Source organism: Azotobacter chroococcum (assembly GCF_002220155.1).
Lineage (GTDB): Bacteria > Pseudomonadota > Gammaproteobacteria > Pseudomonadales > Pseudomonadaceae > Azotobacter > Azotobacter chroococcum.
In genome coordinates, this window is sequence record NZ_CP011835.1 from 3,264,685 (window position 1) to 3,714,760 (window position 450,076).

Genomic DNA, 450,076 nt, shown 5'->3' on the forward strand with positions numbered 1-450,076 from the left:
ATGGAAAGCGCATCTTTAGGGGGAAGGATGGCGCCATTATTCATGGCCGCACCGCAGGAGAAAAGCCACGGCGGAAGGCGCCGTGGCCTTGCCGCCTCACAGCCTGGGCTTGCTGCGTCCGCTGCGCGCCTGGGCCATGGCCGCCAGGCGCACGGCGACGTTGGCTGCCCCGTAACCGGCGTAGTCCTTGCGCTGCAGGATCTCGAAGAAGAAGCGCTCGGCGAACGGCTCCGTGTAGACGTGGAACAGCTCGCCGCCCTGGGCATCGCGGTCGTAGAGGATGTTGAAGTAGGCCAGCTTGCTGAGGAAGTCGTCGTCGAAATCGAAGCGTGCGGCCAGATCGTCGTAGTAGTTCAGCGGGATTTCCAGCAGGGGAACGCCGGCTTCCTTAGCCCGCTCGACGGCGGCGAAGATGTCGTCGCAGACGAAGGCGATGTGGTGCACGCCGGAGCCGCGATAGGTCGACAGCGAACGGGAGATCGCCGTGTTGCGGTTCTCCGAGATGTTCAGCGGCAGGCGCACCGAGCCGCAGCGGCTGCGCACGGCGCGGCTCTTGACCAGCCCGTAGGGGTCGGGCAGCACCACCTCGTCGTCGGCCGCGAAGTCGAACAGGCTCTTGTAGAACAGCACCCAGGAATCCATGGCCTCGGCCGGCAGGGCCATGGCCACATGGTCGATGCGCTGCAGCACGCCGCCGTCGGCAGTGCCCTTCAGCTCGAAGTCGGTCTCGTAGATGCTGTGGCCCTCGGCATCGCGGTCGACCAGATAGATCAGGCTGCTGTCCGGCGCGCGCACCGCGGGAATCTCCCGCTCGTTGGGGCCGACCAGGCCGCGATACGGCTGGCCGCCGAAGCCGCAGGCGCGCTCCAGCGCCTGATGGCCGTCGCGCACCCGCAGCGCGGTGGCGCACAGCGACGGGCCATGGGCCTCGAAATAGCTGTGGGCGAAGGAATAGGGTTCGGCGTTGAGCACCAGGTTGATATCGCCCTGGCGCAGCAGGCTGACGTTCTTCGAGCGATGGCGACCGGCCTCGGCGAAGCCGAGCTGGGTCAGCCAGTGGCTCAGGCGGGCGGCGTGGGTGTCGTCGACGGCGAACTCGAGGAACTCGATGCCGTCGTAGCGGCTGGCCGGCGGCGGCGCGAACAGCACCCCGGGCTCCACCGGCTGCCCCTGCTGCTCCAGCAGCAGGCGGGTCTTCTCCTCCAGGTAGAGCAGCGAGCGATAGCCGTCCAGCGCATTGCCGCGGGTCGGCGCGGCGCGGAAGCCGTCGTTGAAGATCTCCAGCGACAGCGGCCCGCGGTAGCCGCTCTTGAGGATCGGCGCGAGAAAGCCCGGCAGGTCGAACTCGCCCTGCCCCGGGAAGCAGCGGAAATGCCGGCTCCACTCCAGCACGTCCATGGCCAGGAGCGGCGCATCGGCCATCTGCACGAAGAAGATCTTCTCCCCCGGCACCTCGGCGATGGCCCTCGGGTCGCCCTTCAGCGACAGGGTGTGGAAGCTGTCGAGGATCATCCCCAGGCTGGGATGGTCGCCCTCCCGGACGATCTCCCAGACCTGTTGCCAGGTGTTGACGTGGCGACCCCAGGCCAGCGCCTCATAGCCGATGCGCAGGTTGCGCGCGCCGGCCCGCTCGGCGAGCAGGCGCAGGTCGTCGACGAGGATCTGCCGGTCGCCGAGGGAGTCGCCGGCGACGTTGCTGCACACCAGCACCAGGTCGGTGCCCAGCTCCTGCATCAGGTCGAACTTGCGCTCGGCGCGGTCGAGGTTGCGCTGCAGACGGTCGCGGCGGCAACCCTCGAAGTCGCGAAACGGCTGGAACAGGGTGATGGCCAGGCCCAGGTCGGCGGCCAGCTTGCGCACTTCGCGCGGACTGGCGCCGTAGTAGAGCAGGTCGTTCTCGAAGATCTCCACGCCGTCGAAGCCGGCGGCGGCGATCGCCTCGAGCTTTTCCGGCAGGGTTCCGCTGAGCGAGACGGTGGCAATGGAACGGTGCATGAGTCCTCCGCACTGGAGCAGTCGGCCGCCAGCGGCTGCCGGGGCCACATGGCGGGCAGGTCGGACTGGCGAAGGGGGAAATCCGCATCAATTATTGGACGAGACTACGAAGCGGGCAACACGAATGTACCAACTGGTTAACTATTCGTTCGATTACCGCACCAAAGCCCACTCCCCCGATTGACCCCCACCGGAGCGGACGGCAACCATGACCTCCACTTGGGAACACCCCAGGACCTCACGATTCCAACAATAATTTCAAGAGGAATTTCCCGATGCCGCGCCTTTCCGCTTCACCGCCCCCCCGCTACCTCGGCCTCCCGGCCCGTCCCCGCTGATCGCGCTTTCCGCCGACAGTCGAGACCCTGCCGGCCGGGGACTACCGCCTTACCCCTTCTGCCACCCCGTGTCCGGCCGGAGGAGCAGCTCATGCCTTACGAAAACCAACGGAGAACAATAATGACTTCACGCGACCTGCTGTCGACGGCGCGCAGTGGCGCAAGCCTGACTCTCGGCGCAATCCTGGCCCTGCCCCTCGCCGCGAACGCCGCAGGCTTCGTCGAAGACGCCAAGGGCACCCTGACCCTGCGCAACTTCTTCATCAACCGCGACTTCAAGGGCAACAACGCCACCCGCAGCAAGGCCGAGGAATGGACCCAGAACTTCATCCTCGACCTCAAGTCCGGCTACACCGAAGGTCCGGTCGGCTTCGGCGTCGACGTGCTCGGTCTCTATTCGCAGAAGCTCGACGGCGGCAAGGGCACCGGCGGCACCCAGCTGCTGCCCCTCGGCCGCGACGGCGACCCGGCCGACAAATTCGGTCGGATCGCCGTCTCCGGCAAGATGAAATTCTCCGAAACCGAGCTGCGCGTCGGCGAGTGGTACCTGGTGCTGCCGATCCTCCGCTCCGACGACGGCCGCTCGCTGCCGCAGACCTTCCAGGGCTCCATGCTCACCTCGAAGGACATCAGGAACCTGACCCTCTATGCCGGCCACATCACCGGCAACAGCCCGCGCGACGACGGCAGCATGGAGGATATGACGCTGTTCGGTACCAGTCCCTATACCAGCGACCGCAAGTCCGACGACTTCGACTTCGGCGGCGCGGAATACACCTTCAACGACAAGCGGACCACCGTCGGCATGTGGTATGCGCGCCTGAAGGACATCTACAAGCAGCGCTACTTCCAGGTGCTGCACACCCAGCCGCTCGGCGAGGACTGGAGCCTGGGCGCCAACATCGGCTACTTCGACGGCGAGGAGGACGGCGAGGCGCTGGAAGGCCACCTGGACAACAAGGTGCTGTCCGGGCTGTTCTCCCTCAAGCACAACGCGCACACCTTCTACCTCGGCCTGCAGCGGGTCAGCGGCGACAGCAAGTGGCTGCGGGTCAACGGCACCAGCGGCGGCACCCTGGCCAACGACAGCTACAACTCCAGCTACGACAACGCCCGCGAGCGCTCCTGGCAGCTGCGCTACGACTACAATTTCGCCGCCCTGGGCGTGCCGGGGCTGACCTTCATGACCCGCTACATCAGCGGCAAGAACATCCACGTCGGCGCCGTCGACGACGGCGAGGAATGGGGCCGCGAGAGCGAGCTGGCCTACGTGGTGCAGAGCGGCGCGGCGAAGAACCTGACCCTGCGCTGGCGCAACACCACCATGCGCCGCGACTACGGCAGCAACAACCAGTTCAACGAGCAGCGCCTGATCGTCCAGTACCCGCTATCACTGTTCTGACCGTCACCTTTTGCCTCTGCGAGAGTTTGACCCGCCTTCACGGCGGGTCTTTTTTGCTTCCGCGAAAATGCGCGGAAGGCGCAAGGCTTCGGCGCAGCGCCGCCGGGAAAACATGCCCAGCCACCGAACGGGCAACGGTCACGAACCCATGCCGCCAATCGGCGAACACGTCCTGAAAGTCTCATGAAAGGCTGCTGAAAGCTTTTGTTACTAGCATCGCCATAGCGCCGTCAGGATCCGCCCTGAAGGCCGATAGCCCAAGCAGCCCCAGCGCACGACCGGGGTGCTTTCGATAACAACAACAATAGGTTCGAGGCCCCGCCCCCCATGCCCAGACCCAGCCCGCCCCGGCAGTAGCCACAGCGCCGAAGCCCCCGACCATGTAGACGTCCGCCCGCACGGAGGGATGCCTGCATGCCCGGCAGTCACCTTTTCAGGAACAACAATAATGAGAGTCACATCTGTTCGGCTGGTGAAGCCTTGCCGAATCGCGCTTCCTTTCGCGATCGCCGCATCCCTTTCGTCCGGCCCGCTCCATGCCGCCTTCTTCGAGGACGCCAAGGGCACCCTGAACCTGCGCAACTACTATCTGAATCGCGATTACGACCACGGGGCCACCCGGGGCAAGGCCGAGGAGTGGACACAGAGTTTCATATTGAACGTGCAATCGGGCTTCACCGAGGGTCCGGTCGGCTTCGGCATCGACCTGCTCGGGCTCTGGTCGGTCAAGCTCGATGGCGGCAAGGGCACCAGCGGCACCCAGCTGCTGCCGGTCGGCAAGGACGGCGACCCGGCCGACGACTTCGGCCGCTTCGGCGTCGCCTTCAAGGCACGTTATTCCGATACCGAAATCAAGGTCGGCGAATGGAATCCGGTACTGCCGATCCTGAGCTCGGACGACGGACGCGGCCTGACGCAGACCTTCCAGGGCGGCATGCTCACCTCCAAGGAAATCAAGAATGTGACGATCTATGCCGGACAGATGCGCGAGACCAGTCCGCGCAACGATGCCAGCATGCAGGACATGACCATCGACGGCATCAGCGGCGGCAGCTCCGACCGCTTCAACTTCGGCGGCGTCGAATACACCTTCAACGACGGCAGGACCATGCTCAGCGCCTGGTTCGCGCAACTGGAGGACCTCTACAAACAGCGCTACTTCGAGATCCGCCATACCCAGCCGCTGGGCGACAAGACATCGCTCAACGCCAAGCTGGGCCTCTTCGACGGCGAGGAGGACGGCCAGGCCCTCGCCGGCGACCTGGACAACAAGACCTTCTTCGGCCGCTTCGCCCTCAAGACCGGCAGCAACACCTTCACCTTCGCCTACCAGAAACTCACCGGCAAGGACCGCTGGCTGCAGGTCAACGGCACCAGCGCCGACCCCCTGCCCAACGACGTCTATGCCGGCCCCTACAACAATCCCAAGGAAGAATCCTGGCAGATCCGCCACGACTACGACTTCGCCAGCCTCGGCATTCCCGGCATGACCTTCATGAGCCGCTACATCGACGGCAGGAACGTGCACCGGAACGGCGTGACCAACGGCGAGACCTGGAGCCGCGAGAACGAACTGGCCTACGTCGTTCAGAGCGGCTCGCTGAAAAACCTCTCCGTCAAGCTGCGCAACTCCACCAAGCGCGCCAACTGGGGCACCAACACCAGCTGGAACGAAAACCGCATCATCGTCAATTACCCGATCTCGCTGTTCTGAAGCCTCCTCCCCCAGCCCGCCGGACAGGCGGGCCGCACTCCCGCCGAGCGGCGGCCATGCCGCTGGCTCACCCCCGTCGAACATCGCTGCGCCAGCATCCGGGCTTGGCGTGAGTGCCGCCCCGCATTACTATTGGAACCACGTTCCACAATCATAAAAATGCACGGCCGGTCTGGCCCCCCACGGCGCCAGGCCCCCAGGAGAAGTCCCGAATGCCCACGTCCCCGTCTGTCGAATGCGATCTGCTTGTCATAGGCTCCGGCGCCGCCGGCCTGTCGGCCGCGGTCACCGCCGCCTGGCATGGCCTGAAAGTCATCGTGGTGGAAAAGGAGCCGGTCTTCGGTGGCGCCACCGCCTGGTCCGGCGGCTGGATGTGGGTGCCCGGCAACCCGCTGGCCAGGCGCGCCGGCATCCACGAGGACCCCGAGCAGCCGCGCACCTACCTCAGACACGAGCTGGGCGAGCGCTACGACGCGGCGCTGGTCGACGCCTTCCTCGACAACGGCCCGAACATGGTCGCCTTCTTCGAGAAGCACACCGCGCTGCAGTTCGTCGACGGCAACGGCATTCCCGACATCCACGGCGACACCCCGGGCGCCGCCACCGGCGGCCACCAGGTGATCGCCGCGCCCTACAACGGCCGCAAGGTCGGCCCGCTGCTGCGCCGCCTGCGCAGGACCATGCGCGAGACCTCCTTCATGGGCATGCCGATCATGGCCGGCCCTGATCTGGCGGCGTTCCTGAGCGTGACCCGTTCGCTGCGCTCCACCCTGCACGTCGGCAGGCGTTTCCTCCAGCACCTGTGGGACCTGGCCTTCCATGGCCGGGCCATGCAGCTGGTCAACGGCGTGGCGCTGGTCGCCCGTCTGGCCAAGTCCGCCGAAAACCTGGGCGTGCAACTCTGGGAGTCGGCGCCGGCCAGACAGCTGATCCAGAAGGACGGCCAGGTCCGGGGCGCGGTGGTGGCCACCGCCCGCGGCGATGTCGCCATCCACGCCAGGGCCGTGGTGCTCGCCGCCGGCGGCTTCCCCAACGACGTCGCCCTGCGCAAGGCGCTGTTCCCGCGCACGCCCACCGGCCGCGAGCATCTGGCGCTGCCGCCGGCCGCCTGCGAAGGCGACGGCATACGCCTGGGCGAGGCCGCCGGCGGCCGGCTGGTCACCGACCTCGCCTCGCCGGTGGCCTGGGCGCCGGTGTCCCGCGTGCCGCACTGGGACGGCAACTTCGGCCATTTCCCGCACATCATCGACCGCGCCAAGCCCGGTGTGATCGGCGTGCTGTCCGACGGCAGGCGCTTCGTCAACGAAGCCAACGGCTACTACGACTATGTCGCGGCCATGCTGGCCAGCGCGCCGGAAGGCCAGCCGGTGGCCTCCTGGCTGATCTGCGACCATCGCTTCCTGCGCCGCTACGGGCTCGGTTTCGCCCGCCCGTTCCCGGTGCCGCTGGCCGGCGCGCTGCGCTCGGGCTATCTGAAACGCGGCAAGACCCTCGAGGAACTGGCCGAAGCCTGCGGCATCGACCCGGCCGGACTGGCCGCGACCGTCGAGGAGTACAACCTGCAGGCCTACCAAGGCAAGGACCCGGCCTTCGGCAAGGGCTCGACCCCCTACAACCGCAAGCAGGGCGATCCCCTGCATACCGGCCCGAATCCCTGCCTCGCGCCGATCGCCAGCGCCCCCTTCTACGCCGTCAAGGTCGAGCCGGGCTGCTTCGGCACCTTCGCCGGCCTGAAGACCAACGCCCACGCCCAGGTGCTGGACGGCAATGGCGCGCCCATCGACGGGCTGTACGCGGCGGGCACCGACATGGCCAGCATCATGGGCGGCCACTACCCCTCCGGTGGCATCAACCTCGGCCCGGCGATGACCTTCGGCTACATCGCCGCGCGCCATGTCGCGGGCGCCGCCACTGCGGAATGACGACGGGAGAAGAACCCATGCAGAACATCGTCACCCATGACCAGCTGGTTCTGCCCAGACTGGGACTCGGCACCTGGCCGATGCTCGGCGAGGAATGCGCCCGCGCCGTGCAGAGCGCCCTGGAGCTGGGCTACCGGCATATCGACACGGCGGCCGCCTACGAGAACGAGGCGGCCGTGGGCCGGGCGCTGGAACAGTCGCCGGTGTCCCGCGAAGCGGTGCACCTGACCACCAAGGTCTGGTGGGACCAGTTGCGGCCGGCGGCCATGCGCGCCTCGCTGGAGCGCAGCCTGGACGCCCTGCGCAGCGACCGCGTCGACCTGTTCATGATCCACTGGCCGGGCAGGGACTGGGACCTGCCGCGCAGCATCGAAACCCTGGTCGCCCTGCGCGAGGAAGGCAAGGCCCGGCACATCGGCGTGGCCAACTTCCCGCTGGCGCTGCTGCGCCGGACGGTCGAGGAGCTGGGCGCGCCGCTCTCCGCCATCCAGGTGGAATACCACGTCCTGCTCGGCCAGCGGCAGCTGCTCGACTACGCCCGCCAACACGGCATGGCGCTGATCGCCTACAGTCCGCTGGCCCGCAACCGCATTGCGGAGGTGGCGGAAATCCGCGACATCGCCGCCAGGCACCGGGCCCAGCCTGCGCAAATCGCCCTGAAATGGCTGCTCGACCAGCCCGCGGTCGCCGCCATTCCCAAGGCCGGCAGCGTCGCCAACCAGCGCATCAACCTCGGCGCGCTGGAGGTGACGCTGGACGACGAAGACCGCGCCCTGATCGATGCCCTGCCGAAGAACCAGCGGCTGGTCAGCCCCGACTTCGCCCCCGCATGGGATGCCTGCGACGAATAAAGCGTGACCACCGCGGATGCCGGCCTGCCAGCCGGCAGCCGGCGGCGACTCAGCCGAGCGATTCCACGCCCAGCTCGTCCCAGACCTCCTCGGCCAGGTGGAAGGTGGCGTTGGCCGCCGGAATGCCGCAGTAGATGGCGCTCTGCATCAGCACTTCCTTGATCTCGTCGCGGGTCACGCCGTTGTTCTTCGCCGCGCGCAGGTGCAGCTTCAGCTCGCCCTCGCGGTTCATGCCGATCAGCATGGCGATGGTGATCAGGCTGCGGGTGTGGCGCGGCAGGCCCGGACGGGTCCAGATGTCGCCCCAGGCATGCCGGGTGATCATCTCCTGGAACTCCTCGTTGAACGGCGTCAGGTTCTTCAGGCTGCGGTCGACGTGGGCGTCGCCGAGCACCGCGCGGCGCACCTGCATGCCGGCGTCGTAGCGTTCTTTTTCATCCATTGCGGTACTCCCGCTCGGCGCGTCGGAAACGAGCCGAGCATTGATGGGGGGCGAGCAGAGGGTGGAAAACCGCTGCGCGCGTTGTCCACCCAACGCGTGACTTACTTGCGGAGGAAATCCAGCACCGCCCGGGTGAAGGCTTCGCCGGCCTCGACGTTGGACAGGTGCGCGGCGTGGAACTCGACCCGCTCCGCCCCCTGGATGCACTCCTGCATGAAGCGGCCGTGCTCCGGGGTGGTCACCGCGTCCTGGGTGCCGCAGACGATCAGGGTCGGCACGGCGACGGCGCCGAGCCGCTCGCGGAAGTCGGCATCGCGCACCGCCGCGCAGTTGGCGGCATAGCCCTCGGGCGAAGTCTGCGCCAGCATGCCGACGATCGGCTCGACCTTGCCCGGCTGGGCGGCGGCGAATTCCGGGGTGAACCAGCGCGCGATCGAGGCGTCGCGCAGGTCGCGCATGGCCTGCTGGCCACCCTTCTGCACGGTGTCGATACGAGTGTTCCAGACCTCGTCGTTGCCGATCTTCGCCGCGGTGTTGCACACCACCAGCTTGTGCAGGCGCTCGCCGGCGTTGACGCCCAGCCACTGGCCGATCAGCCCGCCCATGGACAGGCCGCAGAAGGAAAACTTGCGGATGTCGAGGGCATCGGCCAGCGCCAGCACGTCGCGGCCGAGCTGCTCGACGTTGTACGGTCCCGGGCTGACCAGCGAGTGGCCGTGGCCGCGGGTGTCGTAGCGCAGCACGCGGAAGTGCCCGGCGAAGGCCGGGATCTGGGTGTCCCACATGCGCAGGTCGGTGCCCAGCGAGTTGGACAGCACCAGCACCGGCGCGCCCGCGGGGCCGTCGATCTGGTAGTTCAGTGCGCCATCGGCGAGTTGCACGGTCGGCATCTATGACTCCTTAGCAGTGGGTGGCGCGGTGTTCGGCCACGGCACGGGCGACCCAGCGCTGCGCCAGGCCAAGGTAATGGGCGGGATCGAGCAGGCGATCCAGTTCGGCGGCGGACAGCTCGCCGCTCACCTCGGCGTTGCCGCCGAGCACGGCGCGCAGGTGGCGGCCTTCGCCGATCGCCTGGCGGCAGCACTGCTCGACCAGATGATGGGCGCGCTCGCGGCCGAGACGCTGGGCCAGGGCGATGCTCACCGCCTCGGCGAGCACCAGGCCCTGGGTCAGGTCGAGATTCTCGCGCATGCGCACGGCGTCCACCTCCAGTCCCGGCAGCAGCAGGCGCGCCTGCTGCAGGGCGCCGGAAACCAGGCAGCACAGCTCGGGCAGGGTTTCCCACTCGGCATGCCAGAGGCCGAGGCTGCGCTCGTGCTCCTGGGGCATGGCGGCGAGCATGGTGGCGACCAGGCCCGGCGCGCGGGTGGCGGCGCCGATCAGTACGGCGGCGCCGACCGGGTTGCGCTTGTGCGGCATGGTCGAGGAACCGCCCTTGCCCGGCGCGGAGGGCTCGAACGCTTCGCCGACGTCGGTCTGCATCAGCAGGGACAGGTCGCGGCCGAGCTTGCCGAGGGTGCCGGCGAGCAGACCGAGCCAGCCGGCGAATTCGGCCAGGCGGTCGCGCTGGGTGTGCCAGGGCTGTTCGGGCAGGCTCAGGTCCAGTTCGCGGGCCAGCGCCTCGGAGACCGGCAGGGCCTGCTCGCCCAGCGCCGCCAGGGTGCCGGCGGCGCCGCCGAACTGCAGGACCAGCAGGCGCGGCTTCAATTCGGCCAGCCGCTGGCGCTGGCGGGTGACGGCGCCGAGCAGCCCGGCGAGCTTCATGCCGAGGGTCACCGGGGTGGCGTGCTGCAGCCAGGTGCGCCCGGCCAGCGGGGTGTCGGCATGGCGCTCGGCCTGCATGGCGAGGTCTTCGGCCAGCTGCGCCAGCTCGGCTTCGAACAGCGCGACGGCAGCGCGCAGTTGCAGCATCAGGCCGCTGTCCATGGCGTCCTGGCTGGTGGCGCCCAGATGCACGTAGCGCTCGGCCTCGGCATCCACGGCGGCGACCTGCCGGCCGAGGGCCTTGACCAGCGGAATCGCCGAGTTGCCGGCGGTGGCGATGGCCGTGGCCAGCGCGGCGACGTCATAGGCCTCGGCGCGGCAGGCACCGGCAATCGGCGTCACGGCGGCCTCGGGAATCAGTCCGACCTGCGCTTCGGCGCGCGCCAGCGCGGCTTCGAAGTCGAGCATGCCCTGCAGCCGCCCGTGGTCGGAGAACACCGCGCGCATCGGCGCGCTGGTAAAGTAGGCATCGAACAGTTGGTTGCTCAAGACGATCATCCTGAAAGCGATGGCAGTACAGCCTAGGTTGGCAGCGCGTACCTGTAGGAGCGGATTGATCCGCAACCGGCGTTCACCCTACCGCGAATGCATTCGCTCCTACAGTTTCGTAGGGTGGAAAACCGCGCCAGCGTTTTCCACCACCCGCCTCCTGGTGGGTAACGCTACGCGGTTACCCACCCTACGATGGCCCCGCGCAGGGTCAGACGCGCTCGATGGCCAGCGCCAGGCCCTGGCCGACGCCGATGCACATGGTGGCGAGGCCCTTCTTGCCGCCGGATTTCTCCAGCTGGTGCAGGGCGGTCAGCACCAGGCGCGCGCCGCTCATGCCCAGCGGATGGCCGAGGGCGATGGCGCCGCCGTTGGGGTTGACCCGTGCGTCGTCGTCGGCGATGCCCAGCTCGCGCAGGCAGGCCAGACCCTGGGCGGCGAAGGCTTCGTTCAGCTCGATCACGTCGAAGTCGGCGACCGCCAGGTTCAGGCGCTCGCACAGCTTGCGCACCGCCGGCACCGGGCCGATGCCCATGACGCGCGGGGCGACGCCGGCGGCGGCCATGCCGAGCACCCTGGCGCGGGGCTTGAGGCCGTACTTGGCGACGGCCTCGTCGGAAGCCAGGATCATCGCGGCAGCGCCGTCGTTGATGCCCGAGGCGTTGCCGGCGGTGACGGTCTTGCCCTCGCCGTTGACCGGCTTGAGCCTGGCCAGGGCTTCGGGGGTGGTGTCCGGCCGCGGATGCTCGTCGCTGTCCACCACGGTGTCGCCCTTTTTGCCCTTGATCACCACCGGGACGATTTCCTCGGCGTAGAAACCCTCGGCCTGGGCGCGACCGGCACGCTGCTGGCTGCGCAGGGCGAAGGCGTCCTGGTCGGCACGCGAGATGCCGTAGTCCTCGGCCACGTTGTCGGCGGTCTGCGGCATGGCCTCGACGCCGTACTGGGCTTTCAGCAGCGGGTTGACGAAGCGCCAGCCCATGGTGGTGTCTTCGATCTTCATGTTGCGCGACCAGGCGCCGTCGGCCTTGCCCATCACGAAGGGCGCACGGGACATGGACTCCACGCCGCCGGCGATGGCCAGCTCGATCTCGCCGCTGGCGATGGCACGGAAGGCGGTGCCCACCGCGTCGAGCCCTGAGGCGCACAGGCGGTTGAGGGTCACGCCCGGCACGCTCGGCGGCAGCCCGGCCAGCAGCAGCGACATGCGCGCCACGTTGCGGTTGTCCTCGCCGGCCTGGTTGGCGCAGCCGTAGAACACATCGTCGATGGCTTCAGGATCGAGCTGCGGGTTGCGCTCGAGCAGGGCCTTGAGCGGAATCGCACCCAGGTCGTCGGCACGCACCGCGGCCAGCGCGCCACCGAAGCGGCCGATGGGCGTGCGCACGGCGTCGCAGATGAAGACGTCGCGGCTCATTCCTCACCTCCGGCCTGCCCGTGGGCAGCGGCCGTGCGGGCTTCCAGATCGCGCAGGGCGACCAGTTCGGTCTCGGTCGGCGCCTCGGTGACCGCCACCCGGTCGGCGAAGCGGATCTGCCAACCGGTGTTCTCGATCACCTGCTCGCGGGTCACGCCCGGGTGCAGGGCGGTGACGATGAACTCGTGGGTGCCGGCTTCCGGCTCCATGATGCACAGGTCGGTGATGATCGCCACCGGACCGGCACCGGGCAGGCCGAGGCGCTTGCGGTGGTCGCCACCCTCGCCGTGGCCGACCGAGGTGATGAAGGCCAGCTTGTCGACGAAGGTGCGGTGCGACTGCTTGAGGATGATCAGCACCTTCTTGGCGCTGCCGGCGATCTCCGGCGCGCCGCCGGCGCCGGGCAGGCGCACCTTGGGCTTGTGGTAGTCGCCGATCACCGTGGTGTTGATGTTGCCGTACTTGTCGACCTGGGCGGCGCCGAGGAAGCCCACGTCGATGCGCCCGCCCTGCAGCCAGTAGCGGAAGATCTCGCCGGTCGGGACCACGGTGTCGGCAGTCTCGGCCAGCTCGCCGTCGCCGATGGACAGCGGCAGCACCGAGGGCTTGGCGCCGATCGGGCCGGATTCGTAGATCAGCACCACGTCGGGGGCGTGGGTCAGGCGCGCCAGGTTGGCGGCCTTGGACGGCAGGCCGATGCCGACGAAGCAGACGCTGCCGTTGCCCAGGCGGCGGGCGGCGGCGACGGTCATCATTTCATTGGTGGAGTAAGTCATTATTTGGCCTCCTGGGCGGCCAGCTTGGCCTTGAACTCGGAAAAGTCGGCAGTGCCGCGAATGAACGCGTCGATCCAGGCGGTGAAGCTCTCGCGGCTGCGGGCGATCGGGTCCCAGTCCTGGTAGAAGCGGTTGTCGCGCTCGGAGTAGCCGTGGGCGTAGGACGGATGGGCGCCGCCGGGCACTAGGCAGACCGCGCTCAGCGCCCAGGTCGGCAGCACGCAGGCGTTCATCGGCGCATTCAGGTCGTCGACGATCTCCTCGACGGTGACGATGGCGCGCTTGGCGGCCAGCGCGGCTTCCTTCTGCACGCCGAGGATGCCCTGGATCAGCACGTTGCCCTTGCGGTCGGCCTTCTGCGCGTGGATCACAGTGACGTCCGGGCGCACCGAGGGCACCGCGGCCAGCACCTCGCCGGTGAACGGGCAGGTGACGCTCTTGATCAGCGGGTTGACCTTCGGCAGGTCGGAGCCGGCGTAGGCGCGCAGCACGGCGAACGGCAGGCCGGAGGCACCGGCCACGTAGGCGTTGGCCAGGTCGGCGTGGCTGTGCTCCTCGATCTCCAGCGGCTGCGGCCAGCCCTTTTCCACCGCGTCGCGCAGGCGATGCAGGGAACCCACGCCGGGGTTGCCGCCCCAGGAGAAGATCAGCTTCCTGGCGCAACCGGCGCCGATCAGCAGGTCGTAGACCAGGTCGGGGGTCATGCGCACCAGGGTCAGGTCCTTCTTGCCCTGGCGGATCAGCTCGTGGGAGGCGGCGGTGGGAATCAGGTGGGTGAAGCCTTCGAGGGCGACGGTGTCGCCGTCGTTGACGAAGCGCTGCACCGCTTCACGCAGGGTGAGGATTTCGGCCATTTCGTACGTGCTCTTGTCGGGGATCGGCTGCGCCGGATGTGGTTTGCAGCCAAATTACGGACAAGAGCGGGACGGAACAATCCGATAATCGCCAATCCGTTCGTTTATCGAACGACTTGTCATGGCGCCATCGAGCGGCCGGGGAGATGCCAGCAGCAGCCGGGGCGCAGCGCTGCACGCCCCGTGGCCGGGTGCTCCGGTCAGGCGAACAGCTGGGCGCTCAGCTCGCGGCTGGCCGCCAGCATGATCGGCAGGTAGCGCTTTTCCAGCTCGGCGATGGACACCCGCCCGGCATGGGTGCTGACGTTCATCGCCGCCAGCACCCGCCCCGAGGAGTCCTGAACCGGCACCGCCAGCGAGCGCAGGCCCTGCTCCAGCTCCTGGTCGACGATGCACCAGCCCTGCCGGCGGACCTGCTGCAGGCATTCCCAGAGCGCCTCGCGGGTATGCAGGGTGCGGCTGGTCTTGGGCAGCAGGTCGGCGTGCTCGAGGTATTCCTGCAGGCTGACATCGTCCAGCGCGGCGAGCAGCACGCGTCCCATCGAGGTGCAGTAGGCCGGCAACCGGCAGCCGACGCTGAGATCGACCGAGATCAGCCGCTGGGGAATCGCCGAACGGGCGATGTAGAGCACTTCCTCGCCCTCCAGGGTGGCCAGGTTGCAGGCCTCGTGCAGCTGTTCGCTGATGCGGTCGAGGTAGGTCTGCGCGGATACCGCCAGCGGCGTGGAGGACAGGTAGGCATGGCCGAGGGTCAGCACCTTGGGCGTCAGCGAGTAGGTGCGCCCGTCGGTGGTGGCGAAGCCGAGCTTCATCAGGGTGTGCAGGCAGCGGCGCACGGCGGCCCGGGGGATCTCGGTACGGTGGCTGATCTGGGCGATGGTCAGGTGGCGCTTGCGCTCCTGGAAGGCACCGATCACCGCCAGGCCACGCGCCAGGGAGGTCATGAAGTTCGGATCGCCGCTCAGCGCCTCGATGCGCTTGGCGGGGGAAATGTAGGGCGGCGGCGCGAGGGTGGGCACGGCCTGACGCAACTCACTCATGAAGTCTCCTTGGCTGGCTCGCCCCGGGAAAGGGAATGGCGAAAAGAGGCGAACGCGGCATGCTCGATTATCGGCCAGCCGCCGGGCGATCACAATCGAGCGTCCGGCGTCGCGCTAGAAGTCCGCCAGCACCCGCGGCCGGAGCTGGGCCAGGCGGCTGCGGGTGCGCGCGAAGTCCTCGTGGACCCGTTCGCGACAGAGGTTCTCCAGGCTCGTCTCGCTGCTCAGCAGCAGCTCGATGCCGGCGTCATAGGCGATGTCGACGAAATTCAAAAAGCGTTGCTGGACGTCCCGCGAATGCCGGTCCAGACAGGGCAACCCGCTGATCGCGATGCGCTCGAAACGCGCGCAGAGCCACAGGTAGTCGCGGGTCGAGGACAGCACCGGGAACAGCGCGGCGAAGTCCAGCCAGAGGCTGCGCGCGTCCTGGCCGAGCGGCACCAGGCTCAGCCGGTTGACCGCCAACGGCTCCGGCGGCACGGCCAGGCCCAGCTCGCGGCGCCAGTCCTGCAGGCTGTGCGGCGTCTCCGGCCAGTGGTACTGGCCCCAGTCGCGGCCGCCGCGGGAGCGGTAGTCGACGCCACCGTCCAGCTCGACGACGCGCAGGTGCCGCTCGAGCACGCGGATGAACGGCTTGAAGCGCTCGTGATGCAGGGGGTTCGGACAGAGCGCCGCCGGCGCATAGTTGGAGGTGATCACCACCCCCACCTGAGCCTTCAGCAGCGCCTCGAGCAGGCGCCCGAGGAGGATGGCATCGCCGATGTCGTGCACGTGGAATTCGTCGAAGCAGAGCAGGCGCACCTCGCCGGCCAGCTCCCCGGCGACCCTCGCCAGGGGATCGGGTTGTCCGGTGTGGGCCAGCAGACGCACCTGCAGCTCCTGCAAAAAGGCGTGGAAGTGCACGCGGCGCTTGGCCGCCAGCGGCGCGGCCTGGAAGAAGCAGTCCATGACGAAGCTCTTGCCACGCCCCACCCCACCCCACAGGTAGAGGCCGGTGACGGGCCGGCGCAGCCAGCTGCGCCGGCCGCCCAGCAGCTCTTCCAGCCAGTCGGCCAGCTGGCCGAGCGCAAACGACTGCGCGGCGTCGGCTTGAAAGCCCGACGCCGCCAGTCGCTCTGCGAAGTGCCGGCGCACCGCTTGCGCGGGCGCCGGCCGGTGCATGACCTCAGAAGTCAAAGAACACCGTTTCCCCTTCGCCCTGGATGCGGATGTCGAAGCGGTAGGCGGTCTTGTTGTCCACCTCGCAACGCTTGGCGATCAGGGTCTTGCGACGCTCCGGCTGCTCGATCAGGTTCAGCACCGGATCGGCGGCATTGGCCTCGACTTCGTCCTCGAAGTAGATGCGGGTCTGCAGCTGGATGTTGATGCCGCGGGCGAACAGCGACACGCTGATGTGCGGTGCCATCGGCTTGCCGGCGGCGTTCTTCACCACGCCCGGCTTGACGGTCTTCGCCGTCCACTCGCCGGCATCGAAGGTGGTGGCGGTGCGGGCGAAGCCGTTGAAGGGCTTCTCCAGGTCGTAGACGGTGTCGTAGACGCCTTCGTGGTTGGCCTGCCAGAGCTCCAGGTAGGAGTCGCGGACCAGGTGGCCGTTGCCGTCGATGACCTTGCCGATCAGGATGATGTGCTCGCCCGGGGCGTCATCCCTGGCCATCTCGTTCCAGACTTCCTGTTCGCGGGTCGGGTTGCCGGCGGCAGCGCCAGCCAGGCCGATGTGCACGTAGGGACCGGCGGTCTGCGAGGGGGTTTCCGGCAGCAGTTCGTATTTCATGGTCGGCTCCTTCTCACTGGTTCTCGAAACGGGTCTGGCGCTGGCCACGCAGCACGATGTTGAAGCGGTACGCCAGGCAGTCCATGGGCACGTTGCTGCTCAGGTCCAGCCGGCCGATCAGGGTCTCGACGGCGTCCGGGTTGGCGATGGTGCGGACGATCGGGCACTTCGGAATCAGCGGGTCGCCCTCGAAGTACATCTGGGTGATCAGCTTGGTGGAGATCGACGGGCCGCTGATCGACACGTGGATGTGCGACGGGCGCCACTCGTTCGGGCCGTTGCGCCACGGGTAGGGACCCGGCTTGATGGTACGGAAGTAGTAGTAGCCGTTCGCGTCGGTCAGGGTACGGCCGACCCCGCCGAAGTTAGGGTCCAGCGGCGCCAGGTAGCTGTCGTTCTTGTGACGGTAGCGGCCGCCGGCGTTGGCCTGCCACATTTCCACCAGGGTGTGCGGAACCGGATTGCCGTACTGGTCGATCACCCGACCGCACATGATGACGCGCTCGCCGACCGGCAGACCGCCGTGGTTGAAGTTGAGCAGCAGGTCGTTGTCGTACTTGCCCATCTTCAGATGGCTGAAATCCGGGCCAGTGGTTTCCGACAGGGATTGCGGGATGCTGACCAGGGCCTGGCTCGGCGAGCGGGCGATGGTGGTCTTGTAATCCGGGGTATAGCCTTTCGGCTGCCAATTCCGGTCACGGGCGACGAAACGGCGGGTATCGAGCTCGGACATCTCAGGCTCCTTGTTCTTGGGATTGTGGAGTCGCTAGAACCGCAAGGCGGCTACGCGAGACAAAGTGTCACCCCCGAGAGCCTGGATGAAAATTGAAAAGAACGCCCGCATACATAACCTATCGGTTATGTATCTACACCTCCGCCCAGCTCTCTCGCCACCTGGCGCAGCTCATCGCAGAACCACTGCGCGGCCAGCGGCAGCGGCAGCGCCGAGTTCCAGCAGAAGCCGATCGAACCGCCGGCCTCGCGCACCCCCAGCGCCAGCTCGACCAGCTCGCCGTTCTGCAGGTCCAGGCGCACCGCATCCAGCGGCGCCAGCCAGAGCCCGTCGCTGGATAGCACATAGCGCCGGCTCAGCACCGGCGAGAGGGTTTCCAGGCGCTGCGCCGGCAGGGGAATGCCGCACTGGACGAAGAAGCTCTCGGCATACTGGCGGATGGTGGTGCCGGCCAGCGGCAGGATCAGCGGGTAGTCGCCGAGCAGCGCCAGATCGGACAGATCGGCCTCGAGCAGCGGGTGCCCGGGACGCACCACCAGCGCCATGGACTCGCTATAAAGGTGCTCGAAGGTCAGCCCGCGGATCTCCGGGCTGTCGGTCATCCGCCCGACCACCAGGTCCAGCTCGCCGACCCGCAGTTGCGCGAGCAGATAGGCGCTGAGACCGGTGGCGACGCTGACCACCAGCGCCCGATGCTTCCGGTGCAGGCGCAGCACCACCTCCGGCACCACCTGGCTCTCCACCGTCGAGAGCACCCCGACACGCACCACCCCGCCGGCCTGGCTGTCGCCGCGCAGGGTGTTGACGCCGTCGCGCAGGGCCTGCACGCAGGGCCCGGCATAGCGCAGGAAGGTGATCCCCGCCGGGGTCAGGGAAACCCCGGACTTGCTGCGCTCGAACAGCCGGGCGTCGAGGATCTCCTCCAGTTCCTTGAGGGTCTTGGACATCGCCGGCTGGGACACCGCCAGGGCGTCGGCCGCCTTGGCGAAGCTGCGCTGGCGGGCCACCTCGAGAAAGCTGACCAGATGGCGGAATTTGATGCGGTTGTCGACGAGCATGGGCAACCCCGGGATCGGCCCGGCGGAGAGCGCCTCCGCCGGCTGTGCGAGAAATTGTCCGCCAGGGCGCCCGACCGGCGCACGACCGGCGCACGACCGGCAGGCTGCCCGTCAGCCTGCCGGCCCCACCCTTCTCAGGCGAACACCACCGTGCGGTTGTCATGCACCAGCACGCGGTCCTCGAGGTGATAGCGCAGCCCGCGGGACAGCACCATCTTCTCCACGTCCTTGCCGAGGCGCACCAGGTCCTCGACGCTGTCCCGGTGAGTGATGCGCACCACGTCCTGCTCGATGATCGGGCCGGCGTCCAGCTCCTCGGTGACGTAGTGGCAGGTCGCGCCGATCAGCTTCACCCCGCGCAGCGAGGCCTGGTGATAGGGCCGGGCACCGACGAAGGACGGCAGGAAGCTGTGGTGGATGTTGATGACCTGCATGGCGAATTCCTGGCACAGCTGCGGCGGCAGGATTTGCATGTAGCGGGCCAGCACCACGGTGTCGGCGGCATGCTCGCGGACCAGCCGGGACACCTCGGCGAAGGCCGGCTCCTTGTTCTGCGGATCGACCGGCACATGGTAATAAGGAATGCCGTGCCACTCGACCATGCTGCGCAGCTCGTCGTGGTTGGCGATCACGCACGGGATCTCGCAAGCCAGTTCGCCGCTGTGCCAGCGGTGCAGCAGGTCGGCCAGGCAGTGCGATTCACGGCTGGCCATCAGCACCACGCGCTTGAGCTGGCTGGAATCGGTGACCCGCCACTCCATGGAGAACTCGCGGGCGATCGGCGCGAAGGCGCGACGGAACTCCTCGAGATCGAACGGCAGGGAGTCCGCGCGGATTTCATGGCGCATGAAGAACCAGCCGCTGTGGGTATCCGAATGGTGGCTCGCCTCGGTGATCCAGCCGTTGTAGGTGGCCAGGAAATTACTGACCTTGGCGACGATGCCGACCCGGTCGGGACAGGCGATCACCAGCCGAAATGTACGCATGATGGGAACAACTCCAGAACTCGCGAAAGCGTCATTCTAGCCACAGCGCCGGAAAACTTCAGTAACCCACACGCGAGCCGGGGAGATCGGCCAACAAGCAGCCGCGCCACTTCGCACAACAGCCGGATTGCACTGCAGCGACGGATAAAGGCGGGATATCGCCGCGCTGTTGTGGATTGAAGGGTCACATCAAACAGGCCGGCACGGAACTCTTCTCGAAGCCCCTTTATTAGCGGTCCGCCGGCCGTTCACTTGAGTTTGTCGACATGCGCCACGGCGACTGTGCCGGTGATTCTATTAACGGTGGTCATGGCCAGAGTCGTGCCAGGACTGATTCTGCCCAAGTATTAGCGGCCTATAAATCCTGCGGCGGCTATTTCCGCGGCGACTTTCTGCGCACGGCGACAAAGGCCGTAACTAAAGTTGAACAAAGTTCTCCTGGATATTTACTTGCCAACAATGCCTGACTATCATTGTCCCAGAACTCGTCTAATCACCCCTCCGGGGTTCAAGGTAAGTAAAATGTCCCTGATCAACGAATACCGTGCCACCGAAGAGGCCATCAAGGAGCTTCAGGAACGCCTGAAGAATCTCTCCCAGGACGACAAGCTGCAGAAAGAACTAGAGTTCGAGGGCAAACTGCGCAAGCTGATGGGGGAATATCAAAAGTCCCTGCGCGACATCAATGCCCTGCTCGATCCGGATGCCAAGTCCGCGCGTGGCGCACGCAGTGCCAAGCCGGCCCCGGCGCCTGCCAAGCGCGCCCGCAAGGTCAAGCAGTACAAGAACCCCTACACCAATGAAACCATCGAAACCAAAGGGGGCAATCACAAGACCCTGAAGGAATGGAAAGCTCAGTACGGCGCCGATGTCGTCGAGGGCTGGGCCACTCTGCTCGACTGAGCAAAAGTTGCCGGATAATCAAGGGAGCGCCGGCACTGCCGGCGCTCCCTTATAAGTACTGATTTAGCGCAATACCTCACATGGCATAGCGCTCGCGCAACTGCCGTGCATATTCGCGCCAGGCCAGCAGTATCGATCGATGCTCACTGTCAGCCTGGACGAGCAGTTGCTCCAGCTGCACATTGAAACCCTCCAGTGTGTTGGGTGCTCCCCAGGCAGCATCGTTCAGACGCCGCCGGCAGAAATCCCGCCAACACTCGCCTTCGGCGGCCGTCAAAGTTTCCTGAAAATTGCGCGCCCGATAGCGGAACAGCAACTCGGGGAGACGCGCATCGTCGAACCCCCAGTTTTGCCTGCCCAGACTTTGCGGCTCGGCCCGGCGCACTTGTTCGCAAAGACGCCGGTCCCGATCACCAAAGAATCCGCCATACAACTGCTGCTCCGGGTCCTCGCTGGCGGAAAATTCATCGCCCACATAAATCTGCGGCAGTTTTTCCTGCCACACCCCCTGGGCCGCAGACAACAAGTCCACGCGCCTTTGGCACTCTGCCATGTCCAGTTGCAAACGCCCAACATCTTTTTCGCGCAATACCGACAAGGGCGCCAATACCGGACAACGATTGATATGCACGAGTTTCAGGGGGACCGGCAATTCATTGTCTGCCATATCTTCTCGACGGGTATACAAACGCCGGCGCAGAACTTCCGCATCGAGATCGAGCAGTGGCGCAGGGTCGGCCTGCAGGTCGCAGACGATCAGGGCATTGCGGTTGGACGGATGCCAGGCCAGGGGCAGGACCACCGCCAGGTAGCCACGCTCGGCGGCGAAGCGCCCGGAGACGTGCACCAGGGGATGCAGCAGCCTGATCTGATCCAGCACCCGCTGCTTGCTGCGCAACTGATAGAGATAGCCGTACAGCTTCGGCTGACGCTCGCGCAGCAGCCGGGCCAGGGCGATGGTCGCGCGCACGTCGGCCAGGGCGTCGTGGGCCTGGCCGTGGTCGATGCCGTTGGCCGCGGTGAGCCGCTCCAGGCGGAGGGTGACCCGGCCCTCCTCCTGCGGCCAGTGGATGCCCTCGGGACGCAGGGCGTAGGCCGTGCGCAGCAGGTCGATCAGGTCCCAGCGGCTGTTGCCGCCCTGCCACTCGCGGGCGTAGGGATCGAAGAAGTTGCGGTAGAGCGCGTGACGGCTGATCTCGTCGTCGAAGCGCAGGCTGTTGTAGCCGGCCGTGCAGGTGCCGGGGCGGGCCAGCTCGGCGTGCAGGCGGGTCACGAACTCGGCCTCGCACAGGCCCCGCTCGGCGAGCAGCTGCGGGGTGATGCCGGTGACCAGACAGGCCGCTGGATGCGGCAGGATGTCGTCGGCCGGCCGGCAGTAGAGGTTCAGCGGCTCGCCGATCTCGTTGAGCTCTTCATCGGTGCGGATTCCCGCCACCTGCAGGGGACGGTCGCAGCGCGGATTGATGCCGGTGGTTTCGTAGTCGTACCAGAAGATGCTGGAGGTCACTGGGGAGATTCCCGTCGATGGAATGGCGCCAGTCTACCATTCGCCCCGAACCGGGCCGGGGCGGTTGCCTGGCGGCCGGCGGCTGGCTAGCATCGGGCTTTCACGAGCACGGTCGACTGATGTCCGCCTCCCCCGCCCAGCCCTCCGACGGCACCGCCCGGCAGCCGCCTCTGGATACCCGCTATCTGGTGGAGACGCCCGAAGGCATCGACCTCGTGCTGCACCCTGCGGGCCTGGTGCCGCGAGCCCTGGCCTTCGCCGTCGACCTGATGGTCCGCGGGCTGATCCTGCTGCTGGCCTTCCTGCTCCTCGGCCAGTTCGGCGAACTGGGCATGGGCCTGGCCAGCCTGACCTTCTTCCTCGTGACCTGGTGGTACATGGTGCTCTTCGAGGTGCTCAACCAGGGCCGCTCGCCCGGCAAGCAGCTGCTCGGCCTGCAGGTGCTGCACGACGACGGCACCCCGGTCGGCTGGGCCGCCTCGCTGACCCGCAACCTGCTGCGCGTCGTCGACCTGCTGCCGTTCGGCTACAGCCTGGGCATCCTCAGCTGCCTCGCCCATCCGGCCTTCAAGCGCTTGGGCGACCTGGCCGCCGGCACCCTGGTGGTCTACCGGGAACGAGCGCAGCCGCGCCCGTCCCTGCCCGAAGTCGCCGCGCAGCCGCTCCCCTTCGCCCTGCAGGCGGACGAGCGGCGCGCCCTGCTCGCCTTCGCGGAGCGCCAGGCCGGGCTGTCCACCGGGCGCCGCCGCGAACTGGCGGGCATCCTCGCCGGGCCGCTGCAGGTGCCGGAAGCGCAGGCCGAGGCCCGGCTGCTCGGCATCGCCCGCGAACTCATGGGTCCGTCATGAAGCAGAACGCCTTCGAACGGCGCCACCAGGCCGAGTGGCAGGCCTTCGCCCGCCAGCTCGACACCCTCGAGCACGGCAAGGCCGGGCCGGACAGCCGCCAGTTCCCCGCCGCCTACCGGCGCCTCTGCCGGCAGCTGGCGCTGGCCGAGCAGCGCGGCTACGGCAGCCGGCTGGTCGAGCAGCTGCAGCAGCTGGCGCTGCGCGGCCACCGCCAGTTCTACCGCCACCGCAGCCACCTGGGTGCGCGCTGCATCGGCTTCCTGCTCGGCGGCTTCCCCCGCCTGGTGCGCGAGGAGTGGCGCCTGGTGCTGGCCGCCAGCCTGCTGTTCTACGCCAGCCTGTTCGGCATGGGCCTGCTGGTCTACCTGTTTCCGGAGCTGGTCTACAGCCTGCTCACCCCCGAGCAGGTGGCGCAGATGGAGGCCATGTACGACCCCGACGCCAGCCGCCTCGGCCGCTTCGGCGAGCGCAGTTCCGCGGCCGACTGGATGATGTTCGGCTACTACGTCATGCACAACTTCGGCATCGCCTTCCAGACCTTCGCCAGCGGCCTGCTGTTCGGCCTCGGCAGCCTGTTCTTCCTGCTCGTCAACGGCCTGTCGATCGGTGCGGTGGCCGGCCACCTGAGCGGCATCGGCTACACCGACACCTTCTGGCCGTTCGTGATCGGCCACGGCGCCTTCGAATTGACCGCCATCACCTTCTCCGGCGCCGCCGGCCTCAAGCTCGGCTGGGCGCTGTTCGCCCCCGGCCGCCTGACACGCGGCGAGGCCCTGCGCCAGGCTGCGGCGTGCAGCGTGCGGCTGGTCGCCGGGGTACTGCTCCTGCTGCTGGTCGCCGCCTTCGTCGAGGCCTACTGGTCGTCCATGACCTCCATCCGCGCGCCGCTCAAGTACGCGGCCGGCGTCCTGTTCTGGGGGCTGCTGGCGGCCTACTTCCTGCTTGCCGGACGCACGCGCCATGCGCCTGACTGACAGCGTCGCGGTCCTCCGCCCGCGCAGCCCCTGGGAAGCCATGGACCTCGGCGTACTGCTGGCGCAGCGCCATGCCGGCCTGCTGATGCTCGCCTGGGCGCTGCCCGCTCTGCCGCTGCTGGCCCTGCTCAGCCTGCTGCTCTGGGAGAGTCCCGGCTGGGTGCTGCTGATCTTCTGGTGGCTGAAGCCGCTCGGCGAGCGCCTGCCGCTGTTCATCCTCTCCCGCGCCCTGTTCGGCGCGACGCCGCGCCTGGGCGAGAGCCTGCGCGCCCTGCCCGGTCTGCTCCGCGCGGAATGGCTGGCCAGCCTGACCCGGCGCCGCTTCAGCCCGACGCGCAGCTTCGATCTGCCGGTGCTGCTGCTCGAGGGACTCGCCGGCAGGGAGCTGCAGCAGCGTCGCGCCGTGCTCGCGACAGGGCCCGGCAAACGCGGCGCCGGCTGGCTGACCCTGGTCGGCCTGCATCTGGAGCTGGGCCTCTGGCTCGGCCTGCTGGCCTTCCTCTATCTGCTGCTGCCGGCGCAGTCGGGCCTCGCGCTCGACTGGCAGCAACTGCTGGAAGGCACGCCGCCGGAGCAGCTGTGGCTGGAGCATCTGACCAACGGGCTCTATGCCCTGGTGCTGATGGTCTGGGAACCGCTGTATGTCGCCTGCGGCTTCGGCCTCTATCTGAATCGCCGCGTGCACCTGGAGGCCTGGGATCTCGAAGTGGCCTTCCAGCGCCTGCGCCGGCGCCTGGGCAGCACGACCGGCATCCTGCTGCTCGCCGCCGGCCTGGCGCTGGCGCTTCCCGACGCGGCCCTGGCCCAGCCGCCGGCCCCGCAGCCCGCCCAGGCGCTGGGCCGCCAAGCGGCCCGCGCGGACGTCCAGGCCCTGCTCGAGCAACCGCCCTTCAGCCGCCGCGAAGAAATCACCCGCTGGCGCTTCGGCGATCCGGCGCAGGCGCCGGACGTCGACATTCGTCCGTCTGCGCCGCCCACTTTCACCCGCCGGCTGGCCGAGGCGCTGGAAATCCTCCTGTGGACAGCCGTCGGTGCCGGAGCCGTGCTGCTGGCCTGGCGCTACCGCGACTGGCTGGCGGCCTTCGCCGGGCGCCGCCTGCCGTCCGCCCGACGCGCCCCGCCGCCGCCAGCCGAGCACGCGACTCCCCGCCCCGCTCCGGCGGCACTGCCCGCGGACATCGCCACGCAGGCCGAGCGGCTATGGGCCGACGATCCCGGGCAGGCACTGGCCCTGCTCTACCGCGGCCTGCTCGAGCGCCTGCGCGAGGATTACCGGCTGCCGCTGAGCGAGGCCGACACCGAGGGCGAGGTGCTGCGCCGGGTCCGCCGGCTGGAGCGGGCCGAACTGCAGCAGCTCGCCGAAACCCTGACCCGGCACTGGCAGAACCTCGCCTACGGCAAGCGTCTGCCGCCGGCCGAACTGAAGGACGAACTGCTCGCGGCCTGGCGGCGCCAGTTCGGCAGCGGGGGCACGGCATGAGCGGAGCGCGCCGCCTCGCCCTGGCAGCCAGCGGGCTGGCCCTGGCGCTGCTGGGGGCCTGGCTGCTCGGCCAGCTGCATCCCTACCGGGAAATCGTCGAACGCGGCCCGACACCGCAGGCCCGCGCCAATCCCTACCTGGCCGCCGAACTCTTCCTGCGCCGCCAGGGCCTCGAGGTGCAGCGCGCCAGCGGCCTGGAAGCCCTTGCGGCTCCCGCCGGACGCCCCCAGACCCTGCTGCTGCTCGGCGGTCGCGAGCACATGACGCCACGCCAGGCCGAACGGGTGCTCGACTGGGTTGCCGCCGGCGGGCACCTGGTGTTCGTCGCCGAACGGCTGTGGGACGAGAAGACCGGCCGCAGCGGCGACCTGCTGCTCGACGGGCTGGGCATCCAGCAGCATCTGAGCGCGGACCTGGCCATCGGCGAGCCGCGGGACGGCGACCGGCGCCGGGCGGAGCTGGCCCGCTTCTACGTGCAGAACGAGAGGACGCCGGCCTATCTGGCCTTCGACAACGCCTTCCACCTCTACGACAGCCGCCACCGCGCCTACGCCTGGGCCAACAGCGGCGAGGCCACCCATCTGCTGCAGGTGCGCCACGGCCAAGGCAGCGTCACGGTGCTGACCGACGCCTGGATCTGGGAGAACGGAGAAATCGGCGCCCACGACCACGCCTGGCTGCTCTGGCACCTGAGCCGGGGCAGCCAGGTCACCCTGATCTACCGGGTCGCCGGCGACAGCCTGGCGACCTTGCTGCTGCGCCATTTTCCCGCCGCCCTGCTGGCGCTCGCCCTGCTGGCCGGCGGCCTGGTGTGGCGCGCCAGCCTGCGCCAGGGCCCGCCCTTGCCGGTCGCCGGCCCGGCCCGCCGACAACTGGAGGAACACCTGCGCGCCGGTGCCGACTTCCTGCTCCACCGCTGCGGCCAGGCCTGCCTGCTGCAGGGCCTCCAGCAGGATATCCGGCGCCGCGCCGGCCAGCGCGATCCGGGCTTCGCCGAGCTGCCCGAGGAGGCGCAGTGGCAGCTGCTGGCCCGCTTCGCCCGGCTGCCGGCCGGGCACATCGGCCGGCTCATGCGGCCGCCGGGCAAGGCGCTGCCGGCCGCCGACTTCACCCGCCAGGTCGCCGACCTGCAACGACTCAGGAACGCCCTATGAAGGATGCAAGCACTCCCCCGACGCTCTCCCGCCAGCAGGCCGGCCAGTTGCTCCAGGCCCTGCGCGCGGAGATCCGCAAGGCGGTGATCGGCCAGCAGGCGGCCATCGACGACCTGCTGACCGCGCTGATCGCCAACGGCCATGTGCTCGTCGAGGGCGTCCCGGGACTCGGCAAGACCCTGCTGGTGCGGGCCCTGGCCCGCTGCTTCGGCGGCGACTTCGGGCGCATCCAGTTCACCCCCGACCTGATGCCCAGCGACATCACCGGACATGCCGTGTACGACCTCGCCAGCGAGCAGTTCAAGCTGCGCAAGGGGCCGGTGTTCACCCACCTGCTGCTCGCCGACGAGATCAACCGCGCCCCGGCCAAGACCCAGGCGGCCCTGCTGGAAGTCATGCAGGAGCGCCAGGTGACGCTCGAGGGCCGCGCCCTGCCGGTGCCGCAGCCGTTCCTGGTGCTGGCCACGCAGAACCCGATCGAGCAGGAGGGCACCTATCCGCTGCCGGAGGCCGAACTGGATCGCTTCATGCTCAAGCTGCGCATGGACTACCCGGAGGCCGCCGACGAGCTGGCCCTGGTCCGCCAGGCGGCCCGCTCGACCCGCGCCGACATGCTCGAGGTCGCCGAGCTGCGTCCCCTGCTGCAGGCCGCCGACGTGCTGGCGCTGCAGCAACTGGCCAGCGAGCTGCCGCTCGACGAGCAGGTGCTCGACTACGCCGTGCGCCTGGTGCGCCGCACCCGCGACGGCGCCGGCCTGACCCTGGGCGCCGGGCCGCGCGCGTCGATCGATCTGGTGCGCTGCGGCCGGGCCCGCGCCCTGCTGCGCGGCGGCGACTTCGTGACGCCCGACGATATCCGCGACTGCGCCCTGGCCGTGCTGCGCCACCGGGTGTGCCTGGCGCCGGAGCTGGACATCGAGGGCCTGTCGGTGGACCAGGTGCTGCTGCAGCTGCTCGACCAGGTCGCGGCGCCGCGGCCATGAAGCCCTCGCGCCGGCTCCTCGTTCTACTCGCGGTCCTGTTCCTCGCCGCCCTGCCGCTCGGCGCCCAGTCCGCCCTGTACGGCGAGGAATCGCCGGCCTTCGGGGCGCTCTGGTGGGGACTGCTGTCCGCCCTGCTGCTGCTCGCCGGCCTGGATGCCGCCTGGCTGCACTGGCGCCCCTCGCCCCGTCTGCAGCGCCGGCTGCCGGGCCATCTGTCGCAGGGCCGCTGGAGCGAGGTGCGCCTGAGCCTCGCGCACGATTACCGGCTGGCGCTGCCCGTGGAAATCTTCGATCACCTGCCGGCCGGCATGAGCGGCGAGCCGCTGCCGCTGCGCCTGAAGCTGCGGCCCGGCGAAGCAAGCGAGTGCGGCTACCGGATCCGCCCCCTCGAGCGCGGGCATTTCCGCTTCCGGCACTGCGAGCTCACCCTGCCCAGCCCGCTCGGGCTATGGCAGGGACGGCGCCGGCTGGAGCTGCCCGGCGAGACCCGCGTCTACCCGGACTTCACCCGCCTCTACCGGGCCCGGCTGATGGCGCTGGACACCTGGCTCGGCCGTCTCGGCATGCGCCAGCTGCCGCGCCGCGGTCTCGGCCAGGCCTTCCACCAGCTGCGCGAATTCCGCGACGGCGACACCCTGCGACAGATCGACTGGAAGGCGACGGCACGCAAGCACACGCCCATCGTCCGCGAATACCGCGACGAGCGCGACCAGCAGATCCTCTTCCTGCTCGACTGCGGCCGGCACATGCGCAGCCGGGACGGCGAGCTCGCCCATTTCGACCACGCCCTCGACGCCTGCCTGCTGCTCGCCTACGTGGCGCTGCGCCAGGGTGACGCGGTGGGGCTGGCGACCCTCGCCGGCGAGCAGGACCGCTATCTGGCTCCGGCCAAGGGCGACGCCCAGTTGCACGCCCTGCTCAATACCGTCCACGACCTGCAGACCACCCGCCGCCCGGCGGACTTCGCCGCCGCGGCGAACCTGCTGCTGCGCCGCCAGCGCCGCCGCGCCCTGGTGGTGATCCTCAGCAACCTGCGCGACGAGGACGACGGCGAGCTGCCGGCAGCGGTCCGCCGCCTGGCCCGCCACCATCGGGTGCTGGTCGCCAGCCTGCGCGAGGAGGTGCTCGACCGGCTGAGCCACACGCCGGTGGAAAGCCATGCGGACGCCCTGGCCTACTGCGGCACGATCGACTACCTCAACGCCCGCGCCGCCCTGCACCAGCACCTGGCGGCAGCAGGCATCCCGCTGCTCGACGTGCGCCCCGCCGAGCTGGGGCCCGAGCTGGTCGGCCGCTACCTGGCCTGGAAGCGGGCCGGCGTGCTCTAAGCCGATGCGGCGTTGGGATGGAAGGTGAAGTACTGGCGCAGGACCTCGACCAGTTCGAGGTAGCCGACGGGCGGATCGGCCAGCTCGAAGCCCGAGTCGAAGCTGCCGGGCGTCACGTCCTCGCGGGTCCAGCGGCAGGTGGCGGAAAAGTCGATGTAGTGCTGCTGGCCTTCGCGCCCCGGAATCTTCAGGCGCATGTCGAACTCGGCCAGCACCAGCATCGGCCATGGACTGATCAGCATGAGACCTTCCCGGGAGATGTTGCCGATATAGCCCATGGGCTTGTCGGTGACCCGATTGAACACCTTGAGATAGTAAGGCAGTTGATGACGCTCGATACGGCGCTGGATAGGCATGATTAATGACAAATCGCTAGTCCGGTTTTTGAGTATGACCCCAAGGTCGGTTAGGAACCAGTGTCCCATTATCAGAGACCAGCCGCTTCGCTTTTATGCTCCCGTCGGTATGCAATATCCCGCTTGAGTTAGTCTGTTACGCATCGGACATCCTGGCCGCCGCCCGGGTGCACTGCGCAATGCCAAGAGCCAAGGAGACAATGATGAACCTGCGCCAGTTGCTCGTCGTGATCGACCCCACCCAGGAGGCCCAGCCGGCCTTGGAGCGGGCCGCCTGGCTGGCTCGCAGCAGCGGTGCCGCCCTGGAACTGCTGGTCTGCGAGTTCGAGCCCGCCCTGGAGGGCAGCCTGCTGTTCGACGACCGGCAGACCGAGCAGGCACGCGCCGCACTGCTCGCCCACCGCCACGCGCGGCTCGAGGCGCTGGCCGCCCCGCTGCGCGCCGAAGGCCTGCAGGTACAGGTCGAGACACGCTGGGGCAAGCCGCTGCACAGAATGATCCTGGCCCGGGTCGAGGAGCTGAAGCCGGACCTGCTGTTCAAGGCCGCCACCCACAGCCATGGCCTGCTCGAGCGCCTGCGGCTGAGCAATACCTGCTGGCAGCTGCTTCGCCACTGCCCGGTACCGCTCTGGCTGGTGCATCCCGGCCAGTGGCGGGGCCAGCGCCTGTGCGCGGCCCTCGATCCGCTGCACAGCGCCGACAAGCCTGCCCATCTTGATCATCGCCTGATCGCCACTGCCCGCGAACTGGCCGAGCGCCTGCAGCTGGACGCCCATTACCTGCACTGTTATGCGCCGCTGCCACGCAGCCTGGCCTTCGATGCCGAGCTGGTCGCCACCTACGACGCCTATGTCGAGCGCGGCAGCCGCCAGCACCGCCAGGCCTTCGAGCAACTGCTTGCGCCCTATGCGATTCCTGCCAGCCACCGTCATCTGGAACAGGGCTATCCGGAAGAGGTGATTCCCCGCTTCGTGCGCGACCGGCAGGTCGATCTGCTGCTGATGGGCGCCGTCGCCCGCGGCCATCTGGACAACGCGCTGATCGGCAATACCGCCGAGCGGGTACTGGAGGCGCTGGAGTGCGACCTCCTGGTGCTCAGGCCGCAGCCTGGGGAAAGTAGTGCGGCATGACAATGACTAAAGCCCTCCGGCGTAGTAGCCTCGCGGGCAGCGTCCCATAAGGAGTTCCGCATGACGTTTCGCCGCACCAAAATCGTCGCCACCCTCGGCCCGGCCACCAGCTCGCCCGAACGGCTCGAGCAACTGATCCTCGCCGGGCTCGATGTCGCCCGCCTGAACTTCTCCCACGGCAGCGCGGACGAACACCGCGCCCGCGCCCATCTGGTCCGCGAACTGGCCGCCAGGCATGGCCGCTTCGTTGCCCTGCTCGGCGACCTGCAGGGGCCGAAGATCCGCATCGCCAAGTTCGTCGACAAGCGGATCGAGCTGGCCGTCGGCGACCACTTCCGCTTCTCCGTCACCCATCCGCGCGATGCGGGAAGCCAGGAGGTGGTGGGCATCGACTACCCGGACCTGGTGAAGGATTGCAACGTCGGCGACGAACTGCTGCTCGACGACGGCCGGGTGGTCATGCAGGTCCTCGAGAAGACTGCCGACGAGCTGCACTGCACGGTGCTGATCGGCGGCCCGCTGTCCGACCACAAGGGCATCAACCGGCGCGGCGGCGGCCTCACCGCACCGGCCCTGACCGCCAAGGACAAGCAGGACATCAAGCTGGCCGCGGAACTGGACCTGGACTACCTGGCGGTATCCTTCCCCCGCGACGCCGCCGACATGGAGCTGGCCCGGCGCCTGCGCGACGAGGCCGGCGGCAAGGCCTGGCTGGTGGCCAAGATCGAGCGTGCCGAGGCAGTCGCCGACGACGCGGCCCTCGACGGCCTGATCCGCGCCAGCGATGCGGTGATGGTGGCGCGCGGCGACCTCGGTGTGGAAATCGGCGACGCCGAGCTGGTCGGCATCCAGAAGAAGATCATTCTCCATGCCCGGCGCTACAACAAGGCGGTGATCACCGCGACGCAGATGATGGAGTCGATGATCCACAGCCCGATGCCGACCCGTGCGGAAGTCTCGGACGTGGCCAACGCCGTGCTCGACAACACCGACGCGGTGATGCTCTCGGCGGAAAGCGCCGCCGGTGAATACCCGGTGGAAGCGGTGCAGGCCATGGCGCGCATCTGCCTGGGCGCGGAGCGCCATCCGACCAGCACCCGCTCCAGCCATCGCCTCGGCCACACCTTCGAGCGCTGCGACGAGAGCATCGCCCTGGCGGCCATGTACACCGCCAACCACTTCCCCGGCGTGAAGGCGATCATCAGCCTCACCGACAGCGGCTACACGCCGCTGATCATGTCGCGCATCCGTTCCTCGGTGCCGATCTTCGCCTTCTCGCCGCACCGCGAAACCCAGGCGCGCGTGGCGCTGTTCCGCGGCGTCTACACGATACCCTTCGACCCGGTGGCCGTGGCGCCGGAGAAGCTCAGCCAGGCGGCGGTGGACGAACTGCTCAAGCGCGGGGTGGTCGAGCCGGGCGACTGGGTGATCCTCACCAAGGGCGACAGCTACAATACCACCGGCGGCACCAACGGCATGAAGATCCTCCACGTGGGCGAGCCGCTGGTCTGATCCGCAGGGTCTGAATCGCATGGCCGCCTCCGGGCGGCCATGTTCCTTCAGGAGGAAGCCGAGCGACGATCGGCACGAGCATCGCTGGGTTCCCAGCTCGCTTCGCAGCGGTTCCGGCCATTGTGCTTGGCCCGGTACAGGGCCTGATCGGCACGCTGCAGGGCGTGGTCCAGGTCGTCGCCGTGCTGCAGGCGGGTCATGCCGATCGACAGGCTGAGACCGCCCAGCGACAGCCCCAGTGGCTCGGCGGCGGCGAAGGCCTCGCGCAGCCGCTCGCAGCAGATCGAAATCTGGTCCAGGTTGACATTGGGCAGCAGCAGCACGAATTCCTCGCCGCCGTAGCGGGCCAGCACGTCACCCTCGCGCAGGCAGGCCTGCGCCAGCGTCGCGAAGGTCTGCAGGACCCGGTCCCCGGCAGCATGTCCATAGCGGTCGTTGATGCGCTTGAAATGGTCCAGGTCGATCAGGGCCAGGCCGTACTGGGCCTGGGCCGGCAGGTTGGTCAGCTCGTGCTCCGCCAGGCGCAGGAAATGCCGCCGGTTGCAGAGCCCGGTCAGCTCGTCGGTGGAAGCCTGATCCTCCAGCTGGCGCATCATGCCGCGCAAGGTGTTCTGGTGCGCCACCAGGGCATGGCGCCGTTGGCGCATGCGCTGGCGCATCGCATTGACGTGGCGGCCGAACAGGCCGAGCCAGAAGAGCAAGGCGGACAGGGTGGCCAGCTGCAGGAAAGGCGGCTCGGCGGCAAACTGCAGTTGGAAGGAGGCGTCCGACCATTCGAGTCCGACGAAGCCGACGAAGGCGAAAGCCGCACAACGCGCGAAGGCGCGCGGAGACAGCTGGAACAGACCGAACAGCAGGATCGGCACGTAGAATGCTAGCAGGGTGCTGCGCGCTGCATCATCCAGACAGCCGAGCAGGACTGTCTGCCAGAACAGCGCGACCAGCACCTGCGCCTCGATCATCCCGGGGTCGCGCAGGCGCAGGTTGCGCCCGCTGCGCAACAGCAGGAAGAACACCAGCTGGCTGAGCATGAGCGGAATGGCGCCGAGCAGCAGCACGTCGAGCGAAACCCGGCCATGGCCGGTCACGATCGCCAGCGTCAGCAGCAGCAACACCATGGCGTAGGTCCCCTGCGCCATGGCAAAGCGGTTCAGCAACAGACGTTGCAGGGCCTGCGGCTCCAGCCGCGTAGTGGAAGTGTTCATGGGGTCCATCCCGTGACAACGCCAATCGGACACTGTACCGGCTGGGCAGGCGCCTGCCTAGCCGCCATACGTCTTTGGCCCAAGCGGTTGCTCCCGGTCGTCCCGGGCACGTTATACTGCGGCGATTTTTCGCACCGGACACGGGTTCGGCGCATCGAAGTTCCTGCCCAATAAAGGAGCGCAGCATGACCGTGATCAAGCAAGATGATCTGATTCAAAGCGTCGCCGACGCCCTGCAGTTCATCTCCTACTACCACCCCGTCGACTTCATCCAGGCCATGCATGAGGCTTACCTGCGTGAAGAGTCGCCGGCTGCCCGCGACTCCATTGCCCAGATCCTGATCAACTCGCGCATGTGCGCCACCGGTCATCGCCCGATCTGCCAGGACACCGGCATCGTCACCGTGTTCGTCAAGGTCGGCATGGACGTCCGCTGGGACGGCGCCACCATGAGTGTAGACGACATGATCAACGAGGGCGTGCGCCGCGCCTACAACCTGCCGGAAAACGTCCTGCGCGCCTCGATCCTGGCCGACCCGGCCGGTGCCCGCAAGAACACCAAGGACAACACCCCGGCGGTCATCCACTACTCCATCGTCCCCGGCGACAAGGTGGAAGTGGATGTCGCGGCCAAGGGCGGCGGCTCCGAGAACAAGTCGAAGATGGCCATGCTCAACCCCTCCGACTCGATCGTCGACTGGGTGCTGAAGACCGTGCCGGAAATGGGCGCCGGCTGGTGCCCGCCGGGCATGCTCGGCATCGGCATCGGCGGTACCGCCGAGAAGGCCGCGCTGCTGGCCAAGGAATCCCTCATGGACGAGATCGACATCCATGAGCTGAAGGCCCGCGGCCCGCAGAACAAGATCGAGGAACTGCGCCTCGAGCTGTTCGACAAGGTCAACCAGCTGGGCCTCGGCGCCCAGGGCCTCGGCGGCCTGACCACCGTCCTCGACGTGAAGATCAAGGACTACCCGACCCACGCCGCCTCCCTGCCGGTGTGCATGATCCCCAACTGCGCCGCCACCCGTCACGCCCACTTCGTGCTCGACGGCTCCGGCCCGGCCAGCCTGGAAGCCCCGCCGCTGGACGCCTATCCGGAAATCGTCTGGGAAGCCGGTCCGAGCGCCCGTCGCGTCAACCTCGACACCATCACCCCGGAAGAAGTGCAGAGCTGGAAGCCGGGCGAGACCCTGCTGCTCAACGGCAAGATGCTCACCGGTCGCGATGCCGCGCACAAGCGCATGGTCGACATGCTGAACGCCGGCGAGAAGCTGCCGGTGGACCTGAAAGGCCGCTTCATCTACTACGTCGGCCCGGTCGATCCGGTGCGTGACGAGGTGGTCGGCCCGGCCGGCCCGACCACTGCCACCCGCATGGACAAGTTCACCCGTCAGATCCTCGAAAGCACCGGCCTGCTGGGCATGATCGGCAAGTCCGAGCGCGGCCCGATCGCCATCGAGGCGATCAAGGACAACAAGGCCGTGTACCTGATGGCCGTCGGCGGTGCCGCCTATCTGGTCGCCCAGGCGATCAAGGCCTCGAAGACCCTGGCCTTCCCGGAACTGGGCATGGAAGCCATCTACGAATTCGAGGTCAAGGACATGCCGGTCACCGTGGCCGTCGACAGCCTGGGCGAGTCGGTGCACATCACCGGCCCGGCGCTGTGGAAGCAGAAGATCGCCGACTCCCTGGTGAAGCTGAGCTAAACCCGCACTCCGGGCCCGCCAGCTCGGCGGGCATCTCGCAACAGGCCCATGCCCCGCGCATGGGCCTGTTGCTTTTCGGGAGCGCGAAGTCCCGCGAGCGGCGCGAAAGCGCTACCATGGCGCCCCGTCTTTACCCGCCCGTCGCCATGTCCCATTCCGTTTCGCCGATCGGCTACCTGCGCTCCTGCTTCAAGGAGAAATTCGCCATTCCGCGCCAGCCGCAGCTGGCCCCGGCCGCCCGCGGCATGCTGGAGCTGCTGCCTCCCTTCGACCAGGCGCAGGCCATCGAGGGACTCGAACAGGTCAGTCACGTCTGGCTGCTGTTTCTCTTCCACCAGGCGCTGGAGGACAAACCGCGCCTCAAGGTCCGCCCTCCCCGCCTGGGCGGCAACCGCTCGCTCGGGGTGTTCGCCAGCCGCTCGACCCACCGGCCGAACGGCATCGGCCAGTCGGTGGTCCGTCTGGAGAGGGTCGAGGCGGGACGTCTGTGGCTGTCCGGCATCGACCTGCTGGACGGCACGCCGGTGCTCGACGTCAAGCCCTACGTGCCCTATGCCGACTGCCTCCCGCAGGCCCGCAACGCCATTGCCGAAGCGCCGCCGCCGGTGATCCCGCTGGAGTGGAGCGAGCCGGCACTGCTGCAGGCGCAGGCGCATGCCGTGCGCCTCGGCGAGCCGCTGATCGAGCTGATCGAGCAGTGCCTGGCCCAGGATCCACGACCGGCCTACCAGGTGCCGGAACCGTCGCGTCGCTACGGGGTGCGCTTCTGGGATGTGGAGGTGCGCTGGCACTACCCGCAACCGGAACGGATTCGCGTGCTGGAAGTATTGCCCGCCTGAACGGCACGCCGCGCAAAACGAAGAAGCCCGGACAGGCCGGGCTTCGCGGGACGGGAGATGCGCTCTACTTCTCGACGAAGGCGCGCTCGATCAGATAGTCGCCCGGCTCGCCCATGCGCGGGGAGATCTTCAGGCCGAAGCTGTCCAGCACGTCGCAGCTCTCGTCGAGCATGCTCGGGCTGCCGCAGATCATCGCGCGGTCGTCCTGCGGGTTGAGCGGCGGCAGGCCGATATCCTCGAACAGCTTGCCGCTGCGCATCAGGTCGGTGAGACGCCCTTGGTTGCGGTAGGACTCGCGGGTGACCGTCGGGTAGTAGATCAGCTTCTCCCTCACCGCATCGCCGAAGTACTCGTTCTGCGGCAGGTGCTCGGTGATGAACTGCTGGTAGGCCAGCTCGCTGACCTGGCGCACGCCGTGGATCAGCACCACCTTCTCGAAACGCTCGTAGACCTCCGGGTCCTGGATCAGGCTCATGAAGGGCGCGAGGCCGGTACCGGTGCTGAGCATGTAGAGGTGCTTGCCGGGCAGCAGGTCGCCGGTCACCAGGGTGCCGGTGGGCTTGCGGCTGACCATCAGCTGGTCGCCCTCCTTCAGGTGCTGCAGGCGCGAGGTGAGCGGACCGTTCTGCACCTTGATGCTGAAGAACTCGAGATGCTCCTCGTAGTTCGGGCTGGCAATGCTGTAGGCCCGCATCAGGGGGCGCCCCTCGGCCTCGAGGCCGATCATCACGAACTGACCGTTCTCGAAACGCAGGCCGGGGTTGCGGGTGGTCTTGAAACTGAACAGGGTATCGTTCCAGTGATGAACACTGAGGACACGCTCTACGTTCAGGTTGCTCATTAGGGGCTCCTTCGAGGGGATGGCGCTGCCTTGCGGCACTGTTGCCGCCAATTCTAGGAGGCGGCAAACTATCTGTTAAGTAAATTATCAAGATATGGATAATCGGTTATATAGATATGCGATTCACCCTGCGCCAGCTCGAGGTCTTCGCCGCCGTGGCCCGCCTGGAAAGCGTCACCCGCGCGGCCCAATCCCTTGCCCTCTCCCAGTCCGCGGCCAGCACCTCGCTGACCGAACTGGAGCGCCAGTCCGACTGCCAGCTGTTCGATCGCGTCGGCAAGCGCCTGAAACTCAATGCATTGGGCCGGCAACTGCTGCCCCAGGCGATGGCGCTGCTCAACCAGGCACGGGAGATCGAGGATCTGCTCGACGGCAAGGAAGGCTTCGGCTCGCTGGCCGTCGGCGCCACGCTGACCGTGGGCAACTACCTGGCGACCCTGCTGATCGGCGCCTTCATGCAGCGCCACCCGGAATCGCGGGTCCGGCTGCATGTGCAGAACACCGCGCACATCGTCCAGCAGGTGGCCAACCACGAGCTGGATCTCGGCCTGATCGAGGGCTGCTGCCAGCATCCCGACGTAGAGCTGCAGCCGTGGGTGGAAGACGAGCTGGTGGTGTTCTGTGCCCCGCAGCACCCCCTCGCGCAGCGCGGCCGGGCGAGCCTGGACGAGCTCGCCGGCGAGGCCTGGATTCTTCGCGAACAGGGTTCGGGCACCCGCCTGACCTTCGACCAGGCCATGCGCCATCATCGTCCGGCGCTGAACATCCGCCTCGAGCTGGAGCATACCGAGGCGATCAAGCGGGCAGTCGAGTCCAGCCTGGGCATCGGCTGCATCTCCCGCCTGGCCCTGCGCGATGCCTTCCGGCGCGGCAGCCTGGTGCCGGTGGAAACCCCGGAGCTGGACCTGAAGCGGCAGTTCTGCTTCCTCTGGCACAAGCAGAAGCTGCACACCGCCGCCATGCGCGAATTCCTCGAACAGTGCCGGGCACTGACCGCCGGGGTGCGGCGCAGCGACGAGATCGTCCTGCCGCCGATCGCCTGACGAGCGGCGGCTGCACCAGGGATCAGGCCGGCAGCGATTCCAGCTGCTGCAGCAGCAGGGCCGCCTGGGTGCGGGTGCGTACCCCGAGCTTGCGGAAAATCGCCGTCACATGGGCCTTGACGGTCGCCTCGGAGACGCTCAGCTCATAGGCGATCTGCTTGTTCAGCAGGCCGTCGCAGACCATGCTCAGCACCCGGAACTGCTGCGGCGTCAGGCTGGCCAGGCCGGCGCTGGCGGCCTTCGCCTCGGCGGAAACGCTGACCGTTTCCTGGAGCTGCGGCGGCCACCACTCATCGCCGTCGAGCACCGCACGCACCGCCTGCTGCAGGGTTTCCAGGGCACTGGATTTGGGAATGAAGCCAGTCGCGCCGAACTCGCGGGCCCGCGCCACCACCGCGGCGTCCTCTTGGGCGGAAATCATCACCACCGGAATCTGCGGGTACTGCCCGCGCAGCAGGACCAGCCCGGAAAAGCCGTGGGCGCCGGGCATGTTGAGATCGAGCAGGACCAGGTCCCAGTCCGCCTTTTCCTCCAGGCGGGCCTCCAGCGCGGCGATGCTGTCCGCCTCCACCAGCCGCACCACGGGACCCAGCCCGAGGGTCAGCGCCTGCTGCAAGGCACTGCGGAATAGCGGGTGGTCATCGGCGATCAGGATTTCATAAGAAAGCATTGGCGGATTCCGTTTCTTGTCGTGAAGACCTGATGCGACAGCGAGCCGGGACAGGCCAGGGCAGCCTGGCCAACGACTCCACACCCGCAGAACGGGCGCGGCCGATCATTCAGGCGGAAAACAGCAGTTTACGCGTTTTTCGGGATGGGCGGGGCCGCTTAGCTTGCCCGGCATGCAGTTTTCCAGCGGCGAGCAGCCTCACAGAAAGGTGCGCAGACGCCGATGCAGCTCGTCGTCGAGACTCGCGGAACGGCCCCGCTTGGCCGCCAGGTAGTGCTCGGTGAACACATCCAGATAGGCCGCCAGCGCCTCGCCGGCACGCCGGTCGCCGGCCAGCTCCAGACAGAGCGCGGCCACTTCCGCGGTGCACAGGTGATCGTCGCGCTTCGAGCGGCGCAGACGGTAGCGCGACAGCTGCTCCGGCTGCAGACCGAGCACCGGCAGGTCGTCGAGATAGGGACTCTTGCGGAACATCTTGCGCGCCTCGGTCCAGGTGGCATCGAGGAGGATGAACAGAGGTCGCCGGCCAGCCTCGCGGTGCACCTCGCCGACCACCCGCTGCGGCGCCGCGTACTCGCCGGGGAACACCACATAGGGCTGCCACTGCGGATCGCCGAGCAGCGCCGGCAGGCGCGCATCCACCGCGGTACGCGACCAGCCGAAGGCCGCGGTATCGGCCACCACGTCGGCGATCAGCCAGCCGGTATTGCTCGGCTTGAGCGGCTCGATGTCGTGCATCAGCAGACAGACGCCGGATTCGGCCTCGACCCGCGGGCGCCAGGCGCACAGGCAGTGGCTGAGCGGCACCCGGCAGGCCGGGCAGCGCGGCGTCCGCGAGCCGCGCGCCTGAAAGGGTTTCAGGCTGCGTGCCAGGCGCTCCTCGCGCAGGCGGGACACGGCATGGCTCACAGGTAAGGCGCAAGGGTCACAGGGAATGGGCACAATCGTCGGTACGGGCAGGAATCGGGGACGGCAGTCTAGCAGAGCGTCCGGGCCAACCGGGCGGGATGCCGCGATTGTCGCCGCCGCCGACGCACCTATAATGCGACGCCTCGACTTGCCGGAATATCGGCCCGGATCGCCGGCAACCCACCTTCAGGAGATTCCCATGTTGCGACCGACTGCCCTTGCCCTCTGCCTCCTTCTGCCGACGACCGCCCTGGCCGCCTCCCTGAAGGATTTCGAGCTGACCAAGATGCTGGAGAAGGTGGCCAAGGAAAGCAGCGTAGGCACCCCGCGCGCGATCAACGAGGACATCCTCGACCAGGGCTACACGGTGGAAGGCAACGAACTGGTCAACCACCTCAGTGTACGCGCCTCGCATGCCCAGCAAATGCGCTCTCATCCCGACACCGTACGCAGCCAGTTGCTCGGCAGCGTGTGCAGCAACCGGGGCTTTCGCCAGTTGCTCGCCAAGGGCGCCGTGCTGCGCTACCAGTTCAGCGAATACCAGAGCAACCGCCCGGTGACCACCGAACGCTACCGCGCCGCCGACTGCAACCTGTAAGCGGTGCAGCCGGCAACGCGACAGGCGTCGCTCAGCTGCCCTGGCGGAAGGCGCGCAACTGCGCTGGATCGCCGTGGCCGGCGAGGATATCGGCCTCCTCCCGGGTGAGCAGCGCAGTGACCGGCTCCCCCAGCAGGGTGCTGCAGGCCTCCAGGACGTGGGCCCAGCTGGCGCGGTTGGCGAACAGCATGCCGGCTTCGTCCAGAGTGCCGCCGGCGTTGCGGTAGCCGAGCGCCAGCGTGCGGCGCGCGTCCGGCAGGATCGGCCAGAGATGGCCACGGGCGACCTCCGGACGCATATGGCTCAGCAGCACGCGGCGTCCATGGCTGTCCGGGAACAGCCGGGCGATCAGCTCGCCGTCGGCCAGCGCCGCCGCCTCCCAGCGGTCACGCGGCGCGCGGAAGCGTCCCGGCTCCTGCAGATAGACCAGTCGGTAGGCTTGACCTGCCGCCTTCAGGCGCGCGGCTGCGCGGAGCATCTCCGCCAGTTGGTAGCTGCCGTTGGCGATCAGCAGCAGCGGCTCGGCGCCGACCTGCTCCTCGACGATCAGCGCTCCCTCGCGGGCCAGTTGCTCGGCCTGCGAGCGCTCGAAGAGCACCGGGCGCTCGCGCTTGGGTACGACCAGGCAGGCCAGTTGGCCACGCGCCTCGTACACGGACGGCAGAAGGGCCAGCAAGCTGTTGTGGTCGGCCGGGAAGAGCACCCGCAGCATGTCGCCCATCTCGCCGAGCAGCGCCTCGCTGAAGGTGGTGTCCTGGTGCGACTGCTGGTTCTTGCCATTCTCCCAGGTGTGCGAGGTGGCCACCAGCGGCCAGCCCAGCCAGCCGGCCGGACGGCCGGCCTCCTTCTGCTGGCGGGCGAAGATCAGGCACTGGCGCACCGCGCCGAGCATCTTCACGCAGAAGGCCTCGTAGCTGGCCACCAGGTTGAGCCCGCCCTGGTTGCCCAGACAGGCGGATACCACCGCCTCCTCGTTCAGCGCGGTGATGACCTTGCCGTCCAGCGCCTCGAGCTCGCTCTCGGGCTGGCAGACGCGATGCCTGAGCGCCTTGAGCACGCCGCCCAGGCGGTTGCTGGCCAGCTCGTCCGGGTTGCCGACCCGCGGGCGCAACCGCGGATTGGCCTGCACCAGGTCGACGAAGAAGCGGTCCAGCGCGCTCATCGGCGAGGTCTGCTCGCCCGCCTTGCGGTAGTGCAGCGCAGGCAGTGCCGGCGCTGGCGGATGGCGGGTGGCCAGCGGGTTGTCGCGCGCCAGAGGACGGCCCTGGCGCGCCGCGCTGAACAGGCCGCAGGCGGCGGAGAGCTCCGGCGGCGGTACCCACAGGGCTGCCGCATGGCGGTTGAACAGCTCCCGCGAATCGGCGTCGCGCTGCGGGCAGTCCGGCAGCGGCAGGTTGTGCGCCACATTGCTGCCGGCGCCGTAGAAACCGAAACCCTTCACCGTCTCGGCGATGCCGTAGGGGATCGGCAGCGGGTAGCGCAGGATACCCCGCTCCAGCTCCTCCACCCGCCGCCCCAGGCGCTGCTGCATTTCCCAGAGGGTACAGGCGAAGGCCGCCGGATCGCGGCCGTCGAAGCCGATCGGATCGAAGCCGCAGCGGCGCAGGTGCTGGCGGAAGCCCTCCAGTCCCTCGTGGCTGCCCAGCTCGGTGCGCTGCTCGATGCGCCGGCCGTTGGCGATCATCACCGGCAGCGCCACGCCGCAGTCCTCGGCACGCCACCAGCGCGGCATCCAGTCGCTACCGCGCTGCTCCTCGGCGGCACCGTCGGAGAGGAAGGCCACCAGGGTCTCGCCCGGCAGGGGCAAGTGCGCGTACTGCAGTTCGGCGAAGCCCAGGTAGCCGCCTTCGGCGATCCCGCCGGCGGTATGGGCGTTGACGTGACTGCCCAGCGGCGCGGCCGGACGGCCGTCGGCGGCCTGCCGGTAGCCGTAGAAGTCCTGCACCAGGCGGGTCATGCCGGCCTCGTCGCAGGGATAGGCGAGGGCCTGCTCGGGCAGCTGGTTGCCGGTCAGCAGATTGAGCGCATCGATGGCCGCCACGCAGTGCCCCTGGCCCATCAGCCAGCCGCGGTTCTCGCCACTCAGGACGTTCAGCGCGAGGTAGCCGGCATAGGCCGGCACCATGTTCAGCGCGCCGCCGGTATGGCCTTCCGGATCGGCCTTGAAGTCCGCGGCCTCGAGCGGCGCGCCGTCCAGGCGCACGCGCCGGGCATAGGTCATGTGCACCACCAGCCAGAGCCCCGCGGCGGTCAACCGGTCGAGCGCGTGCAGCAGGCGGTAGACGCTGGCCACATCCGGCTGCAGGCCGGCCTGGACCAGCTGGTGGGCCAGGCGGAACACCCCGGCCTGGGTTTCGGCGGCATGCTGCAGGGGGCCGTAGCCCTGGCGCCAATGCTCAAACGAAGGCTCGACCCGGGCGTGCTCGTCCAGCTCGGCGAGGGGCGGGAGAATCTGTGGCATTGCGGGCTCCATCGTGAATATCCATTGCAGTCTATGCCATCTTCCCCGCGCCTGGACTCGCCGGCACTGCCCATCGGCCGGCCGGCAGCGCAGGCACGACATTCCCGGCCAGCCTTTCCTGATCGGACAGGAACGAGGCGCGCTCATATATCGATTGGTTCGGTCTGCGACTATGATGACTCATATCAGGACAGGCTGGCAGCCATCGCCGGCACGCCGTCCCAGTCGTCTGCAGTCAAGGAAATATCATGGCCCTGCTCAGCTTTCTCGGTGCGATTCAAGAAGTGACCGGCTCCTGCTACCTGGTCGAAACCCGCGACGGCAGCCGTGTGCTGCTCGAATGCGGCATGCGCCAGGGAGGACGCCGCGAGGAAGAGGAGGTCAACGCCCGGCCGTTTCCCTTCGACCCCGGCAGCCTCGATGCCGTGGTCATCTCCCATGCGCACATCGACCACAGCGGCCTGCTGCCGCGCCTGGCCGCCACCGGCTACCGGGGGCCGATCTTCGCCACCGAAGCCACCTGTGAATTGATGAACCTGATGCTGCTGGACTCGGCCCACCTGCAGGAAAACGACGCCGAATGGGAGAACAAGTGGCGGGCCCGCCTCGGCAAACCGCCGGTGCAACCGCTCTACACCACGGCCGACGCCGAGAGGGCACTCTCCCTGTGCCGCCCGCAGCCCTATGGCAACGCGCTGGAAGTGGCCCCGGGCGTGATCGTCACCTTCCACGAGGCCGGGCACATCCTCGGCTCGGCCATCGTCGAGATGGAACTGCACGATCACCATCTGACCCGCCATCTGGTGTTCTCCGGCGACCTCGGCAATACCTGCACGCCGCTGATGCGCGACCCGACGCCGCTGTCGCGGGCCGATGTGGTTCTGCTCGAATCCACCTACGGCGACCGCGACCACCGCCACAGCGAGGAAACCCTCGACGAACTCGCCGAAATCCTGCAGAAGGCCCATCGCGACGGCGGCAACGTGTTGATTCCCTCCTTCGCCGTCGGCCGCACCCAGGATCTGCTCTTCTACCTGGGGCGCTTCTACCAGGAGGGTCGCCTGCCCCAGCAGGCGGTGTTCCTCGACAGCCCCATGGCGATCCGCGCCAATACCATCTATTCGCGCTTCGCCGAAGAATTCGATCCGGTGGACCGCAGCCTGCTGCAGGCCAGGGGCGTCAAGCGTGCCGAGGACTGGCTGCCGGTCCTGCGCACGACTCCCACTCCCGAGGAGTCGATGGCGATCAACCGGATCAAGAGCGGCGCCATCATCATCGCCGGCAGCGGCATGTGCACCGGCGGACGCATCGTCCACCACTTCAAGCACAACCTGTGGCGCGAGGAATGCCATCTGGTGTTCCCCGGCTTCCAGGCGCAGGGCACCCTGGGACGGCGCATCGTCGACGGCGCCAGCACCGTCAAGGTGCTTCACCAGCGCATTGCCGTGCGCGCCCAGGTGCATACCCTCGGCGGCTTCTCGGCCCACGCCGGACAGTCCCAACTGATCGACTGGGTAGGGCACTTCGACCACCGCCCCGAGCTCTATCTGGTCCACGGGGAGCTGGAAAAGATGCAGGTTCTGCAGCAGGCTCTGCACGAGCGCCTGAACTGGACAGCCAATATTCCCGAGCGAGGCGAGCAAATAGCAATCTAAGCCAAAGCGGCAGTAAGATGGTTGCGCGAGCCGGGATGATAATGGACCGACCGCCGCCATACCGGGCCGTCATGATGACCAGGCCTGCCATCGGAGCGATGCTGCCCGCAGCATCGTCAAGATTCCGCGCCCAAGGAGAAGTCCATGGCTTTCGAATCGGACGAGTTCCTCTCTCGTCACTTCCAGACCAGCGGCGTCGACATCAACACCCTCGTCGATGCGTTGGTCGATGAGATCGTTCCCGAAACCAGTCCCAACCTCCCCCTCTACCGGGAGATGCTCTACACCGTCATACGCATGGCCCAGGCCGACCGCAACCGCTGGGACGCCAAGATCATGCTGCAGACCCTGCGCGAAATGGAACTGGCCTTCAGCCGCCTCGAACAGTTCAAGCGCCGCCGCAAGGTCACCGTATTCGGCTCGGCGCGCACGCCGATCGAACACCCGCTGTACGCCCTGGCCCGCGAGCTCGGCCACACCCTGGCACGCCACGACCTGATGGTCATCACCGGGGCCGGCGGTGGCATCATGGCCGCCGCGCACGAAGGGGCCGGCCTGGAAAACAGCCTCGGCTTCAACATCACCCTGCCCTTCGAGCAGCATGCCAACGCCACGGTCGAAGGCACGCCGAACCTGATGTCCTTCCACTTCTTCTTCGTGCGCAAGCTGTTCTTCGTCAAGGAAGCCGACGCGCTGATCCTCTGCCCGGGTGGCTTCGGCACCCTGGACGAAGCACTGGAAGTGCTGACCCTGATCCAGACCGGCAAGAGTCCGCTGGTTCCGATCGTCCTGCTGGACGAGCCGGGCGGCACCTACTGGGCGGATGCCCTGCAGTTCATCCGCAAGCAGTTGGAAGGCAACCGCTACATCCTGCCCAGCGACATGCACCTGCTTCACCTGGCCAACAGCGCCGAGGAGGCGGCCGAGGAAATCGCCCAGTTTTACCGCAACTACCACTCCAGCCGCTGGATCAAGGACCGCTTCGTCATCCGCCTGCATCACGCCCTGAGCGAAGCAGCGCTGGAACACCTGCGCAGCGAGTTCACCGACCTCTGCCTGAGTGGCACCTTCGAGCAACAGGGCTACTGCGAAAGCGAACAGGACGAACCGGAGCTCCGCCACCTGATGCGCCTGAGCTTCATCTTCAACGCCCGCGACCACGGCCGGCTGCGCGAACTGCTCAACTTCATCAACCTCTCGCAAAACTGGGCCGTCAAGGCCTGACCCGCACGACGCCATCGGGCCTGCACAGCCAGGCTGCCCGCGTCCGCTCAACGTCTCCATCGACGCGATACCAGCGCGAGGCGGGTGCGGGCACACAAAAGCCACGCACCGTCATGCATGACATGGCAAAAGCGTGCCTGCGGTCATCGGCATGGCGAAATGGAGGAAAGCACCTCGAGCGGGGCAATATCGCGGCAATCGCCGAATGCCTCCTTCCGGCGACACCGAAATTTTCAGCAGTCGTCGGACAGACCGCCGCGCAGCAGCCGACCGACCAGCTCGGGAGGAAAACCGCGATAGCCGAGAAAACGTCCCTGGCGAGCATGCTCGCGCGCATCGCCGGGCAGGCAGCCGGCGAACTTGCGGCGCCAGGCGTCGCGCAGCAGCTCGGCCCAGTCCAGACCGCTCTCGCGCAGCGCCTGCTCGATGGCCTGGCGCGGCAGGCCGCGCTGGGCCAGCTCCTCGCGAATCCGCAGGGGCCCGTAGCCGGCCCGGGCGCGGCTGGCCACAAAGGCCTCCAGATAGCGGGCCTCGCTGAGCAGTCCTTCGTCCGCCAAACGGTCGAGGGCCGCCTCGATCAGTTCCGCCGGAGCGCCGCGCCGGCCCAGCTTGCGAGCCAGCTCGACCCGGCCGTGCTCGCGATGCGCCAGCAGATCCATGGCGGCCCGCCGTACCGCGGCGGGGCTGTCGAGCAGGCTCGTCATGGACGGACTCAGTAGTCGAGGTCCGCGTCGGCCGGTTCGTCGGCCACGGCCGCCGGCCGGGCACTGGCAGGCGCGGCGAGCAGTTGGTCGCGGATGCTCTTCTCGATGGCCGCGGCGACCTCCCGATTGTCCTCGAGGAACTTGGCCGCATTGGCCTTGCCCTGGCCGATCTTGTTGCCCTGGTAGCTGTACCAGGCACCGGACTTCTCCAGCAGACCGAGCTGCACGCCAAGATCGATGATCTCGCCGTTGCGGTAGATACCCTTGCCGTAGAGGATCTGGAACTCGGCCTGGCGGAACGGCGGCGCCACCTTGTTCTTGACCACCTTGACGCGGGTCTCGCTGCCCACCACCTCGTCGCCCTCCTTGACCGCGCCGGTACGGCGGATGTCCAGACGCACGGAGGCGTAGAACTTCAGGGCGTTGCCACCGGTGGTGGTTTCCGGGTTGCCGAACATCACGCCGATCTTCATGCGGATCTGGTTGATGAAAATCACCAGACAGTTGGCGTTCTTGATGTTGCCGGTGATCTTGCGCAACGCCTGGGACATCAGACGCGCCTGCAGGCCGACGTGCGCATCGCCCATCTCGCCCTCGATCTCCGCCTTGGGCACCAGTGCCGCCACCGAGTCGACGATAATCACGTCCACCGCATTGGAGCGCACCAGCATGTCGGTGATCTCCAGGGCCTGCTCGCCGGTGTCCGGCTGGGAGACCAGTAGGTCGTCGACGTTCACCCCAAGCTTGGCGGCATAATCCGGGTCGAGCGCGTGCTCGGCGTCGACGAAGGCGCAGGTGGCCCCCTGCTTCTGCGCCTCGGCGATGGTCGACAGGGTCAGGGTGGTCTTGCCGGAGGATTCGGGGCCGTAGATCTCGACGATCCGCCCCTTGGGCAGGCCGCCGATGCCGAGTGCGATGTCCAGCCCCAGGGAGCCGGTGGAAATGGCCGGAATCGCCTGGCGCTCATGGTCGCCCATGCGCATGACAGCGCCCTTGCCGAACTGCTTTTCAATCTGGCCCAAAGCCGCAGCCAAGGCGCGCTTCTTGTTCTCGTCCATTGAAGACCTCGCGTATTCAGAAGGCCTTGCGGCCATCGCACACTGTATAAGTAGACAGTATTAGAGCACAGGAAAAGTCCGCTCGCCTACCCCTGCTCCAGCCCATATCCGTGATGCCCAGCACCTCCTTCGGGCGCCTCACCGGCAATCAGGCGGATCAGACCGGCCAGGGCCTCCTGCACCGTTTGTCGGCGTACCTCGCCGCGGTCGCCGGGAAACTGTCGACGCGCCGCAAACAGCCGCTCGCCATCGGCCCAGGCCAGCCAGACGGTGCCGACCGGAGTTTCTGGCGAACCGCCATCGGGCCCGGCGACGCCACTCACCGCCACGGCATAGCGGGCACCGCTGCGCACCTGGGCACCGCGCGCCATGGCCTCGACAACTTCCCGGCTGACCGCACCGAAACATTCGAGCAACTCGGCCGGCACCCCCACTTGGGCACTCTTCTGGCGGTTCGAATAGGTGACGTAGCCGGCCTCGAACCAGGCCGAACTGCCGGGGATGCGGGTGATCGCCTCGGCGATGCCGCCGCCGGTGCAGGACTCTGCGGTGCTCGCCTGCTCGCCGAGGGTGCGCAGGCCTGCACCGAGTTCGCTGGCGAGTCGGGTGATTTCGTCCATGGTGTTCTCCAAGCTGAATCTCAGCAGGGCGATACCGTACACTAGCGCCTTTTGTACGCAAGGCCTGGTTGATGAGCGATCTCTCCGAACACACGCCCATGATGCAGCAATACTGGAAGCTCAAGCGCGAGCATCCGGATCAGTTGCTGTTCTACCGCATGGGCGACTTCTACGAGCTGTTCTACGAGGACGCCAAGAAGGCCGCCAAGCTGCTCGACATCACCCTCACCGCCCGCGGCCAGTCGGCCGGCAAGTCGATTCCCATGGCCGGGATTCCCTTCCATTCGGTCGAGGGCTATCTGGCCAAGCTGGTCAAGCTCGGCGAGTCGGTGGCGATCTGCGAACAGATCGGCGATCCGGCCACCAGCAAGGGTCCGGTGGAGCGCCAGGTGGTGCGCATCATCACCCCCGGCACGATCAGCGACGAGGCGCTGCTCGACGAGCGCCGCGACAACCTGCTGGCCGCAGTGCTCGGTGACGAGCGCCTGTTCGGCCTGGCGGTGCTGGACATCACCAGCGGGCGCTTCAGTGTGCAGGAGATCAAGGGCTGGGAAAGTCTGCTGGCCGAACTGGAGCGTCTCAACCCGGCGGAACTGCTCTACCCCGACGACTGGCCGGCCGGTTTGCCGCTGGAGAAGCGCCGCGGCGCACACCGCCGGGCCCCCTGGGACTTCGACCGCGACAGCGCCCACAAGAGTCTCTGCCAGCAGTTCGCCACCCAGGATCTCAAAGGCTTCGGCTGCGACGGCCTGAGCCTGGCCATCGGTGCCGCCGGCTGCCTGCTGGGCTATGCCAGGGAGACCCAGCGCACCGCCCTGCCGCACCTGCGCAGCCTGCGCCACGAGCGTCTGGACGACACCGTGATTCTCGACGGCGCCAGCCGCCGCAACCTGGAGCTGGACGTCAATCTGGCCGGCGGGCGCGACAATACTCTGCAGTCGGTGATCGACCGCTGCCAGACCGCCATGGGCAGCCGCCTGCTCGGCCGCTGGCTGAACCGCCCGCTGCGCGACCGCACCGTACTGGAGGCACGCCAGGACGCCGTCGCCTGCCTGCTGGAGAGCTACCGCTTCGAGAGCCTGCAGCCGCAGCTCAAGGAGATCGGCGATGTCGAGCGGATTCTCGCCCGCATCGGCCTGCGCAACGCCCGTCCGCGCGACCTCGCTCGCCTGCGCGACGCCCTCGCCGCACTGCCGCAGCTGCAGACGGCACTGATCCCTCTGAAGGCGCCGCACCTGCAGGCCCTGGCCGGCAGCATCCGCACCTATCCGGAGCTGGCCGACCTGCTGGCCCGCGCCATCATCGACACCCCACCCGCGGTGATCCGCGACGGTGGCGTGCTCAAGCAGGGCTACGACGCCGAGCTGGACGAGCTGCTCTCCCTCAGCGAAAACGCCGGCCAGTTCCTCATGGATCTGGAGGCGCGGGAAAAGGCGCGCACCGGCCTGCCCAACCTCAAGGTCGGCTACAATCGCATCCACGGCTACTACATCGAGCTGCCGCGAGTGCAGGCCGAACAGGCGCCGGCCGACTACATCCGCCGGCAGACCCTGAAGGGCGCCGAGCGCTTCATCACCCCCGAGCTGAAGGCTTTCGAAGACAAGGCCCTGTCGGCCAAGAGCCGCGCCCTGGCGCGGGAGAAGGCGCTCTACGAGGAGCTTCTGGAAATACTCATCGCCCAGCTGGCGCCGCTACAGGACACTGCGGCCGCCCTGGCCGAACTGGACGTGCTGGCCGATCTGGCCGAACGGGCGCTGAACCTCGACCTCGATCGCCCGCGTTTCGTCGACGAGCCCTGCCTGCGCATCCGCCAGGGCCGCCATCCGGTGGTCGAGCAGGTGCTGGATACGCCCTTCGTCGCCAACGGCCTGGAACTCGACGACAGCACCCGGATGCTGGTCATCACCGGGCCGAACATGGGCGGCAAATCCACCTACATGCGCCAGACGGCGCTGATCGTGCTGCTCGCCCACATCGGCAGCTTCGTCCCGGCGCAGAGCTGCGAGCTGTCTCTGGTGGATCGCATCTTCACCCGCATCGGCTCCAGCGACGACCTGGCCGGCGGACGCTCCACCTTCATGGTGGAGATGAGCGAAACCGCCAACATCCTGCACAACGCCACCGAGCGCAGCCTGGTGCTGATGGACGAGGTCGGTCGTGGCACCAGCACCTTCGACGGCCTGTCGCTGGCCTGGGCGGCGGCCGAGCACCTGGCTGGCCTGCGCGCCTGGACCCTGTTCGCCACCCACTACTTCGAGCTGACCGCGCTGGCGGAGAGCCATCCCGTGGTGGCCAACGTGCACCTGTCAGCCACCGAGCACAACGAGCGCATCGTCTTCCTGCACCATGTGCTGCCGGGCCCGGCCAGCCAGAGCTACGGCCTGGCTGTAGCCCAGCTGGCCGGGGTGCCGGGGGCGGTGATCGCTCGCGCCCGCGAGCACCTGGCACGCCTGGAGACCACCAGCCTGCCCCACGAGGCGCCGCGCCGCGAGGTGGGAAAACCCCAGCCGCCGCTGCAGAGCGACCTGTTCGCCAGCCTGCCCCACCCGCTGCTGGAGGAACTGGCGCGCATCAGGCCGGACGAACTGAGCCCACGCCAGGCCCTGGAGCTGTTATATACATGGAAAACGCGGTTCTAACGCATACCCGAGCAAACTGCTAAAATCGCGCGCTTTCAGGGAGCGCCGGGGTCTTTAGCCTGGATTCCGGTGCCCTTTCATACAAAGCAGGGAGCTCTGCCCGGCTCCATAACTGCGCCTGAGGAGAACACTGGAATGGCCTTCGTCGTCACCGACAACTGCATCAAATGCAAGTACACCGACTGTGTTGAAGTCTGCCCGGTAGACTGTTTCTACGAAGGGCCGAACTTCCTGGTCATCCACCCGGACGAGTGCATCGACTGCGCGCTCTGCGAGCCCGAGTGCCCGGCCCAGGCGATCTTCTCCGAGGACGAAGTGCCCGAGGACATGCAGGAGTTCATCCAGCTGAACGCCGATCTGGCGGAAGTCTGGCCGAACATCACCGAGAAGAAGGAAGCCCTGTCCGACGCGGAAGACTGGGATGGCGTGAAGGGCAAGCTGCAGCACCTGGAACGCTGATCCCGCGCCGGAACGAAAAGGCCCGTCACTCGACGGGCCTTTTCATTTCCACAGCCTGCGGACCTCACGGCAAACGCATTACCTCGCTACTGGAACAAGGCGTCGCTGGACAGGCCGTTCTTCTCGAGGATTTCCCGCAGGCGCTTTAGTGCCTCGACCTGGATCTGGCGCACCCGCTCGCGGGTCAGGCCGATCTCCTGTCCCACTTCCTCCAGCGTGCAGCTCTCATGACCGCGCAGGCCGAAACGACGCACCACCACTTCCCGCTGCTTGTCGGTCAGGTCGAACAGCCACTGGTCGATGCTCTGCGACAGGTCGTCGTCCTGCAGCAGGTCGCAGGGATCGGAGGGACGATCATCGGTCAGCACGTCGAGCAGAGTCTTGTCCGAATCCGGCCCCAGCGAGACATCGACCGAGGTGACCCGCTCGTTGAGCCCGAGCATCCGCTTGACTTCGGCGACCGGCTTCTCCAGCAGATTGGCGATCTCCTCCGCCGAAGGTTCGTGATCGAGCTTCTGGGTCAGCTCGCGCGCCGCCCGCAGATAGACGTTGAGCTCCTTGACCACATGGATCGGCAGGCGAATGGTGCGGGTCTGGTTCATGATGGCCCGCTCGATGGTCTGGCGGATCCACCAGGTGGCGTAGGTCGAGAAGCGGAAGCCGCGCTCCGGATCGAACTTCTCCACCGCCCGAATCAGGCCCAGATTGCCCTCCTCGATCAGGTCGAGCAGCGACAGGCCGCGGTTGACGTAGCGCCGGGCGATCTTGACCACCAGACGCAGGTTGCTTTCGATCATCCGCTTGCGCCCGGCCGGGTCGCCCCGCTGGGCCAGCCGTGCGAAATGCACCTCTTCTGCCGGTGTCAGCAACGGCGAGAAACCGATTTCATTGAGGTAAAGCTGGGTCGCATCCAGCGCCCGACTGTAGTCGATGTATTTGTGCTGCTTCAGGTTGGCCTGCCTGGACTTCACTACGGGAAGGTCCGGCTCATCGTCCAGGACATCCTCGAGCACGATCTCCGCATCCATTAGGAGCACATCGTCTACATCAAACTCCGGCGCTTCTTTTGCTTTTATATTGAGAGCCATCGTTGTTGTCCCCTGCTATGTTCAACAACAAGCTCCGACGCCGCCATCCCATGGCTGACACCTGAGCCCTTATCTCTGACTGGGGCGGGCTGCAGCGGTTCACCGGGAAGGTAGATACTGCAGGGGATCCACAGGTTTTCCTTGGCGGCGAATCTCGAAATGGAGCTTCACCCGATCGGTGCCCGTCGATCCCATCTCGGCAATAGTCTGCCCCGCCTTGACCTGTTGTCCTTCCCGAACCAGCAGCCTGCGGTTATGACCGTAGGCACTGACATAGATGTCACTGTGTTTGATGATGATCAGCTCGCCGTAACCCCGCAACCCACCTCCGGCGTAAACAACCGATCCATCAGACGCAGCCACGACAGGCTGGCCCAATTGCCCGCCGATATCAATGCCTTTATTCAAACTACCGTTTGAGGAAAAGCGTCCCACCAAGGGACCTTCGGCTGGCCAGGCCCAGCCGGACGGCGACCGGGACGACATCGCCGGCCTGGCGTCAGGAGCCGTGGCCGCGGGTTTCGCCTGGGTCTTTCCTTCAGCCGGCTTGAGCGGGGCCGTTGCCACCGTGGGCAGCCTCGCCGAAGCGGCTGCGGGAGCGACGGTCGCTGCCGGCGCGGGCTGCCGAACCGTCTGCCCAGTGTCGCCCTGGCGCGCTGGGCCCAGCTGGATCCTCTGCCCTGGATGAATCACGTAAGGCGCAGCGATGCCATTGCGGGCCGCCAGCTCCCGCCAGTCCCAGCCGTAGCGCATGGCGATGGAGGAAATCGATTCGCCACGGCTGACCACATGCTGACCACTGGTAATGCGCGGAGTCACCGGCTGTTCCACCACCTGCTCGCTGTCCCGGGAAGAGCTGGCGCAGCCAGCCAACAGCAGGGCGAAGGCGACGCCAGCCAGCGAAAGCCGGGCAGCACAGCCATCCATCTGAAATTGAAGAACTCTGAAACTCACCCGCGCATCCTCTTTCCGATGACGTGACACTGGAATTCCGACGAACCCTGGTTACTCGGCAACACTGCCTGCCGGCTGGCGGCGGACGGCCAGCCACTCGAGAAGCAGCACCAGCCCGACGCCGGACAAGGCCAGGGAGGTGGCCAGCAACAGCTGCGGATCCTGTCCGCTGATGACGGCGAAGTCGGCCGGCAACAGGTTTTCCTGCAGCAGCGCCACAGGCTCCCCATGGCTGCCGGTCCGCCAGGTCAGCGTCTGCTTCCAGGGCCAGACCTTGTTCAGCGAGCCGATCATCAGACCGGTGAGAAAAGTCAGGGTCAGGTTGCGCATGTTCGCCAGCATCCAGCCGAGCAGGCGGGCGAAGCTGAGCAGGCCACAGGCGCAGCCTGCGGCGAACACCAGCAGCACGGACAGATCGACCCCCCTGACCGCATCGAGCACGAAGCTGTACAGCCCCATCAGCACCAGCAGGAAGCTGCCGGAAATGCCCGGCAGGATCATCGCGCAGATGGCAATGGCACCGGCGAAGAACAGGTTCAGGGGATCATGTCCCCACTGCATCGGCGCCGCCACGGTGATCCACCAGGCGAACAGCGCGCCCAGCGCGAAGCTCAACCAGCCCGGCCAACTCCAGCGGCTGATCTCGCGACCGACCAGCCAGCTCGATACCACGATCAGCCCGAAGAAGAACGACCAGACCGGAATCGGCTGATGCTCCAGCAGCCAGGTGATCAATCGCGCTAGGCTGAACACGCTACCGAGGATGCCGCTCAGGAGGACCAGCAGGAAGGTCGCATTGGCACGCTGCCAGGCTTCCACGAAGCGCCCGCGCAGCAGCAGCGGCAACGCGCCGGGCAAACGGCCGATGGAGTGCAGCAGCTCGTCATAGATACCACTGATGAAGGCGACGGTACCGCCCGAGACACCGGGCACGACATCGGCCGCCCCCATGGCGGCACCTTTGAGAAAAAGCAGCAAGGAGGATTTCACGGAGCCCATCCAGAACGGTCAGAACAAGGAACCTTGGAGCAAGGGCACGAAGCGCACGGTTTCCAGCACATGACGACGAAAGCCGTCAGCCTCGCGCACGATCAGCAGCAACTGCTGCTCGTCGCCGGAGCCTACCGGAATGACCAGACGACCGCCGGGGGCCAGCTGCTCCAGCAGTGCCAGCGGCACGTCCGGAGCGGCGGCAGTGACCATGATCCCATTGTAGGGCGCCAGCGCTGGCCAGCCTTCCCAGCCGTCGCCCCAGCGAAAGACCACATTGCGCACCTTGAGTTCGAGCAGTCGCTCCTTGGCACGCTCCTGCAGCGTCTGGATCCGCTCCACGGAGAACACCCGCTCCACCAGCTGCGCCAGCACCGCGGTCTGGTAGCCGGAACCGGTGCCGATCTCCAGCACCTTGTCCAGCGGACCGCCGGCGAGCAGCAGCTCGGTCATGCGACCGACCATGTAGGGCTGGGAAATCGTCTGGTTGTGGCCGATCGGCAGGGCGGTGTCCTCGTAGGCCCGGTGCGCCAGGGCCTCGTCGACGAACAGATGGCGCGGCGTGCGGCGGATCACCTCGAGCACCGGGGCACTGGACAGGCCCTCCTCGCAGAGGCGCTGGATCAGCCGCTCGCGGGTGCGCTGCGAGGTCATGCCGATGCCACTGTGCAACAGGTCGTCATGCCGGCGGCGCATCAGAGCAAGCCCTCCAGCCAGCCGTCAAGACCGGCGAACGCCTCGTGGAAGGTGCGGTCAAGCTGCAGCGGGGTGATCGATACATAGCCCTGCATCACGGCGTGGAAATCGGTTCCCGGACCGCCGTCCTCGACATCGCCGGCCACCGAGATCCAGTAGCCCTCCCTGCCACGCGGATTGACCATCCTGACCGGTGCCTTGGCCCGCGCCCGATGGCCGAGGCGGCACAGGCGGATGCCGCGGATGTGGTCGAGCGGCAGGTTGGGGATGTTCACGCTGAGCACGGTGCGCGGCGGCAGCTCGAGCCGCTCGTGGTGCTCGACCAGGGTGCGGGCGATGTGCGCGGCCGTCGGCAGGTTGTCCGGCTGGTGCGACAGCAGCGAGAAGGCAAAGGCCGGCCGGTTGCAGAAACGCCCCTCGATGGCAGCCGCCACGGTCCCCGAATAGAGCACGTCGTCACCCAGGTTGGCGCCCAGGTTGATGCCGGACACCACCATGTCCGGGACCGGCTCCAGCAGGCCGTTGAGCCCCAGGTGGACGCAGTCGGTGGGCGTCCCGTCGAGGGCGATGAAGCCGTTCGGCAAGGGTTGCGGGTGCAGTGGCCGATCCAGGGTCAGCGAACTGCTGACGCCACTCATGTCCTTGATGGGGGCGACGACCACACACTCGGCCATATCGGCCAGAGCGTCGTGAAGCGCGGCGATGCCGGGGGCATATACCCCATCGTCGTTGGCGATCAGAATACGCATGAAGTGTCCATAGGACCCGCCGGCAGCAGATCGACGAGCTCGCGGACCACCACAGTGGCGAAGCAGCCGGCCGGCAGGACGAATTCCAGTTGCAAGATGTCGGTAGTGGGATAATGCCACGCCAGCCGAGCGATGGGGAGGCGCAGGATGCGCCGTTCGTGCACCAGGCCCGCTTCCCCCAGCCAGTCGCACAGCGGAGCCTCTCGCCGGCCGGCAGTCTCCTCCAGTGCCTTGGCGGCCGCGCCGGCCGGAGAGTCGCCCGCCCCCCAGAGCGGTCCGGTGGGATGCAGGTCGAGCAGCGCCAGGCGTGGGTCCGCGCACTCGGCCTCTCCCGCCATGAAGAAGCTGCGGCTGTCGGTGAAAGCCAGCAGATCGCCCGGCTGCGCCCGATTCCAGCTGCCGGCCGCGACCCGCTCGGCGAGCACCCGGTTGAACAGGTAGCTGCGCGCCGCCGAGAGCAGCCGCGAGCGCAGGTTGCGCTGCCCCGGCAGCTCCCGCCGTGCGGCGAAGGCCCGGGCCTCGACGAGGTTGCCGCCGTCGTGGCCGAAGCGCTGCAGGCCGAAGTAGTTGGGCACCCCCTCGCGACGGAGTCGCTCCAGACGCGAATCCAGCGCCGGGTGATCGGCGGCGAGGCCGGTCAGGCGCAGGGTGAAACCGTTGGCCGCATGGGCGCCGCGCTGCAGTTTGCGCGAATGGCGGGTGCGCTCGAGGATGCGCAGGCTGTCGCCTTCCACGGCAGCGAGATCGGGATCGGCCTTGCCCGGCAGGTGCAGGCTGAACCACTGGCGGGTCAGCGCCTGGCGGTCCTTCAGGCCGGCATAGCTGATCGCCTTCAGCGGCATCCCGGCGGCGCGGGCGAGGCGCCGCGCCGCCTCCTCGGTATTCAGCCCGCGCTTCTCCACCCACAGCCAGAGGTGCTCGCCCTGCCCGCTCAGCGGGATGTCCAGCACCTCGTCGACCTGGAAGTCCTCCGCGCAGGCCTTGAGCACCGCCTGGCCGCAGGCTTCGCCATGGGCCCTGGGCCCGAGCAGCTCGAGCTCCGTCATAGCGGCAGCAGCAGGGCCACCGCATACACGGCGATGCCCTCCTCGCGGCCGGTGAAGCCGAGCCTCTCGGTGGTGGTGGCCTTGACGTTGACCTGGTCCGGCCCGACCTGCAGGTCCTCGGCGATCAGCGCGCGCATGCACTCGACATGCGGGGCCATCTTCGGTGCCTGGGCGACGATGGTGGCGTCGACGTTGCCGACCTGCCAGCCCTTGCCGCGTACCAGGGCCACGACATGACGCAGCAGCACGCGGCTGTCGGCCCCCTTGAACTGCGGGTCGGTATCCGGGAAGTGCCGGCCGATATCGCCCAGCGCCGCGGCGCCGAGCAGCGCGTCGCAGAGCGCATGCAGCAGCACATCACCGTCGGAATGGGCGAGCAGCCCGAAACGGTGGGGAATCCGTACCCCGCCGAGGGTGACGCAATCGCCCTCGGCGAAGCGGTGCACGTCATAGCCGTGGCCGATACGCATGATAAGAATGCCCTGAGAAGTCGGGCCGTGATTCTACAGGACTCGCAGTCCGACAGGAGGCAACCTGCGCCTACAGATTCAGCGCTGCAGCATGATGGCGCAGGTGATCGTCGATGAAGCTGGCGATGAAGTAGTAGCCATGCTCGTAGCCTGGCTGCAGGCGCAGGGTCAGCGGATGCCCGACCGCCGCCGCGGCAGCCTGCATGGCCTCGGGCCTGAGCTGCTCGACAAGGAAGCCGTCGGCATCGCCCTGGTCCACCAGGATCGGCAGGCGCTCCTCGGCTTCGGCGAGCAGCGCGCAGGTATCCCAGCCCTTCCAGCGCTCGCGATCCCCGCCCAGATAGCGACTGAAGGCCTTCTCACCCCAGGGGCAGTTGCTCGGGTTGGCGATCGGCGCGAAGGCCGACAGCGAGCGGTAGCGCCCCGGATTGCGCAGGGCGCAGACCAGCGCACCATGACCGCCCATGGAATGGCCGCTGATGCCGCGCCGCTCGTTCACCGGAAAGCCGGCCTCGACCAGTGTCGGCAGCTCGTGCACCACGTAGTCGTGCATGCGGTAATGCCGCGCCCAAGGCTCTTCGGTGGCATTCAGGTAGAAACCGGCGCCGTGGCCGAAATCCCAGGCACCGTCCGGATCGCCCGGCACCTCGGCACCGCGCGGGCTGGTATCCGGCGCGACCAGGACCAGCCCCAGTTCGGCGGCGAGCCGGTGCGCGCCGGCCTTCTGCATGAAGTTCTCGTCGGTGCAGGTCAGGCCGCTCAGCCAGTAGAGCACCGGCAGTCGACCACCCTGCTCCGCCTGCGGCGGCAGGTAGACGGCGAACACCATGTCGCAGTTCAGGCTGGCGGAGCGGTGACGGTAGCGGTTGTGCCAGCCGCCGAAGCTTTTCTGACTGGAGAGCAGTTCGAGGGTCATGGACAAATCCCAAGGTAGTCTAGCCGGGAGGGTTAGCCGCGCAGCAGCGTAACCCACCGTCGATGCCGAGAGGCATCGCCCTTGTTGGCCGGCCTGGCCGGCCTGGCGGGCCGGTTGGTGGGTTACGGCCTGCAGCCTAACCCACCCTACGCTCACGTTCGGCTTAAAAATGGATGACGGTGCGGATGCTCTTGCCTTCATGCATCAGGTCGAAGGCCTTGTTGATGTCCTCCAAGCCCATGGTGTGGGTGATGAAGGTATCCAGCGGGATCTCGCCCTTCTGCGCCTTCTCCACGTAGCTCGGCAGTTCGGTGCGCCCCTTGACGCCACCGAAGGCCGAGCCGCGCCAGACCCGACCGGTGACCAGCTGGAACGGCCGGGTACTGATCTCGGCGCCGGCCGGCGCCACGCCGATGATGGTCGACTCGCCCCAGCCCTTGTGGCAGCACTCCAGCGCCGCGCGCATCAGTTGCACGTTGCCGATGCACTCGAAGCTGTAATCCACGCCGCCGTCGGTCATCTCGACGATGACCTCCTGGATCGGCTTCTCGTGATCCTTCGGATTGACGAAGTCGGTGGCGCCCAGTTGCCTGGCGACCTCGAACTTGGCCGGGTTGATGTCGATGCCGATGATCCGCGAGGCCTTGGCCATCTTCGCGCCGATGATCGCCGCCAGACCGATGCCGCCCAGACCGAAGATGGCCACGGTGGAGCCCTCGGTGACCTTGGCGGTGTTGAGCACCGCGCCGATACCGGTAGTCACGCCGCAGCCGAGCAGGCAGACCTTCTCCAGCGGCGCGTCCTTGGGGATCCTGGCCAGGGAGATTTCCGGCAGCACGGTGTACTCGGAGAAGGTCGAGCAACCCATGTAGTGGTAGATCGGCTGGCCCTGGTAGCTGAAGCGGGTGGTACCGTCCGGCATCAGGCCCTTGCCCTGGGTGGCGCGCACCGCCTGGCACAGGTTGGTCTTGCCGGACTTGCAGAACTTGCACTCGCGGCATTCGGCGGTATACAGCGGTATCACGTGGTCACCGACCGCAAGCGAGGTGACGCCCTCGCCCACCGCCTCGACGATGCCGCCGCCCTCGTGGCCCAGGATGCACGGAAACACGCCTTCGGAGTCCTGCCCCGAGAGGGTGTAGGCATCGGTATGGCAGACGCCGGTGGCGACGATGCGTACCAGCACCTCGCCCTTCTGCGGCGGCGCCACATCCACCTCGACGACTTGCAGCGGCTGGTTCGGGCCGAAAGCGACGGCGGCACGGGATTTGATGGTCATGACAGGCAATCTCGACGCGTTGGAAAAGCAGAAGTCTAATTCAAGGGTCGGAGGGGATGACCGGTCATCGGGAAAAGATTCCCGCCAGCCCTTCCGACGAGCAGTGACTGGGCGCTCAGTCGTCCGCCCAGCGCCGGGCCAGCCACTCCAGATCCTCAGGACGGGTGATCTTCAGGTTGTCCGCACGCCCCTCGATCAGCCGCGGCGCCTGTCCGGCCCACTCCATCGCGGAGGATTCGTCGGTGATCGCCACGCCGGCCTGCAGCGCATCGCCCAGCGCCTGGTGCAACGCGCCGAGGCGGAACATCTGCGGCGTGTAGGCCTGCCAGATCACCGAGCGGTCCACGGTCTGACGCACCCGGCCATCGGCACCGGCGCGTTTCAGGGTGTCCCGCGCCGGCACCGCCAGCAGTCCGCCCACCGGGTCTTCGGCCAGCTCGGCGAGCAGCCGGTCCAGATCGGCGCGGACCAGGTTCGGGCGCGCCGCATCGTGCACCAGCACCCAGTCGGACGCCTCCGCGCCTTGTCCGGCGAGCAGCTGCAGGGCATTGAACACCGAATCGGCCCGTTCGCTGCCGCCGGCGGCTCGCAGAATGCGCCCGTCGCCCGCACAGGGCAGCAGCGGCCAGTAGGGATCGTCTGCCGCCAGGCTGACCGCCAGCCCCTTCAGGCGGGGGTGGCCGAGGAAGCAGTCGAGGGTATGTTCCAGGATGGTTCTGCCGCCGAGCGACAGATATTGCTTGGGGCGATCGGCGCGCATGCGGCTGCCGATGCCGGCCGCCGGGATCACGGCCCAGAAGAATGGCAGGTTGGAAACGTTCATTTGGTCAGCTGATAGAGGGTTTCGCCTTCCTTGACCATGCCGAGCTCATGCCGGGCGCGCTCCTCGACGGTTTCCATCCCCTTCTTCAGCTCGCGCACCTCGGCCTCGAGAATCCGGTTGCGCTCGTGCAGGCGCTCGTTCTCGCGCTGCTGTTCGGAGATCTGCCGCTTCAGATCGGTCACCTGCGCCAGGCTGCCATCGCCCACCCACAGGCGATACTGCAGACCGCCCAGCAGCAGGCCCAGCACGACGAAAAGCCAGTAGTGACTACGCAGGAATGACATGTGGATATTCCACTCTAAGGCAAGGCGCCTCGCCAGCGCTCTGTCCATGGACTTGCTCCATACGAAAAGGGGCAGCTTGCGCCGCCCCTTTTTCAAAGCATACCGCGATCAGCCGCGGAACTCGGCACGGCCCTTGTACGGAGCCTTGGCGCCCAGTTGCTCCTCGATGCGCAGCAGCTGGTTGTACTTGGATACGCGGTCGGAGCGGCACAGCGAGCCGGTCTTGATCTGCCCGGCGGCGGTGCCGACGGCCAGGTCGGCGATGGTGCTGTCTTCGGTTTCGCCGCTGCGGTGGGAGATCACCGCGGTGTAGCCGGCAGCCTTGGCCATCTGGATGGCTTCCAGGGTTTCGGTCAGCGAGCCGATCTGGTTGAACTTGATCAGGATCGAGTTGCCGATGCCCTTCTCGATGCCCTCTCTGAGGATCTTGGTGTTGGTGACGAACAGGTCGTCGCCGACCAGCTGCACCTTCTCGCCGATCTTCTCGGTCAGGCCCTTCCAGCCCGCCCAGTCGGACTCGTCCATGCCGTCCTCGATGGAGATGATCGGGTAGCGCTGGGTCAGCCCGGCCAGGTAGTCGGCAAAACCGGCGGCGTCGAATACCTTGCCTTCGCCGGCCAGGTCGTACTTGCCATCCTTGTAGAACTCGCTGGAGGCGCAGTCCAGGGCCAGGGTCACGTCAGTGCCCAGCTGGTAGCCGGCCTTCTCGACGGCCTCGGCAATGGCGGCCAGGGCATCCTCGTTGGAAGCCAGGTTCGGCGCGAAGCCGCCTTCGTCGCCCACCGCGGTGTTGAGGCCACGGGCCTTCAGCACGGCCTTGAGGTTGTGGAAGATCTCGGCACCCATGCGCAGCGCGTCGGCGAAGCTCTTGGCACCGACCGGCTGCACCATGAACTCCTGGATGTCGACGTTGTTGTCGGCATGTTCGCCGCCGTTGATGATGTTCATCATCGGCACCGGCATGGAGTAGACGCCCGGGGTGCCGTTCAGGTCGGCGATGTGCGCATAGAGCGGCACGCCCTTGTCCTTGGCGGCGGCCTTGGCGGCGGCCAGGGACACGGCGAGGATCGCGTTGGCGCCCAGACTGGCCTTGTTCTCGGTGCCATCCAGCTCGATCATCGCCTGGTCCAGCGCCTTCTGGTCAGCCGGATCCTTGCCCAGCAGCAGGTCGCGGATGGGACCGTTGACGTTGGCCACGGCCTTCAGCACACCCTTGCCCAGATAGCGCGCCTTGTCACCGTCACGCAGCTCCAGCGCCTCGCGGGAACCGGTGGAGGCACCGGACGGGGCGCAAGCACTGCCGATGATGCCATTGTCGAGAATCACGTCGGCTTCCACGGTGGGGTTGCCACGGGAGTCGAGCACTTCGCGTCCCTTGATGTCGACGATCTTTGCCATTGTTGTTCAACACTCCATAGATAGCTGCAAGCGACAGGGTTCAAGCAGTTTCGATTGGCGGGAATTTCTTGACCAGATCGTCCAGCTGCTTGAGCTGGGCGAGGAAGGGCTCGAGCTTGTCCAGACGCAGGGCGCAGGGACCGTCGCACTTGGCGTTGTCGGGGTCCGGATGGGCCTCGAGGAACAGTCCGGCCAGCCCCTGGCTGATACCAGCCTTGGCCAGGTCGGTGACCTGGGCGCGGCGGCCGCCGGCGGAGTCGGCGCGCCCGCCCGGCATCTGCAGGGCGTGGGTCACGTCGAAGAACACCGGGTACTCGAACTGCTTCATGATGCCGAAGCCGAGCATGTCGACCACCAGGTTGTTGTAGCCGAAGGAGGTGCCGCGCTCGCAGAGGATCAGTTGGTCGTTGCCGGCCTCCTCGCACTTCGCGAGGATGTGCTTCATCTCCTGCGGGGCGAGGAACTGGGCCTTCTTGATGTTGATCACCGCACCGGTTTTCGCCATGGCGACCACCAGGTCGGTCTGCCGGGAGAGAAAGGCCGGCAGCTGGAGGATGTCGCAGACTTCCGCCACCGGCGCCGCCTGATACGGCTCGTGAACGTCGGTGAGCACTGGCACGCCGAAGGTCTTCTTCACTTCCTCGAAGATCCTCATGCCCTCTTCGAGGCCAGGGCCGCGGTAGGAGGTGATCGAGGAGCGATTGGCCTTGTCGAAGCTGGCCTTGAACACGTAGGGGATGCCGAGCTTCTCGGTGACCCGCACGTATTCCTCGCAGACCTTCAGCGCCAGGTCGCGCGACTCCAGCACGTTCATCCCGCCGAACAGCACCATGGGCTTGTCGTTGGCGATCTCGATAGTGCCGACTCGAATGGTCTTCTGGGTCATGGTTCAGGCCTTCCGGGCTTTCTGCGCGAGCGCGGCGTTGACGAAGCCGCTGAACAGCGGATGGCCGTCGCGCGGAGTCGAGGTGAATTCCGGGTGGAACTGGCAGGCAACGAACCAGGGATGGTCGGCCACCTCGATCACCTCCACCAGCGCGCCGTCGCCGGAGCGGCCGGTGACCTTGAGGCCGGCCTCGGTCAGCTGCGACAACAGGTTGTTGTTGACTTCGTAGCGATGGCGGTGACGCTCGACGATCACATCCCGGCCGTAGCACTGGCGCACCTGGGAGCCACCCTCCAGCTGGCAGTCCTGGGCACCGAGACGCATGGTGCCGCCCAGGTCGGAGGACTCGGTGCGGGTTTCGGTGGCGCCGGTGGCGTCCTGCCATTCGGTGATCAGGCCGACCACCGGATGGCCGGAAGACTTGTCGAATTCCGTGGAGTTGGCATCCGCCCAGCCCAGCACGTTGCGGGCGTACTCGATCACCGCCACCTGCATGCCGAGGCAGATGCCCAGGTAGGGGATCCGGTTCTCGCGGGCATACCTGACCGCGGCGACCTTGCCCTCCACCCCGCGCAGGCCGAAGCCGCCCGGCACCAGGATGGCGTCGGCGCCTTCCAGCAGCGCAGTGCCCTGGTTCTCGATGTCTTCCGAGTCGATGTAGCGCAGGTTGACGCGGGTGCGGGTCTGGATACCGGCATGCCCCATGGCCTCGATCAGCGACTTGTAGGCATCCAGCAGCTCCATGTACTTGCCGACCATGGCGATGGTGACTTCCTTCTCCGGATGCAGCTTGGCATCGACCACGCGCTCCCATTCGGCGAGGTCGGCACCCTTGCATTCCAGACCGAAGCGCTCGACGACGATGTCGTCGAGGCCCTGGGCATGCAGCACCGAAGGGATCTTGTAGATGGTGTCGACGTCTTCCAGGGCGATCACCGCGCGCTCCTCCACGTTGGTGAAGAGCGCGATCTTGCGCCGCGAGGAGATGTCGATCGGGTGGTCGGAGCGGCAGATCAGCACATCCGGCTGCAGGCCGATGGAGCGCAGCTCCTTCACCGAGTGCTGGGTCGGCTTGGTCTTGGTCTCGCCGGCGGTGGCGATGTAGGGCACCAGAGTCAGGTGGATCAGCATCGCACGCTTGGCGCCCACTTCCAGGCGCAGCTGGCGGATCGCCTCGAGGAATGGCTGGGACTCGATGTCGCCGACGGTGCCGCCGATCTCCACCATGGCCACGTCGGCATCACCGGCACCCTTGATGATGCGCCGCTTGATCTCGTCGGTGATGTGCGGGATGACCTGGATGGTCGCGCCCAGGTAGTCGCCGCGGCGCTCCTTGCGCAGCACCTCCTCGTAGACACGACCGGTGGTGAAGTTGTTGTTGCGGGTCATGGTGGTGCGCACGAAGCGCTCGTAGTGACCCAGGTCGAGGTCGGTCTCGGCTCCGTCCTGGGTGACGAACACCTCGCCGTGCTGGAAGGGGCTCATGGTGCCCGGATCGACGTTGATGTAGGGATCCAGTTTGAGCAGGGTGACCTTCAGCCCCCGCGCCTCCAGGATAGCCGCCAAGGATGCCGATGCGATGCCTTTCCCCAATGAAGAAACAACACCGCCCGTGACGAAGATGTAGCGCGTCATGAATAACCCTAGAAGTCTGCGTTTAAGCGGCCGGCGCCGCCGGGGAAGCGAAGGAGCGATTGCGCACTGTGCGACAACAGCAAGACACTGCGGGTTCCCTGGCTGGAGCCCGCAGTGGCGATGTAAGACGGGAGCGTAGTCTACCGGAAAGGGTTTTTCAGCTCAAATTTTCGACATTTTCCGGCGGCCGCCACAACAGACTCCAGGCCCCGTCGGGCGGCCCGTCGAGGCCGGGCAGCGCGGCCACTGCAAGCAGCTCGGCGCCGCGATAGAGCAGCGGCAGACGGCCACGGACGAAGCCCGGCAGGCCACGCTCGTTGAGCAGGCGCTTGAGGTCACGATGGCCGCGCCCCGCCACGGCCAGCACCTCGCCGCCCTGCCGGTAGCGCACCTTGAGAGGACCGCCCGGCCCCCGGCCCTGCAGTTGCAGGCAGCCGTTGCCCGGCAGCGCCAGCGGCACTGTCGGTTCGATCCAGGACAGCGGCCCGACGGGCGGCTGCAGCCAGTCGCCAGCAAGCCACCAGATCCGCCCGGCACCCCGCTGCACCTCGCCCCGGGCCAGGCGCCAGACCGGTGCCGCCTCCGGCGCCGCCTTGCATAGCGCCTCCCAGCCCGCCCAGTGGTCGGTATCCGGCAGGAGCGTGAAGGGCTCCAGCCAATGGCGCAGGGCATTGCGCTGGCGCGCCGGGGACAGCCCAAGCAGCGGCGCCAGAGCCAGCGACGGCAGCCCGAGCCAGGAAAAATCACCTTCATCCCCGGCGACGGCCAGGTCCAGCCGTGCCAGATCGTCCAGCAGTTCCCGGGCTTCGGCCATGTGCGCGGCGCTGCGAGCCATGCTCCGCGTGGCCTGCGGCCAGCGCTCGGCAAGCAGCGGCAACACCCGGTGACGCAGAAAGTTGCGGGAAAAGTGCTGATCGCGGTTGGAGGGGTCCTCGACCCACCGCAACCCCTGCGCGACGGCATAGCGCTCCAGCTCGCCGCGGGAAACCTCCAGCAGGGGCCGCAGCAGCCGGCCACGACCGAGCGGACGCATACCCGGCATGGCCGCCAGACCGCGCACCCCGGCCCCGCGCAGCAGGCGGAACAGCAGGGTTTCCGCCTGATCGTCCTGGTGCTGCGCCGTCAACAGCAACTCGCCCTCCCCCAAGAGCTCAGCAAAGGCCCGGTAGCGCGCCTCACGGGCGGCGCGCTCGAGGCTGGCGCCCGCCTCGACACGAACCCGGAGAACCTGCAGGGGAACCCCCAGCCGCGCGCAGACCTGCCGGCAATGCTCCGGCCAGTCATCGGCCACGCGCTGCAGACCATGATGTACATGCAGGGCGGTCAGCGGCGGCAAGCGGTGCCGCCGGCCGAGCCGGACCAGCAGGTGCAGGAGGACGGTAGAGTCCAGCCCGCCGGAAAAGGCCAGGCGCCAGCCCGGCGTATCGCGCCAGGGAGCCAGGACGGCGAGCAGGCGAGACTCCAGGGTCATGCAAGGAAAATCACGCAAGCGTCAGCGCGGTGGACCGGAAGCCACCGCGCGGCACAGCAGCCGACCGACAGATCCCAAACGGGCCAGGCACGCCCACCCGGTTCCGCCGGTCATCGCCCATCAGACCCTGCCGTAGCTCATCAGACGCTCGTAGCGCTGCTCGAGCAGCGTGTCGCTATCCAGGCCGCGCAGGACCTCCAGCTGGGCCAGCAGCTGCTGCCGGATGCCCTCGGCGGTGGCGGCCGGATCGCGGTGGGCGCCGCCCAGGGGTTCACCGATCACCTCGTCGACGATGCCGAGATCCCGCAGGCGCGCGGCGGTAATGCCCATCGCCTCGGCGGCATCGGCAGCCTTCTCGGCGGTACGCCAGAGGATCGAGGCGCAGCCTTCCGGCGAAATCACCGCGTAGGTCGAGTACTGCAGCATGTTCAGACGGTCGCAGACGCCGATTGCCAGCGCGCCGCCGGAACCACCCTCGCCGATCACCGTGGCGATGATCGGCGTCTTCAGGCGCGCCATCACCCGCAGGTTCCAGGCGATGGCCTCGCTCTGGTTGCGCTCCTCGGCGTCGATGCCAGGATAGGCGCCGGGAGTGTCGATGAAGGTCAGGATCGGCAGCTTGAAGCGCTCGGCCATCTCCATCAGACGGCAGGCCTTGCGGTAGCCTTCGGGACGCGGCATGCCGAAGTTGCGGCGGACCTTCTCGCGCACGTCGCGGCCCTTCTGATGGCCGATGACCATCACCGGCTCGCCGTCCAGACGTGCCACGCCGCCGACGATGGCGGCGTCGTCGGTGAAGTGGCGGTCGCCGTGCAACTCCTCGAACTCGGTGAAAATGTGCTCGAGATAGTCGAGGGTGTAGGGGCGCCGCGGATGCCGCGCCAGCTGGGCGATCTGCCAGCTGGTCAGGTTGCCGAAGATGCTCGCGGTGAGCGCATGGCTCTTATCCTGGAGGCGGGAAATCTCGTCGCTGATGTTCAGCGCATTGTCATCGCCGACCAGACGCAGTTCTTCGATCTTGGCTTGCAGGTCGGCAATCGGCTGTTCGAAATCCAGAAAGTTCGGGTTCATAGGTTTCCGTCTTGAGTCGACGGCCAGGCGGCCGTTTGCTGTTCCGTTTGGCGCCCCAACCTTACGGGATCGGGCACCTGGCGTCGAGGATCGGAGCAGTCCGGAACGATCCTCGCGCACGCTGATTCCGCCGGCGTTCGTCTCAGCGGTAGTGCAGAAAGACGTTGTCCTTGCCGAACTGGTCACGCAGCGCCTGGATCAGGCTGTCCGCCGGATCGATCCGCCACGCCTCGCCGAACTGCAGCAGGGCGCGCGCCTCGCGCCCGCTGTAGTCCAGGGTGATCGGACAGGCGCCGCGATGGCGTCTGCAGAGTTCCGCCAGCCAGCGCAGGCGGTCGCCGCCCAGCGCCTCGCTGGCGACCTGCAGACGCAGGCTCTCGGCCAGCCCGGTGCGCGCCTCCTCCAGGCTCATCACCCGCTTGGCGCGCAGGCGCAGGCCACCGGAAAAGTCGTCGTTGCTGACCTCGCCCTCCACCACCACCAGGGCGTCGGTCTGCAACAGCGCCTGGGCGCTGGCGAAGGCATCGGCGAACAGCGAAGCCTCGATTCGCGCGGAACGGTCGTCGAGGGTGATGAAACCCATCTTGTCGCCTTTCTTGTTCCTCATCACCCGCAGGTTGACGATCAGTCCGGCGACGGTCTGGGTATCCCGCGCCGGGCGCAGTTCGACGATGCGCTGGCGGGCGAAGCGGCGGATCTCGCTCTCGTACTCGTCGATCGGGTGACCGGTCAGGTACAGGCCGAGGGTGTCCTTCTCGCCCTTCAGGCGCTCCTTGAGTGATAGTTCGCGGGCGTTGCGATGGTGGGCGTAGACGTCCGCCTCGGGCTCGGCGAACAGCCCGCCGAACAGGTCCAGATGGCCGCTGTCGGCACTGCGCGCGGTCTGCTCGGCAGCCTGCACGGCCTCCTCCACGGCAGCCAGCAGGACCGCCCGGTTGCGGTCGATGTTCGCCTGGTAGGCCTTGGGCTCGTCGGAGAAGTACGGCCCCAGGCGGTCCAGAGCGCCGCCGCGGATCAGCGCCTCGAGGGTGCGCTTGTTGATCCGCTTGAGATCGACCCGCGCACAGAAGTCGAAAAGGTCCTTGAACGGACCACCGTCCCCCCGGCACTCGACGATGGCCTCGACCGGCCCCTCGCCGACCCCCTTGATCGCCCCCAGGCCGTAGACGATGCGCCCCTCGTCGTCGACGGTGAACATGAACTCGGAGTTGTTCACGTCCGGCGCGACGAGACGCAGCTTCATGCTGCGACACTCCTCGATCAGGGTCACCACCTTGTCGGTGTTGTGCATGTCCGCGGAAAGCACCGCCGCCATGAAGGGCGCCGGGTAGTGGGTCTTCAGCCAGGCCGTCTGGTAGGAGACCAGGCCGTAGGCGGCCGAGTGCGACTTGTTGAAGCCATAGCCGGCGAACTTCTCCACCAGATCGAAGATGTTGCCCGCCAGATCCCCATCGATACCATTGTTGGCGCAGCCCTCGATGAAGCCGCCGCGCTGCTTGGCCATTTCCTCGGGCTTCTTCTTGCCCATGGCGCGGCGCAGCATGTCGGCGCCGCCCAGGGTGTAGCCGGCCATCACCTGGGCGATCTGCATCACCTGCTCCTGATACAGGATGATGCCGTAGGTGGGCTTCAGAACCGGCTCGAGGCCTGCGTACTGGTAATCGGAGTGCGGGTAGGAAATCTCCGCACGCCCGTGCTTGCGGTTGATGAAGTCGTCCACCATGCCCGACTGCAGAGGGCCCGGACGGAACAGCGCCACCAGCGCGATCATGTCTTCGATGTTGTCGGGCTTGAGCTTCTTGATCAGCTCCTTCATGCCGCGCGATTCCAGCTGGAATACCGCGGTGGTCTCGGCCCTCTGCAGGAGCGCGTAGGTCGCCTTGTCGTCCAGCGGGATGAAGTCGATGTTCACCGGCTCCAGGCCTTTCTTCGCCTGTTCGCGGTTGATGGTCTCCATCGCCCACTTGATGATGGTCAGGGTGCGCAGGCCGAGGAAGTCGAACTTGACCAGGCCGGCGGCTTCCACGTCGTCCTTGTCGAACTGGGTCACCAGGCCGCCACCGTCCTCGTCGCAGGCAATGGGGGCGAAGTCGGTGAGCTTGGTCGGCGCGATCACCACGCCACCGGCGTGCTTGCCGGTGCCGCGGGTGATGCCCTCCAGCTTGAGGGCCATGTCCCAGATCTCCTGGGCCTCTTCGTCGCTCCTGAGGAATTCGCGGAGCATCTCCTCCTGCTCGTAGGCCTTCTCCAGGGTCATGCCGACCTCGAAGGGGATCATCTTCGACAGGCGGTCGGCCAGGCCGTAGGACTTGCCCTGCACCCGCGCCACGTCGCGCACCACCGCCTTGGCCGCCATCGAGCCGAAGGTGATGATCTGGCTCACCGCGTTGCGCCCGTAGGTTTCCGCCACGTAGTCGATGACCCGGTCGCGGCCGTCCATGCAGAAGTCGACGTCGAAGTCGGGCATGGAGACCCGCTCGGGGTTGAGGAAACGCTCGAACAGCAGGTCGTAGGCCAGCGGGTCGAGGTCGGTGATCTTCAGCACGTAAGCCACCAGACTGCCTGCGCCGGAACCGCGGCCGGGGCCGACCGGCACGCCGTTGTTCTTCGCCCACTTGATGAAGTCCATGACGATCAGGAAGTAGCCGGGAAAGCCCATCTGGATGATGGTGCCCAGCTCGAACTCCAGGCGGTCGACGTAGACCTGGTACCTCTCCTCGTAGTCGGGCGTGTCCTTTGGCAGCAGCACCTCCAGACGCTCCTCCAACCCCTCGAAGGACACCTGACGCAGGTAGTCGTCGATGGTCATGCCTTCCGGTACCGGGAAATTGGGCAGGAAGTGCTTGCCCAGGCGCACCTCGATATTGCAGCGCCGGGCGATCTCCACGCTGTTTTCCAGCGCCTCGGGCAGGTCGGAAAACAGCTCCCACATTTCCGCCGGCGTCTTCAGGTACTGCTGGTCGGAGTAGTTGCGCGGCCGTCGCGGATCGCCGAGGACGCGCCCCTCGCCGATGCAGACGCGGGTCTCGTGGGCCTCGAAGTCCTCCTGCTTGAGAAAGCGCACGTCATTGGTGGCCACCAGCGGGGCATCGCAGCGCGACGCCAGCTCGACGACCGCATGCAGGTACTCCTCGTCGCCGACCCGGCCGGTGCGCTGCACTTCCAGATAGAAACGCCCGGGGAACACCACCAGCCACTCCTCGAGCAGCGCCGCCGCCTCGTCGACATGGCCGTTGAGCAGCGCCAGGCCGATCTCCCCTTCCCGCGCCCCGGACAACGCGATCAACCCCTCGGCAGCCTCCTTCACCCAGTCGCGCTGGATGATCACCAGGCCATCGCCGTGCTGGCCATCGGCCCAGCCTCGGGAGACCAGTTCGGTGAGATTGCGGTAACCCCTGGCATCCATCGCCAGCAGGGTCAGGCGCGACAGCGGGCCGTCGGCCTCGGGACTGGCCAGCCAGAGGTCGGCGCCGCAGATCGGCTTGACCCCGCCGCCCATGGCGGCCTTGTAGAACTTCACCAGCGAGCACATGTTGCTCTGGTCGGTGACCGCCACCGCGGGCATGCCTGCCCCGGCCACCGCCTTGATCAGCGGCTTGACCCGCACCAGGCCGTCAACCAGGGAAAACTCGGTGTGCACGCGCAGGTGGACGAAGGAAACGGACATGGCAGACCTTGACTGACAGGAAAACGGCAGAGGCGGAATTGTAACCGCCCTAGCGGCAACTGTTCGCGGCGAGCGCTCGCTCAGGAGGGCAGAGCGTCGGGCAGGACACCGGAACGGAAAGCGGCCTCGAGCCGCTCGCGCACCGGCGCGAAGGAGCGCCGATGGATGGCGCTCGGCCCCAGACGGGCGAGGGCCTCCAGGTGCATGGCCGTGGGATAGCCCTTGTGCCTGGCCAGTCCATAGCCCGGATAGAGGGCATCCAGCGCGAGCATTTCCCGATCCCGGGCAACCTTGGCGAGGATCGAGGCCGCGGCGATGGCCGGCACCTGGGCGTCACCCTTGATTACCGGCGCGCAGGGCACCGCCAGCTTCGGACAGCGGTTGCCGTCGATCAGCGCCAGACGGGGCGTCACGGCGAGCCCCTCCACGGCACGCTGCATGGCCAGCAGGGTCGCCTGGAGGATGTTCAGCCGGTCGATCTCCTCCACCTCGGCACGGGCGATGCACCAGGCCAGCGCCTTCTCGCGGATTTCCTCGAACAGCGCCTCGCGACGGGCTTTGGAAAGCTTCTTCGAGTCGTTCAGCCCCATGATCGGCCGCGCCGGATCGAGGATCACCGCAGCAGTGACCACCGCCCCGCAGAGCGGGCCGCGACCGACTTCGTCGACACCGGCGACCAGCGCCTCGACCCGGCCGAAGTCCAGCCCCAGCTGCATCAGGCGCGCTCCGCCAGCTCGAGCACCGACTCGGCCGCCTGGCGCGAGGCGTCCCGGCGCAGCGAGCGATGGATGGCGTCGAAGCACTCGGTCTGCTCCCGACCTATCTCCAGCAACGGCATCAGCGCCTCGGCCAGCGCCTCGGGGGTCGCGCGCTCCTGCAGCAGCTCGGGCACCAGCGCCCGGTCGGCGAGCAGATTGGGCAGGGAGAAGAACGGCGTCTTCACCAGGTGTCTCGCAACCTTGTAGGTCAACGGCGCCAGGCGATAGGCCACCACCATCGGCCGCTTGTACAGCAGAGCCTCCAGGGTCGCGGTACCGGAAGCGATGAGCACCGCATCGCAGGCCGCCAGTGCCTCGTGGGAGCGGCCGTCGAGCAGCATCACCGGCAGGTCGCGACGGGTATGGCTGAGCATCTCCTCGAGCTGCCGGCGCCGTTCGGGACTGGCGCAGGGCACCACGAAGCGCAGCGCTCCGGCGTGCAGCGCCAGCAGGCGCTCGGCAGCCTCGAGGAACAGCGGGCCGAGACGAGCCAGCTCGCCACCGCGGCTGCCCGGCATCAGGGCGACGATGGTCTCCCCGGCGGTCAGATCCAGGGCGGCGCGGGCGGCGTCGCGATCGGTCTGCAGGGGCACCTGATCGGCCAGCGGATGGCCGACGAAACGTACCGGCACGTCCTGTGCCTCGTAGAACTGCGCCTCGAAGGGAAACAGGGTGAGCATCAAGTCGCAGGCCTGGCGGATCTTCAGCACGCGCTTCTGCCGCCAGGCCCACACCGACGGACTGACATAGTGCACGGTACGAATGCCGGCACGACGCAAGCGGAGTTCGACGCCCAGATTGAAATCCGGCGCATCGATGCCGATGTACACATCGGGACGGGCTTCGAGCAGGCTGCGAATCAGCCGCCGGCGGCGCAGCAGCAGCTCGGGGAGACGGCCGAGCACCTCGAACAAGCCCATGACCGCCAGACGCTCCATGGGGAAATACGACTGCAGCCCCTCGGCCTGCATGCGCGGGCCGCCGACGCCGATGAACTCGATATCAGGGCGGGCCGCCTTCAGGGCCTGCATCAGGCTGGCGCCGAGGATGTCGCCCGAGGCCTCGCCGGCCACCAGGGCCACGCGCATGACGCGAGCCATCTCAGCGGGTGATTCCGCGGGTGGACGCACGCACGGAGTCGCGGAAGATCGCGACCTCGGGGAACTGCTTGGCCGCCTCCTCCAGCTCCACCAGCGCCTGCTCCACGGTCAGCCCCTGGCGATAGACGACCTTGTAGGCCCGGCGCAGCGCATTCATGACCTCCGAGCTGAAGCCGCGCCGGCGCATGCCCTCGAAGTTCATGCTGCGGGCCTGGGCCGGGCTGCCGAGGACGGTGACGAAGGCCGGCACATCCTTGGACACGCCGCTGCCCATGCCGACAAAGCTGTGCGCACCGATCTGGCAATGCTGGTGGATCAGGGTATAGCCGGAGAGGATCGCCCAGTCGCCCACATGCACGTGACCGGCCAGGGAGGCGTTGTTGATGAGGATGCAGTGACTGCCCACCACGCTGTCATGGCCGATGTGCACATAGGCCATGATCAGATTGTGGTCAGCGATGGTGGTTTCCGAACGATCCTGGACAGTGCCGCGATGGATGGTGACCCCTTCGCGGATCACGTTGTGGTCGCCGATCACCAGCCGGGTCGGTTCACCCTTGTATTTCAGGTCTGGGGTATCCTCGCCGATGGTGGAGAACTGGAAGATCTTGTTGTGCCGGCCGATCCAGGTCGGCCCCTTGACGATCACATGGGGACCGATCTCGGTGCCTTCGCCGATGTGCACGTTCGGCCCGATCAGAGTCCAAGGACCGATACGTACGTCGGGCGCCAGGGTGGCGGTCGGGTCGATGATGGCGCGAGGATCGATCAAACTCATAGCTTACGTTCCGCACAGATGATTTCGCCCGAACAGACCTGCTTGTCGTCCACCCTGGCCTGGCACTCGAACTTCCAGATACTGCGCTTGGCGCTGAGGAACCTGGCTTCGAGAATCAGCTGATCGCCCGGCATTACCGGCTGCCGGAAGCGCATCTTGTCCGAGCCGACGAAGTAGTAGATCGTGCCGTCGGCGGGCTTCACGTCCAGCATCTTGAAGCCCAGGATACCGGCGGCCTGGGCCATCGCCTCGATGATCAGCACACCCGGCATGATCGGGTGCTGGGGAAAGTGGCCATTGAAGAACGGCTCGTTGATGCTGACATTCTTGTAGGCGCGAATGCGCTGGCCTTCAACATCAAGGTCCACCACCCGATCAACCAGAAGGAAAGGATAGCGGTGCGGCAGGTATTCGCGAATCTCGTTAATGTCCATCATTTCCAGGAAAGCCTGTAAGTAAGATTGGGGACGCACATCAAAGTGGGTCAGCCTCTGATGTAGCATCTCCGTCGGAGGTCACGGTCGCCAGGCGCTTTTCCATTTGCTGCAGGCGCCGCGCCAGATCGTCCAGCTGGCGGATGCGGGCGACACTCTTCTTCCATTCGGCAGCAGGCTGCATCGCCGTGCCGGAAGAGTAGGCGCCCGGCTCGTGAATCGAGCGGGTGACCATGGTCATCCCGGTGACGAACACCCCGTCGCACACCTCGATATGCCCCACCATGCCAACGCCGCCGGCGATCATGCAGTGCCTGCCGATCTTGGTACTGCCGGAAATGCCGACGCAGCCGGCCATGGCGGTGTGATCGCCGATCTGCACGTTGTGCGCGATCATGATCTGGTTATCCAGCTTGACGCCGTTGCCGATCAGGGTATCGGCCAGCGCACCGCGGTCGATGGTGGTATTGGCGCCGATTTCCACGTCGTCGCCGATGGTCACCCCGCCGATCTGGGCGATCTTGCGCCAGACACCCTTTTCGTTGGCGAAACCGAAACCCTCGCCGCCGATCACCGCGCCGGACTGGATGACCACCCGCCGACCGATCCGCACGTCATGGTAGAGCGTTACCCGCGGGGCCAGCCAGCCACCCTCGGCGATCACGCTGCGGGCACCGATGAAACAGTGCGCACCGACCGTGACCCCCGCCTCGATCCGCGCCCCAGCCTCGATCACCGCATAGGCGCCGACGCTGGCGCTCGGATGGACGCTGGCATCCGGCGCGACCAGGGCAGTGGCATGCACTCCGGCAGGCGCGACAGGCTTCGGATCGAACAGGTGCGACAACTGGGCATAGGCCAGATAGGGATTGGCCAGCAACAGGGCATCCCCCGCATAGAACTCGGCGTCCGCCGGGGTCAGTAGCAGGGCTCCGGCGCGGGTGCTCTCCAGATATTTGCGGTATTTTGGGTTGGCGAGAAAGCTCAACTGCTCGGGGCCGGCCTCCTCGAGGGTGGCAAGCCCGCGAACGGTTCTGTCCGCGGCACCGCGCAGCGTGGCGCCAAGGCGCTCAGCCAGCTCGCCGAGAGTGAATGCGGGCGTGCTCATCATCAGCGCAATTGGTTCATGCGCTCGATGACCTGCCGAGTGATGTCATATTGAGGCTTGACCTCGACCACCGAGCCCTGCTCGAGCACCAGATCGTAGCTTCCCTTCTTGATGACCTCCTCGACCGCCTTGTCCAGCTTCGGCTTGAGCTGCTTGAGCATGTCACGATCGGCAACCGCCTTGGCCTCGTTCAGTTCCTTGGACTGGAACTGGAAGTCGCGGGCCTTCTGCTTGAACTCGAGTTCGAGACGCTCGCGCTCGGCGGTCTGCATCCTCTCGCCCTCCTTCACCAGCCGATCCTGGATGCGCTTGGCGTCGCTCTCGAGGGTCTTCAGCTTGTTCAGCTGCGGGCCGAATTTCTTCTCCGCATCCACGGCATACTTCTTCGCCGCATCGGACTCGAGCAGGGCCATCTGATAATTGAGCACGGCAATCTTCATTTCCGCGAAGGCCGGTGTTGCCAGAAGGGCAGCACTTAACAAAACCCATTGAGTCAGCTTGCGCACGATGAACTCCCGCTTTGCAGCATTTACGTGATGAGGGCCGGGCCCGTTAGAAGCTCTGACCCATTGAGAACTGGAATACCTGGGTTTCGGCGTCGTCGGGCTTCATGACCGGCACGGCCAGACTGAAGCTCAGCGGGCCGAAGCCGCTAACCCAGGTCACGCCCAGCCCGATGGAACTGGCCATGTTGCTGAAGTCGATATCGCAACTTTCGTCGTTGCGCTCCTTCTGTGAGGAACTGCAGTTGGTATCAAACACATTGCCCACATCCCAGAACAGGGAGGTGCGCAGCGAGCGCTGGTCCTTGACGAACGGCATCGGAAACATCATCTCGACCCCGCCGAGCATCAGCACGTTGCCGCCGAACGGCTGTTCGTCCTGATCCGGATCCTCCTCGGTCCCCTCGTTGCCGGTCACCGCCTCGCCCCGGCTCGGCGTACTGCGCGCGCCCAGCGTGTTGTCCTTGAAGCCGCGGATAGAGGAAAAACCGCCGGCATAGTAGTGCTCGTAGAAGGGCATCTTCGTCGTGGAACCAAAGCTGTCTCCATACCCCAGCTTGGTATGGAAACGCAGGGTGTAATCGTCCGTCAACGCCTTGAACATCTGGGCGTTGTAATCGATCTTGTAAAATGACAGATCGCTGCCGGGCAGCGTGGTTTCGAACACCAGGCTCTGGGAGGTGCCGCGCGTGGGCATTACCCCGCGATTCAGGGTCGAATCGGACCAGCCGGCCGAGGCCTTGAGGTTCAGGTAGTCGTCACCTTCCTCGTCGAGGAACTCGAAGATCTCGTCGACCGTGTAGGTCCCGGTATCGATGCTGTCCTGCTGGGCGGTAAGACCGAAGCTCAGACGCGAGGTTTCGCTGATCGGATAGCCGATGTTGACGCCGGTGCCGAAGCTGTCCACCGAGTAGCTGGAGTAGTCCACTTCCAGATCGTCATAGTCGGTGGACTTCAAGAACACATTGTAGCCAAGGCTGATGCCGTCCTCGGTCCAGTAGGGGTCGACGAAGCCGAAGTTGTAGTTGGTCTGGTATTCGCTGCGGGTCAGGCCGATGGTGACCTTGTTGCCGCTGCCGAGAAAGTTGTTCTGGCTGATCGAGCCGCCCAGGACCAGACCGGCATTCTGGGCAAAGCCGACGCTGGCGGTGACGGAGCCGGACGCCTGCTCCTCGACCGTGAAGTTGACATCCACCTGGTCGTCGGTGCCCGGCACCTGCGGTGTCTGGACGCTGACCTCCTTGAAGAAGCCCAGCCGCTCGAGACGGGTCTTGGACTGGTCGATCAGGTAGGTCGAGGCCCAGCCGCCCTCCATCTGGCGCATCTCGCGACGCAGCACCTCGTCCTCGGTCTTGGTGTTGCCGCGAAAGTTGATGCGGTTGACGTAGGCCCGCTTGCCCGGATCGACCACGAAGGTGACGGAAACCGTCTTGTCCTCGTCGTGGGGCTCGGGCACGGCATTGACGTTGGCGAAGGTATAGCCCTCGTTGCCCAGGCGCCGGGTGATCAGCTCGGAACTGCTGGTCATCACCTTGCGGGAGAACACCTGGCCTTCCTTGACCAGCAGCAGGGACTCGATTTCCTCTTCCGGAACCTTCAGGTCACCGGTGAGCTTGACCTCGCGGATGCTGTACTTCTCGCCCTCGTCGATGTTGACGGTGATGTAGACATGCCGCTTGTCCGGCGTGATGGATACCTGGGTGGAGGCGATATCCATGTTGATGTAGCCACGGTCCAGATAATAGGAGCGCAGGCGCTCCAGGTCGCCGGACAGCTTCTCGCGGGCATACTTGTCGTCGTTGCGGAAGAAGGACAACAGGTTGGTGGTCTTCAGTTCGAACAGACTGATCAGGGTCTCGTCCGGAAAGACGGTGTTGCCCACCACATTGATGTGCTGGATGGCGGCGACCGAACCTTCATTGATCTTGATCTTCAGGGCCACCCGGTTGCGCGGCTGCGGCACGACTTCGGTCTCGATCGAGGCCGAATAGCGGCCCTGGGCGACATACTGGCGCTGCAGCTCGTTGCGCACCCCTTCCAGGGTTGCCCGCTGGAAGATCTCGCCCTCGGCCAGGCCGGACTGCTTCAGGCCGTTCAGCAGGTCTTCCGACTTGATGGCCTTGTTGCCTTCCAGCTCGATGCTGGAAATCGAAGGCCGCTCGACTACAGTGATGACAAGGATGTTGCCATCATGGCCAAGCTGGATATCCTGAAAGAAACCGGTCTTGAAAAGCGCACGCGCACCCTCCACGAGACGCCGATCATCCACCTGATCGCCAACGTTGAGCGGCAGGGCACTGAACACGCTACCGGCGGAGACCCTCTGCAAACCATTGACACGGATATCGGTGATGGTGAAGGACTCGGCGTGAACCTCGGCGGTCATCAAGGCGGCGAGGACCGCAGGCAGCAGCAGGCGTTTCATGAAGTCCTTTCTTTTTCAACTGACAATAAAGAAACTGCCGCGAAACGCGGCAGCTTCGAAACTCGGCAAGACGTCACAAGCGACTCAAGTCATTGACCAGAGCCAGCAGCATGACCCCAACGACAAGGCTGATACCAATCTGCATTCCCCAAGCTTGGACTCGCTCCGACAAGGGGCGCCCCGGGCCCACTCGACGAAATAGAAAAGCAGATGGCCGCCATCGAGCACCGGAATCGGCAGCAAATTGAGCACCCCCAAGCTTATGCTCAGATAGGCGAGAAAATTCAGAAAGTCTCCCACCCCTGACTGGGCTGAAGCGCCCGCCACTTTAGCAATGGTTATCGGCCCGCTCAAGTTTTTTACCGAGAGCTCGCCAAAGAGCATTTTCCTCAGGGAATCGAGAGTCAGGACGCTCATGCTCCAGGTGCGCCGAAAGGCTTCACCGACCGCCTCCAGCGGACCGTGACGGACTTCACGAAGCATTTCCGGAGGCCATTCGGCAGCCTCCACGCCAGCCCCGAGATAGCCGCTGCGCGCCTCGCCTTCGCCGCGCCCCGCCAGCTCGACCGGCAGCTCGATTCGCCGCCCCTCCCGCTCGATCAGGAAGATGACTCGCGCCCCCGGGCGGGCACGCACCCGATCGACCACCTGCTGCCAGTCGTCCAGCGCCTGCCCGTCGAGCGCCAGCAGGCGGTCACCGCCTTGCAGACCGGCCGCCTGCGCCGGCCCCTTCGGGTCCAGCTGGGCCAAGACGGGGGCCAAGGCGGGACGCCACGGGCGAATCCCGAGACTGGCAATCGGATCGGGCTCCTCGACATCCTTCAGCCAGTCCTTGAGAACCACTTGGCGCTGGGCATTCACGCTGGAGTCCGGCTCGCGCACGGTGATCTCGAGCGTCCCGCTCTCGCCCAGGCGACGCACCATCTGCAGGTTGACTGCCGCCCAGCCGGCCGTCTCCTCGCCGTCCACCGCAAGGACCTCCTCTCCGGCCTGCAGCCCCGCAGCCGCCGCCGGACTACCCGCCTCCACGGCGCCAATGACCGGCCGCAGCTGCTGGCTGCCAAGCAAGGCCAGCAGCCAGAAGAACAGCAAAGCCAGGAGAAAGTTGGCAATGGGGCCGGCCACAACGATGGCGATGCGCCGGACGACGCCCTGACGATTGAAGGTCTGCTCGAGCAGCCCCGGGGGAACCTCCCCCTCGCGCTCGTCGAGCATCTTGACATAGCCCCCCAGGGGAACCGCGGCGATCACGAACTCGGTGCCCTGGCGGTCGCGCCAGCGCAGCAGAGGCGTGCCGAAACCGATGGAAAAGCGCAGCACCTTGACGCCGCAACGACGGGCGACCCAAAAATGGCCGAACTCGTGGAAGGTGACCAGCACCCCGAGCGCTACCAGGGTGCCGATGATCATGTACAGAGCGCTCATTGCATTCCTCCGGATCCGACGATCGAGCCGCCGGACTCAAGTCCCGGTGTAGGGGCGCCAGGACAGGTTGGCGAACGTGCCTCACCGCCCGGGCGAAAGGGATAGGCTCGCCTCTTCGCTACGCGCCCGTGCATCCCCGCGCGCGAGGATACGCCACCTTTGTTACTGACCGGCCAGCCCCGGCATGGCACGACGGAAGGATCCTGCCGGCCGGGCCCGTCAGGCACCGGCCTGGCTCAGCGATTGTGACGCCGCAGCCAGCCCTCGGCCCGTGCACGGGCCTGACCATCGGCAAGCAGCACTGCTTCGAGGTCATCGATGGTGACGACCGGCTCGCCCTGCAGGACCTCCCCGATGATACTCGCGATTTCCGGAAAGCGGACACGCCCGTCGAGAAAGGCCGCCACGGCCACCTCATTGGCGGCGTTGAGCACGGCCGGCGCACTGCCGCCGGCCTCGGCCGCCTGCCGGGCCAGACGCAGGCAGGGAAAGCGCGACTCGTCGGGTGCCTGGAAGTCCAGACGGGCGATGGCGAACAGATCCAAGGGGGCGACCCCGGAATCGATGCGTTCGGGCCAGGCCAGGGCGTGGGCGATCGGCGTGCGCATATCCGGATTGCCCAGCTGCGCCAGCACCGAGCCATCGACATAATCGACCAGCGAATGGATCACGCTCTGCGGATGGACCACCACCTCGACCTGCGCGGGACGCGCATCGAACAGCCAGCAGGCCTCGATCAGCTCCAGGCCCTTGTTCATCATGCTGGCCGAATCCACGGAAATCTTCCGCCCCATCGACCAGTTGGGATGGGCGCAGGCCTGCACGGGCGTCACTTCGGCCAACGCGGCCGCCGAGGTTTCGCGGAACGGTCCGCCGGAAGCGGTCAGCAGGATACGCCGCACCCCGACCGACGCCAGGCCCTGGCCGTAACCGCTGGGCAGGCACTGAAAGATCGCATTGTGCTCGCTGTCGATCGGTAGCAGCTGCGCGCCGCTGCGCCGCACCGCCTGCATGAACAGGGCGCCGGACATCACCAGCGCCTCCTTGTTGGCCAGCAGGACCTTCTTGCCCGCCTCTACCGCCGCCAGCGTGGGGCGCAATCCGGCAGCGCCGACGATGGCCGCCATCACCGCATCCACCTCGGGATGGGCCGCCACCTCGCAAAGTCCTTCGCTGCCGGCCAATACCCGGGTAGCCAGACCGGCAGCCTGCAGCTCATCCTCAAGCCGCCGCGCCGCCCCCGACTCGGGCACCACGGCATAACGGGGACGAAAGCGCAGGCAAAGAGCTTTCAGCTCGTCCAGGCGGGTGAATCCCGTCAGCGCGAAGGCCCGGTAACGCTCGGGATGACGGGCGATCACGTCCAGGGTGCTCAGGCCGATGGAGCCGGTGGCACCCAGCACGGTTATCTGTTGCGGATTCAAGATGCCCCCCAACCGGCGATCCAGAGCATGACGACGAACATCGGAATGGCTGCCGTCAGGCTGTCGATGCGATCCAGCACACCGCCATGCCCGGGCAGCAGATGGCTGCTGTCCTTGAGACCGGCCTGGCGCTTGAACATGCTCTCGGTCAGGTCGCCGACCACCGAGATCAACACCACCAGAACGGTGCCGGCGAGCGCCAGCGCGAACTCGCCCGCCGACCAGCCACGGACCAGCCCGACAACCACGGCGACCAGCAGACAGGCCAGCAGGCCGCCAGCCACCCCTTCCCAGCTCTTGCCGGGACTGACCTGCGGCGCCAGCTTGCGCCTGCCGAAGGCCCGGCCGACGAAATAGGCGCCGATATCCGCGGCCCAGACCAGCACCATCACCGCCAGAATCAGCTGATTGCCCAGCGGCCACTGCTTGAGCAGCAGCAGGCCCTGCCAGGCCGGCAGGAGAATCAGCAGGCCGATCGCCAGCCGGCGGCCCGTTCCTTCCCAGCGATGACTGCTCTGCGGATAGCTCAGGACCAGCGGCACGGCCAGCAGCCACCAGAGAACGCCGAGCAGCATGACCCCGGCCGCCAGCATCGGCAGCCAGTAGAGCAGCACGAGCAGAGCCGCGAGCGCCGCGGCGAAGCCCACGCGGGCCGGCTGCCCGGCGAAGCCGGCAAGCCGCGCCCACTCCCAGCCGCCCAGGGTGACGACCGCCCCGATGAACAGCGCGAAGGCCCCGCCCTCGAGCAGGAAGAAGCCGGCCAGGGCGAGGGGTAGCAGCACCAGCGCAGTGAGGATTCGTTGCTTGAGCATCAGGTCCGCGCCTCTGCTTCCACCTGTTCGCTGGTCTTGCCAAAGCGGCGCTGACGGGAAGCGAAGTCGGCCAACGCCTGACGCATGGCCTCCTGCTTGAAATCCGGCCAGTACAGATCGGTGAAATACAGCTCGGCATAGGCCAGCTGCCAGAGCAGGAAGTTGCTGATGCGATGATCCCCACCGGTACGAATGCACAGGTCCGGCAGCGGCTGATCACCGGTCGTCAGGCAGCTTTGCAGGAGCTGCGGGCTGATGTCGTCCGGGCGCAGATGGCCGGCCTGAACCTCCCGCGCCAGGCGCTGCGCGGCCTGGGCGATGTCCCACTGGCCACCGTAGTTGGCGGCGACCTGCAGGAGCAACCCCGTCTGCCCGGCGGTCTGCAGCTCGGCTTCGCGCATGGCGGCCTGCAGTTCCGGACTGAAGCGCGAGCGATCGCCGATGATGCGCAGGCAGATGCCGTTCTCGCTGAGCCTTCTCGCCTCGCGGCGCAGGGCCGCCAGGAACAGCTCCATCAAGGCACCGACCTCGGCGGCCGGGCGCTGCCAGTTCTCGCTGGAAAAGGCGAACAGGGTCAGCACCTCGACCCCCGCCTCGACGCACACCTCGATCACCGCCCGCACCGCGTCGACCCCCGCCTTGTGCCCGGCGATGCCAGGCAGCAGGCGCTTCTTCGCCCAGCGGTTGTTGCCATCCATGATGATGGCCACATGACGCGGCACCACGGCAGGAGCAGCGGTCTTGAATTTGTCCATGAAAATTCCCGTAACGGCCGTCGTTACACGGCCATGAGATCGGCCTCCTTGGCCTCCAGCGCCTTGTCGACCTCGGCGATGGCCTTGTCGGTGAGCTTCTGCACCTCGTCGGCTGCGCGACGCTCGTCGTCCTCGCTGATCTCCTTCTCCTTGACCAGGTCCTTGAGCTGGGCCAGGGCATCGCGACGGATGTTGCGCACCGCGACCCGGGCATTTTCCGCTTCGGCACGCGCCTGCTTGGTGTAGCCCTTGCGGGTTTCCTCGGTCAGCGCCGGCATCGGCACGCGGATGGTGGTACCGGCGGTCGCCGGATTGAGACCCAGATCGGAGGTCATGATGGCCTTCTCCACCGCCTGGATCATGCTCCTGTCGAACACGGTCAGTGCCAGGGTGCGAGCATCCTCGGCGACCACGTTGGCCACCTGGCGCAACGGCGTGTCGGCCCCGTAGTAGGAAACCATGACGCTGTCCAGGATGCTCGGGTGGGCGCGACCGGTGCGAATCTTGGCGAAGGCGTGCTCCAGGGACTCCAGGCTCTTCTTCATGCGCGCCTGCGCGTCCTTCTTGATCTCATTGATCATGCTTGCTTTCCTCGATCAGGGTTCCTTCGGCACCGCCGACCACGATGTTCAGCAGGGCACCCGGTTTGTTCATATTGAAGACGCGCAGCGGCATCTTGTGATCGCGACACAGACAAATGGCGGTCAGATCCATCACGCCCAGCTTGCGATCCAGCACCTCGTCGTAGGTCAGGTACTCGAACTTCTCGGCATTCGGGTCCTTGAAGGGATCGGCCGTATAGACGCCGTCCACCTTGGTGGCCTTGAGCACCAGGTCGGCATCGACCTCGATGGCCCGCAGGCAGGCCGCGGAGTCCGTGGTGAAGAAGGGGTTGCCGGTTCCCGCGGCGAAGATCACCACCTCGCCGGAAACCAGGTGACGCAGGGCCTTGCGCCGGTCATAGTGATCGGTCACACCGACCATGGAGATAGCCGACATGACGGTCGCCGGGATGTTGGAGCGCTCCAGGGCATCGCGCATGGCCAGGGCGTTCATCACCGTGGCCAGCATGCCCATATGGTCGCCCGTGACCCGATCCATGCCGGCAGCAGACAATGCGGCGCCGCGGAACAGGTTGCCACCACCGATCACCAGACCGACCTGTACGCCGATGCCGACCAGCTGACCGACCTCCAGCGCCATGCGGTCCAGCACCTTGGGGTCGATGCCGAACTCCTCGGAGCCCATCAAAGCTTCGCCGCTGAGCTTGAGCAGAATGCGTTTATAGCGAGGTTGACGACCACTCACCTGCTGGGCCATTGCGTATCTCTCCTGCGGCTCTATCTATATCAGTCGAAACAGGCACGCGGCCTGCCGTTGCGCTGCGCCGGGAACGGCGCCGGCCGGCGGCCGATCAACCTGGCGAAGCGGCTGCATCACCCGGCTGCCTGCAAATTGGTTGTAGCGGTCGGTCCGGCATCGCGACAGCAGTGACACATTGTCACGCCGCACCCCAGCCTCTGGGCCGCCCGGTGCCGGGCCGGCAAACCGCAGGCGGCCAGTCGACAAAGAGGCTGCACGCGCGAGCGGGCAGCCTCTTTGTCGGGACGACGGAATCGAAGCCGTCTTATTGCTTGCTGGCAGCCAGCTGGGCAGCCACTTCGGCAGCGAAGTCGACTTCCGCCTTCTCAATGCCCTCACCCACTTCGTAGCGGACGAAGGAAACGATCTCGGCCCCGGCCTTCTTGGCCAGATCACCGACCTTGACTTCCGGGTCCTTGACGAACGGCTGCTCGACCAGACTGGCCTCGGCGAGGAACTTGTTGATACGCCCCTTGACCATGTTCTCGACGATGTTTTCCGGCTTGCCGGCGATCTTGTCGGCGTTCAGGGCCAGGAAGATTTCCTTTTCCTTGGCGATCGCTTCCTCGGACACCTGGGACGGGCTCAGGAACTGCGGGTTGCTGGCCGCCACATGCATGGCGATTTCCTTGGCCAGCTCGGTGCTGCCGCCCTTCAGGGTGACCAGAACGCCGATGCGGTGACCGTGCAGGTAGGCGCCCACCACGTCGCCCTCGACCCGGGTCAGACGGCGGATGTTGACGTTCTCGCCGCACTTGGCCACCAGGGCCTCGCGTGCCGACTCCTGGGCCGCGATCAGCGGAGCGGCTTCGGTCAGCTTGTCGGCGAAGGCCTTCTCGAGGCTCTCGGCCACGAAGGCCTTGAAGTCGTCCTGCAGGGCCAGGAAGTCGGTCTGGGAGTTGATCTCGATGATCACGGCCGCCTTGCTGTCATCGGACAGCTTGACCGCGATGGAGCCTTCGGCGGCAATGTTGCCGGCCTTCTTGGCCGCCTTGATCGCACCGGCGGCGCGCATGTCGTCGATGGCCTTCTCGATGTCGCCACCAGCGGCAGTCAGGGCCTTCTTGCAATCCATCATGCCCTGGCCGGTACGTTCGCGCAGCTCCTTGACCAGCGCCGCAGTAATCTCTGCCATGTTCGCAATCCTCTTGAATAGGTTTTCAACCATTCCGCCCGCGGGATCGGGCGTTTCCGATCTTCAGATATGAAGGTGGCAAAAAGGGGGCCTAGCCCCCTTCTTGCGCAGCGGGTACCGCCTGGCGTCCCGCGCTTAGCCTTCCGAGGCCTCGGAGGCAGCGACTTCCTCGACGAACTCGTCGCCGGTGCTGGCGTTCTGACGGCCGCTCAGCACGGCATCGGCCACGGCGCTCAGGTACAGGTGCACGGCACGGATGGCGTCGTCGTTACCCGGGATGATGTAGTCCACGCCCTCGGGGCTGCTGTTGGTATCGACCACGCCGATGACCGGAATGCCCAGCTTGTTGGCTTCGGTAATGGCAATGCGCTCGTGGTCGACGTCGATCACGAACATCGCGTCCGGCAGACCACCCATCTCCTTGATGCCGCCCAGGCTGCGCTCCAGCTTCTCCAGATCGCGAGTGCGCATCAGCGCCTCTTTCTTGGTCAGCTTGGTGAAGGTGCCGTCCTGGGACTGGACTTCCAGCTCGCGCAGGCGCTTGATGGAGGCGCGAATGGTCTTGTAGTTGGTCAGCATGCCGCCCAGCCAGCGGTGGTCAACGTAAGGCATGCCGCAACGGGCGGCCTCTTCACGGACCAGCTTGCCGGCGGAACGCTTGGTGCCGACGAACAGGATCTTGTTCTTGCCCACTGCCAGCTTCTCGACGAAGCGCAGGGCTTCGTTGAACATCGGCAGGGTCTTTTCCAGATTGATGATGTGGATCTTGTTGCGCGCGCCGAAGATGTACTTGCCCATCTTCGGGTTCCAGTAACGGGTCTGGTGGCCGAAGTGGCAGCCAGCCTTCAGCATGTCGCGCATATTGACTTGGGACATTTCAATTCCTCGATCGAGTCGGGTTAGGCCTCCACGCATCCCGATATCCAACCCTTGCGGGCACCCAGGATACCGTGCCGATACGTGTGTGGGGTTAGTGCTCGCGAACGACGGGCCCGCCGAGCGGCGCGTTTTATAGCACAAAAGCCGGGCACAGGCTACCGACCCTGCTCGCCGCGCGGCGCCCGCTCGATTTGGTTTATCATCGCGCCTTTCCGAACGAAGGCCCGCGCCCCGGGCGCCGAGAGAGAATCTGCATGACCGTCACCATCAAGACGCCCGAGGAAATCGAAAAAATGCGCGTGGCCGGCCGCCTGGCCGCCGAGGTGCTGGAAATGATCGGCGAGCACGTCAAGCCGGGCGTCACCACCGAGGAACTGGACCGCATCTGCCACGACCATATCGTCAACGTGCAGCACGCCATTCCCGCCCCGCTCAACTACAAGGGCTTTCCCAAGTCGATCTGCACCTCGGTCAACCATGTGGTCTGCCACGGTATTCCCAACGACAAGCCACTGAAGGACGGCGACATCGTCAACCTCGACATCACCGTGATCAAGGACGGCTACCACGGCGACACCAGCATGATGTTCCTGGTCGGCAACACCCCGGAGTGGGCGAAGCGCCTGTGCCAGGTGACCCAGGAATGCCTGTACAAGGGCATCGAACTGGTGCGCCCGGGCGCCCACCTGGGCGACATCGGCGAGGCGATCCAGAAGCACGCCGAGAAGAACGGTTTCTCGGTGGTCCGCGAGTACTGCGGGCACGGCATCGGTGCGGTGTTCCACGAGGAGCCCCAGGTGCTCCACTACGGCCGCGCCGGCACCGGCCTCGAACTCAAGGAAGGCATGACCTTCACCATCGAGCCGATGATCAACCAGGGCCGCGCGGAAACCCGCCTGCTTGGCGACGGCTGGACCGCCATCACCAAGGACCGCAAGCTCTCCGCCCAGTGGGAGCACACCCTGCTGGTCACCGCCGACGGCTACGAGGTCCTCACCCTGCGCCGCGACGACACCATTGCCCGCACCCCGCGCTGATCCGCGCCAGTCCATGAACATCCGACCGTAGTAGACAGGTGACGCCATGCCGCAGGTGGACCCCGAGTTGTTCGACCCCGGGCAGTTCCAGGCCGAACTGGCCCTCAAGTCCAGCCCCATCGCCGCCTTCAAGAAGGCGCTGCGGCGTGCCCGGGAGGTGCTCGACGCACGCTTCCGGGAGGGCCGCGACATCCGCCGGCTGATCGAGGATCGCGCCTGGTTCGTCGACCAGATCCTCGCTCTGGCCTGGAACCGTTTCGACTGGAGCGAGGACGCCGACATCGCCCTGATCGCCGTCGGTGGCTACGGCCGCGGCGAGCTGCACCCCTGCTCGGACATCGACCTGCTGATCCTGATGGACGGCGCCGACCACGAGGTCTTCCGCGACTCGATCGAGGGCTTTCTCACCCTGCTCTGGGACATCGGCCTGGAGGTCGGGCAGAGCGTGCGCTCGCTGGCCGAATGCGCCGAGGAGGCGCAGGCCGATCTGACGGTGATCACCAACCTGATGGAAAGCCGGATCATCGCCGGCCCCGAGCACCTGCGCCAGCGCATGCAGGAAGTCAGCAGTCCGCTGCAGATGTGGCCGAGCCGGGCCTTCTTCCTCGCCAAGCGCGCCGAACAGAAGGCCCGCCACGCCCGCTACAACGACACCGAATACAACCTCGAGCCCAACGTCAAGGGCTCGCCCGGCGGCCTGCGCGACATCCAGACCATCCTCTGGATCGCCCGCCGCCAGTTCGGCACCCTCAACCTGCACGCCATGGTCGACCAGGGCTTCCTGCTGGAAAGCGAATACACCCTGCTCGCCGAATCCCAGGAATTCCTCTGGAAGGTGCGCTACGCCCTGCACATGCTCGCCGGGCGCGCCGAGGACCGCCTGCTGTTCGATCTGCAGCGGCAGATCGCCGGGCTGCTCGGCTACGAGGACAGCAACGTCAAGCTGGCGGTCGAGCGCTTCATGCAGAAGTACTACCGGGTGGTGATGGGCATCGCCGAGCTGACCGAACTGGTCTTCCAGCACTTCGAGGAAGTCATCCTGGCCGGCGACGCCGCCGGCCGGGTCGAGCCGCTGAACGAGCGCTTCCAGGTGCGCGACGGCTATCTGGAGGTCACGCGGGGGAGCGTCTTCGAGGAAGCCCCCTCCGCCCTCCTGGAAATCTTCGTGCTGCTGGCCCGGCATCCGGAAATCAAGGGCGTGCGCGCCGACACCATCCGCCTGCTGCGCGACCACCGCTACCTGATCGACGACGCCTTCCGCCGCGATCCCCACAACACCGGCCTGTTCATCGAGCTGTTCAAGAGCAGCCAGGGCATCCACCGCAACCTGCGGCGGATGAACCGCTACGGCATCCTCGGCCGCTACCTGCCGGAGTTCGGCCATATCGTTGGCCAGATGCAGCACGACCTGTTCCACATCTATACGGTCGATGCCCACACCCTGCACCTGATCAAGCACCTGCGCAAACTCTTCTGGCCGGAGCTGGCGGAGAAATACCCGCTGGCCAGCAAGCTGATCGAGAAGCTGCCCAAGCCCGAACTGGTCTACCTGGCCGGCCTCTATCACGACATCGGCAAGGGCCGCGGCGGCGACCACTCGGACCTCGGCGCCGCCGACGCCCTGGCCTTCTGCCAGCGCCACCAGCTGCCGGGCTGGGACACCCAGCTGATCGTCTGGCTGGTGCGCAACCACCTGCTGATGTCCACCACCGCCCAGCGCAAGGACCTCTCCGACCCGCAGGTGATCTTCGACTTCGCCCAGAAGGTCCGCGACCAGACCTACCTGGACTACCTCTACGTGCTCACCGTGGCGGACATCAACGCGACCAACCCGACGCTCTGGAACTCCTGGCGGGCCAGTCTGCTGCGCCAGCTCTACACCGAGACCAAGCACGCCCTGCGCCGCGGCCTGGAACATCCGGTCGGCCGCGAGGAGCAGATTCTCCAGACGCAGAACGCCGCGCTGGACATCCTGGTGCGCAGCGGCACCGACCCCGACGATGCCGAGCAGCTGTGGTCGCAACTGGGCGACGACTATTTCCTGCGCCACACCTCCAGCGACATCGCCTGGCACACCGAGGCGATCCTCCAGCACCCCGACAGCGCCGGGCCGCTGGTGCTGATCAAGGAGACCACCCAGCGCGAGTTCGAGGGCGCCACCCAGATCTTCATCTACGCGCCGGACCAGCACGACTTCTTCGCCGTGACCGTGGCCGCCATGGACCAGCTCAACCTGAGCATCCACGACGCCCGCATCATCACCTCGACCAGCCAGTTCACCCTCGACACCTATATCGTGCTCGACGCCGACGGCGGCTCGATCGGCGAAAACCCGATGCGCATCCAGGAGATCCGCGGCGGGCTGGTGGAAGCCCTGCGCAATCCGGCCGACTACCCGACCATCATCCAGCGCCGCGTGCCTCGCCAGCTCAAGCACTTTGCCTTCGCACCGCAGGTCACCATCCACAACGACGCGCTGCGTCCGGTGACCATCCTCGAGATCATCGCCCCGGACCGCCCCGGCCTGCTGGCGCGGATCGGCAAGATCTTCCTGGACTTCGACCTGTCGCTGCAGAACGCCAAGATCGCCACCCTCGGCGAGCGGGTCGAGGACGTGTTCTTCGTCACCGATGCGCACCACCAGCCGCTGTCCGATCCGGAACTCTGCGCCCGCCTGCAGCTGGCGATCGTCGAGCAGTTGGCGGACGGCGACAGCCACATCCAGCCGAGCCGGATCAGCATCTGAACCTTGAACAGGGCGGCCCGTCCCCAGCGCCGGACGGCCTGCCGCCTGCGCTCACCAGGAAAGCCCCATGAACGACGCCCTGAATCTGCTGCAACCCTATCCCTTCGAGAAGCTCCGCGCGCTGCTCGCCGGCGTGCAGCCGCCGGCCAAGAAGGCCATCGCCCTGTCCATCGGCGAGCCCAAGCACCGCTCGCCGAGCTTCGTCGCCGAGGCCCTGAGCGCCAGCCTCGAACAGCTGTCGGTCTACCCCACCACCCTCGGCCTGCCGGCGCTGCGCGAGGCCGTCGCCCAGTGGTGCGAGCGGCGCTTCCGGGTGCCGGCCGGCTGGCTGGACCCGGCGCGCCACGTGCTGCCGGTCAACGGCACCCGCGAGGCGCTGTTCGCCTTCACCCAAACCGTGGTGAACCGCGAGGCCGACGGCCTGGTGGTCAGCCCCAATCCCTTCTACCAGATCTACGAAGGCGCAGCCCTGCTCGCCGGCGCCACCCCGCACTACCTGCCGTGCCTTCCGGAGAACGGCTTCAATCCCGACTTCGGCGCGGTGCCGGCCGAGGTCTGGCAGCGCTGCCAGCTGCTGTTCCTCTGCTCGCCGGGCAACCCGACCGGCGCCCTGGTGCCGCTGGAAACGCTGAAGAAGCTGATCGCCCTGGCCGACGAGCACGACTTCGTGATCGCCGCCGACGAGTGCTACAGCGAGCTGTACTTCGACGAGCAGAACCCGCCGCCCGGCCTGCTCACCGCCTGCGCCGAGCTGGGGCGCAGCGATTTCCGCCGCTGCGTGGTGTTCCACAGCCTGTCCAAGCGTTCCAACCTGCCGGGCCTGCGTTCGGGCTTCGTCGCCGGCGACGCCGAGATCCTCAAGAGCTTCCTGCTCTACCGCACCTACCACGGCTGCGCCATGCCGGTACCGACCCAGCTGGCCAGCATCGCCGCCTGGAACGACGAGGTCCACGTGCGCGCCAACCGCGTGCTGTACCGCGAGAAGTTCGATGCGGTGCTCGGCCTCCTGCAGCCGGTGCTCGACGTGCAGCGCCCGGATGGCAGCTTCTACCTGTGGCCGCGCACCCCAGTGGACGACCAGAGCTTCACCCGCGAGCTGTTCGCCCGCGAGCACGTGACCGTGGTGCCGGGCAGCTACCTGTCGCGCAGCGTGGGCGGCCTCAACCCCGGCGCCAACCGCGTGCGCATGGCCCTGGTCGCGCCGCTGGCCGAATGCGTGGAAGCCGCCGAGCGCATCCGCGACTTCGTCCGCGCCGGCTGAACCCTGCAGGCGGAGCGCACCCGGCGCTCCGCCCTCCCCTCAGCCGCGCTGCAGCCGCGCCTCGCTGATGTCCAGCTCGCGCAGGATCTCGCCGAGCAGGTCGTCGTCGACCTGATTGCGATGACGCAGGCGGTACAGCTCCAGACGCTGGGAGCGCAGCGCCTGCAAACGCAGGCGCTGCTCCAGCGCATCCATCTGGCGCAGCCGCGCCCGCCCCTCCCCGGAGTCCTCGCGCTCCAGCTGCTGACGGTACTCGGCCATGATCTTGGCCTTGACCTCGGTCGCCAAGGCCATGCCCTCGGGACTCAGGCCGGGCTCGTCGCTCTGCGCTTCCAGGGCGCGGATCGCCGCCTCGACGGTCTTCGCCCGGTTGCGCCGCAGTTCCTGCTCGCGCGCTTCCTGGTTGTCCGCCGGCAGGCCGCGCAGCAGCAGCGGCAGACCGAGGGTGGCGACCAGGAGCGACAGCAGGATCACCCCGGCGGCGATGAAGATCAGCAGGTCGCGCTGCGGAAAGGCCTCGCCATTGCCCAGCAGCAACGGCAACGACAGCACGCCGGCCAGGGTCACCGCGCCGCGCACCCCGCTCAGGGTGAGCAGCGCCGCCAGGCGCAGCGAGGACTGCCCGGCGAAGCCGCTGGGCAGGCCGCGCCAGCGGCGCAGCGCGCCGGACACCAGCCAGTAGAGCCAGGTCCAGACGAAGCGCAGGAGGATCAGCGCCAGGTACACCTGGCCCACGTAGAGCGCCAGCTGTCCGGCGCTGGTCCAGAACAGCTCACCCTTCTCGATCGAAGCCTTGACGATGTCCGGCAATTGCAGGCCGAGCAGCAGGAAGATCAGCCCGTTGAAGGTGAACTCCAGCAGCGCCCAGACGCTGCGGTTGAGCAGCCGCGTGGTGGTCTGCCGCGGCAGCAGGTCGAGGCGGCTCTGCATCATGCCCGCCGCCACCGCCGAGAGAATCCCGGAGACGCCCAGGTGCTCGGCCGCCACATAGGCGGCGAAGGGCAGCAGCAGCATGAACATCACGTGTGGCGCCGGCTCCTCCCAGCCGAGGCCGATCATCCAGGCGCGAAAGCGCCCCAGCGCATAGCTCAGCGCGACCCCGACCGCCAGCCCGCCGATCGCCACCAGGACGAACTCCAGGCCGGCCTCGGCGGGCGAGAAGGCCCCGGTCAGTGCGGCGGCCACGGCGAACTTGAAGGCCACCAGACCGGAGGCGTCGTTCATCAGCGCCTCGCCCTGGAGGATGTTCATCAACGTGCGCGGCAGGCGGCCATGGACGATCGCCGAAACCGCCACGGCGTCGGTGGGCGACAGCACCGCCGCCAGGGCGAAGGCCGCCGCCAGGGGAACCTGCGGCAGGAGCAGATGGATCAGCCAGCCGGCGCCGAGCACGGTGAACAGCACCAGGCCGAAGGCCAGCAGCAGGATCGGCGTGCGCAGCCGCCAGAACTGGCCCTTGGGCATTGGGCATCCGCCAGCCGTCGACGAACAGCAGGGGCGGAATGAACAGCAGCAGGAACAGCTCGGGATCGAGCCGCACGTGCAGGCCCAGTGCCGGCATCGCCAGCAGCGCGCCGATGGCGATCTGGATGAGCGGCAGCGGAATGGGGACGAACTGCGCAGTGATGCGCGTGCCGCCGACGACCAGCAGCATGATCAGGATGGTGTAGAGAAGTTGCATGCACGGGAAGAAGCAGCCAGGGGAGCCCCCAGTCTACTCCCCCAAGCGAAGCGGCGAGACCTTTCGATGGTCGAGGTGAAAACCTTTGCGACTCAGCGACGGGCACCTGCCGCAGGACACTGCCGAGCGCCAGCATGTGCTGCTGCTTGATGCTGACCGCGTGACGTTTCATTGTCTGCCACTCGTCCTGCCAGCCCTCCAGATCGGCATCTTCCAACTGACGCGCCTGACGGAACTGGCGGGTGAAGTGGGCACGGTTGCCGGTGGCCAGCAGCGCTTCATCCAGCTCTGGCAGCAGCAGGGCGGCGGCGATGGCCAGGCCGGCCGGATCATAGTCGGGAAAGACAATTACCCGCGTGGAGGGCGGCAGCCCCTCCAGCAACTGGCGGGCACCCCGGGCCAGGCCGCGATGACCGCGGTAGACGATCAGGCTGCCGGCCAGTTCGGGCGGTGCCGGATAGTCCTCCCAGTCGTCGAAACTGTCGAGGTTTCCGATCAGCACCACGTTGGCGATGGCGGCGCTGTCCAGGCGTTCCAGCGCCACGCGCAGGCTGAGGCCGGGGGCAAGGGGCGGGAGCGGTGCCGGCAAGGTGCCCTTGACCAGCACGAAGTCGTCGTCGGGGCGACGGCGGGCGATCTTCTCGTCGACGGCACGGGCGGCGACTTCGCGGCGACTGCCGTCCGGCACGCCCTCCAGCGGGTCGAAGCCCCATTCATCCCGCGCCATGCGCTGCAGCAGCCGGCACGTTTCGGCGTCGAAGTGCAGCCATCTGCCCGCGGGGCGGCCCAGCTCGAAGTGGGCGTGGAGCTGCTGCCAGGTGCGGTTGAGCTCCACCCTGTCCAGACGCTCGCGCAGCAGCCGGTGCACGGCGTTGTGGTGGCTGCGGGTCAGGCTAGTGCAGTTTCAACCAACATCCTGTTCAAGTGGCGGGAGCTGTTCACAACCGTAATAGGTGCAGACTCGCTCCATCACCTCAGCGCTGGTCAGCGGGCGTTCGGGTTCATGGATCGCCCGCTTGCCATGCACCCAGCGGGGCTCGATCCGGTTCAGCCAGGGGCTCTTGCTCGGCAGGCGGCAGGTTACGATCCGTACGCCACCCTCGGCCCTGGCCCGGCGGTTGTGCGCCCCGATCCAGGCCCGCACCCGGTGGCTGATATGCCAGCTGGCGTTGTCCCAGATCATCAGCAGCGCCTTCTTCCCCTCGCTCGCCAGGCGCTCGCAGACCCACTCCAGGAAGTCCTCGGTCACCTGGCTGACCGGGCGGCCCTTGACGAAACGCAGCAGCATCTGCCCCGTGTCGGCGCGCAGCAGGCCATAGCAGCTCAGCGCCTTGGGTCCGGCATCCTGCGGATCCACCGACAACTGCTGCAGGCGCAGGGCCTGACCCGCGCTCCAGGCCTTCAGGGATGGGCGCGCAAAACGACTCCACCAGACCTCGTCCTGAAAACCCAGCACCCAGTCCGGGTGCGTTGTGGCCAGTTCGATCAGCCAGTCGCGTCGCTTTTTTTGCGCGCATAGTGGGGATCCGGGCTGGTAATCCAGGTCTTGGCCCGCTTCCAGCCCACGCCCAGGCGTATCAGCGTCTGGCGGATCGACTCATAGCTCAGTTGCCGTTCGGTCAGCCCCTGCTCGAAGGCCACCTCGGCGGCCAGGCTCAAGGTCCACAAGCGGGTGGGCTTGCCGAAATCGCGGGGGCTGCGGTGCAGCAAAGAGCGCAAGCGCTCGGCCTGCGTGCCCGCAAGCAAGGGACGGACACGTTTGGGCCGATGCGACTTCTCCGTCAGGCAAGACACCCCCTCGGCGGCAAAGGCCCGCAGGGTGTTGCGTACGGTTTGCGTGGCGCAGCCGAACAGAGCGGCAATTTCCGTGGCGGTCTTGCCGTCAGCGCTGGCCAGCAGGATCTGGCAGCGCCGCAGCGTGAAGGCTTCCCGGGCACGCAAGCCAACCTGCAGGGCCTGCCGTTCCTCGGTAGTCAAAGGGCGAACGAATAGAGGTGCTTTCATGGGGCATAGCATCGCCTGATGCCATAATTTCCACAACTTCATCTATGAAACTGCACTAGGGGCTGTTGACGTTTCGAGCCAGAGGCGTTGATGAAGAAGAGCAAACCCGCAGAATTCAGGGCCCAGCCAGATAACCTCGCGAGTTTGCAATGCCCCGATTGATGCTCAGTGACGAACTCTGGTCGAAGCTGGAAAACGTTCTGCTTCAGCAAGCCATTTACCACAAGCCGGATCTGCGCATGACGGTCGAGGGGATGCTCTACCGGATGCGCGCTGGCTGTCCCTGGAGAGACCTGCCCAGCGCCTTCGGGCGTTGGAGCTCGGTCTACAAGCGCTTCAATGCGTGGTCGGCGGCCGGCAAGTGGCTCAAGGTTTTTCAGGCGCTGATCGAGGAGCCCGATCTCGAGTGGGCCTTCATCGATGGCACCTACGTGAAGGCCCATCAGCACAGTAGCGGTGCCGCCAGCGATCAGTCCGAGGCCATCGGCAAAAGCCGGGCAGGAAACACCAGCAAGATCCACCTGGCCGTCGATGCGCATGGCTTGCCGGTGGCTTTCGAGATCACCGGGGGCAACGTCAACGACTGCACTTCGGCCCCCGAGTTGATTGCGCAGTTGCCGTCTGCCGAGGCGATCGTGGCCGACAAGGGCCATGACAGCGAGCGCATTCGCGAACAGATCGAGGCGCAGGGCGCCCGGGCGGTCATTCCCCGAAAGCGCAACTCGCTCAAGGGCAATGGCGATCTGGACCGGGGGCTGTATCGCTACCGGCATCTGGTCGAGAACGCCTTTGCGCGGCTGAAACATTACCGCGCCGTGGCGTTCCGCTACGACAAGCTGAAGCGAAATTACGAGAGCATGGTAGCCATGGCCTGTGGGTTTCTATGGCTCCCCATGTGAAACGTCAACAGCCCCTAGCCACAGTGAGATATCCCGCACGATGAAGTTGCCGCTGAACACCGGATGCGCCTCGCCGTCAGGGTCGAGCTGGAAGCAGGCACGCTGCTCGTCGGGCAGCGCCTCGTAGCCGCCGATCACCTGGTAAAGCCAGGTCTCCGGGTCCCAGGGCAGCGCGCGCGCGTGCCACCAGGTCAGCGCCGATACCGGCTTGCCGCTCACGATCACCTCGCAGAGGTACTCCTGCACGGCAAGCTGGATCGGGCTGGGCTGCACCTCGAAGCTTTCCACCGCGTCGAGCACCAGCTCGCCGGCCTCAGCCAGCGGGGCGCTCGCGCGCTCCTCGCGCTGGGCGCGGATCTGCGCGGCGAGGGCGAGCAGTTCGGCCTCCTGGCTGCTGTCGTGGATGTTCACCGCCGCCGGGGCGATCAGCGGCTCGGCGAGGTTGAGCAGCTGCGGCATCTGCGGCAGCGCGGTGTGGCTGCCGGGACGATAGTCGGGCTGCTGCTCGGCATGCAGCAGCCAGCCGCGCAGCAGGCGGGTGCGCCCCTGGATCTTGCGGAAGCGGCCGAGCAGCTCGAGCAGGCGGCCCTGCACCACGCCCAGCTCCTGGCAGCAGCTGCTGACGTTGCGCTGCAGGCCGGTGACCAGCAGGCGGCGCAGCTCGCGCAGCTCGCCAGCGGTTTCCGCCAGCTCACTGAAGTCGATCAGCTCGAGGCCGGCGAGCAGCTCGCTGACCTGGGACTGGGCCAGCTCGTTCTCGCGGATCTTGGCGGCGAGGCTGCCGACGTAGCCGAACTCGTTGTTGATTCGGCTCCACAGCACTCGGACGCTGTGGCCGAGGCCCTCGCTGAAGCTGTAGACGTGCTCCTTGAGGTCCACCAGATAGGCGTCCGCCGCGGCGTAGTCGCCCTGGTGGCGGGCCTCCTTGTAATGGGCGGCGAGGGTCTTGACGGTGGCCAGGGCGGAGCCGGTGTTGGCGTCGATCTGCCGGTTGTGGTCGTCGCGCAGGGCCTCCTCCAGCAGCGCGCGCACCGCCCGGCGCAGGTGCAGGTCGGCGCCGGGCTCGGGCCGGTAGAGGATGCCGTCCTTGACCAGGCGCTCCTCGACCGCCGGCTCCAGCGCCTGGTCCGGCACCGAGCCGGACAGGTAGGCGTCCATGATCGGCTCGGCGTGGCGGCCCAGCTGGCGCAGGAAGCGCACTCCGGCCTGGTGCAGGTTGCCGCTCACAGCAGGCTCCCCTGGCTGGCGAACTCGGCGCGCTCCTCGAGCGCCAGGCCCTCGGCCTCGTCGATGAAGCGGATCACCTCATAGAGGTAGTCCAGCTTGCCGGTGCCGAGGTAGATCTGCTTCTCCGGGTTGGGGCGCAGCAGGTAGCCGAGTTCGCAGAGCTTCTTGAACACCTGCTTGATCTGCGCGTCCACGCTCGAGCTGGTGGAGCCGAACAGTCGGTAGTGGCTGATGCGCGCCAGCTGCTCGCGGAACGCCGGGGTGTCCTCGACGATGCTCAGCAGCTCGTTGAGGCGGATCGGACTGCCCTCGGTGAGCGGCGCGTCCTGGGCGCCGGCCTCCTGGACCAGCAGCAGCCACTCGACCAGCGGGGTGAGGCCGTTACACACGTCGCGGAACTGCTGGCCGACCACGCGCCGTTCGCTCTCGCCGAGCTGGCGATAGGCGCAGTAGAACACCTCGGCCTCGGCGCCGCCGCCAACCGTGGCCACGCTGCGGTTGAGGGTGGCCAGGTAGTCGTCGACCTGCTCGCGGTTGGCCGGATTCTTCAGGAAGCGCCAAGCTTCCTCATCGCTGGTGCGGCAGATGAAGGCGCCCTGCAGCAGGCGCTCGATGACCTTGCCCTTGTTCGACAGCATCAGACGCTCTCCTCGCTCAGGCGGGCTTTCAGACGCTCACCGATCACGTCCAGGCGGGGCTTGACCACCTGCAGCCGGCGGGTCTGCTTGTTGACGATGTAGCGGTTCTTGAACAGCGCCAGCACCTCGGAATCCGGGTTGGGGAAGGCGCCGAGGATGCGGATGGCGTTGCTGGCGCAGGCGTCGAAGATCTTCTTCACGTTGCTGTGGTGCAGGGTACCCAGCTCGTCGATCGGCCAGTGGATAGTGGTCGGCGACGGGCCACGCAGCAGGCGGGTGAAGGCCAGCAGGAACTTGCAGAGGATCAGGTAGGCCATGCCATGGCTGGAGGACTCGTTGAGCTGGCGGTCGGTGCGGATCACCAGGTCGCTGTTGCCCTCGCGCAGGCGCAGCTCGATCTCCAGCAGCCCGGCGATGCCGCCGGAAAGCGCCGAGCGGCCGAGCACCTCGAGGGCGCGGCGCATGCTGCCGGTGTACTCCTCGCCGGGCAGTTCGCTGAAGCCGCTGTCCTCCCATTCCCGGTAGGCGGTCACGAAGGCGCGCAGCTCCGGCCAGAACTCCAGTTCGGTGATCCGCGAGCGGATGGTCACCGCCGAGTTGGACACGCCGTCGAGGAACAGCTCCTCGCCGACCTCGCGGGTGATGCGTGCACTCTGGCTGGCGATGCGCCGGTCGATGTCGGCCAGCACGGCGAAGTAGTCGAACAGGTCCTTGCCGAAGATGCGCCCCTGCTCGCGCAGCGCGGTGATGCTCTGCGGCACCAGCTCGTTGAGCAGCTGGGCCAGCGCCGGCACCAGGCGGCGGTAGTCGAGGCTCGGCACGCCGCGCTCGCTGGCCAGGGTGCACTCCTCGCGGCTGCGTTCCCAGGTCTCGGTCAGGCTGGAGCCGGACTTGCCGGCGATCAGGCTGTCGAAGCGCTCGACGTGCTGGCGGATGGCGCCGAGCAGGTTCTCGCGGCCCTGCAACAGCTCCTGGCCGAGGCGCAGGCGTTCGTCCAGCTCGCCGGCGGGCGTCTGGCCGTCGCGCGGCAGCTTGAGTTCGCCCAGGCGCTTGATCAGGGTCTTGAGGCCGTCCAGCTGCTCGCCGACCTGGCCCTGGGCCTGCAGGGCCTGACGACGCTGCTGCTCGAGGCCTTCGCGGGTGGTCCTGAAGGTCTGGGTCGCGGTGTCCAGGCGCAGCTTGAGGTCGGTGGCCTCGCGCTTGCGCTCCACCAGATCCTCCTGCAGCTGCGGCTTGCGCTTGAGCCAGGTGACCGCGTACCACTCCTCGTAGCGGTGCACCTCGGCGCGGCGCGCCTCGGTGTCGCGGATGCGCTGCTCGCGCTCGCGGATGCCGCTCTTCAGCTGGATCAGTTGCGCCTCGTCGACGCCGCGCGACTTCAGCTCGTTGCGGTACCACTGCTCGCAGGCGGCCAGCTCGGCCTTGCCCTGGGCGCGCTGTTCCTCCATCTGGCCGCGCAGCTGGGCCAGGCGCTGCTCCAGATCGCCGATCACCTGCTGCCAGTGCGCGCTGGTGTCCAGGCGCGCCTCGCGGTGCTGGCTGTCCAGCTCCTCCAAGAGGCTCGCGTGCTCCAGCTTGAGCTGGGCGAGGGCGGCATCGAGGCCGGCGAGCTGCTTGCGCGCGGCCTGTCGGCGCTCGGCGAGCGCGGCGTCGAGGCGTTCCTTGAGCGCGACGCGCTCTTCCTTGAGGCGCTGGCGGTTGTCCTTGCAGGTCTGCAGGGCGGTGCGCGCCACCACCAGGCGGGTGTTCAGCTCCTCCAGCGCGGCGCTGTGCCCTCCCAACTGGCTCTCCACCTGCTCCTGCTGGTTGCGGGCATCCTGCAGGTTGTCGCTGGCCAGCTGCACGCGGTAGCGCAGCTCGGCCTCGCCGGCGGCGTGCTCCGGGGTGGCCAGCGCGGCGAGGTCGAGCTGCACGCCATACAGGCTGTCGGCTGGCGCTTCGCTCAGCGTCGGCTTGAGATCGCTGCGCTGCAGCAGGCTCGGCTCGATGACCTTGCCGAGGCTTTGCTCCCAGCCCGGCTGCTCGCGGCGCAGGAACTCCAGCAGGCTGTGCTGGCCGGGGTAGAGCAGGCGCTCGGCGGCGTCCAGCTCGCGCTGGCGTTCGACGACCCGGCGGCTGGCCTGGGCGAGCTGCTGGGCGGCCTCCTCGCGCTGGCGCAGCAGCAGGCGTTCCTGTCGGGACAGATCCTCCAGCTGCTGGGCGGCGGCGTCGCGCTGCTCGTCCGCCCCCTCCAGGCGGCGATCGAAGATCTCCAGGCTGAGCGCCTCCTCTTCGCTGTAGGCGAAGCTGTCAATCAGCTGCTCCTGGCGGCTCTTATCCAGTTCGAGGGCATGGCGGCGCTCGCGGCTGGCGCTTTCCGCTTCCTGGCGGCGATTGGCGAAGGAGCGGTCGAGTTGGGCCAGGGCGTCGTGCTTCTGCTGGTTGCGCTCAGCCAGTTCGTCGCGCACCCGGCCTTCCTGCTCGTGCAGGCGGTCGAGGGCTTCCTGCTGGCGCTCCTGGACGATCTGCTTGCGCTCAAGGTAGGCGTTCTGCACGTCGGCGTGCTGCTCGGTGAGCAGGTGCAGGCGCTCCTTGTGGTTGTCCAGTTCCAGCCGCCAGCCGTCGAGCTTCTCCAGATCGGCCTTGGCCTGGTCGATGTCGGCCTCCAGGTAGCCCTGGTACTGCTCCTCGATGTGCTCGAGCTGGGTTTCCGCGCTCTCGATGCGCCCCTGCACCTGGGACAGTTCGAGGCTCAGGGCGTCGCGCTCGTCCTTCCAGTTGTCCTCCAGCAGCTTGAGCTCGAACCCGGTCTGCTCGAGGCTCAGGCGCAACTGCTCCTGGCGGGCGAACAGCAGCGTCTGGTCGGTCTGGAAGGCCTGCAGCAGGCCGGACAGGCGCGTCTCGCAGCCCTGCAGCTCCTCGAAGTCGTGCTCCAGGCGGGCGAACTCCGGGCGCAGGGCGGCGAAGCCCTGGATCAGCTGGCTGTCGCGGATCCAGTCCTCGACCTTCTGCGGGCTGAGACCGGTGGTCGGCGGCGCCACGCCGTCCTCCTCGAGGATCGTTGCGACCATCGACTTGACGGTCTCCATCTTGCCTTCGCGCGAGTGCACGGCGCGCACCAGCTTCTCGATGTGGCGCAGGCTGTGCTCGCCGGCGCACAGGGAGAACTGCCGGGCCAGCTGGCGCAGCTCGCTGCGCTGGCTGTCGGCGGCCAGCAGGCTGCGGTCGTTCTGGATGATGGCGCGGTACTGGCGGGTGTTCAGCTGGTTGCTGACGGTCACCCCGCTCTGCCGGAAGTGGCGGCCCAGCTCGGCCATGCTGCGGCAGACGACGCTGTCGCCCTGGCGGCTCCTGATGTAGTCGTCCAGCTCGAAGCCCTTGTGCGCCAGGCGGTAGTCGACGCCGCGGCCGTCGCTGCTGGCGGCGAGAATGGTCTGGCACAGCTCGCCGTCCATGCGCCGGTATTCGTAGACGATGAAGCTCTGCTCGGTCGGCAGGTACCAGCGCTCGAAGCTGTCGCGGGTGGCCGGCACCACGCGGCTCGGGTATTCGCCGTAGAACACCGGCACCAGCCGCTGCAGGGTGGTCTTGCCGGAGGCGTTGGTGCCGCAGATGTTGGTGTGGTCGTCGACGACCAGTTCCACCACGCCCTGGAGGTGGGTGTTGATCAGGATGATGCGGTTCAGGCTGGGCATGCGGGTCCTTCAGAGAAACGGTGGAGGCGGGTCGCGAACCGAAAGGGGGAGGAAGTGTAGCGTCTGAACGGGATTTGCGAAGCGGCCGGGCCTTCGCCCATGGCGCCGCCGGTTCGACACGGCCCCGAAACAATCCGTTCGGATTCAATCTGCCGCCGGCCGGGGTCCGGCGTGGCATAATTCCCGCCCTCTTTCCCGACCACACGATACCCAGATGACAGACGGAACCCCGGTCCTCTACGGCATCAAGGCCTGCGACACCATGAAGAGGGCCCGCACCTGGCTCGACGAGCAGGGCGTCGCCTACCGCTTCCACGACTACAAGAGCGCCGGCATCGACCGCGCGCACCTGGAGAAGTGGTGCACCGAACACGGCTGGCAGGTCGTGCTCAATCGCGCCGGCACCACCTTCCGCAAACTGGATGACACACAGAAGGCCGATCTTGATCAGGCCAGGGCCATCGAGCTGATGCTCGCCCAGCCCTCGATGATCAAGCGCCCGGTGCTCGACCTCGGCGCACGCAGCCTGGTCGGCTTCAAGCCGGACCTCTATTCCGCCGCGCTGGCCTGAGGCCGGCGCCTCCACGAATCAGCAACAAGGAACGCCCCATGTCCACTACCCTGTTCAGCCTGGCCTTCGGCGTCGGCACCCAGAACCGCCAGGGCGCCTGGCTGGAAGTCTTCTACGCGCTGCCGCTGCTCGCGCCGGCCGCCGAGCTGGTCGCCGCCGTCGCACCGATCCTCGGCTACGAGGGCGGCAACCAGGCGATCGCCATCGACACCGACCAGGCCGCCGAGCTGGCCAAGGCGCTGAAGAGCATCGACCCGGTCCAGTCGGCCCTGCTCACCCGCCTGGCCGAGGCCCAGAAGCCGCTGGTCGCCACCCTGCTGGCCGAGGACGCCGCCCTGACCTCCACCCCGGAGGCCTACCTCAAGCTGCACCTGCTCTCCCACCGGCTGGTCAGGCCGCACGGGCAGAACCTCGCAGGGATCTTCCCGCTGCTGCCCAACGTGGCCTGGACCAGCCACGGCGCCATCGATCTGGGCGAGCTGCCGGCCCGCCAGCTGGAAGCGCGCCTGAAGGGAGAGCTGCTGGAAGTCTTCTCGGTGGACAAGTTCCCGAAGATGACCGACTACGTGGTACCGAGCGGGGTGCGTATCGCCGACAGCGCACGCATCCGCCTGGGCGCCTACATCGGCGAGGGCACCACGGTGATGCACGAGGGCTTCGTCAACTTCAACGCCGGCACCGAAGGGCCGGGGATGATCGAAGGCCGCGTCTCGGCCGGGGTGTTCGTCGGCAAGGGCTCCGACCTCGGCGGCGGCTGCTCGACCATGGGCACCCTGTCCGGCGGCGGCAACATCGTGATCTCCGTGGGCGAAGGCTGCCTGATCGGCGCCAACGCCGGCATCGGCATCCCGCTGGGCGACCGCAACACCGTGGAGTCCGGCCTCTACGTCACCGCCGGCACCAAGGTCAACTTGCTCGACGGCAAGGACGCACTGGTCAAGGTGGTCAAGGCCCGCGAGCTGGCCGGCCAGCCGGACCTGCTGTTCCGCCGCAACTCGCTGACCGGCGCGGTGGAGTGCAAGACCCACAAGTCGGCGATCGAGCTGAACGAGGCGCTGCACGCCCACAACTGATCCGCAGCGCCCGAACCTAGGAGCCGGCTTGCTGGCGATGCGCCCGAACGGCTTGGATCGCGGGCAGGCTCGCTCCTACACTGGACTGCATCACTCCGACCAGGGATCGCCGGCGATCCTGCCGGCTTCCCCCACCATGACAGCAGCGCCGACCATGTCCCTTCCCTCTCTCTGGCGCGCCGACTTTCCGGCCTTCGCCGCCTTCGGCCGGGACTGCCAGACCTACCTGGACAGCGCCGCCACCGCGCAGAAGCCGCAGGCGGTGCTGGACGCCCTGCTCGGCTACTACGCCGGCGGCGCGGCCAACGTGCATCGCGCCCAGCACGCCCCCGGCGAGCGCGCCACCCTGGCCTTCGAGGGCGCGCGGGCGAAGGTCGCCGCCTGGCTGAACGCCGACAGCGCCAGCCAGATCGTCTTCACCCGCGGCGCCACCGAGTCCCTCAACCTGCTCGCCTACGGCCTCGAACACCTGTTCGCCGCAGGCGACCAGATCGCCGTCAGCGCCCTGGAGCACCACGCCAACCTGCTGCCCTGGCAGCAGCTGGCGCAGCGTCGCGGCCTTGAACTGCTGGTGCTGCCGCTGGATGCCGCCGGCGACATCGACCTGGAGCAGGCCGAGCGGCTGATCGGCCCGCGCACCCGGCTGCTCGCCGTCAGTCAGCTGTCCAACGTGCTCGGCCGCTGGCAGCCGCTCGAGGCGCTACTCGCCCTGGCCCGCGCCCGGGGCGCGCTGAGCGTGGTCGACGGCGCCCAGGGGGTGGTCCACGGCCGCCACGACCTGCAGGCGCTGGCCTGCGACTTCTACGTGTTCTCCGCGCACAAGCTCTACGGCCCGGACGGCCTCGGCGTGCTCTACGGCCGCCCGCAGGCCCTGGAGCGGCTGCGTCACTGGCAGTTCGGCGGCGAGATGGTCCAGCAGGCCGACTACCACGAGGCGCACTTCCGCCCGGCGCCGCTCGGCTTCGAGGCCGGCACCCCGGCGATCGGCGCGGCCATCGCCTTCGGCGCCGCCCTCGACTACCTCGAGGGGCTGGACGGCGAGGCGGTCGCCGCCCACGAGGCGGCCCTGCACACCCGCCTGCTCGCCGGGCTGCGCGCCTTCGACGGCCTGCGCCTGCTCGCCGAGCCGCACACCGCGCTGGCCAGCTTCGTGGTCGAGGGGGTGCACAATGCCGATCTGTCCCAGCTGCTCGCCGAACAGGGCGTCGCCGTGCGCGCCGGCCAGCACTGCGCCATGCCGCTGCTGCGCCGCCTCGGCCTGCCCGGCGCGCTGCGCGTGTCGCTGGGCCTGTACAGCGAGGGGGACGATCTCGAACGCTTCTTCGCCGCCCTCCACCACGCCCTGGCGCTGCTGCGATGAGCCTGCCCGCCGCCGCCCGCGAGGCCCTGGAAGCCTTCGCCCAGTGCCCCGGCTGGGAACAGCGCGCGCGCCTGCTGCTGCAGTGGGGCGAGCGCCTGGAGCCGCTGGGCGACACGGAACGCTGCGAGGCCCATCGGGTGCAGGGCTGCGAAAGCCAGGTCTGGCTGCTCGGCGAACGGCGGGACGGCCGCTGGCATTTCCGCGCCGGCAGCGACGCGCGCCTGCTGCGCGGCCTGCTGGCGGTGCTGCTGGCACGCGTCGAGGGGCTGACGGCGGAAGAGCTGCAGGCGGTGGACCTGGCCGACTGGTTCGCCCGCCTCGGCCTGTCCCGCCAGCTCTCGCCGTCGCGCAGCAACGGCCTGAACGCCGTGCTGCAGCGGATGCGCGAGCTGGCCGGCCAGGATAGGGCCTGTTGACACTACTTCACGAACCGCGTTGCTGCGCCAAATGGCGCCAGGCTAGTCGCGGGACGCAGGGAATGGCGTTCCCTTGCCAAGTCCCGCAACGACGCATGGCGCCATTTGCCGCGCAACCCGAAGGGACGGGCCTGTTTTTGCGCGATGTGTCGTTGCTCGAGGCTCATTTGGAACGACCAAACTTCGCGTCTCGCGCCTAGCCTCGCGCAAAAACGGGCTCCGTCGCGGCCGTGTAGTAGTGTCAACAGGCCCTATGGCTTCCGCTCAAGCCGGCCGGTCGCCTCCAGCCACTGGGCGGCGTCGCGCTCCAGCCACAGGCGCGCCGGCGCGGCGTCGCGCACCCGGGCGTCGAGGAAGGCCAGGCTGAGGCTCAGCAGGCTGGCCATCTGGCGCGGATCGACGCGCTCCTCCATGCCCTGGCCATGGCCCAGCCGGCCGCCCCCGCCGGGACCGCCACCCTTGCCGCCGGGACGACCACCGCGCCCGCCTCTCTCGCCGCCATCGCCTGCGGGGCCCCCGGCGCCAGGTCCAGCGCCTCCGCCGGGTCCTCCGCCGCCCTCCGGCCGACCACCCGCCGGACGTCCGCCTTCGCACCCGGCGCCCGGCCCCGGCATGGCCTCGAACGAACCGCTGAGCAGCCGGTGGCTGGCCTCGGCGGCGAGCAGCTGGTAGCTGCCGGACGCCTGCAGCCCCTGCCAGAGCCGCTGGCGGCGGCTCGGCGGCTCCACCCAGCCGAAGGGGTCTTCGTCGCGCGGCCCGGTGACCGCCAGCAGCGGCGTGCCGATACGCCCGAAGCGACTGTCTTCGCTCTCCTCGGCCACGTAGGGACTGAGCAGGATCGCCGCCTTCGGCCGCCAGCCGGCCGGCGCCGCCGCCCCGGCAGAACGCTCGCCGGCCAGGGCGGCGGCGGTCTGTGCGCCGAGATCGAAGCCGGCCACCGCCAGCGTCTGCCAGTCGACCCCGGCCAGGCTCGGCTCGCCGGCCTGCGCGCGGCTGCGCAGCTCCGCCAGCACCTGCTCGAGCACGTCGATGCGCGCCGCCAGGGCCTGGTCGGCGAAACTCTTCTGCGCCAGGGAGCGGAACACGCCGGCCTGCGCCTCGGGACGCGAATAGACTGCCCGTCCGTAGGGCTGCGGCTGCACCGAGAGCACCGCGTAGCCGGCCTCGGCCCAGGCCCGGCGCCACTGCGCGCCGGCCCGGCTGCCCTCGCCGAGCCCCGGCAGGTAGAGGATCAGCGGCGCGCCCTTGGCCTGCTCCGGCGCCAGCCAGCTGACCTCGACCGCCTGCCCGGCGACCTGCCATTCGGCGTCCCAGCCGCGCACCGGCAGGCGTGCAGGCGGCCGGTAGGCGCCCTCCAGGTGACGTTCGAAGCCTTCGCCGGGCGGCCCCGGCGGCTCGGGCCGCCCGGCGCAGGCGGCCAGTACGGCGCCGACGAGCAACGGCAGGGAAAGACGCAAGAGCCTGGATTTCGACATTCGCACGGTCTCCGGAAGACTTCGGAACGGCGGTCGATGGTGCCAGCCGGGGCGCAAGGGCTGGGTCAGGATTGGGTAAGCGTCGGGTAAAGAATCCCTCAGGCCTAACTCATCCGGTTCTTTTACAAGTTCTTTATCCGCCGCCCCGCCTTTTTTCGAACCTTTTGATACCGCCCTGCCTAGCATGACCGGTACCGATTGAGCGAATCCGCAAGGAGGATTCATGGACTTCGTGTACCTGGGCGCCATCGGCCTGCTCTTCGCGCTGATGGTGGGACTGGCGGTCGGCTGCGACCGCCTGGGAGGCCACAAATGAGCTGGCCCTACGTGCTCGGCGGCCTCGCCGCCGCCGGTCTGCTGATCTATCTGCTGGCCGCCCTGCTCAAGCCGGAGGACTTCTCATGAGCCTGCATGCCTGGCTGCTGCTCGGAGCCTTCCTGGCCATCCTGCTGCTGACGACAAGGCCCCTGGGTCTCTACATCGCACAGCTCATGGAGGGACGGCTGCGCTGGGCGCGGCCGCTGGAGAACGGCCTCTACCGCCTGTGCGGCGTGCGGCCCGACGAGGAAATGGGCTGGCTGCGCTATGCCCTGGCGCTGCTGCTGTTCAACGCCCTCGGCGTCCTCGCCGTCTACGGGCTGCAACGCCTGCAGGCCGTGCTGCCCCTGAATCCCCAGCAGATGCCTGCCGTCGCGGCGGATTCGGCGTTCAACACGGCGGTGAGCTTCGCCACCAACACCAACTGGCAGGGTTATGCCGGGGAGTCGAGCCTTGGCTACCTGGTGCAGATGCTCGGCCTGACGGTGCAGAACTTCCTCTCGGCGGCGACCGGCATCGTGGTGGTCATCGCCCTGATCCGCGGCCTCGCCCGCCACAGCGCCGCGACGCTCGGCAACGCCTGGGTGGACCTGAGCCGCGCCACGCTCTACCTGCTGCTGCCTCTTTCCCTGGCGATGGCGGTGTTTCTGGTCGGCCAGGGCGTCATCCAGAACCTCGACGCCTATCGTGAGGTGGCCACCCTCGAACCGGCCCGGTCCGGACCGCAGCTGCTGGCGATGGGGCCGGTGGCCTCCCAGGAGGCGATCAAGATGCTGGGCACCAACGGCGGCGGCTTCTTCAACGCCAACTCGGCCCACCCCTTCGAGAACCCCACGCCCCTGACCAACTTCGTGCAGATGCTGGCGATCTTCCTGATTCCCGCGGCCCTGTGCGTCACCTTCGGGCGCATGGTCGGCGATACCCGCCAGGGCTGGGCCATCCTGGCGGCGATGACCCTGCTGTTCGTGGTCGGAGCCTGCGCGGCGATGAGCTTCGAGCAGCAGGGCAATCCGCGCCTGGCCGCCCTCGGCGTGGATCAGGCGACCAGCGTCTGGCAGGCCGGCGGCAACATGGAGGGCAAGGAAACCCGCTTCGGCATCGCCGCCTCGGCGCTCTTTGCGACCATCACCACCGCCGCCTCCTGCGGCGCGGTGAACGCCATGCACGACTCCTTCACGCCGCTGGGCGGCCTGGTGCCGCTAGCCAACATGCAGCTCGGCGAGGTGGTGTTCGGCGGCGTCGGCAGCGGCCTCTACGGCATGCTGGTGTTCGCCATCCTCGCGGTGTTCATCGCCGGCCTGATGATCGGCCGCACCCCCGAGTACCTGGGCAAGAAGATCGAAACCCACGAGATGAAGATGAGCGCCATCGCCATCCTCGTCACGCCCCTGCTGGTGCTCCTCGGCACGGCCCTCGCGGTGAGCACCGAGGCCGGCCGGGCCGGCATCGCCAACCCCGGCACCCACGGCTTCTCGGAGATCCTCTACGCCCTCACCTCGGCGGGCAACAACAACGGCAGCGCCTTCGCCGGCCTGTCCGCCAACACTCCGTTCTACAACCTGCTGCAGGGGGTGGTCATGTGGTTCGGCCGCTTCGGCGTGATCGTGCCGGTACTGGCCATGGCCGGCTCCCTGGCCGCGAAGAAACGCATCGCCGCGACCACCGGAACCCTGCCCACCCATACCCCCCTGTTCGTGGCCCTGCTGATCGGCACCGTGCTGCTGTTCGGCCTGCTCAACTACGTGCCGGCCCTGGCCCTGGGCCCGGTCGTCGAACACCTGGTGCTGTGGCTGGAGGCCTGAAGGAAAACACCATGACCAAGAAGACCTTTACCCTCTACGACCCGGCCCTGCTGCTACCGGCCATGGGCGAGGCCCTGCGCAAGCTCCATCCGGCCGTGCAATGGCGCAACCCGGTGATGTTCGTGGTCTACGTCGGCAGCCTGTTCACCACCCTGCTCTGGCTGCAGGCCCTGACCGGCGAAGGCGAGGCGCCGGCCGGCTTCATCCTCGCGGTGACCTTGTGGCTGTGGTTCACCGTGCTTTTCGCCAACTTCGCCGAGGCGCTCGCCGAAGGCCGCAGCAAGGCCCAGGCGGCCTCCCTGCGCGGGATCAAGCAGGAAACCTGGGCCAGGAAGCTGCAGGAGCCGCGCTACGGCGCCGAGTGGCAGTCGGTGCGCGGCAGCGAGCTGCGCAAGGGCGACGTGGTGCTGGTCGAGGCCGGCGACCCGGCTGGCGCGCTGATCCCCGCCGACGGCGAGGTGATCGAGGGCGTGGCCTCGGTCGACGAGTCGGCGATCACCGGCGAATCGGCGCCGGTGATCCGCGAGTCGGGCGGCGACTTCTCGGCGGTCACCGGCGGCACGCGGGTGCTCTCCGACTGGCTCGTCGTGCGGGTCACCGTCAATCCGGGCGAGACCTTCGTCGACCGCATGATCGCCATGGTGGAGAGCGCCAGGCGCCAGAAGACCCCCAACGAGATCGCCCTGACCATCCTGCTGGTGGCCCTGACCATCGTCTTCCTCGGCGTCACCGTCACCCTGCTGCCCTTCTCGCTGTTCGCCGTGGACGCCACCGGCACCGGCAGCCCGGTGGGCATCACCGTGCTGGTCGCCCTGCTGGTGTGCCTGATCCCCACCACCATCGCCGGCCTGCTCTCGGCGATCGGCGTGGCCGGCATGAGCCGCATGCTGCAGGCCAACGTGATCGCCACCTCCGGCCGCGCGGTGGAGGCTGCCGGCGACGTGGACGTGCTGCTGATGGACAAGACCGGCACCATCACCCTCGGCAACCGCCAGGCCGCGGCCTTCCTGCCGGCGGAGGGGGTGCGCGAGGCGGAACTGGCCGACGCGGCGCAACTGGCCTCCCTCGCCGACGAGACGCCGGAAGGGCGCAGCATCGTCGTGCTCGCCAAGCAGCAGTACAACCTGCGGGAACGCAACATCCACGCCCTGGACGCCCACTTCATCCACTTTTCCGCGCAGACCCGCATGAGCGGCGTGGACCTGGGCGGCCGGCAGATCCGCAAGGGCTCCGCCGAGGCGATCCGCATGCACGTGGAAAGCCTCGGCGGCAGCCTGCCCCGCTCCGTGGCCATCCAGGTCGGCGAGGTTTCCCGGCGCGGCAGCACGCCGCTGGTGGTCGCCGAGGACAAGCGGGTGCTGGGGGTGATCGAGCTGAAGGACATCATCAAGGGCGGCATCAAGGAACGCTTCGCCGAACTGCGCCGGATGGGCATCAAGACGGTGATGGTGACCGGCGACAACCGGATCACCGCGGCCGCCATCGCCGCCGAGGCGGGGGTCGACGACTTCCTCGCCGAGGCCACGCCGGAGGCCAAGCTGGCGCTGATCCGCCAGTACCAGGCCGAAGGCCGCCTGGTGGCGATGACCGGCGACGGCACCAACGACGCCCCGGCGCTGGCCCAGGCCGACGTGGCGGTGGCGATGAACAGCGGCACCCAGGCCGCCAAGGAAGCCGGCAACATGGTGGACCTGGACTCCAACCCCACCAAGCTCATCGAGGTGGTCGAAACCGGCAAGCAAATGCTGATGACCCGCGGCTCGCTGACCACCTTCAGCATCGCCAACGACATCGCCAAGTACTTCGCGATCATCCCCGCGGCCTTCGTCGGCACCTACCCGCAGCTGGCCGCGCTGAACGTGATGGGCCTGTCCAGCCCGGCCTCGGCGATCCTCTCGGCGGTGATCTTCAACGCGCTGATCATCGTCTTCCTGATCCCCCTGGCCCTCAAGGGCGTGCCCTACCGGCCTCTCGGCGCGGCTGTCCTGCTCCGCCGCAACCTGGCCCTCTACGGCCTCGGCGGAATCCTGGTGCCCTTCCTCGGCATCAAGCTGATCGACCTGCTGCTGACCGCCAGCGGCCTTGCCTGATCCGGAGATCCCCCCATGAAAACCCTCGTTCGTCCCGCCGTCAGCCTGTTCCTGCTGCTCAGCGCCGCCACCGGCCTGGCCTATCCCCTGGCGGTGACCGGCATCGCCAGGGCCGTCTTTCCCGAACAGGCTGCCGGCAGCCTGATCCTCGAGGACGGCCAGGTGGTCGGCTCGGCACTGGTCGGCCAGCATTTCAGCGATCCGAAACACTTCTGGGGACGCCCCTCGGCGACCGCTCCCCAGCCCTACAACGCGGCCGCCTCGTCCGGCTCCAACCTGGGGCCGCTCAATCCGGCCCTGGTCGCGGCGGTCGAGACCCGCCTCGAGGCGCTGCGCGCCGCCGATCCGGGCAACGCCCGGGCGGTGCCGGTGGATCTGGTCACCGCTTCGGCCAGCGGCCTCGACCCGCACATCAGTCCGGCCGCGGCCCTCTGGCAGGTGCCCCGGGTGGCCCGCGCCCGAGGCCTGCCCGAAGCGCAGGTCAGGTCCCTCGTGGAAGGCCAGGCGGAGGGCCGCCAGTGGTGGCTGCTCGGCGAGCCGCGGGTGAACGTGCTGAAGCTCAATCTCGCGCTGGATGCCCTGGGGCAGTGATGCCCCCTTTTCGTGAGCCGAACCCATGACCATCAAGCATTACGCACTGACCACCCTGGCCAGCGCGAGCCTGACGCTCGCCGCCGACCAGCCCCAGGCGACGCCGCACAGCTTCACCGCCAACCTTGGGCTGTTCAGCGAATACCGCTTCCGCGGCATCGACCAGACCTTCGGCAGGCCTGCCCTGCAGGGTGGCTTCGACTACAGCCATGCCAGCGGCCTCTACGCCGGCAACTGGAACTCCAACATCAGCAGCGGCGCGGGCTATCCGGGCGGCCGCCTGGAAATGGACTTCTACGGCGGCTACAAGACCCGGCTCGGCGACGTCGCGCTGGATCTGGGGGCGATCTATTACTATTACCCCGGCACCCACCTCGACGACGCCTTCCAGGGCGTCAACGCCCGCCATCCCGACCGGAAAGCCAACGGCGTGGTCGACAACGGCGAACTCTACCTGGCCGGCAGCTGGCGCTTTCTCACGCTGAAGTATCACCATGCCTTCACCGATTATTTCCAGCTTCCCGGAACCCGCGGCACGGGCTACCTGGATCTTGCCGCCAGCCACGCGCTGGGCAACGGCCTGACCCTGACGGCCCATGTCGGACACCTTTTCATGCGCGACTTCTCCTACCGCAATGCCGACGGCTCCCGCTACGACGGCCGCTACACCGACTGGCGGCTGGGCCTGAGCAAGGAGCTTGCCGGCTGGGTCGTCGCCGCCTCCTATGTCGCCACCGATGCCCAGGGCAGCTGCGGCAACGGCGAGTTCTACTGCTTCAGCAGCAGCACCGACAGCGCAGGCCGCGCCAATGGCTCGCATGACCGGGACGCGGGGCGCAGCACCCTCGTCTTCTCGGTCGCCCGCAACTTCTGAAGGCCGGAGGACAAGCCATGCCAGTGTCCACCGATCCCGCCCTGCGCCGTCCCGATCCGGACGAGCTGCTGGCGAAGGTCCAGCAGGAGGAAGAGCGGGCCAGGCGGGGCCGCCTGAAGATCTTCTTCGGCGCCTCGGCCGGCGTGGGCAAGACCTTCGCCATGCTGGTCGCCGCCCGCCAGCAGCTCGTCCAGGGCGTGGACCTGGTCATCGGCGTGGTGGAAACCCACGGACGCCAAGAGACGGCCGTACTGGTCGAGGGGATCGAACAGATCGCGCTCAAGGAAATCCCCTACCGCGGCCGGATACTGCGGGAATTCGACCTCGACCGGGCGCTGGCCCGGCGGCCGGCGCTCATCCTGGTCGACGAGCTGGCCCACGCCAACGTCGCCGGCTCCCGCCATCCCAAGCGCTGGCAGGACGTGGAGGAGCTGCTCGCGGCCGGCATCGACGTGTACTCCACGGTGAACGTGCAGCACCTGGAGAGCCTCAACGACGTGGTCAGCGGGATCACCGGCATCCGCGTCTGGGAAACCGTGCCGGACCGGGTGTTCGACGAGGCGGACGAGGTGGTGCTGGTGGACCTACCGCCGGACGAGCTGCTGCAGCGCCTGCGGGAAGGCAAGGTGTACCTGCCCAACCAGGCCGAGCGGGCGATCCGCAACTTCTTCCGCAAGGGCAACCTGCTGGCCCTGCGCGAGCTGGCCCTGCGCCGCACCGCCGACCGGGTGGACGAGGACGTCCAGCAGTACCGCCGCGACCAACTGGTCACCCCGGTCTGGCAGACCCATGACGCCCTGCTGGTGTGCATCGGCGCCGGCGCCGGCAGCGAGAAGCTGGTGCGCAGCGCGGCGCGCATCGCCGGACGGCTGGAAACCTCCTGGCATGCGGTCCATGTGGAGACGCCCGATCTGCAACGGCTGCCCCCGGCCGACCGCGAACGCCCCCTGAAGACCCTGCGGCTGGCCCAGGAACTCGGCGCGCAGACCGCCACCCTGTCCGGAACCCGCGTGGAGGACGAGGCCGTCCGCTACGCACGGACCCACAACCTGTCGCGGCTCATGGTCGGACGCGACGACCCGCCGCTCTGGCGCTTCTGGCGGCGCTCGGTCGCCGACCGGATCGGCCGCCTCGCGGCGGACCTGGATGTGATTCAGGTGGCCCGGGCCGAGCGGGAAGCCCCCGGCAGGCGCGGCCCGCCAGGGAGCGGATCGCCCCCGCGAACTGGCCGGCCTATGCGCTGAGCGCCGCGGTATGCGGGCTGGCCGGACTGATCGCGGCGCCGCTCTACCCCTTTTTCGACCTGGCGAACATCGTGATGGTGTTTCTGCTCGCGGTGGTGGCGGTCGCCGTCCGTTTCGGCCGCGGGCCGGCGGTGCTGGCCTCGTTCCTCGGCGTGGCCATCTTCGACTTCTTCTTCGTTCCGCCGCGCTTCACCTTCGCGGTCGGCGACATGCAGTACCTGATGACCTTCGTGGTGATGCTGGTGGTGGGGCTGGTGATCGGCCAGCTCACCGCCGGCTTCAAGTACCAGGCGCAGGTCGCCGGCTGGCGGGAGGCGCGGGTGAAGGCCCTCTACGAGATGTCGCGGGACCTTTCCGGGGCCCTGGTCCCGGAGCAGATCACCGAGATCGGCAGCCGCTTCCTCGCCACCGAAATGAACATGCGCGCAGCCTTCCTGCTGACCGACGCCGCAGACCGGCTGCAGGTGCCGGCACAGGTCGCGGCCGGCTTTCCGGAGATCGACCCGGGCATCGCCCAGTGGGCCTTCGACCACGGCGAGGCGGCCGGCCAGGGAACCAACACCCTGCCGGCCAGCCCGATTCTCTACCTGCCGCTCAAGGCGCCGATGCGCTTTCGCGGCGTCCTGGCCCTCGAGATGCGCGACCCGGCCCGGCTGCTGGGCCCCGAACAGCGCCGGCTCCTGGACACCTTCGCCTCCCTGATCGCGATCGCCCTGGAGCGGGTGCATTACGTCAGCGTGGCCCAGGAAACCATGCTGCAGATGGAATCGGAGCGCCTGCGCAACTCCCTGCTGTCGGCAATCTCCCACGACCTGCGCACCCCCCTGAGCGTGCTCATCGGCCTGGTCGACTCCATGTTCCTCACCCAGCCGGCCCTCGACGAAGCGCAGGCCGGCATCGCCCGCAAGCTGCGCGAGCAGGCCCTGCGCATCAACGCCCAGGTGAACAACCTGCTCGACATGGCGCGCCTGCAGGCCGGCCGCATCCATCTCAACCGGCAATGGCAGCCCCTGGAGGAAGTGGTCGGCAGCGCCATCCGGAGCCTCAGGCCGATGCTGGCCGAGCATCGGCTCAAGGTGGACCTGCCGGACGACCTGCCGCTGGTCGAGGTCGATTCGGTGCTGATGCAGCGGGTGTTCTGCAACCTCCTGGAGAACGCGGTGAAATACACGCCGCCCGGCAGCGGCATCTGGATCGGTGCCTTCACCTCGGGCAGCCAGATGGAAATCCACGTCGAGGACAACGGTCCGGGTTTGCCGAAAGGACGCGAAGAGGCGATATTCAGGAAGTTCGAGCGGGGCCAGCAGGAGGGCAGCACGCCGGGCGTCGGCCTGGGCCTGGCCATCTGCCGGGCCATCGTCGAGGCGCACCGGGGAAGCATCCTCGCCCGCCCGCGACCGGGGGGCGGGGCCTGCTTCGTCATCACCCTGCCCCTCGGCAATCCGCCGCCCGTCGCACTGGACGATGGGCAATCCCCTCCACCTGGAAACTGAAGCCCTCATGTCCACGCCAACGCCGCGAGTGATCATCGTCGAGGACGAAGCCAACCTGCGCCGCTTCGTGCGCCTGGCCCTGGAAGCCGAGGGCTGCGAGGTCCACGAGGCGGACTCGGTCAGGCGCGGGCTGATCGAGGCGGGGACCCGCAAGCCCGACCTGCTCATCCTCGACCTCGGCCTGCCGGACGGGGACGGCATCGAGCTGATCCGGGATCTGCGGACCTGGTCCGACATCCCGGTCATCGTGCTGTCGGCCCGCACCGCCGAGGCGGAAAAGGTCACCGCCCTGGATGCGGGGGCCGACGACTACCTGTCGAAGCCCTTCGGTTCCGCCGAGCTGCTGGCCCGGGTCCGGGCGCACCTCAGGCGGCACCGCAGCGGCGCCGAGGGAGCGGAGTCGGTCCGCTTCGGCCCGGTGCGGATCGACTTCGGGCGGCGCCTGGTGGAAAAGGACGGCCAGCCCGTCCATCTCACGCCGATCGAGTTCCGCCTGCTGGCCTACCTGGTCTCGAACCCGGACTGCGTGCTGACCCACCGGCAACTGCTCAAGGCGGTCTGGGGTCCCACCCACGCCGAGGACAGCCATTACGTCCGCGTCTACATGGGCCATCTGCGCAAGAAGATCGAAAACGATCCGGCCAGCCCCGACTTCATCCTGACCGAGCCCGGGGTGGGCTACCGCTTCCAGATGCAATAGCCCCCTCAGGCGGAAGAGGCGCGCCGCTCCGCCGGACGCCGCGCGCCGGCCACCAGCTTGTCCACCGCCCTGGCCGCAGCGGCCATGCCGAAGCTGGCGGTGACCATGGTCACCGCGCCGAAGCCGCCGGCGCAGTCGAGCTTCACCCCTTCGCCGACGAAGCCCTTGCTCTGGCACACCGTGCCGTCCGGCTTGGGGTAGCGCAGCTGCTCGCTGGAGAACACGCAGGGCACGCTGTAGGTCCGTCCCGGCGTGCGCGAGAAGCCGTAGTCGCGGCGCAGGGTCGAGCGTACCTTGGCGGCCAGCGGGTCGTTGAAGGTCTTGTTCAGGTCGCCGACCTGGATCTGCGTCGGGTCGATCTGCCCGCCGGCACCGCCGGTGGTGACGATGCCGATCTTGCGCCGCTTGCACCAGGCGATCAGCGCCGCCTTGGCCGCCACGCTGTCGATGCAGTCGATGACGAAGTCCAGGTCTTCGGTGATGTGTTCGGCCATGGTCTCGCGGGTGACGAAGTCGGCCACCGCATGCACCCGGCACGCGGGGCTGATGGCGCGCAGGCGCTCGGCCATCGCCTCGACCTTGGGCCGTCCGACGGCGCCTTCGAGGGCATGCACCTGGCGGTTGGTGTTGGTGATGCAGACGTCGTCCAGATCGAACAGGGAAATCTCGCCGACCCCGCTGCGCGCCAGCGCCTCCGCCGCCCAGGAGCCGACCCCGCCGATCCCGACCACCGCCACATGGGCCGCCGCCAGGCGGGCCAGACCGTCGCGGCCATACAGGCGGGCGATGCCGCCGAAACGCCGATCCTCTGTAATCATTTACATACCTCGCGAACGGGCGCGTATTATCGGCGCTGGCGAGGCGGGATTGAAGCCTTTGCCGGGCTCCCGCCGAGCATGTGGCGAACTTGTCCGGCCCGCCGCTGCCAAAGAGCCGCAGGCTGCGCCGGCCTTGGCGTGGCTGGACGGGCGGGAGCTATACAGGTCAGGGATGGCACAGTAGGATGCGCCGACGGCGTTCGCCGGCTTCCCCTGCTCCACCCCTTGGAACCTGAATCAGTCATGTCATCGCATAAATTCGGACTCAATCTGGTGGTGGTCGTGGCGGTCGCCGCGCTCTTCACCGGCTTCTGGGCGCTCTACAACCTGCCGGTCAGCGCACCGGACTGGCCCGAGCAGATTTCCGGCTACTCCTTCTCGCCGTTCCGCCCGGGGCAGAATCCCCAGGAGGACGTCTACCCGAGCGACGAGGAGATCCGCGCCGACCTGGAGCTGCTCAGCCGGCAGACCGACAGCATCCGCACCTATTCGGTGGACGGCGCCCTGGCCAATGTGCCGCGCCTGGCCGAGGAGTTCGGCCTGCGCGTGACCCTGGGCATCTGGATCAGCCAGGACATCGAGCGCAACGAACGGGAGGTCGCCAAGGCCATCGAACTGGCGAAGAGCTCGCGCAGCGTGGTGCGCGTGGTGGTCGGCAACGAGGCGCTGTTCCGCGGCGAGATCACCCCCGAGGCGCTGATCACCTACATCGACCAGGTGCGCGCCGCAGTCAAGGTGCCGGTGACCACCTCCGAGCAGTGGCACATCTGGCAGGAATATCCGGAGCTGGGCCGCCACGTCGACCTGATCGCCGCACACATCCTGCCCTACTGGGAATTCGTGCCGATGGAGGACTCCACCCAGTTCGTCCTCGACCGCGCCCGCGACCTGAAGAAGCTGTTCCCGAGAAAGCCGCTGCTGCTCTCGGAAGTCGGCTGGCCGAGCAACGGCCGCACCCGCGGCGGCGCCGAGGCCTCCCAGGCCGACCAGGCGATCTACCTGCGCACCCTGGTCAACACCCTCAACGCCCAGGGCTACAACTACTTCGTCATCGAGGCCTTCGACCAGCCCTGGAAGATCGACGACGAAGGCTCGGTGGGCGCCTACTGGGGCGTCTACAACTTCGAGCGCCAGCCCAAGTTCGCCTTCGAGGGGCCGGTGGTGGCGATTCCCCAGTGGCGCCTGCTGGCCATCGGCTCGGTGGTCCTCGCCGTGCTGGCCCTGGCCCTGCTGTTGATCGACGGCAGCTCGCTGCGCCAGCGCGGGCGCACCTTCCTGACCTTCGTCGCCTTCGCCTGCGGCTCGATCCTGGTGTGGATCGCCTACGACTACAGCCAGCAGTACAGCACCTGGTTCAGCCTCACCGTCGGCTTCCTCCTCGCCCTCGGCGCACTCGGCGTGTTCATCGTGCTGCTCACCGAGGCCCACGAGCTGGCCGAAACGGTGTGGATGCTCAAGCGCCGCCGGCCGTTTCCGCCGGTCACCGGCGACGAAGCCTACCGGCCCAAGGTGTCGATCCACGTGCCCTGCTACAACGAGCCGCCGGAGATGGTCAAGCAGACCCTCGACGCCCTCGCCCGTCTGGACTATCCGGACTACGAAGTGCTGGTGATCGACAACAACACCAAGGACCCGGCGGTCTGGCAGCCCCTCGAGGAGCACTGCGCGCGCCTCGGCCCGCGCTTCAAGTTCTTCCACGTCGCGCCGCTGGCCGGCTTCAAGGGCGGCGCGCTGAACTACGTGATGCAGCACACCGCGCCGGACGCCGAGGTGATTGCGGTGATCGACTCCGACTACTGCGTCGAGCGCGACTGGCTCAAGCACATGGTGCCGCACTTCGCCGATCCGAAAATCGCCGTGGTGCAGTCGCCGCAGGACTACCGCGACGACAAGGAGAGCGCCTTCAAGAAGCTCTGCTACGCCGAATACAAGGGCTTCTTCCACATCGGCATGATCACCCGCAACGACCGCGACGCGATCATCCAGCACGGCACCATGACCATGACCCGCCGCGCGGTGCTGGACGAGCTGGGCTGGGCCGACTGGTGCATCACCGAGGACGCCGAGCTGGGCCTGCGGGTGTTCGAGAAGGGCCTCTCCGCCGCCTACTCGGAACGCAGCTACGGCAAGGGTCTGATGCCCGACACCTTCATCGACTTCAAGAAGCAGCGTTTCCGCTGGGCCTACGGCGCCATCCAGATCATGAAGCGCCACACCCGCAGCCTGCTGTGGGGCAAGGACACCGAGCTGACCCGCGGCCAGCGCTACCACTTCCTCGCCGGCTGGCTGCCGTGGATCGCCGACGGGCTGAACATCTTCTTCACCCTCGGCGCCCTGCTCTGGTCGGCGGCGATGATCATTGTCCCGCACCGGGTCGATCCGCCGCTGATGATCTTCGCCATCCCGCCGCTGGCGCTGTTCGCCTTCAAGGTCGGCAAGATCCTGTTCCTCTATCGCCGCGCGGTGGGCCTCAACCTCAAGGATGCCTTCTACGCCGCGATCGCCGGCCTGGCGCTGTCGCACACCATCGCCAAGGCGGTGCTCTACGGCTTCTTCACCAGCAGCATCCCGTTCTTCCGCACGCCGAAGATGGCGACCAGCCATGGCTTCCTGGTGGCCCTGGCGGAAGCCCGCGAGGAGGTCGTGATCATGCTCGTGCTGTGGGGTGCGGCCGCCGGCATCGCCCTGGTGCAGGGCTTTCCGAGCAACGACGTGATCTTCTGGGTGGCGGTCCTGCTGATCCAGTCGCTGCCCTACCTGGCGGCGCTGATCATGGCCCTGCTGTCGTCGCTGCCGAAGGCCGAGGAGGCTCCGCTCGCCGAGACCGCCTGAGGCGTGCCGGCCACCCCCGCCGGGCTCCCGCCCGGCAGTCGGCAGTCGCCTATCCTTACCCCGTCCCCCGGCAAGGCCGCTGCAGTCGCGCAGCGGCTTTTGCTTTAAGATGGCGCCCTTTTTCCGCCCCGGAGCCGCAATGACCGCCCCAGCCCTCTCCCCCACCTTGGCGCTCGCCTGCGAGCTGATCAACCGCCCCTCGGTCACGCCGCTGGACGAAGGCTGCCAGGCGCTGATGATGGCCCGTCTGGGCGCCGCCGGCTTCGCCCTGGAGCCGATGCACATCGAGGAGGTGGAGAATTTCTGGGCGCGTCGCGACGGCGGCACGGGCGAGGGGCCGGTGCTGTGCTTCGCCGGCCACACCGACGTGGTGCCGACCGGCCCGCACGAGGCCTGGCAGAGCCCGCCCTTCGCGGCCACCATCGATGACGCCGGCATGCTCCGCGGGCGCGGCGCGGCGGACATGAAGGGCAGCCTGGCGGCCATGGTGGTTGCGGTCGAGCGCTTCGTCGCCGACCACCCGCGCCATCGCGGGGCGATCGCCTTCCTGATCACCAGCGACGAGGAAGGCCCGGCGCTGCACGGCACCCAGGCGGTGGTCGAGCGCCTGCGCGCGCGCGGCGAGCGCCTCGACTGGTGCATCGTCGGCGAGCCGTCGAGCAGCGCGGCGCTCGGCGACACGGTGAAGAACGGCCGGCGCGGCTCCCTCGGCGCGACCCTGACGGTGCGCGGCAAGCAGGGCCACGTGGCCTACCCGCAGCTGGCGAAGAACCCCATCCACCTGGCCGCGCCGGCGCTGGCCGAGCTGGCCGCCGAGCACTGGGACGACGGCAACGCCTTCTTCCCGCCGACCAGCTTCCAGATCTCCAACATCAAGGCCGGCACCGGCGCCACCAACGTGATCCCCGGCGAGCTGCAGGTACTGTTCAACTTCCGCTTCTCCACCGAATCCACGGTGGAAGGCCTCCAGCAGCGCGTCGCGGCGATCCTCGACCGCCACGGCCTGGACTGGCAGATCGACTGGGCGCTGTCCGGCCTGCCGTTCCTCACCGAGCCGGGCGCGCTGCTGGACGCCGTATCGGCCAGCATCCGCGCGGTGACCGGCCGGGAAACCACGCCCTCGACCAGCGGCGGCACCTCCGACGGGCGCTTCATCGCCACCCTCGGCACCCAGGTGGTCGAGCTCGGCCCGCTCAACGCCACCATCCACCAGGTCGACGAGCGCATCCTCGCCAGCGACCTGGAACTGCTCACCGAGATCTACTACCAGACCCTGGTGCGGCTGCTGGCATGCTGACCTGTCCCCTCTGCAACGGCGCCCTGAGCGCCGATGAGCGGGGCGTCGCCTGTCCCGCCGGGCACCGCTTCGACCGCGCCCGCCAAGGCTACCTGAACCTGTTGCCAGTGCAGCACAAGAAGAGCCGCGACCCCGGCGACAACCAGGCAATGGTCGAAGCGCGCCGGCGCTTCCTCGACGGCGGACACTATGCCCCGCTGGCCCGCCGCCTGACCGAACTGGCCGCCGAACGCGCGCCACGCCGCTGGCTGGACATCGGCTGCGGCGAGGGCTACTACACCGCGCAACTGGCCGAAGCCCTGCCCGAGGCCGACGGCTATGCCCTGGACATCTCCCGCGAGGCGGTCAAGCGGGCCTGCCGCCGGGCCCCGCAGCTGACCTGGCTGGTCGCCAGCATGGCCCGGGTGCCGCTGGCCGACGCCAGCTGCAACCTGCTGGCCAGCGTGTTCAGCCCGCTCGACTGGCAGGAGGCCCGCCGCCTGCTGGCCCCCGGCGGCGGCCTGCTGCGCATGGGGCCGACCCACGAGCACCTGCTGGAGCTGCGCGGCCTGCTCTACGACGAGGTGCGCGAGTACGACGACGCCAAGCACCTGTCGCTGATTCCGCCGGGCATGCATCTCGTGCACAGCGAAACGCTGAGCTACCGGCTGCGGCTGAACAACGCCGAGGACCGCGCCGACCTGCTGGCGATGACCCCGCACGGCTGGCGCGCCAACGCCGAGCGCCGCGCCGCGGTGATCGCCGCGCCCTTAGAGGTCACCATTGCCATACGCTACGATTGGATCGAACGAAACTAGCCGGAGAGTCCGCCAGCCATGCGCCAACCCGACATCGAGATCTACCTGAAGGACGGCGATCAGCAGGCAGTCACCGACTGGCTGAACGCGACGATCGGCCCCTGCACGCCCTGGCGACGCCAGGGCCAGACCTTCAAGTGCCAGGCCGCCAACGGCGCGCCCGTCACCTGGCTGCCGAACGCGGTGGGCAAGTGGCACAGCCTGTTCATCGAGAGCGAGCGGACGCCCTGGGAGGACGACCCGGCCTTCGCCCGCGCCGCCTTTGCCGCACTGGGCGTGGAGATCCGCTGTGCGCCAGGAGGCTGGCAGGAAGAGGATGGCATCGATGCCGCCGACCGCTGGATCAAGATCAATGGCGAGGGTGAGCAGGAGTTCATCTGGCGGACCCAGTGAGGGTCCCGGGAAGGCACCGGCGGCAGCCGGAAGCCGGAAGCGAACAGGCCCGTCGCTGACGGGCCTGTCGGGTACTACACTCTGGAGACGTCTTCCGCCTGCAGGCCCTTCTGGCCCTGGATCACCGAGAACTCCACCTTCTGTCCCTCGATCAGGGAGCGATGACCTTCGCCGCGGATGGCGCGGTAATGGACGAACACGTCCGGGCCGCTCTCGCGCTGAATGAATCCATAGCCTTTGGCATCATTGAACCACTTGACGGTTCCGACCTCACGATCAGCCATTACCACTCTCTCCAAACATGCAATTTTGTTGTTTGCCTTACCAGAGGCCACCAAGGCCCGCGGACGTGCTCCAAACCCTCAAACATGCTCGATCACTAGGGTGTTGAAGGCGCATCCCTGGAAGCACCGCTTCGGCAGTATAAAGCAACCGTCCGGGCTGGAAAGGACTTTTTGTCGCAGGCACGCAACCCCTCCAGATCAATAAATCAGTCGAAAATCCGAGTATTTTCGACTGATTTCAGGCTTTTCGCCCGCCCCACAAGCAATAACCCCATGTCTGATAGGCGATTTTCCCCTCAGACCCGGCGCCGGCGACGCCACAACCAGACTGCCAGCACCCCCAGGGTCAGCAGCAGCGGCACCAGGGCGATGTTGAGGAGCTTGAGGGTGCGCCCGAGGGCCTCGATGTCCGCGTTGAGCTGGTAGCGCACCTCGCGCAGCTCCTTGCGGATGCGCAGCTTCTCCTGCATGAACTGCTGCAGCGTGGCCTGCTGCTCGGCGCTCAGCTCCAGGGCCTTGCCCGGCTCCTCGCTCTGCTGCAGGGCGGCGAGCTGCTGCTCGGTCTGCGCCAGGCGCTGCTGCAACACCTCCTCCTTCTCGCGGAAGCGCGCCTCGGCCTCGCGCTGCAGCGCCTCGACCACCACGAACGGACGGCTGAAGCGGCCGCGCGAGCGCACCTCGATCAGCGCGTCGGAGCCGGCCAGGTTGTCCAGCGCGTTGATCGCCAGGCTGGCGTTGTCGGCGAACGGTTGCGGAATCCGCTGGCCGAAGAAGTCCTGCACCCGCACCCACATGCGGTCGCTGAGCAGGTCGCTGTCGGCGACCACGATCAGGTTGATATTGCCGGCCGTCTTGAGACCGTCCTTGCGTCCCTCAATGCCATCCGGATAGGCCGACTTGGCCGGCCCGCTGATCCGCGCGGCAAGGGTGTAGCGCTCGCCGGTCGGCTGCAGGTCGCCGAGCAGGGTCTGCGGATCGTCGACGGCGGCGACCCGCTCGGCATCCAGCGGCATGGCGTAGACGGAGCTCCGGATCAGCGGCACGAAGCGGGTCGAGGCACCCTCCACCGGGTCGAGGATGCCGGCGCTGGCGACGGTCAGGCTTTCCAGCCCGGCGGTACTGACATCCTGCTCGTCCAGCGCCGCAGGCGGCAGGCTCAGCCAGGCGGGATGACGCACCGCCCGCTGGCCCTGGCCAACGCTCACCGCCATGGCGTAGGCGGCATCGCCGAGCACCTCGCCGGGGCGCAGGCGCAGGCCCCAGGCCTTGAACAGCGGCTCCAGGTCGGAGGCCCGGCCAGCGCCCATCTCACCGCTCAGGCTCATGCCCGTGTCGGTCTCGCTGAGCGGATCGACGAAGGCCAGCAGCTTGCCGCCGCGCAGCACGAACTGGTCGATGGCATAGAGGGTCTGCTCCGGCAGCTGCTTCGGGTGCACCAGCAGCAGCACCGAAACCTCCTCGGGAATCTGGTCGATGCCGGCCTCCAGGCTTTCGATGTGGAACAGCTGGCGGATCTCCTCGAGCACCATCCAGGGCGGCGTCGGCTGCCCGGCCAGCATGTCGAAGCCACCGTTCAGCTGCAGCCCGGAGAGCACCCCGACCACCGGCAGCGCGGGATGCGCCAGGCTCTGCACCAGGCGGCTGATCTCGTACTCGAGGAATTCCTCCTGGTCCAGCGGGAAGAACGGGATCGCCTGGGTGTTGCCCGCCGGATTGCGGCCGGCCAGGCCGAAGTAGATCTGCTCGCCGCCCTGGTTCAGCGGCACCGCCTGCAGGCCGAACTCGGCGGCGCGGTCCTCGTCCTCGGAGAACGGCTCGGGATCGACGATGTGCAGGCGCAGCCTGCCGTTCGCGACGCGCTCGTAGGCCTTGAGCATTTCCTCGACGCGCCGGGCGTAGTTGCGCAGCGGCGCCAGCTCGCGGGTGGCCTGGTCGGAGTAGAAGAAATACAGGTCGAGCGGCTCATCCAGCTCGGCGAGGACCCGCTCGGTGCCGGCGGAAAGGGTGTAGAGCTTCTGCTCGGTGAGGTCCAGGCGGGCATTGCCGAGCAACTGGCCGGAGAGGATGTTGAAGGCGAGAAACGCCGCGGCGATGAGCAGCAGCCCGGCGCCGGAATACAGGATCTTCTTCATGTCAGTCGGCCTTCTTCAGATCGACCACCACGGCGGTGGCGGCCAGCCAGGCGGCGATCAGGGAGACGAAGTAGAGCAGGTCGCGCAGGTCGAGCACGCCCTTGCTGATCGCATCGAAGCGCACCAGGAAGCTCAGCGAGGCCACCGCGTCGAGCAGCCACTGCGGCGCCCAGCCAACGAAGGCATCGAGCACCAGCGGGAAGCCGCTGACGACGAATAGGAAGCTCAGGCTGACGGCGAGGATGAAGGCGATCACCTGGTTCTTCGCCAGCGCCGACATGCACGAGCCGATCGCCAGGTAGGCGCCGGCCAGCAGCCAGCTGCCGAGGTAGCCGGTGAGGATCGCGCCGTTGTCCGGCTCGCCCAGATAGTTGACGGTGAGCACCAGGGGAAAGGTCAGCAGCAGGGCCAGGCCGGCGAACGCCCAGGCGGCGAGGAACTTGCCGGCGACCGCCTCGAAGCGGCTGATCGGCAGGGTCATCAGCAACTCGATGGAGCCCGACTTGCGCTCCTCGGCCCAGAGGCGCATGGCGATGGCCGGCACCAGGAACAGGTAGAGCCAGGGATGGAAATTGAAGAAGGGCGCGAGACTCGCCTGGTTGCTCTCGAAGAAGCGGCCCAGGTAGAAGGTGAACACCCCGGAGAGGACCAGGAAGATCAGAATGAACACATAGGCCAGGGGCGTGGCGAAATAGCTGCCCAGCTCGCGCCTGAAGACCGCCGGTAGCTGTCTCATGCCGCCGCCCCCCGGGTCAGGGCGCGGAACACCTCATCGAGGCGGCCGCGCTCCACGTCCAGCTCGCGCACCTTCCAGCCGCGCTGGTGGATCAGCGCATTGATCTGGGGAAAGATCACCTCGCCCGGCCTGGCCAGCACGGTGAGGCTGCCCTCCCGGGGATTGGCCTCGACCCCGGCGACGCCCGGCAGCGCCGCCAGTGCGTCCAGCTCCAGGCCCTCGCCGACCAGGGTCACCGCCTGGTGGTAGCGCGAGCGGCTTTCCAGCTCCAGCGGCGTACCGTCGGCCACCAGCCGGCCGGCGGCGATGATCAGCGCGCGGCTGCACACCGCCGCCACCTCCTCGAGGATATGGGTGGAGATGATGACGATGCGGTCGCGGGCAAGCTCTGCGATCAACTGGCGCACCTGATGCTTCTGGTTGGGATCGAGGCCGTCGGTCGGCTCGTCGAGGATCAGCACCGGCGGCTCGTGGAGGATCGCCTGGGCCAGGCCGACCCGGCGCTTGAAGCCCTTGGAGAGGGTGTCGATGGTCTGGCCGAGGACCATCTCCAGCTCCAGCCGAGCCACCGCCGCCTCGACCCGGCGCCGCTTCTCCGCGCCGCGGAAGCCGCGCACCTCGGCGATGAAGCCGAGGAAGCCGGCCACGCGCATGTCGCCATAGCAGGGCGCGCCCTCCGGCAGATAACCGATCTGCCGCTGGGCCTGGAGGGTCTGGCGCTGAATGTCGAAGCCGAGGATGCGCGCGCTGCCGGAGGTCGGCGCGAGAAAGCCGGTGAGCATCTTCATGGTGGTGGACTTGCCGGCGCCGTTGGGGCCGAGAAAGCCCAGCACCTCCCCCGGCTGGACGCGGAAGGACAGGTTGTCCACCACGGTGTGCTGCGCGAAGCGCCTGGTCAGGTTTTCTATCTCGATCATGGCCTCTCATCCGTGTGGTGAGGCCCTCCCGCCAGCCGGCGGCCTTGGGCGGGAAGCGCCTCGTTCGATCCGTTGAAAAACCCGGCGTGCCGGGTCGGCCCGGAGGCCGATGGCCGCCTGAGGACGCGTTCAACGGCCGATGTAGTGAATGCCGGCGGACTATAAGGAGTCGGTCGACGGCCTGGCAAGAGACTGCCCGGCGCCGTGGACTGTCGCCACGCAGCCGCTCTGCCACAAGGCCGGGAAGCGTTTCGCGATGCGCCCGGATGTTCCACCCCGCCCGCCTCGGCTAAGCTGGCCGCCCCTTTTCCGCACGGAATGCCATCATGCGTCGCCTCGTCCCTTTGCTCGCCGGCCTCATGCTGAGCGCCAACGCCCTCGCCCTCTCCCTCGCCGACCTCACGCAACAGGACGCCAGTGGCGGACTCAAGGATACGCTCAGCCAGGGCGCCCAGCTGGCAGTGCAGCAACTGGGCCGGCCCGGCGGTTTCAGCAACGACCCCGAACGGCGCATCGAACTGCCGGGCAAGCTCGGCAAGATCGCCCAGACCATGAAGATGATGGGCATGGGCAGCCAGGTCGAGCAGCTCGAGACCCGCATGAACCAGGCCGCCGAGGCCGCCGTGCCACAGGCCCAGGCCCTGCTGCTGGACGCCGTGCGCAGGATGACCGTGACCGATGCCAAAGAGATCCTCGCCGGCCCGCAGGATGCGGCCACCCAGTACCTCGACCGCAGCAGCCGCGAGCAGATCCGCACTCGGTTCCTGCCCATCGTCAAGCAGGCGACCGACCAGGTCGGCCTGGCCCAGAAGTACAACGCCTTCGCCGCCCAGGCGGCAAGCTTTGGCGCGATCGACGCGAAAAGCGCCAACCTCGAGGGTTACGTCACCGACCAGGCGCTCGACGGACTGTTCGAGGTGATCGCCGCGGAAGAGGCGAAGATCCGCGAGAACCCGGCCAGGGCCGCCACCAGCCTGGCGAAGAAGGTGTTCGGCGCGCTGTGACGCGCGCACCTATCCCTTCAGCGACTGCAGGGGGTAGATGTCATAGCGGCTCGACTTGCCGTCCAGACTGTAGCCTGGCTTCGGCCCCTCGATGCAGGGCGCCTTGCGCGGGCGCTTGACCACCACCCGGTGGCTGGCCAGCGCCAGGGCGCCCGCGAGCAGGGCCGGCGCGTCCGGGTCGTCGCCGACCAGCGGGCGGAACAGGCGCATCTCCTTCTTCACCAGGGCGCTCTTGTCGCGGTGGGGGAACATCGGATCGAGATGGATCACCTGCGGCGGCTCGTCCTGCCACTGGCGCATCAGCGCGATGGCGTCGCCCTGCAGCAGGCGCATGCGCGCGACGATGGGAGCGATCTCCGGGTCCCGGGCGGCACGGGCCAGACCGTCCGCGAGCAGCGCGCCGATCAACGGCTGACGCTCGATCAGGGTCACCTCGCAGCCCAGGCAGGCGAGCACGAAGGCGTCGCGTCCCAGCCCGGCGGTGGCGTCGAGAACCTTCGGCCGCACACCCGGCTGCACGCCGACCGCCCTGGCGATCATCTGCCCGCTGCCGCCGCCGAACAGCCGCCGGTGCGCCGCCGCCCCCTCGACGAAGTCGACCCGCACCGGCCCCGGTGCCCCCGGCCCCAGCTCGGTCAGTTGTAGGCCCTGCTCGCCGAGCTGCAGGACGAAGTCCGCCGCGCCGTCCAAAGGCAGGCCCAGGCGCTCGGCCCACTGCGCCGCCTCTGCGGCGAAGGCGGGCTGCAGGGCTTCGACACGGATGCGCGGGGGAAGCGGCTCGTCGCTCATCGGCAATACTCGCAGGAGGCTGGGAAGGCGGCGCATTCTGCCAGAATGCAGCGCCTACAGCAGGTCGAGCTGGCTCCCGCCGAACGCCGCCAGCGCCGGCAGTCCCGGCAGACGCACCGTCAGCTGCGCATGGAAGCGCCGCGCCAGCTCGGGGGCCAGCCGGTTGTCCGGGGTGTGCAGGAAGACGCAGGGCTGCCGCCCCTCCTCGATCCAGGCGGCGACCTTGTCCAGCCAGGGCGCCATGAACGGGTCGTTGGCCTCCAGGCAGGGATGGCCGATAAAGCGTACCTGGGGAAAAGCCGTGAGGGCCGCCGGGCGCACCGGCAGGCGCGGCTTCTTCGCCTGGGCATGACGCACCGCCGGCGTGTCGTCGCGACAGCTGAACAGGGCACGGGCATCCAGGCACAGGCGCTCGACGCCGGCATCGCGCAGCAGGCGGTTCAGCGCCCGCTCCTCCGCGCCGCGCTGGAAGAAGGCCGGATGGCGGACCTCCACCGCCAAGGGGCGCTCGAACCGGGCGAGAAAATCCGTCAGCTCGCCGAGGCGCGCCGGGCCGAAGCTGGCCGGCAGTTGCAGCCAGAACGGCGCGACCCGCCCGCCCAGCGGCGCCAGCAGCTCGACGAAGGCCCGGCTGGCCGTTACCTGCAGACGCAGGTCGGCCGAGTGGCTGATCTCCCGCGGCAGCTTGGCGCAGAAGCGGAAATGCGCCGGCATGCGCTGCGCCCAGCGCTGCACGGTGGCCGCGGAGGGCCGGGCATAGAAGGTGGTGTTGCCCTCGACCGCGTTGAACACCCGGGCGTAGAGGGCCAGGTAGTCGGCCGCCGGCGCGCCGTCCGGGTAGAGGCCGCCGCGCCAGGCCGCCTCGCTCCAGGAGGGACAGCCGAGGCAATAGGGCAGCATCGGCGAAGCTACCGGGCGCCCTTGGGGGTGGCGACCTTGTCGCGCAGGTAGATCGGCTGCGCCTGCTCGGCCGGCACGCCCTCGCCACGCTGCCAGGCGAAGCCGGCCAGGGTCAGCAGGTCGCGGGCATCGGGCAGCAGGCTGGCCTCCACGGCGGCCGGCACGACCGGCATGCGCCCGGCATGGACCCAGCCGGTGCCGGCGCCGAACCAGTCGCCGGTCGCCAGGCGCGGCAGCTCGACCTGCTCCGGCGGCAGCACCGCCTCGGCGCCGGCCAGGCGCATCTCGCCGGCCTCCAGGCGGTAGCAGCCCCAGTAGACCTCGTCCATACGCGCGTCGATGGCTGTCGCCACCTGACCAACGCCTTGCTCGCGATGGGCGCGCTGGGCCAGCAGCGCCAGGTTGGAGACCGGCAGCACCGGCCGCTCGAGGGCGAAGGCCAGCCCCTGGACCACGCCGACGGCGATGCGCACCCCGGTGAAGGCGCCCGGGCCGCGGCCGAAGGCGATGGCGTCGACCGCCGAGAGGGCGATGCCCGCCTCGCCCAGCAGCTCCTGCACCATGGGCAGCACGCGCTGGGCGTGCACGCGTGGAATCACCTCGTAACGGCCGAGCACGCGCCCCTCGTGCAGGAGGGCGACGGAACAGGCTTCGGTGGCGGTATCCAGGGCCAGCAGAGTGGTCATCGGGTCATCCGGGCAGGAGAAAAAGGGCGAACATTATAAACGCCACCCGACCAGAAGCCGAAAAGCAGACGGCCCGCACAGGGCGGGCCGTCCGTTGCAGGCAGTGCGGATCAGGCCAGGGCTGCCTGCACGCGGGCGGTGATCTCGCCCACCGAGCCGACACCCTCGATGCGGCTGTAGCGAGGTGTGCCGCTGGTCGCGGCGAGCCTCTGGTAGAAGTCGACCAGCGGCTTGGTCTGCGAATGGTAGAGGGCCAGACGGTGACGCACGGTCTCCTCCTTGTCGTCCTCGCGCTGGATCAGGTCTTCGCCGGTCTCGTCGTCCTTGCCGGACACCTGCGGCGGGTTGTGCAGGACGTGATAGACGCGCCCCGAGGCCGGGTGCACGCGGCGGCCGGACATGCGCGAGACGATCTCCTCGTCGTCCACGGCGATTTCCAGCACATGGTCGATGGTCACGCCGGCGTCGCGCAGGGCTTCGGCCTGGGGAATGGTGCGCGGGAAGCCGTCGAAGAGAAAGCCGCGGGCGCAGTCGGGCTGGGCGATACGCTCGCGGATCAGATCGATGATGATGTCATCGGAAACCAGGCCGCCACTATCCATCACGCCCTTTACCTTGAGTCCCAGCGGGCTGCCGGCCTTGACCGCGGCACGCAGCATGTCACCGGTGGAAATCTGCGGAATACCGAACTTTTCGGTAATGAAGCGGGCCTGGGTGCCTTTACCGGCACCGGGCGCCCCCAGCAGAATCATGCGCATCGATGTAGCTCCTTGAGTGATTATTAAAATCTTCGAATTGTCTCTGATCGATCATCTAAACAACGAATTTGGCGCTTTCGGGCAGCCAAAAGGGTGCACAAGATACACAGCCGACCCTGGGTGCACAAGTCAGGCAAAACCGTAACGAACTTGCCGCAAACGACAGAAAACCTCGGCGAAAAGCATGACGGCAAAGGCATGCCAGAGCCCCATCCGCCAACCCCTCCGCACCTGCCGTTGGTCAGCCCGTATTGCGCAGACCGGCGGCGATGCCCGCCACGCTCACCAGCAGTGCCTGCTCCAGCGGGCTGCCGGCCTGCTCCTGATGCTGCCGATAGCGCGCCAGCAGCTCGACCTGCAGCAGGTGCAAGGGATCCAGGTAAGTATTGCGCACGCTGAAGGCGGCACGGACCTCCGGATTGTGGCCGAGCAGACGCTCCTGCCCCGTCAATTCGAGAACCGCATCACAGGCTTGCGACAAAAGGCCGCGCAACTGCTGCCCCAGGGGGCGCAGGTGCGGCTCCACCAGACGCTCGTCGTAAAGCCAGGCGATGGAGGCGTCGGACTTGGCCAGAACCATCTCCAGCATGTCGATGCGCGTGCCGAAGAACGGCCAGTGCTGGCGCATCCGCTCGAGCAGCTCGCCCTCGCCGCGCGCCAGGGCATTGCCCAGGGCCGTCTCCCAGCCCAGCCAGGCCGGCAGCATCAGGCGGGTCTGGGTCCAGGCGAAGATCCAGGGAATCGCCCGCAGACTCTCGATCCCGCCGGCCCGCCGCTTGGCCGGACGACTGCCCAGCGGCAGGCGGCCGAGCTCCTGCTCGGGAGTGGCCTGACGGAAATACTCGACGAACTGCGGATGCTCGCGCACCACGCCGCGATAGGCGGCCAGCCCCTCGGCGGCCAGGCGGTCCATCAGTGCGCGCCAGGCCGGCTCCGGCGCCGGTGGCGGCAGCAGGGTGGCCTCGAGAACGGCGGCCAGGTAAAGATTGAGGTTCTGCACGGCGGTGTCCGGCAGGCCGAACTTGAAGCGGATCATCTCGCCCTGCTCGGTGGTGCGGAAGCGTCCGGCCACCGAACCCGGCGGTTGCGACAGGATGGCCGCATGGGCCGGACCGCCACCGCGGCCGACGGTGCCGCCGCGGCCATGGAACAGCAGCAGCTCGACACCCTGCCGCCGGCAGACCTCCACCAGCCCCTCCTGGGCGCGGTACTGCGCCCAGGCGGCGGCCGTGGTGCCGGCGTCCTTGGCCGAGTCGGAATAGCCGATCATCACCTCCTGCGGGCCGTGCAGGCGAGCGCGGTAGCCCGGCAGTAGCAGCAGCCGCTCCACCGTCGGCGCGGCCTGCTCCAGGTCGCCCAGGGTCTCGAACAGCGGTACCACGCGCATCGGCCGCTGCAGCCCGCACTCCTTGAGCAGCAGCTGCACGGCCAGCACGTCGGAGGGCGCGCCGGCCATGGAAATGACGTAGGAGCCCAGCGAGGCCGCCGGCGCCAGCGCCACCTCGCGGCAGGTGGCGAGCACCTCGGCAGTATCCTCCGTGGCGGGAAAGTGCACCGGCAGCAGCGGCCGGCGACTGTCCAGTTCGCGCACCAGAAAGGCGGTGCGGGCCTCCTCGTCCCAGTCGGCGTAGCGGCCGAGCCCCAGGTATTCGGTGATTTCGCTGAGCGCCGCGGCATGCCGGGCGGCGTCCTGGCGGATGTCCAGGCGCACCAGGAACAGGCCGAAGGTGGCCGCCCGGCGCAGGCAGTCGAGCAGCGGACCGTCGGCGATCAGCCCCATGCCGCAGGCATGCAGCGAGCGGTAGCAGAGCTCCAGCGGCTGCAGGAGTTCGCGGTTGTTCTGCAGCACCGCCGGCGGACGCACCGTCTCGTCGTGCAGGGCTGCCGCAGCCCAGTCGCGGGTGACCAGCAGGCGCTCGCGCAGCTGCTTGAGCAGAGCCCGGTAGGGCTCGTCGACCTCGCCGACCCGGGCACGCAGCTCGCTGCTCGCCTCCTGCATGGACAGCTCGGCGGCCAGCTGGTCGATGTCGCGCAGATAGAGATCGGCGGCCGCCCAGCGCGCCAGCAGCAGCACCTCGCGGGTAATCGCGGCGGTGACGTTGGGATTGCCGTCGCGATCGCCGCCCATCCACGAGGAGAAGCGGATCGGCGCCGCTTCCAGCGGTAGGTGCAGCCCGGTGGCCTGGTGCAGCGCCCGGTCGACCCCGCGCAGGAAGGCCGGCACGGCCTGCCAAAGGGAGTGCTCGATCACCGAGAAGCCCCATTTGGCCTCGTCCACCGGGGTCGGCCGGCTGCGGCGGATCTCGTCGGTATGCCAGGCCTCGGCGATCAGCCGGCGCAGGCGCTCGCGCACCGCCTCGCGCTCGGCCGGCAGCAGGTCGCTGTGGTCCAATACGGCAAGCTCGGCGGCGATCGCCTCGTACTTGCGGATCAGGGTACGGCGCGTCACCTCGGTGGGATGGGCGGTGAGCACCAGGTCGATCTCCAGCCGCCCGAGCTGGCGGGCCAGCGCGTCGGCGGCATGCCCGCCGGCGAGCAGCCGGCCGAGCAGCTCGGGCAGGGCGCGCAGCGCGAAGGGCGGCGGCTCCTCGACAGCGCGGCGGCGGATCTCGTGATACTGCTCGGCGATGTTGGCCAGGTTGAGGAACTGGTTGAAGGCCCGTGCCACCGGCAGCAGCTCGTCCTCCTGCAGCTCGCCCAGGGTGCGGGTCAGTTGCTCGGCGCCCTCCTCCGAGCCGAGGCGGCCGGTCTTGGCCCCCAGGCGGATGCGCTCGACCTTGTCGAAGAAGTCCTCGCCGCACTGGGCGTGGATGTATTCGCCGAGCAGCTCGCCAAGCAGGCGGACCTCCTCGCGCAGACGGGCGTCAATCTCCTCCATCGCAACCTCCAGCAGCACTAGGGGAACAGGCAGCCGACCGGACCTCCGGCGGCCTCTCCGTCGTGCCGGATCGCTTGCCGTAGAGTGCCCAGCATGCCGATTTCTGACAAGAGGCAGCGCTACTGGGCTAGTCTGAAGTCATACCCAAGCACGATCCGTCACTGCCCGACAGGTCGTCCGGCAGCCCGTGCAGCAAGATGAGGTGCCTCATGAAGATCCGCGAACTGCTCCAACACTGGGAGCGCGGCGCCAGAGGACGTCTGACGCCCAGCAACTATCAGATCCGGCTCGATCTGGAGTCCGCCGCGCGCCTTGCCGCGCTGACCGAGATGTACCCCAGACGCAGCGTCGAGGAACTGCTCGGCGAGCTGATCGGCGCCGCTCTCGAGGAGCTGGAGACCAGCATGCCCTACGTGAAGGGCAGCCAGGTCGTCTCCACCGACGAGCAGGGCGACCCCCTCTACGAGGATATCGGCCCGACGCCGCGCTTTCTCGCCCTGTCGCGCCGCTACCTGCAGGAGATGGCCGTCCAGACCGACAGCGCCAGCCACTGAGGATCAGGCGTCCAGCAGGCGCCGATAGAGCGCGGCCATGTCCGCCGAAAAGGCCACCAGCAGCGCCTGGCGCAGGGAACTGTCGTCCGGTCGCGGGCGGCGCAGCTCGGCCAGGGCGATGGCCGCCGCCTGCTCCGGCGGGTAGCCGTAAATGCCACAGCTGATCGCCGGAAAGGCGATGGTCTCCAGCCCGTGCCGCTCGGCCAGCGCCAGGCTGTTGCGGTAGCAGGCGGCGAGCAGCTCCGCCTCTCCCCGGCCGCCGCCCTGCCAGACCGGGCCGACCGTGTGGATCACGTAGCGTGCCGGCAGGCGGAAGCCCGGGGTCAGGCGTGCCTCGCCGGTCGGACAACCGCCCAGCTGGCGGCAAGCGGCGAGCAGCTCGGGGCCGGCGGCGCGATGGATGGCGCCGTCCACTCCGCCGCCACCAAGCAGGCTGGAATTGGCGGCATTGACCAGCGCATCCACCGCCAGGCGGGTCAGGTCGCCCTCCCAGAGCTCGACCTTCATCGCTCGGCCTGCGGGGCTTCCTGGCCGAAGCAGCGCACCGCCTGCCGGCGCTGGTCCACCAGCACGCCGGTGAGGCCCTTCTGTTCGGTGTCGAACAGCACCAGCACGCCATCGATGCACTGCGCCACCTGGCTGGCCGGCTTCAGGGAAAGCCGGTAATCCTCGCCGGGAATGGTCTTGAGCATGGTGAACTCCGCCAGCAGCAGGGCGTCCTCCGGCTTGGCCACATGCAGATAGCCGTAATAGCCGAGCGCCGCCACCGTGGCGGCGACGCTGCCGACGGCAGTGAGGATCAGGTGAACGGGATTGGTCGCAGTCATCGGGAAATCTCGTCAGGGGAAGATTCGGCCAGCCCGCCCGCCGCCTGCGGATCGGCGAGAAAGCGCAGCATCAGCGCCCGCCACGCCGGCTCGGCGAAGGTCTGCACATGACCGCCGCGGGTCGGCTGGAAAAACCGGGGCGGAGCGGCGGCCCGGTACAGGCGCAGACCGTTGGCAAGAGGCACCAGCGCATCGTCGCGGCTATGGTAGATCAGCACGGGCAGGCCCTGCAGCTGCGGCATCGCCTCGACCGCACTGTCGCCGTCCGGCACCAGCCAGGACAGCGGCACCTGCAGCGGCCAGGTCAGCCAGGCGCTGCCCAGCATGTGCCGCGCCACCTCCCGATAGCTGGCCGGCACGCCGTCGAGCACCAGCGCCGAAACCTGGCCCCGGCGCTCTCGCTGCTGCGCGAGGAAATGCACCGCCAGGGCGCCACCAAGACTCTGGCCGAGCACGGCGAGCGGTTTGCCGCGCACCGCCGGCTCCGCTTCCAGCCAGGCGAAGGCCGCCTCCAGATCGCCATACACCTCCGGCAGCGCGGGCGAGCCCTCGGAGAGCCCGTAGCCGCGGTAATCCAGCAGCAGCACCTGCCAGCCCTGCTCCGGCAGCCACCAGCTGCCACCCAGATGCCAGGCCAGGTTGCCACCGTTGCCGTGCAGGTGCAGCACGGTGCCGCGCACCTCCTGCCCGGCCTTGGCCGGCAGCCACCAGGCGTGCAGGCGCGTGCCGTCGGCGGCGCGCAGCTCGACGTCGCGATAATCCAGCCCGGCGGCCCGCGGCGTGAGGGGCTGGCCGGGCTCGGGATAGAACAGCAGGGAGCTGCAGCCGCTGCCGGCCAGGGCCAGAGCGAGCAGGGCCAGGCGCAGCGCGCGCCTCGGCTGCGGCATCAGTCGCCTCCGCCGCGCACGTCCTCGCGGGCCTTGACCGTCGCCTCGTAGACCCGCTCGGCCAGCCGCGAGAACGGCAGGCTCTGCAGCCACACGGTGCCGGTGCCCTTGAGGGTCGCCAGGAGAATGCCCTCGCCGCCGAACAGCATGCTCCTCAGCCCGCCAGCCAGCTGGATGTCGTAGTCGATGCCCTCGCTGAAGCCCACCAGGCAGCCGGTATCCAGGCGCAGGGTCTCGTCGTGCAGTTCCTTGCGGATCACCGCGCCGCCGGCATGCAGGAAGGCCAGGCCGTTGCCGGACAGCCTCTGCAGGATGAAGCCCTCGCCGCCAAAGAAGCCGGCGCCGATGCGTTTGCTGAAGGTGATGCCGATCTCGGTGCCGCGGGCCGCGCAGAGGAAGCTGTCCTTCTGGCAGATCAGGGTGCCGCCGATCTGGGCGAGGTCCACCGGCACCACGGTCCCCGGATAGGGCGCGGCGAAGGCGACCCGCGCCTGCCGCTTGCCCTGGTTGGAGAAGTGCGTCATGAACAGCGACTCGCCGGTCAGCATGCGCTTGCCCATGCCCCACAGCTTGCCCAGCATGCCGTCCTCGGAGCCGTCGCCCATGCGGGTCTCGAAGCGCACGCCCTCGGTCATGTAGTTCATCGCGCCGGCCTCGGCGACCACCGTCTCGCCGGGATCGAGGATGATCTCCACCGACTGGGCGTGGGAACCGAGGATTTCGTAGTCGAGCTGATGGCTGGCCATGGAAACTGTCCTTATCGAGGCAGGAGGCCTGCAAGGATACTCCGCGAGCCTGCCGGCGCGGCGCACGGCGACGTGAAGCGCCGCACGCCGCGCGCTTCAGAGAATGTTGGCGTAATCCGCCTCGATCCGCTCCATGCTGAGGTGGTTGAGGAAGTTGGAGAAGCACATCCAGGCCGACAGGGCATTGAGATCGCGGAACTGCTCCGGCAGGTACTTCGGCGGCACCACCAGGCCCTGGTCGACCAGCTGGCGCAGGGTGCGCATGTCCTCCAGGGTGGTCTTGCCGCAGAACAGCAGCGGGATCTGCTCCAGCTTGCCCTTGCGCACCGCCAGCTGGATGTAGTTGTAGATCAGGATGAAGCCCCGCAGATACGACAGGTCCTTGGTGAAGGGCATGCCGTCCGGCCGCGAGCCGCGGAACACACGACTGACGTTGGTGTAGCTGTCCTCGTCGCTCAGTCCCTGATCGCGGAAGAACTCGAAGATGTCCAGGAAGTTCGCCCCCTGCTCGGCCATGTGGATGGCGCGGGTGCGGTTGGTCAGCTTGCGCAGGCGGCTCGGATAGGAGGCGAAGGCGATCACCACCATCAGGATCGCCAGGCCCTCCTGCGTCACCGTGGAGGACGGCGGGCCCTTGGCCAGGAAGGTGCAGATCGGCTGGCTCAGCCCGTTGAGTGTGGTGGCCACGTGGACCAGCCCCTCATGCACCTCCAGGGCCCGCACGTCGCGCTCGTTGAACAGCGCGTCGCTGCGGATCTTGATGTAGTCGGCGCCGGCCGCGGCGTCGGCGACGATGCCATCGGACTCGAACACGCGCACCGTCGATTCGTTCTCGCCGAACACCCGGTTCAGGCGCTCCTGGAGCATCTGCACGGCAGTGCTGGCGTTGAGGGTCTTGGGCTCGTCCTTGAGGTCGCCGCGATCGGCGATCTGGTTCAGGTAGTCGGACAGCATCAGGCCGAAATCGGCCAGGGTCGGGTCGCCGGCATGGAAGGCATCCGAGGCGGCGCCGTAGAGTTCCTCGGAAATCAGCCCGAAATCCGCGGTGCCGCGCGCCTCGAGCATGCGGATGACCATGCGGTATTCCTTGCACATGCGCCGCATGATCTGCCCGACCGGACTGAACTGGCCGAGCTGGCGGGTGATGTCCCGTTCGATGCCCTGGAATTCCTGCTTCTTCGCCACTGAATCGAAGGATAACGGGCGACTTTCGTAGTAGGCCCGGTCCACCGGCGGCAGCTTGCGGCAGCCGGCGGCGAAGAAGCGTTGGCGCACCTCGTCGTCCCATTTCACCGCATCCAGCACGCGGATCGGCATCTGCGCCTCGACCAGCCGGTCGGAGAGACTGCGGATGATCTGCTGGTAATCGTCTTTCTGCTTGTTGCGTCTGCTCATCGAGCTCTCACTGGCCGACGCGCTGATAACGCGCCACTTCGCTGAAAACGTCGGAATGGGCAGGATCGTCCAGATAGGCGAAGACCCTGTCCAGCGGGCTGAGGACGCGCACCCCGGGGCCCCCTCCGGTGGCGATCGGCTTGCCGGCCAGCGCGCCCCGCTCCAGCGCCTGGCGAATCCGGGCCGGCTCCAGGTTGTAGAGCACCAGCTCGTTCTGCGCCGTCAGCTCGAAGCCGAGGATGAGGAAACCACCACCGAGATCGTCCGGCAGCCCGGCGGAAAGATACCAGCGCCGGCCATGGCGGGCCACGGTGAATTCGGCCTGCAGCAGCGCCTGCCCGTCATCCGCGCCTTCCTGGTACTGGTGGGCGCGATAATGATCGGGACCGGCCTGGCGAATCTCCAGGGCCAGCTGCTCGCCCCATTCGTTGCGCCGGCTCCACTCGCCGAGCAGCGGAATCGGCGCCGCCTCGCCGGGGACGATCTGTTCGGTGAAGCTCACCAGGCAGCCGGCGAGCAGGAGGAAGCACAGCAGGAGGACCGGAAGACGCCAGGCTTGCATAACGCTTTCCTCCGCCCGAAAGGGCCGCCCCCGATGTCCGCACCGGGGACGGCCCACCTTCAGAGCCCGAGCACCAGGTACATGTAGCGACTGAGAATGGCCAGCATCTCCTCGTCGTCCAGGCGTCCCGGACCGTCGAGCAGGCCCTGGTACTCCATGCGTCCGATGATCCCGGTCAGCACGCTGGCATCCTGTTCCGGATGCTGCGAACCGAGCACCTGGAAGAACTGGATGGCCCCCTGCTGGAGGATGCGCCGGTGGGAACGCGCCAGCTCGTGCAGACGCGGGTTGATCAGCGCCTCCTGCTGGAAGGCCTGTTCGGCGATCAGCTCGTCGCGGCGGAAATGCAGCTGGTGGCGCACGTAGCCCACCGCCAGCCGGGCGATCTCCTCGGCCAGCTGGCGGCGCGACTCGCCGCTGTCCTCCAGACGGTCGACCTGCTCCAGCAGAAGCCCCTGGGTTCGCTCCCAGAAGCCGGCCATGTAGGCCGCGCTGCGTGCGACGAACAACGCGAAGGTGTCCGTCAGCAGGTCGTCGATGTCCTTGAAATAGTAGGTGGTCGCCGACAGCGGCACGCCGGCCTCGGCGGCTACCGCCCGGTGGCGCACGGCACGCACGCCGTCGCGGATGATGATGCGCATGGCGGCGTCGAGAATCGCCTGGCGGCGCTGTTCGCTGCCGCGCCGGCTGGTCTTGCGACCTTGATACTGGACACTGTGGGCGACAGCGCTGGCCATGCGGGCGGCACTGTTCAGAGCGATGAACTGGGTCAAGACGGGCATCCTTTTCCAACTAAGACCTGTACCCATTGTTAGGGCTTTCGGCGCAGGAAGCAATCCATCATGGCACTTCAATGCCAAAATGTGCAGCCGGCCGGATGCATCCGCCAGCAACGAAAAGGCCCGCAGCGGAGTGCGGGCCTTTTCGGGAAGCGGCTACACGACGCCGGATCAGAGCTCCGGGCGCATGTGCGGGAAGAGGATCACATCGCGGATCGATGGCGAATCGGTCAGCAGCATCACCAGGCGGTCGATGCCGATGCCTTCGCCGGCGGTCGGCGGCATGCCGTATTCCAGGGCGCGCACGAAGTCGGCGTCGAAGTGCATGGCCTCGTCGTCGCCGGCATCCTTGTCCCGGACCTGCTGCATGAAGCGCTCGGCCTGGTCTTCGGCGTCGTTCAGCTCGGAGTAGGCGTTGGCGATCTCGCGGCCGCCGATGAACAGCTCGAAGCGGTCGGTGACGCTCGGGTCGTCATCGCTGCGCCGCGCCAGCGGCGAGACCTCGAAGGGATAGCGGGTGATGAAGGTCGGCTGTTCCAGGCGGTGCTCGACCAGCTCCTCGAAGATCATCGTCTGCAGCTTGCCGAGGCCCTCGAAGCCCTTGACGTCGGCACCGGCCGTCCTGGCGATGACGCGGCATTTCTCGATGTCGCGCAGGTCCTCGGCGGAGATTTCCGGGTTGTAGCGGAGGATCGAGTCGAACACCGACAGGCGGGTGAAGGGCTCGCCGAAGTGGAACACCTTGCCCTGGTAGGGCACGTCGGTGGTTCCCAGCACCAGCTGCGCCAGCTCGCGGAACAGCTGCTCGGTGAGGTCCATGTTGTCCTCGTAGTCGGCGTAGGCCTGGTAGAACTCGAGCATGGTGAACTCGGGGTTGTGGCGGGTCGAGACGCCTTCGTTGCGGAAGTTGCGGTTGATCTCGAAGACCCGCTCGAAGCCGCCGACCACCAGGCGCTTGAGGTAGAGTTCGGGCGCGATGCGCAGGAACATCGGCAGGTCCAGCGCGTTGTGGTGGGTCTGGAAGGGCTTGGCCGCGGCGCCGCCGGGAATGACCTGCAGCATCGGCGTTTCCACTTCGAGGAAATCGCGCTCGGCGAGGAAGCGGCGGATGTAGCCGATGATCTGCGAGCGCACGCGGAAGGTGTGGCGGGTTTCCTCGTTGACCATCAGGTCGACATAGCGCTGGCGGTAGCGCTGCTCGGTGTCGGTCAGGCCGTGGTGCTTGTCCGGCAGCGGGCGCAGCGACTTGGTCAGCAGGCGCACGCTCTGCATGTGCACGTAGAGGTCGCCCTTGCCGGAACGCGCCAGGCTGCCCTCGGCGGCGATGATGTCGCCAAGGTCCCAGTGCTTGACGGCTTCCAGGGTCTCGGCCGGCAGAGTCTTGCGGTCGACGTAGACCTGGATACGCCCGGTCATGTCCTGGATGACCATGAAGGCGCCGCGGTTGAGCATGATGCGCCCGGCCACCTTGACCGGGATCGCCGCCGCTTCCAGCTCCTCCTTGCTCGCCTCGGCATAGCGCTTCTGCAGGTCGGCGCAGTGGCTGTCGCGGCGGAAATCGTTGGGGAAGGCGTTGCCCTTCGCCCGCTCGGCGGCAAGCTTTTCCTTGCGCAGGGCGATCAGCTTGTTTTCTTCTTCGTGGAGGGCATGCTGGTTCAGCGGTTGTTCGCTCATGGTCGTGTCATGTTCCTGATAGGTTGCATCCCCTCGCCGCGCCGGGGAGAGGGTTCGGAAGAGGTGCAGCAAGCCCCTCCCCCTGCCCCCTGCCCGCCCGGCGGAAGGGGGCGTCAAGGCTTCAGAGCCCCTGCTTGAGGCTGGCTTCGATGAAGTCGTCGAGATCGCCGTCCAGCACCGCATCGCAGTTACTGTTCTCGATGCCGGTGCGCAGATCCTTGATCCGCGACTGGTCGAGCACGTAGGAGCGGATCTGGTGGCCCCAGCCGATATCCGACTTGGTGTCTTCCAGGGCCTGGGCCGCGGCATTGCGCTTCTGCACCTCCAGCTCGTACAGCTTGGCGCGCAGCATCTTCATCGCCGTGTCCTTGTTGGCGTGCTGGGAACGCTCGTTCTGGCAGCTCACCACGGTGTTGGTCGGCAGGTGGGTGATGCGCACGGCGGAGTCGGTGGTGTTCACGTGCTGGCCACCGGCGCCGGAAGAACGGTAGGTGTCGATGCGCAGGTCGGCCGGGTTGATATCGATCTCGATGTTGTCGTCGATTTCCGGCGAGGCGAACACTGCGGTAAACGAGGTATGCCGGCGGTTGCCGGAATCGAACGGGCTCTTGCGCACCAGCCGGTGCACGCCGATCTCGGTACGCAGCCAGCCAAAGGCATATTCGCCCTTGACATGCACGGTGGCGCCCTTGATACCGGCGACCTCACCTTCGGAGAGTTCCATGATGGTGGCGTCGAAGCCGTGCTTGTCGGCCCAGCGCAGGTACATGCGCAATAGCATGTTGGCCCAGTCCTGGGCCTCGGTGCCGCCGGAGCCGGCCTGGATGTCGAGATAGGCGTTGTTGGCGTCCATCTCGCCGCTGAACATGCGGCGGAACTCCAGCTTTTCGAGGATTTCGCGCAGGCGCTCGACTTCGCTGGCGACGTCGTTCACCGCGCCCTCGTCGTTCTCCTCGGCGGCCATGTCCAGCAGGTCACGGGAGTCGGCCAGGCTGCCGGTGAGTTCGTCCAGGGTTTCGACGATCTGCGCCAGCTGGGCGCGTTCGCGGCCCAGATTCTGCGCGTATTCCGGATTGCTCCAGATGTTCGGGTCTTCCAGCTCGCGATTGACTTCAATCAGGCGGTCATGCTTCTGATCGTAGTCAAAGATACCCCCGAATGGTCTGGGTGCGTTCGGACAGGTCCTTGATGCTGTTGACGATCGGGTTGATTTCCATGGTGGGCAGCACTCGCGGTCGGACAGTTCGAAAAGCCGGGGAGTATAACGCAGCGGGCCGTGACTGACAGCCCGCGCGTCCGCACACCGTGCCGCGCCAGCCGGGCTCAGGCGGCCTTGGCCTGGGTCTCCAGCTCCGCTTGGAGCTGCGGGTCGAGCCTCAGCTGCCGGGCCAGCTCGTCGAGGTAGGCACGCTCCATGAACTGCGCCTCGTCGACCGCTAGGAGGCTCGCGAGGTAGATCTCTGCAGCCAGTTCCGGCGTGTCGGCGGCCCTGGCCACCTCGGCCGGGTCCAGCGGCCTGTTCAACTCGGCATGCAGCCAGCGTTGCAGCTCGTCATCTTCGGCGACCTTCGCCAGCTCGCTCTCGATCAGCTGACGCTCGCGCTCGTCCACGTGCCCGTCGGCCTTGGCCGCGGCGACCAGCGCCTTGAGCAGTGCCTGACTGTGCTCCTCGGCCTTTTCCGGCGGCAGGCGGTCGAGGGTCTGCGGCTCGCGCCGGGGAGCGCCGGCCTGCCGTGCCTGCCAGTTGCTGAAGGCCTGGTAGGCCAGCACCCCGAGAGCGGCGAGACCGCCGTAGGCCATGGCGTTGCCGCCCAGCTTGCCGAGTCGCCGCTTGCCGAGCAGCAGGCCGAGGGCGCCGGCTGCCAGCGCGCCCTTGCCTTTGCCGCCCATCAGGGCGCCGCCGGCACCGCCGAGAAGGTCGCCGAGCCCGGCAGCCCCGCTTCCACTGCCGGGCAGTGGCGGCCCCTGGCGGCGAAAGCCCTGGGCGGACCTGAGCAGTTGATCGAGCAATCCACTGGTGTTCATCGCGCAGTCTCCTCTGGTCGAAGCGCGAGACCGGCGGATCAGTCGAACTCGCCGGGCTCGCGGAACGGCGTGTCGCGATGCGTGGCCCGCACGTACTGCGCCGGCCAGGGCACCGTCTTGTCGCCGAGAAAGTCCGCTGCATGCAGCGGCCAGTAGGGGTCGCGCAGCAGCTCGCGGGCCAGCAGGATCAGGTCGGCCTGACCGGTGCGCAGGATGTGCTCGGCCTGCGCCGCCTCGGTGATCATGCCCACCGCGCCGGTGGCGATGCCCGCCTCGCGGCGCACCTGCTCGGCGAAGCGGGTCTGGTAGCCCGGGCCGACAGGGATTTCCGCCGCCGCCGCGGTGCCGCCGGAGGACACGTCGATCAAGTCGACGCCCAGCGCCTTCAGGCGCCGGGCCAGCTCCACCGTCTCCTCCGGGTTCCAGCCCTCCTCCACCCAGTCGGTGGCCGACAGGCGGACGAACAGCGGCAGGGTCTCGGGCCACACCGCACGCACCGCCTCGGTCACCTCCAGCAGCAGGCGGATGCGGTTGTCGAAGCTGCCACCGTACTGGTCCCGACGCTGATTGGACAACGGCGAGAGGAATTGATGCAGCAGATAGCCGTGTGCGGCATGCACCTCGGCGACCTTGAAGCCGGCGGTCAGGGCGCGCTCGGCGGCGCGCACGAAGCCCTGGACGATTTCGCCGACACCGGCCTCGTCGAGGACCCGGGGCACCGTGTGGCGGGGATCGAAAGGAATCGCCGACGGGCCGACCGGAACCCAGCCGCCCGCCGCGGGCGGCACGCTGCCCGGCCGTCCCAGCCAGGGCTGCCAGACGCTCGCCTTGCGCCCGGCATGGGCCAGCTGGACGCCGGCCAGCGAGCCCTGGGCCTCGATGAAGGCGGTGATCCGGCGCAGCGGCTCGATCTGCTCGTCGCACCAGAGGCCGAGGTCCTGGGCGGAGATCCGGCCCTCGGCGGCGACCGCGGTGGCCTCGACGATCACCAACCCGGCCCCGCCCACCGCGCGGCTGCCCAGGTGCACCAGATGCCAGTCGTTGGCCAGCCCGTCGCGAGCCGAGTACTGGCACATCGGCGACACCACGATGCGGTTGGGCAGGGTCAGCTGACGCAGGGTCAGGGGCTCGAACAGCAGGCTCATGGCAACACTCCCTTGGGTCCTAACGAATGGTCGATGCTTCAACAACTCTAGCCTTCGTTCTGGCGCGCACGCGCCGCCGGAGCGAGAGGATCGGCAACCCATCGAGCCCGCTCAGCGGGCCTCGAGATGCACCACCACCAGCTGCACGCTCTCCTGCCCGCGGTATTCGTTGACGTCCAGCCGGTAGGCCAGCTCGACCCAGCGCACCGTGGGGTTCGGCCATTGCTCGCGGTCGATGTTGAAGGCGATGGCGTCGAGCTGCAGCGCGCCGCACTCGCTGCGTACCACCAGCTTCAGATGACGCTCGCCGACCAGGCGCTGCTGAACGACTTGGAACATCCCATGGAACAGCGGCTCGGGAAAATGCTGGCCCCAGGGGCCGGCTTGGCGCAGGGCGCGGGCCAGATCGAGATGGAACTCCTCGACGCCGAGCTGGCCGTCGGAGAGCAGCCGTCCGGTCAGATCGTCGGCGCAGAGCTGGCGGCGCACCTCGGTGTCGAAGGCGGCGGCGAAGGCAGCGAAGTTCTCTTCCGGGAGCGACAGCCCGGCGGCCATCGCATGCCCGCCGAACTTGCTGATCAGCCCCGGATGGCGGGCCGCCACCGCATCCAGCGCATCGCGGATGTGGAAGCCCGGCACCGAACGCGCCGAGCCCTTGAGCAGGCCGTCGCCCGCATCGGCGAAGGCGATGGCCGGACGGTGATAGCGCTCCTTGAGGCGCGAGGCGAGGATGCCGATCACCCCCTGGTGCCAGTCCGGCTCGAACAGACAGAGGCCGAAGGGCAACTCCTCGACCGGCAGCTCCTTGAGCTGGGCCAGCGCCTCGCGCTGCATGCCCTGCTCGATGGCCTTGCGGTCCTGGTTGAGCTGGTCGAGCTGTACCGCCATGTCGCGGGCCAGCCCCTCGTCCTCGCAGAGCAGGCATTCGATGCCGAGGGACATGTCGTCGAGCCGCCCGGCGGCGTTCAGCCGCGGTCCGAGAATGAAGCCGAGATCGGTGGAGGTGATCCGCCGGTAGTCGCGGCCGGCCACCTCGAGCAGCGCGCGCAGACCCGGCCGCGCCCGTCCGGCACGGATGCGCGCCAGCCCCTGGTGGACCAGGATGCGGTTGTTGGCGTCCAGCGGCACCACGTCGGCGACACTGCCCAGGGCGACCAGATCGAGCAGCTCGGCCAGGTTCGGCTCGCTCCGCGGCCCGGCGAACCAGCCCTGCTCGCGCAGCCGGGCGCGCAGCGCCAGCAGCACGTAGAAGATCACCCCGACGCCGGCCATGGCCTTGCTGGAAAAATCGCAGCCCGGCTGGTTGGGATTGACGATGGCGTCCGCCGCCGGCAGCTCGCGGCCCGGCAGGTGGTGGTCGGTGACCAGCACGCGCAGGCCGGCAGCCCTGGCCGCGGCTACGCCATCGAGGCTGGAGATCCCGTTGTCCACCGTCACCAGCAGCTCCGGCCGGCGCTCTAGGGCCACGGCGACGATCTCGGGGGTCAGCCCGTAGCCGTACTCGAAGCGGTTCGGCACCAGGTAGTCGACATGCGCCGCGCCGAGCAGGCGCAGACCGAGCACGCCGACCGTGCTGGCGGTGGCGCCGTCAGCGTCGAAGTCGCCGATGAAGAGGATGCGCCGGCGCTCGTGCAACGCCTCGACCAGCAGCTCCACCGCCGTCTCGATGCCCTTGAGCTGGCGGAAGGGCAGCAGCCGTGCCAGCCCCTTGTCCAGTTCGGCCGCGGACTGCACGCCGCGGGCGGCGTAGAGGCGGGTCAGCAGCGGCGGCAGGTCGCCCAGCGCGGGCAGTCGTTCGGGCAGCGGGCGGGGTTCGATACGCATGACGGGGGAAGGGACTCAAATTCTATGGCGGTAAGCGCATTTGGGAGCAAAGCCGATCGCAAATGAATGGGCTCCCACGAAGAAACGGCGATCAGCGCTCGCCGAGCAGCCACTCCAGGGGGACCTCGTGCTGGCCGCGCTCGTCGGTGACGAACAGTTCGCCGTCGCTGATCATCACGCTCCACTGGATGCTGCGCGGCAGGTCCCGAGCCAACGCGCCCAGCGCCTCGGCATCGACGGCGGCGATGGAGAGGTTCTTCAGGCCCTTCACCGCGTCCACGACCTTGCCCTGCCAGACCCGCAGGCTGCCATAGGCCAGCAGGCTGACCCGCTCGGCGCGGCGCGAGCACCAGGTCAGACGCTCGGCGTCCGGCTGGCCGACCTCGATCCAGTGCAGGATGCGGTCATCGAGGCTCTTCTGCCACAGCGCCGGCTCGTCGACGTCCGACAGGCCGCGGCCGAAGGCCAACTGCCCGTCGTACCAGAGGGCATAGGCGATCAGCCGCACGGCCAGGCGCTCCTCGGTCTCCGAGGGATGCCGGGCGACGGTGAAGCGCAGGCTCTCGTAGACCCCGCGATCCAGGTCGGTGAGGTTGAGTTCGACTTTGTAGGGGGTGGCTTGCAGGGCCATGGCAGGCGTCCGGTCCGATCCGAGGGGCGGCAAGTGTACCCCGAATCCGGACACCGGACTGCAGCACTCAGTCGGCGAACCGCTCGACCCGGTTGCGGCCCTTGGCCTTGGCCCGGTACAGCGCCTGATCGCCCAGCGCCAGCAGGCGCGACAGCTCGTAGCCGGCCTGCGCCGTGGAGGCAATGCCGATGCTGACGCTGACGCGCACCTCAGTCCCCAGCAACAATTCGCTGCAGGCCCGGCGGATGCGTTCGGCCACCTGCAGCGCCGCCATCTCGTCGGCCCCGGGCAGCAGGCAGGCGAACTCCTCGCCGCCGATGCGCCCACAGATATCCTGCTGGCGGATGCCCAGCGCCAGCAGACGGCCGAAGGCGATCAGCGCCGCATCGCCCATGGCGTGGCCATGGGTGTCGTTCAGGCGCTTGAAGTGATCGAGGTCGCAGAGCAACAGGGTCGCCGGCCGCCCCTCGGCGGCGCAGCGGACCAGCAGGGCCTCGCTGCCGGCGGTGAAGGCCCGGCGGTTGCCGATGTCGGTGAGCGGATCGCGATAGGCCACCGCGCGGTAACGCAGCTCGGCGCGCTCGCGGACCATGGCCAGAGTGGCGAAGGCCATGCCGATGATGAACAGGAAGGCCTCCAGCAGCCGCCAGGTCAGGAAGCCGTCGTCCAGTCCGCCCCATATCCAGTCGATGTCGTGCCTGCCGCTCAGCAACAGAAGCCCGCTGCAGAAGAGTGCGTGCGCCAGCAGCAACGCCAGTACCGGGCCAATGGCGACCTCCAGCAGCCGGCGCGCGCCCCACAGCTCCCCTGCCGTCAGCAGGGTATAGAGGATCGTGAGCAGGGTGGCGACCGTCAGCCGCAACGATACCGTGCTCATGAAGTACGGCCACTGGCAGAGCAGCGCCCACAGCAGCGCACCGCCGGCAATGCCCGGCCACCAGAGGCGCCGCCCGACGAATATGCGCATGGTCGCCCAGCCCAGGCCGCTCGCCAGCTGCAGCAGCATATGGCCAAGCATGATGGACAGGGTGTCCATCCCCCGGCCACGCAAGCCGACCACCAGCACGCCCAGCCCCGCCAACAGGAGCGTGCCGGCCGAGCAGCCGAGGGTCGACTCGCCATCGCTGCGCCACCATACATGCAGCATCAGGCAGCCCAGCAGGGTGAGCACGTAGACATTCAGCAGAAACAGCGTGGGCAGATGCAGGCTCATGGGCGGGCCGGAAGCGGTACCGGAAGGCGAAACTCTACGTGCGCCGCCGGCCGGGCGCCAGAGCCTGGATGCCACGCCCGGACTGTTCGGGTCCGGCAGCACGGGTTAGAGTCGCCGCCATCGCCAGCCCGACGGACCCCACGCCATGCCCAGCCCAGCCAAACCTCTCGCCGGCCTCAAGGTGATCGAACTCGGCAGTCTGATCGCCGGCCCCTTCGCTGCGCGTCTCTGTGCGGAGTTCGGCGCCGAGGTGATCAAGGTCGAATCACCCGACGGCGGCGATCCGCTGCGCAAGTGGCGCAAGCTCTACGAGGGCACCTCGCTGTGGTGGTTCGTCCAGGCGCGCAACAAGAAGTCGCTCACCCTCAACCTCAAGCATCCGGACGGCCTGGCGATCCTCAGGCAGCTCTTGGCCGATGCGGACATCCTGATCGAGAACTTCCGTCCCGGCGTGCTGGAAAAGCTCGGCCTCGGCTGGGAGGTACTGCATGAACTCAACCCGAAGCTGGTGATGGTGCGCCTGTCCGGCTTCGGCCAGAGCGGACCGCTGAAGGAGCAGCCGGGCTTCGGCGCGGTCGGCGAGTCGATGGGCGGCCTGCGCTACATCACCGGTTTCGAGGACCGTCCGCCGGTGCGCACCGGCATCTCCATCGGCGACTCCATCGCCGCGCTCTGGGGGGTGATCGGCGCGCTCATGGCGCTGCGCCATCGCGAAGTCGGCGGCGGCCAGGGCCAGGTGGTGGACGTGGCGCTCTACGAGGCGGTGTTCGCCATGATGGAAAGCCTGGTGCCGGAGTTCGACGTGTTCGGCTTCATCCGCGAGCGCAGCGGCAACATCATGCCCGGCATCACCCCCTCCTCCATCCACACCTGCGCCGACGGCCGCCATCTGCAGATCGGCGCCAATGGCGATGCGATCTTCCGGCGTTTCATGCGGGCCATCGGCCGCATTGATCTGGCCGACGACCCGACGCTCGCCGACAACGCCGGCCGCGATGCGCGCCGCGACGAACTCTACGGGGTGATCGACCGCTGGGCCGCGTCCCTGCCGGCGGACCAGGCCATGGCCCTGCTCAACCGCGCCGAGGTACCGGCCAGCCGCATCTATTCGGTGGAAGACATGGTCGCCGACCCGCAGTTTCTCGCCCGCGAAATGTTCCTCTCCGCCCGCCTGCCGGACGGCAAGCAGTTCAAGATGCCCGGCATCGTGCCCAAGCTGTCGGACACGCCCGGCTCGGCGGACTGGGTGGGGCCGGTGCTGGGCGAGCACACGGCCGAGCTGCTGCAAGCGCTCGGTTACAGTGCAGAGCAGATCGCCGCCCTGCGCGAAAACGGAGCGGTCTGACCTCCGGCATTGCCCTGTCCGGGGCCCCAAACGAAAGGCCCCGCAATCGTCGCGGGGCCTTTCGTCGCTCGCAGGGCTCAGAACACGGCGCTCTGCCGAGCGCACTGCCCCCGCTCCAGCGCCGCGATCACCTTGGGCGAGAGACGCCCTTCGAGGATGCGCAGGTCGCGATGGAGACCATCCACCACATCGATGAGCAACCACTTGTCCATCAATTGCACCGGACGGAGCAGACGCTCGATCAGGATCTCGCCTGCTCCATTGTGCAGGGTCAGCAGCCGACTTCCATCCGGGCGAACCGCTCCTATATCGATCTTGTAAGGCGCCAGCGCCTCGACCAGCAACGCACGCGTGCTCTCCATATCCAAACACCTCAGGTGATGAGAAGGCTGCTTACAGCCTGCAAATGACTTGCCAGCACGCGGAAAGTTTCCGCCCGGCCTGTTCTCCAGGCATCGGGGCACGGCGCTCATGGAAAGCAGAGAGACCCGCGAGCGGTCGCCATGACCGGCCCGCGATGCACGGAACAGGCTACGGAGGGAATATGAAAGAAAAAAGCCGCCTCCCTGCCGGGAAGCGGCTTCGTAGCTCGAGCGTCAGCGGGCTTCAGTGGGCAGCGGCACGCCTCACAGCGGCTTGCCGCGGTTGCCGTGCTGGCCGACGAAGGCCTGTACCGCCTTGAGGTCGTTGGGCAGCACGGTGCAGCGCTCCGCGCGCTGGAACAGGTCGGCCAGGTGTGCCGGCAGCTGCGGAGCTGCGCCGATGCCGGCCTTCTCCACCGCTTCCGGGAACTTGACCGGATGGGCGGTGCCGAGGATCACCATCGGCAGGGCCAGGCTGCGGCGGCATTCGCGGGCGGCCTTGACGCCGATTGCGGTGTGCGGGTCGAGCAGATAGCCGGTCTCGCCGTGCACCTCGGCGATGGTGGCGCAGGTGCCTTCGTCATCCACCGCCAGCGAGTCGAACAGGCGGCGCGCCTCGGTCCAGCGCTCGTCCTCGACCGACAGCTTGCCGGTGGCCTTGAACTCGTCCATCAGCGCGCTGACGGCGAGACCGTTGCGGCCGTGCAGGTCGAACAGCAGGCGCTCGAAGTTGGAGGAAACCATGATGTCCATCGACGGCGACAGCGACGGGTGCAGGGTGTCCTTGTCGTAGCGGTTGCCGGACATGAAGCGGTGCAGGATGTCGTTGCGGTTGGTGGCGACGATCAACTGGTTGACCGGCAGGCCCATGTTGCGCGCCAGGTAGCCGGCGAAGATGTCGCCGAAGTTGCCGGTCGGCACCGAGAAGGCCACCGAGCGGTGCGGCGCGCCGAGCTGCAGGGCGGCGTGGAAGTAGTAGACGATCTGGGCCATGATCCGCGCCCAGTTGATCGAGTTGACCGCCACCAGCCGGGTGCCCTTGAGGAAGCCCTGGTCGGCGAAGCTGGCCTTGACCATCTCCTGGCAGTCGTCGAAGTTGCCTTCGATGGCGATGTTGTGGATGTTGTCGCCGAGGATGGTGGTCATCTGCCGGCGCTGCACCTCGGACACGCGGTTGTGCGGGTGCATGATGAAGATGTCGACGTTGTCACAGGCCTTGCAGCCTTCGATGGCGGCCGAGCCGGTGTCGCCGGAGGTGGCGCCCATGATCACCACGCGCTCGTTGCGCCTGGTCAGCACGTGGTCGAGCAGGCGGCCGAGCAGCTGCAGGGCGAAGTCCTTGAACGCCAGGGTCGGGCCCTGGAACAGCTCGAGCACCCACTCGTTGGCGCCCAGCTGGGTCAGCGGGGCGACCGCCTTGTGGGCGAACACGCCGTAGGTTTCTTCCAGAATCCGCTTGAAGTCGGCGTCCGCGATGCTGCCGGCGACGAACGGGCGCATCACCCGGAAGGCCAGCTCGTGGTACGGCAGGCCGGCCCAGGAGGCGATTTCCTCGACGGTGAAGCGCGGCAGGTTTTCCGGCACGTAGAGGCCGCCGTCGCTGGCGAGGCCGGCCAGCAGCACGTCTTCGAAATTCAGGGCCGGCGCCTGGCCGCGGGTGCTGATGTAGCGCATGTGTGCAAACCTTCGGTTCGGGCCGCAGGCCCCAGGCCGCAGCGACGTGGGCACTGGCGGCGGGCGGCGGGCGGCTTGTAGCGGATTAGTTGAGCTGTTCGACGCGGATGCGGACGACCTTGCCGACCACGCCCTCGAGCGCCTCCATGGCAGCGATGGCCTCGTCGATGCAACGCTCCCGGACCCGGTGGGTGACCAGGATCATCGGCACCAGGCCGTCGTGCTCCTCGGCTTCCTTCTGCATGATGGATTCGATGTTGATGCCGCGCTCGGAGAGGATGCTCGCCACCTGGGCCAGCACGCCCGGATGGTCCTTGGCCTGGATGCGCAGGTAGTAGGCGCTCTCGCAGGCGGCGATCGGCAGGATCGGGTGGGCGGACAGCGCATCGGGCTGGAAGGCCAGGTGCGGCACGCGGTTCTCCGGGTCGGAGGTCATGGCGCGCACCACGTCCACCAGATCGGCCACCACCGCCGAGGCGGTCGGCTCCATGCCGGCGCCGGCGCCGCAGAACAGGGTCGAACCGACCGCGTCGCCGTTGACCATCACCGCGTTCATCACGCCGTTGACGTTGGCGATCAGGCGATCGGCGGGGATCAGCGTCGGATGCACGCGCAGCTCGAAGCCCTCGCTGGTGCGCCGGGCGATGCCCAGATGCTTGATGCGATAGCCCAGCGCCTCGGCATAGTTGACGTCGGCGCTGGTCAGCCTGGAGATGCCTTCGGTGTAGGCCTTGTCGAACTGCAGCGGGATGCCGAAGGCGATCGAGGCGAGGATGGTCAGCTTGTGGGCGGCATCGATGCCTTCCACGTCGAAGGTCGGATCGGCCTCGGCATAACCCAGCGCCTGGGCTTCCTTGAGCACGTCGGCAAAGGCCCGGCCCTTCTCGCGCATTTCGCTGAGGATGAAGTTGCCGGTGCCGTTGATGATGCCGGCCACCCAGTTGATGCGGTTGCCGGCCAGCCCCTCGCGGATCGCCTTGATCACCGGGATACCGCCGGCCACCGCCGCCTCGAAGGCGACGATCACCCCCTTCTCGCGGGCCTTGGCGAAGATCTCGTCGCCATGCACGGCGATCAACGCCTTGTTCGCGGTGACCACATGCTTGCCGTTGTCGATGGCCTTGAGCACCAGTTCGCGGGCCAGGCCGCAGCCACCGATCAGCTCGACGACGACCTCGATCTGCGGATTGTCGACCAGCTCGAAAACGTCGGCGGCGATGGGGGTGCCGGCGATATCGCATTTCGGGTTGGCGCTGCGCATGGCGATCAGGGCAATCTCGATTTCGCGCCCGGCACGGCGGGCGATCTCCTCGGCATTGCGTTTGAGCACATTGAAGGTGCCGCCACCGACGGTACCCAGTCCACAGATGCCTACTTTGACCGGTTTCACGCTGAAACTCCCCATCCTCACCGCAGAAAACGACCGGGCATGCCCCGGCCGCAGAGAAAAGAGCCGCACATTACGAAGCACTCAGCCTTTAGTCAATTGGCGCACCACCCGCAGGTCGCCGGCGGCGCGACCCGACGGCTGCACGGTCAGTTGGTCGCCTGGGCGGCCAGCGCCTGCTTGGCCAGTTGCGGCGCCGGCTGGTAGCCCGGGATCATCTGCCCATTGGCCAGCACCACGGCGGGGGTGCCCTGCACGCCGACCATCTGACCCAGCTCGAACTGCCTGGCGACCGGGTTGTCGCAGGTGGCCGCCGGCACCTTCTCGCGCGCCTTGGCCTTGTTCATCGCCGCCTGGCGGTCCTTGGCGCACCAGACACTGACCAGGTCCCCATAGCCATGGGAGCCGACGCCCTGGCGCGGGAAGGCCACGTAGCGCACCTCGACACCGAGCCGGTTAAGCTCCGGCACCTCGCTGTGCAGCTTCTGGCAGTAGCCACAGTCGGTGTCGGTGAAGACGGTGATGTGGGTCTTCGGCTCCTTGGGCGCGAAGATCACCATCTCGCTGGCCGGAATGCCATTGATGGTCTTCGCCACGGCCTGGCTTTCCGCCTTCTCGGTGAGGTTGAGCGGCTTGCCGCCCTTGAGCTGATACAGGTAGCCCTGCATGACGAACTGACCGTCGGCACTGGCATAGAGCATCCGCCCACCCTTCAACTGGACCTGGTAGAGCCCTGCCATCGGACTTTCGGCAATGGACTCGATCGGCAGCCCCGGCTGCATCTGCTGCAGGGCCTTGCGAATGGCCTGGTCGGGATCGGCAGCCAGGGCCAGAGTGCTTGCCAGGCCGAGCGCCGCGACGGCGAAAAGGGAGGAAACGCGCATGGATACTCCGGAGGGATGGGATGGTGCGAATGGGCAGAGCCTATCACAAGCGGGACACGCCGAACGGTCTATTCAGCCGCGTGGATGATGCCGCGCGTGCAGCTCCTGCAGGCGTGCCCGGGCGATGTGAGTGTAGATCTGGGTGGTCGACAGGTCGCTGTGGCCGAGGAGCATCTGCACCACGCGCAGGTCGGCGCCGTGGTTGAGCAGATGGGTAGCGAAGGCATGGCGCAGGGTGTGCGGCGACAGGCTCTTGTCGATCCCCGCCACCCGGGCATGATGCTTGATGCGGTGCCAGAAGGTCTGCCGGGTCATCTGCTCGCCGCGCAGGCTGGGAAAGAGCACGTCGCTCGGCCGGCCACCCAGCAACAGCGACCGGCCCTCGGCCAGATAGCGCTCGAGCCAGACGATGGCCTCCTCACCCAGCGGCACCAGGCGCTCCTTGCTGCCCTTGCCGAACACCCGCACCACGCCCTGGCGCAGGTTCAGCTGCTCCAGGCGCAGGCCGACCAGTTCGCTGACGCGCAGGCCGCAGGCATACAGCACCTCGAGCATGGCGCGGTCGCGCAGGCCGAGCGGGTCGTCGCTTTCCGGAGCAGCCAGCAGCGCCTCGACATCGGTTTCGGAGAGGGACTTGGGCAGGGGACGGCCCAGTTGCGGCAGATCCACCTGCAGGGTCGGATCGCTGGCGATCACCCCCTCGCGCAGCAGGTAGCGGAAGAAGCCGCGCAGACCGGAGAGGAAGCGCGCCGTGGAGCGGGCCTTGTAACCGGCATCGACTCGCCAGGCCAGGTGATCGAGGATTAGTTCGCGCCCCACCCCGATCAGTTCCAGACCGCGCTCGCGCAGCCAGCCGTTGAACAGCTCGAGGTCGCTGCGATAGGCCGCCCGGGTATGCGCCGACAGGCCCTTCTCCAGCCAGAGGACCTCGAGAAAACGCTCGATCTGTGGATGCTCGACGGCGGTCATACTGCTCCTTGCCAACAAGACGGACAGAGAAGAATCGCCAGCGGCGGCCCGCTGGCAGCGGCAGTCCAATCAGGCTGCCTCGTCCTTTTCCATGGGGAAATCGGGCAGTATCGCCCGCAGTTGCCTGTTCTCGTCGATGGCGACGACGCTGAAGACGCCGGTGATCGCCTTCTTGCGGCTGCCGCAACACATGCCTTCGACGAAGATCTCCACCCCGACCTTGCAACTGGTGTTGCCGACCTTCACCACCCGACCGACCCGTTCGACGATTGAGCCGCCCGGAATCGGATGCTTGAAATCGACCCGGTCCGAAGAGACCGTGACGGGCGGCAGACGGCAGAAGCGCGTCGCGGGGATGAACGAGATTTCGCCCATCCAGCCCAGCGCGGTGCCGCCGAACAGGGGGTTGTGGTGGTTAGTGGTGAACGGAAAGACCGCTTTGGTAATGCGGGTTTCGGATGACGCGATCCGACGCTGGATTTCTTGCTCTCTAGGGGTCATGCCACTACTTCCTGATAAAAAATAGGTGGCTGCCACTGGCGGGATGTTGCTTTTGTGCGCGGCAAGGCGGGACTACGTGCCGCCCAACGCCGCACAAACGAAAAAGCAGCCTTTCGGCTGCTTTTTCGAGGAGAAAAGCGCTGATCAGGAGAGCTTTTCCTTGATACGTGCCGCTTTGCCGGACAGGTCGCGAAGATAATACAGCTTGGCCTTGCGCACGTCACCGCGACGCTTGACGGAAATGCTGTCGACCAGCGGGCTGTAGGTCTGAAAGGTACGCTCGACGCCCACGCCGCTGGAGATCTTGCGCACGGTGAAGGCGCTGTTCAGGCCGCGGTTGCGCTTGCCGATGACCACACCCTCGAAAGCCTGCAGACGCTGGCGCTCGCCTTCCTTCACCTTAACCTGCACGATCACGGTGTCGCCCGGGGCGAAGGCCGGAATCTCTTTGTTCATCTGCTCGGCTTCGAGCTGCTGAATGATCTTGTTGGTCATCTGAGTGCTCCTGAGACAGACCCCTGGCCTGCCATCGATACGTCAACTATCGTCCCGCTGGCGAAGGTATTCCGCCAACAGCTTTTGCTCTTCTCCAGAAAGCGAGCGGCTATCCAGAAGATCGGCACGGCGCTCCCAGGTCCGCCCAAGGGACTGCTGCAAGCGCCAGCGCCGGATGTGCTCGTGATTGCCGCTGAGCAGCACCTCAGGAACACCTTTACCCTCGTACACCTCCGGTCGGGTGTAGTGCGGGCAGTCGAGCAGGCCGTCGGTGAACGAGTCCTCCTCGGCTGAATCGGAATGCCCCAGCGCACCGGGCAACAACCGCGTAACCGCATCGATCAGCACCATGGCCGGCAGCTCGCCGCCGGACAGGACGTAGTCGCCGATCGACCATTCCTCATCCACGTGCGCTTCGATGAAGCGCTCGTCGATGCCCTCGTAACGGCCAGCGATGAGGATCAGAGCCTCCTCCTGCGCCAGCTCGCGTACCGCCTGCTGCTTCAGCTGGCGGCCCTGCGGCGACAGGTAGATCACCCTCGCCCGCCCCCCGACGGCCTCCCTGGCAGCAGCCAGCGCACGCTCCAGGGGTTGAATCTTCATGACCATGCCCGGGCCGCCGCCGAACGGACGATCATCCACCGTCTGGTGGCGGTCCTCCGTGAAGCTCCGGGGATTCCAGCAGTTGAGCCTGAGCAGCCCTTGCTTGACCGCACGGCTGGTTATGCCGAAATCACGGATGGCAGCAAACATCTCCGGAAAGATGCTGATGACTTCGACTTGCATGCTCAGAAATCCGCATCCCAGTCCACCTGCATCTCACCGGCGGCCAGATCCACCCGCAGCACGCACTGCTCCGTATAGGGCAGCAGGCGCTCGCGATCATCCAGACTGCCAGCACAGGCCCTGACCACCAGCACATCGTTGGCGCCGGTTTCCAGCAGATGGTCGACCCTGCCGAGCAAGCGGCCCGCCTGGTCGATTACCCGCAAGCCTTCGAGCTGATGCCAGTAGTACTCGCCTTCATCCAGCCGGGGCAGTTGAGCGAGGGGAATGAGAATTTCGAAGTCCGCCAAGGCGCGCGCCTCGTCGCGATCATCGACCCCCCTCAGCTTGGCTACCAGGACCCTGCCCTGCAGGCGGCCCCCGACCAGCTCTGCCTGCCGCCACTCATCGCCACGCCTGAGCGTCCAGCGACGATAGTCGAGCAGGTTGTCGATCGGATCGGTGAAGGAATAGACCTTCACTTCCCCGCGGACGCCGTGCACCGAAGTGATCTTGCCGAGAACGATCAGCTCATCGGCGGATGCAGGCGTCGTGTCCATAGCGAACTCAGGCAGTCGCCTTGGCCGCTTCCTTGAGCAGCTGGGCAACGCGCTCGGACGGCTGGGCGCCCTGGCTCAGCCAGTAGGCGGCACGCGCCTGATCCACGGACAGCTTGACTTCGGCACCCGAGGCGACCGGGTTGAAGAAGCCGATGCGCTCGACGAAACGACCGTCGCGGGCGTTGCGGCTGTTGGTCACGGTCAGGTGGTAGAAGGGGCGCTTCTTGGAGCCGCCACGGGCAAGACGGATGGTTACCATGTGAACATCGTTCCTGTAGTCGGTGCTGCAAAACCAGATTGCATACTGGGCTCATGGCCCGAAAGGCCGCAGATTCTAAAGGTTATGCAGCGTTTTGCAAACGGCTTTTCACCAGACGGCCGACGAACCTCGCCCCGAACCGCCCAGGGCCCCTGGAACCGGCGGGGCAACCGGGCCGGCCAAACCGGCCACTAGACCTTGGGAAGCCGGCCGCCCGGGAACATGCCGCTCATGCCGCGCATCATCTTGGCCATGCCCCCCTTGGCACTGAACTTCTTCATCATCTTCTGCATCTGCTTGTGCTGCTTGATCAGCCGGCCGACATCCTGCACCTGGGTGCCGGAGCCGAGGGCGATGCGGCGCTTGCGCGAACCACTGATCATGTCCGGATCGCGACGCTCGGCCGGAGTCATGGAGTTGATGATCGCCTCCATCTGCATAAACTGCTTCTCCGCCACACCCTGGGCATTGCCCATCTGCGCCAGGTTGACGCCGCCGATGGCCGGCAACTTGTCCATCAGCCCGCCGAGCCCGCCCATGTTCTTCATCTGCTGCAACTGGTCGCGGAAGTCCTCCAGATCGAAGCCCTTGCCCTTCTTCAGCTTGCTGGTGAGCTTCTCGGCCTTCTCGCGATCGAGCTTGTGCTCGGCCTCCTCGATCAGGCTGAGCACGTCGCCCATGCCGAGGATGCGCGAGGCCATGCGATCTGGATGGAAGGGCTCCAGCGCCTCGCTCTTCTCACCCATGCCGATGAACTTGATCGGCTTGCCGGTGATGTAGCGGACCGACAGGGCCGCGCCGCCGCGCGCATCGCCATCCACCTTGGTCAGCACCACGCCGGTCAGCGGCAGGGCGTCGCCGAAGGCCTTGGCGGTGTTGGCGGCATCCTGGCCGGTCATCGCATCAACCACGAAGAGGGTCTCGACCGGTTTGACGGCGGCATGCAGGAGCCTGATCTCCTCCATCATCTCGGCATCGACGTGCAGGCGACCGGCGGTATCCAGCAGCACCACGTCGATGAACTTGAGCCGGGCCTCGCGGATCGCCGCCTGGGCGATGTCCACTGGCTTCTGGCTGGCATCGGACGGAAAGAAGGTGACGCCGACCTCCCCGGCCAGAGTTTCCAGCTGCTTGATCGCTGCCGGACGATAGATGTCGGCGGAAACCACCAGGACCGACTTCTTGCGGCGCTCCTTGAGGAAGCGCGCCAGCTTGCCCACGGTAGTGGTCTTGCCCGCCCCCTGCAGGCCGGCCATCAGCACCACCGCCGGTGGCGCCGCATTCAGCGCCAGATCCTCGTTGGCCGCCCCCATCAGCTCTTCCAGTTCGGCACGGACGATCTTCACGAAGGCCTGCCCCGGGGTCAGGCTCTTCGAGACCTCGGTGCCGACGGCACGCTCCTTGATCCGATTGACGAACTCCTTGACCACCGGCAGCGCGACATCGGCCTCGAGCAGGGCCATGCGCACCTCGCGCAGGGTGTCCTTGATGTTGTCCTCGGTCAGCTTGGCCTTGCCGGTGACATGGCGAAGGGTCTGGGAAAGGCGATCGGTAAGGTTTTCGAACATGCGCGTTCCTTTCGGGCTCTGAAGAGCCTGGGTGGGCTTGCAGCGGGCCGACAATTATAAACGAAGGCACCTGGAGCCGACACCGCTGGCGGTCTTTCGTGAGAAGCCCGTTATATGCCACACTCCGGGCTTTAGGACCTGCCAGACACGGACTCATGCACCCACTGCTGCCCAGCCTCGCCGCCGCCGGTCTATACGCCTCCGCCACGCTCTACCAAGGCGTGCGCTTGGCCAGACGCAGCCTGCCGGACAAGCGCCTGCTGCTCCTGCTGGGCATCCTGGCCCTGATCGCCCACGGCATCAGCCTGGTTCCGCAACTGCTGGGGCCGAACGGCCTGACCCTGCACTTCTTCAATGCCTCCAGCCTGGTTGCCGCCTCGGTGATCGCCCTGACCCTGCTCGCCAGCTGCTACATGCCGGTGGAGAACCTGTTGCTGCTGCTGCTGCCGCTGAGCGCACTCACCGTGCTGCTGGCCCAGTTCATGCCGGTCGGCACCCTGCAGGGAATCGACGAGGACCCCGGGATTCTCGCCCATATCCTGCTGTCGATCCTCGCCTACGGCATGCTCACCATCGCCATGTTCCAGTCCCTGCTGCTGCTGTTACAGGATCACCAGCTGAAGCACAAGCATCCCTCCGGCCTGACCCGCAACTTCCCGCCGCTGCAGACCATGGAGAGCCTGCTGTTCAGCTTTCTCTGGGCCGGCTGGGGACTGCTCTCGCTGTCGCTGATCTCCGGCTGGCTGTTCCTCGACGACCTGTTCGCCCAGCATCTGGTGCACAAGACCCTGCTCGCCTGCCTGGCCTGGCTGGTCTTCGCCGCCCTGCTGGTCGGCCGCCACCGGCTCGGCTGGCGCGGGCACACGGCGATCCGCTGGACTCTGAGCGGCTTCTGCCTGCTCATGCTCGCCTACTTCGGCAGCAAGCTGGTCCGCGAATTCATCCTGCATGTCTAGCGCTCCATCCCGAAAGGCCGCCCGACGCAAGGGCAGTCCCTGCCGGCAGGCAAGCCGGCAGGAGGCATGCCTCGTCCACTCTCCCGCGCACACCCCGGACCGCCCATGGACGCCCTGCATCCCGGTTACCTGATCGGACTGCTGATTTTTCTGCTGCTGTGCTCGGCGTTCTTCTCCAGCGCCGAAACAGGTCTGCTCAGCCTCAACCGCTATCGCCTGCGTCACCGCGCCAGGGAGGGGCATCGCGGCGCCCAGCGCGCCAATGCGCTACTTAAACGTCCCGACCGCCTGCTCGGCACCATCCTGATCGGCAACAACTTCGTCAACATCCTCGCCTCCGCCATCGCCACCGTGCTGGCCACGCGCCTGTGGGGCGAGGCCGGCATCGCCATCGCCACCCTCGGCCTGACCCTCGCCCTGCTGATCTTCGGCGAGATCACCCCCAAGACCCTGGCCGCCGTACGCCCGGAAATGGTGGCCTACCCTTTCAGCCTGCCGCTGGCACAGCTGCAGAAGATCCTCTACCCGCTGGTAGTCCTGCTCGGCTGGATCAGCAACGGTCTGCTCCGCCTGATCGGCATCGCCCCGCACAGCCAGGGCAGCGAGAGCCTGACCAGCGAGGAGCTGCGCAGCATGCTCCACGAGTCCGGCGAAGCGCTGCCGTTGAACCGGCAGGGCATGCTGCTCGGGATCCTCGATCTGGAGAGGGTCAGCGTCAACGACATCATGATCCCGCGCAACGAGGTCGTCGGCATCGATCTGGACGATACGCTGGAAGCCATCGTCGACCAGCTGCGCAGCACCTCGCACACACGCCTGCCGGTATTCCGTGGAGATATCAACCAGATCGATGGCGTGGTGCACATGCGCCACATCGCCCGCCTGCTCACCCGGGACCAGCTGACCAAGGAGAATCTGCGCGAGGCCTGCCAGGAACCCTACTTCGTCCCGGAGAACACGCCGCTGGCCACCCAGTTGATCCATTTCCAGCAGCAGAAGCGGCGCATCGCCATAGTGGTCGACGAATACGGCGACGTGCAGGGCATCGTCACCCTCGAGGACATCCTGGAGGAGATCGTCGGCGAGTTCACCAACCGCGACAGCCTGCTCGGTCCGGACATCCAGCCGCAGGAAGACGGCGCCCAGATCATCGATGGCGCCGCCCACATACGCGAAGTGAACAAGGTGCTCGGCTGGCAGCTGCCGAGCGACGGCCCACGGACCCTCAACGGACTGATCACCGAAGCCCTGCAAAGCATGCCCGAGTGCGGGGTCTGCCTGAGCATCGGCGCCTATCGCCTGGAGATCCTCGAAACGACGGGGAACCGGGTGAAAAACGTGCGAATCTGGGAGGCCGAAGCGCAGCCTTCGTCGACACCGACGACCGAATGACGGGAAGGCGGCCCCGCGAGCCGCCTGGAGTCGTTACAGCAGCACCTCGACCGCCTGCGCGGCGTGCGTTGCCTTCTGCCGTGCAGCCTCCACCGAAGCGTCCCGCGCCAGGGCCACGCCCATCCGCCGCTGCCCTGCCACTTCCGGCTTGCCGAACAGGCGCAGTGCCGTATCCGGCTCGGCGAGCGCCGCACCCAGATTGGCGAAGCTCACCTCGCGGGAGCTGCCCTCGACCAGGATCACCGCCGAGGCGGCCGGCCCGAACTGGCGAATCGTCGGGATCGGCAGTCCGAGAATGGCCCGTGCGTGCAGGGCAAACTCGGAGAGATCCTGGGAAATCAGCGTCACCAGCCCGGTGTCGTGGGGACGCGGCGAAACCTCGCTGAACCAGACCCGGTCGCCCTTGACGAACAGCTCGACGCCGAACAGCCCGCGCCCGCCCAGCGCCTCGGTGACCGTCCTGGCGATGCGCTCGGACTCGGCCTGCGCCGCGGCGGTCATCACCTGCGGCTGCCAGGACTCCTGATAGTCACCCTTCTCCTGGCGGTGACCGATGGGCGCGCAGAAGGTGGTACCGCCGGCATGGCGCACGGTGAGCAGGGTGATTTCGTAGTCGAAGTCGATGAATCCCTCGACGATCACCCGCCCCTTGCCGGCACGCCCGCCCTCCTGTGCATAGTCCCAGGCAGCCTGCAGCTGCTCCGGCCCTTTCAGCAGGCTCTGCCCCTTGCCGGAGGAACTCATGATCGGCTTGACCACGCAGGGGAAGCCGAGCGCTTCCGCCGCCGCACGGTACTCCTCGAAGCTGTCGGCGAACCGGTAGGGCGAGGTCGGCAACCCCAGCTCTTCCGCGGCCAGACGGCGGATACCCTCGCGGTTCATGGTCAGATGGGCCGCACGCGCGCTGGGAATCACCGTAAAGCCCTCGCGCTCCAGCTCGATCAGGGTCGTGGTGGCGATGGCTTCGATTTCCGGCACGATGTAGTGCGGTCGCTCCTGCTCGATCACCGCGCGCAGGGCAGCACCATCGAGCATGTTGATCACGTGGCTGCGGTGGGCGACCTGCATGGCCGGAGCATCGGCATAACGATCCACGGCGATCACCTCCACACCGAAACGCTGCAGCTCGATCACCACTTCCTTGCCCAGCTCGCCTGAGCCACAGAGCAATACACGGGTCGCGCTCGGCGACAGCGGAGTTCCAATACGGGACATGGATTTTCCTTCAACATGAGGGGGCCTGCCCACGCCCGGAGGCACGAACAGGTGCAATCTACGCGATCAGGCCCTTGGCGCGAGCCCGTTCGGCGCACAATGCCAGTATCTGGCGACGTTCGAAATTGTCCAATCGTCGCCAGCGTCTGATTTCATCCACCGTACGCTGGCAGGCGAGGCAGACATCATGCTCGTCCAGGGCGCACAACTGCACACAGGGCGAAGGGACGGGTCGTTCGTCGTTCATCAGTCTTTAACCGCGAAATCACGACCTTCGCCACGCACCGGGCACGCGGCGGCAGGAGGCGTCATCGTCACATCCTCAGCTCAGCTCGACGAAGCTCGCCGGCTGATGTCCGGTTTCGATGCCTGCATCGAACAACAGATTCACCAGCTCGACCACCATCATCGCCGTCAGTCCCCAGATCTTGTACGGGCCATAGCGGTAACAGGGCACATAGTAGCTGCGCCCCTCGTGATCGATGCGGTGGGTGGTTTCCCGAGGATCTTCGCAGAAGAACGCCAGGGGCACCGAGAAGACCGCGGCGATCTCGCCGTCGTTGGGCCGGTATTCGACGTAGTCGGGCACCAGCGCCACGTACGGGGTGACCTGGATGCCGTGACGCGACACCAGCTGGCTGAGCGGCCCCACCACCTCGACCAGCCCCGGCGGCAGGCCGATCTCCTCCTCCGCCTCGCGCAGGGCGGTGCGGACCAGATCGAGATCTTCCGGATCGCGGCGCCCGCCGGGAAAGGCCACTTCGCCGCCGTGGGTGGACAAGCCGCTGGCGCGCAGGGTCAGCACCAGCTCGGGCTCGTCGCTGCGGGTGATCGGCATCAGCACCGCCGCTTCGGAAAAACGCCCAGCGGACTCCAGGAGCCGGGGCGAATAGCTGCGCACGCGTCGGAGTAGATCTTCCTGCATCGTCATTCTCTATCTTTACTCCATGAAAACATCATGACACGAACCGCACAGCCCGCCCAAGCCTCGCTCCACCCGCGGCGTCGGCGGTGGCCGACAACCAATGCTCGGGAAAGCCCCCATGAAATTCTGCAGCCAATGCGGCAGCTCGCTGAACTGGCAGATACCCAGCGGCGACCATCGTCCGCGCTTCGTCTGTCCCGCCTGCCACACCGTGCATTACCAGAACCCCCGGATAGTCGCCGGCTGCCTGCCGCTCTGGGACGGGCAACTCCTGCTGTGCCGGCGGGCCATCGAACCGCGCCGCGGCTTCTGGACGCTGCCCGGCGGGTTCATGGAGAACGACGAAACCATGGAGCAGGCAGCGGCCCGGGAAACCCTGGAGGAGGCCTGCGCGCGCGTCGAAGGACTCGCGCTGTATACCCTGTTCGATCTACCACACATCCAGCAGGTGCATGTATTCTTCCGCGCCCGCCTGGTCGCTGCCGACTTTGCCGCCGGCGCGGAGAGCCTTGAGGTGCGCCTCTTTCATGAAGCTGACATCCCCTGGCCAGAGCTGGCTTTTCCGACGGTCGGTCATACCCTAGAATATTTCTTCAAGGACCGGGTTCGGCAGTTCTACCCGGTGCGCAACGAACCGCTTGCGCCCTTGCACACACTCCTGACGAACCCCCTGGAACAATCCTGATCGCTGATAGGGAACTTTCGATGCGCTGGTTGCTTGCATTCCTTTGCCTGTTTCTTGCCGGCCTCTCGCAGGCCAGCGTGCCCGTTGCCGGCGATGGACGAGTCGTCGACAAGGTGCTGGTGGTGAAATCCGAGCGCAAGCTGCACCTGCTCAGCAAAGGGCAGCCGCTCAAGTCCTACAAGGTTTCCCTGGGCAAGCAGCCCAGAGGCCCCAAGCTGCGCGAAGGCGACCAGCGCACCCCGGAAGGCCTCTACTGGCTCGACTGGCGCAAGGCCAGCGACAAGTTCAACCTGTCCATGCACATTTCCTACCCCAACGTCCGCGACCAGGCCCGCGCCCGCGCCGAAGGCGTGTCGCCCGGCAGCATGATCATGCTCCATGGCACGCCACTGGACGAGCACTATCCCGAATGGTACTTCCACGGGCTCGACTGGACCGAGGGCTGCATCGCCATGCGCAACGACGACATGCGCGAGGTCTGGAGCCTGGTCAGGGACGGCACCCTGATCGAAATCCGCCCCTGATCCCGGAAGACCAAAAGCCCCGACTCGTCAGCGACGGGCCGGGGCTTCTCTCGTCCGGACGGATCAGAACTGCATGTCGGACAGCCGCCAGACTTCGAAGGCCGGCGTCTCGTAGGGATGGGCCTTTTTCAGCGCCTTGACGGCATCATGAATGCGCTCGTCGGCGACCACCATTTCCACCTTCCACTCGGCCACCAGCTCCAGCTTGCCGGCCTGCCCCTGGTACGGCTGGCTGCCCTCGAGCGGGCGATACTGCCCCTGCCCCAGGGCTTGCCAGCAGCAACTGTCGTAAGCACCGATACGCCCGCCTCCGGCGGCAAACACGGCATCCTTGACCGCTTCCACATGACTCTCCGGTACGTAAAAGCACAGCTTGTACATCGGAATCTCCCGAAGGCGAGGCAGGCCCGGCATCGCAACGCGCCCGGCCAGCGCCTCCCATGATGGAAAGGTACGACCGGAACAGTGCCGGCGTACCCGGAAAACAGCAGCGCCCGGTCAGTCCACCCAGACCCGGGCGTTGCGGAACATCCGCAGCCAGCCGGCGTCCTCTTGCCAGGCCTCCGGATGCCAGGAGTTCTGCACGGCGCGGAACACCCGTTCCGGGTGCGGCATCATGATGGTCACTCGGCCGTCGCGGCTGGACAGCCCGGTGATCCCCCGCGGCGAGCCGTTGGGGTTGGCCGGATAGCGCTCGGTGACCTTGCCGTGGTTGTCGACGAAGCGCAGCGCCACGCAGCCGGACAGGTCGGCCTCGAGCAAGGCCTCCTCGCTCTCGAACTCGGCATGCCCCTCGCCATGGGCGATGGCGATCGGCAGGCGCGAGCCGGCCATGCCCTGCAGGAAGATCGAGGCCGACTCCTGCACCTGCACCATGGCCACCCGCGCCTCGAACTGTTCCGAGCGGTTGCGCACGAAGTGCGGCCAGAATTCGGTGCCGGGGATCAGCTCGTGCAGGTTGGACATCATCTGGCAGCCGTTGCACACGCCGAGGGCGAAGCTGTCCTTGCGCTCGAAGAAGGCCTGGAAGGCATCACGGGCACGGCTGTTGAACAGGATCGACTTGGCCCAGCCCTCGCCGGCGCCGAGCACGTCGCCGTAGGAGAAGCCGCCGCAGGCCGCCAGCCCCTTGAACTCGGCCAGATCGACGCGCCCGGCGAGGATGTCGCTCATGTGCACGTCGATCGCGGCGAAGCCGGCGCGGTCGAAGGCCGCCGCCATCTCCACCTGGCCGTTGACGCCCTGCTCGCGGAGGATGGCCACCTGCGGGCGTACGCCCCGCTTGATGTAAGGCGCGGCAATATCCTGCTCGACGTCGAAGGAGAGCTTCACCGACAGTCCGGGGTTGTCCTCCTCGAGAATGGCGTCGAACTCCTGATCGGCGCACTCGGCGTTGTCGCGCAGGCGCTGGATCTGGTAGCTGGTCTCGCTCCACTGGCGCTGCAGCACGCGGCGCTCGGCGGCGAACACCGCCTCGCCGTTGAAGCTGACGGTCACCTCGGCACCATTGAGCGGCCGGCCGATCACCGCCACGCAGTCGTCCAGACCGGCAGCGCTGAACTGCGCCAGCACTTCCGGGGTGGCGTCCTGACGTACCTGGATCACCGCCCCCAGCTCCTCGCTGAACAACACACCGGCCAGTTCGTCGCGACTGTCGGCCAGACCATCGAGACAGAGGTTCAGGCCGCAGTGGCCGGCGAAGGCCATCTCCAGCACGGTGGCGAGCAGGCCGCCGTCGGAGCGGTCGTGGTAGGCCAGCAGATGGCCGTCGGCATTCAGCCCCTGGATCACCGCGAAGAAGGCCTTGAGGTCCTCGGCGTCATCAACGTCCGGCACCTCGCGACCGAGCCGGCCGTACACCTGGGCGAGGATCGAGCCACCCAGGCGGTTCCGCCCGCGGCCCAGGTCGATCAGCACCAGATCGGTCTCGCCCTTGTCGAGGCGCAGCTGCGGGGTCAGGGTCTTGCGGATGTCCTGCACCGGAGTGAAGCCGGAGACGATCAGCGACAGCGGCGCGGTGACGCTCTTGTCCTCGCCGGCCTCCTGCCAGCGGGTCTTCATCGACATGGAGTCCTTGCCCACCGGAATGGTGATGCCGAGCGCCGGGCACAGCTCCATGCCGACCGCCTTCACGGTGTCGTACAGGCGCGCGTCCTCGCCCGGATGGCCGGCGGCGGCCATCCAGTTGGCCGACAGCTTGATGTCGGAGAGCCGCGCGATGCTCGCTGCCGCCAGGTTGGTGAGGGTCTCGCCGACCGCCATGCGCCCGGAGGCCGGGGCATCGAGCAGGGCCAGCGGGGTGCGTTCGCCCATCGCCATGGCTTCGCCGGTGTAGACGTCGAAGGCGGTGGCGGTGACGGCGCAGTCGGCCACCGGCACCTGCCACGGGCCGACGAACTGGTCGCGGGCCACCAGGCCGGTGATCGAGCGGTCGCCGATGGTGATCAGGAAGCTCTTGCTGGCCACCGCCGGGTGGCGCAGCACGCGCTCGACCGCCTCGCCCAGATCAAGGCCGGCGGCGCTGAAGTCGTCGCCCAATTCGGTCTCGCGGCTCACCGAACGGTGCATGCGCGGCGGCTTGCCGAGCAACACCTCGAGCGGCATGTCCACGGCGTTGTTGGCGAAATGACTGTCGGCCACGGTGAGCTGACGCTCCTCGGTGGCCTCGCCGACCACCGCGAAGGGGCAGCGCTCGCGTTCGCAGATGGCCTTGAAGGTCTCGAGATCGGCGGCGTCGACGCTGAGCACATAGCGCTCCTGCGACTCGTTGCACCAGATTTCCAGCGGGCTCATGCCCGGCTCGTCGTTGGGCACGTTGCGCAGCTCGAAGCGGCCACCGCGGCCGCCGTCGTTGATCAGCTCGGGGAAGGCGTTGGACAGGCCGCCGGCACCGACGTCATGGATGAACTTGATCGGGTTCTTGTCGCCCATCTGCCAGCAGCGGTCGATGACCTCCTGGCAGCGGCGTTCCATTTCCGGGTTCTCGCGCTGCACCGAGGCGAAGTCCAGGTCGGCCGAGCTGGCACCGGTGGCCATCGACGAGGCGGCACCGCCGCCCAGGCCGATGAGCATGGCCGGGCCGCCGAGCACGATCAGCTTGCCGCCGACCGAGATCTCGCCCTTCTGCACGTGCTCGGCGCGGATGTTGCCCAGGCCGCCGGCGAGCATGATCGGCTTGTGGTAGCCGCGCACTTCCTCGCCACGCGGGGTGTCGATGGCCTGTTCGAAGGTGCGGAAGTAGCCGGTCAGGGCCGGACGGCCGAATTCGTTGTTGAACGCGGCGCCGCCCAGCGGGCCCTCGATCATGATGTCCAGCGCGCTGACGATGCGCTCGGGCTTGCCGTAGGCCTTCTCCCACGGCTGCTCGAAGCCGGGGATCTGCAGGTTGGAGACGGTGAAGCCGACCAGGCCGGCCTTGGGCTTGGAGCCGCGGCCGGTGGCACCCTCGTCGCGGATCTCGCCGCCGGAGCCGGTGGAGGCGCCGGGGAACGGAGCGATGGCGGTCGGGTGGTTGTGGGTCTCCACCTTCATCAGGATGTGCACCGGCTCCTGATGGGCGGCGTACTCGTGGCTGCCCGGCTGCGGGAAGAAGCGTCCGGCGGTGAAGCCCTCGATCACCGAGGCGTTGTCCTTGTAGGCGGACAGCACGCCTTCGCGGTGCAGTTCGTAGGTGTTCTTGATCATGCCGAACAGCGACTTGTCCTGGCTCTCGCCATCGATGTCCCAGCTGGCGTTGAAGATCTTGTGCCGGCAGTGCTCTGAGTTGGCCTGGGCGAACATCATCAGCTCGATGTCGTGGGGATTGCGCCCCAGATCGCCGAAGCTCTTCACCAGATAGTCGATCTCGTCCTCGGCCAGGGCCAGGCCCAGCGCCAGGTTGGCCTGCTCCAGGGCCGCCCGCCCACCACCGAGCACGTCGACCACCCTCAGCGGCTTAGGCTGCGCGTGGCTGAACAGGCCGGCCGCCTGCTCCAGGCTGTCCAGCACCAGCTGGGTCATGCGGTCGTGCAGCGCTGCGGCGACGGTCTGCGCGTCGCTTTCGGACAGCTCGCCGGCGACGTAGTAGGCGATGCCGCGCTCGAGGCGCTCGATCTTGGCCAGGCCGCAGTTGCGGGCGATGTCGGTGGCCTTGCTCGACCAGGGCGAGATGGTGCCGAAGCGCGGCAGGACCAGACACAGCCGGCCGACGGGCTCCTGCACCGGCACGCTGGGGCCGTACTCGAGCAGGCGGGCCAGCACCTTCTCCTCGTCGCCGGAAAGGGCGGCGCTCACCTCGGCGAAGTGGGCGAACTCGGCATACAGCCCGCCGACGGCGGGGATCTTCTGGGTCAACTGATCGAGCAGCTTGCCGTGACGGAAGGTGGAAAGGGCGGGAGCGCCGCGCAGGATCAACATCGTCGGAACAGCCTCGAAGGGGGAGCTTGGAAGCGGTCCATTCTACTCCATGGAGGCGCCGGACGCTAAGGACGCGGGCTGCCGGGCGCCCGGCAGGGCCGCGTCCGGCAGCCCGCCGGCGGCTGCGCCACTGGCCTATCGAATTGCGTATACTACGGCCATGACCGACCGAACCGCGCTCCGCGGGCGCCGCGCCCACCGCCGGCTGTTGCCGACCTTACTTTTCCTGATGCTCATGGGTTGCAGCGAGTCTCCCCGGCCGTCGACCCTCCAGCGCGTGCAGGAGGAGGGTGTGCTGCGGGTCGTCACCCGCAACAGCCCGGCCACCTACTTCCAGGACCGCAACGGCGAAACCGGCTTCGAATACGAACTGGTCAAGCGCTTCGCCGACGACCTGGGCGTCGGCCTGCAGATCGAAACCGCGGACAACCTCGATGCCATCTTCGTCCAGCTCAACCAGCCCAACGGCCCCGAACTGGCCACCCCCGGCCTGATCCCCAGCCTGGCGCACAGCCACCTGGCGCTGTTCTCCCGGCCCTACATGGAGGTCACCCCGCAGGTCGTCTACCGCAACGGTCAGCGCCGCCCCACCCGTCCGCAGGACCTGGTCGGCAAGCGCATCCTGGTGCTCAAGGGCAGCAGCCATGCCGACCAGCTGGCGGAGATCAAGCAGCAGCTGCCGGAGCTGAAATACGAGGAAACCGCCGAGCTGGAAATCGCCGACCTGCTGCACATGGTCGACGAGGGGCAGATCGACCTGACCCTGGTCGACTCCAACGAGCTGGCGATGAACCAGGTGTACTTCCCCAACGTGCGCGTGGCCTTCGACCTGGGCGATGCCCGCGCATTGAGCTGGGCGGTGGCCGCCGGCAGTGATCGCAGCCTGCTGGAGAAGGTCGACACCTTCCTCGCCCAGGCCCAGAAGAAGGGCATCCTGCAGCAGCTGAAGGAGCGCTACTACGGGCATGTCGAGGTGCTCGGCTATGTCGGCGCCTATACCTTCGCCAAGCACCTGCAGCAGCGCCTGCCGCGCTACGAACAGCACTTTCGCGCGGCGGCGAAGAAGCAGGGGGTCGACTGGCGCCTGCTGGCCGCCATCGGCTACCAGGAATCCCAGTGGCAGCCGAGCGCCACCTCCAAGACCGGGGTCCGCGGCCTGATGATGCTCACCCAGCGCACCGCCGAAGCGATGGGCGTGGCCAACCGCCTCGATCCCAAGCAGAGCATCCACGGCGGCGCCAAGTACTTCGTCCACGTCCACCAGGGGCTGCCGGAGAGCATCCAGGAGCCCGACCGCAGCTGGTTTGCCCTGGCCGCCTACAACGTCGGCAGCGGCCACCTGGACGACGCCCGCAAGCTGACCAAGGCCGCCGGCCTGAACCCCGACAAGTGGCTGGACGTGAAGAAGATGCTGCCGCGCCTGTCGGAAAAGAAGTGGTACAGCAAGACCCGCTACGGCTATGCCCGCGGTGGCGAGCCGGTGCACTTCGTCGCCAACATCCGCCGCTACTACGACATCCTCACCTGGGTGACCCAGCCGCAGATGGAAGGCTCGCGCATCGCCGAACGCGGCCTACACGTGCCCGGCCTGCCGAAGAGCGAGCCGCCGGCCGCCAAGCCGCAGCTGTAGAACCCGCCGGCCTCAGCCGCGCCGCGCCTTGAAGAAGGCCTTGAGAATCGCTCCGCACTCCTCCGCCAGCAGCCCGCCCTCGACCAGCACCCGGTGGTTGAGAAAGTCCTGGGCGAAGAAGGCCCCGCGACTGACCGCCACCCCGGCGCGCGGCTCGCTGGCGCCGAACACCACCCGGGCGACGCGCGCATGGACGATCAGCCCGGCGCACATGCTGCAGGGCTCCAGCGTCACGTACAGGGTGCTGCCGGGCAGCCGGTAGTTGTCCAGCGCGGCGGCGGCGGTGCGGATCGCCACCATCTCGGCATGGGCACTGGGATCGCGGCGGGAGATCGGGCAATTGAAGCCGCGCCCGACGATCTCGCCGCCCCGCACCAGCACGGCGCCCACCGGCACCTCGCCCAGTTCAGCTCCTTCGGCAGCCAGGACCAGCGCTTCGCGCATGAAACGCTCGTCCTGACTACGGTCGATGATCTGCAGGTTTTTCATGAATAAGCATCGGATCGGGAATCACGGAAAGGGGTGTCCCTACGCCACCTTGATCGCCGCCATCAGCCCCGTCTCCATGTGGTCGACCACATGGCAGTGGAACATCCATAGCCCGGGATTGTCCGCCACCAGGGCGACCCGCGCGGTTTCGTTGCGCCCCAAAAGATAGGTGTCGGTGAAGTACGGGGTGATCTTCCGGCGGTTGGAATCCAGCACCTTGAAGGTCATTCCGTGCAGATGGATCGGATGCTGGTACTGGCTGACGTTGCGCAGCTCGAAGATGTAGCTGCGGCCCTGCTGCAGGGTGGCGATGGGCCGCTCGGCGCAGCTCTTGTCGTTGATGTCCCAGGCCTGGCCGTTGATCTGCCAGAACTTGAAGGCCCCGCCCTGCTCCATGTTCGTCGACAGGGCGCCGGCCCACTCGAAGTTGAAGCGCAGGCTCTCTGCAACAGCCAGATCGGGCTCCGGGACGGGGTTGGCCGGCAGCGCGGCCGGCCAGTCGCCGGGCGCCTCGCCGCCGTCCACGCTCTTCAGGGTCGCCAGGCGCAGCGGACCGTTGCGCAGCGGCAACTCCACCCCGGCCGCCGGCACCCGGAGGCCCAGCTCGATGCGCATGCCCGGGCCCAGCCAGTATTCCTTGCCCAGCGGGCGCGGCGCGACGGGGTTGCCGTCCAGCGCGTAGATGCGCGCCTCGGCATCCGGCAGGTTGAGGCGATAGGTCAGGGTATTGTCGAGGTTGAGAATACGCAGGCGCACGATCTGCCCGGCGGGCAGTACCAGGGTCGGCGCCGCCTCGCCGTTGACCGTGGTCAGCCGCCCCGGCGTGCCGCCGCGGGCCGCCTCGCGCGGCACGCTGAACTCGCCGAAGACGCCCTGCCCGTCGACATGCCAGCTCTTCAGGCTCAGCGTGCGCTCATGGCGGAAACCGCTGGGCTCGCGCTCCTCGACGATCAAGGGACCGACCAGCCCGCGGCCGAGCTGCTCGCCGCTGGCGGTGTGCGGGTGGTACCAGAAGCTGCCGGCGTCCGGCAGCCGGAAGCGGTAATCGAAATACTCGCCCGGCAGCACCGGCAGTTGCGACACATAGGGCACGCCGTCCATCTCCAGCGGCAGACGGATGCCGTGCCAGTGGATGGTGCTCGGTTCGGGCAGGCGGTTGACGAAGCGCACCCGCAGCCAGTCGCCCTGCCGCGCGCGCAACTCCAGCCCCGGCGCCTGGCCGCCGTAGGCCCAGACGGAGGTCCTGTGTCCCGGCACCAGTTCCACGTCCAGCGGCGCGGCGATCAGCTCGTAGTCGTGGGTTCTCGCCTCCTCCGGCCGGCCCAGCCAGTAGCGCGCGCCGCCGGCGCCCAGGCCGAGCACGGAAACGCCGGCCAGGCCGGCGAGGATCTGTCTGCGGGTAAAACTCATGAAGTCAGTCTCCTGCCCGGCCGGGCACAGCCCTCATCAGGCGGTCGTTCGTGGGCACGGTATTCGGCGATGGATGAAATAGTTTCTCATTATCCAGCGAGATCAACCATCGCCGCATCAACAACCTGCCCGCGTCGCCCGGGCTGCAACCTCGCCTGCAGATCCGGAAACGAAAAACCCCATGGCCGCAACGGCCATGGGGTTTTTGGCGAAGACCGGGGCGATCAGGCGCCGCCCGGCTCTCCGGTGAACTCGACCAGCAGGTCTTCGTCGGTAACGATGGTCTGGCAGGCCAGACGGTAGGTCGGCGGGATATCACGCACGGCAGCGCGCTCCTCTTCGGACTTCGGCAGCTTGCCGACGGACTTGAGAACACTCCGCTCCTTGTCGGTCAGCATCATGCCCTTGATACGCTCGCCATCGAGGTGGGTGATCTTGACCAGACAGGAACCACACTTACCATCCTGGCACTCGAAAGGGATCTTGATGCCGTTTTCCTGGGCAACGCCCAGCAGCGTGGAACGCTTGCCGGCGACTGCTTCGACTTTCTTGTTATGCGGCATGAGCGGCGAAGAGAAATAAATCGTAGCCATACAAAAATCCTTTCCGTAATTAATTACCAGACCAACTCACGTGCATCCGCCACATTAATCGCGGAGGCGCGGCAACACTGAATAGCAACTTGCGAAAGTTGTAAATCACTGTAGAGACAGCCCTTTACCCTCAAGGACCGTGAGGACGATAGTACTTAGGGAAATCCGCCAGCACAATGATTTTAATCATGGAAATTTTTCAAAAAAGTTTCCGTGCAAATCATTAGCAAAGTATCTAAATAACTTTCACGGCTGTCTCGCCGGGACTTTTATATATTTCTTACTTGCACTGATTTCTCAAATGCGAATAAAAACTTCATGTTGCACAGCATAGTTCCGCACTGTGGAGGGCATGGACGAGGAAGGCAGCACAACTGCCCGAAGCGGAAGGAGCCGTGTTCGGAAAAGGACGCTGCCGACGCCCGAGAGGGCATCGGCAGCAGACAGCAGGCGGGGAAGCGCGATGACGGACGCCCGGCGTACGGGCCGGCACCTCACTCCCACTCGATGGTTGCCGGCGGCTTGCTCGAGACGTCGTAGGTGACGCGGGAGATGCCGTCGATCTCGTTGATGATCCGGTTGGAGACCTTCTCCAGCAGCTCGTAGGGCAGATGCGCCCAGCGCGCGGTCATGAAGTCGACGGTTTCCACCGCGCGCAGGGCGACCACCCAGGCGTAGCGGCGGCCGTCGCCGACCACACCCACCGACTTCACCGGCTGGAACACCACGAAGGCCTGACTGGTCTTGTGGTACCAGTCGAAGTTGTGCAGTTCCTCGATGAAGATGTGGTCGGCACGGCGCAGCAGATCGGCGTACTCCTTCTTCACCTCGCCGAGGATGCGCACGCCCAGGCCCGGGCCGGGGAACGGGTGGCGGTAGACCATGTCGTAGGGCAGGCCCAGCTCCAGGCCGATCTTGCGCACCTCGTCCTTGAACAGTTCGCGCAGCGGCTCGACCAGCTTGAGGTTCATGTCCTCGGGCAGGCCGCCGACGTTGTGGTGCGACTTGATCACGTGGGCCTTGCCGGTCTTGGCGCCGGCCGACTCGATCACGTCGGGGTAGATGGTGCCCTGGGCGAGGAACTTGATGCCCTCGAGCCTGGCCGCCTCGGCGTCGAACACCTCGATGAAGGTGCGGCCGATGATCTTGCGCTTCTGCTCCGGGTCGGAAACGCCGGCCAGGTTGGCGAGGAACTGCGCCTCGGCATCGGCGCGGATCACCTTGACGCCCATGTTCTCGGCGAACATGGCCATCACCTGGTCGCCCTCGTGCAGGCGCAGCAGGCCGTTGTCGACGAACACGCAGGTCAGGCGGTCGCCGATGGCGCGGTGCAAGAGCGCGGCAACCACCGAGGAGTCGACGCCGCCGGAGAGGCCGAGCAGCACGTTGGCGCCGCCGACCTGGGCGCGTACCTGGGCGATGGCGTCCTCGACGATATTGGACGGGGTCCACAGCGCCTCGCAGCCGCAGATCTCGCGCACGAAGCGGGAGAGGATGCGCAGACCCTGCTTGGTGTGGGTCACTTCCGGGTGGAACTGCACGCCGTAGTAGCTGCGCTTGTCGTCGGCCATGGCGGCGATTGGGCAGCTCGGGGTGCTGGCCAGCACATGGAAGCCTTCGGGAATCCCGGTGACCTTGTCGCCGTGGCTCATCCACACGTCGAGGCCGAGCACGCCGTCGTCGTCCACGTGGTCCTCGATGCCGTCGAGCAGGCGCGCCTTGCCGACCACATCGACGCGGGCGTAGCCGAACTCGCGCAGGTCCGAGCCCTGCACCTTGCCGCCAAGCTGCTCGGCCATGGTCTGCATGCCGTAGCAGATGCCGAAAAGCGGCACGCCCAGGTCGAACACCGCCTGCGGCGCACGCGGGCTGTCGGCCTCGTGCACCGACTCCGGCCCGCCGGCGAGGATGATGCCACGCGGGGCGAAGGCACGGATGTCCTCGTTGCTCATGTCGAACGGGTGCAGCTCGCAATAGACGCCGATCTCGCGCACCCGGCGGGCAATCAGCTGGGTGTACTGGGAGCCGAAATCCAGGATCAGGATGCGGTGGGCGTGGATGTCTTGGTGGGCCATGGCCATCTCTCTTGGCGGAATTCACAAACGACGCGGGGCTGCCCCGTTTTTTCACAACAGCAGCAGCCCCGTGTCTTCAGTTCTTGAAAATCGATTTGCCGCGTCGCGAGCGCAGGTCAGGCAAGGCGGAAAGAGGCGAGGAAGCGGAGTTTGCTGAAGCAAATGAGCATTCCGAACCTCTTTCCAACGCGGCATGGCCAAGCGCAGCAGCGTCAAATCGATTTTTCAGCCGACGCGGTAGTTGGGCGCCTCCTTGGTGATCTGCACGTCGTGCACATGGGACTCGGCCATGCCGGCGCCGGTGATGCGCACGAATTGCGGCCTGGTGCGCATCGTCTCGATGTCGGCGCTGCCGGTGTAGCCCATGGAGGCACGCAGGCCGCCCATCAGCTGGTGGATGATCGCCGCCAGCGCGCCCTTGTACGGCACGCGCCCCTCGATGCCTTCCGGCACCAGCTTCTCGGCGCCGGCCGAGGAGTCCTGGAAGTAGCGGTCGGACGAGCCCTGGGTCTGCGCCATGGCGCCCAGCGAGCCCATGCCGCGATAGGCCTTGTAGGAACGACCCTGGAACAGCTCGACCTCGCCCGGCGCCTCCTCGGTGCCGGCGAACATCGAGCCCATCATCACGCAGTAGGCGCCGGCGACGATGGCCTTGGACAGGTCGCCGGAGAAGCGGATGCCGCCGTCGGCGATCAGCGGCACGCCGGTGCCCTGCAGGGCGGCGGCGACGTTGGCGATGGCGCTGATCTGCGGCACGCCGACCCCGGCAACGATCCGGGTGGTGCAGATCGAGCCCGGCCCGATGCCGACCTTGACGCCATCCGCGCCGGCCTCGGCCAATGCCTTGGCTGCCTCGCCGGTGGCGATGTTGCCGCCGATCACCTGGACCTCGGGGAAGTTCTGCTTGACCCAGCGCACCCGCTCGATCACGCCCTTGGAGTGGCCGTGGGCGGTATCCACCACCACCACGTCGACCCCGGCGGCGACCAGCGCGGCCACCCGGTCCGGCGTCTCGGCGCCGGTGCCCACCGCGGCGCCGACGCGCAGGCGGCCCTGGTCGTCCTTGCTGGCCAGCGGGTAGGCCTTGGCCTTCTCGATGTCGTTGACGGTCATCATGCCCTTCAGGCGGAAGGCGTCGTCGACGATCAGCACGCGCTCGATGCGGTGCTTGTGCAGCAGCTGGCGCGCCTCCTCCTTGTCGGCGCCCTCGCGCAGGGTGACCAGACGCTCCTTCGGCGTCATCACCTCGCGCACCCGGGCATCCAGGCGGCTTTCGAAACGCACGTCACGGGAGGTGACGATACCCACCAGATCGCCGTTGGAAAGCACCGGCACGCCGGAGATGTTGTGCTGGCGGGTCAGGTCGAAGAGGTCGCGAACAGTGGCGTCGGCATCGATGGTGATCGGATCCTTGACCACCCCGGACTCGAAGCGCTTGACCTTGCGCACCTCGGCGGCCTGCTGCTCGATGGTCATGTTCTTGTGGATGATGCCGATGCCGCCTTCCTGGGCCATGGCGATGGCCAGCCGGGCCTCGGTGACGGTGTCCATGGCGGCGGACACCAGCGGAATGTTGAGCTCGATGCCGCGCGTCAGGCGAGTCTTGAGGCTGACATCCTTGGGCAGTACGTCGGAATATCCAGGAATCAGAAGAACATCGTCGAAAGTCAGGGCTTCTTGACTGATACGCAACATGGCGGGGGCTCCCAGGCGGGAAAAAATGGAAGCGCGACATTATACCCAGCCCCCCACCTCGGCTCAATGTGCGTAACGGCTCAGTTCGCCGCCGCTCAGCGCCCGGGCAACCGCGTTGTTGCGGTGGAAGCCGACCAGCAGCTGCTGCCTGGCCCGGGTAATGCCGACATAGAGCAGCCGCATCCGCTCGGGCAGCGAGCTGTCGGCCTCCTCGCCCTGGGCCACGAAAGAGGCATCGAGCAGCACCACCCGGGAAAACTCCAGGCCCTTGCTGCCGTGGATGGTCATGATCGCCACCTGGTCGGTTTCCGCACAGCAGGCCTCGCCGCTACCCAGCCAGACGTGGGGAATGCCGAGTGCGGCCAGCGCCTCGCCCATCGCCCGGCCGGCGCCGCCGTCCGGATAGAGCACCGCCATGTCCTTCCAGGCCACGCCCTCGGCATGCCATTGCTGCAGGCAACCGGCGGCATGCCCGATCTCCCCGGCCTGCCGCTCGAAGCGCCGCACCACCGGCAGCGGCCCCGACACCCCGGCCGCCTGCGGCTCGACCAGCGGAATGTCGCCCTTGCCTTCGGGCAGATGATCCCTGGCCAGACGGCAGGCGAACTCGAGGATTTCCCGGGTATTGCGGTAGTCGAGGCGCAGCACGCTGCTACGGCCCCGGGCCTGGATGCCGACGCTGGCCAGGCTGAAGCCCAGCGCCGAGCGTTTCCTGTAGATCGCCTGGGCATCGTCGTAGAGCAGCAGCAGCGAATTGCTGTGCGGATCGACCATCCGGGCCAGCAGACGCAGCCATTCCGGCTCGAAATCGTGCCCCTCGTCGATCAGCAGGGCGCCGTACTGGCCCCGCGGAATCTGCCCGCGCTCCACAGCGCCGATCACCGAGTCGGCCAGGCGCCAGTAGTGCTCGTCCTCGCCCTCCAGCACCTCGACCTGCCAGGTCTTGAGCTGCTGCTCGCACCAGTCGTGGAAGTGGTGGACCTGCACCCGCCCGCCGAGGCTGCGCGAGTCGACGAAGCGGCGCAGCCTGGCCGCCAGGCCGATGTTGAAGCACAACACCAGGATCGGCTTGTCCAGCGTCCCGGCCAGTTGCAGGCAGCGGTAGCCGAGAATCAGCGTCTTGCCGGAGCCGGTCGCCCCGTGGATGACCCGGTGCCCCTCGCCCAGGCTGCGGGCCAGCCGCTCCTGCTGCAAGTCCATGACCCGCGCACCATCGGGCGCCGGCAGGCCGTCGGCGCCGATGCGCAGCTCGGGAAACAGGTGCCAGCGGATGCGCTCGATCTGCGCCCGCGTCAGCCGGCAGGGAAAGCCCGGCCCGGAGATCCGCCACAGGCGCTGGCGGAAGGCCTCGGGCGCTGCCTCGCGCAGATCGTCCCGGTAGAGCACCTGCCGCTCCGGCAGCAGCCGCTCGCGCGCCTCGGGCGGGATGCCCTGCTCCACCTGGGCACGGGAAATATCGCTGAACACCAGGCCCCAGCCAATGGGGCAGGCCAGCCGGCCGGCGTCACTGCCCTCGCCACGGCGCAAAGATGGGCTGCGCAGCAGCGCCTGCAGCGCCTGCACGGCGAACTGCCGCCCGAGAGCCAGAGGATGCGCCAGCTCCCGGCGCCCCTCGGCGGTTTCCAGGATGCAGGTGGCGCGGGACATCCGCTTGAGGCTGCCCGCCGTCCAGTCGCGCACCTCGAGGAGCAGCAGGCCGTGTTCGGGATGCAGGACGATGAAATCGGGCTGGCGCTGCTCCCCGCCGGAAGGCAGGCCGCACCAGACCAAGCAGTCGTCGGCGAAGCTGTCCTGCAGGGCGCGGGCGACCTGCCGCTGCCCCGCCGTCAGGCGGGCAAGGCAGGCGCCGAGCGGCGGAATGAATACGGCCATGGCAGCTCCCGGTATCCGGTGGCGACGGATTCCGCCCGGGCGGGGCGGGACGAAAGCCGCCCATGGTAGAGGATTTCTCGCACGAACGTCTCACTTCGCCACCGGCTCGCTTCCGGCTCAATGCCCTGCCGACCGTGGCGGCCCCGGACGCTCTCTGCTAGAAATCGGCCTCCCCCGCCAAGGAATCACCGCCATGCACATCGTCATCCCCGACGATTACCAGGACGCCATCCGCCGCCTCGACTGCTTCGCCCGGCTGCGCGACTCCGGCCACAGCGTCGAGATCTTCCACGACGCCGAGAGCGATCCGCAGCGCCTCGCCGAGCGCTTCGCCAGCGCCGACGCGCTGGTGCTGACCCGCGAGCGCACGCGCATCGACGAAGCCCTGCTGGCCCGCCTGCCCCGACTCAGGCTGATCAGCCAGACCGGCAGGATCGCCGCCCACCTCGACCTCGACGCCTGCACCCGCCACGGCGTCGCCGTGGCCGAGGGGCGCGGCTCGCCGGTCGCTCCGGCGGAGCTGGCCTGGGCGCTGATCCTCAACGCCCGCCGCCAGCTGCTGCCGGCCATCGCCGCCTTCCATGAAGGCCGCTGGCAGACCAACCTCGGCGAGCGCCTGGCCGGGCTGACCCTCGGCATCTGGGGCTACGGCAAGATCGGCCAGCGCCTGGCCCGCTACGCCGAGGCCTTCGAGATGCCGGTGCTGGTCTGGGGCAGCGAGGCCTCGCGCCAAGCCGCCGCCGCCCACGGCCACCGCGCCGCCGCCTCCCGCGAAGCCTTCTTCGCCGAAGCCGACGTGCTCAGCCTCAACCTGCGCCTGGCGCCCGCCACCCGGCACATCGTCGGCTTCGACGACCTGGCGCGGATGAAGCCCGACGCCCTCTTGGTCAACGTCAGCCGCGCCGAACTGATCGCCCCCGGCGCCCTGCTCCGCGCCCTGGACGCCGGCCGTCCCGGCTTCGCCGCCCTCGACGTGTTCGAGCAGGAGCCGATCCTCGACCCCGGCCACCCGCTGCTGAACCACCCGCGGGTGCTCTGCACCCCGCACCTGGGCTACGTCGAGAGGCACGGCTACGAGCTGTACTTCGGCGACGCCTTCGACAACCTGCTGGCGTTCTTCGCCGGCGAGCCGCGCAACCTGGCCAATCCGCAGGTGCTGGCGGGGCACTAGGCATACGAGGACTCCGCCCTTTCATGCATGGGAAACATCCGCATGGATGTAGAAGGCTAAAGCCGAGGAGCGGGGAAGAAGGAAGTTGGCCAGGATGCCAGCTTCCCCAGCGGGGAGAGGGCGTTGAAAGACATTCCGATCCGTTGCCCCTTGGGCAAGACCAACAGCTCAGGGGACTGATCGGGTATTGCACTCAATCTTCGCGATCGACTTCATGATGCTGCCTGCAGTCAATTTGAAGGCAGGAAATATATCCACTCCGGCGCTTCTCAAACCCTTCGCCGTCCACTTATTGCAAGTATTCATCAGGTGATATTCACCTACCCCCTTGTAGAACTGGCTATCCCCATAGATACCATCTCCCAACCTGCGTATTTCTCCCCTTTCATCCTTGTAAAAACTGCCTTCGATAAAGTCCACCAATGAGCGAAGCTCGCCATCGGTGAGACACAGCTTCGCCATCTCATGGCCGGAAAAATACTCATTGACCGCAACCGGCACAGCAACCGCATGCATCACAGATACGCTCGGCCAGAATATTGCCTTCAGCGTTAGTCCTGAGGTGACTGCTTCAGCCTGATAAAACCCCTCGTCCCCCCAGCCAAACTCGATATAGGCCGTGTTTCCAAACCGCTTCTGCAGTTCGGGAAGCCGTCTTTGCACATCGTCTGCCGGAAGAACGAAGCCCGTATGCCATCCATGGCTCACTATATATATTTCGTTATCACTCTTCCCCGCGCTGCCCTCGGAAGGCGGAACCACGGCAGGTTGCGCCGAACATCCCGAGATGAGCACCAACAGTATCACCCACAGAATCTTCTTCATGGCATGGCTTTCATGAGCGGTACTCCAGCATAAGACACAGACAACCCCGGAGCGCCATGGCCTTCACGGCCGCTCCGCCATGAGCACACCGATACATCCAGGCCGGAACGCGGGTGCCAGCGCGGTTCCCGCCGTCGCCGTGGCGGCTTATCATGCCGGCCATGTTCAACGATCCCTTCCAGCGACTCGGCCTCGACCGGGAAATCCTCACCGTCAGCCAGCTCAACGGCCGCGCCCGCCTGCTGCTGGAGGACGTGTTCGCCCAGGTCTGGGTCGAGGGCGAGATCTCCAACCTCGCCCGCCCGGCCTCCGGCCACCTCTACTTCACCCTCAAGGACCGCCAGGCCCAGGTGCGCTGCGCGCTGTTCCGGCAGAACGCCCTGCGCGTGCGCGAGATCCTGCGCGACGGGCTGGCGGTGCGGGTGCGCGGCAAGGTCTCGCTGTACGAGGGGCGCGGCGACTTCCAGCTGATCCTCGATCTGCTCGAGCCGGCCGGTGACGGCGCCCTGCGCCTGGCCTTCGAGGCGCTCAAGGAGCGGCTCGCCGCCGAAGGCCTGTTCGCCGCCGGGCGCAAGCGGGCGCTGCCGGCCCATCCGCAGCGCATCGGCATCGTCAGCTCGCCGACCGGCGCGGTGATCCGCGACATCGTCTCGGTGTTCCGCCGCCGCGCGCCGCAGGTCGAGCTGACCCTGGTGCCCACCGCGGTGCAGGGCCGCGAAGCGGTCGCGCAGATCGTCCATGCCCTCGAACTGGCCGACCGCCAGGGCTTCGACGCGCTGATCCTGGCCCGCGGCGGCGGCTCGCTGGAGGACCTCTGGTGCTTCAACGAGGAAGCCGTGGCCCGCGCCGTCGCCGCCTGCGCGACGCCGCTGGTCAGCGCGGTCGGCCACGAGACCGACGTGACCATCGCCGACTTCGTCGCCGACCTGCGCGCCCCGACCCCCTCGGCCGCCGCCGAACTGCTGGCCCCCGACAGCAGCGACCTCGCACGCCGCCTCGAGAGCCTGCAGCGCCGCCTGCAGCAACGCATGCAGCACCTGCTCGCCGCCCGCCATCTGCAGCTCGACGGCCTGCGCCGGCGCCTGCGCCATCCCGGCGAGCGCCTGCAGCAGCAGGCCCAGCGCCTCGACGACCTGGAACTGCGCCTCAGGCGCGCCATGCAGCGCCGTCTGCAGGACGGCACCGAACGCCTGGCGCGCCTCGACACCCGCCTCGCCGCCCGGCATCCCGAACGCCTGCTCGGCCTCCTGCGCCAGCGCCTGGAGCATCTGGGCGAGCGCCTGCCGCGCGCCATGCAGGGTGCTCTGCGCGAGCGGCGCCAGCGTCTCGAAGCCGCCGCGCAGACCCTGCAGGCGGTCAGCCCACTGGCGACCCTCGGCCGCGGCTATGCGATCCTCCTCGACGAGCGGGGCCGGGCGATCCGCGCCGCCGCCCAGACCCGCCCCGGCCAGCACCTGCGCGCACGCCTTGCCGAGGGCGAGCTGGACTTGCGGGTCGAAGCCCCTTCTTCTCCCCTGCCGCAGCCGGACTGAACCGATGAACGAGCCGAACCGGGCGATCCCGGCCTTCGCCGAACCCGACTGGGCGCAGGTCGCCCGCATCCCCGTGGCCGAATGCGGCGAGGCGCTGAGCAGCCTGAGCCTGGCCCCCGCGCTGCGGGTCTACCCGGCCTACCGCCACCTCGGCATCCCCGAGGCCGTCGACGACTGCCAGGTGCGCCAGGAAGTCTTCGAGCGCCTCTTGCGCGCTGCCGCGTGCCTGCCCGCCGGCCTGGTGCTGGTGGTGCTCGACGGCTGGCGGCCGATCGCCGTGCAGCAGCACCTGTACCGCACCCTGGAAGCGGCCATGGCCCGGCACCATCCGCAGGCCGACGCGGCGACCCTGCAGCGCCTGACCCGCCAGTTCGTCTCGCCGCCCAGTTGCGACCCGCAGGCGCCGAGCCCGCACCTGACCGGCGGCGCGGTCGACGTGACCCTGTGCGACGCCCAGGGCCGCTGGCTGGACATGGGCTCGCGCTTCGACGAAGTCGGCCCGCGCTCGTTCAGCGCCCACTACGAGACGGCAGCCGCCGGCGACAGCGTTGCGCTGGCGATCCGCGACCGCCGCCGGCTGCTGCACAACGCCATGCTCGAGGCCGGCTTCAGCAACCTGCCGAGCGAGTGGTGGCACTACGACTACGGCGACCAGCTGTGGGCCTGGTATCGCGGCCAGCCGGCGGCGCTCTACGGCCCGAGCGCGCCGCCGTCCCTCGAAGGCCTGTGGCAGCAGCAACTGGCCGAACGCTTCGCCAGCCCGACCTGAACCCAACCGCCGGAACCCTCCATGTCACGCCTGTTCGCTGCCTGCTGTGCCCTGCTCCTCGCCCTGCCCGCCCACGCCGAGGGCTTTCTCGGCCGCCTGCTGGACAAGCCGGTGCCCGGCGGCGTGGCGGTGATCGACCTGGGCGACGGCCCCACCGCGCCGCAGGTGCGCTACCAGGACAAGCCGGTGCTGACGGTCCGCGAGGACGGCAAGCGCTGGCTCGCCATCGTCGGCATCCCGCTGTCGGTCAAGCCGGGCGAGCAGCGGATCGAGGCGGACGGCCGCAGCCTCGCCTTCCGGGTCGAGCCCCGCCACTACCGCGAGCAGCGCATCACCCTGAAGAACCAGCGCCAGGTCGCCCCGAACCCGGACGACCTCAAACGCATCGAACGCGAGCTGGCCGAACAGACCGACGCCTACCGTCACTTCGATCCGCGCCAGCCGAGCAACCTGCTGTTCGACAAGCCGGTCGCCGGCCCCCTCTCCAGCCCCTTCGGCCTGCGCCGCTTCTTCAACGGCGAGGAACGCAACCCGCACTCCGGGCTGGACTTCGCCGTGCCGGCCGGCACCCCGGTCAAGGCCCCGGCGGCCGGCCGGGTGACCCTGGTCGGCGACTATTTCTTCAACGGCAGGACGGTGTTCGTCGACCACGGCCAGGGCCTGGTGAGCATGTTCTGCCACCTGTCCAAGGTCGAGGTGAAGACCGGCGACGAACTGCCCCGCGGCGCCGTGCTCGGCCGGGTCGGCGCCACCGGCCGGGCCACCGGACCGCACCTGCACTGGAACGTCAGCCTCAACGACGCCCGGGTCGACCCGGCGATCTTCATCGGCGCCTTCAAGCGATAAGCGCCGGGCAATGACCCCCCCTGCTTTCCAGCCCGCACACACTGCGGCGCTGAACTGGTCGGAATGATCAGTGTCTCGAACAGTAAGAGGCAGACTCGCTGCGCCGCAGGCTCACGCTCCCGGGTCTGGCCTTCTCTCAACGATCGTACGGGGTGTCCTATGAAAAAAATGCCAAAGTGGACTATCGCCAGCGCCATTCTGGCCGCCGCGCTGGGACTGAGCGCCTGTGATGTCGAGAAAAAGGAAGAAGGCCGCATGCCGAAGGTGGATGTCGACGTGAAAGAGGGCAAGCTGCCGGATTACGACGTGGATGCGCCGGATGTGGATGTAAAGACCGAAAAGAAAACCATCACCGTACCCGATGTGGACGTGAATACCGAGAAGAAGACCATCAACGTACCGGATGTCGACGTGGACATGCCGAAAGATGACAACGCGGTGGGCGAGCCGGAAGAAACCGAGCGCTGATTCCGCCACCTGACATCAGGCCCCGCCTATCGGTAGATGCACGGGGCCGTTTCCCCCTTCTTTATCCTCATCTGCGGCCAGTTCGCGCCGCTCAGCAGCGATCCTCCGTCCAGAACGTGGCGCCTTGATGTTCGCCGGCTCGAGTTCCAGCCTTGCGCATAACGGCCTTGCCGTCGTAGCTCGTTACAATGCGGCTACCTTCCGCCCAGACAGGACCCTTGGCATGTTCGAATCCGCTCAAGCGCTGTCGCACCAATTCGCCGCCCTGCGCAGCCGCGCCGACTTCTGGTCGCTGCGGCATGTCCGCGAACTCGGCGAGCATTACCGGGTGCGCCGCAACGTCGCCTTGCCCCCCACCTTCTCGGAAGACAGCGGCGCCATGCTGACAGCGCGCATCGCCGGCGTCGAAGCCTATGCGGCCACCAGCGATCTGACCCAGGCCGGGCTGCAGGCGGCCCTGGAGCGGGCCGAGCATCTGGCCCGCGCCCTGGCCGGGCACGCGCTGCTGGAGGTACGGGAATTGCCGGTGCCGACCGGCGCGGTGGACGACGTGGCGCCCGGCTACGAGCGGCCGCTGGCCGGCCCGGCGCACTGGTACGAGGTGCTGGGCGCCGAATCGGCGCAGGTGCCCCGGGATGCGCGGCTGGTGGACTGGAGCGCCGGACTCGGCGTCCACTGTGTGGAGCAGATCTACCTGAACAGCGCCGGTGCCTGCCTGCGGCGCGCCCAGCGCTTCGTCTACCCGGCCCTGAGCGTGACCGCCAGCGACGGCCACGACAGCCAGACCCGCAGCCTCGGCGGCTTCAACTTCGGCCAGCAGGGCGGCGCCGAGGTCGTCGAGCGGATCGGCCTGGTGGGGGCGGCCCCGCGTATCGCGGACGAGGCGCTGCAATTGCTGCTGGCCCCCAATACCCCCCGCGGCCCCCTCGACCTGCTGCTGATGCCCGACCAGATGGTGCTGCAGATCCACGAATCCATCGGCCATCCGCTGGAACTGGACCGCATCCTCGGCGACGAGCGCAACTACGCCGGCACCAGCTTCGTTCGCCTGGAGGACTTCGGCCGCTACCAGTACGGCTCGCCGCTGCTCGACGTCACCTTCGACCCCGGCCGCCCCGAGGAGCTGGCCAGCTACCGCCACGACGACGACGGCACCCCGGCCCGGCGCGAATACCTGATCCACCGCGGCATCCTGCAGCGCCCGCTGGGCGGCGCCCTGTCGCAGCTGCGCAGCGGCCTGCCGGGCGTGGCCTGCAGCCGCGCCTGCAGCTGGAACCGCGCGCCCATCGACCGCATGGCCAACCTCAACGTCGAACCGGGCGATCGGAGCCTCACGCAACTGATCGGCGGCATCGAGCGCGGCATCCTGATGAGCACCAACCGTTCCTGGTCGATCGACGATGCCCGCAACAAGTTCCAGTTCGGCTGCGAATGGGGGCAATTGATCGAGAACGGCGAACTCAAGGGCGTGGTGAAGAACCCCAACTACCGCGGAATTTCCGCGCACTTCTGGCGCAACCTCACCGCAGTGGGCGATGCAAGCACCGTCAAGGTGCTCGGCACGCCCTACTGCGGCAAGGGCGAGCCGAACCAGGCGGTGCGCGTCGGGCACGCCTCGCCGGCCTGCGTATTCAAGAATGTCGACGTTTTCGGAGGAGCCGCCTGATGGACGCCCGTGAGCATTTCCACGACCTGCTCGACAGCCTGCGGCCGCTGCTGCGTGCCGGTGAAGGTTTCACCCTGGACTACCGCGCCGAGGACTCGGAGTTTGTACGCTTCAACCGGGCGCGGGTGCGCCAGGCCGGGCAGGTGCAGCAGGCGTACGCCACCCTCGCCCTCTACCTCGGCGAGCGCCACGCCCGCTTCGAACTGAGCCTGACCGGCGTGGCCGGGGAAGACCGCACCCGCCTGCGCCATGCGCTGGAACGGCTGCGCGCGGTGGTGCCGGCACTGGCTCCCGACCCCTACCTGCGCCTCAACCGGGAGCCCTGGCGGAGCGAGAGCGCCGAGGCGGGAACGATGCCGGATGGCGCCGCGGCAGTCGGGCAGATCGTCGCCGCCGCCGCGGGACTCGACCTGGCCGGCATCTACGCCGCCGGCCCGCAATACCAAGGGTTCGCCAGTTCCTGGGGCGCCCTCGGCTGGCACGCGGCGAGCAGCTTCAACTTCGACTGGAGCCTGTTCCACGCCAACGGCCAGGCGGTCAAGAGCACCTATGCCGGCCAACGCTGGGACGCCCCGGCCTTCGCCCGGCGCATGGCTTCGGCGCGCGAGCAGCTGGAATACCTGGGCCGCCCGGCCCTGACCCTGGCGCCGGGCGACTACCGCGCCTACTTGGCCCCGGTGGCGCTGGACGAGATCTTCGACCTGCTCAGCGGCGGCTTCTCGGCCCAGGCCCTGGCCAGCGGCGCCAGCCCCCTGCAGCGCCTGTTCGCCAGCTCGGCCCGGCTCAGCCCGCGGCTGACCCTCGAGGAGCGGATCGCCGGCGGCCTGGCCCCGGCCTTCACCAGCGAAGGCCCGCGCCAGGATCTGCGCTTGCTCGCGTCAGGCCTGCCGGGCGAACGGCTGGTCGGCTCGCGCAGCGCCGCCGAATATGGCCTGACCGCCAACGGCGCGGGCGCTCACGAACACCCGCTGTCCCCGGTGATGGCGGGCGGCGACCTGGACGAGGGCGACATCCTCAGCCGCCTGGATACCGGCCTGTACATCGGCAACCTCTGGTACCTCAACTTCTCCGACCGCCCGGCCGGCCGCCTGACCGGCATGACCCGCTTCGCCACCTTCTGGGTGGAAAACGGCCAGCTCAACGCCCCGGTCAACACCATGCGCTTCGACGATTCGGTGTTCAGCTTCCTCGGCCCGCATCTGGAAGCCCTCACCCGCGAGCCCGAGATGATCCTGCCGGCAGGCACCTACGGCGCGCGGCAAAGCGGTTCCAGGACGCTGCCGGGGGCGCTGCTTGGGCGGTTTACCCTGACGCTGTGAAGAAAAGGAGTCCCGTTCGTGGTCGCTCGCGGCCCTTATTGTCCGACATCCGGCGAGTCGAGCGGTTGGGGTTGGGAGTCCCGAGCAGCCCGCTCCTCCTTCGCCGCCTTCGCCGACTTCCATTTCGAATAGAAATACGCCCCGCCCGAGAGGGCGCCCGTCACGGCAGCGGCGGCTCCGACGATGGGGGCGGCCGTCACGATCAGGGGCGCGCTGGTCAGTCCGAGGGCAACCCCTATCGCACTCAACCCGCTCGGAGCGGCGAGCACCGCACCGGCGCTCACCACGCCGGACGTGATGCCCAAGCCCATCGAAACCGTGTCGATCCTGTCGGCCACGTCCCTGTGATTCGCATCGAGCTCCCTGACCTTGGCCACGACCTTGCCGGGAATGTTCTTCGTCCCGCTTGCCGCAGCCACCGTCAGCGTCTTCGCCTTGCCGAGGGCGGCCTTGGCGTATCCGTTGGCGATGGTCTTGCGGGTCGACTTTTCGGTCGTCGATGCGGCCGCCGCGTCGCCAGCCTGGTCCTGGGCGGATGCCTGACCGTCATCCGCCAGCGACGATGCCCCGGAGGCCGGCTCCCCTGGTTTCCCGATCCGTTCTTTCACGTTCATGGCCTCATTCGAGTTTTCCCATCGACCGAAAATACCTGATCGCTCGGTAAGCGGCGCAGGCGGCGGCACAGTCCGAGCGCAATACCCGATCATTTCGGCAAGGGTCCTGTACTCAGAACTTGCCGCCCGATCTGCCAATCAATCGCTCTTTTGCCGGGACACGAGCACTGCGCCAGCGTTTCCACGCCCGGAACAGGGCAGCCAGCATCACGCAAAGTCCGATCAACCGGATCATACCGGCGATATGTGTATCCCAGGTCAACACGCCCCAGCGACTGAAAATCTCCGTCCAGTCATGATCGCCGCCACCGACCAACGGCAGTTCGTGAGCACGGGCATCGGCCATGTAACGCCCGATATTCAGCAGACTCTCGCCGAACCACACCAGCGCCACGGACCAGCCCAGGCCATGCCGTTGCCGCCGGAAATGGCCGGCAAACAGCGCAGGGAACAGGAGCTGGAAAAGGGTGCCGCCATAAACCGCCAAACCCGGCACCAATAGGCCAAGGATGGGATGTCCCGCCTCATGGATCGCCAGGTTGGCATTATCGAGCAGAAACACCCATCGGTCGGATGTGAAGTAATGCTGCCAAACGATGTAAACGACCGACAAGGCCAGTCCAATTACCGCCAGTCCTGTAATAGGCCGCCATTCTGCGGAAGCTGTTTCGCGCCAGGATTCCAAGTTTTCCTCCAGCCGCTGGATAAACATGTCCGGCACGTTACGCGACAGGCAGCGCTCATGCGCTGCGTGAGCTCAATATCACCTGAAACAAGCAGAACATGGGTCGGTTGCGATCGTGGACAAGCGAGTTACTCCCCCGGCACACGATGAAACTCGACAAAGAACCTGACCGGGCCATCCGGACTTACTTCATGCGGCACTTGAGGCTCGACGACACCACATTGATCGGGTGTCAGAAGAATCTCGCTCACCTCCGGCGCCCATATCCGATAAAGCAGCCTGCCTTCCAGCACCACGATCTTCGCCCAAGCCCCCTCCTTCGTCGTGTGCTGCCGCAATAGGCCCGGAGGCACCGTTTCCTCTGTGAAGACCGGCGTTCTTTTATAGGGCCGTACATCTTCCGGCAGGACTTTCATTGGAGATGTTCCTTTTTGTATTGGAGCCAACCGGCCACCAAGGGCCGAGGGGCCTATAAATATAGCCTGCAGGCGTTTCCGCTTGACCGATGCATCGGCCCTGACTGGACGGCGTTTCCCGGACGAAGCCCTGCTCCCTGGCATCGCCATGCCGATCACGGACAAGAAGCCGATGCGTTAACGTAGCCGCCTTGCACGAATGACCGACCCACGAATAGCGAGCAAAAGGATCAGCCCATGACAGCAGCCGAGATGCGAATTCAAGCCCCCGAAGTGGTAGAGGTGATCGACGAGGCCGAGCTTTACCTGCGCCTGCTGCCGCTGGCCTCGGCCCGAATCGTCGAGCTCGGCTGCGGCGCGGCGGCCCACACCCGCACCATCGCCGAGAAAGGGAAGCCGGCCTCCATCCTGGCCTGCGAGGTGGACAGCATCCAGCATGAAAAGAACCTGGCCGTCGACGACCTGCCCACGGTGACCTTCCGCCATGCCGGCGCCCAGGCCATCCCGGCGGAGGACGGCAGCGCCGACCTCGTGATGATGTTCAAGTCGCTCCATCACGTGCCGGTGGGCGACATGGACGGCGTGATGCGGGAGATCCATCGGGTGCTGCGTCCCGGCGGCCTGGCCTACATTTCGGAGCCGGTCTATGCCGGCGAATTCAACGAAGTGGTGCGCCTGTTCCACGACGAGAAAGCGGTTCGCGAAGCCGCCTTCGCCGCGCTACGCAAAGCGGTCGAGCAGGGCGTGCTGGAACTGGCGGGACAATATTTCTTCAACACCCGCAACAACTTCGCGGACTTCTCCGAGTTCGAACGCCGCATCCTTGGCGTCACCCACACGCAACACCGCCTGAGTCCGGAACTGCTGCAGACCGTGCGCGAAAAATTCGAGGGTTTCATGGGCCCCGAGGGCGCACGCTTCGTCATACCGATGCGCGTCGATCTGCTGCGCCGTCCGGATTAGGGCAAGCGGCCTTCCAACTGCCAGACCGCAAGCCTGGGCTGGAAGAAGGTACTCCGCGGGCGCAGGGCAGTAGCGAAAGGGCTTGTCTTGCGCTGTGGAGCTTCGGCGGAAAATGCTGCGGTTTTCCGCCTTGCGGGCGGGCCCGGCCCCTCACTCCAGCAAACTCAACTCCCGCGCCCGGCTCATCGCCCGCGTCCGGCTGGTGACCTGCAGTTTCCCGTAGAGGTTCTTCAGGTGCCATTTCACCGTTTCCACGGAGATGTCCAGACTGCGGGCGATTTCCTTGTTGGACTGGCCGGCGGCGACCAGGCGCAGGGTCTGGCTTTCCCGTTCGCTGAGGCTGAACGGTGGTTCGGCGCAGTCGTCGCCGCCGAGGCGCTCGCGCAGGATGGCGATGTAACCCGCGAGGTCGCCGGTGCCCGCCTCCACGCTGGCGCAGCGGCTCAGCAGCGGCAGCAGGGCGCGGCCGGCATCGGTCAGGCTGCACAGCAGGTTTTCCCGCTGGCCCAGTTGCAGCGCCGGCAGCAGGACCGCGGCGGCAGCGTCACGTTCGTCGCCCTGCCAGAGGGCGATGGCCCACAGCGGGCGCAGGCGCACGGCTTCGAGCTGCTGGCCGCGCGCCTCGAACTCGCCCACCACCCCGGCCAGGCAGTCGGCCGCCGCCAGGCCGAGGCCCTGGGCGAGCAGCAGCCGGGCGCGGGCGATGCGCGCGTAGTGGCGGCAGCCGGGGATGGCGCCCTCGTCGCTCTTCAGCAGCTCGATACGGCGCAGCATGTGTTCGGCGCCGGCCAAGTCGTCTCGCTGCAGCTGCAGGCGCACCTGTTCGGCGAGCAGCGCCGCCTGCAGGCGGTTCCAGCGGCGCTGGGCGGCGACTTCCTGGGCGTGCTGGAGCAACAGGCGCGCCTGCACGCCGTCGTCCTCGGCCAGCGCCCGCCGGCACAGCGCGCGGTAGACCGCCAGCACGCCGTCGAGAGGCACCACGCGGTCGATCTGCGGGCCGCGCTGGCGGACCAGCGCATCCAGGCGCTCCCAGTCGCCGTGCTCGTAGGCCAGTTCGGCCAGCGACGCGGCCAGGGTGGCGCTGCCGCTGGACTGCGGCCCGGTGAGCCGGTCGGCGGACTCCATCGCCTGCAGGAAGCAGGCCTCGGCGGTGCGCAGGTCGCCCTGGCGCAGGTGGCTCTGGCCGAGGATGAAGGCGCGGTGGACGGTGACGAACAGGTTCTCGGTGGGCGCGCCAGGATAGAGGGTGTGGCGCTGCACGGCCTGGGCCTGATCATGCTGGCCGAGGACCATGTGGCAGTAGCTGAGGACGTTGCAGACCAGGCCGTCGACCCAGCTGTCGCCGCAGGGGATCTGCGCCAGCAGCGGCTCGGCCAGGGCGATGCCGGTCTGCACGTTCTCGGCGAAGGCCTCGCAGATGGCCGCCACCGCATCCAGCTTGACCCGCAGGTCGCGGCGCGCCGGGTGCACGGCGAACCAGCGGCGCAGCTCGCCGAGCAGGCGCCGCGACTCGTCGAAGCGGAAACGGTGGGCCAGCGCCCAGGCCAGGTTGAGCTGCAGGCTGATGCGGTGCTCGTCGGCGGTGATCGGCAGCTGCTGCAGCCAGCCCAGCAGGGTGTCGATGTCGCCGCGCTCGGCCAGCGACTGGGCGCCCAGCCCGGCGCGGCCCGGCGCGCTCTCGACCTTGCCGGCGGCCAGCGCGTGGCGGGTCGCCTCGGCCCACAGGCTCTGCCCGGCGAACCAGTTGCCGGCGCGCTCGTGCAGCGCGGCGACGTCCAGGTCGGTTCGCCGGCGCAGGCGGGTCTGCAGGGTTTCGGCGAACAGGTGGTGGTAGCGGAACCACTGGCCGTGGTCGTCCAGTGCGGCGACGAACAGGTTGTGCCGCTCGATCCAGTCGAGCATGGCGTGGCCGTCGTGGCGCCCGGTGACCGCGTCGCACAGCTCGGCGCAGAAGCGGTCGAGGATCGAGGTGCGCATCAGGAAGTCGTCGACCGCCGCCGGCAGCGGCTCGAACACCACGTCCTCCAGGTAGCGGCCGACCAGCCGGCCGCCGTGGCTCAGGGTGTCGATGACCTGCGCCGGGTTGTCCTTGATCGACGGCGACAGGGTGGCCATCTGCATGCCGGTGACCCAGCCCTCGGTCACCTCCAGCAGGCGCTGGGTCTGCGCGTTGCTCAGGGCCAGGGCGGCGGAGTCGGCGAAGTAGTGGCGCGCCTCGCAGAGGTTGAAGCGCAGGTCGTTGGTGTCGATCTCGATCAGCTGGTGGCGCGAGCGCAGGCGGCTCAGCGGCAGCGACGGCAGGCTGCGGCTGCCGAGCAGCACGTGGAAGTTGGCCGGCGCGTGTTCGAGCAGGTAGGCGAAGGCGCGGTGGATCGCCGGATTGCGGATCGTGTGGTAGTCGTCGACGATCAGGTAGAGCGGCGCCTCGACCGCCTGCACGGCGTTGATCAGGTGGCCGAATACGCGGTCGATGGACGGCAATCCTGCGGCGAGAAAGCCCAGCCGCCAGCCGAGGCCGGGGTGCAGCGGCAGCAGGGCGTCGAGCAGGTAATGGCAGAAGTACTCGGGCACGTCGTCGCCCTCGTCCAGGCTCAGCCAGGCGACGGCCTGGCCGCACTCCTGGAGCTGGCTGCGGAACTGGGCGAGCAGCGTGGTCTTGCCGAAGCCGGCGCCGGCACAGACCAGCGCCAGCGTGCGCTCGGCCAGCGGCTCGAAACGCGCCAGCAGACGCGGGCGGGCCAGCAGCACGCCGGGCGCGCGCGGCGGGACGAACTTGGTGGCGATCAGCGGCAGGCCGCAGGTGCCCTGGCTGTAGACGGGCGCGAAGCGGCGCTCGGACTGGCGTCGATCCATCTTGCATACCTCGAAAGCCGGTCTGTTCCGACCTGTTCTTGTTCTTGGCAACGGCACCCACCCGGGGCCGGCGGAAGCCGCGCGGCGCGTCGCCTGTGCAGGATAATGCCCTATCCCACCCGTCCGCGCCCCCCATCCGGGTAGTTATTCCATCCGCCGGCCTTTCCCTACCGTAGCCCCGGCCAGCCGTTCCGCCCCGGCGAATGCCTTCTCCGGCGCGGCGCCCGGCGTGCATATCCCGCCTATAAGATCCGACAAAAGGGCCATCCATCATGCCGAACGGCGCAATCTCCATCCGCCCTCCGGGCAAGTTCTTCATGGGCAAGGGGCTCCTGGCCAACCTGGGCAGCTATGCCCAGGCCTTCGGCAGCCGCGTCTACGTCCTCTGCGACAAGTTCATCCTCGAGCGGGCGATCGCCGAGGCCGGCCCGTCGTTCGAGGCGCGCGGCACGGCGGTGTTCGGCAAGTTCCAGCACGAATGCACGCGCCTCGAGATCAACCGCAACCGCGAGTTGGCGCGCAGCGTCAAGGCCGAGCTGATCGTCGGCATCGGCGGCGGCAAGACCCTGGACACCGCCAAGGCGGTCGCCTGCCACGAGCGGCTGCCGGTGCTGACCGTGCCGACCACCGCCTCCAGCGACGCGGCCTGCACCGCCCGCGCGCTGATCTACACCCTGAACAGCGAGTTCGACCGCTGCATGCTGCTGCCGGGCGGCCCGGACGTGGTCCTCGCCGACACCGAGATCCTCGCCGCGGCGCCGGCGCGGCTGTTCGTCGCCGGCATCGGCAAGGCCCTGGCGACCTACTTCGAGGTGCGCGCCTGCTACCGGGCGCGGGCCGAACGCGCAGCGCCGAGCCGCGCCGCGCGCAGCGCCCTGGCCAGCGCCCGGCTGTGCCTGGACAGCCTGCTGGAGAACGCCGTCCAGGCCCGCCTCGACGTGGAGCGCCAGCGCTCGAGCCGGGCGGTGGAGGCGGTGCTGGAGGCGACCGTCTACCTCAGCGGGGTGAGCGCCGACGGCGGCGGCCGCGCTGCGGCCCACGCCATCCACAACGGCATGCTCGCCGTGCCCGCCCTGCAGCACGCCCGCCACGGCGAGAAGATGGCCTTCGCCCTGCTCGCCCAGCTGGTGCTGGAGCAGGCGCCGGACGAGGAAATCGCCACGGTGCTCGACTTCATCCAGGCGGTCGGCCTGCCGCTCACCTTGCAGGATCTCGGCGTCAAGGCCTTCGCCGAGGCGCAGTGGCGACGGGTGGCGGAACGGGCCTGCGAGAAGCGCGACAGCATGGGCAACATGCCCTTCGCCGTCGCGCCGGACGACGTCTACCAGGCCATCCGCGAGGCCGATGCCCTGGCCGCGGCCCATCGGCAGGCGGCCTCCGGCCAGGCTCCCCTGGCGGCCTTCGGTTGAAGGTGAGGCACGGCTGCCATGGGCAGCCGCGCCGGAATAAAAAAGCCCCTGCAGAGACGGTCAGTAGCGCAGGGGCAAACGCCTGCTCAGAACATGCGCAGGTCGAGAGGAAACTCGAGAATCAGCCGCAGCTCGTCGATGTCGGCCTCGGCGGTATGGTCGCCGTTCACCCGGTGGGTGGCCTGCAGGAGCCGGAAGCTCAGGTCCCTGGCCGGCCCGCTCTGCACCACGTAGCTGAGCCAGAAGTTGCGCTCCCAGTGGCGGCCGTCGCGCACCTTCTGGTAGGCGGCGTAGGCCGGGCCGACATCGCGCCCGTCGATGTCGGTGCCGCGCACGTAGCGGGCGATCAGCGCCAGACCGGGAATGCCGATGGCGGCGAAGTCGTAGTCGTAGCGGAACAGCCAGACGCGCTCGTTGGGGTTGTTGAAGTCGGAGACCTGGGAGTTGGTGTTCAGGAAGAAGTCCCAGGTGTGCCAGACGTAGTCGAACGGCGAGTCGTCGTCGATCCGCGTGTGGGCGACGCTGAAGGCGTGGGCGCCGACGCTGACGCCGCCCTGCAGGCTCCAGGAGTCGTTGTCGAGATCGCCGAGCAGCGACTTGCCGGTGTCGCGGGTGCGGTAGTAGCGGAAGGCGGCGTTGAAGCTCACGCCCTCCCCCAGCGGCTGCCGCCAGTCGGCATACAAGGCCGACTGGTTCCAGACGTCGTCGAGACGGCCGTGGTGCAGGCGGAAGAACAAGCGGTCGTCGAGGTTGTAGTCGATCCCGCCGTAGACGAAGTCGTCGGCCTCCTTGAAGCGTCCGCCGTAGGCGGTGCCCAGGTCGCCGTTGTGGGCGGTGGCGGTACGGTCGCTGCTCGATTCCAGCTTGCCGCCCTGCAGGGTCAGGCCCTTGATCGAGGTGTTCTTGAGCGTGGTGCCGCGAAAGCTCTGCGGCAGCAGCCGGATGTCGCTGGTGTTGAGCACCGGGCTGAGGGGCCGGACGTCGCCGTAGCGCAGCTCGGTGTCGTCGAACAGGCGCAGCTTCAATTCGACGTCGACCTTGCCGAATTCGTCCTTGGGCTTGCCGTCGAAGTTGTAGCCGCGCCGCGGGATCAAGCCGGGACCGCCGTTGCCGTCGCCCACCAGGCCGTCGCCGCCGTCCAGCTTGATGCCGTACAGGCCGCGCACGTCCAGGCCGAAACCCACCGCGCCGGGGGTGAAGCCGGACTCGAAGGTGGCGATCAGGCCGTGCGCCCACTCGGTGCGGCGGCCCTTCTTCTCGCCGGTCTGCGGGTTGGTGACGCTGGCGCCGTTGCGAAAATCCTGGCTGAAGTAGAAGTTGCGGTTGAGCAGCGTGAAGCTGGAGCCGTCGAAAAAGCCCTCCTCGCCGAAGGCCACGGCCGGCAGGACCAGAAGGACGGACAGGGAGGCGATACAGGCTGGATTCTTGTTGTTGTCGGGACGCATGGTTCATTCCTGTTGCTGGAGCATGACGACCATCCCTGGCGTCGGCCGGGCGGTGTACGGGCAGAGCGCGGCCGCCTCCCGCAGTGGCTGCACGGCAGGTTGTGATCGAGATCTTGGGCGGAGGCGCCGACGCGGCTGGCGTGGCGGCCCGGGCCGGGACGCCGCCTGCGGCTAGCGCAGAACGCCGCCGGCGCCGGCGCCGCCGCCGGCATCCCGGGCGGCGCTTGCGGACAGGAAGAATTCGGAAAGGAATGACTCGGACATTTCGCACCTCTGCTTGTTGTTATTGGCTGCGGCGGGTGAGACCTGCGGCGCATGCCATTGAGCCAGAGCAAGGTCGGTGCCAGAGTCCTGGCGGCGGGCGCAAAGGCCCGTGGCAGAGAGGGTCATCGGGAAGGCCCGGCCGACCGGGCAGCGCTGCAGGCGAGACGCCGCGTCTCGCCTGGACGGACACGCCGGAACAGCCTTGAGACGCCCTGTCTCAGCGGCCGCCTTCCGGTCCCGCGGTCTGTCCCGCGACGGCCGGCCAGGCGTGGCATCACGGTGCGGACAGGTCCGCGTCTGCCGGCTCGGTTTCATACGCCAGTCCGGGCCGGCCAGCCGGTTTTCATACGCCGGCCCTCGGCTTCGGACGGCGCAAGACGCGGGGACAGCGCTGCGTCAGCGCATCTCGAACAGCTCCTGGTGGAAATCCGCCGCCGGCAGGCCGCTGGCGGTCAGGCTCTCGCGCAGCGAGCGGCCGAAGCCCGCCGGGCCGCAGAACCAGACATCGGCCATGCGCCAGTCGGGCACCTGCTCGCGCAGGCGCTCGCCGGTCAGGCGCTCGTCGCGGCCGCTGACCAGCAGGTGCAGGCGCACCCGGGCCTGCCCGGCCAGCTGCTGCAGGCGCTCGATGAGCGTCTGGTCCGGCGCCGCGGTGCTGTAGAACAGATCGATGCTGCGGCCGTCCGGCTGCTCGGCCAGGGCCTGCAGGCCGGCGATGAACGGGGTGATGCCGATGCCGCCGGCGACCCAGATCTGCCGCGGCTTGCCGTCGGCGAAGTCGAAACGCCCGTAGGGGCCTTCCACGGTGACCGGATCGCCGACCCTGAGGGTCTGCGGCAGGGTCGCGGTATAGTCGCCGATGCCCTTGACGTGGAAGCGCAGATGGCCGTCGCCCTGCCAGGCGGAGGAGATGGTGAAGGGATGCGGCCCCTCGGCCGGATCGAAGGTGACGAAGGCGAACTGCCCGGCCTGGTGGCCGGGCCAGCGGTCCTGCAGGCGGATGTCGATGCCCAGCACCCTATTGTCCTTGTGCAGTTCCAACGCCTCGATGTGGCCGAGCGCGCGGCGGCTGCCGCCGATCCGGCGCAGCAGGGAGATGGCGGCGGCCAGGGTGCCGGCGAGCAGCAGCACGGCCATGGTGACGCCGAGCGGCGAGGCCCAGTAGGCGCTGTTCATCAGGACCACCGAGTGGAACACCAGCACCAGGTAGACCACTGCCAGCAGGCGGTGGGTCTTGAAGAAATAGCGGTAGGGAAAGCGCTTGAACAGCGCCAGCAGGATCAGCGCCACGGCGGCATAGAAGGCCCACTCACCGAGCTCCTCGGCCAGTCCGCGCTGGCTGCGCAGGAAGCCCAGCAGCGCCCCCGGCTCCTCGCCGCCGGCCGCCTTGCGCACCGGCCGTTCCAGCCAGCCCCAGCCGACCATCCACTTCGGCGCCTTGACCCACAGCCAGTGGACGACGGACAGAGCCAGCGCGGCGATGCCCAGCCATTTGTGCAGGCGATAGCCCTTGTCCAGTCCGCCGAGGAAGGACTCCAGGACCGCCGGGCGGACCGCCAGGAAGAGGCCGACGCTCATCGCGCCCACGGCGAGGATACCGGTGTAGTTCACCATCGCCCGGCGCAGGGCGAAGAATTCGTAGGGCGTTCCGAGCAGGTTGTCGGCCAGCAGCCAGAGCAGGCTGAGCCCGCCGAACAGGGCCAGGCAGACGATGCGGATGTTCTTCATGGCGACGGTCCTCGACGCGGGGTGCGGTTCCCAAGCTCCATGATACGGGGAGCGGGATGCCGCGGGACCCTGCGACCGATCGTCTCAAGCGGCGTTATCCGGGCCCCCATCGCCGCCATCGGCGGCATGGGATTCGGGGATCGCCAGGCCCGGGACTACAGTGCGTCCTTCAGGTCCAGGATTTCGCACTGCATCCGCTCGGCATCGCCCATGTCGATCAGTTTCTTGTCCGCCAGGGCGACGATGTAGCCGTACAGCCAGAGGACGGAATCCCGCCGCGTCTGCCGGACAAGCGCGGGGCGGTCCTCCATGTCGATTCTCAGCTTTTCCCAATCCGGCTCCCAGGAGCCCTGCAGGCTGCGCAGGCGCATATCGAAGCTCGGGGAGCGAGCGGCCAGATCTTTAAGCGTCATTGCCTCTCTCCCTATCAGTCCGCCAGAAATGCAGCGAAACGCTTTGGAAACAGGGTAGACGACAGCGCCCCCGGATGCGCTCGCGCAAACAAGAGCCCAGACAGCAAGAAGGCCGCATTTAGCGGCCTTCTTGCTTAGTTATCACTGAGTTTCGCTATAGAGTCGAGGTCGGGATAGAAAAGATCCTCCTCTTCCTCCTCTTCTTCTTCCTCCTCGATGTGGAATCCATACTTCTCGCCAGAGATTGCATCACTTCCGACCTGATAAAAGTTGTGCACTGCCTAGATCTCCATATCCAGTTTTGCTCTGCCTGGGGCGCCCCTCCCTTGCATCGGGCGATGCTCCTCTTTCAACATAGCTCGGAAATGCGGATCGGCAAGCCCGAAGATGTCGCTATCCCGGACATCCCAAGTTGTGGGATTGGCGCTGAGGCCGGCTCGCCTCGTCCGCACGGCGGACGGGAGCAGCGTCCGACATGCGGCAACGAGCAGCGAACACCGGCCCGATGACGTCTCAGCGTTCTGCCTCGTCCTCCAGCGTCCAGGCGACCAGCGAATCGCCGATGCGCGTGCCGAACGAGCCGTGCCCGCCGGCCATCACCACGACGAACTGCTTCCCGCTCTTCTCCGACACGTAGGTTATCGGCGTCGCCTGACCGCCGGCGGGAAGACGCCCCTTCCACAGCTCTTCGCCGTTGCGCACATCGTAGGCGCGCAGGTAGTAGTCCAGCGTGCCGCTGAGGAAGGCCACGCCACCAGCGGTGACCAGGGGGCCGCCCAGCGCAGGAACGCCTACGGTAAACGGAATGTAGGGCGCGTTGTCGCGGCTGGTACCGTTCTTGTGCATCCACACCGGCTTCATGCTGCGCAGGTCCACGGCGGTGATGTAGCCCCAGGGTGGCGACTGGCAGGGCAAGCCCACCGGCGACATGAACGGCCCCAGGTACACCATGTAAGGCGCACCGAGATTGGGCTGCAGACCGAGCTCGCTGCCGCCTCTGCCTCCTTCCTTGACCTCGATCTCGCCACGCCTGACCAGCCGCGAGACGAAGGCCAGGTAGTTGGGCGCGCCGATCAGTAGCTGCCGTTCCGGGTCGACCGCCACCGAGGGCCAGTTGAAGGTGCCGACGTTGCCCGGATAGATCAGCGAGCCCTGCTCGCTCGGCGGCGTGAAATCCCCCTCGTAGCGCAACCTGTGGAACTGGATGCGGCAGATCAGTTGGTCGAACGGCGTGGCGCCCCACATGTCGCGCTCGCGCAGCGGCTGCTTCGGGGCGTAGCTGAGGGCCGAGGCGGGCTGGGTCGGCGCGGTGAAATCGCCCTCGACCGCGCCCTGCGGCACCGGACGCTCGTGCACCGGCACTATGGGCTGGCCGGTGCGCCGGTCCAGCACGAACAGATCGCCGCCCTTGGTCGGCTGGATGATCGCCGGCACCTTGCCCTGCGGACCATCGAGGTCGACCAGCGTGGGTTGCGAAGGCAGGTCGCGATCCCAGAGGTCGTGGTGCACGGCCTGGAATTCCCAGCGCACCCTGCCGCTGGCCAGGTCGAGCGCCACCAGGGCTGCGGTGAAGCGCTCGGTTTCCGGCGAGCGCTGCGCGCCCCACTGGTCCGGCGTCTGGTTGCCCATGGGGATGAAGACCAGCCCCAGCTCCTCGTCGGCCGTGGCGATGGTCCAGGAGTTCGGCGTGCTGCGCACATAGGCGCCGCCCGGCGGCAACGGCTCGGTGACCTCCGGATTGCCCGGATCCCAGTTCCACACCAGCGCGCCGGTACGCACGTCGTAGGCACGGATCGCCCCGCCGGGGGAGTCCACCGAGCCGTTGTCGGTCACCGAGCCGCCGACGATCACCAGCCTCTCGGTCACCACCGGTGGCGAAGTCGGCAGGTATACCCCCCGGGCGTCGTCGCCCAGCCCTACCTTCAGGTCGATCATGCCGCCCGTGCCGAACGTCTGGCAGGGCTGGCCGTCGCCGGGATCCAGGGCGAACAGCGTGCCGTCATTGGTCGGCAGGAACAGCCTGCGGGTGCAGCGTGCGGGGGCACCGGCGACGGCCTCGCCGGTGCCGGGATAGGCCGCGGCATCGTGATAGGCCAGGCCACGGCAGGTCATGTGCTGGTAGTACTTGGCCTCGCGGTTGATGTTCGGGTCGAAGCGCCACAGCTCCTCGCCGGTGCCGGCATCCACGGCGATGGCGATGCTGTGGGGGGTGCAGATGAACAGGCTGTCGCCGATCTTCAGCGGAGTGACCTGATTGGTGAATTCGTCCGGATCGCCCTCGCGTGGCCCGTCGCCGGTATGGTACTCCCAGGCCTTCTTCAGCCGCCCGACGTTTCCGGGCGTGATCAGGTCGGCCGCCGAATAGCGGTCGCCGCGGTCCGAGCCGCCGTACGCCGGCCACTCGCTCGCCGAGCGGCCGGCCTGCCCCGCCGGGCGCGTGCCGGACATGCGCTCTTCGGCGAATTCGCCGGCGATGCGCGAATAGTCCCGGGTCAGCGAATAGCCGGCCATCAGCGCGCCGAGCAGCAAACCGATGCCGAGCAGAGCGCTGGCGCCGTCCCGCCAGCTCGGCGGGGCGCCGATATGGCGGTTGACGAAGGGCAGCAGCAGCCAGAGGCCCAGCCCCCACCACAGGTCGATGCGCGTCGACAGCTGCCACCAGTCGAAGCGGACCTCATTGACCGTCCAGGCCAGGGTGGCGAGCAGCAGCACGGCATACAACCAGATCGCCAGCCGCCGCCCTGCCAGGATCAGGCCCCCCACGACCAGCAGGCCGAGGCCGGCAAGCAGGTAGTACCAAGAGCCGCCCAGCAGCGCCAGATAAGCGCCGCCGAGCGCCAATGCCGCCCCCGCCAGGGCGGCCAGCGCACCTGTCAGCCTGACCCGCAGCGGTTGTGGCGTGTTCGTCGTAAGCATCGGCCTCTCTCCTTCACCCGGTTGACTGCGAAATGCCGGCAGCAGAGCAGGCGAGAACGCATGCTCTGCTGCCGGCAGCTTGACCATCAACCAATAACTGTAGTGCGGAAGCCTGGGTTCGCAGCCAGGGACGGGCGCCGGACAGCCGGGACAAAAAAGCTCCTGCAGGGGATGGGCCTGCAGGAGCAAGAGCCTGTTCAGAACAGGCTGAAGTCGAGCGGGTATTCGAAGATCAGCCGCAGCTCGTCGAGGTTGGCCTCGGCGGTGTGGTCGCCGCTGACCCGGTGGGTGGCGTGCCAGATGCGGAAGCTCAGGTCCTTGGCCGGGCCGCTCTGCACCACGTAGCCGAGCCAGATGTCGTTCTCCCAGTGGCGGCCGTCGCGGGTGTTCTGGTAGGCGGCGTAGTGCGGCCCGGCCTTGGTGCCGTCGATGTCGGTGCCGCGCATGTAGCGGGTGGTGAAGCTCAGGCCGGGGATGCCGAGGCCGGCGAAGTCGTAGTCGTAGCGCGCCATCCACACCCGCTCGTTGGGGCTGTTGAAGTCGGAGGACTGGGAGAAGGAGTCCAGGTAGAAGTCCCAGGTGTTCCACACGTAGTCGAACGGCGTGTCGCCATCGATGTGGGTGCGCGCCACGGTGAAGCTGTGGGCGCCGACGTCGAGGCCGACGTTGGCGCTCCAGGAGTCGTTGTTGATGTCGCCCATCAGCGACTTGCCGGTGTCGCGGGTGCGGTAGTACTTGGCGCCGGCCCGCAGTTTCAGCCCCTCGCGCAGCGGCTGGTTCCAGTCGACACCGAGGAACGCCTGGTTCCACACATTGTCGAGCCGGCCGTGGTGCAGGCGCAGGCGCAGCCGGTCGTTGAGCTGATAATCGGCGCCGAAGTAGACGAAGTCGTCGGCCTCCTTGAAGCGCCCACCGTAGGCGGTGCCCAGGTCACCCCGGTGGGCGGTGGCGGTACGGTCGGCGTTGGACTCCAGCTTGCCGGCCTGCAGGGTCAGGCCCTTGATCGAGGTGTTCATGACGGTGCCGCCGCGAAAGCTCTGCGGCAGCAGACGGATATCGCTGGTATTGACCACCGGGGTGAGCGGGCGGACGTCGCCGTAGCGCAGCTCGGTGTCGTCGAACAGGCGCATCTTCAGCGCCACGTCGACCCGGCCGAATTCGTCCTTGGGCTTGCCGTCGAAGTTGTAGCCACGCCGCGGGACGATGCCGTTGCCCGCCATGCCGTTGCCGACCAGGCCGTCGCCGCCGTCCAGCTTGATCCCGAACTGGCCGCGCACGTCCAGGCCGAAACCCACCACGCCGGGCGTGAAGCCGGACTCGAAGGTGGCGATCACGCCGTGCGCCCACTCGCTGCGGCGGGTCTTCTTCTCGCCGGTCTGCGGGTTGAGGGCGCTGTCGCCGTTGCGGAAGTCCTGGCTGAAGTAGATGTTGCGGTTGAGCACCTTGAAGGTGGAGCCCTCGAGAAAGCCTTCTCCGTCTCCGTCGGCAGCGATGGCCGGAACCGCCAGGACGAATGTCAGGGATGCGGCACAGGCTGGATTCTTCTTGTTGAAGCGCATGGATTCATTCCTGTTGCTGGAGCATGACAACCATCCCGAGGACAGGGCCGGGCCGCGAACCGGCAAGGCGGTGCCGCGTCCCGCGGTGATTGGCACGGCGGGTCGTACGTGGATTTCGGTGGGTTGGGCGGGACTGGCGCGATTGCCGGGGGGCGTGGCGGATCAGTCGGGGTGGCTGCAAGCCTGCGGTCGGGATCGTCGATCCATGTTTCTACCTCGGGCCGGTCGTGCCGGCCTTCCTCTCGATCTTGTTCTTGTTCTGCGCACGGGCCCGCGGGGAATAGCGAAGCGGTGACCGGCCCGGCAAGAATACTGCCCCTCCCCCCCCAGGTATTCCCCCCCAGGTGGGTAGTCGGTCCTCCGTCACGGCGGCCCGACTCGCGGCCGCGGACGCCGCCGGCAAGGCGGCGCCCGGGCCGGCACGGACTCAGAAGCTCACATCCAGCCGCGCCCACCAGGTGCGTCCCGGCTCGTCGATGCGGGTATCGGCGGGTAGGTCGAAGGCGCCGTTGCCGGCCAGGTTGAGGTGCTCGCTGTAGGTCTTGTCGAGCAGGTTGTCGATCCCGGTGCTGAGCCGGTAGTGCCGGTTTAGGCGCCAAGCGCCGTTGACCGAGAACACACCGAAGCCGGGACTTTCGTCGAAGTCCCTGGCGACGATGCTGCCCTGGTTCTCAGCCACCCGGTTCTGCGCCGCTACCAGCCGCCACAGGCCGCTGGCGCTCCAGTCGCCCCGCTCCCAGGTGAGGCTCAGGCGCGCCTCCAGCGGCGGGATCTGCGGCAGCGGGCGGTCGTCCGAGCTGTTCTTGCCCCAGGCCCAGGCCAGGCTGGCGTCGCCCTTCCAGTTCGGACTGAAACGGTAGCCGGCGCCCAGCTCGGCGCCCATGATGCGCGCGTCGATGTTGTCCGCCGTGGTGCGCACATGGCCGCTGGGCAGGGTCGTGTAGTCGAACAGGATGAAGTCGCGCACCCAGCCCAGGTAGGCCGAGGCCCAGGCCTCCAGCGGTCCCTGCTGGTACTGGATGCCGAAGTCCAGCTGGGTGGTCTTCTCCGGGTCGATCTGCTCGAAGGCGGTCGGCGCGCTCATCACCGCGGTGGCGGAAAACAGCTCCCAGTAGTCGGGGAAGCGCTCGCTGTGGCCGAGGCCGAGGTAGGCGGTGGCCGGCACAGCGTCGAGGTCGCGCTCGTAGCGCAGGAAGCCGCTGGTCAGGATCTCGCTGCGCTCCTCGCCGGCGGTCGGGTTGCGCCAGCTGACGCCCATGTTGTTCTTCAAAAGGTCGCGCTCGTCCTCGGCGTAGGCGCGGTCGAGGCGCGCCCCGCCGATCAGCCGCGAGCCGGCGGTGGCGTACCAAGTCAGCTCGGCGAAGGCGCCGTAGTTGTGGAAGTCGGCGTCGGTTTCCCAGGGGAAGCTGTCGGCGTCGGTGTAGGCGCCGCTCATCCTGTTGTAGCTGGACTGCCGGCGGCGATGCTCGCTGGTCTGCCCGTCCAGCCCGCCGACCAGCTGGAAGTCGTCCCAGCGCCAGGTGCCGCTCAGCCGCCCGCCGAGGGTGCGGCGGTCGACGTTGCTGGCCATCGGGTTGCACATCATGGTCATCGCCGCGCCCGGGTCCGGGCTGCGCAGGCGAAAGTTGTCCATCACGTGGTCGGCGTAGTTGTAGTAGAGCTGCGCCTCGACCTTCTGCAGCAGCCCGCCGAGGTTGTCCTTCTCGAAGCGCAGGGCGAGGCTTTCCCGCTCGAACTGGCTGCCGTCCATGCTGCGTCCGGCGTAGCGCGCCTCGCCGTCGCCGCGGCCGAGGGTCAGCTCCAGCAGGGTATCGGCGTCCGGGGTCCAGCCCAGCGCCAGGTCGGTGTTCCACTTGTCCCAGCGCGAGGGCACGGTGTCGCCGTCGCCGTTCTGGTAGTCGTCGGCATCCGAGCGGTTGGCGAGCAGCCTGAGGTAGCCCTGCGCGCCGCCCAGGGCGGCGTCGACGCGCCGGTCGAAAGGCCGTTGGAGCCGGCCAGGAAGCTCGCGTCGACGCGCCCGCCGAGTGCGGCGAAGCGTTCCGGGTCACGCTCGAAGCGCACGGTCGCCGCCGAGGCGCCCGGTCCCCAGAGCACCGTCTGCGGGCCCTTGGTCACCGTCAGGCGGTCGTAGCTCTCCGGGGAGATGTAGGAGCTGGGCGAGTCCATGCGGTTCGGGCAGGCGCCGATCATCTCGCCGCCGTTGGTCAGCAGCTTGAGCCGCGAGCCGAACATGCCGCGGAACACCGGGTCGCCGTTGACCCCGCCATTGCGCACCGCGGCGAAGCCGGGAATGGTCTAGTCGGCGCCGTCGCTGGCCGGCACCGGCTGGCGGGGGATCTTCGGATCGGTCACCACGGTCAGCGGCGAATGCAGGGCGACGCCGGTGATCACCAGCGGTGGCATCTCGTGGGGCCCGGTTTCGCTCTCCGGCTCGGCGGCCGGCAGGCCGCCGCTGGCCAGAAGGCCGAGCAGCGCGGCGCGGGCGGGCATCCGGCACAGGCGGAACGGGGTGCGGGAAAAGGTCTGGGGCAGGTGCGGGCGCGCCGCACGGCAAAGCATGTCGCGGTTCATCGGGTATCCACGTCGTCGGGTTTCGGGAGGGCGCGCGAAACCGTCCGCACAGGCCGCGACGGCGACGGGCGATGCCCGCCAGCGGTCACGGCGTTTCAGGCGAACGGAAAGGCGGCCGAAAAGCCGGTCAGGCGTGGAAAACGGGCGGTGCGCGCGGATGCCCGCTGCTGCGCCGCGGCGCGGCCGGCAGCGGCTTTTCCGGCAGCGGCAGGATGAAGGCCGGCGCGTAGTACGGCAGGGCGAGGTCGAGGGACAGGGCCAGCGGCAGGTTGAGGGTCAGCAGCTCGCAGTAGCCGCACAGCTCCAGGGCCGCCAGCCAGGCGGGTTCGCCGTGCGCAGCCGCCGCGTGATGGTGGGCGGCGCCGGCGGCGTCGGGCGCCTCGCCGCAGAACGCGGCATCGTCCTCCGCCAGCAGCCGGGCGACGTCCTGCGCCGGCTGGCTCTGCAGGGCGGAATACGGGGGGCCGACATGGATCATCAGCATGGCGAACAGGCCAAGCCAGATTCCTGCTGTCGTTCTGCCCTTGCGCGTCACCGGGATGCCCTGCCGTACCGCCGGCCCCTCCGGCGAGGGCGGGGGTGTTCGCACGAGCGGAGCGCGCCCGGGTTGCGACAGGTCAGCGCAAAAGACCAAAACAACAAAAACGATTCTTTACGCTATTCCTGGCAATATAAAACCGAATAAATCGACCATTAAGGATGTAAAAACCAATTTTTAGCAAAAGCTTGCAATACTAACGACGAGACACTAGCGTGCACCCACCGAATGACGCCCGGCGCCGGTTTTCCGGTCCGCGCCTGCAAGACTCAGGGAGACGCCATGACCATGCTCAAAGACCCGTCGCAGAAATACCGCCCCTTCGCGCCGATCGCCCTGCGCGACCGCACCTGGCCGGACCAGGTGATCGACAGGGCGCCGATCTGGTGCAGCTCCGACCTGCGCGACGGCAATCAGTCGCTGATCGAGCCGATGGACGCGGTGAAGAAGCTGCGCTTCTTCAAGACCCTGGTGCAGGTGGGCGTCAAGGAGATCGAGGTGGGCTTCCCCTCCGCCTCGCAGACCGACTTCGACTTCGTCCGCCAGCTGATCGAGGAAGGCCACATCCCCGACGACGTGACCATCCAGGTGCTGACCCAGGCCCGCGAGGACCTGATCACCCGCACCTTCGAGTCGCTCAAGGGAGCGAAGCGGGCCATCGTCCACTACTACAACGCCACCGCGCCGAGCTTCCGGCGCATCGTCTTCAACCAGGACAAGGCCGGAGTGGTGGAGATCGCCGTCGACGCGGCACGGATCATCAAGCGCCTGGCCGACGCCAGCCCGGACACCGCCTGGCGCTTCGAGTACTCGCCGGAGGTGTTCAGTTCCACCGAAACCGAGTTCGCCGTCGAGGTGTGCAACGCAGTGGTCGCGGTGTTCCAGCCGACCCCGGAGCACAGGCTGATCCTCAACCTGCCGGCGACCATCGAGGCGGCCACGCCGAACATCTATGCCGACCAGATCGAATGGTTCTGCCGGCACATCGACCGGCGCGACAGCGTGCTGGTCAGCCTGCACACCCACAACGACCGCGGCACCGGCGTGGCGGCCAGCGAGCTGGGCCTGATGGCCGGTGCCGACCGCGTCGAGGGCTGCCTGTTCGGCAACGGCGAGCGCACCGGCAACGTCGACCTGGTGACCCTGGCGCTGAACCTCTACACCCAGGGCGTCGACCCGCAGCTGGATTTCTCCGACATCGACGCGGTGCGCAAGGTGGTCGAGGAATGCAACCAGCTGCCGGTGCACCCGCGCCATCCCTATGTCGGCGACCTGGTGCACACCGCCTTCTCCGGCTCGCACCAGGACGCGATCCGCAAGGGCTTCACCCAGCAGGACCCGAACGGCGTCTGGGAAGTGCCCTATCTGCCGATCGACCCGGCCGACATCGGCCGCAGCTATGAAGCCGTCATTCGCGTCAACAGCCAGTCCGGCAAGGGCGGCATCACCTACCTGCTCGAACAGGAATACGGCATCAGCCTGCCGCGGCGCATGCAGATCGAGTTCAGCCAGGTGGTGCAGAAGGAAACCGACCGCCTCGGCCTGGAGATGAGTGCCGCGCAGATCCACGCCCTGCTCGAGGCCGAGTACCTCAAGGCCGTCGCGCCCTACAGCCTGAAAGGGCATCGCCTGCAGGAGGAGAACGGCACCTGCGCGCTGGACGTGGAGGTCCTCGACAACGGCGAGAGCCGCCACTGGCGCGGCATCGGCAAGGGGCCGCTGGAGGCCCTGGTGGCCAGCCTGCCGGTCCGCGTGGAAATCATGGACTACCACGAGCACGCCATCGGCGCCGGCAGCAATGCCAGGGCCGCGGCCTACATCGAGCTGCGCCTCGACGGCCAGCGCCCGCTGCATGGCCTGGGCATCGACGAGAACCTGACCACGGCGAGCATCCGCGCGCTGTTCAGCGCCCTCAACCGCGCCCTCGGCCAGCAGGCGGCGACCCGCGCGGCCTGATTCCCTGCGCTGCCCTCTCCCCGCCGGGGAGAGGGTACCCACCCCTGGGCCCATTCCCCTGCCCGCGCCCCCGTCCAGGCACACCGCCCCGGCTCCCGGGCCCGCCTTCGGCATATGCCGAATCTGTCTATCGAATCACAGTCTGCATGGATTTCTTTCCATAACCGGGTAACATTCGGCGCATCGGCATGGACGCTCGTACTACATCAACTGCGAGAGTCCCATGCGCCGCGTCATCCTTCTCCTGCTGCTCCTGCTGCCGTTCTCCCTGGTCCACGCCGAAGCCCCGCGCACCTTCCGCGAAGCGAAGAAGATCGCCTGGAAGATCCATGCCGAGCGGCCGGTGGATTTCTATTGCCAGTGCGCCTACAAGGGCAACCGCATCGACCTGGACAGCTGCGACTACCAGCCGCGCAAGGATGCCAACCGCGCCGGGCGCGTCGAGTGGGAGCACGTCGTCCCGGCCTGGGTGATCGGCCACCAGCGCCAGTGCTGGCAGGACGGCGGGCGCAAGAACTGCACGGCCAACGACCCGCTGTTCAGCCAGGCCGAGGCCGACCTGCACAACCTGGTGCCGGTGGTCGGCGAGGTGAACGGCGACCGCAGCAACTTCGGCTTCGGCATGCTCACCGAGAAGCCCACCCAGTACGGCGCCTGCCCCTTCGTGGTCGACTTCAAGCAGCGCACCGCGATGCCGCCGGACTACACCCGCGGCGCCATCGCGCGCATCTACCTGTACATGAGCCAGCGCTACCAGCTGCGCCTGTCGAAGCAGGACCAGCGCCTCTACAACATCTGGAACCGCCAGTATCCGGTGAGCGAATGGGAGCTCTGGCGCAACCAGCGCATCGCCTGCGTGCAGGGCAATGCCAACCCGCTGGTCGGCGAAGTGGACCTGCGCCGCTGCCCGAAGCAATAGCCTGTGCCGGCCGGGCCCTTGCCAGGGGCCCGGGCGGATGCTAACTCTCGCCCTCCCCCGGCAATCCAGGCGAGCCACGCCATGCAGCGCAACCGACTTCTTGCATCCCTCGGCCTCGTCGTCCTGGCCGGCCTGCTGGTCTCCGGCATCGCGCCCTACGACCGGGCCACCTGGCTGCTGGAAGTCGCCCCGGTGCTGATCGCCGCGCCGCTGCTGATCGGCACCTACGGGCGCTTCCCGCTGACTTCCCTGCTCTACCTGCTGATCGCCGCCCACGCCCTGGTGCTGATCCTCGGCGGCGCCTACACCTACGCGCGGGTGCCGGCGGGGTTCTGGGTGCAGGAGCTGTTCGGGCTGAGCCGCAACCCCTACGACAAGTTCGGCCACTTCATGCAGGGCCTGGTGCCGGCGCTGGTCGCCCGGGAGATCCTGCTGCGCGGGGGCTTCCTGGCCAGGGGGCGGATGCTGGCCTTCCTGTCGCTGTGCGTGGCGCTGGCGGTCAGCGCCTTCTACGAGCTGATCGAATGGTGGGTGGCGCTGATCGCCGGACAGGGCGCGATCGAGTTCCTCGGCACCCAGGGCGATCCCTGGGACACCCAGGCGGACATCTTCTGGGCCTTGATCGGCGCCGGCTGCGCGCTGCTCGGCCTCGCCGGCCTGCAGGACCGGCAGATCGCCGCGCTGGAGCGCTCAGCGCATGGCCGAGGGCAAGGTTAGCTCCTCGCCGGCCACCATGAACCTGCCGAAACCGCGGTGATGCAGGGTGCGCGGCGCAGTCACCGCCGGGGTATGCCAGGCCTCCACCATCTGGAGGATGAAGAAGTTGTAGCTGCCGACCAGTTGGCGGTCGGTCACCCGGCACTCCAGATTCGCGTAGCACTCGGCCACCAGCGGCGCCGCCACCTGTTTGGCCGGCCGGGCGGTCAGGCCGAAGCGGGCGAACTTGTCCAGCTCGCGTCCCGAGCAGTTGCCGCAGCCGACCACCTGCTCGGCCAGCTCCACGGTCGGCACGTTGAGCACGCACTGGCCGGTCTCGCTCAGTGCGGCGAAGGAAAAGTTCGCCGCACTGACCACGCAGCCCACCAGCGGCGGCTCGAACTCCAGCATGGTATGCCAGGACAGCGGCATCACATTGGCCCGACCGGCATGCGAGGTGCTGAGCAGCAGCACCGGCCCGGGTTCGAGGAGGGTGTAGACATCGGCGAGGGGAAGCTGGGTTTTCATCGGACGCTCCGGAACGGCAAATTCTGGCGTTATCCCATCAACCATAGTCCCGTCCCGTGACAGGCGAGGAAGCGCTCTTGAGCGACACGACGACGCACGCGCCCCCCGGCACCGGCCGCTGGGTGCTCTACCGCATCGACGACAACGGCAACGAGGTGGAGATGCGCCGCTTCGCCGAACGCGCCGCGGCCGAGGCGCTGATGCGCGAATACGAGCGGCGCGGGCACAAGCAGGCGTATCTGGTGCGCGAGGAGCGCCAGGCGTCCAGGCAGGACCCGGAAACCTGAAACCCTCAGCCCTGCCCGGCCGTCAGCAGCGGCGACGGCGTGCAGGCCAGTTGCTCGAACTGCCTGGCCCAGGCCTCCAGCTCGGCGAAGAGATGCGCGCGCTGGCGCGGCGTCGCCGTGTCGAACAGCGCGGCGAGGAGGATCAGGGTCTGCTCCCGGTTGTGCGCCAGCCGGGCGCGGTAGGCGGCGCTCCAGGCGGCCTCGGGCTCGAGCAGCAGCGGCCGCAGGCCCGCCTCGAAACGCGCGGCGTCCCGGCGCTGCGCGAGCGCCGCCAGCAGCCGGGCCTGCCAGCGCTCGCGGTTGGCCAGCCACTCCGCCGTAGCGGGCTGCAAGGCCTCGCTCCAGCGCGCGACGAGCGCGCGCTGCTCCTCGCTCAGGCGGCCGAACCAGCGACGCAGGCGCTTCTCCATGCGCGCGATCTGCTCCGCCTCCCGCTCGGCCGGCGTGCCGGCGAGGAACTCCTTGCGCAGCTCGCGGTTGCGGCGCCGGAAGGCTTCGGCCAGCTCGGCGAGCTGTTCGTCGTCGAGCCGGGCGAGCAGCAGGCGCGCATCCGGCAGAATCGCTGTCAGCAGGTCGCGCAGGAGGATTTCGGCCTGCCCGAGATGGGCCTCGAGCCGGGCCGGCGTGACGGCGCCGCTGCGCAGGTCGCCTTCCAGCCCGCGCAACAGGGCGGCATAGGGAACGAGCTGGGTGCGGCAGTGCCAGGCAAGGCGCTCGGCCAGGCGCACGTCGAGCAGGGTCCGCTGGTCGCGATCCAGGCTGACGTAATCGTCGATGTACCAGGGCAGCAGCCGGTGCAGCTGGCCGTAGACGAGACCGAAGGAACAACCGGCGAGCAGCGCTGCCGACAGCAGGAGAACCGCGATCCGGCACGCCGGCCGGCGCCACGGCGCAGAAAGTCCAGGGAGCACGAGCGCTACCTCGCTGCGGGAGGATCGGTCCGTGGCGCCGGCCAGCCCGTCGCGGACCGGGCGGCGCCTTATCCAACCGTAGCAAGACCGGCTGCGGCGTCGAGGGGCACGCGAGCGGAGGCTCCTCTCGGGTCGCTCAGTCCTTCAGCTCGAACGCATCCGCATCGCGCCAGGCCGGGAAGCGCGTGCGGCACTTGGCCAGGGCCTGGGCCGAGAGTGCGACGTGGAACACGCCGTCGGTCTCGCCCGGCGCCAGCAGCAGCTCGCCCTGGAAGTCGAGCACCTGGCTGTCGCCGGCGTGCGGGTAGCCGTTGCCGTCGGCGCCGATGCGGTTGACCGCCGCCACATAACAGAGGTTCTCGATGCCGCGCGCCGGCAGCAGGCGGTTCCAGGCGTTGCGCCGGGCCGCCGGCCAGCTGGCGATGTAGAGCAGGAGGTCGGTGTCGTGCGGATCGCGGCTCCACACCGGAAAGCGCAGGTCGTAGCAGACCAGCGGGCGCACGTGCCAGCCCTTGAGCTCGAGCAGCACGCGCGTATCGCCGGCGGCGTAGTGCTCGTGCTCGCCGGCCATGCGGAACAGGTGGCGCTTGTCGTAGTGGGCGCAGCTGCCGTCCGGACGCGCCCAGTACAGGCGGTTGCGGTAGCTGCCGTCCGCGGCGCGGGTGATGACGCTGCCGACCACCACCGCCTCCAGCCGTGCGGCCTGCTCCAGCAGCCAGGCACGGCTCGGGCCGTCCTCTTCCTCGGCCAGCGCCGCGGCGTCCATGGAAAAGCCGGTGCCGAACATCTCCGGCAGGATCACCAGATCGGCGCCGGCGGCCTGCTCCAGCAGTCTGCCGAAGTGGGCATGGTTGGCGGCCGGGTCCTGCCAGACCGGGGCGGTCTGCACCAGGGCCAGCTTGAGGTCGGGCAAGGTGCTCAGGTCACGCATGGAAAATCTCCGAAATCCTTGGTCATGAGCGCTTTTCGTAGGGTGGAAAACGCGCGCAGCGCTTTTCCACCGGAGTGCGCAGCGGTGGACAAGGCTGCGCCGTTGTCCACCCTACGGGTCATACGCGGCACAGCTTCTCGGCGGCCTGGCGCAGGGTCTCCTCGCGCTTGGCGAAGCAGAAGCGCACCAGGCGCAGGCCGGCCGGCGGGGTCTGGTAGAACACCGACACCGGGATGGTCGCCACGCCGTGCTCGCGGGTCAGCCACAGGGACATCTCGACGTCGTCGAGGTCGGCGCGGATCGCCGAGTAGTCGGCCAGCTGGAAATAGGTGCCGGGGCTGCGGCTGAAGGTGAAGCGCGAACCGGCCAGCAGATCGCAGAACAGGTCGCGCTTGGCCTGGTAGAAGGCCGGCAGTTCGTCGACGTGCCCGGGATGGGCGGCCATGTAGTCGGCCAGCGCCCACTGCAGCGGGGTGATGCCGCAGAAGGTGACGAACTGGTGGACCTTGCGCAGCTCCATGCTCAATGCCGGCGGCGCCACCACATAGCCGGTCTTCCAGCCGGTGACGTGGTAGGTCTTGCCGAACGAGCTGACCACGCAGGCGCGCGCGTAGAGCTCCTCGTGGGCCAGCACGCTGGCGTGCTGCACGCCGTCGTAGACCAGGTGTTCGTAGACCTCGTCGCTGATCAGGTAGATGTCGAAGCCGCGGATCAGCCTGGCCAGCTGGTCCAGTTCGCTGCGGGAGATCAGCGCGCCGCTGGGATTGTGCGGGCTGTTGAGGATGATCAGCCGGGTGCGCGGGCTGAGGGCGTCGGCCAGGCGCTGCCAGTCGATGGAGAAGTCCGGCAGGGCCAGCGGCACGTGCACACAGCGCCCGCCGGCCAGTTCCACCGAGGGCTCGTAGCTGTCGTAGCAGGGGTCGAAGACGATCACCTCGTCGCCCGGGCGGACCAGCGCCTGCACCGCGCAGAAGATCGCCTCGGTGGCGCCGGGGGTGATGGTGATCTCGCTGTCCATGTCCACCTGGCGGCCGTAGCTGCGGGCGATCTTCTGCGCGACCTGCTCGCGCAGCGCCGGCAGGCCGGTCATCGGCGCGTACTGGTTGTGGCCGGCCATGACGTGGCGGCCGACCGCCTCGCGCAGCGCCTGCGGACCGTCGAAATCCGGGAACCCCTGGGACAGGTTGATGGCGCCGGTCTGCGCGGCGAGCTGGGACATGGTGGTGAAGATGGTGGTGCCGACGTTGGGCAGTTTGCTCTGGATCATGGCCTGGATTTCACGGACAAGCGACGGGCGAAGCCGCGAGAATAGCCGATCCGCGCCCCGGCGACAGCCACATCGCGCGCCGTGCGGCAAGCGCGCCGGGACGGACGGGCTGCGCTATCCTGTGGCCTCTTGCCACAAGCACATCCACCGCCCACGCAGGCCCTCGCCGAGAAAGGACTCCCCATGAGCAAAGCCCAACGCCTGTCGGAAAAATGGTTCCGTTTCGCCCTGTGGATCATCGCCGTGGTCTTCGCCGGCTTCCTGATCGGGCTGGGCGGCACGCTGGTGAAGAACCTGCCGCTGGTCGAGCAATACCTGCAGAGCGAGGACTTCATCGACCGGCCCGCCGCCGAGCAGGCGCGCCAGGCGATCGAGCAGCAGCGCCGGCTCGCCCAGGAGGTCCGCGACGCCCTGGAGCAGGCGCAGCTGAAACTGGAGATCGCCCGCCAGGACAGCCTGACCGCCCGCGACAGCCTGAACGCCTGGCTGGCCAGCCGCCGCGCCACCCAGCAGGCGGCGGGGGATACCGAACTGCTGCGGCGCACCGCCGACCTGGAGCGGCTGAGGATCGGCGAGCGCAGCGCGAGGGCGGCGGTCGAGGCCGAGCAGCAGCGTCTGCTCGACGCCCAACAAACCGAGGGCCGCGCCGAGCAGCGCCTGCAGGAGCTGGAGAAGCAGGCCCAAGAGCGGCTGCAGGACGAACTGCAGCGCCAGGAGCTGAAGGTGTTCCTCTACCGCCTGGCGCTGACCCTGCCCTTTCTGGTCGTCGCCGGCTGGCTGTTCGCGCGCCAGCGCAAGAGCCCCTGGTGGCCCTTCGTGTGGGGCTTCATCTTCTTCGCGCTGTTCGTGTTCTTCGTCGAGCTGGTGCCCTACCTGCCGAGCTACGGCGGCTACGTGCGGCACGCCGTGGGCATCCTGATCACCGTGCTGGTCGGCCGCCAGGCCATCGTCGCGCTGAACCGCTACCTGGAGCGCCAGCGCCAGGCCGAGGCCAGGCCCGACGCCGAGCGGCGCCAGGAGCTGTCCTACGACACCGCCCTGGCGCGGCTGGCCAAGAAGGTCTGCCCGGGCTGCGAAAGGGCGGTCGAGCTGGACAACGCCCAGATCGACTATTGTCCGCACTGCGGCATCTGTCTGTTCGACCACTGCGGGCAGTGCCAGCAGCGCAAGAGCGCCTTCGCCCGCTTCTGCCACGCCTGCGGCGCCCCGGCCGCGCGGCCGTGAGCGCAGGCGGGCGGGCCGTCAGCGCTTCTTGTCGCGGCGCTTCTTCTCGGCCTTCTTGTGGTGGCTCATCAGGCGGCGCTTCTTGTTCACCTGACGGTCGGTGAGGGTGTTCTTCTTGCCCTCGTAGGGGTTGTCGCCGCCCTTGTATTCGATGCGGATCGGCGTGCCGACCAGCCTGAGCACGCGGCGATAGGTGTTCTCCAGATAGCGCGTATAGGACTTCGGCACCGCCTCCACCTGGTTGCCGTGGATCACGATCAGGGGCGGGTTGGCGCCGCCCAGGTGGGCGTAGCGCAGCTTGATGCGCCGGCCGTTGACCAGCGGCGGCTGGTGCTCCTGCACCGCGTCCTCGAGGATCTGGGTCAGGCGGCTGGTCGGCCAGCGGGTGATGGCCGACTTGAACGAGGCCTGCACCGATTTGTAGAGGTGGCCCACGCCGCTGCCGTGCAGCGCCGAAATGAAGTGGATGTCGGCGAAGTCGACGAACATCAGCCGGCGCTCCAGCTCGGTCTTCACGTAGTCGCGCTGGCCCGGCTCCATGCCGTCCCACTTGTTCAGCGCAATGACCAGGGCGCGGCCGGTCTCCAGCACGAAGCCGAGCAGGTTGAGGTCGTGCTCGACCACCCCTTCGCGGGCGTCCATCACGAAGATCACCACGTTGGCGTCCTGGATGGCCTGCAGGGTCTTGACCACCGAGAACTTCTCCACCGCCTCGAAGATCTTGCCGCGCCGGCGCACCCCGGCGGTATCGATCAGGGTGTACTTCTCCTCGTCGCGCTCGAAGGGGATGTAGATGCTGTCGCGGGTGGTGCCGGCCTGGTCGTAGACGATCACCCGCTCCTCGCCGAGCATGCGGTTGACCAGGGTCGACTTGCCGACGTTGGGACGGCCGATGATGGCGATCTTGATGCCGTCCTTCTCGCTGGGGCCGGGGATGCGCTTGGGCTCCTCGCCCTCGGCGACCATCTCCTCTTCGCCCTCCTCGCCCTCGAGTTCGGCATTGTCCCTGGGGAAGATGCCGAGGGCCGCCTCGAGCATGGCGTTGATGCCGCGCCCGTGGGCGGCGGCGATCGGCAGGGCGTCGCCCAGGCCCAGCGGGCTGAACTCGGCACGGGCGATGTCCGGGTCGACGGTGTCGACCTTGTTGGCCACCAGGAAGAAGCGCTTGTTGCGCTTGCGCAGGTGCTCGGCGATCAGCTGGTCGGCGGCGGTCATCCCGGCGCGGGAGTCGACCATGAACAGCACGGCGTCGGCCTCCTCGATGGCCTGCAGCGACTGCTCGGCCATCTTCGCATCGATGCCTTCCTCGTCGCCGGAGATGCCCCCGGTGTCGATGACGATGTACGTGCGCCCCTGCCACTTGGCCTCGCCGTACTGGCGGTCGCGGGTCAGTCCGGCGTATTCGGCGACGATGGCGTCGCGGGTCTTGGTCAGACGGTTGAACAGCGTCGACTTGCCGACGTTCGGGCGGCCCACCAGGGCGATTACGGGAACCATAAGGCTCTCACCTGCAATGTTCGGAAAACACAACGGCCGCTGCGCGGGGCAGCGGCCGAACGGGGGGTCGGCTCAAGCCGACCGATGGCCAGCGGTCAGCGAACGGTCAGTGCGACCAGGTTGCCGCCGTTGCCATAGGCATACAGCCAGTCGCCCACCACCAGCGGACGGGCGCGCAGGCCCTTGCTGTCGATGCGGATGCGCCCGACGAAGCGGCCGTCCACCTGGCTGAGCAGGTGCAGGTAGCCCTCCAGGTCGCCGACCGCCACGTAGCTGGAGAACACCTCCGGCGACGACAGCTGGCGACGGGCCAGTGCATCGTTCTTCCACAGCGCCGAGGCGCTGCGCTCGTCGATGCCTTCGACGGCGCCCTCGGCCAGACTCACATAGACGCTGCCATAGCCCAGCGCCACGCTGCCGTTGCTGGAGGCCTGGCGCTGCCACAGGGGACGCCCGGTCTGCATATCGAGGGCGGCGATGTTGCCCTGGAAGGTCGCGACATACAGGGTGTCGCCGGACATCGCCAGGCCGCCGTCGATGTCCACCACCCGCTCCAGCTCGGAACGCCCGGTGGGCACCGCCACCCGCTGCTCCCAGATCGGCAGGCCGCGCTGGGTTTCCAAGGCGAGCACCTTGCCGCTGGAAAGACCGACGATCGCCAGCTGGTTGGTGACCAGCGGCGCACCGGTGCCGCGCAGGGTGAGCACGGCCGGGGGGCTCTCATAGATCCAGCGCTGGCTGCCGCTGCTCGCCTCGAGGGCGATCAGGCGGTCGTCCTGGGTCTGCACCACCACCACGTCGCCGTTGCTTACCGGCGGCGCCAGTACCTCGCTGCTGACGCGGCTGCGCCAGATCTCCGCGCCGCTGCCCGAATCCAGGGCGATCACCTCGCCCTGCAGGGTACCGAGCAGGACCTGGCCATAACCGGCGCCGACGCCGCCGGATACCGGCAGCTCCAGCTCCTTGCGCCAGACCACCTTGCCGCTGAAGCGGTCGAGGGCCATCACCTGTCCGGTGACATCGGCGACGAACAGGGTATCGCCCTCCACCGCCGGCACCAACTGGTTGTAAGTCTCGCCCTGGCCCTCGCCGATCGAGCGGCTCCACTCCTTGGTCAGCTGCACCTCTTCCTTGAACTGCGTCAAGGGGGCCGGCGGCTGCTCCTTGGAGCTGTTGAACCAGTTGCCGATGCTGCTGCAGCCGGCGAGCGTCGCGGCCATGGCCAGCACCGCGGCATGTTTCCAGGGCTTCACGTCAGGCATCTCCCTTGGCCAGGTCGTCGAGCTTCATCTGCAGGGTGCCCAGTGCAGCATCATCCGGCTGGGCAGCCTTGGCCTTTTCATAGGCGGCTCGGGCCTCGTCGAGTCGGCCGAGCTGCACCAGCAGATCGCCCCGGATTTCCTCGCGACCGGCCTGGAAGGCCGGATCGGCTTCGCCGGCGAGCAGGGCAAGGCCTTCCTCGGCCTTGTCCTGAGCCGCCAGGACCCGCGCCAGGCGCTGGCGGGCCAGCTCGCCGAGGGTGGCATCGACCGGCTTGCCGAGGATCGCCCGCAGCTCGGCGGCGGCATCCTCGAGCTTGCCCTCGTCCACCGCCACCTTGGCGACCAGCAGGCTGCCGTACTGGGCGTAGTGGCTGCCGGCGAACTCGCTCTGCAGCTGTCCATAGAGCTCGGCGACCTTGGCCGTATCCGGCTTTCCGGACGGCGTCAGGCTGGTGTCCAGCAGCTGCTGGTAGAGCGCCGAAGCGTTCTGCGCCTGCCCGGTCTGCTGCTTCTGCCAGCCCTGCCAGCCGAACACCGCCACCAGGGCCAGGGCACCGCCGGCGAGCAGCGGCTTGCCACTGCGCTGCCACCAGTCCTTGATCTGCGCCAGCTCTTCATCTTCGGTATGCGAGGTCACCCCGATACTCCTCAATCCAGTGTTCAAGCCTGCAGGCAAGCGGCCAGGCGCTCGCCCAGCTCGTCCCAGCCCACACTCTGTTGTTCGCCATCGGCGCGCAGCGGCTTCAGCCCGACGATGCGCCCGGCCAGCTCGTCCTCGCCCAGCACCAGGGCATAGAGGGCGCCGCTCTTGTCGGCCTTCTTCAGCTGGCTCTTGAAGCTGCCGGCCCCGGCATTGACCGCCAGGCGCACGCCCGGCAGCACGTCGCGCAGCTGCTCGGCCAGCGCCAGGGCGGCCAGCTCGGCCGCCTCGCCGAAGGCGCAGAAGTACAGGTCGACCTGCCGGGACAGCTCCGCCGGAACCTTGTCCAGGGTTTCCAGCAACAGCACCAGACGCTCGACGCCCATGGCGAAGCCCACCGCCGGCGTCGGCTTGCCGCCCAACTGCTCGACCAGGCCGTCATAGCGGCCGCCGGCGCACACGGTGCCCTGGGCGCCGAGCTGGTCGGTGACCCACTCGAACACCGTCTTGCCGTAGTAGTCCAGGCCGCGCACCAGCTTGGAATTGATCACGTAGGGGACGCCGGCGGCATCCAGGCGTGCCTTGAGGCCCTCGAAGTGCAGGCGCGACTCCTCGTCCAGGTAATCGGCCAGCTTGGGCGCATCCACCAGCAGGGCCTGGGTGTCCGGGCTCTTGCTGTCGAGGATGCGCAGCGGGTTGCTGGACAGGCGGCGCTGGCTGTCCTCGTCGAGCTGCTCGAAGCGCGCCGAGAGGTACTCGACCAGCGCCTCGCGGTAGCGGGCGCGGGCCTCGCTGCTGCCGAGGCTGTTGAGTTCGAGGGTCACCGCCTCGCGCAGGCCGAGCAGGCCCCATAGGCGCCAGGTCAGCACGATCAGCTCGGCGTCGATGTCCGGCCCCGGCAGGTTGAAGACCTCCACGCCGATCTGGTGGAACTGCCGGTAGCGGCCCTTCTGCGGGCGCTCGTGGCGAAACATCGGGCCGACGTACCAGAGCTTCTGCACCTGACCACCGCCGCTGATGCCGTGCTCGAGCACCGCGCGCACGCAGCTGGCGGTGCCCTCCGGGCGCAAGGTCAGGGAGTCGCCGTTGCGGTCCTCGAAGGTGTACATCTCCTTCTCGACGATGTCGGTGACCTCGCCGATGGAGCGCTTGAAGAGTTCGGTGAACTCGACGATCGGCATGCGGATCTGCCGGTAGCCGTAGCCGTCCAGCAGGCTGGCCACGCCGTTCTCGAAATAGCGCCAGAGCGGGGTCTGCTCCGGCAGGATGTCGTTCATGCCACGGATGGCCTGGATGTTCTTGCTCACGCGGATTCCTTAACTGCGGACGATCAGGCTGGCGTCGGCTGCGGCCTTTTCCGCAGCCTTACGGCGGATCAGCCGCTCCAGCTCGTCCACCAGATTCTCGTTGCCCAGCTTCTGCGCCGGCTTGCCGTCGATGTAGACCAGGTTGTTCGGGGTGCCGCCGGTGAGGCCGACATGCGCCTCCCTGGCTTCGCCGGGACCGTTCACCACGCAGCCGATCACCGCCACGTCGAGCGGCACCAGCAGGTCCTCGAGGCGGGTCTCCAGCTCGTTCATGGTCTTCACCACGTCGAAGTTCTGCCGCGAGCAGCTCGGGCAGGCGATGAAGTTGATCCCCCGCGAGCGCAGGTGCAGCGACTTGAGGATGTCGAAGCCGACCTTGATCTCTTCCACCGGATCGGCGGCCAGGGACACGCGGATGGTGTCGCCGATGCCCTCGGCGAGCAGCATGCCGAGGCCCACCGCAGACTTCACGGTGCCGGAACGCAGCCCGCCGGCCTCGGTGATGCCCAGGTGCAACGGCTGCTCGATCTGCCCGGCCAGCAGGCGGTAGGCAGCCACCGCCATGAACACGTCGGAGGCCTTGACGCTGACCTTGAAGTTCTGGAAGTCCAGGCGGTCGAGATGCTCGACGTGGCGCAGGGCGGACTCCACCAGCGCCTGCGGGGTCGGCTCGCCGTACTTCTTCTGCAGGTCCTTCTCCAGGGAGCCGGCGTTGACGCCGATGCGGATCGGGATGCCGCGATCGCGCGCCGCGTCCACCACCGCGCGGACCCGGTCCTCGCGGCCGATGTTGCCCGGGTTGATGCGCAGGCAGTCGACGCCCAGCTCGGCCACGCGCAGGGCGATCTGGTAGTCGAAGTGGATGTCGGCGACCAGGGGTACCTGCACCTGCTGCTTGATCCGCCCGAAGGCCTCGGCGGCGTCCATGTCCGGCACCGAGACGCGCACGATGTCGGCGCCGGCTGCTTCCAGGCGGCGGATCTGCGCCACGGTGGCATCGACGTCATGGGTGTCGGTGTTGGTCATGCTCTGCACCGAGATGGGCGCATCGCCGCCTACCGCGACCGGGCCGACCCAGATCTTGCGGGACGGGCGGCGCTGAATGGGTGATTCGCTGTGCATGGAGGCTTAGTTCCCCAGTTTCAGGCGGGCGGTCGCGCCGCGGGCGGTGTAGGGCGCCAGGTTGACCGGCTGGCCGTTGAAACTGACCTCGGCGCCGTGGGCGAAGCCGAGACGCACGTCCAGCGGTTTCTGGCCACGCAGCTCGAGCGTGTCGCCGGCGCGCTTAAGGCCGCGAAACAGCGCCTTGCCGCGGGCGTCGGTGACCTGGGTCCAGCAGTCGGCCGTGAAGCGGATGCTCAGCACGCCTTCCCCGGCGGCCGGCTCGCTGGCAGACGCCGGACTGGCTGCGGCGGGCGTGCCGGCCGTGGCCGGAGCGGCAGCCGGAGCAGCCGGCACGACGACCGGCATGGCCGGGGCGGGCGCAGGCTCGGCCAGCGGGGCAGGCGTGCCGGGCGCGACCGGTGCCAGCGGCAGCGGCGTCGCAGCGCTCGCCGCCTCACGCGCCGGGGGGCTGTCCGTGCTGGCAGTGCTGCCGGCCAGCGGAGTCGGCTGGGTCTGCGGCTCGGCGGGCTGGAGCGCCTGGGCCACAGCCTGGTCCTCCGGCTCGTCGAGCGGGTGGATCTGGGTGGTGCCGTCGGCGCTGTCGACCTCGACATGGGCCAGGTTGAGTGCGTTGCGGCTCCCCTGCTGCGCCGAACGCTCCTGCCACCAGAACAGGGCGGAGCCGACCAGCAGCAGGATCAGGGCGAGGCCGGCCAGCCGCAGGAGGCTCTGCGAAATCCGCAGCGGCTGCTCGATCTTGCCCAGGCTGTGCACTTCGCTGCCCTTGGCGTTGGTGCCGGTGTACTGGTCGAAGGCCTCGACCAGCCGGGCCTGGTCCATCCCCAGCAGCTTGGCGTAGGAGCGCACATAGCCGCGGGCGAAGGTATGTCCCGGCAGTCGGTCGAATTCGCCGGCCTCCAGCTGGACCAGGGTCCGAGTGGGGAGATTCAGCTGTCCGGCCACCTGGGCCAGCGACCAGTCGTTGGCCTCGCGGCCCTTGCGCAGGATCTCGCCCGGGTTGACGGAGGCCGCGGCCGTGCTCTCGGTTTGCGACGCGTTCATCATTGCTCCGACAGATATTGCTGATATTCCGGCGTGCCCGGGTACTTGCGTTTCAACTGCAGGCCAAAGACGGCGGCCTGGTCGCGGTCCTCGAAGACCTTCGCCAGACGGGCACCCAGCAGCAGGCTGCGGGCATTCTGCTCACCCATGCGGTTGAAGCTGGCGTAATAGGAGCGCGCCGCCACGTAGTCGCGCGCCTCGAAATCCAGCGAGGCCATTTCCAGCAGAGCTCGGGGCTGCTGCGAATTGATGCGCAGGGACTTTTCCAGATGGCTCTTGGCGAGATCGCGCCGCCCCAGCTGGACGGCGGTCAGGCCGAGATTGAGATAAACCCGCGAGCGCTCGGGGTACAGGGTGTCGGCGGCGGCCTGCTGGAAACGCTCGTAAGCGTCCTGATAACGACGCTGCTCGAACAGGAAGCTGCCATAGTTGTTCAGGATGCGCGCATCCGCGGGGCGGCGGGAGAGCGCCTTGCGGTAGTGCTGGTCGGCCAGCTCCGGCTCGAGCTCGGTCTGGAACACCAGGGCCAGGGCGGCGTGGGCATCGGCATCGGCCGGGTCGATATCCAGCGCCTTGCCCAGCGGCACCTTGGCGCGATCGGTCTGGCCCTGCTTGAGGTAGCCAAGGCCGAGCTGGATATAGGCATCGCGGGCTTCCTTGCGGCCCTGCTCGGTCTTCATGGGATCGACCGCTCCGGTCGAGACGCAACCGGCCAGCAGCATGGCGGAAAACAACAGCAGCGCAGCGCGCAGGGTCATAAACATCCTCGGCTCAGGTCCGGTTGGCGGCACTGGCAGATGGCGCTGCCTCGTCGCCGAGCTGACGCACGGCGATATGGCGCTCGCTACGCCGGGTGCGATCCATGACCTGGCCGACCAGCTGGCCGCAGGCAGCGTCGATGTCGTCGCCCCGGGTAGTGCGCACCGTGACGTTGTGCCCGGCCTGGTGCAGCAGGTCCTGGAAGCGGCGAATGGCGTTGTTGCTCGGCCGCTCGTAACCGGAGAAGGGGAAGGGATTGAAGGGAATCAGGTTGATCTTGCACGGCACGTCGCGCAGCAGCTCGACCATCTGCGCCGCATGTTCGGGCTGGTCGTTGACGTCCTTGAGCAGGGTGTATTCCACGGTCAGCACGCGCTTCTCGCCGAGGCGCGAGATGTAGCGCTTGCAGGCATCCAGCACCACGGCCAGCGGGTACTTGCGGTTGATCGGCACCAGCCGGTTGCGCAGCTCGTCGTTGGGCGCGTGCAGCGACAGCGCCAGGGACACGTCGATCACCTTGCCCAGCTCGTCGATCATCGGCGCCACGCCGGAAGTGGAAAGGGTCACCTTGCGCTTGGAGATGCCGTAGCCGAGGTCGTCCATCATGATCTGCATGGCGGCGACCACGTTGTCGAAATTCATCAGCGGCTCGCCCATGCCCATCATCACCACGTTGGTGATGGCGCGGTCGATCTTGGCCGGGACGGTGCCGAAGGATTTGTTGGCGATCCAGACCTGGCCGATGATCTCGGCGGCGGTCAGGTCGCTGTTGAAGCCCTGCTTGCCGGTGGAGCAGAAACTGCAGTCCAGCGAGCAGCCGGCCTGCGACGACACGCACAGGGTGCCGCGGCCGGCCTGCGGGATATACACGGTCTCGACGCAGCTGCCGGACGCCACGCGCACCACCCACTTGCGGGTGCCGTCGCTGGAAATGTCCTGGCTGACGATCTCCGGACCGCGGATCTCGGCGCAGGCCCTGAGCTTCTCGCGCAGGGCCTTGCCGATGTTGCTCATGGCCTCGAAGTCATCGACGCCGAAGTGGTGAATCCATTTCATCACCTGCCCGGCGCGAAAGCGCTTCTCGCCGATGGACTCGAAGAAGCCTTCCAGCTGCGGCTGGGTCAGCCCCAGCAGGTTCACCTTGGTGGTTTCGGTCATGGATTCACCCTCCCCCATCGCCTGATCAGCGGATGCGGGCGCACACCTCGGTGGCGGCGAAGAAGTAGGCGATCTCGCGAGCAGCGGAAGCCTCGGAGTCGGAGCCGTGCACGGCGTTCTCGTCAATGGACACGGCGAAGTCGGCGCGGATGGTGCCCGGAGCAGCGTCCTTCGGGTTGGTGGCGCCCATCAGCTCGCGGTTCTTGGCAATGGCGCCCTCGCCTTCCAGCACCTGCACGACGACCGGACCGGAGGTCATGAAGGACACCAGATCCTTGAAGAACGGACGCGCCTGGTGCTCGGCGTAGAAGCCGCCGGCTTCGCGCTCGGACAGCTGGACCATCTTCGCAGCGACGACGCTCAGGCCGGCCTTCTCGAAACGGGTGAGGATCTCACCGATGACGTTCTTGGCGACGGCGTCGGGCTTGATGATGGAAAGGGTACGTTCAACGGCCATGGATAGCTCCAGTCAATCGGGGGTTTTGAAAAGCAGAAAATTAAACCCGCGGATTATACGCGGGTTCCAGTGAAATACATAAGACCAGCTTGCGGATCAGTCGGCTTCTTCGATCCAGGCCGCCTGGATGGCTTCCAGCACCTTTTCGCCGCCGCGCTCGGGATCGTCGTCGAACTCAGGGAGGGCCAGCACCCAGCGATGCAGGTCGACGAAGTTGAGGTAGCGCGGATCGATCTGCGGATGGGTATCGGCCAGTTGCAGGGCGATTTCCTGTACGTCGCTCCATTTCAGGCTCACGCGCATGCCCTCAGTGCTGTTCCGAAACCTGATTGAGGGTGTAGCGGGGAATCTCCACCACCAGATCCTCTTCGCCAACCTTAGCCTGACAGGATAGCCGCGATTCCGGCTCCAGTCCCCAGGCCTTGTCGAGCATGTCGTCCTCCAGCTCGTCGGATGGTTCCAGGGAGTCGAAACCCTCGCGCACGATCACGTGACAGGTGGTGCAGGCACAGGACATCTCGCAGGCATGCTCGATCGCGATGTCATTGCGCAGGGCGGTATCGAGAATGCTCTCGCCGGCCTTGGCCTCGACCACCTTGCCTTCGGGACAATGTACCTCGTGGGGCAGAAAAACGATCTGCGGCATCACTCACTCCTCGATTTCGTTCAGTCGGCGGCCGGACAGCGCGGCCTTCACCGAAGCATCCATGCGCCGGGCGGCAAAGGCGTCGGTGACCTGCGCCAGGCGCCGGGTGTGCAACTCGATGGCGGCGCCGTCCTGCCCCTCCAGCACTTCGCGCAGCGCCTGCACCTGCGCGTCGATGGCAGTCCGCTCCTCGGGACTCAGCAACGCCTCGCCGTCGGCCTCCAGGGCTGCCAGCACCGCCTCCAGCAGACGCTGCGCCTCGACCTGCTGCTCGCGCAGCATGCGCGCGGTCTTGTCGCCGCCGGCATGCTCGAAGGAGTCCTTGAGCATCCGCGCAATCTCGCCGTCGGTCAGCCCGTAGGACGGCTTGACCTGCACGCTCGCCTCGACGCCGGAGCCCAGTTCGCGGGCGGAGACGCCGAGCAGGCCGTCGGCGTCGACCTGGAAGGTGACGCGGATCTTCGCCGCCCCCGCCACCATCGGCGGAATCCCGCGCAGCTCGAAGCGCGCCAGGGAACGGCAGTCCTTGACCAGTTCGCGCTCGCCCTGCAGGACATGGATCAGCATGGCCGTCTGGCCATCCTTGTAGGTGGTGAAGTCCTGGGCGCGGGCTACCGGAATCGTGGTATTGCGCGGGATGACCTTCTCCATCAGCCCGCCCATGGTCTCCAGCCCCAGGGACAGCGGATTGACGTCCAGCAGCAGCAACTCCTCGCCGTCGCGCCCGTTGCCGGCCAGGGTATCGGCCTGCAGCGCCGCACCGATGGCGACCACCTGATCGGGGTCGATGTCGGTCAGCGGCTGACGGTCGAACAGCTCGGCGACCGCCTGGCGCACCCGCGGCACCCGTGTGGAGCCGCCGACCATGACCACCGCGGAAAACTCCGGCGGATCGATCTCGGCATCGCGCAGCGCCCGCCGGCAAGCCTTGAGGCTGCGCGCCACCAGGGGCTCGATCAGCGCCTCGAAGCGCTCGCGGGACAGCTCGCCCTGCCAGCCGCCATAGGCGAGCGCCACCGAGCCGCTCTCACTCAGCGCCTCCTTGGCCGCACAGGCCAGCTGCAGCAGATGGCGCTGGGTCCCCGGATCGAGGTCGGCGGACAACCCCGCCTGCTCGACGATCCACGTAGCGATGGCATGGTCGAAGTCGTCGCCGCCCAGGGCGCTGTCGCCGCCAGTGGCGAGCACCTCGAAGACCCCGTGGGTCAGGCGCAGGATGGAGATGTCGAAGGTGCCGCCGCCCAGGTCGTAGACTGCCACCACGCCCTCGGCGCGCCGGTCGAGGCCGTAGGCGACCGCGGCCGCGGTCGGCTCGTTGAGCAGGCGCAGCACGTTGAGACCGGCCAGACGCGCGGCGTCCTTGGTGGCCTGGCGCTGCGCCTCGTCGAAATAGGCCGGCACGGTGATCACCGCGCCGACCAGCTCGCCGCCGAGGGCCTCCTCGGCACGTCGGCGCAGCACCCTGAGGATCTCTGCCGACACCTCGACCGGGCTTTTCGGGCCTTGCACGGTGTCGATGAAGGGCATGTGCGACTCGCCCTCGACGAAGCGGTACGGCAACTGCTCGCCGAGCAGGGTGAGGTCGGCGATGCCGCGCCCCATCAGGCGCTTCACCGACAGCACGGTATTCAGCGGGTCCACGGCGGCGGCCGCCTTGGCGCCGCGACCGACCTCGACCTGACCATCGGCCAGGTAGCGCACCGCCGAGGGCAGGATCACCTCCCCGTCGGCGTCCGCCAGCGACTCGGCCAGACTGCTGCGCAGCGCGGCGACCAGCGAATTGGTGGTGCCCAGGTCGATCCCCACCGCCAGACGGCGCTGGTGGGGTTGCGGGCTTTGTCCGGGTTCAGCGATCTGCAGTAGGGCCATGGCATTCAACTATCGGGGGGCGCAGCCGGAGCGGCGCAGGGTTAGTCGTCGAGACGCTCTTCGAGCTGGCGGACCTCGATGGAGAGCTTGTCGAGAAACTGCATGCGCCGCGCCAGGCGCTCGGCCTCGTCGCGCCGCAGCGGATCGGTCCAGCAGGTGGCGAAGCCCTCGTTGAGCTGCTCCTGGGCCTGCGCGAGGTGGCGCTTGAAGGTCGCCAGCCCGCCCAGGTCGGCGGCGTCCTGCAGCTCTTGCAGCTCCTCGCGCAGCTCCATCTGCTGCATGAGGAAGGCAGGATCCTGCACCGTGGTCTCCTGGGGCATCTCCTCTCCCTGCAGGGACAGCAGGTAGCGGGCGCGCCGGGACGGACTCTTCAGCGTCTGGTAGGCCTCGTTGAGCCGGGCGGACTCCTCCAGCGCCAGGCGCTGCTCGCGCGCGGGTGCGCCGGCGAAGCGGTCGGGATGCACCCGGCGCACCCGCTCACGGTAGCGCGCCGCGAGCTGCTCCAGGTCGAGGCGAAAATCCGGCTCGAGGTCGAACAGGGCGAAATGGCTGCCGCTACTACCCATGCAGCCGCCTCAGGTATTGAAGCTTTCGCCGCAGCCGCACTCGCCACGCACGTTCGGGTTGTTGAACTTGAAGCCCTCGTTGAGCCCTTCGCGGACGAAGTCCAGCTCGGTGCCGTCCAGGTAGACCAGGCTCTTGGGGTCGATGATCACCTTGACGCCGTGACTCTCGAACACCTGATCCTCGCCAGCCACCTCGTCGACGAACTCCAGCACGTAGGCCAGGCCCGAACAGCCGCTCGTGCGGACGCCCAGGCGGATGCCCTCGCCCTTGCCGCGCCCTTCGAGGGAGCGGCGGACATGGTGGGCGGCGGCTTCGGTCATGGTGATGGCCATTGCAACTCCTTAACTCGTCAGCGTGGTTTAAACCAGGCCCTTCTTGTGCTTGTAGTCGCGCACGGCGGCCTTGATGGCATCCTCTGCCAGCACGGAGCAGTGGATCTTGACCGGCGGCAACGCCAGCTCTTCGGCGATCTGGGTGTTCTTGATGGTTTCCGCCTCGTCCAGGGTCTTGCCCTTCATCCACTCGGTGGCCAGGGAACTGGAGGCGATGGCCGAGCCGCAGCCATAGGTCTTGAACCTGGCGTCCTCGATGACGCCCTGCTCGTTGACCTTGATCTGCAGGCGCATCACGTCACCGCAGGCCGGGGCACCGACCATGCCGGTGCCGACGTCCGGGTCCTCTGCATCGAGCTTGCCAACGTTGCGCGGGTTTTCATAGTGGTCGATGACCTTGTCACTGTAAGCCATGGTGCAATACCTCGTTAATCACGGGCAATTTCGGGAGGGGGATAATCAGTGGGCCTGCCACTCGACCTTGGACAGGTCGACCCCTTCCTTGTACATGTCCCAGAGCGGCGACAGTTCGCGCAGCTTGCTGACCGCCTCGCAGACCTTCCGCGCGGCGTAGTCGATGTCTTCCTCGGTAGTGAAGCGACCGAAGGTGAAGCGGATCGAACTGTGCGCCAGCTCGTCGTTGCGGCCCAGGGCGCGCAGCACGTAGGACGGCTCCAGGGAAGCCGAGGTGCAGGCCGAACCCGAGGAAACCGCCAGGTCCTTGAGCGCCATGATCAGCGACTCGCCTTCCACGTAGTTGAAGCTGAGGTTGAGGTTGTGCGGCACCCGCGCCTTGGCGCTGCCGTTCAGATAGACCTCCTCGAGGGTACCGACATGCTCGTGGAAGCGCTGGCTGAGCGCGGCGATGCGCCGGCTTTCCGCGACCATCTCTTCCCGGGCGATGCGGAAGGCCTCGCCCATGCCGACGATCTGGTGGGGCGCCAGGGTGCCGGAGCGCATGCCGCGCTCGTGACCGCCGCCATGCATCTGCGCCTCCAGGCGCACGCGCGGCTTGCGGCGCACGTAGAGCGCGCCGACGCCCTTGGGACCGTAGGTCTTGTGGGCGGAGAAGGACATCAGGTCGACCTTCATGCTCTCCAGATCGATGGCCACCTTGCCGGTCGACTGGGCGGCATCGACGTGGTACAGCACGCCGCGCGAGCGGGTCAGCTCGCCGATGGCGGCGATGTCGTTGATGGTACCGATCTCGTTGTTGACGTGCATCACCGAGACTAGGATGGTGTCTTCGCGCAGCGCCGCCTCGACCATCGCCGGGGTGATCAGGCCGTCCTCGCCGGGCTCGAGATAGGTCACCTCGAAGCCTTCGCGCTCGAGCTGGCGGGTGGTGTCCAGCACCGCCTTGTGCTCGATCTTCGAGGTGACGATGTGCTTGCCCTTGCTCGCATAGAAGTGCGCGACACCCTTGATCGCCAGGTTGTCGGACTCGGTGGCGCCGGAGGTCCAGACGATTTCCCGCGGATCGGCATTGACCAGCTCCGCCACCTGGCGGCGCGCATTCTCGACCGCCTCTTCGGCTTTCCAGCCGAAGACATGGGAGCGCGAGGCCGGATTGCCGAAATTACCGTCCATGGTCAGGCACTCGCACATCTTCTGCGCCACCCGCGGGTCGACCGGGGTAGTGGCGGAATAATCCAGGTAAATCGGCAACTTCATGAGGCTCTCCTGTCAGGCTGGCATCCGGCTCATTCGATGGCGGACGCTTCGATCTTTCCGGCATACGGCAGCGGACAACCGCCGCCCTGGCGCCGATCCTGCAATCGGGCGAGATCCTGGACGTCGCTGCGGGCGACCAGATCGGCCAGGCTGATGCCACTGAGAAATTCGTGGATCTGGTGACTGAGGTCGCACCAGAGGTAATGGGTCAGGCAGACCTCTCCCGAGTGGCAGCCGCGATCGCCCTGACAGCGGGTCACGTCCACCGACTCGTTGACCGCGTCGATGACTTCGGCCACCTGGATGTCGGCCATGCCGCGGGACAGCTGGTAGCCGCCACCGGGACCGCGGACGCTGGTCACCAGACTGTTGCGCCGCAGCTTGGCGAACAGCTGTTCCAGGTAGGAAAGGGAAATCCCCTGGCGCTCGGAGATATCGGCGAGGGAAACGGGGCCGTCCTGGGCATGCAGTGCCAGATCGAGCATGGCCGTGACGGCATACCGGCCTTTGGTTGTCAGTCGCATGGTTGCTACCAGGAAATCGCTGATGTGCGCTCAGTATGCAATACCCGACCAACAGGATCAACTATTAATCCTTGCAATTTACTCGGAATTGCCCACCCCGACGGCACAGCCGGGATGGACCGGGAAGGCTCAGACCGGAGGCTTGTCGTCCTCTTCCTTGACCCCCGCGAAATCCTCCTCGCGCAACGCCGGCAGCTCCTTCGCACAATAATCGCTGCCCAGCGCCTTGAGCGCCTGGCACATGTCCTCGAGACGCTCGTCGACCGCATGCAGGTGATCGAGCAGCTGGCCGATGGCGTGCGCCACCGGGTCCGGCATGCTCTGGCCGAGGGCGTAGGCGTCGAAGCCGTACTTCTCGGCGAGCGCCTGGCGCCTGGCCTCCTGCTCGTCATCCGGCCTGGCGATGATCCGCCCGGGAATCCCCACCGCCGTGGCGCCGGCGGGCACCGCGCGGGTCACCACGGCGTTGGAGCCGATCTTGGCCCCGGCACCGACGGTGAAGGGACCGAGGATCTTCGCCCCGGCCCCGACGATCACGCCGTCCTCCAGGGTCGGATGGCGCTTGCCCTTGTTCCAGCTGGTGCCGCCCAGGGTCACGCCATGATAGAGCGTGACGTCGTCGCCGATCTCGGCGGTCTCGCCGATCACCACGCCCATGCCGTGATCGATGAACAGGCGCCGACCGATCCGCGCGCCCGGATGGATCTCGATGCCGGTCAGCCAGCGCCCCACATGCGAGACCAGCCGCGCCAGCAACTTCCAGTCGGCGCACCACAGCCCGTGCGCCAGGCGGTGCAGCCACAGGGCATGCAGCCCCGGATAGCAGATCAGTACTTCAAGGGCGTTGCGGGCGGCAGGGTCGCGCTGGAAAACGCTCCGGATATCTTCTCGCATGCGTTCGAACATCACTGCCCTCTCCGCGTATGGGCCTCGCCGCGGGCCGCCTTCTGGGTTTCCGTGAGAATGCCGCGCAGGATATTCATCTCCAGTTTGCTGATCGCGCTGCGGCCGTACAGCCGGCGCAGGCGCGACATCAGGTGGCGCGGCTTTTCCGGATCGAGGAAGCCGATCTCCACCAGAGTGCTTTCCAGATGCCCGTAGAACAGCTCGAGCTCGTCCATGGTGGCCGGCTGGGCATTGAGCATCGCCGTGGTTTCCAGCTTCTCCTGCTTGCTCGGCAGGCCTTCGACCGCCAGCCAGGCCATGCGCACCTCGTAGGCCAGCACCTGGACCGCCGCCGCCAGATTGAGCGAGCTGAACGAAGGATCCGAGGGAATGTGCACATGGAACTGGCAGCGCTGCAGTTCCTCGTTGGTCAGCCCGGCGTATTCGCGGCCGAACACCAGGGCTACCTCGGCGCCCTGCCCGACCTGCTCCAGGCAGGTCGTCGCGCACTCGCGCGGGTCCACCAGCGGCCAGGGAATCCGCCGGTCGCGGGCACTGGTGCCGAGCGCCAGGCTGCAGCCGACCAGGGCCTCTTCCAGGCTGGCGACCACCTGCGCATTATCGAGAATGTCGGTGGCGCCGGAGGCCCGGGCAACCGCCTCGCTACTCGGAAAGTCCTCGGGATCGACCAGATAGAGGCGGCTCAGGCCCATGTTCTTCATGGCGCGGGCCGCCCCGCCGATATTGCCGGGATGACTGGTATTCACCAGGACAACGCGAATGTTCTGCAGCAACACCAGCTCCACAAGGCTACACGGTCGAAGGGGCTGGAATCTTACAGAAGCCGGATAGCGAACGCCACGCGACCCCGGCCACTGCATACCCCGCCCGTTTCTGCTAGTATGGCCGGCTTTCTTTAACGACCCAGGTGAACCTCCATGCAGCCCATGCTGAATATCGCGCTGCGCGCGGCCCGCAGCGCCGGCGAACTGATCTTCCGCTCCATCGAACGCCTGGACGTCATCTCGGTCGACGAGAAGGACGCCAAGGACTACGTCAGCGAGGTGGATCGCGCGGCGGAGCAGACCATCATCGCCACCCTGCGCAAGGCCTACCCGAACCACACCATTCTCGGCGAGGAAGGCGGGCTGCAACCCGGTAGCGGCGAGGGCGCCGACTACCAGTGGATCATCGACCCGCTGGACGGCACCACCAACTTCCTGCGCGGCGTACCGCACTACGCCGTGAGCATCGCCTGCAAGTACAGAGGTCGCCTGGAGCACGCCGTGGTGCTCGACCCGGTCCGCCAGGAGGAATTCACCGCCAGCCGCGGCAACGGCGCCGCCCTCAACGGCCGGCGCATCAGGGTCAGCCCGCGCAAGAGCCTGGACGGCGCCCTGCTGGGCACCGGCTTCCCGTTCCGCGACAGCCAGCTCGAATACCTCGAGAACTACCTGGGCATGTTCCGCGCGCTGACCGGCCAGACCGCCGGCATCCGCCGTGCCGGCGCCGCCAGCCTGGACCTGGCCTACGTCGCCGCCGGCCGCTACGACGCCTTCTGGGAGTTCGGTCTGTCGGAATGGGACATGGCCGCCGGCGCCCTGCTGATCCAGGAAGCGGGCGGCCTGGTGAGCGACTTCAGCGGCGGCCACGAATTCCTCGAGAAGGGCCATGTGGTGGCCGGCAACACCAAGTGCTTCAAGGCCGTGCTGACCGCCATCCAGCCGCACCTGCCGCCGGCGCTGAAGCGCTGAAGCGACACCGGCAAAATAAAAAACCCGCCATGGCGGGTTTTTTATCGACCTGAAAAAGCACCGCCGGACAGGCGACCTACCACACGGGCGAAGGCTCCTCCCGATCCAGCTGCAACCGGCCATTGCGCACCGGAATCTGCGCACCGGGATCATGATCCATGCGCACCCAGCCGACCTCCTGGCCCAGACGGTACTTCACGTCGTAGCCGACCAGTCCGTAGTCGTAGCCGTTGCCGGCCACCCCGTCGCAGCGGGTTTCGGTGGTGGTCTGGGTATTGCGGGCCTGCAGGGTTTCCTGAATCTTGTTGCCGGCATAGCCACCGGCGACTGCTCCGGCCACGGCAGCGAGCTTCTTCCCGCTGCCACTGCCGACCTGGCTGCCGAGCAGACCGCCGGCGACCGCACCGATCAGCGTGCCGGCGATCTGCTGCTGATCCTTGACCTCTGCCGGACGGCTCACCTCGACCTCCCGGCAGGCGTCGCGCGGCGCTCCGCCCTCCTCCCTGACCGGCTGCACCGCCAGCACGTCGGCGTATTCCGGCTCGCGCTCGCCCAGGCCATAGGCGGACGCCATCCCGCTCGCGGCCAGCCCCAGCGCGCCGCACACCACACCCACGATCATTGCCTTGCCCATCACTGTCTCCTGCCTGCGCTCGCCCTACCGCACGGATGGGCGCCGGCAGTTGGACTGGCGTACCAGCAGGCAGTTCCGCTTCGCTCGATCTCAGGGGCGCAGGTCCGCCTCGGTCTCCTCGGCGACCGGAGGGATCAGGTCGTCGCGAGTCAGCTTCAGCCAGACCAGCGTGAGGTTGGCGATGTAGACCGAGGAATAAGTCCCTGCCGCCACCCCAATGAACAGCGCCAGGGAGAAGCCCCACAGCGCCTCGCCGCCGAACAGCATCAGCGCCATCACCGCCAGCAGGGTGGAAACCGAGGTCGCCATGGTGCGCAGCAGCGTCTGGGTCGTGGAAATGTTGATGTTCTCGATCAGCTCGGTCTTGCGCAGCAGACGGAAGTTCTCGCGGATGCGGTCGAACACCACGATGGTGTCGTTCAGCGAATAGCCGATGATCGCCAGCACCGCCGCCAGCACCGTGAGGTCGAAGGGGATCTGGAAGAAGGAGAACACGCCGAGGGTGACGATGACGTCGTGGAACAGCGAAAGCACGGCGCCGCAGCCGAACTTCCACTGGAAGCGGAAGGCCACGTAGACCAGGATTCCACCCAGCGCCAGCAGCATGCCCAGACCACCCTGGTCGCGCAGCTCCTCGCCCACCGCCGGACCGACGTACTCGACGCGCTTGACCGTCGCCGGGTTGTCGGAGGCGGACTGGCGCAGCGCCGCCGCCACCTTCTCGCCCAGCTGCGGATCGTCGCCCTGCAGGCGCACCAGCACGTCGGTGGTCGCCCCGAAACTCTGCACCAGGGCATCGCCGTAGCCGGCCTCGTCCAGCTTGGCACGCACGCTCGCCAGCTCGACGGGGCGCTCGTAGGTCAGCTCGATGAGGGTGCCGCCGGTGAAGTCCAGGCCGAAATTCAGCCCCCTGATCGCCAGACTGGCCAGCGACACCAGGGTCAGCGCCAGGGTGGCGATGAAGGCCACCCGGCGGATGCCCATGAAATTGATTACGCGCTTCATGCCGAACCCCTCAAATCCACAGTTTCTTCAGATCGCGGCCACCGTAGATCAGGTTGACCAGGCCACGGGTCACCATGATGGCGGTGAACATGGAGGTGACGATCCCCAGCGACATGGTCACGGCAAAGCCCTTGACCGGCCCGGTGCCCAAGGCGAAGAGGATCCCGCCCACCAGCAGGGTGGTCAGGTTGCCGTCGAGGATCGCCGAGAAGGCGCGGACGAAGCCCTCGTGGATGGCCCGCTGGATCGACAGGCCGTTGGCGATCTCCTCGCGGATGCGCGAGAAGATCAGCACGTTGGCATCCACCGCCATGCCCATGGTCAGCACGATGCCGGCAATGCCCGGCAGGGTCAGGGTCGCCCCGAGCAGCGACATCAAGGCCATCAGCAACACCATATTGAAGGCCAGCGCCACGGTAGCCAGCAGGCCGAAGAACTTATAGATCAGCAGCATGAACACGGTGACGAAGAGGAAACCCCACAGCGAGGCCTGGATGCCCAGCTGGATGTTCTCCGCCCCCAGGCTCGGGCCCAGGGTGCGCTCCTCGGCGAAGTACATGGGCGCCGCCAGGCCGCCGGCGCGCAGCAGCAGCGCCAGCTCCGAGGACTCGCCCTGGCCGTCGAGGCCGGTGATGCGGAACTGGCTGCCGAGCGCCGACTGGATGGTCGCCAGGCTGATGATCTTCTTCTCTTCGCGGAAGGTCTCGACCGCCACCTCCTGCTCGACGCCGTCGACCGTCTGCTTGACGTAGCGGGTCACCGGCTTCTGCTCGATGAACAGCACCGCCATGCTGCGCCCGACGCTGTTGCGGGTCGCCCGGTTCATCAGCTCGCCACCGTGGCCGTCGAGACGGATGTTCACCTGCGGACGGCCGTTCTCGTCATAGCCAGCCTGGGCGTCGGTGACCTGGTCGCCGGTGATGATCAGGCTGCGCTCCAGTGCCACCGGCGGACGCCCCTCCTCGCGGAACTCGAAGGTTTCGGTCATGGCGCGCGCGGCATCGGGCTCAGCGGCCATGCGGAATTCCAGGTTGGCGGTCTTGCCGAGAATCCGCTTGGCTTCGGCGGTGTCCTGCACGCCGGGCAGTTCGACCACGATGCGATTGGCCCCCTGGCGCTGCACCAGCGGCTCGGACACGCCCAGCTCGTTGACCCGGTTGCGCACCGTGGTCAGGTTCTGCTTGATCGAATACTCGCGGATCTCCGCGAGCTTCGCCGGGGTCATTACCAGGCGCAGCACCTGCAGACCGTTGCGCTCGGCGGCGGCCAGCTCGAAATCGCTGAAATTCTTGCGTATCAACGCCTGGGCCTGCTCCAGCTGCTCGCTGTCGGCAAAGCCCAGCTGGATGGCGCCGTCCTGCTGCGGCAGACTGCGGTAGCGCTGACGCTCCTTGCGCAGCAGGCTCTTCACTTCGCTCTCATACACTTTCAGGCGCGCATCCAGCGCCTTGTCCATGTCCACCTCGAGCAGAAAGTGCACACCACCGGACAGGTCCAGGCCCAGCTTCATCGGACTGGCGCCCAGCGCGTGCAGCCAGCCGGGCGTGGTCGGCGCCAGGTTCAGCGCCACCACGTACTCGTCGCCGAGCACCTTGCGCGCCACATCCTTGGCCCTCAGCTGGTGCTCCTGATCGATCAGGCGCACCAGCCCGGCCTTGCCCTCATTGGCCAGACTGCTCGCCTTGACGGCGATGCCGGCCTCGGCCAGCGCCTTGCCGACACGCTCGAGATCGCCCTGTCCGATCGGCCGGGCCGTGCTTGCCCCGCTGATCTGGATGGCCGGGTCGTCGGGAAACAGATTGGGTGCGGAATAGACGATGCCGACCAGCAGCACGGCCAGGATCAGCAGATACTTCCACAGGGGATACTTGTTGAGCATGACGCCGTCCGATTGAGACGCGGGGCACCTTGCGCGCCCCGTCATGGATGAAGGGAGTGGAGCTTAGATGGCTTTCAGGGTGCCCTTGGGCAGGGAGGCGACGATCGCGCCCTTCTGGATCTTCAGCTCCACGGTATCGGAGACTTCCAGCACGATGAAATCGTCGGCCACCTTGCTCACCCGCCCGGCGATGCCGCCGCTGGTCACCACTTCGTCACCCTTCTGCAGGCCGCCGAGCAGGTTCTTGTGCTCCTTGGCACGCTTGGCCTGGGGACGCCAGATCATGAAGTAGAAGATGACCAGGAAACCGACCAGGAAGATCCACTCGAAGCCGGTACCCGGCGGGGCGCCTGCGGGAGCAGCGGCTTCGGCATAGGCGGCGGGAATCAGAAAACTCATGTAACGCTCCTGTTGGAAGGATTCGGAAAGGACGGCCGACTCAGGTCAGCGGCGGCACCGGCAGACCGCGCCGGGCGTAGAAGGTATCGACAAAGGCGGCCAATTTACCCTGTTGAATAGCCTCGCGCAAACCAACCATCAGACGCTGGTAATGCCGCAAGTTGTGGATTGTATTCAACATGCTGCCCAGCATTTCGCCGCATTTGTCCAAATGATGCAGATAGGCGCGGGAGAAATGTTTGCAGGTGTAACAGTCGCAGGCCGGATCCAGCGGCGACTCGTCGTGCCGATGCACCGCGTTGCGGATCTTCAGCACTCCAGTATCGACGAACAGATGGCCGTTGCGTGCATTGCGGGTTGGCATCACGCAGTCGAACATGTCGATGCCACGGCGCACCCCCTCGACCAGATCCTCCGGCTTGCCCACCCCCATCAGGTAGCGCGGCTTGTCTGCCGGCAGCCGCGGCGGCAGGAAGTCCAGCACGCGGATCATCTCCTCCTTCGGCTCGCCGACCGACAGGCCGCCGATGGCCAGGCCGTCGAAGCCGATCTCCTCGAGCCCCTCCAGCGAGCGCAGGCGCAGATCCTCGTGCATGCCGCCCTGGACGATGCCGAACAGCGCTGCCGGATTGCCCTCGTGAGCGACCTTCGAGCGCTTCGCCCAGCGCAGCGACAGCTCCATGGAGCGCCGCGCCACCTCCTCGTCGGCCGGATAGGGCGTGCACTCGTCGAAGATCATCACGATGTCCGAGCCGAGTTCGCGCTGCACCTGCATCGACTCCTCCGGCCCCATGAACACCTTGGCGCCATCCACCGGCGAGGCGAAATACACGCCCTCCTCCTTGATCTTGCGCAGCGCCCCCAGGCTGAACACCTGAAAGCCGCCGGAATCGGTGAGGATCGGCCCCTGCCACTGCATGAAGTCGTGCAGGTCGCCATGCCGGCGGATCACCTCGGTGCCCGGCCGCAGCCAGAGGTGGAAGGTGTTGCCGAGGATGATCTGCGCGCCGATCGCCTCGATGTCGCGCGGCAGCATGCCCTTCACCGTGCCATAGGTGCCCACCGGCATGAACGCCGGGGTCTCGACCACCCCGCGGGGGAAGGTCAGACGGCCGCGGCGGGCCTTGCCGTCGGTGGCCAGCAACTCGAAGGACATATGACTCATGGGGTTTCCTCGGGGCCGCGGGGAGCGGGATTGCGGGTGATGAACATGGCGTCGCCATAGCTGAAGAAGCGATACCCCTGCTCCACGGCGGCCGCGTAGGCGGCCATGGTCTCGGGATAGCCGGCGAAGGCCGACACCAGCATCAGCAGGGTGGACTCGGGCAGATGGAAATTGGTCACCAGGGCATCAACCACATGGAAGGGCCGCCCCGGGTAGATGAAGATGTCGGTATCGCCGCTGAACGGCTTGAGCTCGCCGTCCCGCGCGGCGCTCTCCAGCGAGCGCACGCTGGTGGTGCCGACCGCGATCACCCGCCCGCCGCGGGCCCGGCAGGCCGCCACGGCATCGACCACATCCTGACCGACCTCCAGCCACTCGCGGTGCATGTGGTGATCCTCGATGCGCTCGACACGCACCGGCTGGAAGGTGCCGGCACCGACGTGCAGGGTGACGAAGGCGGTATCCACGCCCTTCTCGCGGATCGCCGCGAGCAGCCCCTCGTCGAAGTGCAGACCGGCGGTGGGCGCCGCCACCGCGCCGGCGCGATCGGCATAGACCGTCTGATAGCGCTCGCGGTCGGCCGCCTCGTCGGGGCGATCTATATAAGGAGGCAACGGCATGTGCCCGACGCGCTCGAGCAGGGGCAGCACGCTCTGATCGAAACGCAGCTCGAACAGGGCATCGTGGCGAGCGAGCATCAGTGCCTCGCCGCCGCCTTCGATGAGAATCTTCGAGCCGGGCTTGGGCGACTTGCTGGCCCGCACATGGGCCAGCACCCGGTCGTCATCCAGCACCCGCTCGACAAGGATTTCCAGCTTGCCGCCGGAAGCCTTCTGCCCGAACAGGCGCGCGGGAATCACCCGGGTATTGTTGAACACCATCAGATCGCCGGGCCGCAGATAGTCGAGCAGATCGGCAAAACGCCGGTGCTGCAGGCTCCCGGTCGCTCCGTCGAGCACCAGCAGCCGGCTGGCACGCCGCTCGGCCAGCGGATGCCGGGCAATCAGGGATTCGGGAAGATCGAAATGGAAATCGGCGACGCGCATGGCAGAAAGGTCAGCTTTTCGGGGCGCAAAGCTTACCGGAAAGCACTCCGGGTGACCACGCGGCACGATTGACCCGCTCCGCTCGCCTCCCTATACTGCGCCGCCATCGTGCCTCGGTGGCGGAATCGGTAGACGCGGCGGATTCAAAATCCGTTTCTGGCGACAGAGTGAGAGTTCGAGTCTCTCCCGGGGCACCACACAATCTTTTCGAGCCTTCCCAAGAAAGCCCGAAACCCACGAAGAACCGGCCTTAGAGCCGGTTTTTTGTTGCCTATGATTCCCTACCCTTCCCTTGTAAGCCCAAAACATTGTGAGTAGATTCGTGAGTAGACCGAGTTCGGTTTTCAAATCTACTCACACCCGGGCGCCCCATGCCGCTATCAGACTCAGCCATCCGCACCGCCAAACCGAGAGAAAAGCTGTATCGGCTGGCGGACGCCAACGGCCTATGCCTGGAGGTGACGCCCACCGGCTCCAAGCTGTGGCGCTACCGCTACCGCTTCAACGGCAATGCAAAAATGCTGGCGCTTGGCGTCTACCCTGCCGTCACGCTCCAGAAAGCCCGCCAGCTGCGTGACGCCGCCCGCCAGCTGCTGGCCGAAGGCAAAGACCCCAGCGCCGAACGCAAGGCCGAGCAGGAAGCCCAGCAGAGTGATGGCCTGACCTTCGAGGCACTGGCGCGGGAGTGGCACGCCTACCGGGTGCCGCGCTGGGCGAAGTCCACCGCCGACAAGACCGCCGCCTATCTGGAGTCGGACCTGCTGCCCGCCCTGGGCAATCGCCCGGTGAAGGCGATCACCCGCCCCGAGCTGGTGGAGCTGCTACGCAAGATCGAGGACCGGGGCGCGCACAACGTCGCCAAGAAGGCCCGCCAGTGGCTGAGCCAGATTTTCCGCTTCGGACTGGCCAAGGGCAGCGTAGACAGCAACCCCGCCACCGATCTGGACGTGGTAGCGGCCCATGCGCCGGCCACCCGCCATCACCCACACGTCACCTTTGCCGAGCTGCCCGAGCTGCTGGGCAAGATCCAGGGCGCCAGCATCAACGTCCTGACCCGCCTCGCCATCCGCCTGCTGGTGCTGACTGGCGTCCGCCCGGGTGAACTGCGCGCCGCACCCTGGGCCGAATTTGATCTGGAGGCCGCCGTCTGGACGATCCCGAAAGAACGCATGAAGGCCCGCCGCCCGCATATCGTCCCTCTGCCCCGCCAGGCCGTGGCAATCCTGCGCCAGTTGCAAGAGATCACCGGGGCATATGAGTTGGTCTTTGCAGGCCGCAACAACAGCGCCCGCCCGATGAGCGAGAACACGGTGAACAAGGCATTGGCCGATGCCGGCTACCGGGGCCGCCAGACCGGCCACGGCTTCCGCCACCTGCTGAGCACCGAACTCAACAGCCGGGGGTACAACCGGGATTGGATCGAGCGCCAGCTCGCCCACGGCGACCAAGATGAGATGCGCGACACCTACAACCATGCCACCTACCTGGAGCAGCGCCGGGACATGATGCAAGCCTGGGCCGACTCGATAGACGCGCTGTGTGCTGGCGCCAACGTGGTGGCCATCAAGAGGGCATAGCCCTTGCTAATGTACTTCCCCTCCATTGCCACCACTTCCCCAAAAGGCGCGCCACAATGCGCCATCACTGTTGTTTCATACAGCAGTCGAGTTTCAGCCAGCCTAGCCCGACGGGGCGAAAAGCAGACCTCCCACCTGCCTGGCTGGCTGACTTTTAAGTGGGACACCTGGGAAGGTAAAAATGAGTGCGGTCAAAAGACTTTTGGCCAGCCGCACGGCTGGCTACATCTCTCTTGAAGATTTAATTCTAGGAATAGCCGAATCAAATAACTGCACAGCAGCAGAAGCTGCTCAAGCATTGGCTACAATTTTAGAAAACAACTCAATTCCTACATACAAGAAGACAGCTTTTTCTGTTGAAAATACATATCAGCTTGCAGGAAAGGCTTTGGCGGAGGCTGGGCTTTATAATAATTTTAAATCCCCAATTGTTCATAAACTGACGGAGATGTTCCCAGATGACATTCCATTCTGACTACAAAAATCTCTTAGTCAGCGAAGCAGACATACTCCCAAAGCTAGAAGAAGCAGGGATTATGCTCCCCGCCAAGCTAACCGAGATGTTTCCAAGGTTAGAAAAAATAAAAGATGACTGGCGAGAAATTTACTCATTGAGAAAAGTTTTAACAGCAGCAGAGGCAGTAAGAGCCATTTGCGGCATAGATCCATCATACACCTGGGCCTTATCAGAAGCGGACGATCAAAGATATGATCGCTATATGTCAGTTCTGATTGACGCCGTGAAGCATGGAGAATTATTTAACAAAGTAAAAAATCCTTCTAGCGCGCCATATGAATGGGAAATAGCCCACTCCGACATTTATTCTTGGTGCGAAAAAAACAATATACCTTGGCCATTTCCAAAGCCAGCAGCACCAACCGTAAACGACAGTAATTCACTAAACGAATTAGAACTTGAGCAAGCCAAGCGCAGAGAAGCCGAAGCCGAGTTAAAAAGGCTCCAGCAGGAGCTGGCCTCCCTAAAATCAAGCCAAGGAATTAATTTTCCCTATGAAACAAAAGAGCTTAAGGTGATGCGTGCTGTTGTTGCGAAGCACTGGGAGAACTACACGCCAGACAAGCGCCAGCCGACACAAAAAGAGATACAGCAAGAGCTTTGCAAGCACTTGGGAATAGCCTTTGACCCATACAAGTCGCCACCACAAAAGGCGGTATACCTAGCCGCTGCCATAAAGCCAGACGATCTGTCGAGCGCATGACATATGCTAATGACATAGCGCCATGACACCATGACACTTCTTCCTGTCATGCCATCTCGCCTCCTACCGTGCCGCCATGTTCCCAACGCCACCCAAGGAGGCGCACAACATGGCCGCAACTGCCACCACTACCCACCCCATCCGCCGCTTCATCAAGCGCCAGGCCGTAGAAGACATTACCGGCCTGTCCTGTTCTGAGATTTACCGCCGGATCGCTGCCGGCACCTTCCCCGCTCAAGTCACCCTTGGCCCGAAGTCCGTTGTCTGGATCGAAGCCGAGGTGCTGGCTTGGTGCGATGCACGCATCGCCGAGAGCCGTGGGGAGGTGGCCTGAATGACGAACAAAAAAAAGGCCGACCAACAGGCCAGCCCCAAGAAATCACGCATCCATGATACCAACACCGACGCCCAGCGCGCTCGGTTGCTGACGCGTCTGCAAGCCGGCCCGGTGGACACGATCACCGCCCGGCGTGAGCTGAACATCATGATGCCGGCAGCCCGAGTGAAGGAGTTGCGCGAGCAGGGGTACGCCATCAAAACCCACCGCATCACCCTGACAGACGATCACGGGCGTACCCATCGCGGCGTGGCGCTGTACTACATCGGCACCTTGCCGAAAGAACGCCAGGAGGCCGCCGCATGAGCAACGCCATTACCCTGGTGCAATTCAAAGGCGAAGCGCGGGCGGATAGCCGTCTGCTGGCCAAGCAGTTGGGCAACCAGCACAAGAACTCCATGGAGCTGATCGAGCGCTATGCCGCCAAGTTCAAGCGCTTCGGCCATCTTCCGTTTCAAACGGAGGTTGGTAAGCGGGTTCAAGGCGGCGGCAAGGCCGAGCGCTATGCCCTGCTGAATGAGGACCAGTGCTACTACCTACTGTCGCTGTCTCGGAATACCGAAATCGTGGTGGACCTGAAGGCTGACCTTATCGCTGCCTTTCGCGAAGCCCGCGACCGCGCCAGCGTGACGGACAAGCAGTACCTGCCGCTCTATCACGCCATGCATGACGAGGTGGCCGTCTTGGCACAGCGCGCCAAGGAATGCGGCAGCGACACCCCGGAGCGCATGTTTCACATCAACGCCAACAAGGCCCTGAACGCCGTCATGGGGATTGCCAGCGGCGAGCGCGACACGCTGACCATCGAGCAGCGGCTGTTGCTGACGACGTTTCAGGCGGTCTGGCGGAATCACCTACATGCCAGCCTTGAGCGCGGCGACGATCACCACGAGGCGTTCCGCAAGGCGAAGGCTGCGGTACTGGCCTACATGACGGGCGTCGGCGCCCTGCTGCTGGGAGGGAAAGCCGCATGACGACCTACACCGGACACCGCGTCGAGGACCACGGGGACTTCATTCTTGAGCAGCTTCTGCCGCTGATCGTCGAGCACGCTGGCGCCAGCGACACCCCCACTGAGGTAGTCACCTTTGCCGCATTCCTGACCCTGGCGACGATCCTGCAAGCCAAGGGGCTGGGCCGTGACACGCTGATGAAGGCCATCGACGCAGCCCGCTTGCCGACCCACGACGCCCCGGAGGGTTTGCAGTGATGGCACTTGCCCACCTTCGCCCGAGTGTTGCCAAGCGTTCCCGCTGGCGCTATGGTTCGCCCCGTCACATTGCTGACAACGGGCGTCGCGGCCCGCTGGAAAACTTGGCGCAACAGCGCCCCAAGACCATTGCAGGCGCTTTTTTTGTGCCCGCAATGACGCTCTATGGCGGCTGTGCGTGGGAGGGCTTCGGCCCTGCCGGGTTTCCAAGTTTCCCGGTCCGCGAACCCGCGTACAGTCGCCACCCTAAACCGCGTCGCGGCGGTTCGTGGCGGCTCCTCAATCAAACTTGGAGCCTCACCAATGACCCAGCGTCACCCCCTTACCCTCAATCCGTCCAAATCCCGCGCCGCCGCCCATCGAGCAATGGCCCTGGCCGCCCTTCACGCCGACTCCAGCCTGTCCGTCCGCCTGCGCCGCTACAACGACCAGATGGCCAAGGCCCGCGCCCTGGAAGCGCAGGAGGTGGCCCTGTGATCGCCGTTCAACTGATCGACAGCACCGGGCGCGTCCTGGGCAACCTGCGCTTGCCCGCCGACGTGCGTCTGGCCGATCTGGAGCGTCTGGCGCTCACCGCCGGCTCTCCGTCGCTTGAGGATCACATCGAGCAGCAGCTCGCCGTCGAAGTCCGCGCCCTCGCCCTGGAAGTGGGGGTGTTGGCATGAGCGCCATCAACCGCACCGCCATCGATATCCTTTGCGTCGCCGACGAGGCCATCGAAACCCTTGGCTATGGCCGCGAACAATCGACTTGGCTTTCCGCCCTGATGGTCGCCATCCGCCTCGATGCCGAGCACAACCAAGGCCGCCGCGTGGCCGATCTGGCCACCTTGGGGCAGCACCTGGCCAGCGACTGCGCCAACTACCTGGACACGCAAGCCAGCGACCTTCGCCGCGAGCTGTCCGCGCATGAGGTGGCGAAATGATCCGCGCCGACTGGAATGCCCTGCTTCCTAATCACGAAGCCATCGTGGCCATGACCCCGGAGAAGTTGGACGCCGCCGGCATGGCCGCTGAAAGCTACGGCATGACCATCGGTTTCGGCATCGCCGCAATCGGCAACCTGCTGGCCGGCGCAGCCTCGAGCGAAGATCACGGCATTGACCATGACGCCATGACCGACCTTGGCTGGCTGCTGGAAGCGCTGGGCAAGCTGTCCGCCAAGTTGGCCGACACCGGCAGCGGTATCGCCATCGAGCGCAAGCGCCGCAACACCAAGCGCGAGGACTGACCCATGACTGACTCGAAAAGCTGCCGGAAGGCGGCTGTGGCCCCGCTCGGCCTGAAAAAAGCCATCGCCTACCTGGAGGACAGCCCGGTTGCCGTCCTGATCCTGGCGCACCTGCTGATGCTGGTCGCCCTGGTGCTGGTGGAGGTGGCCCGCCATGCCTGACGCCCACCTGATCCCGTTCGCCGACGCCCAGCTGGTGAAGGTCCGCACCGCCGGGCAGGCATTCCACCGCCTGTCCTGCATGACCGCCGAGTCACCCGACTGGCGCCGCGCCTATGCCGAGTGGCAGGCGCAGGCCGAGGAAGTGGCCGTGCTGCTGATCGTGAAAGCCGAATCGCTGGAGGCCCACCAATGACCATCGTCACGTTCAAGCCGAAGGGTGGCGGCAAGGGCGGAGAGCCGCCCCACATCGATAACGAAAGCTACCTGATGCTGGTAGATACCCTGATTGCCTTTTTCGAGCTGTGCATCAAGGAAGGCGACAAGGGCCGGGATATCACCGAGCTGGAGCGTCTGACCCGGCAACTGGAACGCCTGGCCGAGCGGGTCACTCCGCCGAAGGGGGCCGCATGAACAGCCACTGCAATCCGCTGGACCTGCTGCTGTCGCGGCTGCAAGGCGTCAGGCAGCACGGCGAGCGTCACGTCGCCTGCTGCCCTGCCCACCAAGACAAGTCGCCCTCCCTGAGCCTGTCACGCGGCCAGGGCGGGCGCGTCCTGGTCCATTGCCATGCCGGCTGCGAGACCCGCGACGTGCTGGCGGCGGTCGGCCTGGAGTTGAAAGACCTGTTCCCCGACAACCTGAGCCGGGAGCAGCGTCAGCAGTACCGCCGCGAGCAGCTGGAGAAGGAGCGCTATTTCGAGCGCCTGATCGTCGAGTCGGGCAACGGCGCGCTGGCCAAGGGTACGGAACTATCCGGCGAGGACGTCGCCCGGATGGCACTGGCACAGGAACGGATAGAGCGGCTCGACCGGCAACTCGCCAGACCGGCCGAGCCCGAGCCGCCCATGGTGGAACCGGAGCGCCCCTGCTGGGGCGTCTATGAGGGCTGGGTACGGAACGAGAAAGGCGCCAGGCTTAAGCCGGGCGTGTACTGGCACGGATACCGGCGCACCAAGGAGGACGAGGAGGCAGAGCTGAGCGACGACAGCGAGCGTCCCCTGCGCGACGACTGGATCGCCACGCCGGTGTTCGTCGTGGCCCGCACCCTCAACAGCGACGACGGCACCGAGGGCCGCCTGCTGCGCCTGGTGACGCATGGCGGGGACAGGGAATGGACCATGCCTATGGAGACGCTGGGCGGCAGCGGCGAGGAAATCAGGCGCGCCCTGTTCGCCATGGGGGCGGTGATCGCCCCGCGCCAGCGTGGCCGCTTCATGGAGTACCTGCTCGACCAGCCGCCGCGCCAGACCATCGCCACCACCTGCCGGCCTGGCTGGCACGAGTCGGGCGTGTTCGTGCTGCCCCATCGCACCATCGGCGGCGAGGGGGTGCGCTTCCAGTCGTCCGGCCGTGCGCCGGATCTGTTCCGCGTGCGCGGCGAGCTGGCGCAGTGGCAGACCCTGGTGGCCGCCCGCTGCGAGGGCAATCCGGTGCTGACCCTGGCCGTCGGCTGCGCGCTGGCCGGGCCGTTGCTGAACCTGGTCAAGGTGAACGGCGGTGGCGTCCATCTGGTCGGCGACAGCTCGAAAGGCAAGTCGCTGGCGCAACTGATCGGCGCGTCTGTGTGGGGCGATCCGGGACCGGCGGGCTTCGGCGCCTCCTGGTGCATGACCAAGAACGGACTGGAGATCGAGGCCGCCTCGCGCAACGACACCCTGCTGTCGCTGGACGAGATCAAGCGCGCCAACCCCAAGGACATTCAGGAGATGGCCTACTCGCTGGCCAACGGCTGCGGCAAGGGCACCATGAACCGCGAGCGCGAAGGACGCGCCAAGCTCAGTTGGCGCCTGCTGACCCTCTCCAGTGGTGAGCGCTCGCTCTCCGAGCACGCCGCGCTGTCGGGCGATCCGGCCCATGCCGGCGCCGAGCTGCGCATGGTGGACGTGAACGCGGGCACCCGCCTGCATGGAGCCTTCGACGACGTGCACGGCATGGACGGGGCGGGCTTCCACCGTGCCATGACCGGCGCCGTGGGGGAGCACTACGGGCACCTTGGCCCGGCCTTCGTCGAGAAGCTGACCGCCGGCGACGACCGCGCCGGGCTGCTGGAGGACTTCGCCAAGGTGCGTGCCCGGTTCCAATCCGACAGCGCGCAGGCCGGGCGGGTAGCCGACCGCTTCGCCGTCATCGCCCTGGCCGGCGAGATGGCCATCGCCTACGGCCTGCTGCCCTGGCCGGTGGGCACCGGCCTGGCCGACAGCCTGCTGCTCTACCGCGAGTGGCTGGATCGGGTGGGCAGCGGCAACGCCGAGGACCGCCAGATACTCGCCAGCATCGCCCGGTTCATCGAGCGCCACGGCGACAGCCGATTCTCCAGCGTGCATGCCGCCGAGACGGACAGCCGCGTCACCAACCGGGCCGGCTACTGGGAGGACGAGCCAGGACGGCGCCTGTACTTGTTCAACACCTCCGGCTTGCAGGAGGCCGCCCATGGCTTCGGGCTGGCGCGCATCGTCACGGCGCTGGATACGGCCGGCGCCATCGCCAAGCGCGACATCGAGAAGGGCCGCACGCGCAATACCAAGAAGTACCGGACGCCCGGAGGGGGAGCGCCGAAAGGGCTGTACGCCATCGACCCTGCCCGCTTGGAAATGGCCGGCGCCGACGACGACAAACACACAGGAACCTAGAAACTCGGGGAACAGGGGGAACAGGGGAACGGAATGGCGAAAGCCCAGCAACGACGCGGCTTTCAGCTGTTCCCCAAGAGAGAGAGGGATGGGGAACGGGGGAACACACCACTTTTAGATAAAGAGGCGTGCTTTCCCTTCCCGAGTTGCTTCGTTCTGGTGCTTGTCCTGTTCCCCGGTTCCCATGGTTGGGAACGTGTTCCCCTCCCTATGGGGAACGCTGTAACCAACGTGGCACTAGGGCTACAGCGTTTTGTTCCCCCGTTCCCCCGGATTTTTCGTTTTTAGAGAAACATGTGATGGATAAGCCGAGGAGTCGCCCATGAGTCTGCTGGCGGAACTGTTCGAGCAACTGGACACCGCGCCCGAGGATTGCGGGCAGCGACAGACCTTCGCGCCGGTTGGCGCTGTGGAGGTCGACGCCTCCGCACCGGCCACTAATGACCACCAGACCGCCCACGATGCGCCGTGCATCACGGCAGCACCGGCACCCATACCAACCCAGCGCCAGCAGCAGAGGCCAGCGCAGAGCCGAAGCGCAACGCCTGGACGATCACCCGAGGGGGCAAGTCGGTCTGCACGATCTGCGGCGCCCCCATGACCTACTCTGAAGCCCTGGCCGAAGCCCGCTGGCGCTGGCCCGATGCCGCTATTCTGGAGAGCTGACCCCATGAGCCACCCAAAAGCCATCCTTGCCCTGTCGAAGATCTCCATCAAGCCGGGCACCACCAAGCGCGACAGCCTAACCATTACCCGCCGTCTGTTGCGCTACTTCTGCGCATACCGCAAAGCCATCCACGACGAGCGCCGCGCCCTGCGCCGGAAGGCCGCCAAGCTGCGCCAGTTCGAGCCGTTCACCAAGCTGTCCGCCGACACCCTGGAGCAGCAGGCGGAGAGCTATGGCGCCGAACAGCTGGCCACGATCCGCCCCGTGCTGCGGAGCGTTGGCGAATCGCTGCTCCACGACCGTGACGGCTACATGGACGCCCTGGGCTTCGACGGGGTGTGCGACGTGCTGAACGTCAACACCATGGAGCGGGAACAGGCCCGCCTCGACGGGATGAACGATCTGGCCGGGCTGGTGTTCGTTCACAACCTGGAGGACAGCGCCAGCCATCGGGGCGAGGACTTCAAGCGCGGCCCGCTGTTCGAGGCGTGTTTCGCTGCAATGGGGCACTTCATCCGCACCGCACCGGAGGGCACGCTGCCCGATCCGTTCGGCCCAGATGGCCCGCTGTACGGCGCCCCGGTTCGCATGGTCCAGCCGGACGGCACCGTGACCATCAAGCGCCCGGACCTGACCGTGCACGACGCCAGCGGCTCCCGCGTGGTGAAGCGCTAAACCCTCCCGGCTGCCGGGGTTCGCGCCCCGGTGGCCAGTCACCACGATGGAGCCGACACCATGACCGAACAGAAGGGCGACATGACGTTAGTAGTGACCAAGGAGGGCGACGAGACGCTTGACCAGACCATGGCCCGCGCCCGTGTCATGCCGGAGAACCTGGCAGCGGCAACGCTGGTTTGCACCAAGCTGGTAGATGTCCCCGTCACCGATCTGGCCCGCGAACTACGCCAGCAGACGGCGGCGATCAACAGTGGCGACCTGACCCGCGCCGAGAACATGCTGCTGGCCCAAGCGCACACCCTCGATGCCCTGTTCGCCAACCTGACGGCACGGGCGATGAATGCCAAGCACATGGACAACCTGGAGGCATTCATGCGGCTGGCCTTCAAGGCGCAGAATCAAGCCCGCGCCACGTTGCAGACCCTGGGAGAGCTGAAGGCACCCAAGAATGTTGCCTTCGTGAAGCAGGCGAACATCGGCCAGAACGTGCAAGTGAACAACGGCACGACCGGGCAACCCACGCGCACGCGAAAAGCGAAGAAGGCGCAGAACGAACTATTGGAGGTGGAGCATGGCGAACGGCTGGACACCCGAGCGACGGGCACGGCAGGCAGCGCTGATCCGGCAATGGCGACCGTGGGAGAAAAGCACCGGGCCGCGAAGCCCCGAGGGTAAGGCCGCCGCATCGCGCAATGCCTGGCAAGGCGGCTTCCGGCCATTCATGCGTGACCTGGCCAAGCGGCTGCTCGAGCAGGACAAAGCCCGCCGCGAACTGATGGACTGAGCTTGCCGCCACGGATGGCGAACACCGGCGAAACTACCTGTTTCAGTCGAGACTGCCGGGATTGGTAGTTTCGGCAGCGACAGCTGGTACGCCAGCTTAGCAGGACAGTTCTGGATAATGGCCAGATGCCTAAAACCATCTATCCCATGCTATATGTAAAAACATCCCCATCAGTACACCATAAATAAATCGACTATCAAGATACCAATAACGCTCCTGAGACTTCTTTTCTTCTTTGAGCTGTTCAAGTTCAAACTTGCAATCACTCAGCTTATTGCTAAGAGACAAATTGTCATCACAAAGCTTTAGCTCGGCAGCAGAAAGCGGGATGATTTTGTTATCCTCGTCGATCAAGTAAATACGATCCCAGCGCAAGTCATCAATATAAGCGCCTCTACCGTTCTCTTTGTGCGCTACTTCTTCAATCTCCTCGGGAGTCACGAAACGCTCTTGCTCTGAGTCGTAAATCTTTGCCTTCGGATATACCTGGAGCAGCTCTTTTAACGAATAAATATCTGGATCAATCCACAACATGATCACATCCCGCCTACATCCTTGAATTATCCGTACTACAGTAGTCCACGGGCTATTGCTGGGTCGATACTGGCACAGCAAACTTAGTCAAGCGCCGGAAGAAGACTCGGACCATAGTTTTCTGGCCACATCAAGACCTTGAAAAATCTGCTCCATCTCCTGTCGCTTTGATCGTAGCTCACCAACGGTTACAAAACCGCTCCGGCTCCAATCAACTTTTCTTGACTGTTTATCCCACTTAGGACGGACGCGGCGAAGCTTGCCAGTCTCATCAGTTGTCCAAAGTGCATGAATTGTGTCGTTCCGATAGTCACCCAAGGAAACCCTGAAGAAGACTTTCTGAATCTGGTGAAATACGCCGATCCCGTTGCCCGAGTTTCCCGATGAAGCAGATGACCTTTGCCGATGCCGAGTACGCCGGCAAGCGCAAGCAGACCCGTAAGGAGTTGTTCCTGATCGAGATGGATCAGGTGGTGCCGTGGTCTGGGCTGATCGCCCTGATCGAGCCGCATTACCCGAAGGGTGAAGGCGGTCGTCCGGCGTATCCGCTGATGGCGATGCTGCGCGTGCATCTGATGCAGAACTGGTTCGGTTACAGCGATCCTGCGATGGAGGAGGCGCTGTACGAGACCACTCTCCTGCGCCAGTTTGCCGGATTGAGCCTGGAGCGTATCCCTGACGAAACCACCATCCTCAACTTCCGTCGTCTGCTGGAGAAGCATGAGCTGGCGGCTGGGATTCTGGCGGTGATCAATGGCTACCTGGGTGACCGGGGCCTGTCGCTGCGCCAGGGCACCATCGTCGATGCCACGCTGATCCATGCGCCGAGCTCGACCAAGAACCAGGACGGCAAGCGCGACCCCGAGATGCACCAGACGAAGAAGGGCAACCAGTACTACTTCGGCGCGAAAGCGCACATCGGTGCCGACGATGAATCGGGCCTGGTGCACAGCGTGGTGGTCACGGCGGCCAATGTGGCAGATGTCACCCAAGTCGACCAACTGCTGCATGGCGAGGAAAACGTGGTCTGTGCCGATGCCGGTTATACCGGGGTCGAAAAGCGCCCCGAGCATGAAGGTCGTCAGGTCATCTGGCAGGTCGCGGCTCGGCGCAGTACCTACAAGAAACATGGCAAGCGCAGCGTGCTCTACCAGCAGATCCGCAAGATCGAGAGAGCCAAGGCGCAGGTACGAGCGAAGGTCGAGCATCCGTTCCGGGTGATCAAGCGCCAGTTCGGTTACGTGAAGGTACGCTTCCGGGGCCTGGCCAAGAACACCGCGCAGTTGGTGACGCTTTTCGCGCTGTCGAACCTGTGGATGGCGCGCCGACATTTACTGGCGAATGCAGGAGAGGTGCGCCTGTAATGCGGGAAACGGTCGCTGCGACGTGCTCGCGGTGGCTAAAAAACGCAGAAACGAGCGGGTGATCCGATCGTTTTTGATCGATTCTCCGCTTTCAAAGTCGGCGGGGGCTGAAGTCAGCCAGAAATACATGACTACTTCAGACCATCCCCAAAGTCATGGCCTGACCGATGAGGGTGCAGAAAGGTGCCACCTGTACGGGGCAAAGACGAGTCTTGGCCTGCTCTTGAGCTTTTTGGCAAAGTTTCTTGAAGTAAAGCAAGCTTTCCCCCTCGACCATGCCTTGAGTAAATCCTTGGCCTAGAAGATCTTTGAGGCAAAGCTTAACCATGTACTCAAGTCGCCCAAAGGCAATAGCGAGTCGAGCAAACTCTTCATAAAACCCCTCAGGGAAATTGTCGTTTACGTCTATCTGCTGCGCCATGCTAGTCCGTCCTATTTGGCTTGTGGCTCATAGGCATAACTTGGAGCGTCTACATCAGCTTAGCTTTTGGAGAAGTCCCTCGCCGATCTGGAGCCGCGTCAACAGCAATCACGCACTGGTCACGACGAAGCGGCAAGCAATATCCGAAAATCTGACATTACCCGATCCGCCCTTTCTACATGCCCGGAAAGCCGGGAATGATCGCCGGCCAATCCGGGGCGGCACCCCGATCTGCGAAAACACCCCATGCAAGCCACCTGTAAAGCGCGTTTACAGTCATGTCCCGGCCTTTGCGAAACAACCCCATGAATGAGGCCAGGGAACGGTAAGAACACGGTAAGGCGGCGGGGGTTTCTTGACTCCCTAAAAGGCCGGCATTCCGGCTTTTGTGAAAACAACCCCATGAATGACCGCCGTCAAGCCGTGGACGCAGCAAGATCGCAACAAGGCCGGAAGGGTGAGATTGGAGTGATGCGAGCGCCTGACAGCAGGCCAGAGCAGGTACCAGCCCCACGCTAAGGCACAGGGAGGTTATAGGTAGCCGATGGCCCGGCCTGATCCTGTTCGTGCCTGGTGCTGGTGGCCGATGGGGAGGGGGAAGGTCGAAACTTTCAGCCCTTGTACGCCTAGACCGCGCCCTGAAGTCTTTTTTCACGCCCGCGAAACTAAAAAACCGGGAGTCACGCTATGGCTGAATGATGATAAATGGGGGTGCTTCAACGCTCCGTGGGAATATCCGACGGCACCTCGGATAGGTAGGCGTGGCTATTGACGAAAATCCTCTTCGGAATGGGCTCGCCTCGCACCAAGCTCTTCAGTAGCCGATAGCTCTGGCGACCGATTTCGCGGCTCTCCATGCTCAGATAGGCCTGTACTAGGCCATCTTCAAGCAGCGGGCGCAGCGCTGTGTCGAACTCGGGAATAGCGATGATGATGGTCGGGGACGTACCCTTTGCCTTGAGTCTGGCAAGTAGTGGGCCGAGTTGCCGGCGATAGATATCGGCGTGATGAACCGGCCAACTGCCAAGGCTGATGATGGTGTCGTACTGGTTGGTGGAGTTCAGCAGGGTGGTGAGCTTGAGCAACGCGCTCTCTTGATTATCGGTGTCATATAACGGGCAGCGATTCGGCTCGCTCCAGCCATTCTGTCCGTTCAGCCGGTCGGCTACTCTACTCTCGGCTTGGTCACCGCGCAACTGCTGGCGAATGCCTCGCAGACGCTCCCGATGGTTGGTGTCCCGCGAGCTACCACTCAGGACGCACAGCTTTCCGCCTTGTGGCCTGAGGCGTTGGGCGAGCATGCCCAGTTGCCGGCCGAAGGCCAGATTGTCGAGTCCGACGTATCCCCTGCGCAGATGCTGCTCTGCGGGTTCCAAATCCGAATCGAAAGTGATCAGTGGTGTCTTGTTTGCCCGTTTCAGGGCGTGATTGGCCAGCCACTTTGAATGGGTCACCGACAGGGCGATACCATCCAGCCCTCTAGCGAGAGCCTGTTCCAGGGCTTCATTTTGCCGGCGAAAATGCGACGCCCCCGAAGCACCCAACAACAGGCAGGTATCGCCCTGGGCCTGGGCAGCCTCAGCGCAGCCCTTGGCGGCCGAGATGAAGAAATCATGATCAATCCGCTTGGCGACCAATGCGAACTGCAAGGGGTCAGCGCTAGCAAGGGGAGTGACCAGCAGCCCGCAGAGCAGGCCCGCCGCAATAAAACGAGAAGATCGTAATATTTTCAAATTGTGTCCCTACAAGTCCCAGCAGGCGAGCAAGCTACCGAAATTATCATGATTGTCTGAGGCAGTCGGGAGCAGTCGAAACAGACCAACTAACCCAACTCGGACCAGCCGAGCCGAAACAGACCGATCTGTCTCACTGAGACCAAAACGTCTCACTGAGCACGCCTCATTCCCCCGCATGGGGAGGATGGCCCAGAACTGGACCATGCTCAAACCGCTGCCATGGCGGTTTCGGCCATCGGCTGGAAGTTCAGCCGATCTACCTGCCCGCGTGCGCGTGGGGACCGTTTGGATGTCAGGTTTTGTCAGGTAGCCGCCAGCCTGCGCGTGGGGCTGAGCTGGAGGGCGACGGTTACAAAAGTTTTGTAAGCGTAACCGGCGCCGCTGCGGACAATTCCTTGACACCCTTCGTGGTAGGGTCGAGTAGACCATACAAAAGCGGTGCTACCGAGGAGCCGAATCGATGATCGGAACACGCGAACAGCAGACCATCGAATACTTCGACGTTGTGCGGAAGCTGGCCGGTAACCAGCCTTTCATCCGGCATCTGGCGGCCACGCTGCCGAGTGATCGCCCGGTTATGCGGCAGCTGGCGGAAATGCCGCTCGCGGCGATGTTGCGCCTGTATTGCGATTGGGTCGAACGGGTCTACGGCGAATGCGGCAAAGGCATCGAAGAAGCAAAGATGTGCACGGAGCCGAACACATCTTCCAAGCGGCTCATGCCCTCCCAGGTGCTGGCAGCTCTACGACATTGGCGGTTTCCAAGACTGTGGCCGTGACGCCGGCTCGCCATGAGGCGGATACGCCCGCACCCTGTCGCCGGTTTCATCCCCCTCCCCACCGAACACCACCCCGAGCCGAGGGAGTGACGACGATCACCAGCGCCAGCAGTGCGTCATCCTGATGGGCTTGGAACTGGTCAAAAAGCAGCCGAAAAGGGGGGTACTTTTCGTTTTGTGAGTAGATTTGTGAGTAGACGAAAAACCACATCAAACCAAAAGCCAGAAATTGCAAGGCTTTCAGCGATTGGTTCGAGTCCCTCCCGTCTTCGAGCCTTCCCAAGAAAGCCCGAAACCCACGAAGAACCGGCCTTAGAGCCGGTTTTTTGTTGCCTGTGATGCCCAAGCCCGAAGTTTTGGGGGCATGCTTCATGCCCTGCAAAGCCACGCCGCCAGCTGACTACTCTGCCCCGAAGGTCGCCAAGCCCATGGACAAGCCCTACAAGCCGAGCGACGGCCATCTGTAAGCCATAACCTACAAAAGATCGGGAGCTTTCCCAATTTATCCAGTCCTGCTGCTGCGGTAGATTTACTTCCACACCGACATCGACGGATCGATGAAGGCCACCAAGGATGGAGGCCAAGGGACTGTCGCCGGATCGCGATATCATCAGGATGATGGCCCACGGAAGAAAGGAAGAACATGAAGCGACAAGGCGATCCCTTGTCGCTTTTTGTTTGCGTCGAATAAATGCGACTCAGCAATCTCTCGTGATGGCAGCCCTGATACCGACCAATCCGAGGATATACATTCGGTTTGCCGCTGACCGATCTGCGCCCCACCTATAAAGCGTGTCCGCAGCCCTGCCAGCGGGCTCCCCTGCCGTTTGCAAAACGGCCCATTCAAGCCCCTCGAGGGCCGCACAGCACGCGCCAGCGACCCCTGTAGTCGATAGCCCCGGCCAAAGCTGCCGAAAGCCATCTGCGGAAACGGCCGGAAAGGGACAAGACACCCCTCCCCATCAGTCCCCCAAGCGCCAGCCGGACGTGATCGGATAGCGCCGGTCCCGGCCGAAGCCGCGCTGGGTCACCCGCACCCCGACCGCCGCCTGACGGCGCTTGTACTCGTTGAGATCGACCAGCCGCAGCACCCGCCTGACGGTATCCTCGTCGAAGCCTTCGGCAATGATGGCGTTGGCCGAGAGGTCGTACTCGACGTACAGCTTGAGGATCTCGTCGAGCACCGGATAGGGCGGCAGCGAGTCCTCGTCCTTCTGGTCGGGGGCCAGCTCGGCTGACGGCGGGCGGTCGATGACCCGCTGGGGAATCACCATCCCCAGGCTGTTGCGATAGTCGCAGAGGCGGAACACCAGGGTCTTGGGAACGTCCTTGAGCACGTCGAAACCGCCGGCCATGTCGCCGTAGAGGGTCGCGTAGCCCACCGCCATCTCGCTCTTGTTGCCGGTGGTCAGCACCAGATAGCCCTTCTTGTTGGAAATGGCCATCAGCAGGGTGCCGCGGCAGCGCGCCTGCAGGTTCTCCTCGGTGGTATCCCGGCCGAGCCCCTCGAATACCGGCGCCAGGGTACCCATGAAGGCCTCGACCATCGGCGCGATCGGCAGTACCCGGTAGGTCACGCCCAGGGCGCGGGCCTCCGCCTCGGCGTCCTCGAGGCTCATCTGTGCCGTGTAGTGGTAGGGCATCATCACCGCCTCGACCCGCTCCGCGCCGAGCGCATCTACCGCCACGGCCAGGGTCAGCGCCGAATCGATGCCGCCGGACAGCCCCAGGATCACCCCCTTGAAGCCGTTCTTGCGCACATAGTCGCGCACTCCCAGCACCAGCGCCTGGTAGACGCTCGCCTCCAGCTCGGGCAGCGGCGCACAGTTGGCGGCGCGCGGCAGCACCGCTCCGTCGTCCTCGATGCAGAGATCGACCGGGTAGAGCCCTTCGGCGAAGGCTGGCGCGCGCTGGACGACCTGGCCGTCCGCCGCGGCCACGCAGGAGCTGCCGTCGAACACCAGCTCGTCCTGACCGCCAATCTGGTTGACGTAGACCACCGGCATGTCACCTTCGGCGGCCCGGGTGGCGAGGATCTCCTCGCGCTCGCGCTGCTTGTCCAGATGGAAGGGCGAGGCGTTCAGGCTGAGCATCAGCCGCGCACCGGCCTCTTTCGCCTGGCGCATGGGGCCGGGGAACCAGATGTCCTCGCAGATCGACAGGGCCACCGGCACGCCCTTGATATCCAGCAGGCAGGCCTCGCTGCCCGGCTCGAAGTAGCGGCGCTCGTCGAACACCCGGTAGTTCGGCAGGTGCTGCTTGTAGTAACGCGCCAGCAGCTCACCATCGGCGATCACCGCGGCGGCGTTGAAACGCTGCCCGTCCTCCAGCCAGGGGTAGCCGAGTACCAGATAGATGCCCCGCACCTCGTCCTTGATTCGCTGCAGGCCCTGCTCGATACGCAACTGCATGCTCGAGCGCAGCAGCAGATCCTCCGGCGGGTAGCCGCACAGCGCCAGTTCGGGAAACACGATGACATCCGCGTCCCAGTCGTCACGGGCGCTGCAGGCCGCCTCGACGATGCGCTCGACATTGCCGTGCACATCGCCGACGCGCAGATTCAGTTGGGCCATCACGACCCGCAGGGTTTGGCTCATGGCCGTCTCCACCGATGAATGTGACGCGCCCGGCATGCACACGGGCGCGCTCCGAAAAATCCATTCTCCCGCATCGACGCCTGCAGAAACAACGCGCAGGCCGGTGACGGGCGAACCGGAAAAGCCGCGCACAACATGCCGACCCGCGCACGGAAGCCAGCAACGGCATGGCCCCGGAAAACCCCGGCTTGCTAAAATGCCGGCCCTCCTTCGAGTAGAGCACTCCATGGGCCTGTTTCGTCTGCTGTTCTGGATTCTCGTCATCATCGCCGTCATCTGGCTGTGGCGCCGGCTGACGCGCCCTGCCTCGCCCCCCGCCACCTGGGCCGAACCCGAAACGCCCAAGCCCATGGTGCGCTGCGCCCATTGCGGCGTGCATCTGCCGCGCGAGGAGGCGCTGGCCGACGGCCGCCTTTGGTACTGCAGCCAGGCGCATCTGACCCAGGGTCCGCGCCACGGTGAGCGCTGAGCCCCTGCCGCCAGGCGGCGATCCCCTGATCGGCACCCCGCTGGACGGCCCTCAGGGCGGCAACGTCCTGCGCCTGTACCACCTGTACCGGCTGGTCATCGGCCTGCTGCTGGTGCTGCTGATCTCCAGCAATCTGGACGAGCGGCTGCTGCAGGTCGCCCACCCGGAGCTGTTCCACCACGGCAGCTGGTTCTACCTGATCCTGAACATTCTGGTCGCCGTTCTAGTGCACCACCCCAAACCCCTGCAGATCTTCAGCCTGGCACTGGTCGACGTGATCCTGCTTTCGGGCCTGCTCTACACGGCCGGTGGCCCGTCCAGCGGCATCGGCAACCTGATCATCGTCTCGGTGGCCGTCGCCAACATCCTCCTGCACGGACGGATCGGCCTGCTGATCGCCGCCGTGGCGGCCAGCGGCCTGGTCTACATGACCTTCTACCTGGGCCTCAACCGCCCTGCGGCCGCCAGCCAGTACGTGCATGCGGGAGCGCTGGGCTCGCTGTGCTTCGCCAGCGCGCTGCTCGTGCAGAGCCTGACCCGCCGCCTGCGGCGCAGCGAATCCCTGGCCGAACGACGCGCCGCCGAGGTCGCCGACCTACAGGCCCTGAATGTACAGATCCTGGAGCGCATGCGGACCGGCATCCTGGTGCTCGACCCGCAGCAGCAGGTGCTGCTGGCCAATCAGAGCGCCTTCACCCTGCTGGGCAACCCCGCACTGACCGGACAGCCGCTCGCCGCCCACTGCCCGGAGCTGGTCGAGCGCCTGCAGCAGTGGCAGCAGAACCCGACCCTGCGCCCGCAGGACCTGCACACCCTGCCACACGGTCCGCTGGTGCAACCGAACTTCGTCGCCCTCACGCGGGGCGGACGGCGGGGCATCCTGGTCTTCCTCGAGGACATCTCGCAGATCGCCCAGCAGGCCCAGCAGCTCAAGCTCGCCTCGCTCGGCCGGCTGACCGCCGGCATCGCCCACGAGATCCGCAATCCGCTCGGCGCCATCAGCCACGCCGCCCAGCTGCTGCAGGAGTCTGAGTGCCTCGACGGCCCCGACCGGCGCCTGGCGCAGATCATCCAGGACCAGTCGCGGCGCATGAACCTGGTGATCGAGAACGTGCTGCAGCTGTCGCGCCGGCGCCAGGCCGAACCGCAGCTGCTCGACCTGAAGTACTGGCTGCACCGCTTCGCCGGCGAATACCGCGCCTCGGCGGCGCCGAACCAGATCCTGCACCTGGAGATCCGGGACGGCTCCCTGAAGACCCGCATGGACGCGAACCAGCTGATCCAGATCCTCACCAACCTAGTGCAGAACGGCCTGCGCTACAGCGCCCAGTGCCACCCGCAGGGACAGGTCTGGCTCAGGCTGTTCCGCGCCCCGGAAAGCGACCTGCCGGTCCTCGAAGTGCGCGATGACGGCCCCGGCGTGCCCGCCGAGCAGATCGAGCACATCTTCGAGCCCTTCTTCACCACCGAAACCAAGGGCACCGGGCTGGGCCTGTACATCTCCCGCGAGCTGTGCGAAAGCAACCAGGCCCGCCTCGACTACCGCGGCGGCGAAGGTGAAGGCGGCTGCTTCCGCATCACCTTCGCCCACCCACGCAAGCTGACCCAGGCACGCCACGGATGACCCACCGTTTCCCAATCATCGCCATCTGCAATCGAGTCCGAGCATGAGCGCCCGACAGAAAGCCCTGATCGTCGACGACGAGCCCGACATCCGCGAACTGCTGGAAATCACCCTGGGCCGGATGAAGCTCGACACCCGCAGCGCCCGCAACCTCCAGGAGGCGCGCGACTGGCTGGGCCGCGAGCGCTTCGATCTGTGCCTGACCGACATGCGCCTGCCCGACGGCAGCGGCCTGGAGCTGGTGCAGTACATCCAGCAGCGCCACTCGCAGGTCCCGGTCGCTATGATCACCGCCTACGGCAGCCTGGACACCGCGGTCAATGCCCTCAAGGCCGGCGCCTTCGACTTCCTGACCAAGCCGGTCGACCTCGCCCGCCTGCGCGAGCTGGTCGCCACCGCCCTGCGCCTGCATGCACCGGCGATCGAGGAGGAAGCGGTGGACAGCCGGCTGATCGGCGACTCGCCGCCGATGCGCACGCTGCGCAAGCAGATCGCCAAGCTGGCGCGCAGCCAGGCGCCGGTCTACATCAGCGGCGAGTCCGGCAGCGGCAAGGAAGTGGTCGCCCGCCTGATCCACGAACAGGGGCCGCGCGCCGAACGCCCCTTCGTCCCGGTGAACTGCGGCGCGATTCCCTCGGAACTGATGGAAAGCGAGTTCTTCGGCCATCGCAAGGGCAGCTTCACCGGCGCCATCGAGGACAAGCAAGGCCTGTTCCAGGCCGCCAGCGGCGGCACCCTGTTCCTCGACGAGGTGGCCGACCTGCCGCTGCCGATGCAGGTCAAGCTGCTGCGTGCCATCCAGGAAAAGGCCGTGCGCGCGGTCGGCGGCCAGCAGGAGGTGGTGGTCGACGTACGCATCCTCAGCGCCACCCACAAGGATCTGGCCGCCGAGGTCGCCGCCGGCCGCTTCCGCCAGGACCTCTACTACCGCCTGAACGTCATCGAGCTGCGCGTGCCGCCGCTGCGCGAGCGCCGCGAGGACATTCCGGCGCTGGCGGCGATCATGCTGGCGCGCCTCGCGGAGGAAGCCGGCCTGCCACCGGCCCGGCTCGGCGAGGAGGCCCAGGAAAAGCTCCGCAGCTACCGCTTCCCGGGCAATGTGCGCGAACTGGAGAACATGCTGGAGCGGGCCTACACCCTCTGCGAGGACGACCTGATCCAGGCCCGCGACCTGCGCCTCTGCGACACCCCGAGCCCGGGCGAGAGCGGCGAAACCTCGCTGGCCGGCATCGACAACCTCGAGGACTACCTGGAGGAACTCGAACGCCGGCTGATCATGCAGGCCCTCGAGGAAACCCGCTGGAACCGCACCGCCGCCGCCGAGCGCCTGGGCCTGAGCTTCCGCTCCATGCGCTACCGCCTGAAGAAGCTGGGCATCGACTGAGGCCCGGCTTTGGCGCCCTCCTCGGGGAGACAGGCCTTCGCCTTGTCCGGCGGGTTGCAACCCGCCCTACGCATCGCCGCCATGGGGATACCCATACAGGGCGGGTGCAACCCGCCATCCCGCCCAGGCCGAGTTCAGCGCCGACCGAGCCGCCCCGCCGGCGCATAGGGCGCCGGATCGACGATCGGCTCGCGCGCCAGCAACAGATCGGCGAGCAGCTGGCAGGACGCCGGCGCCAGCACCAGCCCGTTGCGGAAATGCCCGCAGTTCAGCCACAGCCCCTCGAAGCCGGGCACCGGGCCGATATAGGGAATCCCCTCGGGGGAGCCCGGGCGCAGGCCCGCCCACTGCTTGACCACCTCGGCACCGGCCAGCGCCGGCAGCAGCGCCTCGGCGGACGCCTTGAGGCTTTCCAAGGCCTCCCCGGTGGGCGTCTTGTCGAAGCCGACATCCTCCAGGGTGCTGCCCACCAGAATGTGCCCGTCCCGCCGCGGAATCGCATAGCGCCCGTCGGCCATCACCATCCGCGGCAGGAAATCCTCGGCGCACTTGTAGAGGATCATCTGGCCCTTCATCGGCTTGACCGGCAGCTCCAGCCCCAGGGTGGCGAGCAGCTCGCCGCTCCAGGCGCCGGCCGCAACCACCACACGGTCGGCCCGCAACTCGCCGGACGCCGTGCGCACCCCGACCACCCGCTCGCCCTCGCGGACGAAGCCGGTCACCGGCAGATTCTCCTCGAGGCTCACGTTGGGCAGGCGCGCCAGCGCCTCGCGCAGCGCGGCGAGCAGGCGCGGATTGCGCACGTTGGCCACGCCCGACATGAACAAGGCCCGCGAAAAGCCCGGCCCCAGGGCCGGCACTGCCTGGTGGACGGAGTTGATATCCACGGCCGCCAGCGGCCGGCCCTCCCGCGCCGCCCAGGCCAGCGCCTCGGCTTCGTCCTCCAGATCCAGCCAGTAGAGACCGGTGACATGCACCTCGGGATCGATGCCGGTCTCCTGCCGCAGGCGCTCGCCCAGCGCCGGATAGAAATCCTGCGACCAGTGCGCCAGCGCCGTCACCGCCGGGCTGTAGCGCCAGGGATAGAGCGGCGACACGATACCGCCGCCAGCCCAGGAGGACTCCCGGCCGAGCGACCCCTGATCCAGCAGACGGACCTCCAGGCCGGCCTCCGCCAAGCGCAGAGCCGACAACATACCGATGGCGCCACCGCCAACCACCAGGACTCGCATCGCATCCCCCCCAAAAGAAAACGGGCCGTAAATCGGCCCGTTATACGCCTGCGGGGCACGGCATGCCAGGCTTCGCCGCATATGCACGATCGGGAAATGCCGCCTGCTCGGCATACCGCCGACAGGTCGCTTTGTATTCTGCACGACCGGCATGGAGCCGAAATCCAGGGAGGGAAACCATGCACCTCATCCAGCGACGATACGAACAAGGCTTCACTCTGGGCGAAGCCCTCACCTCGACGGCCATCCTCGGCATACTGTTGAGCCTGGCCGTACCCGCCTTTACCCACCTGACCCTGAGCAGTCAGAAGAGCAGCGCGGCACAGCAGGTCAGATCCCTGCTGAACCATGCCAGAAGCATTGCCGTCACCCAGAAAGAGACCACCGTCCTGTGCGGCAGCCAGGACGGTTACACCTGCGCCAAAACCGGCGCCCGGTTCCTCATCGTGTTTGTCGACCACAACCTGAACGGTCGAGCCGACTCCGGAGAACTCATCTGCCAGGAACCGGTGCCGTCCGACACCCATTATCAGCTGAACGCATCCAGTCTCGACAGCATTCGCTTTCGCCCGAACGGCACGGCGAGCAGCTACGGCAGCATTGCGCTCTGCCCCTCGGCAGACAACCGATATGCAGCCAGGCTGATCGTCAGCAGCATGGGGCGCGTGCGCAGTGCCCGCGACAGCGATGGCGACGGCGTGATCGAGGGTGCGGACGGCAGGCCGCAGAGCTGTCCGGCCTGACCACAGGGAAAAGGGGCTGCCCGTGCGACGGCACGGGAAGTGCCGCCGCCGTGGCGGCCTATTTGGCGTACCAGTAGGCGCGCTTGCGGTTGTTGCTCAGCTCGATTTCCGGGATGGACGGGTCAAAGGTCGTGGGGCCCGAGCCGCCGATGATGAAGGGCACCGTCTCCTCCCCGATGTTGACCAGACCGGTTACCGGTGACGGCGGCAGACCGCCCCCGACGAACTTGGTGAAGTCCAGCTTGCCGGTGTTGAAGTCGAGCGTATAGGCCAGGGCGATACCGAGGTCGGCGGTACAGGAGCTTGCACTGGGCTTCTCGGGATAGTTGGTCCCGAAATAGGTCTTGCCAGCCACGGTGACGGGGGCATTGACGCCCTTCTCGCCGTCGTTGGGAAGGTCGATGTAATAGCCCTTGACACTGTCGGCCGTGGCATCGAAGGACAGGGTCTGATCAGGGTTGGCAATCAGGTTATCATGAGTCAGGGCAGTGAAGCCGGTGGTCATGAGCGCGCCGGTCTGGGTGTCCTTGATCATGTAGATCCGGTTCTGCACGTTGTAGGCCATTCCCGCCGTCGTATCGGTGGTATAGAGCGGGTGCTCACGGTCACCGGATACCGCCATGACGGCATCGAAACCGCTGGTCGTGACTACATCCGGGGCGAAGAGGAACTTACGCGCGTCTTTTCCTGTTCCGCCCAGTGCCGCCAGCTTGGTGATTTTCCAGTCAGCGGGCGTGGATGCCAGCCCAAAGCCATGCGGGTCAAGATCGACACGCCAGATATTGCCTCCCACGTCCGCGGCATAGACCCGGTCGACATAGCCGTCCGAGTTGCGGTCGACCAGGGTAACGTCGGCGGCCACGGCATCGGTCGGCGCGCCGGTCGAGACGCACACCCCGTCGCTGGCCAGATCGACGCCCGAACAATTGGCGAGAGCGGCCCAGACCACCTTGCCGGTCACCGCATCCAGGATCAGCACGCCACGGCCCATGGAGTCATCACTCGCGACCGGGTCGGCATCCTGCTCCGGCGCATAGCCTGCGCCCATGATCAGCACCGGATCGGTACGGCTGCTCAGCACCGCCACCTTCGGCTGCGACCAGGTCTGCCCAAGCTCCTTGATGTCCGCATTGGTCTTCTTCCAGAGGAATTTCGGCTGCATCGGATCCGACACATCCATGGCATAGATCAGCCGCCCGCCACGCCGGGCGGTCATGTAGATATAGGTCTTGTCCTTGGTGGACGCTGTGGTGGTCGAGCGCGTGTCGCGCAGGACAGTGGTCGAGCCGTCGAAGAAGTAGTCCTTGGGCTGCTTGTTGGTATCCATGACACCGGCGATATCGATCAGCGGCGAATTCTGGAACAGCCGCTTGAACTTGCCGTGGAACTCGGGTGCGATGAAGCTCCACAACTCGCCACCCGCCCGGACGCCGTCGATAGCGGCAGCCTGGTTGCCATTCACAGCCCGGAATATGCCATCGTTGGCGCCATAGAAGACCACCACGCCCGTATCGCCGCCATAGTTGATGACCGCCGGCCGGGAGTGCAGCACGTCGCCGTGCAGGGAGGGACGCACGGTGACCGGGGCGCCCGGTCCGGCCATGTCCTCGTTGCCGGCGATATCCCAGCCGCGCACCCAGTTGACCAAGTTGCTGGCGGTCAGGGCCGGCGCGACTTCGCAGTTGACGGCCGCGGAGGGCAGGGTCAGAGCGGCATTGTCCCACTTGAAGGCGAAGGTATTGGTGGTAATACCCGTGACGGTCACGCTCCGCCCGCTACTGCCGGCAGGCAGGGCAGACAGCCCGGACACATACGTGCCATCGGCCTGCCCGGTACAGTTCTTGAGAATCGCGGAATCACCGACACTCAGGCCATGGGCCGTGGTGCTGCTGTTGACGGTCACGGTGCGGTCGGCCCGGTAAAACACCGTGCCGTCGGGGATGAAATAGGACGAGCCGGTCTGCAGACCGCTGACGGTGAAACTAAAGGAATTGGCCGAGACGGTCTCCACGGTGCAACCATCAGGCATGTCACAGACAGCTTGGAAGGCTCCTGTCAGCTCATTCACAACGACATCGCCGACGCTCAATCCGGGATCGCCATCAGCGAAAGGCACTACGAAGGTGCAGCTCCGTCTATCTGATTTACACTCCACCGCGCCCACCTTGAACGCCTCTCCCGCCGTGAGCGAAGCAGCATAGGACGAGGTCGGCCCCACGCCGAACAGGTTGGAGGCATTCGCCATCAGCGTGGCGTTCCCGGTGGAAAATTCGGTCAACTCCGAGCCGCAGCCGCCGATGCTGTCGCAGGTCAGCAGGTTGCGCCCGTTGTCGCTGCTGCTATCGGTGTAGGTGGCCGTCAGGTTGTCGGCACGCGCCATCTGCGCGGCACCGCCCTTCTCGACCAGATCGCCATCCGGCGAGTCGAACTGCAGGCCTTCTCCGGAGGGGCTGTTGATCCAGAAACCGGTGCTCGGCCAGCCCGTCACGCCGGGCGAATTGGTCGTCCAGAAGCTGACCGCCTCGGGCGAAATGGCTCCCGTAGTCGGGTTGGTCTTCGAAGTGACAGCCCCGGCATCGGGGTCGTCCGTGGCGTCGGTCAGGACGATGTTGCCGCCGGCATCCAGCCCCAACTGATACTGCTTGAGGTTGCCGTACCAGCGCGGACTGGCGTCGCCGTCCGGACGGAACATGGCGACGAACACCTGGTTCAGGTAGGTGCCCTGGGTGTTCGCCGTCACCGGCAGGGTGGCGGAAGCGAACACGCTGTTCTTGGCCTGCACGTCGTTGAATACGGCGAACAAGGCATTGGAGAGACCACCGGTGTCCTTGACGTCGACCAGAAAGCTCTTGCCCCCGCCTTGCTTGGCCATCTCGGCGTAGTAGTTGATCGTGCTCTGGGCCTGGGCCTGGTTGGCCAGGTCGCTCACCGAAATGGTGTAGGTCGTGACGTTCTTGTCGGCGGCGGTACTGTCGATCACCGAGACCCGCTTCATGAAGCGGGCCCATTCGTCCGCCCAGAAGTCGTTGTTGGTGTTGCCCGAAGTATTCAGCAGAGGCACTGCGATCGGCTTGCTGAACAGGGAATATTCGTTGGAGCCGGAGGCATAGCCGAAAACCTCGCTCAGCTCCTGCTTGAGGATGACATCGGCATCTCCGCCATCGCCCGGGTTGCTGTTGGTGAAGGCATTGCCGATATAGATCAGCACCGCATCACGACACTGGGTCGCCACCTCGGCGAGCGTGGAATAATTCACTCCCGAACAGGAAGCGCTCCTACCGTTCAGAGCAGCCCAAGCCTCGGCCATGGTCGCCCCCACTGCCACGCCATTGGTCTTGATGGTGCTGGAGCCGGTGTCCTTGAACGCCTTGATCTTCGCCATCAGGCTATCGATCCCTTCCTTGTCCATCAACTGAGGCGCGTGCACCAGGTAACCGCACTGGCCATTGCCGCTCTTGAAGTCGTTCTTGTTGAAGACCATCAGACCGATCTTGATCATGCCCAGCAGGTTCGGGTCCTGCCCCAGCTCATACAGGGCATTGACCATCGCACACTGCTCCATGCCGGCAGCCGTCTTGGTCCCAAGACTTGGCGCCCCACTGCCATCGGCATACTGAGTGCAAATCTCTTCGGCACTGGCACTGTTGTTCGCCGCATTGTCCCAGACCAGCAGGACCGTCGGCACGTTGCCGCCCGCCGGGTTGATGCCGGTATAGATGTCGATGTCCTGCGCGAAAGCACTGTGCGTGCCCAACAGCATGGGCAGAACCGCCGCAGCACACCAGATTGAAAACCTCTTCACGACCACTCTCCCTGCCGCTACTACTTCGAAAGAAAGGCTCAGGGGCACGGCGTGCCAAGCAACGTCCTGAGATAGACGCCCTGATGCACTTCGACCCGGGCATTCGTCAGTCCGGTGTCTTCGACGGTGGAATACACATCCCACATCATCTTCGAGCACCAGGAGTTGCCGGTCGCCACCCCATCGCTCAACAAGCCGCTCTCCTGTACCGCACCGCTGCCGTAGCAGGAGGCGTCGTCCGCGTTCTTCACGTTCAGCTCGGTCAGCTTGATGGGAATGGAGCGCAGGCAGACCGGCGGCTCCACGACGGCGGAAAACTCATCCACGCCATCGCCATCCAGGTCCGTGGGAATGCTGATCGCAGCCGTCGGCAGCGGAATCGTGAAGTTGGCCTCGTTGCTGATGTATTCCTCGATCGCGTTCTGCGCGGTCAGCTGGGCCTCGCTGCGGTATTGCTGGTTGCCGGCGATGCGGAAATTGATGTTCGAGCTGTTGACCATGGCCGCGACGATGAGGGTCAGGATGCCCAGCATGACCAGGACCACGACCAGCACCGCCCCCCGCTGCCGCTCGGGCAGTCTCTGCAGACGTCTGCTCATTCTTCGCGTACCCCCGAGACATTCGGCAAGGTCACCACGGCGCTGTATACCTGCCTTCTGTAGCTGTCGTTGAAAGGCCCCTCCAGGTCGCTATTTCCTTCTGCGTCCTTGCGCCCGAGGTCATATTCGCGCTCGCCCTTCCAGCCGGCACTTGGCTCGGTGCTTCTGGCCAACAAGTTGACCCTGACGCTGACCACGTTCGACCAGTTCGTCGCATCCGCGGTCGACCAGCCGGTCGTCGGGCAATTCGCGGCAGCCGGCGCCGTATCGAGCCTCGGGTTCGGGACATAGCAGTCGGGCGCACCATCGGTATCCAGATCCATTCCATATTCGAAATGGATGTCCTCGATGCCCTCGGCCAGCGACTGGGTGACGATGCTCAGCGCTCCGCCCACCTCCTTCAGCTCGGCCACCTTCAGGGTGGGAATGCCGTCACTCGGACTGCAGATGTCACAGCCGCTCAGGTAGTAGGTGCGCAAGACATAGGGCCACAATTCCGCTTTCTGAGTCGTCGCGCAGTCCTTGCCCAGGAGATCGAAGCCTGTGAATCCGGAATCCATGTTGGCGGTCATCGGCTTCGCATCGGTCTGGCACTGCGACAGCTGTATATAGGGAACACCTGCCGTGGCGGTCGCCACATTGCTCGTCTCGGCGCGGCGAACCAGCAGGGCTTCGCTGTCGCTGCGCGCATTGGTGAGGCAGGAGACATCGTCACCAGTCGTGGACAGGGCGGCGTATCCCTGTAGCGCAGCAGGAAGCTGCGCGTTGAAGGCCCCGCCGACATCGGTAAAGGCAAATCCGAGACTCGTCATGGCAGTCGTACAGGGCGAGGGCGCACTGTAAGACGATGCTGCGACCTGAGAGGCTCCGTAGAAGCCCGCAAGGCGCAGTTCGTCGCTCAACAGCTGGATGGCATAGCGACCGTTCTCGATCTGCTCGGAGGTCTTGTTCAGTTCCGTGCGGGCCTGGCTAACCCAGATCACCAGACTCAACACGCCGCCGAGCATGAAGGCCCCGATCGCCAGGGCGACCATGATTTCGACCAGGCCGAGACCGGCCTGGCGCGAAGGGCTTGGCATGGCGGAGTTTCCGGAATATCGGGCGAAACGGACAGGTATCGGCAAAGCAGACAGCTTCATGAAGAGAGTTTCCCCAAGCGCACCAGCGCACTGACGGTTCGACGCAGCGTTTCCGCTCCATAACTGCCCTTGCCGCAGTCGTTTCCTGGCGCGACGGTGTCTCCCAGGCCCTGCCAGGCGACGGTGATGCGATAGGTTCTCTCGTCGGCGTCGACCAGACGGATGCAGCCCCGTGCACCGATCAGGGCTCCCACGTTGGTGGTACCGTCCTTTTCCGCCGCCCCCTTGAGGGTGCTGTCCCAGCGCTGCAGATCGGCAACGGCGGTGGCCTGCTGGGCAGTGGAACCCGTACTGCAGCTGATGCTGCTGTCGAAGCCGGTGCCCAGAGTCTCCGTGCCGGCATAACAAGCGGCGGCCTGGCGGTTCGCCCCGAGCTTTTCCTGCATGTCCTGCAGCAGGATGAGGGCCTGCACCCGCTGATAGGACTCGCTCTCCTGCTGCACCGTGCGCGTCACCAGGCCGGCAATTCCAAGCGAGCTGACCATGAAGATGAGCAGGGCCACCAGAATTTCGATCAGGGTGAAACCCGCGCTGCTCGATTGCCGGCTCATCCGCTGCATGCCCCCGTACGATTGTGGGGCTTGCCGCTTCCCGAGATTCTTACGCATTGCGCCGTCACTCCCTCAGCCAGGGGGGTAATGTCAAAGGTTGCTCCGGCAGTCGCGCGCCCCGTGCCCTTGTAGGTCATCGCAGTCACATCCGACTCGATCGTCACGCCCGAGTGGGAGGCGAACTCCCGCAGCGTGAGAGTCCCGGCCTTGACGACCCAGCCGCCGTCCCATGTGCTGTTGGCGGAAACCGTTACGTCCGTGTTGCGCTTTACCGCCTCGCTGCGGGCGAAGCTCATGGCGAAAACCAGATCCGACGCGGCATTTCGCACGGACTGGGCAGCCTGATACTGATTGAAGGAGGGAACGGCCAGGGTCGTCAGAATCCCCAGAAGCACGATGACGACCAGCAACTCGACCAGGGTAAAACCGCCAACCGGCTTTTTTCGCGAAGCCATACTGCCGAACTTCATGGCCTTCACCTTATTTCCAGCAGCGCGAACCGCCGCCTGCCGCCGTTTTGGCACCCAGTTGATCAAGGGTGAGCACCCCGCACTCCGTATCGCTGGCCAGCTGCGAACCGATGGGAGTGGCGGTGATGGTGTAGGTCAGGCCTGCACTGGATGAACTGGTGACCGCGACCGTGTAATTCGAAGCAACATCCGCCCCCAGAGACATCCCCAAGGTGCTGAGGCTGTCGGCATAAGTGCGCTTGTCGAGAAGATAGCGTTCCTGTCTGTTGGCCACTTCGAGCATGAAGGCCTCGACCGCCGCACGATTCGACCTGACCACATGTTGTCGATAACTCGGCAGTGCGATGCCCATGAGGATGGCGACGATCACCACCGTGATCATCAATTCGATCAGCGTGAAACCCGACGAATACCGCGCACGAGCCAAGCGGCTTCGCTCAAAGACCATCAAACACCCCCCATCCAAGGCACAAGTCGGTGCGTACGCCCAGTCGCAGCTGCGTGAAACCCCAGCCACGGTCAAACCGCGGCGTGCGGGAGCTCGCCAAGAGCCTGAACCTGAAAAGCTCTGGCTCCGCTCGGCCCATGACGCTGCTGGGCATGAATGGAGGTGAAGATAGCGCCCTTACCCTGCCCGTTCTCAGGATAAGTGCGCAATTCTGACGTGGCGCTGCAAGGCAGCTACCAACTTGAGAAATGAAGAGGTGTCCTTACTCGGACTCCGCAGCAGAATATCGATGCAAACGGTTCAGTCCACCTGCACCGCCCGCAACTCCTTCGGCATCGAGAAGGTGACGTTCTCCTCCCGTCCGACCAACTCCTCGACATCGGTGACACCCCACTCGCGCAGGCGTTCGATCACGCCACGCACCAGCACTTCCGGCGCCGAGGCACCGGCGGTGATGCCGACGCGCTGGATGCCCGCGAACCATTCGCGGCGCAGATCCTCGGCACCGTCGACCAGGTAGGCCGGGGCGCCCATCCGTTCGGCCAGTTCGCGCAGGCGGTTGGAGTTGGAGCTGCTGGGGCTGCCGACCACCAGCACCAGCTGGCATTCGCCGGCCAGTTGCTTGACCGCATCCTGGCGGTTCTGGGTGGCGTAGCAGATGTCGTCCTTGCGCGGACCGCCGATGCCCGGGAAACGGGCGCGCAGGGCATCGATCACCCGGGCGGCGTCGTCCATCGACAGGGTGGTCTGGGTGACGAAGGCCAGGGATTCGGGATTGCGCACCTGCAGGCGGGCAACGTCCTCCTCGTCCTCCACCAGGTAGATGGCGCCGCCGCTGGCGGTGTCGTACTGGCCCATGGTGCCCACCACTTCCGGATGCCCCTGGTGGCCGATGAGAATGCACTCGCGGCCGTCGCGGCTGTAGCGGGCGACCTCCAGGTGCACCTTGGTCACCAGCGGGCAGGTGGCGTCGAATACCTTGAGCCCGCGCCGCTCCGCCTCCCCGCGCACGGCCTGGGATACGCCGTGGGCGCTGAAGATGACGATGACGTTGTCCGGCACCTGATCCAGCTCCTCGACGAAGACCGCGCCGCGGGCACGCAGGTCCTCGACCACGAACTTGTTGTGCACCACCTCGTGGCGCACGTAGATCGGCGGGCCGAAGACCTCCAGGGCGCGGTTGACGATCTCGATGGCCCGGTCGACGCCGGCGCAGAAGCCGCGGGGATTGGCGAGTTTGATGTGCATGGGGGCCTCGGCGGGAAATGGCGGGTGACGACCATGGCGGGCCTAGCCCGCCGGGTCTCCGGCGATCAGACCGGCTTGACCTCGAGGATCTCCACCTCGAAGGTCAGTTCGCGGCCGGCCAGCGGATGATTGAAGTCGACGGTGACCTGCCGGTCGTCGAAGGCCTTGACGATGCCGGGCATCTCGCTGCTGGCGGCGTCGTTGAAGATCACCAGCAGGCCTTCGGACAGTTCCATGCCCTCGAACTGGCTGCGCGGCATGACCTGCACGTTCTGCGGGTTGGGCCGGCCGAAGCCCTGCTCCGGGGCGATCGGCAGGGCGCGCTTGTCGCCGGCCTTGAGGCCGTAGAGGGCCAGTTCAAAGCCGGGCAGCAGGTTGCCGTCGCCGATCCGGAAGGTGGCCGGGCGCTTGTCGAAGGTGGTGTCGACCAGGTCGCCCGAGTCGAGCTTGATGGCGAAATGCAGGGTGACTTCCCGATCGGGACCGATGCGCAGTTCAGTCATGGGCGGTTTCTCCGGACTTCTTGCTGATGAACATATCCAGCGCCAGCATGATGGCGCCCACGGTAATGGCACTGTCGGCCAGGTTGAACGCCGGGAAGAACCAGCGATCCTGCCAGTGCACCAGGATGAAGTCGATCACATGACCGTAGGCCACGCGATCGAACAGGTTGCCCACGGCGCCGCCCAGCACCAGGGCCAGGGCGACGGCCAGCCAGGTCTCGGCGGACTGCAGGCGCTTGAGCCAGACCACCAGCACGGCGCTGACCGCGACCGCGATCAGGGCGAACAGCCAGCGCTGCCAGCCGGACTCACCGGCGAGGAAGCTGAAGGCGGCGCCGGTGTTGTAGGCCAGCGTCCAGCTGAACAGCCCGGGAACGATCTCGATCTGCTGGTAGAGCCGCAGGGCACCTTCGAAATAGAGCTTGCTGGCCTGGTCGAGGACGAAGACCAGCAGGCTCAGCCACAGCCAGGGGAGCTTGCCGAAACGGGAAGTCATGGGCGGACACCTGCCCCCTCTTCCCTGCTACGCGCATCACGCATGCCGGCGGACCTCGCCTTCGCCCTGGATGTTCTCCACGCAGCGCCCGCAGATTTCCGGGTGGGCCGGGTCGACGCCGACGTCCTCGCGGTGGTGCCAGCAGCGGGCGCACTTGGCGTGGGCCGACTTGACCACCCTGATCCGCAGACCGCCGACCTCGGTTTCCACCGCGTCCGCCGGGGCGGCTTCGAGGGGCTGGACCTGGGCGGCGGAGGTGATCAGCACGAAGCGCAGCTCGTCGCCCAGCAGGGCCAGGCGCTCGGCCAGGGCCGGCTCGGCGAACAGGGTGACCTCGGCCTGCAGGTTGCCGCCGATGGCCTTGGCCACGCGCAGGTTTTCCAGCTCCTTGTTCACCGCGGCCTTGACCGCCATGACCTGCTCCCAGAAGGCTCGATTCAGCGCGAAGCCTTCCGGCAGCTCGGAGAGGCCCTGATACCAGGTGTTGAGCATCACCGATTCGTTGCGCGCGCCGGGCAGGTACTGCCAGATCTCCTCGGCGGTGAACGCCAGGATCGGCGCGACCCAGCGCACCAGAGCCTCGCCGATGTGGTACATGGCGCTCTGGCAGGAACGCCGCGCCACGCTGTCGGCGGCGCAGGTGTACTGGCGGTCCTTGATGATGTCGAGGTAGAAGCCGCCCAGCTCCTGCACACAGAAGTTGTGCACCTTCTGGTAGACGACCCAGAAGCGGTAGCTGTCGAAGGCCTCCTCGATCTCGCGCTGCAGCAGCAGGGCGCGGTCCACCGCCCAGCGGTCGAGCGCCAGCATGTCCTCGACGGCCAGCAGGTCCTTGGCCGGATCGAAGCCGTTGAGGTTGGAGAGCAAAAAGCGCGCGGTGTTGCGGATGCGCCGGTAGGCGTCGGCGCTGCGCTGGAGGATCTGCTTGGACACCGCCATCTCGCCGGAGTAGTCGGTGGCCGACACCCAGAGGCGCAGGATATCGGCGCCCATGCTGTCGGTGATCTCCTGCGGGGCGATGACGTTGCCGAGGGACTTGGACATCTTGCGGCCGTTCTCGTCCACGGTGAAGCCGTGGGTCAGCAGGCCGCGGTACGGCGCATGGCCGTCGATGGCCGCGCCGGTCAGCAGCGACGAGTGGAACCAGCCACGGTGCTGGTCGGAGCCTTCCAGGTAGAGGTCGGCGCGCGGGCCCTGGTCGTGGCCCATGGGATGCGAGCCGCGCATCACGTGCCAGTGGGTGGTGCCGGAGTCGAACCAGACGTCCAGGGTGTCGGCGATCTTGTCGTACTGGGCGGCTTCCTCGCCGAGCAGCTCGGCAGGCTCGAACCTGAACCACGCCTCGATGCCCTCCTGCTCGACGCGCCGGGCCACCTGCTCCATCAGCTCGACGGTACGCGGATGCAGCTCGCCGCTTTCCTTGTGCAGGAAGAAGGGAATCGGCACGCCCCAGTTGCGCTGGCGCGAGATGCACCAGTCCGGACGGCCGGCGATCATCCCGTGCAGGCGCGCCTGGCCCCAGGCGGGGACGAACTGGGTCTGCTCGATGGCGGTCAGGGCGCGCTCGCGCAGCGTGGTGCCGTCGTGGGCCTGCTTGTCCATGCCGACGAACCACTGGGCGGTGGCGCGGTAGATCAGCGGGGTCTTGTGCCGCCAGCAGTGCATGTAGCTGTGCTGGATGCTCTCGTGCTTGAGCAGGGCGCCGACCTCGGCGAGCTTGGCGACGATGTTCGGGTTGGCCTTCCAGATGAACTGGCCGCCGAAGAACGGCAGCGACTCGGCATACACCCCGTTGCTCTGCACCGGAGTGAGAATGTCGTCGTTGTGCATGCCGTAGTGCTTGCAGCTGCGGAAGTCGTCCTCGCCGTAGGCCGGCGCCGAGTGGACGATGCCGGTGCCGGCGTCCAGCGCCACGTAGTCGGCCAGGTAGACCGGCGAGAAGCGCTCGTAGAACGGATGGCGGAAGCGGATCAGCTCCAGGGCCTCGCCTTTCGCGGTGGCCAGCACCTCGCCCTGCAGGCCGTAGCGCGCCAGGCAGCCTTCGACCAGCTCCTCGGCCAGCACCAGCAGCCGCTCGCCGGTATCGACCAGCGCATAGGTGAATTCCGGATGGACGTTGAGCGCCTGGTTGGCCGGGATGGTCCAGGGGGTGGTGGTCCAGATCACGATGCCGGCCGGCTTGGCCAGGCTCGCCAGGCCGAAGGCGGCGGCCAGCTTGCCTTCGTCCTCGACCGGGAAGGCCACGTCGATGGCGTCGGACTTCTTGTCCTGGTACTCGACCTCCGCCTCGGCCAGCGCCGAACCGCAGTCGAAGCACCAGTTCACCGGCTTGAGCCCCTTGAACACGAAGCCGCCCTCGACCATCTTCGCCAGCGCACGGATTTCCCCGGCCTCGTTGGCGAAGTCCATGGTCTTGTAGGGGTTGTCCCAGTCGCCGAGCACGCCGAGGCGGATGAAGTCGGCCTTCTGCCCCTCGACCTGCTCGGCGGCATAGGTGCGGCAGCGCTCGCGGGTCAGGTCCGCCAGCTGGTTCTTGCCGAAGGTGGTTTCCACCTTGTGCTCGATGGGCAGGCCATGGCAGTCCCAGCCCGGCACGTAGGGCGCGTCGAAGCCGGCCAAAGTCTTCGAGCGGACGATCATGTCCTTGATGATCTTGTTGACCGCATGGCCGATGTGGATGTTGCCGTTGGCGTAGGGCGGGCCGTCGTGCAGGATGAACTTCGGACGCCCCTCGCCGATCTGCCGCAGCTTGCGGTACAGGCCGATGCTGTTCCAGCGCTGCAGCGTCTCCGGCTCGCGCTGCGGCAGGCCGGCCTTCATCGGAAACGCCGTTTCCGGCAGATTGAGGGTCGCTTTGTAGTCGGTCATCGTCATTCGGGCTCGTGAGTAAGCGGTTTACCCTGCCAGTAGGCACGGGCGGCGGCGATATCCGCGTCGATCGCCGTTTTCAGCGCTTCCAGGGAAGAGAAACGTTCCTCGTCGCGCAGCTTGTGATGGAAGGTGACTCGCAGGTGCCGACCGTACAGGTCACCGGCAAAATCCAGCAGATGCATTTCCAGATGGGCGCGGCCATCGCCCGCCACCGAGGGTCGGACGCCGATGTTGGCCACTCCCGGCCAGCAGCGCCCGTCCAGCTCGGTGCTCACCAGGTACACGCCGCTGAGCGGCACCCGGCGGCGCTTGAGCTGCACGTTCGCGGTCGGCGTGCCGAGCTGGCGGCCCAGCTTCTGGCCGTGCAGAACCCGCCCGCAGAGGCTGAACGGCCGGCCGAGCAAGCGCTCGGCCAGAGGCAGGTCGCCATGATGCAGAGCCGCGCGCAGCCGCGTGCTGCTGACCCGCAGGCCGTCCACCTCGACGGTGACCGCCGCCTCGACGGTGAAGCCTTCGGCCGCGCCCGCCTGACGTAGAAACGCGAAGTCGCCGGCGCGGTCGCAGCCGAAGCGGAAGTCGTCGCCGACCTCCAGATGGCGCACGCCCAGGCCGTCGACCAGTACGGACTGGACGAAGGCCTGGGCGCTCAACTGGCAGAAGCGGCGGTTGAACGCCAGGCAGAGCACCCGGTCGACCCCTTCCGCGGCGAGCAGTTCGAGCTTTTCCCGCAGGCGGGTCAGGCGTGGCGGAGCGCTGTCCGGGGCGAAGAATTCCCGCGGCTGGGGTTCGAAGATCACCACGCAGCCGGGCAGGCCCAACTCGGTCGCACGTTCGCGCAGGCGTGCAAGGATCGCCTGGTGGCCACGGTGGACACCGTCGAAATTCCCAATGGTGACGACACAACCCCGATGCTGGGGCCGCAGATTATGGAGGCCTCGAACCAGCTGCATAGGAAACATCTTGCTTGCAAAGTGGCCGATTATACGCACAGCCGGCGCTGGGCAACAGGCCGGCAAGGGGCCCCGGCCGGCGGATCGCCGCCGGTACGGCAACCTGTGCGGCGCATCCCGGGGCTAGGCGATCGACTTGCGGGAAAAATCCCGCAACCGGAAGCCGAGCAGCGCCAGCATGCCGAAATAGGCCACGACTCCCGCCAGCACCAGCGCGCCCAGGCGCAGGAAGCGCTCCGCCATCCCGCCCTGCTCCCAAGGCGGCATCAGCGCCAGCATGCCGAGCAGCACCACCACCATCACCAGCACCGCCAGCACCAGCTTGACGAGGAACCTTCCCCAGCCGGCCTGCGGCTCGAAGCGCCGCTGCTGGCGCAGCTTCCAGTAGAGCAGACCGGCGTTCAGGCAGGCCCCCAGGCTGATTGCCAGCGCCAGGCCGGCATGCTTGAGCGGGATGATGAAGACCAGGTTCATCAGCTGGGTCGTCACCAGGCTGAAGACCGCAATGCGCACCGGCGTGCGGATATTCTGCTGGGCGTAGAAGCCCGGCGCCAGCACCTTCACCAGAATGATCCCAAGCAGGCCGACCGAGTAGGCGATCAGCGCCTGCTGGGTCATCAGGGCATCATGGGCGGTGAATTTGCCGTACTGGAACAGCGACACGGTCAGTGGCTCGGCAAGGATCGCCAGGGCCAGCGCGCAGGGCAGCACCAGCAGGAAGCACAGACGCAGCCCCCAGTCGAGCAGCTTCGAATACTCGCAGCGGTCCTGGCAGGCATGGGTCTTCGACAGGGCCGGCAGCAGGATGGTCCCCAGCGCCACGCCGAGCACCCCGGACGGCAGCTCCATCAGGCGATCGGCGTAGTACATCCAGGACACCGAGCCAGCGGCGAGAAAGGACGCGAAGATGGTGTTGATGATCAGCGAGATCTGCCCCACCGACACGCCGAGAATGGCCGGCAGCATCTGCCTGAGCACGCGCCACACGCCAACATCGTGCAGGTCCAGGCGCGGCAGCACGAGCATGCCGACCTTCTTCAGGTGCGGCAGCTGATAGAGCAGTTGCAGCAGGCCACCGACCAGCACCGACCAACCGAGCGCCAACACCGGCGGATTGAAATAGGGGGCGAGGAACAGCGCGAAGGCAATCATGCTGAGGTTCAGCAGGGTCGGCACGAAGGCCGGCACGCTGAAGCGGTTCCAGGTGTTGAGGATCGCCCCGGCCAGGGACGACAGCGAGATCAGCAATATATAAGGGAAGGTGATCCGCAGCAGCGTGGTGGTGAGTTCGAACTTTTCCGGCGAATCGGCAAAACCGGGCGCCGAGATCCAGATGATCCAGGGGGCCGCCAAAATGCCGAGCAGAGTCACAACTGCCAACACCAGGGTCAGCAGGCCGGAGACGTAGGCGATGAAGGTGCGCGTCGCCTCTTCGCCCTGCTGGGTCTTGTACTCGGCGAGAATCGGCACGAAAGCCTGGGAGAAGGCCCCTTCGGCGAAGATGCGCCGCAGCAGGTTGGGCAACTTGAAGGCGACGAAGAAGGCATCGGTGGCCAGACCCGCACCGAAGATGCGCGCCACCAGGGTATCGCGCACGAAGCCCAGTACGCGGGACAGCATGGTGATGGAGCTGACCGCTGCCAGCGACTTGAGTAGATTCATGGAAAGCGAGGTTCGGGGCCTGACAGGAAGATGACGGGCTCGGCAGTCATGCCATTGCGTCGGCATCACAGGCGACAGCGGCGTCTGGCACCGAGCGGAGCTCGCGAGTGTAGAGGCCGCCGGCAGCCACCGCAATGTGATGCGCACCAGTCGTTTCCCTTGACATCCCCCCCACATCTCGGCATGATTCGCGGCCTTATTTGCTTGTATCCCAGATTTGTTCGTATCCCCCAGTTTCGAGGAGCTTGACGGTGGCCAACTCACCTTCTGCCAAAAAACGCGCCAAACAGGCTGAGAAGCGTCGTAGCCATAACGCCAGCCTGCGCTCGATGGTTCGTACCTACATCAAGAACGTGGTCAAGGCTATCGACGCCAAGGACCTGGACAAGGCCAAGACCGCCTACACCGCTGCCGTTCCGGTGATCGACCGCATGGCCGACAAGGGCATCATCCACAAGAACAAGGCCGCTCGTCACAAGAGCCGCCTGAACACGCACATCAAGGCCCTCGGCGTAGCCGCTGCCGCCTGATTCGGACGCGCTCCACGAAAAACCGGCCAATGGCCGGTTTTTTGTTGCCTGCGATTCGGGCGGGAGAGAACCACCCCTCCCCCCCTCATTCCCCCCAGGGCAGAATCGGGATCGCCGTCACCGCATTCTGCGGGCTGCCCTCGATCACCCGATCGCTGTAGACCAGATAGACGAGAGTGTTGCGCTTCTCGTCGAAGAAGCGCACCACCTGCATGCTCTTGAACACCAGCGAGGTGCGCTCCTTGAAGACCACCTCGCCATCCTTCAGCTCCTCGCGGAAACGGATCTTGCCGACCTGGCGACAGGCGATGGAGGCCTCGGCACGATCCTCGGCCAGCCCCAGCCCACCCTTGACGCCACCGGTCCGGGGGCGTGACAGGTAGCAGGTCACCCCCTCGACCTTGGGATCGTCGAAGGCCTCGACGACGATCCGGTCGTTCGGCCCGAACCACTTGAACACAGTGGACACCTCGCCGATCTCCTCGGCCAGGAGTTGGGACGGCAACAGCGCCGCCAGCAACCACGAAATCCTGCGCATGTCGCCTCCTCAGACCAGGATCAGATTGTCGCGATGCACCAGTTCCGGCTCGTCGACATAACCCAGCAACTGCTCGATCTGCTCGGAAGCGCGACCGATGATCTTCTGCGCCTCGGCAGAACTGTAGTTGACCAGGCCACGGGCGATCTCGCTCCCCTCCCGATCGACACAGACCACCATCTCGCCGCGGCGGAAATTTCCCACCACGGACTTGACCCCCACCGGCAGCAGGCTGCGATGATGGCGGGTCAGCGCCTCCACCGCCCCGGCATCCAGCACCAGGGTGCCACGCATCTGCAGATGCCCGGCCAGCCACTGCTTGCGCGCCGCCAGCATGCCCTGCTCGGGCGCCAGCAGGGTGCCGAGCCGCTCGCCAGCCTTGAGGCGGTCCAGCACCCGCTCGATGCGCCCGCCGATGATCACCGTATGGGCGCCGGAGCGGGCCGCCAGCCGCGCCGCACGCAGCTTGGTCTGCATGCCGCCGCGCCCCAGGGCGCCGCCGGAGGAACCGGCTGCGCCATCCAGGCGCGGGTCGTCGGCACGTGCCTCGAAGATCAGCTGCGCATCGGGATTGCTGCGCGGGTCGGCATCGAACATGCCATCGCGGTCGGTGAGAATGACCAGCAGGTCCGCCTCCACCAGGTTGGCCACCAGCGCTGCCAGGGTATCGTTGTCGCCGAAGCGGATCTCGTCGGTGACCACGGTGTCGTTCTCGTTGATCACCGGGATGACACCGAGATCCAGCAGGGTGCGCAGGGTGCTGCGGGCATTCAGGTAGCGCTTGCGGTCGGAAAGGTCGTCGTGGGTCAGCAGGATCTGCGCAGTGTGCCGACCATTCTCGGCGAAGCTCGACTCCCAGGCCCGCACCAACCCCATCTGCCCCACCGCGGCCGCCGCCTGCAGCTCGTGGATGGCCTTCGGCCGCACATTCCAACCCAGCTGGCTCATGCCGGCCGCCACGGCACCGGAAGACACCAGCACCAGCTCCACGCCGGCCTCGCGCAGCGCCACCATCTGCTCGACCCAGACCGCCATCGAAACACGGTCCAGACCGCGACCGTCGGCAGTCAGCAAGGCACTGCCGATCTTCACCACCCAACGCCGCGCACCCGTCACCTTATCGCGCATCATCTCCGCCTTTCCGCTCTGTCAGTCAGACGGCGAGCCCGACCCGCCGCCAATCCGGGCGGACCCCGTCCGCCCCGCAGGATCACCGCACGTAGAAGATCTCCGGCCCGTCGCCGTCGTCCTCGTCGTCGAAGTCGTCTTCGTCCTCCAGCGCATCGGCGCTCTTCAGGCCCGCGCGACGCAGGGCACGCTGGTCGTCCAGCGCCTGCAGACGTGCGCGCGCCTCGTCCTCGATGCGCTGATCAAGCTCGGCCAGCGCCTCGGCGTATTCCGGCTCCTCGGCGATGCGCAGGGCGCGCTCGTCCAGATACTTCATGATGTCCTGGCAGAGCGCCTCGGTGCCCTCGCGCTCCAGCGCGGAAATCACATATACCGGCCCCTGCCAGTCGAGCCGCTCGACCACCGCGCGCAGCCGCTCCTCGCGCTCCTCGTCGAGCAACTGGTCGGCCTTGTTCAGCACCAGCCAGCGCTCGCGCTCGGTCAGCGCCGGACTGAACTTTTCCAGCTCGTGCAGGATGGTCTCCGCCGCATCGGCCGGATCGCTCTCGTCCAGCGGCGCCATGTCCACCAGATGCAGCAGCAGACGGGTACGCGCCAGATGCTTGAGGAAGCGGATGCCCAGCCCCGCACCTTCCGCCGCGCCCTCGATCAGCCCGGGGATGTCGGCGACCACGAAGCTCTTGTAGCGCCCGACGCTGACCACCCCGAGATTCGGCACCAGGGTGGTGAAGGGATAGTCGGCGACCTTCGGCTTGGCAGCCGACACCGCACGGATGAAGGTGCTCTTGCCGGCGTTCGGCAGACCGAGCAGACCGACGTCGGCCAGCACCTTGAGCTCCAGCTTGAGATCCCGCGCCTCGCCCGGCTTGCCCGGCGTGGTCTGCCGTGGCGCGCGGTTGGTGCTGGACTTGAAGCGGGTGTTGCCCAGACCGTGCCAGCCACCCTGGGCGACCAGCAGGCGCTGCCCGGCACGGGTCAGATCACCGATGATTTCCTGGGTGCCGGCATCGATCACCGTGGTGCCGACCGGCACCGGCAGGATCAGGTCCTCGCCCTTGGCCCCGGTGCAATCGGTACTACCGCCCTTCTCGCCGCGCTGCGCCTCGAAGCGGCGAGTGTAGCGATAGTCGACCAGGGTATTGAGATTCTCGTCGGCCTCCATGTACACGGAGCCACCATCGCCGCCATCGCCACCGTTGGGGCCGCCCTTCTCGATGAACTTTTCGCGACGAAAGCTCATCATGCCGTTGCCACCGTCACCGGCCTTTACAAAAATCGAAACTTCATCGACGAATTTCATGGGTACGCCTCCCGTCAATGGGACGGGCTGAATGAAACGAGTGATACAGGATACAGAAACAAAAAAGCCCCGTCGCATGACAGGGCTTTTCCGGCGATGCCGCGATCAGGCCGATACGACGCTCACGTAGCGACGACCGAAGGCACCCTTCACTTCGAACTTGACCACGCCTTCCACTTTCGCGAACAGGGTGTGGTCCTTGCCCATGCCGACACCGAAACCGGCGTGGAACTGGGTGCCGCGCTGACGCACGATGATGTTGCCGGCCTTGATGACCTGGCCGCCGAACATTTTCACGCCAAGGCGTTTACTTTCCGAATCGCGACCGTTGCGGGTAGAACCGCCAGCTTTTTTGTGTGCCATGAGTGCGTTACTCCAAATAGCGGGTATTCAGGCTCAGGCCTGGATACCGGTGATTTTGACTTCGGTGAACCACTGACGGTGGCCCTGGTGCTTCATGTGGTGCTTGCGGCGGCGGAACTTGATGATGCTCACCTTGTCGTGACGGCCCTGGCCCACGACCTCGGCGGTCACCTTGGCGCCCTCGACCACGGGAGCACCGATCTTCACGTCATCACCGTTGCCGACCAGCAGCACGCGATCGAAGGTCACGGCTTCGCCAGTGCCCACTTCGAGCTTTTCGATCTTCAGGAATTCGCCTTCGGCAACCTTGTATTGCTTGCCGCCGGTCACGATTACTGCGTACATGGTATGTCTCCGTTGATCCTGCTCACCCGGCGCTTTATAGAAGGAGTCGTTGGCCGGCATGGCTGCACGGAGTGGATGACCGCCCGCGCAATTGCGTAAGACAGGGAAATACCCAGGGAAGTTAGGGCCCGCGATTGTACGCAAGCACCAGAAGCCACGCAAGCGCCGCCAGCCCTTGCCTTGACAGCCCATACCCTGCCACCTAGCATGCCGCGGCAACTGATCAGGAGCTCGAGGCGTTGATGCAACCCCAGGCCTTTTACCGCGTGGTCGCGGACGATTTCAGCGCTGTTGACGGCATCATCCGCAAACAGCTCACCTCGCGGGTCCCCCTGGTGGAGACGATCGGCGATTACATCATCTCCGCCGGCGGCAAGCGCCTGCGCCCGCTGCTGGTGCTGCTCTGCGGCAACGCCCTCGGCAAGTGCGACGAGCAAATGCGCCTGCTGGCCGCCGCCATCGAGTTCCTGCACACCTCCACCCTGCTGCACGACGACGTGGTCGACGACTCCGACCTGCGCCGCGGCCGCTCCACCTCCAACGCCCTGTGGGGCAATGCACCGAGCGTGCTGGTCGGCGACTTCCTCTATGCCCGCTGCTTCGAGATGCTGGTCGAACTGGCCTCCATGCCGGTGATGCGCATCATGTCCCAGGCCACCCGGGTGATCGCCGAAGGCGAGGTGCTGCAGCTGTCCAAGGTGCGCGACGCCAGCACCACGGAAGAAACCTACATGGAAGTCATCCGCGGCAAGACCGCGATGCTCTTCGAGGCCGCCAGCCACGGTGCCGCCATCCTGGCCGGCGCCAGCCCCGCACAGGCCGAGGCGCTGCGCTGCTTCGGCGACTCGCTCGGCGTCGCCTTCCAGCTGGTGGACGACCTGCTGGACTACCGCGGCGATGCCGAGACCCTGGGCAAGAACGTCGGCGACGACCTGGCCGAAGGCAAACCGACCCTTCCGCTGATCTATACCATGCGCGAAGGCACCCCCGAGCAGGCCGCCCTGGTACGCCGGGCGATCCAGAAAGGCGGCATCGAGGACCTGGCCGCCATCGTCGCCGCCGTGGAGGCCTCCGGCGCCCTGGACTACACCGCCCGCCAGGCCCGCGAGCACGCCGAGCGCGCCATCGCCTGCCTGGACGTGCTGCCGGCCGGCGAATACCGCGATGCCCTCATCGAGCTGAGCCGCTTCGCCGTGGCACGCACCCACTGACGGCCAGCCTTCAGCATCGGCCAGAACGAAGAAGCCGGGTCCATGGACCCGGCTTCTTCGTCTTCGCCTGCGGCAATCCGCAGGAGCGGCGTCTTACAGCACGTCCAGCAGTTCGACGTCGAACACCAGCACGCTGTGCGGCGGGATGCTGCCGATGGCCTGATCACCGTAGGCCAGCTCGCTCGGCACATAGAGGCGCCACTTGCTGCCGCTGTTCATCAGCTGCAGGGCCTCGGTCCAGCCGGCGATCACCCCGCCGACCGGGAACTCGGCCGGCTGGCCGCGCTGATAGGAGCTGTCGAACACGCTGCCGTCGATCAGGGTGCCGTGGTAGTGGGTCCGTACATGGTCTTCGCGGCTCGGCTTGCGGCCCTCGCCGACCGTCAGCACCTCGTACTGCAGGCCGGAGGCCAGCACGGTGACGCCCTCGCGCTTGGCGTTCTCGGTGAGGAAGGCGACGCCTGCGGCAGCCGCCGCCTCGGCCTTGGCCTGGGCTTCGGCCTGCATGCGGTCGCGGATGACCTTGAAGCTGGCCGACAGTGCAGCCGGCTCGACACGACTGGACTGACCGCTGAAGGCATCGGCCAGGCCGGCGAGCACCGCCTCGAGACTGACCCCCGGCGGCGGGTTGTCACGGATCTGGTCGCCCAACTGGCGTCCGATGCCATAGCTGACGCGGGCTTCGTCGGTGGAAAGGTTGAGTTCGCTCATGCCGGAGTTCCAGTCGGTGAAAAGGCCCGACAGACTAGCACAAGCACAAGCACAAGAGCGGGACGGGAAAGTTGATCGGCGGGACGCATCCGCAGGCATGCCGGCGCACAGGGAAAAGGCGCACCGGAAACGCCCGCCTCAATGGGCGTGCTTGACCATCTTCTCCAGATAGCTCATGACGAAGGCAGAAATGACGAAGGTCATGTGGATGAGCACGTACCACAGCAGCTTGTCGTTGGGGATCTTCTGCGCATCCATGAACACGCGCAGCAGGTGGATCGAGGAGATGGCCACGATGGAGGCGGCCACCTTCAGTTTCAGCGAGCCGGAGTCCATCTTGCCCAGCCAGTCGAGCTTTTCCTTGCCCTCGTCGATATCCAGCTGGGACACGAAGTTCTCGTAGCCGGAAATCATCACCATCACCAGCAGGCCACCGACCAGCGACATGTCGATCATCGACAGCAGGACCAGGATCAGCTCCGCCTCGGCCATCTCGAACACGTGCGGCAGCAGATGATAGACCTCCTGGAAGAATTTCAGGGTCAGCGCCAGCAGGGCCAGGGACAGGCCGAGATAGATCGGCGCCAGCAGCCAGCGGGAGGTATACATTGCATTTTCGAGAAAACGTTCCATGGGGGCATCCACTCAGCCAAAAACGGCGGCGAGTATACCCATGGGCATGATCGGGACAAAGATACCTGCCGGCACTGGAAACGCCTGGCAACATATCCCCATTTGCTGTGGATAACCCTGTGAACGAAGAGCGCATTAACGGCTCAGAAGCCCGGCGGACGGCTCCCCACGCCCGCCGTACAAATCTCGAACAGTGGGCGCTCAGACTTCCGGCCGGGACTCGCGGCCTTCCGGACGACAGCGTCGCGGGCCGTTCAGCCGACGCAGTTCGGCCTGCAGATGAAGGCACCAGATGAGCGGGTCCGAGCACTCCTGATAGCCCACCCCAGCCAGGGTCGAGGCCACCTCGTCGAGCACCCGCTCTGCCGCCACAGGCCCGCGAAACGGCCCCTGTGCCTTGACCGAGGACGGCTGCGCGCCGGACAGGCCGGCAGCGAAGAGCAGCGTCCACAGCCCCTGCTCTCCTGCCAGCGGACGGGTTGCCAGTTCGATGCGAACGGTCAGCCCCAGGCAGTTTCGGATCAGACAAAGCGTGCGTGACATAGGGCAATCCCCTTCAGGGTCGTGCTTTCAGCGTACACTCCACACGACAACCCAGAAAGATTTTTGCTCTACCCAATCTGTGGGTAAGTCTGTGAACAAAACCAGGACAAGCAGAAACCGGCCTGCGGCATTTGGCCACCCCGGCCTGCCTGGCAGGCCGGGGCCCTCTCACTCCTGAACGCCGATCTGCGGCTCCTTCGGCTTGCCGGAATCCTCCTCCATGCCCATCTCGGCGATTTCCCGCAGCCGCTCGACCACCCGCGCATTGACGCTGCCGGTCGGGAAGCAGCCCTGCTCGTCCGCTGCGCCGGCCGGCTCGCCGAGCAGCAGGCTGAGCGCCTCGTCCACCTGGCGCACCGCATAGACATGGAAGCGTCCGGCGCGCACCGCCTGCAGCACGCGCTCGTCGAGCATCAGGTTGGTGACGTTGGCGCGCGGGATGATCACCCCCTGCTCGCCGGTCAGTCCGCGCGCCTCGCAGAGCCGGAAGAAGCCCTCGATCTTCTCGTTGACCCCGCCGACCGCCTGCACCTCGCCGAACTGGTTGATCGATCCGGTGATGGCGAAGCACTGCTTGAGCGGCGTGCGCGACAGCGCCGAGATCAGCGTGCAGACCTCGCCGAGGGAGGCGCTGTCGCCGTCGACGTAGCCGTAGGACTGCTCCAGGGCGATGCTCGCCGAGATCTCCAGGGGAAACTCCTGGGCATAGCGGCTGCCGAGGTAGCCGGTGAGGATCATCACCCCCTTGGAATGGATCGGCTGGCCGAGGTTGACCTCGCGCTCGATGTCGACGATCCCCGAACCGCCCGGATAGACGGTGGCGGAGATCCGCGCCGGCACGCCGAAGACGGAGTCGCCGATCTCCAGCACGGTGAGCCCGTTGCACTTGCCGATCGCCGCGCCCTGGGTGTCGATCAGGATGATGCCGGCGAGCATGTCGTCGAGAATCCGCGCCGAAACCCGCCCGGTGCGGGTTTCCTTGGCCTTCAGGGCGCGCTCGATGTGGCCGACGTCGGTCAGCGCCTCGCCGGCCAGCTGGCGGACGAAGTCGGCCTCGCTGACCAGCTGGAACAGATCGCCGATGCGCGCCGACAGCCGGCCCTGGTGCTCGGCCAGGCGCGCGCTGTAGGTCGCCAGGCGTGCCACCGCCGGGCCGGACAGGGGCGCCATGCCCTCCTCCGAAGTGCGCGTCTTGAGCAACTGGGCGAACTGCTCGAGGCTGTCGTCGGCCAGCGGGATCTCCTCGTCAAAATCCACCAGCACGCGGAACATCTCCTGGAAGTCCGGATCCACCTCCTGCAGCGCGTAATAGAGCTGCCGCGAGCCGACGATCACCACCTTGACCTGCAGCGGGATGACCTGCGGGGTGAGGGTCACGGTGGCCAGGCGGCCCAGCTCGGCCAGCGGCGACTCCATCTTCAACTGACGCGAATGCAGGGCGCGCTTGAGGGCATCCCAGACGAAGGGCTCGCCGAGCAGCCGCTCCGCCTCGAGGATCAGGAAGCCGCCGTTGGCGCGGTGCAGCGCGCCCGGGCGCAGCTGGCGATAGCTGGTGTAGAGCGCGCCCTGGTCGGTGCCGTACTCGATGCGGCCGAACAGGTTGTCGTAGGTGGGATGCGGCTCGAACACCACCGGCGCGCCCCCCTGGCAGTGATGACCGACCACCAGGCTCGGGCAGTACTGCTCGACCACCAGCGCGCGCCGCTGGGCATCCGTGACGTTCTCGTCGCCCAGCTGCTCGACCACGGTGCGCAGCAGGTTGACCTGCATCGCCTGCAGATAGGCGCAGACCCCGGCGCTTTCCGCGTATTTTTCCGAGAGCGGCGCGAGCAGCGGCTGCAGGGCCAGGGTGATGGTTTCCTCGTTGAGCTGGCGCAGCTGATTGCTCGATTCGCGCTTCCACTGCGGCAGGCTGGACAGCTCCTCGTTGAGGCGCTCCTCGAGGTAGCCGATGTCCTCGTGGAAGCGCTCGCGCTCGGCCTCCGGCAGCTGGGCGAACTCGCCCTCGTCCAGCGTCTTGCCGTCCTTCATCGGGGTGAAGGCGATATTCGCGCTGTCGCGGTACAGGGCGATGCCCTTGTCCAGCGCCTGCCGCTCGATGCTGTCGAGGGCGCGGTCGTAGCGCTGGTTGAAGCCGCGGTCGATGGCGCTCTTCTTCTGCTGGTAGGTCGGCGTCTCGAACACCGCCGGAAAGGTCGCCAGCAGATTGTCGATCAGCAGATTGATGTCGGCGATGAACTCGCTGGCGCTGCCTGCCACGAGCTGCAGCGAACGCGGCTCGCGGGGCTCCTCGAAATGATTGACGTAGACCCAGTCAGGCGGCGTATCCAGGCGCTTGGCCTCGGTCTGCAGGTAGCGCCTGACGTAGGAGAAGCGGCCGGTGCCCGGCTCGCCCATGACATAGACGTTGTATCCCGGACGCGGCATCGCCACGCCGAACTGCAGCGCCTCCACCGCGCGCTCCTGACCGAGCACACCGCGGAAGGGCTCCAGCTCGTCGGTACTGGCGAAGGCGAACTGGGCGGGATCGAAGGGACGGGTCAGCTCATCGGGTGCCAGGCGCAGGCCGGCAGCAACGGAGTCGGGCATCGGGAGTCCTTACATCGGGCGGCCATGGGCCGCGGAGAGGGGAAAAACAGTCGTCATTCTGGCCTTCGCACCGACCCGCCGCAAGGCGCCCCATCGACAGCGCACGGCGGACGATGCCTCGCGTGCAGGCGAACGGCCACGAGGAGCTCAGCGCTCAAGCCCGGCGCAGTGCAGGCAGAGCTCGGCGACCGGCAGCGCGGCCAGGCGTGCCGGCTCAATCGGCTGGCCACAGCGCCGGCAGAGGCCATAGCGGCCCTCCGCCAGCCGCTGGCGCGCCCGCTCGACCTGGCGCAGCCCCGCCTCGGCCTCGGCCAGCAGGGCCTGCAGGACCTCGTCGTTCTGCCGCTCGCCAGCCCGCTCGGTGGCGTCCGCGTCGTGCGGCCGGGCCAGATCGTCGCGAATGGCCTCGGCGCGCTGCCGATAGTCCCGGCGCAGACGCTCGAGGGTGCCCTGTGGATCGAAGACGTCGGCCATGTTCACTCCCGGGAATCGACCATACTCCTCTTCAGTGTGGCCCAGGCTGGACGATATGCAGTGATCTGCATCAAGCGCCCGGCCGCCACCGGAAAGGCCGGCTTGACAGCCCTGCGGCGTTGCAAAATGCTGCGCACCGGCCGGCGAGGACCGGCCCGTTTCTCCACATGAAGAAGAGATCATCAATGAAAAGGATTCTGCTGGGTTCCCTGTTCGCCATCGCCTCCGTCAATGCCTTCGCCGAGGCACCGGGCGGCCCGAGTTGCGGCTGGGGCAACATGCTGTTCAAGGGACAACGCGGTCTGGCCTCGCACCTGGTCGCCTCGACCACCAACGGCACTTCGGGCAATGCTACCTTCGGCATGACCTCCGGCACCAACGGCTGCCGTACCGACGGCGCCCTGACCTACTCCGGCAAGCCGATGCTGGTACTGGGCAGCATCATGGACGAGCTGTCCGAGGACATGGCCAAGGGCGACGGCGAAGCCCTGACCACCTACGCCGTGGTGCTCGGCGTGCAGCCGGAAGACCGCGCCCACTTCGCCGCCGTGACCCATGAGCACTTCGCGGAAATCTTCAGCTCCGCCGACGTCACCGCCGAGGACGTGCACAGCGCCACCCTCGCCGTGCTGAAGAAGGACGCCCGCCTGGCCAAATACGCCGAGCAGGCCTGACCCGGCCCAGCGACCCGCCATCGCCTCGTGCCCGCTCCGGCGGGCACTTTTCTGTCCGATCGTCCCAGTCCCTCATGCTCAAACGCCTGCTTCCCCTGCTGCTGGGCGGCGCCTGCGCCGCGCTCCAGGCCGCTCCGCAACTGCCGGCGACGCGCCTGCACGAGCTGGCCGCAGACCCCTTCTGGCTCGCCCTCGGCCACTACCAGCGCAACCGGCTGGGTGGCTGGCGCAGTCATGTCGACGATGACGAGTTCTTCCTGGCCGAACGGGGCGAGCGCGATCCCACGGCGGAACTCGCCGCCACCCTCGCGGCCCTCTACCAGGAGCCGGCCCTCGCCGACCGCCATCCGCAGTGCCGCTTTCCGGCCCGCACCCGCTGGCTGCGCGAGCGGCTGAACCTGGACGACCTGCCGCAGCCGCAGTGCCGCGAATACGCCGACTGGCATGCCGACATCGCCCCGCACAGCACGGTGCTGGTGTTCCCCGCCGCCTACCTGAACAGCCCCTCGTCAATGTTCGGCCACACCCTGCTGCGCATCGATCCGCCCGGCATCGACACCCAGGGCAGCCCCCTGCTGAGCTATGCGCTGAACTTCGGCGCCTACATCGAGGGCAGCGACAACAGCATCCTGTATGCCTGGAAGGGACTGATGGGCGGCTATCCCGGCCTCTTCGCCCTAATGCCCTACCGGGAAAAGCTCGCCGAATACAGCCGCCTGGAAAACCGCGACCTCTGGGAATACCGGCTGAACCTCAGCGCCGCGGAAACCGGGCGGATGGTCGAGCACGTCTGGGAACTGCGGCAGATCCAGTTCGACTACTACTTCTTCGACGAAAACTGCTCCTACCGCCTGCTCGAGCTGCTGGAGATCGCCCGCCCGGGCCTGGAGCTGACCGACCAGTTCCCGCTCACCGCCATCCCCGCCGACACCGTGCGCGCGGTGCAGCAGGCCGGGCTGGTCGAGCGCACCGACTACCGTCCGTCACGGGAAAAGGAGCTGCGCGCGCGCGCAGAGCCGCTGAACGGCACGGAACTGGAGTGGACGCGGCGCCTGGCCGAAGACAGTGCCGCGCTCGCCAGCCCGGCCTTCCAGGCGCTGCCGGCCGAACGCCGGGCACTGGTGCAGGACGCCGCCTACCGGCTGATCCGCTACCGCAAGAGCGGCGAGGAGCGCGACGAAGGCAGCGCCCGCGACAGCTACCGCCTGCTGCAGGCGATCAACCGCAACCCGCCGCCACGCCTCGCCGTGGAGCGCCCCGTGCCGCCGGAGAACGGCCACGAATCGCGCACCTGGCAGCTCGCCCTCGGCAGCCGGGAAGACCGCAGCTTCAGCGAATACGGCCTGCGCATGGCCTACCACGACCTTGAGGACAACCTCGACGGCTTCCCCCTCGGCGCACAGATCGAGATCGCCCAGCTCAAGCTGCGCCGCTATGAGGGCAACCACTGGCAGCTGCAGCGGCTCGACGTGGCCAACATCCGCTCGCTGACTCCGCGCAGCGCCCTGCTCTCGCCCTGGTCCTGGCAGGTCGGCGGCGGCCTGGAGCGGGTCATCGGCAAGGGCCGCCACGACGACGAACAGCTGGTCGGTCACCTGAGCGGCGGCGCCGGCGTCACCTGGCCGCTCGCCGAAGGACTGCTCGGCTTCGCCCTGGCCACCGCCCGGCTGGAACAGAACGAGGACTTCGCCGCCTTCATCAGTCCGGCCGCCGGCTTCAATGCCGGCCTGCTGTGGCGCAACCGGCTGGGCAACCTCGGCCTCGAGGCCAGCGCCGACTACTTCCACAACGGCGAGGTGCGCCGTGAGCTGAGCCTGGTCCAGCAGTGGGAAATCGCCGCCAACCTCGGCCTGCGCCTGGCCGCCCGCCGCGAATTCAGCCAGCAGGGCGCACCGGCCAGCGAGCTGAGCCTGCAGTTGCGCTGGTATCACTACTGAGGAGACCAAAAGGTGTGCGCGAGGCCTGCGGCTCTGCCGCCCTACTCCTTGCTCGCCGCCGGCCCATCGAGACGGAGCGGGCGCCCCGCTCCATCGCTCTCGAGCGCCTTCCTGGCCGGCTCGACGACCTGCTCGAGCGGCAAGGCGGCCACCGCCTGCTGCGCCTGACGGTCGGCGCTGCGCCGCACGCCCTCCAGCTCCGCCTTCAGCGCCTCGTTCTCCTGACGGAACATCTCCGCCACCTCGCGCCAGACCCGCGCGACCGCCTCCTGCTCGCGCGCCTCGTCCGGCGTGCCGGCCCGGCGCGCCCGCTCATCCGCCTGCGCGGCGCGGGCCTCGGCCTTGTCCAGGCTGGCCGCCCGGCGCCGGCGCAGGATCTCCCGGAGCCGCTCGAACAGCCAGTCGCAGAACTCGTCCAGGACCTTGCCGACGAGCACCTTGAGTGCAGGCCCGAGCAGGCCGATCAGGAGTTTGGAAAGCATTGCCGTCTCGCTCCGAAGAATGTCCGCGTGCGGCCGGAACAACCCGGCCCATCGGCGGCGCAGCTTGCCGGAAAGGCAGTCCGGCGCGCAATTTCAGCACGCCTCGATGTCGATCTCCACCTTCGCGCCCTGAACCAGCGTGTTGTAGACCGGCGAGAACGCCGCCAGCTCCTTGAGCAGCGCGAGGTTTTCCGGGGCGGTCTTCACCCGGAACTTCACGCGGATGTTCGTGTAGCCCTTGGGCACGGAGGGGTCCAGTCCGAGGAAGCCGCGCAGGTCGATGTCGCCCTCCAGCTCCGACTCCAGCTCGTCGATGGAGATGCCGTGCACCGCCGCATGGGCGACCATGCTGGTGGTGATGCAGCCGGCCAGGGCATTGAGCAGGTGCTCGACCGGGTTGGCCGCCTTGTCCCCGCCGGCGAGCACGGCGGGCTCGTCCGCATTCAGCAGGAACGGCTCGGCGTGCACCATCTCCTGCCCGGCGCCATGGAAGCCGGAGATCGTGCTGCAGTTGCGCGTGCCTCCGAGCCAGGCGTTGCGCGCCCGGAACCGGCAGGCGGCCAGCGCGGGATCCTTCTGGATGGCGCCGATGGTTGCCTTGAGAACCTCCAGGTCGATGCCGTTTATGCGGCTGACGTGCTTTTCCGCTGTCATCGTTTTCCCCTCCGTTTCAGCAGTGGAGCGGCCAGCGGCCCCGGAGGGACAAGCGCTCTCGCAAACCCTCGGCAAGCCTCCCTGCCAAGCCTCAGCTCCTTGCGCGGCCACCGACCCGCGAAGGGTCGCGAGGCGACCCTATTGGGTATTAGCCGCTTTTTCACCCTCCGGCCAGGCAGGCTCGTCCGGTCGCCGCCCTTCGCGGAGAAACGCGCGGCCCTCAGTCATCGCACTTGACCTCCTCCTTGAACTCGTCGCGCTTCGCCTCCTGCTTAACCCGGCAGCGGCCGTCGCGGAACTCCTCCTTCCATTCGCCGCGCCAGCGGGCCCCGATCCCGTCTTTGCATTTCACCTCCCGCTTGTAGTCTCCGCGCTTCGACTCGATCTTCACCTCGCACGGACCGTCCCGGAACTCCTCCTTCCGTTCATCGCCCCACCAGCGCCGCCATTCATGATGATGGTGGTCGTCATGAGCGGCCACGGAGTTGCCGAAACCGAGGAGCATTACCAGGGAAGTTGCCAATACCGCTGCCTTCATCATCACCACGCTGAAAATTGACTGACGCTTTCCTGCCGGGCCGGCGCAATGGCGGAGCCCCGCCGCACGGCCCGTGCTTTGTGCGATCATCGCGCCTTCGCAAAACCACACCCGATGAGAGGACACATGAGCAGCGAAGCTTCCGGCACCTGCCGTCACTTCGTCACCTACAGTGGCATCAAGCTGCCGCTGAAGCTGATGAACGAACTCGACGAGGCCGGTCTCCACAACCGCAACACCTTCTTCCGCGGCCACTTCGACGCACAGGACCGCCTGATCAAGATGGAGAAGATCGTCTATGGCGAACTGGAGCTGCAGCACGTCTACAGCTACCACGCCAACGGCGCCCTGCGTCAGGCCGAGATCACCGACGCCGACGAGGAAGTCACGGTGCTCGACTTCGACGAGAACGGCCAGCCGGCGTAGGGCGGTGCAACCCGCCATTGCGAGTCAGGCCCTTGCCACGTCTGGCGGGTTGCCTCCGCCCTACCAGCGCCGCGCCGCCGCCTGGTCGCTGTCGCGGCCCTCGACCCAGCGCGGTCCCTCGCCGGTATCCTCCTTCTTCCAGAACGGCGCACGGGTCTTCAGGTAATCCATGACGAACGCGCAGGCGTCGAAGGCCGCCTGGCGGTGGGTGCTGGCGGTGCCGACGAAGACGATCGGCTCGCCCGGCTCCAGCCGGCCGATGCGGTGGAGGATCTCCAGCCGGAGCAGCGGCCAGCGCTGCGCGGCCTCGTCGGCGATCTTGCCCAGAGCCTTCTCGGTCATCCCCGGATAGTGTTCGAGGAACATCCCGCCGACCTCGCGGCCCTCGTTGAAGTCGCGCACGTAGCCGACGAAGCCGACCACCGCGCCGACCCCGACGTTGGCCGCGTGCAGCGCATTGAGCTCGGCCCCCGGATCGAAGGCCTCGACCTGTACCCGAATGCCCATCTCAGCCTCCGGTGACGGTGGGGAAGAAGGCGATTTCGTCGCCGTCGGCCAAGGGCTCGTCCAGGCCGCACAGCTCCTGGTTGCGGGCGCACATCAGGTTGCGCTCGCCGAGCACCGCCCAGTCGCCGCCGCGCGCCAGTAGGTGGCGGCGCAGGTCGTCGAGGCGGGCGAAGCCTGCGTCCCAGCCGAGCTGCTCGGAATCGACGCCGAGCGCCTCGCGGTAGCGGGCGAAGTAGTGCACGTGAATCATGGGAATACTGCTCTCCGTCGGAATCAGGCGTCGGCCCGGTAGTGGCCACTCTTGCCGCCCTGCTTTTCCAGCAGGCGGATCTGCTCGATGAGCATGCCGCGATCCACCGCCTTGCACATGTCGTAGAGGGTCAGCGCGGCGACGCTGGCCGCGGTCAGGGCCTCCATCTCCACGCCGGTCTGCCCGGCCAGCTTGCAGCGGGCGGTGATGCGCACGCGGTCCTCGCCCTCGGCCGCCAGCTCGACCTTGATGCCGGTCAACAGCAGCGGATGGCAGAGCGGAATCAGTTCGTGGGTCTTCTTCGCCGCCATGATCCCGGCGATGCGCGCCACGGCGAACACGTCGCCCTTGGGATGGCCGCCCTGCTGGATCAGCCGCAGGGTCTCCGGCAGCATGCGCACCCAGGCCTCGGCCTCGGCCTCGCGGGCGCTGTTGGCCTTGTCGGTGACGTCGACCATGTGCGCATGGCCCTGGGAATCGAGATGGGTGAGCATGACAGCGGCTCCTGGCGCGAAAGGAGGCCAATTGTATACCCAGCCGGCCCGCCAGGCAGGCCGCGGGGTGCCGACGGCAGCCCCGCGGCCGCGGCCGCTACATGTTCGCCTCGGCGTACTCCGCCAGGGCCGAGCGCGGCACCCCCTGCAGGGTGATGTGCACGCCGTGGCGGAAGTCCTTGAAGCGCTCGGTGAGGTAGGTCAGCCCGGAACTGGTGGCCGACAGGTAGGGGGTGTCGATCTGCGCCAGGTTGCCCAGGCAGACCACCTTGGAGCCGCTGCCGGCGCGGGTGATGATGGTCTTCATCTGGTGCGGGGTGAGGTTCTGGCACTCGTCGATGAGGATCAGGCTCTGCTGGAAGCTGCGCCCGCGGATGTAGTTCAGCGATTTGAACTGCAGCGGCACCTTCTGCAGGATGTAGTCGACGCTGCCGTGGGTGTTCTCGTCGTCCATGTGCAGCGCCTCCAGGTTGTCGGTGATGGCGCCGAGCCAGGGCTCCATCTTCTCCGCCTCGGTGCCGGGCAGGAAGCCGATGTCCTCGTCCAGCCCCTGCACGCTGCGGGTGGCGATGATCCGCCGGTAGCGCTTGTTGACCATGGTCTGCTCGATGGCCGCGGCCAGGGCGAGGATGGTCTTGCCGGAGCCGGCGGCGCCGGTCAGGTTGACCAGATGGATGTCCGGCTCGAGCAGGGCGAACAGCGCCAGGGCTTGGTAGATGTCGCGCGGCCGCAGCCCCCAGGCCTCCTGGTGCAGCAGGGGCTCCTGGTGCAGGTCGAGGATCAAGAGCTCGTCGCCCTTGATGCCCTTGACCCAGCCGACGAAGCCCTGCTCGTCGAGGATGAACTCGTTGAGGTGCAGCGACGGCAGGTTGTCGGTGAGCTGCACCCGGTGCCAGGCGCGCCCGTGGTCCTGACGGGTATCCACCTTGCTCACCCGGTCCCAGAAGGAGCCGCTAAGGTTGTGGTAGCCGCGCGGCAGCAGGCTGACGTCGTCGATCAGCTGGTCGGTGTGGTAGTCCTCGGCCGCCACCCCGCAGGCGCGCGCCTTCAGGCGCATGTTGATGTCCTTGGTGACCAGCACCACCGGCACCTCCGGCCGGCGCCTCTTCAGATCCACCACCAGGTTGATGATGCGGTTGTCGTTGCTGTCGTCGTCGGGCAGCCGGTCGTCAGCGCCGACGCGGCGGCTCATGAGGATCGACAGCAGGCCGCAGGGGCCGCTCTTGCCGCGCTGGATGGGTACGCCCTGCTCGACCTCCTCGGGCGTCGCCTCGCCGAGCACCTGGTCGATCAGCCGGATCGCCTGGCGGCACTCGGCAGCCACGGTGTGCTTGCCGGTCTTCAGCTTGTCCAGTTCCTCCAGCACCGTCATCGGAATGCCGACCTGGTGTTCCTGGAAATTCAGCAAGGCGTTGGGATCGTGGATCAGGATGTTGGTGTCGAGGACGTAGAGGGTCGACTGGGTGGGGTGGGCGCATCCGTGGTCATCCATAATCGGTCACCTTTTTCTGGCCGGGGGCAGGCGACGGAATGCCGGATACAGCGCTCCGCCGCGAAGAACCGCCGTCCTCTCCGGCACCGGGCGGGAGAAGCCGGGCACGCCGCCGGCCGGAGCCGCCGGGCGTGCGCACGCATGCGACAGACCGTGGACAATCACACGACGCGCAAGCGCTTTCCTTGGTCTGTCAGGCGGTCTGGCTTTGTTGATACAGCAAAACGGATGACAGAAAAAAGTACTTTTCAGCGCCTGCCAGGGTTTTTTTATCCCGTTGCGGAATAATCTTGGCGGTCCCGCCGGGGGCCGCTAGAGTGGGGGGATTCACTCCCGCCCGCCTGGCTGCCTCCCCCCGCAGCGGTTCACCTCCACGGTCACGTGGACCAGCCCGGAAATGCCCGTCAGACAGGCCTTGTAGCGGTCCGCGCTGCCGTCGCCGTGGGTCACCACGCTGAGGATGCAGGCGTACTGGGCGCGGCCGACGCGCCACAGGTGCAGGTCGGCCACCTCGGTATCCGGCTCGCGCTCCAGAGTGGCGCGCACCCGCTCGACCAGTGGACTGTCCATCTCCTGGTCGAGCAGCACCTTGCCGGTTTCGACCAGCAGCCCCCTGGCCCAGACACCGATCACCAGCGCGCCGACGATGCCCATCAGCGGGTCCAGCCAGCTCCAGCCGAAGAACTTGCCGCCGAGCAGCGCGACGATGGCCGCCACCGAAGTGAGCGCATCGGTCAGCACATGCAGGTAGGCGGCGTGGCGGTTGAGATCGCGGCCGCCCTGGGCATGGCCGTGATCGTGATCGGCATGGTCATGGCCGTGCGCGTGGCCATGGTGATGGTGGTCGTGCTGGTCGCGCAGCAGCCAGGCGGACAGCAGGTTGACCAGCAGCCCGATCACCGCCACCCACAACGCCAGGTCGAAGGCGATCTCGCGGGGCTGCCAGAGCCGCCAGAGCGACTCGCCGAGCATCAGGACGGCCACCATGACCAGCAGCAGGGCACTGGCGAAGCCGGCCAGCACCTCGATCTTCCAGGTGCCGAAGGCGAAGCGCGGGTCCTGCACGTAGCGCCGGGCGAGCAGATAGGCCACCGCGGTCAGGCCGATCGCCAGCATGTGCGAAGCCATGTGCCAGCCGTCGGCCAGCAGCGCCATGGAATTGAAGGCATAGCCGGCGGCGATCTCCACCAGCATGGTGACCCCGGTCAGGGCCACCACCAGCCAGGCCTGGCGCTCGCTGCCCGCCTCCAGCGGGCGATAGTCGTGGGAGGACTGCCAGTGTTCGTGGTTGCATTCGATCATCGGGTGACTCCGGGAAAACGTGGGGCACGGACCCAAAGGGGGTACTGGCGCTAGAATCGCCGCAGACCCCAAGGAGAGCAACGATGCTGATGGTGATTTCCCCGGCCAAGACCCTCGACTACCAGAGCCCGCCGGTCACCCCGCGCCACACCCTGCCCCAGTACCTGGACCACGCCGCCGAACTCATGGTCCTCCTGCGCGAGCTGACCCCGCCGGCGATCGCCGAGCTGATGAGCCTGTCCGACAAGCTCGCCGGGCTCAACGCCGCCCGCTACGCCGAATGGACCCCCGACTTCAGCCCGGCCAACGCCAAGCAGGCCCTGCTCGCCTTCAAGGGCGACGTCTACACCGGGCTCAACGCCGAGGACTTCGACGAGGCCGACTTCGACTTCGCCCAGACGCACCTGCGCATGCTCTCCGGCCTCTACGGCGTGCTGCGCCCGCTCGACCTGATGCAGCCCTACCGCCTGGAGATGGGCACCAGGCTGGCCAACGCCCGCGGCAAGGATCTCTACGCCTTCTGGGGCGAACGCATCAGCCTGTGGCTGAACGAGGCGCTGGACGAACAGGGCGACGACCTGCTGCTCAACCTGGCCTCCAACGAATACTTCTCGGCGGTCAGGCGCCCGCTGCTGCGCGGCCGGGTCATCGACACCGAATTCAGGGACCTGAAGAACGGCCAGTACAAGATCGTCAGCTTCTACGCCAAGCAGGCCCGCGGCCGCATGGCCCGCTACGTGATCAAGGAGCGCCTGCGCGACCCGGAGGGCCTCAAGGACTTCGACGACCAGGGCTACCGTTTCTCCGTCAGCCATTCCACGCCCGAGCGCCTGGTGTTCCTGCGCGACAAGCTGATGGACTGACGGCCGTCATGGCCGCGGGCCGGCCGCCGAGGCGCTGCGGCGCAGCAGACGCTGCCAGCAGCGCAGCCCGCACCAGAGGGCGGCGAGCAGGTAGACCAGGCCGCCCGGCACCCACATCAGCAGGCCGGCCAGTTGCTGGTCGCCCAGATCGCCCGTGGCGCGGTAGAGCGGCACCCGGGCGAAGCTCAGCAGGGCGCCGAGCAGGCCGGTATGCATGCTGGTCAGCAGCAGGGCCAGCAGCGCCTGCCCCTGCTGGCGCGGCCCGGCGCGCAGCACCGACCACCAGAACAGCCAGGCGCTGAGCAGGAAGCAGGCATGCTCGACGAGGTGCCACCAGAGGTTGTCCAGCGCCAGCCGGTAGGGCCCCGGCGCGTGCCAGATCCAGATCAGCGCACCATGCAGCACGGCGCAGGCCAGCGGCCGCCGGGCCAGGCGCAGCGGGCCGCGCCACAGAAGGTCCAGGCGCGGGCCGCACAGGCTGCGCCATTGCGGCAGCGGCCGGGCCAGCACGGCCAGCGGGGCGACGGCCAGCATCAGCAGCATGTGCTGCAGCATGTGCAGGGCGGCGCTGGTTTCGGCGGCTTCGTCGAGCGGACCGAACAGGCTGAGGGCCGCGAGCAGGAAGCTTCCGTGCAGCAACAGGCGCTGGCGCAGCGCCGCCGGCCGGCGCCGGCAGCCTCCCGCGTAGCCGATCCAGGCGGCGGCCAGCAGAGCGGCGCCGAGCAGCACCGGCAGCCGCTCGCCCAGCAGCTGGCCGAGGCCTTGGTCGAACAGCCCGTGGGCCTGCGCCCCGGCCGGCAGCAGCAGGAGCAGCAGACCGATCAGAGGCATGGCGGCAGCGTCAGAATCGGCAGACCGACGAACAGCGTGGCCAGGGCCGCCAGCAGATGGACCGCGGCGCCGACCCGCACCACGAAGCGCCGCGCCGCCAGCGCGGGCGGCGGCACCCGCCACAGCCGCCAGGCGCAGCCGAACAGCCAGGCCGCGGTGAGCAGGGTGAAGAGGCCGAGCAGGCCGTTGAGCCAGGTGGCCGGCCCCAGCCCGTCGCCCGGCCGGGCCAGCAGGCAGCCCAGCGACAGCCCGGCGTACACGGCGACCAGCCACAGGCTCCAGACGATCAGCCCGAGCGCCAGCTGCAGCGGATGCCCCGGCCTCACGCGCCGATCCCCCGGGGAAACAGCACCAGGGCGAAATAGCTCGCCCAGAAGGTCAGCAGGCAGTAATCCCACCACTGCAGGACCACCGCCGGCTCGTAGGGCGCCCGCTCGCCGACCAGCCCCAGGCGCACCCGCCAAGCCTGCAGCGCGGTGAACAGCGGCGCCAGGGCACAGTGCAGCAGCAGGTAGCCGAGGGTCACGGCGATCAGCGCGTCGTGGGCGCTGGCAGTGGGCGCCAGGGGCGTCGCGGCGAGAACCCAGGCGAGCCCTGCCGCCTGCAGCAGGCCCAGCGCGGCGAGCATCCAGAGCGCCCCTTCCAGCCGGCGGTGGTTCCCTCGGCGCAGGCGCCGCAGCAGCAGGCGAAAGCCCAGCGCGATGGCGCCGAGCAGCAGCCCGTCGAGCAGCAGCGCCAATCCCGGCAGCGGCGAGCGCGCTGGCGGCTGCCAGTTCGGCGCCACGGTCCACAGGTAGAACCAGGCGAAGATCAGCGAGAAGAACAGCACGCCGTTGGCCAGCAGGGTGGTGCCCATGCCCCACAGGCCGGGGCCGTCGAAGGTGCGCGAATGCAGCGGCGGATCGCCCGGCCGGGTGCGCGCATCCGGCGCGGCCAGAGGGTGGGCGCCGTTGACCCAGGACCAGCGCAGCAGGATGCCGAGGGTCGCCAGCGCCGCCACGCCGGCCAGGGCATAGGCGCCGTTCAGCAGAGACAGGCAGACCACCGTCAGGACCAGCGCCGCATACAGGGGCAGCCAGCTGTTGCCCGGCAGGTGGATGATCTCGCGCACCTGCCCGCTCAGCGGGTCGCTGCCCCAGGTTTCGCGACGGCCGTGGTCGATGGTCGGCAGCCCGTGGCGGCCCTCGGCGATGCTCTGGCCGAGGGCCGGGTTCTCCCACAGCGGATGGCGGCTGGTGCAGGCCGGCAGGCTGACGAAGTTGTAGGCGGCCGGCGGCAGCGCGGTGGCCCACTCCAGGGTGTCGGCCTGCCAGGGGTTGTCGCCGGCGCGGCGGCCGAAGCGGAAATGCAGGCCGATGTCCAGCAGCACCATGGCCACGCCCATGGCCATCACGAAGCTGCCCACCGAGGAAATCAGGTTGGGCAGGTCCCAGCCGAGCCCCGCCGGGTAGGTGTAGACCCGCCGCGGCATGCCGAGCAGGCCGGTCCAGTGCATCACCAGGAAGGTCGCGTTGAAGCCGACGAAGGTCAGCCAGAAGCCCCAGCGCCCCAGGCGCTCGGACGGCAGGCGCCCGGAGAAGTGCGGCAGCCAGTAGTAGAGCCCGGCGATCAGCGGAAAGAGCATGCCGCCGACCAGCACGTAGTGCATGTGCGCCACCACGAAATGGCTGTCGTGCACCTGCCAGTCGAAGGGCACCAGCGCCAGCATCACCCCGGTCAGGCCGCCGGCGACGAAGATCACCAGAAAGCCGACCAGCCAGAGCATCGGCACGTTGAACAGCGGCCGGCCGGTCCACAGGGTGGCCAGCCAGGCGAACACCTGGATGCCGGTGGGCACCGCCACCAGCATGCTGGCCGCGGAGAAGAACGCCTGCCCCAAGAGCGGAATGCCCACGGTGAACATGTGGTGCACCCACAGGCCGAAGCTGAGGAAACCGGTGCCGATCACCGCCAGCACCAGCCAGCGGTAACCCACCAGCGGGCGGCGGGCGAACACCGGCAGCAGGGTGCTGACGATACCCGCCGCCGGCAGGAAGATGATGTAGACCTCGGGGTGGCCGAACAGCCAGAACAGGTGCTGCCAGAGCAGCGGGTCGCCGCCGCGGGCGACGTCGAAGAAGGCGAAGCCCGCGGCGCGCTCCAGCTCCAGGAGGATGCTGCCGAGGATCAGCGGCGGGAAGCCGAAGACGATCATCAGCGACGTCACCAGCATGTACCAGGCGAACAGCGGCATCCTGTCGAGACTCATGCCGGGCGCGCGGCTGCGCAGGATCGACACCGCCAGCTCGACGCCGCCGGCCACCGAGGAGATTTCCACGAAGGTGATGCCGATCAGCCAGAAATCCGCATTCACCCCCGGCGAGTGGGCCGCGCTGCTGAGCGGCGTGTACATGAACCAGCCGCCGTTCGGCGCCAGACCCAGGGCCAGGCTGGAAACCAGGATGGTGCCGCCGAACAGGTAGCACCAGTAGCCGAAGGCGCTGAGGCGCGGAAAGACCAGGTCGCGGGCGCCGAGCATCTTGGGGATCAGGTAGACGGCCAGCCCCTCGACCATCGGCACGGCGAACAGAAACATCATCACCGAGCCGTGCAGGGTGAACAGCTGGTTGTAGGTCTGGTGATCGATCAGCGGCAGCTCGGGGCGCGCCAGCTGGGCGCGGATCAGCATCGCCAGCAGTCCGCCGATGAGGAAGAACACCGTCCCCGTGAGCATGAAGCGCAGGCCGATGCTGCTGTGGTTGACGATGGACAGCGCCCGCCAGCCGGTCGGATTGCCCCAGACGGCATGGAAGTCCTGATGCAGCCGTTCGGGGCTCTGCGCGCGGGTTTCGCTCATGGGGCGAGGGTCTCCAGCCAGGCGGCGATGGCATCGAGGCTGGCCTCGGGCAGATGGTCGTGACGGGGCATGCCGTTGTGCGGCTTGAGCCTCTGGTGCTCGCGCAGCCAGCGGCGCATGGCGCCCTCCTCCCTCGCCAGGGTGCCGGCGCCGAGGCTGGGCCGCGCGCCGACATCGCTGAGATCCGGCGCCCGGCGGCCGTCGCTGATCCCGGCCACCCGGTGGCATTCGCCGCAATAGGGCCGGAAGGCCTCCACCGCCGCGGTATGTTCCGGCGCGATCGGAGACGCTGTCCGGCGGGCGGCCTGCCAGGCCTCGAAGGCCGGCGTTTCCAGGGCCTCGACGGCCAGCGCCATGTGCGCGTGCTGGGCGCCGCAGAACTCCGCGCACTGGCCACGGTAACGGCCGGCCCGGTCGGCCTGCAGGCGCAGGGTCGCGCGGCGCCCCGGCAGCATGTCGAGCTTGCCGCCCAGGCGCGGCACCCAGAAGGCATGGATCACGTCGGCGCTGGCGACCTCCACGTCCACCGGCCGGCCGACCGGCAGGATCAGCTGATTGGCGGTGACCACGCCGGTCTCCGGATAGCGCACCGCCCACCACCACTGATGGCCGGTCACCTCGATGCGCAGCGGCGGCGGGCCGTCCAGCGGCAGCGGCAGCATGCGCAGGCCCAGCGGGATGCCGAAGGCCAGCAGCACCAGGATGCTGAAGCCCGGCAGCAGCACGCCGCCGGCGATAATCCAGCGCCGGCCCAGGCGCCGGGCCTGCTCGGGCGTGTAATGGCGCGGCGCCCGGCGCAGGGCCAGCAGCCAGAGGAGCACGACCAGCAGCAGCACCAGGCCGAACCAGGCGAACATGCCCCACCACAGCCAGGCCGCCGCCTGCGCCGCCGGCCCGGCCGGGTCGAGCGCGGACTGCGGCCCCTGGCAGCCGGCCAGGAGCATTGCCGCGCCGGCCGCGGTCAGATGCCCGTATGCGCTCCGCCGCCTCTCGCCGAGGAAATCCCGATGCCCGAGCAGACCATCCGCAGCCGCGCCGCCCTGGGCGGCCACCCGCTGCATCCGATGATGATCCACTTTCCGGTCGCCGCCCTGTTCGGGCTGGTCGCCAGCGACCTCGGCTACCTGCTGAGCGGCGACCCCTTCTGGGCCCGGGCCAGCCTGTGGCTGGCCGGCGTCGGCGCCTTCGGCGGCTGGCTCGCCAGCATCGCCGGCCTCGTCGATCTGTTCAGCGTGCGGCGGATTCGCCGCCTGGTCACCGGCTGGTGCCATGCCATTCTCGCCGTGATGATGCTCTCGCTGGCCTCGCTGAACTGGCTGCAGCGCTACCTCGCCGCGGAGCAGATCTTGCCCTGGGGGCTGTACCTGTCCCTGCTGACCGCGCTGCTGATCGTGCTGGCCGCCTGGCTGGGCGGTCGCCTGGTCTACGAGCATGCGGTGGGGGTCGATGTGGAAGGTTGAACAGTCCGCCACCGGGAGCCTCCTCAGACGGGCCTGGCCAGGACCAGCCAGACGACGCAGAGCACGGCCAGCGCGGAGGTCACCGCCAGGGCGACGCAGAGGGAGGTCACCACAGTCTGCGGCTCGCGCTCCAGGCGCAGGATCAGCGCACCGTACAAGGCATGGCAGACCACCATGACCACCACGGCGGTCAGCTTGAGAATCAGCCAGATGCCGAGGGTGCCCTGGACGAGAAACAGCAGGGTGCCGCTGGCGATGGTGAAGAGCGCCGCCGGGGTCGCCAGCAGGTTGAACAGCTGCCGGTTCAGCAGGACAGCGTGCTGGCGGGAGGAAACTTCGAAATTGGCGCCGCTGCTGCCGGCGATCAGCCCCGGCAGATAGAACAGGGCAGCGCACCAGATCAGCAAAAAGACGATATGCACGCTCAGCAGCCAGGGCATGGCGATCTTTCCCAGGGCCTGTTGACACTACTCTCCGCGAGCCGCGTTGCCGCGCCAAATGGCGCCAGGCAAGGCGCGGGACGCAGGGAATGGCGTTCCCTTGCCAAGTCCCGCAACGACGCATGGCGCCATTTGCCGCGCAACCCGCAGGGACGGGCCTGTTTTTGCGCGGAGTGTCGTTGCTCGTCGTTCGTTTGGAATGACCAAACTTCTCTCCTCGCGCCTAACCCCGCGCAAAAACAGGCTCCGTCGCGGCCGCGTGGAGTAGTGTTAACAGGCCCTAATCATTTCCTGTTTCCCTGATTCCATGCCGGCGCGCAGAGTTGGCCGAAAACACGCATGCCATTCAATATCCAGACGAGTGTAGTAGCCGGGGCCGGATATAACAGCCGCGCACACTTTGCATCTTGCGGACTCGTACCGTTTGTCCGCTGCGCATTATCGCCATGGAAATTCCGGAACTCTCGCCAAGGGGTGTTTTCAGTATCCATGCAGGGCGCGTGAATACCTGCTTTTTTCAGCCCTCAAGGAGAAAAAACATGCCCAAGAACACCAACCCCGGCAACTTTGCCAACGATCGCCAGAAAGCCTCGGAAGCCGGCCGCAAGGGTGGTCACAACAGCGGCGGAAACTTTGCCAACGACCGCGAGAAGGCTTCCGAAGCCGGCCGCAAGGGAGGCCAGCACAGTCACGGCGGACAGGCTGGCAAAGAGGGTGGCAAAGAGCGTCGTTGATCTTTGCGCCTGGCGGAGAGCATCGCCCGATTCATCCATAATCGGGCGATGCTCTCGCCCTTTATATATTTACCGCATTGATTGTCCGTAGCCGTGATGGTCATTGCCGGCCGGCAACCATTCGTCCTGCCGGCGTCACAGGCCGAACTGCTTGCGCTTGCGATACAGCGTCGAGGCGTCGATGCCGAGCGTTTTGGCGGCCTGTTCGAGGGTTTCGCTGGTTGCCAGCACGGCGGCGATATGGGCCCTCTCCAGCTCCTCAAGCCGCAGCGGCATGCCCACCCGCGGCACGCTGCCGACCGGCTGTTCGCCCAGCCCCAGATGGGTCGTCTCGATCAGCTCCTGCGGGCAGATGATGCTGGCCCGCTCGACCACGTTGCGCAGCTCGCGGATGTTGCCCGGCCAGTGGTAGCCCAGCAGGGCCGCCTGTGCCGCCTCGCTGAAGCCGCGCGCCGGGCGGCCGTAGCTCTTGACGAACATGAGCAGGAAGCGTTCGGCCAGGTCGCGGATGTCCTCGGGACGCTCGCGCAGCGGCGGCAGATGCAGGGTGATCACGTTGATCCGGTAGAGCAGGTCCTCGCGAAACTGCCCCGCCCGCACCATGGCTTCGAGGTCGCGGTTAGTGGCGGCGAGGATGCGCACATCGGCCTGGCGCGTCACCGGATCGCCGATCCGCTCGTACTCCTTGTCCTGGATGAAGCGCAGCAGCTTGGGCTGCAGGGACAGCGGGAAATCGCCGATCTCGTCGAGGAACAGGGTACCGCCGTCGGCCTGGCTGACCCGTCCCAGGGTGCTGTCGGTGGCCCCGGTGAAGGCGCCGCGGTTGTGCCCGAACATCTCGCTTTCCATCAGCTCGACGGACAGCGAGGGACAGTTGATGGTCACGAAGGACTTCCTTGCCCGCCGGCTCCAGCCATGGATGGCGCGCGCCAGCTCGCCCTTGCCGGTGCCCGACTCGCCGAGAACGAGGACGTTGGCATCGGTGTCGGCCACCTGCCGGGCGGTCTCCAGGACCGCCATCATCGCCGGATTGTCCGAGCCGAAGACATCGCTGGGCTGGCGCAACTGGCCCTCCAGGACCGCCAGGCGCGTCGCCAGCTGGCCGATCTCCAGCTGCTTGGCCGCGGCCAGACACAGCTGGTCGGGACTGCACGGCTTGACCAGGTAGTCGGACGCGCCGGCCTTGATCGCCTCGACCGCCGTGTCCACGGCACTCAGGGCGGTGACGATCACCACACGCATCCAGGGCGCCTGGCTGCGCAGGCGCTGCAGCACCTCCAGGCCGTTCTCCTCGCCCAGGCGCAGATCGAGAAAGCACAGATCGAAGACCTGGCGTTGCAGCAACGCTTCCGCCTGCGCCCCGCTGCCGGAACTCATCACGCTGTAGCCACGCTCCTCGAGACAGGAGCGGAAAGTTCTCAGTATTGCCGGCTCGTCATCCACCAAGAGTATCCGGCCGGTGACTTCCGTCGTGGGTTTCATTCTCCCCCTCGTGTGTCTTCGTGGTGCCAGGTTCAGGCCTACAGCGTAGTTGCAAACGTTCGGTAACGTTGCCGCTGCACGGAGGCCGAATCCTCTCCGGCGGACAGGCCGGGAAGGACGAGCGTGAGGGGGGAGTGCGCCAATCCGTCGGGAAAATGAAGGCAAATTGCTGGGTATGCACATCATCCCGACACATGCGGCATGCGGGATCGCACACCGGGACACCGACCGACGGCGTGCCGGTGGCGGATCGGACAGGACAGCCGGGCGAGCGGAAAGGGATTGCGCGACGCTGCACGGCAGGGCCGGCGCCCCGGGCGCACAGGCCGGGGCCCCGGCCTGTGCGTCAGTCGTGCTTCTTGTGGGTGGCCGCCAGCTGTTTGGCCTTTTCCCAGTGTTGTTCCAGGGTCGGCAGGGACTTGCTGGCGAAGGCCTTGAGGTCCGCATCCTCCACCTGCTGCGCGGCCTTGCGGTACAGCTCGACGGTATTCTCGTGGGAGGCGACCTGGTTGTTGGCATAGGCCTCATCGAAGGATTCGCCGTCGCGCAATTGCAGAATCCATTTCTTGGCCTTGCTCATCAGTTCGGCTTCGGTGGCCACTTCCAGCTGCTTGGTCGTGGCGATCTGCGCCAGCTTTTGGTTCGCCGCGGTATGTTCGTCGATCATCTGCTGGGCAAAGGCCTTGATATCCGGGGAAGTACTTTTCTCCAGGGCAAGTTTGCCGCTCTCGATTTCCGCAATGCCCTTTGCCGACGCCTCGTCGACAAAGTCATCGGCATCCATGCTATCGGCGGCATATAGGCTGCCGAATACGGCAAGCAAGAGCGCAGCGAAAAAGGCCTTATATATTCTCATCATGGCTTATTACCTCTTTAGAAAAGATTCCCATATAGGAAGTTTTCCGACAACGAACAACCTGTCCCGGCAAAGGTACGACTTACCCGGCTGGAGATAGTTCTGAAATATCGGACGCCCAGACGCTCCCCTGTCAATCAAGCGGTATTGCTGCGTATCGGAAAGTTCTCGAAAGTTGAATCCCACCCGTCAGCCGGGATGAACTTTGGAAGTGCCGGAGGATTCTACCCAATGCACCCATCATCCCCCATCAAGGAGATCGTCAAATGGCAACTGTCCACGAAAACCTGCTTGATTGGCTGCGCGATGCCCATGCCATGGAACAGCAGGCGGAAAACATGCTGGAGTCGCTTTCCGACCGTATCGAGCACTATCCCGAGTTCAAGGTACATATCGACCAGCACCTGCAGGAAACCCGCTGGCAGAGGGACCAGATCGAAAGCTGCATCAGGCGCCTGGGCAGCAGCCCTTCGGCATTCAAGGACATGGCTGCCAAGGTCGTGGCCTTCGGCCAGGGGCTCAGCGGCGTGGTCATGAGCGACGAGGTGGTCAAGGGCGCGATCAGTACCTATGTCTTCGAGAACATGGAGATCGCCTCCTACCGGACGCTCATCGCCGCCGCCGAAGTGGCCGGAGACGCGGAAACCAAGCGGATCGCCCAGGAAATCCTGATGCAGGAGCAGGCGATGGCCGACTGGCTGCTGAACTACCTGCCGGAAATCACCAGCGAATTCCTGAGCCGCTCCGAAACCCCCGACGTGGCCGCCAAGCGCTGAGGCGGCTGCCGGGCGAAACCGCCTGCGCGCCTTCGAACCACCTCCCCACAGCACAGCAACGAGCCCGGTACCGAGCAGCCGCCCGGCACCGGCTCGCCATATCGACCCGCCTCAGCCATTGACCACCGTTCCGCCATTCACGTGCAGCACCTGCCCGGTCACGTAGGAGGAGTCGTTGCAGGCGAGATACACGTAGGCCGGCGCCACCTCCTCCGGCTGCCCGGGACGCTGCATCGGCGTCGAGGCGCCGAAATGCGCCACCTCCTCCGCGCTGAAGGTGGAGGGAATCAGCGGGGTCCAGATCGGCCCCGGCGCCACCGCGTTGACGCGGATGCCGCGCGGCGCCAGGTTGGCCGACAGGGCGCGGGTGAAGGCGGTGATCGCCCCTTTGGTGGAGGAGTAGTCGATCAGCTTGGGATTGCCCTTGTAGGCGGTGACCGAGGTGGTGTTGATGATCGCGTCGCCCTCCTTCATGGACGGCAGCGCCGCCTTGGTCAGCTGGAACATGCCGAAGATGTTGGTGCGGAAGGTCTTCTCCCACTGCTGCTCGCTGATGTCCTCGAGCCGCTCCTGCGGGTGCTGCTCGCCGGCGTTGTTGACCAGCACGTCCAGATGGCCCCATTGACCGAGGGTTTCCTCGACCACCATGCGGCAGAACGCGGCATCGGCCACGTCGCCGGCCAGGGCCAGGCAGCGGCGGCCGTGCTTCTCGATTTCCCGGCGGGTCTCCTCGGCATCTTCCGGCTGGTCCAGATAGAGCAGGACGATGTCCGCTCCCTCCCTGGCGAAGACCACCGCCACGGCGCGACCGATGCCGCTGTCGGCGCCGGTGATGACCGCGACCTTGCCCTCCAGCTTGCCGGCCGCCCTGTAGTCCTCGGCCTTGTATGCCGGCCGCGGATGCATGTCGCCTTCCTTGCCGGGCCGTTGCGCCTGGTGCTGCGGCGGCAGGGTTTGGTTGTTTTCAGCCATAACGTTCACCTTACGTCTTGAAGAACAGGTGGATGGGATGCCACGGAAGGCTCGGGCGCGCCGGAGACAGGGGCGTGGCGTTCCTCCCTTCAGCAGACTCGGCCGGTTTTTCCGAGTTCGGGCGAAGCGCCGGACGCGGAAAAACCGGCCCCGGCATTCGCGACGAGCCGCCGCGGCGTGACGCATGTCGCGCCGGCGGGACAAAAGCCGGAAACGGTGGTCGGACTCATCAAGCAGCAAGACGCACAGGCCACTGCCATGACCGATGTCCCGCCGGATACTCCCGGGCCACGCACGCAGCCGGACGACGCGCAGCAGGATGATTTCGCCCCGCGCCACTACCCGATCGCCGACCAGATCGCCCGCCAGCGCAGGACCTGGAAACACGAGCGGATCGGCTTCGTCGTGCTGCTCGCCTTCATCGCCCTGGCCCTGAGCGGCCTGTTCGCCGGCGGCCCGCTCAGCCGGCACATCGGCAGCAGTCCGCAACAGCGCCTGACGGTGGAGTACGAGCGCTTCCTGCGCAACGGCGCCAGCAGCCGGATCGTTCTCATTGCCCGGACCAGCCCCTCGGCGCGGGCCACCCTGCGCATCGACCAGGCGTTCCTGCGGGCCCATGTGGTCGAAAGCCTGCAACCGCAGCCCCTGTCCGCCCGCAGCCACGAGGGCGGGCTGGAACTCGCCGGCCAGGCCGACGAACGGGGTGAGTTCAGCCTCTACCTGACGATCCGCCCCGACGGCATCGGGCTGGTGCGCAGCACCGCCTGGTTCGAAGGCGACAGCGTGGTCTTCACGCAATTCATCTATCCGTGAGGAGGGAGCGATGGACGCCGTTCTGCGAGCCACCGCGATCTACCTGGCCCTGCTGGCCCTGTTCAAGATCGCCGGCCGGCGCACCCTGGCGGACATCAGCAATTTCGACCTGCTGCTGCTGTTGATCATCGGCGAGGCGACGCAGCAGGCGCTGCTGGGCGACGACTTCTCGCTCACCAACGCGCTCATCGTGATCGTGACCCTGATCGTCATCGACGTCGGCCTGTCGTTCGTCAAGCTCCGCTTCGCCCGGATCGACACGCTGATCGAGGGCACCTCGACGCTGATCGTCGAGGACGGCCGGCCCCTGAAGAAGCGCCTGCGCGAGGCCCGCCTGCGCGAGGAAGACATCCTGCTGGCGGCGCGCCAGAGCCAGGGGCTGGAACAGATGCGGCAGATCAAGTACGCGATCCTGGAGAAGAACGGCAAGATCTCGATCATCCCCTACTCGTCCGGATGATCCGCCCCAGAGCCCTGCCCGTCTCGCCGGGAAGCCGAAAAAACATTGAACGTCGCGGCGCAGTTCCCCCTCCAACCCTGAAGGGGCATCCCTGCCGCCGCCGTTCCGGGAGGACTCGTCATGTTCGGATCGGAAGCACTCGACCTGGCCCGCATCCAGTTCGCCTTCACCGTGTCCTTCCACATCCTCTTTCCGGCGATCACCATCGGCCTGGCCAGCTACCTGGCGGTGCTCGAGGGGCTCTGGCTGAAGACCCGGGAACAGGTCTACCTCGACCTGTACCACTTCTGGCTGAAGATCTTCGCGGTGAACTTCGGTATGGGGGTGGTTTCCGGGATCGTCATGGCCTACCAGTTCGGCACCAACTGGAGTCAGTTCTCCACCTTCGCCGGCAGCATCACCGGCCCGCTGCTGGCCTACGAGGTGCTCACCGCCTTCTTCCTGGAGGCCGGCTTTCTCGGCGTCATGCTGTTCGGCCTGAACCGGGTCGGCCCCGGGCTGCACTTCTTCTCCACCCTGATGGTGGCGATCGGCACGCTGATCTCGACCTTCTGGATCCTCGCCTCGAACAGCTGGATGCACACCCCGCAGGGCCATGCCCTCGTCGATGGCAGGCTCGTCCCGGTGGACTGGCTGGCGGTGATCTTCAACCCCTCGTTCCCCTATCGCCTGCTGCACATGGTGGTCGCCGCCTATCTGGCCACCGCCTTCTTCGTCGGCGCCGCGGCGGCCTGGCACCTGCTGCGCGGACACGACAACCCGGCGCTGCGCAAGATGCTCTCCATGGCCATGTGGATGGCGCTGCTCGTCGCGCCGGTGCAGGCGGTGATCGGCGACTTCCACGGTCTCAATACCCTGGAACACCAACCGGCGAAGATCGCCGCCATCGAGGGTCACTGGGAGAACATCGAGGGCGAGCCGACGCCGCTGATCCTCTTCGGCTGGCCGGACATGGCGCGCGAGGAAACCCGCTTCAAGGTGGAGATCCCGGTGCTCGGCAGCCTGATCCTCAACCACAGCCTGAGCGAGCCGATCCCGGCCCTCAAGGAGTTCGCCGCGGAGGACCGGCCCAACTCGACCATCGTGTTCTGGACCTTCCGGATCATGGTCGGCCTCGGCCTGCTGATGATCCTCACCGGCCTGTGGAGCCTCTGGCTGCGCCGGCGCGGCGGCCTCTACCAGTCGCGGCGCTTCCTGCGCATGGCGCTCCTGATGGGACCGTCCGGGCTGCTCGCCATCCTCGCCGGCTGGTTCACCACCGAGGTCGGCCGCCAGCCCTGGGTGGTCCACGGCCTGCTGCGCACCCGCGACGCGGTCTCGGCACACGGCGTCGCCGAGATGAGCATCAGCCTGGCGCTGTTCGTGGTGGTCTATCTGGCGGTGTTCGGCATCGGCTTCGTCTATGTGCTGCACCTGGTCCACAAGGGGCCGCTGACCGGCGAGGGCCGCGAGCCGCCGGTCAGCGGCGGTGCGGGCCGGCCGCGCACGCCGGCGCGGCCGCTGTCGGCGCCCGAGGAAAGTCTGGATGCTGGCGAACCGAACGCGAGGAGCTAACCATGGGCATCGATCTTTCCCTGATCTGGGCGGCGATCATCAGCTTCGGCGTGATGATGTACGTGGTGATGGACGGCTTCGACCTGGGCATCGGCATGCTCTACCCGTTCTTCAAGGACAGCCATGACCGCGACGTGATGATGAACACCGTGGCGCCGGTCTGGGACGGCAACGAGACCTGGCTGGTGCTCGGCGGCGCCGGGCTGTTCGCGGCCTTCCCGCTGGCCTATGCGGTGATCCTCTCGGCGCTCTACCTGCCGCTGGTGTTCATGCTGATCGGCCTGGTGTTCCGCGGCGTGGCCTTCGAGTTCCGCTTCAAGGCCCGCGAGGAACAGCGGCACCTCTGGGACAAGGCGTTCATCGGCGGCTCGCTGGCGGCCACCTTCTTCCAGGGCGTGGTGCTGGGCACCTTCATCGACGGCATCCCGGTGGCCGACGGCCAGTTCGCCGGCGGCGCGCTCGACTGGCTGGCGCCCTTCCCGCTGTTCTGCGGCCTCGGCCTGATCGTCGCCTACAGCCTGCTCGGCTGCACCTGGCTGATCATGAAGACCGAAGGCCGCCTGCAGCGGCGCATGCACGATCTGGCGCGGCCGCTGACCCTGGTGCTGCTGGCGGTGATCGGCATTCTCAGCCTGTGGACGCCGCTGGCCCACGAGGCCATCGCCCGGCGCTGGTTCAGCCTGCCCAACCTGGTCTGGTTCCTGCCCGTACCGCTGCTGGTGCTGCTGAGCGTCCGGGCGCTGCTGCGCTCGGTGGCCAACAACGATCATGCGCGGCCCTTCCTGCTCACCCTGGCGCTGATCTTCCTCGGCTACAGCGGCCTGATCATCAGCCTGTGGCCGAACATCATCCCGCCGGCGATCTCCATCCACGACGCCGCCGCGCCGCCGCAGAGCCAGGGCTTTACGCTGGTCGGCGCGCTGCTGATCATCCCCGTCATCCTCGGCTACACCGCCTGGAGCTACTACGTGTTCCGTGGCAAGGTGAGGCACGGCGAGGGCTATCACTGAGCGCCACGACGGCCGCCGCGCCTGCCCGCGGGAAAACCGGCACAGTTTCCCTAGTTATAACTTTCATGCATCCTGGCGCTCGACAAAGTGGCTGTCCCTCGCACTTGCGAAAGTTTCCCCACCTCCAACTTGCACAACCTCAACGCTGTAACCGAGCACAACCTGAATAACCCTTCGGACAACAAATACCTTGCCCGGGAGAACAGGGCTGGCCATTCGTCGGCATTCGGAAACCTTGCCTGCCCCCCGTCATCGAAACTATCAACTGCTTCCCGGGCATGTATTTGCCCGACTGCCGGACTCCCATACAAGCGAAGCCTCTGAAAAACAGGCAGCCATATATCGATCATGCACTTTCTGCCCGGGAAGATAGTTGCCCCATCAAATAACCTGTATCGAAAGGAGGTGGGCCATGCACAAAGCCAGAGGCCGCCTGGGTGTCTCTCGGGCAGGCAGGAAAGGAGGCACTGCCTCCTCCGTGTCTCATGGTCGGGAGTTCTATGAACAGCTTGGTTACAAGGCTGGCCCGAAAGAGGGTGCGCGGATGCGCAACTCCATCGAAGAACGAAGGAAATTCCGCGGAAGTCACTGAACCGATAGGTAACGTCATGGCGACTGAAAAAGGTTCGATCAGTGTGAGCGAAGCCGGCCGCAGGGGTGGCGAGGCACGCAAAGAACAACTCGGGTCGGAAGGTTACTCCGAACTCGGCCACAAAGGCGGGCAGCGCGTTCGTGAACTCATCAAGGAAGGAAAAAAAGCCAGAGGCGAAAAATAGCCCATGACCTGGCGAGTACACGAGCAGCGATAACAAGGTCCTAAACAATCAGGAGAACATCATCATGGCAACTTCACGTCAAGGCGGCGGCGGCGGCGGCTCCGGTTCCGGCCAGAACAAAGAAAAAGGCACCATGAGCGTGCGGGAAGCCGGGCAGAAAGGCGGCGAAATCCGCAAGGAGCAACTCGGCCCCGAGGGCTACGCCGAACTCGGCCACAAGGGCGGCGAAGCCCGCAAGGAGCAACTCGGCCCGGAGGGTTACTCCGAACTCGGCCACAAGGGCGGCGAAGCCCGCAAGGAACAGCTCGGTCCGAAAGGCTACTCCGAACTCGGCAAGAAGGGCGGCGAAGCCCGCAAGGAGCAACTCGGCCCGGAAGGTTATTCGGAGCTCGGCCATAAAGGCGGCCAGCGGGTACGTGAGTTGATCGAGGAAGGCAAACGGGCCGAGAGCCGCCAGGGGGCTCAAGGCAGCCGGCAGGAGGACAGCCAGCCCGAAGGCCGCAGTCAGTCCCCGCAGGAAGACCAGAGCCGGAAACGCTAGAGCCGTTTCAGTGTATTCGGGCTCCAGGAATGTCCGGACTTCTCCCCTCTCTCCGGCCCTCACCCCAAGGGGAGAGGATGCTGAAGGCCGTCGCTCCCAACGATCGCTGCAGTCTTGAGCCGGTGTTTCACGAACATGCTCGCGTCGACCGACTGCACACAGGCCGGCAGGGAACGAGCCGCTCCGGCAGAGACCCGGACAGAGACTGGCAAAAGGGGGGGAACGACTCCCCCCTTTCCGACGTCTGAGGAGAACAGGATGACTCGCGGTCTGGAAGGCTGTCGCCCATCGGCACCGGAAGGCCACGATGGCGAACTCTCCCGCAAGCGTCCACCCCGCCCCGGCCATGGCTGACCGCCCATGATCAATCCCCGCTTCGAATACAGGGTCTTCCTGTTCCTGCTGGTGCTGATTTCCCTGGCCTTCGCCTGGATCATCATTCCCTTCTACGGCGCCATCTTCTGGGCGATCGCGCTGGCCATTCTCTTCCATCCCGTGCAGCGCTATTTGCAGCGCCGCTTCGGCGAGCATCCGAATCTGAGCGCCGCACTCACCCTGATCATTTGCGTGATCGTCGCCGTCCTGCCCATCACCATCATTTCCACCCTGCTGATCCAGGAAGGCGTCACCCTCTATACCCAGCTCGAGGCGGGTGAAATCGACTTCGCCGGCCTGCTCGAAGACTTCAAGGCACGTCTGCCCGAGCCCCTGCAAAGGCTCTTGTCCCGCTTCGGCCTGGACAGCCAGCATGGCCTGCGCGACAGGATCGCCACGGCCGCCATGCAAGGCAGCCAGTTCTTCGCCACCCAGGCCTTCAACATCGGCCAGAACACCTTCCAGTTCATCCTCGGCTTTTTCGTGATGCTCTATCTGCTGTTTTTCTTTCTGCGCGACGGCACCGTCCTGGTCACCCAGATCCGGGAAGCCATTCCGCTCAGTGAAATGAAAAAGAGCCGGCTGTTCCAGCGCGTCACCTGCGTGGTACAGGCCACCATCAAGGGCAGCATCGTCGTGGCGGTCATCCAGGGAACCCTGGGCGGAGTGATATTCGCCGTGCTGGGCATTCCCCGGGCCCTGCTCTGGGGCGTGGCCATGGCCTTCCTGTCGTTTCTGCCGGCCCTGGGCACGGGACTGATCTGGGGACCGGTCGCCCTCTACCTCCTGCTCAGCGGAGCCATTCTGAAGAGCGTGCTGCTCACCGCCGCCGGCATCTTCATCATCGGCCTGGTGGACAACATCGTGCGGCCCATTCTGGTGAGCAAGGACACCCGCATACCGGACTATCTGGTCCTGGTATCGACGCTGGGCGGCCTGGCCCTGTTCGGCCTCAACGGCTTTGTCATCGGCCCGGTGATCGCCGCCCTGTTCGTCTCAACCTGGAGCCTGTTTTCATACCAGACGCGCTGAGCGGGTCTCCATTACGCCGCCGACGGTAGCGGATCCCATGCGCCGCTTCGTGCAAATTGCACAGCGAGGCGAACGCCAATCCTGCACCCTGCAATACGAGCAGCTTCGCCCGCGGGGATATCTGTTTGAAATGACGAGCAATTCCGGAGCTTCCTGCGTTGGCGCGCTACTTGCTTTAATGACAAGGCGGTAAAACAACAACGCATGCAACAACCGGAGGATTGTCAAAATGAGTCATGGCAAGATCCGCTCAGTTCTGCGTGGCAAAAGCCTCCCAGTAAGCATGGTGTTTATTCTGGCCTTGGGCTCGGTCATCTCCTGCGGAAATACGCCTCCCCTCGCAAAGGCTGCATCGCCCCGCCTTCAGGAGCCCCCTCTTCCCCTGCAACTCCTGCACCCTGTCACCAGCCCTGGGGCCACAGTTCATAAGGGCGACCAGCACAGCATACTGATCCCCCAGCCGCGCTGGATCTTTTGAGCCTGCGGATGTCTTATGGAATGTAATCAACAAATCCGCACGCGAAGGAGCCTGACATGCTGACTTGGTCCATCATCTTTCTGGTCATCGCCATAATTGCAGGGCTGCTCGGCTTCGGTGGTATTGCAGGGACCGCCACCGGTATCGCAAAAATACTCTTCGTGCTCTTCCTGATCCTATTCGTCGTTTCCCTGTTGTTCGGCCGCGCCTCGGTCTAGCCTCAAACAAATTGGCAGCGGCCCGCGGTTTTCTTCGCTGCTCGCCAGTTGCATGATCCGGAGCAGCCCCGACCAACATCGGGCGATCGTTCTTCCTTCCTTCATTGTCTGCGCCGGGCGGGGAACTCCCCTCGGCGCTGTCCGCCAAAGCCCGAAGCCCTCCCGGATGACCCGCCCCTCCTCCTGTGCTGCGTCCGAACAGGCCGGCGACTCCAAGGTACATCCACCGGGCTGCATCCATAGCCGGCCTGTGCATCCGCACAGGGTTTGCTCGAGAGCCTCTTCGCGCCTTTCAAAACTCCATACAAACAATAGCCTTGTGATATTGAAATGATTTCAAAACAATATCAAATACCTCTCGAAAACCAGCCAAGTGATATCACAATGACATATTTTCGGGGTCCACCCCCAAAAATTTCGCTTATTTCATGGCGACCTGCCAACAGCCGCGGAACTTATCCAAACACCAGTACTCTGTATTGGGCGCGAAGGTCCGACTGCTGGCAAACTGCCGGAAGTAGATACCGAAGAAAAACGAGCCGGGGAACTATTGCAGGAAAAACGATTCTTATGCCTGCAACCTCTGGGGCTCCAGAAACATACATGTACGAGTACCACGAAAGGTCACAGAATCCAGCAACAATACCTATTAGACCAATATGCTGGACAGCGTAATGGCAAACGAATGGCATCCCGCGAGGCAAAAATAAAACAGGGGTGCGCCATGCCGAACGCTCTTTCGTGGAACTTTTGAACACTCGATGAAGCATCTCTGAAAGCCTGCCTTCGTTTTAACGCCGACTTTTTGGCGTAATAACTTATTGACTGTATTTCGGCCTGCAACTTCGGTTGAAGGCCGCCGGCAACCTGATGGCTAAGGTTTTTAGTCGTCGATTTTCTGTAGCGTCATAAATAAAGGACGAGGTGAACGCGATGCGTATCAGTATTTTCGGACTGGGTTATGTGGGTGCAGTATGCGCCGGCTGTCTTTCGACGCGTGGGCACGATGTGCTCGGCGTGGATATTTCCGCCGCCAAGATTGACATGATCAACCAGGGCAAATCCCCCATTGTCGAACCGGGCCTGGAAGAACTGCTGGCCGAAGGCGTGAAGACCGGCCGTCTGCGTGGTACCACCAATGTGTCCGAAGCGATTCTCGCCAGCGATCTGTCCATGCTCTGCGTCGGCACGCCGAGCAAGCTGAACGGCGATCTGGAACTCGACTACATCGAGGCGGTGTGCCGCGAGATCGGTACCGCCCTGCGTGACAAGAACGAGCGCCACACCGTGGTGGTGCGCAGCACCGTGCTGCCGGGCACCGTTCACAACGTGGTCATCCCGGCCCTCGAGCAGTACTCCGGGAAGAAAGCCGGCGTCGATTTCGGCGTGGCGGTCAACCCCGAGTTCCTGCGCGAAAGCACCGCGATCAAGGACTACAACTTCCCGCCGATGACCGTGATCGGCGAGCTGGACAAGGCCTCCGGCGACGCGCTGGAAGCCATCTACGCCGAACTCGACGCACCGATCGTCCGCAAGGACATCGCTGTCGCCGAAATGATCAAGTACACCTGCAACGTCTGGCACGCGGCCAAGGTCACCTTCGCCAACGAGATCGGCAACATCGCCAAGGCCGCCGGCGTCGACGGCCGCGAGGTGATGGAAGTGGTCTGCATGGACCACAAGCTCAACCTGTCGCAGTACTACATGCGCCCCGGCTTCGCCTTCGGCGGCTCCTGCCTGCCCAAGGACGTGCGCGCCCTCAGCTACCGCGCCGGCCAGTGGGACGTCGATGCCCCGCTGATCAGCTCGCTGATGCGCAGCAACGCCGTCCAGGTGCAGAAAGCCTACGACATGATCGACAACCACGGCTCGCGCAAGGTCGCCCTGCTCGGCCTGAGCTTCAAGGCCGGCACCGACGACCTGCGCGAAAGCCCGCAGCTGGAACTGGCCGAGATGCTGATCGGCAAGGGCTTCAACCTGAGCATCTTCGACAGCAACGTCGAATACGCCCGTGATCACGGCGCCAACGGCCACTACATCAAGAACGAGATCGCCCACGTCTCCGCCCTGCTCAAGTCCGACCTGGACAAGGTTGTCGCGGAAGCCGACGTCATCGTTCTCGGCAACGCCGATCCGCGCTTCGAGAAGCTGGCCAAGCAGGTTCCGGCCGGCAAGAAGGTCATCGACCTGATCGGCTTCATGCCCGAGCGCACCAACGGCGCCGCCGAAGGCATCTGCTGGTAATCCGCCGCCGTCCGCCCCTCCGGGGGCGGACCTGGCCGGGGGCGTGCGCAGACGACCGCGCGGCCCCGGCCAGCCCGCGACTACAGACGACGGACTCAAGACGATAATGGACAGGTTCAAGCATGCCCTCGGGGAAGCCACCGGCTGGCTGCTCTTCCTCAGTTTCCTGATGTTGCTGGCACTCGGCTTGCCGCCGCAGGTGTTCGATCCCGAGTCGAAGCATTTCATCATGCTGATCGGTCTGATCGGCATCTGGCGCTATTCCATGGGGGTCATCCACTTCCTGCGCGGCATGCTGTTCCTCTACGTGGTCTACCCCTATTACCGGCGCAAGGTACAGAAGCTGGGCAAGGACACCGATCCTTCCTACGTGTTCCTGATGGTCACCAGCTTCCGCATCGACGCCCTGACCACCGGCAAGGTCTACGGCTCGGTGATCCGCGAGGCGATCAACTGCGGCTACCCGACCACTGTGGTCTGCTCGATCGTGGAAATGTCCGACGAGCTGCTGATCAAGAGTCTCTGGGAAAAGCTCGAGCCCCCGGAGCGGGTCAAGCTGGACTTCGTGCGCATCGCCGGCACCGGCAAGCGCGACGGCCTGGCCAACGGCTTCCGCGCCATCTCCCGGCACATGCCCGACGACAACGCGGTGGTCGCGGTGATTGACGGCGACACCGTGCTCAACGAGGGCGTGGTGCGCCAGACGGTCCCCTACTTCAAGATCTTCCCCAACATGGGTGGCCTGACCACCAACGAATTCTGCGAAGTGCTGGGCGGCTACGTCATGAGCGAGTGGCACAAGCTGCGCTTCGCCCAGCGCCACATCAACATGTGCTCGATGGCGCTGTCGCACCGCGTGCTGACCCTCACCGGGCGGATGTCGGTGTTCCGCGCGGCGGTCGTCACCGACCCCGAGTTCATCATCGACGTCGAGAACGACAACCTCGACCACTGGCGCCTGGGCCGCTTCAAGTTCCTCACCGGCGACGACAAGTCCAGCTGGTTCAGCCTGATGCGCCTGGGCTACGACACCTTCTACGTGCCCGACGCCTCGATCCACACCGTCGAGCACCCGCCGGAGAAGCGCTTCGTCAAGGCCAGCCGCAAGCTGATGTTCCGCTGGTACGGCAACAACCTGCGGCAGAACTCCCGCGCCCTGAAGCTTGGCGTCCAGCGCCTGGGCTGGTTCACCTCGGTGGTGCTGTTCGACCAGCGCGTGTCCATGTGGACCAGCCTGCTCGGCCTGACCGTGGCGATCATCGGCTCCATCAAGTACAGCATCGCCATCTTCATCGCCTACCTGCTGTGGGTCTGCTCCACCCGCCTGGTCCTGACCCTGCTGCTGTCCGCCTCCGGACACCCGATCGGGCCGGCCTATCCGCTGATCCTCTATTACAACCAGATCGTCGGCGCACTGGTGAAGATCCACGTGTTCTTCCGCCTCGACCAGCAATCCTGGACGCGCCAGGACACCAAGCTCAACCGTGAACTCGCCAGCTTCCAGAGCTGGTTCAACAACTGGTCGTCAAAGGCCATGACCTTTTCAGCGACCAGCATTTTCATCGCTGTGCTGATGCTGTCGGTCTGACCGGGACTGAATGATCGAGAAGGAAGACATGCAACCATGAATACTGCGACCCTCAACCTGAATGTGGTCCACGAGTCGGAAGCGCAACGCCAACATGCCCGCGTCAAGCTGCCCGGCAAGATCCGCTTCCTCGGCCCCAACCGGGAAACCATCGAGCAGCGCCTGATCGACATCTCCGCCGGCGGCTTCAGCTTCGCCAGCGGCAAGCCGGTCACCCAGCAGGGCGCCTTCCACCGCGGCAAGCTGCTGTTCCAGCTCGACAGCCTGGGCCTGGCCATGGACGTCGAGTTCCAGGTGCGCAACCTCGATCCGGAAACCGGCCGCACCGGCTGCCAGTTCCAGGGCCTGGGCGCCCGCGAGATCGCCACCCTGCGCCAGCTGATCACCTCGCACCTGAGCGGCGAGCTGGTCACCGTCGGCGACATGATCTGCACCCTGCAGCGCGACAACTTCACCAAGGCGCGCAAGGGCAAGGGACTGGCCCAGCAGACCGTCTTCGAACGCCTGCGCGCGGTCAGCTTCAGCCTGGCGATCTTCATCGCCGGCCTCGGCGCCTTCGGCCTGATCCTCAAGCAGCTCTACGGCCTCTACTTCGTCACCCATGCCGAATCGGGCATGGTCAGCGTGCCCAGCATGGAAGTGACCATGCCCCGCGAGGGCACGGTGCAGAGCCTGGTCGGCCCGGATGGCCTGGTCGACAACGGCGCGCCGATCGCCTCCTTCTCCGCCTCCATGCTGGAAATGCTCAAGGGCCACCTGAGCGAGGAGCAGCTCAACCCGGCCAACGTCGAGAAGCTGTTCACCAAGCAGATGAAGGGCACCCTGACCAGCCCGTGCGACTGCAAGGTGGTCGCCCAGCGCGTCGCCAACGGCCAGTTCGCCTCCAAGGGCGAGGTGATCTTCGAGCTGCTGCCGCGCGATGCCGCCGCCACCGTCGAGGCGCGCTTCCGCTACCACGACTTCGCCAAGGTCCAGCCGGGCACCCAGGTCAGCTTCAGCGTCCCCGGCGAGGAGCAGCCGCGCTACGGCCGGATCGTCAGCAGCACCCTGCAGGCCGAAGGCCTGTCCAGCGACATCCGCGTGATCATCCAGCCCGAGCAGCCGCTGGACAGCAGCCTGGCCGGCCAGCCGGTGGAAGTGCTCATCGATCGCGGCCCCTCCTACGACTGGCTGATCGACAAGGCCGTGACCGCCGGAATCTGAGAGGAACCCTCTGGTGAATCTGACCAAGCCCCTGCTGCTCTCGGCGCTGGCCGGCCTGACGGCCTGCGCCAACCTCGACCTGCCCGACCAGCGTCTGGCGAAGGAAGCCCTGCAGCGCGGTGACACCCAGACCGCCGAGCGGCATTTTCGCCAGCTCGCCGATATGGGCTTCACCGACGCCCAGCTCGGTCTGGCCGACATGCAGCTGGCCAGCGGCGATCCCGAGCAGTTGCGCAAGGCGGAACAGACCTACCGCATGGCGCTGGATGCCTCGCCGCGGGCCAAGGCCCGCCTCGGCAAGCTGCTGGCCTACAAGCCGGCCAGCAGCGAGGCGGAGAAGCGCGAAGCCGCGCAGCTGCTCGGCGACGCCTTCGCCGCCGGCGAGGAAGGCGTGCTGCTGCCCCTGGCGATGCTCTACCTGAAGAATCCGCAAACCTTCCCGGATGTCAGCCTGCAGCAGCGCATCGACCAGTGGCGCGCCGCCGGCCATCCCCAGGCGGACATCGCGCAGATCGTGCTCTACCGCACCCAGGGCACCTACGACCAGCACCTGGACGACATCGAGCGGATCTGCCAGCAGCGCCTGGCCGAGCACAGCGACTGCTACATCGAGCTGGCCACCGTCTACCTCAAGCGCAAGCAGGACGACCGCCTGCAGGCGCTGGTGCAGCAGCTGATGGCCGCCCAGCGCGCAGGCGCCGTGCCGGCGCAGCTGGTCATGGACGTCGCCGGCGTGCTCGCCAACCCGCTGCTCGGCCAGTCGGACGAGAAGACCGCGCGCACCATGCTCGAGGAAATCGCGCCAGTCCACCCGGCCGCCTGGGTCGCTCTGGCGCGCCTGCTCTACGACTTCCCCGGCAGCGGCGACATCGACCAGATGCTCGGCTACCTCGAGCGTGGCCGCGCCGCCGCCCAGCCGGCCGCCGACCTGCTGCTCGGCCGGCTCTACTACGAAGGCAAGCTGCTTCCCCAGGACCCGTTCAAGGCCGAGGAGCACTTCCTCAAGGCCGCCGCAACGGAAAACAGCGCCAACTACTACCTGGGCCAGATCTACCGCCGCGGCTTCCTCGGCGAGGTCTACCCGCAGAAGGCCGTCGACAGCCTGCTGACCGCCGCCCGCGGCGGCCAGGCGAGCGCCGACTACGCCTTGGCGCAGCTGTTCTCCCAGGGCCGCGGCATCCGCATCGACCTGGCCAACGCCTACGTCTTCGCGCGCCTCGCCGTGCTTCAGGGCCGGCCGGACTCCGAACCCCTGCTGCAGGAAATCGAGGCCCTGATTGCTCCCGCCGAACGCACCCGGGGCGAACAGTTGCTGCGCGATGAACAGCAGGTCCGTTACGGCGCGTGGCAAGCCCCGACGCAGCTGCAAGCCATGCAAACCGAACAGGAAGCACTATGAGAAGGAAGCAATCCATAAGCGCCGGACTGGGACTGGGAGCCACCCTGCTCTGCTCCCCCCTTCTGGCAGGCCCTGTCGGGCCCGACCGCAACTACGGCATGGAGGTGAAGATCACCGCCCAGTCGGAGGACGACCGCGACCTGGACACCCGCAGCGGCGGCGACGCCGAGGGTGTCGCCCTCGACCTGCGGCCCTGGGTCTACGGCCAGCGCGGCAACTGGGGCGCCATGGTGATGCTCCAGGCGGTCGCGGCCACCGACATCATCGAAACCGACCCCACCGATCCCAACGAGGAGCCGGGGGGCGATCCCTCGAACGGCTTCAGCCGCGACAGCAGCCGCGACCCGGACAAGAGCTACCTGGCCCTGCGCGAGTTCTGGATCGACTACGCCGGCCTCACCGCCTATCCCGGCGAGCACCTGCGCCTCGGCCGCCAGCGCGTGCGCAGCCTGACCAACGAAGGCACCTGGTGGGACATCCACATCGAGTCGCTGAACTGGACCATGGACACCAGCCTGCTGCGTGCCCAGCTCGGCCTCGCCGAACGCTTCGACGAGTACCGCACCGACCTGGACAACGTCAGCGCGGAAGACAAGGACCGCACCCACGCCTTCGGCGGCCTCGACTACCAGTGGCGCCCGGGGCACTGGGCCGGCGTCAAAGTGCACCACACCAGCGACGACGGCGACCTGCCGGACAGCCAGATGGATGTCTACGAAGACCGCCAGAGCAAGTCCTATACCGGCGATCTGACCTGGCTGAGCGTGCACCTGGACGGCGACTTCTTCAATCCTCGCTCGACCCTGCCGATCAACTACTGGGGCGAATTCACCTGGCTGACCGGCGAGATGGACAGGAGCCACTTCGCCAGCGACGGCAGCCCCGACCACTACAAGGACGTGGATGTCGACGCCTGGGCCGTCGACCTCGGCCTGCGCTGGAACATCAGCGACCGCTGGAACGTCGGCGCGGCCTATGCCCGCGGCAGCGGCGGCGAGGGCGACGACGAGTCCGAACAGTTCATGCAGACCGGCCTGCAGAGCAACCGCTCCACCTTCACCGGCCTGCAGACGCGCATCCACCGCTTCGGCGAAGCCTTCCGCGGCGAACTGACCAACCTGCAGGTGGGCACCCTGTTCACCTCCTGGAAGCCGAGAGAGGACCTCGAGACCAGCCTGATCTATCACAAGTTCTGGCGCGTCGACGACGACGAGGATCTCGGCCAGAACGGCATCAGCCCGATCGAGAAGGACGGCAAGCCCGCGCTCAAGGCCGGCGAGAAGGACCTCGGCCAGGAAGTCGACCTGGTGATCACCCGCTACTTCAACCAGGGCATGTTGCCGACCAACTGGGGCGGCGAGCTGGACGAGCAGTCCGCGCTGATCCGCCTGCGCAGCGGCCTGTTCTTCCCGAGCAACGCCTATGCCAGCAAGGGCGACAGCAAGATGCATCGTGTCTTCGTCGACATGATCTGGCGCTTCTAGGGTCCAGCGGCACGCTGAGAGGATCGAACATGAACATGCAACGAAGACTTGCATCCACCCAGCTCAAACCCCTGCTGCTCGGCGTGCTGCTGGCCACCAGCGCCTGGAGCCAGGCCGCCCCGCCGCAAGCGGCGGGGCAGTCCGCTCCCGCCCCCCTGAGTTCGAAGCAGTACAGCGTCACCAGCGCCTCGATCGAAGCCCTGAAACTGGATCCGCCGACGCTGCCGGAGCTCTCCGGCTACACCCACGCGGCGGTGGAGGCCAAGATCCAGCGCAAGCCCGGCGGGCGCATCGCGGTGCGGCGCATGCTGCAGCAGGTCGCCCTGAAGGACTTCACCGGCGGCAACGAGCGCCTGCGCGAGTGGGTACAGCGCCAGCGCGGCATGCCCCATGCGATCTTCATCGAGGGCGGCTACGTCGAGCTGAGCCAGCTGGCCAAACAACTGCCGGCCAGCCAGTTCGCCGAGACCGCGCCGGGCGTCTACGTGGCGCGCCTGCCGATCGTCGTCGATCGCGGCGCGACCCTGCACATCGGCAAGAACGTCAAGGAGCTGCGCCTCTCCGAGGAACGCGGCTCCTTCCTGGTCAACGACGGCAAGCTGTTCATCACCGACACCAGGCTGACCGGCTGGAGCGAGCAGAAAAACGCCCCGTCCAGCTACCGCGGCGAGGAGGTGTTCCGCCCCTTCCTGGTGTCCTGGGGCGGCACCGAGACCTACATCTCGCGCAGCACCGTCGCCAGCCTCGGCTACAACACCAGCAAGTCCTACGGCGTGAGCATCACCCAGTACACGCCGGAGATGCACAAGCGCCTGCAGCGTCCGCACCCGACCGGCTGGCTGATCGACTCGGTGTTCGAGGACATCTACTACGGCTTCTACTGCTACGAGGCCGAGGACGTGGTGCTCAAGGGCAACACCTACCGCGACAACATCGTCTACGGCATCGACCCCCACGACCGCTCGGAACGCCTGATCATCGCCGAGAACCATGTCTACGGGACGAAGAAGAAGCACGGCATCATCGTCTCGCGGGAAGTCAACAACAGCTGGATCATCAACAACCGCACCCACGACAACAAGCTGTCGGGGATCGTCCTCGACCGTAACAGCGAGCACAACCTGGTCGCCTACAACGAGGTGTACCAGAACCACTCCGACGGCATCACCCTCTACGAGAGCTCGAACAACCTCATCTGGGGCAACCGGATCGTCAACAACGCGCGCCATGGCATCCGCATGCGCAACAGCATGAACATCCGCATCTACGAGAACCTCGCCGTCGCCAACCAGCTGACCGGCATCTACGGCCACATCAAGGACCTCAGCAATACCGACCGGAACTTCAAGCTCGACCCCTTCGACACCAAGGTGTCGATGATCGTGGTCGGTGGCCAGTTGGTCGGCAACGGCTCGGCGCCGATTTCGGTGGACTCGCCGCTGAGCCTCGAGCTGTACCGCGTGGAGATGCTCGCCCCGACCAAGAGCTCCGGCCTCACCTTCACCGGCGTCCTCGAAGACAAGCAGGAGGAAATCCTCGACCTGCTGATACGCCGCCAGAAGGCCGTGCTGATCGACCCCGCCGTCGATCCCACCCAGGCCGAGCTGTAGAACCGACGAGACTGCGTACATGAAGACCCACAACCGCAAATGGATTGGACTCTCCACGCTGGCCGCGGCGATCGCCCTGGCTGCGACCGGCGTGCGTGCCGAAACCCCTGCCGGGCTGCCCACCTACCGGGCTGAGTCCTGCTGCAACCTGTGCCCGGCCGCCGCCGACCCCAACGCCTACAGCAGCAGCTACATGAAGGACTTCGTCACCCTGGTGCAGGGCAACGAGAGCGACTGGCTGTTCCGTACCAAGGAGGATCTGCGCACCGAATTCGGCACCACCCCCGAGGGCTACCGCCAGCTCAAGGCATTGCGCGACGCCTTCAAGAGCCGCGGCGTCGAGCTGGTGGTGGTCTACCAGCCGACCCGTGGCATGGTGCACCGCAACAAACTGTTGCCCGCCGACTACGCCCGCTTCGACTACGACAAGGCGGTGAGGAACTTCCAGGCGACCCTGAAGCGTTTCGAGGAGCTCGGCTACCGGGTGCCCGACCTGACCCCGCTGACCGACGAGAAGGCCGGGCCGGCCTTCTATTTCCGCGGCGACCACCACTGGACCTCCTACGGCGCCGAACGCAGTGCGCGGATCGTCGCCGAGACCGTGAAGAAGATCCCCGGCTTCGAGGACATCCCGAAGAAGGAGTTCGTCACCAAGAAAATGGGCCGCATGGGCAAGCGCGGCACCCACCACCGGGTCGCCGGCCAGTTGTGCAACACCACCTACGCCTTCGAGCACAGCGACCAGTTCTTCACCGAGCCCAAGGGCGAAGGTGGCAGCGACGACCTGTTCGGCGACAGCAGCCTGCCGCAGATCACCCTGGTCGGCACCAGCCACAGCGGCACGAACTACAATTTCGCCGGCTTCCTCTCCGAATACACCGGCGCCGAAATCCTCAACGTCGCCTTCCCCGGCAGCGGCCTGGCAGGCTCGATGCTCGAATACCTGAGCAGCGACGAGTTCCAGAAGAACCCGCCGAAGATCCTCATCTGGGAGTTCTCGCCGCTCTACGACCTGGCCGAGGACAAGTTCTACCGCCAGGCGCTGGCCATGCTCGGCAATGCCTGCGACGGCGAGAAGACCCTGCTCGCCGGCAAGGCCACCCTGCGTCCCGGCGAGGCCGGCAAGGAAGTACTGATCAACGGCGCCGGCCGGCTGGTCGAGGCCACCAACTCCCGCCACCAGATGGACATCCGCTTCAGCGACCCCTCGGTGAAGAAGCTGGAAGGCACCATCTGGTACATGAGCGGCCGCCGCGAGAAGTTCCAGTTCGACAAGCCGGCCACCACCGAAACCAACGGCCGCTTCGCCTTCAACATGCGCGACGAGGCCGACTGGGGCGGACTGAACTTCTTCGCCATGGAAATCCAGCCGCCGGAGGGGCTCAAAGAGCCCGTCGAGGTCGAGGTGCGCCTGTGCAAGCGCCACGACTACCGTGCTCCGGCCAACCTGACCGCGCGTAGCGGCAACTGAGGCCCACCATGAAGACCAGACTTGCCCTCCCCTGCCTGCTCGGCAGCCTGCTGCTGAGCAGTGCCGTCCACGCCGCCAGCGCCCTGGTTCCGCCCAAGGGCTACTACGCGGCGGTGGAGATCCGCAAGGGCGAGGCGCAGGCCTGTCAGGCAGTGCCCGAGCCCTATACCGGCGAGCTGGTATTCCGCAGCAAGTACGAAGGCTCGGACTCGGCCCGCTCGACCCTCAACAAGGAGGCGGAAAAGGCCTTCCGCGCCAAGACCAAGCCGATCACCGAGATCGAGCGGGGCGTCAGCCGGATGGTCATGCGCTACATGGAGAAGGGCCGCACCGGCGAGCTGGAATGCGCCCTGGCCTGGCTGGACGCCTGGGCCGAGGACGGCGCGCTGCTGTCCACCGAGTACAACCACACCGGCAAGTCCATGCGCAAATGGGCCCTGGGCAGCCTGGCCGGCGCCTACCTGCGCCTGAAGTTCTCCAGCTCGCAGCCGCTGGCGGCCTATCCGGAGCAGGCACGGCGCATCGAGGCCTGGTTCGCCAAGGTAGGTGACCAAGTGGTCAAGGACTGGAGCGACCTGCCGCTCAAGCAGGTCAACAACCACTCCTACTGGGCGGCCTGGTCGGTCATGGCCGCCAGCGTGGCGACCAACAGCCGGCCGCTGTTCGACTGGGCGGTCGAGCAGTTCCACATCGCCGCCAAGCAGGTCGACCCGCAGGGGTTCCTGCCCAACGAGCTCAAGCGCCGCCAGCGTGCCCTCGCCTATCACAACTACGCCCTGCCGCCCCTGATGATGGTCGCCGCCTTCGCCCAGGCCAACGGCGTCGACCTGCGCGGCGACAACGACGGCGCCCTGGGCCGCTTGGCCGGCAACGTGCTGGCCGGCGTCGAGGACCCCGATCCGTTCGCTGAGCGGGCCGGCGACGAGGACCAGGACATGGAGGACCTGGAGACCGACGCCAAGTTCTCCTGGCTGGAGCCCTACTGCGCGCTCTATGCCTGCTCCCCCGCCCTGCGCGAGCGCAAGGCCGAGATGGGACCGTTCAAGAATTTCCGCCTGGGCGGCGACGTGACGCGGATCTTCGATCCGCAGGAGAAGCCATCCAAGTCGACTGTCGGCAAGCGCGACTAGCGCAGGCCGTCGCGCCGATCCAGCAGCAGCCGGCAGTTCGTCCGTCGCCGGCCGCCACGCCCCTTCCGGGCCGGGTGGGATGCCCCGAAATGCGCAAGAGACGCAGCCGGGAACGGACCTCTTCGGGAATTTCCGGGGGAGAGGCCGGGCTCATAGAAGAGCCTGAACAATTGGTGCTAGAAGCGAGACACGGGTAATGGTTTTTTCATCCAACGTCTTCCTGTTTTTATTCCTGCCGCTGTTTCTCGGGTTGTACTACCTGAGCCCGGCGCGCTATCGCAATCTGTTGCTGCTGACCGCCAGCTATATCTTCTATGCCTGGTGGCGCATCGACTTCCTCGGCTTGTTCGCCGCCGTCACCGTCTTCAACTACTGGATCGGTCTGCGCATCGGCGCCGCCGGCGTGCGCAGCAAGACCGGCCAGCACTGGCTGATCTTCGGCGTGGTGGTCGACCTCTGCGTGCTCGGCTACTTCAAGTACGCCAACTTCGGCGTGGACAGCCTGAACGCGATCATCGCCTCGTTCGGCCTGGAACCCTTCGTGGTCACCCACATCCTGCTGCCGATCGGGATTTCCTTCTACGTCTTCGAGTCGATCAGCTACATCATCGATGTGTACCGCGGCGACACCCCGGCGACCCGCAATCTGATCGACTTCGCCGCCTTCGTGGCGATCTTCCCGCACCTGATCGCCGGCCCGGTGCTGCGCTTCCGCGACCTGGTCGACCAGTTCAACCACCGCACCCACACGCTGGACAAGTTCGCCGAAGGCTGCACCCGCTTCATGCAGGGCTTCATCAAGAAGGTGTTCATCGCCGACAGCCTGGCGCCGATCGCCGACCACTGCTTCGCCCTCAGCGATCCGACCACCGGCGACGCCTGGCTCGGCGCCCTGGCCTACACCGCCCAGCTGTACTTCGACTTCTCCGGCTACAGCGACATGGCCATCGGCCTCGGCCTGATGATGGGCTTCCGCTTCATGGAGAACTTCAACCAGCCCTATATCAGCCAGTCGATCACCGAGTTCTGGCGCCGCTGGCACATCAGCCTGTCCACCTGGCTGCGCGACTACCTGTACATCAGCCTGGGCGGCAACCGCGGCAGCACCTTCCAGACCTACCGCAACCTGGTCCTGACCATGCTGCTCGGCGGCCTGTGGCACGGCGCCAACTGGACCTTCATCATCTGGGGCGCCTGGCACGGCACCTGGCTGGCCATCGAGCGCGCCCTGCGCATCGACGCCGCGCCGAAGAGCATCCGTCCGCTGCGCTGGATCTTCGCCTTCCTGCTGGTGATGGTCGGCTGGGTGATCTTCCGCGCCGAGAACCTCGACGTGGCCTGGCGCATGTACGCCGCCATGTTCAGCTTCGGCGACTGGACCCTGTCCGAGCTGAACCGCGCGCAGCTGACCAGCCTGCAGATCGCCACCCTGCTGCTCGCCTACGTGGTGATCGCCGTGTTCGGCATCCGCCAGTTCTACGCCCAGCCGCTCACCGGTGCGCCCAAGGCCAAGGCCAGCGAACAGACCGACGCGCCCCAGGGCATCGTCCCGACCGCGAACGGCACCCTGAGCCTGGCGCCGTCGGCGGCCATCGACCTGCCGCTGCTGGCGACCCGCGTCGCGCTGCTCCTGCTGTTCGCCGCCTCGGTGCTCAAGCTCTCGGCGCAGAGCTTCTCGCCCTTCCTCTACTTCCAGTTCTGAAGAGGGATCGCCATGAACAGAACCTCCAACCTGCTCTACGCCGGCACCTTCACCGGCACCCTGCTGGCCCTCAGCCTATGGTCGCTCAAGGGCGCCAGCGACTTCTCCGCCGCCGCCGACACCCCGGTGCTCAACGGCAAGCTGGCCCTGGCCTTCGAAAAGCACTACGACGAGGAATTCCCGATCAAGCGGCTCGGCACCAACCTCTGGGCCGCGCTGGACTTCAGCCTGTTCGGCGAAGGCCGTCCCGGCGTGGTGGTCGGCGCCAACGACTGGCTGTACAGCGACGAGGAGTTCAAACCGATCGCCGGCGCCCTGCACAACACCCAGGACAACCAGGCGCTGATCCAGGGCGTGCGCGAAACCCTGGCGCGGCACAACGTGCAGCTGGTGATGGCGATCCTGCCGGCCAAGGCGCGCCTGTACCCGGAGAACTTCGGCGAGCACCGCCCGGCGCCCCTGCACGAGCAGCTCTACCAGAACTTCCGCCGCGCCGTGGCCGATGCCGGCATCCAGGCGCCGGACCTGCTCGGTCCGCTGAGCCAGGCCAAGGCCGAGGGTCAGGTGTTCCTGCGCACCGACACCCACTGGACGCCCTACGGCGCCCAGGTCGTCGCCGGCCAGCTGGCCACGGCGATCAAACCGAGCGGCCTGGTCCCCGAGAGCGGCAGCCGCTACGTCACCGAAACCGCACCGGGCGAGCCGCACAAGGGCGACCTGACCAACTTCCTGCCGCTCGACCCGCTGTTCGAGGAGCTGCTGCCGCCGCCGGACCAGCTGACCAAGCACAACACCCGTGCGCAGGAGGAGAACGCGGCCGGTGCGGACGATCTGTTCGCCGAAACCCAGGTGCCGGTGGCCCTGGTCGGCACCAGCTACAGCGCCGACGAACGCTGGAACTTCGCCGGCGCGCTGCGCCAGGCGCTCGGCAGCGACCTGGTGAATTTCGCCGAGGACGGCCGCGGGCCGCTCCTGCCGATGCTCAAGTTCCTGCAGAGCGACGACTTCAAGAACGCACCGCCGCGCCTGGTGATCTGGGAGTTTCCCGAACGCTACCTGCCGATGGCCTACGACCTGAGCGAATTCGACGCCGAGTGGATCGCCCAGCTCAAGGCCGCCGGCCGCCAGGACAAGCACCTGGCCGACAACACCGCCACCTCGCAAGGGGCGCGCCACTGAGCGCCCGCCATCCCCTCAAGGAGTACCTGAGATGACCCGACTGAACCGCAAACATCACCTCGCCCTCGGCCTGAGCCTGCTGCTCGGCTTCGCCGGCTCCCAGGCCCAGGCTGGGGACGGCGCGCTCTACGAAGCGGTCGCGCCCAAGGGCTCGACCTTCGTGCGCCTCTACAACGCCGGCAACCAGGAAGTCAGCGCCAGCGTCGGCAGCGTCTCGCTGGAAGATGTCTCGCCGCTGGCCAGCAGCGCCTTCGAATACCTGCCGGCCGGCCAGTACAGCGCCCGCATCGGCTCGCAGAGCTTGCCGGTGAACCTGGCGGCCGAGCACTACTACACGCTGGTGACCCAGGCCGGCGGAGCCCCGCTGCTGGTCGAGGAACCGGCCTTCAAGAGCAAGCAGAAGGCCATGCTGCGGGTGCAGAACCTCTCCGACAAGCCGCTGACCCTGAAGACCGCCGACGGCAAGACCGAAGTGGTGAAGAGCGTGGAGCCCAAGGGCCGCGGCGACCGCGAGATCAACCCGGTGAAGGCCAACCTGGCGCTGTTCGACGGCGAGCGCAAGGTCGCCGACCTCAAACCCATCAGTCTGGCACGCGGAGAAATTGTTTGCCTGTATGTGACCGGCTCGGCGAACCAGATCAACCCCGTCTGGGTCAAACCCCCGGTAAAAGAGTGAGCGGTCCGTCACGAATCATGTGCAAGACCAGTGCGGAACACCAGCAGGGACACAGCAAGCAGTGCAGTACCCCATTTCCAAAGGAGCGCAATCTATGATTCCGGTGATCTTGTCAGGCGGCAGCGGCTCGCGTCTCTGGCCCCTTTCTCGCAAGCAGTACCCCAAGCAGTTCCTCGCCCTGACCAGTGAGCGGACCCTCTTCCAGCAGACCCTGCAGCGCCTGGCCTTCGAAGGCATGCAGAGCCCCATCGTGGTCTGCAACCAGGAGCACCGCTTCATCGTCAAGGAGCAGCTCGAAGCCGTCGGCCTGCACGTGCAGGGCCTGGTGCTCGAGCCCTTCGGTCGCAACACCGCGCCGGCCATCGCCCTGACCGCCATGAAGCTGCTCGCCGAGGGCCGCGACGAACTGCTGCTGGTCCTCCCGGCCGACCATGTGCTGGCCGACCAGCAGGCCTTCGAGCAATCCCTCCAGGTGGCTGCCCAGGCCGCGGAAATGGGCGAACTGGTGCTGTTCGGCATCCCCGCCCACCGCCCGGAAACCGGCTACGGCTACATCAAGTGCGACCTCGCCGTGCAGGGCAGCCTGCCCGAAGGCGCCAACCGCGTCCTGCAGTTCGTCGAGAAGCCGGATCTCGCCCGCGCCAAGGAGTTCGTCGAGTCCGGCAACTACTTCTGGAACAGCGGCGTCTTCCTGTTCCGCGCCAGCCGCTTCCTCGAGGAACTCAAGGAGCACGACCCGGACATCTACGACAACTGCCTGCTGACCCTGGAGCGCAGCGAGCAGCAGAACGACGAGCTGAAGGTCGACCCGGCCAGCTTCGCCTGCTGCCCGGACAATTCCATCGACTACGCGGTGATGGAGAAGACCCGCCATGCCGCAGCGGTGCCGCTGTGCGCCGGCTGGAGCGACGTCGGCTGCTGGGCCTCGATCTGGGAAGTGCATGACAAGGACGAAAACGGCAACGTCACCAAGGGCGACGTGATCCTCCACGACACCCACAACAGCCTGGTGCACGGCAACGGCAAGCTGGTCACCGTGATCGGCCTGGACAACGTGGTGGTGGTGGAGACCAAGGACGCCACCATGGTGGTCCACAAGGACCGCGTGCAGGACGTCAAGAAACTGGTCAAGACCCTCGACGAGCAGGGCCGTCCGGAAAGCCAGAACCACCGCCTGGTCTACCGCCCCTGGGGCGCCTACGACTCGGTGGACCTGGGCAGCCGCCACCAGGTCAAGCGCATCACCGTCAAGCCGGGCGCCAGCCTCTCGCTGCAGAAGCACCACCACCGCGCCGAGCACTGGATCGTGGTGTCCGGCACCGCTCAGGTGACCTGCGACGAGAAGACCTTCGTGCTCACCGAGAACCAGTCCACCTACATCCCGGTCGCCGCCGTGCACCGCCTGGCTAACCCCGGCAAGATCCCGCTGGAGATCATCGAGGTGCAGTCCGGCAGCTATCTGGGCGAGGACGACATCGAACGCCTCGAGGACGTCTACGGCCGCACCGAGGGCGCGCAGAGCCGCTCCGTGGCCGGCTGACCGCCGCGCGCTCCGGACGCATCCCCAGCGTCCGGAATCCCCTCCCTCCGCCGGGCAATCCGGCGGCGGGCGCGCCCCGCGCCAGGAACTCCCCGCCGGGCGGACTCCCCCGTAGAATGCTCGCAGCATCCTGCTCCGAGGCCGCCCATGTCCTGCCTTCGCGTCGTGCGCCCATGCTGATCGGCGCCCTGCTCCTTCTCGTCTGGCTGGCCCTGCTGCTGCGCTACCCCGACAAGGTCGCGACGGTATCGCTCGCCGCCGTGTTCGGCGTGGCGCTGATCGCCGCCGGAATCCTGTGGCAGGAACGGCGCACCGCGCAGCACCTCGCCCGGCTCGAGCTCCAGCTGCGCCACGCGCCTGCCGAGTGCCCCGCCGACCGCCCGCTGGCGGTGCACCTGCACAACGGCAGCCGTCTGCCGCTGCAGGAACTGCGCTGGCAGGTCGCCGCCTACGCCCCCGGGGACAGCGTCGACCTGGTCGAGGACCGCTACGACAGACCGCACTACGTCGCCCCCGGCGCACTCCCGCCGGGCAGCGACTGGCACGCCTGTTTGCCGCTGCCGCCGCTGCGCCATGGCTACCGGGCGCAGAGCCTGGAGTTCCACGCCGAACGCCTGGACGGCCGTTTCGCCGACTGAGCGGCCTTTCTGCATGGCGCCCCCTGCGCGGGCATTCCGGCTCCAGGCGCCCGATCCGTCCAGATGCCGGCCGTCAAGGCTGCCCAATGCGTCCTGCTGTGAGAGAATCGGCGGTTTCCATCAATTTTCCAGCGCCCATGCACACTATTTTCCCTTCCCTGCAGCATCCGCCACGGCAGGACCGCTGATGCAGCCGGATCTTCTTCGGTTGCGCCAGGAAGACTGGCGGGACCAGTTCGACCCCGGCACCCTGCAACGCGGCCAGGACTATGCCAGCCAGGGACGCTGCACCCTGCTGCAGGTCGCCGCGCACGAAGTCGACGCCAGTTGCCGGGGCTCGGTGACCCGTCGCTACCGGCAGCACATCCACCTGCAGCCCCAGGCCGACCACTGGCGCATCGAAGGCAGCTGCAGTTGCCCGGTGGGCCACAACTGCAAGCATGTGGTCGCCGCCCTGCTCACCCTGCAGCGCCAGTCGCCGCCCGCCGAGCCCAGGCCCCAACTGCCCGAACGGCGCGTCGACGACCTCGAGCCCGTCCCCCAGCTGACCCTCGGCAGCCACGTGCGCCTGCACTACGACGCGCGCAAGGGCCGCATGGTCGAGCAGACCCAGCACCGCGCGGCGCTGGCCTTCCACTACGGCGAGCAGCTGACCTTCGGCAAGCCGGCCAGGGACCTGCTGGTGCCCGGCGCCACGGAGACCCTGCGCATCCGCCGCCATCCCGAGGCCGAGGCGCACCACCGCCAGTCCCTCGCCGCGCAGGGCTTCCACATCGCCCTGCGCAAGAGCGAGGCCCTGCCGGAGACGGCCGGCGAGCTTTTCGAACTGCTCGACGACGACAGCTGGCTGCACTGGGTGCGCCACGACCTGCCGCGCCTGCACGAGCAGGGCTGGCGCATCGAGATGCGCCCGGAGTTCCACTACAACCTGCTGGACATCGACGACTGGTACCTGCAACTGGAGCCGGCCGCCGAGCAGGACTGGTTCGAGCTGGAAATGGGCATTGAGGTGCAGGGCCAGCGCCTCAGCCTGCTGCCGATCCTGCTCCACGCGATCCGTCACAACCCCTGGCTGCTGACCCCGGAGGCCCTGGCCCGGCGCGCCGACGACGAGCTGCTGCTGGTGCCGGTGTCGCGCGCGCCGGGCGCCAGCCAGCGCCTCGCCCTGCCCTTCGGCCGCCTCCGGCCTCTCCTGGCCAGTCTCGGCGAACTGTTCTTCCAGGCACCGGGCGAGGCCCCGCAGCGCCTGCGCCTGGCGCGCCCCGACGCGGCCCGGCTGGCCACCCTTGAGGAGGGGCTGCCGCTGCACTGGCAAGGCGGCGAGGCGCTGCGCGACTTCGCCCGGCGCCTGCGCGACCTGCCGCAGCAGGCCATGCAGGCGCCCGCCGGACTCCAGGCCGAGCTGCGTCCCTACCAGCTGCAGGGGCTGGCCTGGCTGCAGACGCTGCGCGAGCTGCAGGTCGGCGGCGTGCTGGCCGACGACATGGGCCTCGGCAAGACCCTGCAGACCCTGGCGCACATCCTGCTGGAAAAGGAAGCCGGACGCCTGAGCGCGCCGGCGCTGATCGTCATGCCGACCAGCCTGATCCCCAACTGGCAGGACGAGGCCGCGCGCTTCGCCCCCGACCTGCGCGTGCTGGCCCTGCACGGCTCCAGGCGCAGCGCCCTGTTCGCGGAGATGGGCAACGCCGACCTGCTGCTGACCAGCTACGCCCTGCTGGCCCGGGACCTCAAGGCCCTGGCCCACCAGCCCTACCACCTCCTGATCCTCGACGAGGCGCAGAACATCAAGAACCCGCGCAGCAAGGCCGCCCAGGCCGCGCGGGAACTCAACGCCCGGCATCGCCTGTGCCTGACCGGAACGCCGATGGAAAACCACCTGGGCGAGCTCTGGTCGCTGTTCCACCTGCTGATGCCCGGCTGGCTGGGCGACCAGCAGGCCTTCAAGCAGGACTACCGCCTGCCCATCGAGAAGCACGGCGACCTCAACCGCCTCGCCCACCTCAAGGCGCGGGTGCGGCCCTTCCTGCTGCGCCGGACCAAGGAACAGGTGGCCCCCGAGCTGCCGCCGAAGAGCGAGATCACCCAGTACCTGGAACTGACCGAGGCGCAGCGCGACCGCTACGAGGCCGTGCGCCTGGCGATGGACAGCAAGATCCGCGCGGAGATCCAGCGCCAGGGCCTGGCGCGCAGCCAGCTGCTGATCCTCGAGGCCCTGCTGCGCCTGCGCCAGGTGTGCTGCGACCTGCGCCTGCTCGACGACGAGGCGGCGGCCGGCTGCAAGAGCGCCGACTCCGCCAAGCTGAGCGCGCTGCTGCCGATGCTCGAGGAACTGTTCGCCGAGGGCCGGCGCGTGCTGCTGTTCTCGCAGTTCACCGGCGTGCTCGAGCTGATCGCCGCGGAGCTGAAGGCCCGCAAGATCCCCTACGCCCAACTGACCGGCAGCACCCGCGACCGGCGTACGCCGGTGGAGGAGTTCCAGGCCGGCCGCCTGCCGGTGTTCCTGATCAGCCTGAAGGCCGGCGGCGCCGGGCTGAACCTGACCGCCGCCGACACCGTGATCCACTTCGATCCCTGGTGGAACCCGGCCGCCGAGGCCCAGGCCAGCGACCGCGCCTACCGCATCGGCCAGGACAAGCCGGTGTTCGTCTACCGGCTGATCGCCCGCGGCAGCGTCGAGGAGAAGATCCAGCAGTTGCAGAAGGCCAAGGCCGAGCTGGCCCGCGGCCTGCTGGAAGGCGCCGTCCAGGGCGAGTGGCGGATGGACGAGGAGGACATCGCCGCGCTGTTCGCGCCGCTGGAGTGAAGAGCGCTACGGCGCTGCCGCAGCGAAAACCGCAAGAAGGCGTGCATCCCTGCACGACACCCCGCCTCCGGGCGGGGCGCTCCGATCATTCGGCCGTGGCGGCGGACTTTTCCTTCGAGGTCACGAAGCGCCGGCGCACCGACGACGGGCTGTCCGACTGCTCGGACGGGAAGCGCGAGGAGGCGTAGCGCACCACCAGGTTCGACACGGCCAGCAGCAGGATCGCCCCGGACACCATGACCACGCCCCAGGTGGGCGTGTGGTTGTGGGAAATGTCGCCGATCATCAGCCGGGTCAGCGCGGTGATCGCCACATAGATGAGGAAGCGGATCGGCATGTGGTTGGTCTTGAAGTAGATCCCCACCATGGCGCCGAGTTCGAGATAGATGAACAGCAGGAGAATGTCGTCGATGCTGATGTGCCCCTTCGCCACCATGTCGAAGAAGGCATGCACCGCGGCCCAGGCCGTCACGCCGCCGATGGCGAACAGCGCCATGTAGTGGAAACCCTCGACCAGCAGGTTGCCCAGCGACTCGGCCAGCCCATGCATGTGCTGCCGCAACTCTTCAGCTTTTTCGATCTTCAATTTACAGCCCTCGCGTAAGCGCCCGTCGGAGAAGGCCCGGCAGGCGGCCTTGAATGGATGCATGGAGCATGCAGGAAACAGACCAGATTGTCATCGCGATCCGTAGGGCATTATCAACGGCTCGGCGCCGGAACGCACTAGCACATGTTTTGCAAATCGTCGAATCAAACTCAAGGTCATTGATCGGGAAAATGGTCGGATAGCCGGCGCACGAACTTGCCCCCAGGCTGCCGGTCCATTTTTCATCAGCCACTGTTGCAGGAAATACGCCCATGGACAGCCCTTTCCAGATCCTCAGCGAGGCTTTCCAGGCGGACTACAACGTGAACTTCTGCGTGCAAAGCCTCGACGGCAGCATTCTGATGACCCTGTCCGACGACACGGGCATCGCCCTGCGCCACCTCATCGACGCCGAACAGTGGCGGAACCCGGACCGGCTGCCGGGCTGCATCGCGGCGGTGAAGGGCGAGTTGGCGAGCGGGAAATAAGGCAAGCCCCCCGCTTGCCGCCCTCCCCCAGCGCTGACAAGCCAGCTCCGAACCGCCTGTCCCGAACTGCCGGAAAAGCGCCAGCAGAACGGAAACAGTGATCCGTGGCCGGTTGAACCACTCAACATGTCGACGAAGACTGCAGTCCTGATGCCTTCAAGCCTTCCCGCGTCGAGGCTGGCTAAAATCTCCACGCGCTGACCTACACTTGTCCACGGGCGCACCTTCGCCGAGTGGCGTCCGGTCATTGGTCGAAACCCAACTGGAATGGATGACAAATATTCACCTGGCATCAATGCATCATTGGTGCCTGGAGACAACCCATGTTCGTCTCGCTCCGTCGCTTCGGTATATTGACCGTCACAGCCCTCACCCTGCTCGCCACATCGGCCCTTGCGCTGGACACCGTCAAATTCATGGTCCCCGGCCCCAGCGGCGGCGGTTATGACCAGACCGCCCGCCTATTGGGCAAGGCCTTGATCGAGGCCAAGGCGGCAAAGGCGGTCACCTTCGAGAACAAGGGCGGCGCCGGAGGAACGCTCGGGTTGGCGCAATTCGCCAACAGCACCAAGGGCGACCCGAATGCCCTGCTCATCGTCGGCGCGGTCATGGTCGGTGCCGTGGCACAGAACAAGCCGCCGATCACCTTGGAGCATGTGACGCCGATCGCGCGGCTTTTCCACGAATACAACGTGATCGCCGTGCGCAACGCGTCCCCCTACAAGACGCTGGACGACCTGCTGACCGAATTCAAGGCCAACCCGTCCAGCGTCAAATGGGCTGGCGGCTCCAAGGGTTCGGTGGATCACATCGGAATCGCCGAATTGGCGGGCAAGCTGAATATTCCAATCGACAAGGTGAACTACATCGCCTTCGGCGGAGGGGGCGAAGCCGTCGCGGCGACCCTGGGAGGCCATGTCACGGCGATCACCGGCGGCTATGCCGAGCTTTCAAAATACATTGAATCCGGTCAGTTCCGCGTACTCGCCGTCGGCTCGCCCACCCGCATTGCCAGTGTCGATGCACCGACGCTCAAAGAGCAGGGATTGGACATGACCACCGACAATTGGCGCGGTGTCTATGGCGCAGCCGACCTCACGCCTGCGCAACGCCAGGAAGTGACCGACGCTGTTCTGGCTGCCACCAACACAAACGTGTGGAAAAAAAGCCTTCAAGCCAATGCATGGCTACCCAGCTTCATCAGTGGCGATGACTTTGCCAGGTTCGTTGAAGATGAGCACTCTCGCCTGCGCGACATGCTGATCAAGGTCGGTCTGCTCTGATATGACCCGTCCTCGAAAAGTATGGCCGGCACAGCTGGCGGTAGGCGCAAGTCTCATCTTCATGAGTGCGGTATTGGCGTTCGGTGCATTCCGTTTTCCGGTGGAGAAGGGATTCACCATTCTGGGTGCTCACGTCTATCCCTATGCCGTGGCAGTGTTCCTGGGGATCGTAGGTGTATTGACAAGCCTTCAGGCTGTCACCGCTGGCTCCCGAGAGCCTGCATACGACAGCGGCAGAGTTACCAAGGCCCTGCCCGGCGGCAAGACTGGAGCCGCCTGGGTTACCGCGGGTCTTGCGATCTGTGCCCTGCTCATCACGCATATCGGGTTCGTACTGGCTGCGGCGCAGCTGTTTGCCTGTTCGGCCCATGGGTTCGGTAGCCGCCGTCCGGCACGGGACCTTGCCATCGGCATCGCTCTGGCACTACCGGTCTACTGGCTCTTCAGCATCGGGCTTGGAGTTTCCCTTCCGCCTCTCGTCAATGCCTGGATCTGAGCCGGGCTCAAGGAGGTAAACATGGAGGAAATCTTCTCGAGCCTGACCACAGGCTTCACCACGGCGCTTGTGCCGATCAATCTGCTATGTGGGTTTATCGGCTGCCTGCTTGGCACCGCGATCGGTGTCCTGCCGGGTATCGGACCGGCGCTGACGATTGCCCTGCTGCTGCCAATCACGGCCAAGGTCGATCCCACCGGCGCCCTGATCATGTTCGCCGGCATCTATTACGGCGCCCAGTTCGGAGGCTCCACAACCTCCATCCTGCTCAATGCGCCAGGAGAGTCGGCCTCCATGGTCACGGCCCTGGAAGGCAACTCGATGGCACGCAACGGACGGGCAGGCCCCGCCCTGGCAACGGCAGCCATCGGTTCATTCGTGGCCGGAACGATCGCCACGGTCTTGCTGACCCTTTTTGCGCCTGTCATTGCCGACTTCGCCCTGAGATTCGGCCCCGCGGAATATTTCGCGATTCTGGTGCTCGCCTTCACGACCGTGTCCGCGGTGCTCGGATCCTCCATGCTGCGCGGCCTCGCCTCGCTGGGCCTTGGACTGACCATCGGCTTGATCGGCCTGGACTCCCTCTCGGGCGTTGCCCGCTACACTTGGGGGATACCCGAGCTGATCGACGGCATCGAGGTCGTACTCGTTGCCGTCGGGCTGTTTGCCGTCGGTGAAGCCCTGTACGGCGTGCTCTACCAGGGGGAAGAAACGGGCAGCCGGCATCGTTTGACTTCCGTATGGATGACCCGCGCCGACTGGAAGCGATCGATTCCGGCCTGGCTACGGGGAACGCTCATCGGCTTTCCGTTCGGATCGATTCCGGCAGGCGGCGCTGAAATTCCGACTTTCCTGTCCTATTCGGCCGAGCGCAAACTCAGCAAGCATCCGCAAGAGTTCGCAGCCAACCAAGGCGAGGGGGCCATCGAGGGCGTTGCCGGCCCCGAGGCGGCCAACAACGCGAGCGCAACGGGCTCCCTGATACCGCTGCTGACCCTGGGCATACCCACCTCTGCCACCGCAGCGATTCTGTTGGCCGCTTTCCAGAACTACAACCTGCAGCCGGGTCCGCTGCTCTTCCAGACCTCAGGAGAGCTGGTCTGGGCCCTGGTTGCCTCTCTGTACATCGGCAACACCATCCTGCTCATCCTGAACCTTCCCCTGGTGGGCCTCTGGGTCAAGCTTCTCCGGATTCCCCGCCCCTACCTGAACGCCGGAATTCTGGTGTTCGCCACCATCGGCGTGTACGGCATGCGCCAGTCCTCCTTCGACCTCCTGCTCATGCTGGCGATCGGCTGGCTCGGGGTACTGATGCGCCGTCTCGATTTTCCCATCGCCCCCGTGATCGTGGGCATGCTGCTGGGCCCCATGGCCGAAAAGCAGCTGCGCAATGCCCTGTCCATCAGCCAGGGAGATTGGCTCGTGTTCGTGACGCAACCCATTTCTGCCGTGCTCCTCGCCCTGACGCTGCTGATCCTGATCGTCCCTCCCCTGCTGCACGCCCGCGGTATCCGCCTGCAGGGGCAGGACTGATCGCCATCGACAGGCAGCGGCGTCAGCCAACTGGCCTTCGCCGCTGTTCTGCCGGATTATCCCGATACGTCAGGGCCTGGGCTGTGGGGAAGAAGTCACGGCTGCTCCAGCGCCGCGACCAGCGCCTTGAGGAAGCGCGCCGCCTCGCCACCGGTGACCGCGCGGTGGTCGAAGGTCAAGGACAGCGGCAGCAGCGGATGCACCACCACCTGGCCGTCCACCGCCACCGGCTCCTCGCGGATCGCGCCGGCGCCGACGATGGCCACCTGCGGCGGCACCACCACGGGACTGGCATAGCGGCCGAACAGGGTGCCGTAGTTGGACAGGGTGAGGGTCGCGCCCATCATCTCCTGGGGCGGGATGGAGCGCGCCTGGACGTCGGCGCGCAGCCGCGCCATGCCCTCCTTCAGATCCTCGGCGCTACGCGCGCCGACGTTGCGCAGCACCGGCACGAAGAGGCCGTCCGGGGTATCCACGGCGATGCCCAGGTCGAGCTGGGCGTGCTGGCGCAGCGACAGACCCTTGCCGTCGAACCAGGCATTGAGCACCGGCTCCGTGGCGCAGGCGGCGGCGATCGCCATGGCCAGGCGCACCAGCGGGTCGCGGGCCTGCGCCCAGCGGTGCAGGTCGGCGTCGGCGAACAGGCTAACCGGCACCACCTCGGCATGCGCGCGGGCCATGTTGAGCGCCATGCTGCGCCGCACGCCGCGCAGCTTCTCGCCGCCGAAGCGCTCGCGCGCACCTTCCGCGGCGGCCTCCACGTCGGCGCGGGTGACCAGCCCGTCCGGCCCGGAGCCGCTCAGGCCGGCCAGCTCGACGCCGAGCTTCTGCGCCAGCTGGCGCACCGCCGGGGTCGCCCGCGGCGCCAGGTGCTCGCGGGTCGAGGGCGCGGCGCCGATGCAGAAGCTGTCCGCCTGGCCCTCGGCGCCGCCTTCCAGGCGGCCGACCACGGTACCGGCATCACCCTCCCCTTCGTAGCCGACCAAGGGCTCGCCGACGTGCAGCAGATCGCCCACCTGGCCGAAGATCTTCGCCACCACGCCATCATGGGGCGCCGGGATATCGACGATGGCCTTGGCGGTTTCCACCGAGACCAGCAGCTGGTCGGCCTTCACGCTGTCGCCAGCCCTGACGTGCCACTCGACGATCTCGGCTTCCTGCAGGCCCTCGCCGAGGTCGGGCAGTTTGAAATATTTCATGCTCGTTCTCCTCTGTCGCTCAGGCGTAGTCCAGCACCGTCTCGCAGGCGGCGAGGATGTCCTCGACGCCCGGCAGGTAGTACTGCTCCAGGCGATACAGCGGCGGCGGGATGTCCGGCGCGGTGACCCGCTGGATCGGCGCGTGCAGGTCGAGCAGGACACGCTCGTAGAGGCTGGCGGCGATCTCCGCGCCGACCGCGCAGCTCTTCGGCGCCTCGTGGACGATCACGCAGCGGCCGGTCTTGCGCACCGAGGCCTCCAGGGTGTCGAGGTCGAGCGGCTTGACGCAGGCGACGTCGATCACCTCGGCGTCGATGCCGCGCTCGGCCAGGGCGCTCGCGGCCTGCAGGCTCTCGTGGACGCTGGCGCCCCAGCTGACCAGGGTCAGGTCGCGGCCCTCGCGCAGGGTGAAGCAGCTGTCCAGCGGCAGGCGCAGGCCATCGTCGACCAGGGGCTGCGGGTTCATCCGGTACAGCCGGGTCGGCTCGAGGAAGATCACCGGGTCGGGGTCGTCGATGGCCGCCAGCAGCAGGCCGTAGGCCCGCGCCGGGGACGACGGCACCACCACACGCAGACCGGGAACGTGCGCGAACAGCGTCTCGGTGCTCTCGCTGTGGTGCTCCGGCGCGCGGATTCCGGCGCCCATCGGCGTGCGCAGCACCATCGGGCAGCTCAGCCGGCCGCGGGTGCGGTTGCGCAGGCGGCTGGCGTGGGATACCAGATGCTCCATGGCCGCGTAGATGAAACCCATGAACTGGATCTCAACCACCGGCCTGAGGCCCTGGGCGGCCATGCCCACCGCGAGGCCGGCGAGCATGGTCTCGGCCAGCGGCGTGTCGAGCACCCGCTTGAAGCCGAAGGCCTCGCGCAGCCCGAGGGTGGCGCGGAACACCCCGCCGTTGACCCCCACGTCCTCGCCGAGCACCACCACGTTGTCGTCGTCGCGCATCGCCCGGTGCAGGGCCAGGTTGACCGCCTCCACCAGGGTGTATTTGCCGTTACTCATGATGTTCGCCTCCCTGGCGCCGGGCCAGCCGCTCCTCGAGCATCTCGCGCTGCTCGGCCAGCGCCGCCGGCCAGCGGGCGTAGACGTAGTCGAGCACCGAGCCCAAGGGCTGCATGCCGGCCGCCTCGAAGCTCTCCACGGCGCGCTGCACCTCGGCCTGGCAGTCGGCGATCAGCGCCTGCTCGCGGCCCTCGTCCCACACGCCCTGGGCGGCGAGGAAGGCCTGCAGGCGCCTGACCGGCTCCTCCTCCCAGGCCTGGCGGACCTCCTCGGCGGAGCGGTAGCGGGTCGCGTCGTCGGCGGTGGTGTGGTCGCCCAGGCGGTAGCTCAGACACTCCAGCAGCACCGGTCCCTTGCCGTGGCGGGCGCGCGCCAGGGCCTGGCGCATGCGGTCGCAGACGGCAAGGATGTCGTTGCCGTCGACCTGCTCGCCGTGGATGCCGGCGCCGATCGCCTTCTGCGCCAGGGTCGGCGCGCCGCACTGGATGCGCCGCGGCACCGAGATCGCCCACTGGTTGTTGTTGACCACGAAGACCACTGGCAGCTGCCAGGCGCCGGCGACGTTCAGCGCCTCGAGGAAGTCGCCCTTGCTGGTCGCGCCGTCGCCGCAGGTGGTGACGGCGACGCGGTGCTCGCCGCGGACCTTGAACGCCGTGGCCACGCCGCAGGCATGCAGGGCCTGGGTGGCGATCGGCACGCAGATCGGGAAATCCTGGGCGGCCAGCGGATCGACGAAGTCGCTGCCGCGCTCGTCGCCGCCCCAGTAGAGGAGAATCTCCTCCATGCGCACCCCGCGCATCAGCTGCACGGCGGTGTCGCGGTAATAGGGCACCAGCACGTCCTCGGCCTGCATCAGGCTGCCGATGGCCACGCCGATGGCCTCCTGGCCGAGGGTCGGCGCGTAGGTGCCGATCCGTCCGGTGCGCTGCAGGGCCACCGCCTTCTGGTCGAACAGGCGGGTCAGCACCATCTGCCGGTAGAGTCGGGTCAGCAGGTTGAAGTCGTCGGCCCAGCCGGGCAGCTCGGCCACCGGGCGGCCGTCGGGCGCCAGGTAGCGGGTATAGGGAAGTTCGGGTGACATTCTGGGCTCCTCAGCGCCTTGTGGGCGCGTCCGAACCCGCCGCTCGTGACGGCGGGCAGTGCACGAAATGCATGTCGAAAGTCGCGAAGGCGCGGGTGGCGTGGCGCTCCCCGGCGCCGGCACCCCCTGAACTCTAGCCGTAGATCAGCCGCTCCGCCTCCTCGTCGGCGATCCGCGCCGGCGAGCGCTCCTCAGCCTGGGCGCGCGCGTAGATGGCGCTCAGCCGCTGGCGGATGCCGCCCAGGTGCGCGCCGATGCTCTCGTCGCTTTCGCCGCGATGGCGCAGCGCCACGTAGACCAGCCCGCCGGCATTGATGACGTAGTCCGGCGCATAGAGGATGCCGCGCCGCTGCAGCAGGTCGGCGACCTCCGGGCCGGCCAGCTGGTTGTTCGCCGCGCCGGCCACCGCGGCGCAGCGCAGCGCGCCGACCGACTCGGCGTTGAGGATGCCGCCCAGCCCGCAGGGCACCAGGATGTCGCAGGGCTCGCAGAGCAGCGCGTCGCTGGCCACCGGGCGCGCGCCCAGGTGTTCCACCGCCTGCTGCACGCGGCCCTGGTCGAGGTCGCTGACCAGCAGCTCGGCGCCGGCCGCGGCGAGCCGCTCGACCAGCGCATAGCCGACATGACCGAGGCCCTGCACGGCGATGCGCAGGCCCTCCAGCTCCTCGCAGCCGAGGCGCGCCTGGGCCGTGGCGCGGATGCCGGCGAACACCCCCTCGGCGGTATGCGGCGAGGGATCGCCCTCGTCGGTGGTGCTGGTGACGTGCCGGGTCTGGCAGGCGATGCAGTCCATGTCGGCGCTCGAGGTGCCGCTGTCGACGGCGGTGATGTAGCGGCCGCCCAGGGAGTCGATGAAACGCCCGAAGGCCTGGAACAGCGCGCAGCGATCGCCGATGTGCGGCGGCCGGATCAGCACCGCCTTGCCGCCGCCGAGTTCCAGCTCGGCCAGCGCGGCCTTGTAGCTCATGCCCTGGGCCAGGCGCATGGCATCGCGCACGGCGCTTTCGGTGTCGGGATAGTCGAGGAAGCGGCAGCCGCCGAGCGCGGGGCCGAGGCGGGTGTTGTGGATGGCGATGATGGCCTCGAGGCCGGTGACGGGATCCCGCGCCAGATGCAATGCCTCGAGCCGGGCGGCCTTCATCAGGGCGAACATGGCGATACTCCCCTGCTGCTGTTCACCCTGAGTATAGGCGCGGCCCCCGGAATACAGCGGCCGGCGCGTTCTGGACGAATCGTCCCGCAGCGGCTAAAAACAGGACAAGTAGTGGAGTATGCCCATGAACTCGCGCCAAGCCTGCTTTGCCTGCCTGCAACGCGACCCGCCGGCCCTCTTCGAGGCGGCCCTGTGGATCGCCACCGAGCACGACCCCGCGCTGCGTCCCGAACTCGTCCTGCGCGACCTCGGCGGACTGGCGCAGCAGGTCGCCAGCGGCCTGCCCGGCCTGCCGGCGCGGGAGCTGGGCCAGCCGCTGCTGCGCCTGCTGCACGACCTGGGCTTCCACGAGGAGGGCCACCTGCCCCTGCGCCCGCATGCCCTGCTGCTGCACCGGGTGCTGGAGAAGCGCCGCGGCCATCCGCTGGCGCTGGCGCTGATCGCCCTGGAAATCGCCCGGCGCCTGGAGATCCCCCTGTACGGCGTGGATTTCCCCGGCCAGATCCTGCTGCGCATGGAAAACGCCGACCACCTGCTCGATCCCGTCAGCGGCCGCCGCCTGTACAACCGCGACTGCCGCGAGCTGCTGCTGCGCCAGCCCGGCGCGCCGGCGGAACTCGAAAGCCGCCACCTGCAGCCCTGCGCCGCGCACAACCTGCTGCAGCAGCTGTCGCGCCAGCTGCGCCAGCTGCACCGCCAGGAGGACGATCCGCTGGCCGCCCTGAAGGACGCCGAGCGGGTCCTGCTGCTCGGTCCGCCCAGCGTCGCCGACCACCTCGCCCGCGCCGAGCTCTACCAGCAGCTCGAATGTCCCCAGGGCGAGCGTTTCGACCTGCAGCGCGCCCTGCTGCTCTGCGACGACCCGGCCGAGCGCCTGCAGCTGAGCCAGCGCCTGCGCCAGGTGGAAGTGGTGGCGGCGCTGCATTGAGCGCCTGGAAAGGCGTGGACGAGGCCGGTGCGGAGGCAGGCCGGACAAAAGTGCCGGCCGGAGGGAGCGGGGAACGGCCGAAGGCGTCGTGGCGCGGACCTGCCCGGCCGTCCCCGAACCCCGGATTACAGGCGGGCCTGCACCGCGCGACCGTTGAGCGGCTGCACCGGGCGGGCATTCATCGGATAGAGCTGCTTGAACGCGGCGATCTGCTCCGCGGAAACCTCCACCGGCTGCCTGAGCACATGCCAGCGGACCCCCTCGGTGCACGGCGGCGTGGTCAGCGAGCCGATGTAGTGGTAGTAGTCCTGCTCCTCCGGCAGCAGGTGGGCCGGATGGAAGGCCTCGGCCAGTTCGGCCTTGGCATGGGCCTCGTCCGGCATGGCGGCGAACACCTTGTCCAGCGCCTCGTGCTTCCCGCCCTCCTTGAACAGCACGGCCACCACCGCCAGCTCGCCGGCGCCGCTGCGATGCACCATGTGGGCGACCATCGGATAGTGCTCGCCGTTCACCCGCTCCTCGCTGGGCGTATGGAAGTGGAACTGGTGCAGGCGGAAACTCTCCTCGCCCAGCTTGATGTGGCCGGCGGCATCGAAATCGATCTGCACGGTGTGCCCGTTGTTGGCGACCTTCGCCGCGCTCGGCGCGTATTCGAAGCCGATGGGCGACAGCTCGGCTGCGGCGACGGCGGAATGCTGGATATCGATGGGCGACTGGGCCTGGCCCTGCTTGCAGGTCGCGTAGTCGCTGTGCAGGTTGCCCCACTGCTCGGCGCCGCTATGCCCCTCGTAGGTCCAGTGCGGCTTGCCGTGATGGCCTTCGGAGGCGACGGCGCTGGAAATGGCCAGCGCGAGCAGAACCGGTGCGGCAATGACTTTCTTCATGGATGACCTTGTTGTTTTTTCGTAGTGATCGTGAGTGTTGCAACTTGCCGGGAACCTTCTCGAAAGCCGAAAGACGCGCAGCCGAATGCCGCCGGAACTTCGTGCGAAGTAACGGCGCGGGCAACTTTCGTCGACAACCTTGCGTAGTGAAACTACAGAAGAAGATACCTGTCCCGGCGCGACCGGTAGCAAAAGGAAATCCATTCCATCAGCCGGCCTTGTTATAGTGGCACAATTGTAGCATTGGCCTTTTCAAAGGAAACATTTAAACAAACTTTGTAACATCTCGACATACCTGCGACCTTGCCATCGATATATCCGGCATCCCCCGGCGTAGACACCTTAATTTATTTTCCAGCAATAAAAAGTAACAAAATCCCCATGAAAAGATCCGCACTGCCTCTCCTGCTTTGCCTGCTGGCCGGCACCACCTGGGCCAGCCAGCCCGCCTCGGGCACCTTCGTCGCCAGCCAGAACTGCGAGGCCTACCTGTCGTTCCGCAAGCAGACCAACCCCGGCGCGGCGAAGACCGAAAGCGGCCGCGAATACCGGGTTCGCGAGATCGACGAACGGGATTACCAGTGGCTGCGGATCGAGATGCCCGGCATCGCCGAACCGCTGCGCTGGGTGCCGGAAGCCTGCGGTACGGTCAAGGACATGGCGCAGGCGAAACCGGCCGGCCGCGAACCCCGGCAACAGTCCGCCGGCATCTGCCAGACCCCGGGCCTGCAGGACAGCTACGTACTGGCAATTACCTGGCAGCCGGGGTTCTGCGAACACAAGCTGGATAAAAGCAAGAGCAAACAGAAACCCGAGTGCCGGGCTCTGGACAGTGGCGAACTGAATATCGCCCACTTCACCCTGCATGGACTCTGGCCGAACAAGAAAGAGTGCGGCAAGAATTACGGCAACTGCTCTAGAACGGACATCCAGCTCAGTGAAGAAACACTTTCCTATATCAAACCCTGGATGCCGAACTTCCACTTCGAGAACGCCTTCGGCAACTACGAATGGAAGAAACACGGCACTTGCCAGACCCATATGGACGACGATGGGTATTTCCGCCAGGCGGTGACCGCGGTACGCACGGTCAACGATTCGGAACTCGGCCAGTACATCCGGGCGAACATCGGCAAGAGCGTCGAACGCCGCAAACTGCAGGACATCCTCAGGCGCACCCATCCGGACGCCCCCAACAGCTTCAGCTTCCTGTGCACCGGCAACCGCCTCCACGAGATCCAGGTACGGCTGCCGGTGGACTTCCGGGAAGGTCCGACCCTCGCCGGGCTGATCGGTCCGCAACCACCCAAAACGCGCAGCGCCGTCCCGGGCGAATGCAGCCAGGAACGCATCCTGATCGAGCAGAGCGGACGCTGAGCGGACGGAAAAGGCCGGCGCCGGCGATTCTTGAGCGATTTTCAAGGCAACAAGCGCAGCGGCTTTGCGCATAATCGGCCTGTTTCCCGTCCCGGAGTAGCAGTCATGGATATCCTGCAAGCGATGCGCGCCTTCGTGCGGGTGGTGGACAGCGGCAGCTTCACCGCCGCGGCCACCTCCCTGCAGCTTTCCAACGCCCAGGTGTCGCGCCTGGTGTCCGATCTGGAGGCCAGCCTGCAGGCGCGCCTGCTGCACCGCACCACCCGCCGCCTGGCGGTGACCGAAGCCGGCGAGCGCTACCTGCAGCGCTGCCGGAGCATCCTCGCCGAGGTGCACGACGCCGCCGTCGAGGCCAGCGGCGCACACCTGACACCGCGCGGCCGCCTGCGCGTGCACTCGATCACCAGCCTCGGCACCCTGCAGCTGGCGCCGCTGGTGGCGCACTACACCGCGCTGTATCCCGAGGTCACCCTGGAGCTGACCCTGTCGCAGCGCACCCCGGACCTGCTCGAGGAGGGACACGACGTGGTCATCACCCTGTCCCGCGACCTGCCCGATTCGGATCTGGTGGCCCAGCGCCTGGGCGATTTGCACAGCGTGGTCTGCGCCGCGCCGCACTACCTCGAACGGCACGGCACCCCGAAGACCCCCCAGGACCTGCACGAGCACCGCTGCCTGCGCCTGGTCGATCCGCTGTTCCCCGACCGCTGGGTGTTCCAGGACGGCGACGCCGAGCTGATCGTGCGCCCCGGCGACCACTTCCAGGTCAACGTCGCGGAGGCGCTGGCCCAGACCGCGGCGGCCGGCATGGGCGTCTGCCTGCTGCCCAGCTTCGTCGCCGCCAAGGCCCTCCGTCAGGGCAGCCTGAGGCGCCTGCTGCCGCAATACCAGTTGCACCAGCGGAGCATCTACGCGCTCTATCCCTCGCGCAGCTTCCTCGACGCCAAGATCCGCACCTGGATCGAACTGCTCAAGGAGGAACTGCCCCGGGCCTTTGCCCAGGACCAGCAGATCCTCGACGACGCGGCCTACTGGGCCTGACCCTCGAAAGACTCGGCGTCGGCCCGGAGAGCAGGCCGCAGCCGCACCCGGCTCATGGCGAAATGCCGCCCGCCCCGCCTCGATGATAATGTGCATTTCTGCAGAGTCGCTCTGCAGATATCGCCATTGTATCGAGCAAATTCGCACTGCTAGGCTCCAACCATTCCTCGCAGCGGTCAGCGAGCCCCATAACAACAAAAAGGCCCGGCAGGCGGAGACACGCGATGATCCACTCCAGCTCCATCCCCAGCATCAAACTGCTGATCGACGGCCAGTTCGTCGAATCCACCACCACGCAATGGCGCGACGTCGTCAACCCGGCGACCCAGCAGGTCCTGGCCCGCGTCCCCTTCGCCACCGCCGAAGAAATGCACGCCGCGGTGGCCAGCGCCCGCGAGGCCTTCAAGAGCTGGCGCAGGACGCCGATCGGCACCCGGGCGCGGATCTTCCTGAAATACCAGCAACTGATCCGCGAGCACCTCAAGGAGCTGGCGGCGATCCTCACCGCCGAGCAGGGCAAGACCCTGGCCGACGCCGAGGGTGACGTGCTCCGCGGCCTGGAGGTGGTCGAGCACGCCGCCGGCATCGGCAACCTGCAGCTCGGCGAGCTGGCCAACAACGTGGCCGCCGGCGTCGACACCTACACCCTGCTGCAGCCGCTCGGCGTCTGCGCCGGCATCACCCCGTTCAACTTCCCGGCGATGATCCCGCTGTGGATGTTCCCGATGGCCATCGCCACCGGCAACACCTTCGTCCTCAAGCCCTCCGAACAGGACCCGATGGTCACCATGCGCCTGGTCGAGCTGGCCCTGGAGGCCGGCATCCCGCCGGGGGTGCTCAACGTGATCCACGGCGGCGCCGAGGCGGTCGACCTGCTCTGCGACCACCCGGACATCAAGGCGATCTCCTTCGTCGGCTCGAGCCGGGTCGGCAGCCACGTCTACAACCGCGCCTCGCAGAACGGCAAGCGCGTGCAGTGCATGATGGGCGCGAAGAACCACGGGATCGTCCTGCCCGACGCGCACAAGGAGCAGACCCTCGCCAACCTGGCCGGTGCCGCCTTCGGCGCGGCGGGACAGCGCTGCATGGCGCTGTCGGTGGCGATCCTGGTCGGCGAGGCGCGGGCCTGGCTGCCGGAGCTGGTGGAGAAGGCCAAAACGCTCAAGGTCGGCGCCGGCAGCGAGCCCGGCACCGATGTCGGCCCGCTGATCTCCTGCGCGGCGCTGGACCGGGTCGGCGGCCTGATCGAGCGCGGCGTGCGGGAAGGTGCCCGGCTGGAGCTGGACGGCCGCAACCCCGCCGTGGCCGGCTACGCGCAGGGCAACTTCGTCGGCCCGACGATCTTCTCCGGGGTCAGCGCCGATATGAGCATCTACCGCGAGGAGATCTTCGGCCCGGTGCTCTGCGTGATGCGGGCCGAAACCCTCGACGAGGCCATCGCCATCGTCAACGCCAACCCCCACGGCAACGGCACCGCCCTGTTCACCCGCTCCGGCGCCGCCGCCCGGCACTTCCAGGAGGAGATCGACGTCGGCCAGGTCGGCATCAACGTGCCGATCCCGGTGCCGGTGCCGATCTTCTCCTTCAGCGGCTCGCGGGCCTCCAAGCTCGGCGACCTCGGCCCCTACGGCAAGCAGGTGGTGCAGTTCTACACCCAGACCAAGACCGTCACCCAGCGCTGGTTCGACGAGAGCGAAGTCGGCGGCCCGGTCAACACCACCATCACCCTCAAGTAAAACCGTGCGCCTCGCGCACCGAGAAAGGAAGCGTTGCCATGACCTACGAGAACCTGCTGCTGGAAATGCACGGCAAGGTCGCGCTGATCACCCTCAACCGCCCGCAGGCCCTGAATGCCCTGTCGCCGGCGCTGACCGCCGAGCTGAGCGCCCTGCTCGATGCCCTGGAAGCCGACGACGGCGTCGCCGCGCTGGTCCTCACCGGCAGCGGGAAGGCCTTCGCCGCCGGCGCCGACATCAAGGCGATGAAGGACTGGAGCTACATGGACGTCTACAAGTCCGACTTCATCACCGCCAGCTGGGAGCGCCTGGCCAGCTTCCGCAAGCCGAGCATCGCCGCGGTGGCCGGCTACGCCCTGGGCGGCGGCTGCGAGCTGGCGATGATGTGCGACTTCATCATCGCCGCCGACAGCGCCCGGTTCGGCCAGCCGGAAATCACCCTCGGCACCATTCCGGGCGCCGGCGGCACCCAGCGCCTGACCCGCTTCATCGGCAAGGCCAAGGCCATGGACATGGTCCTCACCGGGCGCCTGATCGACGCCCAGGAAGCCGAGCGCTGCGGTCTGGTCAGCCGCCTGGTGCCGGCCGACAAGCTGATCGAGGAGGCGCTCGCCGCCGCCGGGAAGATCGCCCAGATGTCCGCGCCCATCGCCATGATGGCCAAGGAGTCGGTCAACCGCGCCTTCGAGACCGGCCTCGCCGAGGGCATCCGCTTCGAGCGCCGGCTGTTCCACTCTACCTTCGCCACCGAGGACCAGAAGGAAGGCATGGCCGCCTTCGTCGAGAAGCGCCAGCCCAGCTTCAGGAACCGCTGACGAGGCCTGTGCTCTCCCTTGCCGGAGAGCCGTAGGAGCGAATTCATTCGCGATGCCGGCAAAAGCAGAAGCATCGCGGATGAATCCGCTCCTACAGCCGGCGCCAGCCGCCCCATCCCATAACAAGAACAAGAGGACACCACCATGCATATCGGCTTTCTCGGCCTCGGCAACATGGGTGCGCCCATGGCCCGCAACCTGCTCAAGGCCGGCCACCGGCTGAGCGTCTTCGACCTGTCGGAGGCGGCCGTGGCCGGCCTGGTCGAGGCCGGCGCCACGGCCGCCGCCTCCCCCGCCGCGCTGGCGCGGACGGACGTCGAGCTGATCGTCAGCATGCTGCCCGCCGCCGCCCAGGTGAAGAGCGTCTACCTCGGCGCGGACGGCCTGATCGCCCAGGTCCGCCCCGGCGTCCTGCTGATCGACAGCTCGACCATCGACCCGCTGAGCGCCCGGGAAGTCGCCGCCGCGGCGCGCGCCCACGACAACCCGATGCTCGATGCGCCGGTGTCCGGCGGTACCGGCGGCGCCGCCGCCGGCACCCTGACCTTCATGGTCGGCGGCGCGGCGGAGGATTTCGAGCGCGCCCGGCCGGTCCTCGCCGCCATGGGCAGGAACATCGTCCACTGCGGCGGCGCCGGCAACGGCCAGGTCGCCAAGGTGGCCAACAACCTGCTGCTCGGCATCTCGATGATCGGCGTCGCCGAGGCCATGAGCCTGGGCGTCGCCCTGGGCATGGACCCGCAGGTGCTGGCCGGCATCCTCAATACCTCCAGCGGCCGCTGCTGGAGCTCGGACACCTACAACCCCTTTCCCGGCGTGCTGGAGAATGCCCCGGCTTCCCGCGGCTACAGCGGCGGCTTCGGCACCGACCTGATGCTCAAGGACCTCGGCCTGGCCAGCGAGGCCGCCCGCGAGGCGCGCCAGCCGGTGTTCCTCGGCGCCCTCGCCCAGCAGCTCTACCAGGCGTTCAGCGCCCAGGGCAACGGCGCCCTGGACTTCTCCGCGATCATCAACCTCTACCGCAAGGACGCCCAGGCATGAGCGAAGCCCCCGTACTGGCGGCGGTGCGCAACCGCATCGGCCACCTCACCCTCAACCGCCCGGCCGGCCTGAACGCCCTCAGCCTGCCGATGGTCCGCCTCCTGCACCGGCAGTTGCAGGCCTGGGCCGACGACCCGCAGATTCTCGCCGTGGTCCTGCGCGCCAACGGCGAGAAGGCCTTCTGCGCCGGCGGCGACATCCGCTGGCTGTACGAGAGCTACAAACAGGCCGACGGCCAGCACGACATCTTCTTCGTCGAGGAATACGCCCTCGACCAGTACATCCACGCCTACCCCAAGCCGGTGCTGGCGCTGCTCGATGGCTTCGTCCTCGGCGGCGGCATGGGCCTGGCCCAGGGCGCCGCGCTGCGGGTGGTCAGCGAGCGGGTGAGGATGGGCATGCCCGAGGTCGGCATCGGCTACTTCCCGGACGTCGGCGGCAGCTACTTCCTGTCGCGCATGCCGGGCGAGCTGGGCACCTACCTGGGCGTCACCGGCGTGCATGTGCGCAGCGCCGACGCCCTCTACGGCGGCCTGGCCGACTGCCATCTGCCCGTCGAGCAGTTCGCCGAGCTGGACCGCTGCCTGGACCAGATGGGCTGGAACGTGCATCCCGCCGAGGCCCTGCGCACCCTGCTCGCCACCCTGGCCGCGAACCGGCTGCCGGCCTCGGAGCTCGCCGCCCTCCGCCCGGCCATCGACCGGCACTTCGCCCTGCCGGACATCGCCGCCATCCGCGCCTCGCTGCAGGCGGAGCGGCGCCCCGAGTACCGCGACTGGGCCGAGGAAACCCTCGGACTGCTGGAAGGCCGCTCGCCGCTGGCCGTCTGCCTGACCCTGGAGCTGCTGCGCCGCGGCCGCGCGCTGTCCCTCGCCGACTGCTTCGCCCTGGAGCTGCACCTGGACCGCCAGTGGTTCGCCAGCGGCGACATCATGGAGGGCGTGCGCGCCCTACTGATCGACAGGGACAAGGCGCCGCGCTGGAACCCGCCCCGCCTGGCGGACGTCACGCCGGAACGGGTCCAGACTTTCTTTGCCGGCTTCCGGCCGAGCGCCGGCAAGACCCGCCGCCAGGCCTGAGCGAACGAGAGGTGAGCGCGATGCACGATATCGAACTGAGCGAAGAGCAACGCATGATCCGCGACCTGGCCCGGGACTTCGCCCGCCGCGAGGTCGCCCCGCGGGCGCAGGCCTGGGAAAAGGCCGGCTGGATCGACGATGCCCTGGTGGCGCAGATGGGCGAACTGGGCCTGCTCGGCATGGTGGTGCCGGAAGAATGGGGCGGCAGCTACGTCGACTACGTCGCCTACGCCCTGGCGGTGGAGGAGATCTCCGCCGGCGACGGCGCCCTCGGCACGCTGATGAGCGTCCACAACTCGGTCGGCTGCGGCCCCCTCCTGCAATACGGCAGCCAGGCGCAGAAGGACGCCTGGCTGACCGAACTGGCCACGGGCCGCGCCATCGGCTGCTTCTGCCTGACCGAGCCGCAGGCCGGCTCGGAGGCGCACAACCTGCGCAGCCGCGCCGAACTCAGGGACGGCCGCTGGGTGCTCGACGGCGCCAAGCAGTTCGTCAGCAACGCCAGCCGCGCCCGGCTGGCCATTGTCTTCGCGGTGACCGACCCGGAACTCGGCAAGAAGGGCCTGTCGGCCTTCCTGGTGCCCACCGACACCCCAGGCTTCGTCGTCGAGCGCCGCGAGCACAAGATGGGCATCCGCGCCGCCGACACCTGCGCGGTGAGCCTCTCCGGCTGCAGCATCCCCGCACAGAACCTGCTCGGCGAGCGCGGCAAGGGGCTGGCCATCGCCCTCTCGAATCTGGAGGGCGGGCGCATCGGCATCGCCGCCCAGGCGCTCGGTATCGCCCGCGCGGCGTTCGAGGCGGCGCTGGCCTATGCCCGCGAGCGCGTGCAGTTCGGCAAGCCGATCGTCGAGCACCAGAGCATCGCCAACCTGCTGGCCGACATGCACACCCAGCTCAACGCCGCGCGCCTCTTGACCCTGCACGCCGCGCGCCTGAAGAGCGCCGGACTGCCCTGCCTGTCGGAGGCCTCGCAGGCCAAGCTGTACGCCTCGGAAATGGCCGAGCGGGTCTGCTCCAAGGCCATCCAGATCCACGGCGGCTACGGCTACCTGGAGGACTATCCGGTGGAGCGCTATTACCGCGACGCGCGGATCACCCAGATCTACGAAGGCACCAGCGAGATCCAGCGCCTGCTGATCGCCCGCGAGCTGGCCCACTACCCGCTGTGAGCCTCCGGGCAAGCAGTGGCTCGCAACGGCAGGCCCGCAGCGGGCCTGCCGCTCAGCGCCCCATCATCAAGTCCTGATGCTGGCGGGCCATGTCGCGCAGGAAATCCCAGGTCACGCGCATCCGCGCCAGGTCCTTGCTCTCCACCGGCATCAGCATCCAGAAGGTGCGGGTGAACTCCACCTGGTCGGCGAGCAGCTCCACCAGCGCAGGGTCCCTGCGCGCCGCGAAGCTGGGCAGGATGGCGATGCCGGCGCCGGCGGCGGTGGCCCTCTGCTGGGCGAGGATGCTGGTGCTGCGCAGGGCGATCTGCCGCGGTCGGCCGATATCGTCCAGATAGTGCAGCTCCTTGCTGTAGAGCAGGTCCTCGATGTAGCTGACGAAGCTGTGCTGCCTCAGATCGTCGCGCCCGCCGATCGGCGGATGGGCGGCGAGATAGTCCGCCGAGGCGTAGAGACGCAGCACGTAGTCGGTCAGCTTGGTGATGACGTAGGGGCCGCGCTCGGGGCGCTCCAGGGTGATGACGATGTCCGCCTCGTGGCGGGCCAGATGCACCATGCGCGGCACGGCCAGCAGGTCGACGCAGAGGTGGGGATGGCGCCGGGTCAGGGCCGCCAGCTGGCCGGCGAGCAGCTCGACGCCGTAGCCCTCGGTGGCGCCGATCCGCACCAGTCCGGACAGGTTGTCGGCGCTGCCCGAATCCTCCTGCTCGATGGCCAGATAGGCGCTTTCCATCGCCTCCACCTGGACCAGCAAGCGGCGCCCCGCCTCCGTCGGGGCGTAGCCCGAGCCACTGCGGATGAACAGCGGCTGCCCGAGGCTCTTCTCCAGCGCCTGCACCCGCCGCGCCACCGTGGTGTGATCGACGCCGAGGCGCCGCGCCGCCACCGTCAGCTTTTTCGCCCGCGACAGTTCGAGAAAGAAGCGCAGATTGTCCCAGTCCATGTCCTTGCCTTGGGGAAGATCGCAAATTTCGATCATGCAGCGCCGAGGCAGTTTTGCACAGTCCGGCTCTTTGCCTTCGGCTTCTGTGCATAAATGCAGAGCAGCTCTGCGCATGGCCGCCTTGCCAAGGGGGGGCGCACTGTTAGGCTCAGAGGTGATCCGCCGAACGCGCCGCCTTCCGCCGTAGCCGCCGTTCCCGCGCATTCGCCGTTCTCGTCAATAACAACAACAGAGAGCCGAAAAGATGAACTATCAGCACTCCCATGAGCGTTCCATCGCCGACCCCGCCGGTTTCTGGGCCGAGCAGGCACAGGCCGTGAGCTGGTTCCGCTCCCCGACGGAAACGCTCCGCGCCCTGGCGGACGGCACCCACCAGTGGTTCGCCGACGGCCAGCTGAACAGTTGCTACCTGGCCCTGGACCAGCAGATCGAGCAGGGCCGCGGCGAGCAGACGGCGCTGATCTACGACTCGCCGGTCACCAACCGCAAGGCCCGCTACAGCTACCGCGAACTGCGCGACGAGGTGGCCCGCCTGGCCGGCGCTCTGCGCGAGCTGGGCGTGGAAAAGGGCGACCGGGTGATCATCTACATGCCGATGGTGCCGCAGGCGGCCATGGCCATGCTCGCCTGCGCGCGGATCGGCGCGGTGCATTCGGTGGTGTTCGGCGGCTTCGCTCCCCACGAGCTGGCGCTGCGCATCGACGACGCCAAGCCCAGGCTGCTGCTCACCGCCTCCTGCGGCCTGGAGTTCGAGCGGGTCATCGAATACAAGCCGCTGGTCGACAAGGCCCTGGAACTAGCCAGCCATCGGCCCGAACACGTGCTGGTACTGAAGCGGCCACAGGCGCCGGTCACGCTGGTCCCCGGACGCGACCTGGACTGGCACGCCATCGTCCCGCTGGCCGATCCGGTGGAGCCCGTGCCGGTCGGCAGCGGCGATCCGCTGTACATCATGTACACCTCGGGCACCACCGGAAAACCCAAGGGCATCGTCCGCGACAACGGCGGCAATGCGGTCGCCCTCACATTCGCCATGCGCCACATCTACGACATGCAGGCCGGCGACGTCTGGTGGGGCATCTCCGACGTCGGCTGGGTGGTCGGCCATTCGCTGATCGTCTACGGCCCGCTGATGGCCGGCTGCACCACCGTGCTCTACGAAGGCAAGCCGATCCGCACGCCCGATGCCGGCGCCTACTGGCGGGTGATCGAGGAATACGGCGTCAACAGCCTGTTCTGCGCGCCGACGGCGATCCGCGCCATACGCAAGGAGGATCCTTCGGGCGCGCTGAGCAGGCACCACGACCTGAGTTCGCTCAAGCACCTGTTCCTGGCCGGCGAGAAGCTCGATTCGAGCACGCATCAATGGCTGGAGGAACTGACCGGCAAGCCGGTGCACGACCACTGGTGGCAGACGGAAACCGGCTGGCCGGTCACCGCCCCCTGCACCGGGCTGGAAGGCTGCGTCTCGCGTCCCGGCTCGAGCAACCGGGCGGTGCCCGGCTACCGGGTCGCGGTGCTGGACGAGCAGGGCCAGCCGCTCGGGCCGAACCGCCAGGGTACGATCGTCATCGCCCTGCCCCTGCCGCCCGGCTGCGCGCAGACCCTGTGGAACGACCACCCGCGCTACCTGCAGTCCTACCTCGCCGCCTACCCCGACTACTACCACACCGGCGACGGCGGCTATCTCGACGAGGATGGCTTCGTCCACATCATGGGGCGCACCGACGACGTGATCAACGTGGCCGGCCACCGCCTCTCCACGGGCGAGATGGAAGATCTGGTGGCCCGGCATCCGGCGGTGGCGGAATGCGCGGTGATCGGCGTGCCCGACGCGATCAAGGGGCAGGTTCCGCTCGGGCTGATCGTCCTCAAGGACGGCGCGCGGATCGCCGAGCAGCAGTTGCAGCGGGAACTGACCGCCATGATCCGCGAGCAGATCGGCGCGCTGGCCTGCTTCCAGCGGATCGCCCTGGTCAAGCGCCTGCCGAAGACCCGCTCGGGCAAGATCCTCAGGGCGGTGCTGCGCAAGATCGCCAACGGCGAGGCGGTCGCCATTCCCTCGACCATCGACGATCCGGCCATCCTCGCCGAGATCGGCGCCACCCTGGCGGTATACACACGCGCCAGTTAGGGTCTGGGCTGCCGAAGCGGCTCGGGCGGCACCGGGCCTGCAAGAACGCCGGCCCCCGTCCGGCGGCCAAGGGCCGGCAGTCCTGCCGCCGGCCCGGTTTTATCCGCCACGCCGCTTTTCTTCTACGCTTGTCGTCGGTCCCCGGGCCGGTGGGGAAAGCCGCGCCGGACTCCATGCCGACCCGCCCCGCAAGACAGGAGTGATTCTCTTTTGTACCGTTTTTCTTGTTATGGGGTTACGATAGCTGCCTAGCAAACCACCAAGGTGACGGCCAAGCCCGCGGCCCTTGTCGACAAGGCCAAGGCGAAGCCTCCCTGGCTCCGACTGTCCCGGCAGCGACACCACGTCCTGCCCTCAATCAGATATCCGGCCAACATGCACCCGATCGTCTCCAGCGCCCAGCCAACCCGAACACTCCAACGCCGTCTGCCCGCCGCCCTGCTGCTCTGCAGCCTGCTGCTGGCCCCCGCCGTCCAGGCCGTCGAGCCGGCATCCGGGGCAGCTCCCGCCGCGCCGGCGGCAGCTCCCGCGGCAACGGCTCCGGCAGCGCCTCCGGCGCCGGCCACCCCGCCGGTCGACCCGGCCGCAGTGCCCGCGGGCCAGCCCGCCGCCGAGGCCGGTGCCGCAGCTCCGGCCGGCGCCGCTCCGGCAGCCGCTCCCGCGGAGGAAGCCGAGGCCGGCCTGGCCCACGACCTGTCGCCCTGGGGCATGTACCAGAACGCCGACATCGTGGTGAAAGCCGTGATGATCGGCCTGCTGCTGGCCTCGGTGGCCACCTGGACCATCTGGCTGGCCAAGGGTCTCGAGCTGCTCGGCGCGCGCCGCCGCCTGCGTGGCGCGCTGGCCGACCTCAAGGGCCTGCGCACCCTCGAGCAGGCCGCCGCCCTGCCGCGCGCCAGCCACTGCCTCAGCGCCCAGCTGATCGAGGACGCCCGCGAAGAGCTGCAGCTTTCCGCCGGCACCGTCGACAAGGACGGCATCAAGGAGCGCGTCAGCTTCCGCCTCGAGCGCCTGGTCGCCGCCAGCGGTCGCAAGATGAGCGTGGGCACCGGGGTGCTCGCCACCATCGGCTCCGTCTCGCCCTTCGTCGGCCTGTTCGGCACCGTCTGGGGCATCATGAACAGCTTCATCGGCATCGCCAAATCGCAGACCACCAACCTCGCGGTGGTCGCCCCCGGCATCGCCGAGGCCCTGCTGGCCACCGCCATCGGCCTGGTCGCGGCGATTCCGGCGGTGGTCATCTACAACGTCTTCGCCCGCTCCATCGCCGCCTACAAGGCGCAGGTCGCCGACCTCTCGTCGCAGGTGCTGCTGCTGGTCAGCCGCGACCTCGACCAGCCGTCGGCCGTCCGCCAGAGCCCGGCGCAGGCGTCGCACAGGGCGACAGTGGAGTAAGCCATGGGAATGCACATGAACGAGGGGGGTGACGACCTCCAGGAAGCCCACGACATCAACGTCACCCCCTTCATCGATGTCATGCTGGTGCTGCTGATCATCTTCATGGTTGCCGCCCCGCTGGCCACCGTGGACGTCAAGGTCGACCTGCCCGCCTCCACCGCGCAGCCGACAAAACGCCCGGACCAGCCGATCTACCTGAGCATCAAGAAGGACCACAGCCTCTACCTGGGCAACGACCGGGTCGAGCCGGACCTGCTCGGCAGCACGCTCGACCAGCAGACCAAGGGCGACAAGGAGGAAACCATCTTCGTCCGCGGCGACGAAGAGGTGGATTACGGCCAGCTGATGGAAGTCATGGATCTGCTGCGCACCGCCGGCTACCTGAAGATCGGCCTGGTCGGCCTGGAGACAGTGGGCAAGCCATGAGCGAACAACTGCGAACCCTGCCGCGCTGGGGGCTGTGCCTGCTGCTGGTGCTCGGCGTGCACGTCGGCATAGCGCTCTGGTCGCTGTACTGGCGGCCGGAGAGCAAGCCGATCGAGCTGGCGCCGCCACCGCCGGCCATGATGGTGGCGCTGGCGCCCGCCGCCGCGGCTGCCGCGGCTGCGCCATCGGCGCCGCCGCCGCCACCGGAGCCGGCCGCAGAGCCGGAGCCGGTGGTGCAGCCGAAGCCGATCGAGGCGCCCAAGCCCAAGCTGGCCCTGCCGCCGCCCAAGCCCAAGCCCAAGCCCAAGCCGCAACCGCCCAAGCCCAAGACCGAGGCCAAGCCGGTGCAGAAGGCCGCGCCCAAGCCGGAGCAGAAGTCCGAGCAGCAGCAGGTCGCCCAGAGCCAGTCGAAGAGCAGCGCACCGGCGGCCTCGAACGCCGCGCCCAGCAACGCGGCGCCGTCCGGTCAGGCCGGCAGCCCGGAGTCGTCGAATGCGCTGCCCAGCTGGCAGGGCATCCTGCGCGCCCACCTGAGCCGCTACAAGCGCTATCCCCCGGAGTCCCGCCGCCGTGGCGACGAAGGCACCGTCACGCTGCGCTTCAAGATCGACGGGCAGGGCCGCCTGCTGTCCTACGAGCTGGTCCGCCGCTCCGGCCGCACCGCCCTGGATCAGGCCACCCTGCAGATGATCCGCCGCGCCGAGCCGCTGCCGCCGCCTCCGGCGGAACTGCTGACCAACGGCACCCTGGAAGTGGTGGCGCCCTTCGCCTACTCGCTGCAGGACCGCTGACCACCAGCCGCCGCCCGCCGGGGCGGCGCGCTGGCCCCTCCCCGGACCGCCCTTCTCCGGCCGTCGGCCGATCCGCCACCACCGTACCCCCTTTGCCGCCGGCCGTCCGCAGCGGCGCCGATCGGTTCCGTCAGGCGAGAAAAACGGGAAGCGAACAAGGTGCCCGGCCCGGATGACACGTCGTCCAGGCCGGACTCCGGTGGCATATCCCCGCCGCCCGCCTCGGCGATGCGCGAGAGGCCAGGCTCCCGAGCATCCGAGGACGCGCCTTGCAATGAAACGAGCCGCGCCAGTCGCCGGGCAGAGGCGCAGCGCCTTGGCGGCTCAGCGAGCCTGGGGCCTGGATTCGTTCGCGCCAGCCGCCTCCACCGGTTTCGGCGTGTCTTCCCTGGCTTCGCTTTCTTCCGTCGCCATGGTCTTGCGGAAAGACTTGATCGCCTCGCCGAGATCGGAACCGAGGGTCCTCAGGCGTTTCGTGCCGAACACCAGGACCACGACCAGCAGCACGACCAACCAATGCTTGATGTCGAATGCACCCATTACAGCGACCTCTCGATGATCCGCCGGGAAAGGCCGGGCCCTTCCGGCGGGACCCGCGCGATGCGGGTCAGTTGTTGATGAACAGATAATTGGCAACCAGGTACAGGCCCGCGGCCAGGCCCATCGAGGCCGGCAGGGTCATCACCCAGGCCAGCAGAATACTCCCCACGGTGCCGCCCTGCAGGCCACTCCGATTGGCGACCATGCTTCCCGCCACGCCGGAGGACAGCACATGGGTCGTCGAGACCGGCAGGCTGTAGAGGTTGGCCAGGCCGATGGCCATGGCCGCCGTGACCTGGGCGCTCATGCCCTGCGCGTAGGTCATGCCCTCCTTGCCGATCTTCTCGCCCACGGTCAGGACGACGCGCTTCCAACCGATCATGGTTCCCAAGCCCAGGGCCAGGGCCACCGCCATCACCACCCAGAAGGGCGCATATTCGGTGGTCCCGGTGAGGTCCTTGCGCAACTTGTCCAGATCCTTCTTCTCCGCCTTCGGCAGGCTCTCGAGCTTGCCGACCTTGCGCGCCGAGTCGTCCAGGCAGAGCAGATAGCGGCGGATGTCGACCCGCGTCTGCGCCGGCAGCTCCGCATAGACCCGCGCCCCGTCCAGGGCCGCCATCAGGGCCTCCAGGGTGATCTCGGTCTGCTTGGGATCGCAGCGGTACTTCTCCGGCAGGTCGGTGCCGTTGCTCTTGCCGAGCGCCAGGTAGTCCGCGAGCGATCCGGAATTGCGCTGGTAGAAGTCGCGCAGGTGTACCGCCGCGTCGCGCGTCCTCTCGACCTCATAGGCCGTGCTGTTCAGGTTGAGGGCGAAGTGCGCGGGCACTATCCCGATCAGCACGAGCATGATCAGTCCGATGCCCTTCTGGCCGTCGTTCGAGCCGTGCACGAAGCTCACGCCCATGGCGGACAGGACCAGGATCAGGCGGTTCCAGAACGGCGGATGCTTCTTGCCGATCTGCTCCTTGCGCTGCGGCGGGGAGCTATGCATGGAGGAGCGCGGCTTCCACAGCTTCAGCCCGAGGAGGATGGCGCCGGCGACCAGAAAGCCGGCCAGCGGGGAGAGCAGCAGCGAGATGCCGATATCCATGGCCTTCTGCCAGTTCACGCCTTCGGACACGGTCACATCGGTCAACAGTGTATTGGCCAGCCCCACGCCGAGGATCGAGCCGATCAAGGTGTGCGAGCTCGAGGCCGGAATGCCGAAATACCAGGTGCCCAGGTTCCAGACGATGGCGGCGGCCAGCAGCGAGAAGACCATGGCCAGCCCGCGACCGGTGTTCACGTCGATGAGCAGCTCGACGGGCAGCAGGTGCACGATGGCATAGGCCACGCCGACACCGCCCAACAAGACGCCGAGGAAGTTGAACACCCCGGACGCGAAGACCGCCAGATACGGCGGCATCGCCTTGGTGTAGATCACCGTCGCCACTGCGTTCGCGGTGTCATGGAAACCGTTGATGAATTCGAAAGCCAGAACGAAAGCCAGCGCTACAGTCAGGCTGACGAGCAGCCAGCCGTCCAGGTCAAGCAAAAGGTCAAACATGTGAAAGGGCTCGGAAAAGGGGGCGGCATTGTCACAAAACTTTCAAGAAGAACCCAATACCTCCCGATATCCGTTCGCCGAGTCACGTTTTCGCATGCCTTTCACGATGCCCCCTGGGGTTCGAACTCGCTCAGAGTTGCCCCGCTCCGATGGAGGACACGAGCTGGTCATTTTTTATACCGTTTTTATGCCACTCCCGATACGATGCCTCGTTTAGAGGCTCCGGGGTCAAGGCCACGCCACCGTGACACTGCATAAATTTCTACCCGCCCTGCTGGTCAGCGTCGGCCTCACCCTGCTCATGCTGCCGCTGCAGGAGGCCATCGACCTTTCCAACACGGCGCTGCTCTACGTGCTGGTCGTCGTCGTCATCGGCAGCCACTACGGTCGCGGCCCGGCGATCGCCGCGGCCCTGCTGAGTTCCCTGCTCTACGCCCATGTCTTCGTTCCGCCGCTGTTCTCCCTGGCGATCACCGAAGTCCAGTATCTGCTGGCCGCGGTGGTCATGCTGGTGGTGGCCCTGCTGGTCGGGCACCTCACCGCCTCCCTGAAGAGCCAGGCCGAGCAGGTGCAGGCCCGGGAGACCCAGGCCCGCGCCCTCTACGACCTGGCCCGGCACCTGAGCGCCGCCCAGACGCCGACCGAGGTGGAGGAGATCGCCAGCCGCTTTCTCGGCACCGCGCTGCAGGCCACCCAGACCCGCATCCTGCCGGAAAGCGCCCTGACCGCGCCGCCGGCACCGCTCACCACGCCCCTGCTGCAGTCGGCCCTCGCCGGCCGCCACCCCCTGCTCAGCGCCGGCGGCGATCCGCGCCATACGCTGGCCCTGGTCCCGCTGAACGCCAGCGGCCCGCCGCATGTGCTGGCCTGCGAACTGCCCGCCGCCCAGGCGGGCAGCGATGCCACCCGCGAGCTGCTGGAAACCGCCTCGTCGGTGCTGACGGTCGCCCTGGAGCGCACGCATTTCGCCGAGGTCGCCCGGGAAACCGAGCTGCGCCGCGCCGCCGAATCCCTGCGCAGCTCCATCCTCTCTGCGCTGTCCCACGACCTGCGCACCCCCCTGACGGTGATGGTCGGCCTGGCCGACACCCTGGCCCTCGGCAAGGCCTCGCCGGAGCGCCAGAAAAGCATGCTGAACGCCCTGCGCAACCAGGCCCTGTCGATCAACCAGTTGGTCACCAACCTGCTCGACATGGCCCGCCTGCGTTCCGGCACCATCGAGCTGAACGAGGCCTGGCAGCCGATCGACGAGGTCATCGGCGCCACCCTGCAACAGGTCCGCGCCCACTGGAAGGAGCGCGAAGTCACCCTGGACATCCCGTCAGGCCTGCCCCCCCTGCGCTTCGATGCGGTGCTGGTCGAGCGGGTGCTGTGGAACCTGCTGGAAAACGCCATCAAGTATTCGCCGGACGACACCCCGGTGGAGCTGGTGGTGCGCCGCTTCGGCAACTGGCTGGACGTGATGGTCTGCGACTGGGGCCCCGGCCTGCCGGCCGACGGCGCCGAGGAGCTGTTCGGCCTGTTCCGCCGCGGCCAGGCGGAGTCCAGCATCCCCGGCGTCGGCCTCGGCCTGGCCATCGCCCGCAGCATCGCCGAGGCCCACGGCGGCCAGGTGATGGCGGAAAACCGCATGGGCGGCGGCGCCTGCTTCCGCCTGCGTCTGCCGCTGGGCAGCGCGCCCACCCTGAGCGATCTGAAGGACGAAACATGAGCGAAACCCCGACCATCCTGCTGGTGGAGGACGACCGGCAGATCCGCGAGCTGGTGGCGGCCACCCTGGAGGGCGAAGGCTACACCATCATCGAGGCCGGCACCGCCGCCCAGGGCGCGGTGGAGGCCGGCGCCCGCAAGCCGGACCTCTTGATCCTCGACCTGGGCCTGCCGGATCGCAACGGCATCAACTTCATCCGCGACTACCGGATCTGGTCCGCCGTCCCCATCCTGGTGCTCTCCGCCCGCTCCCAGGAAATCAGCAAGGTCACCGCCCTGGATGCGGGTGCCGACGACTACCTGACCAAGCCCTTCGGGGTTTCCGAGCTGCTGGCGCGGGTGCGCGCCCTGCTGCGGCGCAGCCCTGCGGAGCGGGAGCAGCTGGAGCCGATCATCGAATTCGGCGACTGCCGGATCGACTGCGTGCACCGCGCGGTCACCCGCGCCGGCGAGCCCCTGCACCTGACCGACATCCAGTACCGCCTGCTGATCCTGCTGGCCTCGAACCCCGGCCGGGTACTCACCCACCGCCAGCTGCTGCTGCAGATCTGGGGCAGCCACGCGCTGGAGAACAACCAGTACCTGCGGATCTACGTGGGCCATCTGCGGCAGAAGATCGAGCGCATCCCCGCCCAGCCGCAGCACATCCTCACCGAGATCGGCGTCGGCTACCGCTTCCAGCCCTGAGGCTGACCGGTGGACGCCCCCGTTCGCGGCCTGAAAAAGCTTGCAACGGCTTCGCGCTTGAGCCCCCCGTGCAGGATCACTAGGCTGAAGATGTGACGCCGGGCCCCTCTGACGGTCATTGCCGCCATGTCGGAGTCACAGTTCATTCAACTTCGACTGCAAGGAGGGGCTCATGGACGCTTTCATGGCGTTTGCCTCGACCACCTTTCTCGGCACATCCACCTGGTTTTGGCTGCTGTTCATCGGCATCGTCATCGCGCTGCTGGTCTTCGACCTCGGCGTGCTGCACCGCGACCATCACGAAATCGGCGTCAAGGAAAGCCTGCTGCTGTCGGCCGGCTACATCAGCGCCGGCCTGCTGTTCGGCCTGCTGGTCTGGCTCTGGAAGGGGCCGGATGCGAGCCTCGACTACTACACCGGCTTCCTGATCGAGAAGTCGCTGTCGATGGACAACGTGTTCGTCATGGCGATGATCTTCGGCTACCTGGCGATCCCCCGCAAATACCAGCACGAGGTGCTGTTCTGGGGCATCCTCGGGGTGATCGTGCTGCGCGCGCTGATGATCGGCCTGGGCGCCGCGCTGATCGCCGAGTTCCACTGGATCCTCTACGTGTTCGGCCTGTTCCTGCTGCTGACCGGCCTGCGGATGCTGTTCGCCCGGGTCGACGACGAGCAGAACATGGAAAACAACAAGTTCGTCCAGTTCCTGCGCCGCCACCTGCGGGTGACCGACCGGCTGCACGAGGGGCGCTTCATCGTCCGCCAGCCCAACGCCCACGGCCACAACGTGCTCTGGGCCACCCCGCTGCTGCTGGCGCTGATCCTGATCGAATGCGCCGACGTGGTGTTCGCGGTGGACAGCGTGCCGGCGATCTTCGCCATCACCCTCGACCCCTTCATCGTCTACACCTCGAACATCTTCGCCGTGCTCGGCCTGCGCGCGCTGTACTTCGCCCTGGCGGCGCTGATCCACCGCTTCGCCTACCTGAAGTACGCCCTGGCCCTGGTGCTGGTGTTCATCGGCGGCAAGATCTTCCTGGTCAACATCATCGGCAAGATCCCCTCCGGCATCTCGCTCGGCGTGACCTTCGGCCTGCTGCTCGGCGGTGTCCTGTTCTCCCTGTGGAAGACCCGCAACCAGCCGGCGCTCGAGGCAACCGGGAAACAACCCGACTGAGGCCACGCGGCCGGTGAGTACGGCACACAAGCCGCACTCGCCGGCCTTGGCGAAGCGGATCGACGTCAGCCCTTGGCCAGACCGCTCCGCCAGCTCTCCAGCTGGGCCACATGTTCGGCCTCTTCCTCGGCGAACGCCTCGGCCATGCTCCTTACCTCCGGATCCTCGGCGTCTGCGGCGATCGTCCGGTAGTAGTCGCAGCTGCGCCGCTCGCCGTCCAGGGCCAGGGCCAGGGCGCCGGGCACATCCATGAAGCCGTCCACGCCGGCCCAGGCCGCGGCTTCCGAGCTGGTGCCCTCGGGCCAGTCATAGTCCTCGGCAGCCAGCGTCGGCAGGTCGTGGAACCCGCCGCGCTGCATGGCCTCCTTCAGGTGCAGGCGGGAATAGTGCGCCATCTGCCGGAAGAACTCGGCCACCTCCATGCTGCCGAGGCTCTGCATGGCCTCGGCCAGCTCCTCGTAGCGGCGCGCCGACTCCTTCTCCAACTGGATGGCATGGGCCAGGAAACGCTGGATATCGTCCATGCCCGTCCCTCAACCGAACTTGAACAGGATGCCGAACCCGCCCCGCGGCCATTCCCAGGCCACGTTGCGGTGTTCGTCGCAGATGATCCGGCAGGTCCCGCATTCCAGGCAGCCGTCGGTGGCCAGCGCCACCGAGCCGTCGGCCTCGCGGCTGTAGCAGCCGGCGGGGCAGCAGACGGTGCATTGCTGGTTGCGGCACCTGGCGCAGACCTCGGCATCCTTGATCTGGATGTGCGGGCGGTCGGCATCGACCCGGTAGCGGTCCTGGAACAGCTTCTCTTCGATCTTCGACATGCTCTTCTCCTTACTCGACGGCGCGCCAGAACTTGAAGGCATCGGCGATCAGCCCGAACAGCGAGCGGGATGCGACGAAGCTCTTCCTGATTTCCTTCTCCTTGGTCTTCTTGTCCACCCCGTCCACGCGGATCAGGGTCTGGGCAGCCTTGGAGAGCAGGTCCGGATAGGTGGTGAAGAACTGCTTGTTCTTGTGGAAGATCTCCGGCATGCGCCGGTACTTCTTCAGGTCCTTCATGACGAAGCTGTCGTCCAGCCTCTGCTTGTAGCCGGCCAGGTTGGCGGCGCTGAACGGCTTGCCGGCGGCCTTCAGCTCGATCAGGGTCTGCGCCGCCAGCATGCCGGTGGTCATCGCCAGGTTGGAGCCTTCGCGGTGGAGGCCGTTGACGAACTGCCCGGCGTCGCCGGCGATCATCCAGCCCTCGCCGTAGACCTGGGGAATGGCGTGGTAGCCGCCCTCGGGGATCAGGTGCGCGGCGTATTCCTTCATCTCGCTGCCGGCAATCAGCGGCGCGATGGAGGGATGGGCCTTCATCCGGTCGAGCAACTCGTAGGGGGTGACCTTCTGCTCCTTGAAGTCGGAGAGCATGCAGCCGACGCCCAGGGTGATCGACTCCTTGTTGGTGTAGAGGAACCCGGTGCCCATCATGCCGGCGCTGATCTTGCCGGCCATCTCGATGACCACGCCCTCCTCCTCGCCGATGTTGAAGCGCGCCTCGATGGTTTCCTGGGGCAGGAAGTGGATCTCCTTCACCGCCAGGGCCACGTTCTCGGGCTTGATCTCCGGCTGGAAGCCGGCCTTCACCGCCAGGCGCGAGTTCGCCCCGTCGGCGAGGATCACCGCGTCGGCGCGGATCTCGCCGCCCTGGCGGTCGGTGCGCACGCCCACCACCTTGCCGCCCTCGATCAGCAGGTCGGTCACCGTGGTTTCGCAGATGGTCAGCACCCCGGCCTCGCGGGCCTTCTTGTTGAACCACTGGTCGAAGTGCACGCGGATGATGGTGTAGCGGTTGTACGGCGGCTTGTTGAAGTCCTCGGAACGGTAGTGCGTGCCCATGTAGGAAGCGTCGTCCATCACCCAGACGCGCTGCTCGATCAGGTGGCGCTCCAGGGGCGCGTCGTCGCGGAAGTCGGGGATGATCTTCTCGATGGCGTCCGCGTAGAGGATCGCGCCCTGCACGTTCTTCGAGCCGGGGGTTTCGCCCCGCTCGATCTGCAGCACCTTGAGCCCGCCCTTGGCCAGGGTATAAGCGGCCGCGTTGCCGGCCATGCCGGCACCGACCACGATTACGTCGAATCTTTCAGCCATGCTGTGTCTCCTTTAGCCGGTCTTTTTCGCTTGGGCCAGATGGGCCTTGAAGGCTTCGGTCAGCGCCGGGAGGACGGTCGTGGCATTGCCGACGATGCCGTAGTGGGCGAAATCGAAGATGGGCGCGTTCGGATCGGTATTGATGGCGATGATCAGGTCCGCGCCGTCCATGCCGACGCGGTGCTGGATGGCCCCGGAGATGCCGGCAGCGATGTACAGCTTGGGCCGCACGGTCTTGCCGGACTGGCCGACCTGGCGGTCCAGCTCGGCCCAGCCGGCCTGGACCACCGGACGCGAGGCGCCCACTTCGGCGCCGAGCACCTTGGCCAGGTCCCAGACGTGGCGGAAGTTCTCCTGGTTCTTCAGGCCCCGGCCGCCGGAGACGATGATGTCGGCGAACGGCAGGTTGGGCTTGTCGCGGGTATCGTCGGGGATGAACTCCAGCACCTTGGTGATGATCGAGGTTTCGATCATCGAGAACGGCACCTCGACGATCTCGCCGCTGCGGGTGGCGTCGGGCTCCGGCATGGCCATCACCCGCGGGCGCACGGTGGCCATCTGCGGCCGGTGGCGCTGGGTCATGATGGTGCAGAGCAGCGAGCCGCCGAAGGTCGGACGGGTGGACGCCAGGTTGCGCGTCTCGGTGTCGATGAGCAGCTCGGTGCAGTCGGCCACCAGGCCGGTGCCCAGGGTGGTCGCCACCGAGCCGGCCAGGTCGCGGCCCAGGGTGGTGGCGCCGAGCATGAGGATTTCCGGCTGGTAGGTGTTCACCAGGTCGGTGAGCGCCTTGGTGTAGGGCTCGTTGCGATAATCCCGCAGCACCTCGTCCTGGAGCAGGTAGCACTTGTCGGCGCCGAAGCGGAAGGCCTCGGCGCAGATGCCCTTGCCGCGCTCGCCGGGGCCGCAGATGACCACCCCGCAGAGCTCCACGCCCAGCGCGTTGGCCAGCTTGCGGCCTTCGCCCAGGAGTTCCCAGGACACCGGATGCACCTCGCCGCGCTCGCTCTCGATGCAGACCCAGACATGACGGTAATCGACGAAGCGGGGGTCCAGCTCGACCTTCTTCTTCGCCGGCTTTTTCGGTTGTTCGCTCATTTCGTGGTCCTCATACCGCCCGCTTGGCGATTTCCTGTTCCAGCTTGGGATGCTGGGTGAACAGCTTGGCCAGCAGGGTCACGGCCAGGTTCTTCGGGTCGCTGTCGTGGACCTCGATCATCTCGGCCCGCTTGCTGCGCGGCTTGGGTGCGAAGACCTTGCTGACCACGGTGGGGCTGCCCTTGAGGCCGACCATTTCCACCGCGTCGATGCCGGCGGCCTCGCGGTCCCAGACCTTGAGTTCGTGGCGGGCGGCGCGGAACAGGTCGTCCAGGTCGCCGAAGCGCATTTCGTTGGTGCCTTCGAGCATGGTGATCAGGCACGGGGTGGAGGTCTTGAGCAGCTGCACGCCGCCCTCGGCGCGGCGCTCCACCTGGATCTCGCGCTTCTCCATGTCCACGTCGACGATCTTCGACACGTAGGTGAGCAGCTGGAAGTCCAGGCGCTTGGCGATCCCCGGCCCGACCTGGGCGGTGTCGCCGTCGATGGTCTGCTTGCCGGTGAAGATCAGGTCGATCGGCATGTCCTGCATGATCTTGCGGATGGTGGCGCTGAGCGCATAGGACGTGGCGAGGGTGTCGGAGCCGGCGAAGGCCCGGTCCGAGACCAGGATGGCGTCGTCGGCACCGAACGAGAGGCACTTGCGCAGCGCCGCCTCGGCCATGGGCGGGCCCATGGTGATCACGGTGACCGTGCCGCCGAACTGGTCCTTGAGGCGCAGCGCCTCTTCCAGGGCGAACAGGTCGTAGGGGTTGATGATCGCCGGGACACCCTGGCGCATGATGGTGTTGGTGACCGGGTGTACCCGGATCTGGGCCGAGTCCGGCACCTGCTTGATACAGACGACGCTGTGCATGGGTGACGCTCCGAAGAGTGGGACGAATCAGACGGCCTGGTAGCGCGGCACGCTCTTGTCGATGCGGATGCAGTCGACCGGGCAGTTCGACACGCACTGGGCTTCGTCGTGATCGCCCACGCACTCGGTGCACAGTTCCGTCTTGATGGCGTAGACGCCGTTCTTTTCATGGATGGCATCGTTCGGGCACTCGGATTCGCAGGCCGCGCAGGCGGTGCATTCGGAACCGTTGATCTTGTAAGGCATGGGAAACTCTCCTGACGAGTATCGGCTAATGGGCTAACAGTGAAAGTGCAACTGCCATGCCACGCCGATTTCGCAGGATTTTTATATAAAAACTATATAAAATTTCTTATAAATCAATAATTTGAAATTTGTAGTCTTTATGCACGAAGAACCTGTCGCCTGTTTTTTTCGGTTGCCTTTAACGCAAATAAAGATGCCCCCGGAAACAGGCCGATAAATCGGGATACATAAACAGGCACGGAAAGTGACACGCAACTTCCGGTCAATCCGTTAAGGTGTCGCCAAACTTATCCATTGCCTGTTCAAGGAGTCCGCATGCTCGGCCATTTCCCCGTCGCTGCCGGAAAGGGGCGCCTCCATGCCGCATAGCCTTCCCCTGATCACCACCCTGGCCACCGCGTTCGGCCTGGCCCTGGTGCTGGGCGTTCTCGCCGCCCGCCTCAAGCTGCCGGCCCTGGTCGGTTACCTGCTGGCCGGCATCATGCTCGGCCCCTTCACCCCGGGCTTCGTCGCTGATGCCCAGCTCGGCCATGAACTCGCGGAAATCGGCGTGATGCTGCTGATGTTCGGCGTCGGCCTGCATTTCTCCCTCGACGACCTGCTGGCGGTGCGCAAGATCGCCCTGCCGGGGGCCATACTGCAGATCGCCGTGGCCACCGCCCTCGGCGCCGGCATCGCCGCCGCCTGGGACTGGAGCCTCGGCGGCGCGCTGGTATTCGGCCTGGCCCTGTCGGTGGCGAGCACCGTCGTGCTGCTCAGGACCCTGGAAGCGCACGGCATCCTGGACTCCATGAACGGGCGCATCGCGGTCGGCTGGCTGGTGGTCGAGGACCTCGCCATGGTGCTGGTGCTGGTGCTGCTGCCGCCGCTGGCCGGCGCGCTGGGCGGCGATGCGCCGGACGCCGGGGCGGGGAGCCTGTGGGGCACCCTCGCCCTCACCCTGCTCAAGGTGTCGGCCTTCATCGCCCTGATGCTGGTGGGCGGCCGCCGGGTGCTTCCCAAGCTGCTCTGGCTGGTCGCCGGTACCGGCTCGCGGGAACTCTTCACCCTCTGCGTGGTGGCTGCCGCGGTGAGCATCGCCTACGGGGCGGCCGAACTGTTCGGCGTGTCCTTTGCCCTGGGCGCCTTCTTCGCCGGCATGGTGCTGCGCGAATCCGAGTTCAGCCACCGCGCCGCCGAGGAATCGCTGCCGCTGCGCGAGGCCTTCGCCGTGCTGTTCTTCGTCTCGGTGGGCATGCTCTTCGACCCGCGGGTGCTGGTCGAGCAGCCGCTGCAGGTGCTCGCCGTGGTCGGCATCATCGTGGTCGGCAAGTCGATCGCCGCCGCCGCCCTGGTCCTGCTCCTGCGCTATCCGCTGAACACCGCGCTGATCGTCTCGGCGAGCCTGGCGCAGATCGGTGAATTCTCCTTCATCCTGGCCGGGCTCGGCGTGAGCCTGGGCCTGCTGCCGGTGGAAGGCCAGAGCCTGATCCTCGCCGGCGCGCTGATCTCGATCGCCCTCAATCCGGTGGTGTTCAAGGCTTCCGAGCCGCTGCAGGCCTGGCTGCGCTCACGCTCGAAGCTCGCCCGGCAGCTGGAGCGGCCCGCCGATCCGCTGGCCGAACTGCCGATGAGCACCCACGAACGCTATCTGTCCGGGCAAGTCGTGCTGGTCGGCTACGGCCGCGTCGGCCGGCGCATCGCCCGGGCCCTGGCCGAGTGCGACATTCCCTACGTGGTGGCCGAGCGGAACCGCGAGCTGGTCGAGCGCCTGCGCGCCGACGGCGGCGCGGCCGTCTCGGGCGACGCCGCGGACCCGGCGGTGCTGATCCAGGCGCACATCGCCCGCGCCAGCATGCTGGTGGTAGCCATCCCCGACACCCTCGACGCGCGGCAGATGATCGCCACCGCCCGCACCCTCAACCCGACGATCGAGACGGTGCTGCGCACCCACAACGAGGAGGAGGCGGAACTGCTGGAGCGCGAGGCCGCCGGGAAAGTCTTCCTCGGCGAGAACGAACTGGCCAACGGCATGACCCGACACGTACTGGAGCGCTACGGGAAAGCCCGCTGAGCGGCCGGCAGCCCGCCATCCGACGGAGCGTGGCTACCCGGGATAGATGATAAGAATTATCATCCATCGCCGCCCTTGCCGACCCGCGTCGTTCCCCGCCGATGTCCGATCACGATTCCCCTGCCGACCTCGATCCGCCGGCCGCGCCGGCACCGGGCGAAGCGCCGCAACAGAACTTCCTGCGGGTCTTCCTGGCCCAGCGCGAGCGGATGGAGGCCCTGGTCAGCCGGCGGGTCGGCTGCCGCGCCACGGCGGCGGATCTCATCCAGGACCTGTTCCTGCGCTTCTGGAAACGCCCGATCCGGCAGCTTGACGAGCCCGGCACCTACCTGCTGCGCAGCGCGCACAACCTGGCCATCGACCACCTGCGCGGCGAAGGCCGGCGCAACCGCTCGCTGGACAGCCTGGCGCCGGAGCACGACGGCGAAACCGCCCCGCTCGAGGCGGCACTGCAGGCCGGCGACGAGCTGCGCCTGGTCGAGGCCGCGCTGCGCGGCCTGCCGGAGCGCACCCGCCACATCTTCCTGCTCAACCGCATCCACGGGCGCACCTACGGCGAGATCGCCCAGGCCATGGCGCTGTCCCAAAGCGCCGTGGAAAAACATATGATGCGCGCCCTCGACACCTGCAAGGCGGCCCTCGAACAAGCGCCCGGAAGCCGCCACGCCACGCCAGGGAACGACCGCCGATGACCCCGCCGCCCACCTCCGCCGTGTCCACCGCCCAGGAGCAGGAAGCCTGGCGCTGGCTGCTGCAACGGCACGCTCCGGATCAGACGCTCGACGAGCCGGCCTTCCAGCGCTGGCTGGCCGCCGACCCCCGGCATCCGCAGCTCTATGCCAAGGCCGAGGCAGTGTGGATGCTCAGCGCCGAGCCTGCGGCCCGGCTGGCCGAGGAGGAGTCGGCCGCCCTGACGGAGTATCTGGCGCGCCTGGACGCCCCCCGGCGCACGCAGCGGCGCCGCGGCCCGGCCTGGTCGCTGGCCCTGGCCGCCTGCCTGCTGCTGGCGCTGTGGACCGGCGGCTGGTGGCAGCCGGCGCGCTGGCTCGGCGATCTGCGCGCCGACCATGTCTCGGCGCCCGGCCAGATCCGCGAACTGACCCTGGCCGACGGCTCGCGGCTGGTACTGGACGGCGACAGCGCCCTGGCGGTGCATTTCGACGGGCGGCAGCGACGGATCGAACTGCTGCGCGGCGCCGCCTCGTTCAAGGTGCTGCGCAACGGCCTGCCCTTCGTGGTCCGCACCGAAGGCGGCGAGGCGCGGGTGCTGGGCACCGAGTTCGAGGTCCGCCGCCTGCCCCGGGAAACCCGTGTCACCGTCGCCTCCGGCCAAGTGGCGGTACGCGCCGGCGAGGGTCCGAACCTGCCGCAGGCGGTGCTGCACGCCGGGCAGCGGGTGGCCTTCGCCGATGGCCGCCTGGCGGCGCCCGAGGCGGTCGACAGCAGCGCCGCCCTGGCCTGGCGCCAGGGCTGGCTGGCCTTCTACCAGGCCCCGCTGGGCGAGGTGCTGGAGCGTCTCGGCGACTACTACCCCGGGCGCATCCTGCTGCTCGACGCCGAGCTGGCGGCGCGCCGGGTGACCGTCTCCTTCCCCAGCGCCGATCTGCACGCGGCGCTGAACGCGCTGCAGGCGGTGCTCGGTTTCCGGCAGCGCGAGCTGTTCGGGCGGGTGATCGTCATTCACTGACTTTTTTTCATTTTTCGATGAGGTAATCCGGCGCGGGCTCCGTGTAGTAGTCGAACTGCGATTCATTCGCATCAAAGCAGCCCATGCGCATGAGAAGACCTCGATGACCCACCGCCCTACCCTTCTGTCCCGTTCTTCCCGGCGACTCCTGGCGACCGCCCTGCTGGGGCTCGGCCTGAACGGCCTGCCGATGGCCCCGGCCCTGGCCGAGGCGACGCAGGTCGCCTGGCAGGACCGCCGCCATGACTTCGCCATCGCCGCCGGCCCGCTGCCGCGCTCGCTCGGCGAGTTCAGCCGGATCACCGGGCTCAGCCTGGTCTACACCGACGAGGCGCCCTATGACGTGCAGGCCGCGGCGCTGAACGGCAACCTGGGCGCCGTCGCCGCCCTCGAACGGCTGCTCGCCGGCTCCGGCTACACCTGGCGCCAGCTCGACACGCGCACCCTGACCCTGCAGCGCCTGGCCGGCACCGACGGCGGCCTGCTGAGCCTGCCGAGCACCCTGGTCAGCGATACCGGCGACCTGCAGAACAGCTACCAGCCGGAGCCGACCGCCTCGATCATGCGCAGCGACACGCCGGTGCTGGAGATTCCGCAGACGATCAACGTGGTCCCCGCCCAGGTGGTCAAGGACCAGCGCCCGCGCAACCTCGACGACGCGCTGAACAACATCAGCGGCATCACCCAGGCCAACACCCTGGGCGGCACCCAGGACGCGGTGACCAAGCGCGGCTTCGGCGACAACCGCGACGGCTCGATCATGCGCGACGGCATCCCCTCGATCCTCGGCCGCAACTTCACCGCCAGCGTCGACCACGTCGAGGTGCTCAAGGGGCCGGCCAGCCTGCTGTACGGCATCCAGGACCCGGGCGGGGTGGTCAACCTGGTCAGCAAGAAGCCGGAACTCACCCCCTACCACGCGATCAAGGCGAGCGCCTCGGCCTACGCGCACGGGCGCAACGGCAGCGGCGGCCAGTTCGACAGCACCGGCGCGCTGGGCGACTCCGGGCTGGCCTACCGGCTCATCGTCGATCACGAGGACGAGGACTACTGGCGCACCTTCGGCACCCACCGCGAGACGGTGGTCGCGCCCTCGCTGGCCTGGTACGGCGCGGACACCACGGTGCTGCTGAGCTACGAGCACCGCGAATACACCTATCCGTTCGACCGCGGCACGGTCATCGACCCGGGCACCGGGCGGCCGCTGGACATCTCCCGCCGGCGCCGGCTGGACGAGGAGTTCAACATCACCGAGGGCCGTTCCGACCTGAGCCGCTTCAGCATCGAGCATGCCTTCGACGAGCACTGGAAAGGCCATTTCGCCTACGGCTGGACCCGCGAGACCTACGACGACGACCAGGCGCGGGTGACCGCGATCAACACCGCCAAGAAGACCGTGACGCGCCGCGTCGACGGCACCCACGGCGCGGTCAGCACCAACAGCTTCGCGCGGCTCGGCCTGAACGGCGACTTCGAACTGTTCGGCCTGCGCCACGAATTGATGACCGGCATCGACAGCGAGAAGCGCAAGATCTTCCGCGCCGACCTGATCCGCGGCGCCACCTCGACGCTCGGCTACACCAACCCCGTCTACGGCCGGGTCGGCGAGTCCGACAACGTCGATGCCGCGAGCAGCGACCAGACCGACAAGCTGCGCAGCGACTCCGCCTACTTCCAGGACTCCATCCACCTGAACGAGCGCTGGATCCTGGTGCTCGGCACGCGCTACCAGCGCTACGACCAGTGGGCCGGACGCGGCCGGCCGTTCAAGGCCAACACCGACGTCAAGGACCACGAATGGACGCCGCGCGCCGGCCTGGTCTATCGCCTCAGCGATGAAGTCTCGCTGTACGGCAGCTACACCTATTCCTTCAAGCCCAACTCGACCATCGCGCCGCTGGCCAACGACCAGGTCCTCGACAGCGCGACTCCGCCGGAAGAGGCGCGCTCCTGGGAGCTCGGCGGCAAGCTGGAGATTCCCGGGCGGATCACCGCCAACCTCGCGCTGTTCGACATCCACAAGCGCAACGTGCTGGTCAGCCAGCTGGACGCCAACGGCGACAGCTACAGCCGCGCCGCCGGCAAGGTCCGCTCCTACGGCCTGGAGCTGGACGTGAGCGGCCAGCTCAACGAGCGCTGGAGCCTGATCGGCAGCTATGCCTGGCTGCACGCCGAGGTGACCGAAGACCCGGAGCTGGAGGACAACCGCCTGCAGAACGTGGCCAAGACCAGCGCCTCGGCCTCGCTGGTCTACGACGCCGGCAGCCTGTTCGGCGGCGACCGGCTGCGCCTGGGCGGCGGCACCCGCTACGTGGGCAAGCGCTCGGGGGACGCGGCCAACTCCTTCACCCTGCCGTCCTACACGGTGACCGACCTGTTCGCCAGCTACGACACCCGGGTCGGCGAGCACAGGCTCAACCTGCAGCTCAACGTGAAGAACCTGTTCGACAAGACCTACTACGCCTCCAGCGCCAGCCAGTACTACGTGTCGCTCGGCGAGCCCCGGCAGTTCCAGCTCTCCACCACGCTGGAGTTCTGAGCAGCAGCCCTTCCAAGGTCTTTGCGTAAACTCTCCCGATAATCGATCGGGAGGACAAGGCGATGTATGGCCACCCCGTCAAGCGATACCGGCTCCATGATGGCTGGCGGAGCAAGCGGCAGCAGACCAAACCAGCAGCCAGCACGAACAGTAGCGGGTCGACGAGAACGCACCCGCCGACTGTCCGTGGCTCAGAGCACCACGAACAGCAGCCAGACCACGACCGGCGCGATGAGGGTGACGGCAGCGCAGTAGACCAGGAGTTGCCGGAAGAAGGCGTCACGGTTCACGCCTTGCGCATTGGCGAGGACCAGCGCCCCGTTGGTCGAGAAGGGACTCACATCGACGATGGTCGACGAGACGGCCATGGCGGCGATGAAGCCGACCGCGCTCACGCCGGTGTCGCCCAGCAGGAATGGCACGGCCAGCGGGATCAGCGAGCCGAGCACCGCCGTCGACGAGGCGAAGGCCGACACGACTGCGCCCACGAAGCACAGCAGCAGCGCGGCGACCAGCGGCGAGGTCAGGCCGGCCACGCCGTGGCCGACGAAATCGATCGTCCCCATCCGCTCCAGCACACTCACGTAGGTGCTGACGCCGACGACCAGCAGGATCTCCGGCCAGGGCACCTGCCCCAGGGCGTGCTTCTGCAGGTTGGGCGCCATCACCGTGAGCACCAGCCCGATGGTGAGGGAGACGAAGCCGATGTCCTGCCCGAAAAACAGCGTGAGCACCACCAGGACCAATAGTCCGGCCACGGTGACGGTCCGGTATGGGCGCGCGCCTGTGTCCTGCAATACGGACGGCGCTGCACTTGCCGGAGAATCCTCGACCTGGCCTGCCTTGCAGGGCTTCCCGGGCAGCGACTCGCCCAGCGTGCCGCCACGGACCCGTGCCTCATCCTGGCGGTGAACACGAGGTGGCTCGAAGGCTGTGCTGCACGGATCCGCCCCCTGGCGGATCAGCTTCATGCCACCCATGAGGAAGAACAGCAGCGAGGCGACGGTCAGGTTGACGGCAAGACTGGCCATCATGGTCGCGATCTCGTTGAGCGGCAGGCCGGCCTTGGCCACGACCCTGTTGGTGATGCCGCCATAGATGCTGATCGGCGAGAAGCCACCGCCCTGCGCCCCATGAATCACCATGAGGCCCATCATCAGCGGGTTGATGCCGTGCCGGGCGGCAAAGCCGAGCGCGATGGGCACAATGATCGCCACTGCCGCAGGACTGACTGCACCCACAGAGGTGAGCGCGCCCGCGATGAAGAACATGAGCCAGGGGATTGCCGCGATGCGACCGCGCACCGCGCGTACAGCCAGTTTCACGAGCCAGTCGATCGTGCCGCTGTTCTGCGCCAGCACGAACAGGTAGGTGATGCCCAGCAATGTCAGGAACAGATCGACCGGAAAGCCGCCCATGATGGCCTTGGCATTCATGCCTGCCACCAGCGTGCCGACGAGGAACGCGCCGGCGAAGGCGATCACCCCCATGTTGATGGGCAGCACCGCGGCGAGCACGAACATGCCGACCAGCACATAGATCGAAATCCACTGGGCACCCATCGCCTGTCTCCTGATTCGCTCGGGAGCGCATCGCAGTTACCGGGCTTTCCTGGCTCTGGTGACGTATCAGCGTAGCCATCGCGGAGCGGCCGCGAAGATCGACATTCCCTGGAAAGGCCTCGCCCCGCCGATCATGAATGCTTCAGCTTGCCGAACAGGCACTCGACGAGGTCGACGCTCGCCCTGGTGGCGCCGGTCACAGGAACGTTGTCTGGAAAAGTCCCGTCAGCCCATCGAGACGGCGTGGACCGAAAAGCCGAAGGCCGGACGATGCGTTGCGCTTCGTCCGGCCTTCGGAAACGGCCACAGGTTGCGGACTGGAGGTCAGCCGGCGGCGGTCAGCTTCACCAGGTTGGCGTGCCAGACATCCAGCTGCACCACATGCTCGGCCTCTTCGTCGGCGAACTCGGTGGCCATCGCCTTCACTTCCGGGTCGGCGGTTTCGTCGGCGATCTTCTGGTAGTACTCGTGGCTGCGCTGTTCGCCGCGCATGGCCAGCGCCATGGCGCCGAACACGTCGATGTCCGGGTCCACCGGACCCCAGGCGGCCTCCGGACTGGAGCCCTCGGGCCAGTCGTACTCGTCGGCCGCCAGCTTCGGCAGGTCGTGGAAGCCGCCGCGCTCCATGGCCTCGCGCTGATGCAGGCGGGAATAGTGGGACATCTGCTGGAAGAACTCCGCCACCTCGGCATTGCCGAGTTTCTGCATGGCTTCGGCCAGCTCGGCATAGCGGCGGGACGACTCCTTCTCCAACTGGATGGCATGGGCAAGGAAACGCTGGATCTCGTTCACACCCCTCTCCTTACATATCGATTGAAGGTGGATGAAAGCCGAAGCCGCCACGGCCCTTGCGGACGATCGTGAGGCCTCACGTAAAGTGTGGATAATGCGGCAGGTTTCGCATTGCCGGCAACCGGCGATTTGCCGCGGCGGATGCTGCCCGTCGGACGAAGCGCCCGGTAGACTCGAACCGACGACCGGAGAAACCGCCGCCGGCGGCTGCCCATCCACCCTGCGGTAGCGCCCCATGCAGATCGACGAAGAACTGACCTTCAAGAAACTGGAAATCTTCCTGGCCTTCATGCGCAGCGGCAACCTGTCGCGCGCCGCCGCCGAGCTGGACACCAGCACGGTCAGCGTGCACCGCGCCCTGCACTCGCTGGAAAACGCCCTGCGCTGCCCGCTGTTCAGGCGCGAGGGGCGCAAGCTGACGCCGCTGGAGAGCGCCCATGTGCTGGAGGACCGCGCGCAGAAGCTGATCGCCGACATGCTCGACACCGTGCGCCTGACCCGCGAGGCCGCCGGCTTCTCCGCCGAGCGCTTCAAGCTCGGCGCGCTCTACTCGCTGACGGTGAAGACCGTGCCGCAGCTGATCATGGGCCTCAAGCTGCGGCGCAGCACGCTGAACATCGACCTGATTCTCGGCTCCAACATCGACCTGCTGTACAAGCTGAAGAACCTCGAACTGGACGCCATCCTGGTCTCGCTCAACGACAGCGTGAACGATCCGGACTGCGAGTCGCTGCCGCTGTTTCGCGACGACATCTTCCTCGCCGTGCCGATCGACTCGCCGTTCGCCGGCCAGACCGAGGTCGACCTGGCCGAGCTGCGCGAAGCCACCTTCATCACCCTGACCCAGGGCTTCGCCACCCACCAGGACGCCCAGCGCGTGTTCCGGCAGGCCGGCTTCGCGCCCAAGGTGGCGATGCAGGTCAACGACATCTTCACCCTGCTCAGCATGGTCAGCTCCGGAGTCGGCTACGCCCTGCTGCCGGGACGCATCGCCGCGGTGTACGAGAACCGCGTGCGGCTGATCCCGCTCGAGGCGCGCTACCGCCTGCAGCAGCAGATCGGCGTGGTGTTCCTCAAGAGCCGCGAGCGCGACCCCAACCTGCTGGCCCTGCTCGCCGAGTGCCGGATGTACGCCAAGCGCCACGCGGGCTGAAAACGCGAAGGCCCCGCGCGGAGCGGGGCCTTGCGGTAGCCGAGGCAGACGCTCAGAAGAAGAACAGCGTCAGCAGCACGAACCAGGGCAGCAGGATGGCGCACGACCAGCCCATGTAGCCGAAGAAGCTCGGCATCGGCACGCCGCGCTGGTCGGCGATGGCCTTGACCATGAAGTTCGGCGCGTTGCCGATGTAGCTCAGCGCGCCCATGAACACCGAGCCCATGGACACCGCCAGCAGGGTCTGCGGCAGGTCGTTCATCATCACCTGCGCATCGCCGGAAGCCAGGTTGAAGAACACCAGGTAGGTCGGCGCGTTGTCGAGGAAGCCCGACAGCAGGCCGGACATCCAGAAGTACATGGCGTCGATCGGCGAGCCGTCGGGATGGGTCACTGCCGCTACCAGCCCGGCCATGCGGCCCTCGCTGCCGGCGCGCAGGATGGCGAGCACCGGCACGATGGTCAGGAAGATCCCGGCGAACAGCTTGGCGACCTCCAGGATCGGTCCCCAGTCGAAATCGTTGCCGGCCCGTACCTGCGCCGGCGTGATCTTCAGGGATGCCAGGGCCAGACCGACCATCAGCAGGTCGCGCACCAGGTTCTGCAGCTCGATCGGGGTGCCCATCACCGTGAAGGCGACGCCCGGCTTCCAGACGCCCGACAACAGCACGGCGCCGACCACCCCGCCGAGCAGCAGGAAGTTGATCGTGCCATAGAGCCTGAGCGGCGAATCCGGCGACGGATCGCTCGGCAGCAGCTCGTCCTCCCGGGCGTAGAAATAGCGGTCGATGAAATAGAAGACCACCAGCAGCACCGCACTCGACAGCAGCACCGGCAGCAGCATGTGCTCGATCGTCCAGAAGAAGCTCACCCCCTTGAGGAAGCCGAGGAACAGCGGCGGATCGCCCAGCGGGGTCAGCCCGCCGCCGATGTTGGCGACCAGGAAGATGAAGAACACCACCACGTGCACGCGGTGCTTGCGGTTGTCGTTGGCGCGCAGCAGCGGGCGGATCATCAGCATCGCCGCGCCGGTGGTGCCCATCAGCGAGGCCAGCAGCACACCGATGGCCAGCAACGCGGTGTTCAGCCGCGGCGAGCCGCGCAGGTTGCCCCAGACCAGAATGCCGCCGGAAATCGTGTAGAGCGAGAACAGCAGGATGATGAACGGCAGGTACTCGGCGAATAGCGCATGCACGATCACCGCGACGGTGTCGTGCAGACTGAAGGCGAAGGCGAACGGGACCAGGAACAGCAGCGTCCAGAACGCAGTGATCTTGCCGAAATGGTGGTGCCAGATATGGGACGCGAACAGGGGAAACAGGGCAATCGACAGCAGAATGCCGACGAAGGGAATGCTCCAGGCCAGACTCAGGCTGGAGCCATCGACTTCCGCCGCAAACAAGAGTCCGGGCGACAGAAGCAGCACATATAAAAACCGGCTCAGGAGCGACTTCATTAACCGATTCTCCAAAAAATTGATTACGGATGTCCGACTCTTTGCGGGCCGCGCATGGACTCGAAGCGACAACCCATTAACCGGAGCGGGCCTTCTCCATAGCAGGATTTGCGCCAGATCAATATAGAAAGCGCCATTACCGGTGAAAATTCATTTACCGATTATCCGTTCCACGACAGCCATCCTCCTGCTCGGGCATTGCCGCTCGCCAGCGGCAGGCAAGCCGCTAAACAGCGCCAATGTCCGTGGCTCCTGGCCCGCAGCATGACAGCCACTTGGCAACGGCCCTGCAGAACCGGCAACTGCGGCCATACTTGGATATCTCTGCCGCCCCCGCTACGCGGCGTACCGATACGGCAACGAAGTTCAATGCCGGCCTTGTATGAAAAGTGCCACCGCCAATAAGGCCGCATAAAAAAATGGCTGAAATGAAACAGGCGTAAATACCCACTCAATATTTACGGATTTATTTTTCCGCTATTTCCGCTCCGACTTTTCACATACCCGCTACCGGCTCCGAACGAACTTCGTTCGAACTCTTGTTGAAACTCGAAAAATGGCCGCCTCGCGGCGGCCGAAAGTTTCGACGGTAACTGGCGAAACGGGCGCTCAGCCGAACAGGCCACGCATCATGAAGTACAGCAGCGACGGGCCGAGCAGACAGCCCAGTGCGGTGTAGAAGGCCGCGGTCAGGCAGCCGTAGGGGACCAGCTTCGGATCGGTGGCGGCCAGCCCGGCGGCCACGCCGCTGGAGGTGCCCATCAGCCCGCCGAAGATCACCGCCGAGCGCGGGTTGTTCAGCCCGATCAGCGGCGCGACGAAGGGCGTGACCACCATCACCGCCATGGCCTTGATCAGGCCGGCGGCGATCGACAGGGCCATCACTTCCGAACTGGCGCCCAGCGCCGCGCCGGTCACCGGGCCGACGATGTAGGTCACCGCGCCGGCGCCGATGGTGGTCAGGCTGACCGCATCGGTGTAACCGAAGACCAGCGCCACGCTCACCCCGGCGATGAACGAGACGAAGATGCCGAACGCCAGCGAGATCACCCCGCTGACCCCGGCCCGCTTGAGCTCCTCCGGGTTGACGCCGAAGGCGGTGGCGATGATCGCGAAGTCGCGCAGCATGGCGCCGCCGAGGATGCCGATGCCGGACAGCAGCGGGATGTCCACCAGGCCCTTCTGGCCGCCGGTATGGAGCCCGCCGACGTAGGACAGCACCAGACCGAGCAGGATGGCGATGGCCGAGCCGTGCAGACGCCCCCGGGTGAATTTCGCCGATAGCCAGTAGGACAGCCACATGGTCGCGCCGATCACCGCGAAGCCGCTGATCAGGCCGTAACTGGTGAGTACCTTGGTCAAGGTTTCAGTGATCATGGCACTTACCTCTGCACGCTGGCGGTAGCCTGGGCGGCACTGCCCGGCTCATGCGGCTTTTTTTCGGCGGCGACATCCGGGCGACCGAGCTTGTCCAGCACCGGCACCATGGCGAAGCTCAGGCCGACCGCCAGCAGGCCGGCGAGGATCGCCATGGGGCCGCTGCTCAGCGCGCCGACCACGTTCTGCTGGGCGGCCATGGCGACCACGATGGGGATGTAGATGGCGCTCCAGAACTCGATGCCCTGCTCGGTCTTGCCGGCGAGCAGGCCGCGCTTGCTCAGGTAGCCGCCGCCGAAGATCAGCAGGATCATGGCGATGCCGACACCGCCGACATTGGAGGGAACGCCGAGGAGCACGCCGAGCAGGTCGCCGACGAACAGGCCGGCCAGGGTGCAGATGGAGAGCAAAGCAACACCGTAGATGATCATTGTTATTGTCCTGTCTGAAAAAATATTGTTTTTGTCGTGCAGGCAGTAGCGAGTCAGCGGTCGAGGCAGCCCTCCTCGCGCAGCAGCGCGTCCAGGGTATCGAGGCGGGCGCCCTGGAAGGCGACCACGGCGCCCTGGCGGATCACCCGCCGCGCCAGGCCGCTGAGCACCGTGCCGGGCGACAGCTCGACGTGCAGGCGCACGCCACGCTCGTAGGCATTGCGCAGGGTACCCCGCCAGTCGACCACGCGGCACATGTTGAAGGTCAGGTCGTCGCGCAGCGCCTCGGGATCGAGCACCAGGCGCGCCGAGCTGCCGCTCAGGTAGCGCAGCGCCGGGCGGCGCAGCGTCACCCCGGCGAAGGCCTCGGCCAGTTGCGCCGCCGGCCCGGCCAGCAGCGCGCAGTGCGAGGGCACGCTGACCGCCAGGCGCCGCACCGCGCCGGCGCCGATGCCGCGGGCCAGCTCGCCGACCGCGGCCATGGCCGCCTCGCTGCCGGCGATCACCAGCTGGTTGTCGGCGTTGACATTGGCCAGGAACACCGGGCTGTCCGGGCCGTTGACCCGCGCCAGCAAGGGCTCCAGCTCGGCGATGCCGAGGCCCATGATGGCGGTCATGCCATAACCGCACGGCCAGGCCCGCTCCATCAGCTCGCCGCGCAGGGCCACCAGACGCGCCGCATCGGCCAGCTCCAGCGCGCCGCCGACCACTGCCGCCGGGTAGGCGCCGATCGACAGCCCGGCGACGTAGTCCGGCCGTGCGCCGCGCGCCAGCAGCAGCCGGGCGCTGGCGACCCCGGCGAGCAGCAGGCAGAGCTGCACGGCGCGGGTGGACGCCAAAGCCTCGGCGCTGTCCAGCGCCCGCACGTCCTCGCCCAGCGCGTCGCTGGCCTCCTCCAGGCAGGCCCGCACCAGGGGTTCGTCCGGCAGCTGGTGGAGCATGCCCGGCTGCTGGGCGCCCTGGCCGGGGAAGGCGAACAGACTGCTCATGCCGCCACCTCCCGCCAGGGATCGCCGACCAGCCGCGCGCCATTGCCGGCCTTGAGCAGCACCCGCGCCGCGGCGCTCGCCCACTCGCGCAGGGCGACGGCGCCGGCCGGGGTTTCCAGCTGCAGGTCGACCCGGCACGGCAGCTGCTCCAGCCGCTCCATGAGAGCCTGCGCCTGCCGGCGCTGCAGCGGCCGCGGCACGCGCAGCAGCAGGTCGAGATCGCTGCCCTCGTTCAGCACCGTCACGCCGGTGGCCAGCTGGTAACCGGCGCCGCCGGTCACCCCCCAGGCCAGTCCGTGCTGGCGGCACAGCGCATCCAGTTGCGGCTGCAGCAGGGCCAGGGCGCGCAGCGGCGCGCAGACGCTCTCCCGCTCCCCGCCGCCGGTCAGTTGCTCCGGCGGCACGCAGCGATGGACCGCCGCCCGCGGCATCCAGGTGGCGTGGCGCTGCTCGCGTCCGTGCCCGCGCACGCCCACGGCGATCCAGCCGTCCCGCGCCGGCGCGCGGCGCACCACCACCGGCAGGCCGGCGGCGAGCACCGCCCGGGCCCAGGCCGGGGCGCCGGCCTCCAGCCAGTCGGCGCTCGCGCCCCAGAGCAGGTCGTGGGGACGGGGCAGTCCGCCCGCCCCCTGGCGCATCGTCGTTTCGCCCATGACAGCCACCTCGCGGCCTACCACTGCGCCCGCAGCAGCTCGCGCACCCGGCGCGAGGCGGCGCGGTTGGCGGCGCCGAGGCGGCCGCGCAGGTCAGTACTGGCGGCGCGGATGTCGGCCTCGGCCTGTTCCAGGCAGGCCCGCACGCGCGCCAGATCCTCCGCGTCCGGCTGCTCGATGCGCTCCACCGAGAGGGTTTCCCAGAGCAGGCCGAGGGAGGCGTAGCTGTCGAGGTCGTAGGCCATCGGCGGTACCTTGGCGGCGAAGGCTTCCAGTTCGTCGACCGTGCGCAGGGTGACCCGCGCGGCGGACTCCTTGCCCATGGCGTGGACCATCACCCCCGGATCGCGCAGGGCGACAATGCGGTTGGCCTGGTAGCCGTGGGCGAGGAAGGCGCCGGACATGGCCTTGCCGACCAGCAGGGCGATCACCGGATGCCCGGCCAGACGGGCGCGGGCGTAGCCGTCCACCGCGCCGGCCAGCGCCTGATGGATGCCGAGGGCCTCCTCGCGGCGGCCGTAGGCCTGGCTGGGCACGTCGACCACGGCGACCACCGCGCGCTTGACCGGCGCGTCGCGGTCGGCGGCGATCACCTCGTCCAGCGCCTGGCCGAGGCTCCAGCCTTCGAGCAGGCCGACCTCGCCGTGGCGGGCACGCGGGAAGCGGTTGTCGGCATCCGGCACCACGGCGAGGTAACGGGCCGGGCGGCCGGCCAGCGGAGCATCGACCACCTTCAGCGAGGCCGGGTAGCCCGGCTGCTCGGCGGCATTGCCGGTGAGGGCGCGCAGCCAGTTCAGGCCGCGTTGCGAAAGGACGGTGCTCATGCCTGGTCTCCTTGATAGAGGGCGCGCACGGCGGCGGCGTCGGCCTGCGGCGCGGCGTCATAGCGGCCGAGCAGGTCGAGGAAGCGCGGATACTGGCGGCTGCGCGGCAGGGCGTCGCCGGGCCGTTCGAGAATGCCCAGCAGCCGTTCGCGGATGGCCTGCGCGTCGTCGGCCACGTAGGCGTCGACCAGCCCGCAGGCGAAGCGCTGCTCGCCGCCGGTCAGGCTCCAGATGAACGGGCGGTCGCGCGAGTCGTACTCCTCGATGCCGGCCTCCTGCTCGATCACCTGCGGGCCGTTGAGGCCCAGGCGCGCCTCGCGGGTGACCAGCAGGTGGCTGCACAGCGCGGCGGCGATCGACATGCCGCCGAAGCAGCCCACGGGACCTGCGACCACGCCGATCACCGGCTGGTACTGGCGCAGCTCGACGATGGCCGCCTGCACCTCGGCGATGGCGGCGAGGCCCAGGTTGGCCTCCTGCAGGCGCACGCCGCCGGTCTCCAGCAGCAGCACGGCGCAGGTCGGAATGCCGTTGCGGTTGTCTTCGGCGGCCAGCTCCAGGGCGCCGGCGATCTTCGCGCCGCCCACCTCGCCGAGACTGCCGCCCTGGAAGCCGCCCTCGATGGCGGCGAGCACCGCCGGACGACCGCCGAGGCTGCCCTTGGCCACCACCACGCCGTCGTCGGCCTGGGCGACGATGCCCTGCGCCTCCAGCCACGGCGACTTGAGCCGGGCGAAGGGGTCGAGCAGCTCGCGCAGGCTGCCCTGATCGAGCAGTGCGCTAGCGCGCTGGCGGGCGCCCAGTTCGACGAAGCTGCGGCTCTGCAGCAGTGCATTCAGGTCAGACATGGCTCAGCTCCTCCAGCGCCTGCTCCAGACGCAGCCGCACCACACCGGGGGTGGCGCCGAAATCGTGGATATCGACGTTCAGGGCCGGCGGGTTGCTACCGGCGAACATGCGCTCGAACAGATGGCGCCAGCGCTCGGCGCTGCCGTTCACCGAGGTGACCACCTGGATGCTCAGGCGACCGGCCGGGCCGGGCTCGAGCAGCACCTCCAGGTCGCCGGAGCCGACGCAGCCCACCTGGGCGCGCTGGCGGGCCGGCTGGCCGGCGGGAAATTCGAAGGACAGGGTTTCCATAGTCACAGGCTCCCAATCGGCGCCCCGAGCATCGGCTCCAGGCGGTCGAGGAATAAGGTGGCGGCGAGCAGATCGGCGGCGCCGCCGGGCGAGGCGTTGAGGGCCAGCAGGTCGTGCTCCAGCGCCTTGAGGCAGCGGCGACCGGCCAGCGTGGCGCTGCCGCCGGCCTGCAGCACCGCGCGGGCGCCGTGCTGCATGCTGGCCAGCCCTTCCAGTCCGGCCCGGTGCAGCACGCAGGTATCTTCGAGCTGCGCCATGATCGCCAGCAGCGCATCCAGCTGCGCGTGGTTCTCGTCGAAGCCGGCTGCGCGGCTGCGCCGGAGCTGCGGCAGGCCGTGCTGCAGCGCGCCGGGGAAGCCGCACCGGGCCTCTTCCCGCGCGCCGCGCACGCCGTAGCGCTGGCGCACGCGCTCGCCGTGGCTGGGCGCCTGCGCCGGCATCTGCCGGTCCTCCAGCCGGGCCAGTCGCGCGGCGCGCAGGCTCACCTGCTGCGGCGCGGCTTGCACGGGTTCGAGCGCGGCGGCGGTGACCAACAGGCCCAGCGCCCAGATCGCGCCGCGGTGGGTGTTGACCCCGCCGGTGACCGCCAGCATCCGCGCCTCGCCCTCGCGGCCGAGCCGGCCGATGGTTTCGCGCAGGGGCTGGCCGAGCTCGGCAAGGGACTGGCCGGCGTCGGCCATGGCGTGGAAGGCCGGCCACAGCGCGCGCGCCGAGGCGTGCATCAGCTTCAGGTCGAGGTCGCGGTGCGCGCCGCTGCCGCGGCGGTCGACCAGCGCCGGCTTGGGCGACAGGTCGGCCTCGTCGATCAGCGCCTGCACGGCGAGGTCGGCGAGCCGCTCGGCCAGGCTCGGGCGCAGTCTTGCTGCAATGAATGCGCTCATCACCAGCTCCTGAACTTGGCGGGCGGGTTGTAGAGGCCACCGGACCAGTCGACCAGCTCGGCGATGCTCTTGGCGGCGAGCAGCTCGCGGCTGGCTTCGGTACGGCGGATGCCGAGATCCTCCGGCAGGGCGATCAGCCCTTCGCGGCGCATGCGCTCGGTATCCCTGGGGTCGTGGCGCAGGCCGATGCTGGTGACGCCGGCCACCGCGGCGATCATCGCCTGGCGCTCTTCCAGCGAACGGGCCTTGTACAGATAGGCGATGCCTTCCTCGGTGAGCAGGTGGGTGACGTCGTCGCCGTAGATCATCACCGGCGCCAGCGGCATGCCGACCTTCTTCGCCACGTCCACCGCATCGAGCCGCTCGACGAAGGTGGGTTTGCCGCCCTCCTGGTAGGTCTCGACCATCTGCACCACCAGCTTCTTGCCGCGCTCGAGCAGGGTCTCAGGCGTGGTCATGTCCAGCCATGCGGGAGTGGCGTGGCGACGGCCGCGCGGATCGTGGCCCATGTTCGGCGCGCCGCCGAAGCCGGCCAGGCGGCCGCGCGTCACCGTGGACGAGTGACCGTCGCCATCGACCTGCAGGGTCGCGCCGATGAACAGGTCGACCGCGTACTGGCCGGCCAGCTGGCACATCATGCGGTTGGAGCGCAAGGAGCCGTCGCGGCCGGTGAAGAACACGTCCGGGCGCGCCGCCACGTAGTTCTCCATGCCCAGCTCGGTGCCGAAGCAGTGCACGCTCTCGACCCAGCCGGTCTCGATCGCCGGGATCAGGGTCGGGTGCGGGTTGAGGGTCCAGTTGCGGCAGATCTTGCCCTTGAGGCCGAGGCGCTCGCCGTAGGTGGGCAGGATCAGCTCGATGGCCGCGGTGTTGAAGCCGATGCCGTGGTTGAGCGACTGGACCTTGTGCCTCTCGTAGATGCCGCGGATCGCCATCATCGCCATCAGCACGTGCACCGGCTTGATGTGGCGCGGGTCGCGGGTGAACAGCGGCTCGATGTAGAACGGCTTGTCGGCCACCACCACGAAGTCGACCCAGGAGGCCGGGATGTCCACGCGCGGCAGATCGCGCGGATCGTCGACGATCTCGTTGACCTGGACGATGACGATGCCGTCGGCGAAGGCGGTCGGCTCGACCAGCGCCGGGGTGTCCTCGGTGCTCGGGCCGCTGTAGATGTTGCCCTCGCGGTCGGCCATGAAGCCGGCGACCAGCGCGACGTTGGGGATCAGGTCCACCACCAGGCGCGAGTACAGCTCGATGTAGGTATGGATGGCGCCGACCTCGAGCAGGCCGTCCTCCAGCAACTGGCCGATGCGCAGGCTCTGCGGGCCGGCGAAGGAGAAGTCGAGCTTGCGGGCGATGCCGCGCTCGAACAGGTCGAGGTGCTCGGCGCGACTGACGCTGGGCATGATCATGTGCAGATCGTGCAGCCTGCCGGGATCGGCCCTGGCCAGCGAGCGGGACAGGAAGTCCGCCTGCTTCTGGTTGTTGCCTTCCAGCACCACGCGATCGCCGGGGGCGATCAGCGCTTCCAGGGCGGCAACGATCCTGTCGCTCGGCAGGACCACGCCATCGGCGAGGCCTCGCACCTGGTCGAGCCGGCGCTGCTTCTCGCTGCGCCGACGCGACCACTGCGGCGGGGGGAAATTGTTGTTGTCATGGCTACTCCACGGGTTCCGCTGTCGTGGCCTCACGGTAGGCGGCAGCCGGGGTAGCGTTCAATCAAGCTGGGCGGACGATCGTTACTCTGAAGTTAACGATCCGCAAGAATTTCTCCTTTGCAAGACCTGGATCGCACCGTCATACCTTGGTCTGTGCCGGGGGGTGGGTACGGTTGTACAAAGAGGGACACTGCTATAAGTTCCTCGGCAGGTTCGGTGGCGCGGCGTCCCTACTACTGGTCAGGTACCCGGATGCTGCGCCGCTGGACCCACTCCCCCGGCTGTGCGAGTCCCCCCATGAGTGCATCCCCGGCCCCCATCCTGATCACCGGCGCCAGCCAGCGCATCGGCCTGTACTGCGCCGAGCGCCTGCTCGACGCGGGCCAGCCGGTGATCGCGACCTTCCGCCGCGAACGCCCGGGCCTGGAACGGCTGCGCGAGCGCGGCGCGCCGACCCTGCACGCGGACTTCGCCGACGAGGCCGGCATCCTCGCTTTCATCGAGCGGCTCAAGGCGCACACCGACCGCCTGCGCGCCATCGTGCACAACGCCTCGGAGTGGCTGGGCGAGGCGCCCGGCATGGAGGCGCAGACCTTCCAGCGGCTGTTCAGCGTACACATGCTGGCGCCCTACCTGATCAACCTGCACTGCGCCGAGCTGCTGGAGCACTCGAGCCCGGCGGACATCGTGCACATCGGCGACGACGTGACGCGCAAGGGCAGCGACCGGCACATCGCCTACAGCGCCAGCAAGGCCGGCCTGGACAACCTCACCCTGTCCTTCGCCGCGCGCCTGGCGCCGCGCATCAAGGTCAACGGCATCGCCCCGGCGCTGATCCTCTTCAAGCCGGAGGACGACGCCGACTACCGCGCCAGGACCCTGGCCAAGTCCGCCCTCGGCATCGAGCCCGGCGCCGAGGCGGTCTACCTCGGCCTGCGCTATCTGTTGGACAATCCCTACGTCACCGGCACCACGCTGACGGTCAATGGCGGCCGTCACCTCAAGTGAGTGCCGCCCCACTTCCGCAACCGACAGGATGGAGCAAGGCTATGCCGCGACTGGAGCCAGGCATGGCGCGGATCCGGGTCAAGGACCTGCGTCTGCGCACCTACATCGGCATCAAGGAGGAGGAAATCCTCAACAAGCAGGACGTGCTGATCAACCTCACCGTGCTCTACCCCGCCGTGGGCGCGGTGCGCGACAACGTCATCGACCAGGCGCTGAACTACCGCACCCTGACCAAGGCGATCATCCGCCACGTCGAGGAGAACCGCTTCGCCCTGCTCGAGCGCCTGACCCAGGAGATCCTCGACCTGGTGATGGGCTACCCGAGCGTGCGCTATGCCGAAGTGGAGGTGGACAAGCCCCACGCCCTGCGCTTCGCCGAGTCGGTGTCGATCACCCTCGCCGCCCGCCGCGAAGGCTGATCCCGGTCGCCCGGGCGCGCTGGTGACGGCCGCCGGCAGCGCGCTATGATCGCGCCCGGCGGCCGCCTCGCCGGCCGTCTACTCTACCGACGACTGTCAGCCGGGGAACCACGATGACCGAAGAACAACGCATCGAACTCGAAGCCGCCGCCTTCCGCCGCCTGGTCCAGCACCTGCGCAGCCGGCCGGACGTGCAGAACATCGACCTGATGAACCTCGCCGGATTCTGTCGCAACTGCATGTGGAAATGGCTGAAGGCCGCCGCCGACGACCTGTCCATCGAACTCAGCGTCGAACAGGCGCGCGAGGAGATCTACGGCATGCCGTACGACGAGTGGAAAGGCAAATACCAGAAAGAGGCCAGCCCCGAGCAGGTGGCGGCCTTCGAGAAGAGCAGCAAGAAATGATCGACCTGAACGACTTCCGTGCCCGCCTGCGCAGCGGGGAGCACGCTTTCGCCGACACCTTGGCCTTCATCGCCGCACACTACGACTACCGGCCGAGCGCCTTCGCCAACGGTTCGGTGGAGAACGCCGCCGGGCAGAACGAGGGCTCCTGCAAGACCCTGGGCCTGGCGCTGCTCGAGGGCCTGAGCGACGAGGAGGCCCTGCTGGCCTTCGGCGAGCACTACCGCGCCGTGCTGGCCGATCCCGCCGGCAGCGACCACGGCAACATCCGCGCGCTCATGAAAAGCGGCCTGGCCGGCGTGCGCTTCGCAAGCCAGCCGCTCGGCCGCCGGGGCTGAGCCGGACCGGACGGGAACCGGGGGCGAACGCCCCCGGAAACCGCCGGGTTACTGCAGGGTCTTGCCCTGATACTGGCCGTTGAGGGTGTTGAGGAAGGCGACGATCTTGCCGACCTCGTCCTTCGACAGCTTCACGCCGACCTGGTACTCCGCCATCTTGTCGACCGCCTCTTCCAGGGTCCTGGCGCTGGCGTCGTGGAAATAGGGTGCGGTCAGCGCGACGTTGCGCAGGGTCGGCACCTTGAAGCGGTGCATGTCCTTCGGGTCCTTGGTCACGTTGTAGCGCCCGTGGTCCACCTCGCTGACGTTGCCGCGGTCGGCGAAATAATCCTTCTTCACCCCCATCAGCTCGAAGGACTGGCCGCCCATCGCCTCGCCCACATGGCAGGTCGCGCACTTGGCTTCCTTGAACAGCGCGTAGCCTTCCTGCTCCACGCGGCTCAGCGCGTCGCTCTGGCCCTTGAGGAACAGGTCGAAGCGGCTGTCCGGCGTGACCAGGGTCTTCTCGAACTCGGCGATGGCGTCGGTGATGTTCTTCGCGGTGATGCCGTCCGGGTAGAGGGCGGCGAACGCGGCGCTCAGCGGCGCGTCCTGGGCCAGCTTGCCGACGATCTGCTGCCAGGAGGTCGAGGCCATCTCCAGCGGGTTCATCGGCGGGCCGCCGGCCTGCTCCTGCAGATCGGCGGCGCGGCCGTCCCAGAACTGATGCACGTTGAAGGCGGAGTTGAACACCGTCGGCGCGTTGATCGGGCCCTTCGAGCCGCCCACCCCGACGGATACGTCCAGACGATCGACCCCGCCCTTGTCCAGGGCGTGGCAGCTGGCGCAGGAGACGGTATCGTCGCCGGACAGCCGGGTGTCGTGGTAGAGCTTGTCGCCCAGCGCGACCTTGGCCGGGTTCACCGGGAAGGTAGTGGTGATCGGCTGCACCGCCTCATGCCTGAAGGCGTCGGCGACCACGCCGGCCGGCTGCCGCTTCAGGCGCTCGGCCTTCACCCAGTCGAGCAGCACGCCCTTCTCCGCGTCGGACAGCCGGGAGCGCCAGTGCATGCTCAGGTAGAGGTTCGGCGGCATGGCTCCGTCCTCCATCACCGACTCGATCTTGGCCAGGTCCACTTCCGACACCGGCCTGCCCTGCTGCACGTTGGCCAGCAGCGACTCGATGTTGAACTGGCGCTGGGCCATTTCGATGTCCTTTTCCATCAGCTGCCTGGCGACCGGCAGGCTGGCGTAGAACGGCAGTTCGCTGCTGCTGGTGTGGCAGTACTGGCAGCCGTTGCCGTTCAGCACCTCGAAGGCCTGGGTCGTCAGGTTGTCCTGGCCTTTCAGCTCGGCGCTGGCCAGGTGCTGGCGGCTGATGCGGTCGTCGAAGCGATCGACGATGAAGACGGTGGCCAGGTAGCCGGCGACGCAGGCACCGACGACAAGGGGTAGCTTTTTCACGGGTCATCCTTATCCAAGGGTTGGTAATCGGGGCAAAGCCGACGGCGAGCCGGCGGGAAGCCCAAGGCTTCGACCGTCGACTGAAGCACAAAACAGATGAACGAAACCTTAACGCTCCTGCCCCTGGCAAAGGAAATGCCTAAAGCCAATACTATTCATAGACAGAAGCTATTTTTCTGTACGGATAAGTGCTTTATGCACTATCGAAGCAGACGGCCAGGGGGCACCAGCCATTCAGCCGGAACCCGGCGAGGGGAAACAGCGCGACGCCGCCGCCCCGGCGCACGGCGCTGCCGGCGTGTCGGGGCGGGGGGAATAAAACGGCCCGGGCGGTGTTCGCTGCAACAACCCGCCGCCAGGCCTGAAAGGGAGAAGAAAAGGGGGCCACCCAGTCAAGGGGAAGACTTCAAGGAGAGCGGCGGCCCCTGCAACCGTCGAGTCGTTCTCAAATTCGATGCTTGAAAGTTACCTGTGGAATCCGGCTCACGGAAATTTTCAAAATCAATCTGGGCCATAGGCCAGCTCTATCAGCCCCCGGCAGCGCTTTTCCTGTCCCGGCAAAGCCGGTAAGGTCGGCGCGAATTTGCCTCCGGAGACCCCCATGCCCCCGTCCGTCCTGTCTGGCCCGCACTATCTGGGCAAAGGCCTGAAACTGGTCCTGAGCCCCGGACTGCGTCTGTTCGTCCTGCTGCCGCTGACTGTCAACCTGCTGCTCTTCGCCGCCCTGGTCGGCCTGGCGGTACGCCAGTTCGAGCTCTGGGTCGACGCCCTCATGCCCAGCCTGCCGCAGTGGCTGGCCTTCCTCGACTACCTGCTGTGGCCGCTGTTCGTCGGCCTGGTGGTACTGATGGTGTTCTTCACCTTCACCCTGCTGGCCAACGTCATCGCCGCGCCCTTCAACGGCTTCCTGGCGGAAAAGGTGGAGGTGGTGGTGCGCGGCGAGGACCACTTCCCGCCCTTCCACTGGCGCGAGCTGCTCGACATGGCGCCGCGCACCTTCAGCCGCGAGTGGCGCAAGCTGACCTATCTGCTGCCGCGCGCGCTGTTTCTGCTGGTGCTCTCCTTCATCCCGGTGCTCAACCTGCTCGCCCCGCCGCTCTGGCTGCTGTTCGGCGTGTGGATGATGGCCGTGCAGTACATCGACTACCCGGCCGACAACAACAAGCTGTCCTGGGACGACATGCTCGCCTGGCTGCGCGCGCGCCGCTGGCAAAGCCTGAGCTTCGGCGGCATCACCTACGCCGCGCTGCTGGTGCCGGGGCTGAACCTGCTGATCATGCCCGCCGCGGTGGCCGGCGCCACGCTGTTCTGGGTGCGCGAGGGCGGCCTGCCGGTCCATTCGCCGCGCTGACGGCGCCCGGGTCCGGCGCTGAAGCGGGGAGCCGCGGGCGCCTCTCCGAGCTCAATCGAGGAGTTCGGCATCGCTCCAGCGCCAGCGGAGCAGCGCCAGGGCCTGGGTGCGACTCATCCAGGGACCGATCAGGAAAAACCGGTAACCGGACACCGCAACGGGCCAGACCTTGCGCCGGGGATGCTCCCCGGCAGCGTTCAGGAATTCGACGATCAGGGCCTGCTGGGCCCGCAGCGCGGCCAGCAGATCGGGAGGCGCGATATCGTCTGCCTCCAGACGGTCGCCGCTCACTCTCAGGGCGATGCCTTCGTCCCTGGCCCATCGAATGATCTCGAGGACATTCATGCGGGAGCGATTGCTGGTGGGATGGCCAACCGGCGTGGCGGTTCGGATGGCGGAGGGACGGCGAAGCGGAGAAACGGAAATGGACATGGATGGCGCGTGCCTTTGCAGGATCGGAAACTCAGGAGTTTCAGGGATCTGTCGACGTTCTGGCGTGCGCCGCGTTGTCGCGCCCCCCGAAGGGACGCTGCCCCTCTTGTTCGTCACGGATGACAGGCTTCTCTCCTCGCTCCCTGCTCTGCGCCAGAAGGCGCCCGTCGCGGCCTACTTCGGAACGTCAACAGCCCCCAGTGAAGTCGGCTCTCTAGTGTAACCCCGGACGAAGCGTCATTGGCCGTCGGCCCGTCCTTCTCTGCAGCCGGACTGACGGACGAGCGGCACGGAGCCGCTCTGCCCGTCACCGGAACGTCAAGCGCTCGTCATCGGTCTGACACATCATCGTCCGAGACTGATGCCATGACTACCGCCCTGCACATCGCCCTGATCAGCGAAACCTTCCCCCCCGAGGTCAATGGCGTCGCCAACACCCTGGGCCGGCTGTGCGCCGGGCTGCGCGCCCGCGGCCATCGCGTGCAAGTGGTGCGTCCCCGGCAGAACGCCGACCGGGGCCGGCGCAGCGACGAGCAGCTGCTGCTGACCCGCGGCTGGCCGCTGCCCGGCTACCCGGGACTGCAATGGGGCCAGTCGGCCACCGGCAAGCTGCTGCACCGCTGGAAACGCGAGCGCCCCGACGTGATCTACATCGCCACCGAAGGCCCGCTGGGCCTGTCCGCCCTGCGCTGCGCGCGCCGCCTGGGCATTCCGGTGGTCAGCGGCTTCCATACCAACTTCCAGCAGTACAGCGGCCATTACGGCTTCGGCCTGCTGGCCCGCCTGCTGACCCGCTACCTGCGCTGGTTCCACAATCACTCGCAGCTGACCCTGGTGCCCAGCGCCAGCCAGCGCATGGAGCTGACCCGGCGCGGTTTCGAGCGGCTGGAGCTGCTCTCGCGCGGCGTCGACAGCCGGCTGTTCCAGCCCGCCCGGCGTTCCGCCAGCCTGCGCGCCGCCTGGGGCGCGGGCGACGACGACCTGGTCGTGCTGCACGTCGGGCGGCTGGCGCCGGAAAAGAACCTCGGCCTGCTCGGCAGCAGCTTCCGCAACCTGCAGGCGGCCCATCCGCAGCGCCGGCTGAAGCTGGTGGTGGTCGGCGACGGTCCGCTGCGCGCCAGCCTTGAGCAGCAGTGGCCGGAAGCCCACTTCTGCGGCATGCAGCTGGGCGAGGCGCTGGCCACCCACTACGCCTCGGGCGACCTGTTCCTGTTTCCCAGCCTGTCGGAAACCTTCGGCAACGTGGTGCTGGAGGCGCTGGCCTCCGGGCTCGGCGTGGTCGCCTACGACCAGGCCGCCGCCGCCCAGCACATCCGCCACGGCCACAACGGCGCACTGGCCGAACCGGGCGACGAGCAGGGCTTCAATGAGGCGGCGAGCTGGCTGCTGGAAGACGAGGAGAACCTGCGCCGGGTGCGCCTCAACGCCCGCCAGCACGCCAGCCACCAGGGCTGGGAGGCCATCATCGAGCAGTTCGAGGATTACCTGCGCAGCGCCCTGCACACCCCCGCCGAACTCGCCGCCGGCCGCCCCAGCGTCGGCTGAGAAGGCGTCAGCCGCCGGCGGCCGCGGCTGCGCGCTCGCGCAGATAGGCGAGCACCGCCGCCTGGTCGCCGGCGAAGACGATGCGCCCGGCCTTGCTCTCGCGCTGGTAGGCGTACATCGGGTCGTAGTATTCGCGCAGCAGGCCGACGATCCACTCACGGTGCAGTTCGACGCCACGCCCTTCGCCCTGCTCGGCGAGCGCCTGGGCCATGATTGCCGCCAGCCGCTGGTAACGCTCGCCGCCGAGCCTTTTGACGATGTTCGCCAGGCTCTGGGTGAGACGCGCGGCGAAGGCGGCGAAGCCGGCTTCCGGGCCTTCGACGGCGACGAACTCGGCGCACAGGTTGATCACGTAGTCGCGCAGGATGCGCTCGACGCGCCCCTCGAAGCTGTCCTCCAGCCAGACCAGCGGGTACTGCTGCATGCCCTGGTGCAGTTCCAGCGGCAGCGAGCAGCTGCCGACCAGGCGGCTCTCGTCCTCCAGCACGAACTGGCCGATGCCGGCCGCGCGCTTTCTCAGGATGTCGACGGCCAGGCGGTTCTCGAAATCGATCTGCGCCGGCTGCGGCGTCGCGCGCTTGCCGAAGCTGGAGCCGCGGTGATTGGCGTGGCCCTCCAGGTCCAGGCTGTTGCCCAGCGCGGCGATCACCTCGGTCTTGCCGGTGCCGGTGAGGCCGCCGACCAGCAGGAACCCGCACTGCTCGGTGGCCTGGCGGGTGGTGTCGAGGAGGAAGTTGCGCATCGCCTTGTAGCCGCCGATCACCCGCGGGTAGTCGATGCCGGCTTCGGTCTTCAGCCACTGCTGGACGATCTGCGAGCGCAGGCCGCCGCGGAAGCAGTACAGGTAGCCCTCGGGATGGGCGCGGGCGAAGTCCGCCCAGGCCTGGATGCGCTGCTCCTTGGTCTTGCCGGACACCAGCCGGTGGCCGAGCTCGATGGCCGCCTGCTGGCCGTGCTGCTTGTAGCAGGTGCCGACCTTCTGCCGCTCGCTGTCGGTCATCAGCGGCAGGTTGAGCACGTTGGGAAAGGCGCCGCAGGCGAATTCCACCGGGGCGCGGGTGTCCATCATGGGGACTGCATTCAGGAAAAGCTGGCGGTAGTCGGCGGTATCGGCGCGCATCAGAAGAGCACCTCGACCGCCAGGCTCTGTCGCTCGACCAGCTCGCCGATCGGCGCCAGCGTGAGGCCCAGCCCGGCGGCCGTGGCGAGGAACTCCGCCTCGCCCTCGGGACTCACCGCGACCAGCAGGCCGCCGCTGGTCTGCGGGTCGCAGAGGATCAGCTTGCACAGCTCCGGCAGCGGCGCGATGCGCTCGCCGAAGCTGTCGAAGTTGCGCAGGGTGCCGCCGGGCACGCAGTTCTGCTCCAGGTAGTACTCCAGATCGGTGAAGCGCGGCACCGCGGCGAACTCGACGCGCGCCGACAGCCCGCTGCCGTCGGCCATCTCGACCAGGTGGCCGAGCAGGCCGAAGCCGGTGACGTCGGTCATCGCCTTGACCCCGTCCAGGCGACCGAAGCGACTGCCGGGCTTGTTCAGGGTGCACATCCAGTCGCGCGCCAGGCCCACGTCCTGGAGGCGCAGCCGGGAGCGCTTCTCGGCGGTGGTGAGGATGCCGATGCCCAGCGGCTTGGTCAGGTACAGGCGGCAGCCGGCGGTGGCGGTGTCGTTGCGCTTGAGGAAGCGCTTTTCCACCATGCCGGTCACCGCCAGGCCGAAGATCGGCTCCGGGGTGTCGATGGAATGCCCGCCGGCCAGCGGGATGCCCGCGTCGTCGCAGACTGCCCGGCCGCCGGCGATCACCTCGCGGGCCACCTCCGGCGGCAGCAGGTTGATCGGCCAGCCGAGGATGGCGATGGCCAGCAGCGGGTCGCCGCCCATGGCGTAGATGTCGCTGATCGCGTTGGTCGCGGCGATGCGGCCGAAGTCGAAGGGGTCATCGACGATCGGCATGAAGAAGTCGGTGGTGGACACCACCCCGCGCTCCTCGTCGATGCCGTACACGGCGGCGTCGTCGCGCGAGGCGTTGCCGACCCAGAGTCTGGGGTCGAGGTTCTGCGCGCCGCTGCCGGCGAGGATCACTTCCAGCACCTTGGGGGAAATCTTGCAGCCACAGCCGGCGCCGTGGCTGTACTGGGTCAGACGAATGGGCTCGCTCACGGGGCGTCCTCGAAGGGGAACGGAACAGGCGGCGAATTGTATCAAAAGCGCACCTTGGCGCCGCGCCGTGCCCGGCGTATGGTTCAGGAACAAGCGGTACGGGGGATTCCATGGGCAAGCGGGTGGCATTGGTGCTGGGGGCGGGCGGCGCGCGAGGCTATGCCCACATCGGGGTGATCGAGGAGCTGGAGGCGCGCGGCTACCGGATCGGCTGCCTGGCCGGCTGCTCCATGGGTGCGGTGATCGGCGGCATCCATGCCGCCGGCAAGCTGCCCGAGTACCGCGAGTGGATCGAGAGCCTGAGCTACCTGGGCCTGCTGCGCCTGCTCGACGTCAGCTTCAGCATGGGGGTGATCCGCGGCGACAAGGTGTTCGCGCACATCCGCGAGATCGTCGGCGAGGTGAACATCGAGGACCTGCCGATCCCCTTCACCGCGGTGGCCACCGACCTCACCACCCACCAGGAGATCTGGTTCCAGGAAGGCTGCCTGCACCAGGCGATGCGCGCCTCGGCGGCGATTCCCAGCCTGTTCACCCCGGTGACCAAGGGCCATCACATGCTAGTCGACGGCGGCCTGCTCAACCCGCTGCCGATCGTCCCGGTGGTGTCCAGCCACTGCGACCTGATCGTCGCGGTCAACCTCGGTGCGCCCAACCACAAGCAGTACCGCCTGCCGGCGAGCGACCGCCCGATGCTGCGCAAGGGACGGGTCGATGCCGTGCTCGACTCGCTCGGCTCGCGCCTGTCGTTCCGCCGGCGCGAGGAGGACAGCGCGCCGCTGCCGGTGCCCATGCTGCACGACGCGCTGGGCGAGCCGGCCGACCTGGAGACGGAAAGCCCGCCGAAGTCGGCCAGCGGCGCCAAGGTGGTCGACTCCCTCGGCCCGGCGACCCTGCTCGACCTGGTCAACCAGAGCTTCGAGGTCATGCAGAACGCGCTGACCCAGTACAAGATCGCCGGCTATCCGCCGGACATCCTGATCAACGTGCCCAAGCAGGCCTGCCGCTTCTTCGAGTTCCACCGGGCCCCGGAGATGATCCAGCTCGGCCGGCAGATCGCCCGCGACAGCCTGGATCTCTACGAGCGCGACCACGAAGGCTAGCGGCCGCTCTGGTCGGTCCGCTCGGTCAATTTCGCTGCCCGCACCTCCCTGCCCTGCTCCTGCTGCCCATGGTTCGCCGGCACCTCGCCCTGCGGCCCGGGCTCGCTCACCCAGTCGCAGAGCAGGCTGTAGGCCACCGCCAGCAGGGTCGGGCCTAGGAACAGGCCCATGAAGCCGAAGGCGTAGATGCCGCCGAACACCCCGAGCAGCACCACCACCAGCGGCAGGTTGCCACCGCGGCTGATCAGGTAGGGCTTGAGCACGTTGTCCACGCCGCTGATCACGAACATGCCCCAGATGCCGAGGAAGATCGCGTAGCCGTAGTCGCCCTGCCAGGCCAGCCAGGCGGTGGCCGGCATCCAGGCCAGCGGCGGTCCCATGGGAATCAGGCTGAGCGCGAAGGTGAGCAGGCCGAGCAGCATCGCCCCCGGCACCCCGGCGATCCAGAAGCCGATCAGCGCCAGCAGCCCCTGGGCCGCGGCGGTGCCGATCACCCCGTTGACCACCCGCTGCACGGTGGCGGCGACCAGCTCCAGGTAGTGCTCGGCGCGCTCGCCGATCAGCCGTTCCAGCAGGCTCTGCACGAAGCGCTCCAGGCGCGGCCCGTCGCGGTAGAAGAAGAACACCAGCACCAGGCTCAGCACCAGCTCCAGCATGCCGCCGGCGAGCTTGGCGCTGCGCGCCAGCAGCCAGTTGCCGACCTGGCCGAGGTACGGCTTGAGGGTGGCGAACAGCGCCAGGCCCTGCTGGTCGACGGCGCGCCAGAGTTCGACCAGCTCGTCGCCGATCATCGGCAGCCCGGCCAGCCACTCCGGCGGCGGCGGCAGGCCTTCGAGGCGCAGGGTGTTGATCAGCCCGGTGAGCTCGCGGATGTAGTCCACCAGGTTGAAGCCGAACATCAGCAGCGGCACCGCCACCAGAACCACCCAGCCGGCGGTCAGCAGGCCGGCCGCCACCGACTCGCGCCCGTTCAGCCACCCCGTCAGCAGGCGCATCAGCGGCCAGCTGGCGAAGGCCAGCACGGCGGCCCAGAACAGCGCCGAGGCGAACGGCAGCAGCAGCCACAGGCAGGCGCCCAGCAATGCCACCAGCAGGAACAGCACCAGCAAACGATCGTTGTTGGACATTCGGGTTCGCGACTCCATCGGAAAGGCGGCGGAAGGCTCGACTATAGAGACATTCTGCGGAAGGCGAATGGCAGGAAAGGCGCCGGGCGACAGCCCGGGCTCACGGCAGCCGGTTCAGGCGCAGCCCGGCGACGGCCGCCTCGTCCAGCTCCAGGCGCGCGGCGCGCACGCCCCGCTCGACCAGCGCAGCGCGCCAGGCCGGCGCCTGCGCACCGGCCAGGGCGACCCGCAGGGTGCTGTCGAGCATCAGGCTGCGGGCCAGCAGCTCGGCCCAGGCCGCGCCGGGCTCGCCGCTCAGGCCGGGCAGCAGCAGCTGGCCGTCGGCGCGCAGCTGGCGCAGCAGGGTGGCCGGGGTCGGCAGCAGCTCGCCCAGTTCGCCGGCGGCGTCGAGCTGCTCGACGTGCAGGTAGTCCCGGCGGTTGCCGCGGGTGATCGCGTACAGCGCCAGCAGGCTGTCGCGGCGCGGCGCGGCCAGGCGCAGCAGCGCATAGGCCTGGCGCTCGTCCGGGCCGTACAGGCGGGCGTTGCCGAACACCGCATTGGCCCACAGGCTGCTGGAGCCGCATTCGCGTCCCTCGCACCAGTAGAGCAGCTCGGAACCCTGCCCGAGCAGCGCCGTGCGGGCCTGGGCGAAGGCCTCCGTGGCGACATGCCCGGCGGGCAGCCGGTAGGTCGCCGCGGTCAGCGCCCCCTCGGCCGACACCTCGCGCTCGTAGCGCAGCTGGCCGCTGATCCGCCGGACGTTCCCCTGGGGATAGGTCCGCTCCGCCTCGACCTGGCGAAAATCGACGATCTCGGCGTGGGGAAAGCGCGGCAGCACCTCGAGGTCGTGGCTGCCCGGCAGGTCGGCGGCAAGCAGGGAACTGCCGGCCAGTGCCAGGCAGCAGAAGGTGGTCAGGCGCATCCGGCTCCTCGAAAGCTCGACTCGAACGGGGCCGCGGGGCCGGACTGGCAAGGCCTTCCGCCACGGCTTCCCGGGTTGCGGCCACTCTCCCGGCCAGCCTCCGGCAAGTCAAGGCACGGGAAAGAAGGCTTTGAAACAGTCTGCTACAGCCTGGGCACCGGCCTCGTCGTCCAGGTGCAGATGATGCCCGCCGGGCAGCTCGTGCACCTCGAAGGATAGCTCCTTCAGCAGCGCCGCCACCGGCGGCCGCCCGGCCAGCAGTCCCTGGCGGGCCAGCACCAGGCTGACCGGGCAGCGTACGGCGCGGACGAAGGCCTCGGCCTGGGCCGGGTCCAGGCGCAGCGCATAGGGCAGCCGCAGGCGGCTGTCGGCCCGCCAGGTGTAGCCGCCGGGCACCGGCATCAGGCCGCGCTCGGCGAGCCGTTCGGCGGCCTCGCGGCTCAGCGCAGCCACCCCGTGCATGCGCGCCTGCACCGCCCGCTCGATGCTCTCGTAGACCGGCTTGCGCTTGCCGGCCAGCGCCAGATGCCCGCGCAGGGCATCGCCAAGCTGCAGCGGGGCCTCGGCGGCCTCGCGGGTGATCGGCATGCCGCCGTCGATCAGCGCCAGCCGCTCGATCCGCTCCGGCAGCGCGCCGGCCAGCAGCACGGCGACGATGCCACCCATCGAGTGGCCGAGCAGGGAGAAGCGCTGCCAGCCGAACTGCTCGGCGACCTGCAGCACGTCGAAGGCATGCTCCCAGTGGCTGTAGCCCAGACCGGCCGGCCGGTGGGCGGAATGGCCATGGCCGGCGAAGTCCAGGGCGACGATGCGCAGCCCCGGCAGGCGCGGCGCCAGGCGGGCGAAGCTCATGGCGTTGTCCAGCCAGCCGTGCAGGGCCAGCACCGGCTGGCCGTCCTCCGGTCCGTAGAGGTGGGCGGCCAGTTCGATATGGGGCAGATTGAGGCGAACCTCTTCGAAATGCAGGGTCATGGAGAGTCCTTGGCGCCAGGGTGCGGGAGCCGCAGCATAGCGGATGCCGGCCCCGCGCTAGACTGGAGCGACAACGCCAAGGTGAAGAGGCCATGTCCCACGACGCCATTTCCCCGGAACTGACCGCCCGGCGCCTGCAGGCGCTGCACGAGGAGGGCTTCGTGCTGCTGCCCGGCGTGCTGGATGCCGGGCAGATCGCCGAGCTGCGCGGCGCCATCGACCGCCTGGAGCCCGAGCACTGGGACTACACCGGGCTGGTCGACCACTACAAGTGTGTCTTCAACCGCTCGCCATTGTGGCTGCCCTACCTCGACCTGCCGGGAGTGATCGAACTGGCCGAGGCCGCGCTCGGCGCCGACTGCCACGTGATCGGCCAGACCGCCTGGCGCAGCCATCCGGGCTTCATCGGCGCCGACCTGCACCTGGACTACCTGGTCATGGAACTGCCGCCGGCCCTGCTCGCCGACCCGGCCTTCCGGCTGCCCATGCAGATCGGCACGGCGCATCTCTATCTCGATGCGATCGACGCGGACCTCTGCCCGACCCTAGTGATCCCCGGCAGTCACCGCGCCGGCCGCCCGCCCCGCCCGGACGAGAACCAGTGGCAGGACCGCGCGCCCGAGCCAGTGCTGTGCCGGGCCGGCGACGTGCTGTTCTTTCGCAGCGAACTGTGGCATGCCGGCAGCCGCAACCGCACGGCGGACCGCACGCGCTACCTGCTGCAGGTGCACTACGGGAGGCGGATGGTGGCGCAGAAGTTCTCGCCCTATCTGTACTGGCGCTTCGACCCGGCAGTGCTGGCCGCCTGCAGCGCACGCCAGCGGCGCCTGCTGGGCGAGCATGCGCCGGCGGAATACGACTGAGGGGGCACCAGCAGCCGACCTTTACTCACAAAGATTGTGGGTGCAACGGTGGATAACATTGGTATTCCGGGCTGCAGGCCGCATGGAGCCTGGCCCGCGGTCAATCCGTACAGTTTTTGTCCAGCCGTGGCGCCGCGACCCGCCCTCTGCGCCCGTCCCCAGAGGGCTGGCCGCAGGACATCGTTTCGGAGGACGAAGCCGTGTTTCTCAACAAAAAGCGGGGAAAAGGCTGTGGATAAGGCCGGGATGAGCGGGCCGGACGCCGAGCCCGTGCGGGCTGCGGTGCGCTGCACAAATAATCGCCAGCCCGGCCCTGGAGCGCCTCGCTACAGCTTGCGCCGCCGCCCGGTGATCATCGACAGCGGCAGGTTCTCGCGCAGGCGGACGCTTTCCAGCAGCGCCGCCGCCAGATGCAGGAGGACCAGCCCGAGCAGGCCGTTGGCCAGAAGCTCGTGCAGCTCCTCGAGCGCATCCGATCCCCAGAAGTAGTCGACCTCCTGCATCAGGAAGCCGCTCACGCCGAGGCCGAAGATGCAGGCCATCATCAGGATCATCACCAGCGCGCCCAGCGGCGAATGGCCGAGCCGGTGATAGGAGCGCCCGCCTCTCAGCGCCTGCAGGTGCTCGGCCAGGCGCGCGCGGGTCGGCCAGAAATCCGCCCAGCGCGCCGCCGGCGAGCCGATGAAACCCCACAGCACCCGGACGGGCAGCCAGGCCAGTGCGTAGTAGCCCAGCCAGACGTGCCAGAACTCGCCCTCCTCGGTGAAGAAGTAGTTGGCGACGAACACGCCGGCCAGCGACCAGTGGAACAGGCGCACCAGCGGGTCCCAGAGGCGCAGGGCTTCATTGCTCATGGATCAGTCCTCGATCTCTTCCTTGACCGGCTTGCCGCTCACCGGGTCGAAGTAGATCTCGACCTTGCGCTGGTCCTTGTCGTGGCCATAGATCTCGTAGCAGTTGCCACTGGTGACCTTGAACTTCTTGATCTCGTAGCCCTGGGCCTTGAGCTGCTCCTGGAACTTGGCCTGGTCCTGCCACTGGGACTTGTCGGCCTCGGTGCACTGGGGGCCGGCGAGAGCCAGCGGACTGGCCAGGGCAAGGCCCAGCAGAACGATCTTGCGCATGATGAACAACCTCGTGTGGGGGAATGGTGTTAGGGTCTGTTGACGTTTTGGCGTGAGCCGCGTTGCCGCGTAAAATGCCGCCAGGCAAGGCGCGGGTCGCCAGCAATGGTCATTCCCTTGCCAAGACCCGCAACGCCGCATGGCGGCATTTGCCGCGCAACCCGCAGGGACGGGGCCCGTCTGGCGCAGCACGGCGTCGCTCGTCGTTCATTTGGAATGACCAAACCTCTCTCCTCGTTCCTTGTTCTGCGCCAGACGGGCCGCCGTCGCGGCCTACGTCAAACGTCAACAGACCCTATGGCGACTCTGCGCCGGCCGGCTTAACACAGCCTTAACGATAGCCGGCCAGGATGACGCCGGGCCACCGCGACGAGATTCGAGCCTCAGCCAAATACGCCAAGCGCCTTCACCGAGGCGGCAGGACGACGGACAGACAATCCGCTACACGCTTCTCTTGCCCCGGATCATCCGGCGCGGCGGGCGGCAGCCGGAAGATTCCCGTAGAAGATGACGCCGAGCGCAGCCTCACTCCCCCGGCGACAGCAGAGGAGAAGACCATGCAAGTTATCGTGCAACCGATCGCCAAACCCCAGGGCCACTGGACGGTACGACTGGGCGCGCTCGCCGTGCCGTTTCGCAACGAACACGAGGCCCGCCAGTTCGCCAGCCGTCTGGAGAGCCGCCTGCAGGCGCCGCATCCCTGGCCGGGAAGCCGCGCGGCTGAGGACGCCGCTCAGGGCTTCCGGGTATCCAGCTGACCGCTGTACCAGGCGAGCACCGTCGCGACCAGCGCGCAAAGGCCGATCACCTGGGCCATGGGCAGCGCGCTGCCGTCGTGCAGCGCGCCGACCAGCGCCGCAGCCAGCGCCGCCACGCAGAACTGCAGGCTGCCCATCAGCGCCGAGGCGCTGCCGGCCTGGCTGCCCTGCCCTGCCAGGGCACAGGCGGCGGCGTTGGGCATGATCGCTCCGAGACTGGCGATGCAGACGAACAGCGGCAGCAGCAGCGGCCACAGCGCGGCGGGACGCGCCATCGCCACCAGCAGCAGGAGCAGCGCGCTGCCGGCATGCAGCCAGACCACCCGGCGCAGCCAGAATCCCGGGCCGCGCCAGCGCAGCACGCGGGCGTTGAGCTGGGAGACGAGGATGAAGCCCGCCGCATTGCTGCCGAACAGCCAGCCGTAGTGCTCCTCCGGCACGCCATAGAGCTCGATGAAGAGAAACGGCGAGCCGGCGATGTAGGCGAACATCCCGGCCATGGCCACCCCGCCGGCCAGGCTGAAGGTCAGAAACTCCCGGTCGCGCAGCAGCCTGGCGTAGTGCCGGAAGCCGTCGCCGAAGGATGGCCGCGGCGCATCGCCGGTCAGGGTTTCCGGCAGGCGCAGGGCCACCGCCAGGCCGGTCAGCGCGCCGAACAGGGTCAGGCAGACGAAGATCGACCGCCAGCCAAACGCCTGGAGCAGCAGCCCGCCGGCCAGGGGCGCGAGGATCGGCGCCAGGCCCATCACCAGCATCAGCCGGGAGAACACCTTCGCCGTGGTCAGCGGATCGCACAGGTCGCGCACCACGGTGCGCGCCACCACCATCCCGGCGCAGCCGCCGAGGGCCTGGGCGACGCGCGCCACGATCAGTTGCTCGAGGCTGCCGGCCAGGGCGCAGGCCAGCGACGCCAGACTGAACAACGCAACCCCGAAGAGCAGCGGCAGGCGCCGGCCGAAGCGGTCGGCCAGCGGCCCGTAGGCCAGCTGGCCGATGGTCATGCCGATGAAATAGGCCGCCAGGGACAGCTGGACCCGCTCCACATCGGTGCCGAAGGCGTTCGCCAGGGCTGGGAAGGCGGGCAGGTAGAAATCGATGGCCAGCGGCCCGAAGGCCGTGAGCGCGCCAAGGATCAGCAGCAGGGGCAGAGTCAAGTGGGCAAACTCCCTCCGCAGCGAAGGCTGCCACGGAATGTCTGAGGAGAACGGAAGGCGAACGATGCAGCGGCATCCAGCGGATGCCGCCGGCGATGCTGTTACATACACACGAGTTTGTAAACAGGATGTAAACAGGGCCTTCCGGTAAATAAAGGGAGGTAAACTCAGCAGAGTGCGGTCGGCAGCCCCGGATGGATTCTCTCGACCATGCGCAGCGCTACTGGCCAGGCCAATAACCAGCTTTCATCACCGCCATCCATTCAGAACACGATATGCGTCGAACCAAGGCTGATGCCGAAAAGACCCGCGAAAACATCCTCGCCACCGCCGAGCAATTGTTTCTGCGCAACGGCGTGGCCCATACCAGCCTCGAGCAGGTCGCCCGCGCCAGTGGCGTGACGCGGGGTGCGGTCTACTGGCACTTCCAGAACAAGAGCCATCTGCTCGACGAAATGCTCAACCAGGTCCGTCCGCGCCGGGAGCAGCTCGCCGAGCGGCTGAACGCCCCCACGGCCGGGCATCCCCTGCAGAACCTGCGCGACCTCTTCGTGGAACTCATGGCCGGCCTGGCCGGCAACGAGCAGAAGCGCAACCTCCTGACCATCCTGCTGCTGCGCTGCGAGTTCACCGACGAACTGAGCGATGCGCGGGAACGCCACACCGACTTCATCAACCACTTCATTGCCCTCAGCGAGGAGCAGTTCGAGCGCGGGCGGGCGCGCCTGCGCCCCGGCATCAGTCCGCGCCTGGCGGCACGCCTGCTGCATGCCACCCTGATCGGCATGCTCAGCGACCGCCTGCGCGATCCCGGGCTGTTCGATACCCTGGCCGAGGCGCCGGCGATGATCGACACCCTGTTCAGCGGCCTGCTCGTCGACTGGCAGATCGCCGAACAGCGCGCCTCCGCCTGAGGCCACGCCGACCATCCGCCGGGCACGGACGGGCGGCGCATGCCCGCTCAGGCCGGCGCCACCTCGTAACCCTCCTCGCGGATCGCCGCCATCACCTGCTCGGCAGGCAACCGGCTGAGCACCTGCACCTCGCCGGTGGGCAGGTCCACCTGCACCTCGGCCGCGGCGTCCAGCGCCTGCACGGCCTGGGTGACGGCCCGCACGCAGTGACCGCAGCTCATGCCCTTCACTTGAAACTTCTGCATCGTGACGCTCCTCTGGAGTATGTTTGCCCGCAGTGTCAGGCTTGCCACCCTGACAAGGTCAAGCCTCCGGGAGGAGCCGGCGCGGCGGCCAATCGGCAGCATGCAGGGGAACACTACCGATGAACATCGGCCAAGCAGCGAAGCGCAGCGGTCTGTCCGCCAGGATGATCCGCCATTACGAGGCCATCGGCCTGATCGTCCCGGCCGGACGCGGCGACAACGGCTATCGCCGCTACGCCGAGGCCGACCTGCAGCGCCTCGCCTTCATCAAACGCGCGCGGGATCTCGGTTTTTCCCTGGAGGAGGTCGGCCGGCTGCTCGACCTCTGGCAGGACCGCCAGCGCGCCAGCGCCGAGGTGAAGGCCCTGGCCAGCGCGCACATCGCGGCGCTGGAGCGGAGGATCGACGAACTCGCCAGCCTGCGCGACACGCTGCGGGAACTGGTGGAGCACTGTCGGGGGGACGAGCGCCCGGACTGCCCGATCCTCAGGGAACTGGCATCGGGCTGCTGCACCGGAAGCCAGGGCCCGTCCTGACGACAGGCCCTGTGCGGGGGAGGCTCCGGCCGACGGCCGGAGCGGGACTCACATCTGCGATTGCAGGTAGTTCTGCAGGCCGATGCGGTCGATCAGGCCGAGCTGCTGCTCCAGCCAGTAGGCATGGTCTTCCTCGGTGTCCTTGAGCTGCGCCAGCAGGATGTTGCGGGTGACGTAGTCGCCGAGCTGCTCGCAGAGGGTGATGCCGCGGGCCAGCTCGCCGCGCACGTGGTACTCCAGGGCCAGGTCGTTGCGCAGCATCTCCGGCACGGTCTGCCCCGGGTTGATCGGCTCGGGACTCATGTCCGGCGTGCCCTGGAGGAACAAAAGACGCTGCAGCAGCGCGTCGGCATGCTGGGTTTCCTCCTGCATCTCGTGATCCAGGCGCTCGTAGAGCTTGCTCAGACCCCAGTCGGCGTACATCCGCGAGTGCAGCATGTACTGGTCGCGCGCCGCCAGCTCGCCGCGCAGCAGTCCCTTCAGATAATCGACGACTTGCGCCTGCCCCTGCATTTCAACCCCCGGTTCTCTATCGGTAAAAAAGCGCGCAAGGATCCGCATTGAGCGCCCCTTGGTCAAGTCCGGCCTCGCGCCGGGCTTTTCTCCAGCATAGCGCCAGAGGATGACCGGGAAAACCCGCACCGCAGGATTAGCGGCCGCCGGCGACCTTGAGCCGCAGCGCGCCAGCCGGCGATACTCCGGGTCCACCCCGCGGAGCTTCGCCATGTCCCTGCCGCTGGTCTACCACGACGAGTACAGCCCGCCCTTCCCGGACGGCCACCGCTTTCCCATGGAGAAGTTCCGCCTGCTGCGCGACCACCTGGTCGCCAGCGGCCTGACCAGCGACGGCGAACTGCGCCGCCCCGAGCCCTGCCCGGCGGAGATCCTCGCCCTGGCCCACGATCCGGCCTACATCGAACGCTACTGCAGCGGCGCGTTGAGCCGCGAGGAGCTGCGCCGCCTGGGCCTGCCGTGGACCCCGGCGCTGGCGCGGCGCACCCTGCTGGCGGTGGGCGGCTCGCTGCTGGCCGCCGAACTGGCGCTCGAGCACGGCCTGGCCTGCCACCTGGCCGGCGGCACCCACCACGCCCACTACGACCACCCCTCGGGCTTCTGCATCTTCAACGACCTGGCGGTGATCGCCCGCTACCTGCTGGCGAGCGGGCGGGCCGGCCGCGTGCTGGTCTTCGACTGCGACGTGCACCAGGGCGACGGCACCGCGCGCATCCTCGAAGACACCCCGGACGCGATCACCGTGTCGCTGCACTGCGAACAGAACTTTCCGGCGCGCAAGGCCAAAAGCGACTGGGACATCGGCCTGCCGCGCGGCATGGGCGATGCCGACTACCTGAAGGTGGTCGACGATGCGCTGAACTACCTGCTGCCGCTGTATCAGCCGGACATCGTGCTCTACGACGCCGGGGTCGACGTGCACCGGGACGACGCCCTCGGTTATCTGGAACTCAGCGACGCCGGCCTCGCCGCCCGCGACAGCGCCGTGCTGCGCCACTGCCTCGAGCGCGAGATTCCGGTGCTCGGCGTGATCGGCGGCGGCTACGACCCGGACCGTGCGGCCCTGGCGCGGCGCCACGGCATCCTCCACCACAGCGCGGCGCGCCTCTGGCGGGAGCTGGGCCTCGGCTGAACCCGCTGCGCCGCCGGCGGAGTAGAATGCGCGCCCCCTCTCCCGCCCCGGAGCCAGCATGTCCGACGTCACTTCCACTCCCGCGGTCGCCATCATCGGCGGCGGACCGGCCGGCCTGATGGCCGCCGAGGTGCTCAGCCAGGCGGGCCTGGCAGTCGAGCTATACGAGCGCATGCCCTCGGTCGGACGCAAGTTCCTGCTCGCCGGCGTGGGCGGGATGAACATCACCCACTCGGAGGCGCGCGAACCCTTCCTGTCCCGCTACGGCGCGCGGCGCGAGGAAATCGGCCGACTGCTGCAGGACTTCGACGCCGAGGCGCTGCGCCAGTGGGTGCACGATCTCGGCATCGACACCTTCGTCGGCAGTTCCGGGCGGGTGTTCCCCGCCGACATGAAGGCCGCGCCGCTGCTGCGCGCCTGGCTGCGGCGCCTGCGCGAGGCCGGGGTGCATATCTACACCCGCCACCGCTGGCTCGGCTGGGACGCCGACGGCGCCCTGCGCCTGAGCGGCCCGGAGGGCGAGAAGAGCATCCGCCCCGCGGCCTGCCTGCTCGCCCTGGGCGGCGGCAGCTGGGCGCGACTCGGCTCGGACGGCGCCTGGGTGCCGCTGCTGGAAGCGCGCGGGGTGAGCGTCGCGCCCCTGCGCCCGGCCAACTGCGGCTTCGAGGTGGCCGGCTGGAGCGCGCACCTGCGCGAGCGCTTCGCCGGCGCGCCGCTGAAGCACGTCGGCCTGCGCCTGGGCGACGAGCCGGCGCGCCACGGCGAGTGCGTGCTGACTGCCGGCGGCGTCGAGGGCAGCCTGGTCTATGCACTGTCGGCGGCGATCCGCGAGCGGATCGAGCGCGACGACCGCGCCACCGTCTTCATCGACCTGCTGCCGCAGCACGAGCCGGCCAGGGTGCTCGCCGCCCTGGCCAAGCCGCGCGGCTCGCGCTCCATGGCCAGGCACCTGCACGGTCAACTGGGGATCGACGGGGTCAAGGCCGCGCTGCTGCGCGAGCTGGCGCCGGCCGCGGCCTTCGCCGAACCGGCGCGGCTGGCCGGGCTGATCAAGGCGCTGCCGCTCGAGCTGCTGCGCCCGCGGCCGCTCGACGAGGCGATCAGCAGCGCCGGCGGGGTGCCCTTCGAGGCGCTGGACGAAAACCTGATGCTGCACGGCGTGCCGGGAACCTTCTGCGCCGGCGAGATGCTCGACTGGGAGGCGCCCACCGGCGGCTACCTGCTGACCGCCTGCTTCGCCAGTGGCCGCACCGCGGCCCATGGGCTGCTGCGCTGGCTGGAGCGGCGGTAGAACTCCGGCGCACGCGCGCCGGGTTTCACCCGGCCTACTTCTTCTTCGCAGGCGCGCTCAGGTTGGGCATCTGGCGCACCGCTTCCACCGCCGGCCGGGCCTTGTCGTCAAGCAGGTCGCCGAGGTGGACGCGGCTGTTGCCGCCGGCCCCGGGGATCAGCTTCTGCTTGGGCTTCTTCGGCTTCTTCAGGATCGCGCCGCCCAAGGCGGTTTCCGGCACCCGGTGCTCGGGGCTGAACTCCGGCTCCTCGTGGCGCGGCAGCAGCTGGCGGATCAGCATCTCGATGGCGGCCAGCTGTTCGACCTCGTCGGCGCAGACCAGCGAGATCGCCTCGCCGCTGGCGCCGGCGCGGCCGGTGCGGCCGATGCGGTGCACGTAGTACTCGGGGGCGACCGGCAGATCGAGATTGACCACCAGCGACAGGCCCTGGATGTCCAGCCCGCGCGAGGCCACGTCGGTGGCCACCAGCACCTGCAGTTCGCCAGCCTTGAACTGCTCCAGGGCACGCAGGCGCGCCGGCTGCGGCAGGTCGCCGTGGATCGCGCCGGCCCGGTAGCCGCGCTGCTGCAACTCCTCGGCCAGCCGCTCGACGCCCTTGCGGGTCCGCGAGAAGACCAGCACCTGCTCCCAGCGCTCGCGCTCCAGCAGGTGCAGGAACAGCTCGACCTTGCGCTTCTTGTCCACCGGGATCAGCCACTGATCGACACTCGGCGCCGCCGAATTGGGCGCGCTGATCTCGATGGTCAGCGGATCGCGCAGCAGACCGGTGGCGATCTGGCGGATCTCCTCGGAGAAGGTCGCCGAGCACAGCAGGGTCTGGCGCTGCTTCGGCAGCAGGGCGAAGAGCTCGTCCAGCTCGCGGGCGAAGCCCAGGTCGAGCATGCGGTCGGCCTCGTCGAGCACGAGGATCTGCAGCCGGTCGAAGCGCACGGCGTTCTGCCGGTACAGATCGAGCAGCCGGCCGGGCGTGGCCACCAGCACGTCGAGGCCCGGGCGCAGCATCATCATCTGCGGGTTGATGCTCACCCCGCCGTAGGCCACGGCGGTGCGCAGCGGCAGCTCCATGCCGCAGGCGCGGATGCTGCCGTGGACCTGCTCGGCCAGCTCGCGGGTCGGCACCAGCACCAGCGCGCGCACCGAATTGGCGGACACCGGCGGGCCCTCCAGGGTCAGCCGCTGCAGCACCGGCAGGGCGAAACCGGCGGTCTTGCCGCTGCCGGTCTGCGCTGCCACCAGCAGGTCGCGACCGGCGAGCAGCGCAGGAATCGCCTGGCGCTGCACCGGCGTGGGCAGGATGTAACCGAGTACGGGCAAAGTCCGCAAAAGAGGCTCGATCAGGCCGAGAGAGGCGAAGGTCATGACAGGCCACCAGTATGTAAAGGCGCCATTTTACCCGCAAAATTTGCGTGGTTGCTCGAAAAGTGGGCAACAAGCGGAGCGGCGCCGGACGAAAAGGACAGCAGACGACGAAACGGAGCGATTATTCCACGGCCGGCCGAAATTCGAAGGCCGACTTCAAGGGCGAAAGCCGTGGCGGGTGCGCATGTTCATATCCTGTCCCGCCGCCGCCGGCAAGCCTCCCCCCTCCTCGCCCCCCATCCGTCCCGCCCGGCTAGCGGGCAAGCCGCGCCAGCAGCCGGGCGCGCCAGTCGCCGCCGGAGAGCACCAGCAGGTGGCGGCGGCGCAGCGCGCCCTGGAAGATCGCCTCGGCGATGTCCTGCGCCGTGGGCGGGCGGTCCGCCCCGAGGTCGCCGGCATGGGAACCGGTACAGACCAGCATCACGTTGACACCGTCCGCCGCGACCTCGAGACGCAGCGCCTCGAACAGCCCGAGCAGGGCCTGCCGGCTGGCGGCCACGGCGCCATGGCCGGGACGCGAGGCGGCGAAGGCCGTCAGCGCGCCGGCCACGACGATCTGCCCGCGCCGCGCCAGCAGGCTGGGCAGCGCCGCCCGGGCGCAATGCAGGGCGCCGAAGAAGTTGACCGCCATGACCTCGCGGAACACCTCCGGCTCGGTGTCGAGGACGGCGCCACGCCGGCCGATGGCGGCGCAGCAGACCAGCAGGTCGATGCCGCCGAAGCGCTCGCCGACCAGCGCCACGGCGCGCTCCACCGCCTGCGCATCGCTCACGTCGCAGGACAGGCCGAAGGCCTCGGTGTTGTGGTGATCGGCCAGGTGCTCGACCAGGCTGTCCAGCGCCAGCGGATCGAGGTCGAGCAGGGCCAGCTGCGCGCCGGCCTGCGCCAGGCGCACCGCCAGCGCCCGGCCGACGCCGGAGCAGCCGCCGCCGATCAGCGCCACCTGGCGCTCGAACACCCTGCTGGCAAAGAGCTTGCGATGCATGGCGTCTCCCCTCGCGCCCGCGCCCTTCCAGCATAGTCCGCCGGGCGCCGCTACTTTCGCGGCCTGGCCCGCGCAGTGGGTTCGGCGATCAGCGGATCATCCGGCCAGTAGTGCTTGGGATAGCGACCCTTGAGGTCCTTCTTCACCTCGGCGTAGGTGTTGGCCCAGAAGCTCGCCAGGTCCTGGGTGACCTGCACCGGCCGGCGCGCCGGCGACAGCAGGTGCAGCTTGAGCGCCAGCCGGCCGCCGGCGATGCGCGGCGTCGCGGCCAGGCCGAACAGCTCCTGCAGGCGCACGGCGAGCACCGGCGGCTCCTCGGCGTAGTCGAGGCGGATGCGCGAGCCGGACGGCACGGCGATGGCGGTCGGCGCCAGCTCGTCGAGGCGTTGCGGCAGCGGCCAGGGCAGCAGGCCGGCGAGGATGCCGGGCAGGTCCAGGGCGGCGAAGTGGCTGAGCCGCGAGACCCGTCCGAGGTACGGCGCCAGCCAATCCTCCAGGCTCGCCAGCAGGGCCGCATCGGACAGGTCCGGCCAGTCGCTGGCGCCCTTTTCCGCCAGGTCGAGGCGGCGCAGCAGCGCCACCCGCGCCTGCCACTGGCGCAGCTCGGGCGTCCAGGGCAGCAGCTCCAGGCCCTTGCGCCGCACCAGGGCGACCAGCGCCCGGCCGCGCGCCACCTCGTCGAGCCCCGGCAGCGCCTGGCGCTCCAGCACCAGTTCGCCGATCCGCCGCTGGCGCTCGGCGCGCAGCACGCCCTCGCGCTCGTCCCAGTCCAGCTCGTCGCGCACCGTCACCTGCTCGGCAAGCACGCCGTCGAACAGCGCCGGATCGAGGTCGGCCGCCAGGTAGATGCGCTCCTCGCGCTGCCCCTGGCGACTGCCCAGCTCGGCGACCACCAGCCAGGCGTGCTTCATCAGCGCATCGGGCTCGGCGAACAGCGCGGCGCGGCCGTTGGCCAGGCGGTATTCGCCGCCGCCGGGGCGGCGCTGGCAGGCGATGCGGTCCGGGTAGGCGAAGGCCAGCAGCGCGCCGAGCCAGCGCGGATCGTCCGGATCGGCCACTTTCTCCTGCGCCGCCTTCGGCAGCAGGCCGCGGTACTGGCGGGCCAGCTGGCGGGCACGCTGCACGCCGCCCTGGGCGCTGCGCCCGGCCCGCTCGGCGCCGCTCAGCAGGGCCAGCCGGCTGTGCAGGTCGGCGCCGGCGCCGCGCAGGATGTCGCGCTCGCCGAGCAGTGCGGCGACGTCGCAGGCCAGCGTGCCGAGCCCCAGCGCCTGGCCACGCAGCAAAAGGTGCGCGATCCGTGGATGCGCCGGCAGCCCGGCCATCGCCTGGCCGTGGGCGCTCAGGCTGCCGTTGGGGTTGAGCGCGCCGAGCCGCGCCAGCAGCTCGCGGGCCTGGGCGAAGGCGGCCGCCGGCGGCGCATCGAGCCAGGCCAGCTCGGCTGGTTCAACGCCCCAGCGCGCCAGCTGCAGGGCCAGCCCGGCGAGATCGGCCGCAAGGATTTCCGCGCTGTCGTGGGCGGCCAGCTGCTCGTGCTGGGCCTGCGACCACAGCCGGTAGCAGACCCCCGGCTCCAAGCGCCCGGCGCGGCCGGCGCGCTGGGTCGCCGAGGCGCGGGAGATGCGCTGGGTGTCCAGGCGGGTCATGCCGCTGCCGGGGTCGAAGCGCGGCACTCGCGCCAGCCCGGCGTCGACCACCACGCGCACGCCGTCGATGGTCAGGCTGGTCTCGGCGATATTGGTGGCCAGCACGACCTTGCGCGTACCGGCCGGCGCCGGCTCGATGGCGGCGCGCTGGGCGGAAAGCTCCAGCTCGCCGTGCAACGGGCAGAGCAGGATCTCGCTGCGCCCGGCCAGCGTCTCGGACAGTTGCTCGTGCAGGCGACGGATCTCCGCCTGGCCGGGCAGGAACACCAGCAGGCTGCCGCCCTCCTCGTCGAGCGCCTGCAGCACGGTCTGCAGGACCCGCGGCTCGAGCCGCTCGCCGGGCTGGTACGGACGCCCCCAGCGGATCTCCACCGGATACATGCGCCCCTCGCTGCGCACCACCGGCGCCTCGTCCAGCAGCGCGGCGAGCCGCTCGCCCTCCAGGGTGGCGGACATCGGCAGCACCCGAAGCGGCGTGTCGCGCAGCAGGGCGCGGCCGTTCAGGGTCAGCGCCAGGGCCAGGTCGGCGTCCAGGCTGCGCTCGTGGAACTCGTCGAAGATCACCAGGCCGACGCCCTCCAGCGCCGGGTCGTCCTGCAGGCGGCGGGTGAGGATGCCCTCGGTGACCACCTCGATGCGGGTGCGCGGGCCGACCCGGCTGTCCAGGCGGATGCGGTAGCCGACCGTCTCGCCGACCTTCTCGCCCAGCTCGCTGGCCAGGCGCTCGGCCGCCGCCCGCGCGGCCAGCCGGCGCGGCTCGAGCATCAGGATGCGCTGCCCGGCAAGCCAGGGCTCGTCGAGCAGGGCGAGCGGCACGCGGGTGGTCTTGCCGGCGCCGGGCGGGGCCTCCAGTACGGCTTCGTGGCGCAGGGACAGGGCTTCGCGCAGGGCGGGCAGGACGGCGTCTATGGGTAGCGGATTCATCGGGCACTCCAGGCAGGGGGCCGATTATAGGGCCCGCCACCAGCAGTGGACGCCTGTCACGGAGGCCTTGCTATAGTTGCCGCGGACAACCATCAGGACAGTTTCATGCACACCCGAACCCGCATCATGGGCGGCCTGCTGGCCGTCGCCCTGACCACCCAGCTGAGCGCCTGCGGCAGCATCTTCTTTCCCGACCGGCGCGGCCAGATCGACGGCCAGATCGACTACCTGGTCGCCGGCCTGGATGCCGTCGGCCTGCTCTTCTACATAATTCCGGGGGTGATCGCCTTCGCCGTCGACTTCACCACCGGCGCCATCTACCTGCCGCCGGGCGAACGCTACTCGGTGGCCCCGGAAACCCTGCGCGACACCCTCGACGCCGACGGGCGCGTCGACCCGGCACAGCTCAGGACGCTGATCGAGCGGGAAACCGGCCGCGTCCTGCCGGCGGGCGAATTGCGCGCGCTGCCGCGCGAGGCCAGCCTCGAACAGCTCGCCGCCCTCGGCCTGTCCCCGGCCGCCTGAGTCCGCCGCCGGCTCCGGCGCGGCGGCGCCCTGCTATCATGCCGCCCCGTTTTCCATGCCCAGCGAAGACCGCCCCGATGAGCACCCCGCAGCAACATGCCCGCCTGATGCGCCTGGCCAGCGCCGCCGCCCTGGCAGTCGCCATCTGCCTGGCGCTAGCCAAGGCGATCGCCTGGTGGCTGAGCGGCTCGGTCAGCCTGCTCGCCGGCCTGACCGACTCGCTGCTGGACGGCGCCGCCTCGCTGATCAACCTGCTGGCGGTGCACTACTCGCTGCGCCCGGCGGACGACGACCACCGCTACGGCCACGGCAAGGCCGAGGCACTGGCCGGCCTCGGCCAGGCGGTGTTCATCGGCGTCAGCGCCATCCTGGTCGGCGTGCAGGGCATCGACCGCCTGCTGCATCCGCAGCCGCTGCACGCGCAGACCCTGGGCATCGCGGTGATCCTGCTGTCGCTCGCGGCCACCGCCGTCCTGCTGCTGTTCCAGCGCCATGTGGTGCGGGTGACCGGCTCCACGGCGATCCGCGCCGACTCGCTGCACTACCGCTCCGACCTGCTGCTCAACACCAGCATCCTGCTCGCCCTGCTGCTGGTCCAGTTCGGTCTCGGCGAGCTGGACGCGCTGTTCGGCCTCGGCATCGCCGGCTACATCCTGTGGAGCGCTGCGCAGATCGGCCGCGAAGCGGTGACCGTGCTGATGGACACCGAGCTGTCCCCGGAGGTGCGCGAGCGGATCGCCGCACTGGCCGGCGGAGTCCCGGAGGTGATCGACGTGCACGACCTGCGCACCCGCATCTCCGGCACCCGCTGGTTCGTCCAGCTGCATGTGCGGCTGCCCGGCGGGATGACGCTGACCGAGGCCCACCAGCGCACCGAGGCGGTGGAACGGGCGATCCACGCGGAATTCCCGCGTGCCGAGGTGCTGGTGCACGCCGATCCGCCGCAGGGCGAGGCGGGCTGAGCGAAAGGGCGCAGCAACGAAAACGGGAGGAAAGGCCATGACCTTTCCTCCCGTTTCGGTTTCGTCCATTGCCGGCGAGGCTGTCGCCGTCTTCCCGCAGGCCTGGTTGGGCGCTGCGAGCCCGGGTGCCGCGCGACCCGGTAAGATCGCGCGGCGCCGGAGTGCCTGGTTGGGCGCTCCGGGTGGACCAGATGTCCGGGCCTCGAAGTTGGGAAAAGAATAAACCTGCGATTCCGACAGAGGATTGCGAACATTGCCTACCAAAGCACGACTTGCGCAATCATTCGGCAGGAAAGCAAGATAATCGGCAAACTTTCCACACGAGCCATCCGCCATGGGAAAACTCGACCGCTACGACCTGCGCATCCTCGCCGAACTGCAGCACGACGCCCGCCTCTCCAATCAGGAGCTGGCCGAGCGCATCGGCCTGTCGCCCTCGCCCTGCTCGCGGCGGGTCAAGCAGCTCGAGGACGACGGCTACATCCTGCGCCAGGTGGCCCTGCTCGACCGCAAGCAGCTCGGCCTGACCCTCACCGCCTACGTGCTGATCGGCATGGACCGGCACACCCCGGAGCGCTTCGAGCATTTCGAGGCGATCATCGGCAAGTGCCCGGAGGTGCTGGAGTGCAGCCTGGTCACCGGGATGGACGCCGACTACCAGCTGAAGGTGGTGGTACCGGACATGGACAGCTACCAGCAGTTCCTGCTCGGCACCCTGACCCGCATCGACGGCGTCTCCAGCGTGCGCTCGAGCTTCGTCCTGCGCCAGGTGCAGTCGAGCACCGAACTGCCGCTCGGCCACCTGCGCACCTGAGCCGCGGGCGACTCCGCTATACTCGCCGGTCTTTGTCACGAACCCGCCCGGAGGTCGCAATGGAGCCCGAAGTGTTCGAAGAGTGGATGATGATCGGCCTGGTCAGCGGCCTCATCCTGTACATGGCGTTCATCGTCTGGGACCTGGCGCGCAAGTCCAACGCCGGCCGTCTCGGCACCATGGTGCTGTTCTTCGCCCTCGGCCTCGGCGTGCTCGGCTTCGTCATCAAGACCCTGGTGATCGGCAGCCTGGAAGGGTTCTGACGGTCCCGCGAATCATCGAGCAACGCAGGGCGGATGCAACCCGCCGGACATGGCCAAGGCCTGACTCGCAATGGCGGGTTGCATCCGTACGGCTGACGCTCCCCCTCACAACCGCGCCGGCACTTCCTTCCACTCCCCGGGCGCCAGCCCTTCCAGGCTCCAGGGGCCGATGCGCACCCGCACCAAGCGCAGGGTCGGCAGGCCGACCGCGGCGGTCATGCGCCGCACCTGGCGGTTGCGCCCCTCGCGGATGGTCAGCTCCAGCCAGGCGGTCGGCACGCTCTTGCGAAAGCGCACCGGCGGATCGCGCGGCCAGAGTTCGGGCTCTGGGAGCCGACGCGCCTCGGCCGGCAGGGTCGGGCCGTCGTTGAGCGTCACCCCCTCGCGCAGGCGCTGGAGCTGCGCCTCGTCCGGCTCGCCCTCGACCTGCACCCAGTAGGTCTTGGCCAGCTTGTGCCTGGGATCGGCGATGCGCGCCTGCAGGCGGCCGTCGCTGGTCAAGAGCAGCAGGCCCTCGCTGTCGCGGTCCAGACGCCCGGCCGGATAGACGCCGGGAACCGGGATGAAGTCCTTGAGGGTCGCCCGCCCGTCGCCACCGCTGAACTGGGTGAGCACATCGAACGGCTTGTTGAACAGGATCAGCCGCGGCGCGACCGGCGGCGCCTTGGGCGGCCCCGGACGGCGGGCGGACGCCTGGCCGGCGGGACGGCGGGGTGCGGGACGGACTGGGCGGGCCATGGAGGGTTCACCGGACAAAAAGGGGCGCCCATGCTAGGGGCGCCCCCGACCTCCGGCAAGCCTCACCCCTCGCCGAGCAGGAAGTTGCCCGGCCCCGAGGCACCGCCGTCCAGTTGCAGCAGTTGCGCCTCGTCCTTCAGTTCCACCCCGGAGAGCTGGCGGCGGCAGGCCTCGCCCATCAGGTAGAGCAGCTTGTGGGCGGCCATGGCGTAGCTCAGGCCCTCCGGGCGCACGTTGGAGATGCAGTTGCGCGCGGCGTCGGTGAGGCCGATGCGCGGCGCGAAGGTGAAGTACAGGCCCAGGCTGTCCGGCGAGCTGAGACCGGGCCGCTCGCCGATGAGGATGACCGTCATCCGCGCGCCGAGCAGTTCGCCGATCTCGTCGGCCACCGCCACCCGGCCCTGCTCGACCAGGCTGACCGGCGCCAGCGACCAGCCCTCGGCCGGTAGCCGCTCCAGCAGGCAGTCGAGCAGCGGCAGGGCGTGGCGCTGCACGGCCAGCGCCGACAGCCCGTCGGCGACGACGATGGCCAGGTCCCGGCCGCCGCCGTGCGCAGTCCGGTGCTCGAGCAGCAGGGCGGCGGATTCTGCCTGCAGCCGGCGCCCCAGGTCGGGCCGTTGCAGGTAGGTGTCGCGGTCCCGGGCGGCGCTGTGCAGCAGCAGGCTGTCGAGGCCGCGCTGGCGCAGCCCGTCCTGCAGGGCGGCGGGTTCGAACGGCAGGTGCACGGCGTCGCGCGCCTGGGCATGGGCGAACTGGAAGGACAGATGCGCCGCGGTCGGCAGGCTGGCGCCGGCGCGGCCGAGGGCGATGCGCGCCGGGGTCAGGCGGCGCAGTTGCTGCCAGGGGTTTTCGGTGGCGGGGGATCTGTCGGACATGTCGACCTCGAAAAAGGCTGATTCTCTTCCCGGGACTCTCGTAGGGTGGAAAACCGCGCAGCGTTTTCCACCGGAACCCCACAACGGTGGGCAAGGCTACGCCGTTGCCCACCCTACGCCGGCTCAGGACAGACGCGCCAGCGCCGGGCGGAAGGCCGCCGGCAGCTCGTCGCCGAGGATCAGCCGGCCGCCGTCCTGGCGCAGGATGCCCATCCGCGCGAGCCACTCCTCGAACTCCGGCGCGGCGCGCAGGCCGAGGCTCTGCCGGGCGTAGAGGGCGTCGTGGAAGGAGGTGCTCTGGTAGTTGAGCATCACGTCGTCGGAACCGGGCACGCCCATGATGAAGTTGACCCCGGCCACGCCGAGCAGGGTCAGCAGCATGTCCATGTCGTCCTGGTCGGCCTCGGCGTGATTGGTGTAGCAGATGTCGCAGCCCATCGGCAGGCCGAGCAGCTTGCCACAGAAGTGGTCCTCGAGCCCGGCGCGGATGATCTGCTTGCCGTTGTAGAGGTATTCCGGGCCGATGAAACCGACCACGGTGTTCACCAGAAGCGGCCTGAAGCGCCGCGCCACGCCGTAGGCGCGCGCCTCGCAGGTCTGCTGGTCGACGCCGTGGTGGGCGTTGGCCGACAGCGCGCTGCCCTGCCCGGTCTCGAAGTACATCAGGTTGTCGCCGAGGCTGCCGCGCTTGAGGCTGAGGCCGGCTTCGTAGCCCTCGCGCAGCAGCTCCAGGTCGATGCCGAAGCTGGCGTTGGCCGCCTGGGTGCCGGCGATCGACTGGAACACCAGGTCGACCGGCAGGCCGCGCTCGATGGCGGCGATCGACGAGGTGACATGGGTGAGCACGCAGGCCTGGGTGGGGATCTGGTAGCGCTGGATCACCGCGTCGAGCATTTTCAGCAGTTCGCCGATCGCCTCCAGGCTGTCGCTGGCCGGGTTGACGCCGATCACCGCGTCGCCGTTGCCGTAGAGCAGGCCGTCGAGGACGCTGGCGGCGATGCCCGCCGGATCGTCGGTGGGATGGTTGGGCTGCAGACGGGTGGAAAGCCGTCCGCGCTGCCCGAGGCTGTTGCGAAAGCGCGTCTCCACGCGGATCTTCTGCGCCACCAGCACCAGGTCCTGGACGCGCATCAGCTTGGACACCGCGGCGGCCATCTCCGGGGTCAGTCCCGGCGCCAGGGCGCGCAGACTCGCCTCGTCGGCCGCCGGGCCGAGCAGCCAGTCGCGCAGGCCGCCGACGGTGAGATGGGCGACCGGGGCGAAGGCCGCGGCGTCGTGGCTGTCGAGGATCAGCCGGGTGACCTCGTCCGCCTCGTAGGGGATCACCGCCTCGTTCAGGAAGTGCCCGAGCGGCACCTCGGCCAGCGCCATCTGCGCCGCCACCCGTTCGGCGTCGCTGTCTGCCGCCACCCCGGCCAGGTAGTCGCCGGAACGCGCCGGGCTGGCCTTGGCCAGCAGTTCGCGAAGACTGTCGAAGCGCCAGGTCTGGCCGCCGACGGCATGGGCAAAACCGCTCATGGGAACCCCTCCCGGAAAAAGGTCGTGTGCGGAAACCTTAGGGCCTGTTGACGTTTGGGCGTGAGCCGCGTTGCCGCGTCAAATGCCGCCAGGCAAGGCGCGGGTCGCCGGCAATGGTCATTCCCTTGCCAAGACCCGCAACGCCGCATGGCGGCATTTGCCGCGCAACCCGCAGGGACGCCCTGGCGCCATTGAAGCAGAGCCGCGGCGGCCAGCCTACCCCGGTGGCCTAGAGCGGCCCTCGGCGCCACGCTACACTGGCGCTCCACGACCACGGCAGACCCCGATGAACGCGCCCACGGCTCCCGTCCTGTTCAGCCCCGCCTGGCACGCCGAGCTGGACCTCGCCTATGCCCGGGCCGGCGACGCCACGCGCCCGGTGCGGCGCCGCCACGCGGGGCCGCTGCGGGTGCAGAAGCACCTCTACCCGGAAGGGCCGCAGGTCTGCCAGCACATCCTCGTGCATCCGCCGGGCGGCATCGCCGGCGGCGACCGCCTGGAGATCGCCGCCGAGGTCGGCAGCGGCGCCTGGGCGCAGCTGACCAGCCCCGGCGCGGCCAAGTGGTACCGCGCCGCCGCCCCGGCCATGCAGCAATTAAGGTTGCACGTGGCGGCCGGCGCCACCCTGGAATGGCTGCCCCAGGAAACCATCGTCTACTCCGCCGCCCAGGCCGAGCTGTCCACGCGGATCGAACTGGAGAGTGACGCCCGGCTGTTCTACTGGGACATCGTCGCCCTCGGCCGGCCGGCCAGCGGCGAGCGCTTCGCTGCCGGCCGCTACCGCGCCGCCCTGGACATCCGCCGCGACGGCCGCCTGCTCTGGCACGAGCGCCAGCGCCTGGACGGCGGCGACAGCCTGCTCGACTCGCCGATCGGCCTGGACGGCGCGCCGGTGTTCGCCACCCTGCTGGTCACAGGCGAGATCGACGCCGCGCTGCTGGCGCGCTGCCGCGAGCTGCCCGCCCGGGTGCGCGGCGACCTCACCCAACTGCCGAATCTCCTGGTCGGCCGCTGCCTGGCCTATCAGGCTCTGCACGCCCGCGCCTGGCTGATCGACCTCTGGCGCCTGCTGCGCCCCGCCCTGCTCGGCCGCGACGCCCTTCCCCCCCGCATCTGGAGCACCTGAATGGATCTGACGCCCCGCGAGAAAGACAAGCTGCTGATCTTCACCGCCGGCCTGCTGGCCGAGCGGCGCCTGGCCCGCGGCCTCAGGCTCAACCACCCGGAAGCCGTGGCCTACATTTCCGCCGCCCTGCTCGAGGGCGCCCGCGACGGCCATACGGTGGCCGAGCTGATGCACATCGGCACCACCCTGCTGACCCGCGACCAGGTGATGGAGGGCGTGCCGGAGATGATCCCGGAGATCCAGATCGAGGCCACCTTCCCCGACGGCACCAAGCTGGTGACCGTGCACCAACCGATCGCATGAGGAACCCGCGATGATCCCCGGCGAATACCAGATCCAGGACGGCGAGATCGAACTCAACGCCGGCCGCCGCACCCTCGTCCTGTCCGTGGCCAACACGGGCGACCGGCCGATCCAGGTCGGCTCCCACTACCACTTCTTCGAGACCAACGACGCCCTGCTCTTCGACCGCGCGCAGGCCCGCGGCATGCGTCTGAACATCCCGGCCGGCACCGCGGTGCGCTTCGAGCCGGGGCAGAGCCGCGAGGTCGAGCTGGTCGAGCTGGCCGGCCTGCGCCGGGTCTACGGCTTCGCCGGGCGGGTGATGGGCGAGCTGTAGCCGTCCCTCCCCATACCCTTGCGTAGGGTGGAAAACGCCGCAGGCTTTTCCACCGCTCACGGAAAACGCGGTGGACAAGCAGAGCGTTGTCCACCCTACAGACAGGAACGAACGCCATGAAAATCAGCAGACAAGCCTACGCCGACATGTTCGGCCCCACGGTCGGCGACCGGGTGCGCCTGGCCGACACCGACCTGTGGATCGAGGTGGAGCAGGACTTCACCGTCTACGGCGAGGAGGTGAAGTTCGGCGGCGGCAAGGTGATCCGCGACGGCATGGGCCAGGGCCAGCTCGCGAGTGACGCGGTGGTCGACACCCTGATCACCAACGCGCTGATCCTCGACCACTGGGGCATCGTCAAGGCCGACGTCGGCCTCAAGAACGGGCGCATCGCCGCCATCGGCAAGGCCGGCAATCCGGACATCCAGCCGGGGGTGACCATCGCCATCGGCGCCGCCACCGAGGTGATCGCCGGCGAGGGGATGATCCTCACCGCCGGCGGCATCGACAGCCACATCCACTTCATCTGCCCGCAGCAGATCGAAGAGGCGCTGATGAGCGGCATCACCACCATGATCGGCGGCGGCACGGGACCGGCCACCGGCACCAACGCCACCACCGTCACGCCCGGCCCCTGGCACATCGCGCGCATGCTGCAGGCCGCCGACGCCTTCCCGATGAACCTCGGCTTCACCGGCAAGGGCAACGTCAGCCTGCCCAAGCCCCTGGCCGAGCAGATCGAGGCCGGCGCCATCGGCCTCAAGCTCCACGAGGACTGGGGCACCACCCCGGCGGCCATCGACAACTGCCTGAGCGTCGCCGACCAGTACGACGTGCAGGTGGCGATCCACACCGACACCCTCAACGAGTCCGGCTTCGTCGAGACCAGCCTGGCCGCCTTCAAGGGCCGCACCATCCACACCTACCACACCGAAGGCGCCGGCGGCGGCCACGCGCCGGACATCATCAAGGCCTGCAGCCTGCCCAACGTGCTGCCCAGCTCGACCAACCCGACCCGGCCGTTCACCCGCAACACCATCGACGAGCACCTGGACATGCTGATGGTCTGCCACCACCTCGACCCGAGCATCGCCGAGGACGTTGCGTTTGCCGAAAGCCGCATCCGCCGCGAAACCATCGCCGCCGAGGACATCCTTCACGACCTCGGCGCCTTCAGCATGATCAGCTCCGACAGCCAGGCCATGGGCCGGGTCGGCGAGGTGATCGTCCGCACCTGGCAGACCGCCGACAAGATGAAGAAGCAGCGCGGCGCCCTGCCCGAGGACGCGCCGGGCAACGACAACTTCCGGGTCAAGCGCTACGTCGCCAAGTACAGCATCAACCCGGCGATCACCCACGGCATCAGCCACGAGGTCGGCTCGGTGGAGGTCGGCAAGTGGGCCGACCTGGTGCTCTGGCGCCCGGCGTTCTTCGGCGTGAAGCCGTCGCTGATCCTCAAGGGCGGCGCCATCGCCGCGAGCCTGATGGGCGACGCCAACGCCTCGATCCCCACCCCGCAGCCGGTGCACTACCGGCCGATGTTCGCCAGCTTCGCCGGCTCGCGCCACGCCACCAGCATCACCTTCATCAGCCAGGCGGCGCTGGCCGCCGGAGTGCCGGAGCAGCTCGGGCTGCAGAAGCGCATCGGCGTGGTCAAGGGCTGCCGGAACGTGCAGAAGAAGGACCTGATCCACAACAGCGCCACCCCGCAGATCGAGGTCGACCCGCAGACCTACCAGGTCAGGGCCGACGGCCAGCTGCTCTGGTGCGAACCGGCCGAGGTGCTGCCGCTGGCGCAGCGCTACTTCCTCTTCTAACCTCTCGGCCGGCCAGCACTGGCTTCTGGCCATTGCCGCTGGCAGCGACCACCGCCAGGCCCGCCGGTCGCTGCCGGCCGACTGCCGCTCATCTGCGCCCCGCAGCGACGACACGTCCGGTAACGCCCAGGGCAAGCGGGTGAGTTGAGCCCGGCCAGCAGCTTCGGGATACTGCGCGGCGCCATGCGTTAAGCTGGCCGCGAAACGGGCATCAGGGTCTGCTGACGTTTTGGCGTAGGCCGCGACGGCGGCCCGTTTGGCGCAGAACAAGGAACGAGGAGAGAAGTTTGGTCATTCCAAATGAACGACGAGCGACGCCGTGCTGCGCCAAACGGATCCCGTCCCTGCGGGTTGCGCGGCAAATGCCGCCATGCGGCGTTGCGGGTCTTGGCAAGGGAATGACCATTGCCGGCGACCCGCGCCTTGCCTGGCGGCATTTGACGCGGCAACGCGGCTCACGCCAAAACGTCAACAGACCCTAAAGGCGTCGTGCGGAACGCACCGTCGAGAGAATAAGGAGCCAAGCCCTTGAAAAAGCGAAGCGATCTCATCTGGACGCTGATCGGTCTCGGGGCTGTGGTGCTGTCCTGCTTCCTGCTTTACCGCGAACTGCAGAACATTTCCCTGACAGATATCGCCGACAGCCTGCGGGCGATCCCCACCAGTAGCTGGCTGATGGCCTCGACGGCCACCTGCGGCGCCTACTGGGCGCTGGCCTGGTACGACCGTATCGCCATCGCCCACCTGGGCAAGCGCATCCCCTGGCGCTTCATCACCCTCTGCTCCTTCACCACCTACGCCCTGGCCCACAACATCGGCGCCTCGGTGTTCTCCGGCGCCATGGTGCGCTACCGCGCCTACCGCACCAAGGGCCTGTCGCCCCACGAGATCGGCATCCTCATCGTCTTCTGCTCCCTGACCTTCGCCCTCGGCACCCTGCTGACCGGCGGCTGCGTGCTGGTGCTGCAGCCCTCGCTGATCCAGCGCCTGGTCGAGATCCCGCCGCCGCTCTCGGTGACGATCGGCGGCGCCCTGCTGTCGCTGGTGGCCCTCTACGTGCTCGGCTCCTGGCGCCGGTTCAAGCCCTGGACCCTGGGCAAGCTGCACATCGAGTACCCGAGCCTGCCGATCGTCGGCCGCCAGTTGCTCGCCGGACCGCTGGAGCTGCTCTGCGCCGCGGCAATCATCTATTTCGCCCTGCCCGCGGAAAACAGCCCCGGCTACCTGACGGTACTCGGCGTGTTCCTCGCCTCCTTCTCCCTGGCCCTGCTGTCGCACGCCCCCGGCGGCCTCGGCGTGCTCGAGGTGACCTTCCTCGCCGCCCTGCCGGAACTCGATCCAGCGGACGTGCTGGCCGCACTGCTCGTCTTCCGCGGCTTCTACCTGCTGATACCCTTCGTCCTGTCGCTGCTGGTGGTGCTGGGCTTCGAATGGAGCCAGTGGCAGGCCCGCCGCGGCACCGCCGGCGACCATTGAGCCGAGGGGCTGCCGCTGGCGCAGCGCTATTTCCTCTTCTGAAGAAGGGCGCGGCGGCGCCGTGCAGGACCGCGGGGGCGGGTCCAGACTGGAGGGACCACACGCTTCGGCGAACCCCTCAGGAGAACTACCCATGCCCCGATTCACTGCCCTGCACGCCTTCACGGGACTGCTGCTGGCCGGCGCGCTGCTCGATGCCCGCGCGGCCACCGTGGTCCCGCTGAAAGGCCAGACCCCGGACCAGATCCAGGCGGACGTCGCCGCCTGCCAGTCGCAGGCCGGCAGCACCCAGGCCAGCTCGTCCAGCGACGACGATTCCCGAGAGGGCGGACGCGTGCGCGGCGCGGCGAAAGGCGCTGCAGCCGGCGCGGCGGTCGCCGAGGTGCGCGGTAAGCAGCACGAGGAGCTCTACGACAAAGCCGACGACGACCTCAAGGAGGAATACCGCCAGGAACAGGCGCGCCAGGCAGCGGCCGCCGGCGTGGCGGTCAGCGGCTCCCGCCAGCGCCAGGAGCGCCGTGACGACCGCCGTGACGACCGCGGCAGCGAGCAGAGCAGCGCGAATGCCGAGCAGGCCTATATCAACTGCATGAGCGCCCGCGGCTACTCGGTCAGCCCCTGAGCCCGCCCCCAACCGCCGGCCGCGGTGCCTGGCAGAAGGCCCGCGCCGGGTGCCGAAACGGGCGTCGCCCTTGAAACCCGAAAATCCGGATACATATCCATGCCTGCGCCGGGCGTCAGGCTCTGCGCGGGCTGCCGGGCCGTATCCCGCGCACGGTCCGGGCACGGCACTGGCCAAACTGCAGCGGATCGACCATAGTCGGCCGCCGTCCCCGGCAACACTTGATCAGGAGTAACCCAATGCTCGATTGGCTGAAAAGCAACACGGCTGCAGCACGCGAAAAGCTCGCCACTGAAGTGACCAAGTTCCGCAACCGCGAGTTCATGGAAGCAGTGGTCGCCGGCTGCGCGCTGGTGGCGGCCGCCGACGGCAGCATCAGCAGCAGCGAAAAGCAGAAGATGATCGGCTTCATCCAGAACTCGAACGAGCTCAAGGTGTTCGATCTCAACGAGGTCATCAAGGCCTTCACCGACATCTGCCTCAAGTTCGAATTCGATGCCGAGATCGGCCGCGCCGAGGCGCTGCGCACGGTCTGCAAGCTGCGCGGCAAGGACGATGCGGCCCGCCTGCTGGTGCGCGTCTGCTGTGCGATCGGCAACTCCGACGGCAACTTCGACGAAGGCGAGCGCACCGTCTGCCGCAGCATCTGCGCCGAACTCGGCCTGAACCCGGGCGACTTCGGGCTCTGATCCCCTCCCCGGCCGCAGCGGCAGGCGCTCAGGCCGTCCGCCGCTGCACCCAGACCGACAGCACCCCGCTGGCGATGACGATGGCGATGCCCAGCAGGGCGCCGCCATCCGGCACATGGCCGAAGGCGACAAGGCCGACCAGCACGGCGAAGATCAGCTGCGAATAGGTGAAGGGCGCCAGGGTCGCGGCACTGGCGTAGCGGTACGCATGGCTCAGCAGCAGGTGCCCGAACATGGCCACGCCGCCCACCACGGAGAGCAGCAGGCCGTCGTGCAGGTCCGGCGTCTCCCAGTAGAACGGCACCAGCAGGCTCAGCAGCAGGGAGCCGACCAGGCTGGAGAGGAAGTTGCAGGTGACCGGGTCGTCGCTCTCGCTGAGACGCCGGGTGAGCAGCATGAAGACCGCCAGACACAGCGCCGCGCCCAGCGGCAGCAGGGCCGCCGGGGTGAACAGCGCGCCGCCCGGCCGCACGATGACCAGCACGCCGAGCAGACCGAGGATCACCGCCCCCCACTGGCCGCGGCTGACCCGCTCGCGCAGCAGCGTCGCCGACAGCCCGGTGATGAACAGCGGCGCCAGGAACAGCACCGCGGTCGCCTCGCCAATCGGGATGTGGCGCAGGGACGAGACGAACAGCAGGCTGACCGCGACCAGGCACAGCCCCCGGACCAGCTGCAGCAGCGGGTGGGACGTGCGGACGATGGCCAATCCCCGGCGCGGCCCGAACAGCAGCAGCATCGCGGTGCTCTGCGACAGATAGCGCGCCCAGACCACCAGGATCAGCGGATGGCTCAGCGCCAGGTACTTGGCCATGCCGTCATGGCTGGCCAGGACCAGTCCGGCGGCGAGAATCAGCAGTATCCCGTGGAACGGATGGGAGGCGGTGTTCAAGGACGAACCCTCGACAAGGGACGGACGGAAGGAACCGAAAGCAGCCTAAGCGTTATGCTTGATAAGCATCAAGCGCAAAAACATCCGCATGCCATTGCAGCGAATGCAACAAACCCTCTGGCGCTTTGACACGACTGGGCCTGGCCGCCGGGCAGGCGTTATCCTGCGGCCTTGCCCGAGGCATCGGCTGGATACGGAGGCAGCCGGCGGCCCAAGCGGAAACAGGGAGAAAGCGATGATTGGCAGGAGCAAGGCGGTTCTGGCGCTGCTCGCCGGAGCAGCCGCGACGGCACAGGCCCAGATGCTGGAGCGCGAACTGGGCGACCTCAAACTGAAACTCGGCTCGACGCCGAGCCGCAGCATGGCCCAGGGACTGGTGCAGCCGGAGCGGGTCGGCACCTTCCACGGCGGCTTCGACCTGACCCACCCCGACGGCTGGTACCTCGGCAACTGGTCGCCGAGCGCCGGCCTGCTCGGCAACAGCCGGCTGGAGCTGAACTCCTACCTGGGCTACCAGCGCGCCTCCGACGACACCCTGGGCTACGAGTTCGGCCTGATCCGCTACAGCTTCCCGCGCCTGGAGGACCTCGACCGGCACGAGCTGTACGCCGGCATCAGCCTCGCGGACAGCCGCCTGGGCGCCGCCTGGAACCTGGCCCCCGGGCGCAGCGACGGCACCCTGCTGCTCGACCTGGACCTGCTGCATCCGCTGAACCTGGACATGACCCTGACCTACGCCAACCATGCCCTGGACCGCCCGGTGCAGCTGTCCGACGGCGCCAGCTTGCAGCGCTTCAACGACTGGTCGCTGAACCTGTCGCGCCCCTGGCTCGGCCTGCAGGTCGGCGTCAGCTACAGCGGCTCGGATCTGCGCGGCAACGGCTGCAGCGCCTATTCGGGGCAGAACGCCCAGTGCGACGACTCCCTGACGCTGCGCCTGGAGCATCCGCTGTTCTAGAAAAACGCTCCGTCAGGCCCTACAGTCAGCCGATGACCGCCTGTCGCCCGTGAACGGCGCCCGGCCCCGGCCGCCTCTCCGACGGAATCCGCCCATGCTGACGATTCGCCAACGCACCGCGCCGCGCCCCGCCTGGGACGCCGAACTGGAACTGACCTTCGAGGCGCGCAGCAAGAGCCGCCTGCGCTGCTTCACCAGCGCCGGCGAGGACGTCGGCCTGTTCCTCGAGCGCGGCCAGCCGCCGCTGGCCGACGGCGACTGCCTGCTGGCCGACGACGGCCGCGTCGTCCGCGTCCGCGCCCGTCCCGAAAAGCTGCTGCACGTCACCTGCGCCAGCGCCTTCGAACTGACCCGCGCCGCCTACCACCTGGGCAACCGCCACGTCGCCCTGCAGCTCGGCGACGGCTGGCTGCGCCTGCTCGACGACTATGTGCTGAAGGACATGCTGCTCAAGCTCGGCGCCAGCGTGGAGGCCATCGAGGCGCCCTTCCAGCCCGAACACGGCGCCTACGGCGGCGGCCACCACCACTCCCACGCCGGCGAGGCCGAATTCAGCTACGCACCGAAGCTGCACCAGTTCGGCGTGCGCAAATGAGTGCGACCTGGGCGCTGCTGCGCCTCGCCAGCCCGCAGCTGCCGATCGGCGGCTACAGCTATTCCCAGGGCCTGGAGCTGGCCGTCGAACGGGGCCTGGTGCATGACAGCGCCAGCGCCCGGCGCTGGCTGGAAGACCAGCTGCTGCTCAACCTCGCCCGCTTCGAGGCGCCGCTGCTGCTGGCCCAGTGCACGGCCGCCGCGGATGGCGACTGGGAGAGGCTGGAAGAGCTCGCCGAACACCACCGCGCCAGCCGCGAAACCCGCGAACTGCACCTGGAAAGCCGGCAGATGGGCTACTCCCTGCGCCAGCTGCTGGAGGACCTGCCGGAGCTGGACACGCCCTCGCGCAGCTTCCTGGCACGGATCGCCGAACCCGGCCTGGCGCCGGCCTGGGCGCTGGCGGCGCGCGCCTGGGGCATCGCGCCTGCGGACGCCCTCGCCGCCTGGCTGTGGAGCTGGCTGGAGAACCAGCTGGCGGTGCTGATGAAGACCCTGCCACTCGGCCAGCAGGCCGCCCAGCGCCTGACCTCGGCCCTGCTGCCGGCGCTGTCCGAGGCGCAGCGCACGGCCTGCGCGCGCGAGCCCGACGACTGGGGCAGCGCCGCCTTCGGCCTGGCCCTGGCCAGCATGGCCCACGAGCGCCAGTACAGCCGTCTTTTCCGTTCCTGACAGGAGACAACCACAATGAACAGCCAACCCCTGCGCGTCGGCATCGGCGGCCCGGTCGGTTCCGGCAAGACCGCCCTGACCCTGGCGCTGTGCCGGGCCCTGCGCGAGCGCTACAACCTCGCCGTGGTGACCAACGACATCTACACCCAGGAGGACGCCGAGTTCCTGGTGCGCAACGAGGCGCTGGCGCCGGAGCGGATCATCGGCGTGGAAACCGGCGGCTGCCCGCACACGGCGATCCGCGAGGACGCCTCGATCAATCTGGAGGCGGTCGACCAGCTCAACCGCCGCTTCCCCGGCCTCGAGCTGATCCTCGTCGAGTCCGGCGGCGACAACCTCTCCGCCACCTTCAGCCCGGAACTCTCCGACCTGACCCTCTACGTGATCGACGTCTCCGCCGGCGACAAGCTGCCGCGCAAGGGCGGCCCGGGGATCTGCAAGTCGGACCTCTTGGTGATCAACAAGATCGACCTGGCGCCCATGGTCGGCGCCTCGCTGGAGGTGATGGAGCGCGACGCCCGCAAGATGCGCGGCGAGCGGCCGTTCGTGTTCAGCAACCAGAAGACCGGCCAGGGCCTCGACGCAATCATCGCCTTCATCGAGCGGCAGGGCATGCTCGGCGTGGCCGGCAGCGCCTGAACAGCGCATGGTGGAAAACGACCGCAGGTCTTTTCCACCTGCCAGTGCGTAGGGCGGGTTAGCCGCAACGCGGCGTAACCCGCCAAGGATGCCGGCAGGCATCCCCATTGCCGGCCTGACGGCCGGTCGATGGGTACGGCCTGCGGCCTGACCCACCCTACGGCGGCAGGCCGCGGCACTCAGCGGAACGGCGGCTCGTCGAAGCTGCGCAGCTTGCGCGAGTGCAGGGTGTCGAGCTGGCCGCGCAGCAGATCGAGGGCGGCGATGCCGATGCGCAGGTGCTGGCTCACCGCCCGCTCGTAAAAGGCGTTCGCCGCGCCGGGCAGCTTGATCTCGCTGTGCAGCGGCTTGTCCGAGACGCACAGCAGGGTGCCGTAGGGCACCCGCAGGCGATAGCCCTGGGCGGCGATGGTGCCGCTCTCCATGTCCACCGCCACCGCCCGCGAGAGGTTGATCAGCGGCCGCTCCTGGGCCCAGCGCAGCTCCCAGTTGCGGTCGTCGTAGGTCAGCACGGTGCCGGTGCGCAGGCGGCGCTTCAAGGCCTCGCCCTGCTCCCCGGTGACCTGCGCGGCGGCCTCCTGCAGCGCCTGCTGCACCTCGGCCAGCGCCGGCAGCGGAATGTGCGGCGGCAGCACCCGGTCGAGGATGCCGTCGCGGCGCATGTAGGCGTGCGCCAGCACATAGTCGCCGATGGTCTGCGACTGCCGCAGGCCGCCGCAGTGGCCGATCATCAGCCAGCAGTGCGGGCGCAGCACCGCCAGGTGGTCGGTGATGTTCTTCGCGTTCGATGGGCCGACGCCGATGTTCACTAGGGTGATGCCGTGGCCGTCCTCGGCGATCAGGTGGTAGGCCGGCATCTGGTAGCGGTGCCAGACCACCGCGTCGGCCACCGCCTGGGCGTCCTCCTCGGAAGTCCCGCGCTCGATGATCACGTTGCCCGGCAGCACCAGGCGCACGAAGCGGCCGTCCTCGCGCAGCCGCTCGAGGCCGTGGCGGACGAACTGGTCGACGTAGCGGTGGTAGTTGGTCAAGAGGATCCACGGCTGCACGTGGCGCCAGTCGCTGCCGGTGTAGTGCACCAGGCGGCGCAGGGAGAAGTCCACCCGCGCCGCATCGAACAGCGCCAGCGGGAAGGACTCGGCACCGGCCCAGGCGAGCAGGCCGTCGGCGACGTCGTCGGAGGCCGCGGCCAGGTCGGTGCTGGGGAAGACCCGCGCCAGCTCGGCGGCGGTGATCCCCGAGCCGCCCAGCTCGTCGCCCTGCTCCACCACATAGGGATAGGGAATGTCCTGTATCCCCACGCCGACCTCGACCTGCACGTTGAAGTCGTTCATCAGCGGGCGCAGCTGGTCGAGCAGATAGCGGCGGAAGGCCTGCGGCTGGGTCACGGTGGCGCTGTAGACGCCGGCGGCCTGGACCCGGGCATAGGCACGGATGGTGGAGGGCACTTGGCCCTGCGGCAGGTGGGTCAGGCGCAGCTCGGGATAGCGGAACAGGTGGCGCTGTGCGGCATCCGGCTCGACCCGCTCGGTCAGGTAGCGCTTGAGCGCCTGGCGCAGGGCGGAGGTGGCGCGCAGGTGCAGGGCGGCGAGGCGGTCCACCGCCTCCTCGGCGGTGGCCGCGACGATGAAGGCATCGCTGTCGGTATTCACGATCGGACTCTCTGTCGTTCTGTCACCGCCTATCTTGCCCGGATTTGCCTGTCGGGCGTTAGCCGGTCGCCCGGCGGGCGATTTGCGGCCCAACCCATTAATACGAAACGGAACCCTTGACGTTTAGCTTACAAAACAATAACAATTCTCATTAATACAGCAGACACACATACATACACACGATGCTCAGACAATCCGTTGTGTTCGCCCGGCTGCGGCAGGGCGACGAAGTCTTTGGCTTGCTCAATTCGGTGCCTTCTCCCCTGCTCTGCGAAATGATCGCCGCCGCCGGCTATCACTTCGTGATCCTCGACATGGAGCACCTGCTGCGCTCCGGCGACGAGCTGATGCACTGCCTGCGCGCCTGCGAAAGCGCCGGCATCGCGCCCTGGCTGCGCCTGCCCGAGGTGGACGAGAAGCTGATCGGCCGGGCCCTGGACGCCGGCGTCGAAGCCATCGTGCTGCCGCGGGTGGAAAGCGCCGCGGAAGTCGAGCGGGCCATCGCCGCCGCCTGTTTCCCGCCCCGCGGCCGGCGCGGCATCAGCGGCGGACGGGTCACCGGCTTCGGCAGCCTGGCGCTGCCGGACTACATCGAACTGGCCAACGGCGAGCCGCGCATCGTGCCGATGATCGAAAGCGCCGCCGGCCTCGCGGCCCTGCCGGAGATTCTCGCCCTGCCGGGGGTCGGCATGATCCTCGAAGGCGCCCTCGACCTGGCCCTCGACCTGCAGCTCGGCCCCGATCCGACCCATCCGCAGGTCTGGGAAGCGCTGCAGTCGATGGCCGCCGCCTGCGCCGCCGCCGGTGTGCCCTTCTGCGCCAACCCGCGCACCCCCGAACAGATCCGCCACTGGCGCGGCCAGGGCATCAGGAGCTTCCTCGCCGGCGAAGACCGCGGCCTGCTGCTCGCCGCGCTGAAGAGTCGCCTGAACAGTTTCCATTAACCCACAGAAGTCCGACCATCCATGAAAACCAACACTCGCCAGTTCAGCTGGTCCTTCAGCCTGCTGGCTGTGGCCGTGGCGCTGGCTCAACCCGCGCTCGCCGAGGAGCGCCAGGAAAACGAGGCCTCCAAGGAGGAGAAGGTCTCGCTCTCTGCCACCGTGATCAAGGGCGACGTGCTCGGCCAGGCCACCGACGAGGAAGTCCGCACCTACTCGGGCAGCCGCAGCGTGGTCAAGGCCGAGGACCTCGAGAAAGCCAGCGTGCGCGGCCTGGACGATGCGCTGCAGCGCGTGCCGGGCGTGAAGATCTTCGACGAGACCGGCACCGGCGTGCTGCCGCAGATCTCCGTGCGCGGCCTCTACGAGAGCCGCAGCGGCCGCGTGCAGGTGCTCTCCGACGGTATCCCGCTGTCCCTGTCGCCCTACGGCCAGACCAGCCTGTCGCTGTTCCCGCAGACCCTGGCGACCGTCGAGCGGATCGACATCGTGCGCGGCGGCGCCGCGGTGCAGTACGGCCCGAACAACGTCGGCGGGGTGATCAACTTCATCAGCAAGCCGATTCCCAAGAAGTGGGAGCACAACCTCGCCGAGCGCATCACCTTCTACGAAGGCGGCCACCAGCTGTACGACACCTACTTCAGCACCGGCGGCCAGGTCACCGACAGCCTCGGCCTGTTCTTCGAGTACAACACCAAGAGCGGCCACTACGAGCGCGACAACTCCGACACCGACGTCGAGAACATCCGCCTGCGCGGCCAGTGGGACATCGACGAGAACCGCAGCCTGAGCTTCGGCGTCCAGCGCTACGACGCCGACATGGAGCTGGCCGGCGCCCTCAGCAAGGACGACTACAAGGACGACCGCCGCGACTCGACCCGCCCCCTCGACCGCTTCGAGGGCGACACCGACCGCCTGTGGGGCACCTACAAGCAGTACCTGGGCAGCATCGGCTTCGCCGACGACGTGGAGTTCAGCTTCACCGGCTTCGGCCACCACGACTACCGCAACTTCTACGTCGGCCTGGACTCCAAACGCACCTTCAACCCGGAAAATCCGCCGGCCTACGAGCAGGACGCGCCCCGCGACTACAAGGTCTGGGGACTCGAGCCGCGCGTGAGCTTCACCATCTACGGCGACAAGGTGAACCAGACCTGGCTGATCGGCGGCCGCTACGTCCGCGAAGACACCGAGTTCGAGGTCTACCGGGAAGACCTGAAGAGCGGCGCGGTGACCACCGTCCGCGACTGGGACTTCGACACCGAAGGCAAGGCCACCTACATCAGCAACGCCATCAGCATGCTCGACGGCCGCCTGACCGTCACCCCCGGCATCCGCCACGAACGCGTGCACCAGGACTATTCGGACGCGGTCAGCGGCAAGAAGACCGAGAACCTCGACGACGAATGGCTGCCCGGCCTGACCGTCGGCTACCAGATCACCGACGACTGGTTCCTCTTCGCCAACGCCCAGCGCTCGCTGCGCGTGCCGCAGATCACCACCATCGTCTATGACGGCGACGTCAGCTCCGAGGTTGCCTGGAACTACGAGGCCGGCTTCCGCTACACGCCCCTGCCGAACCTGCGCTACGACTTCAACCTGTACCGCATCGACTTCGACGACCAGATCGTCTTCCAGGACGGCGCCTGGAAGAACGTCGGCAGCACCCGCCAGCAGGGCTTCGAGACCGAGCTGTTCTGGACCCCGGCGGCCATGCCCAACCTCGACCTGCACGCCAGCTACGCCTTCCTCGACGCCAGGATCCGCACCGGCCAGTACGAAGGCAACGAGGTGCCCTACGCCTCCCAGAGCCAGTTCAACGTCGACGGCCGCTGGCGCTTCGCCGAGGGCTGGACCTACACCCTGGACGGCCTGTACGTCAGCGAGGCCTACTCGGACGACGCCAACCACCGCGAGGAGAACGCCACCGGCTCCTACGGCGAGCTGCCCTCCTACTGGATCTGGAACACCTCGCTGGAGCGCAAGTTCAAGCTCAAGGAAAGCGAGCTGACCACCTCGCTCGGCGTCAGCAACCTGTTTGGCCGCGAGTACTACTTCCGCGGCATCGACACCAGTCCCATGGGCCGCCAGCCGGCGCCCGGACGCGCCTTCACGGTCGCGGCCAACTACCGCTTCTAAGCCTCCCCCTTCCCCCAACTGCACTGCAGGCATCGCCGTCCAGCCTCACGGCCGGACGGCTCCTGCCCGGAGAACGCCCATGCAAAGGCCTTTCGTCATTCTCAGTCACGTCGCCACCCATGCCGTCTGCGAAGGCTTCCTGCCTGCCGCACAGCGGCGCGGGCACCCGCTGCTGATCGTCACCGACCATGCCCAGGAGCACTGGCGCCATCTGGCCGACGCCGGGATTCCGGTCGACGGGCTGGAGATCCTCGAGTGCGATGTCTTCAACCCGATGGCGGTGATCGAACTGCTGCACGCCCACGGCCAGCGCCCGCAGGCGGTGTTCTCCAACAGCGACCACCTGCAGACCAGCTGCGCCCTGGTGGCCGAGGCCTTCGACTGCCCCGGCAAGGACTGGCGGATCTGCCACGCGGCGAAGAACAAGGCGGAGATGCGCGAGCGCCTGCAGCGCCTCGGCCTGCCCGGCCCCTGGTTCCAGGTGCTCACCCCTGGCATGGCGCTGCCGGCGGACGCCCCCTTCCCGCTGGTGGCCAAGCCGCGCGAGGGCGTCGCCAGCCTGGACGTGCAGCTGTGCCGCAACGCCGGCGAACTGGCCGCCTACTGCGAAGCCTTCTGGCAGCGCCAGCCGAACCGCGCGCTGCTACTCGAGGCCTACCTGCAAGGCCCGCTGTTCACCCTGGAAACCTTGGGCGACGGCCAGCGCCTGCAGGCCATCGGCGGCTTCGACGTGAGCCTCTCGCCGCCGCCGCACTTCGTCGAACTGGAAGCGCGCTGGAACGGTCCCGTCGGGCGGGCCGCGCGCAACGCGGCGCTGGCCCAGGTGGCGGCCTTCGGCGTCAACTTCGGCGTCTGCCACAGCGAATTCATCCTCACCGCCGACGGCCCGGTGCTGGTCGAGATCAACTACCGCAGCATCGGCGACGGCCGCGAGTTCCTCCTCGACCGCCTGCTGCCGCAGGGCTGGTTCGAGCGCATCCTCGCCCTGCACCTGGGCGAGCCGCTGGACGACACCGAGAACAGCAGCGCCGAGGCCCTGGTGCACTACCTGGTCGCCCTGCACGGCGGCCGCCTGCTGGCGGCCAGCCCGAGCTTCCGCGCCGAGGGCGACGGCTACTGGGTCGACTACTGCGCGTTGCGCGAAGTCGGCGAGGAGATCCGCCTGAGCAACTCGAACAAGGACTACCTGGGCGTGCTGCGCCTGATCGCCCCCGACGACGCCGCGTTGCAGGCGCGCTTCGATGCCGCGCGCAGCGACCTGCGCTGGGAGCTGGCATGAACCTCGACATGACGGATCACGACCGCGCGGCCATCGGCCAGCGCATCCTCGACTGCTGCCTGCGCGAGGACATCCGCGGGCTGCTCGGCCAGGCCCGGCCGGCCGCCCTGCCGGCGGAGCTGGCCGCCCACTGGCCGCAGCCGGCGGAACCGACCTGGCTGTGCATCGATCACCTGGGCTGCGGCGAGCTCTGGCTGCCGGTGCATCGCGGCGCGCCGCTGCAGGACTGGAGCGCGGTCGGCGACCGCTGGCTGCGCCGCCAGGGCGACAGCGTGTACCTGGAGCAGGGCTACGGCCACTGGCTCGAACACCTGGCCACCGACCTGGATGCCGAGAGCCTGGCGCTGTTCGCCGACTACGTCGCGGAAGCCGACTGCGCGGTCGAACACCGCCGCCTGTGCCGCGAGGCCTACACCACGCATGCCAACGGCCTGGGCGAGATCCTCGCCGAAGCGGACTGGGGCCGGCGCCTGCTCGGCATCGACCGCCTGGCCAGCTACCTGGACCACCCCTTCTATCCCACCGCGCGGGCCAAGAGCGGCTTCGACGCCACGGCCCTGCAGGGCTACGCCCCGGAATTCGCGCCGCGCTTTCGCCTCCACTGGCTGGCGGTGCCCAGGGCGATCCTCGAACAGACCAGTACGCCGCCCGCGCTCTGGCCGGGCTTCGCCGCGGTCGGCCTGGACCCGGCGCTGGAGGCCAGCCACGCGCTGCTGCCGGTGCATCCGCTGACCTGGCCGGAGCTGGACGCCCACGGCCTGCCGGAAGGCTGCCTGCGCGCACCGCACGGCGCCCTGGAAGTGGAGCCGACCCTCTCGGTGCGCACCGTGCTGTGCGTCGAGGACCCGCGCTGCCACATCAAGCTGCCGCTCCTGGTGCGCACCCTCGGCGCACGCAACCTGCGGCTGATCAAGCCGAGCACCCTGTACGACGGCCACTGGTTCCAGACCATCCTCGAAGATCTCGCCGCCCGCGACGCCCAGCTCGGCGCGCGCTATGTGCACGTCGACGAACAGCACGGCGGGCATGCCGCCGGCGAGCGCCACCTGGCCTACATCCTGCGCCGCTACCCGGCGGGCCTGGAGCGGGCGAGCCTGGTGCCGGTTGCCGCCCTGGCCAGCAGCCTGCCCGACGGCCGGCTGCTGGTCGCGGCGCTGGTCGAGCGCTTCCACGGCGGCGATCTGATGGCCTGGTGGCAGGACTACCTCGACCTGCTGCTCGCCGTGCACCTGCGCCTCTGGCTGGTCTACGGCATCGCCCTGGAGGCCAACCAGCAGAACGCCGTGCTGCTCTTCGAAGCCGGCCGGCCGCTGCAGCTGTTGATGAAGGACAACGACGCCGCGCGCCTCTGGCCGTCGCGCTTCGCCGCCGCCTGCCCGGACCTGGCGCCGCGCCTGGCCGAACTGCGCGACGAGCGGATCCGCGTCGACGGCGTGCAGCCGCTGGCCGAGATGTTCTGCACCATCACCCTGCAGCTGAACATCGTCGCGCCGCTGGAAGCCATCGCCGCGGCCGGCCTGGCCGGGCGCGAGGCGCTCTACGCCTGCCTGCGCGAGCGCCTGCGCGCCTGTCTCGATGCGCTGGAGGGCGAGGGCGTGGCGGTCGACGAGGCGCGCCGCTTCCTGCTCGACAGCCCGAAACTGCCGGTGAAGTACCTGCTCAGCGCCGGCAGCCTGTTCAGCAAGGAGTACTCCGGCGCGGCGGACATCAACAAGTTCTACGGCTACAGCGCGGCGAACTTCCTGCTGGATGCGGCCCCATGTCCCGGCGCCTGACCGCCAGCGTCCTGCTCGGCCACTACCTGTCGGCCTTCACCGCCCTGGGTGCGCCGCTGTTCCTGCCGCGCATCCTCGCCGACCTCGGCAGCGCGGCGCCGACCTGGAGCATCGGCGCGCTCTACGTGCTGCCGACGCTCTGCACCGCGCTGGCGGCGCCGCTCTGGGGCCGCCTGGCCGACCGCCACGGCTGCCGGCTGTCGCTGCTGCGCGCCCACGCCGGCCTCGCCGCCGGCTTCCTGCTCGCCGGGTTCAGCCCGAACCTTGCGGTCTTCACCCTCGCGCTGATCGTCCAGGGCGCCTTCGGCGGCGCCATGGCGGCGTCGAACGCCTACCTGGCGACTCAGCTCGACGGCGAAGGCCTGTCGCGCGCCCTCAACCTGACCCAGTACTCGGCGCGCCTGGCGATGCTCAGCGGCCCGGTGCTGGTCGGCCTGCTGGCCGGCGCCGGCCTGGGGCTGGAGATGTACCGCTACCTAGTCTGGCTGCCGCTCGCCGCCTTCCTGCTGGTCCTGCCGCTGCCGGCCGATGCGCCACGCGCCCCGGTGCGGAGCGCGGACGGCAAGCCGGAGGCCGGCGAGCTGCCGGCGGACCTGCTACGCCTGCTCGCCGTGCAGTTCCTGTTCAGCTTCGCGATGGTGGTGACCTTCCCCTACTTCGTTCCCTACGGCGAAGCCCTGGGAATCGCCAGCGACGCGCTGATCGGCCTGCTCTACAGCCTGCCGCACCTGGTCTACCTGCTCGCCCTGCCCTGGGTCCAGCGCAGGAGCGGCCCGCTGCTGCCGGCCGGGCTCGCCCTGCTGGCGCTCGGCAACCTGCTGCAGTTCCTGCGCCTGCCGGCCGAGCTGCTGTTCGCCCTGCGCCTGCTCGCCGGGCTGGGCATGCTGCTCGCCTTCGTCGGTCTGCACCGCTGCCTCGCCGCGCGGCGCCGCGCCGGCGGCGCCGGCCGGCTGTTCGGCTGGTTCGATGCCAGCGGCAAGTGGGCCGGCACCGCCGCCGGCCTGGTCGCCGGCCTGGCCTGCCAGCACTACGGCATCGCCATGCCCTTCCTGATCGCCTGCCTGGCCGCGCTCGCCGCGCTGGCCGTGGCCTCCCCTCTACACATACGCTCGCCGGAGATTGCCCCATGATCCGTGTCGCCCGCTCCCCCCACGAACGCACCCTGGACGGCGAGGCCCAGCGCCACGCCATCGACTGCCTGCTCAACTGCTACCTGCGCGAGTACGCCCTGCCGCGCGGCGAGGCCACCCTCGACTGCCAGGCCCAAGACCTGCCGATGGGCCTGCGTCATGCCGAAGGCCGCTGCATCGGCATCCGGCTCGCCGACGGCAGCCGCCTGGCGCTGCTCGCCGACCGCACCAGCGTGCTCGGCCGCTGCCGCTTCGTCAGCCCGCCCTACTTCAAGGGCCACGGCCAGGGCTGGCGGCCGCTGGACGCCGCCGAGCTGGCGCGCCTGCTGCTCGCCCCGATGAACGGTCCGGAGCGCCACGGCGAGCTGCTCGAGCAGATCGACAACAGCCTGCGGATCACCCGCACCTTTCTCACCCACGCCCGCGCGGCCAACCACGACCCCGCCGACACCCTGCTGCATTCCGAGCAGGGCCAGGTCTGGGGCCACGCCCTGCACCCAACGCCGAAAAGCCGCGACGGCGTCTCCGAGGCCGACCTCCTGGCCTGCTCGCCGGAGGTCGGCGCGCAGTTCCCGCTGCACTGGTTCCGCGTCGATCCCGCGCTGATCCGCCATCAGGGCGACGACCCGCGCGGCCTGCTCGCGCAGATCGCCGGCGCCGACCATCTCTACCCCTGCCACCCCTGGGAGGTTTCCCGGGTGCTGGCCGATCCGCTGGTCCGCCGGGTGCGCGACCTCGGCCTGCTCGAATATCTCGGCCCGCAGGGCCTGGCGCTCTACCCGACCTCCTCGGTGCGCACCCTCTACCATCCGGCGCTGAGCCATTTCCTCAAGTTCTCGATCCACGTGCGGCTGACCAACTGCGTGCGCAAGAACGCCTGGTACGAGCTGGACAGCGCGGTGGCCCTGACCCGCCTGCTCGGCCCGCTGATGGCCGAGCTGGGCGACAGCCAGCCGGGCTTCGCGCTGATGCCCGAGCCGGCCGCCAGCACCCTGGACCTGTCCGCCTACGGCAGCGTGGAGGAGGCACGCGAGGTCACTGAGTGCTTCGGCATCCTCTACCGGCAGAACCTCGACGAGGCCAGCCGCACGCGCTACCAGCCGCGGGTCGCCATGGCCCTGTTCACCTGGACCCTGGACGGCATCAGCGCCTGCCAATCCCTGGTCACCCACTGCGCGGCGCAGCTCGGCGTCGACCAGGCCGAGGCCGCCGTGCGCTGGCTGCGCGCCTATGCCGGGCTGCTGCTCGGCGGCTCGCTGCACTGCCTGTTCCGCCACGGCGTGGTGCTCGAGCCGCACCTGCAGAACACCCTGCTCGGCTTCGACGCGCAGGGCCTGCCCTGCCACGTGTGGATCCGCGACCTGGAGGGCACCAAGCTGGTTCCCGAACACTGGCCGGCCGAGCGCCTGGCCCACCTCGACGAACGCACCCGCGCCTCGCTCCACTACGACGCCGACAAGGCCTGGAAACGGGTCGCCTACTGCGCCCTGGTCAACAACCTCGGCGAGGCGGTGTTCCATGTGGCCAACGGCGACGCGGCGCTGGAAAAGCGCCTGTGGCGCGAAATCGCCGACCTCCTCGAGGCCCAGCGCGCGCCGCTCGGCGACCCGCAGGCGCTGCGCGAGCTGTGCGCCGGCGCGCCCCTGCCGAGCAAGGAGAACTTCATGACCCGCCTGCTGATGAAGGCCGACCGCGAGGCCGGCTACACCGCCCTGCCCAATCCGCTGACCGCCGCCTGCTGTGGAGAGTGCCGATGAGCCTGCCCGCTTCCGTCCAGCAGGCCATCGCCGGGCTGCGCCGTTCCCGCTCCGAGCCGCTGTGCGCCTACCTCTACGACCTACCGGCGCTGGCGCGCCACGCCCGCGCCCTGCGCGAGGCGCTGCCGGCCGGCTGCGAGCTGTTCTACGCCGCCAAGGCCAACCCCGAGGCGCCGATCCTGCGCACCCTGGCGCCCTGGGTCGACGGCTTCGAGGCGGCCTCCGGCGGCGAGCTGCGCTGGCTCCACGAGTGTCATCCGGACAAGCCGCTGATCTTCGGCGGCCCCGGCAAGCTGGACAGCGAGCTGGCCGCCGCCATGGACTGCGGGATCTCCGCCTTTCACGTGGAGAGCCTCGGCGAGCTGCGCCGTCTGGCGGTCGTCGCCAGGGCCCACGGCCGTCCGGCCCCGGTGCTGCTGCGGCTCAACCTCAAGCTCGACGAGGCGCCGGACAGCCGCCTGGTGATGGGCGGCAAGCCGACGCCCTTCGGCCTCGACGAGGAGGCCCTCGACGAAGCCCTGGCACTGCTCGCCGGCGAGCCCTGGCTGAAGCTTCAGGGCCTGCACTTCCACCTGCTCTCCCACCAGTTGGACAGCGCCGCCCACCTGCAGCTGATGCGCAGCTACTTCCGCTGCTTCCGCCAGCTGAACGCGCGCCACGGCCTGGAGCTGGAACTGCTCAACGTCGGCGGCGGGATGGGCATCAACTACCAGGACCACGCCCACTCCTTCGACTGGCCGGGCTTCTGCGCGGGGCTTGCCGCACTGATCGCCGAGGAAGGCATGGCCGGGACGCGCATCCGCTTCGAGATCGGCCGCTTCCTCAGCGCCGCCTGCGGCTACTACCTGATGGAGGTGCTGGACATCAAGCGCAACCACGGCCAGTACTTCGCCGTGGCCCGCGGCGGCACCCACCACTTCCGCACCCCGGCGGCCCAGGGCCACGACCATCCCTTCGTGGTGCTGCGCGGCGAACGACCGGCCGAGCTGGAGAACCAGCCGGTGACCCTGGTCGGCCAGCTGTGCACACCCAAGGACGTGCTGGCCCGCCAGCAGCCGGTGGCCGCCCTGGCGGTCGGCGACCTCCTGGTGTTCACCCTGGCCGGCGCCTACGCCTGGAACATCTCGCACCAGCACTTCCTGATGCACGAGCCGCCGCAGATGCTGTTCCTCGAGGCCTGAAGCTAACCGAGCTGCGGCGCGCTACGCGCCAGCAGCCCGGCCACGTCCAGGCCGCGCGGCAGGGTGCCGTAGACCCGGCCGCCCTCGCCGAGGCGGCTGTGGATGAAGGCGTCCGATACCGCCGCGTTGCCGGCCTCCAGCAGCAGCCCGGCCTGCAGGGTCACCGCCAGTTCCTCGACCAGCCGCCGGGCGCAGTAGTGGATCTCGGTGCGGTCGGCCAGCGCCTTGCGCAGCCATTCGATGCGCGCCTTGAGCCGCGCATCGCCGTGGCCGCCGTCCAGCTCGTCGAACAGCGCCTCCAGCGCTTGCGGCTCCTTGCCGAGCACGCGCAGCACGTCCAGGCACTGCACGTTGCCCGAGCCCTCCCAGATCGAGTTGACCGGCGCCTCGCGGTACAGCCGCGGCAGGATGTTCTCCTCGACGTAGCCGGCGCCGCCCAGGCACTCGGCGGCCTCGCCGATCATTTCCGGGGCGCGCTTGCAGATCCAGTACTTGCCGATCGCGGTGAGCAGCCGGGCGAGCAGCCGCTCGCGTTCGTCCTCGCCGTGGTCGAGCGCCCGCGCCAGGCGCAGGGTGAGGGCCAGCGCGGCCTCGCTCTCCAGGGCCAGGTCGGCCAGCACGTTCTGCATCAGCGCATGCTCGATCAGCACCTGGCCGCCGACCAGGCGGTGCGCGCAATGGTGCAGCGCCTGGGTCAGCGCCTGGCGCATCAGCGCGCTGGAGCCGATCATGCAGTCGAAGCGGGTCAGGCCGACCATCTCCAGGATGGTGCTCACGCCGCGCCCCTCCTCGCCGATCATCCAGGCCAGGGCGCCGCGGTACTCCACCTCGGCGGAGGCGTTCGACCAGTTGCCCAGCTTGTTCTTCAGGCGCTGGATGTACAGCTGGTTGCGTCCGCCGTCCGGGCGGTGGCGCGGCAGCAGGAAGCAGGACAGCCCGCCGTCGCTCCAGGCCAGGGTCAGGAAGGCGTCGCTCATCGGCGCCGAGCAGAACCACTTGTGGCCGAGCAGTTCGTAGGCCTGTCCCGGCCCCGCGGCGCCGACCGGCCAGGCGCGGGTGGTGTTGGCGCGCACGTCGGTGCCGCCCTGCTTCTCGGTCATCGCCATGCCGAGGGTGACGCCGCTCTTGCGCTCCATCGGCAGGTTGCGCGGATCGTAGTCGCCGGCCAGCACCTTGGGCAGCCAGCGCTCGGCGATCTCCGGCTGCTGGCGCAGCGCCGCCACGCTGGCGAAGGTCATGGTCAGCGGGCAGGCGCTGCCGGCCTCGACCTGGTTGTGCAGGTACATCAGCCCGGCGCGGGCCACCTGGGCGCCGGGGCGCGGCTCGCGCCAGGGCAGCGCCGGCAGGCCGTGGTCGATGGCCGTGGCCATCAGCTCGTGATAGGCGGGGTGGAAGTCCACCTGGTCGATGCGATGGCCGTAGCGGTCGTGGCTGCGCAGCACCGGCCGGTTCTCGTTGGCGGCGAAACCCGCCGCCAGCAGCGGCCCGCCGGCCAGCGCGCCGTAGGCCTCCAGCTGCCGGTCCGCCCAGTCGCCGTCGTAGCGGCACAGCCATTCCTGCAGCGGCCGGTCGATGCGGTAGAGGTTGGCGTCGTCCAGGGGCGGCACCTGGTTGGTCACCTCGTGGGTTTCGGCGTACTGGTGCAGGTCCATGGGGGCGGTCCTCGGCGGGCGTTTGCCCCGTTGAGTGAAGCACGCGGGATGCCACGCGGCGGACGCATCCGACGGGAGTTCGGCCCGGGCGATTAGTGGTAAGCTCGCACGCCATGAACATGCCGAACTTCCGTCCCGTCGTCCTCTGTCTGTCCGGCCACGATCCCAGTGGCGGCGCCGGCCTGCAGGCGGACATCGAGGCCCTGCTCGCCCAGGGCTGCCACGCCGCGCCGGCGGTCACCGCGCTGACCGTGCAGGACACCCGCAACGTCAGCGACTTCCGCGTGCTCGAGCCCGCCTGGGTGCTGGCCCAGGCCGAGGCGGTGATCGCCGACCTGCCGGTCGCCGCGATCAAGCTGGGCATGCTCGGCTCGCTGGAGATGGTCGACACCGTCGCCGCGATCGCCCGGCGCCTGCCCGGCGTGCCGCTGGTCTGCGACCCGGTGCTGCGCGCCGGCGGCGGCGGTGCGCTGGGCAGGGACGAGGTCGGCCAGGCGATCCGCGAGCGCCTGCTGCCGCTGTGTCGCATCGCCACCCCGAACCTGCCGGAAGCGCGCATCCTCGCCGAGCTGCCGGAAGGCAGCGCCGATGCGTGCGCCGAGCGGCTGCTCGAGCACTGCGAGCACCTGCTGATCACCGGCGGCCACGGCGACGAGAGCGAAGTGCACAACCGCCTGTATTCGCGAGGCGGCGGCGCCCGGACCTTCACCTGCGTGCGCCTGCCGGGCAGCTACCACGGCTCCGGCTGCACCCTGGCCAGCGCCCTGGCCGGCCGCCTGGCCCTCGGCGAAGAGCTGACCAGCGCGGTGCGCTCGGCGCTCGACTACACCTGGCGCACCCTGCGCGACGCCGAGGCACCGGGCCACGGCCAGTACGTGCCGCGCCGCCTGCCGCTGGATTTCGGCAACTGATCCGGCAGCGCCTGGCGCAGGCCGGGCGTATCGGCTTGACTGGCCGGGGACGGTCGGTCCCCGGCAACTTCCGCCGGCCCTTCGCAGACGAGGCGAATCCACCATGAAACTACGCGGTCTCTACGCCATCACCGACAGCCAGCTGCTCGCCGGCGGCAAGCTGCTGCCCTATGTCGAAGCCGCGCTCGAGGGCGGTGCCCGGCTGCTGCAGTATCGCGACAAGTCCGACGACGATGCCCGCCGGCTGCGCGAGGCCGAGGCGCTGCGCGACCTCTGCCTGCGCCACGGCGCGCAGCTGATCATCAACGACGACCTGGAGCTGGCCACGCGCCTGGGCGTCGGCCTGCATCTCGGCCAGCAGGACGGCTCGCTGTCCGCCGCCCGCGCCCTGCTCGGGCCCAGGGTGGTCCTCGGCGCCACCTGCCACGGGCAGTTGGAGCTGGCCGAGCAGGCCGCCGCCGACGGCGCCAGCTATCTGGCCTTCGGCCGCTTCTTCGACTCCTCGACCAAGCCCGGCGCGCCGCCGGCCAGCCCCGAACTGCTGGAAGAGGCCCGCGCGCGCTTTGCCCAGCCGCTGGTGGCCATCGGCGGCGTGACCCTGGACAACGCGCCGGAGCTGATCGCCCGCGGCGCCGCCATGGTCGCGGTGATCCATGCGCTGTTCGCCGCCGAGAACGCCGCCGAGGTCGAGCGCCGCGCCCGCGCCTTCAGCCAACTGTTCGAAGACTCCTGATTTCCCCTCATGGTGGCGCCCGCCGCGCGGCGCCGCCTCAAGCTTGCGAGGCCCACATGTCCCGTTCCGAAACCCTCTTCGCCAACGCCCAGAAGCACATCCCCGGCGGCGTCAACTCGCCGGTGCGCGCCTTCCGCGGCGTCGGCGGCACCCCGCTGTTCTTCAAGCACGCGCAAGGCGCCTACGTCATCGACGAGGACGACAAGCGCTACGTCGACTACGTCGGCTCCTGGGGCCCGATGATCCTCGGCCACAGCCATCCCGAGGTGCTCGATGCGGTGCGCAGGCAGCTGGAACACGGCCTCTCCTACGGTGCGCCGACCGCCCTGGAAACCGAGATGGCCGAGCTGGTCTGCGCGCTGGTGCCGTCGATGGACATGGTGCGCATGGTCAGCTCCGGCACCGAGGCGACCATGAGCGCGATCCGCCTGGCCCGCGGCTATACCGGCCGCGACACCATCATCAAGTTCGAGGGCTGCTACCACGGCCACTCCGACAGCCTGCTGGTCAAGGCTGGCTCCGGCGCCCTGACCCTCGGCGTGCCCAGCTCGCCCGGCGTGCCGGCGGCCTTCGCCAGGCACACCCTGACCCTGCCCTACAACGACCTGGCCGCCGTGGAGCGGACCCTCGCCGAGGTCGGCCGGGACATCGCCTGCATCATCGTCGAGCCGGTGGCCGGCAACATGAACTGCGTGCCGCCGGCGCCGGGCTTCCTCGAGGGGCTGCGCAAGCAGTGCGACAAGCACGGCGTGGTGCTGATCTTCGACGAGGTGATGACCGGTTTCCGCGTCGCCCTGGGCGGTGCCCAGGCGCACTACGGCGTCACCCCGGACCTCTCGACCTTCGGCAAGATCGTCGGCGGCGGCATGCCGGTCGGCTGCTTCGGTGGCAGGCAGGCAATCATGGAATGCATCGCCCCGCTGGGTCCGGTCTATCAGGCCGGTACCCTGTCCGGCAATCCGCTGGCGATGGCCGCGGGCCTCGCCAGCCTCAGGCTGATCAGCCGCCCAGGCTTCCACGCCGAGCTGAGCGACTACACCGCGCGCATGCTCGACGGTCTGCAGCAGCGCGCCGATGCCGCCGGCATCCCCTTCGTCACCACTCAGGTCGGCGGCATGTTCGGCCTGTATTTCAGCGGCGCCGACGACATCGTCACCTTCAACGATGTGATGGCCAGCGATGCCGAGCGCTTCAAGCGTTTCTTCCATCTGATGCTGGACGGCGGCGTCTACCTCGCGCCTTCCGCCTTCGAGGCCGGCTTCACCTCGATCGCCCATGGCGAGGCGGAGCTGTCGATCACCCTCGACGCCGCCGAGCGCGCCTTCGCCACGCTCGCCAGGGGCTGAATGGCGGATCGCCACCCGCGGCGGTCTTGCGGTTGCGGGGGCGGGAAAAAGGCGGCAAAGGCTTTGTAAGGCCGGCGCCGCTTATTCATAATGTGGCGGCCGGCACACTTTGCCGGCCGGGCGACCGCCCGCTCCGACTCGAGGCGCAGCGATTCCATGACCCGCCGTAACCTGACTCTGGGTTGCCTGTTGCTATTTTCCCTCTCCCTGCCAGTTGCGGCCGGGGAGAACACCCTGCTGATTCCGGCACCGGGCAGCTGCGCCCTCGACAGCCCCGCCGAAGAGCTGCCGGCGGCGCTGTCGCGCTGCGAACAGGCCGCGCAGAACGGCGACCTACAGGCCGAGTACGAGCTGGGCCAGTTCTACTACGACGGCAAGCGCACCCCGCGCGACCTGCCCCGCGCGCTGAACTGGTTCGAGCAGGCCTCGCTCAAGGGCCATGCCGAAGCGCAGCACCGCCTGGGGCTGATGTTCTTTCGCGGCGAGGGCGTGCCGGCCAGCAACGTGCAGGCCTACATCGTGCTGAAGATGGCCGCGGTGAACGGCTCGGAGGAAGCCCTGGACAGCGCCGACCTGGTCGCCGAGCAGATGAGCCGCGACGAGCTGGAGATCGCCACCCAGGTGCTCGGCCAGATCTTCCGCAACTACCTCATGGAACTGCAGGCCCTCGAAGGCCGCTCGCCGTTCGCGCCGCTGCCCTAGCCCCCGTCAGCTCTTGTCCGGCATCGGCGGCAGCGGGAACGGCGTGACATTGCCGCCGCCCCTGGCCTCGCTGATCCGCGCCGTGCCCAAGCGCTCCACCGCGTCGATGCGGATGATCGCATGCAGCGGCACGTAACTGCGCTGCACACCCTCGAACTGGGTGCGCAGGCGCTCCTCGCCGGGATCGATCACCACCTGGGTGCGTTCGCCGAAGACCAACTCCTCGATCTCCAGGAAGCCCCACAGATCGCTCTGGCGGATCTGCCTGGCATACAGCTCGTAGACCTGGCCCTGGTTGAGGAAAATCACCTTGTAGATCGGGGCGTCGCGCTTGCTCATCGGACTGCGGGGAAATCGCTGCAAAGGGGCTGCGAAGGATAGCACAGGGGCCGCGGCAGACGGCCGGCGCACCAGCCGCCCGGCGTCTCTGGCCGAGCCTTTCGCGCCTACCTATAATGCGCGGTCTTTCGAATCACCCAGACCGGACCCCCATGGCCAAGAAGCTTTTCATCGAAACCCACGGCTGCCAGATGAACGAGTACGACAGCTCGCGCATGGCCGACCTGCTGGGTGAGCACCAGGCTCTGGAACTCACCGAGAACCCGGCGGAAGCCGACGTCATCCTCCTCAATACCTGCTCGATCCGCGAGAAGGCCCAGGAAAAGGTGTTCTCCCAGCTGGGCCGCTGGCGCGAGCTGAAGAAGCAGAATCCGGCGCTGGTGATCGGCGTCGGCGGCTGCGTGGCCAGCCAGGAAGGCGCGGCGATCCGCGAGCGCGCGCCCTACGTCGACGTGGTGTTCGGCCCGCAGACCCTGCACCGCCTGCCGGAGATGATCGACGCCGCGCGGACCACGCAAAAGCCGCAGGTGGACGTCTCCTTCCCGGAGATCGAGAAGTTCGACCGCCTGCCCGAACCGCGGGTCGACGGTCCCAGCGCCTTCGTCTCGGTGATGGAAGGCTGCAGCAAGTACTGCAGCTTCTGCGTGGTGCCCTACACCCGTGGCGAGGAGGTCAGCCGGCCGCCGGAGGACGTGCTCGCCGAGGTCATCCACCTGGCCGAGAACGGCGTGCGCGAGGTCACCCTGCTCGGCCAGAACGTCAACGGCTACCGCGGCACGGCCGCCGACGGGCGCCTGGTCGACTTCGCCGAACTGCTCTACCTGGTGGCCGCCATCGACGGCATCGAGCGCCTGCGCTACACCACCAGCCACCCGCTGGAGTTCTCCGACGCCATCATCCAGGCCCACGCGGAGATTCCCGAGCTGGTGAAGTTCATCCACCTGCCGGTGCAGTCCGGCTCCGACCGGATTCTCGCGGCGATGAAGCGCAACCACACCGCGCTGGAGTACAAGTCGCGGATCCGCAAGCTGAAGGCGGCGGTGCCGGAGATCAGCATCAGCTCGGACTTCATCGTCGGCTTCCCCGGCGAGACCGAGGAGGACTTCGCGCAGACCATGAAGCTGATCGAGGAGGTCGGCTTCGACTTCTCCTACTCCTTCGTCTACAGCGCGCGCCCCGGCACGCCGGCGGCGGAACTGGCCGACGACACCCCGGAAGAGGCGAAGAAGCAGCGCCTCTCGATCCTGCAGCAGCGCATCTCCCAGCAGGGCTTCGAGATCAGCCGACGGATGGTCGGCAGCACCCAGCGCATCCTGGTCAGCGACTACTCGAAGAAGGACCCGGGCATGCTCCAGGGCCGCACCGAGAACAATCGCATCGTCAACTTTCCCTCGGCCAACCCGCGGCTGATCGGCCAGTTCGTCCTGGTGCGCATCGACGACGCCCTGCCCCACTCCCTGCGCGGCAGCCTGCTCGACTGACGCCCAGGCGAGGCCCTGACCCGGCGGGCGGCGCCCGTCGGGTCCGCCGTCCGTCGGCTGTCATCGGCTTCCCCCCTGCCGCCGACGGCGCTATCCTTTCTTCATCACCCTGCTGCAGGACGGTTGTCCCCGAAAGCCCTTGAACGCACCCACAGAATCCCGTCGCTTCACCCTCGACCCCTTCGAAGCCCGCCGCTTCGCCAATCTCTGCGGACAGTTCGACGAACATCTGCGCCTGATCGAACAGCGTCTGGCCATCGAGATCCGCAACCGCGGCAACCAGTTCGAACTGCTCGGCGATCCGAAACACACCCAGGCCGCCGAACACCTGCTGCGCCGCCTCTACCGCGAAACCCACAGCGCCGACCTGTCGCTGGAGCTGGTCCACCTGTACCTCCAGGAATCGGGCATGGAGGCGCTGGCCGATCCCAGGGCCGAGGCCGGCGTCGCCCTGCGCACCCGCAAGGGGCTGATCCGCCCGCGCGGCGCCAACCAGCAGCGCTACGTCAAGGCGATCCTCGACAACGACATCAACTTCGGCATCGGCCCGGCCGGCACCGGCAAGACCTACCTGGCCGTGGCCTGCGCGGTGGACGCCCTGGAGCGCGAGCAGGTGCGGCGCATCCTGCTGGTGCGCCCGGCGGTGGAGGCCGGCGAGAAACTCGGCTTTTTGCCCGGCGACCTGGCGCAGAAGATCGACCCCTACCTGCGCCCGCTGTACGACGCGCTCTACGAGATGCTCGGCTTCGAACAGGTGGCCAAGCTGATCGAGAAGCAGGTGATCGAGATCGCCCCGCTGGCCTACATGCGCGGCCGGACCCTGAACAACAGCTTCATCATCCTCGACGAGAGCCAGAACACCACCCTGGAACAGATGAAGATGTTCCTCACCCGGATCGGCTTCGGCTCCACCGCGGTGATCACCGGCGACGTGACCCAGGTCGATCTGCCGCGCGGCACCAAATCGGGGCTGGCCCATGTGATCGAGGTGCTCCGCGACGTGCCGGGGATCAGCTTCACCCACTTCCAGCCCAAGGACGTGGTGCGCCACCCGCTGGTGCAGCGGATCGTCGAAGCCTACGAGCGCTTCGAGGAGCTCCATCCGGCCCGCCCCCAGGGCGAGCCGCGCCAGGAAGGACGCCGCGATGCTTGAACTGGACCTGCAGGCGGCCAGCGGCCTGCCGCTGCCCGCCGAGAGCGACTTCCGCCGCTGGTGCGAACTGGCCCTGCGCCAGCGCAGCGCCGACTCCGAACTGACCATCCGCCTGGTCGACGAGGCGGAAGGCCGCGAGCTGAACCGTACCTGGCGGCACAAGGACTACCCGACCAACGTGCTGTCCTTCCCCGCCGATATCCCCGACGGGCTGCTGGACATCCCGCTGCTCGGCGACCTGGTGATCTGCGTGCCGGTGGTCGAGCGCGAGGCGGCCGAACAGGGCAAGCTGCCGGACGCCCATTGGGCCCACCTGGTGATCCACGGCTGCCTGCACCTGCTCGGCTACGACCACCTCGAGGACGAGGAAGCCGAGGAAATGGAATCCCTGGAACGGGACTTGCTAGCTGAACTGGGCTACCCCGACCCCTATGACGGCGACGACCAGCCCGAATCCCTGGTCACCACGAGCGAAGGAAGATGAGCGACGATCGATCGAGCAACGGGCAATCCTGGCTGAGCAAACTCACCCAGGCCTTTGCCCATGAACCCCGCAACCGCCAGGAACTGCTGGATATCCTCCACGAGGCGCACGAGAACGAGCTGCTCGACAGCGAGGCGCTGACCATCGTGGAGGGCGCCATCCAAGTCGTGGACCTGCAGGTCCGCGACATCATGGTTCCGCGTTCGCAGATGATCACCGTCAAGGCCGGCCAGACGCCGCAGGAGTGCCTGCCGACCATCATCGACGCCGCCCACTCGCGCTATCCGGTGATCGGCGAGAGCCTCGACGACATCGTCGGCATCCTCCTGGCCAAGGACCTGCTGCCGCTGCTGCTGCGCAATACCGGCGAGGCCTGCGCCTGCGAACTCAGGCAGTTGCTGCGCCCGGCGACCTTCGTCCCCGAATCCAAGCGCCTCAACGTGCTGCTGCGGGAGTTCCGCAGCACCCACAACCACATGGCCATCGTCATCGACGAATACGGCGGCGTCGCCGGCCTGGTGACCATCGAGGACGTGCTCGAGCAGATCGTCGGCGACATCGAGGACGAGCACGACGTCGAGGAGGACAGCTACATCAAGGAGCTGCCCAGCGGTGACTTCGTGATCAAGGCGCTGATGCCGATCGAGGACTTCAACAAGCATTTCGGCAGCCAGCTGCCCGAGAGCGAGTTCGACACCCTCGGCGGCCTGGTGGCCCACGCCTTCGGCCACCTGCCCAAGCGCAACGAGACCGTCGAGGTCGGCGACTTCCGCTTCCGCGTGCTGAACGCCGATAGCCGGCGCATCCACCTGCTGCGCCTCACCCCTCCGCGCCACTGAGCGTCCCCGCCGGGGGCACCGCGCGCAACGCGGTGCCCCCGGCCATTCAACGGACTGTCATGGCATGCCGCGGGCCGCTCCATTAAGCTTGCGCCGCCTTTTTTCCGAGCAAGGACCTCTCTCCGATGCGCTGGATCACCCGCCCCGGCTGGCCGGGCAACCTGCTGGCGCTGGCCGCCGGCGCTCTGACGCCCTTGGCCCAGGCCCCCTTCGATATCTGGCCGCTGGCCCTGCTGTCGATCGCCCTGTTCTACCTCGGCCTGCGCGAGCTGGCGCCGCGGGCGGCGCTGTGGCGCGGCTGGTGCTACGGCTTCGGCCTCTACGCCGCCGGCACCAGCTGGATCTACATCAGCATCCACGACTACGGCGCCGCCTCGCTGCCGCTGGCCGGCCTGCTCACCTTCGCCCTGATGCTCGCCTTGGCGTTCTTCTTCGCCCTGCCCGCCTGGCTGTGGAGCCGCTGGCTGCGCCGGGCCGAGGCGCCGCTGGCCGACGCCCTGGGTTTTGCCGCCCTGTGGCTGGCGCTGGAAGGCTTTCGCGGCTGGTTCCTCACCGGTTTTCCCTGGCTCTACGCCGGCTACAGCCAGCTCGAAGGGCCGCTCGCCGGCCTGGCGCCGCTGGGCGGAGTCTGGCTGCTGTCCTTCGTCCTCGCGCTGTCCGCGGCGCTGCTGGTC

General features: G+C 67.5%; 427 protein-coding genes, 1 tRNA gene and 5 pseudogenes (2 of these 433 running past the window's edge). 188 read left to right on the forward strand and 245 right to left on the reverse strand.

The window, feature by feature from the left end:
- A protein-coding gene (locus ACG10_RS15165; RefSeq protein ID WP_089168847.1) for a TetR family transcriptional regulator crosses the window boundary here: on the reverse strand, positions 1-2 show a 2-nt sliver of it. 664 nt of this gene lie to the left of the window's left edge; a 2-nt sliver of its 666-nt coding sequence is all that appears in the window; the start codon is cut by the window's left edge — 2 of its three bases fall inside, at positions 1-2; its stop codon lies beyond the left edge, outside the window.
- Positions 3-96: 94 nt separating this feature from the next.
- Entirely contained in the window at positions 97-1,995 is a 1,899-nt protein-coding gene (gene quiC, locus ACG10_RS15170; RefSeq protein ID WP_089168848.1) for a 3-dehydroshikimate dehydratase QuiC, read from the reverse strand.
- Between the two features lie 459 nt (positions 1,996-2,454).
- Between quiC and ACG10_RS15180 the strand changes: the two genes are divergently transcribed.
- The 4 genes from ACG10_RS15180 to ACG10_RS15195 all read left to right on the forward strand — a co-directional run bounded on the left by ACG10_RS15180 (position 2,455) and on the right by ACG10_RS15195 (position 8,222).
- A complete protein-coding gene (locus ACG10_RS15180; RefSeq protein WP_089168849.1) occupies positions 2,455-3,735 on the forward strand; it encodes an OprD family porin in 1,281 nt (426 codons plus the stop codon).
- A gap of 448 nt (positions 3,736-4,183) precedes the next feature.
- Complete coding sequence (locus ACG10_RS15185) at positions 4,184-5,449, forward strand: OprD family porin (RefSeq protein WP_089168850.1); 1,266 nt, start codon at positions 4,184-4,186, stop codon at positions 5,447-5,449.
- A gap of 212 nt (positions 5,450-5,661) precedes the next feature.
- Entirely contained in the window at positions 5,662-7,371 is a 1,710-nt protein-coding gene (locus tag ACG10_RS15190; protein WP_089168851.1) for an FAD-dependent oxidoreductase, read from the forward strand.
- A 17-nt stretch (positions 7,372-7,388) separates the two neighbouring features.
- Positions 7,389-8,222: an aldo/keto reductase gene (locus ACG10_RS15195; RefSeq protein ID WP_089168852.1), complete on the forward strand. Its 834-nt coding sequence runs from the start codon at positions 7,389-7,391 to the stop codon at positions 8,220-8,222.
- A 49-nt stretch (positions 8,223-8,271) separates the two neighbouring features.
- Here ACG10_RS15195 and pcaC read toward each other — a convergent pair whose 3' ends face one another.
- The 12 genes from pcaC to purU form a co-directional block, all read right to left on the reverse strand.
- The gene (pcaC, locus tag ACG10_RS15200; protein WP_089168853.1) at positions 8,272-8,664 is read right to left on the reverse strand and encodes a 4-carboxymuconolactone decarboxylase; all 393 of its coding nucleotides are present in this window, start codon (positions 8,662-8,664) and stop codon (positions 8,272-8,274) included.
- 101 nt (positions 8,665-8,765) lie between these two features.
- Positions 8,766-9,554, reverse strand: a complete 789-nt coding sequence (gene pcaD, locus ACG10_RS15205) for a 3-oxoadipate enol-lactonase (protein WP_089168854.1) — start codon at positions 9,552-9,554, stop codon at positions 8,766-8,768.
- 10 nt (positions 9,555-9,564) lie between these two features.
- On the reverse strand, positions 9,565-10,926 hold the full coding sequence (locus ACG10_RS15210) for a 3-carboxy-cis,cis-muconate cycloisomerase (RefSeq protein ID WP_198318955.1): 1,362 nt from the start codon (positions 10,924-10,926) through the stop codon (positions 9,565-9,567).
- Between the two features lie 202 nt (positions 10,927-11,128).
- Positions 11,129-12,334 (reverse strand): 3-oxoadipyl-CoA thiolase, encoded by a 1,206-nt coding sequence (gene pcaF, locus ACG10_RS15215; RefSeq protein ID WP_089168856.1) that lies wholly within the window; start codon positions 12,332-12,334, stop codon positions 11,129-11,131.
- A complete protein-coding gene (locus ACG10_RS15220) occupies positions 12,331-13,113 on the reverse strand; it encodes a CoA-transferase subunit beta (RefSeq protein WP_089169908.1) in 783 nt (260 codons plus the stop codon). The genes pcaF and ACG10_RS15220 overlap by 4 nt, the downstream gene beginning before the upstream one ends.
- A complete protein-coding gene (locus tag ACG10_RS15225) occupies positions 13,110-13,964 on the reverse strand; it encodes a CoA transferase subunit A (RefSeq protein ID WP_089168857.1) in 855 nt (284 codons plus the stop codon). The genes ACG10_RS15220 and ACG10_RS15225 overlap by 4 nt, the downstream gene beginning before the upstream one ends.
- A 200-nt stretch (positions 13,965-14,164) precedes the next feature.
- Positions 14,165-15,004 (reverse strand): IclR family transcriptional regulator, encoded by an 840-nt coding sequence (locus ACG10_RS15230; protein WP_039802745.1) that lies wholly within the window; start codon positions 15,002-15,004, stop codon positions 14,165-14,167.
- Positions 15,005-15,118: 114 nt separating this feature from the next.
- The gene (zapE, locus tag ACG10_RS15235) at positions 15,119-16,165 is read right to left on the reverse strand and encodes a cell division protein ZapE (protein WP_089168858.1); all 1,047 of its coding nucleotides are present in this window, start codon (positions 16,163-16,165) and stop codon (positions 15,119-15,121) included.
- Between the two features lie 4 nt (positions 16,166-16,169).
- Positions 16,170-16,775, reverse strand: coding sequence for a protocatechuate 3,4-dioxygenase subunit alpha (pcaG, locus tag ACG10_RS15240; RefSeq protein ID WP_089168859.1), 606 nt, complete (start codon positions 16,773-16,775; stop codon positions 16,170-16,172).
- Positions 16,776-16,788: 13 nt separating this feature from the next.
- Positions 16,789-17,508: a protocatechuate 3,4-dioxygenase subunit beta gene (pcaH, locus tag ACG10_RS15245; RefSeq protein WP_089168860.1), complete on the reverse strand. Its 720-nt coding sequence runs from the start codon at positions 17,506-17,508 to the stop codon at positions 16,789-16,791.
- Positions 17,509-17,633: 125 nt separating this feature from the next.
- Positions 17,634-18,566: a pca operon transcription factor PcaQ gene (gene pcaQ / locus ACG10_RS15250; protein WP_089168861.1), complete on the reverse strand. Its 933-nt coding sequence runs from the start codon at positions 18,564-18,566 to the stop codon at positions 17,634-17,636.
- A 134-nt stretch (positions 18,567-18,700) separates the two neighbouring features.
- Positions 18,701-19,552 carry a formyltetrahydrofolate deformylase gene (purU, locus tag ACG10_RS15255; RefSeq protein ID WP_039802735.1) on the reverse strand — a complete coding sequence of 284 codons (852 nt, stop codon included), beginning with the start codon at positions 19,550-19,552 and terminating at the stop codon, positions 18,701-18,703.
- A gap of 266 nt (positions 19,553-19,818) precedes the next feature.
- Between purU and ACG10_RS23810 the strand changes: the two genes are divergently transcribed.
- Both ACG10_RS23810 and mvaT read left to right on the forward strand, forming a co-directional pair.
- Positions 19,819-20,019 (forward strand): hypothetical protein, encoded by a 201-nt coding sequence (locus ACG10_RS23810; protein WP_157731468.1) that lies wholly within the window; start codon positions 19,819-19,821, stop codon positions 20,017-20,019.
- A 55-nt stretch (positions 20,020-20,074) separates the two neighbouring features.
- The gene (mvaT, locus tag ACG10_RS15265; protein ID WP_039802732.1) at positions 20,075-20,455 is read left to right on the forward strand and encodes a histone-like nucleoid-structuring protein MvaT; all 381 of its coding nucleotides are present in this window, start codon (positions 20,075-20,077) and stop codon (positions 20,453-20,455) included.
- 76 nt (positions 20,456-20,531) lie between these two features.
- On the opposite strand, the gene sbcB is transcribed toward mvaT, so the two are convergent.
- Entirely contained in the window at positions 20,532-21,962 is a 1,431-nt protein-coding gene (sbcB, locus tag ACG10_RS15270) for an exodeoxyribonuclease I (protein ID WP_089168862.1), read from the reverse strand.
- Positions 21,963-22,081: 119 nt separating this feature from the next.
- Between sbcB and ACG10_RS15275 the strand changes: the two genes are divergently transcribed.
- Genes ACG10_RS15275 through ACG10_RS15300 form a run of 6 tightly spaced genes read left to right on the forward strand, consistent with a single transcriptional unit; the run spans position 22,082 to position 28,729 of the window.
- Positions 22,082-22,810: an RDD family protein gene (locus ACG10_RS15275; protein WP_039802727.1), complete on the forward strand. Its 729-nt coding sequence runs from the start codon at positions 22,082-22,084 to the stop codon at positions 22,808-22,810.
- Positions 22,807-23,784, forward strand: a complete 978-nt coding sequence (locus tag ACG10_RS15280; RefSeq protein WP_089168863.1) for a stage II sporulation protein M — start codon at positions 22,807-22,809, stop codon at positions 23,782-23,784. The genes ACG10_RS15275 and ACG10_RS15280 overlap by 4 nt, the downstream gene beginning before the upstream one ends.
- Positions 23,771-25,264, forward strand: coding sequence for a DUF4129 domain-containing protein (locus ACG10_RS15285; RefSeq protein WP_198318956.1), 1,494 nt, complete (start codon positions 23,771-23,773; stop codon positions 25,262-25,264). The genes ACG10_RS15280 and ACG10_RS15285 overlap by 14 nt, the downstream gene beginning before the upstream one ends.
- Complete coding sequence (locus tag ACG10_RS15290; protein ID WP_039802723.1) at positions 25,261-26,418, forward strand: DUF4350 domain-containing protein; 1,158 nt, start codon at positions 25,261-25,263, stop codon at positions 26,416-26,418. The genes ACG10_RS15285 and ACG10_RS15290 overlap by 4 nt, the downstream gene beginning before the upstream one ends.
- Positions 26,415-27,401, forward strand: coding sequence for an AAA family ATPase (locus ACG10_RS15295; protein ID WP_089168865.1), 987 nt, complete (start codon positions 26,415-26,417; stop codon positions 27,399-27,401). Before ACG10_RS15290 ends, ACG10_RS15295 begins: the two co-directional genes overlap by 4 nt.
- Positions 27,398-28,729, forward strand: coding sequence for a DUF58 domain-containing protein (locus tag ACG10_RS15300; protein ID WP_089168866.1), 1,332 nt, complete (start codon positions 27,398-27,400; stop codon positions 28,727-28,729). The genes ACG10_RS15295 and ACG10_RS15300 overlap by 4 nt, the downstream gene beginning before the upstream one ends.
- Here the strand turns inward: ACG10_RS15300 and ACG10_RS15305 are convergent.
- Positions 28,726-29,085, reverse strand: a complete 360-nt coding sequence (locus ACG10_RS15305) for a PilZ domain-containing protein (RefSeq protein ID WP_089168867.1) — start codon at positions 29,083-29,085, stop codon at positions 28,726-28,728. The genes ACG10_RS15300 and ACG10_RS15305 overlap by 4 nt on opposite strands.
- 203 nt (positions 29,086-29,288) lie before the next feature.
- On the opposite strand from ACG10_RS15305, the gene ACG10_RS15310 reads away from it, so the two are divergent.
- Both ACG10_RS15310 and pyk read left to right on the forward strand, forming a co-directional pair.
- Positions 29,289-30,215 carry a universal stress protein gene (locus ACG10_RS15310; RefSeq protein WP_089168868.1) on the forward strand — a complete coding sequence of 309 codons (927 nt, stop codon included), beginning with the start codon at positions 29,289-29,291 and terminating at the stop codon, positions 30,213-30,215.
- A 60-nt stretch (positions 30,216-30,275) separates the two neighbouring features.
- Positions 30,276-31,727: a pyruvate kinase gene (gene pyk / locus ACG10_RS15315; RefSeq protein WP_089168869.1), complete on the forward strand. Its 1,452-nt coding sequence runs from the start codon at positions 30,276-30,278 to the stop codon at positions 31,725-31,727.
- Positions 31,728-31,774: 47 nt separating this feature from the next.
- On the opposite strand, the gene ACG10_RS15320 is transcribed toward pyk, so the two are convergent.
- Positions 31,775-32,932 (reverse strand): GGDEF domain-containing protein, encoded by a 1,158-nt coding sequence (locus ACG10_RS15320; RefSeq protein ID WP_089168870.1) that lies wholly within the window; start codon positions 32,930-32,932, stop codon positions 31,775-31,777.
- Between the two features lie 185 nt (positions 32,933-33,117).
- On the opposite strand from ACG10_RS15320, the gene ACG10_RS15325 reads away from it, so the two are divergent.
- Together ACG10_RS15325 and tsaA are read left to right on the forward strand one after the other, a co-directional pair.
- Positions 33,118-34,638 (forward strand): fumarate hydratase, encoded by a 1,521-nt coding sequence (locus ACG10_RS15325; protein WP_039802709.1) that lies wholly within the window; start codon positions 33,118-33,120, stop codon positions 34,636-34,638.
- Positions 34,639-34,784: 146 nt separating this feature from the next.
- Positions 34,785-35,477: a tRNA (N6-threonylcarbamoyladenosine(37)-N6)-methyltransferase TrmO gene (gene tsaA, locus ACG10_RS15330; protein ID WP_089169909.1), complete on the forward strand. Its 693-nt coding sequence runs from the start codon at positions 34,785-34,787 to the stop codon at positions 35,475-35,477.
- 64 nt (positions 35,478-35,541) lie between these two features.
- Here the strand turns inward: tsaA and fpr are convergent, their stop codons facing one another.
- The gene (fpr, locus tag ACG10_RS15335) at positions 35,542-36,318 is read right to left on the reverse strand and encodes a ferredoxin-NADP reductase (protein ID WP_039802707.1); all 777 of its coding nucleotides are present in this window, start codon (positions 36,316-36,318) and stop codon (positions 35,542-35,544) included.
- A 116-nt stretch (positions 36,319-36,434) separates the two neighbouring features.
- Here fpr and ACG10_RS15340 point away from each other — a divergent pair, with 116 nt between their 5' ends.
- The gene (locus ACG10_RS15340; protein WP_039802705.1) at positions 36,435-37,361 is read left to right on the forward strand and encodes a LysR family transcriptional regulator; all 927 of its coding nucleotides are present in this window, start codon (positions 36,435-36,437) and stop codon (positions 37,359-37,361) included.
- 22 nt (positions 37,362-37,383) lie between these two features.
- On the opposite strand, the gene erdR is transcribed toward ACG10_RS15340, so the two are convergent.
- Positions 37,384-38,031 carry a response regulator transcription factor ErdR gene (gene erdR, locus ACG10_RS15345; RefSeq protein ID WP_039802703.1) on the reverse strand — a complete coding sequence of 216 codons (648 nt, stop codon included), beginning with the start codon at positions 38,029-38,031 and terminating at the stop codon, positions 37,384-37,386.
- A gap of 198 nt (positions 38,032-38,229) precedes the next feature.
- Positions 38,230-38,940 (reverse strand): tRNA-uridine aminocarboxypropyltransferase, encoded by a 711-nt coding sequence (locus tag ACG10_RS15350; RefSeq protein ID WP_198318957.1) that lies wholly within the window; start codon positions 38,938-38,940, stop codon positions 38,230-38,232.
- 199 nt (positions 38,941-39,139) lie between these two features.
- Between ACG10_RS15350 and ACG10_RS15355 the strand changes: the two genes are divergently transcribed.
- A complete protein-coding gene (locus tag ACG10_RS15355; RefSeq protein ID WP_039802699.1) occupies positions 39,140-39,538 on the forward strand; it encodes a quorum-sensing-regulated virulence factor family protein in 399 nt (132 codons plus the stop codon).
- 31 nt (positions 39,539-39,569) lie between these two features.
- Here ACG10_RS15355 and ACG10_RS15360 read toward each other — a convergent pair whose 3' ends face one another.
- Positions 39,570-41,999: a phosphoketolase family protein gene (locus ACG10_RS15360; protein ID WP_089168871.1), complete on the reverse strand. Its 2,430-nt coding sequence runs from the start codon at positions 41,997-41,999 to the stop codon at positions 39,570-39,572.
- Positions 42,000-42,247: 248 nt separating this feature from the next.
- Here ACG10_RS15360 and ACG10_RS15365 point away from each other — a divergent pair, with 248 nt between their 5' ends.
- Positions 42,248-43,654 (forward strand): MBL fold metallo-hydrolase RNA specificity domain-containing protein, encoded by a 1,407-nt coding sequence (locus ACG10_RS15365; protein ID WP_089168872.1) that lies wholly within the window; start codon positions 42,248-42,250, stop codon positions 43,652-43,654.
- A 144-nt stretch (positions 43,655-43,798) separates the two neighbouring features.
- Positions 43,799-44,878 (forward strand): LOG family protein, encoded by a 1,080-nt coding sequence (locus tag ACG10_RS15370; protein WP_089168873.1) that lies wholly within the window; start codon positions 43,799-43,801, stop codon positions 44,876-44,878.
- Positions 44,879-45,111: 233 nt separating this feature from the next.
- Here the strand turns inward: ACG10_RS15370 and recX are convergent, their stop codons facing one another.
- The 3 genes from recX to ACG10_RS15385 all read right to left on the reverse strand — a co-directional run bounded on the left by recX (position 45,112) and on the right by ACG10_RS15385 (position 47,260).
- Positions 45,112-45,582, reverse strand: coding sequence for a recombination regulator RecX (gene recX, locus ACG10_RS15375; protein WP_089168874.1), 471 nt, complete (start codon positions 45,580-45,582; stop codon positions 45,112-45,114).
- Between the two features lie 8 nt (positions 45,583-45,590).
- The gene (recA, locus tag ACG10_RS15380; RefSeq protein WP_089168875.1) at positions 45,591-46,640 is read right to left on the reverse strand and encodes a recombinase RecA; all 1,050 of its coding nucleotides are present in this window, start codon (positions 46,638-46,640) and stop codon (positions 45,591-45,593) included.
- Positions 46,641-46,726: 86 nt separating this feature from the next.
- Complete coding sequence (locus tag ACG10_RS15385) at positions 46,727-47,260, reverse strand: CinA family protein (protein WP_089169911.1); 534 nt, start codon at positions 47,258-47,260, stop codon at positions 46,727-46,729.
- 71 nt (positions 47,261-47,331) lie between these two features.
- Here ACG10_RS15385 and mutS point away from each other — a divergent pair, with 71 nt between their 5' ends.
- Both mutS and fdxA read left to right on the forward strand, forming a co-directional pair.
- A complete protein-coding gene (mutS, locus tag ACG10_RS15390) occupies positions 47,332-49,899 on the forward strand; it encodes a DNA mismatch repair protein MutS (protein ID WP_089168876.1) in 2,568 nt (855 codons plus the stop codon).
- Between the two features lie 135 nt (positions 49,900-50,034).
- Positions 50,035-50,358 (forward strand): ferredoxin FdxA, encoded by a 324-nt coding sequence (gene fdxA, locus ACG10_RS15395; RefSeq protein ID WP_039802689.1) that lies wholly within the window; start codon positions 50,035-50,037, stop codon positions 50,356-50,358.
- 86 nt (positions 50,359-50,444) lie between these two features.
- Here the strand turns inward: fdxA and rpoS are convergent, their stop codons facing one another.
- From rpoS to rpsB, 32 genes and pseudogenes are all read right to left on the reverse strand, one after another.
- Positions 50,445-51,446 carry an RNA polymerase sigma factor RpoS gene (gene rpoS, locus ACG10_RS15400; protein ID WP_039802688.1) on the reverse strand — a complete coding sequence of 334 codons (1,002 nt, stop codon included), beginning with the start codon at positions 51,444-51,446 and terminating at the stop codon, positions 50,445-50,447.
- A 99-nt stretch (positions 51,447-51,545) separates the two neighbouring features.
- The gene (locus ACG10_RS15405; protein WP_089168877.1) at positions 51,546-52,400 is read right to left on the reverse strand and encodes a peptidoglycan DD-metalloendopeptidase family protein; all 855 of its coding nucleotides are present in this window, start codon (positions 52,398-52,400) and stop codon (positions 51,546-51,548) included.
- Between the two features lie 51 nt (positions 52,401-52,451).
- Positions 52,452-53,390 carry a DUF368 domain-containing protein gene (locus ACG10_RS15410; RefSeq protein ID WP_089168878.1) on the reverse strand — a complete coding sequence of 313 codons (939 nt, stop codon included), beginning with the start codon at positions 53,388-53,390 and terminating at the stop codon, positions 52,452-52,454.
- 18 nt (positions 53,391-53,408) lie between these two features.
- Complete coding sequence (locus ACG10_RS15415) at positions 53,409-54,086, reverse strand: protein-L-isoaspartate(D-aspartate) O-methyltransferase (protein WP_089168879.1); 678 nt, start codon at positions 54,084-54,086, stop codon at positions 53,409-53,411.
- Positions 54,086-54,835 carry a 5'/3'-nucleotidase SurE gene (surE, locus tag ACG10_RS15420; RefSeq protein ID WP_089168880.1) on the reverse strand — a complete coding sequence of 250 codons (750 nt, stop codon included), beginning with the start codon at positions 54,833-54,835 and terminating at the stop codon, positions 54,086-54,088. Before surE ends, ACG10_RS15415 begins: the two co-directional genes overlap by 1 nt.
- Positions 54,823-55,881, reverse strand: a complete 1,059-nt coding sequence (truD, locus tag ACG10_RS15425) for a tRNA pseudouridine(13) synthase TruD (RefSeq protein ID WP_089168881.1) — start codon at positions 55,879-55,881, stop codon at positions 54,823-54,825. Before truD ends, surE begins: the two co-directional genes overlap by 13 nt.
- A complete protein-coding gene (ispF, locus tag ACG10_RS15430) occupies positions 55,878-56,351 on the reverse strand; it encodes a 2-C-methyl-D-erythritol 2,4-cyclodiphosphate synthase (RefSeq protein WP_089168882.1) in 474 nt (157 codons plus the stop codon). Before ispF ends, truD begins: the two co-directional genes overlap by 4 nt.
- A 70-nt stretch (positions 56,352-56,421) precedes the next feature.
- A complete protein-coding gene (gene fghA, locus ACG10_RS15435) occupies positions 56,422-57,267 on the reverse strand; it encodes an S-formylglutathione hydrolase (RefSeq protein ID WP_089168883.1) in 846 nt (281 codons plus the stop codon).
- Positions 57,268-57,430: 163 nt separating this feature from the next.
- On the reverse strand, positions 57,431-58,546 hold the full coding sequence (locus ACG10_RS15440) for an S-(hydroxymethyl)glutathione dehydrogenase/class III alcohol dehydrogenase (RefSeq protein ID WP_089168884.1): 1,116 nt from the start codon (positions 58,544-58,546) through the stop codon (positions 57,431-57,433).
- Between the two features lie 115 nt (positions 58,547-58,661).
- Positions 58,662-59,369 carry a 2-C-methyl-D-erythritol 4-phosphate cytidylyltransferase gene (gene ispD, locus ACG10_RS15445; RefSeq protein ID WP_089168885.1) on the reverse strand — a complete coding sequence of 236 codons (708 nt, stop codon included), beginning with the start codon at positions 59,367-59,369 and terminating at the stop codon, positions 58,662-58,664.
- Positions 59,366-59,653, reverse strand: coding sequence for a cell division protein FtsB (ftsB, locus tag ACG10_RS15450; protein WP_089168886.1), 288 nt, complete (start codon positions 59,651-59,653; stop codon positions 59,366-59,368). Before ftsB ends, ispD begins: the two co-directional genes overlap by 4 nt.
- A 108-nt stretch (positions 59,654-59,761) precedes the next feature.
- Positions 59,762-61,051, reverse strand: a complete 1,290-nt coding sequence (gene eno / locus ACG10_RS15455; protein ID WP_089168887.1) for a phosphopyruvate hydratase — start codon at positions 61,049-61,051, stop codon at positions 59,762-59,764.
- A 40-nt stretch (positions 61,052-61,091) separates the two neighbouring features.
- Positions 61,092-61,937 (reverse strand): 3-deoxy-8-phosphooctulonate synthase, encoded by an 846-nt coding sequence (gene kdsA, locus ACG10_RS15460; RefSeq protein WP_089168888.1) that lies wholly within the window; start codon positions 61,935-61,937, stop codon positions 61,092-61,094.
- A 3-nt stretch (positions 61,938-61,940) separates the two neighbouring features.
- A complete protein-coding gene (locus tag ACG10_RS15465) occupies positions 61,941-63,572 on the reverse strand; it encodes a CTP synthase (RefSeq protein WP_089168889.1) in 1,632 nt (543 codons plus the stop codon).
- A 157-nt stretch (positions 63,573-63,729) separates the two neighbouring features.
- The gene (tilS, locus tag ACG10_RS15470) at positions 63,730-65,043 is read right to left on the reverse strand and encodes a tRNA lysidine(34) synthetase TilS (protein ID WP_089168890.1); all 1,314 of its coding nucleotides are present in this window, start codon (positions 65,041-65,043) and stop codon (positions 63,730-63,732) included.
- 120 nt (positions 65,044-65,163) lie between these two features.
- A complete protein-coding gene (locus tag ACG10_RS15475) occupies positions 65,164-66,114 on the reverse strand; it encodes an acetyl-CoA carboxylase carboxyltransferase subunit alpha (RefSeq protein ID WP_039802657.1) in 951 nt (316 codons plus the stop codon).
- Between the two features lie 142 nt (positions 66,115-66,256).
- Positions 66,257-69,781: a DNA polymerase III subunit alpha gene (dnaE, locus tag ACG10_RS15480; protein WP_089168891.1), complete on the reverse strand. Its 3,525-nt coding sequence runs from the start codon at positions 69,779-69,781 to the stop codon at positions 66,257-66,259.
- An 80-nt stretch (positions 69,782-69,861) separates the two neighbouring features.
- A complete protein-coding gene (rnhB, locus tag ACG10_RS15485; RefSeq protein WP_089168892.1) occupies positions 69,862-70,497 on the reverse strand; it encodes a ribonuclease HII in 636 nt (211 codons plus the stop codon).
- Positions 70,497-71,639: a lipid-A-disaccharide synthase gene (gene lpxB / locus ACG10_RS15490; RefSeq protein WP_039802651.1), complete on the reverse strand. Its 1,143-nt coding sequence runs from the start codon at positions 71,637-71,639 to the stop codon at positions 70,497-70,499. Before lpxB ends, rnhB begins: the two co-directional genes overlap by 1 nt.
- A 1-nt stretch (position 71,640) precedes the next feature.
- Positions 71,641-72,417: an acyl-ACP--UDP-N-acetylglucosamine O-acyltransferase gene (lpxA, locus tag ACG10_RS15495; RefSeq protein ID WP_039802649.1), complete on the reverse strand. Its 777-nt coding sequence runs from the start codon at positions 72,415-72,417 to the stop codon at positions 71,641-71,643.
- On the reverse strand, positions 72,414-72,854 hold the full coding sequence (gene fabZ / locus ACG10_RS15500; protein WP_039807552.1) for a 3-hydroxyacyl-ACP dehydratase FabZ: 441 nt from the start codon (positions 72,852-72,854) through the stop codon (positions 72,414-72,416). The genes lpxA and fabZ overlap by 4 nt, the downstream gene beginning before the upstream one ends.
- Positions 72,855-72,891: 37 nt before the next feature.
- On the reverse strand, positions 72,892-73,962 hold the full coding sequence (gene lpxD / locus ACG10_RS15505; RefSeq protein WP_089168893.1) for a UDP-3-O-(3-hydroxymyristoyl)glucosamine N-acyltransferase: 1,071 nt from the start codon (positions 73,960-73,962) through the stop codon (positions 72,892-72,894).
- On the reverse strand, positions 73,962-74,465 hold the full coding sequence (locus ACG10_RS15510) for an OmpH family outer membrane protein (RefSeq protein ID WP_089168894.1): 504 nt from the start codon (positions 74,463-74,465) through the stop codon (positions 73,962-73,964). The genes lpxD and ACG10_RS15510 overlap by 1 nt, the downstream gene beginning before the upstream one ends.
- A 46-nt stretch (positions 74,466-74,511) precedes the next feature.
- Positions 74,512-76,887 carry an outer membrane protein assembly factor BamA gene (gene bamA, locus ACG10_RS15515; protein ID WP_089168895.1) on the reverse strand — a complete coding sequence of 792 codons (2,376 nt, stop codon included), beginning with the start codon at positions 76,885-76,887 and terminating at the stop codon, positions 74,512-74,514.
- Between the two features lie 73 nt (positions 76,888-76,960).
- Positions 76,961-78,312 (reverse strand): annotated as a pseudogene (rseP, locus tag ACG10_RS15520) (RIP metalloprotease RseP).
- A gap of 236 nt (positions 78,313-78,548) precedes the next feature.
- Positions 78,549-79,739, reverse strand: a complete 1,191-nt coding sequence (ispC, locus tag ACG10_RS15525; protein WP_089169912.1) for a 1-deoxy-D-xylulose-5-phosphate reductoisomerase — start codon at positions 79,737-79,739, stop codon at positions 78,549-78,551.
- Complete coding sequence (locus tag ACG10_RS15530) at positions 79,733-80,548, reverse strand: phosphatidate cytidylyltransferase (protein WP_089168896.1); 816 nt, start codon at positions 80,546-80,548, stop codon at positions 79,733-79,735. The genes ispC and ACG10_RS15530 overlap by 7 nt, the downstream gene beginning before the upstream one ends.
- Positions 80,548-81,303, reverse strand: coding sequence for a polyprenyl diphosphate synthase (gene uppS, locus ACG10_RS15535; RefSeq protein ID WP_089168897.1), 756 nt, complete (start codon positions 81,301-81,303; stop codon positions 80,548-80,550). Before uppS ends, ACG10_RS15530 begins: the two co-directional genes overlap by 1 nt.
- 23 nt (positions 81,304-81,326) lie before the next feature.
- A complete protein-coding gene (gene frr, locus ACG10_RS15540) occupies positions 81,327-81,884 on the reverse strand; it encodes a ribosome recycling factor (RefSeq protein WP_039802636.1) in 558 nt (185 codons plus the stop codon).
- Positions 81,874-82,623, reverse strand: coding sequence for a UMP kinase (gene pyrH, locus ACG10_RS15545; RefSeq protein ID WP_089168898.1), 750 nt, complete (start codon positions 82,621-82,623; stop codon positions 81,874-81,876). Before pyrH ends, frr begins: the two co-directional genes overlap by 11 nt.
- Positions 82,624-82,930: 307 nt before the next feature.
- Complete coding sequence (gene tsf, locus ACG10_RS15550) at positions 82,931-83,800, reverse strand: translation elongation factor Ts (protein ID WP_039802632.1); 870 nt, start codon at positions 83,798-83,800, stop codon at positions 82,931-82,933.
- A gap of 135 nt (positions 83,801-83,935) precedes the next feature.
- Positions 83,936-84,676 carry a 30S ribosomal protein S2 gene (gene rpsB, locus ACG10_RS15555; RefSeq protein ID WP_089168899.1) on the reverse strand — a complete coding sequence of 247 codons (741 nt, stop codon included), beginning with the start codon at positions 84,674-84,676 and terminating at the stop codon, positions 83,936-83,938.
- Positions 84,677-84,933: 257 nt separating this feature from the next.
- Between rpsB and map the strand changes: the two genes are divergently transcribed.
- The 3 genes from map (at position 84,934) to dapC (ending at position 89,723) form a co-directional block, all read left to right on the forward strand.
- Positions 84,934-85,716: a type I methionyl aminopeptidase gene (map, locus tag ACG10_RS15560; protein ID WP_089168900.1), complete on the forward strand. Its 783-nt coding sequence runs from the start codon at positions 84,934-84,936 to the stop codon at positions 85,714-85,716.
- 46 nt (positions 85,717-85,762) lie between these two features.
- On the forward strand, positions 85,763-88,462 hold the full coding sequence (locus ACG10_RS15565) for a [protein-PII] uridylyltransferase (RefSeq protein ID WP_089168901.1): 2,700 nt from the start codon (positions 85,763-85,765) through the stop codon (positions 88,460-88,462).
- Between the two features lie 67 nt (positions 88,463-88,529).
- Positions 88,530-89,723 carry a succinyldiaminopimelate transaminase gene (dapC, locus tag ACG10_RS15570; RefSeq protein ID WP_089168902.1) on the forward strand — a complete coding sequence of 398 codons (1,194 nt, stop codon included), beginning with the start codon at positions 88,530-88,532 and terminating at the stop codon, positions 89,721-89,723.
- A gap of 39 nt (positions 89,724-89,762) precedes the next feature.
- Here dapC and ACG10_RS15575 read toward each other — a convergent pair.
- The 4 genes and pseudogenes from ACG10_RS15575 to ACG10_RS15590 form a co-directional block, all read right to left on the reverse strand.
- A pseudogene (locus ACG10_RS15575) lies at positions 89,763-91,404 on the reverse strand (Na+/H+ antiporter).
- A gap of 169 nt (positions 91,405-91,573) precedes the next feature.
- Positions 91,574-92,131 (reverse strand): annotated as a pseudogene (locus ACG10_RS24985) (DUF7281 domain-containing protein); the annotation flags it as partial.
- Between the two features lie 177 nt (positions 92,132-92,308).
- The gene (locus tag ACG10_RS15585; protein WP_089168265.1) at positions 92,309-92,860 is read right to left on the reverse strand and encodes a transposase; all 552 of its coding nucleotides are present in this window, start codon (positions 92,858-92,860) and stop codon (positions 92,309-92,311) included.
- 29 nt (positions 92,861-92,889) lie between these two features.
- Positions 92,890-93,408 carry a helix-turn-helix domain-containing protein gene (locus tag ACG10_RS15590; protein ID WP_089168266.1) on the reverse strand — a complete coding sequence of 173 codons (519 nt, stop codon included), beginning with the start codon at positions 93,406-93,408 and terminating at the stop codon, positions 92,890-92,892.
- 149 nt (positions 93,409-93,557) lie between these two features.
- On the opposite strand from ACG10_RS15590, the gene ACG10_RS15595 reads away from it, so the two are divergent.
- Positions 93,558-94,307 (forward strand): IS5 family transposase, encoded by a 750-nt coding sequence (locus tag ACG10_RS15595; RefSeq protein WP_089168903.1) that lies wholly within the window; start codon positions 93,558-93,560, stop codon positions 94,305-94,307.
- On the opposite strand, the gene ACG10_RS15600 is transcribed toward ACG10_RS15595, so the two are convergent.
- Genes ACG10_RS15600 through ACG10_RS15610 form a run of 3 tightly spaced genes read right to left on the reverse strand, consistent with a single transcriptional unit; the run spans position 94,290 to position 99,846 of the window.
- Complete coding sequence (locus tag ACG10_RS15600; RefSeq protein ID WP_089168904.1) at positions 94,290-95,534, reverse strand: phosphoenolpyruvate carboxylase; 1,245 nt, start codon at positions 95,532-95,534, stop codon at positions 94,290-94,292. The two genes, ACG10_RS15595 and ACG10_RS15600, sit on opposite strands and share 18 nt — an antisense overlap.
- Positions 95,531-96,172, reverse strand: coding sequence for a hypothetical protein (locus ACG10_RS15605; protein WP_089168905.1), 642 nt, complete (start codon positions 96,170-96,172; stop codon positions 95,531-95,533). Before ACG10_RS15605 ends, ACG10_RS15600 begins: the two co-directional genes overlap by 4 nt.
- The gene (locus ACG10_RS15610; protein WP_089168906.1) at positions 96,172-99,846 is read right to left on the reverse strand and encodes an ATP-binding protein; all 3,675 of its coding nucleotides are present in this window, start codon (positions 99,844-99,846) and stop codon (positions 96,172-96,174) included. Before ACG10_RS15610 ends, ACG10_RS15605 begins: the two co-directional genes overlap by 1 nt.
- 214 nt (positions 99,847-100,060) lie before the next feature.
- On the opposite strand from ACG10_RS15610, the gene ACG10_RS15615 reads away from it, so the two are divergent.
- The 4 genes from ACG10_RS15615 to ACG10_RS15630 all read left to right on the forward strand — a co-directional run bounded on the left by ACG10_RS15615 (position 100,061) and on the right by ACG10_RS15630 (position 103,266).
- The gene (locus ACG10_RS15615; protein ID WP_089168907.1) at positions 100,061-100,417 is read left to right on the forward strand and encodes an ArsC family reductase; all 357 of its coding nucleotides are present in this window, start codon (positions 100,061-100,063) and stop codon (positions 100,415-100,417) included.
- 38 nt (positions 100,418-100,455) lie between these two features.
- A complete protein-coding gene (gene dapD / locus ACG10_RS15620; protein WP_089168908.1) occupies positions 100,456-101,490 on the forward strand; it encodes a 2,3,4,5-tetrahydropyridine-2,6-dicarboxylate N-succinyltransferase in 1,035 nt (344 codons plus the stop codon).
- A gap of 154 nt (positions 101,491-101,644) precedes the next feature.
- Entirely contained in the window at positions 101,645-102,850 is a 1,206-nt protein-coding gene (locus ACG10_RS15625; protein ID WP_198318958.1) for an aminotransferase class V-fold PLP-dependent enzyme, read from the forward strand.
- On the forward strand, positions 102,847-103,266 hold the full coding sequence (locus ACG10_RS15630; RefSeq protein ID WP_089168909.1) for a SufE family protein: 420 nt from the start codon (positions 102,847-102,849) through the stop codon (positions 103,264-103,266). The genes ACG10_RS15625 and ACG10_RS15630 overlap by 4 nt, the downstream gene beginning before the upstream one ends.
- A 251-nt stretch (positions 103,267-103,517) precedes the next feature.
- On the opposite strand, the gene ACG10_RS24770 is transcribed toward ACG10_RS15630, so the two are convergent.
- Complete coding sequence (locus tag ACG10_RS24770; protein ID WP_089168910.1) at positions 103,518-104,741, reverse strand: alpha/beta hydrolase; 1,224 nt, start codon at positions 104,739-104,741, stop codon at positions 103,518-103,520.
- A 312-nt stretch (positions 104,742-105,053) separates the two neighbouring features.
- On the opposite strand from ACG10_RS24770, the gene kdpF reads away from it, so the two are divergent.
- From kdpF to kdpE, 8 genes are read left to right on the forward strand one after another with little or no spacing between them, the layout of a single operon-like run.
- The gene (gene kdpF / locus ACG10_RS15640; protein WP_082045373.1) at positions 105,054-105,146 is read left to right on the forward strand and encodes a K(+)-transporting ATPase subunit F; all 93 of its coding nucleotides are present in this window, start codon (positions 105,054-105,056) and stop codon (positions 105,144-105,146) included.
- Positions 105,143-106,861, forward strand: a complete 1,719-nt coding sequence (gene kdpA / locus ACG10_RS15645; protein WP_089168911.1) for a potassium-transporting ATPase subunit KdpA — start codon at positions 105,143-105,145, stop codon at positions 106,859-106,861. Before kdpF ends, kdpA begins: the two co-directional genes overlap by 4 nt.
- Before the next feature lie 11 nt (positions 106,862-106,872).
- Positions 106,873-108,951 carry a potassium-transporting ATPase subunit KdpB gene (kdpB, locus tag ACG10_RS15650; RefSeq protein WP_089168912.1) on the forward strand — a complete coding sequence of 693 codons (2,079 nt, stop codon included), beginning with the start codon at positions 106,873-106,875 and terminating at the stop codon, positions 108,949-108,951.
- Between the two features lie 15 nt (positions 108,952-108,966).
- Entirely contained in the window at positions 108,967-109,542 is a 576-nt protein-coding gene (kdpC, locus tag ACG10_RS15655; protein ID WP_089168913.1) for a potassium-transporting ATPase subunit KdpC, read from the forward strand.
- 25 nt (positions 109,543-109,567) lie between these two features.
- The gene (locus tag ACG10_RS15660) at positions 109,568-110,416 is read left to right on the forward strand and encodes a TorF family putative porin (protein WP_198318959.1); all 849 of its coding nucleotides are present in this window, start codon (positions 109,568-109,570) and stop codon (positions 110,414-110,416) included.
- A 17-nt stretch (positions 110,417-110,433) separates the two neighbouring features.
- A complete protein-coding gene (locus tag ACG10_RS24510) occupies positions 110,434-111,660 on the forward strand; it encodes a hypothetical protein (RefSeq protein ID WP_232487123.1) in 1,227 nt (408 codons plus the stop codon).
- A gap of 29 nt (positions 111,661-111,689) precedes the next feature.
- The gene (locus ACG10_RS24515; RefSeq protein WP_232487278.1) at positions 111,690-113,153 is read left to right on the forward strand and encodes a DUF4118 domain-containing protein; all 1,464 of its coding nucleotides are present in this window, start codon (positions 111,690-111,692) and stop codon (positions 113,151-113,153) included.
- Between the two features lie 7 nt (positions 113,154-113,160).
- Positions 113,161-113,853, forward strand: a complete 693-nt coding sequence (gene kdpE, locus ACG10_RS15670; RefSeq protein ID WP_089168914.1) for a two-component system response regulator KdpE — start codon at positions 113,161-113,163, stop codon at positions 113,851-113,853.
- 5 nt (positions 113,854-113,858) lie between these two features.
- Here kdpE and tcdA read toward each other — a convergent pair whose 3' ends face one another.
- Positions 113,859-114,671, reverse strand: a complete 813-nt coding sequence (gene tcdA / locus ACG10_RS15675; protein ID WP_039802597.1) for a tRNA cyclic N6-threonylcarbamoyladenosine(37) synthase TcdA — start codon at positions 114,669-114,671, stop codon at positions 113,859-113,861.
- A gap of 243 nt (positions 114,672-114,914) precedes the next feature.
- On the opposite strand from tcdA, the gene ACG10_RS15680 reads away from it, so the two are divergent.
- The 4 genes from ACG10_RS15680 to ACG10_RS15695 all read left to right on the forward strand — a co-directional run bounded on the left by ACG10_RS15680 (position 114,915) and on the right by ACG10_RS15695 (position 119,990).
- The gene (locus tag ACG10_RS15680) at positions 114,915-117,503 is read left to right on the forward strand and encodes a glycosyltransferase (RefSeq protein WP_089168915.1); all 2,589 of its coding nucleotides are present in this window, start codon (positions 114,915-114,917) and stop codon (positions 117,501-117,503) included.
- Between the two features lie 139 nt (positions 117,504-117,642).
- Positions 117,643-118,800, forward strand: coding sequence for a succinyl-diaminopimelate desuccinylase (dapE, locus tag ACG10_RS15685; RefSeq protein ID WP_089168916.1), 1,158 nt, complete (start codon positions 117,643-117,645; stop codon positions 118,798-118,800).
- A complete protein-coding gene (locus ACG10_RS15690; RefSeq protein ID WP_089168917.1) occupies positions 118,794-119,597 on the forward strand; it encodes a putative RNA methyltransferase in 804 nt (267 codons plus the stop codon). The genes dapE and ACG10_RS15690 overlap by 7 nt, the downstream gene beginning before the upstream one ends.
- 18 nt (positions 119,598-119,615) lie before the next feature.
- Entirely contained in the window at positions 119,616-119,990 is a 375-nt protein-coding gene (locus ACG10_RS15695) for a hypothetical protein (protein ID WP_039802589.1), read from the forward strand.
- 74 nt (positions 119,991-120,064) lie between these two features.
- On the opposite strand, the gene ACG10_RS15700 is transcribed toward ACG10_RS15695, so the two are convergent.
- From ACG10_RS15700 to ACG10_RS15720, 4 genes are all read right to left on the reverse strand, one after another.
- On the reverse strand, positions 120,065-120,274 hold the full coding sequence (locus ACG10_RS15700) for a cold-shock protein (protein WP_039802587.1): 210 nt from the start codon (positions 120,272-120,274) through the stop codon (positions 120,065-120,067).
- 296 nt (positions 120,275-120,570) lie between these two features.
- The gene (locus ACG10_RS15710; RefSeq protein WP_089168918.1) at positions 120,571-122,406 is read right to left on the reverse strand and encodes a GldG family protein; all 1,836 of its coding nucleotides are present in this window, start codon (positions 122,404-122,406) and stop codon (positions 120,571-120,573) included.
- 1 nt (position 122,407) lies between these two features.
- Positions 122,408-123,142: an ABC transporter permease subunit gene (locus tag ACG10_RS15715; RefSeq protein ID WP_089168919.1), complete on the reverse strand. Its 735-nt coding sequence runs from the start codon at positions 123,140-123,142 to the stop codon at positions 122,408-122,410.
- Positions 123,139-124,059 carry an ABC transporter ATP-binding protein gene (locus ACG10_RS15720; protein WP_089168920.1) on the reverse strand — a complete coding sequence of 307 codons (921 nt, stop codon included), beginning with the start codon at positions 124,057-124,059 and terminating at the stop codon, positions 123,139-123,141. The genes ACG10_RS15715 and ACG10_RS15720 overlap by 4 nt, the downstream gene beginning before the upstream one ends.
- Before the next feature lie 326 nt (positions 124,060-124,385).
- Between ACG10_RS15720 and ACG10_RS15725 the strand changes: the two genes are divergently transcribed.
- Positions 124,386-125,063, forward strand: a complete 678-nt coding sequence (locus ACG10_RS15725) for a DUF4197 domain-containing protein (protein WP_089168921.1) — start codon at positions 124,386-124,388, stop codon at positions 125,061-125,063.
- A gap of 9 nt (positions 125,064-125,072) precedes the next feature.
- Here ACG10_RS15725 and ACG10_RS15730 read toward each other — a convergent pair whose 3' ends face one another.
- The 5 genes from ACG10_RS15730 to ppc form a co-directional block, all read right to left on the reverse strand.
- Positions 125,073-125,852 (reverse strand): class I SAM-dependent methyltransferase, encoded by a 780-nt coding sequence (locus tag ACG10_RS15730; RefSeq protein WP_089168922.1) that lies wholly within the window; start codon positions 125,850-125,852, stop codon positions 125,073-125,075.
- 54 nt (positions 125,853-125,906) lie between these two features.
- On the reverse strand, positions 125,907-126,752 hold the full coding sequence (locus tag ACG10_RS15735) for a DUF72 domain-containing protein (protein ID WP_089168923.1): 846 nt from the start codon (positions 126,750-126,752) through the stop codon (positions 125,907-125,909).
- 8 nt (positions 126,753-126,760) lie between these two features.
- Positions 126,761-127,438 (reverse strand): tRNA (adenosine(37)-N6)-threonylcarbamoyltransferase complex dimerization subunit type 1 TsaB, encoded by a 678-nt coding sequence (tsaB, locus tag ACG10_RS15740; protein WP_089168924.1) that lies wholly within the window; start codon positions 127,436-127,438, stop codon positions 126,761-126,763.
- A gap of 110 nt (positions 127,439-127,548) precedes the next feature.
- Positions 127,549-128,196 (reverse strand): adenylate kinase, encoded by a 648-nt coding sequence (adk, locus tag ACG10_RS15745; protein WP_089168925.1) that lies wholly within the window; start codon positions 128,194-128,196, stop codon positions 127,549-127,551.
- Between the two features lie 241 nt (positions 128,197-128,437).
- Complete coding sequence (gene ppc / locus ACG10_RS15750) at positions 128,438-131,074, reverse strand: phosphoenolpyruvate carboxylase (protein ID WP_039802570.1); 2,637 nt, start codon at positions 131,072-131,074, stop codon at positions 128,438-128,440.
- Positions 131,075-131,283: 209 nt separating this feature from the next.
- Here ppc and ACG10_RS15755 point away from each other — a divergent pair, with 209 nt between their 5' ends.
- Entirely contained in the window at positions 131,284-131,628 is a 345-nt protein-coding gene (locus tag ACG10_RS15755; RefSeq protein ID WP_039802568.1) for a hypothetical protein, read from the forward strand.
- Between the two features lie 3 nt (positions 131,629-131,631).
- Here ACG10_RS15755 and ACG10_RS15760 read toward each other — a convergent pair whose 3' ends face one another.
- From ACG10_RS15760 to ACG10_RS15825, 14 genes are all read right to left on the reverse strand, one after another.
- On the reverse strand, positions 131,632-132,135 hold the full coding sequence (locus tag ACG10_RS15760; protein ID WP_089168926.1) for an O-acetyl-ADP-ribose deacetylase: 504 nt from the start codon (positions 132,133-132,135) through the stop codon (positions 131,632-131,634).
- The gene (locus ACG10_RS15765) at positions 132,132-132,455 is read right to left on the reverse strand and encodes a hypothetical protein (RefSeq protein WP_089168927.1); all 324 of its coding nucleotides are present in this window, start codon (positions 132,453-132,455) and stop codon (positions 132,132-132,134) included. Before ACG10_RS15765 ends, ACG10_RS15760 begins: the two co-directional genes overlap by 4 nt.
- The gene (locus tag ACG10_RS15770) at positions 132,452-133,342 is read right to left on the reverse strand and encodes an alpha/beta hydrolase (RefSeq protein WP_089168928.1); all 891 of its coding nucleotides are present in this window, start codon (positions 133,340-133,342) and stop codon (positions 132,452-132,454) included. Before ACG10_RS15770 ends, ACG10_RS15765 begins: the two co-directional genes overlap by 4 nt.
- Positions 133,342-134,088, reverse strand: coding sequence for a TIGR00266 family protein (locus ACG10_RS15775; protein WP_089168929.1), 747 nt, complete (start codon positions 134,086-134,088; stop codon positions 133,342-133,344). Before ACG10_RS15775 ends, ACG10_RS15770 begins: the two co-directional genes overlap by 1 nt.
- Before the next feature lie 96 nt (positions 134,089-134,184).
- On the reverse strand, positions 134,185-135,483 hold the full coding sequence (locus ACG10_RS15780; protein WP_089168930.1) for a flavohemoglobin expression-modulating QEGLA motif protein: 1,299 nt from the start codon (positions 135,481-135,483) through the stop codon (positions 134,185-134,187).
- Between the two features lie 7 nt (positions 135,484-135,490).
- Positions 135,491-136,045: a hypothetical protein gene (locus ACG10_RS15785; protein ID WP_089168931.1), complete on the reverse strand. Its 555-nt coding sequence runs from the start codon at positions 136,043-136,045 to the stop codon at positions 135,491-135,493.
- 59 nt (positions 136,046-136,104) lie between these two features.
- The gene (locus ACG10_RS15790; RefSeq protein WP_232487279.1) at positions 136,105-136,782 is read right to left on the reverse strand and encodes a TetR/AcrR family transcriptional regulator; all 678 of its coding nucleotides are present in this window, start codon (positions 136,780-136,782) and stop codon (positions 136,105-136,107) included.
- 213 nt (positions 136,783-136,995) lie between these two features.
- Positions 136,996-138,498: a lysine--tRNA ligase gene (gene lysS / locus ACG10_RS15795; protein ID WP_089168933.1), complete on the reverse strand. Its 1,503-nt coding sequence runs from the start codon at positions 138,496-138,498 to the stop codon at positions 136,996-136,998.
- 121 nt (positions 138,499-138,619) lie between these two features.
- Positions 138,620-139,715, reverse strand: a protein-coding gene (gene prfB, locus ACG10_RS15800; RefSeq protein ID WP_131255637.1) for a peptide chain release factor 2 whose coding sequence is annotated in 2 segments (ribosomal slippage) — positions 138,620-139,642 and positions 139,644-139,715 — 1,095 coding nt in all. Because the reading frame shifts where the segments join, the coding sequence is not laid out codon by codon here.
- 106 nt (positions 139,716-139,821) lie between these two features.
- A complete protein-coding gene (locus tag ACG10_RS15805; RefSeq protein WP_039802548.1) occupies positions 139,822-140,523 on the reverse strand; it encodes a tellurite resistance TerB family protein in 702 nt (233 codons plus the stop codon).
- Between the two features lie 38 nt (positions 140,524-140,561).
- Positions 140,562-141,668, reverse strand: coding sequence for an NADH:flavin oxidoreductase/NADH oxidase (locus ACG10_RS15810; RefSeq protein ID WP_089168934.1), 1,107 nt, complete (start codon positions 141,666-141,668; stop codon positions 140,562-140,564).
- A 111-nt stretch (positions 141,669-141,779) separates the two neighbouring features.
- Positions 141,780-143,492 (reverse strand): single-stranded-DNA-specific exonuclease RecJ, encoded by a 1,713-nt coding sequence (recJ, locus tag ACG10_RS15815; protein ID WP_089168935.1) that lies wholly within the window; start codon positions 143,490-143,492, stop codon positions 141,780-141,782.
- A 91-nt stretch (positions 143,493-143,583) separates the two neighbouring features.
- A complete protein-coding gene (locus ACG10_RS15820) occupies positions 143,584-144,123 on the reverse strand; it encodes a YaeQ family protein (protein ID WP_089168936.1) in 540 nt (179 codons plus the stop codon).
- 67 nt (positions 144,124-144,190) lie between these two features.
- Positions 144,191-145,336 carry a GGDEF domain-containing protein gene (locus ACG10_RS15825; protein WP_232487124.1) on the reverse strand — a complete coding sequence of 382 codons (1,146 nt, stop codon included), beginning with the start codon at positions 145,334-145,336 and terminating at the stop codon, positions 144,191-144,193.
- A 145-nt stretch (positions 145,337-145,481) separates the two neighbouring features.
- On the opposite strand from ACG10_RS15825, the gene ACG10_RS15830 reads away from it, so the two are divergent.
- Positions 145,482-146,681 carry a CaiB/BaiF CoA transferase family protein gene (locus ACG10_RS15830; protein ID WP_089168938.1) on the forward strand — a complete coding sequence of 400 codons (1,200 nt, stop codon included), beginning with the start codon at positions 145,482-145,484 and terminating at the stop codon, positions 146,679-146,681.
- A gap of 77 nt (positions 146,682-146,758) precedes the next feature.
- Here the strand turns inward: ACG10_RS15830 and ACG10_RS15835 are convergent, their stop codons facing one another.
- The 11 genes from ACG10_RS15835 to ffh all read right to left on the reverse strand — a co-directional run bounded on the left by ACG10_RS15835 (position 146,759) and on the right by ffh (position 156,105).
- Positions 146,759-147,043, reverse strand: coding sequence for a DUF3509 domain-containing protein (locus tag ACG10_RS15835; RefSeq protein ID WP_089168939.1), 285 nt, complete (start codon positions 147,041-147,043; stop codon positions 146,759-146,761).
- Positions 147,044-147,307: 264 nt separating this feature from the next.
- The gene (gene thrC / locus ACG10_RS15840; RefSeq protein WP_089168940.1) at positions 147,308-148,717 is read right to left on the reverse strand and encodes a threonine synthase; all 1,410 of its coding nucleotides are present in this window, start codon (positions 148,715-148,717) and stop codon (positions 147,308-147,310) included.
- Between the two features lie 85 nt (positions 148,718-148,802).
- Positions 148,803-150,107, reverse strand: a complete 1,305-nt coding sequence (locus tag ACG10_RS15845; protein ID WP_089168941.1) for a homoserine dehydrogenase — start codon at positions 150,105-150,107, stop codon at positions 148,803-148,805.
- A gap of 146 nt (positions 150,108-150,253) precedes the next feature.
- A complete protein-coding gene (locus ACG10_RS15850) occupies positions 150,254-150,988 on the reverse strand; it encodes a disulfide isomerase DsbC N-terminal domain-containing protein (protein WP_089168942.1) in 735 nt (244 codons plus the stop codon).
- A 72-nt stretch (positions 150,989-151,060) separates the two neighbouring features.
- Positions 151,061-151,957, reverse strand: a complete 897-nt coding sequence (xerD, locus tag ACG10_RS15855) for a site-specific tyrosine recombinase XerD (RefSeq protein WP_089168943.1) — start codon at positions 151,955-151,957, stop codon at positions 151,061-151,063.
- A gap of 69 nt (positions 151,958-152,026) precedes the next feature.
- Positions 152,027-152,458 carry an acyl-CoA thioesterase gene (locus tag ACG10_RS15860; RefSeq protein WP_089168944.1) on the reverse strand — a complete coding sequence of 144 codons (432 nt, stop codon included), beginning with the start codon at positions 152,456-152,458 and terminating at the stop codon, positions 152,027-152,029.
- Positions 152,459-152,602: 144 nt separating this feature from the next.
- Entirely contained in the window at positions 152,603-152,953 is a 351-nt protein-coding gene (rplS, locus tag ACG10_RS15865; RefSeq protein ID WP_039802523.1) for a 50S ribosomal protein L19, read from the reverse strand.
- A gap of 42 nt (positions 152,954-152,995) precedes the next feature.
- Positions 152,996-153,739 carry a tRNA (guanosine(37)-N1)-methyltransferase TrmD gene (gene trmD / locus ACG10_RS15870; RefSeq protein ID WP_089168945.1) on the reverse strand — a complete coding sequence of 248 codons (744 nt, stop codon included), beginning with the start codon at positions 153,737-153,739 and terminating at the stop codon, positions 152,996-152,998.
- Positions 153,740-153,741: 2 nt separating this feature from the next.
- Positions 153,742-154,278 (reverse strand): ribosome maturation factor RimM, encoded by a 537-nt coding sequence (gene rimM, locus ACG10_RS15875; RefSeq protein ID WP_089168946.1) that lies wholly within the window; start codon positions 154,276-154,278, stop codon positions 153,742-153,744.
- 7 nt (positions 154,279-154,285) lie between these two features.
- A complete protein-coding gene (gene rpsP, locus ACG10_RS15880; RefSeq protein WP_089168947.1) occupies positions 154,286-154,537 on the reverse strand; it encodes a 30S ribosomal protein S16 in 252 nt (83 codons plus the stop codon).
- 191 nt (positions 154,538-154,728) lie between these two features.
- Positions 154,729-156,105 carry a signal recognition particle protein gene (gene ffh, locus ACG10_RS15885; protein WP_089168948.1) on the reverse strand — a complete coding sequence of 459 codons (1,377 nt, stop codon included), beginning with the start codon at positions 156,103-156,105 and terminating at the stop codon, positions 154,729-154,731.
- 155 nt (positions 156,106-156,260) lie between these two features.
- On the opposite strand from ffh, the gene ACG10_RS15890 reads away from it, so the two are divergent.
- Together ACG10_RS15890 and ACG10_RS15895 are read left to right on the forward strand one after the other, a co-directional pair.
- The gene (locus ACG10_RS15890; protein ID WP_089168949.1) at positions 156,261-157,061 is read left to right on the forward strand and encodes a cytochrome C assembly family protein; all 801 of its coding nucleotides are present in this window, start codon (positions 156,261-156,263) and stop codon (positions 157,059-157,061) included.
- Between the two features lie 105 nt (positions 157,062-157,166).
- On the forward strand, positions 157,167-158,453 hold the full coding sequence (locus ACG10_RS15895) for an HlyC/CorC family transporter (RefSeq protein ID WP_089168950.1): 1,287 nt from the start codon (positions 157,167-157,169) through the stop codon (positions 158,451-158,453).
- 33 nt (positions 158,454-158,486) lie between these two features.
- On the opposite strand, the gene purT is transcribed toward ACG10_RS15895, so the two are convergent.
- From purT to ACG10_RS15910, 3 genes are all read right to left on the reverse strand, one after another.
- Entirely contained in the window at positions 158,487-159,668 is a 1,182-nt protein-coding gene (gene purT / locus ACG10_RS15900; protein WP_089168951.1) for a formate-dependent phosphoribosylglycinamide formyltransferase, read from the reverse strand.
- 58 nt (positions 159,669-159,726) lie between these two features.
- Positions 159,727-159,915 (reverse strand): DUF1289 domain-containing protein, encoded by a 189-nt coding sequence (locus tag ACG10_RS15905; protein WP_408608416.1) that lies wholly within the window; start codon positions 159,913-159,915, stop codon positions 159,727-159,729.
- Between the two features lie 75 nt (positions 159,916-159,990).
- Positions 159,991-160,593 (reverse strand): CoA pyrophosphatase, encoded by a 603-nt coding sequence (locus ACG10_RS15910; protein ID WP_089168953.1) that lies wholly within the window; start codon positions 160,591-160,593, stop codon positions 159,991-159,993.
- A 118-nt stretch (positions 160,594-160,711) separates the two neighbouring features.
- On the opposite strand from ACG10_RS15910, the gene ACG10_RS15915 reads away from it, so the two are divergent.
- Positions 160,712-161,278 carry an NUDIX hydrolase gene (locus ACG10_RS15915; RefSeq protein ID WP_089168954.1) on the forward strand — a complete coding sequence of 189 codons (567 nt, stop codon included), beginning with the start codon at positions 160,712-160,714 and terminating at the stop codon, positions 161,276-161,278.
- A gap of 20 nt (positions 161,279-161,298) precedes the next feature.
- On the forward strand, positions 161,299-161,802 hold the full coding sequence (locus tag ACG10_RS15920; protein WP_089168955.1) for a L,D-transpeptidase family protein: 504 nt from the start codon (positions 161,299-161,301) through the stop codon (positions 161,800-161,802).
- 63 nt (positions 161,803-161,865) lie between these two features.
- On the opposite strand, the gene ACG10_RS15925 is transcribed toward ACG10_RS15920, so the two are convergent.
- A complete protein-coding gene (locus tag ACG10_RS15925) occupies positions 161,866-162,183 on the reverse strand; it encodes a Nif3-like dinuclear metal center hexameric protein (protein WP_089168956.1) in 318 nt (105 codons plus the stop codon).
- 117 nt (positions 162,184-162,300) lie between these two features.
- Positions 162,301-166,197: a phosphoribosylformylglycinamidine synthase gene (purL, locus tag ACG10_RS15930; RefSeq protein WP_089168957.1), complete on the reverse strand. Its 3,897-nt coding sequence runs from the start codon at positions 166,195-166,197 to the stop codon at positions 162,301-162,303.
- A gap of 160 nt (positions 166,198-166,357) precedes the next feature.
- On the opposite strand from purL, the gene mltF reads away from it, so the two are divergent.
- Positions 166,358-167,827, forward strand: coding sequence for a membrane-bound lytic murein transglycosylase MltF (mltF, locus tag ACG10_RS15935; protein WP_089168958.1), 1,470 nt, complete (start codon positions 166,358-166,360; stop codon positions 167,825-167,827).
- A 12-nt stretch (positions 167,828-167,839) separates the two neighbouring features.
- Here mltF and tadA read toward each other — a convergent pair whose 3' ends face one another.
- From tadA to ACG10_RS15965, 6 genes are all read right to left on the reverse strand, one after another.
- Complete coding sequence (tadA, locus tag ACG10_RS15940; protein ID WP_089168959.1) at positions 167,840-168,316, reverse strand: tRNA adenosine(34) deaminase TadA; 477 nt, start codon at positions 168,314-168,316, stop codon at positions 167,840-167,842.
- A gap of 39 nt (positions 168,317-168,355) precedes the next feature.
- Positions 168,356-169,726: a multicopper oxidase family protein gene (locus ACG10_RS15945; protein ID WP_089168960.1), complete on the reverse strand. Its 1,371-nt coding sequence runs from the start codon at positions 169,724-169,726 to the stop codon at positions 168,356-168,358.
- 224 nt (positions 169,727-169,950) lie between these two features.
- A complete protein-coding gene (locus tag ACG10_RS15950; protein ID WP_089168961.1) occupies positions 169,951-170,319 on the reverse strand; it encodes a 2Fe-2S iron-sulfur cluster-binding protein in 369 nt (122 codons plus the stop codon).
- Positions 170,320-170,813: 494 nt separating this feature from the next.
- A complete protein-coding gene (gene guaA / locus ACG10_RS15955) occupies positions 170,814-172,394 on the reverse strand; it encodes a glutamine-hydrolyzing GMP synthase (RefSeq protein ID WP_089168962.1) in 1,581 nt (526 codons plus the stop codon).
- A 225-nt stretch (positions 172,395-172,619) separates the two neighbouring features.
- Positions 172,620-174,089, reverse strand: coding sequence for an IMP dehydrogenase (guaB, locus tag ACG10_RS15960; RefSeq protein ID WP_039802489.1), 1,470 nt, complete (start codon positions 174,087-174,089; stop codon positions 172,620-172,622).
- 63 nt (positions 174,090-174,152) lie between these two features.
- Positions 174,153-175,961, reverse strand: a complete 1,809-nt coding sequence (locus ACG10_RS15965; RefSeq protein ID WP_089168963.1) for a 3'-5' exonuclease — start codon at positions 175,959-175,961, stop codon at positions 174,153-174,155.
- Between the two features lie 193 nt (positions 175,962-176,154).
- Here ACG10_RS15965 and ACG10_RS15970 point away from each other — a divergent pair, with 193 nt between their 5' ends.
- On the forward strand, positions 176,155-177,132 hold the full coding sequence (locus tag ACG10_RS15970) for a D-2-hydroxyacid dehydrogenase family protein (protein ID WP_089168964.1): 978 nt from the start codon (positions 176,155-176,157) through the stop codon (positions 177,130-177,132).
- Positions 177,133-177,300: 168 nt separating this feature from the next.
- Here ACG10_RS15970 and ACG10_RS15975 read toward each other — a convergent pair whose 3' ends face one another.
- Positions 177,301-177,957, reverse strand: coding sequence for a TIGR02117 family protein (locus ACG10_RS15975; RefSeq protein WP_089168965.1), 657 nt, complete (start codon positions 177,955-177,957; stop codon positions 177,301-177,303).
- Between the two features lie 161 nt (positions 177,958-178,118).
- On the opposite strand from ACG10_RS15975, the gene xseA reads away from it, so the two are divergent.
- From xseA to ACG10_RS16005, 6 genes are all read left to right on the forward strand, one after another.
- Positions 178,119-179,489, forward strand: a complete 1,371-nt coding sequence (gene xseA, locus ACG10_RS15980) for an exodeoxyribonuclease VII large subunit (protein ID WP_089169915.1) — start codon at positions 178,119-178,121, stop codon at positions 179,487-179,489.
- A 4-nt stretch (positions 179,490-179,493) separates the two neighbouring features.
- Positions 179,494-180,258 (forward strand): M15 family metallopeptidase, encoded by a 765-nt coding sequence (locus tag ACG10_RS15985; protein ID WP_089168966.1) that lies wholly within the window; start codon positions 179,494-179,496, stop codon positions 180,256-180,258.
- Between the two features lie 21 nt (positions 180,259-180,279).
- On the forward strand, positions 180,280-181,104 hold the full coding sequence (locus ACG10_RS15990) for a peptidoglycan DD-metalloendopeptidase family protein (RefSeq protein WP_089168967.1): 825 nt from the start codon (positions 180,280-180,282) through the stop codon (positions 181,102-181,104).
- Positions 181,105-181,263: 159 nt separating this feature from the next.
- A complete protein-coding gene (locus ACG10_RS15995) occupies positions 181,264-181,572 on the forward strand; it encodes a hypothetical protein (protein WP_198318960.1) in 309 nt (102 codons plus the stop codon).
- A gap of 223 nt (positions 181,573-181,795) precedes the next feature.
- A complete protein-coding gene (locus ACG10_RS16000; protein WP_089168968.1) occupies positions 181,796-183,238 on the forward strand; it encodes a TldD/PmbA family protein in 1,443 nt (480 codons plus the stop codon).
- Positions 183,238-184,557: a TldD/PmbA family protein gene (locus ACG10_RS16005; protein ID WP_039802474.1), complete on the forward strand. Its 1,320-nt coding sequence runs from the start codon at positions 183,238-183,240 to the stop codon at positions 184,555-184,557. Before ACG10_RS16000 ends, ACG10_RS16005 begins: the two co-directional genes overlap by 1 nt.
- 35 nt (positions 184,558-184,592) lie before the next feature.
- Here ACG10_RS16005 and ACG10_RS24520 read toward each other — a convergent pair whose 3' ends face one another.
- The 3 genes from ACG10_RS24520 to ACG10_RS16020 all read right to left on the reverse strand — a co-directional run bounded on the left by ACG10_RS24520 (position 184,593) and on the right by ACG10_RS16020 (position 186,272).
- Positions 184,593-185,171, reverse strand: coding sequence for a hypothetical protein (locus ACG10_RS24520; protein ID WP_232487125.1), 579 nt, complete (start codon positions 185,169-185,171; stop codon positions 184,593-184,595).
- A gap of 112 nt (positions 185,172-185,283) precedes the next feature.
- Positions 185,284-185,883: a hypothetical protein gene (locus ACG10_RS16015; RefSeq protein WP_198318961.1), complete on the reverse strand. Its 600-nt coding sequence runs from the start codon at positions 185,881-185,883 to the stop codon at positions 185,284-185,286.
- A gap of 101 nt (positions 185,884-185,984) precedes the next feature.
- Entirely contained in the window at positions 185,985-186,272 is a 288-nt protein-coding gene (locus ACG10_RS16020; RefSeq protein ID WP_089168969.1) for a DUF1971 domain-containing protein, read from the reverse strand.
- A 237-nt stretch (positions 186,273-186,509) separates the two neighbouring features.
- Between ACG10_RS16020 and ACG10_RS16025 the strand changes: the two genes are divergently transcribed.
- Positions 186,510-187,235 carry a class I SAM-dependent methyltransferase gene (locus ACG10_RS16025; RefSeq protein ID WP_089168970.1) on the forward strand — a complete coding sequence of 242 codons (726 nt, stop codon included), beginning with the start codon at positions 186,510-186,512 and terminating at the stop codon, positions 187,233-187,235.
- Positions 187,236-187,385: 150 nt separating this feature from the next.
- Here ACG10_RS16025 and ACG10_RS16030 read toward each other — a convergent pair whose 3' ends face one another.
- On the reverse strand, positions 187,386-190,088 hold the full coding sequence (locus ACG10_RS16030; RefSeq protein WP_089168971.1) for a LuxR C-terminal-related transcriptional regulator: 2,703 nt from the start codon (positions 190,086-190,088) through the stop codon (positions 187,386-187,388).
- Positions 190,089-190,360: 272 nt separating this feature from the next.
- Between ACG10_RS16030 and ACG10_RS16035 the strand changes: the two genes are divergently transcribed.
- Entirely contained in the window at positions 190,361-191,497 is a 1,137-nt protein-coding gene (locus ACG10_RS16035) for a glycerol dehydrogenase (protein ID WP_232487126.1), read from the forward strand.
- An 86-nt stretch (positions 191,498-191,583) separates the two neighbouring features.
- On the opposite strand, the gene ACG10_RS16040 is transcribed toward ACG10_RS16035, so the two are convergent.
- The 8 genes and pseudogenes from ACG10_RS16040 to ACG10_RS16070 form a co-directional block, all read right to left on the reverse strand.
- A complete protein-coding gene (locus ACG10_RS16040) occupies positions 191,584-192,942 on the reverse strand; it encodes an OprD family porin (protein ID WP_089168973.1) in 1,359 nt (452 codons plus the stop codon).
- Positions 192,943-193,602: 660 nt separating this feature from the next.
- On the reverse strand, positions 193,603-194,934 hold the full coding sequence (locus tag ACG10_RS16045) for a ferredoxin reductase family protein (RefSeq protein ID WP_089168974.1): 1,332 nt from the start codon (positions 194,932-194,934) through the stop codon (positions 193,603-193,605).
- Between the two features lie 155 nt (positions 194,935-195,089).
- A complete protein-coding gene (locus ACG10_RS16050; RefSeq protein WP_089168975.1) occupies positions 195,090-195,347 on the reverse strand; it encodes a hypothetical protein in 258 nt (85 codons plus the stop codon).
- A 134-nt stretch (positions 195,348-195,481) separates the two neighbouring features.
- Positions 195,482-195,625, reverse strand: coding sequence for a hypothetical protein (locus ACG10_RS23815; RefSeq protein ID WP_157731469.1), 144 nt, complete (start codon positions 195,623-195,625; stop codon positions 195,482-195,484).
- A 235-nt stretch (positions 195,626-195,860) separates the two neighbouring features.
- The gene (locus ACG10_RS16055; protein WP_089168976.1) at positions 195,861-198,263 is read right to left on the reverse strand and encodes a membrane-bound PQQ-dependent dehydrogenase, glucose/quinate/shikimate family; all 2,403 of its coding nucleotides are present in this window, start codon (positions 198,261-198,263) and stop codon (positions 195,861-195,863) included.
- A gap of 197 nt (positions 198,264-198,460) precedes the next feature.
- Complete coding sequence (locus tag ACG10_RS16060; RefSeq protein WP_089168977.1) at positions 198,461-199,822, reverse strand: OprD family porin; 1,362 nt, start codon at positions 199,820-199,822, stop codon at positions 198,461-198,463.
- 427 nt (positions 199,823-200,249) lie between these two features.
- A pseudogene (locus tag ACG10_RS16065) lies at positions 200,250-202,393 on the reverse strand (TonB-dependent copper receptor).
- Between the two features lie 127 nt (positions 202,394-202,520).
- On the reverse strand, positions 202,521-202,928 hold the full coding sequence (locus tag ACG10_RS16070) for a DUF2946 family protein (protein WP_089168978.1): 408 nt from the start codon (positions 202,926-202,928) through the stop codon (positions 202,521-202,523).
- 285 nt (positions 202,929-203,213) lie between these two features.
- Here ACG10_RS16070 and leuA point away from each other — a divergent pair, with 285 nt between their 5' ends.
- The 3 genes from leuA (at position 203,214) to ACG10_RS16085 (ending at position 206,523) form a co-directional block, all read left to right on the forward strand.
- A complete protein-coding gene (leuA, locus tag ACG10_RS16075) occupies positions 203,214-204,887 on the forward strand; it encodes a 2-isopropylmalate synthase (protein ID WP_089168979.1) in 1,674 nt (557 codons plus the stop codon).
- Between the two features lie 223 nt (positions 204,888-205,110).
- On the forward strand, positions 205,111-205,806 hold the full coding sequence (locus tag ACG10_RS16080) for an endonuclease (protein ID WP_089168980.1): 696 nt from the start codon (positions 205,111-205,113) through the stop codon (positions 205,804-205,806).
- A gap of 81 nt (positions 205,807-205,887) precedes the next feature.
- The gene (locus ACG10_RS16085; protein ID WP_089168981.1) at positions 205,888-206,523 is read left to right on the forward strand and encodes a DUF2238 domain-containing protein; all 636 of its coding nucleotides are present in this window, start codon (positions 205,888-205,890) and stop codon (positions 206,521-206,523) included.
- On the opposite strand, the gene ACG10_RS16090 is transcribed toward ACG10_RS16085, so the two are convergent.
- A complete protein-coding gene (locus ACG10_RS16090) occupies positions 206,497-207,030 on the reverse strand; it encodes a flavin reductase family protein (protein WP_089168982.1) in 534 nt (177 codons plus the stop codon). The two genes, ACG10_RS16085 and ACG10_RS16090, sit on opposite strands and share 27 nt — an antisense overlap.
- A gap of 77 nt (positions 207,031-207,107) precedes the next feature.
- Between ACG10_RS16090 and ACG10_RS16095 the strand changes: the two genes are divergently transcribed.
- Positions 207,108-207,317, forward strand: coding sequence for a hypothetical protein (locus tag ACG10_RS16095; RefSeq protein WP_089168983.1), 210 nt, complete (start codon positions 207,108-207,110; stop codon positions 207,315-207,317).
- A 5-nt stretch (positions 207,318-207,322) separates the two neighbouring features.
- Here ACG10_RS16095 and ACG10_RS16100 read toward each other — a convergent pair whose 3' ends face one another.
- The 3 genes from ACG10_RS16100 to ACG10_RS16110 all read right to left on the reverse strand — a co-directional run bounded on the left by ACG10_RS16100 (position 207,323) and on the right by ACG10_RS16110 (position 210,426).
- On the reverse strand, positions 207,323-208,228 hold the full coding sequence (locus tag ACG10_RS16100) for a DUF6279 family lipoprotein (protein ID WP_089168984.1): 906 nt from the start codon (positions 208,226-208,228) through the stop codon (positions 207,323-207,325).
- Between the two features lie 136 nt (positions 208,229-208,364).
- Entirely contained in the window at positions 208,365-209,159 is a 795-nt protein-coding gene (locus ACG10_RS16105; RefSeq protein WP_089168985.1) for an amidohydrolase, read from the reverse strand.
- Between the two features lie 118 nt (positions 209,160-209,277).
- Entirely contained in the window at positions 209,278-210,426 is a 1,149-nt protein-coding gene (locus ACG10_RS16110; RefSeq protein ID WP_089168986.1) for a pyridoxal phosphate-dependent aminotransferase, read from the reverse strand.
- Between the two features lie 183 nt (positions 210,427-210,609).
- On the opposite strand from ACG10_RS16110, the gene ACG10_RS16115 reads away from it, so the two are divergent.
- Positions 210,610-211,650, forward strand: a complete 1,041-nt coding sequence (locus tag ACG10_RS16115; RefSeq protein ID WP_089168987.1) for a zinc ribbon domain-containing protein — start codon at positions 210,610-210,612, stop codon at positions 211,648-211,650.
- A gap of 18 nt (positions 211,651-211,668) precedes the next feature.
- Here the strand turns inward: ACG10_RS16115 and der are convergent, their stop codons facing one another.
- The 19 genes from der to trmJ all read right to left on the reverse strand — a co-directional run bounded on the left by der (position 211,669) and on the right by trmJ (position 228,190).
- Entirely contained in the window at positions 211,669-213,147 is a 1,479-nt protein-coding gene (der, locus tag ACG10_RS16120) for a ribosome biogenesis GTPase Der (RefSeq protein WP_089168988.1), read from the reverse strand.
- Between the two features lie 95 nt (positions 213,148-213,242).
- The gene (gene bamB / locus ACG10_RS16125) at positions 213,243-214,409 is read right to left on the reverse strand and encodes an outer membrane protein assembly factor BamB (protein ID WP_169531168.1); all 1,167 of its coding nucleotides are present in this window, start codon (positions 214,407-214,409) and stop codon (positions 213,243-213,245) included.
- Complete coding sequence (locus ACG10_RS16130) at positions 214,402-215,046, reverse strand: YfgM family protein (protein ID WP_089168990.1); 645 nt, start codon at positions 215,044-215,046, stop codon at positions 214,402-214,404. Before ACG10_RS16130 ends, bamB begins: the two co-directional genes overlap by 8 nt.
- 23 nt (positions 215,047-215,069) lie before the next feature.
- Complete coding sequence (gene hisS / locus ACG10_RS16135) at positions 215,070-216,356, reverse strand: histidine--tRNA ligase (protein WP_089168991.1); 1,287 nt, start codon at positions 216,354-216,356, stop codon at positions 215,070-215,072.
- Between the two features lie 9 nt (positions 216,357-216,365).
- Complete coding sequence (ispG, locus tag ACG10_RS16140; RefSeq protein WP_089168992.1) at positions 216,366-217,478, reverse strand: flavodoxin-dependent (E)-4-hydroxy-3-methylbut-2-enyl-diphosphate synthase; 1,113 nt, start codon at positions 217,476-217,478, stop codon at positions 216,366-216,368.
- Positions 217,479-217,484: 6 nt separating this feature from the next.
- Complete coding sequence (locus tag ACG10_RS16145; RefSeq protein ID WP_089168993.1) at positions 217,485-218,525, reverse strand: RodZ domain-containing protein; 1,041 nt, start codon at positions 218,523-218,525, stop codon at positions 217,485-217,487.
- The gene (pilW, locus tag ACG10_RS16150) at positions 218,522-219,280 is read right to left on the reverse strand and encodes a type IV pilus biogenesis/stability protein PilW (protein ID WP_089168994.1); all 759 of its coding nucleotides are present in this window, start codon (positions 219,278-219,280) and stop codon (positions 218,522-218,524) included. The genes ACG10_RS16145 and pilW overlap by 4 nt, the downstream gene beginning before the upstream one ends.
- A 13-nt stretch (positions 219,281-219,293) precedes the next feature.
- Complete coding sequence (gene rlmN / locus ACG10_RS16155; protein ID WP_089168995.1) at positions 219,294-220,439, reverse strand: 23S rRNA (adenine(2503)-C(2))-methyltransferase RlmN; 1,146 nt, start codon at positions 220,437-220,439, stop codon at positions 219,294-219,296.
- A 25-nt stretch (positions 220,440-220,464) separates the two neighbouring features.
- Positions 220,465-220,896 carry a nucleoside-diphosphate kinase gene (ndk, locus tag ACG10_RS16160; RefSeq protein ID WP_039802423.1) on the reverse strand — a complete coding sequence of 144 codons (432 nt, stop codon included), beginning with the start codon at positions 220,894-220,896 and terminating at the stop codon, positions 220,465-220,467.
- 96 nt (positions 220,897-220,992) lie between these two features.
- Positions 220,993-221,193: a Fe-S cluster assembly protein IscX gene (gene iscX / locus ACG10_RS16165; RefSeq protein ID WP_089169918.1), complete on the reverse strand. Its 201-nt coding sequence runs from the start codon at positions 221,191-221,193 to the stop codon at positions 220,993-220,995.
- A gap of 10 nt (positions 221,194-221,203) precedes the next feature.
- The gene (fdx, locus tag ACG10_RS16170; protein WP_089168996.1) at positions 221,204-221,542 is read right to left on the reverse strand and encodes an ISC system 2Fe-2S type ferredoxin; all 339 of its coding nucleotides are present in this window, start codon (positions 221,540-221,542) and stop codon (positions 221,204-221,206) included.
- 3 nt (positions 221,543-221,545) lie between these two features.
- On the reverse strand, positions 221,546-223,411 hold the full coding sequence (gene hscA, locus ACG10_RS16175; RefSeq protein ID WP_089168997.1) for a Fe-S protein assembly chaperone HscA: 1,866 nt from the start codon (positions 223,409-223,411) through the stop codon (positions 221,546-221,548).
- Positions 223,412-223,452: 41 nt separating this feature from the next.
- Positions 223,453-223,977, reverse strand: coding sequence for a co-chaperone HscB (hscB, locus tag ACG10_RS16180; RefSeq protein WP_039802420.1), 525 nt, complete (start codon positions 223,975-223,977; stop codon positions 223,453-223,455).
- 9 nt (positions 223,978-223,986) lie between these two features.
- Positions 223,987-224,310 (reverse strand): iron-sulfur cluster assembly protein IscA, encoded by a 324-nt coding sequence (iscA, locus tag ACG10_RS16185; RefSeq protein ID WP_039802419.1) that lies wholly within the window; start codon positions 224,308-224,310, stop codon positions 223,987-223,989.
- Between the two features lie 27 nt (positions 224,311-224,337).
- Complete coding sequence (gene iscU, locus ACG10_RS16190) at positions 224,338-224,724, reverse strand: Fe-S cluster assembly scaffold IscU (RefSeq protein WP_039802418.1); 387 nt, start codon at positions 224,722-224,724, stop codon at positions 224,338-224,340.
- Positions 224,725-224,769: 45 nt separating this feature from the next.
- Positions 224,770-225,984 carry an IscS subfamily cysteine desulfurase gene (locus tag ACG10_RS16195; RefSeq protein WP_039802416.1) on the reverse strand — a complete coding sequence of 405 codons (1,215 nt, stop codon included), beginning with the start codon at positions 225,982-225,984 and terminating at the stop codon, positions 224,770-224,772.
- Positions 225,985-226,013: 29 nt separating this feature from the next.
- Positions 226,014-226,508, reverse strand: a complete 495-nt coding sequence (gene iscR / locus ACG10_RS16200; protein ID WP_039802414.1) for a Fe-S cluster assembly transcriptional regulator IscR — start codon at positions 226,506-226,508, stop codon at positions 226,014-226,016.
- A 129-nt stretch (positions 226,509-226,637) separates the two neighbouring features.
- Positions 226,638-227,414, reverse strand: coding sequence for a serine O-acetyltransferase (cysE, locus tag ACG10_RS16205; protein ID WP_039802412.1), 777 nt, complete (start codon positions 227,412-227,414; stop codon positions 226,638-226,640).
- A complete protein-coding gene (trmJ, locus tag ACG10_RS16210) occupies positions 227,414-228,190 on the reverse strand; it encodes a tRNA (cytosine(32)/uridine(32)-2'-O)-methyltransferase TrmJ (RefSeq protein WP_089169919.1) in 777 nt (258 codons plus the stop codon). Before trmJ ends, cysE begins: the two co-directional genes overlap by 1 nt.
- Positions 228,191-228,331: 141 nt before the next feature.
- On the opposite strand from trmJ, the gene suhB reads away from it, so the two are divergent.
- Positions 228,332-229,147: a type III secretion system regulator SuhB gene (gene suhB, locus ACG10_RS16215; RefSeq protein WP_089168998.1), complete on the forward strand. Its 816-nt coding sequence runs from the start codon at positions 228,332-228,334 to the stop codon at positions 229,145-229,147.
- A gap of 76 nt (positions 229,148-229,223) precedes the next feature.
- Here the strand turns inward: suhB and ACG10_RS16220 are convergent, their stop codons facing one another.
- The 6 genes from ACG10_RS16220 to queA all read right to left on the reverse strand — a co-directional run bounded on the left by ACG10_RS16220 (position 229,224) and on the right by queA (position 235,275).
- Entirely contained in the window at positions 229,224-229,781 is a 558-nt protein-coding gene (locus ACG10_RS16220; protein WP_089168999.1) for a glycine zipper 2TM domain-containing protein, read from the reverse strand.
- A 90-nt stretch (positions 229,782-229,871) separates the two neighbouring features.
- Positions 229,872-230,786 (reverse strand): protein translocase subunit SecF, encoded by a 915-nt coding sequence (gene secF, locus ACG10_RS16225; protein ID WP_089169000.1) that lies wholly within the window; start codon positions 230,784-230,786, stop codon positions 229,872-229,874.
- A gap of 10 nt (positions 230,787-230,796) precedes the next feature.
- Positions 230,797-232,665, reverse strand: a complete 1,869-nt coding sequence (secD, locus tag ACG10_RS16230) for a protein translocase subunit SecD (protein ID WP_089169001.1) — start codon at positions 232,663-232,665, stop codon at positions 230,797-230,799.
- 63 nt (positions 232,666-232,728) lie between these two features.
- Positions 232,729-233,064: a preprotein translocase subunit YajC gene (gene yajC / locus ACG10_RS16235; RefSeq protein WP_039802399.1), complete on the reverse strand. Its 336-nt coding sequence runs from the start codon at positions 233,062-233,064 to the stop codon at positions 232,729-232,731.
- 40 nt (positions 233,065-233,104) lie between these two features.
- A complete protein-coding gene (gene tgt, locus ACG10_RS16240; protein ID WP_089169002.1) occupies positions 233,105-234,220 on the reverse strand; it encodes a tRNA guanosine(34) transglycosylase Tgt in 1,116 nt (371 codons plus the stop codon).
- Positions 234,221-234,225: 5 nt separating this feature from the next.
- Complete coding sequence (gene queA, locus ACG10_RS16245; protein ID WP_089169003.1) at positions 234,226-235,275, reverse strand: tRNA preQ1(34) S-adenosylmethionine ribosyltransferase-isomerase QueA; 1,050 nt, start codon at positions 235,273-235,275, stop codon at positions 234,226-234,228.
- Between the two features lie 110 nt (positions 235,276-235,385).
- Between queA and ACG10_RS16250 the strand changes: the two genes are divergently transcribed.
- The 18 genes from ACG10_RS16250 (at position 235,386) to ACG10_RS16315 (ending at position 245,661) form a co-directional block, all read left to right on the forward strand.
- Positions 235,386-235,472 (forward strand) — tRNA-Leu (locus tag ACG10_RS16250).
- A 174-nt stretch (positions 235,473-235,646) separates the two neighbouring features.
- Positions 235,647-236,852 carry a tyrosine-type recombinase/integrase gene (locus ACG10_RS16255; protein WP_089169004.1) on the forward strand — a complete coding sequence of 402 codons (1,206 nt, stop codon included), beginning with the start codon at positions 235,647-235,649 and terminating at the stop codon, positions 236,850-236,852.
- 181 nt (positions 236,853-237,033) lie between these two features.
- Entirely contained in the window at positions 237,034-237,327 is a 294-nt protein-coding gene (locus ACG10_RS23820) for a hypothetical protein (RefSeq protein ID WP_157731470.1), read from the forward strand.
- Positions 237,311-238,072, forward strand: a complete 762-nt coding sequence (locus ACG10_RS23825) for a hypothetical protein (RefSeq protein WP_157731471.1) — start codon at positions 237,311-237,313, stop codon at positions 238,070-238,072. Before ACG10_RS23820 ends, ACG10_RS23825 begins: the two co-directional genes overlap by 17 nt.
- Before the next feature lie 109 nt (positions 238,073-238,181).
- Positions 238,182-238,406, forward strand: a complete 225-nt coding sequence (locus tag ACG10_RS16260; RefSeq protein ID WP_089169005.1) for a helix-turn-helix transcriptional regulator — start codon at positions 238,182-238,184, stop codon at positions 238,404-238,406.
- Positions 238,407-238,715 carry a helix-turn-helix domain-containing protein gene (locus ACG10_RS16265; RefSeq protein ID WP_089169006.1) on the forward strand — a complete coding sequence of 103 codons (309 nt, stop codon included), beginning with the start codon at positions 238,407-238,409 and terminating at the stop codon, positions 238,713-238,715. It abuts the gene before it with no gap.
- Positions 238,712-239,383, forward strand: coding sequence for a Rha family transcriptional regulator (locus tag ACG10_RS16270; protein WP_089169007.1), 672 nt, complete (start codon positions 238,712-238,714; stop codon positions 239,381-239,383). The genes ACG10_RS16265 and ACG10_RS16270 overlap by 4 nt, the downstream gene beginning before the upstream one ends.
- A complete protein-coding gene (locus ACG10_RS16275; RefSeq protein WP_089169008.1) occupies positions 239,380-239,619 on the forward strand; it encodes a hypothetical protein in 240 nt (79 codons plus the stop codon). The genes ACG10_RS16270 and ACG10_RS16275 overlap by 4 nt, the downstream gene beginning before the upstream one ends.
- A gap of 303 nt (positions 239,620-239,922) precedes the next feature.
- Positions 239,923-240,096 (forward strand): hypothetical protein, encoded by a 174-nt coding sequence (locus tag ACG10_RS24155; protein ID WP_198318962.1) that lies wholly within the window; start codon positions 239,923-239,925, stop codon positions 240,094-240,096.
- Positions 240,093-240,284, forward strand: a complete 192-nt coding sequence (locus tag ACG10_RS16280) for a hypothetical protein (protein ID WP_089169009.1) — start codon at positions 240,093-240,095, stop codon at positions 240,282-240,284. Before ACG10_RS24155 ends, ACG10_RS16280 begins: the two co-directional genes overlap by 4 nt.
- Entirely contained in the window at positions 240,281-240,544 is a 264-nt protein-coding gene (locus ACG10_RS16285) for a hypothetical protein (RefSeq protein WP_089169010.1), read from the forward strand. The genes ACG10_RS16280 and ACG10_RS16285 overlap by 4 nt, the downstream gene beginning before the upstream one ends.
- Positions 240,541-240,849, forward strand: coding sequence for a hypothetical protein (locus ACG10_RS16290; protein ID WP_089169011.1), 309 nt, complete (start codon positions 240,541-240,543; stop codon positions 240,847-240,849). Before ACG10_RS16285 ends, ACG10_RS16290 begins: the two co-directional genes overlap by 4 nt.
- A 3-nt stretch (positions 240,850-240,852) precedes the next feature.
- Complete coding sequence (locus ACG10_RS23830; RefSeq protein ID WP_157731472.1) at positions 240,853-241,011, forward strand: hypothetical protein; 159 nt, start codon at positions 240,853-240,855, stop codon at positions 241,009-241,011.
- A complete protein-coding gene (locus ACG10_RS16295) occupies positions 241,004-241,204 on the forward strand; it encodes a hypothetical protein (protein ID WP_089169012.1) in 201 nt (66 codons plus the stop codon). Before ACG10_RS23830 ends, ACG10_RS16295 begins: the two co-directional genes overlap by 8 nt.
- Entirely contained in the window at positions 241,201-241,422 is a 222-nt protein-coding gene (locus tag ACG10_RS16300; protein WP_089169013.1) for a hypothetical protein, read from the forward strand. Before ACG10_RS16295 ends, ACG10_RS16300 begins: the two co-directional genes overlap by 4 nt.
- Positions 241,419-243,641, forward strand: coding sequence for a DUF927 domain-containing protein (locus ACG10_RS16305; RefSeq protein ID WP_089169014.1), 2,223 nt, complete (start codon positions 241,419-241,421; stop codon positions 243,639-243,641). The genes ACG10_RS16300 and ACG10_RS16305 overlap by 4 nt, the downstream gene beginning before the upstream one ends.
- Before the next feature lie 670 nt (positions 243,642-244,311).
- Positions 244,312-244,983 (forward strand): hypothetical protein, encoded by a 672-nt coding sequence (locus ACG10_RS24525; RefSeq protein WP_232487127.1) that lies wholly within the window; start codon positions 244,312-244,314, stop codon positions 244,981-244,983.
- 60 nt (positions 244,984-245,043) lie between these two features.
- Positions 245,044-245,661 (forward strand): hypothetical protein, encoded by a 618-nt coding sequence (locus ACG10_RS16315; protein ID WP_232487128.1) that lies wholly within the window; start codon positions 245,044-245,046, stop codon positions 245,659-245,661.
- Between the two features lie 238 nt (positions 245,662-245,899).
- On the opposite strand, the gene ACG10_RS16320 is transcribed toward ACG10_RS16315, so the two are convergent.
- Entirely contained in the window at positions 245,900-246,304 is a 405-nt protein-coding gene (locus ACG10_RS16320; protein WP_157731473.1) for a hypothetical protein, read from the reverse strand.
- Positions 246,305-246,687: 383 nt separating this feature from the next.
- Between ACG10_RS16320 and ACG10_RS16325 the strand changes: the two genes are divergently transcribed.
- Complete coding sequence (locus ACG10_RS16325; RefSeq protein ID WP_089166808.1) at positions 246,688-247,668, forward strand: IS5 family transposase; 981 nt, start codon at positions 246,688-246,690, stop codon at positions 247,666-247,668.
- 136 nt (positions 247,669-247,804) lie between these two features.
- Here ACG10_RS16325 and ACG10_RS16330 read toward each other — a convergent pair whose 3' ends face one another.
- The gene (locus ACG10_RS16330) at positions 247,805-248,089 is read right to left on the reverse strand and encodes a hypothetical protein (protein WP_089169016.1); all 285 of its coding nucleotides are present in this window, start codon (positions 248,087-248,089) and stop codon (positions 247,805-247,807) included.
- A gap of 716 nt (positions 248,090-248,805) precedes the next feature.
- On the reverse strand, positions 248,806-249,822 hold the full coding sequence (locus ACG10_RS16335) for a substrate-binding domain-containing protein (RefSeq protein ID WP_232487129.1): 1,017 nt from the start codon (positions 249,820-249,822) through the stop codon (positions 248,806-248,808).
- 463 nt (positions 249,823-250,285) lie between these two features.
- Between ACG10_RS16335 and ACG10_RS16340 the strand changes: the two genes are divergently transcribed.
- The gene (locus tag ACG10_RS16340) at positions 250,286-250,603 is read left to right on the forward strand and encodes a hypothetical protein (RefSeq protein WP_089169017.1); all 318 of its coding nucleotides are present in this window, start codon (positions 250,286-250,288) and stop codon (positions 250,601-250,603) included.
- A gap of 46 nt (positions 250,604-250,649) precedes the next feature.
- On the opposite strand, the gene ACG10_RS23835 is transcribed toward ACG10_RS16340, so the two are convergent.
- Positions 250,650-250,976, reverse strand: a complete 327-nt coding sequence (locus ACG10_RS23835; protein WP_157731474.1) for a hypothetical protein — start codon at positions 250,974-250,976, stop codon at positions 250,650-250,652.
- 589 nt (positions 250,977-251,565) lie between these two features.
- Positions 251,566-253,200, reverse strand: a complete 1,635-nt coding sequence (locus ACG10_RS16345) for an NAD+ synthase (protein ID WP_198318963.1) — start codon at positions 253,198-253,200, stop codon at positions 251,566-251,568.
- A gap of 226 nt (positions 253,201-253,426) precedes the next feature.
- Between ACG10_RS16345 and ACG10_RS16350 the strand changes: the two genes are divergently transcribed.
- The 3 genes from ACG10_RS16350 to ACG10_RS16360 are packed head-to-tail and all read left to right on the forward strand — an operon-like array spanning position 253,427 to position 256,677.
- Complete coding sequence (locus tag ACG10_RS16350) at positions 253,427-253,669, forward strand: PP0621 family protein (protein ID WP_089169019.1); 243 nt, start codon at positions 253,427-253,429, stop codon at positions 253,667-253,669.
- Positions 253,670-253,694: 25 nt separating this feature from the next.
- A complete protein-coding gene (locus ACG10_RS16355; RefSeq protein ID WP_089169922.1) occupies positions 253,695-255,293 on the forward strand; it encodes a sensor histidine kinase in 1,599 nt (532 codons plus the stop codon).
- 43 nt (positions 255,294-255,336) lie between these two features.
- Complete coding sequence (locus tag ACG10_RS16360) at positions 255,337-256,677, forward strand: sigma-54-dependent transcriptional regulator (protein ID WP_089169020.1); 1,341 nt, start codon at positions 255,337-255,339, stop codon at positions 256,675-256,677.
- A 134-nt stretch (positions 256,678-256,811) separates the two neighbouring features.
- Here the strand turns inward: ACG10_RS16360 and thiO are convergent, their stop codons facing one another.
- Entirely contained in the window at positions 256,812-257,909 is a 1,098-nt protein-coding gene (gene thiO / locus ACG10_RS16365) for a glycine oxidase ThiO (RefSeq protein WP_089169021.1), read from the reverse strand.
- Positions 257,910-258,088: 179 nt separating this feature from the next.
- Here thiO and ACG10_RS16370 point away from each other — a divergent pair, with 179 nt between their 5' ends.
- The gene (locus ACG10_RS16370; protein ID WP_157731475.1) at positions 258,089-258,652 is read left to right on the forward strand and encodes a GspH/FimT family pseudopilin; all 564 of its coding nucleotides are present in this window, start codon (positions 258,089-258,091) and stop codon (positions 258,650-258,652) included.
- Positions 258,653-258,710: 58 nt separating this feature from the next.
- Here the strand turns inward: ACG10_RS16370 and ACG10_RS16375 are convergent, their stop codons facing one another.
- The 12 genes from ACG10_RS16375 to murJ form a co-directional block, all read right to left on the reverse strand.
- Positions 258,711-262,454 (reverse strand): pilus assembly protein, encoded by a 3,744-nt coding sequence (locus ACG10_RS16375; protein WP_157731476.1) that lies wholly within the window; start codon positions 262,452-262,454, stop codon positions 258,711-258,713.
- A gap of 38 nt (positions 262,455-262,492) precedes the next feature.
- Positions 262,493-263,053: a PilX N-terminal domain-containing pilus assembly protein gene (locus ACG10_RS16380; RefSeq protein ID WP_089169024.1), complete on the reverse strand. Its 561-nt coding sequence runs from the start codon at positions 263,051-263,053 to the stop codon at positions 262,493-262,495.
- Positions 263,050-264,192: a PilW family protein gene (locus tag ACG10_RS16385; RefSeq protein ID WP_089169025.1), complete on the reverse strand. Its 1,143-nt coding sequence runs from the start codon at positions 264,190-264,192 to the stop codon at positions 263,050-263,052. The genes ACG10_RS16380 and ACG10_RS16385 overlap by 4 nt, the downstream gene beginning before the upstream one ends.
- Entirely contained in the window at positions 264,189-264,752 is a 564-nt protein-coding gene (gene pilV / locus ACG10_RS16390; RefSeq protein WP_089169026.1) for a type IV pilus modification protein PilV, read from the reverse strand. The genes ACG10_RS16385 and pilV overlap by 4 nt, the downstream gene beginning before the upstream one ends.
- Positions 264,740-265,213 carry a GspH/FimT family pseudopilin gene (locus ACG10_RS16395; protein WP_131254835.1) on the reverse strand — a complete coding sequence of 158 codons (474 nt, stop codon included), beginning with the start codon at positions 265,211-265,213 and terminating at the stop codon, positions 264,740-264,742. The genes pilV and ACG10_RS16395 overlap by 13 nt, the downstream gene beginning before the upstream one ends.
- Before the next feature lie 10 nt (positions 265,214-265,223).
- Positions 265,224-265,661 carry a type IV pilin protein gene (locus ACG10_RS24775; RefSeq protein WP_089169028.1) on the reverse strand — a complete coding sequence of 146 codons (438 nt, stop codon included), beginning with the start codon at positions 265,659-265,661 and terminating at the stop codon, positions 265,224-265,226.
- Positions 265,662-265,961: 300 nt separating this feature from the next.
- Positions 265,962-266,909 (reverse strand): 4-hydroxy-3-methylbut-2-enyl diphosphate reductase, encoded by a 948-nt coding sequence (gene ispH / locus ACG10_RS16405; RefSeq protein ID WP_089169029.1) that lies wholly within the window; start codon positions 266,907-266,909, stop codon positions 265,962-265,964.
- A 65-nt stretch (positions 266,910-266,974) separates the two neighbouring features.
- Positions 266,975-267,412, reverse strand: coding sequence for an FKBP-type peptidyl-prolyl cis-trans isomerase (locus ACG10_RS16410; RefSeq protein ID WP_039802362.1), 438 nt, complete (start codon positions 267,410-267,412; stop codon positions 266,975-266,977).
- The gene (lspA, locus tag ACG10_RS16415) at positions 267,405-267,908 is read right to left on the reverse strand and encodes a signal peptidase II (RefSeq protein WP_039802360.1); all 504 of its coding nucleotides are present in this window, start codon (positions 267,906-267,908) and stop codon (positions 267,405-267,407) included. The genes ACG10_RS16410 and lspA overlap by 8 nt, the downstream gene beginning before the upstream one ends.
- Positions 267,909-267,944: 36 nt before the next feature.
- The gene (gene ileS / locus ACG10_RS16420; protein WP_089169030.1) at positions 267,945-270,776 is read right to left on the reverse strand and encodes an isoleucine--tRNA ligase; all 2,832 of its coding nucleotides are present in this window, start codon (positions 270,774-270,776) and stop codon (positions 267,945-267,947) included.
- Positions 270,777-270,778: 2 nt separating this feature from the next.
- Complete coding sequence (gene ribF / locus ACG10_RS16425) at positions 270,779-271,729, reverse strand: bifunctional riboflavin kinase/FAD synthetase (RefSeq protein WP_039802357.1); 951 nt, start codon at positions 271,727-271,729, stop codon at positions 270,779-270,781.
- Between the two features lie 123 nt (positions 271,730-271,852).
- Complete coding sequence (gene murJ, locus ACG10_RS16430) at positions 271,853-273,391, reverse strand: murein biosynthesis integral membrane protein MurJ (protein WP_089169031.1); 1,539 nt, start codon at positions 273,389-273,391, stop codon at positions 271,853-271,855.
- Positions 273,392-273,642: 251 nt separating this feature from the next.
- Here murJ and rpsT point away from each other — a divergent pair, with 251 nt between their 5' ends.
- A complete protein-coding gene (gene rpsT, locus ACG10_RS16435; protein ID WP_039802352.1) occupies positions 273,643-273,921 on the forward strand; it encodes a 30S ribosomal protein S20 in 279 nt (92 codons plus the stop codon).
- Between the two features lie 85 nt (positions 273,922-274,006).
- On the opposite strand, the gene ACG10_RS16440 is transcribed toward rpsT, so the two are convergent.
- From ACG10_RS16440 to rplU, 5 genes are all read right to left on the reverse strand, one after another.
- A complete protein-coding gene (locus tag ACG10_RS16440) occupies positions 274,007-274,459 on the reverse strand; it encodes a CreA family protein (protein ID WP_089169032.1) in 453 nt (150 codons plus the stop codon).
- 9 nt (positions 274,460-274,468) lie between these two features.
- Positions 274,469-275,587, reverse strand: a complete 1,119-nt coding sequence (gene proB, locus ACG10_RS16445) for a glutamate 5-kinase (RefSeq protein ID WP_089169923.1) — start codon at positions 275,585-275,587, stop codon at positions 274,469-274,471.
- A gap of 82 nt (positions 275,588-275,669) precedes the next feature.
- Positions 275,670-276,887 (reverse strand): Obg family GTPase CgtA, encoded by a 1,218-nt coding sequence (gene cgtA, locus ACG10_RS16450; RefSeq protein ID WP_039802348.1) that lies wholly within the window; start codon positions 276,885-276,887, stop codon positions 275,670-275,672.
- Between the two features lie 105 nt (positions 276,888-276,992).
- Entirely contained in the window at positions 276,993-277,250 is a 258-nt protein-coding gene (gene rpmA / locus ACG10_RS16455; protein ID WP_039802346.1) for a 50S ribosomal protein L27, read from the reverse strand.
- Between the two features lie 33 nt (positions 277,251-277,283).
- Positions 277,284-277,595, reverse strand: coding sequence for a 50S ribosomal protein L21 (rplU, locus tag ACG10_RS16460; protein WP_039802344.1), 312 nt, complete (start codon positions 277,593-277,595; stop codon positions 277,284-277,286).
- 242 nt (positions 277,596-277,837) lie between these two features.
- On the opposite strand from rplU, the gene ACG10_RS16465 reads away from it, so the two are divergent.
- The gene (locus ACG10_RS16465) at positions 277,838-278,806 is read left to right on the forward strand and encodes a polyprenyl synthetase family protein (protein WP_039802342.1); all 969 of its coding nucleotides are present in this window, start codon (positions 277,838-277,840) and stop codon (positions 278,804-278,806) included.
- 93 nt (positions 278,807-278,899) lie between these two features.
- Here the strand turns inward: ACG10_RS16465 and ACG10_RS16470 are convergent, their stop codons facing one another.
- From ACG10_RS16470 to ACG10_RS16490, 5 genes are all read right to left on the reverse strand, one after another.
- A complete protein-coding gene (locus ACG10_RS16470) occupies positions 278,900-279,517 on the reverse strand; it encodes an FKBP-type peptidyl-prolyl cis-trans isomerase (protein WP_089169033.1) in 618 nt (205 codons plus the stop codon).
- Positions 279,518-279,655: 138 nt separating this feature from the next.
- Positions 279,656-280,150: a TIGR00645 family protein gene (locus ACG10_RS16475; protein WP_089169034.1), complete on the reverse strand. Its 495-nt coding sequence runs from the start codon at positions 280,148-280,150 to the stop codon at positions 279,656-279,658.
- 201 nt (positions 280,151-280,351) lie between these two features.
- A complete protein-coding gene (locus tag ACG10_RS16480) occupies positions 280,352-280,693 on the reverse strand; it encodes a PA4575 family protein (RefSeq protein WP_089169035.1) in 342 nt (113 codons plus the stop codon).
- A gap of 168 nt (positions 280,694-280,861) precedes the next feature.
- The gene (locus ACG10_RS16485) at positions 280,862-283,282 is read right to left on the reverse strand and encodes a Lon protease family protein (RefSeq protein WP_039802334.1); all 2,421 of its coding nucleotides are present in this window, start codon (positions 283,280-283,282) and stop codon (positions 280,862-280,864) included.
- 147 nt (positions 283,283-283,429) lie between these two features.
- The gene (locus tag ACG10_RS16490; protein ID WP_039802332.1) at positions 283,430-283,756 is read right to left on the reverse strand and encodes a TraR/DksA family transcriptional regulator; all 327 of its coding nucleotides are present in this window, start codon (positions 283,754-283,756) and stop codon (positions 283,430-283,432) included.
- 185 nt (positions 283,757-283,941) lie between these two features.
- On the opposite strand from ACG10_RS16490, the gene ACG10_RS16495 reads away from it, so the two are divergent.
- Together ACG10_RS16495 and ACG10_RS16500 are read left to right on the forward strand one after the other, a co-directional pair.
- Positions 283,942-284,430, forward strand: a complete 489-nt coding sequence (locus tag ACG10_RS16495) for a DUF3015 domain-containing protein (RefSeq protein WP_039802330.1) — start codon at positions 283,942-283,944, stop codon at positions 284,428-284,430.
- Positions 284,431-284,504: 74 nt separating this feature from the next.
- Positions 284,505-286,367 (forward strand): Lnb N-terminal periplasmic domain-containing protein, encoded by a 1,863-nt coding sequence (locus ACG10_RS16500; RefSeq protein WP_089169036.1) that lies wholly within the window; start codon positions 284,505-284,507, stop codon positions 286,365-286,367.
- Between the two features lie 41 nt (positions 286,368-286,408).
- On the opposite strand, the gene ACG10_RS16505 is transcribed toward ACG10_RS16500, so the two are convergent.
- The 3 genes from ACG10_RS16505 to ACG10_RS16515 form a co-directional block, all read right to left on the reverse strand.
- The gene (locus ACG10_RS16505) at positions 286,409-286,849 is read right to left on the reverse strand and encodes a hypothetical protein (RefSeq protein WP_089169037.1); all 441 of its coding nucleotides are present in this window, start codon (positions 286,847-286,849) and stop codon (positions 286,409-286,411) included.
- Between the two features lie 93 nt (positions 286,850-286,942).
- A complete protein-coding gene (locus ACG10_RS16510) occupies positions 286,943-287,503 on the reverse strand; it encodes an OsmC family protein (RefSeq protein ID WP_089169038.1) in 561 nt (186 codons plus the stop codon).
- A 220-nt stretch (positions 287,504-287,723) separates the two neighbouring features.
- Positions 287,724-288,131, reverse strand: coding sequence for a hypothetical protein (locus tag ACG10_RS16515; RefSeq protein ID WP_232487130.1), 408 nt, complete (start codon positions 288,129-288,131; stop codon positions 287,724-287,726).
- 36 nt (positions 288,132-288,167) lie between these two features.
- Here ACG10_RS16515 and ACG10_RS16520 point away from each other — a divergent pair, with 36 nt between their 5' ends.
- Positions 288,168-288,467 (forward strand): DUF6156 family protein, encoded by a 300-nt coding sequence (locus tag ACG10_RS16520; RefSeq protein ID WP_089169039.1) that lies wholly within the window; start codon positions 288,168-288,170, stop codon positions 288,465-288,467.
- Positions 288,468-288,527: 60 nt separating this feature from the next.
- Here the strand turns inward: ACG10_RS16520 and moaE are convergent, their stop codons facing one another.
- From moaE to dmeF, 5 genes are all read right to left on the reverse strand, one after another.
- A complete protein-coding gene (gene moaE, locus ACG10_RS16525) occupies positions 288,528-288,974 on the reverse strand; it encodes a molybdopterin synthase catalytic subunit MoaE (protein WP_089169040.1) in 447 nt (148 codons plus the stop codon).
- A gap of 1 nt (position 288,975) precedes the next feature.
- Positions 288,976-289,224: a MoaD/ThiS family protein gene (locus ACG10_RS16530; RefSeq protein ID WP_089169041.1), complete on the reverse strand. Its 249-nt coding sequence runs from the start codon at positions 289,222-289,224 to the stop codon at positions 288,976-288,978.
- Between the two features lie 23 nt (positions 289,225-289,247).
- Positions 289,248-289,718 (reverse strand): cyclic pyranopterin monophosphate synthase MoaC, encoded by a 471-nt coding sequence (gene moaC / locus ACG10_RS16535; protein ID WP_089169042.1) that lies wholly within the window; start codon positions 289,716-289,718, stop codon positions 289,248-289,250.
- Positions 289,719-289,815: 97 nt separating this feature from the next.
- Positions 289,816-291,210: a PhoH family protein gene (locus ACG10_RS16540; protein WP_089169043.1), complete on the reverse strand. Its 1,395-nt coding sequence runs from the start codon at positions 291,208-291,210 to the stop codon at positions 289,816-289,818.
- Positions 291,211-291,537: 327 nt separating this feature from the next.
- A complete protein-coding gene (dmeF, locus tag ACG10_RS16545) occupies positions 291,538-292,512 on the reverse strand; it encodes a CDF family Co(II)/Ni(II) efflux transporter DmeF (RefSeq protein WP_089169044.1) in 975 nt (324 codons plus the stop codon).
- An 83-nt stretch (positions 292,513-292,595) separates the two neighbouring features.
- Here dmeF and yaaA point away from each other — a divergent pair, with 83 nt between their 5' ends.
- Positions 292,596-293,375 carry a peroxide stress protein YaaA gene (gene yaaA / locus ACG10_RS16550; RefSeq protein ID WP_089169045.1) on the forward strand — a complete coding sequence of 260 codons (780 nt, stop codon included), beginning with the start codon at positions 292,596-292,598 and terminating at the stop codon, positions 293,373-293,375.
- Between the two features lie 6 nt (positions 293,376-293,381).
- Here yaaA and ACG10_RS16555 read toward each other — a convergent pair whose 3' ends face one another.
- Genes ACG10_RS16555 through coxB form a run of 4 tightly spaced genes read right to left on the reverse strand, consistent with a single transcriptional unit; the run spans position 293,382 to position 297,986 of the window.
- Positions 293,382-294,206: a cytochrome c oxidase assembly protein gene (locus ACG10_RS16555; RefSeq protein WP_089169046.1), complete on the reverse strand. Its 825-nt coding sequence runs from the start codon at positions 294,204-294,206 to the stop codon at positions 293,382-293,384.
- Positions 294,197-294,532, reverse strand: coding sequence for a hypothetical protein (locus ACG10_RS16560; RefSeq protein ID WP_089169047.1), 336 nt, complete (start codon positions 294,530-294,532; stop codon positions 294,197-294,199). The genes ACG10_RS16555 and ACG10_RS16560 overlap by 10 nt, the downstream gene beginning before the upstream one ends.
- Positions 294,529-297,042 (reverse strand): cytochrome c oxidase subunit I, encoded by a 2,514-nt coding sequence (gene ctaD / locus ACG10_RS16565; protein ID WP_089169048.1) that lies wholly within the window; start codon positions 297,040-297,042, stop codon positions 294,529-294,531. Before ctaD ends, ACG10_RS16560 begins: the two co-directional genes overlap by 4 nt.
- Positions 297,039-297,986: a cytochrome c oxidase subunit II gene (gene coxB / locus ACG10_RS16570; RefSeq protein ID WP_089169049.1), complete on the reverse strand. Its 948-nt coding sequence runs from the start codon at positions 297,984-297,986 to the stop codon at positions 297,039-297,041. Before coxB ends, ctaD begins: the two co-directional genes overlap by 4 nt.
- A gap of 21 nt (positions 297,987-298,007) precedes the next feature.
- Between coxB and ACG10_RS16575 the strand changes: the two genes are divergently transcribed.
- Complete coding sequence (locus tag ACG10_RS16575; RefSeq protein WP_089169050.1) at positions 298,008-298,502, forward strand: DUF2231 domain-containing protein; 495 nt, start codon at positions 298,008-298,010, stop codon at positions 298,500-298,502.
- Positions 298,503-298,525: 23 nt separating this feature from the next.
- On the opposite strand, the gene ACG10_RS16580 is transcribed toward ACG10_RS16575, so the two are convergent.
- Positions 298,526-298,942, reverse strand: a complete 417-nt coding sequence (locus tag ACG10_RS16580; protein WP_089169051.1) for a CopD family protein — start codon at positions 298,940-298,942, stop codon at positions 298,526-298,528.
- 539 nt (positions 298,943-299,481) lie between these two features.
- Here ACG10_RS16580 and ACG10_RS16585 point away from each other — a divergent pair.
- Positions 299,482-299,676, forward strand: a complete 195-nt coding sequence (locus ACG10_RS16585; RefSeq protein WP_039805734.1) for a con-10 family general stress protein — start codon at positions 299,482-299,484, stop codon at positions 299,674-299,676.
- Between the two features lie 135 nt (positions 299,677-299,811).
- Here ACG10_RS16585 and algB read toward each other — a convergent pair whose 3' ends face one another.
- Positions 299,812-301,158, reverse strand: coding sequence for a sigma-54-dependent response regulator transcription factor AlgB (gene algB, locus ACG10_RS16590; RefSeq protein ID WP_089169052.1), 1,347 nt, complete (start codon positions 301,156-301,158; stop codon positions 299,812-299,814).
- Positions 301,159-301,504: 346 nt separating this feature from the next.
- The gene (locus ACG10_RS16595; RefSeq protein WP_089169053.1) at positions 301,505-302,017 is read right to left on the reverse strand and encodes a DUF4142 domain-containing protein; all 513 of its coding nucleotides are present in this window, start codon (positions 302,015-302,017) and stop codon (positions 301,505-301,507) included.
- Between the two features lie 263 nt (positions 302,018-302,280).
- Here ACG10_RS16595 and ACG10_RS16600 point away from each other — a divergent pair, with 263 nt between their 5' ends.
- Positions 302,281-302,790, forward strand: coding sequence for a ferritin-like domain-containing protein (locus ACG10_RS16600; protein ID WP_089169054.1), 510 nt, complete (start codon positions 302,281-302,283; stop codon positions 302,788-302,790).
- 111 nt (positions 302,791-302,901) lie between these two features.
- Here the strand turns inward: ACG10_RS16600 and ACG10_RS16605 are convergent, their stop codons facing one another.
- Entirely contained in the window at positions 302,902-303,762 is an 861-nt protein-coding gene (locus ACG10_RS16605) for an SDR family oxidoreductase (protein ID WP_039805738.1), read from the reverse strand.
- Between the two features lie 258 nt (positions 303,763-304,020).
- Here ACG10_RS16605 and ACG10_RS16610 point away from each other — a divergent pair, with 258 nt between their 5' ends.
- The 22 genes from ACG10_RS16610 to ACG10_RS16720 all read left to right on the forward strand — a co-directional run bounded on the left by ACG10_RS16610 (position 304,021) and on the right by ACG10_RS16720 (position 331,689).
- Positions 304,021-304,575 (forward strand): hypothetical protein, encoded by a 555-nt coding sequence (locus tag ACG10_RS16610; RefSeq protein ID WP_089169925.1) that lies wholly within the window; start codon positions 304,021-304,023, stop codon positions 304,573-304,575.
- A 10-nt stretch (positions 304,576-304,585) separates the two neighbouring features.
- Positions 304,586-305,035, forward strand: a complete 450-nt coding sequence (locus ACG10_RS16615) for a DUF421 domain-containing protein (RefSeq protein WP_039805739.1) — start codon at positions 304,586-304,588, stop codon at positions 305,033-305,035.
- 120 nt (positions 305,036-305,155) lie between these two features.
- Complete coding sequence (locus ACG10_RS16620; RefSeq protein WP_089169055.1) at positions 305,156-306,589, forward strand: cytochrome ubiquinol oxidase subunit I; 1,434 nt, start codon at positions 305,156-305,158, stop codon at positions 306,587-306,589.
- Between the two features lie 2 nt (positions 306,590-306,591).
- Positions 306,592-307,599: a cytochrome d ubiquinol oxidase subunit II gene (gene cydB, locus ACG10_RS16625; RefSeq protein ID WP_089169056.1), complete on the forward strand. Its 1,008-nt coding sequence runs from the start codon at positions 306,592-306,594 to the stop codon at positions 307,597-307,599.
- A gap of 608 nt (positions 307,600-308,207) precedes the next feature.
- Positions 308,208-308,375: an Em GEA1 (EM1) gene (locus ACG10_RS16635; RefSeq protein ID WP_082045490.1), complete on the forward strand. Its 168-nt coding sequence runs from the start codon at positions 308,208-308,210 to the stop codon at positions 308,373-308,375.
- A gap of 64 nt (positions 308,376-308,439) precedes the next feature.
- Positions 308,440-308,916, forward strand: a complete 477-nt coding sequence (locus ACG10_RS16640; RefSeq protein WP_089169057.1) for a KGG domain-containing protein — start codon at positions 308,440-308,442, stop codon at positions 308,914-308,916.
- A 360-nt stretch (positions 308,917-309,276) separates the two neighbouring features.
- On the forward strand, positions 309,277-310,323 hold the full coding sequence (locus ACG10_RS16645) for an AI-2E family transporter (protein WP_089169058.1): 1,047 nt from the start codon (positions 309,277-309,279) through the stop codon (positions 310,321-310,323).
- Positions 310,324-310,857: 534 nt separating this feature from the next.
- Entirely contained in the window at positions 310,858-311,019 is a 162-nt protein-coding gene (locus ACG10_RS16650; RefSeq protein WP_039805743.1) for a DUF1328 domain-containing protein, read from the forward strand.
- 933 nt (positions 311,020-311,952) lie between these two features.
- Positions 311,953-313,263 (forward strand): nucleotide sugar dehydrogenase, encoded by a 1,311-nt coding sequence (locus tag ACG10_RS16655; protein ID WP_089169059.1) that lies wholly within the window; start codon positions 311,953-311,955, stop codon positions 313,261-313,263.
- 106 nt (positions 313,264-313,369) lie between these two features.
- Positions 313,370-314,851 (forward strand): mannuronan synthase, encoded by a 1,482-nt coding sequence (gene alg8 / locus ACG10_RS16660; protein WP_089169060.1) that lies wholly within the window; start codon positions 313,370-313,372, stop codon positions 314,849-314,851.
- Between the two features lie 36 nt (positions 314,852-314,887).
- Positions 314,888-316,054: an alginate biosynthesis protein Alg44 gene (locus ACG10_RS16665; RefSeq protein ID WP_089169061.1), complete on the forward strand. Its 1,167-nt coding sequence runs from the start codon at positions 314,888-314,890 to the stop codon at positions 316,052-316,054.
- A 13-nt stretch (positions 316,055-316,067) separates the two neighbouring features.
- The gene (locus ACG10_RS16670; protein WP_089169062.1) at positions 316,068-317,453 is read left to right on the forward strand and encodes an SEL1-like repeat protein; all 1,386 of its coding nucleotides are present in this window, start codon (positions 316,068-316,070) and stop codon (positions 317,451-317,453) included.
- Positions 317,450-318,937, forward strand: coding sequence for an alginate export family protein (locus tag ACG10_RS16675; protein WP_089169063.1), 1,488 nt, complete (start codon positions 317,450-317,452; stop codon positions 318,935-318,937). Before ACG10_RS16670 ends, ACG10_RS16675 begins: the two co-directional genes overlap by 4 nt.
- Positions 318,938-318,972: 35 nt before the next feature.
- Entirely contained in the window at positions 318,973-320,547 is a 1,575-nt protein-coding gene (algG, locus tag ACG10_RS16680; RefSeq protein WP_169531017.1) for a mannuronan 5-epimerase AlgG, read from the forward strand.
- A gap of 19 nt (positions 320,548-320,566) precedes the next feature.
- Positions 320,567-322,018 (forward strand): alginate O-acetyltransferase AlgX-related protein, encoded by a 1,452-nt coding sequence (locus ACG10_RS16685; protein WP_089169065.1) that lies wholly within the window; start codon positions 320,567-320,569, stop codon positions 322,016-322,018.
- A gap of 8 nt (positions 322,019-322,026) precedes the next feature.
- Complete coding sequence (locus tag ACG10_RS16690) at positions 322,027-323,148, forward strand: mannuronate-specific alginate lyase (protein ID WP_089169066.1); 1,122 nt, start codon at positions 322,027-322,029, stop codon at positions 323,146-323,148.
- Positions 323,149-323,344: 196 nt separating this feature from the next.
- Positions 323,345-324,850 carry an MBOAT family O-acyltransferase gene (locus tag ACG10_RS16695; RefSeq protein WP_089169067.1) on the forward strand — a complete coding sequence of 502 codons (1,506 nt, stop codon included), beginning with the start codon at positions 323,345-323,347 and terminating at the stop codon, positions 324,848-324,850.
- A 12-nt stretch (positions 324,851-324,862) separates the two neighbouring features.
- Positions 324,863-326,029 carry an alginate O-acetyltransferase gene (locus tag ACG10_RS16700; protein ID WP_089169068.1) on the forward strand — a complete coding sequence of 389 codons (1,167 nt, stop codon included), beginning with the start codon at positions 324,863-324,865 and terminating at the stop codon, positions 326,027-326,029.
- 31 nt (positions 326,030-326,060) lie between these two features.
- Positions 326,061-326,705, forward strand: coding sequence for an alginate O-acetyltransferase AlgF (locus tag ACG10_RS16705; RefSeq protein WP_089169069.1), 645 nt, complete (start codon positions 326,061-326,063; stop codon positions 326,703-326,705).
- A 94-nt stretch (positions 326,706-326,799) separates the two neighbouring features.
- Positions 326,800-328,245, forward strand: a complete 1,446-nt coding sequence (locus tag ACG10_RS16710) for a mannose-1-phosphate guanylyltransferase/mannose-6-phosphate isomerase (protein ID WP_089169070.1) — start codon at positions 326,800-326,802, stop codon at positions 328,243-328,245.
- 173 nt (positions 328,246-328,418) lie between these two features.
- Positions 328,419-328,883 (forward strand): multidrug transporter, encoded by a 465-nt coding sequence (locus ACG10_RS16715; RefSeq protein ID WP_089169926.1) that lies wholly within the window; start codon positions 328,419-328,421, stop codon positions 328,881-328,883.
- A gap of 187 nt (positions 328,884-329,070) precedes the next feature.
- The gene (locus ACG10_RS16720; protein WP_089169071.1) at positions 329,071-331,689 is read left to right on the forward strand and encodes a DEAD/DEAH box helicase; all 2,619 of its coding nucleotides are present in this window, start codon (positions 329,071-329,073) and stop codon (positions 331,687-331,689) included.
- Positions 331,690-331,774: 85 nt separating this feature from the next.
- On the opposite strand, the gene ACG10_RS16725 is transcribed toward ACG10_RS16720, so the two are convergent.
- Positions 331,775-332,275: a phosphate-starvation-inducible protein PsiE gene (locus tag ACG10_RS16725; RefSeq protein ID WP_089169072.1), complete on the reverse strand. Its 501-nt coding sequence runs from the start codon at positions 332,273-332,275 to the stop codon at positions 331,775-331,777.
- A gap of 272 nt (positions 332,276-332,547) precedes the next feature.
- Here ACG10_RS16725 and ACG10_RS16730 point away from each other — a divergent pair, with 272 nt between their 5' ends.
- The 4 genes from ACG10_RS16730 (at position 332,548) to ACG10_RS16745 (ending at position 336,075) form a co-directional block, all read left to right on the forward strand.
- Complete coding sequence (locus tag ACG10_RS16730) at positions 332,548-332,763, forward strand: DUF3509 domain-containing protein (RefSeq protein ID WP_089169073.1); 216 nt, start codon at positions 332,548-332,550, stop codon at positions 332,761-332,763.
- A gap of 323 nt (positions 332,764-333,086) precedes the next feature.
- Positions 333,087-334,046, forward strand: a complete 960-nt coding sequence (locus ACG10_RS16735; RefSeq protein WP_089169074.1) for a Bug family tripartite tricarboxylate transporter substrate binding protein — start codon at positions 333,087-333,089, stop codon at positions 334,044-334,046.
- A gap of 1 nt (position 334,047) precedes the next feature.
- Entirely contained in the window at positions 334,048-334,542 is a 495-nt protein-coding gene (locus tag ACG10_RS16740; RefSeq protein WP_089169075.1) for a tripartite tricarboxylate transporter TctB family protein, read from the forward strand.
- Positions 334,543-334,563: 21 nt separating this feature from the next.
- On the forward strand, positions 334,564-336,075 hold the full coding sequence (locus ACG10_RS16745) for a tripartite tricarboxylate transporter permease (RefSeq protein WP_089169076.1): 1,512 nt from the start codon (positions 334,564-334,566) through the stop codon (positions 336,073-336,075).
- Between the two features lie 95 nt (positions 336,076-336,170).
- Here the strand turns inward: ACG10_RS16745 and ACG10_RS16750 are convergent, their stop codons facing one another.
- From ACG10_RS16750 to ACG10_RS16765, 4 genes are all read right to left on the reverse strand, one after another.
- On the reverse strand, positions 336,171-337,274 hold the full coding sequence (locus ACG10_RS16750; RefSeq protein ID WP_089169077.1) for a dihydrolipoamide acetyltransferase family protein: 1,104 nt from the start codon (positions 337,272-337,274) through the stop codon (positions 336,171-336,173).
- 19 nt (positions 337,275-337,293) lie between these two features.
- Positions 337,294-338,280: an alpha-ketoacid dehydrogenase subunit beta gene (locus ACG10_RS16755; protein WP_089169078.1), complete on the reverse strand. Its 987-nt coding sequence runs from the start codon at positions 338,278-338,280 to the stop codon at positions 337,294-337,296.
- Positions 338,273-339,361 (reverse strand): pyruvate dehydrogenase (acetyl-transferring) E1 component subunit alpha, encoded by a 1,089-nt coding sequence (gene pdhA / locus ACG10_RS16760; protein ID WP_039805763.1) that lies wholly within the window; start codon positions 339,359-339,361, stop codon positions 338,273-338,275. Before pdhA ends, ACG10_RS16755 begins: the two co-directional genes overlap by 8 nt.
- Positions 339,362-339,494: 133 nt before the next feature.
- Complete coding sequence (locus tag ACG10_RS16765) at positions 339,495-340,514, reverse strand: Leu/Phe/Val dehydrogenase (RefSeq protein WP_089169079.1); 1,020 nt, start codon at positions 340,512-340,514, stop codon at positions 339,495-339,497.
- A gap of 124 nt (positions 340,515-340,638) precedes the next feature.
- On the opposite strand from ACG10_RS16765, the gene ACG10_RS16770 reads away from it, so the two are divergent.
- On the forward strand, positions 340,639-341,442 hold the full coding sequence (locus ACG10_RS16770) for a SirB1 family protein (protein ID WP_089169080.1): 804 nt from the start codon (positions 340,639-340,641) through the stop codon (positions 341,440-341,442).
- Positions 341,443-341,567: 125 nt separating this feature from the next.
- On the opposite strand, the gene ACG10_RS16775 is transcribed toward ACG10_RS16770, so the two are convergent.
- Positions 341,568-342,326, reverse strand: coding sequence for a carbonic anhydrase (locus ACG10_RS16775; protein WP_089169081.1), 759 nt, complete (start codon positions 342,324-342,326; stop codon positions 341,568-341,570).
- Positions 342,327-342,707: 381 nt separating this feature from the next.
- On the opposite strand from ACG10_RS16775, the gene ACG10_RS16780 reads away from it, so the two are divergent.
- The 7 genes from ACG10_RS16780 (at position 342,708) to ACG10_RS16810 (ending at position 350,587) form a co-directional block, all read left to right on the forward strand.
- A complete protein-coding gene (locus ACG10_RS16780; protein ID WP_089169082.1) occupies positions 342,708-343,703 on the forward strand; it encodes a ribonuclease T2 in 996 nt (331 codons plus the stop codon).
- 105 nt (positions 343,704-343,808) lie between these two features.
- Positions 343,809-344,744, forward strand: coding sequence for a LysR family transcriptional regulator (locus tag ACG10_RS16785; RefSeq protein WP_089169083.1), 936 nt, complete (start codon positions 343,809-343,811; stop codon positions 344,742-344,744).
- Between the two features lie 224 nt (positions 344,745-344,968).
- Complete coding sequence (locus ACG10_RS16790; protein WP_089169084.1) at positions 344,969-346,480, forward strand: CoA-acylating methylmalonate-semialdehyde dehydrogenase; 1,512 nt, start codon at positions 344,969-344,971, stop codon at positions 346,478-346,480.
- A 38-nt stretch (positions 346,481-346,518) separates the two neighbouring features.
- A complete protein-coding gene (locus ACG10_RS16795) occupies positions 346,519-347,295 on the forward strand; it encodes an enoyl-CoA hydratase (RefSeq protein ID WP_089169085.1) in 777 nt (258 codons plus the stop codon).
- A gap of 144 nt (positions 347,296-347,439) precedes the next feature.
- Positions 347,440-348,336 carry a 3-hydroxyisobutyrate dehydrogenase gene (gene mmsB, locus ACG10_RS16800; RefSeq protein ID WP_089169086.1) on the forward strand — a complete coding sequence of 299 codons (897 nt, stop codon included), beginning with the start codon at positions 347,440-347,442 and terminating at the stop codon, positions 348,334-348,336.
- On the forward strand, positions 348,333-349,415 hold the full coding sequence (locus ACG10_RS16805; protein ID WP_089169087.1) for an enoyl-CoA hydratase/isomerase family protein: 1,083 nt from the start codon (positions 348,333-348,335) through the stop codon (positions 349,413-349,415). Before mmsB ends, ACG10_RS16805 begins: the two co-directional genes overlap by 4 nt.
- Positions 349,416-349,435: 20 nt before the next feature.
- On the forward strand, positions 349,436-350,587 hold the full coding sequence (locus ACG10_RS16810; protein ID WP_089169088.1) for an acyl-CoA dehydrogenase family protein: 1,152 nt from the start codon (positions 349,436-349,438) through the stop codon (positions 350,585-350,587).
- A 52-nt stretch (positions 350,588-350,639) separates the two neighbouring features.
- Here ACG10_RS16810 and ACG10_RS16815 read toward each other — a convergent pair whose 3' ends face one another.
- On the reverse strand, positions 350,640-351,530 hold the full coding sequence (locus ACG10_RS16815; protein ID WP_089169927.1) for a LysR family transcriptional regulator: 891 nt from the start codon (positions 351,528-351,530) through the stop codon (positions 350,640-350,642).
- Between the two features lie 244 nt (positions 351,531-351,774).
- Between ACG10_RS16815 and ACG10_RS16820 the strand changes: the two genes are divergently transcribed.
- The 4 genes from ACG10_RS16820 to ACG10_RS16835 all read left to right on the forward strand — a co-directional run bounded on the left by ACG10_RS16820 (position 351,775) and on the right by ACG10_RS16835 (position 356,279).
- On the forward strand, positions 351,775-353,664 hold the full coding sequence (locus ACG10_RS16820; protein ID WP_089169089.1) for a propionyl-CoA synthetase: 1,890 nt from the start codon (positions 351,775-351,777) through the stop codon (positions 353,662-353,664).
- Between the two features lie 375 nt (positions 353,665-354,039).
- Positions 354,040-355,059 carry a tonB-system energizer ExbB gene (gene exbB, locus ACG10_RS16825; protein ID WP_089169090.1) on the forward strand — a complete coding sequence of 340 codons (1,020 nt, stop codon included), beginning with the start codon at positions 354,040-354,042 and terminating at the stop codon, positions 355,057-355,059.
- Positions 355,060-355,062: 3 nt separating this feature from the next.
- Entirely contained in the window at positions 355,063-355,488 is a 426-nt protein-coding gene (exbD, locus tag ACG10_RS16830; protein WP_039805777.1) for a TonB system transport protein ExbD, read from the forward strand.
- Positions 355,485-356,279 carry an energy transducer TonB gene (locus ACG10_RS16835; RefSeq protein WP_089169091.1) on the forward strand — a complete coding sequence of 265 codons (795 nt, stop codon included), beginning with the start codon at positions 355,485-355,487 and terminating at the stop codon, positions 356,277-356,279. The genes exbD and ACG10_RS16835 overlap by 4 nt, the downstream gene beginning before the upstream one ends.
- A gap of 324 nt (positions 356,280-356,603) precedes the next feature.
- Here ACG10_RS16835 and tatA read toward each other — a convergent pair whose 3' ends face one another.
- Together tatA and ACG10_RS16845 are read right to left on the reverse strand one after the other, a co-directional pair.
- Entirely contained in the window at positions 356,604-356,819 is a 216-nt protein-coding gene (tatA, locus tag ACG10_RS16840) for a twin-arginine translocase TatA/TatE family subunit (protein ID WP_089169092.1), read from the reverse strand.
- Between the two features lie 67 nt (positions 356,820-356,886).
- Positions 356,887-358,365 carry an inorganic phosphate transporter gene (locus tag ACG10_RS16845; protein ID WP_089169093.1) on the reverse strand — a complete coding sequence of 493 codons (1,479 nt, stop codon included), beginning with the start codon at positions 358,363-358,365 and terminating at the stop codon, positions 356,887-356,889.
- Positions 358,366-358,609: 244 nt separating this feature from the next.
- Here ACG10_RS16845 and ACG10_RS16850 point away from each other — a divergent pair, with 244 nt between their 5' ends.
- The 3 genes from ACG10_RS16850 (at position 358,610) to ACG10_RS16860 (ending at position 361,939) form a co-directional block, all read left to right on the forward strand.
- Complete coding sequence (locus ACG10_RS16850; RefSeq protein WP_089169094.1) at positions 358,610-360,076, forward strand: DUF4118 domain-containing protein; 1,467 nt, start codon at positions 358,610-358,612, stop codon at positions 360,074-360,076.
- Positions 360,073-360,762 carry a response regulator gene (locus ACG10_RS16855; RefSeq protein WP_089169095.1) on the forward strand — a complete coding sequence of 230 codons (690 nt, stop codon included), beginning with the start codon at positions 360,073-360,075 and terminating at the stop codon, positions 360,760-360,762. The genes ACG10_RS16850 and ACG10_RS16855 overlap by 4 nt, the downstream gene beginning before the upstream one ends.
- A 172-nt stretch (positions 360,763-360,934) precedes the next feature.
- The gene (locus tag ACG10_RS16860; RefSeq protein ID WP_089169096.1) at positions 360,935-361,939 is read left to right on the forward strand and encodes a TerC family protein; all 1,005 of its coding nucleotides are present in this window, start codon (positions 360,935-360,937) and stop codon (positions 361,937-361,939) included.
- A 65-nt stretch (positions 361,940-362,004) separates the two neighbouring features.
- Here the strand turns inward: ACG10_RS16860 and ACG10_RS16865 are convergent, their stop codons facing one another.
- The 6 genes from ACG10_RS16865 to ACG10_RS16890 are packed head-to-tail and all read right to left on the reverse strand — an operon-like array spanning position 362,005 to position 366,263.
- Positions 362,005-362,463 carry a ferritin-like domain-containing protein gene (locus ACG10_RS16865; protein WP_089169097.1) on the reverse strand — a complete coding sequence of 153 codons (459 nt, stop codon included), beginning with the start codon at positions 362,461-362,463 and terminating at the stop codon, positions 362,005-362,007.
- Positions 362,464-362,472: 9 nt separating this feature from the next.
- Positions 362,473-362,757 (reverse strand): ferredoxin family protein, encoded by a 285-nt coding sequence (locus tag ACG10_RS16870; RefSeq protein WP_089169098.1) that lies wholly within the window; start codon positions 362,755-362,757, stop codon positions 362,473-362,475.
- 10 nt (positions 362,758-362,767) lie between these two features.
- Entirely contained in the window at positions 362,768-364,066 is a 1,299-nt protein-coding gene (locus tag ACG10_RS16875; RefSeq protein ID WP_089169099.1) for an FAD-dependent oxidoreductase, read from the reverse strand.
- A gap of 12 nt (positions 364,067-364,078) precedes the next feature.
- Complete coding sequence (locus ACG10_RS16880) at positions 364,079-365,161, reverse strand: electron transfer flavoprotein subunit alpha/FixB family protein (RefSeq protein ID WP_089169100.1); 1,083 nt, start codon at positions 365,159-365,161, stop codon at positions 364,079-364,081.
- A gap of 10 nt (positions 365,162-365,171) precedes the next feature.
- Positions 365,172-366,017, reverse strand: a complete 846-nt coding sequence (locus ACG10_RS16885; protein WP_089169101.1) for an electron transfer flavoprotein subunit beta/FixA family protein — start codon at positions 366,015-366,017, stop codon at positions 365,172-365,174.
- 27 nt (positions 366,018-366,044) lie between these two features.
- On the reverse strand, positions 366,045-366,263 hold the full coding sequence (locus tag ACG10_RS16890; protein WP_039805787.1) for a 4Fe-4S binding protein: 219 nt from the start codon (positions 366,261-366,263) through the stop codon (positions 366,045-366,047).
- 358 nt (positions 366,264-366,621) lie between these two features.
- Between ACG10_RS16890 and ybaL the strand changes: the two genes are divergently transcribed.
- The 4 genes from ybaL to ACG10_RS16910 all read left to right on the forward strand — a co-directional run bounded on the left by ybaL (position 366,622) and on the right by ACG10_RS16910 (position 372,542).
- Positions 366,622-368,316, forward strand: a complete 1,695-nt coding sequence (ybaL, locus tag ACG10_RS16895; protein ID WP_089169102.1) for a YbaL family putative K(+) efflux transporter — start codon at positions 366,622-366,624, stop codon at positions 368,314-368,316.
- A gap of 101 nt (positions 368,317-368,417) precedes the next feature.
- Positions 368,418-369,008 (forward strand): RNA polymerase sigma factor, encoded by a 591-nt coding sequence (locus ACG10_RS16900; RefSeq protein ID WP_089169103.1) that lies wholly within the window; start codon positions 368,418-368,420, stop codon positions 369,006-369,008.
- On the forward strand, positions 369,005-370,003 hold the full coding sequence (locus ACG10_RS16905; protein WP_089169104.1) for a FecR family protein: 999 nt from the start codon (positions 369,005-369,007) through the stop codon (positions 370,001-370,003). The genes ACG10_RS16900 and ACG10_RS16905 overlap by 4 nt, the downstream gene beginning before the upstream one ends.
- 190 nt (positions 370,004-370,193) lie before the next feature.
- Complete coding sequence (locus ACG10_RS16910; protein WP_232487282.1) at positions 370,194-372,542, forward strand: TonB-dependent siderophore receptor; 2,349 nt, start codon at positions 370,194-370,196, stop codon at positions 372,540-372,542.
- Between the two features lie 191 nt (positions 372,543-372,733).
- Here ACG10_RS16910 and ACG10_RS16915 read toward each other — a convergent pair whose 3' ends face one another.
- Positions 372,734-374,104, reverse strand: a complete 1,371-nt coding sequence (locus ACG10_RS16915; protein ID WP_089169106.1) for an SLC13 family permease — start codon at positions 374,102-374,104, stop codon at positions 372,734-372,736.
- Between the two features lie 324 nt (positions 374,105-374,428).
- Entirely contained in the window at positions 374,429-374,896 is a 468-nt protein-coding gene (locus ACG10_RS16920; protein WP_089169107.1) for a ferritin-like domain-containing protein, read from the reverse strand.
- A gap of 235 nt (positions 374,897-375,131) precedes the next feature.
- On the opposite strand from ACG10_RS16920, the gene ACG10_RS16925 reads away from it, so the two are divergent.
- Entirely contained in the window at positions 375,132-376,049 is a 918-nt protein-coding gene (locus ACG10_RS16925; protein ID WP_089169108.1) for a LysR family transcriptional regulator, read from the forward strand.
- A gap of 52 nt (positions 376,050-376,101) precedes the next feature.
- Here the strand turns inward: ACG10_RS16925 and ACG10_RS16930 are convergent, their stop codons facing one another.
- From ACG10_RS16930 to mdcA, 10 genes and pseudogenes are all read right to left on the reverse strand, one after another.
- Complete coding sequence (locus tag ACG10_RS16930) at positions 376,102-377,505, reverse strand: sodium:proton antiporter (protein ID WP_089169109.1); 1,404 nt, start codon at positions 377,503-377,505, stop codon at positions 376,102-376,104.
- 609 nt (positions 377,506-378,114) lie between these two features.
- Complete coding sequence (madM, locus tag ACG10_RS16935) at positions 378,115-378,879, reverse strand: malonate transporter subunit MadM (protein ID WP_089169928.1); 765 nt, start codon at positions 378,877-378,879, stop codon at positions 378,115-378,117.
- 8 nt (positions 378,880-378,887) lie between these two features.
- Positions 378,888-379,313, reverse strand: a complete 426-nt coding sequence (gene madL / locus ACG10_RS16940; RefSeq protein ID WP_089169110.1) for a malonate transporter subunit MadL — start codon at positions 379,311-379,313, stop codon at positions 378,888-378,890.
- Positions 379,314-379,366: 53 nt separating this feature from the next.
- The gene (gene mdcH, locus ACG10_RS16945; RefSeq protein ID WP_089169111.1) at positions 379,367-380,302 is read right to left on the reverse strand and encodes a malonate decarboxylase subunit epsilon; all 936 of its coding nucleotides are present in this window, start codon (positions 380,300-380,302) and stop codon (positions 379,367-379,369) included.
- On the reverse strand, positions 380,299-380,940 hold the full coding sequence (locus ACG10_RS16950; protein ID WP_089169929.1) for a malonate decarboxylase holo-ACP synthase: 642 nt from the start codon (positions 380,938-380,940) through the stop codon (positions 380,299-380,301). The genes mdcH and ACG10_RS16950 overlap by 4 nt, the downstream gene beginning before the upstream one ends.
- 32 nt (positions 380,941-380,972) lie before the next feature.
- Positions 380,973-381,779 carry a biotin-independent malonate decarboxylase subunit gamma gene (gene mdcE, locus ACG10_RS16955; RefSeq protein WP_089169112.1) on the reverse strand — a complete coding sequence of 269 codons (807 nt, stop codon included), beginning with the start codon at positions 381,777-381,779 and terminating at the stop codon, positions 380,973-380,975.
- On the reverse strand, positions 381,776-382,627 hold the full coding sequence (locus ACG10_RS16960; protein WP_089169113.1) for a biotin-independent malonate decarboxylase subunit beta: 852 nt from the start codon (positions 382,625-382,627) through the stop codon (positions 381,776-381,778). The genes mdcE and ACG10_RS16960 overlap by 4 nt, the downstream gene beginning before the upstream one ends.
- A complete protein-coding gene (locus tag ACG10_RS16965) occupies positions 382,620-382,919 on the reverse strand; it encodes a malonate decarboxylase subunit delta (RefSeq protein ID WP_089169114.1) in 300 nt (99 codons plus the stop codon). Before ACG10_RS16965 ends, ACG10_RS16960 begins: the two co-directional genes overlap by 8 nt.
- A 2-nt stretch (positions 382,920-382,921) precedes the next feature.
- Complete coding sequence (locus ACG10_RS16970; RefSeq protein ID WP_089169115.1) at positions 382,922-383,800, reverse strand: triphosphoribosyl-dephospho-CoA synthase; 879 nt, start codon at positions 383,798-383,800, stop codon at positions 382,922-382,924.
- Positions 383,800-385,460: pseudogene (gene mdcA / locus ACG10_RS16975) on the reverse strand (malonate decarboxylase subunit alpha). Before mdcA ends, ACG10_RS16970 begins: the two are co-directional and overlap by 1 nt.
- 298 nt (positions 385,461-385,758) lie before the next feature.
- On the opposite strand from mdcA, the gene folM reads away from it, so the two are divergent.
- The 4 genes from folM to ACG10_RS16995 all read left to right on the forward strand — a co-directional run bounded on the left by folM (position 385,759) and on the right by ACG10_RS16995 (position 387,633).
- On the forward strand, positions 385,759-386,469 hold the full coding sequence (gene folM, locus ACG10_RS16980; protein WP_198318964.1) for a dihydromonapterin reductase: 711 nt from the start codon (positions 385,759-385,761) through the stop codon (positions 386,467-386,469).
- A 41-nt stretch (positions 386,470-386,510) separates the two neighbouring features.
- On the forward strand, positions 386,511-386,888 hold the full coding sequence (gene folX, locus ACG10_RS16985; RefSeq protein ID WP_039805803.1) for a dihydroneopterin triphosphate 2'-epimerase: 378 nt from the start codon (positions 386,511-386,513) through the stop codon (positions 386,886-386,888).
- 113 nt (positions 386,889-387,001) lie between these two features.
- Complete coding sequence (locus ACG10_RS16990) at positions 387,002-387,295, forward strand: DUF1244 domain-containing protein (RefSeq protein ID WP_089169118.1); 294 nt, start codon at positions 387,002-387,004, stop codon at positions 387,293-387,295.
- On the forward strand, positions 387,292-387,633 hold the full coding sequence (locus ACG10_RS16995; protein WP_089169119.1) for a HopJ type III effector protein: 342 nt from the start codon (positions 387,292-387,294) through the stop codon (positions 387,631-387,633). Before ACG10_RS16990 ends, ACG10_RS16995 begins: the two co-directional genes overlap by 4 nt.
- 48 nt (positions 387,634-387,681) lie before the next feature.
- Here the strand turns inward: ACG10_RS16995 and ACG10_RS17000 are convergent, their stop codons facing one another.
- Positions 387,682-389,076 carry a cytochrome c peroxidase gene (locus tag ACG10_RS17000; RefSeq protein ID WP_089169120.1) on the reverse strand — a complete coding sequence of 465 codons (1,395 nt, stop codon included), beginning with the start codon at positions 389,074-389,076 and terminating at the stop codon, positions 387,682-387,684.
- A 601-nt stretch (positions 389,077-389,677) separates the two neighbouring features.
- Between ACG10_RS17000 and cysZ the strand changes: the two genes are divergently transcribed.
- Positions 389,678-390,427: a sulfate transporter CysZ gene (gene cysZ, locus ACG10_RS17005; RefSeq protein ID WP_089169121.1), complete on the forward strand. Its 750-nt coding sequence runs from the start codon at positions 389,678-389,680 to the stop codon at positions 390,425-390,427.
- A 51-nt stretch (positions 390,428-390,478) separates the two neighbouring features.
- On the opposite strand, the gene ACG10_RS17010 is transcribed toward cysZ, so the two are convergent.
- Positions 390,479-390,859: a hypothetical protein gene (locus ACG10_RS17010; RefSeq protein ID WP_232487132.1), complete on the reverse strand. Its 381-nt coding sequence runs from the start codon at positions 390,857-390,859 to the stop codon at positions 390,479-390,481.
- Between the two features lie 366 nt (positions 390,860-391,225).
- Here ACG10_RS17010 and ACG10_RS17015 point away from each other — a divergent pair, with 366 nt between their 5' ends.
- Positions 391,226-392,404, forward strand: coding sequence for a glycosyltransferase family 4 protein (locus ACG10_RS17015; protein ID WP_089169123.1), 1,179 nt, complete (start codon positions 391,226-391,228; stop codon positions 392,402-392,404).
- A gap of 7 nt (positions 392,405-392,411) precedes the next feature.
- On the opposite strand, the gene mnmH is transcribed toward ACG10_RS17015, so the two are convergent.
- Positions 392,412-393,524 (reverse strand): tRNA 2-selenouridine(34) synthase MnmH, encoded by a 1,113-nt coding sequence (gene mnmH, locus ACG10_RS17020; protein ID WP_089169124.1) that lies wholly within the window; start codon positions 393,522-393,524, stop codon positions 392,412-392,414.
- Positions 393,524-394,561 (reverse strand): selenide, water dikinase SelD, encoded by a 1,038-nt coding sequence (selD, locus tag ACG10_RS17025; RefSeq protein WP_089169125.1) that lies wholly within the window; start codon positions 394,559-394,561, stop codon positions 393,524-393,526. Before selD ends, mnmH begins: the two co-directional genes overlap by 1 nt.
- Before the next feature lie 110 nt (positions 394,562-394,671).
- Here selD and ACG10_RS17030 point away from each other — a divergent pair, with 110 nt between their 5' ends.
- Positions 394,672-395,664, forward strand: a complete 993-nt coding sequence (locus ACG10_RS17030; protein WP_089169126.1) for a patatin-like phospholipase family protein — start codon at positions 394,672-394,674, stop codon at positions 395,662-395,664.
- Here ACG10_RS17030 and ACG10_RS17035 read toward each other — a convergent pair.
- The 3 genes from ACG10_RS17035 to ACG10_RS17045 all read right to left on the reverse strand — a co-directional run bounded on the left by ACG10_RS17035 (position 395,661) and on the right by ACG10_RS17045 (position 398,667).
- Entirely contained in the window at positions 395,661-396,791 is a 1,131-nt protein-coding gene (locus ACG10_RS17035; protein ID WP_232487133.1) for an AI-2E family transporter, read from the reverse strand. The genes ACG10_RS17030 and ACG10_RS17035 overlap by 4 nt on opposite strands.
- A gap of 100 nt (positions 396,792-396,891) precedes the next feature.
- Positions 396,892-397,695, reverse strand: a complete 804-nt coding sequence (locus ACG10_RS17040) for a DUF4892 domain-containing protein (RefSeq protein WP_089169127.1) — start codon at positions 397,693-397,695, stop codon at positions 396,892-396,894.
- Positions 397,696-397,803: 108 nt separating this feature from the next.
- Positions 397,804-398,667, reverse strand: a complete 864-nt coding sequence (locus ACG10_RS17045; RefSeq protein WP_039805813.1) for an alpha/beta fold hydrolase — start codon at positions 398,665-398,667, stop codon at positions 397,804-397,806.
- Between the two features lie 92 nt (positions 398,668-398,759).
- Here ACG10_RS17045 and ACG10_RS17050 point away from each other — a divergent pair, with 92 nt between their 5' ends.
- Positions 398,760-399,530, forward strand: a complete 771-nt coding sequence (locus tag ACG10_RS17050) for a phytanoyl-CoA dioxygenase family protein (RefSeq protein WP_089169128.1) — start codon at positions 398,760-398,762, stop codon at positions 399,528-399,530.
- Between the two features lie 326 nt (positions 399,531-399,856).
- Here ACG10_RS17050 and ACG10_RS17055 read toward each other — a convergent pair whose 3' ends face one another.
- Both ACG10_RS17055 and ACG10_RS17060 read right to left on the reverse strand, forming a co-directional pair.
- Positions 399,857-400,384 (reverse strand): cytochrome b/b6 domain-containing protein, encoded by a 528-nt coding sequence (locus tag ACG10_RS17055; protein ID WP_089169129.1) that lies wholly within the window; start codon positions 400,382-400,384, stop codon positions 399,857-399,859.
- Between the two features lie 3 nt (positions 400,385-400,387).
- On the reverse strand, positions 400,388-400,654 hold the full coding sequence (locus tag ACG10_RS17060) for a PepSY domain-containing protein (RefSeq protein WP_039805821.1): 267 nt from the start codon (positions 400,652-400,654) through the stop codon (positions 400,388-400,390).
- A 557-nt stretch (positions 400,655-401,211) separates the two neighbouring features.
- Here ACG10_RS17060 and ACG10_RS17065 point away from each other — a divergent pair.
- Positions 401,212-401,412: a hypothetical protein gene (locus tag ACG10_RS17065; protein WP_089169130.1), complete on the forward strand. Its 201-nt coding sequence runs from the start codon at positions 401,212-401,214 to the stop codon at positions 401,410-401,412.
- Here the strand turns inward: ACG10_RS17065 and ACG10_RS17070 are convergent.
- Positions 401,388-402,566, reverse strand: a complete 1,179-nt coding sequence (locus ACG10_RS17070) for a multidrug effflux MFS transporter (protein WP_089169131.1) — start codon at positions 402,564-402,566, stop codon at positions 401,388-401,390. The genes ACG10_RS17065 and ACG10_RS17070 overlap by 25 nt on opposite strands.
- A gap of 275 nt (positions 402,567-402,841) precedes the next feature.
- On the opposite strand from ACG10_RS17070, the gene ACG10_RS17075 reads away from it, so the two are divergent.
- Positions 402,842-403,480, forward strand: a complete 639-nt coding sequence (locus ACG10_RS17075) for a TetR family transcriptional regulator (protein ID WP_039805824.1) — start codon at positions 402,842-402,844, stop codon at positions 403,478-403,480.
- 47 nt (positions 403,481-403,527) lie between these two features.
- On the opposite strand, the gene ACG10_RS17080 is transcribed toward ACG10_RS17075, so the two are convergent.
- A complete protein-coding gene (locus ACG10_RS17080; RefSeq protein WP_039805825.1) occupies positions 403,528-403,725 on the reverse strand; it encodes a heavy-metal-associated domain-containing protein in 198 nt (65 codons plus the stop codon).
- A 119-nt stretch (positions 403,726-403,844) separates the two neighbouring features.
- On the opposite strand from ACG10_RS17080, the gene cueR reads away from it, so the two are divergent.
- Positions 403,845-404,261: a Cu(I)-responsive transcriptional regulator gene (cueR, locus tag ACG10_RS17085; RefSeq protein ID WP_039805826.1), complete on the forward strand. Its 417-nt coding sequence runs from the start codon at positions 403,845-403,847 to the stop codon at positions 404,259-404,261.
- A 48-nt stretch (positions 404,262-404,309) separates the two neighbouring features.
- Here cueR and bfr read toward each other — a convergent pair whose 3' ends face one another.
- Positions 404,310-404,774, reverse strand: a complete 465-nt coding sequence (gene bfr / locus ACG10_RS17090) for a bacterioferritin (RefSeq protein ID WP_039805827.1) — start codon at positions 404,772-404,774, stop codon at positions 404,310-404,312.
- 211 nt (positions 404,775-404,985) lie between these two features.
- On the opposite strand from bfr, the gene ACG10_RS17095 reads away from it, so the two are divergent.
- Positions 404,986-405,906, forward strand: coding sequence for a histone deacetylase family protein (locus tag ACG10_RS17095; RefSeq protein WP_089169132.1), 921 nt, complete (start codon positions 404,986-404,988; stop codon positions 405,904-405,906).
- Positions 405,907-405,964: 58 nt separating this feature from the next.
- The gene (locus ACG10_RS17100) at positions 405,965-407,197 is read left to right on the forward strand and encodes a TIGR03862 family flavoprotein (RefSeq protein WP_089169133.1); all 1,233 of its coding nucleotides are present in this window, start codon (positions 405,965-405,967) and stop codon (positions 407,195-407,197) included.
- Positions 407,198-407,231: 34 nt separating this feature from the next.
- Here the strand turns inward: ACG10_RS17100 and ACG10_RS17105 are convergent, their stop codons facing one another.
- The 3 genes from ACG10_RS17105 to hrpB all read right to left on the reverse strand — a co-directional run bounded on the left by ACG10_RS17105 (position 407,232) and on the right by hrpB (position 412,109).
- Positions 407,232-408,557 carry a DEAD/DEAH box helicase gene (locus ACG10_RS17105; RefSeq protein ID WP_089169134.1) on the reverse strand — a complete coding sequence of 442 codons (1,326 nt, stop codon included), beginning with the start codon at positions 408,555-408,557 and terminating at the stop codon, positions 407,232-407,234.
- A 253-nt stretch (positions 408,558-408,810) separates the two neighbouring features.
- Positions 408,811-409,542 (reverse strand): SDR family oxidoreductase, encoded by a 732-nt coding sequence (locus ACG10_RS17110; protein WP_039805832.1) that lies wholly within the window; start codon positions 409,540-409,542, stop codon positions 408,811-408,813.
- Positions 409,543-409,592: 50 nt separating this feature from the next.
- Positions 409,593-412,109 carry an ATP-dependent helicase HrpB gene (hrpB, locus tag ACG10_RS17115; RefSeq protein WP_089169135.1) on the reverse strand — a complete coding sequence of 839 codons (2,517 nt, stop codon included), beginning with the start codon at positions 412,107-412,109 and terminating at the stop codon, positions 409,593-409,595.
- Between the two features lie 105 nt (positions 412,110-412,214).
- Between hrpB and ACG10_RS17120 the strand changes: the two genes are divergently transcribed.
- The 4 genes from ACG10_RS17120 to ACG10_RS17135 all read left to right on the forward strand — a co-directional run bounded on the left by ACG10_RS17120 (position 412,215) and on the right by ACG10_RS17135 (position 414,673).
- The gene (locus tag ACG10_RS17120; protein ID WP_089169136.1) at positions 412,215-412,634 is read left to right on the forward strand and encodes a polyribonucleotide nucleotidyltransferase; all 420 of its coding nucleotides are present in this window, start codon (positions 412,215-412,217) and stop codon (positions 412,632-412,634) included.
- Between the two features lie 77 nt (positions 412,635-412,711).
- Positions 412,712-413,596 carry a cation diffusion facilitator family transporter gene (locus ACG10_RS17125; RefSeq protein ID WP_089169137.1) on the forward strand — a complete coding sequence of 295 codons (885 nt, stop codon included), beginning with the start codon at positions 412,712-412,714 and terminating at the stop codon, positions 413,594-413,596.
- Between the two features lie 334 nt (positions 413,597-413,930).
- On the forward strand, positions 413,931-414,410 hold the full coding sequence (locus ACG10_RS17130) for an Lrp/AsnC family transcriptional regulator (protein ID WP_089169138.1): 480 nt from the start codon (positions 413,931-413,933) through the stop codon (positions 414,408-414,410).
- Positions 414,411-414,469: 59 nt separating this feature from the next.
- Positions 414,470-414,673, forward strand: a complete 204-nt coding sequence (locus ACG10_RS17135) for a DUF2788 domain-containing protein (RefSeq protein ID WP_039805838.1) — start codon at positions 414,470-414,472, stop codon at positions 414,671-414,673.
- A gap of 105 nt (positions 414,674-414,778) precedes the next feature.
- Here the strand turns inward: ACG10_RS17135 and ACG10_RS17140 are convergent, their stop codons facing one another.
- The 3 genes from ACG10_RS17140 to ACG10_RS17150 all read right to left on the reverse strand — a co-directional run bounded on the left by ACG10_RS17140 (position 414,779) and on the right by ACG10_RS17150 (position 417,804).
- Complete coding sequence (locus tag ACG10_RS17140; protein ID WP_089169139.1) at positions 414,779-415,411, reverse strand: pseudouridine synthase; 633 nt, start codon at positions 415,409-415,411, stop codon at positions 414,779-414,781.
- Between the two features lie 62 nt (positions 415,412-415,473).
- The gene (gene eutC, locus ACG10_RS17145) at positions 415,474-416,286 is read right to left on the reverse strand and encodes an ethanolamine ammonia-lyase subunit EutC (RefSeq protein WP_089169140.1); all 813 of its coding nucleotides are present in this window, start codon (positions 416,284-416,286) and stop codon (positions 415,474-415,476) included.
- Positions 416,287-416,409: 123 nt separating this feature from the next.
- Complete coding sequence (locus tag ACG10_RS17150) at positions 416,410-417,804, reverse strand: ethanolamine ammonia-lyase subunit EutB (protein ID WP_089169141.1); 1,395 nt, start codon at positions 417,802-417,804, stop codon at positions 416,410-416,412.
- A 286-nt stretch (positions 417,805-418,090) separates the two neighbouring features.
- Between ACG10_RS17150 and ACG10_RS17155 the strand changes: the two genes are divergently transcribed.
- The 7 genes from ACG10_RS17155 (at position 418,091) to ACG10_RS17185 (ending at position 424,153) form a co-directional block, all read left to right on the forward strand.
- Complete coding sequence (locus ACG10_RS17155) at positions 418,091-418,930, forward strand: urease accessory protein UreD (RefSeq protein WP_089169142.1); 840 nt, start codon at positions 418,091-418,093, stop codon at positions 418,928-418,930.
- Positions 418,931-419,233 carry an urease subunit gamma gene (locus ACG10_RS17160; RefSeq protein ID WP_039805843.1) on the forward strand — a complete coding sequence of 101 codons (303 nt, stop codon included), beginning with the start codon at positions 418,931-418,933 and terminating at the stop codon, positions 419,231-419,233. It begins immediately after the preceding gene.
- A 10-nt stretch (positions 419,234-419,243) separates the two neighbouring features.
- The gene (locus ACG10_RS17165; RefSeq protein WP_039805844.1) at positions 419,244-419,549 is read left to right on the forward strand and encodes an urease subunit beta; all 306 of its coding nucleotides are present in this window, start codon (positions 419,244-419,246) and stop codon (positions 419,547-419,549) included.
- Between the two features lie 116 nt (positions 419,550-419,665).
- Positions 419,666-421,366: an urease subunit alpha gene (gene ureC / locus ACG10_RS17170; protein ID WP_089169143.1), complete on the forward strand. Its 1,701-nt coding sequence runs from the start codon at positions 419,666-419,668 to the stop codon at positions 421,364-421,366.
- A 528-nt stretch (positions 421,367-421,894) separates the two neighbouring features.
- On the forward strand, positions 421,895-422,842 hold the full coding sequence (locus ACG10_RS17175) for a lysylphosphatidylglycerol synthase transmembrane domain-containing protein (RefSeq protein WP_089169144.1): 948 nt from the start codon (positions 421,895-421,897) through the stop codon (positions 422,840-422,842).
- 133 nt (positions 422,843-422,975) lie between these two features.
- Entirely contained in the window at positions 422,976-423,464 is a 489-nt protein-coding gene (locus ACG10_RS17180) for a YMGG-like glycine zipper-containing protein (RefSeq protein WP_232487134.1), read from the forward strand.
- 239 nt (positions 423,465-423,703) lie between these two features.
- Positions 423,704-424,153 (forward strand): tellurite resistance TerB family protein, encoded by a 450-nt coding sequence (locus ACG10_RS17185; RefSeq protein ID WP_089169145.1) that lies wholly within the window; start codon positions 423,704-423,706, stop codon positions 424,151-424,153.
- Between the two features lie 28 nt (positions 424,154-424,181).
- Here ACG10_RS17185 and ACG10_RS17190 read toward each other — a convergent pair whose 3' ends face one another.
- Complete coding sequence (locus ACG10_RS17190; protein WP_232487135.1) at positions 424,182-425,045, reverse strand: DMT family transporter; 864 nt, start codon at positions 425,043-425,045, stop codon at positions 424,182-424,184.
- A gap of 235 nt (positions 425,046-425,280) precedes the next feature.
- Here ACG10_RS17190 and ACG10_RS17195 point away from each other — a divergent pair, with 235 nt between their 5' ends.
- The 4 genes from ACG10_RS17195 (at position 425,281) to ureG (ending at position 427,908) form a co-directional block, all read left to right on the forward strand.
- On the forward strand, positions 425,281-426,003 hold the full coding sequence (locus ACG10_RS17195; protein ID WP_089169146.1) for a TorF family putative porin: 723 nt from the start codon (positions 425,281-425,283) through the stop codon (positions 426,001-426,003).
- Positions 426,004-426,097: 94 nt separating this feature from the next.
- Positions 426,098-426,598, forward strand: coding sequence for an urease accessory protein UreE (gene ureE, locus ACG10_RS17200; protein WP_089169147.1), 501 nt, complete (start codon positions 426,098-426,100; stop codon positions 426,596-426,598).
- Positions 426,595-427,269 (forward strand): urease accessory protein UreF, encoded by a 675-nt coding sequence (locus tag ACG10_RS17205; RefSeq protein ID WP_089169148.1) that lies wholly within the window; start codon positions 426,595-426,597, stop codon positions 427,267-427,269. Before ureE ends, ACG10_RS17205 begins: the two co-directional genes overlap by 4 nt.
- Positions 427,270-427,284: 15 nt before the next feature.
- Positions 427,285-427,908, forward strand: coding sequence for an urease accessory protein UreG (gene ureG / locus ACG10_RS17210; protein ID WP_089169149.1), 624 nt, complete (start codon positions 427,285-427,287; stop codon positions 427,906-427,908).
- Between the two features lie 179 nt (positions 427,909-428,087).
- Here the strand turns inward: ureG and amn are convergent, their stop codons facing one another.
- Positions 428,088-429,560, reverse strand: a complete 1,473-nt coding sequence (gene amn / locus ACG10_RS17215; protein ID WP_039805854.1) for an AMP nucleosidase — start codon at positions 429,558-429,560, stop codon at positions 428,088-428,090.
- A gap of 182 nt (positions 429,561-429,742) precedes the next feature.
- On the opposite strand from amn, the gene ACG10_RS17220 reads away from it, so the two are divergent.
- The 7 genes from ACG10_RS17220 to ACG10_RS17250 all read left to right on the forward strand — a co-directional run bounded on the left by ACG10_RS17220 (position 429,743) and on the right by ACG10_RS17250 (position 439,762).
- Positions 429,743-430,504, forward strand: a complete 762-nt coding sequence (locus ACG10_RS17220; RefSeq protein WP_039805855.1) for an HpcH/HpaI aldolase family protein — start codon at positions 429,743-429,745, stop codon at positions 430,502-430,504.
- Positions 430,505-430,525: 21 nt separating this feature from the next.
- A complete protein-coding gene (locus ACG10_RS17225) occupies positions 430,526-432,640 on the forward strand; it encodes a TonB-dependent receptor family protein (protein ID WP_089169150.1) in 2,115 nt (704 codons plus the stop codon).
- A gap of 79 nt (positions 432,641-432,719) precedes the next feature.
- Entirely contained in the window at positions 432,720-433,919 is a 1,200-nt protein-coding gene (locus ACG10_RS17230) for an ATP-grasp domain-containing protein (protein ID WP_089169151.1), read from the forward strand.
- Complete coding sequence (locus ACG10_RS17235) at positions 433,916-435,694, forward strand: IucA/IucC family protein (RefSeq protein ID WP_089169152.1); 1,779 nt, start codon at positions 433,916-433,918, stop codon at positions 435,692-435,694. The genes ACG10_RS17230 and ACG10_RS17235 overlap by 4 nt, the downstream gene beginning before the upstream one ends.
- Positions 435,679-436,824, forward strand: coding sequence for an MFS transporter (locus ACG10_RS17240; RefSeq protein WP_089169153.1), 1,146 nt, complete (start codon positions 435,679-435,681; stop codon positions 436,822-436,824). Before ACG10_RS17235 ends, ACG10_RS17240 begins: the two co-directional genes overlap by 16 nt.
- Positions 436,821-438,581, forward strand: a complete 1,761-nt coding sequence (locus ACG10_RS17245) for an IucA/IucC family protein (RefSeq protein ID WP_089169154.1) — start codon at positions 436,821-436,823, stop codon at positions 438,579-438,581. The genes ACG10_RS17240 and ACG10_RS17245 overlap by 4 nt, the downstream gene beginning before the upstream one ends.
- Positions 438,572-439,762 (forward strand): type III PLP-dependent enzyme, encoded by a 1,191-nt coding sequence (locus tag ACG10_RS17250; RefSeq protein ID WP_089169155.1) that lies wholly within the window; start codon positions 438,572-438,574, stop codon positions 439,760-439,762. The genes ACG10_RS17245 and ACG10_RS17250 overlap by 10 nt, the downstream gene beginning before the upstream one ends.
- A 2-nt stretch (positions 439,763-439,764) precedes the next feature.
- Here ACG10_RS17250 and ACG10_RS17255 read toward each other — a convergent pair whose 3' ends face one another.
- Positions 439,765-441,414 carry an acyl-CoA dehydrogenase family protein gene (locus ACG10_RS17255; protein ID WP_089169156.1) on the reverse strand — a complete coding sequence of 550 codons (1,650 nt, stop codon included), beginning with the start codon at positions 441,412-441,414 and terminating at the stop codon, positions 439,765-439,767.
- 113 nt (positions 441,415-441,527) lie between these two features.
- On the opposite strand from ACG10_RS17255, the gene ACG10_RS17260 reads away from it, so the two are divergent.
- The 4 genes from ACG10_RS17260 to ACG10_RS17275 all read left to right on the forward strand — a co-directional run bounded on the left by ACG10_RS17260 (position 441,528) and on the right by ACG10_RS17275 (position 445,106).
- The gene (locus tag ACG10_RS17260) at positions 441,528-442,325 is read left to right on the forward strand and encodes a hydroxymethylpyrimidine/phosphomethylpyrimidine kinase (RefSeq protein WP_408608417.1); all 798 of its coding nucleotides are present in this window, start codon (positions 441,528-441,530) and stop codon (positions 442,323-442,325) included.
- Positions 442,326-442,428: 103 nt separating this feature from the next.
- Positions 442,429-443,058, forward strand: a complete 630-nt coding sequence (gene thiE / locus ACG10_RS17265) for a thiamine phosphate synthase (RefSeq protein ID WP_089169158.1) — start codon at positions 442,429-442,431, stop codon at positions 443,056-443,058.
- Between the two features lie 56 nt (positions 443,059-443,114).
- Positions 443,115-444,404, forward strand: coding sequence for a glutamate-1-semialdehyde 2,1-aminomutase (hemL, locus tag ACG10_RS17270; protein ID WP_089169159.1), 1,290 nt, complete (start codon positions 443,115-443,117; stop codon positions 444,402-444,404).
- A 156-nt stretch (positions 444,405-444,560) separates the two neighbouring features.
- The gene (locus ACG10_RS17275) at positions 444,561-445,106 is read left to right on the forward strand and encodes a tetratricopeptide repeat protein (RefSeq protein ID WP_039808117.1); all 546 of its coding nucleotides are present in this window, start codon (positions 444,561-444,563) and stop codon (positions 445,104-445,106) included.
- Positions 445,107-445,112: 6 nt separating this feature from the next.
- On the opposite strand, the gene ACG10_RS17280 is transcribed toward ACG10_RS17275, so the two are convergent.
- A complete protein-coding gene (locus ACG10_RS17280) occupies positions 445,113-445,445 on the reverse strand; it encodes a DUF1820 family protein (protein ID WP_089169160.1) in 333 nt (110 codons plus the stop codon).
- A gap of 152 nt (positions 445,446-445,597) precedes the next feature.
- On the opposite strand from ACG10_RS17280, the gene miaB reads away from it, so the two are divergent.
- From miaB to lnt, 5 genes are all read left to right on the forward strand, one after another.
- On the forward strand, positions 445,598-446,926 hold the full coding sequence (miaB, locus tag ACG10_RS17285) for a tRNA (N6-isopentenyl adenosine(37)-C2)-methylthiotransferase MiaB (protein WP_089169161.1): 1,329 nt from the start codon (positions 445,598-445,600) through the stop codon (positions 446,924-446,926).
- Between the two features lie 139 nt (positions 446,927-447,065).
- Positions 447,066-448,079, forward strand: a complete 1,014-nt coding sequence (locus ACG10_RS17290; RefSeq protein WP_039805871.1) for a PhoH family protein — start codon at positions 447,066-447,068, stop codon at positions 448,077-448,079.
- On the forward strand, positions 448,072-448,563 hold the full coding sequence (gene ybeY / locus ACG10_RS17295) for an rRNA maturation RNase YbeY (RefSeq protein WP_089169162.1): 492 nt from the start codon (positions 448,072-448,074) through the stop codon (positions 448,561-448,563). Before ACG10_RS17290 ends, ybeY begins: the two co-directional genes overlap by 8 nt.
- Positions 448,560-449,402 carry an HlyC/CorC family transporter gene (locus ACG10_RS17300; RefSeq protein WP_039805873.1) on the forward strand — a complete coding sequence of 281 codons (843 nt, stop codon included), beginning with the start codon at positions 448,560-448,562 and terminating at the stop codon, positions 449,400-449,402. Before ybeY ends, ACG10_RS17300 begins: the two co-directional genes overlap by 4 nt.
- A 125-nt stretch (positions 449,403-449,527) precedes the next feature.
- On the forward strand, positions 449,528-450,076 hold the start of the coding sequence (gene lnt / locus ACG10_RS17305; protein WP_089169163.1) for an apolipoprotein N-acyltransferase. The gene runs 1,005 nt beyond the window's last position; the window shows 549 of its 1,554 coding nt (coding positions 1-549); its start codon is at positions 449,528-449,530; its stop codon lies off the right edge, out of view.

Bases quoted from the DNA above. Each gene is read 5' to 3' on its own strand.
- ACG10_RS15465 (WP_089168889.1), bottom strand. From the start codon at position 63,572: ATGACGCGCTACATCTTCGTCACGGGCGGTGTTGTTTCTTCATTGGGG.
- ACG10_RS15850 (WP_089168942.1), bottom strand. From the start codon at position 150,988: ATGCGCGTTTCCTCCCTTTTCGCCGTCGCGGCGCTCGGCCTGGCAAGC.
- ACG10_RS16710 (WP_089169070.1), top strand. From the start codon at position 326,800: ATGATTCCGGTGATCTTGTCAGGCGGCAGCGGCTCGCGTCTCTGGCCC.
- ACG10_RS16330 (WP_089169016.1), bottom strand. From the start codon at position 248,089: ATGGCGCAGCAGATAGACGTAAACGACAATTTCCCTGAGGGGTTTTAT.
- rplU (WP_039802344.1), bottom strand. From the start codon at position 277,595: ATGTACGCAGTAATCGTGACCGGCGGCAAGCAATACAAGGTTGCCGAA.
- zapE (WP_089168858.1), bottom strand. From the start codon at position 16,165: ATGCACCGGCCGGCGCCCGCGCAAGCGGTGCGCCGGCACTTCGCAGAG.
- yajC (WP_039802399.1), bottom strand. From the start codon at position 233,064: ATGAGTTTTCTGATTCCCGCCGCCTATGCCGAAGCCGCTGCTCCCGCA.
- ACG10_RS17150 (WP_089169141.1), bottom strand. From the start codon at position 417,804: ATGAGCGGTTTTGCCCATGCCGTCGGCGGCCAGACCTGGCGCTTCGAC.
- ACG10_RS15970 (WP_089168964.1), top strand. From the start codon at position 176,155: ATGCACATCGTCATCCCCGACGATTACCAGGACGCCATCCGCCGCCTC.
- purU (WP_039802735.1), bottom strand. From the start codon at position 19,552: ATGCGTACATTTCGGCTGGTGATCGCCTGTCCCGACCGGGTCGGCATC.
- ACG10_RS17165 (WP_039805844.1), top strand. From the start codon at position 419,244: ATGATCCCCGGCGAATACCAGATCCAGGACGGCGAGATCGAACTCAAC.
- ACG10_RS15755 (WP_039802568.1), top strand. From the start codon at position 131,284: ATGAAGATCCGCGAACTGCTCCAACACTGGGAGCGCGGCGCCAGAGGA.
- frr (WP_039802636.1), bottom strand. From the start codon at position 81,884: ATGATCAATGAGATCAAGAAGGACGCGCAGGCGCGCATGAAGAAGAGC.
- ACG10_RS15720 (WP_089168920.1), bottom strand. From the start codon at position 124,059: ATGATCGAGATAGAAAACCTGACCAGGCGCTTCGCGCAGCACACCGTG.
- kdpA (WP_089168911.1), top strand. From the start codon at position 105,143: ATGAGCCTGCATGCCTGGCTGCTGCTCGGAGCCTTCCTGGCCATCCTG.
- ACG10_RS16815 (WP_089169927.1), bottom strand. From the start codon at position 351,530: ATGGACTGGGACAATCTGCGCTTCTTTCTCGAACTGTCGCGGGCGAAA.
- ACG10_RS15305 (WP_089168867.1), bottom strand. From the start codon at position 29,085: ATGCCTATCCAGCGCCGTATCGAGCGTCATCAACTGCCTTACTATCTC.
- ACG10_RS17205 (WP_089169148.1), top strand. From the start codon at position 426,595: ATGAGTGCGACCTGGGCGCTGCTGCGCCTCGCCAGCCCGCAGCTGCCG.
- ACG10_RS16745 (WP_089169076.1), top strand. From the start codon at position 334,564: ATGGAGGAAATCTTCTCGAGCCTGACCACAGGCTTCACCACGGCGCTT.
- tcdA (WP_039802597.1), bottom strand. From the start codon at position 114,671: ATGATTACAGAGGATCGGCGTTTCGGCGGCATCGCCCGCCTGTATGGC.
- kdpC (WP_089168913.1), top strand. From the start codon at position 108,967: ATGAAAACCCTCGTTCGTCCCGCCGTCAGCCTGTTCCTGCTGCTCAGC.
- dapC (WP_089168902.1), top strand. From the start codon at position 88,530: ATGAACGACGCCCTGAATCTGCTGCAACCCTATCCCTTCGAGAAGCTC.
- ACG10_RS15780 (WP_089168930.1), bottom strand. From the start codon at position 135,483: ATGAGCAGACGCAACAAGCAGAAAGACGATTACCAGCAGATCATCCGC.
- ribF (WP_039802357.1), bottom strand. From the start codon at position 271,729: ATGCAGCTGGTTCGAGGCCTCCATAATCTGCGGCCCCAGCATCGGGGT.
- ACG10_RS24770 (WP_089168910.1), bottom strand. From the start codon at position 104,741: ATGTCGAAATCCAGGCTCTTGCGTCTTTCCCTGCCGTTGCTCGTCGGC.
- hscB (WP_039802420.1), bottom strand. From the start codon at position 223,977: ATGGGTAGTAGCGGCAGCCATTTCGCCCTGTTCGACCTCGAGCCGGAT.
- ACG10_RS16490 (WP_039802332.1), bottom strand. From the start codon at position 283,756: ATGGCCGACGTCTTCGATCCACAGGGCACCCTCGAGCGTCTGCGCCGG.
- ACG10_RS17015 (WP_089169123.1), top strand. From the start codon at position 391,226: ATGACTACCGCCCTGCACATCGCCCTGATCAGCGAAACCTTCCCCCCC.
- ACG10_RS15995 (WP_198318960.1), top strand. From the start codon at position 181,264: ATGAAAAAAATGCCAAAGTGGACTATCGCCAGCGCCATTCTGGCCGCC.
- ACG10_RS16050 (WP_089168975.1), bottom strand. From the start codon at position 195,347: ATGACGCTTAAAGATCTGGCCGCTCGCTCCCCGAGCTTCGATATGCGC.
- rnhB (WP_089168892.1), bottom strand. From the start codon at position 70,497: ATGCAGCTGGGGCTGGACTTCGGCCGGGTCGAGGCGCTGGTCGCCGGT.
- ACG10_RS17260 (WP_408608417.1), top strand. From the start codon at position 441,528: ATGAACATGCCGAACTTCCGTCCCGTCGTCCTCTGTCTGTCCGGCCAC.
- ACG10_RS17105 (WP_089169134.1), bottom strand. From the start codon at position 408,557: ATGACCTTCGCCTCTCTCGGCCTGATCGAGCCTCTTTTGCGGACTTTG.
- rpoS (WP_039802688.1), bottom strand. From the start codon at position 51,446: ATGGCTCTCAATATAAAAGCAAAAGAAGCGCCGGAGTTTGATGTAGAC.
- bamA (WP_089168895.1), bottom strand. From the start codon at position 76,887: ATGAAACGCCTGCTGCTGCCTGCGGTCCTCGCCGCCTTGATGACCGCC.
- ACG10_RS16690 (WP_089169066.1), top strand. From the start codon at position 322,027: ATGAAGACCAGACTTGCCCTCCCCTGCCTGCTCGGCAGCCTGCTGCTG.
- ACG10_RS16380 (WP_089169024.1), bottom strand. From the start codon at position 263,053: ATGAGCAGACGTCTGCAGAGACTGCCCGAGCGGCAGCGGGGGGCGGTG.
- ACG10_RS24525 (WP_232487127.1), top strand. From the start codon at position 244,312: ATGAGCCACCCAAAAGCCATCCTTGCCCTGTCGAAGATCTCCATCAAG.
- purL (WP_089168957.1), bottom strand. From the start codon at position 166,197: ATGTTGATCCTGCGCGGCGCTCCCGCCCTTTCCACCTTCCGTCACGGC.
- ACG10_RS16835 (WP_089169091.1), top strand. From the start codon at position 355,485: ATGAGCGAACAACTGCGAACCCTGCCGCGCTGGGGGCTGTGCCTGCTG.
- ACG10_RS15605 (WP_089168905.1), bottom strand. From the start codon at position 96,172: ATGCTGTCGAACAAGGGCAAGGTCATCGAGCGCCTGCTGCAGGGCGCC.
- ACG10_RS17065 (WP_089169130.1), top strand. From the start codon at position 401,212: ATGCAAGTTATCGTGCAACCGATCGCCAAACCCCAGGGCCACTGGACG.
- ACG10_RS15825 (WP_232487124.1), bottom strand. From the start codon at position 145,336: ATGAGCCTGCATCTGCCCACGCTGTTTCTGCTGAATGTCTACGTGCTC.
- ACG10_RS17235 (WP_089169152.1), top strand. From the start codon at position 433,916: ATGAACCTCGACATGACGGATCACGACCGCGCGGCCATCGGCCAGCGC.
- ACG10_RS16915 (WP_089169106.1), bottom strand. From the start codon at position 374,104: ATGGGTGCCCAGTGGATTTCGATCTATGTGCTGGTCGGCATGTTCGTG.
- ACG10_RS16620 (WP_089169055.1), top strand. From the start codon at position 305,156: ATGTTCGGATCGGAAGCACTCGACCTGGCCCGCATCCAGTTCGCCTTC.
- rplS (WP_039802523.1), bottom strand. From the start codon at position 152,953: ATGACCAACAAGATCATTCAGCAGCTCGAAGCCGAGCAGATGAACAAA.
- ACG10_RS16785 (WP_089169083.1), top strand. From the start codon at position 343,809: ATGGATATCCTGCAAGCGATGCGCGCCTTCGTGCGGGTGGTGGACAGC.
- lspA (WP_039802360.1), bottom strand. From the start codon at position 267,908: ATGACTTCCCGTTTCGGCAAGCTCCCCTGGCTGTGGCTGAGCCTGCTG.
- ACG10_RS16260 (WP_089169005.1), top strand. From the start codon at position 238,182: ATGGCCGCAACTGCCACCACTACCCACCCCATCCGCCGCTTCATCAAG.
- mdcE (WP_089169112.1), bottom strand. From the start codon at position 381,779: ATGAGCACCGTCCTTTCGCAACGCGGCCTGAACTGGCTGCGCGCCCTC.
- ACG10_RS16790 (WP_089169084.1), top strand. From the start codon at position 344,969: ATGATCCACTCCAGCTCCATCCCCAGCATCAAACTGCTGATCGACGGC.
- bamB (WP_169531168.1), bottom strand. From the start codon at position 214,409: ATGCCTGACGTGAAGCCCTGGAAACATGCCGCGGTGCTGGCCATGGCC.
- bfr (WP_039805827.1), bottom strand. From the start codon at position 404,774: ATGCAGGGGCAGGCGCAAGTCGTCGATTATCTGAAGGGACTGCTGCGC.
- ACG10_RS15290 (WP_039802723.1), top strand. From the start codon at position 25,261: ATGAGCGGAGCGCGCCGCCTCGCCCTGGCAGCCAGCGGGCTGGCCCTG.
- kdpE (WP_089168914.1), top strand. From the start codon at position 113,161: ATGTCCACGCCAACGCCGCGAGTGATCATCGTCGAGGACGAAGCCAAC.
- ACG10_RS15760 (WP_089168926.1), bottom strand. From the start codon at position 132,135: ATGAAGGTCGAGCTCTGGGAGGGCGACCTGACCCGCCTGGCGGTGGAT.
- ACG10_RS15190 (WP_089168851.1), top strand. From the start codon at position 5,662: ATGCCCACGTCCCCGTCTGTCGAATGCGATCTGCTTGTCATAGGCTCC.
- ACG10_RS16645 (WP_089169058.1), top strand. From the start codon at position 309,277: ATGATCAATCCCCGCTTCGAATACAGGGTCTTCCTGTTCCTGCTGGTG.
- surE (WP_089168880.1), bottom strand. From the start codon at position 54,835: ATGCGTATTCTGATCGCCAACGACGATGGGGTATATGCCCCCGGCATC.
- ACG10_RS15690 (WP_089168917.1), top strand. From the start codon at position 118,794: ATGCTGACCTGTCCCCTCTGCAACGGCGCCCTGAGCGCCGATGAGCGG.
- ACG10_RS16005 (WP_039802474.1), top strand. From the start codon at position 183,238: ATGGACGCCCGTGAGCATTTCCACGACCTGCTCGACAGCCTGCGGCCG.
- ACG10_RS15910 (WP_089168953.1), bottom strand. From the start codon at position 160,593: ATGCAGGAAGATCTACTCCGACGCGTGCGCAGCTATTCGCCCCGGCTC.
- folX (WP_039805803.1), top strand. From the start codon at position 386,511: ATGCCGCGACTGGAGCCAGGCATGGCGCGGATCCGGGTCAAGGACCTG.
- ACG10_RS23810 (WP_157731468.1), top strand. From the start codon at position 19,819: ATGCGCCACGGCGACTGTGCCGGTGATTCTATTAACGGTGGTCATGGC.
- ACG10_RS23820 (WP_157731470.1), top strand. From the start codon at position 237,034: ATGAGTGCGGTCAAAAGACTTTTGGCCAGCCGCACGGCTGGCTACATC.
- ACG10_RS16855 (WP_089169095.1), top strand. From the start codon at position 360,073: ATGAGCGAAACCCCGACCATCCTGCTGGTGGAGGACGACCGGCAGATC.
- ACG10_RS15590 (WP_089168266.1), bottom strand. From the start codon at position 93,408: ATGAAAGCACCTCTATTCGTTCGCCCTTTGACTACCGAGGAACGGCAG.
- ACG10_RS16385 (WP_089169025.1), bottom strand. From the start codon at position 264,192: ATGAAGCTGTCTGCTTTGCCGATACCTGTCCGTTTCGCCCGATATTCC.
- ACG10_RS17180 (WP_232487134.1), top strand. From the start codon at position 422,976: ATGCCCCGATTCACTGCCCTGCACGCCTTCACGGGACTGCTGCTGGCC.
- ACG10_RS16055 (WP_089168976.1), bottom strand. From the start codon at position 198,263: ATGCTTACGACGAACACGCCACAACCGCTGCGGGTCAGGCTGACAGGT.
- ACG10_RS16305 (WP_089169014.1), top strand. From the start codon at position 241,419: ATGAACAGCCACTGCAATCCGCTGGACCTGCTGCTGTCGCGGCTGCAA.
- ACG10_RS16750 (WP_089169077.1), bottom strand. From the start codon at position 337,274: ATGAAATATTTCAAACTGCCCGACCTCGGCGAGGGCCTGCAGGAAGCC.
- yaaA (WP_089169045.1), top strand. From the start codon at position 292,596: ATGCTGATGGTGATTTCCCCGGCCAAGACCCTCGACTACCAGAGCCCG.
- kdsA (WP_089168888.1), bottom strand. From the start codon at position 61,937: ATGACCCAGAAGACCATTCGAGTCGGCACTATCGAGATCGCCAACGAC.
- pcaD (WP_089168854.1), bottom strand. From the start codon at position 9,554: ATGCCGACCGTGCAACTCGCCGATGGCGCACTGAACTACCAGATCGAC.
- ACG10_RS15945 (WP_089168960.1), bottom strand. From the start codon at position 169,726: ATGAGTTTTACCCGCAGACAGATCCTCGCCGGCCTGGCCGGCGTTTCC.
- ACG10_RS15325 (WP_039802709.1), top strand. From the start codon at position 33,118: ATGACCGTGATCAAGCAAGATGATCTGATTCAAAGCGTCGCCGACGCC.
- pcaH (WP_089168860.1), bottom strand. From the start codon at position 17,508: ATGTCCGAGCTCGATACCCGCCGTTTCGTCGCCCGTGACCGGAATTGG.
- quiC (WP_089168848.1), bottom strand. From the start codon at position 1,995: ATGCACCGTTCCATTGCCACCGTCTCGCTCAGCGGAACCCTGCCGGAA.
- ACG10_RS15180 (WP_089168849.1), top strand. From the start codon at position 2,455: ATGACTTCACGCGACCTGCTGTCGACGGCGCGCAGTGGCGCAAGCCTG.
- truD (WP_089168881.1), bottom strand. From the start codon at position 55,881: ATGACGGAGCTCGAGCTGCTCGGGCCCAGGGCCCATGGCGAAGCCTGC.
- ACG10_RS16325 (WP_089166808.1), top strand. From the start codon at position 246,688: ATGAAGCAGATGACCTTTGCCGATGCCGAGTACGCCGGCAAGCGCAAG.
- ACG10_RS17075 (WP_039805824.1), top strand. From the start codon at position 402,842: ATGCGTCGAACCAAGGCTGATGCCGAAAAGACCCGCGAAAACATCCTC.
- tsf (WP_039802632.1), bottom strand. From the start codon at position 83,800: ATGGCAGAGATTACTGCGGCGCTGGTCAAGGAGCTGCGCGAACGTACC.
- ACG10_RS16265 (WP_089169006.1), top strand. From the start codon at position 238,407: ATGACGAACAAAAAAAAGGCCGACCAACAGGCCAGCCCCAAGAAATCA.
- secD (WP_089169001.1), bottom strand. From the start codon at position 232,665: ATGCTCAACAAGTATCCCCTGTGGAAGTATCTGCTGATCCTGGCCGTG.
- ACG10_RS16040 (WP_089168973.1), bottom strand. From the start codon at position 192,942: ATGCGTCCCGACAACAACAAGAATCCAGCCTGTATCGCCTCCCTGTCC.
- ACG10_RS15920 (WP_089168955.1), top strand. From the start codon at position 161,299: ATGCGCTGGTTGCTTGCATTCCTTTGCCTGTTTCTTGCCGGCCTCTCG.
- ACG10_RS16025 (WP_089168970.1), top strand. From the start codon at position 186,510: ATGACAGCAGCCGAGATGCGAATTCAAGCCCCCGAAGTGGTAGAGGTG.
- ACG10_RS17255 (WP_089169156.1), bottom strand. From the start codon at position 441,414: ATGGACCTGCACCAGTACGCCGAAACCCACGAGGTGACCAACCAGGTG.
- ACG10_RS17030 (WP_089169126.1), top strand. From the start codon at position 394,672: ATGGGCAAGCGGGTGGCATTGGTGCTGGGGGCGGGCGGCGCGCGAGGC.
- guaA (WP_089168962.1), bottom strand. From the start codon at position 172,394: ATGGCCCACCAAGACATCCACGCCCACCGCATCCTGATCCTGGATTTC.
- rpmA (WP_039802346.1), bottom strand. From the start codon at position 277,250: ATGGCACACAAAAAAGCTGGCGGTTCTACCCGCAACGGTCGCGATTCG.
- ACG10_RS16740 (WP_089169075.1), top strand. From the start codon at position 334,048: ATGACCCGTCCTCGAAAAGTATGGCCGGCACAGCTGGCGGTAGGCGCA.
- recJ (WP_089168935.1), bottom strand. From the start codon at position 143,492: ATGCGTATCGAACCCCGCCCGCTGCCCGAACGACTGCCCGCGCTGGGC.
- fabZ (WP_039807552.1), bottom strand. From the start codon at position 72,854: ATGATGGACATTAACGAGATTCGCGAATACCTGCCGCACCGCTATCCT.
- ACG10_RS17240 (WP_089169153.1), top strand. From the start codon at position 435,679: ATGTCCCGGCGCCTGACCGCCAGCGTCCTGCTCGGCCACTACCTGTCG.
- ACG10_RS24510 (WP_232487123.1), top strand. From the start codon at position 110,434: ATGCCAGTGTCCACCGATCCCGCCCTGCGCCGTCCCGATCCGGACGAG.
- ACG10_RS15385 (WP_089169911.1), bottom strand. From the start codon at position 47,260: ATGGACGAAATCACCCGACTCGCCAGCGAACTCGGTGCAGGCCTGCGC.
- ACG10_RS23830 (WP_157731472.1), top strand. From the start codon at position 240,853: ATGACTGACTCGAAAAGCTGCCGGAAGGCGGCTGTGGCCCCGCTCGGC.
- cysZ (WP_089169121.1), top strand. From the start codon at position 389,678: ATGCCCCCGTCCGTCCTGTCTGGCCCGCACTATCTGGGCAAAGGCCTG.
- ACG10_RS16285 (WP_089169010.1), top strand. From the start codon at position 240,281: ATGAGCGCCATCAACCGCACCGCCATCGATATCCTTTGCGTCGCCGAC.
- ACG10_RS16585 (WP_039805734.1), top strand. From the start codon at position 299,482: ATGCCCAAGAACACCAACCCCGGCAACTTTGCCAACGATCGCCAGAAA.
- ACG10_RS16880 (WP_089169100.1), bottom strand. From the start codon at position 365,161: ATGAGCGAACAACCGAAAAAGCCGGCGAAGAAGAAGGTCGAGCTGGAC.
- hscA (WP_089168997.1), bottom strand. From the start codon at position 223,411: ATGGCCCTACTGCAGATCGCTGAACCCGGACAAAGCCCGCAACCCCAC.
- ACG10_RS16805 (WP_089169087.1), top strand. From the start codon at position 348,333: ATGAGCGAAGCCCCCGTACTGGCGGCGGTGCGCAACCGCATCGGCCAC.
- ACG10_RS16105 (WP_089168985.1), bottom strand. From the start codon at position 209,159: ATGCGTGACCTGAGCACCTTGCCCGACCTCAAGCTGGCCCTGGTGCAG.
- ACG10_RS16655 (WP_089169059.1), top strand. From the start codon at position 311,953: ATGCGTATCAGTATTTTCGGACTGGGTTATGTGGGTGCAGTATGCGCC.
- ACG10_RS16470 (WP_089169033.1), bottom strand. From the start codon at position 279,517: ATGAGCGAACTCAACCTTTCCACCGACGAAGCCCGCGTCAGCTATGGC.
- mutS (WP_089168876.1), top strand. From the start codon at position 47,332: ATGAGCGATCTCTCCGAACACACGCCCATGATGCAGCAATACTGGAAG.
- ACG10_RS16610 (WP_089169925.1), top strand. From the start codon at position 304,021: ATGACCGATGTCCCGCCGGATACTCCCGGGCCACGCACGCAGCCGGAC.
- pcaQ (WP_089168861.1), bottom strand. From the start codon at position 18,566: ATGCTCGTCGACAACCGCATCAAATTCCGCCATCTGGTCAGCTTTCTC.
- pilV (WP_089169026.1), bottom strand. From the start codon at position 264,752: ATGCAGCGGATGAGCCGGCAATCGAGCAGCGCGGGTTTCACCCTGATC.
- ACG10_RS16515 (WP_232487130.1), bottom strand. From the start codon at position 288,131: ATGATCGCACAAAGCACGGGCCGTGCGGCGGGGCTCCGCCATTGCGCC.
- leuA (WP_089168979.1), top strand. From the start codon at position 203,214: ATGACCATGCTCAAAGACCCGTCGCAGAAATACCGCCCCTTCGCGCCG.
- ACG10_RS16635 (WP_082045490.1), top strand. From the start codon at position 308,208: ATGGCGACTGAAAAAGGTTCGATCAGTGTGAGCGAAGCCGGCCGCAGG.
- ACG10_RS16925 (WP_089169108.1), top strand. From the start codon at position 375,132: ATGCAGATCGACGAAGAACTGACCTTCAAGAAACTGGAAATCTTCCTG.
- miaB (WP_089169161.1), top strand. From the start codon at position 445,598: ATGGCCAAGAAGCTTTTCATCGAAACCCACGGCTGCCAGATGAACGAG.
- ACG10_RS15805 (WP_039802548.1), bottom strand. From the start codon at position 140,523: ATGAACACCAGTGGATTGCTCGATCAACTGCTCAGGTCCGCCCAGGGC.
- ACG10_RS15565 (WP_089168901.1), top strand. From the start codon at position 85,763: ATGCCGCAGGTGGACCCCGAGTTGTTCGACCCCGGGCAGTTCCAGGCC.
- ACG10_RS16615 (WP_039805739.1), top strand. From the start codon at position 304,586: ATGGACGCCGTTCTGCGAGCCACCGCGATCTACCTGGCCCTGCTGGCC.
- ACG10_RS17100 (WP_089169133.1), top strand. From the start codon at position 405,965: ATGTCCGACGTCACTTCCACTCCCGCGGTCGCCATCATCGGCGGCGGA.
- ybaL (WP_089169102.1), top strand. From the start codon at position 366,622: ATGCCGCATAGCCTTCCCCTGATCACCACCCTGGCCACCGCGTTCGGC.
- dnaE (WP_089168891.1), bottom strand. From the start codon at position 69,781: ATGTCCGTTTCCTTCGTCCACCTGCGCGTGCACACCGAGTTTTCCCTG.
- ACG10_RS16865 (WP_089169097.1), bottom strand. From the start codon at position 362,463: ATGGACGATATCCAGCGTTTCCTGGCCCATGCCATCCAGTTGGAGAAG.
- ACG10_RS17185 (WP_089169145.1), top strand. From the start codon at position 423,704: ATGCTCGATTGGCTGAAAAGCAACACGGCTGCAGCACGCGAAAAGCTC.
- ACG10_RS16500 (WP_089169036.1), top strand. From the start codon at position 284,505: ATGCTCAAACGCCTGCTTCCCCTGCTGCTGGGCGGCGCCTGCGCCGCG.
- ACG10_RS16315 (WP_232487128.1), top strand. From the start codon at position 245,044: ATGACCGAACAGAAGGGCGACATGACGTTAGTAGTGACCAAGGAGGGC.
- erdR (WP_039802703.1), bottom strand. From the start codon at position 38,031: ATGCTTTCTTATGAAATCCTGATCGCCGATGACCACCCGCTATTCCGC.
- ACG10_RS17160 (WP_039805843.1), top strand. From the start codon at position 418,931: ATGGATCTGACGCCCCGCGAGAAAGACAAGCTGCTGATCTTCACCGCC.
- ACG10_RS16255 (WP_089169004.1), top strand. From the start codon at position 235,647: ATGCCGCTATCAGACTCAGCCATCCGCACCGCCAAACCGAGAGAAAAG.
- ACG10_RS15905 (WP_408608416.1), bottom strand. From the start codon at position 159,915: ATGAACGACGAACGACCCGTCCCTTCGCCCTGTGTGCAGTTGTGCGCC.
- mnmH (WP_089169124.1), bottom strand. From the start codon at position 393,524: ATGCGCGCCGATACCGCCGACTACCGCCAGCTTTTCCTGAATGCAGTC.
- ACG10_RS16905 (WP_089169104.1), top strand. From the start codon at position 369,005: ATGACCCCGCCGCCCACCTCCGCCGTGTCCACCGCCCAGGAGCAGGAA.
- ACG10_RS16080 (WP_089168980.1), top strand. From the start codon at position 205,111: ATGCGCCGCGTCATCCTTCTCCTGCTGCTCCTGCTGCCGTTCTCCCTG.
- ACG10_RS17035 (WP_232487133.1), bottom strand. From the start codon at position 396,791: ATGTCCAACAACGATCGTTTGCTGGTGCTGTTCCTGCTGGTGGCATTG.
- dmeF (WP_089169044.1), bottom strand. From the start codon at position 292,512: ATGATCGAATGCAACCACGAACACTGGCAGTCCTCCCACGACTATCGC.
- ACG10_RS24155 (WP_198318962.1), top strand. From the start codon at position 239,923: ATGACCCAGCGTCACCCCCTTACCCTCAATCCGTCCAAATCCCGCGCC.
- ACG10_RS17120 (WP_089169136.1), top strand. From the start codon at position 412,215: ATGCACACCCGAACCCGCATCATGGGCGGCCTGCTGGCCGTCGCCCTG.
- ACG10_RS16780 (WP_089169082.1), top strand. From the start codon at position 342,708: ATGAAAAGATCCGCACTGCCTCTCCTGCTTTGCCTGCTGGCCGGCACC.
- pyrH (WP_089168898.1), bottom strand. From the start codon at position 82,623: ATGGCCCAGCAGGTGAGTGGTCGTCAACCTCGCTATAAACGCATTCTG.
- ACG10_RS16290 (WP_089169011.1), top strand. From the start codon at position 240,541: ATGATCCGCGCCGACTGGAATGCCCTGCTTCCTAATCACGAAGCCATC.
- ACG10_RS16410 (WP_039802362.1), bottom strand. From the start codon at position 267,412: ATGACTGAACTGCGCATCGGTCCCGATCGGGAAGTCACCCTGCATTTC.
- mdcH (WP_089169111.1), bottom strand. From the start codon at position 380,302: ATGAGCAGTCTGTTCGCCTTCCCCGGCCAGGGCGCCCAGCAGCCGGGC.
- exbB (WP_089169090.1), top strand. From the start codon at position 354,040: ATGCACCCGATCGTCTCCAGCGCCCAGCCAACCCGAACACTCCAACGC.
- ACG10_RS15895 (WP_089168950.1), top strand. From the start codon at position 157,167: ATGGACGCCCTGCATCCCGGTTACCTGATCGGACTGCTGATTTTTCTG.
- ACG10_RS15990 (WP_089168967.1), top strand. From the start codon at position 180,280: ATGTCACGCCTGTTCGCTGCCTGCTGTGCCCTGCTCCTCGCCCTGCCC.
- ACG10_RS16295 (WP_089169012.1), top strand. From the start codon at position 241,004: ATGCCTGACGCCCACCTGATCCCGTTCGCCGACGCCCAGCTGGTGAAG.
- ACG10_RS17275 (WP_039808117.1), top strand. From the start codon at position 444,561: ATGACCCGCCGTAACCTGACTCTGGGTTGCCTGTTGCTATTTTCCCTC.
- ispG (WP_089168992.1), bottom strand. From the start codon at position 217,478: ATGCACAGCGAATCACCCATTCAGCGCCGCCCGTCCCGCAAGATCTGG.
- ACG10_RS15355 (WP_039802699.1), top strand. From the start codon at position 39,140: ATGTTGCGACCGACTGCCCTTGCCCTCTGCCTCCTTCTGCCGACGACC.
- ACG10_RS17155 (WP_089169142.1), top strand. From the start codon at position 418,091: ATGAACGCGCCCACGGCTCCCGTCCTGTTCAGCCCCGCCTGGCACGCC.
- uppS (WP_089168897.1), bottom strand. From the start codon at position 81,303: ATGGACAAATTCAAGACCGCTGCTCCTGCCGTGGTGCCGCGTCATGTG.
- ACG10_RS16735 (WP_089169074.1), top strand. From the start codon at position 333,087: ATGTTCGTCTCGCTCCGTCGCTTCGGTATATTGACCGTCACAGCCCTC.
- ybeY (WP_089169162.1), top strand. From the start codon at position 448,072: ATGCTTGAACTGGACCTGCAGGCGGCCAGCGGCCTGCCGCTGCCCGCC.
- ACG10_RS16270 (WP_089169007.1), top strand. From the start codon at position 238,712: ATGAGCAACGCCATTACCCTGGTGCAATTCAAAGGCGAAGCGCGGGCG.
- ACG10_RS17245 (WP_089169154.1), top strand. From the start codon at position 436,821: ATGATCCGTGTCGCCCGCTCCCCCCACGAACGCACCCTGGACGGCGAG.
- ACG10_RS17060 (WP_039805821.1), bottom strand. From the start codon at position 400,654: ATGCGCAAGATCGTTCTGCTGGGCCTTGCCCTGGCCAGTCCGCTGGCT.
- mmsB (WP_089169086.1), top strand. From the start codon at position 347,440: ATGCATATCGGCTTTCTCGGCCTCGGCAACATGGGTGCGCCCATGGCC.
- ACG10_RS16650 (WP_039805743.1), top strand. From the start codon at position 310,858: ATGCTGACTTGGTCCATCATCTTTCTGGTCATCGCCATAATTGCAGGG.
- ftsB (WP_089168886.1), bottom strand. From the start codon at position 59,653: ATGTCATTCCTGCGTAGTCACTACTGGCTTTTCGTCGTGCTGGGCCTG.
- ACG10_RS16705 (WP_089169069.1), top strand. From the start codon at position 326,061: ATGACCCGACTGAACCGCAAACATCACCTCGCCCTCGGCCTGAGCCTG.
- ACG10_RS16965 (WP_089169114.1), bottom strand. From the start codon at position 382,919: ATGGAAACCCTGTCCTTCGAATTTCCCGCCGGCCAGCCGGCCCGCCAG.
- ACG10_RS16090 (WP_089168982.1), bottom strand. From the start codon at position 207,030: ATGAAAACCCAGCTTCCCCTCGCCGATGTCTACACCCTCCTCGAACCC.
- ACG10_RS16020 (WP_089168969.1), bottom strand. From the start codon at position 186,272: ATGAAAGTCCTGCCGGAAGATGTACGGCCCTATAAAAGAACGCCGGTC.
- eutC (WP_089169140.1), bottom strand. From the start codon at position 416,286: ATGTCCGACAGATCCCCCGCCACCGAAAACCCCTGGCAGCAACTGCGC.
- ACG10_RS16035 (WP_232487126.1), top strand. From the start codon at position 190,361: ATGCCGAACGGCGCAATCTCCATCCGCCCTCCGGGCAAGTTCTTCATG.
- ACG10_RS16370 (WP_157731475.1), top strand. From the start codon at position 258,089: ATGCACCTCATCCAGCGACGATACGAACAAGGCTTCACTCTGGGCGAA.
- ACG10_RS16910 (WP_232487282.1), top strand. From the start codon at position 370,194: ATGGCCCCGGCCCTGGCCGAGGCGACGCAGGTCGCCTGGCAGGACCGC.
- ACG10_RS16350 (WP_089169019.1), top strand. From the start codon at position 253,427: ATGGGCCTGTTTCGTCTGCTGTTCTGGATTCTCGTCATCATCGCCGTC.
- dapD (WP_089168908.1), top strand. From the start codon at position 100,456: ATGTCCACTACCCTGTTCAGCCTGGCCTTCGGCGTCGGCACCCAGAAC.
- ACG10_RS16555 (WP_089169046.1), bottom strand. From the start codon at position 294,206: ATGCCTCTGATCGGTCTGCTGCTCCTGCTGCTGCCGGCCGGGGCGCAG.
- ACG10_RS16770 (WP_089169080.1), top strand. From the start codon at position 340,639: ATGAACTCGCGCCAAGCCTGCTTTGCCTGCCTGCAACGCGACCCGCCG.
- ACG10_RS16015 (WP_198318961.1), bottom strand. From the start codon at position 185,883: ATGTTTATCCAGCGGCTGGAGGAAAACTTGGAATCCTGGCGCGAAACA.
- ACG10_RS16755 (WP_089169078.1), bottom strand. From the start codon at position 338,280: ATGAGTAACGGCAAATACACCCTGGTGGAGGCGGTCAACCTGGCCCTG.
- ACG10_RS15185 (WP_089168850.1), top strand. From the start codon at position 4,184: ATGAGAGTCACATCTGTTCGGCTGGTGAAGCCTTGCCGAATCGCGCTT.
- trmD (WP_089168945.1), bottom strand. From the start codon at position 153,739: ATGCAAGTCGAAGTCATCAGCATCTTTCCGGAGATGTTTGCTGCCATC.
- fdx (WP_089168996.1), bottom strand. From the start codon at position 221,542: ATGCCGCAGATCGTTTTTCTGCCCCACGAGGTACATTGTCCCGAAGGC.
- lpxA (WP_039802649.1), bottom strand. From the start codon at position 72,417: ATGAGTTTGATCGATCCTCGCGCCATCATCGACCCGACCGCCACCCTG.
- ppc (WP_039802570.1), bottom strand. From the start codon at position 131,074: ATGGAGGAGATTGACGCCCGTCTGCGCGAGGAGGTCCGCCTGCTTGGC.
- ACG10_RS15730 (WP_089168922.1), bottom strand. From the start codon at position 125,852: ATGAGCGACGAGCCGCTTCCCCCGCGCATCCGTGTCGAAGCCCTGCAG.
- cydB (WP_089169056.1), top strand. From the start codon at position 306,592: ATGGGCATCGATCTTTCCCTGATCTGGGCGGCGATCATCAGCTTCGGC.
- ACG10_RS17050 (WP_089169128.1), top strand. From the start codon at position 398,760: ATGTCCCACGACGCCATTTCCCCGGAACTGACCGCCCGGCGCCTGCAG.
- ACG10_RS16675 (WP_089169063.1), top strand. From the start codon at position 317,450: ATGAGAAGGAAGCAATCCATAAGCGCCGGACTGGGACTGGGAGCCACC.
- ACG10_RS17055 (WP_089169129.1), bottom strand. From the start codon at position 400,384: ATGAGCAATGAAGCCCTGCGCCTCTGGGACCCGCTGGTGCGCCTGTTC.
- rpsB (WP_089168899.1), bottom strand. From the start codon at position 84,676: ATGTCCCAAGTCAATATGCGCGACATGCTGAAGGCTGGCTGCCACTTC.
- ACG10_RS16110 (WP_089168986.1), bottom strand. From the start codon at position 210,426: ATGATCCAGAGCAAACTGCCCAACGTCGGCACCACCATCTTCACCACC.
- ureG (WP_089169149.1), top strand. From the start codon at position 427,285: ATGAACAGCCAACCCCTGCGCGTCGGCATCGGCGGCCCGGTCGGTTCC.
- lpxD (WP_089168893.1), bottom strand. From the start codon at position 73,962: ATGATGAGCACGCCCGCATTCACTCTCGGCGAGCTGGCTGAGCGCCTT.
- secF (WP_089169000.1), bottom strand. From the start codon at position 230,786: ATGAAGCGCGTAATCAATTTCATGGGCATCCGCCGGGTGGCCTTCATC.
- ACG10_RS16540 (WP_089169043.1), bottom strand. From the start codon at position 291,210: ATGGATGACCACGGATGCGCCCACCCCACCCAGTCGACCCTCTACGTC.
- tsaA (WP_089169909.1), top strand. From the start codon at position 34,785: ATGTCCCATTCCGTTTCGCCGATCGGCTACCTGCGCTCCTGCTTCAAG.
- ACG10_RS16495 (WP_039802330.1), top strand. From the start codon at position 283,942: ATGAAAAGGATTCTGCTGGGTTCCCTGTTCGCCATCGCCTCCGTCAAT.
- recA (WP_089168875.1), bottom strand. From the start codon at position 46,640: ATGGACGAGAACAAGAAGCGCGCCTTGGCTGCGGCTTTGGGCCAGATT.
- ACG10_RS15230 (WP_039802745.1), bottom strand. From the start codon at position 15,004: ATGAGTGAGTTGCGTCAGGCCGTGCCCACCCTCGCGCCGCCGCCCTAC.
- map (WP_089168900.1), top strand. From the start codon at position 84,934: ATGACCGTCACCATCAAGACGCCCGAGGAAATCGAAAAAATGCGCGTG.
- moaE (WP_089169040.1), bottom strand. From the start codon at position 288,974: ATGGGCATTCGGGTACAGGTCGAGGCCTTCGATCCGGGGGCCGAGCTC.
- ACG10_RS16275 (WP_089169008.1), top strand. From the start codon at position 239,380: ATGACGACCTACACCGGACACCGCGTCGAGGACCACGGGGACTTCATT.
- ACG10_RS15790 (WP_232487279.1), bottom strand. From the start codon at position 136,782: ATGGCCAGCGCTGTCGCCCACAGTGTCCAGTATCAAGGTCGCAAGACC.
- ACG10_RS16930 (WP_089169109.1), bottom strand. From the start codon at position 377,505: ATGAAGTCGCTCCTGAGCCGGTTTTTATATGTGCTGCTTCTGTCGCCC.
- ACG10_RS16395 (WP_131254835.1), bottom strand. From the start codon at position 265,213: ATGAAGTTCGGCAGTATGGCTTCGCGAAAAAAGCCGGTTGGCGGTTTT.
- fghA (WP_089168883.1), bottom strand. From the start codon at position 57,267: ATGACCCTCGAACTGCTCTCCAGTCAGAAAAGCTTCGGCGGCTGGCAC.
- ffh (WP_089168948.1), bottom strand. From the start codon at position 156,105: ATGTTCGAAAACCTTACCGATCGCCTTTCCCAGACCCTTCGCCATGTC.
- ACG10_RS15715 (WP_089168919.1), bottom strand. From the start codon at position 123,142: ATGAGACAGCTACCGGCGGTCTTCAGGCGCGAGCTGGGCAGCTATTTC.
- ACG10_RS23835 (WP_157731474.1), bottom strand. From the start codon at position 250,976: ATGAAGCATGCCCCCAAAACTTCGGGCTTGGGCATCACAGGCAACAAA.
- ACG10_RS15735 (WP_089168923.1), bottom strand. From the start codon at position 126,752: ATGCTGCCCTATTGCCTCGGCTGTCCCTCCTGGAGCGAGGCGGCCTGG.
- ctaD (WP_089169048.1), bottom strand. From the start codon at position 297,042: ATGAGCGAAACCCGCGCGCAGAGCCCCGAACGGCTGCATCAGGACTTC.
- ACG10_RS24775 (WP_089169028.1), bottom strand. From the start codon at position 265,661: ATGGTCTTTGAGCGAAGCCGCTTGGCTCGTGCGCGGTATTCGTCGGGT.
- cueR (WP_039805826.1), top strand. From the start codon at position 403,845: ATGAACATCGGCCAAGCAGCGAAGCGCAGCGGTCTGTCCGCCAGGATG.
- exbD (WP_039805777.1), top strand. From the start codon at position 355,063: ATGGGAATGCACATGAACGAGGGGGGTGACGACCTCCAGGAAGCCCAC.
- thiE (WP_089169158.1), top strand. From the start codon at position 442,429: ATGAAACTACGCGGTCTCTACGCCATCACCGACAGCCAGCTGCTCGCC.
- ACG10_RS16195 (WP_039802416.1), bottom strand. From the start codon at position 225,984: ATGAAGTTGCCGATTTACCTGGATTATTCCGCCACTACCCCGGTCGAC.
- thrC (WP_089168940.1), bottom strand. From the start codon at position 148,717: ATGCGCTACATCAGCACCCGCGGCCAGGCGCCGGCCCTGAATTTCGAA.
- ileS (WP_089169030.1), bottom strand. From the start codon at position 270,776: ATGACCGACTACAAAGCGACCCTCAATCTGCCGGAAACGGCGTTTCCG.
- ACG10_RS16875 (WP_089169099.1), bottom strand. From the start codon at position 364,066: ATGGCTGAAAGATTCGACGTAATCGTGGTCGGTGCCGGCATGGCCGGC.
- ACG10_RS16595 (WP_089169053.1), bottom strand. From the start codon at position 302,017: ATGATGAGAATATATAAGGCCTTTTTCGCTGCGCTCTTGCTTGCCGTA.
- ACG10_RS16845 (WP_089169093.1), bottom strand. From the start codon at position 358,365: ATGTTTGACCTTTTGCTTGACCTGGACGGCTGGCTGCTCGTCAGCCTG.
- ACG10_RS15225 (WP_089168857.1), bottom strand. From the start codon at position 13,964: ATGGCCGAAATCCTCACCCTGCGTGAAGCGGTGCAGCGCTTCGTCAAC.
- ACG10_RS16685 (WP_089169065.1), top strand. From the start codon at position 320,567: ATGAAGACCCACAACCGCAAATGGATTGGACTCTCCACGCTGGCCGCG.
- ACG10_RS15530 (WP_089168896.1), bottom strand. From the start codon at position 80,548: ATGCTCAAGCAACGAATCCTCACTGCGCTGGTGCTGCTACCCCTCGCC.
- ACG10_RS15610 (WP_089168906.1), bottom strand. From the start codon at position 99,846: ATGCCCAGCCTGAACCGCATCATCCTGATCAACACCCACCTCCAGGGC.
- ACG10_RS15915 (WP_089168954.1), top strand. From the start codon at position 160,712: ATGAAATTCTGCAGCCAATGCGGCAGCTCGCTGAACTGGCAGATACCC.
- cgtA (WP_039802348.1), bottom strand. From the start codon at position 276,887: ATGAAATTCGTCGATGAAGTTTCGATTTTTGTAAAGGCCGGTGACGGT.
- rpsP (WP_089168947.1), bottom strand. From the start codon at position 154,537: ATGGTAACCATCCGTCTTGCCCGTGGCGGCTCCAAGAAGCGCCCCTTC.
- ACG10_RS15810 (WP_089168934.1), bottom strand. From the start codon at position 141,668: ATGAGCCTGCTGTTCGAGCCCCTGACCCTGCGTCAGCTGACCCTGCCC.
- alg8 (WP_089169060.1), top strand. From the start codon at position 313,370: ATGGACAGGTTCAAGCATGCCCTCGGGGAAGCCACCGGCTGGCTGCTC.
- ACG10_RS15365 (WP_089168872.1), top strand. From the start codon at position 42,248: ATGGCCCTGCTCAGCTTTCTCGGTGCGATTCAAGAAGTGACCGGCTCC.
- ACG10_RS15725 (WP_089168921.1), top strand. From the start codon at position 124,386: ATGCGTCGCCTCGTCCCTTTGCTCGCCGGCCTCATGCTGAGCGCCAAC.
- ACG10_RS16345 (WP_198318963.1), bottom strand. From the start codon at position 253,200: ATGAGCCAAACCCTGCGGGTCGTGATGGCCCAACTGAATCTGCGCGTC.
- ACG10_RS15300 (WP_089168866.1), top strand. From the start codon at position 27,398: ATGAAGCCCTCGCGCCGGCTCCTCGTTCTACTCGCGGTCCTGTTCCTC.
- ACG10_RS15860 (WP_089168944.1), bottom strand. From the start codon at position 152,458: ATGACCCCTAGAGAGCAAGAAATCCAGCGTCGGATCGCGTCATCCGAA.
- ACG10_RS16885 (WP_089169101.1), bottom strand. From the start codon at position 366,017: ATGCACAGCGTCGTCTGTATCAAGCAGGTGCCGGACTCGGCCCAGATC.
- ACG10_RS16795 (WP_089169085.1), top strand. From the start codon at position 346,519: ATGACCTACGAGAACCTGCTGCTGGAAATGCACGGCAAGGTCGCGCTG.
- ACG10_RS17220 (WP_039805855.1), top strand. From the start codon at position 429,743: ATGCTCAGACAATCCGTTGTGTTCGCCCGGCTGCGGCAGGGCGACGAA.
- tgt (WP_089169002.1), bottom strand. From the start codon at position 234,220: ATGTCCTTCGAGTTGCTGGCCACCGACGGCAAGGCCCGCCGCGGCCGT.
- ACG10_RS15280 (WP_089168863.1), top strand. From the start codon at position 22,807: ATGAAGCAGAACGCCTTCGAACGGCGCCACCAGGCCGAGTGGCAGGCC.
- ACG10_RS15985 (WP_089168966.1), top strand. From the start codon at position 179,494: ATGAACGAGCCGAACCGGGCGATCCCGGCCTTCGCCGAACCCGACTGG.
- ACG10_RS16520 (WP_089169039.1), top strand. From the start codon at position 288,168: ATGAGCAGCGAAGCTTCCGGCACCTGCCGTCACTTCGTCACCTACAGT.
- ACG10_RS16970 (WP_089169115.1), bottom strand. From the start codon at position 383,800: ATGAGCGCATTCATTGCAGCAAGACTGCGCCCGAGCCTGGCCGAGCGG.
- ACG10_RS16465 (WP_039802342.1), top strand. From the start codon at position 277,838: ATGCAACCCCAGGCCTTTTACCGCGTGGTCGCGGACGATTTCAGCGCT.
- ACG10_RS16320 (WP_157731473.1), bottom strand. From the start codon at position 246,304: ATGTTGTGGATTGATCCAGATATTTATTCGTTAAAAGAGCTGCTCCAG.
- ACG10_RS16045 (WP_089168974.1), bottom strand. From the start codon at position 194,934: ATGAAGAACATCCGCATCGTCTGCCTGGCCCTGTTCGGCGGGCTCAGC.
- tilS (WP_089168890.1), bottom strand. From the start codon at position 65,043: ATGACCCTGGAGTCTCGCCTGCTCGCCGTCCTGGCTCCCTGGCGCGAT.
- ACG10_RS15370 (WP_089168873.1), top strand. From the start codon at position 43,799: ATGGCTTTCGAATCGGACGAGTTCCTCTCTCGTCACTTCCAGACCAGC.
- ACG10_RS16580 (WP_089169051.1), bottom strand. From the start codon at position 298,942: ATGCCCTGGCTGCTGAGCGTGCATATCGTCTTTTTGCTGATCTGGTGC.
- ACG10_RS16030 (WP_089168971.1), bottom strand. From the start codon at position 190,088: ATGGATCGACGCCAGTCCGAGCGCCGCTTCGCGCCCGTCTACAGCCAG.
- ACG10_RS16300 (WP_089169013.1), top strand. From the start codon at position 241,201: ATGACCATCGTCACGTTCAAGCCGAAGGGTGGCGGCAAGGGCGGAGAG.
- ACG10_RS15595 (WP_089168903.1), top strand. From the start codon at position 93,558: ATGCCCCGATTGATGCTCAGTGACGAACTCTGGTCGAAGCTGGAAAAC.
- ACG10_RS17230 (WP_089169151.1), top strand. From the start codon at position 432,720: ATGCAAAGGCCTTTCGTCATTCTCAGTCACGTCGCCACCCATGCCGTC.
- lpxB (WP_039802651.1), bottom strand. From the start codon at position 71,639: ATGGCTCGCGTCATGCGCGTGGCCCTGGTGGCCGGCGAGGCCTCGGGC.
- pcaC (WP_089168853.1), bottom strand. From the start codon at position 8,664: ATGGATGAAAAAGAACGCTACGACGCCGGCATGCAGGTGCGCCGCGCG.
- madL (WP_089169110.1), bottom strand. From the start codon at position 379,313: ATGATCATCTACGGTGTTGCTTTGCTCTCCATCTGCACCCTGGCCGGC.
- ACG10_RS16695 (WP_089169067.1), top strand. From the start codon at position 323,345: ATGGTTTTTTCATCCAACGTCTTCCTGTTTTTATTCCTGCCGCTGTTT.
- ACG10_RS16475 (WP_089169034.1), bottom strand. From the start codon at position 280,150: ATGGAACGTTTTCTCGAAAATGCAATGTATACCTCCCGCTGGCTGCTG.
- guaB (WP_039802489.1), bottom strand. From the start codon at position 174,089: ATGTTGCGTATCAGTCAAGAAGCCCTGACTTTCGACGATGTTCTTCTG.
- ACG10_RS17040 (WP_089169127.1), bottom strand. From the start codon at position 397,695: ATGCGCCTGACCACCTTCTGCTGCCTGGCACTGGCCGGCAGTTCCCTG.
- ACG10_RS15275 (WP_039802727.1), top strand. From the start codon at position 22,082: ATGTCCGCCTCCCCCGCCCAGCCCTCCGACGGCACCGCCCGGCAGCCG.
- ACG10_RS15415 (WP_089168879.1), bottom strand. From the start codon at position 54,086: ATGCGCCGCCGGCATGACGACCTGTTGCACAGTGGCATCGGCATGACC.
- ACG10_RS16115 (WP_089168987.1), top strand. From the start codon at position 210,610: ATGAGCAAAGCCCAACGCCTGTCGGAAAAATGGTTCCGTTTCGCCCTG.
- kdpF (WP_082045373.1), top strand. From the start codon at position 105,054: ATGAGCTGGCCCTACGTGCTCGGCGGCCTCGCCGCCGCCGGTCTGCTG.
- mvaT (WP_039802732.1), top strand. From the start codon at position 20,075: ATGTCCCTGATCAACGAATACCGTGCCACCGAAGAGGCCATCAAGGAG.
- ACG10_RS15975 (WP_089168965.1), bottom strand. From the start codon at position 177,957: ATGAAGAAGATTCTGTGGGTGATACTGTTGGTGCTCATCTCGGGATGT.
- ACG10_RS17110 (WP_039805832.1), bottom strand. From the start codon at position 409,542: ATGCATCGCAAGCTCTTTGCCAGCAGGGTGTTCGAGCGCCAGGTGGCG.
- ACG10_RS24520 (WP_232487125.1), bottom strand. From the start codon at position 185,171: ATGAACGTGAAAGAACGGATCGGGAAACCAGGGGAGCCGGCCTCCGGG.
- ACG10_RS15770 (WP_089168928.1), bottom strand. From the start codon at position 133,342: ATGCCGCAGCCGAGGCGCGCGCTGCGCCTGGCCCTGCTCGCTCTGGCC.
- ACG10_RS16340 (WP_089169017.1), top strand. From the start codon at position 250,286: ATGATCGGAACACGCGAACAGCAGACCATCGAATACTTCGACGTTGTG.
- ACG10_RS15630 (WP_089168909.1), top strand. From the start codon at position 102,847: ATGAGCCTGCCCGCCGCCGCCCGCGAGGCCCTGGAAGCCTTCGCCCAG.
- ACG10_RS17080 (WP_039805825.1), bottom strand. From the start codon at position 403,725: ATGCAGAAGTTTCAAGTGAAGGGCATGAGCTGCGGTCACTGCGTGCGG.
- cysE (WP_039802412.1), bottom strand. From the start codon at position 227,414: ATGTTCGAACGCATGCGAGAAGATATCCGGAGCGTTTTCCAGCGCGAC.
- ndk (WP_039802423.1), bottom strand. From the start codon at position 220,896: ATGGCCGTTGAACGTACCCTTTCCATCATCAAGCCCGACGCCGTCGCC.
- ACG10_RS16145 (WP_089168993.1), bottom strand. From the start codon at position 218,525: ATGATGAACGCGTCGCAAACCGAGAGCACGGCCGCGGCCTCCGTCAAC.
- ACG10_RS16950 (WP_089169929.1), bottom strand. From the start codon at position 380,940: ATGCGCCAGGGGGCGGGCGGACTGCCCCGTCCCCACGACCTGCTCTGG.
- ACG10_RS15285 (WP_198318956.1), top strand. From the start codon at position 23,771: ATGCGCCTGACTGACAGCGTCGCGGTCCTCCGCCCGCGCAGCCCCTGG.
- proB (WP_089169923.1), bottom strand. From the start codon at position 275,587: ATGCGCGATAAGGTGACGGGTGCGCGGCGTTGGGTGGTGAAGATCGGC.
- algG (WP_169531017.1), top strand. From the start codon at position 318,973: ATGCAACGAAGACTTGCATCCACCCAGCTCAAACCCCTGCTGCTCGGC.
- folM (WP_198318964.1), top strand. From the start codon at position 385,759: ATGAGTGCATCCCCGGCCCCCATCCTGATCACCGGCGCCAGCCAGCGC.
- ACG10_RS16715 (WP_089169926.1), top strand. From the start codon at position 328,419: ATGCTGATCGGCGCCCTGCTCCTTCTCGTCTGGCTGGCCCTGCTGCTG.
- ACG10_RS16900 (WP_089169103.1), top strand. From the start codon at position 368,418: ATGTCCGATCACGATTCCCCTGCCGACCTCGATCCGCCGGCCGCGCCG.
- ACG10_RS16360 (WP_089169020.1), top strand. From the start codon at position 255,337: ATGAGCGCCCGACAGAAAGCCCTGATCGTCGACGACGAGCCCGACATC.
- ACG10_RS15195 (WP_089168852.1), top strand. From the start codon at position 7,389: ATGCAGAACATCGTCACCCATGACCAGCTGGTTCTGCCCAGACTGGGA.
- ACG10_RS15210 (WP_198318955.1), bottom strand. From the start codon at position 10,926: ATGATCGTCTTGAGCAACCAACTGTTCGATGCCTACTTTACCAGCGCG.
- ACG10_RS17045 (WP_039805813.1), bottom strand. From the start codon at position 398,667: ATGACCCTGCATTTCGAAGAGGTTCGCCTCAATCTGCCCCATATCGAA.
- ACG10_RS15890 (WP_089168949.1), top strand. From the start codon at position 156,261: ATGCACCCACTGCTGCCCAGCCTCGCCGCCGCCGGTCTATACGCCTCC.
- ACG10_RS16730 (WP_089169073.1), top strand. From the start codon at position 332,548: ATGGACAGCCCTTTCCAGATCCTCAGCGAGGCTTTCCAGGCGGACTAC.
- ACG10_RS16765 (WP_089169079.1), bottom strand. From the start codon at position 340,514: ATGTTCGCCCTGATGAAGGCCGCCCGGCTCGAGGCATTGCATCTGGCG.
- thiO (WP_089169021.1), bottom strand. From the start codon at position 257,909: ATGCGAGTCCTGGTGGTTGGCGGTGGCGCCATCGGTATGTTGTCGGCT.
- ACG10_RS15765 (WP_089168927.1), bottom strand. From the start codon at position 132,455: ATGACTGCGACCAATCCCGTTCACCTGATCCTCACTGCCGTCGGCAGC.
- pcaF (WP_089168856.1), bottom strand. From the start codon at position 12,334: ATGAGCCGCGACGTCTTCATCTGCGACGCCGTGCGCACGCCCATCGGC.
- eno (WP_089168887.1), bottom strand. From the start codon at position 61,051: ATGGCAAAGATCGTCGACATCAAGGGACGCGAAGTGCTCGACTCCCGT.
- ACG10_RS16810 (WP_089169088.1), top strand. From the start codon at position 349,436: ATGCACGATATCGAACTGAGCGAAGAGCAACGCATGATCCGCGACCTG.
- ACG10_RS17225 (WP_089169150.1), top strand. From the start codon at position 430,526: ATGAAAACCAACACTCGCCAGTTCAGCTGGTCCTTCAGCCTGCTGGCT.
- ACG10_RS15680 (WP_089168915.1), top strand. From the start codon at position 114,915: ATGTCATCGCATAAATTCGGACTCAATCTGGTGGTGGTCGTGGCGGTC.
- ACG10_RS15340 (WP_039802705.1), top strand. From the start codon at position 36,435: ATGCGATTCACCCTGCGCCAGCTCGAGGTCTTCGCCGCCGTGGCCCGC.
- ACG10_RS17195 (WP_089169146.1), top strand. From the start codon at position 425,281: ATGATTGGCAGGAGCAAGGCGGTTCTGGCGCTGCTCGCCGGAGCAGCC.
- murJ (WP_089169031.1), bottom strand. From the start codon at position 273,391: ATGAATCTACTCAAGTCGCTGGCAGCGGTCAGCTCCATCACCATGCTG.
- kdpB (WP_089168912.1), top strand. From the start codon at position 106,873: ATGACCAAGAAGACCTTTACCCTCTACGACCCGGCCCTGCTGCTACCG.
- ACG10_RS17300 (WP_039805873.1), top strand. From the start codon at position 448,560: ATGAGCGACGATCGATCGAGCAACGGGCAATCCTGGCTGAGCAAACTC.
- ispH (WP_089169029.1), bottom strand. From the start codon at position 266,909: ATGCACATCAAACTCGCCAATCCCCGCGGCTTCTGCGCCGGCGTCGAC.
- ACG10_RS17135 (WP_039805838.1), top strand. From the start codon at position 414,470: ATGGAGCCCGAAGTGTTCGAAGAGTGGATGATGATCGGCCTGGTCAGC.
- ACG10_RS17280 (WP_089169160.1), bottom strand. From the start codon at position 445,445: ATGAGCAAGCGCGACGCCCCGATCTACAAGGTGATTTTCCTCAACCAG.
- ACG10_RS17010 (WP_232487132.1), bottom strand. From the start codon at position 390,859: ATGTCCATTTCCGTTTCTCCGCTTCGCCGTCCCTCCGCCATCCGAACC.
- tadA (WP_089168959.1), bottom strand. From the start codon at position 168,316: ATGAAAAACCTGCAGATCATCGACCGTAGTCAGGACGAGCGTTTCATG.
- ACG10_RS15615 (WP_089168907.1), top strand. From the start codon at position 100,061: ATGACAGACGGAACCCCGGTCCTCTACGGCATCAAGGCCTGCGACACC.
- fpr (WP_039802707.1), bottom strand. From the start codon at position 36,318: ATGAGCAACCTGAACGTAGAGCGTGTCCTCAGTGTTCATCACTGGAAC.
- lysS (WP_089168933.1), bottom strand. From the start codon at position 138,498: ATGAGCGAACAACCGCTGAACCAGCATGCCCTCCACGAAGAAGAAAAC.
- ACG10_RS15775 (WP_089168929.1), bottom strand. From the start codon at position 134,088: ATGGCCAGCCATCAGCTCGACTACGAAATCCTCGGTTCCCACGCCCAG.
- ACG10_RS16000 (WP_089168968.1), top strand. From the start codon at position 181,796: ATGTTCGAATCCGCTCAAGCGCTGTCGCACCAATTCGCCGCCCTGCGC.
- pyk (WP_089168869.1), top strand. From the start codon at position 30,276: ATGACGTTTCGCCGCACCAAAATCGTCGCCACCCTCGGCCCGGCCACC.
- pilW (WP_089168994.1), bottom strand. From the start codon at position 219,280: ATGACCCTGCGCGCTGCGCTGCTGTTGTTTTCCGCCATGCTGCTGGCC.
- iscU (WP_039802418.1), bottom strand. From the start codon at position 224,724: ATGGCTTACAGTGACAAGGTCATCGACCACTATGAAAACCCGCGCAAC.
- ACG10_RS16860 (WP_089169096.1), top strand. From the start codon at position 360,935: ATGGACGCTTTCATGGCGTTTGCCTCGACCACCTTTCTCGGCACATCC.
- ACG10_RS15320 (WP_089168870.1), bottom strand. From the start codon at position 32,932: ATGAACACTTCCACTACGCGGCTGGAGCCGCAGGCCCTGCAACGTCTG.
- queA (WP_089169003.1), bottom strand. From the start codon at position 235,275: ATGCGCGTCGCCGATTTCCATTTCGATCTTCCCGAATCCCTGATTGCC.
- ACG10_RS15695 (WP_039802589.1), top strand. From the start codon at position 119,616: ATGCGCCAACCCGACATCGAGATCTACCTGAAGGACGGCGATCAGCAG.
- ACG10_RS15830 (WP_089168938.1), top strand. From the start codon at position 145,482: ATGCCCAGCCCAGCCAAACCTCTCGCCGGCCTCAAGGTGATCGAACTC.
- ACG10_RS16640 (WP_089169057.1), top strand. From the start codon at position 308,440: ATGGCAACTTCACGTCAAGGCGGCGGCGGCGGCGGCTCCGGTTCCGGC.
- ACG10_RS16720 (WP_089169071.1), top strand. From the start codon at position 329,071: ATGCAGCCGGATCTTCTTCGGTTGCGCCAGGAAGACTGGCGGGACCAG.
- ACG10_RS17140 (WP_089169139.1), bottom strand. From the start codon at position 415,411: ATGGCCCGCCCAGTCCGTCCCGCACCCCGCCGTCCCGCCGGCCAGGCG.
- ACG10_RS16505 (WP_089169037.1), bottom strand. From the start codon at position 286,849: ATGCTTTCCAAACTCCTGATCGGCCTGCTCGGGCCTGCACTCAAGGTG.
- recX (WP_089168874.1), bottom strand. From the start codon at position 45,582: ATGACGAGCCTGCTCGACAGCCCCGCCGCGGTACGGCGGGCCGCCATG.
- ureE (WP_089169147.1), top strand. From the start codon at position 426,098: ATGCTGACGATTCGCCAACGCACCGCGCCGCGCCCCGCCTGGGACGCC.
- fdxA (WP_039802689.1), top strand. From the start codon at position 50,035: ATGGCCTTCGTCGTCACCGACAACTGCATCAAATGCAAGTACACCGAC.
- xerD (WP_089168943.1), bottom strand. From the start codon at position 151,957: ATGACCGCCGTCGAGCATCCACAGATCGAGCGTTTTCTCGAGGTCCTC.
- ACG10_RS16995 (WP_089169119.1), top strand. From the start codon at position 387,292: ATGATCGACCTGAACGACTTCCGTGCCCGCCTGCGCAGCGGGGAGCAC.
- ACG10_RS16575 (WP_089169050.1), top strand. From the start codon at position 298,008: ATGCCCGTATGCGCTCCGCCGCCTCTCGCCGAGGAAATCCCGATGCCC.
- ACG10_RS16960 (WP_089169113.1), bottom strand. From the start codon at position 382,627: ATGTCTGACCTGAATGCACTGCTGCAGAGCCGCAGCTTCGTCGAACTG.
- ACG10_RS15950 (WP_089168961.1), bottom strand. From the start codon at position 170,319: ATGGCTACGATTTATTTCTCTTCGCCGCTCATGCCGCATAACAAGAAA.
- ACG10_RS16700 (WP_089169068.1), top strand. From the start codon at position 324,863: ATGAACAGAACCTCCAACCTGCTCTACGCCGGCACCTTCACCGGCACC.
- ACG10_RS16060 (WP_089168977.1), bottom strand. From the start codon at position 199,822: ATGCGCTTCAACAAGAAGAATCCAGCCTGTGCCGCATCCCTGACATTC.
- ACG10_RS15475 (WP_039802657.1), bottom strand. From the start codon at position 66,114: ATGAACCCGAACTTTCTGGATTTCGAACAGCCGATTGCCGACCTGCAA.
- ispF (WP_089168882.1), bottom strand. From the start codon at position 56,351: ATGCGTATCGGCCACGGCTATGACGTGCACCGCTTCGCCGAGGGCGAT.
- ACG10_RS16440 (WP_089169032.1), bottom strand. From the start codon at position 274,459: ATGCGCAGGATTTCGTGGTTGCTGGCGGCGCTGTTGCCGTCCCAACTC.
- ACG10_RS16820 (WP_089169089.1), top strand. From the start codon at position 351,775: ATGAACTATCAGCACTCCCATGAGCGTTCCATCGCCGACCCCGCCGGT.
- ACG10_RS15660 (WP_198318959.1), top strand. From the start codon at position 109,568: ATGACCATCAAGCATTACGCACTGACCACCCTGGCCAGCGCGAGCCTG.
- pcaG (WP_089168859.1), bottom strand. From the start codon at position 16,775: ATGAAATACGAACTGCTGCCGGAAACCCCCTCGCAGACCGCCGGTCCC.
- ACG10_RS23825 (WP_157731471.1), top strand. From the start codon at position 237,311: ATGACATTCCATTCTGACTACAAAAATCTCTTAGTCAGCGAAGCAGAC.
- suhB (WP_089168998.1), top strand. From the start codon at position 228,332: ATGCAGCCCATGCTGAATATCGCGCTGCGCGCGGCCCGCAGCGCCGGC.
- adk (WP_089168925.1), bottom strand. From the start codon at position 128,196: ATGCGCATGATTCTGCTGGGGGCGCCCGGTGCCGGTAAAGGCACCCAG.
- ACG10_RS16890 (WP_039805787.1), bottom strand. From the start codon at position 366,263: ATGCCTTACAAGATCAACGGTTCCGAATGCACCGCCTGCGCGGCCTGC.
- der (WP_089168988.1), bottom strand. From the start codon at position 213,147: ATGGTTCCCGTAATCGCCCTGGTGGGCCGCCCGAACGTCGGCAAGTCG.
- ACG10_RS15360 (WP_089168871.1), bottom strand. From the start codon at position 41,999: ATGCCACAGATTCTCCCGCCCCTCGCCGAGCTGGACGAGCACGCCCGG.
- pdhA (WP_039805763.1), bottom strand. From the start codon at position 339,361: ATGTCACCCGAACTTCCCTATACCCGCTACCTGGCGCCCGACGGCCGC.
- ACG10_RS15965 (WP_089168963.1), bottom strand. From the start codon at position 175,961: ATGGCCGTATTCATTCCGCCGCTCGGCGCCTGCCTTGCCCGCCTGACG.
- ACG10_RS16605 (WP_039805738.1), bottom strand. From the start codon at position 303,762: ATGGCTGAAAACAACCAAACCCTGCCGCCGCAGCACCAGGCGCAACGG.
- mltF (WP_089168958.1), top strand. From the start codon at position 166,358: ATGACCGACCGAACCGCGCTCCGCGGGCGCCGCGCCCACCGCCGGCTG.
- moaC (WP_089169042.1), bottom strand. From the start codon at position 289,718: ATGCTCACCCATCTCGATTCCCAGGGCCATGCGCACATGGTCGACGTC.
- ACG10_RS16870 (WP_089169098.1), bottom strand. From the start codon at position 362,757: ATGTCGAAGATCGAAGAGAAGCTGTTCCAGGACCGCTACCGGGTCGAT.
- rimM (WP_089168946.1), bottom strand. From the start codon at position 154,278: ATGGACACGACGCCTGCATCCGCCGATGAGCTGATCGTTCTCGGCAAG.
- coxB (WP_089169049.1), bottom strand. From the start codon at position 297,986: ATGCTCCTGGCCGGCTGCCAGGGGCCGCAGTCCGCGCTCGACCCGGCC.
- iscA (WP_039802419.1), bottom strand. From the start codon at position 224,310: ATGGCCATCACCATGACCGAAGCCGCCGCCCACCATGTCCGCCGCTCC.
- ACG10_RS16600 (WP_089169054.1), top strand. From the start codon at position 302,281: ATGGCAACTGTCCACGAAAACCTGCTTGATTGGCTGCGCGATGCCCAT.
- ACG10_RS15710 (WP_089168918.1), bottom strand. From the start codon at position 122,406: ATGAAGAAGATCCTGTATTCCGGCGCCGGGCTGCTGCTCATCGCCGCG.
- ACG10_RS16665 (WP_089169061.1), top strand. From the start codon at position 314,888: ATGAATACTGCGACCCTCAACCTGAATGTGGTCCACGAGTCGGAAGCG.
- ACG10_RS17125 (WP_089169137.1), top strand. From the start codon at position 412,712: ATGAGCACCCCGCAGCAACATGCCCGCCTGATGCGCCTGGCCAGCGCC.
- ACG10_RS15835 (WP_089168939.1), bottom strand. From the start codon at position 147,043: ATGGAGAGCACGCGTGCGTTGCTGGTCGAGGCGCTGGCGCCTTACAAG.
- hrpB (WP_089169135.1), bottom strand. From the start codon at position 412,109: ATGAATCCGCTACCCATAGACGCCGTCCTGCCCGCCCTGCGCGAAGCC.
- ureC (WP_089169143.1), top strand. From the start codon at position 419,666: ATGAAAATCAGCAGACAAGCCTACGCCGACATGTTCGGCCCCACGGTC.
- iscR (WP_039802414.1), bottom strand. From the start codon at position 226,508: ATGCGACTGACAACCAAAGGCCGGTATGCCGTCACGGCCATGCTCGAT.
- ACG10_RS16530 (WP_089169041.1), bottom strand. From the start codon at position 289,224: ATGATTCACGTGCACTACTTCGCCCGCTACCGCGAGGCGCTCGGCGTC.
- tsaB (WP_089168924.1), bottom strand. From the start codon at position 127,438: ATGACCACTCTGCTGGCCCTGGATACCGCCACCGAAGCCTGTTCCGTC.
- ispD (WP_089168885.1), bottom strand. From the start codon at position 59,369: ATGAACGTTTCCAACCTGCCATTCTTCTGGGCCGTGATCCCGGCGGCC.
- ACG10_RS16480 (WP_089169035.1), bottom strand. From the start codon at position 280,693: ATGTCACGCACGCTTTGTCTGATCCGAAACTGCCTGGGGCTGACCGTT.
- hemL (WP_089169159.1), top strand. From the start codon at position 443,115: ATGTCCCGTTCCGAAACCCTCTTCGCCAACGCCCAGAAGCACATCCCC.
- ACG10_RS15700 (WP_039802587.1), bottom strand. From the start codon at position 120,274: ATGGCTGATCGTGAGGTCGGAACCGTCAAGTGGTTCAATGATGCCAAA.
- algB (WP_089169052.1), bottom strand. From the start codon at position 301,158: ATGAAACCCACGACGGAAGTCACCGGCCGGATACTCTTGGTGGATGAC.
- tatA (WP_089169092.1), bottom strand. From the start codon at position 356,819: ATGGGTGCATTCGACATCAAGCATTGGTTGGTCGTGCTGCTGGTCGTG.
- ACG10_RS15440 (WP_089168884.1), bottom strand. From the start codon at position 58,546: ATGACCATCAAATCCCGTGCCGCCGTCGCTTTCGGCCCGAACCAGCCG.
- ACG10_RS16990 (WP_089169118.1), top strand. From the start codon at position 387,002: ATGACCGAAGAACAACGCATCGAACTCGAAGCCGCCGCCTTCCGCCGC.
- ACG10_RS16485 (WP_039802334.1), bottom strand. From the start codon at position 283,282: ATGCCCGACTCCGTTGCTGCCGGCCTGCGCCTGGCACCCGATGAGCTG.
- ACG10_RS15310 (WP_089168868.1), top strand. From the start codon at position 29,289: ATGAACCTGCGCCAGTTGCTCGTCGTGATCGACCCCACCCAGGAGGCC.
- ACG10_RS15925 (WP_089168956.1), bottom strand. From the start codon at position 162,183: ATGTACAAGCTGTGCTTTTACGTACCGGAGAGTCATGTGGAAGCGGTC.
- ACG10_RS15625 (WP_198318958.1), top strand. From the start codon at position 101,645: ATGTCCCTTCCCTCTCTCTGGCGCGCCGACTTTCCGGCCTTCGCCGCC.
- dapE (WP_089168916.1), top strand. From the start codon at position 117,643: ATGACCGCCCCAGCCCTCTCCCCCACCTTGGCGCTCGCCTGCGAGCTG.
- ACG10_RS16510 (WP_089169038.1), bottom strand. From the start codon at position 287,503: ATGACAGCGGAAAAGCACGTCAGCCGCATAAACGGCATCGACCTGGAG.
- ACG10_RS15295 (WP_089168865.1), top strand. From the start codon at position 26,415: ATGAAGGATGCAAGCACTCCCCCGACGCTCTCCCGCCAGCAGGCCGGC.
- ACG10_RS15820 (WP_089168936.1), bottom strand. From the start codon at position 144,123: ATGGCCCTGCAAGCCACCCCCTACAAAGTCGAACTCAACCTCACCGAC.
- ACG10_RS17095 (WP_089169132.1), top strand. From the start codon at position 404,986: ATGTCCCTGCCGCTGGTCTACCACGACGAGTACAGCCCGCCCTTCCCG.
- ACG10_RS15785 (WP_089168931.1), bottom strand. From the start codon at position 136,045: ATGCAAGCCTGGCGTCTTCCGGTCCTCCTGCTGTGCTTCCTCCTGCTC.
- ACG10_RS17130 (WP_089169138.1), top strand. From the start codon at position 413,931: ATGGGAAAACTCGACCGCTACGACCTGCGCATCCTCGCCGAACTGCAG.
- rlmN (WP_089168995.1), bottom strand. From the start codon at position 220,439: ATGACCGAAACCACCAAGGTGAACCTGCTGGGGCTGACCCAGCCGCAG.
- ACG10_RS16220 (WP_089168999.1), bottom strand. From the start codon at position 229,781: ATGGGCAAGGCAATGATCGTGGGTGTGGTGTGCGGCGCGCTGGGGCTG.
- ACG10_RS16085 (WP_089168981.1), top strand. From the start codon at position 205,888: ATGCAGCGCAACCGACTTCTTGCATCCCTCGGCCTCGTCGTCCTGGCC.
- ACG10_RS16775 (WP_089169081.1), bottom strand. From the start codon at position 342,326: ATGAAGAAAGTCATTGCCGCACCGGTTCTGCTCGCGCTGGCCATTTCC.
- xseA (WP_089169915.1), top strand. From the start codon at position 178,119: ATGTTCAACGATCCCTTCCAGCGACTCGGCCTCGACCGGGAAATCCTC.
- purT (WP_089168951.1), bottom strand. From the start codon at position 159,668: ATGTCCCGTATTGGAACTCCGCTGTCGCCGAGCGCGACCCGTGTATTG.